The organism is Burkholderia sp. THE68, from assembly GCF_009938265.1.
In the GTDB taxonomy this organism is placed as follows: Bacteria; Pseudomonadota; Gammaproteobacteria; order Burkholderiales; family Burkholderiaceae; genus Caballeronia.
Map to the genome: position 1 here is coordinate 510,818 of NZ_AP022315.1, position 453,863 is coordinate 964,680.

424 protein-coding genes, 9 tRNA genes, 1 other RNA gene and 2 riboswitches (2 of these 436 running past the window's edge) are annotated in these 453,863 nt (G+C 64.0%); of the genes, 208 read left to right on the plus strand and 226 right to left on the minus strand.

Annotated features, from left to right (window positions below; all coding sequences use genetic code 11):
• The 3 genes from BTHE68_RS02430 to BTHE68_RS02440 form a co-directional block, all read left to right on the plus strand.
• On the plus strand, nt 1-1,343 hold the end of the coding sequence (locus BTHE68_RS02430; RefSeq protein ID WP_162064988.1) for an efflux RND transporter permease subunit. 1,837 nt of this gene lie to the left of the window's left edge; 1,343 of the gene's 3,180 nt are visible here — the last part of the coding sequence; the start codon falls outside the window, past its left edge; the stop codon is at nt 1,341-1,343.
• Between the two features lies 1 nt (nt 1,344).
• Nucleotides 1,345-2,808, plus strand: a complete 1,464-nt coding sequence (locus BTHE68_RS02435) for an efflux transporter outer membrane subunit (RefSeq protein ID WP_162064989.1) — start codon at nt 1,345-1,347, stop codon at nt 2,806-2,808.
• Between the two features lie 127 nt (nt 2,809-2,935).
• Entirely contained in the window at nt 2,936-3,313 is a 378-nt protein-coding gene (locus BTHE68_RS02440) for a MuF-C-terminal domain-containing protein (RefSeq protein ID WP_162064990.1), read from the plus strand.
• A 149-nt stretch (nt 3,314-3,462) separates the two neighbouring features.
• Here the strand turns inward: BTHE68_RS02440 and BTHE68_RS02445 are convergent, their stop codons facing one another.
• On the minus strand, nt 3,463-4,854 hold the full coding sequence (locus BTHE68_RS02445; protein ID WP_162064991.1) for a nucleobase:cation symporter-2 family protein: 1,392 nt from the start codon (nt 4,852-4,854) through the stop codon (nt 3,463-3,465).
• A 334-nt stretch (nt 4,855-5,188) separates the two neighbouring features.
• Here BTHE68_RS02445 and BTHE68_RS02450 point away from each other — a divergent pair, with 334 nt between their 5' ends.
• From BTHE68_RS02450 to fghA, 4 genes are all read left to right on the plus strand, one after another.
• Complete coding sequence (locus BTHE68_RS02450; protein WP_162064992.1) at nt 5,189-6,622, plus strand: xylulokinase; 1,434 nt, start codon at nt 5,189-5,191, stop codon at nt 6,620-6,622.
• Between the two features lie 108 nt (nt 6,623-6,730).
• Nucleotides 6,731-7,945, plus strand: a complete 1,215-nt coding sequence (locus BTHE68_RS02455; protein ID WP_162064993.1) for an AGE family epimerase/isomerase — start codon at nt 6,731-6,733, stop codon at nt 7,943-7,945.
• Nucleotides 7,946-7,972: 27 nt separating this feature from the next.
• Nucleotides 7,973-9,079 (plus strand): S-(hydroxymethyl)glutathione dehydrogenase/class III alcohol dehydrogenase, encoded by a 1,107-nt coding sequence (locus tag BTHE68_RS02460; RefSeq protein ID WP_162064994.1) that lies wholly within the window; start codon nt 7,973-7,975, stop codon nt 9,077-9,079.
• Nucleotides 9,080-9,093: 14 nt separating this feature from the next.
• Complete coding sequence (gene fghA / locus BTHE68_RS02465) at nt 9,094-9,942, plus strand: S-formylglutathione hydrolase (protein WP_162064995.1); 849 nt, start codon at nt 9,094-9,096, stop codon at nt 9,940-9,942.
• Nucleotides 9,943-9,985: 43 nt separating this feature from the next.
• Here fghA and BTHE68_RS02470 read toward each other — a convergent pair whose 3' ends face one another.
• The 13 genes from BTHE68_RS02470 to BTHE68_RS02530 all read right to left on the minus strand — a co-directional run bounded on the left by BTHE68_RS02470 (nt 9,986) and on the right by BTHE68_RS02530 (nt 21,016).
• Nucleotides 9,986-10,774: a metal ABC transporter permease gene (locus BTHE68_RS02470; RefSeq protein WP_162064996.1), complete on the minus strand. Its 789-nt coding sequence runs from the start codon at nt 10,772-10,774 to the stop codon at nt 9,986-9,988.
• 8 nt (nt 10,775-10,782) lie between these two features.
• On the minus strand, nt 10,783-11,670 hold the full coding sequence (locus BTHE68_RS02475) for an ATP-binding cassette domain-containing protein (protein ID WP_502710564.1): 888 nt from the start codon (nt 11,668-11,670) through the stop codon (nt 10,783-10,785).
• Nucleotides 11,667-12,548, minus strand: coding sequence for a metal ABC transporter solute-binding protein (locus tag BTHE68_RS02480; RefSeq protein ID WP_162064998.1), 882 nt, complete (start codon nt 12,546-12,548; stop codon nt 11,667-11,669). The genes BTHE68_RS02475 and BTHE68_RS02480 overlap by 4 nt, the downstream gene beginning before the upstream one ends.
• A 39-nt stretch (nt 12,549-12,587) precedes the next feature.
• On the minus strand, nt 12,588-13,046 hold the full coding sequence (locus BTHE68_RS02485; RefSeq protein ID WP_061172936.1) for a Fur family transcriptional regulator: 459 nt from the start codon (nt 13,044-13,046) through the stop codon (nt 12,588-12,590).
• A gap of 243 nt (nt 13,047-13,289) precedes the next feature.
• A complete protein-coding gene (locus tag BTHE68_RS02490) occupies nt 13,290-13,814 on the minus strand; it encodes an Lcl C-terminal domain-containing protein (protein ID WP_162064999.1) in 525 nt (174 codons plus the stop codon).
• Nucleotides 13,815-13,832: 18 nt separating this feature from the next.
• Nucleotides 13,833-14,282, minus strand: a complete 450-nt coding sequence (locus BTHE68_RS02495) for a hypothetical protein (RefSeq protein ID WP_162065000.1) — start codon at nt 14,280-14,282, stop codon at nt 13,833-13,835.
• An 11-nt stretch (nt 14,283-14,293) separates the two neighbouring features.
• On the minus strand, nt 14,294-15,085 hold the full coding sequence (locus BTHE68_RS02500; RefSeq protein ID WP_162065001.1) for a hypothetical protein: 792 nt from the start codon (nt 15,083-15,085) through the stop codon (nt 14,294-14,296).
• A 13-nt stretch (nt 15,086-15,098) separates the two neighbouring features.
• On the minus strand, nt 15,099-15,659 hold the full coding sequence (locus BTHE68_RS02505) for a tetratricopeptide repeat protein (protein WP_162065002.1): 561 nt from the start codon (nt 15,657-15,659) through the stop codon (nt 15,099-15,101).
• Nucleotides 15,656-16,402 (minus strand): enoyl-CoA hydratase/isomerase family protein, encoded by a 747-nt coding sequence (locus BTHE68_RS02510; RefSeq protein WP_162065003.1) that lies wholly within the window; start codon nt 16,400-16,402, stop codon nt 15,656-15,658. Before BTHE68_RS02510 ends, BTHE68_RS02505 begins: the two co-directional genes overlap by 4 nt.
• 160 nt (nt 16,403-16,562) lie before the next feature.
• Nucleotides 16,563-17,429, minus strand: a complete 867-nt coding sequence (locus BTHE68_RS02515) for a TauD/TfdA dioxygenase family protein (protein WP_197919666.1) — start codon at nt 17,427-17,429, stop codon at nt 16,563-16,565.
• Between the two features lie 93 nt (nt 17,430-17,522).
• Nucleotides 17,523-18,716 carry a bifunctional glutamate N-acetyltransferase/amino-acid acetyltransferase ArgJ gene (gene argJ / locus BTHE68_RS02520; RefSeq protein ID WP_197919667.1) on the minus strand — a complete coding sequence of 398 codons (1,194 nt, stop codon included), beginning with the start codon at nt 18,714-18,716 and terminating at the stop codon, nt 17,523-17,525.
• A complete protein-coding gene (locus BTHE68_RS02525) occupies nt 18,713-19,489 on the minus strand; it encodes an enoyl-CoA hydratase/isomerase family protein (protein ID WP_197919668.1) in 777 nt (258 codons plus the stop codon). The genes argJ and BTHE68_RS02525 overlap by 4 nt, the downstream gene beginning before the upstream one ends.
• A 24-nt stretch (nt 19,490-19,513) precedes the next feature.
• Complete coding sequence (locus BTHE68_RS02530; RefSeq protein WP_162065004.1) at nt 19,514-21,016, minus strand: asparagine synthase family protein; 1,503 nt, start codon at nt 21,014-21,016, stop codon at nt 19,514-19,516.
• A gap of 936 nt (nt 21,017-21,952) precedes the next feature.
• On the opposite strand from BTHE68_RS02530, the gene BTHE68_RS02535 reads away from it, so the two are divergent.
• The 7 genes from BTHE68_RS02535 to BTHE68_RS02565 all read left to right on the plus strand — a co-directional run bounded on the left by BTHE68_RS02535 (nt 21,953) and on the right by BTHE68_RS02565 (nt 29,079).
• Nucleotides 21,953-22,726: an L-iditol 2-dehydrogenase gene (locus BTHE68_RS02535; RefSeq protein WP_162065005.1), complete on the plus strand. Its 774-nt coding sequence runs from the start codon at nt 21,953-21,955 to the stop codon at nt 22,724-22,726.
• 227 nt (nt 22,727-22,953) lie between these two features.
• On the plus strand, nt 22,954-24,312 hold the full coding sequence (locus BTHE68_RS02540; protein ID WP_162065006.1) for an ABC transporter substrate-binding protein: 1,359 nt from the start codon (nt 22,954-22,956) through the stop codon (nt 24,310-24,312).
• Nucleotides 24,313-24,380: 68 nt separating this feature from the next.
• Nucleotides 24,381-25,319, plus strand: a complete 939-nt coding sequence (locus tag BTHE68_RS02545; RefSeq protein WP_162065007.1) for a carbohydrate ABC transporter permease — start codon at nt 24,381-24,383, stop codon at nt 25,317-25,319.
• Complete coding sequence (locus tag BTHE68_RS02550; protein WP_162065008.1) at nt 25,316-26,167, plus strand: carbohydrate ABC transporter permease; 852 nt, start codon at nt 25,316-25,318, stop codon at nt 26,165-26,167. Before BTHE68_RS02545 ends, BTHE68_RS02550 begins: the two co-directional genes overlap by 4 nt.
• 10 nt (nt 26,168-26,177) lie before the next feature.
• The gene (locus tag BTHE68_RS02555; protein WP_162065009.1) at nt 26,178-26,891 is read left to right on the plus strand and encodes an HAD family hydrolase; all 714 of its coding nucleotides are present in this window, start codon (nt 26,178-26,180) and stop codon (nt 26,889-26,891) included.
• Between the two features lie 43 nt (nt 26,892-26,934).
• Nucleotides 26,935-28,071: an ABC transporter ATP-binding protein gene (locus BTHE68_RS02560; protein WP_162065010.1), complete on the plus strand. Its 1,137-nt coding sequence runs from the start codon at nt 26,935-26,937 to the stop codon at nt 28,069-28,071.
• A gap of 135 nt (nt 28,072-28,206) precedes the next feature.
• Nucleotides 28,207-29,079 (plus strand): MOSC domain-containing protein, encoded by an 873-nt coding sequence (locus BTHE68_RS02565; protein ID WP_162065011.1) that lies wholly within the window; start codon nt 28,207-28,209, stop codon nt 29,077-29,079.
• A gap of 4 nt (nt 29,080-29,083) precedes the next feature.
• Here the strand turns inward: BTHE68_RS02565 and BTHE68_RS02570 are convergent, their stop codons facing one another.
• The 3 genes from BTHE68_RS02570 to dalD form a co-directional block, all read right to left on the minus strand.
• Nucleotides 29,084-30,031 carry a sugar-binding transcriptional regulator gene (locus BTHE68_RS02570; protein ID WP_162065012.1) on the minus strand — a complete coding sequence of 316 codons (948 nt, stop codon included), beginning with the start codon at nt 30,029-30,031 and terminating at the stop codon, nt 29,084-29,086.
• A 148-nt stretch (nt 30,032-30,179) separates the two neighbouring features.
• On the minus strand, nt 30,180-31,661 hold the full coding sequence (gene xylB, locus BTHE68_RS02575; protein WP_162065013.1) for a xylulokinase: 1,482 nt from the start codon (nt 31,659-31,661) through the stop codon (nt 30,180-30,182).
• Nucleotides 31,662-31,846: 185 nt separating this feature from the next.
• Entirely contained in the window at nt 31,847-33,226 is a 1,380-nt protein-coding gene (gene dalD, locus BTHE68_RS02580; RefSeq protein ID WP_162065014.1) for a D-arabinitol 4-dehydrogenase, read from the minus strand.
• A gap of 315 nt (nt 33,227-33,541) precedes the next feature.
• On the opposite strand from dalD, the gene BTHE68_RS02585 reads away from it, so the two are divergent.
• On the plus strand, nt 33,542-35,083 hold the full coding sequence (locus BTHE68_RS02585; protein WP_162065015.1) for an FGGY-family carbohydrate kinase: 1,542 nt from the start codon (nt 33,542-33,544) through the stop codon (nt 35,081-35,083).
• 46 nt (nt 35,084-35,129) lie between these two features.
• Here BTHE68_RS02585 and BTHE68_RS02590 read toward each other — a convergent pair whose 3' ends face one another.
• Nucleotides 35,130-35,954: an EAL domain-containing protein gene (locus BTHE68_RS02590; RefSeq protein ID WP_162065016.1), complete on the minus strand. Its 825-nt coding sequence runs from the start codon at nt 35,952-35,954 to the stop codon at nt 35,130-35,132.
• A 231-nt stretch (nt 35,955-36,185) separates the two neighbouring features.
• Between BTHE68_RS02590 and hmgA the strand changes: the two genes are divergently transcribed.
• Both hmgA and fahA read left to right on the plus strand, forming a co-directional pair.
• Nucleotides 36,186-37,523 (plus strand): homogentisate 1,2-dioxygenase, encoded by a 1,338-nt coding sequence (gene hmgA, locus BTHE68_RS02595; RefSeq protein ID WP_162065017.1) that lies wholly within the window; start codon nt 36,186-36,188, stop codon nt 37,521-37,523.
• Entirely contained in the window at nt 37,520-38,806 is a 1,287-nt protein-coding gene (gene fahA, locus BTHE68_RS02600; RefSeq protein WP_162065018.1) for a fumarylacetoacetase, read from the plus strand. Before hmgA ends, fahA begins: the two co-directional genes overlap by 4 nt.
• A gap of 664 nt (nt 38,807-39,470) precedes the next feature.
• Here the strand turns inward: fahA and BTHE68_RS02605 are convergent.
• Nucleotides 39,471-40,631, minus strand: coding sequence for an MFS transporter (locus BTHE68_RS02605; protein WP_162065019.1), 1,161 nt, complete (start codon nt 40,629-40,631; stop codon nt 39,471-39,473).
• A gap of 22 nt (nt 40,632-40,653) precedes the next feature.
• Nucleotides 40,654-41,826: an MFS transporter gene (locus tag BTHE68_RS02610; RefSeq protein ID WP_162065020.1), complete on the minus strand. Its 1,173-nt coding sequence runs from the start codon at nt 41,824-41,826 to the stop codon at nt 40,654-40,656.
• 313 nt (nt 41,827-42,139) lie between these two features.
• Here BTHE68_RS02610 and BTHE68_RS02615 point away from each other — a divergent pair, with 313 nt between their 5' ends.
• Entirely contained in the window at nt 42,140-42,583 is a 444-nt protein-coding gene (locus tag BTHE68_RS02615) for a hypothetical protein (RefSeq protein WP_174257980.1), read from the plus strand.
• On the opposite strand, the gene pdeM is transcribed toward BTHE68_RS02615, so the two are convergent.
• Genes pdeM through BTHE68_RS02635 form a run of 4 tightly spaced genes read right to left on the minus strand, consistent with a single transcriptional unit; the run spans nt 42,546 to nt 48,471 of the window.
• Entirely contained in the window at nt 42,546-43,229 is a 684-nt protein-coding gene (pdeM, locus tag BTHE68_RS02620; RefSeq protein ID WP_162065021.1) for a ligase-associated DNA damage response endonuclease PdeM, read from the minus strand. The genes BTHE68_RS02615 and pdeM overlap by 38 nt on opposite strands.
• Nucleotides 43,230-45,794 carry a ligase-associated DNA damage response DEXH box helicase gene (locus tag BTHE68_RS02625; protein ID WP_162065022.1) on the minus strand — a complete coding sequence of 855 codons (2,565 nt, stop codon included), beginning with the start codon at nt 45,792-45,794 and terminating at the stop codon, nt 43,230-43,232.
• Nucleotides 45,791-47,446 (minus strand): ATP-dependent DNA ligase, encoded by a 1,656-nt coding sequence (locus BTHE68_RS02630; RefSeq protein WP_162065023.1) that lies wholly within the window; start codon nt 47,444-47,446, stop codon nt 45,791-45,793. The genes BTHE68_RS02625 and BTHE68_RS02630 overlap by 4 nt, the downstream gene beginning before the upstream one ends.
• The gene (locus BTHE68_RS02635; protein ID WP_162065024.1) at nt 47,443-48,471 is read right to left on the minus strand and encodes a ligase-associated DNA damage response exonuclease; all 1,029 of its coding nucleotides are present in this window, start codon (nt 48,469-48,471) and stop codon (nt 47,443-47,445) included. Before BTHE68_RS02635 ends, BTHE68_RS02630 begins: the two co-directional genes overlap by 4 nt.
• A 233-nt stretch (nt 48,472-48,704) precedes the next feature.
• On the opposite strand from BTHE68_RS02635, the gene BTHE68_RS02640 reads away from it, so the two are divergent.
• Nucleotides 48,705-49,211 carry a plasmid fertility inhibition factor family protein gene (locus BTHE68_RS02640; protein WP_162065025.1) on the plus strand — a complete coding sequence of 169 codons (507 nt, stop codon included), beginning with the start codon at nt 48,705-48,707 and terminating at the stop codon, nt 49,209-49,211.
• Nucleotides 49,212-49,286: 75 nt separating this feature from the next.
• On the opposite strand, the gene BTHE68_RS02645 is transcribed toward BTHE68_RS02640, so the two are convergent.
• Nucleotides 49,287-50,285, minus strand: a complete 999-nt coding sequence (locus tag BTHE68_RS02645) for a LysR family transcriptional regulator (RefSeq protein ID WP_162065026.1) — start codon at nt 50,283-50,285, stop codon at nt 49,287-49,289.
• A gap of 619 nt (nt 50,286-50,904) precedes the next feature.
• Here BTHE68_RS02645 and BTHE68_RS02650 point away from each other — a divergent pair.
• Nucleotides 50,905-51,753, plus strand: coding sequence for an aldo/keto reductase (locus tag BTHE68_RS02650; protein ID WP_162065027.1), 849 nt, complete (start codon nt 50,905-50,907; stop codon nt 51,751-51,753).
• A gap of 12 nt (nt 51,754-51,765) precedes the next feature.
• On the opposite strand, the gene BTHE68_RS02655 is transcribed toward BTHE68_RS02650, so the two are convergent.
• The 10 genes from BTHE68_RS02655 to BTHE68_RS02700 all read right to left on the minus strand — a co-directional run bounded on the left by BTHE68_RS02655 (nt 51,766) and on the right by BTHE68_RS02700 (nt 62,832).
• Nucleotides 51,766-52,185, minus strand: a complete 420-nt coding sequence (locus tag BTHE68_RS02655; RefSeq protein WP_061172967.1) for a Rap1a/Tai family immunity protein — start codon at nt 52,183-52,185, stop codon at nt 51,766-51,768.
• Nucleotides 52,186-52,288: 103 nt separating this feature from the next.
• Nucleotides 52,289-54,358, minus strand: a complete 2,070-nt coding sequence (locus tag BTHE68_RS02660; RefSeq protein WP_162065028.1) for an ABC transporter ATP-binding protein — start codon at nt 54,356-54,358, stop codon at nt 52,289-52,291.
• Complete coding sequence (locus BTHE68_RS02665) at nt 54,355-55,218, minus strand: ABC transporter permease (RefSeq protein WP_162065029.1); 864 nt, start codon at nt 55,216-55,218, stop codon at nt 54,355-54,357. Before BTHE68_RS02665 ends, BTHE68_RS02660 begins: the two co-directional genes overlap by 4 nt.
• Complete coding sequence (locus tag BTHE68_RS02670) at nt 55,215-56,234, minus strand: ABC transporter permease (RefSeq protein ID WP_162065030.1); 1,020 nt, start codon at nt 56,232-56,234, stop codon at nt 55,215-55,217. The genes BTHE68_RS02665 and BTHE68_RS02670 overlap by 4 nt, the downstream gene beginning before the upstream one ends.
• Complete coding sequence (locus BTHE68_RS02675; protein ID WP_162065031.1) at nt 56,235-57,896, minus strand: ABC transporter substrate-binding protein; 1,662 nt, start codon at nt 57,894-57,896, stop codon at nt 56,235-56,237.
• A 142-nt stretch (nt 57,897-58,038) separates the two neighbouring features.
• Entirely contained in the window at nt 58,039-58,524 is a 486-nt protein-coding gene (locus BTHE68_RS02680) for a cupin domain-containing protein (RefSeq protein ID WP_162065032.1), read from the minus strand.
• Nucleotides 58,525-58,615: 91 nt separating this feature from the next.
• Nucleotides 58,616-60,721 (minus strand): elongation factor G, encoded by a 2,106-nt coding sequence (fusA, locus tag BTHE68_RS02685; protein WP_162065033.1) that lies wholly within the window; start codon nt 60,719-60,721, stop codon nt 58,616-58,618.
• Between the two features lie 227 nt (nt 60,722-60,948).
• Nucleotides 60,949-61,386, minus strand: a complete 438-nt coding sequence (locus tag BTHE68_RS02690; protein WP_162066756.1) for a DUF192 domain-containing protein — start codon at nt 61,384-61,386, stop codon at nt 60,949-60,951.
• Nucleotides 61,387-61,666: 280 nt separating this feature from the next.
• Nucleotides 61,667-61,873: a hypothetical protein gene (locus BTHE68_RS02695; RefSeq protein ID WP_162065034.1), complete on the minus strand. Its 207-nt coding sequence runs from the start codon at nt 61,871-61,873 to the stop codon at nt 61,667-61,669.
• Between the two features lie 383 nt (nt 61,874-62,256).
• Nucleotides 62,257-62,832 (minus strand): pseudouridine synthase, encoded by a 576-nt coding sequence (locus BTHE68_RS02700; RefSeq protein ID WP_162065035.1) that lies wholly within the window; start codon nt 62,830-62,832, stop codon nt 62,257-62,259.
• A 222-nt stretch (nt 62,833-63,054) separates the two neighbouring features.
• Here BTHE68_RS02700 and icd point away from each other — a divergent pair, with 222 nt between their 5' ends.
• Nucleotides 63,055-64,311, plus strand: a complete 1,257-nt coding sequence (gene icd / locus BTHE68_RS02705; protein ID WP_162065036.1) for an NADP-dependent isocitrate dehydrogenase — start codon at nt 63,055-63,057, stop codon at nt 64,309-64,311.
• Nucleotides 64,312-64,488: 177 nt separating this feature from the next.
• Here the strand turns inward: icd and BTHE68_RS02710 are convergent, their stop codons facing one another.
• Nucleotides 64,489-64,695, minus strand: a complete 207-nt coding sequence (locus tag BTHE68_RS02710; protein ID WP_035497884.1) for a cold-shock protein — start codon at nt 64,693-64,695, stop codon at nt 64,489-64,491.
• Between the two features lie 522 nt (nt 64,696-65,217).
• Here BTHE68_RS02710 and clpS point away from each other — a divergent pair.
• Both clpS and clpA read left to right on the plus strand, forming a co-directional pair.
• A complete protein-coding gene (clpS, locus tag BTHE68_RS02715) occupies nt 65,218-65,532 on the plus strand; it encodes an ATP-dependent Clp protease adapter ClpS (protein WP_061135498.1) in 315 nt (104 codons plus the stop codon).
• Entirely contained in the window at nt 65,529-67,832 is a 2,304-nt protein-coding gene (clpA, locus tag BTHE68_RS02720; RefSeq protein WP_162065037.1) for an ATP-dependent Clp protease ATP-binding subunit ClpA, read from the plus strand. The genes clpS and clpA overlap by 4 nt, the downstream gene beginning before the upstream one ends.
• A gap of 73 nt (nt 67,833-67,905) precedes the next feature.
• Here the strand turns inward: clpA and dut are convergent, their stop codons facing one another.
• The 6 genes from dut to BTHE68_RS02750 form a co-directional block, all read right to left on the minus strand.
• On the minus strand, nt 67,906-68,352 hold the full coding sequence (dut, locus tag BTHE68_RS02725; protein ID WP_162065038.1) for a dUTP diphosphatase: 447 nt from the start codon (nt 68,350-68,352) through the stop codon (nt 67,906-67,908).
• 11 nt (nt 68,353-68,363) lie between these two features.
• Complete coding sequence (locus BTHE68_RS02730) at nt 68,364-69,374, minus strand: LLM class flavin-dependent oxidoreductase (RefSeq protein ID WP_162065039.1); 1,011 nt, start codon at nt 69,372-69,374, stop codon at nt 68,364-68,366.
• Nucleotides 69,371-70,633 (minus strand): bifunctional phosphopantothenoylcysteine decarboxylase/phosphopantothenate--cysteine ligase CoaBC, encoded by a 1,263-nt coding sequence (gene coaBC, locus BTHE68_RS02735; RefSeq protein WP_162065040.1) that lies wholly within the window; start codon nt 70,631-70,633, stop codon nt 69,371-69,373. The genes BTHE68_RS02730 and coaBC overlap by 4 nt, the downstream gene beginning before the upstream one ends.
• Complete coding sequence (gene lspA / locus BTHE68_RS02740) at nt 70,633-71,139, minus strand: signal peptidase II (RefSeq protein ID WP_061172980.1); 507 nt, start codon at nt 71,137-71,139, stop codon at nt 70,633-70,635. The genes coaBC and lspA overlap by 1 nt, the downstream gene beginning before the upstream one ends.
• Nucleotides 71,139-73,970 carry an isoleucine--tRNA ligase gene (gene ileS / locus BTHE68_RS02745; protein ID WP_162065041.1) on the minus strand — a complete coding sequence of 944 codons (2,832 nt, stop codon included), beginning with the start codon at nt 73,968-73,970 and terminating at the stop codon, nt 71,139-71,141. Before ileS ends, lspA begins: the two co-directional genes overlap by 1 nt.
• Nucleotides 73,971-74,066: 96 nt before the next feature.
• Nucleotides 74,067-75,062 (minus strand): bifunctional riboflavin kinase/FAD synthetase, encoded by a 996-nt coding sequence (locus BTHE68_RS02750; protein WP_162065042.1) that lies wholly within the window; start codon nt 75,060-75,062, stop codon nt 74,067-74,069.
• A gap of 162 nt (nt 75,063-75,224) precedes the next feature.
• On the opposite strand from BTHE68_RS02750, the gene purN reads away from it, so the two are divergent.
• The 6 genes from purN (at nt 75,225) to nadC (ending at nt 82,113) form a co-directional block, all read left to right on the plus strand.
• Nucleotides 75,225-75,875, plus strand: a complete 651-nt coding sequence (gene purN / locus BTHE68_RS02755) for a phosphoribosylglycinamide formyltransferase (protein ID WP_162065043.1) — start codon at nt 75,225-75,227, stop codon at nt 75,873-75,875.
• Entirely contained in the window at nt 75,872-77,197 is a 1,326-nt protein-coding gene (locus tag BTHE68_RS02760) for an RsmB/NOP family class I SAM-dependent RNA methyltransferase (RefSeq protein WP_162065044.1), read from the plus strand. Before purN ends, BTHE68_RS02760 begins: the two co-directional genes overlap by 4 nt.
• 3 nt (nt 77,198-77,200) lie before the next feature.
• Nucleotides 77,201-78,565 carry a mechanosensitive ion channel family protein gene (locus BTHE68_RS02765; protein WP_162065045.1) on the plus strand — a complete coding sequence of 455 codons (1,365 nt, stop codon included), beginning with the start codon at nt 77,201-77,203 and terminating at the stop codon, nt 78,563-78,565.
• Between the two features lie 238 nt (nt 78,566-78,803).
• A complete protein-coding gene (locus tag BTHE68_RS02770; RefSeq protein WP_162065046.1) occupies nt 78,804-80,000 on the plus strand; it encodes a DesA family fatty acid desaturase in 1,197 nt (398 codons plus the stop codon).
• Nucleotides 80,001-80,113: 113 nt separating this feature from the next.
• Complete coding sequence (gene nadA / locus BTHE68_RS02775) at nt 80,114-81,241, plus strand: quinolinate synthase NadA (protein ID WP_162065047.1); 1,128 nt, start codon at nt 80,114-80,116, stop codon at nt 81,239-81,241.
• 2 nt (nt 81,242-81,243) lie between these two features.
• Nucleotides 81,244-82,113, plus strand: a complete 870-nt coding sequence (gene nadC / locus BTHE68_RS02780; protein WP_162065048.1) for a carboxylating nicotinate-nucleotide diphosphorylase — start codon at nt 81,244-81,246, stop codon at nt 82,111-82,113.
• Here the strand turns inward: nadC and nadB are convergent.
• The 4 genes from nadB to radC all read right to left on the minus strand — a co-directional run bounded on the left by nadB (nt 82,110) and on the right by radC (nt 85,288).
• Nucleotides 82,110-83,708 (minus strand): L-aspartate oxidase, encoded by a 1,599-nt coding sequence (gene nadB, locus BTHE68_RS02785; RefSeq protein ID WP_162065049.1) that lies wholly within the window; start codon nt 83,706-83,708, stop codon nt 82,110-82,112. The two genes, nadC and nadB, sit on opposite strands and share 4 nt — an antisense overlap.
• 187 nt (nt 83,709-83,895) lie before the next feature.
• Nucleotides 83,896-84,063, minus strand: coding sequence for a 50S ribosomal protein L33 (gene rpmG / locus BTHE68_RS02790; protein ID WP_007180630.1), 168 nt, complete (start codon nt 84,061-84,063; stop codon nt 83,896-83,898).
• Nucleotides 84,064-84,074: 11 nt separating this feature from the next.
• Nucleotides 84,075-84,308 carry a 50S ribosomal protein L28 gene (gene rpmB, locus BTHE68_RS02795; protein WP_008351171.1) on the minus strand — a complete coding sequence of 78 codons (234 nt, stop codon included), beginning with the start codon at nt 84,306-84,308 and terminating at the stop codon, nt 84,075-84,077.
• Between the two features lie 233 nt (nt 84,309-84,541).
• On the minus strand, nt 84,542-85,288 hold the full coding sequence (radC, locus tag BTHE68_RS02800; protein ID WP_162065050.1) for a RadC family protein: 747 nt from the start codon (nt 85,286-85,288) through the stop codon (nt 84,542-84,544).
• A 204-nt stretch (nt 85,289-85,492) separates the two neighbouring features.
• On the opposite strand from radC, the gene BTHE68_RS02805 reads away from it, so the two are divergent.
• The 7 genes from BTHE68_RS02805 (at nt 85,493) to BTHE68_RS02835 (ending at nt 92,439) form a co-directional block, all read left to right on the plus strand.
• Nucleotides 85,493-85,948, plus strand: a complete 456-nt coding sequence (locus BTHE68_RS02805; RefSeq protein ID WP_162065051.1) for an FKBP-type peptidyl-prolyl cis-trans isomerase — start codon at nt 85,493-85,495, stop codon at nt 85,946-85,948.
• A gap of 2 nt (nt 85,949-85,950) precedes the next feature.
• Complete coding sequence (gene ispH, locus BTHE68_RS02810; RefSeq protein WP_162065052.1) at nt 85,951-86,913, plus strand: 4-hydroxy-3-methylbut-2-enyl diphosphate reductase; 963 nt, start codon at nt 85,951-85,953, stop codon at nt 86,911-86,913.
• A gap of 431 nt (nt 86,914-87,344) precedes the next feature.
• Nucleotides 87,345-88,565, plus strand: a complete 1,221-nt coding sequence (locus BTHE68_RS02815; RefSeq protein ID WP_162065053.1) for a branched-chain amino acid ABC transporter substrate-binding protein — start codon at nt 87,345-87,347, stop codon at nt 88,563-88,565.
• Between the two features lie 213 nt (nt 88,566-88,778).
• A complete protein-coding gene (locus BTHE68_RS02820) occupies nt 88,779-89,729 on the plus strand; it encodes a branched-chain amino acid ABC transporter permease (RefSeq protein ID WP_162065054.1) in 951 nt (316 codons plus the stop codon).
• A 24-nt stretch (nt 89,730-89,753) separates the two neighbouring features.
• Entirely contained in the window at nt 89,754-90,923 is a 1,170-nt protein-coding gene (locus BTHE68_RS02825; RefSeq protein WP_162065055.1) for an ABC transporter permease subunit, read from the plus strand.
• A gap of 16 nt (nt 90,924-90,939) precedes the next feature.
• Nucleotides 90,940-91,716, plus strand: coding sequence for an ABC transporter ATP-binding protein (locus BTHE68_RS02830; protein ID WP_035497906.1), 777 nt, complete (start codon nt 90,940-90,942; stop codon nt 91,714-91,716).
• 18 nt (nt 91,717-91,734) lie between these two features.
• Complete coding sequence (locus BTHE68_RS02835; RefSeq protein WP_502710577.1) at nt 91,735-92,439, plus strand: ABC transporter ATP-binding protein; 705 nt, start codon at nt 91,735-91,737, stop codon at nt 92,437-92,439.
• Nucleotides 92,440-92,490: 51 nt separating this feature from the next.
• Here BTHE68_RS02835 and BTHE68_RS02840 read toward each other — a convergent pair whose 3' ends face one another.
• The 3 genes from BTHE68_RS02840 to BTHE68_RS02850 form a co-directional block, all read right to left on the minus strand.
• Nucleotides 92,491-92,913 carry a GNAT family acetyltransferase gene (locus BTHE68_RS02840; protein WP_162065057.1) on the minus strand — a complete coding sequence of 141 codons (423 nt, stop codon included), beginning with the start codon at nt 92,911-92,913 and terminating at the stop codon, nt 92,491-92,493.
• Nucleotides 92,910-94,094: an acetylornithine transaminase gene (locus BTHE68_RS02845; RefSeq protein ID WP_162065058.1), complete on the minus strand. Its 1,185-nt coding sequence runs from the start codon at nt 94,092-94,094 to the stop codon at nt 92,910-92,912. Before BTHE68_RS02845 ends, BTHE68_RS02840 begins: the two co-directional genes overlap by 4 nt.
• Nucleotides 94,095-94,370: 276 nt before the next feature.
• Nucleotides 94,371-95,402, minus strand: a complete 1,032-nt coding sequence (locus tag BTHE68_RS02850) for a CDP-6-deoxy-delta-3,4-glucoseen reductase (RefSeq protein ID WP_162065059.1) — start codon at nt 95,400-95,402, stop codon at nt 94,371-94,373.
• Between the two features lie 87 nt (nt 95,403-95,489).
• On the opposite strand from BTHE68_RS02850, the gene BTHE68_RS02855 reads away from it, so the two are divergent.
• Nucleotides 95,490-96,503 (plus strand): NAD-dependent epimerase/dehydratase family protein, encoded by a 1,014-nt coding sequence (locus BTHE68_RS02855; RefSeq protein WP_162065060.1) that lies wholly within the window; start codon nt 95,490-95,492, stop codon nt 96,501-96,503.
• On the opposite strand, the gene BTHE68_RS36555 is transcribed toward BTHE68_RS02855, so the two are convergent.
• The 4 genes from BTHE68_RS36555 to BTHE68_RS02870 form a co-directional block, all read right to left on the minus strand.
• Nucleotides 96,500-96,676 (minus strand): hypothetical protein, encoded by a 177-nt coding sequence (locus BTHE68_RS36555; RefSeq protein ID WP_174257981.1) that lies wholly within the window; start codon nt 96,674-96,676, stop codon nt 96,500-96,502. The genes BTHE68_RS02855 and BTHE68_RS36555 overlap by 4 nt on opposite strands.
• A gap of 207 nt (nt 96,677-96,883) precedes the next feature.
• Nucleotides 96,884-97,594 carry a pseudouridine synthase gene (locus tag BTHE68_RS02860; protein WP_162065061.1) on the minus strand — a complete coding sequence of 237 codons (711 nt, stop codon included), beginning with the start codon at nt 97,592-97,594 and terminating at the stop codon, nt 96,884-96,886.
• Between the two features lie 179 nt (nt 97,595-97,773).
• On the minus strand, nt 97,774-98,871 hold the full coding sequence (locus tag BTHE68_RS02865; protein ID WP_162065062.1) for a TIGR03118 family protein: 1,098 nt from the start codon (nt 98,869-98,871) through the stop codon (nt 97,774-97,776).
• A 108-nt stretch (nt 98,872-98,979) separates the two neighbouring features.
• Nucleotides 98,980-100,578 (minus strand): hypothetical protein, encoded by a 1,599-nt coding sequence (locus BTHE68_RS02870; protein WP_162065063.1) that lies wholly within the window; start codon nt 100,576-100,578, stop codon nt 98,980-98,982.
• Nucleotides 100,579-100,878: 300 nt separating this feature from the next.
• Here BTHE68_RS02870 and BTHE68_RS02875 point away from each other — a divergent pair, with 300 nt between their 5' ends.
• Nucleotides 100,879-101,295: a hypothetical protein gene (locus tag BTHE68_RS02875; RefSeq protein WP_162065064.1), complete on the plus strand. Its 417-nt coding sequence runs from the start codon at nt 100,879-100,881 to the stop codon at nt 101,293-101,295.
• The gene (locus tag BTHE68_RS02880; RefSeq protein ID WP_162065065.1) at nt 101,292-101,453 is read left to right on the plus strand and encodes a hypothetical protein; all 162 of its coding nucleotides are present in this window, start codon (nt 101,292-101,294) and stop codon (nt 101,451-101,453) included. Before BTHE68_RS02875 ends, BTHE68_RS02880 begins: the two co-directional genes overlap by 4 nt.
• Before the next feature lie 93 nt (nt 101,454-101,546).
• Here BTHE68_RS02880 and BTHE68_RS02885 read toward each other — a convergent pair.
• The 3 genes from BTHE68_RS02885 to BTHE68_RS02895 all read right to left on the minus strand — a co-directional run bounded on the left by BTHE68_RS02885 (nt 101,547) and on the right by BTHE68_RS02895 (nt 103,913).
• A tRNA-Leu gene (locus tag BTHE68_RS02885) sits at nt 101,547-101,631 on the minus strand.
• A gap of 124 nt (nt 101,632-101,755) precedes the next feature.
• Entirely contained in the window at nt 101,756-102,916 is a 1,161-nt protein-coding gene (locus tag BTHE68_RS02890; RefSeq protein ID WP_162065066.1) for an ABC transporter substrate-binding protein, read from the minus strand.
• A gap of 55 nt (nt 102,917-102,971) precedes the next feature.
• Nucleotides 102,972-103,913, minus strand: a complete 942-nt coding sequence (locus BTHE68_RS02895) for a CysB family HTH-type transcriptional regulator (RefSeq protein WP_061173006.1) — start codon at nt 103,911-103,913, stop codon at nt 102,972-102,974.
• A gap of 237 nt (nt 103,914-104,150) precedes the next feature.
• Here BTHE68_RS02895 and BTHE68_RS02900 point away from each other — a divergent pair, with 237 nt between their 5' ends.
• From BTHE68_RS02900 to cobA, 6 genes are all read left to right on the plus strand, one after another.
• Nucleotides 104,151-105,827: a nitrite/sulfite reductase gene (locus BTHE68_RS02900; RefSeq protein WP_162065067.1), complete on the plus strand. Its 1,677-nt coding sequence runs from the start codon at nt 104,151-104,153 to the stop codon at nt 105,825-105,827.
• A gap of 10 nt (nt 105,828-105,837) precedes the next feature.
• The gene (locus BTHE68_RS02905; RefSeq protein ID WP_162065068.1) at nt 105,838-106,377 is read left to right on the plus strand and encodes a DUF934 domain-containing protein; all 540 of its coding nucleotides are present in this window, start codon (nt 105,838-105,840) and stop codon (nt 106,375-106,377) included.
• Between the two features lie 3 nt (nt 106,378-106,380).
• The gene (locus tag BTHE68_RS02910) at nt 106,381-107,103 is read left to right on the plus strand and encodes a phosphoadenylyl-sulfate reductase (protein ID WP_162065069.1); all 723 of its coding nucleotides are present in this window, start codon (nt 106,381-106,383) and stop codon (nt 107,101-107,103) included.
• Between the two features lie 89 nt (nt 107,104-107,192).
• A complete protein-coding gene (cysD, locus tag BTHE68_RS02915; RefSeq protein WP_062261177.1) occupies nt 107,193-108,155 on the plus strand; it encodes a sulfate adenylyltransferase subunit CysD in 963 nt (320 codons plus the stop codon).
• Nucleotides 108,156-108,183: 28 nt separating this feature from the next.
• Nucleotides 108,184-109,509: a sulfate adenylyltransferase subunit 1 gene (locus tag BTHE68_RS02920; protein ID WP_162065070.1), complete on the plus strand. Its 1,326-nt coding sequence runs from the start codon at nt 108,184-108,186 to the stop codon at nt 109,507-109,509.
• A gap of 34 nt (nt 109,510-109,543) precedes the next feature.
• Complete coding sequence (gene cobA / locus BTHE68_RS02925; RefSeq protein WP_162065071.1) at nt 109,544-110,302, plus strand: uroporphyrinogen-III C-methyltransferase; 759 nt, start codon at nt 109,544-109,546, stop codon at nt 110,300-110,302.
• A gap of 65 nt (nt 110,303-110,367) precedes the next feature.
• Here cobA and BTHE68_RS02930 read toward each other — a convergent pair whose 3' ends face one another.
• From BTHE68_RS02930 to lptF, 5 genes are all read right to left on the minus strand, one after another.
• Nucleotides 110,368-110,790 carry a type II toxin-antitoxin system VapC family toxin gene (locus BTHE68_RS02930; RefSeq protein ID WP_232077892.1) on the minus strand — a complete coding sequence of 141 codons (423 nt, stop codon included), beginning with the start codon at nt 110,788-110,790 and terminating at the stop codon, nt 110,368-110,370.
• On the minus strand, nt 110,790-111,035 hold the full coding sequence (locus BTHE68_RS02935; protein ID WP_286202779.1) for an AbrB/MazE/SpoVT family DNA-binding domain-containing protein: 246 nt from the start codon (nt 111,033-111,035) through the stop codon (nt 110,790-110,792). Before BTHE68_RS02935 ends, BTHE68_RS02930 begins: the two co-directional genes overlap by 1 nt.
• A 90-nt stretch (nt 111,036-111,125) precedes the next feature.
• On the minus strand, nt 111,126-111,503 hold the full coding sequence (locus BTHE68_RS02940; protein ID WP_162065072.1) for a sirohydrochlorin chelatase: 378 nt from the start codon (nt 111,501-111,503) through the stop codon (nt 111,126-111,128).
• Between the two features lie 22 nt (nt 111,504-111,525).
• Nucleotides 111,526-112,674 carry an LPS export ABC transporter permease LptG gene (gene lptG, locus BTHE68_RS02945; protein WP_162066759.1) on the minus strand — a complete coding sequence of 383 codons (1,149 nt, stop codon included), beginning with the start codon at nt 112,672-112,674 and terminating at the stop codon, nt 111,526-111,528.
• A 4-nt stretch (nt 112,675-112,678) separates the two neighbouring features.
• Nucleotides 112,679-113,770, minus strand: coding sequence for an LPS export ABC transporter permease LptF (gene lptF, locus BTHE68_RS02950; RefSeq protein WP_162065073.1), 1,092 nt, complete (start codon nt 113,768-113,770; stop codon nt 112,679-112,681).
• 171 nt (nt 113,771-113,941) lie between these two features.
• On the opposite strand from lptF, the gene BTHE68_RS02955 reads away from it, so the two are divergent.
• The 3 genes from BTHE68_RS02955 (at nt 113,942) to BTHE68_RS02965 (ending at nt 116,303) form a co-directional block, all read left to right on the plus strand.
• The gene (locus BTHE68_RS02955; RefSeq protein WP_162065074.1) at nt 113,942-115,465 is read left to right on the plus strand and encodes a leucyl aminopeptidase; all 1,524 of its coding nucleotides are present in this window, start codon (nt 113,942-113,944) and stop codon (nt 115,463-115,465) included.
• 16 nt (nt 115,466-115,481) lie between these two features.
• On the plus strand, nt 115,482-115,898 hold the full coding sequence (locus tag BTHE68_RS02960; protein WP_162065075.1) for a DNA polymerase III subunit chi: 417 nt from the start codon (nt 115,482-115,484) through the stop codon (nt 115,896-115,898).
• A gap of 63 nt (nt 115,899-115,961) precedes the next feature.
• Nucleotides 115,962-116,303: a DUF2486 family protein gene (locus BTHE68_RS02965; protein WP_162065076.1), complete on the plus strand. Its 342-nt coding sequence runs from the start codon at nt 115,962-115,964 to the stop codon at nt 116,301-116,303.
• A gap of 78 nt (nt 116,304-116,381) precedes the next feature.
• Here BTHE68_RS02965 and ilvD read toward each other — a convergent pair whose 3' ends face one another.
• Nucleotides 116,382-118,055, minus strand: coding sequence for a dihydroxy-acid dehydratase (ilvD, locus tag BTHE68_RS02970; protein ID WP_162065077.1), 1,674 nt, complete (start codon nt 118,053-118,055; stop codon nt 116,382-116,384).
• 107 nt (nt 118,056-118,162) lie between these two features.
• Between ilvD and BTHE68_RS02975 the strand changes: the two genes are divergently transcribed.
• On the plus strand, nt 118,163-119,122 hold the full coding sequence (locus BTHE68_RS02975) for a LysR substrate-binding domain-containing protein (RefSeq protein WP_162065078.1): 960 nt from the start codon (nt 118,163-118,165) through the stop codon (nt 119,120-119,122).
• Between the two features lie 36 nt (nt 119,123-119,158).
• The gene (lgt, locus tag BTHE68_RS02980; protein WP_162065079.1) at nt 119,159-120,061 is read left to right on the plus strand and encodes a prolipoprotein diacylglyceryl transferase; all 903 of its coding nucleotides are present in this window, start codon (nt 119,159-119,161) and stop codon (nt 120,059-120,061) included.
• A 34-nt stretch (nt 120,062-120,095) separates the two neighbouring features.
• Here the strand turns inward: lgt and BTHE68_RS02985 are convergent, their stop codons facing one another.
• From BTHE68_RS02985 to BTHE68_RS03005, 5 genes are all read right to left on the minus strand, one after another.
• Entirely contained in the window at nt 120,096-120,827 is a 732-nt protein-coding gene (locus BTHE68_RS02985) for an SIMPL domain-containing protein (protein ID WP_232077893.1), read from the minus strand.
• Between the two features lie 76 nt (nt 120,828-120,903).
• Entirely contained in the window at nt 120,904-121,362 is a 459-nt protein-coding gene (locus tag BTHE68_RS02990; RefSeq protein WP_162065080.1) for an EVE domain-containing protein, read from the minus strand.
• Between the two features lie 75 nt (nt 121,363-121,437).
• A non-coding RNA gene (ssrS, locus tag BTHE68_RS02995) (6S RNA) lies at nt 121,438-121,619 on the minus strand.
• A gap of 105 nt (nt 121,620-121,724) precedes the next feature.
• Nucleotides 121,725-122,039 carry a cell division protein ZapA gene (locus BTHE68_RS03000; protein WP_061173025.1) on the minus strand — a complete coding sequence of 105 codons (315 nt, stop codon included), beginning with the start codon at nt 122,037-122,039 and terminating at the stop codon, nt 121,725-121,727.
• Complete coding sequence (locus BTHE68_RS03005) at nt 122,036-122,404, minus strand: ATPase (protein ID WP_162065081.1); 369 nt, start codon at nt 122,402-122,404, stop codon at nt 122,036-122,038. Before BTHE68_RS03005 ends, BTHE68_RS03000 begins: the two co-directional genes overlap by 4 nt.
• A 260-nt stretch (nt 122,405-122,664) precedes the next feature.
• A riboswitch (cobalamin riboswitch) is annotated at nt 122,665-122,967 on the plus strand.
• Between the two features lie 83 nt (nt 122,968-123,050).
• Between BTHE68_RS03005 and BTHE68_RS03010 the strand changes: the two genes are divergently transcribed.
• From BTHE68_RS03010 to BTHE68_RS03035, 6 genes are all read left to right on the plus strand, one after another.
• Complete coding sequence (locus BTHE68_RS03010) at nt 123,051-124,892, plus strand: TonB-dependent receptor domain-containing protein (RefSeq protein ID WP_162065082.1); 1,842 nt, start codon at nt 123,051-123,053, stop codon at nt 124,890-124,892.
• A 62-nt stretch (nt 124,893-124,954) separates the two neighbouring features.
• On the plus strand, nt 124,955-125,953 hold the full coding sequence (locus BTHE68_RS03015) for a FecCD family ABC transporter permease (RefSeq protein WP_162066761.1): 999 nt from the start codon (nt 124,955-124,957) through the stop codon (nt 125,951-125,953).
• The gene (locus BTHE68_RS03020) at nt 125,950-126,726 is read left to right on the plus strand and encodes an ABC transporter ATP-binding protein (RefSeq protein ID WP_162065083.1); all 777 of its coding nucleotides are present in this window, start codon (nt 125,950-125,952) and stop codon (nt 126,724-126,726) included. The genes BTHE68_RS03015 and BTHE68_RS03020 overlap by 4 nt, the downstream gene beginning before the upstream one ends.
• Before the next feature lie 11 nt (nt 126,727-126,737).
• Nucleotides 126,738-127,790, plus strand: coding sequence for a nicotinate-nucleotide--dimethylbenzimidazole phosphoribosyltransferase (gene cobT / locus BTHE68_RS03025; protein ID WP_162065084.1), 1,053 nt, complete (start codon nt 126,738-126,740; stop codon nt 127,788-127,790).
• A 1-nt stretch (nt 127,791) separates the two neighbouring features.
• Entirely contained in the window at nt 127,792-128,550 is a 759-nt protein-coding gene (locus BTHE68_RS03030) for an adenosylcobinamide-GDP ribazoletransferase (RefSeq protein WP_162065085.1), read from the plus strand.
• Complete coding sequence (locus BTHE68_RS03035; protein WP_162065086.1) at nt 128,535-129,104, plus strand: histidine phosphatase family protein; 570 nt, start codon at nt 128,535-128,537, stop codon at nt 129,102-129,104. The genes BTHE68_RS03030 and BTHE68_RS03035 overlap by 16 nt, the downstream gene beginning before the upstream one ends.
• Before the next feature lie 28 nt (nt 129,105-129,132).
• Here the strand turns inward: BTHE68_RS03035 and BTHE68_RS03040 are convergent, their stop codons facing one another.
• The 4 genes from BTHE68_RS03040 to cobU are packed head-to-tail and all read right to left on the minus strand — an operon-like array spanning nt 129,133 to nt 132,527.
• Nucleotides 129,133-130,032 (minus strand): cobalamin-binding protein, encoded by a 900-nt coding sequence (locus BTHE68_RS03040; RefSeq protein WP_162066762.1) that lies wholly within the window; start codon nt 130,030-130,032, stop codon nt 129,133-129,135.
• On the minus strand, nt 130,032-131,027 hold the full coding sequence (cobD, locus tag BTHE68_RS03045; protein ID WP_162065087.1) for a threonine-phosphate decarboxylase CobD: 996 nt from the start codon (nt 131,025-131,027) through the stop codon (nt 130,032-130,034). Before cobD ends, BTHE68_RS03040 begins: the two co-directional genes overlap by 1 nt.
• A 1-nt stretch (nt 131,028) precedes the next feature.
• Nucleotides 131,029-131,970 (minus strand): adenosylcobinamide-phosphate synthase CbiB, encoded by a 942-nt coding sequence (cbiB, locus tag BTHE68_RS03050; protein WP_162065088.1) that lies wholly within the window; start codon nt 131,968-131,970, stop codon nt 131,029-131,031.
• 5 nt (nt 131,971-131,975) lie between these two features.
• On the minus strand, nt 131,976-132,527 hold the full coding sequence (gene cobU, locus BTHE68_RS03055; RefSeq protein ID WP_162065089.1) for a bifunctional adenosylcobinamide kinase/adenosylcobinamide-phosphate guanylyltransferase: 552 nt from the start codon (nt 132,525-132,527) through the stop codon (nt 131,976-131,978).
• A gap of 58 nt (nt 132,528-132,585) precedes the next feature.
• Between cobU and BTHE68_RS03060 the strand changes: the two genes are divergently transcribed.
• Nucleotides 132,586-134,061 (plus strand): cobyric acid synthase, encoded by a 1,476-nt coding sequence (locus BTHE68_RS03060; protein ID WP_162065090.1) that lies wholly within the window; start codon nt 132,586-132,588, stop codon nt 134,059-134,061.
• Here BTHE68_RS03060 and BTHE68_RS03065 read toward each other — a convergent pair.
• Nucleotides 134,055-134,474: a PaaI family thioesterase gene (locus tag BTHE68_RS03065; protein ID WP_061173036.1), complete on the minus strand. Its 420-nt coding sequence runs from the start codon at nt 134,472-134,474 to the stop codon at nt 134,055-134,057. The genes BTHE68_RS03060 and BTHE68_RS03065 overlap by 7 nt on opposite strands.
• Before the next feature lie 167 nt (nt 134,475-134,641).
• On the opposite strand from BTHE68_RS03065, the gene BTHE68_RS03070 reads away from it, so the two are divergent.
• On the plus strand, nt 134,642-135,268 hold the full coding sequence (locus BTHE68_RS03070) for a nucleotide-binding protein (RefSeq protein WP_162065091.1): 627 nt from the start codon (nt 134,642-134,644) through the stop codon (nt 135,266-135,268).
• Between the two features lie 54 nt (nt 135,269-135,322).
• Here the strand turns inward: BTHE68_RS03070 and panD are convergent, their stop codons facing one another.
• From panD to BTHE68_RS03090, 4 genes are all read right to left on the minus strand, one after another.
• Nucleotides 135,323-135,709, minus strand: coding sequence for an aspartate 1-decarboxylase (gene panD / locus BTHE68_RS03075; RefSeq protein ID WP_061118808.1), 387 nt, complete (start codon nt 135,707-135,709; stop codon nt 135,323-135,325).
• 10 nt (nt 135,710-135,719) lie between these two features.
• Nucleotides 135,720-136,553, minus strand: coding sequence for a pantoate--beta-alanine ligase (gene panC, locus BTHE68_RS03080; protein WP_162065092.1), 834 nt, complete (start codon nt 136,551-136,553; stop codon nt 135,720-135,722).
• A 60-nt stretch (nt 136,554-136,613) separates the two neighbouring features.
• On the minus strand, nt 136,614-137,441 hold the full coding sequence (locus BTHE68_RS03085) for a segregation and condensation protein A (RefSeq protein WP_162066763.1): 828 nt from the start codon (nt 137,439-137,441) through the stop codon (nt 136,614-136,616).
• 86 nt (nt 137,442-137,527) lie between these two features.
• Nucleotides 137,528-137,716, minus strand: a complete 189-nt coding sequence (locus BTHE68_RS03090) for a DUF3460 family protein (RefSeq protein ID WP_174258022.1) — start codon at nt 137,714-137,716, stop codon at nt 137,528-137,530.
• Between the two features lie 380 nt (nt 137,717-138,096).
• Between BTHE68_RS03090 and BTHE68_RS03095 the strand changes: the two genes are divergently transcribed.
• Together BTHE68_RS03095 and BTHE68_RS03100 are read left to right on the plus strand one after the other, a co-directional pair.
• Nucleotides 138,097-139,806, plus strand: coding sequence for an autotransporter assembly complex protein TamA (locus BTHE68_RS03095; RefSeq protein WP_232077920.1), 1,710 nt, complete (start codon nt 138,097-138,099; stop codon nt 139,804-139,806).
• 34 nt (nt 139,807-139,840) lie between these two features.
• Nucleotides 139,841-143,962: a translocation/assembly module TamB domain-containing protein gene (locus BTHE68_RS03100; RefSeq protein WP_162065095.1), complete on the plus strand. Its 4,122-nt coding sequence runs from the start codon at nt 139,841-139,843 to the stop codon at nt 143,960-143,962.
• Between the two features lie 121 nt (nt 143,963-144,083).
• Here the strand turns inward: BTHE68_RS03100 and metG are convergent, their stop codons facing one another.
• The gene (metG, locus tag BTHE68_RS03105) at nt 144,084-146,213 is read right to left on the minus strand and encodes a methionine--tRNA ligase (RefSeq protein WP_174257982.1); all 2,130 of its coding nucleotides are present in this window, start codon (nt 146,211-146,213) and stop codon (nt 144,084-144,086) included.
• 226 nt (nt 146,214-146,439) lie between these two features.
• On the opposite strand from metG, the gene BTHE68_RS03110 reads away from it, so the two are divergent.
• Nucleotides 146,440-146,619, plus strand: a complete 180-nt coding sequence (locus BTHE68_RS03110) for a type II toxin-antitoxin system HicA family toxin (protein ID WP_162065096.1) — start codon at nt 146,440-146,442, stop codon at nt 146,617-146,619.
• Nucleotides 146,620-146,654: 35 nt separating this feature from the next.
• The gene (locus BTHE68_RS03115; protein ID WP_162065097.1) at nt 146,655-147,074 is read left to right on the plus strand and encodes a type II toxin-antitoxin system HicB family antitoxin; all 420 of its coding nucleotides are present in this window, start codon (nt 146,655-146,657) and stop codon (nt 147,072-147,074) included.
• A gap of 240 nt (nt 147,075-147,314) precedes the next feature.
• Here the strand turns inward: BTHE68_RS03115 and BTHE68_RS03120 are convergent, their stop codons facing one another.
• Entirely contained in the window at nt 147,315-147,971 is a 657-nt protein-coding gene (locus BTHE68_RS03120) for a YiaD family glycine zipper/OmpA-like lipoprotein (RefSeq protein WP_061173047.1), read from the minus strand.
• A gap of 263 nt (nt 147,972-148,234) precedes the next feature.
• On the opposite strand from BTHE68_RS03120, the gene apbC reads away from it, so the two are divergent.
• The 4 genes from apbC to BTHE68_RS03140 all read left to right on the plus strand — a co-directional run bounded on the left by apbC (nt 148,235) and on the right by BTHE68_RS03140 (nt 153,026).
• Nucleotides 148,235-149,323 carry an iron-sulfur cluster carrier protein ApbC gene (gene apbC / locus BTHE68_RS03125; protein ID WP_061173113.1) on the plus strand — a complete coding sequence of 363 codons (1,089 nt, stop codon included), beginning with the start codon at nt 148,235-148,237 and terminating at the stop codon, nt 149,321-149,323.
• 119 nt (nt 149,324-149,442) lie between these two features.
• The gene (locus BTHE68_RS03130) at nt 149,443-149,976 is read left to right on the plus strand and encodes a superoxide dismutase family protein (protein WP_162065098.1); all 534 of its coding nucleotides are present in this window, start codon (nt 149,443-149,445) and stop codon (nt 149,974-149,976) included.
• Nucleotides 149,977-150,064: 88 nt separating this feature from the next.
• Nucleotides 150,065-150,634: a dCTP deaminase gene (dcd, locus tag BTHE68_RS03135; RefSeq protein ID WP_035508313.1), complete on the plus strand. Its 570-nt coding sequence runs from the start codon at nt 150,065-150,067 to the stop codon at nt 150,632-150,634.
• Nucleotides 150,635-150,740: 106 nt separating this feature from the next.
• The gene (locus tag BTHE68_RS03140) at nt 150,741-153,026 is read left to right on the plus strand and encodes an arginine/lysine/ornithine decarboxylase (protein ID WP_162065099.1); all 2,286 of its coding nucleotides are present in this window, start codon (nt 150,741-150,743) and stop codon (nt 153,024-153,026) included.
• Between the two features lie 79 nt (nt 153,027-153,105).
• Here the strand turns inward: BTHE68_RS03140 and gstA are convergent, their stop codons facing one another.
• The 4 genes from gstA to BTHE68_RS03160 form a co-directional block, all read right to left on the minus strand.
• On the minus strand, nt 153,106-153,711 hold the full coding sequence (gene gstA / locus BTHE68_RS03145) for a glutathione transferase GstA (protein ID WP_162065100.1): 606 nt from the start codon (nt 153,709-153,711) through the stop codon (nt 153,106-153,108).
• A gap of 221 nt (nt 153,712-153,932) precedes the next feature.
• The gene (locus BTHE68_RS03150) at nt 153,933-154,865 is read right to left on the minus strand and encodes a bestrophin family protein (protein WP_162065101.1); all 933 of its coding nucleotides are present in this window, start codon (nt 154,863-154,865) and stop codon (nt 153,933-153,935) included.
• Between the two features lie 154 nt (nt 154,866-155,019).
• Nucleotides 155,020-156,423 (minus strand): argininosuccinate lyase, encoded by a 1,404-nt coding sequence (argH, locus tag BTHE68_RS03155; protein ID WP_162065102.1) that lies wholly within the window; start codon nt 156,421-156,423, stop codon nt 155,020-155,022.
• Between the two features lie 67 nt (nt 156,424-156,490).
• Nucleotides 156,491-157,297, minus strand: coding sequence for a helix-turn-helix transcriptional regulator (locus BTHE68_RS03160; protein ID WP_162065103.1), 807 nt, complete (start codon nt 157,295-157,297; stop codon nt 156,491-156,493).
• Between the two features lie 114 nt (nt 157,298-157,411).
• Between BTHE68_RS03160 and BTHE68_RS03165 the strand changes: the two genes are divergently transcribed.
• The gene (locus BTHE68_RS03165) at nt 157,412-158,176 is read left to right on the plus strand and encodes a class I SAM-dependent methyltransferase (protein WP_162065104.1); all 765 of its coding nucleotides are present in this window, start codon (nt 157,412-157,414) and stop codon (nt 158,174-158,176) included.
• A gap of 42 nt (nt 158,177-158,218) precedes the next feature.
• On the opposite strand, the gene ppc is transcribed toward BTHE68_RS03165, so the two are convergent.
• Nucleotides 158,219-161,086 (minus strand): phosphoenolpyruvate carboxylase, encoded by a 2,868-nt coding sequence (ppc, locus tag BTHE68_RS03170; protein ID WP_502710565.1) that lies wholly within the window; start codon nt 161,084-161,086, stop codon nt 158,219-158,221.
• Between ppc and BTHE68_RS36785 the strand changes: the two genes are divergently transcribed.
• The 5 genes from BTHE68_RS36785 (at nt 161,076) to BTHE68_RS03190 (ending at nt 167,700) form a co-directional block, all read left to right on the plus strand.
• A complete protein-coding gene (locus BTHE68_RS36785) occupies nt 161,076-161,474 on the plus strand; it encodes a hypothetical protein (protein ID WP_232077945.1) in 399 nt (132 codons plus the stop codon). The two genes, ppc and BTHE68_RS36785, sit on opposite strands and share 11 nt — an antisense overlap.
• A 137-nt stretch (nt 161,475-161,611) precedes the next feature.
• On the plus strand, nt 161,612-162,619 hold the full coding sequence (gene hemC, locus BTHE68_RS03175) for a hydroxymethylbilane synthase (RefSeq protein ID WP_162065106.1): 1,008 nt from the start codon (nt 161,612-161,614) through the stop codon (nt 162,617-162,619).
• A complete protein-coding gene (hemDX, locus tag BTHE68_RS03180; protein ID WP_162065107.1) occupies nt 162,619-164,751 on the plus strand; it encodes a fused uroporphyrinogen-III synthase HemD/membrane protein HemX in 2,133 nt (710 codons plus the stop codon). The genes hemC and hemDX overlap by 1 nt, the downstream gene beginning before the upstream one ends.
• The gene (locus BTHE68_RS03185; protein ID WP_174258023.1) at nt 164,751-165,944 is read left to right on the plus strand and encodes a heme biosynthesis protein HemY; all 1,194 of its coding nucleotides are present in this window, start codon (nt 164,751-164,753) and stop codon (nt 165,942-165,944) included. Before hemDX ends, BTHE68_RS03185 begins: the two co-directional genes overlap by 1 nt.
• A gap of 181 nt (nt 165,945-166,125) precedes the next feature.
• Nucleotides 166,126-167,700, plus strand: a complete 1,575-nt coding sequence (locus BTHE68_RS03190) for a GDSL-type esterase/lipase family protein (protein WP_162065109.1) — start codon at nt 166,126-166,128, stop codon at nt 167,698-167,700.
• Between the two features lie 22 nt (nt 167,701-167,722).
• Here the strand turns inward: BTHE68_RS03190 and BTHE68_RS03195 are convergent, their stop codons facing one another.
• From BTHE68_RS03195 to trxB, 5 genes are all read right to left on the minus strand, one after another.
• Nucleotides 167,723-168,046, minus strand: a complete 324-nt coding sequence (locus BTHE68_RS03195; RefSeq protein ID WP_061180052.1) for a rhodanese-like domain-containing protein — start codon at nt 168,044-168,046, stop codon at nt 167,723-167,725.
• A gap of 54 nt (nt 168,047-168,100) precedes the next feature.
• Nucleotides 168,101-168,754, minus strand: a complete 654-nt coding sequence (locus tag BTHE68_RS03200) for a protein-L-isoaspartate O-methyltransferase family protein (RefSeq protein WP_162065110.1) — start codon at nt 168,752-168,754, stop codon at nt 168,101-168,103.
• 107 nt (nt 168,755-168,861) lie between these two features.
• Nucleotides 168,862-169,449 (minus strand): trimeric intracellular cation channel family protein, encoded by a 588-nt coding sequence (locus BTHE68_RS03205; protein WP_174258024.1) that lies wholly within the window; start codon nt 169,447-169,449, stop codon nt 168,862-168,864.
• Between the two features lie 22 nt (nt 169,450-169,471).
• Nucleotides 169,472-170,299: a Smr/MutS family protein gene (locus tag BTHE68_RS03210; RefSeq protein ID WP_162065112.1), complete on the minus strand. Its 828-nt coding sequence runs from the start codon at nt 170,297-170,299 to the stop codon at nt 169,472-169,474.
• A gap of 190 nt (nt 170,300-170,489) precedes the next feature.
• On the minus strand, nt 170,490-171,485 hold the full coding sequence (gene trxB, locus BTHE68_RS03215) for a thioredoxin-disulfide reductase (protein WP_162065113.1): 996 nt from the start codon (nt 171,483-171,485) through the stop codon (nt 170,490-170,492).
• A gap of 360 nt (nt 171,486-171,845) precedes the next feature.
• Here trxB and BTHE68_RS03220 point away from each other — a divergent pair, with 360 nt between their 5' ends.
• Entirely contained in the window at nt 171,846-174,161 is a 2,316-nt protein-coding gene (locus BTHE68_RS03220; RefSeq protein ID WP_162065114.1) for a DNA translocase FtsK, read from the plus strand.
• 32 nt (nt 174,162-174,193) lie between these two features.
• Nucleotides 174,194-174,874, plus strand: coding sequence for an outer membrane lipoprotein chaperone LolA (gene lolA / locus BTHE68_RS03225; RefSeq protein ID WP_162065115.1), 681 nt, complete (start codon nt 174,194-174,196; stop codon nt 174,872-174,874).
• A 33-nt stretch (nt 174,875-174,907) separates the two neighbouring features.
• Here the strand turns inward: lolA and BTHE68_RS03230 are convergent, their stop codons facing one another.
• Nucleotides 174,908-175,828: a LysR family transcriptional regulator gene (locus tag BTHE68_RS03230; protein WP_162065116.1), complete on the minus strand. Its 921-nt coding sequence runs from the start codon at nt 175,826-175,828 to the stop codon at nt 174,908-174,910.
• Between the two features lie 114 nt (nt 175,829-175,942).
• Here BTHE68_RS03230 and speB point away from each other — a divergent pair, with 114 nt between their 5' ends.
• Entirely contained in the window at nt 175,943-176,959 is a 1,017-nt protein-coding gene (gene speB, locus BTHE68_RS03235) for an agmatinase (protein ID WP_225936195.1), read from the plus strand.
• A gap of 1 nt (nt 176,960) precedes the next feature.
• Here the strand turns inward: speB and cytX are convergent, their stop codons facing one another.
• Nucleotides 176,961-178,289 (minus strand): putative hydroxymethylpyrimidine transporter CytX, encoded by a 1,329-nt coding sequence (cytX, locus tag BTHE68_RS03240; protein ID WP_162065117.1) that lies wholly within the window; start codon nt 178,287-178,289, stop codon nt 176,961-176,963.
• 181 nt (nt 178,290-178,470) lie between these two features.
• Here cytX and BTHE68_RS03245 point away from each other — a divergent pair, with 181 nt between their 5' ends.
• The 3 genes from BTHE68_RS03245 (at nt 178,471) to BTHE68_RS03255 (ending at nt 181,406) form a co-directional block, all read left to right on the plus strand.
• Nucleotides 178,471-179,787, plus strand: coding sequence for a replication-associated recombination protein A (locus BTHE68_RS03245; protein WP_162065118.1), 1,317 nt, complete (start codon nt 178,471-178,473; stop codon nt 179,785-179,787).
• A gap of 128 nt (nt 179,788-179,915) precedes the next feature.
• Nucleotides 179,916-181,214, plus strand: coding sequence for a serine--tRNA ligase (gene serS, locus BTHE68_RS03250; RefSeq protein ID WP_162065119.1), 1,299 nt, complete (start codon nt 179,916-179,918; stop codon nt 181,212-181,214).
• Nucleotides 181,215-181,315: 101 nt separating this feature from the next.
• Nucleotides 181,316-181,406: transfer RNA gene (locus BTHE68_RS03255), tRNA-Ser, on the plus strand.
• A 104-nt stretch (nt 181,407-181,510) separates the two neighbouring features.
• Here BTHE68_RS03255 and BTHE68_RS03260 read toward each other — a convergent pair.
• A complete protein-coding gene (locus BTHE68_RS03260; protein ID WP_225936196.1) occupies nt 181,511-181,840 on the minus strand; it encodes a hypothetical protein in 330 nt (109 codons plus the stop codon).
• 279 nt (nt 181,841-182,119) lie between these two features.
• On the opposite strand from BTHE68_RS03260, the gene map reads away from it, so the two are divergent.
• From map to minE, 5 genes are all read left to right on the plus strand, one after another.
• Nucleotides 182,120-182,902, plus strand: coding sequence for a type I methionyl aminopeptidase (gene map / locus BTHE68_RS03265; RefSeq protein WP_162065121.1), 783 nt, complete (start codon nt 182,120-182,122; stop codon nt 182,900-182,902).
• A 170-nt stretch (nt 182,903-183,072) separates the two neighbouring features.
• Nucleotides 183,073-183,597 carry a GNAT family N-acetyltransferase gene (locus BTHE68_RS03270; RefSeq protein ID WP_162065122.1) on the plus strand — a complete coding sequence of 175 codons (525 nt, stop codon included), beginning with the start codon at nt 183,073-183,075 and terminating at the stop codon, nt 183,595-183,597.
• A 154-nt stretch (nt 183,598-183,751) separates the two neighbouring features.
• Complete coding sequence (gene minC / locus BTHE68_RS03275; protein WP_162065123.1) at nt 183,752-184,537, plus strand: septum site-determining protein MinC; 786 nt, start codon at nt 183,752-183,754, stop codon at nt 184,535-184,537.
• 88 nt (nt 184,538-184,625) lie between these two features.
• A complete protein-coding gene (gene minD / locus BTHE68_RS03280) occupies nt 184,626-185,441 on the plus strand; it encodes a septum site-determining protein MinD (protein WP_162065124.1) in 816 nt (271 codons plus the stop codon).
• Nucleotides 185,442-185,450: 9 nt separating this feature from the next.
• Nucleotides 185,451-185,705 carry a cell division topological specificity factor MinE gene (minE, locus tag BTHE68_RS03285; protein WP_061126061.1) on the plus strand — a complete coding sequence of 85 codons (255 nt, stop codon included), beginning with the start codon at nt 185,451-185,453 and terminating at the stop codon, nt 185,703-185,705.
• Between the two features lie 397 nt (nt 185,706-186,102).
• On the opposite strand, the gene BTHE68_RS03290 is transcribed toward minE, so the two are convergent.
• Nucleotides 186,103-186,282, minus strand: a complete 180-nt coding sequence (locus BTHE68_RS03290) for a hypothetical protein (protein ID WP_162066765.1) — start codon at nt 186,280-186,282, stop codon at nt 186,103-186,105.
• Between the two features lie 257 nt (nt 186,283-186,539).
• Between BTHE68_RS03290 and BTHE68_RS03295 the strand changes: the two genes are divergently transcribed.
• A complete protein-coding gene (locus BTHE68_RS03295) occupies nt 186,540-187,727 on the plus strand; it encodes an OpgC domain-containing protein (RefSeq protein ID WP_162065125.1) in 1,188 nt (395 codons plus the stop codon).
• Between the two features lie 3 nt (nt 187,728-187,730).
• Here BTHE68_RS03295 and BTHE68_RS03300 read toward each other — a convergent pair whose 3' ends face one another.
• Both BTHE68_RS03300 and BTHE68_RS03305 read right to left on the minus strand, forming a co-directional pair.
• A complete protein-coding gene (locus tag BTHE68_RS03300) occupies nt 187,731-189,035 on the minus strand; it encodes an MFS transporter (protein WP_162065126.1) in 1,305 nt (434 codons plus the stop codon).
• Nucleotides 189,036-189,341: 306 nt separating this feature from the next.
• Entirely contained in the window at nt 189,342-189,821 is a 480-nt protein-coding gene (locus tag BTHE68_RS03305; RefSeq protein ID WP_162065127.1) for a TonB family protein, read from the minus strand.
• Nucleotides 189,822-189,961: 140 nt separating this feature from the next.
• On the opposite strand from BTHE68_RS03305, the gene BTHE68_RS36560 reads away from it, so the two are divergent.
• Together BTHE68_RS36560 and BTHE68_RS03310 are read left to right on the plus strand one after the other, a co-directional pair.
• Nucleotides 189,962-190,120: a hypothetical protein gene (locus tag BTHE68_RS36560; protein ID WP_174257983.1), complete on the plus strand. Its 159-nt coding sequence runs from the start codon at nt 189,962-189,964 to the stop codon at nt 190,118-190,120.
• Between the two features lie 81 nt (nt 190,121-190,201).
• Nucleotides 190,202-190,372, plus strand: a complete 171-nt coding sequence (locus BTHE68_RS03310) for a hypothetical protein (RefSeq protein WP_162065128.1) — start codon at nt 190,202-190,204, stop codon at nt 190,370-190,372.
• A 12-nt stretch (nt 190,373-190,384) separates the two neighbouring features.
• Here the strand turns inward: BTHE68_RS03310 and BTHE68_RS03315 are convergent, their stop codons facing one another.
• Nucleotides 190,385-190,789: a hypothetical protein gene (locus BTHE68_RS03315; protein WP_232077894.1), complete on the minus strand. Its 405-nt coding sequence runs from the start codon at nt 190,787-190,789 to the stop codon at nt 190,385-190,387.
• Nucleotides 190,790-190,968: 179 nt separating this feature from the next.
• On the opposite strand from BTHE68_RS03315, the gene BTHE68_RS03320 reads away from it, so the two are divergent.
• Entirely contained in the window at nt 190,969-191,181 is a 213-nt protein-coding gene (locus BTHE68_RS03320) for a hypothetical protein (RefSeq protein ID WP_162065129.1), read from the plus strand.
• A 70-nt stretch (nt 191,182-191,251) separates the two neighbouring features.
• Here the strand turns inward: BTHE68_RS03320 and BTHE68_RS03325 are convergent.
• From BTHE68_RS03325 to rph, 5 genes are all read right to left on the minus strand, one after another.
• A tRNA-Ser gene (locus BTHE68_RS03325) sits at nt 191,252-191,341 on the minus strand.
• 43 nt (nt 191,342-191,384) lie between these two features.
• A complete protein-coding gene (locus BTHE68_RS03330; RefSeq protein WP_174258026.1) occupies nt 191,385-192,593 on the minus strand; it encodes an MFS transporter in 1,209 nt (402 codons plus the stop codon).
• Nucleotides 192,594-192,604: 11 nt separating this feature from the next.
• Nucleotides 192,605-193,828, minus strand: a complete 1,224-nt coding sequence (hemW, locus tag BTHE68_RS03335; protein WP_162065131.1) for a radical SAM family heme chaperone HemW — start codon at nt 193,826-193,828, stop codon at nt 192,605-192,607.
• A complete protein-coding gene (rdgB, locus tag BTHE68_RS03340; RefSeq protein WP_162065132.1) occupies nt 193,825-194,442 on the minus strand; it encodes an RdgB/HAM1 family non-canonical purine NTP pyrophosphatase in 618 nt (205 codons plus the stop codon). Before rdgB ends, hemW begins: the two co-directional genes overlap by 4 nt.
• Entirely contained in the window at nt 194,435-195,193 is a 759-nt protein-coding gene (gene rph, locus BTHE68_RS03345) for a ribonuclease PH (protein ID WP_162065133.1), read from the minus strand. The genes rdgB and rph overlap by 8 nt, the downstream gene beginning before the upstream one ends.
• Before the next feature lie 252 nt (nt 195,194-195,445).
• Between rph and BTHE68_RS03350 the strand changes: the two genes are divergently transcribed.
• From BTHE68_RS03350 to BTHE68_RS03370, 5 genes are all read left to right on the plus strand, one after another.
• The gene (locus BTHE68_RS03350) at nt 195,446-196,390 is read left to right on the plus strand and encodes a YicC/YloC family endoribonuclease (RefSeq protein WP_162065134.1); all 945 of its coding nucleotides are present in this window, start codon (nt 195,446-195,448) and stop codon (nt 196,388-196,390) included.
• A gap of 9 nt (nt 196,391-196,399) precedes the next feature.
• Nucleotides 196,400-197,074 carry a guanylate kinase gene (gene gmk / locus BTHE68_RS03355; protein WP_162065135.1) on the plus strand — a complete coding sequence of 225 codons (675 nt, stop codon included), beginning with the start codon at nt 196,400-196,402 and terminating at the stop codon, nt 197,072-197,074.
• Nucleotides 197,075-197,143: 69 nt separating this feature from the next.
• Entirely contained in the window at nt 197,144-197,347 is a 204-nt protein-coding gene (gene rpoZ / locus BTHE68_RS03360) for a DNA-directed RNA polymerase subunit omega (protein WP_006999799.1), read from the plus strand.
• A gap of 70 nt (nt 197,348-197,417) precedes the next feature.
• Nucleotides 197,418-199,814, plus strand: coding sequence for a RelA/SpoT family protein (locus BTHE68_RS03365; RefSeq protein ID WP_162065136.1), 2,397 nt, complete (start codon nt 197,418-197,420; stop codon nt 199,812-199,814).
• Nucleotides 199,815-199,876: 62 nt separating this feature from the next.
• Nucleotides 199,877-200,365: a phage protein NinX family protein gene (locus BTHE68_RS03370; RefSeq protein ID WP_162065137.1), complete on the plus strand. Its 489-nt coding sequence runs from the start codon at nt 199,877-199,879 to the stop codon at nt 200,363-200,365.
• Between the two features lie 65 nt (nt 200,366-200,430).
• Here BTHE68_RS03370 and BTHE68_RS03375 read toward each other — a convergent pair.
• Both BTHE68_RS03375 and BTHE68_RS03380 read right to left on the minus strand, forming a co-directional pair.
• A tRNA-Arg gene (locus tag BTHE68_RS03375) sits at nt 200,431-200,507 on the minus strand.
• A gap of 80 nt (nt 200,508-200,587) precedes the next feature.
• Nucleotides 200,588-200,664, minus strand: a tRNA-Arg gene (locus tag BTHE68_RS03380).
• 162 nt (nt 200,665-200,826) lie between these two features.
• On the opposite strand from BTHE68_RS03380, the gene greB reads away from it, so the two are divergent.
• The gene (gene greB, locus BTHE68_RS03385) at nt 200,827-201,378 is read left to right on the plus strand and encodes a transcription elongation factor GreB (protein WP_162065138.1); all 552 of its coding nucleotides are present in this window, start codon (nt 200,827-200,829) and stop codon (nt 201,376-201,378) included.
• Nucleotides 201,379-201,460: 82 nt separating this feature from the next.
• Here greB and BTHE68_RS03390 read toward each other — a convergent pair whose 3' ends face one another.
• Nucleotides 201,461-202,621 (minus strand): porin, encoded by a 1,161-nt coding sequence (locus tag BTHE68_RS03390; RefSeq protein ID WP_061179684.1) that lies wholly within the window; start codon nt 202,619-202,621, stop codon nt 201,461-201,463.
• Nucleotides 202,622-203,936: 1,315 nt separating this feature from the next.
• On the opposite strand from BTHE68_RS03390, the gene BTHE68_RS03395 reads away from it, so the two are divergent.
• The gene (locus BTHE68_RS03395; RefSeq protein ID WP_162065139.1) at nt 203,937-205,082 is read left to right on the plus strand and encodes an exonuclease domain-containing protein; all 1,146 of its coding nucleotides are present in this window, start codon (nt 203,937-203,939) and stop codon (nt 205,080-205,082) included.
• A gap of 7 nt (nt 205,083-205,089) precedes the next feature.
• On the opposite strand, the gene BTHE68_RS03400 is transcribed toward BTHE68_RS03395, so the two are convergent.
• Both BTHE68_RS03400 and BTHE68_RS36565 read right to left on the minus strand, forming a co-directional pair.
• The gene (locus BTHE68_RS03400) at nt 205,090-205,692 is read right to left on the minus strand and encodes a chorismate mutase (protein WP_162065140.1); all 603 of its coding nucleotides are present in this window, start codon (nt 205,690-205,692) and stop codon (nt 205,090-205,092) included.
• A 214-nt stretch (nt 205,693-205,906) separates the two neighbouring features.
• A complete protein-coding gene (locus BTHE68_RS36565) occupies nt 205,907-206,056 on the minus strand; it encodes a hypothetical protein (RefSeq protein ID WP_167390499.1) in 150 nt (49 codons plus the stop codon).
• Between BTHE68_RS36565 and BTHE68_RS03405 the strand changes: the two genes are divergently transcribed.
• Nucleotides 206,055-206,300, plus strand: coding sequence for a hypothetical protein (locus tag BTHE68_RS03405; protein WP_162065141.1), 246 nt, complete (start codon nt 206,055-206,057; stop codon nt 206,298-206,300). The two genes, BTHE68_RS36565 and BTHE68_RS03405, sit on opposite strands and share 2 nt — an antisense overlap.
• 349 nt (nt 206,301-206,649) lie before the next feature.
• On the opposite strand, the gene BTHE68_RS03410 is transcribed toward BTHE68_RS03405, so the two are convergent.
• The 3 genes from BTHE68_RS03410 to pepN form a co-directional block, all read right to left on the minus strand.
• Nucleotides 206,650-206,725: transfer RNA gene (locus tag BTHE68_RS03410), tRNA-Thr, on the minus strand.
• A gap of 81 nt (nt 206,726-206,806) precedes the next feature.
• Entirely contained in the window at nt 206,807-207,826 is a 1,020-nt protein-coding gene (locus tag BTHE68_RS03415) for a class 1 fructose-bisphosphatase (RefSeq protein ID WP_162065142.1), read from the minus strand.
• Between the two features lie 165 nt (nt 207,827-207,991).
• Nucleotides 207,992-210,709, minus strand: coding sequence for an aminopeptidase N (pepN, locus tag BTHE68_RS03420; RefSeq protein WP_162065143.1), 2,718 nt, complete (start codon nt 210,707-210,709; stop codon nt 207,992-207,994).
• 188 nt (nt 210,710-210,897) lie between these two features.
• Here pepN and BTHE68_RS03425 point away from each other — a divergent pair, with 188 nt between their 5' ends.
• The 8 genes from BTHE68_RS03425 to BTHE68_RS03460 all read left to right on the plus strand — a co-directional run bounded on the left by BTHE68_RS03425 (nt 210,898) and on the right by BTHE68_RS03460 (nt 219,001).
• Nucleotides 210,898-211,584, plus strand: a complete 687-nt coding sequence (locus tag BTHE68_RS03425) for a DUF4136 domain-containing protein (protein ID WP_162065144.1) — start codon at nt 210,898-210,900, stop codon at nt 211,582-211,584.
• 175 nt (nt 211,585-211,759) lie between these two features.
• Nucleotides 211,760-212,458: a CDP-alcohol phosphatidyltransferase family protein gene (locus BTHE68_RS03430; protein WP_162065145.1), complete on the plus strand. Its 699-nt coding sequence runs from the start codon at nt 211,760-211,762 to the stop codon at nt 212,456-212,458.
• Complete coding sequence (locus BTHE68_RS03435) at nt 212,455-213,267, plus strand: HalD/BesD family halogenase (protein ID WP_162065146.1); 813 nt, start codon at nt 212,455-212,457, stop codon at nt 213,265-213,267. The genes BTHE68_RS03430 and BTHE68_RS03435 overlap by 4 nt, the downstream gene beginning before the upstream one ends.
• Nucleotides 213,264-214,280, plus strand: coding sequence for a flippase-like domain-containing protein (locus BTHE68_RS03440; protein ID WP_162065147.1), 1,017 nt, complete (start codon nt 213,264-213,266; stop codon nt 214,278-214,280). The genes BTHE68_RS03435 and BTHE68_RS03440 overlap by 4 nt, the downstream gene beginning before the upstream one ends.
• Nucleotides 214,281-214,304: 24 nt before the next feature.
• Nucleotides 214,305-215,093, plus strand: coding sequence for a phosphocholine cytidylyltransferase family protein (locus BTHE68_RS03445; RefSeq protein ID WP_162065148.1), 789 nt, complete (start codon nt 214,305-214,307; stop codon nt 215,091-215,093).
• A complete protein-coding gene (aepX, locus tag BTHE68_RS03450) occupies nt 215,090-216,787 on the plus strand; it encodes a phosphoenolpyruvate mutase (protein ID WP_162065149.1) in 1,698 nt (565 codons plus the stop codon). Before BTHE68_RS03445 ends, aepX begins: the two co-directional genes overlap by 4 nt.
• Nucleotides 216,780-217,937, plus strand: a complete 1,158-nt coding sequence (aepY, locus tag BTHE68_RS03455; RefSeq protein ID WP_162065150.1) for a phosphonopyruvate decarboxylase — start codon at nt 216,780-216,782, stop codon at nt 217,935-217,937. The genes aepX and aepY overlap by 8 nt, the downstream gene beginning before the upstream one ends.
• Nucleotides 217,937-219,001, plus strand: coding sequence for a 2-aminoethylphosphonate aminotransferase (locus tag BTHE68_RS03460; protein WP_162065151.1), 1,065 nt, complete (start codon nt 217,937-217,939; stop codon nt 218,999-219,001). Before aepY ends, BTHE68_RS03460 begins: the two co-directional genes overlap by 1 nt.
• Before the next feature lies 1 nt (nt 219,002).
• Here BTHE68_RS03460 and BTHE68_RS03465 read toward each other — a convergent pair whose 3' ends face one another.
• The 10 genes from BTHE68_RS03465 to hemN all read right to left on the minus strand — a co-directional run bounded on the left by BTHE68_RS03465 (nt 219,003) and on the right by hemN (nt 232,132).
• On the minus strand, nt 219,003-219,440 hold the full coding sequence (locus BTHE68_RS03465; RefSeq protein ID WP_174257984.1) for a hypothetical protein: 438 nt from the start codon (nt 219,438-219,440) through the stop codon (nt 219,003-219,005).
• 146 nt (nt 219,441-219,586) lie between these two features.
• Nucleotides 219,587-220,915: a guanine deaminase gene (guaD, locus tag BTHE68_RS03470; RefSeq protein WP_162065152.1), complete on the minus strand. Its 1,329-nt coding sequence runs from the start codon at nt 220,913-220,915 to the stop codon at nt 219,587-219,589.
• Between the two features lie 25 nt (nt 220,916-220,940).
• Nucleotides 220,941-222,314, minus strand: coding sequence for an NCS2 family permease (locus BTHE68_RS03475; RefSeq protein WP_162065153.1), 1,374 nt, complete (start codon nt 222,312-222,314; stop codon nt 220,941-220,943).
• 5 nt (nt 222,315-222,319) lie between these two features.
• Nucleotides 222,320-223,342: an adenosine deaminase gene (locus BTHE68_RS03480; protein ID WP_162065154.1), complete on the minus strand. Its 1,023-nt coding sequence runs from the start codon at nt 223,340-223,342 to the stop codon at nt 222,320-222,322.
• A gap of 40 nt (nt 223,343-223,382) precedes the next feature.
• Nucleotides 223,383-224,399 carry a xanthine dehydrogenase accessory protein XdhC gene (gene xdhC / locus BTHE68_RS03485; protein ID WP_162065155.1) on the minus strand — a complete coding sequence of 339 codons (1,017 nt, stop codon included), beginning with the start codon at nt 224,397-224,399 and terminating at the stop codon, nt 223,383-223,385.
• Nucleotides 224,400-224,442: 43 nt separating this feature from the next.
• Nucleotides 224,443-226,794 (minus strand): xanthine dehydrogenase molybdopterin binding subunit, encoded by a 2,352-nt coding sequence (gene xdhB, locus BTHE68_RS03490; protein WP_162065156.1) that lies wholly within the window; start codon nt 226,792-226,794, stop codon nt 224,443-224,445.
• A complete protein-coding gene (gene xdhA / locus BTHE68_RS03495) occupies nt 226,791-228,305 on the minus strand; it encodes a xanthine dehydrogenase small subunit (protein ID WP_162065157.1) in 1,515 nt (504 codons plus the stop codon). Before xdhA ends, xdhB begins: the two co-directional genes overlap by 4 nt.
• A gap of 264 nt (nt 228,306-228,569) precedes the next feature.
• The gene (locus BTHE68_RS03500) at nt 228,570-229,088 is read right to left on the minus strand and encodes a disulfide bond formation protein B (RefSeq protein WP_162066768.1); all 519 of its coding nucleotides are present in this window, start codon (nt 229,086-229,088) and stop codon (nt 228,570-228,572) included.
• 132 nt (nt 229,089-229,220) lie between these two features.
• Nucleotides 229,221-230,600, minus strand: coding sequence for an amidase (locus tag BTHE68_RS03505; RefSeq protein ID WP_162065158.1), 1,380 nt, complete (start codon nt 230,598-230,600; stop codon nt 229,221-229,223).
• A gap of 149 nt (nt 230,601-230,749) precedes the next feature.
• Nucleotides 230,750-232,132 (minus strand): oxygen-independent coproporphyrinogen III oxidase, encoded by a 1,383-nt coding sequence (hemN, locus tag BTHE68_RS03510; RefSeq protein ID WP_162065159.1) that lies wholly within the window; start codon nt 232,130-232,132, stop codon nt 230,750-230,752.
• Nucleotides 232,133-232,280: 148 nt separating this feature from the next.
• On the opposite strand from hemN, the gene BTHE68_RS03515 reads away from it, so the two are divergent.
• The 3 genes from BTHE68_RS03515 (at nt 232,281) to BTHE68_RS03525 (ending at nt 234,129) form a co-directional block, all read left to right on the plus strand.
• Complete coding sequence (locus tag BTHE68_RS03515) at nt 232,281-232,568, plus strand: YkgJ family cysteine cluster protein (protein ID WP_162065160.1); 288 nt, start codon at nt 232,281-232,283, stop codon at nt 232,566-232,568.
• Nucleotides 232,569-232,638: 70 nt separating this feature from the next.
• Complete coding sequence (locus tag BTHE68_RS03520; RefSeq protein WP_061179707.1) at nt 232,639-233,232, plus strand: DUF1439 domain-containing protein; 594 nt, start codon at nt 232,639-232,641, stop codon at nt 233,230-233,232.
• 63 nt (nt 233,233-233,295) lie between these two features.
• Nucleotides 233,296-234,129, plus strand: a complete 834-nt coding sequence (locus BTHE68_RS03525; RefSeq protein ID WP_162065161.1) for an undecaprenyl-diphosphate phosphatase — start codon at nt 233,296-233,298, stop codon at nt 234,127-234,129.
• A gap of 73 nt (nt 234,130-234,202) precedes the next feature.
• Here BTHE68_RS03525 and trmB read toward each other — a convergent pair whose 3' ends face one another.
• From trmB to BTHE68_RS03540, 3 genes are all read right to left on the minus strand, one after another.
• Nucleotides 234,203-234,949 carry a tRNA (guanosine(46)-N7)-methyltransferase TrmB gene (gene trmB, locus BTHE68_RS03530; RefSeq protein WP_162065162.1) on the minus strand — a complete coding sequence of 249 codons (747 nt, stop codon included), beginning with the start codon at nt 234,947-234,949 and terminating at the stop codon, nt 234,203-234,205.
• A 66-nt stretch (nt 234,950-235,015) separates the two neighbouring features.
• A tRNA-Gly gene (locus tag BTHE68_RS03535) sits at nt 235,016-235,090 on the minus strand.
• Between the two features lie 57 nt (nt 235,091-235,147).
• Nucleotides 235,148-235,708 (minus strand): YggT family protein, encoded by a 561-nt coding sequence (locus BTHE68_RS03540; RefSeq protein ID WP_162065163.1) that lies wholly within the window; start codon nt 235,706-235,708, stop codon nt 235,148-235,150.
• Between the two features lie 733 nt (nt 235,709-236,441).
• Here BTHE68_RS03540 and BTHE68_RS36570 point away from each other — a divergent pair.
• From BTHE68_RS36570 to BTHE68_RS03550, 3 genes are all read left to right on the plus strand, one after another.
• The gene (locus BTHE68_RS36570; protein WP_167354150.1) at nt 236,442-236,603 is read left to right on the plus strand and encodes a hypothetical protein; all 162 of its coding nucleotides are present in this window, start codon (nt 236,442-236,444) and stop codon (nt 236,601-236,603) included.
• 340 nt (nt 236,604-236,943) lie between these two features.
• Nucleotides 236,944-237,264, plus strand: a complete 321-nt coding sequence (locus tag BTHE68_RS03545; RefSeq protein WP_061179428.1) for a hypothetical protein — start codon at nt 236,944-236,946, stop codon at nt 237,262-237,264.
• Nucleotides 237,265-237,364: 100 nt separating this feature from the next.
• Nucleotides 237,365-238,330, plus strand: coding sequence for a threo-3-hydroxy-L-aspartate ammonia-lyase (locus BTHE68_RS03550; RefSeq protein WP_061179429.1), 966 nt, complete (start codon nt 237,365-237,367; stop codon nt 238,328-238,330).
• 10 nt (nt 238,331-238,340) lie between these two features.
• Here BTHE68_RS03550 and BTHE68_RS03555 read toward each other — a convergent pair whose 3' ends face one another.
• From BTHE68_RS03555 to BTHE68_RS03565, 3 genes are read right to left on the minus strand one after another with little or no spacing between them, the layout of a single operon-like run.
• Nucleotides 238,341-239,009 (minus strand): LysE family translocator, encoded by a 669-nt coding sequence (locus BTHE68_RS03555; protein WP_162065164.1) that lies wholly within the window; start codon nt 239,007-239,009, stop codon nt 238,341-238,343.
• Nucleotides 239,010-239,013: 4 nt separating this feature from the next.
• The gene (locus BTHE68_RS03560; protein ID WP_162065165.1) at nt 239,014-240,009 is read right to left on the minus strand and encodes an asparaginase; all 996 of its coding nucleotides are present in this window, start codon (nt 240,007-240,009) and stop codon (nt 239,014-239,016) included.
• Nucleotides 240,006-241,604 carry a UbiD family decarboxylase gene (locus tag BTHE68_RS03565; protein ID WP_162065166.1) on the minus strand — a complete coding sequence of 533 codons (1,599 nt, stop codon included), beginning with the start codon at nt 241,602-241,604 and terminating at the stop codon, nt 240,006-240,008. The genes BTHE68_RS03560 and BTHE68_RS03565 overlap by 4 nt, the downstream gene beginning before the upstream one ends.
• A gap of 586 nt (nt 241,605-242,190) precedes the next feature.
• Here BTHE68_RS03565 and BTHE68_RS03570 point away from each other — a divergent pair.
• A complete protein-coding gene (locus BTHE68_RS03570) occupies nt 242,191-243,339 on the plus strand; it encodes a transglycosylase SLT domain-containing protein (protein ID WP_162065167.1) in 1,149 nt (382 codons plus the stop codon).
• A gap of 69 nt (nt 243,340-243,408) precedes the next feature.
• Here the strand turns inward: BTHE68_RS03570 and BTHE68_RS03575 are convergent, their stop codons facing one another.
• Genes BTHE68_RS03575 through ribBA form a run of 4 tightly spaced genes read right to left on the minus strand, consistent with a single transcriptional unit; the run spans nt 243,409 to nt 246,764 of the window.
• Nucleotides 243,409-244,602, minus strand: coding sequence for a pyridoxal phosphate-dependent aminotransferase (locus tag BTHE68_RS03575; RefSeq protein WP_162065168.1), 1,194 nt, complete (start codon nt 244,600-244,602; stop codon nt 243,409-243,411).
• The gene (gene nusB, locus BTHE68_RS03580; protein ID WP_162065169.1) at nt 244,603-245,040 is read right to left on the minus strand and encodes a transcription antitermination factor NusB; all 438 of its coding nucleotides are present in this window, start codon (nt 245,038-245,040) and stop codon (nt 244,603-244,605) included. It lies immediately after the preceding gene.
• On the minus strand, nt 245,037-245,546 hold the full coding sequence (gene ribH, locus BTHE68_RS03585) for a 6,7-dimethyl-8-ribityllumazine synthase (RefSeq protein WP_061179436.1): 510 nt from the start codon (nt 245,544-245,546) through the stop codon (nt 245,037-245,039). The genes nusB and ribH overlap by 4 nt, the downstream gene beginning before the upstream one ends.
• Nucleotides 245,547-245,600: 54 nt before the next feature.
• Nucleotides 245,601-246,764, minus strand: coding sequence for a bifunctional 3,4-dihydroxy-2-butanone-4-phosphate synthase/GTP cyclohydrolase II (gene ribBA, locus BTHE68_RS03590; RefSeq protein WP_162065170.1), 1,164 nt, complete (start codon nt 246,762-246,764; stop codon nt 245,601-245,603).
• 220 nt (nt 246,765-246,984) lie between these two features.
• Between ribBA and BTHE68_RS03595 the strand changes: the two genes are divergently transcribed.
• Both BTHE68_RS03595 and BTHE68_RS03600 read left to right on the plus strand, forming a co-directional pair.
• On the plus strand, nt 246,985-247,308 hold the full coding sequence (locus BTHE68_RS03595) for a type II toxin-antitoxin system Phd/YefM family antitoxin (protein ID WP_162065171.1): 324 nt from the start codon (nt 246,985-246,987) through the stop codon (nt 247,306-247,308).
• A gap of 58 nt (nt 247,309-247,366) precedes the next feature.
• Nucleotides 247,367-247,702, plus strand: coding sequence for a hypothetical protein (locus BTHE68_RS03600; RefSeq protein ID WP_232077895.1), 336 nt, complete (start codon nt 247,367-247,369; stop codon nt 247,700-247,702).
• 16 nt (nt 247,703-247,718) lie between these two features.
• Here the strand turns inward: BTHE68_RS03600 and BTHE68_RS03605 are convergent, their stop codons facing one another.
• The 4 genes from BTHE68_RS03605 to BTHE68_RS03620 all read right to left on the minus strand — a co-directional run bounded on the left by BTHE68_RS03605 (nt 247,719) and on the right by BTHE68_RS03620 (nt 251,379).
• Nucleotides 247,719-248,333 (minus strand): riboflavin synthase, encoded by a 615-nt coding sequence (locus BTHE68_RS03605; RefSeq protein ID WP_162065173.1) that lies wholly within the window; start codon nt 248,331-248,333, stop codon nt 247,719-247,721.
• 33 nt (nt 248,334-248,366) lie between these two features.
• Nucleotides 248,367-249,461 carry a bifunctional diaminohydroxyphosphoribosylaminopyrimidine deaminase/5-amino-6-(5-phosphoribosylamino)uracil reductase RibD gene (gene ribD, locus BTHE68_RS03610; RefSeq protein ID WP_162065174.1) on the minus strand — a complete coding sequence of 365 codons (1,095 nt, stop codon included), beginning with the start codon at nt 249,459-249,461 and terminating at the stop codon, nt 248,367-248,369.
• Between the two features lie 18 nt (nt 249,462-249,479).
• Nucleotides 249,480-250,763, minus strand: coding sequence for a glutamate-1-semialdehyde 2,1-aminomutase (gene hemL / locus BTHE68_RS03615; protein WP_162065175.1), 1,284 nt, complete (start codon nt 250,761-250,763; stop codon nt 249,480-249,482).
• Between the two features lie 145 nt (nt 250,764-250,908).
• Nucleotides 250,909-251,379: a hypothetical protein gene (locus tag BTHE68_RS03620; RefSeq protein WP_162065176.1), complete on the minus strand. Its 471-nt coding sequence runs from the start codon at nt 251,377-251,379 to the stop codon at nt 250,909-250,911.
• 149 nt (nt 251,380-251,528) lie between these two features.
• Here BTHE68_RS03620 and BTHE68_RS03625 point away from each other — a divergent pair, with 149 nt between their 5' ends.
• Nucleotides 251,529-252,740: a Bcr/CflA family multidrug efflux MFS transporter gene (locus tag BTHE68_RS03625; RefSeq protein ID WP_162065177.1), complete on the plus strand. Its 1,212-nt coding sequence runs from the start codon at nt 251,529-251,531 to the stop codon at nt 252,738-252,740.
• A 1-nt stretch (nt 252,741) separates the two neighbouring features.
• On the opposite strand, the gene BTHE68_RS03630 is transcribed toward BTHE68_RS03625, so the two are convergent.
• From BTHE68_RS03630 to BTHE68_RS03655, 7 genes are all read right to left on the minus strand, one after another.
• On the minus strand, nt 252,742-254,853 hold the full coding sequence (locus tag BTHE68_RS03630) for a prolyl oligopeptidase family serine peptidase (protein ID WP_162065178.1): 2,112 nt from the start codon (nt 254,851-254,853) through the stop codon (nt 252,742-252,744).
• A 70-nt stretch (nt 254,854-254,923) separates the two neighbouring features.
• On the minus strand, nt 254,924-255,448 hold the full coding sequence (locus BTHE68_RS03635; protein ID WP_162065179.1) for a helix-turn-helix transcriptional regulator: 525 nt from the start codon (nt 255,446-255,448) through the stop codon (nt 254,924-254,926).
• 29 nt (nt 255,449-255,477) lie between these two features.
• Nucleotides 255,478-255,738, minus strand: a complete 261-nt coding sequence (locus BTHE68_RS36795) for a hypothetical protein (RefSeq protein ID WP_232077923.1) — start codon at nt 255,736-255,738, stop codon at nt 255,478-255,480.
• 226 nt (nt 255,739-255,964) lie between these two features.
• Entirely contained in the window at nt 255,965-257,083 is a 1,119-nt protein-coding gene (locus BTHE68_RS03640; protein WP_162065180.1) for an ABC transporter ATP-binding protein, read from the minus strand.
• A 35-nt stretch (nt 257,084-257,118) separates the two neighbouring features.
• A complete protein-coding gene (locus tag BTHE68_RS03645) occupies nt 257,119-257,976 on the minus strand; it encodes a carbohydrate ABC transporter permease (protein ID WP_061179447.1) in 858 nt (285 codons plus the stop codon).
• Entirely contained in the window at nt 257,966-258,904 is a 939-nt protein-coding gene (locus tag BTHE68_RS03650) for a carbohydrate ABC transporter permease (RefSeq protein WP_061179448.1), read from the minus strand. The genes BTHE68_RS03645 and BTHE68_RS03650 overlap by 11 nt, the downstream gene beginning before the upstream one ends.
• A 156-nt stretch (nt 258,905-259,060) precedes the next feature.
• Entirely contained in the window at nt 259,061-260,314 is a 1,254-nt protein-coding gene (locus BTHE68_RS03655; protein WP_162065181.1) for an ABC transporter substrate-binding protein, read from the minus strand.
• Nucleotides 260,315-260,899: 585 nt separating this feature from the next.
• Here BTHE68_RS03655 and zwf point away from each other — a divergent pair.
• The 3 genes from zwf (at nt 260,900) to BTHE68_RS03670 (ending at nt 265,090) form a co-directional block, all read left to right on the plus strand.
• Entirely contained in the window at nt 260,900-262,360 is a 1,461-nt protein-coding gene (gene zwf, locus BTHE68_RS03660; protein ID WP_162065182.1) for a glucose-6-phosphate dehydrogenase, read from the plus strand.
• A 128-nt stretch (nt 262,361-262,488) separates the two neighbouring features.
• Entirely contained in the window at nt 262,489-263,199 is a 711-nt protein-coding gene (pgl, locus tag BTHE68_RS03665; protein ID WP_162065183.1) for a 6-phosphogluconolactonase, read from the plus strand.
• Nucleotides 263,180-265,090 carry a bifunctional transcriptional regulator/glucokinase gene (locus BTHE68_RS03670; RefSeq protein ID WP_162065184.1) on the plus strand — a complete coding sequence of 637 codons (1,911 nt, stop codon included), beginning with the start codon at nt 263,180-263,182 and terminating at the stop codon, nt 265,088-265,090. Before pgl ends, BTHE68_RS03670 begins: the two co-directional genes overlap by 20 nt.
• 151 nt (nt 265,091-265,241) lie before the next feature.
• Here BTHE68_RS03670 and BTHE68_RS03675 read toward each other — a convergent pair whose 3' ends face one another.
• The 5 genes from BTHE68_RS03675 to BTHE68_RS03695 all read right to left on the minus strand — a co-directional run bounded on the left by BTHE68_RS03675 (nt 265,242) and on the right by BTHE68_RS03695 (nt 270,631).
• Nucleotides 265,242-266,378, minus strand: coding sequence for a porin (locus tag BTHE68_RS03675; protein ID WP_162066769.1), 1,137 nt, complete (start codon nt 266,376-266,378; stop codon nt 265,242-265,244).
• A 306-nt stretch (nt 266,379-266,684) separates the two neighbouring features.
• Nucleotides 266,685-267,842: a porin gene (locus tag BTHE68_RS03680; RefSeq protein WP_061179480.1), complete on the minus strand. Its 1,158-nt coding sequence runs from the start codon at nt 267,840-267,842 to the stop codon at nt 266,685-266,687.
• Nucleotides 267,843-268,396: 554 nt separating this feature from the next.
• Nucleotides 268,397-269,176 (minus strand): ABC transporter ATP-binding protein, encoded by a 780-nt coding sequence (locus BTHE68_RS03685; RefSeq protein ID WP_162065185.1) that lies wholly within the window; start codon nt 269,174-269,176, stop codon nt 268,397-268,399.
• 27 nt (nt 269,177-269,203) lie between these two features.
• A complete protein-coding gene (locus BTHE68_RS03690; RefSeq protein WP_162065186.1) occupies nt 269,204-269,917 on the minus strand; it encodes an ABC transporter permease in 714 nt (237 codons plus the stop codon).
• Between the two features lie 27 nt (nt 269,918-269,944).
• Complete coding sequence (locus BTHE68_RS03695) at nt 269,945-270,631, minus strand: ABC transporter permease (protein WP_162065187.1); 687 nt, start codon at nt 270,629-270,631, stop codon at nt 269,945-269,947.
• 364 nt (nt 270,632-270,995) lie between these two features.
• On the opposite strand from BTHE68_RS03695, the gene BTHE68_RS03700 reads away from it, so the two are divergent.
• Nucleotides 270,996-271,694: a pirin family protein gene (locus BTHE68_RS03700; RefSeq protein ID WP_162065188.1), complete on the plus strand. Its 699-nt coding sequence runs from the start codon at nt 270,996-270,998 to the stop codon at nt 271,692-271,694.
• A 73-nt stretch (nt 271,695-271,767) separates the two neighbouring features.
• Here the strand turns inward: BTHE68_RS03700 and BTHE68_RS03705 are convergent, their stop codons facing one another.
• Nucleotides 271,768-272,343, minus strand: coding sequence for a Spy/CpxP family protein refolding chaperone (locus BTHE68_RS03705; RefSeq protein WP_162065189.1), 576 nt, complete (start codon nt 272,341-272,343; stop codon nt 271,768-271,770).
• 245 nt (nt 272,344-272,588) lie between these two features.
• Between BTHE68_RS03705 and BTHE68_RS03710 the strand changes: the two genes are divergently transcribed.
• Nucleotides 272,589-273,311 (plus strand): response regulator, encoded by a 723-nt coding sequence (locus BTHE68_RS03710; RefSeq protein ID WP_162065190.1) that lies wholly within the window; start codon nt 272,589-272,591, stop codon nt 273,309-273,311.
• Nucleotides 273,295-274,635 (plus strand): ATP-binding protein, encoded by a 1,341-nt coding sequence (locus tag BTHE68_RS03715; RefSeq protein WP_162065191.1) that lies wholly within the window; start codon nt 273,295-273,297, stop codon nt 274,633-274,635. The genes BTHE68_RS03710 and BTHE68_RS03715 overlap by 17 nt, the downstream gene beginning before the upstream one ends.
• A 10-nt stretch (nt 274,636-274,645) precedes the next feature.
• Here BTHE68_RS03715 and BTHE68_RS03720 read toward each other — a convergent pair whose 3' ends face one another.
• Nucleotides 274,646-274,909: a double-stranded DNA-specific endonuclease gene (locus BTHE68_RS03720; RefSeq protein WP_061179460.1), complete on the minus strand. Its 264-nt coding sequence runs from the start codon at nt 274,907-274,909 to the stop codon at nt 274,646-274,648.
• Between the two features lie 107 nt (nt 274,910-275,016).
• Complete coding sequence (locus BTHE68_RS03725; RefSeq protein WP_162065192.1) at nt 275,017-276,702, minus strand: sensor domain-containing diguanylate cyclase; 1,686 nt, start codon at nt 276,700-276,702, stop codon at nt 275,017-275,019.
• Nucleotides 276,703-276,732: 30 nt separating this feature from the next.
• On the opposite strand from BTHE68_RS03725, the gene BTHE68_RS03730 reads away from it, so the two are divergent.
• The 5 genes from BTHE68_RS03730 (at nt 276,733) to BTHE68_RS03750 (ending at nt 281,264) form a co-directional block, all read left to right on the plus strand.
• Nucleotides 276,733-276,981, plus strand: a complete 249-nt coding sequence (locus BTHE68_RS03730; RefSeq protein ID WP_162065193.1) for a hypothetical protein — start codon at nt 276,733-276,735, stop codon at nt 276,979-276,981.
• A 365-nt stretch (nt 276,982-277,346) separates the two neighbouring features.
• Complete coding sequence (locus tag BTHE68_RS03735) at nt 277,347-279,110, plus strand: ABC transporter permease (protein ID WP_162065194.1); 1,764 nt, start codon at nt 277,347-277,349, stop codon at nt 279,108-279,110.
• 12 nt (nt 279,111-279,122) lie between these two features.
• The gene (locus tag BTHE68_RS03740) at nt 279,123-280,478 is read left to right on the plus strand and encodes an ABC transporter ATP-binding protein (protein ID WP_162065195.1); all 1,356 of its coding nucleotides are present in this window, start codon (nt 279,123-279,125) and stop codon (nt 280,476-280,478) included.
• Between the two features lie 172 nt (nt 280,479-280,650).
• Nucleotides 280,651-280,851, plus strand: a complete 201-nt coding sequence (locus tag BTHE68_RS03745; RefSeq protein ID WP_162065196.1) for a type II toxin-antitoxin system HicA family toxin — start codon at nt 280,651-280,653, stop codon at nt 280,849-280,851.
• An 11-nt stretch (nt 280,852-280,862) separates the two neighbouring features.
• Nucleotides 280,863-281,264, plus strand: coding sequence for a type II toxin-antitoxin system HicB family antitoxin (locus BTHE68_RS03750; protein WP_162065197.1), 402 nt, complete (start codon nt 280,863-280,865; stop codon nt 281,262-281,264).
• Nucleotides 281,265-281,323: 59 nt separating this feature from the next.
• Here the strand turns inward: BTHE68_RS03750 and BTHE68_RS03755 are convergent, their stop codons facing one another.
• From BTHE68_RS03755 to BTHE68_RS03765, 3 genes are all read right to left on the minus strand, one after another.
• Nucleotides 281,324-281,848, minus strand: coding sequence for a hypothetical protein (locus BTHE68_RS03755; protein ID WP_162065198.1), 525 nt, complete (start codon nt 281,846-281,848; stop codon nt 281,324-281,326).
• Nucleotides 281,845-282,399 carry a hypothetical protein gene (locus BTHE68_RS03760; RefSeq protein WP_162065199.1) on the minus strand — a complete coding sequence of 185 codons (555 nt, stop codon included), beginning with the start codon at nt 282,397-282,399 and terminating at the stop codon, nt 281,845-281,847. Before BTHE68_RS03760 ends, BTHE68_RS03755 begins: the two co-directional genes overlap by 4 nt.
• 279 nt (nt 282,400-282,678) lie before the next feature.
• Entirely contained in the window at nt 282,679-283,746 is a 1,068-nt protein-coding gene (locus BTHE68_RS03765) for a sigma-54 interaction domain-containing protein (protein WP_162065200.1), read from the minus strand.
• A gap of 583 nt (nt 283,747-284,329) precedes the next feature.
• Here BTHE68_RS03765 and BTHE68_RS03770 point away from each other — a divergent pair.
• From BTHE68_RS03770 to BTHE68_RS03810, 9 genes are all read left to right on the plus strand, one after another.
• Nucleotides 284,330-284,671, plus strand: a complete 342-nt coding sequence (locus tag BTHE68_RS03770) for a hypothetical protein (protein ID WP_162065201.1) — start codon at nt 284,330-284,332, stop codon at nt 284,669-284,671.
• 58 nt (nt 284,672-284,729) lie between these two features.
• A complete protein-coding gene (locus tag BTHE68_RS03775; protein ID WP_162065202.1) occupies nt 284,730-285,047 on the plus strand; it encodes an ElaB/YgaM/YqjD family protein in 318 nt (105 codons plus the stop codon).
• A 40-nt stretch (nt 285,048-285,087) separates the two neighbouring features.
• Complete coding sequence (locus tag BTHE68_RS03780; RefSeq protein ID WP_162065203.1) at nt 285,088-285,324, plus strand: hypothetical protein; 237 nt, start codon at nt 285,088-285,090, stop codon at nt 285,322-285,324.
• 347 nt (nt 285,325-285,671) lie between these two features.
• The gene (locus tag BTHE68_RS03785) at nt 285,672-287,075 is read left to right on the plus strand and encodes a sigma-54-dependent transcriptional regulator (RefSeq protein ID WP_061179472.1); all 1,404 of its coding nucleotides are present in this window, start codon (nt 285,672-285,674) and stop codon (nt 287,073-287,075) included.
• A 224-nt stretch (nt 287,076-287,299) separates the two neighbouring features.
• The gene (locus tag BTHE68_RS03790; RefSeq protein WP_162065204.1) at nt 287,300-287,518 is read left to right on the plus strand and encodes a hypothetical protein; all 219 of its coding nucleotides are present in this window, start codon (nt 287,300-287,302) and stop codon (nt 287,516-287,518) included.
• 223 nt (nt 287,519-287,741) lie between these two features.
• Nucleotides 287,742-287,978 (plus strand): hypothetical protein, encoded by a 237-nt coding sequence (locus BTHE68_RS03795; RefSeq protein WP_061179481.1) that lies wholly within the window; start codon nt 287,742-287,744, stop codon nt 287,976-287,978.
• 191 nt (nt 287,979-288,169) lie between these two features.
• Nucleotides 288,170-289,624: an alpha,alpha-trehalose-phosphate synthase (UDP-forming) gene (otsA, locus tag BTHE68_RS03800; protein WP_162065205.1), complete on the plus strand. Its 1,455-nt coding sequence runs from the start codon at nt 288,170-288,172 to the stop codon at nt 289,622-289,624.
• A gap of 133 nt (nt 289,625-289,757) precedes the next feature.
• Nucleotides 289,758-290,102 carry a chemotaxis protein gene (locus BTHE68_RS03805; protein WP_162065206.1) on the plus strand — a complete coding sequence of 115 codons (345 nt, stop codon included), beginning with the start codon at nt 289,758-289,760 and terminating at the stop codon, nt 290,100-290,102.
• A 71-nt stretch (nt 290,103-290,173) separates the two neighbouring features.
• On the plus strand, nt 290,174-291,136 hold the full coding sequence (locus BTHE68_RS03810; protein WP_232077896.1) for a YihY/virulence factor BrkB family protein: 963 nt from the start codon (nt 290,174-290,176) through the stop codon (nt 291,134-291,136).
• A 123-nt stretch (nt 291,137-291,259) separates the two neighbouring features.
• On the opposite strand, the gene BTHE68_RS03815 is transcribed toward BTHE68_RS03810, so the two are convergent.
• A complete protein-coding gene (locus tag BTHE68_RS03815; protein ID WP_162065207.1) occupies nt 291,260-292,750 on the minus strand; it encodes an RNA polymerase factor sigma-54 in 1,491 nt (496 codons plus the stop codon).
• A 462-nt stretch (nt 292,751-293,212) separates the two neighbouring features.
• Here BTHE68_RS03815 and BTHE68_RS03820 point away from each other — a divergent pair, with 462 nt between their 5' ends.
• Both BTHE68_RS03820 and BTHE68_RS03825 read left to right on the plus strand, forming a co-directional pair.
• Complete coding sequence (locus BTHE68_RS03820) at nt 293,213-293,554, plus strand: BON domain-containing protein (RefSeq protein WP_162065208.1); 342 nt, start codon at nt 293,213-293,215, stop codon at nt 293,552-293,554.
• 311 nt (nt 293,555-293,865) lie between these two features.
• Nucleotides 293,866-294,099, plus strand: coding sequence for a hypothetical protein (locus BTHE68_RS03825; RefSeq protein WP_035506251.1), 234 nt, complete (start codon nt 293,866-293,868; stop codon nt 294,097-294,099).
• Between the two features lie 99 nt (nt 294,100-294,198).
• Here BTHE68_RS03825 and BTHE68_RS03830 read toward each other — a convergent pair whose 3' ends face one another.
• Nucleotides 294,199-294,651, minus strand: coding sequence for a PA2169 family four-helix-bundle protein (locus BTHE68_RS03830; RefSeq protein WP_162065209.1), 453 nt, complete (start codon nt 294,649-294,651; stop codon nt 294,199-294,201).
• Nucleotides 294,652-294,839: 188 nt separating this feature from the next.
• Here BTHE68_RS03830 and BTHE68_RS03835 point away from each other — a divergent pair, with 188 nt between their 5' ends.
• Nucleotides 294,840-295,076 carry a hypothetical protein gene (locus tag BTHE68_RS03835; RefSeq protein ID WP_162065210.1) on the plus strand — a complete coding sequence of 79 codons (237 nt, stop codon included), beginning with the start codon at nt 294,840-294,842 and terminating at the stop codon, nt 295,074-295,076.
• Nucleotides 295,077-295,133: 57 nt separating this feature from the next.
• Here the strand turns inward: BTHE68_RS03835 and BTHE68_RS03840 are convergent, their stop codons facing one another.
• The 6 genes from BTHE68_RS03840 to BTHE68_RS03865 all read right to left on the minus strand — a co-directional run bounded on the left by BTHE68_RS03840 (nt 295,134) and on the right by BTHE68_RS03865 (nt 299,357).
• Entirely contained in the window at nt 295,134-295,706 is a 573-nt protein-coding gene (locus BTHE68_RS03840; protein WP_162065211.1) for a glycine zipper domain-containing protein, read from the minus strand.
• A gap of 64 nt (nt 295,707-295,770) precedes the next feature.
• The gene (locus tag BTHE68_RS03845) at nt 295,771-296,133 is read right to left on the minus strand and encodes a DUF1488 family protein (protein ID WP_162065212.1); all 363 of its coding nucleotides are present in this window, start codon (nt 296,131-296,133) and stop codon (nt 295,771-295,773) included.
• A complete protein-coding gene (locus BTHE68_RS03850) occupies nt 296,130-296,681 on the minus strand; it encodes a DUF4142 domain-containing protein (RefSeq protein ID WP_232077897.1) in 552 nt (183 codons plus the stop codon). The genes BTHE68_RS03845 and BTHE68_RS03850 overlap by 4 nt, the downstream gene beginning before the upstream one ends.
• A 40-nt stretch (nt 296,682-296,721) precedes the next feature.
• Nucleotides 296,722-297,273, minus strand: coding sequence for a type 1 glutamine amidotransferase domain-containing protein (locus tag BTHE68_RS03855; protein WP_162065214.1), 552 nt, complete (start codon nt 297,271-297,273; stop codon nt 296,722-296,724).
• Nucleotides 297,274-297,383: 110 nt separating this feature from the next.
• The gene (locus BTHE68_RS03860) at nt 297,384-298,751 is read right to left on the minus strand and encodes an MFS transporter (RefSeq protein WP_162065215.1); all 1,368 of its coding nucleotides are present in this window, start codon (nt 298,749-298,751) and stop codon (nt 297,384-297,386) included.
• A 102-nt stretch (nt 298,752-298,853) separates the two neighbouring features.
• On the minus strand, nt 298,854-299,357 hold the full coding sequence (locus tag BTHE68_RS03865; RefSeq protein ID WP_162065216.1) for a YbhB/YbcL family Raf kinase inhibitor-like protein: 504 nt from the start codon (nt 299,355-299,357) through the stop codon (nt 298,854-298,856).
• Between the two features lie 285 nt (nt 299,358-299,642).
• Between BTHE68_RS03865 and BTHE68_RS03870 the strand changes: the two genes are divergently transcribed.
• Nucleotides 299,643-301,121, plus strand: coding sequence for a sensor domain-containing diguanylate cyclase (locus BTHE68_RS03870; RefSeq protein WP_162065217.1), 1,479 nt, complete (start codon nt 299,643-299,645; stop codon nt 301,119-301,121).
• Here the strand turns inward: BTHE68_RS03870 and BTHE68_RS03875 are convergent, their stop codons facing one another.
• The gene (locus BTHE68_RS03875; protein ID WP_225936198.1) at nt 301,122-301,514 is read right to left on the minus strand and encodes a hypothetical protein; all 393 of its coding nucleotides are present in this window, start codon (nt 301,512-301,514) and stop codon (nt 301,122-301,124) included. It lies immediately after the preceding gene.
• Nucleotides 301,515-301,627: 113 nt separating this feature from the next.
• On the opposite strand from BTHE68_RS03875, the gene BTHE68_RS03880 reads away from it, so the two are divergent.
• Nucleotides 301,628-302,329 carry a TetR/AcrR family transcriptional regulator gene (locus tag BTHE68_RS03880; RefSeq protein WP_502710566.1) on the plus strand — a complete coding sequence of 234 codons (702 nt, stop codon included), beginning with the start codon at nt 301,628-301,630 and terminating at the stop codon, nt 302,327-302,329.
• 71 nt (nt 302,330-302,400) lie between these two features.
• Here BTHE68_RS03880 and BTHE68_RS03885 read toward each other — a convergent pair whose 3' ends face one another.
• Entirely contained in the window at nt 302,401-303,258 is an 858-nt protein-coding gene (locus BTHE68_RS03885; RefSeq protein WP_162065219.1) for a shikimate dehydrogenase, read from the minus strand.
• A gap of 275 nt (nt 303,259-303,533) precedes the next feature.
• Here BTHE68_RS03885 and BTHE68_RS03890 point away from each other — a divergent pair, with 275 nt between their 5' ends.
• Both BTHE68_RS03890 and BTHE68_RS03895 read left to right on the plus strand, forming a co-directional pair.
• Nucleotides 303,534-305,438, plus strand: coding sequence for a bifunctional sugar phosphate isomerase/epimerase/4-hydroxyphenylpyruvate dioxygenase family protein (locus BTHE68_RS03890; protein ID WP_162066772.1), 1,905 nt, complete (start codon nt 303,534-303,536; stop codon nt 305,436-305,438).
• 60 nt (nt 305,439-305,498) lie between these two features.
• A complete protein-coding gene (locus tag BTHE68_RS03895) occupies nt 305,499-305,663 on the plus strand; it encodes a hypothetical protein (RefSeq protein WP_162065220.1) in 165 nt (54 codons plus the stop codon).
• Between the two features lie 7 nt (nt 305,664-305,670).
• On the opposite strand, the gene BTHE68_RS03900 is transcribed toward BTHE68_RS03895, so the two are convergent.
• A complete protein-coding gene (locus BTHE68_RS03900; protein ID WP_162065221.1) occupies nt 305,671-305,976 on the minus strand; it encodes a hypothetical protein in 306 nt (101 codons plus the stop codon).
• Nucleotides 305,977-306,150: 174 nt separating this feature from the next.
• Between BTHE68_RS03900 and BTHE68_RS03905 the strand changes: the two genes are divergently transcribed.
• Both BTHE68_RS03905 and BTHE68_RS37230 read left to right on the plus strand, forming a co-directional pair.
• Nucleotides 306,151-306,225: transfer RNA gene (locus tag BTHE68_RS03905), tRNA-Arg, on the plus strand.
• Nucleotides 306,226-306,367: 142 nt separating this feature from the next.
• On the plus strand, nt 306,368-306,508 hold the full coding sequence (locus tag BTHE68_RS37230) for a DUF6538 domain-containing protein (protein ID WP_353622645.1): 141 nt from the start codon (nt 306,368-306,370) through the stop codon (nt 306,506-306,508).
• Between the two features lie 99 nt (nt 306,509-306,607).
• Here the strand turns inward: BTHE68_RS37230 and BTHE68_RS03910 are convergent, their stop codons facing one another.
• The gene (locus BTHE68_RS03910) at nt 306,608-306,913 is read right to left on the minus strand and encodes a hypothetical protein (protein WP_162065222.1); all 306 of its coding nucleotides are present in this window, start codon (nt 306,911-306,913) and stop codon (nt 306,608-306,610) included.
• Between the two features lie 458 nt (nt 306,914-307,371).
• Between BTHE68_RS03910 and BTHE68_RS03915 the strand changes: the two genes are divergently transcribed.
• Complete coding sequence (locus BTHE68_RS03915) at nt 307,372-308,169, plus strand: bestrophin-like domain (protein ID WP_162065223.1); 798 nt, start codon at nt 307,372-307,374, stop codon at nt 308,167-308,169.
• Nucleotides 308,169-308,906, plus strand: a complete 738-nt coding sequence (locus tag BTHE68_RS03920; protein WP_162065224.1) for a class I SAM-dependent DNA methyltransferase — start codon at nt 308,169-308,171, stop codon at nt 308,904-308,906. The genes BTHE68_RS03915 and BTHE68_RS03920 overlap by 1 nt, the downstream gene beginning before the upstream one ends.
• A gap of 54 nt (nt 308,907-308,960) precedes the next feature.
• Here the strand turns inward: BTHE68_RS03920 and BTHE68_RS03925 are convergent, their stop codons facing one another.
• Nucleotides 308,961-309,143 (minus strand): rubredoxin, encoded by a 183-nt coding sequence (locus tag BTHE68_RS03925; protein ID WP_162066773.1) that lies wholly within the window; start codon nt 309,141-309,143, stop codon nt 308,961-308,963.
• A gap of 251 nt (nt 309,144-309,394) precedes the next feature.
• Between BTHE68_RS03925 and BTHE68_RS03930 the strand changes: the two genes are divergently transcribed.
• The 6 genes from BTHE68_RS03930 to BTHE68_RS03955 all read left to right on the plus strand — a co-directional run bounded on the left by BTHE68_RS03930 (nt 309,395) and on the right by BTHE68_RS03955 (nt 317,404).
• Complete coding sequence (locus BTHE68_RS03930) at nt 309,395-309,802, plus strand: DUF4399 domain-containing protein (protein WP_174257986.1); 408 nt, start codon at nt 309,395-309,397, stop codon at nt 309,800-309,802.
• Nucleotides 309,803-309,990: 188 nt separating this feature from the next.
• Nucleotides 309,991-311,922: an ATP-binding cassette domain-containing protein gene (locus BTHE68_RS03935; protein ID WP_162065225.1), complete on the plus strand. Its 1,932-nt coding sequence runs from the start codon at nt 309,991-309,993 to the stop codon at nt 311,920-311,922.
• A gap of 259 nt (nt 311,923-312,181) precedes the next feature.
• Complete coding sequence (locus BTHE68_RS03940) at nt 312,182-314,161, plus strand: DNA topoisomerase IV subunit B (protein ID WP_162065226.1); 1,980 nt, start codon at nt 312,182-312,184, stop codon at nt 314,159-314,161.
• 38 nt (nt 314,162-314,199) lie between these two features.
• The gene (gene parC, locus BTHE68_RS03945; protein WP_162065227.1) at nt 314,200-316,518 is read left to right on the plus strand and encodes a DNA topoisomerase IV subunit A; all 2,319 of its coding nucleotides are present in this window, start codon (nt 314,200-314,202) and stop codon (nt 316,516-316,518) included.
• Nucleotides 316,519-316,719: 201 nt separating this feature from the next.
• The gene (locus BTHE68_RS03950) at nt 316,720-317,088 is read left to right on the plus strand and encodes a type II toxin-antitoxin system RelE/ParE family toxin (protein WP_162065228.1); all 369 of its coding nucleotides are present in this window, start codon (nt 316,720-316,722) and stop codon (nt 317,086-317,088) included.
• A complete protein-coding gene (locus BTHE68_RS03955) occupies nt 317,081-317,404 on the plus strand; it encodes a helix-turn-helix domain-containing protein (protein WP_162066775.1) in 324 nt (107 codons plus the stop codon). The genes BTHE68_RS03950 and BTHE68_RS03955 overlap by 8 nt, the downstream gene beginning before the upstream one ends.
• A gap of 6 nt (nt 317,405-317,410) precedes the next feature.
• On the opposite strand, the gene BTHE68_RS03960 is transcribed toward BTHE68_RS03955, so the two are convergent.
• Nucleotides 317,411-317,677 (minus strand): hypothetical protein, encoded by a 267-nt coding sequence (locus BTHE68_RS03960; protein WP_162065229.1) that lies wholly within the window; start codon nt 317,675-317,677, stop codon nt 317,411-317,413.
• A 238-nt stretch (nt 317,678-317,915) separates the two neighbouring features.
• On the opposite strand from BTHE68_RS03960, the gene BTHE68_RS03965 reads away from it, so the two are divergent.
• Nucleotides 317,916-318,374, plus strand: a complete 459-nt coding sequence (locus tag BTHE68_RS03965) for a CopD family protein (RefSeq protein ID WP_162065230.1) — start codon at nt 317,916-317,918, stop codon at nt 318,372-318,374.
• Nucleotides 318,375-318,394: 20 nt separating this feature from the next.
• Here the strand turns inward: BTHE68_RS03965 and BTHE68_RS03970 are convergent, their stop codons facing one another.
• The 6 genes from BTHE68_RS03970 to BTHE68_RS03995 all read right to left on the minus strand — a co-directional run bounded on the left by BTHE68_RS03970 (nt 318,395) and on the right by BTHE68_RS03995 (nt 325,781).
• Entirely contained in the window at nt 318,395-320,824 is a 2,430-nt protein-coding gene (locus tag BTHE68_RS03970; RefSeq protein WP_162065231.1) for a bifunctional diguanylate cyclase/phosphodiesterase, read from the minus strand.
• 394 nt (nt 320,825-321,218) lie between these two features.
• Entirely contained in the window at nt 321,219-322,109 is an 891-nt protein-coding gene (locus BTHE68_RS03975) for a PhzF family phenazine biosynthesis protein (protein ID WP_162065232.1), read from the minus strand.
• A gap of 81 nt (nt 322,110-322,190) precedes the next feature.
• Nucleotides 322,191-322,652, minus strand: coding sequence for a RidA family protein (locus BTHE68_RS03980; RefSeq protein WP_162065233.1), 462 nt, complete (start codon nt 322,650-322,652; stop codon nt 322,191-322,193).
• Nucleotides 322,653-322,708: 56 nt separating this feature from the next.
• Nucleotides 322,709-323,905 (minus strand): aminotransferase-like domain-containing protein, encoded by a 1,197-nt coding sequence (locus BTHE68_RS03985; RefSeq protein ID WP_162065234.1) that lies wholly within the window; start codon nt 323,903-323,905, stop codon nt 322,709-322,711.
• Nucleotides 323,906-324,012: 107 nt separating this feature from the next.
• Complete coding sequence (locus tag BTHE68_RS03990) at nt 324,013-324,942, minus strand: DMT family transporter (protein WP_162065235.1); 930 nt, start codon at nt 324,940-324,942, stop codon at nt 324,013-324,015.
• A 38-nt stretch (nt 324,943-324,980) separates the two neighbouring features.
• The gene (locus BTHE68_RS03995; RefSeq protein ID WP_162065236.1) at nt 324,981-325,781 is read right to left on the minus strand and encodes a VOC family protein; all 801 of its coding nucleotides are present in this window, start codon (nt 325,779-325,781) and stop codon (nt 324,981-324,983) included.
• 179 nt (nt 325,782-325,960) lie between these two features.
• Between BTHE68_RS03995 and BTHE68_RS04000 the strand changes: the two genes are divergently transcribed.
• Nucleotides 325,961-327,424: an aminotransferase-like domain-containing protein gene (locus BTHE68_RS04000; protein ID WP_162065237.1), complete on the plus strand. Its 1,464-nt coding sequence runs from the start codon at nt 325,961-325,963 to the stop codon at nt 327,422-327,424.
• Here the strand turns inward: BTHE68_RS04000 and BTHE68_RS04005 are convergent.
• A complete protein-coding gene (locus BTHE68_RS04005) occupies nt 327,421-328,008 on the minus strand; it encodes a Rhs element Vgr protein (RefSeq protein WP_232077898.1) in 588 nt (195 codons plus the stop codon). The genes BTHE68_RS04000 and BTHE68_RS04005 overlap by 4 nt on opposite strands.
• Nucleotides 328,009-328,128: 120 nt before the next feature.
• Between BTHE68_RS04005 and htpG the strand changes: the two genes are divergently transcribed.
• From htpG to BTHE68_RS04025, 4 genes are all read left to right on the plus strand, one after another.
• A complete protein-coding gene (gene htpG, locus BTHE68_RS04010) occupies nt 328,129-330,033 on the plus strand; it encodes a molecular chaperone HtpG (protein WP_162065238.1) in 1,905 nt (634 codons plus the stop codon).
• A gap of 164 nt (nt 330,034-330,197) precedes the next feature.
• A complete protein-coding gene (locus BTHE68_RS04015; protein ID WP_162066777.1) occupies nt 330,198-330,725 on the plus strand; it encodes a DUF2345 domain-containing protein in 528 nt (175 codons plus the stop codon).
• On the plus strand, nt 330,722-333,061 hold the full coding sequence (locus BTHE68_RS36710; RefSeq protein WP_197919670.1) for a glycoside hydrolase family 108 protein: 2,340 nt from the start codon (nt 330,722-330,724) through the stop codon (nt 333,059-333,061). Before BTHE68_RS04015 ends, BTHE68_RS36710 begins: the two co-directional genes overlap by 4 nt.
• Before the next feature lie 4 nt (nt 333,062-333,065).
• On the plus strand, nt 333,066-333,740 hold the full coding sequence (locus BTHE68_RS04025; protein WP_162065239.1) for a hypothetical protein: 675 nt from the start codon (nt 333,066-333,068) through the stop codon (nt 333,738-333,740).
• 987 nt (nt 333,741-334,727) lie between these two features.
• On the opposite strand, the gene BTHE68_RS04030 is transcribed toward BTHE68_RS04025, so the two are convergent.
• Complete coding sequence (locus tag BTHE68_RS04030; protein WP_502710567.1) at nt 334,728-335,060, minus strand: hypothetical protein; 333 nt, start codon at nt 335,058-335,060, stop codon at nt 334,728-334,730.
• Nucleotides 335,061-335,133: 73 nt separating this feature from the next.
• On the opposite strand from BTHE68_RS04030, the gene BTHE68_RS04035 reads away from it, so the two are divergent.
• From BTHE68_RS04035 to BTHE68_RS04060, 6 genes are all read left to right on the plus strand, one after another.
• Nucleotides 335,134-335,775: a chorismate--pyruvate lyase family protein gene (locus BTHE68_RS04035; RefSeq protein WP_162065240.1), complete on the plus strand. Its 642-nt coding sequence runs from the start codon at nt 335,134-335,136 to the stop codon at nt 335,773-335,775.
• The gene (locus BTHE68_RS04040) at nt 335,772-336,254 is read left to right on the plus strand and encodes a DNA-deoxyinosine glycosylase (protein WP_162065241.1); all 483 of its coding nucleotides are present in this window, start codon (nt 335,772-335,774) and stop codon (nt 336,252-336,254) included. The genes BTHE68_RS04035 and BTHE68_RS04040 overlap by 4 nt, the downstream gene beginning before the upstream one ends.
• Nucleotides 336,251-337,153: a class I SAM-dependent methyltransferase gene (locus BTHE68_RS04045; protein ID WP_162065242.1), complete on the plus strand. Its 903-nt coding sequence runs from the start codon at nt 336,251-336,253 to the stop codon at nt 337,151-337,153. Before BTHE68_RS04040 ends, BTHE68_RS04045 begins: the two co-directional genes overlap by 4 nt.
• Nucleotides 337,154-337,376: 223 nt before the next feature.
• Complete coding sequence (locus tag BTHE68_RS04050; protein WP_061175955.1) at nt 337,377-337,625, plus strand: DUF3311 domain-containing protein; 249 nt, start codon at nt 337,377-337,379, stop codon at nt 337,623-337,625.
• Nucleotides 337,625-339,175 (plus strand): monocarboxylate uptake permease MctP, encoded by a 1,551-nt coding sequence (mctP, locus tag BTHE68_RS04055; RefSeq protein ID WP_162066780.1) that lies wholly within the window; start codon nt 337,625-337,627, stop codon nt 339,173-339,175. The genes BTHE68_RS04050 and mctP overlap by 1 nt, the downstream gene beginning before the upstream one ends.
• 121 nt (nt 339,176-339,296) lie before the next feature.
• Nucleotides 339,297-340,403 (plus strand): FUSC family protein, encoded by a 1,107-nt coding sequence (locus BTHE68_RS04060; RefSeq protein WP_162065243.1) that lies wholly within the window; start codon nt 339,297-339,299, stop codon nt 340,401-340,403.
• A gap of 11 nt (nt 340,404-340,414) precedes the next feature.
• Here BTHE68_RS04060 and BTHE68_RS04065 read toward each other — a convergent pair whose 3' ends face one another.
• The 7 genes from BTHE68_RS04065 to BTHE68_RS04095 all read right to left on the minus strand — a co-directional run bounded on the left by BTHE68_RS04065 (nt 340,415) and on the right by BTHE68_RS04095 (nt 346,336).
• The gene (locus BTHE68_RS04065; RefSeq protein ID WP_162065244.1) at nt 340,415-340,843 is read right to left on the minus strand and encodes a VOC family protein; all 429 of its coding nucleotides are present in this window, start codon (nt 340,841-340,843) and stop codon (nt 340,415-340,417) included.
• A 177-nt stretch (nt 340,844-341,020) separates the two neighbouring features.
• Nucleotides 341,021-341,974 carry a transaldolase gene (tal, locus tag BTHE68_RS04070; RefSeq protein ID WP_162065245.1) on the minus strand — a complete coding sequence of 318 codons (954 nt, stop codon included), beginning with the start codon at nt 341,972-341,974 and terminating at the stop codon, nt 341,021-341,023.
• 193 nt (nt 341,975-342,167) lie between these two features.
• Nucleotides 342,168-342,416: an energy transducer TonB gene (locus BTHE68_RS04075; RefSeq protein ID WP_162065246.1), complete on the minus strand. Its 249-nt coding sequence runs from the start codon at nt 342,414-342,416 to the stop codon at nt 342,168-342,170.
• Between the two features lie 72 nt (nt 342,417-342,488).
• Nucleotides 342,489-343,685, minus strand: a complete 1,197-nt coding sequence (locus BTHE68_RS04080) for a benzoate/H(+) symporter BenE family transporter (protein ID WP_162065247.1) — start codon at nt 343,683-343,685, stop codon at nt 342,489-342,491.
• Nucleotides 343,686-343,699: 14 nt separating this feature from the next.
• A complete protein-coding gene (locus BTHE68_RS04085) occupies nt 343,700-344,875 on the minus strand; it encodes a vWA domain-containing protein (protein WP_162065248.1) in 1,176 nt (391 codons plus the stop codon).
• 19 nt (nt 344,876-344,894) lie between these two features.
• Nucleotides 344,895-345,485 (minus strand): GNAT family N-acetyltransferase, encoded by a 591-nt coding sequence (locus BTHE68_RS04090; protein WP_162065249.1) that lies wholly within the window; start codon nt 345,483-345,485, stop codon nt 344,895-344,897.
• A gap of 8 nt (nt 345,486-345,493) precedes the next feature.
• The gene (locus tag BTHE68_RS04095; RefSeq protein WP_061176043.1) at nt 345,494-346,336 is read right to left on the minus strand and encodes an AAA family ATPase; all 843 of its coding nucleotides are present in this window, start codon (nt 346,334-346,336) and stop codon (nt 345,494-345,496) included.
• Nucleotides 346,337-346,733: 397 nt separating this feature from the next.
• On the opposite strand from BTHE68_RS04095, the gene BTHE68_RS04100 reads away from it, so the two are divergent.
• Nucleotides 346,734-347,099, plus strand: a complete 366-nt coding sequence (locus tag BTHE68_RS04100; RefSeq protein WP_061121774.1) for a c-type cytochrome — start codon at nt 346,734-346,736, stop codon at nt 347,097-347,099.
• 42 nt (nt 347,100-347,141) lie between these two features.
• Nucleotides 347,142-347,519, plus strand: a complete 378-nt coding sequence (locus BTHE68_RS04105) for a c-type cytochrome (protein ID WP_061175947.1) — start codon at nt 347,142-347,144, stop codon at nt 347,517-347,519.
• 72 nt (nt 347,520-347,591) lie between these two features.
• Here the strand turns inward: BTHE68_RS04105 and BTHE68_RS04110 are convergent, their stop codons facing one another.
• The 3 genes from BTHE68_RS04110 to rsxB form a co-directional block, all read right to left on the minus strand.
• Nucleotides 347,592-348,023, minus strand: coding sequence for a DUF1841 family protein (locus BTHE68_RS04110; protein ID WP_162065250.1), 432 nt, complete (start codon nt 348,021-348,023; stop codon nt 347,592-347,594).
• Between the two features lie 72 nt (nt 348,024-348,095).
• Nucleotides 348,096-348,740, minus strand: coding sequence for an endonuclease III (nth, locus tag BTHE68_RS04115; protein ID WP_162065251.1), 645 nt, complete (start codon nt 348,738-348,740; stop codon nt 348,096-348,098).
• 16 nt (nt 348,741-348,756) lie between these two features.
• Complete coding sequence (gene rsxB, locus BTHE68_RS04120; protein WP_162065252.1) at nt 348,757-349,605, minus strand: electron transport complex subunit RsxB; 849 nt, start codon at nt 349,603-349,605, stop codon at nt 348,757-348,759.
• 371 nt (nt 349,606-349,976) lie between these two features.
• On the opposite strand from rsxB, the gene BTHE68_RS04125 reads away from it, so the two are divergent.
• Nucleotides 349,977-350,609, plus strand: a complete 633-nt coding sequence (locus BTHE68_RS04125; protein ID WP_061175943.1) for a TetR/AcrR family transcriptional regulator — start codon at nt 349,977-349,979, stop codon at nt 350,607-350,609.
• Nucleotides 350,610-350,693: 84 nt separating this feature from the next.
• Here the strand turns inward: BTHE68_RS04125 and BTHE68_RS04130 are convergent, their stop codons facing one another.
• Both BTHE68_RS04130 and BTHE68_RS04135 read right to left on the minus strand, forming a co-directional pair.
• A complete protein-coding gene (locus tag BTHE68_RS04130; RefSeq protein ID WP_162065253.1) occupies nt 350,694-351,965 on the minus strand; it encodes a polyhydroxyalkanoate depolymerase in 1,272 nt (423 codons plus the stop codon).
• 355 nt (nt 351,966-352,320) lie between these two features.
• Entirely contained in the window at nt 352,321-354,195 is a 1,875-nt protein-coding gene (locus tag BTHE68_RS04135; protein WP_162065254.1) for a glycoside hydrolase family 15 protein, read from the minus strand.
• Nucleotides 354,196-354,672: 477 nt separating this feature from the next.
• Here BTHE68_RS04135 and BTHE68_RS04140 point away from each other — a divergent pair, with 477 nt between their 5' ends.
• The gene (locus BTHE68_RS04140) at nt 354,673-354,921 is read left to right on the plus strand and encodes a hypothetical protein (protein WP_162065255.1); all 249 of its coding nucleotides are present in this window, start codon (nt 354,673-354,675) and stop codon (nt 354,919-354,921) included.
• A 100-nt stretch (nt 354,922-355,021) separates the two neighbouring features.
• On the opposite strand, the gene BTHE68_RS04145 is transcribed toward BTHE68_RS04140, so the two are convergent.
• Nucleotides 355,022-355,174, minus strand: a complete 153-nt coding sequence (locus tag BTHE68_RS04145; RefSeq protein ID WP_074168899.1) for a DUF3096 domain-containing protein — start codon at nt 355,172-355,174, stop codon at nt 355,022-355,024.
• Between the two features lie 220 nt (nt 355,175-355,394).
• Between BTHE68_RS04145 and BTHE68_RS04150 the strand changes: the two genes are divergently transcribed.
• Nucleotides 355,395-356,723, plus strand: a complete 1,329-nt coding sequence (locus BTHE68_RS04150; protein WP_162065256.1) for a lactonase family protein — start codon at nt 355,395-355,397, stop codon at nt 356,721-356,723.
• 196 nt (nt 356,724-356,919) lie between these two features.
• A complete protein-coding gene (locus BTHE68_RS04155) occupies nt 356,920-357,972 on the plus strand; it encodes a transporter (protein WP_232077900.1) in 1,053 nt (350 codons plus the stop codon).
• Between the two features lie 3 nt (nt 357,973-357,975).
• Here the strand turns inward: BTHE68_RS04155 and BTHE68_RS04160 are convergent, their stop codons facing one another.
• Complete coding sequence (locus BTHE68_RS04160) at nt 357,976-361,413, minus strand: DNA translocase FtsK (RefSeq protein ID WP_502710578.1); 3,438 nt, start codon at nt 361,411-361,413, stop codon at nt 357,976-357,978.
• A 203-nt stretch (nt 361,414-361,616) separates the two neighbouring features.
• Nucleotides 361,617-362,180, minus strand: a complete 564-nt coding sequence (locus BTHE68_RS04165) for an META domain-containing protein (RefSeq protein ID WP_162065259.1) — start codon at nt 362,178-362,180, stop codon at nt 361,617-361,619.
• A gap of 266 nt (nt 362,181-362,446) precedes the next feature.
• Here BTHE68_RS04165 and purT point away from each other — a divergent pair, with 266 nt between their 5' ends.
• The 4 genes from purT to BTHE68_RS04180 all read left to right on the plus strand — a co-directional run bounded on the left by purT (nt 362,447) and on the right by BTHE68_RS04180 (nt 366,289).
• On the plus strand, nt 362,447-363,679 hold the full coding sequence (gene purT, locus BTHE68_RS04170) for a formate-dependent phosphoribosylglycinamide formyltransferase (protein WP_162065260.1): 1,233 nt from the start codon (nt 362,447-362,449) through the stop codon (nt 363,677-363,679).
• A gap of 31 nt (nt 363,680-363,710) precedes the next feature.
• Entirely contained in the window at nt 363,711-363,881 is a 171-nt protein-coding gene (locus BTHE68_RS36575; protein WP_174257988.1) for a DUF6726 family protein, read from the plus strand.
• Nucleotides 363,882-363,925: 44 nt separating this feature from the next.
• On the plus strand, nt 363,926-364,282 hold the full coding sequence (locus tag BTHE68_RS04175; protein WP_162066781.1) for an MliC family protein: 357 nt from the start codon (nt 363,926-363,928) through the stop codon (nt 364,280-364,282).
• 519 nt (nt 364,283-364,801) lie between these two features.
• Nucleotides 364,802-366,289 (plus strand): DEAD/DEAH box helicase, encoded by a 1,488-nt coding sequence (locus tag BTHE68_RS04180; protein WP_162065261.1) that lies wholly within the window; start codon nt 364,802-364,804, stop codon nt 366,287-366,289.
• A gap of 66 nt (nt 366,290-366,355) precedes the next feature.
• Here BTHE68_RS04180 and gluQRS read toward each other — a convergent pair whose 3' ends face one another.
• Both gluQRS and BTHE68_RS04190 read right to left on the minus strand, forming a co-directional pair.
• Nucleotides 366,356-367,225 (minus strand): tRNA glutamyl-Q(34) synthetase GluQRS, encoded by an 870-nt coding sequence (gene gluQRS, locus BTHE68_RS04185; RefSeq protein WP_162065262.1) that lies wholly within the window; start codon nt 367,223-367,225, stop codon nt 366,356-366,358.
• 9 nt (nt 367,226-367,234) lie between these two features.
• Complete coding sequence (locus BTHE68_RS04190; RefSeq protein ID WP_162065263.1) at nt 367,235-368,095, minus strand: sulfurtransferase; 861 nt, start codon at nt 368,093-368,095, stop codon at nt 367,235-367,237.
• Between the two features lie 211 nt (nt 368,096-368,306).
• Between BTHE68_RS04190 and dnaE the strand changes: the two genes are divergently transcribed.
• Nucleotides 368,307-371,834: a DNA polymerase III subunit alpha gene (gene dnaE / locus BTHE68_RS04195; protein WP_162065264.1), complete on the plus strand. Its 3,528-nt coding sequence runs from the start codon at nt 368,307-368,309 to the stop codon at nt 371,832-371,834.
• Complete coding sequence (locus BTHE68_RS04200) at nt 371,834-372,898, plus strand: glycosyltransferase family 4 protein (protein ID WP_162065265.1); 1,065 nt, start codon at nt 371,834-371,836, stop codon at nt 372,896-372,898. Before dnaE ends, BTHE68_RS04200 begins: the two co-directional genes overlap by 1 nt.
• 6 nt (nt 372,899-372,904) lie before the next feature.
• Here BTHE68_RS04200 and BTHE68_RS04205 read toward each other — a convergent pair whose 3' ends face one another.
• Both BTHE68_RS04205 and BTHE68_RS04210 read right to left on the minus strand, forming a co-directional pair.
• A complete protein-coding gene (locus tag BTHE68_RS04205) occupies nt 372,905-373,666 on the minus strand; it encodes a glycosyltransferase family 2 protein (protein WP_162065266.1) in 762 nt (253 codons plus the stop codon).
• A gap of 46 nt (nt 373,667-373,712) precedes the next feature.
• A complete protein-coding gene (locus tag BTHE68_RS04210) occupies nt 373,713-374,660 on the minus strand; it encodes a glycosyltransferase family 2 protein (protein WP_502710568.1) in 948 nt (315 codons plus the stop codon).
• Nucleotides 374,661-374,878: 218 nt separating this feature from the next.
• Here BTHE68_RS04210 and BTHE68_RS04215 point away from each other — a divergent pair, with 218 nt between their 5' ends.
• From BTHE68_RS04215 to BTHE68_RS04225, 3 genes are all read left to right on the plus strand, one after another.
• Nucleotides 374,879-376,144, plus strand: coding sequence for an O-antigen ligase family protein (locus BTHE68_RS04215; RefSeq protein WP_232077902.1), 1,266 nt, complete (start codon nt 374,879-374,881; stop codon nt 376,142-376,144).
• Between the two features lie 83 nt (nt 376,145-376,227).
• Entirely contained in the window at nt 376,228-378,018 is a 1,791-nt protein-coding gene (msbA, locus tag BTHE68_RS04220; protein WP_502710569.1) for a lipid A export permease/ATP-binding protein MsbA, read from the plus strand.
• 118 nt (nt 378,019-378,136) lie between these two features.
• Entirely contained in the window at nt 378,137-379,444 is a 1,308-nt protein-coding gene (locus tag BTHE68_RS04225) for a CotH kinase family protein (protein WP_162065270.1), read from the plus strand.
• Between the two features lie 35 nt (nt 379,445-379,479).
• Here the strand turns inward: BTHE68_RS04225 and rng are convergent, their stop codons facing one another.
• The 9 genes from rng to upp all read right to left on the minus strand — a co-directional run bounded on the left by rng (nt 379,480) and on the right by upp (nt 387,644).
• On the minus strand, nt 379,480-380,949 hold the full coding sequence (rng, locus tag BTHE68_RS04230; protein ID WP_162065271.1) for a ribonuclease G: 1,470 nt from the start codon (nt 380,947-380,949) through the stop codon (nt 379,480-379,482).
• 7 nt (nt 380,950-380,956) lie between these two features.
• Nucleotides 380,957-381,571: a Maf family protein gene (locus tag BTHE68_RS04235; RefSeq protein ID WP_162066782.1), complete on the minus strand. Its 615-nt coding sequence runs from the start codon at nt 381,569-381,571 to the stop codon at nt 380,957-380,959.
• Between the two features lie 55 nt (nt 381,572-381,626).
• Entirely contained in the window at nt 381,627-382,097 is a 471-nt protein-coding gene (gene rlmH, locus BTHE68_RS04240; RefSeq protein WP_162065272.1) for a 23S rRNA (pseudouridine(1915)-N(3))-methyltransferase RlmH, read from the minus strand.
• A 14-nt stretch (nt 382,098-382,111) separates the two neighbouring features.
• Nucleotides 382,112-382,564, minus strand: coding sequence for a ribosome silencing factor (gene rsfS, locus BTHE68_RS04245; protein ID WP_162065273.1), 453 nt, complete (start codon nt 382,562-382,564; stop codon nt 382,112-382,114).
• Between the two features lie 2 nt (nt 382,565-382,566).
• Nucleotides 382,567-383,253, minus strand: a complete 687-nt coding sequence (locus BTHE68_RS04250) for a nicotinate-nucleotide adenylyltransferase (protein ID WP_162065274.1) — start codon at nt 383,251-383,253, stop codon at nt 382,567-382,569.
• On the minus strand, nt 383,244-384,203 hold the full coding sequence (hemF, locus tag BTHE68_RS04255) for an oxygen-dependent coproporphyrinogen oxidase (RefSeq protein WP_162065275.1): 960 nt from the start codon (nt 384,201-384,203) through the stop codon (nt 383,244-383,246). The genes BTHE68_RS04250 and hemF overlap by 10 nt, the downstream gene beginning before the upstream one ends.
• Before the next feature lie 130 nt (nt 384,204-384,333).
• Nucleotides 384,334-385,650 carry a phosphoribosylamine--glycine ligase gene (gene purD / locus BTHE68_RS04260; protein ID WP_162065276.1) on the minus strand — a complete coding sequence of 439 codons (1,317 nt, stop codon included), beginning with the start codon at nt 385,648-385,650 and terminating at the stop codon, nt 384,334-384,336.
• Between the two features lie 272 nt (nt 385,651-385,922).
• Entirely contained in the window at nt 385,923-386,651 is a 729-nt protein-coding gene (locus BTHE68_RS04265) for a YebC/PmpR family DNA-binding transcriptional regulator (RefSeq protein WP_162065278.1), read from the minus strand.
• 339 nt (nt 386,652-386,990) lie between these two features.
• The gene (gene upp, locus BTHE68_RS04270; protein ID WP_162065279.1) at nt 386,991-387,644 is read right to left on the minus strand and encodes a uracil phosphoribosyltransferase; all 654 of its coding nucleotides are present in this window, start codon (nt 387,642-387,644) and stop codon (nt 386,991-386,993) included.
• A 209-nt stretch (nt 387,645-387,853) separates the two neighbouring features.
• Between upp and BTHE68_RS04275 the strand changes: the two genes are divergently transcribed.
• From BTHE68_RS04275 to kdpE, 4 genes are read left to right on the plus strand one after another with little or no spacing between them, the layout of a single operon-like run.
• On the plus strand, nt 387,854-388,633 hold the full coding sequence (locus BTHE68_RS04275) for an SDR family oxidoreductase (protein WP_162065281.1): 780 nt from the start codon (nt 387,854-387,856) through the stop codon (nt 388,631-388,633).
• A gap of 26 nt (nt 388,634-388,659) precedes the next feature.
• A complete protein-coding gene (locus BTHE68_RS04280) occupies nt 388,660-389,046 on the plus strand; it encodes a methylglyoxal synthase (RefSeq protein ID WP_061175918.1) in 387 nt (128 codons plus the stop codon).
• A 24-nt stretch (nt 389,047-389,070) separates the two neighbouring features.
• Nucleotides 389,071-390,045 (plus strand): quinone oxidoreductase family protein, encoded by a 975-nt coding sequence (locus BTHE68_RS04285; RefSeq protein WP_162065283.1) that lies wholly within the window; start codon nt 389,071-389,073, stop codon nt 390,043-390,045.
• 42 nt (nt 390,046-390,087) lie between these two features.
• A complete protein-coding gene (gene kdpE / locus BTHE68_RS04290) occupies nt 390,088-390,786 on the plus strand; it encodes a two-component system response regulator KdpE (RefSeq protein ID WP_162065284.1) in 699 nt (232 codons plus the stop codon).
• On the opposite strand, the gene BTHE68_RS04295 is transcribed toward kdpE, so the two are convergent.
• The 6 genes from BTHE68_RS04295 to BTHE68_RS04320 form a co-directional block, all read right to left on the minus strand.
• Nucleotides 390,762-391,454, minus strand: coding sequence for an SDR family oxidoreductase (locus BTHE68_RS04295; protein ID WP_162065285.1), 693 nt, complete (start codon nt 391,452-391,454; stop codon nt 390,762-390,764). The two genes, kdpE and BTHE68_RS04295, sit on opposite strands and share 25 nt — an antisense overlap.
• Nucleotides 391,455-391,602: 148 nt before the next feature.
• The gene (locus BTHE68_RS04300) at nt 391,603-394,917 is read right to left on the minus strand and encodes an efflux RND transporter permease subunit (protein ID WP_162065286.1); all 3,315 of its coding nucleotides are present in this window, start codon (nt 394,915-394,917) and stop codon (nt 391,603-391,605) included.
• Nucleotides 394,918-394,920: 3 nt separating this feature from the next.
• Nucleotides 394,921-398,043 carry an MdtB/MuxB family multidrug efflux RND transporter permease subunit gene (locus tag BTHE68_RS04305; RefSeq protein WP_162065287.1) on the minus strand — a complete coding sequence of 1,041 codons (3,123 nt, stop codon included), beginning with the start codon at nt 398,041-398,043 and terminating at the stop codon, nt 394,921-394,923.
• 27 nt (nt 398,044-398,070) lie between these two features.
• Nucleotides 398,071-399,444 carry an MdtA/MuxA family multidrug efflux RND transporter periplasmic adaptor subunit gene (locus tag BTHE68_RS04310; protein WP_162065288.1) on the minus strand — a complete coding sequence of 458 codons (1,374 nt, stop codon included), beginning with the start codon at nt 399,442-399,444 and terminating at the stop codon, nt 398,071-398,073.
• A 347-nt stretch (nt 399,445-399,791) separates the two neighbouring features.
• Nucleotides 399,792-400,625 (minus strand): IclR family transcriptional regulator, encoded by an 834-nt coding sequence (locus tag BTHE68_RS04315; RefSeq protein WP_162065289.1) that lies wholly within the window; start codon nt 400,623-400,625, stop codon nt 399,792-399,794.
• A gap of 508 nt (nt 400,626-401,133) precedes the next feature.
• Nucleotides 401,134-401,442, minus strand: coding sequence for a hypothetical protein (locus tag BTHE68_RS04320; protein WP_162065290.1), 309 nt, complete (start codon nt 401,440-401,442; stop codon nt 401,134-401,136).
• Nucleotides 401,443-401,751: 309 nt separating this feature from the next.
• Here BTHE68_RS04320 and BTHE68_RS04325 point away from each other — a divergent pair, with 309 nt between their 5' ends.
• Both BTHE68_RS04325 and BTHE68_RS04330 read left to right on the plus strand, forming a co-directional pair.
• A complete protein-coding gene (locus BTHE68_RS04325) occupies nt 401,752-402,225 on the plus strand; it encodes a BCAL1086 family glycoprotein (protein ID WP_162065291.1) in 474 nt (157 codons plus the stop codon).
• Between the two features lie 119 nt (nt 402,226-402,344).
• Nucleotides 402,345-404,966, plus strand: a complete 2,622-nt coding sequence (locus BTHE68_RS04330; RefSeq protein ID WP_162065292.1) for a mechanosensitive ion channel family protein — start codon at nt 402,345-402,347, stop codon at nt 404,964-404,966.
• A 7-nt stretch (nt 404,967-404,973) separates the two neighbouring features.
• Here the strand turns inward: BTHE68_RS04330 and BTHE68_RS04335 are convergent, their stop codons facing one another.
• A complete protein-coding gene (locus BTHE68_RS04335) occupies nt 404,974-405,570 on the minus strand; it encodes a cysteine dioxygenase family protein (RefSeq protein ID WP_162065293.1) in 597 nt (198 codons plus the stop codon).
• 127 nt (nt 405,571-405,697) lie between these two features.
• On the opposite strand from BTHE68_RS04335, the gene BTHE68_RS04340 reads away from it, so the two are divergent.
• Nucleotides 405,698-406,171 (plus strand): Lrp/AsnC family transcriptional regulator, encoded by a 474-nt coding sequence (locus tag BTHE68_RS04340; RefSeq protein ID WP_087131368.1) that lies wholly within the window; start codon nt 405,698-405,700, stop codon nt 406,169-406,171.
• Nucleotides 406,172-406,486: 315 nt separating this feature from the next.
• Nucleotides 406,487-406,708 carry a hypothetical protein gene (locus BTHE68_RS04345; RefSeq protein WP_162065294.1) on the plus strand — a complete coding sequence of 74 codons (222 nt, stop codon included), beginning with the start codon at nt 406,487-406,489 and terminating at the stop codon, nt 406,706-406,708.
• 15 nt (nt 406,709-406,723) lie between these two features.
• Here BTHE68_RS04345 and BTHE68_RS04350 read toward each other — a convergent pair whose 3' ends face one another.
• Nucleotides 406,724-409,246: an FUSC family protein gene (locus tag BTHE68_RS04350; RefSeq protein WP_162065295.1), complete on the minus strand. Its 2,523-nt coding sequence runs from the start codon at nt 409,244-409,246 to the stop codon at nt 406,724-406,726.
• Between the two features lie 182 nt (nt 409,247-409,428).
• On the opposite strand from BTHE68_RS04350, the gene recC reads away from it, so the two are divergent.
• The 4 genes from recC to arfB are packed head-to-tail and all read left to right on the plus strand — an operon-like array spanning nt 409,429 to nt 418,970.
• On the plus strand, nt 409,429-412,833 hold the full coding sequence (gene recC / locus BTHE68_RS04355; protein WP_162065296.1) for an exodeoxyribonuclease V subunit gamma: 3,405 nt from the start codon (nt 409,429-409,431) through the stop codon (nt 412,831-412,833).
• A complete protein-coding gene (recB, locus tag BTHE68_RS04360) occupies nt 412,830-416,510 on the plus strand; it encodes an exodeoxyribonuclease V subunit beta (protein ID WP_162065297.1) in 3,681 nt (1,226 codons plus the stop codon). Before recC ends, recB begins: the two co-directional genes overlap by 4 nt.
• The gene (locus BTHE68_RS04365; protein ID WP_162065298.1) at nt 416,507-418,534 is read left to right on the plus strand and encodes an AAA family ATPase; all 2,028 of its coding nucleotides are present in this window, start codon (nt 416,507-416,509) and stop codon (nt 418,532-418,534) included. Before recB ends, BTHE68_RS04365 begins: the two co-directional genes overlap by 4 nt.
• 22 nt (nt 418,535-418,556) lie before the next feature.
• Complete coding sequence (arfB, locus tag BTHE68_RS04370; protein ID WP_162065299.1) at nt 418,557-418,970, plus strand: alternative ribosome rescue aminoacyl-tRNA hydrolase ArfB; 414 nt, start codon at nt 418,557-418,559, stop codon at nt 418,968-418,970.
• A 27-nt stretch (nt 418,971-418,997) separates the two neighbouring features.
• Here arfB and BTHE68_RS04375 read toward each other — a convergent pair whose 3' ends face one another.
• The 6 genes from BTHE68_RS04375 to thiC all read right to left on the minus strand — a co-directional run bounded on the left by BTHE68_RS04375 (nt 418,998) and on the right by thiC (nt 425,304).
• A complete protein-coding gene (locus BTHE68_RS04375) occupies nt 418,998-419,930 on the minus strand; it encodes a DMT family transporter (protein ID WP_162065300.1) in 933 nt (310 codons plus the stop codon).
• A gap of 109 nt (nt 419,931-420,039) precedes the next feature.
• A complete protein-coding gene (locus tag BTHE68_RS04380) occupies nt 420,040-421,641 on the minus strand; it encodes an L-lactate permease (protein ID WP_162065301.1) in 1,602 nt (533 codons plus the stop codon).
• Between the two features lie 196 nt (nt 421,642-421,837).
• Nucleotides 421,838-421,966, minus strand: coding sequence for a hypothetical protein (locus BTHE68_RS37140; RefSeq protein ID WP_286202780.1), 129 nt, complete (start codon nt 421,964-421,966; stop codon nt 421,838-421,840).
• Nucleotides 421,967-422,210: 244 nt separating this feature from the next.
• Nucleotides 422,211-422,741 carry a hypothetical protein gene (locus tag BTHE68_RS04385; RefSeq protein WP_162065302.1) on the minus strand — a complete coding sequence of 177 codons (531 nt, stop codon included), beginning with the start codon at nt 422,739-422,741 and terminating at the stop codon, nt 422,211-422,213.
• Nucleotides 422,742-422,952: 211 nt separating this feature from the next.
• On the minus strand, nt 422,953-423,132 hold the full coding sequence (locus tag BTHE68_RS04390) for a YMGG-like glycine zipper-containing protein (protein ID WP_502710579.1): 180 nt from the start codon (nt 423,130-423,132) through the stop codon (nt 422,953-422,955).
• 240 nt (nt 423,133-423,372) lie between these two features.
• Nucleotides 423,373-425,304, minus strand: a complete 1,932-nt coding sequence (gene thiC, locus BTHE68_RS04395; RefSeq protein ID WP_162065304.1) for a phosphomethylpyrimidine synthase ThiC — start codon at nt 425,302-425,304, stop codon at nt 423,373-423,375.
• A 141-nt stretch (nt 425,305-425,445) separates the two neighbouring features.
• Nucleotides 425,446-425,588, minus strand: a riboswitch (TPP riboswitch).
• A gap of 241 nt (nt 425,589-425,829) precedes the next feature.
• Between thiC and BTHE68_RS04400 the strand changes: the two genes are divergently transcribed.
• Nucleotides 425,830-426,771 (plus strand): EamA family transporter, encoded by a 942-nt coding sequence (locus tag BTHE68_RS04400; RefSeq protein WP_162065305.1) that lies wholly within the window; start codon nt 425,830-425,832, stop codon nt 426,769-426,771.
• Nucleotides 426,772-427,110: 339 nt separating this feature from the next.
• A complete protein-coding gene (locus tag BTHE68_RS04405) occupies nt 427,111-427,893 on the plus strand; it encodes a DUF4397 domain-containing protein (RefSeq protein WP_162065306.1) in 783 nt (260 codons plus the stop codon).
• 160 nt (nt 427,894-428,053) lie between these two features.
• Here BTHE68_RS04405 and BTHE68_RS04410 read toward each other — a convergent pair whose 3' ends face one another.
• On the minus strand, nt 428,054-428,188 hold the full coding sequence (locus BTHE68_RS04410; RefSeq protein WP_035936257.1) for an entericidin A/B family lipoprotein: 135 nt from the start codon (nt 428,186-428,188) through the stop codon (nt 428,054-428,056).
• A gap of 186 nt (nt 428,189-428,374) precedes the next feature.
• Complete coding sequence (locus tag BTHE68_RS04415; protein WP_162065307.1) at nt 428,375-429,895, minus strand: sensor histidine kinase; 1,521 nt, start codon at nt 429,893-429,895, stop codon at nt 428,375-428,377.
• A gap of 128 nt (nt 429,896-430,023) precedes the next feature.
• Here BTHE68_RS04415 and BTHE68_RS04420 point away from each other — a divergent pair, with 128 nt between their 5' ends.
• The 5 genes from BTHE68_RS04420 (at nt 430,024) to BTHE68_RS04440 (ending at nt 432,343) form a co-directional block, all read left to right on the plus strand.
• On the plus strand, nt 430,024-430,200 hold the full coding sequence (locus BTHE68_RS04420) for a DUF1328 domain-containing protein (protein WP_016344887.1): 177 nt from the start codon (nt 430,024-430,026) through the stop codon (nt 430,198-430,200).
• A 10-nt stretch (nt 430,201-430,210) separates the two neighbouring features.
• Entirely contained in the window at nt 430,211-430,372 is a 162-nt protein-coding gene (locus BTHE68_RS04425; protein WP_075643714.1) for a DUF1328 domain-containing protein, read from the plus strand.
• Between the two features lie 200 nt (nt 430,373-430,572).
• Nucleotides 430,573-431,148 carry a ferritin-like domain-containing protein gene (locus BTHE68_RS04430; RefSeq protein WP_162065308.1) on the plus strand — a complete coding sequence of 192 codons (576 nt, stop codon included), beginning with the start codon at nt 430,573-430,575 and terminating at the stop codon, nt 431,146-431,148.
• A 94-nt stretch (nt 431,149-431,242) separates the two neighbouring features.
• Nucleotides 431,243-431,875 carry a response regulator gene (locus BTHE68_RS04435; RefSeq protein ID WP_162065309.1) on the plus strand — a complete coding sequence of 211 codons (633 nt, stop codon included), beginning with the start codon at nt 431,243-431,245 and terminating at the stop codon, nt 431,873-431,875.
• A 27-nt stretch (nt 431,876-431,902) separates the two neighbouring features.
• Nucleotides 431,903-432,343, plus strand: coding sequence for a response regulator (locus BTHE68_RS04440; RefSeq protein ID WP_162065310.1), 441 nt, complete (start codon nt 431,903-431,905; stop codon nt 432,341-432,343).
• Here BTHE68_RS04440 and BTHE68_RS04445 read toward each other — a convergent pair.
• The 3 genes from BTHE68_RS04445 to BTHE68_RS04455 are packed head-to-tail and all read right to left on the minus strand — an operon-like array spanning nt 432,322 to nt 434,769.
• A complete protein-coding gene (locus tag BTHE68_RS04445) occupies nt 432,322-433,536 on the minus strand; it encodes an MFS transporter (protein WP_162065311.1) in 1,215 nt (404 codons plus the stop codon). The two genes, BTHE68_RS04440 and BTHE68_RS04445, sit on opposite strands and share 22 nt — an antisense overlap.
• A 38-nt stretch (nt 433,537-433,574) precedes the next feature.
• Complete coding sequence (locus BTHE68_RS04450; protein WP_162065312.1) at nt 433,575-434,375, minus strand: phosphodiesterase; 801 nt, start codon at nt 434,373-434,375, stop codon at nt 433,575-433,577.
• A gap of 37 nt (nt 434,376-434,412) precedes the next feature.
• Entirely contained in the window at nt 434,413-434,769 is a 357-nt protein-coding gene (locus BTHE68_RS04455) for a hypothetical protein (RefSeq protein ID WP_162065313.1), read from the minus strand.
• Between the two features lie 211 nt (nt 434,770-434,980).
• Here BTHE68_RS04455 and BTHE68_RS04460 point away from each other — a divergent pair, with 211 nt between their 5' ends.
• Both BTHE68_RS04460 and BTHE68_RS04465 read left to right on the plus strand, forming a co-directional pair.
• Complete coding sequence (locus BTHE68_RS04460; protein ID WP_162065314.1) at nt 434,981-435,265, plus strand: hypothetical protein; 285 nt, start codon at nt 434,981-434,983, stop codon at nt 435,263-435,265.
• Between the two features lie 61 nt (nt 435,266-435,326).
• Nucleotides 435,327-435,584 (plus strand): hypothetical protein, encoded by a 258-nt coding sequence (locus BTHE68_RS04465; RefSeq protein ID WP_232077903.1) that lies wholly within the window; start codon nt 435,327-435,329, stop codon nt 435,582-435,584.
• Nucleotides 435,585-435,608: 24 nt separating this feature from the next.
• Here the strand turns inward: BTHE68_RS04465 and BTHE68_RS04470 are convergent.
• A tRNA-Leu gene (locus BTHE68_RS04470) sits at nt 435,609-435,693 on the minus strand.
• A 134-nt stretch (nt 435,694-435,827) separates the two neighbouring features.
• On the opposite strand from BTHE68_RS04470, the gene BTHE68_RS04475 reads away from it, so the two are divergent.
• Complete coding sequence (locus tag BTHE68_RS04475; RefSeq protein WP_162066784.1) at nt 435,828-436,280, plus strand: metallophosphoesterase family protein; 453 nt, start codon at nt 435,828-435,830, stop codon at nt 436,278-436,280.
• A gap of 52 nt (nt 436,281-436,332) precedes the next feature.
• Here the strand turns inward: BTHE68_RS04475 and proP are convergent, their stop codons facing one another.
• The 3 genes from proP to argA form a co-directional block, all read right to left on the minus strand.
• Nucleotides 436,333-437,808 (minus strand): glycine betaine/L-proline transporter ProP, encoded by a 1,476-nt coding sequence (gene proP, locus BTHE68_RS04480; protein ID WP_162065315.1) that lies wholly within the window; start codon nt 437,806-437,808, stop codon nt 436,333-436,335.
• 635 nt (nt 437,809-438,443) lie between these two features.
• Nucleotides 438,444-438,716 (minus strand): oxidative damage protection protein, encoded by a 273-nt coding sequence (locus BTHE68_RS04485; protein WP_008350541.1) that lies wholly within the window; start codon nt 438,714-438,716, stop codon nt 438,444-438,446.
• A 59-nt stretch (nt 438,717-438,775) separates the two neighbouring features.
• Nucleotides 438,776-440,158 (minus strand): amino-acid N-acetyltransferase, encoded by a 1,383-nt coding sequence (argA, locus tag BTHE68_RS04490; RefSeq protein ID WP_162065316.1) that lies wholly within the window; start codon nt 440,156-440,158, stop codon nt 438,776-438,778.
• A gap of 22 nt (nt 440,159-440,180) precedes the next feature.
• Between argA and hrpA the strand changes: the two genes are divergently transcribed.
• The 6 genes from hrpA (at nt 440,181) to BTHE68_RS04520 (ending at nt 449,287) form a co-directional block, all read left to right on the plus strand.
• Nucleotides 440,181-444,578 carry an ATP-dependent RNA helicase HrpA gene (gene hrpA / locus BTHE68_RS04495; RefSeq protein ID WP_232077904.1) on the plus strand — a complete coding sequence of 1,466 codons (4,398 nt, stop codon included), beginning with the start codon at nt 440,181-440,183 and terminating at the stop codon, nt 444,576-444,578.
• A gap of 126 nt (nt 444,579-444,704) precedes the next feature.
• Nucleotides 444,705-445,718: a YVTN family beta-propeller repeat protein gene (locus BTHE68_RS04500; protein WP_225936206.1), complete on the plus strand. Its 1,014-nt coding sequence runs from the start codon at nt 444,705-444,707 to the stop codon at nt 445,716-445,718.
• An 89-nt stretch (nt 445,719-445,807) separates the two neighbouring features.
• Nucleotides 445,808-446,827, plus strand: coding sequence for a sterol desaturase family protein (locus BTHE68_RS04505; protein WP_162065317.1), 1,020 nt, complete (start codon nt 445,808-445,810; stop codon nt 446,825-446,827).
• Nucleotides 446,828-446,905: 78 nt separating this feature from the next.
• Nucleotides 446,906-447,757 (plus strand): EI24 domain-containing protein, encoded by an 852-nt coding sequence (locus tag BTHE68_RS04510; protein WP_162065318.1) that lies wholly within the window; start codon nt 446,906-446,908, stop codon nt 447,755-447,757.
• A gap of 16 nt (nt 447,758-447,773) precedes the next feature.
• Nucleotides 447,774-448,592: a competence/damage-inducible protein A gene (locus BTHE68_RS04515; protein WP_162065319.1), complete on the plus strand. Its 819-nt coding sequence runs from the start codon at nt 447,774-447,776 to the stop codon at nt 448,590-448,592.
• Complete coding sequence (locus BTHE68_RS04520) at nt 448,589-449,287, plus strand: copper homeostasis protein CutC (protein ID WP_162065320.1); 699 nt, start codon at nt 448,589-448,591, stop codon at nt 449,285-449,287. The genes BTHE68_RS04515 and BTHE68_RS04520 overlap by 4 nt, the downstream gene beginning before the upstream one ends.
• On the opposite strand, the gene BTHE68_RS04525 is transcribed toward BTHE68_RS04520, so the two are convergent.
• The 3 genes from BTHE68_RS04525 to BTHE68_RS04535 form a co-directional block, all read right to left on the minus strand.
• Complete coding sequence (locus tag BTHE68_RS04525) at nt 449,271-449,687, minus strand: type II toxin-antitoxin system VapC family toxin (RefSeq protein WP_162065321.1); 417 nt, start codon at nt 449,685-449,687, stop codon at nt 449,271-449,273. The two genes, BTHE68_RS04520 and BTHE68_RS04525, sit on opposite strands and share 17 nt — an antisense overlap.
• Complete coding sequence (locus BTHE68_RS04530) at nt 449,684-449,938, minus strand: FitA-like ribbon-helix-helix domain-containing protein (protein WP_162066787.1); 255 nt, start codon at nt 449,936-449,938, stop codon at nt 449,684-449,686. Before BTHE68_RS04530 ends, BTHE68_RS04525 begins: the two co-directional genes overlap by 4 nt.
• 66 nt (nt 449,939-450,004) lie before the next feature.
• The gene (locus tag BTHE68_RS04535) at nt 450,005-450,469 is read right to left on the minus strand and encodes a rhodanese-like domain-containing protein (RefSeq protein WP_162065322.1); all 465 of its coding nucleotides are present in this window, start codon (nt 450,467-450,469) and stop codon (nt 450,005-450,007) included.
• A gap of 358 nt (nt 450,470-450,827) precedes the next feature.
• On the opposite strand from BTHE68_RS04535, the gene glnA reads away from it, so the two are divergent.
• The 3 genes from glnA to ntrC all read left to right on the plus strand — a co-directional run.
• Nucleotides 450,828-452,243, plus strand: coding sequence for a type I glutamate--ammonia ligase (gene glnA / locus BTHE68_RS04540; RefSeq protein WP_061119874.1), 1,416 nt, complete (start codon nt 450,828-450,830; stop codon nt 452,241-452,243).
• A gap of 162 nt (nt 452,244-452,405) precedes the next feature.
• Complete coding sequence (gene glnL / locus BTHE68_RS04545; protein ID WP_162066788.1) at nt 452,406-453,548, plus strand: nitrogen regulation protein NR(II); 1,143 nt, start codon at nt 452,406-452,408, stop codon at nt 453,546-453,548.
• A gap of 109 nt (nt 453,549-453,657) precedes the next feature.
• Nucleotides 453,658-453,863: the beginning of a nitrogen regulation protein NR(I) gene (gene ntrC, locus BTHE68_RS04550; protein WP_162065323.1), read on the plus strand. The gene runs 1,273 nt beyond the window's last position; 206 of the gene's 1,479 nt are visible here — the first part of the coding sequence; it begins with the start codon at nt 453,658-453,660; its stop codon lies beyond the right edge, outside the window.

Below are 453,863 nucleotides of genomic sequence, written 5' to 3' on the forward strand. Positions count from 1 at the left end.
GCTTCAGTTTCGCGGGTCATGGCCAGAACTCGGGCCTCGTCTTCGTGCGGCTGAAGGACTTCAAGCAGCGCACGAGCGCCAACGAGAAGGTCCAGGCGCTGGTAGGCCGCACTTACGGCACGTTCGCAGGCTACAAGAACGCGCTCGTGTTCCCGGTGAATCCGCCGTCCATTCCGGAACTCGGCACGGCTTCGGGCTTCGACTTCGAGCTTCAGGACCGCGCCGGTCTCGGGCACGAAAAGCTCATGCAGGCGCGCGCGATGCTGCTCGGCATGGCCGCGAAGGACCCGACCCTCGCGCAGGTTCGACCGAACGGACTGAACGACGCACCGCAGTTCAAGGTGAGCATCGACCGCCAGAAGGCGATCGCGCAGGGCGTCGATCCGTCGATGATCGACCAGACGTTCTCGATCGCGTGGGCATCGAAGTATGTGAACAACTTCCTCGATACCGACAGCCGCATCAAGAAGGTCTACATGCAGAGCGATGCGCCGTTCCGCATGTCGCCGGAGAACATCAATAGCTGGTACGTGCGCAATGCGTCCGGTTCGATGGTGCCGTTCTCGTCGTTCGCGACGACCGAATGGAGCTACGGCTCGCCCAAGCTCGAGCGCTACAACGGTTTGTCGTCGATCGAAATCCAGGGCGTCGCGACGCCGGGCAAATCCACCGGCCAGGCGATGGCCGCGATGGAAGCGCTCGCGGCGAAGCTGCCGGCCGGCATCGGCTATGAGTGGACGGGGCTGTCGTATCAGCAGATCCAGTCCGGCTCGCAGGCGCCGATTCTCTACGGCATTTCGATTCTCGTCGTGTTCCTGTGTCTCGCGGCGCTGTACGAGAGCTGGTCGATTCCGTTCTCCGTGATCATGGTCGTGCCGCTCGGCGTGATCGGCGCATTGCTCGCCGTGTCGCTGCGCGGACTGGAGAACGACGTGTTCTTCCAGGTCGGCTTGCTCACCACGGTCGGGCTATCGGCGAAGAACGCGATTCTGATCGTCGAGTTCGCGCGCGATCTCCAGCTCTCGCAAAAGATGGGGCCGATCGAAGCGGCGCTGGAAGCGGCGCGCCTGCGTCTGCGGCCGATTCTGATGACCTCGCTCGCGTTCATTCTCGGCACCATGCCGCTCGCGATCAGCAACGGCGCGGGCTCGGGCAGCCAGCACGCGATCGGCACGGGCGTGATCGGCGGCATGGTGACCGCGACTTTCCTCGCCATCTTCATGGTGCCAATGTTCTTCGTCGTCGTGCGCGCGCGCTTCGGTAGCGACAAGGAGGACACGGATGCCGCGCTTGCTCGTTATGAAACGCAGCGGCGTGCGCAACAGGGCAACGAAGGACACTGACATGTGTAGACTTTCCTTGATTGCAACGGCCATCGCCATGCTGGCGACCGGCTGCACGATGGTGCCGAAGTACGAACGCCCCGCCGCGCCGGTATCGGCGAGTTTCCCGACGGACGGCGTATATGCGACGCAGCCCGTCGCGGCGAATGGCGGCGCGCGCAGCGCGGATGGCGCGGCCGCGGCGGATATCGGCTGGCGCGACTTTTTCGTCGATGCGCGGCTGCAACGGCTCATCGACATCGCACTGAAGAACAACCGCGATCTGCGCGTCGCGATGCTCAACGTGCAGGCCGCGCAGGCGCAATACCGCATCGCGCGTTCCGAGCTGTTTCCGACGCTCGGCGCGCAGGCCGGCCAGTCGAAGCAGCGCACGCCGAAGGATCTGTCCTTTTTCAACCAGACGATCCAGAACACTTACTCGGTGGGTCTGAACGCGTCGTGGGAAATTGACCTGTTCGGCCGCGTGCAGAGCCTGAAGGATCAGGCGCTCGCGAAGTACTTCGCGACGGCGTACGCGCGCAAGGCGACGGAAATCTCGCTCGTGTCGCAAGTGGCGACGCAGTATCTGCAAGTGCTGCAAGCCGATGACCTGCTCGCCGTCACGCGGCAGACGCTCAAAAGCGCGAGCGATTCCTACGGCATTGTGAAGCTGCAGTTCGACAACGGCACGGCGTCGGAGCTCGACGTGAGCCAGGCGCGCACGGTGATGGAAAGCGCGGCGGCGAACCTGCAGGCGCAGGAGCGTGCTAGGGCGCAGGCGGTGAATGCGCTCGTGCTTTTGCTCGGCGAACCGATGCCGGACGATCTGCCGGGCGGCATGCCGCTCGACGGGCAGAACCTGCTCACGGATATTCCGGCGGGGCTGCCGTCGGATCTGCTGCTGCGCCGGCCGGACATCATGGAGGCCGAGCAGAATCTGCTGGCGGCGAACGCGAATATCGGCGCGGCGCGGGCAGCGTTCTTCCCGAGCATTTCGCTGACCGGCAGCTTCGGCACGCTGAGCCCGACGCTCGGCGGGCTGTTCAAGCCGGGCTCGGCGGCGTGGAGTTTCGCGCCGACGATCACATTGCCGATTTTCGAAGGCGGGCAGAACCTTGCGAATCTGGATCTCGCGAACATCGAGAAGCGGATCGAGGTCGCGCAGTATGAGAAGGCGATTCAGTCGGCGTTCAGTGATGTCGCGAACGGGCTCGCCGCGCGCGGCACGTACGATCAGCAGATCGCGGCGCTCGAGCGTGATACGGCTGCGCAGCAGCGGCGGCTGGATTTGTCGACGCTGCGTTATCGGCAAGGTGTCGATAGCTATCTCGGCGTGTTGACGGCGCAGCAGGATTTGTATGCGGCGCAGCAGACGTTGATTTCGGCGCGGACGCAGCGGCTGGCCAATCTCGTGGCGCTGTATCAGGCGCTGGGAGGCGGGTGGATCGAGCGGACGGGGGATGTGCCGCGGGCGGCGGATTCTTGATATGAGGCGACGCCTCGAGGGTAGGATTTTCGCGCTCGAGGCGTTCCCGGTACCGCCATGGAAGACTCGAATTACCAGAATCTGCTCGACAGGGTCATGCAGGCGAACATGGCGGGAAACACAGAGCATGGCCGCATCGTCGTTGTCGGCGAAACGCCGCCGGTGCTATTTCGATCACGGCATCACCCGACCGATGTTGGAGCGCTTGTACGACACAATCGCTCAGCCGAAGGCCGTCTATCGATCCGACACTGCGGGCGGGGCAGTCATCGTTACTTTCGAAGTTCGTCCAGTCGAGTTGCCGGTGATCGTTGCCCTGCATCCTGGAAAGTTGCTCGGTCGCAAAGTATGCAACGTGATCGCAAGCATCTACGCGAAGGATTTCGTGGGAATCGAAGAAGTCTGGAAGAGGCGAGGACTGCTGCTGTGGGAGCAGAAAAGAAAATGCCCCGCAGACGTCACGACAACAGAGGCTCTGATTGCCAAGTGTGGGACGACGCCATGAAGCTTTGCGAGGCACAGTCAGTATATCCGTCCTGACCGTACCCTGCCACCGCGAAACACCTTTGCGACACAAAACAAAAAAAACGCCGCGGCTCTCACCGCGGCGCCCAACGCAAGCATCCAGCAAACACTTCCAGGGTTACGACTTCCTCAATGCGCGTCGCCCGCATGAGCCGCGCCTTCGAATTCATGCGCTGCCTCACGCGCGTCACGCCGCGCCTCGCGTTCCTTTCGAACGCCATTGAACACGATGTTCAAAACCACTGCCGACACCGAAGCCAGCAGAATCCCGCTGTGAAGAATCGGCTCGAGCGCGTGCGGCAGTTGCGTGAAGAATTTCGGTGCGACCACCGGCACCATGCCCATCCCCACGCTCACCGCGACGATGAACAGGTTGTGCTGATTCTTCGAGAAGTCCACGCGCGACAGCGTCTTGATGCCGTTCGCCGCCACCATGCCGAACATCACGATGCCCGCGCCGCCGAGCACGAACGGCGGGACCGAAGCCACCACCTGCGCCATCTTCGGAAAGAGACCGAGCGCGACCAGAATCACGCCGCCCGTCGCGCAGACGAAACGGCTCTTCACGCCCGTCACGCCGATCAGCCCGACATTCTGCGAAAACGACGTATGCGGGAACGAGTTGAAGATGCCGCCGATCAGCGTGCCCAGACCATCCACACGCAGACCGCGCACGAGCGCTTTCTGATCGACCGGACGCTCGACGAGATCGCCGACCGCGAGGAACATGCCCGTCGATTCGATGAACGTGACGAACATGACGATGACCATCGTCGCGACGGAGAGCGCATCGAAATGCGGCATGCCGAAGTGGAACGGCAGCACGATGCCGACCCACGGCGCGCTCGCGACGCCATCCATGTTCACGTGGCCGAGCGTCGCGGCGATGACAAACCCCACGACGATCCCGAGCAGCACCGAAATATTCGCGATGAACCCACGCGCGAACTTGTTGATGAGCAGAATCAGCGAAAGCACCACGAGCGAGAGCAGCAGATACACCGGATTGCCGTAATCAGGATTGCCGATGCCACCAGCCGCCCAGTTGATGCCGACGCCCATCAGCGAAAGACCGATCACCGCGATCACCGTGCCGACCACGACCGGTGGGAAGAAGCGCAGCAGCTTGCCGATCATCGGCGCGAGCAGAATGCCTATCACGCCCGCCGCGATGGTCGCGCCGAACACGTCGAGAATGCCGAGCGAGGGATTCGTGCCGATCGCGACCATCGGGCCGACGGCGGCGAACGTGCAGCCCATGATGACCGGCAGCCGGATGCCGAAGATCCAGAGGCCGAGCGTCTGGATCAGGGTGGCGACGCCGCACGAGAACAAGTCGGCGCTGATGAGGAACGCGACCTGGTCTTTGGGCAGGCCCATCGCGGCGCCGAGAATCAGCGGCACCGCGACCGCGCCCGCGTACATCACGAGAACGTGCTGTATGCCGAGCGTGAGCAGTTGTCCGGCGGGCAGCCGTTCGTCGCACGGGTGCACGGACGGTTTCACTGAACTTGAAGCCATGTCTCTCTCCTTTATCGCCTTCCATTTGATTGGCCTCCAAGTTAAGTGCATTAAAAGGCGCGAACAAGACCACGCGGCGCTATACGTTGCGTTCGCCCGCCGATATGGGTTGCGCGCGCCATCGGTGGTGCAAACGGCCGCAGGCCCCGGCCACAAGGGGTTTGACGCATATCGCGCGAAATTCGTCGTGTGACGGAAGGCCGCGGTCTTCGGGTGGTCGTTATGATGTGCATCACGCCGCGCGTATAGTCCGTTTTTCGTGTTCATCGCGTGACGGCGGGGTAAACCCCGGTTTTACGCGTTTTCCCTAACGTCTTTTCAGACTCGATATTCCATGCGTTTTTTAGGCATCGATCTCGGCACGGGCTCCCTGAAACTCGCCATCGTCGACGGCGACGGTCGCGAAACCGCAGCGTCGAGCGCGGCTTATGCGGTGACCAGCGCGCAGCCCGGATGGGCCGAAACGACCGTCGATGCGTGGTATTCGGCGCTCGTCAACGCCGCCTCGCGCCTGCCCGCGAACGAGCGCGAAGCGGTGTGCGCGATCGGCTTTTCCGGGCAGATGCACGGCGTCGTGCCGGCCGCCGCCGATGGCCGCGCGTTGCGCGCCGCCATGCTCTGGCCCGACACGCGCGCCCGCGATCTGCTCGACACGTGGCCCGGCCCGCAGAGCAATCCGGTCGCGCCCGGCATGGCCGGGCCGTTGCTGCGCTGGCTTGCGCTGAACGAACCGCAGACCGCGGCCGCCATGCGCTGGGCGCTCCAGCCGAAGGACTGGCTGCGCGTGAAGCTCGGCGGCATGTTCGTCACCGATGCATCCGATGCATGCGCCACCGCGCTCGCCTTGCCATCGGGCGATTGGGACGATGCGCTCATCGACACACTCGGATTGCCGCGCGCGTGGTTTGCGCCGCTCGCGGCATCGCATGAAAGCGGCGGCGTGCTGTCGGCGGAAGCGGCGGCGGAACTCGGCCTGCGCGCGGGCATTCCGATGGCCGTCGGCGCGGGCGATACGCCGTGCGCCGCGCTCGGCAGCGGCCTCGCGTCCGATGGCGACGCGCTGCTCACCACCGGCACGGGCGGCCAGATCGTCGTGATGTGTGCGCGAGCGCCCGCGCCGGTGCACGGTCTGCACACGTATCGTGCCGCGACCGGCGCGTGGTATCGCATGGCGGCGATGCAGAACGTCGGCGTCGCGCTGGAAGCGGTGCGCGGCTGGCTCGGCCATGCATCGTGGCCCGAAGCCTACGACGACGCCTTCACCGCCGACGCGAGCGCGTCCGTGAGCTTTCTGCCGTATCTGAGCGGCGAGCGTTCTCCGTGGATGAACCCCAACGCGCGCGGCGGCTGGCTCGGTCTGGGCCTCGACGACACGCGCGGCACGATGATGCGCGCCGCGTTCGAAGGCGTGGCATTCGCCTTGCGTGCGGGACTCGACGCGACACGCGCCAACGGCGGCGCACTCGATTCGATGTTGCTCGCGGGCGGCGGCTCCGTCGATCCGCGCTGGCGTCAGTTGCTGGCCGACGCACTGCGCGTCGAGCTGCACGCCGTCGATTGCCCGAACGCGGCCACACGCGGCGCGGCGCTGCTCGGCGGCATCGCGGCGGGCCATTGGCGCATGGACGATCTCGCATCGCTCGCACCCACGGCGACGCTCGCCGCGACGCCGCGCGCGAACCCATCGCTCGACGAACGGCTCGCACGCTTCATCGATCTGTACAGGCGTGCCGAAGACTGGTTCGCAGTGAAGCGCGAGTCCGCTTAAACTTTCGTACCTTTGATCCCGATGCCATTCGCGTCGGGCAGTATGAAGCGACGCTTCATATGAGCGGTAACTGAAGCTCGCTTCGTCACGACAACATCGACCTCAGCCATGTCCGCACCCTCGCCGTCACATCCCGATTTCCGCTCGCGCGCGTTCCTGCGCGATCACGCGCTGCGCACGATGACCTTCTATCACCCGCACTGCATGGACCCGGCGGGCGGCTTCTACCACTTCTACAAGAACGACGGCACGATCTACGACCGTACTTCGCGTCATCTCGTATCGAGCACGCGCTTCGTCTTCAACTACGCGATGGCGTACAAGCACTTCGGGCTCGATGAATATCGCGGCGGCGTGGCGCACGGCATCGACTATCTGCGCGAGTTTCATCGCAATCCGCAGACCGGCGGCTATGCGTGGACGCTGAACGGTCGCGACGTCACCGATGCGACCAATCATTGCTATGGCCTCGCGTTCGTCGTGCTCGCGTATGCGAAGGCGGTCGAAGCCGGATTCGACGAAGCCCGCGCGTATCTCGACGAAACCTGGGACCTGATGGAAACGCGCTTCTGGGATGCGCCGCACGGACTCTACAAGGACGAAACGAGCGCGGACTGGCAGGTGTCCGACTATCGCGGGCAGAACGCGAACATGCACACCTGCGAGGCGCTGCTCGCCGCGTTCGAAGCGACCGGCGAAGCGCGCTATCTCGATCGCGCGGCCTTGCTCGCGGACAACATGGTGAACCGTCAGGCCGGGCTCGCGGGCGGCCTCGTGTGGGAACACTACAAGCCGGACTGGTCGATCGACTGGGACTACAACAAGGGCGATCGCAGCAACATCTTCCGGCCGTGGGGCTTTCAGCCGGGACACCAGACGGAATGGGCGAAGCTGCTGCTGATTCTCGACCGTCATCGTCCCGAGGCGTGGCATGCGAAGCGTGCGCGCGAGCTGTTCGACCGCGCGCTGGAACTGTCGTGGGATCACGAGCACGGCGGCATGGTCTACGGCTTCGATCCCGACGGCAAGTTCTACGACGAAGACAAATATTTCTGGGTTCAGGCCGAATCGCTCGCGGCGGCGGCGCTGCTCGCGGACCACGCGCAACGCGATGGCGACGCCGCGCTCGCCGTGCGTTACTGGAACGATTACGATCGCCTGTGGGCCTATAGCTGGGAGCATTTCGTCGATCACAAGTGGGGCGCGTGGTATCGCATCCTCACGCGCGACAACCGCCAGTACAGCGACGAAAAGAGCCCGGCCGGCAAGGTCGACTATCACACGATGGGCGCATGCTACGAAGTCCTGAACGTCGTGCGCTGACACTTTCACAACCTTGGGAGCTAATTGATGAAGACGAAAGCAGCAATCGCATGGGAAGCCGGCAAGCCGTTGACGATCGAGGAAGTCGATCTCGAAGGCCCGCGCGCGGGTGAAGTGCTGATCGAAGTGAAGGCGACGGGCATCTGCCACACCGACTACTACACGCTGTCGGGCGCGGACCCGGAGGGCATCTTCCCGGCGATTCTCGGACATGAAGGCGCGGGCGTGATCGTGGATGTCGGACCGGGCGTCGGCACGCTGAAAAAGGGCGATCACGTCATTCCGCTTTACACGCCGGAATGCCGCCAGTGCAAGTTCTGTCTGTCGCGCAAGACGAACCTCTGTCAGGCGATCCGCTCGACGCAAGGCAAAGGCCTGATGCCCGACGCGACCTCGCGCTTTTCGCTCGATGGCAAGCCGCTCTTTCACTACATGGGCACGTCGACGTTTTCGAACTACATCGTTGTACCGGAGATCGCGGTCGCGAAAGTGCGTGAAGACGCGCCGTTCGACAAGATCTGCTACATCGGCTGCGGCGTGACGACGGGCGTGGGCGCCGTCGTGTATTCGGCGAAGGTCGAAGCGGGCGCGAATGTCGTCGTGTTCGGGCTCGGCGGCATCGGCCTGAATGTGATTCAGGGCGCGAAGATGGTCGGCGCGGACAAGATCATCGGCGTCGATATCAATCCGGGACGCGTCGAGCTTGCGAAGAAGTTCGGCATGACGCACTTCATCAACCCGAAGGAAGTCGAGAACGTCGTCGACCATATCGTGCAGTTGACCGATGGCGGCGCGGATTACTCGTTCGAATGCGTCGGCAACACGAAGCTGATGCGTCAGGCGCTCGAATGCACGCACAAGGGCTGGGGGCAGTCGTTCATCATCGGCGTGGCGGCGGCGGGTGAGGAGATCAGCACGCGCCCGTTCCAGCTCGTGACGGGGCGCGAGTGGAAAGGCTCGGCGTTCGGCGGAGCGCGTGGGCGCACCGATGTGCCGAAGATCGTCGACTGGTACATGGAAGGCAAGATCAATATTGACGATCTGATCACGCATCATCTCAAGCTGGAGCAGATCAACGATGGCTTCGACCTGATGAAGAAGGGCGAATCGATCCGTTCCGTCGTCATCTATTGAGCGAGGAGAAGTCGATGCTGGAGCTCGTGGAAGAACACCGTTGCTTCGACGGCGTGCAGCGCATCTATCGTCACGATTCGCAGACGATCGGTTTGCCGATGCGCTTTTCCGTTTTCTTGCCGAAGGAGGCCGCGTCGCAAAAGGTGCCGGCGCTGTTTTATCTCGCCGGCCTTACCTGCACCGAGGAGACGTTTCCGATCAAGGCGGGCGCGCAGCGTTACGCGGCCGAGCACGGCATCGCGCTGATCGCGCCGGACACATCCCCGCGCGGGGCGGATATTCCGGGTGAGAAAGACGCGTGGGATTTCGGCGTCGGCGCGGGCTTTTATGTCGATGCGACGCGTGAGCCGTGGGCGCGGCGTTATCGCATGGATTCGTATGTGACGCGGGAATTGCGTGAGACGGTGCTGGCGGAGTTGCCGGTGCGCGAGGATCGTATCGGCATCTTCGGGCATTCAATGGGCGGGCATGGGGCGCTCGTGCTCGCGTTGCGCAATCCCGAGCTGTATCGATCAGTGTCGGCGTTCGCGCCGATTGCGGCGCCGTCGCAGTGTCCGTGGGGCGTGAAGGCGTTTTCGGGCTATCTCGGCGATGATCGCGAGACGTGGAAGCAATACGATGCGAGCGAGCTCATCAAGGGGGATGCAGCCTCGCGCTTCGAAGGCGGGATTCTGATCGATCAGGGGCTGGCGGATCAGTTTCTTGCCGAGCAGTTGCATCCGGAGGTTTTCGAGCGCAACGCACGGGAAGCGGGGCATGATGTGATCGTGCGTCGGCACGAAGGTTATGACCACGGGTATTTCTTCATCGCGACTTTCGTGGGTGAGCATGTCGCGCATCATGCGAAGGTGCTGTGTCGGTGAAGGATCTGGTTGGCTTGGTCCGTAGCAGCCCAAGCCAACCGCATCAATGCCCGCGCCGCCCAAGCAAACTCGCGCCATACACCAGCGCGGCCAACATCGTGATCCAGAAGCTCGTCGGCCAGTCCGTGTAATACGCGAGCGCGAGCCCGATCCACGCCTGCCCGAGCGCGAACAGCGCCGCGAGGATCAACCCTGACGACAGCCGCGTCGTCACATTCTGCGCCGCGGCCGCAGGACCGACCATCAACGCGAAGACGAGCAGCACCCCAACGATCTGCGTGCAAGCCGCAACCGCCAGCGCGGTAATGGCAAGAAACAGCACGGAAACGAGCCGCAACGACACGCCCTTGGCCTCCGCAAGCTCCGGCTGCAACGACGCGAACAGCAAAGGCCGCATGATGAACCCGAGCGCGCCGAGGCTCACGACCGCGAGGCCAGCCAGCACCACGAGCGTCTCATGACTCACGCCGAGCACGTTACCGAAGAGCAGCGCCGTAGCCTGCGTCGCATACGCGGTGAAGAAGTGCAGAAACAGCAGCCCGAACCCGAGCGATAGCGAAAGAATCACGCCGATCGCCACATCGCGGCCCGAGAGCCGCTCGCCGAGCGCGCCCATGCCGACGCCCGCCGCGAGCGTGAAGCCGACCATCCCCCAGAGCGGCGACACGCCGAGCAGCACCGCGCCCGTCGCGCCGGTGAAGCCGACGTGCGATAGCGCATGACCCGCGAAGGTCTGCCCGCGCAGCACCAGAAAATACCCGACGATTCCCGCCAGCACCGCGACGATCCCCGACGCCGCGAATGCATTCACCATGAAGTCGTATTCGAACATTGTGCTTTCTATTTGATGTGGCTGTGACCGTGACCGTGCTCATGCGCGTGATCATGCTCATGCTCGTGTTCATGCTCTTCGCCTTCCTCGTGCGCGTGATCGAGCTTGTCGATTTCGACATCGCCCGACATCACGAAGATGCGGCCGTTCACGCGCATCACGTCGATGGGCGATCCATACAGACGCGACAGCACGGGTTTGGAGATGACTTCATCGACGGTGCCGAGCGCCGCGCGCCCGCTGCCGAGATACAGCACGCGATCGAGCGAATTCAAAAGCGGATTGAGTTCGTGCGCCGAGAACAGCACGGTGATGTTCAACTCACGCTGCACGCGCCGAACGAGTTCGACGACACCCGTCTGATGGCGCGGATCGAGGCTGATGAGCGGCTCGTCGAGCAGCAGCAGACGCGGATTGCCGAGCAGACATTGCGCGAGCAGCAGACGCTGACGCTCGCCGCCCGACAGCTCCGAGAGCGGTCGCGAAGCCAGCTGATGCGCGCCGACGAGATCGAGCACGCGTTCGACATCCGCGCAAATCTGCGCATTGCGATGTGGCAGACCCCAGCGATGCCCGTCCGCCGCCATCGCGACGAAATCGCGTCCCAGCACGCGCCGGTTGGCGAGTCCCGTGCGAATCTGCGGCATATAGCCGATCGACGCATTGCCACGCTCGACCGCTTCGCCGTTCACGCGGATCGTCCCGCTCTTGACCGGCACGAGCCCGAGCAGCGCGCGCATCAGCGTGGTCTTGCCCGCGCCGTTCGGCCCGAGCACGCCGATGAACTCGCCGTTGCGTACCGTGAAGCTCGTGTCGTTGAGAATCTCGCGCCCGCCGAGCGCGAGCGTCACGCGATTGACTTCCAGCGCGGCCTGCGTGGGTGCGGCGGCGTTCATCGTTGCCATCCTTGCAGTGCGCCCGCGAGCGCGTCGAGTTGCGACTGCATCCATTGCTGATACGTCTTCTTCGCGGGCAAGGTCTCTGTCACGCTGATGCTCGGCACATGCGCGTCCTTCGCGACGTTGAGCAGACGCTTCGTCAGCGCGCCGGTCGCCTGACTGTTGTAGATGAGAACGTGCACGCGGCGCTCGCGCAGATCCTTTTCGAACGCGGCGATATCGGCGGGGCTCGGCTCGGTCTCGTTCATCGACGCCAGTTGAAAGCGCTGGTTGCGCATCTCGAAGCCGATCGCATCGGCCATATAGCCGAACACCGGCTCGGTTGCCGTCACGGGCACGCCCTTGTAGTGTGCCTTCATCTGTGCGACGCTGGCGTCGATGGGTTTCATCGAATCGAGGAAAGTCGCGAGGCGCGCGTCGTAGTCGCTCTTGTGCGACGGGTCCGCGCTCGCGAGATACGCACTCACCGCTTTGGCGACGGCGGGCATCGTCGCCGGGTCGTACCAGAGATGCGGATTGTCCCCGGACTTCTTGCCGACGAGCTTCGCCGCGACGATCACCGTGCGCTTGTCATTGCTCTTCGATGCCGAGAGCAGCTTGTCCATCCACGGATCGTAGTCCGCGCCGTTATAGACGACGAGCGCCGCATGCTGCAACGCGCGCGCGGTTTTCGGGCTCGCTTCGAAGAGATGCGGATCTTCGTCGGGATTGCTGAGGATGCTCGTCACCTGCACGCGATCGCCGCCGAGCTGGCGGATGACGTCGCCGTAGAAGTTCTCCGCCGCGACGACCGGCACGCGCGCGGTCTGCGCCGTTGCCGCGTTGCAAAAGCCGAGCGTGAGGGCGAGGCAGGTCAGGACGTGCGCGAATTTCATCGGGTTCCTCGGGTTGTAGTGTTCTCGATGCGAAGCGCTTCAGGCGCCGCGATGCTTTTTCTGACAGTCGGCGCACAGGCCGCTCAGTTCGACGACCTGGTGATGCACCTGAAAGCCATGCGCGGGCGGACTTGCCGAGAGCGACGAAGCGAGTTCGCGGCCCTGGATTTCGAGCGTGGCGCCGCATTCATCGCAGATGAGGAACTGGCTTTCGTGCGGCGTGCCCGCGTCGCAGCACGCGACGAACGCGTTCTTCGATTCGATGCGATGCACGAAGCCGTTCTCGACGAGAAAATCCAGCGCGCGATACACCGTGGTCGGCGGCACGCGCGCGCCGCGCTTGGGCTCCATGACGTCGATGAGGTCGTAGGCGCCGATCGGCTTGTGCGCCTTCAGCACGAGTTCGTAGACCTGGCGGCGCAGCGGCGTGAGTGCGACGCCGCGTTCGATGGCGAGGGCTTCGGCGCGCGCCAGAATGGATTCGAGGGATGCGGTCATGTCAGATCGGCCACCGGGGCGGCGCATTCGAGGATGTCTACGTCCCGACGCGCAACAACGGACGTCGAGAGAGGTTGAGATGATATAATGTATCACATCGAGCCGCTAGAAGGGTGCCTCAACTCGCGACTCGCTGAACTCGGAGCAGAAGGAAAGGATTTTCGAGCAATATTGTTGCGATGGTCGCGCGAACGCTACTGCGAAGCGCGACGGAGACTACCTTCGACGAAAGTGGCCACGCGCTTATCGTATTTGACTTTCCACGCTGCGGACCAGAAGCACGGACAGTGTGAAGCCTGCGCTGTGAAAATCGATGGAGCCGTCCGTGAGATTGAAGTAATAGTACGTGCCGGGCATGGCTGCCGTCGAGGTCCAGAATTTTGCGCCTTCGCCGAAGTCAGATAGTGCGACATCCGGAAACGCTCTCGCATCGATCTTTGGCCCCTTGCACGAATTCACGCGAAGCGTGTCCATTTCACGTCCCGTGGGAACGCGCCATCCTGGCCCCGCTCGTCGCGCAGCCCGTCGTGCTTCGTCCTGACTCAGACCCGCTGGCTGACCGGCGCATCGTTGCTTATTCTTGTCCCATTCCCTGCCGACAGCACATCTTTTCCAGATCAGACCGGTCTTTCGGATGATCGCGAGGTCGCCTTGCAGCGTGATGTCTTTATCGAATCCTCGAACGCAGGCTGCCATGCCTTCGGAGCATGTCAGAAATGACAACAGGGATACAAGAGGCAAACACCATCTCATTTTCGCAATATTCATGGGTTGTGATTTCCTGATTCATTTCGCTGAGTAGCTCAGTCGGCCGGCGCGCGCGTCATGCATGATCGCGTAGATGAGCGGATCGTTCGTTACGCGAATGCGGCCGGTGTGGACGAGCTTGTTGCCGATCAAGGTCGTGCCGCGTACGAACTGGCAGTTGTCGAAACAACTTAACGTTCCGCTGCTCGCGCCATCCTGATAACGGATGACAGGTTCGTTGTCCTTGCTCCTGCCCACGTACCAGACCAACACCAGGCTCTGCGCGTCGACTCCGTCGCCGCCTGGCACCTTCGCATACTCATACGCGTCGCCTTTCCTGCCGACGTAGTAGTGGTTAGGTATGGGTGTTGACGTAGCGCGCTCGGCAGATGATCGGTCGACCGCTGAGCCCCCAAGAGTCGGGTGAGCGACGCACAGCGCTGCAAGCGGCACCACCTGAAACCTGAGAATGCGAAGTAGCAGGTTCATGTCCCGACACGTCACATGCGACGCGGATTGCCCGCGAGACTTCTGGCGTCAAGATCGATATTCTCGGCCCGGACAAACTCTGGCATGGTGTGCCACTTCACTACGCCGTTCGGCAAACCATAGGCGAGCTCGCTATCTTTCGGCTCATCATAGGTGTCGGGCGCGCTTGTAAAGCGTGTCTTTCTCCACGCCAACGCGACGAGTTGCCTTTTTTTGCCAGGCAACACTTTGAAGACGCGGATCCATGCCGGGTTCTCGTCGAGCGGGGACAGTTCAGAACCATCACTGTCGCCCATGGAAGATGCACGTGCCCAGCCGACCTCGATGATCTTCACTGTCTTGCCCGCTTGATCCAGTTGCTCCTGCCTTTGAACCTGTTTGCCCAGCAACTGAAAGCGCGACACCGGAATATGCGAGCCGGCCCGAAAGTATTCTGCGACGACCCAGTCTCCGCCCGAGGAAACAATGGGCACGTCCCGGCGGCGGTCATAGGCATAGATTCCGGTCAGGTGCGACAGCAACGACTGTGGAACTCGAGCATCGGGAAAGGCGTAGCGGGCGGGCTTGAAGTCGCCGGTTTCGGACGCAATCGAATTGGCGGCATTCATGTCGAGCTTCAACTGCTGAGGCGGCAAACTGATCGAGATGAGCCGCCCATCGGCGACGCTGGCGACGTAGGGCGGATGCGACGATTGAACCGTCCTGGTCGCGTGCGGGGTCGATGCCGGAGTTGCAGCGCCGGAATGTTTCGATGCAGCGAAGAGTGCGGCCGTGAGCAGCAGCGCTGTATGCCAAAGTCTCATGATTTCGGAATGTTCAACGGGTAAGCGGCGAACGAGCGTTTCGTTCCGGGGCGAGCGAGCAGTGAGCTCCCATCGCATACTTGACTTCTTCAATGCCGCTGTCGCCTGCGTGGCAGAACCATTTCACGGCTTCCTGACAATTTTCGGATGTGCCGGTGCCGGACGCATAAAGGTGGGCGACGATCATCGCGGCTTCCACGTCACCGTGTTCCGCGGCGCTCAGGAACCAGGCGAACGCTCGCTTCGAGTCCTTCCTCGCGTGCTCGCCTGTCAGGTATGCAGCTCCGATATCGAACCGCATCTCGTTCGGCATCGATCGGTCGGCTTGCTCATTGAGCGAAGCAGCATCGCCGTCAGAGAGCGGCCTTTTCGGTCTTTGTTCGCTCAAGCGAAACGCGATCGCATTCTCTATGTCCGCGCGGGTGACGACGCTTCGTAGCAGCCTGCTTTCGAGCGGGCACGATGCTGGTTGAGCCAAGGTCTCCTGGGGCGCCTGCAGAAGTAATGAGCAGAGCGCGGCGTACAGCAGACACCGCAGGGTCGAAGTAGGGCCCGCTGCGGGCAGGCGCATCATATGCTGTCTGCGCAGAGCAACTTCTTGTACATGTGCCGGGCAGCCGGAAGACACGACTTCAGTTCTTCGACCATGTCGCGCGCGACGATGCGCTTCGTGTGCGCGAAGGCCTGCGGCGAATAGCCGGCGAGCCTCTGTGCCCAGTGCAGTGCGGTGGGCGTCAGGTCCTGGTCACGCACTGCCGAATTGATCAGGTTGTATTCCATGGCGGCAATCGCACCGATTTCGCGACAGCCGTAGATCATTTCGGTGGCCACGCCATACGAGACGAAGTGTCGAAGGATCGTCGCGCCGACCGCGCATCCCACGCCTTGCGTGAGTTCCGGCTCGGCGAATTGCGCGCCGTATGCCGCGACTCGAATATCGCAGAGCAGGGCAAGCTGCAGGCCTTGCCCCTTTACCTCGCCCTGAATGGCCGCGACGATGGGTTTAGGGCAATTGAGCAACGCAAGGTAGAGCGCGACGATGCTGTCCAACCAGGCATCGACATCGTTTTCGCATCGGATTCCGCCGACGTCCCGGACGTCTCCGCCGGCGCAGAACGACGCGTCGGCAGGACCCGAAAGGATCAACGATGCGATCTCGGGGTCGCGTCCCGCGGCCTCGATCGCGCGGACGGCTTTTCGCCGCGAATCCGCATCCAGGAAGTTACTCGAGGTTGCGCCGTCCAGGGTCAATTGAACGACCTTCGACGAAGGATGTTCCACCCGAACAAGATTGTCCATGAAGCTGATTGTTTCCACTGTCTCCTCCAAACTAACGAGTCACCGCGCGAACGCAGCCTGGCGAGGCCTGCACGCATCAAATCGTCGCATGTAAAAATGCAAAATTGATTTGGATGACAAAATAATACAGCGTCACATCCATGGCGGATGAGACGCTGTTGTGGAACCAGCCGGGTGCTTAGCCCAGTGCGACGTCGCGGACCGGGCCGCCCGTGGCCGTCTCAGCCGTCTGTCCGCGCCACAGGACGCGTTCGATGGCCGAGTCGTTGAACTCCTCGCGCTCGTGAATGCTTCGGCGGTTGTCCGTGATCAGCAGATCGCCTTCTTTCCAGTAATGCGTATAGGTATAACGCGGATTCTTGAAAAAGCTCGACAGTTCGGTGAAGAACTTTTGAGTCTCATAGGGCGAGAAGCCGGCAATGCGAGGTTCCCAGCTTGCAGGTTGGCCTTCATCGAAGGGGAAATAGAGCAGCATCTTCCTGACCCATCCGAGATCGGTGAAGACAGGCACCTTGAACCAGCCGTCCGGTGACACGTCAACGTAGTACCCGCGCTCGGTGACGCGCACTTCAAAGGTCTCGTGTTCGAGCACTTCGCGCAGGTGAGCCGGCATCTCGTCCACTGCGAGAACGTGATCGGTCACGAGGGTTGCTCCGCGGAACTTCATATTCTGGATCCGCGCGCCGTAGAGGAAGACCAGATCGACCTGGCTCAGCAGCAGGCCGCCGTCCGCATGAAACGGTAACTGACCACGCCCGGTGACGATTTTTTTCTTGTCGCCGTCGAGTTCGAGCGTATCCCGGTAGCCGTAGCCGACCTTTTCGCGCTCATTCACGTACGCGACGATATTGCCGTAACTCGAATAAAGCTTCAGAAAATCCTGCTTCTGAAGATCTAGATCCCTGATCAGCACGAAACCCTTTTCCTTCAGGATCTCCTTGATCTTCTGCGGATCGGCGCCCATAAAGGCGTCTCGATTCATCAATGCCCCGAATCCCGAAGGCAATAGCGATTGTTTCTCGAATAGACGTACACGTGTATCCACTTGCTTCTCCTATCTGGAGGTGGGAGGGTTTTTCCGAAGATCCCGGCGAATGCGGCGGCGCGCCGCCGCAGTCAGCGGAATGGTGAAACGCAACTACGTGGTGTAATGACTGTTCAACTCGACATACGAGGGCGACAGGTCGCATCCCAGCACCTCGGCGCGCCCGTCGCCGATAGCCAGGTCAACGTGGATATCCAGATGTCGCGAGCTGCGCATCGATTCGCGTACCGCAAGGACATCCGCTTCGCCTGATGACGGGTACACGCGGATGCCGCAAATCGAAATGCGTGTGCGTTCCGGATCGATACGGTAGTTGCGATCGCATTTGCCAATGGCCATCGCGACTCTGCCCCAGTTAGGGTCATTGCCGTGAATGGCTGTCTTGACCAATGGAGAGTTAGCGATCGACTTCGCGATCGCCTTGGCGACCGTTGCCGATTCAGCCCGTTCGACGATGACCTTGAAGATCCTGGTCACGCCCTCGCCGTCGCCCATGACCATCGTCGCGAGGTGCGAAGCCGCATCGACCAAGGCGTGTTTGAAGGCGTCGGCGTCGACCGGACCGGCAAGTCCGTTCGCGAAGATCGCACAACTGTCGCTGGTGGACGTATCCGAATCGACCGTGATGCAGTTGAACGTCTCGTCGATGACCGAGGCAAGACTCGACTGCAAGATGGGCTGGGCGATTTGCGCATCGGTGAAGAAGTACACGAGCAGCGTTGCCATGTCCGGTTCGATCATTCCGACGCCCTTCGCTACTCCTACGAGCACACTGTTCCCAACCGGAATGCAGACCGCCTTGGGCGTCGTGTCCGTGGTCATGATCGTTTCCGCGAAGGCGCGAAAGTCGGCCGGCGCGGTCAATCGGTCCCGATCGGAGGGCAGCGCCTGCGCAATCTTGTCAACGGGCAGTCGTCTGCCAATGACACCCGTCGCGGCGCTTTGCACTTCGTCGGGAGCAATGGCGAGTTGCCCGGACAAGCGGCGTATGAGCGAGTCCAGATCCGCTACTCCCTGCGGGCCGGTCGCGACGTTCGCGTTCTTGGAGACAACCAGCAACGCCCGCGCCGAGCCATGGATCAGTTGCCGGCGCGACGCTCGGACCGCCGGGCTGGCAAAGTGACTGCGTGTGTAGACGCCGGCCACCGCGCACGGAACGTCGCTGAACATCACGGCGACGTCGCGTGACGCATCCTTGATTCCAGCGGAGGCGACGAAGGTTCTGAAACCGCGCGGCATCGGCGAGGCATCACTCAATGGCAGTGAAATGAAATCACGGTCTTTCATTGGACATCCATGCTTACTTCGCTTTCACCGAGCACGCGTGCGAAATGCGCGTGCGGACTGCGGGCCGAGAAAGCGGCCTTGTGAACGCGCTTGGATGCATCGGCGGATTGCAACAGCACCTCGCGCATGCTTTGCACGATGATTTGCTTGGTCGCGCGATAGGGGACTTGCGGGTACGACGCCATCTCTTCCGCACGAGCGATGGCGTCGCGCAATAGTTGTTCGGGCGTCGATAGCCGGTTCACGATGCCATAGGTCATGGCCTTCTCCGCGTCTATCGATTCGCACGCGAATACGATTTCCTGCATGCTCGAATAGCCTACGGCGTGCCGCAATATCGCTGCACCCACCGAGCAGCCGATACCATGCTTCAACTCCGGCATGCGAAATTCCGCCGACCTCGCGGCTTGCCGCCAATCGAACATCAACGCGAACTGAAAACCCATGCCGATGGCGTAACCATCGATGGCCGCGACCGTGGGCTTGTCGACAGACAGGACACTCGAATACAGATTCGTGATTCTGTCGATCCAGCGGTCGACCTCCTCGCCGCCCTTCATCAGCTTCACTTCGTTGAAGTCACCACCTGCACTGAACGAGCGGTCCGGGCCGCCTGTCACGACGACGGCGGTGACGGAGGGGTCGGCGTTCGCTCGCGCGAGCGCCGTCTTGATGCTGCTTTCGAGTTCAGCGCTGAACGGATTCATTCGGCTCGCGTGATTCAGCGTCACGACGCGGACGCCTCGTACATTGGTTTCCATGACCAGCGACATCGATCTTCTCCTGTTGACGTAACGTTAATGCGTGTGCGTTTCCGCGTCGGGCGGCGCGTCTTCGCCGGACAGATACGCCCGATACTTGCGATAGGTGTATTTCGTCTTTGCCGCGTAGTCGGTTGTTTCGACGCCAATGTGGGCCGCGAAGATGCTGTTGACGGAAGACCCTTCGTGGATCCCGATCTTGCGTCGCCAGACGATCTCCTCCGGAAGCAGCGCGTTCTCTGCGGCGCATTCCCGCAGCATGACTTTGACTTCGTCATCCGAAACCTTCATCTCCGGCGCGAGGTTGAGCGCGAACGTCATGAGACGCGTCGTCCAGAACGGATGGTGAACTTCGAGGCCGTATTGATTGGCGCCGTATTGAGAAAACTCACCGGTCCAGCGCGTCCGATAGACTTGCCGCCATAGTTCGGCATTTGCGTCATTGGGCGCGCTGCCGGCCTTCAGAACGCCGCCGAACAGCAGATCCGAGCCGTAGCCCGTGACGATTCGACCGCCCGTGTTCTCCAGCGACCTGTACAGACACAGGAGACTGGCCTGGATTTCGGCCGACAAGCCGTCGAATATCTCGTTGTAGTAAATGGCTTCGTGGGCCCCTCGCAGGATCGCGTCGTCGCTGAAAGTCAGCTCGCGATGTGTGGTGCCGACATGGCGCGCCACCGTCTGCGCAAACGCAAATTCATTACTTGTGCCGGTGCCAATCGCGAACGTGCTGATTTGCGGTCGATGCCGTGCGGCGATCGCTGTCACCATGCTCGAATCCAAGCCGCCGGACAGGGGAATCGAAACCGGGCCGCTCGTATCCGTGACGCTTTTCACTGACGCTGAAAGCAACGAATAGGTCAGTTGTCGCGCGTGCTCGCGTTTCAGTCGCTGGGGCGTCGCGAGCCTGAGCGTCAGATACTGGCGTGCGTTGATCATCGAATGACCACGTCCGTCGAAACCGAATTGGCAGACTGATCCCGGCCGGATGCGCTCTGCGTTGCGAATGGGCAGAAACTTATCCGCCCGATCGTCGTGCGCGATGACCTCGTTCTCGGGCAGGAAATCGAATTCGCCCGGCCCGCACAGGCCAACATTCTTGAGTTCGGAGGTCACCCACAATGCGCGGCCGCGCACTACGTGAACGGGCTGCAGGCCGAGCGCGTCCGTGGCGACGGTCAGCTTGCCTCGCGGCCCGAAGGTCAGAAGGGTGTACGGCCCTTCGACGAGGGAAAGGATTGCATCCCCGTAGGCTTCGAGAAGTATCACCAGGATTTGAACGATATTCGCCGACAGCGCTTCCGCGGTAACCATGGTCGCGACCGAGCGCAGTTCGTCCGCGTTGGTCGGGCGTCCGATTAACACGTGAGTCTGATTGTTTTCGACATGCATGATTTCCGATTGATGGGTGCCGCGCCATCTTTTTAACCAGAATTGCCAGCCCGAAATTTCGAGGAGGTCTCCTTGACGTCGTAAATCCGCCAGAGAAGCCGTAAGCGGTCGGGCCGCATTCGGAGTGGCGACAAATGAGAATGTCATGGCAAATATCAGTTGAGTTGAGCGCTCTCGCGCGGAAAATGCCTTAATAAATAGGGCGGCACTTTTAGCGTCGTCTGAGTCGGGAATCTCTAGGCGGACAGACCAGTGGCGCCGGTTCGCGGCCCCAAATCTCCATCGGTAATTCACTCTTTGGGATTTCTTGCATGCGAGTTGGCATTTCGAGCAAGATCGGCATGAAATCCCAGGTCTATGCGAACTAGCCGTTTCGCGGCAACAAAGACTGCTGTGTCCTTTACCCAGCCGCGACGCGACGAAATGAGCTCAGGCGCGGGTGATCGTCGCTCGATTCTCGTTGGACCACGAGGCTGGAGGCCGAACGCATTACAAGCGATGTTTTTGTTCTTACGCGCAATTGCGTTTGTACTGAATTGAAATTGCTGATTCTAGACAACATGATGCGTCTCCTTTTTTGAGCACTCGATAGGGCGCTTCTAGTGGCAAAGCGTGAATCTGTGTTTTCACGGGTTGCGATCAATGTGGGTGATTAAAGCATAACTAAGCAGTTTCTAAAATGGATTTAGTCCGCAAAATTTTGTAGCTCTCATAATCTGTCCTGTGTTGTGTAAATGGATTAATTTCAGGACAAGGAAGATTGCGTGATGCTTATTTATGAAAGATATATCCAATGATCGCGTTTGATTGATATTTAGCCTGACCGATAATAAGGAAAGGCTTGGACCGGGATTATTTATCTGTAATCTGACGTTGTGCGCGGTACGCTCCTTGCTCGTTTGCCCCTGCCAGACGGGTTTTCCCCAGCACCGCCGGCCATTTGCGCGCCGCAACATCGAAACCCGTGCCGATGCCTTGACACGATCACGCGCAACGCCGATCATTCGATCAAAGAGAGAGCAATTGTTCATTCGCAGAGCGTTCGCTCGGGCGAGTAGCGATTCAAAGCTATCGGAGACATCGGTGAGATTGAGAGACAAGGTCGCGATCATCACGGGCGCTGCGAGCGGCATCGGCGAAGCGGTTGCGCGGCGCTATCTGGAGGAAGGCGCCCAGATCGTCGCCGTCGACGTGAAAGACGAGCACGACATGGCGCAGCGTTTCGCGGACGTCGCCGCGCGCGTGCTCGCGCTCAAGGCGGACGTCACGCGACGCGAAGATATCGAGCGCATCGTTGCGCGGACCGTCGAGCAGTTCGGCGGCGTCGATATTCTCTTCAACAACGCGGCGCTCTTCGACATGCGCCCGATCCTCGACGAATCCTGGGACGTCTACGACCGCCTCTACGCGGTCAATGTGAAAGGCATGTTCTTCCTGATGCAGGCGGTCGCGAAGCGCATGGTCGAGCAGGGGCGCGGCGGCAAGATCATCAATATGTCGTCGCAGGCCGGGCGGCGCGGCGAGGCGCTCGTGTCGCATTACTGCGCGACCAAGGCGGCGGTCATCAGCTATACGCAATCGGCAGCGCTTGCGCTCGCGAAGGAGCGCATCAACGTGAACGGCATCGCGCCGGGCGTCGTCGATACCCCGATGTGGAAGGAAGTCGACGCGCTTTTCGCGCGCTACGAGAACCGGCCGCTCGGTGAGAAGAAGCGGCTCGTCGGCGAGGAAGTGCCGCTCGGGCGCATGGGGCTGCCCGCCGATCTGACTGGCGCGGCGCTCTTTCTGGCGTCATCGGACTCGGATTACATCACCGCGCAGACGATCAACGTCGATGGCGGCAACTGGATGAGCTGATGCGGCCGCACTCGCGCGCGGCTTATGGCTTGCAGCGCGGGAAGCACCGTCTATAGTGAAACGGCGTCAGGACGAAGGCGCCATGGTGACGAAGGAAGGATAAACCCGGCAACCACGCGATCCACGATCGCGCACCCTCAAAAGCAGGCAGCGGCATACACGGCACGTGCGGTCATGCATCGAGACCATCCGCTGTGCCCGTGCCAACAAAAAGGAGACGAACTTCCATGAAACGCACTCAACGCATCGTTCGAGCACAACCGCGCGCGCGCCGCGCCGTATCGGTTCTGTCGGCCGCGCTGGCCGCCGCCGCGCTCGTGCCGTTGTCGGGGCATGCCGCGACGACCATCACGATCGCCACGCTGAACAACCCCGACATGATCGAGCTGAAGAAGCTCGCGCCGGCGTTCGAGAAGGCCAATCCCGACATCCAGCTGAAGTGGGTGATCCTCGAAGAAAACGTGCTGCGTCAGCGCGCGACGACCGACATCACCACCAACAGCGGCCAGTTCGACGTGATCACCATCGGCACGTATGAGGCACCGCAATGGGGCAAGCGCGGCTGGCTCTCGCCGATGACCGGCCTGCCCGCAAACTACGATCTCGACGACGTGGTGAAGACCGCGCGCGACGGCCTCTCGTCCGGCGGCGTGCTTTATGCGCTGCCGTTCTACGTCGAAAGCTCGATGACGTACTACCGCAAGGATCTGTTCCAGGCGGCGGGCCTCAAGATGCCCGACCAGCCAACCTACGACCAGATCAAGCAGTTCGCCGACAAGCTCACCGACAAGTCCAAAGGCCAGTACGGCATCTGCTTGCGCGGCAAGGCCGGTTGGGGCGAGAACATGGCGTTCGTGTCGACGGTCGTGAACACCTTCGGCGGCGAATGGTTCAACGAGAAGTGGCAGGCGCAGCTCGACACGCCCGAATGGAAGAAGGCGGTCGGCTTCTACGCGGATCTGCTGAAGAGCGACGGGCCGCCGGGAGCGAGCTCGAACGGCTTCAACGAGAACCTCACGCTGATGTCCTCCGGCAAGTGCGCGATGTGGATCGACGCGACCGTCGCCGCGGGCATGCTCTACAACAAGTCGCAGTCGCAGGTGTCGGACAAGATCGGCTTCGCGGCCGCGCCCGTCGCCGTTACGCCGAAGGGCTCGCACTGGCTGTGGTCGTGGTCGCTCGCGATTCCGAAGACCTCGAAGCAGCAGGACGCCGCGAAGAAGTTCGCCGCGTGGGCCACCTCGAAGGAATACATCGAGATGGTCGGCAAGGACGAAGGCTGGGCGTCGGTGCCGCCGGGCACGCGCAAGTCGACCTACGCGCGCCCCGAGTACAAGCAGGCCGCGCCGTTCGGCGACTTCGTGCTCAAGGCGATCGAGACCGCGGACCCGAACGATGCGACGCTCAAGAAGGTGCCGTATAGCGGCATCCAGTTCGTCGGCATTCCGGAGTTCCAGTCGTTCGGCACGGTGGTCGGCCAGTCGATCGCGGGTGTCGTCGCGGGTCAGACGGGCGTCGATCAGGCGCTGAAGGCGGCGAACGCAGCCGCGGATCGCGCCGTGAAGCAAGCTGGCTATCAGAAGTAAATCCGCGCGGTACACGGGCCGTTTCATCATGAAACGGCCCGCAGGCATCATCATCGAGAGGTGAAACGATGAGTCAACTGAATCCCCCCATCACCGATCATCCTCTGGAGGAGTCCGCCGCCGAGCGCGACAAGCGGCGCGCGAAGTCGGTGCGCTGGCTGATCTCGCCATCGACCGGACTGCTCTTCCTGTGGATGGCCATTCCGCTCGCGATGACGATCTGGTTTTCGTTCTCGCGCTACAACCTGCTGAATCCCGACGTCAAAGGCTTCGCGGGTTTCGACAATTTCGAGTTTCTCGTTACCGATCCGGCCTTCGGTCCGTCCATCGGCCATACGCTGACGCTGATCATTTCGGTGCTCGTGATCACGGTCGTGGGCGGCGTGTTGCTCGCCGTGCTGTTCGACCGCAAGTTCTTCGGTCAGGGCATCGCGCGGCTGCTCGTGATCGCGCCGTTCTTCGTGATGCCGACCGTGTCCGCGCTCATCTGGAAGAACATGATCCTGCATCCGGTGTATGGCCTGATCGCCAGCCTGATGCGCTCGATGGGCATGCAGCCGATCGACTGGTTCGCCGACTATCCGCTCTTCGCGGTGATCGTGATCGTCGCGTGGCAGTGGCTGCCGTTCGCGTTCCTGATTCTTTTCACCGCGATCCAGTCGCTCGATCAGGAGCAGAAGGAAGCGGCGCGCATCGACGGCGCGGGTCCGTTCGCGATGTTCTTCTTCATCACGCTGCCGCACCTGAAGCGCGCGGTCGCCGTGGTCGTGATGATGGAAACCATCTTCCTGCTGTCGATCTTCGCGGAGATCTATACGACGACCGGCGGCGGCCCCGGCACCGCGACGACCAACCTGTCGTACCTGATCTACGCGCTCGGCCTGCAGCAGTTCGACGTCGGTCTCGCGTCGGCGGGCGGCATTCTCGCGGTCATTCTCGCCAACATCGTCGCGTTCTTCCTCGTGAGAATGCTCGCGAAGAACCTCAAAGGGGAGTACGAGTCATGAGCACCCAACCGGTTTCAGGCGTGCCGCGGACCACCGCACTCGGTCACGCGAAGAACATCGTGCCCGGCATCGTCGCGTGGCTCGTGTCGATCCTGCTGTTCTTCCCGATCTTCTGGATGACGATCACCGCGTTCAAGACCGAGCAGCAGGCGTATTCGTCGTCACTGTTCTTCACGCCAACGCTCGACAGCTTCCGCGAAGTGTTCGCGCGCAGCAATTACTTCGGCTTCGCGTTGAATTCGGTGCTGATCTCGCTGGGCGTCACGGTGATCTGTCTGCTGCTCGCCGTGCCGTGCGCCTATGCGATGGCCTTCTTTCCGACCAAGAAGACGCAGTCGGTCCTGCTGTGGATGCTCTCCACGAAGATGATGCCGTCGGTCGGCGTGCTCGTGCCGATCTACCTGCTGTGGAAGAACACGGGCCTGCTCGATACCGTGTCCGGCCTCGTCATCGTGTACACGCTGATCAACTTGCCGATCGCAGTATGGATGGCCTACACGTACTTCAACGAAGTGCCGAAGGACATTCTCGAAGCGGGCCGCATCGACGGCGCGACGACCTGGCAGGAAATCGTCTATCTGCTGATGCCGATGGCGCTGCCTGGTCTCGCATCGACGGGCCTCTTGCTCATCATTCTGTCGTGGAACGAGGCGTTCTGGAGCATCAACCTGTCGAGCTCGAATGCGGCGCCGCTCACGGTGTTCATCGCTTCGTATTCGAGTCCGGAAGGCCTGTTCTGGGCCAAGCTCTCGGCGGCCTCGCTGCTCGCGGTCGCGCCGATCCTGATCGTCGGCTGGCTCTCGCAGAAGCAACTGGTGCGCGGTCTCACGTTTGGCGCGGTGAAGTGAGGATGCGAGCGTGAACCTCACTCCATCCCACGAAGCCAATCTCGAAGATCGCCTGCTGATCTGCGATTGCGACGGCGTGCTCATCGACAGCGAAGCGGTGGCGGCGCGCATGCTCGTCACCGAGCTGGAGGCGCTGTGGCCGGGCGTCGATGTCGAGCCGGTCGTGATGCCGCTGCTCGGCCTGCGCATCGAGGCGGTGCTCGCGAGCGCCGCCGATACGGTGAACCGCACGCTCACGCACGATCAGGTCGTCGCGATCCGGCGTTCGGTCGAAGTCGCGGCGATGCAGGCGCCGACCGTGGCGGGCATCGCCGAGGCGCTCGCAGCCGTGCCCTTCACGAAGGCATGCGCGAGCAACAGCTTTTCCACCTATGTCGACGCCGTGCTGCAACGCACCGGCCTGCTGCGCTTCTTCGGCGAGCGGCGTTTCTGCGCCGATATGGTCGAGAATCCGAAGCCAGCGCCCGACGTCTATCTCGCGGCGGCGCGCGCGATGCGTATCGATCCGCTGCGCTGCCTCGTCGTCGAGGACAGCGTGACGGGCGTGACGGCGGCGAAGGCGGCGGGCATGCCGGTGCTCGGTTTCATCGGTGGCGGTCATGCGACTGAAGGACAGATCGGCGCGCTGCAGCGAGCGGGCGCGCAGGCGGTATTCGACGACATGACGCGCTTGCCGGCGCTCGTCGAGCAATGGCTGCAGAACGCGGCGTTCGAAATCAGATAGCGACGGCGCGCGACGCGTCGCCAATGAAGACTGGAGACAGACCATGGCTAGCCTGACACTGCGTAACATCACCAAGCGTTATGAAGAGACCGAGGTGATGCGCAACATCAACCTCGATATCAACGACGGCGAGTTCGTCGTGTTCGTGGGCCCGTCGGGCTGCGGCAAATCGACGTTGATGCGCATGATCGCGGGTCTGGAGGACATCAGCGGCGGCGAGCTGATGATCGACAACACGCGCGTGAACGAACTCGCGCCCGCCAAGCGCGGCATCGCGATGGTGTTCCAGTCGTACGCGCTGTATCCGCACATGACGCTGTACGACAACATGGCGTTCGGCCTGAAGCTCGCGGGCGAAAAGAAGCCCGCGATCGATGCGGCAGTGAAGAACGCCGCGAAGATTCTGCACATCGATCACCTGCTCGATCGCAAGCCGAAGGCGCTGTCGGGCGGTCAGCGCCAGCGCGTGGCGATCGGGCGCGCGATCACGCGCAAGCCGAAGGTGTTCCTGTTCGACGAACCGCTCTCGAACCTCGATGCCGCGCTGCGCGTGAAGATGCGCCTCGAATTCGCGCGCCTGCATGATGACCTCAAGACGACGATGATCTACGTGACGCACGATCAGGTCGAAGCGATGACGCTGGCGGACAAGATCGTCGTGCTGTCGGCGGGGAACATCGAGCAGGTCGGCACGCCGAACACGCTGTATCACGCGCCGGCGAACCGCTTCGTGGCGGGTTTCATCGGCTCGCCGAAGATGAATTTTCTGTCGGGCACGATCGCGCAGGTGCAGAGCGACGGCGTGCTCGTGAAGTACGCGACGGGCGAGACGCAGCTCGCCGGCGTGTTGCCGGGCAACGCGAAGGTGGGCGATGCGGTCACGGTCGGCATTCGTCCGGAGCACTTGCAGCCGAACTCGCCGGGAGCGGGCGATTTCGGTGTTTCCGCATCGGCGATGACGGTCGAGACGCTCGGCGACGCGGCGTATCTCTACGCCGAAACGGACGTCGCGCCGGATGGCTTGATCTCGCGCATTCCGCCGCTGGAGAAGCACGCGCGCGGCGAGAAGCTGAAGCTCGGGGCGTCGGCGGAGCATTGCCATCTGTTCAACGCGGAAGGGCAGGCGTTCACGCGCAAGGTCGTGGATTCGTGGCTGCGGGAGCATGCGACAGCGGCGTGAGCTTGTCGACGATGCAACGGCGGCGCCATCCGAAAGGACGGCGCCGTTGTTTTTTGCGGTGCATGGGAGAAGCGCGATAATCGCGGTTACGACCGTTCACACTCGATGACCGGCGCATTCCCACACGAAATCGCCATGCCTGTCCTGACCGAACTCTTCGTCTATCCGATCAAATCCTGCGCGGGCATTTCCCTGCGCCGCGCAACGCTTTTCGACACGGGTCTCGAATACGACCGCCACTGGATGGTGACCGACGCGTCGGGCGGCATGTTCACGCAGCGCACGCATCCGCGCATGGCCTTGATCAGAACCGCGTTCGACGGCGACGATCTCGTGATCGATGCGCCGGACATGCCGACGCTGCGCACGCCCTTGCGCACCGAAGCGCTGACCGATGCGCAGCCGATGCACGCGACCGTCTGGCGCGATACCGTCGATGCGCTCGATACCGGCGCGCACACCGCGCAATGGTTCACTGCGTTTCTCGGCCTGCCCGCGCGCCTCGCGCGCTTCGCGCCGGCGGCACGCCGCGATGTCAGCGACGAATGGACCGCGCCGCTTGCCGCGCATACGCGTTTCGCGGATCAGTTTCCGCTGCTGGTGCTCGGCCAGGCATCGCTCGACGATCTCAACGCGCGTCTGTCGACCAAGGGCGCGCCGGGCATCGCCGCCAATCGCTTCCGGCCGAATCTCGTGATCGGCGGGCTCGATGCGTATGAGGAGGATTTCGTCGGCGAGATGCAGATTCGCGTGCCGGAACGCGACGTGCGATTTGTGCAATTGCGCCTCGTGAAGCTGTGCACGCGCTGTCCGATTCCGTCGATCGATCAGGAGACGGGCGCGCCGAATCCGTCGTGGCCGCACGAGCCGCTCGACACCATGAGCGCGTATCGCGGCAGCGACCAGTTCGACGGCGCGCTGACCTTCGGCAAGAACGCGATCATCGTGGCAGGCGAGGGCGTCATGCTGGAAGTCGGGCAGGAAGTGGCAGCCGAAATCGACTTCTGACGCGTCACGCGTCGAGCGCCGCCTTCGCGCACAACTCGTCGGTCACGAGCCCCGACAGCCATTGGCCCTTCAGCGCGGCGATCAGCGCCTCGCGCTTGCGTTGCCCGCCCGCGAAGCCGATCGTCGGGCGTTTCGGCGGCGTGTCGAGTTTGAGGCTCGTCACGCGCGCGCCGGTCTTCGATGTCACGCGCTTGCCATCGGCATTGATCGGCAGCCCGAGCCATTCGGCCACGGCGCCCGCGCCCATCATCTCGTCGACTTCCGCGCGCGTAATGAAGCCGTCTTCGTGCAGCGGACAGTTCACGCCCACGTTGCCGATGCCGACGAACGCCACATCCGCCTGCTGCGCGAGCGCGCTGACGATGCGATACAGCCGGTGATTGACCCACTGCGCGCGCTCGGTTTCGCTGTCGGCCATGAGCGGCGCGGGCAGCATGAAGTGCTTGCCGCCGGTCTTTTCCGATAGCTGCTGCGCGACGTCGTAGCGATTCGACGAACCGTCCTGCGCGATGGCGCCGACCATCGACACGAAACGATGCTGCGGCCGGTCCAGCTGGCCGATCTGCGCGACACAAGCCTTCAGCGTGCGCCCGCTGCCGATCGACACCACGAGCGGTTTCTCTTCGAACAGATAGCGCTCCATCACCTGCGCGCCCGCGACGGCGAGCTTGCGGTCGATCTGCTCGGGGGCGTCGCCGTCGATGGGGACGACTTCGCACATCGCGAGGCCGTAGCGGTCGCTGAGCGCCTTGGCGAGCGACAGACAATCGGCGATGCGATGATCGACCCGCACGCGGATCAGGTTCTTTTCAACGGCGAAGGCGACGAGGCGCTGCGCCACCGGACGCGAGATTTGCAGTTTTTCTGCGATCTCGTTCTGGGTGTTGCCGGCGACGTAGTAGAGCCACGCTGCGCGCGTTGCGAGGTCGAGTTTTTCAGTGGACTTGGGCACTGGTGGTTTGGCTTTTTGTTTTGTTGTTTTTTGGGGAGTGTTGCCGGATCCCGTTGGCGTGTCGGTTGATTGACGTTGCCCCGTACAGGGCAACGCTAGCAGACTGACACGCCGACAAGTTCCATAGAAGCCCACCCGCACCACAAAATCAAGCCAGCCTCGGCCGCGCCGGATCAAACAACGGCCTCACATGCTGATAAAGCTCCCGAAACCCTTTCAACCGCTGCCGAAGCATCTCATGCCGCTGCGGGTTCGGCGTGAACTCCTGCTTGATCTCGGGCTTGGCGAGCACCGTCGCCGGATCGCCCCCCGCCGCGAGCCACCCGAGCCGCGCTGCGCCAAGCGCCGCACCGGTTTCGCCACCACCGTGCGTGCGAGTCGGGGTATCGAAAGCATCGGCGAACATCTGCGCCCAGTACGCGCTGCGTGCACCACCGCCGAGCATCGACAACGCCCGCGCCTGCGTACCCGCCGATTGCAGCGCATCGAGACCATCGGTCAGCGAGAGCGTCACGCCTTCGAGCACAGAATAGCCAAGCAAGGCGCGATCGGTCGCATGGGTCATGCCGAAGAACACACCTTGCGCGTACGGATCGTTGTGCGGCGTGCGCTCGCCGCTCAGATACGGCAGAAAGAGCGGCGCCGAAGGCAGCACATCAGCAGGCAAGGCTTCGATTTCCGCGAGCAACGTAGGCTCGTCCGTCGACGTCAGCTTGCACACCCAGCGCAGACAGCTCGCAGCCGACAACACCACGCTCATCTGATGCCAGCGATCCGGAATCGCGTGGCAGAACGCATGCACGGCCGACGCCGGATTCGGCCGGAAACGATCGCCGATCACGCACAGCACGCCCGACGTGCCGAGCGAGAGAAAGCCATCGCCCGGATCGGTCGCGCCGATGCCCACCGCGCTCGCGGCATTGTCGCCGCCGCCCGCCGCGACGATCACGCCTTCGCCCAGGCCGAACTCGCGCGCGAGCTCGGGACGCAACGTGCCCGAAGGCGCACTGCCCTCGGCCAGCGACGGCATCTGCTGGCGCGACATGCCGCACGCGGCGAGCAGCTCGTCGGACCAGTCGCGACGCGCGACGTCGAGCCACAACGTGCCGGCCGCGTCCGACGGATCGGATACCTTCGTGCCCGTCAGATGCATCCGCAGATAATCCTTCGGCAGCAGCACGCACGCGGTCTGTTTGAAGATTTCCGGTTCGTTGTGCGCGACCCACAGCAGCTTTGGCGCGGTGAAGCCGGGCATCGCCAGATTGCCGGCGATCTCGTGCAGGTTCGGCGCGCGCTCGTAGAGTTCGGCGCACTCCTTGTCGCTGCGCATGTCGTTCCAGAGGATCGCGGGCCGCAGTACGTTGTCGTGTGAATCGAGCAGCACCGCGCCGTGCATCTGGCCCGAGAGGCCGATGCCGCGTACCTGCGTGAATTCATCGGGAAACTTTTCGCGCAGCTTGAAGAGTGCGGCGCGCGTGCCTTCCCACCAGTCGAGCGGATTCTGCTCCGACCAGCGCGGCTTCGGACGCGATACGGTGAACGGCGTGCCCGCCGTGCCGATCACGGCGCCATCGGCGGCGAGCAGCAGGACTTTCACTTCGGAGGTGCCGAGGTCGATGCCTAAGTACATGAACGGACCCTTTGTCGTTGCCGGGAACGAACCCGGCCAATGGCCAGGCGTGACGCCAATCCAGCGGGAGGCGCTAATTTAACGCCACGCAGCGCGCCGCGCCATGGGCACATTACCCGAGCGGCGCGGCTGATGGTTACGCGATGCGACAGGAACGGTGATAACGCGTTGCTTATGGCCGCGCGTTACGGTCGATTCGCAAGCCACGCATCGACCTTCGCGATCGCGTTGCGCATCACGCGCTCCAGCCCTTCGGTCTGCGCCATGCTGCCCCACAGGAGCTTGTCGCCGGTGAATGCCTTGATCGGATCCGGCGCCGTGAAGAAGCCGTGCGCGACAGCCGGGTCCATCACGCCATCCTGATACGCATAAGGCAGCTTGTCTTCGTGCCAGCGTTCGAGGAAGCGGAAGAAGAGCGCGGGCAGGATGGCGGTCGAATCCGGATCGACGTTGCGCGCAAAGCATTCGGAGAGCGTCGGCGCGATGAAGCCGGGGAGCTTCGAGAAGCCATCGGCGGCGACGCGCTGGTTCGTGTCCTTGATATACGGATTGCTGAAGCGGTCGAGCACGACATCGCGATACTTCGCGAGATCGATCGGGCTCGGTGTGAGGCAGGGAATCACGTCATCGGTGACGTAGGCATCCGCGAGCGCGCGGATTTCCAGGTCCTGCGTGCCTTCGTGGATATATTGCAGACCGACGAGCGTGCCCGCCCACGCGATGCAGCTATGGCTCGCATTGAGGATGCGGATTTTCGCCTCCTCGTATGGATGCACCGATTCGACCATCTCCGCGCCGACCTTCTCCCACGCGGGCCGCCCGGCAATGAAGTTGTCCTCGATCACCCACTGGATGAACTTTTCGCCCATCACCGGCGCGCGATCGTCGAAGCCCGTCGCGGCCTTCACGCGCTCGGCGACATCGGGCGTCGGACGTGGCGTGATGCGGTCGACCATCGCGTTCGGACACGACGTGTTCGCGATCATCCACTCGCGCAGCGCGTGCTCGCCGCGCCGCTCCAGAAATTCGAGCATGCCCGCCTTGAAGCGGTCGCCGTTGCTGCGCAGGTTGTCGCAGTTCTGCAGCGAGACCGGGCCTGCGCCGCTCTTCATGCGCGCATCGAGGATGGCGGCAAGCGCGCCGTAAATGGTCGTCTTCGCGCCTTTGAGGTCCGCGGCGAGATCGGGGTTGGCCGTGTCGAGCTTGTCGTGCTCGTCGAGGTAATAGCCGCCTTCGGTGACGGTGAAGGACACGATCCTGCACGCCGGATCCGCGCCCGTCGCGATGAGCGCGCTCAGGTCCGCCGACCACGGCACGACCTTTTTGATCGCGCGAATGGTTTCGTACTCGCGCTCGCCCTTCGGCGTGACGGTTTCCAGCGTGTATTCGCCGTTCTGCGCGGCCAGCGCGTCGAGCACCGCGTTCATGTCGCCACGAATATTGCCGACAGCGAGCGACCAGCGCGTATCGCCTGTCTCGCTCAGTCGATGCAGATACCACGCCTGATGCGCGCGATGAAAAGACCCGGCGCCGATGTGCAGGATCACGTTGGCTTCGCTAGTCATGTCGTCTCTTCCTCTGATTGGCTGTGCGCCCGTTCTGCGCGGACGGCGGTTCGCGATGCCGCGCGATCACGGTCAAGGCGGCTGAGTGAGCATTTGCTCTACGGATGGTCTAATGATCGTATTCGCTCGGGCGAAAGTCAAGACGCGGTGCATCGTGCGACGGCGCGCAATTTACGCACCCCTGCGGCGCACAAATTTCGCCGGCGATAGCGGATCGGGAATAACCCGGATAGTCAACTCGACGGCCATTGAACGAAGGTGCGTGAGCCAATTGCCTATAACGATAGGCGGAAAAATAGAACGCGGGAGACAGACATGGATTACGTGATCGGCATCGACATCGGCACACAGAGCACGAAGGCGTTGCTCGTCGATACCAGCGGCGCGATCGTCGCGCAGCATTCGAGCGCCTATCATCCGGACACGCCGAAGCCCTTGTGGGCGGAGCAGTGGGCGTCGGTGTGGTTCGATGCCGTGACGGCGTGCATCGCGGGCGTCGTGTCGAAGGCCCGGGAAAAGGGCGTCGCGGCAAGCGATGTCAAGGCGCTTTGCGTGAGCAGTCTCTACGGCGGCTCGGGCATTCCCGTCGACGAGAACATGGAGCCGCTTTATCCGTGTCTCATCTGGATGGACCGGCGCGCGACGGCGGAGGTCGAGTGGGTGCGCGAGCATGTCGACATGAAGCGTCTGCAAACGATCACGGGCAACGGCGTGGACAGTTACTACGGGTTCACGAAGATGCTCTGGCTGCGCAATCACCAGCCCGACGTATGGAAGAAGACGCGCTATTTTCTGCCGCCCAATGCGTTCGTGATCCAGCGTCTGACGGGTGAACTGGCCGTCGATCATAGTTCGGCGGGGAACCTCGGCGGCGTGTATGACGTCGCCGCGCGCGCATGGTCGCAGGACGCGCTCGACATGCTCGGCATACCCGCTTCGATGATGCCGCAGCGGCTCGTCGAATCGTCGGAAGTGGTGGGCGGGCTCGCGCCGGAGTGGGCCGGCAAGCTGGGCCTCGTGGCGGGCACGCCGGTCGTCGCGGGTGGCGTCGATGCGGCCGTCGCGACCTTCGCGGCGGGCGTCACGAAGGCGGGTCATCACGTCGCGATGATCGGCACCAGCATGTGCTGGGGCTATATCAACCAGACGGTCGATGCGAGTCACGGGCTCGTGTCGATGCCGCATGTGTACAACGGCAAGCACGATCTGTATGTGTTCGGCGGCGCGAGCACGGCGGGGCAGTGCGTGGCGTGGTATCGCGATCAGTTTTGCCAGGGGGAGATCGCCGCGGCGAAAGCGCTGCCGCATGGCGATCCGCATCGCTTGCTGGAAGAGGCTGCGTCGCAGGTTGCGGCGGGTTCGGATGGCGTCGTGTTTCTGCCTTATCTGATGGGCGAGCGCAGCCCGGTCTGGGATGCCCACGCGAGCGGCACGTTCGTCGGGCTCAATCTGTTTCATACGCGTGCGACGCTTTATCGTGCGGTGCTCGAAGGGGTCGCGTTTGCGTTGAAGCACAACATGGAGGCGGGGCGCCGTGGAGCGCAGTCGCTGGATGACCGGTTGATCGTCGTGGGCGGCGCGGCGCATTCGGATCTGTGGATGCAGATCATCGCGGATGTGACCGGGTATCCGGTGCTGTCGATTGAGCAGGACGTCGAAGCGGCGATGGGTGCGGCGTTGCTGGCGGCACTGGGGGCGGGCCTGGTGTCGAGGGAGACCGCCGAAGGCGGGTGGGTGACGTTGATCGAGCGGGCTCGGCCGGAGCAGGCGCGGGAGAGGGTCTATGCGGAACGCTTCGAGGTTTATCGGGAGATCTATCCGGCGTTGAAGCCGTTGATGCATCGGTTGAGGGGGTGAGGGTGTGGGTGACGCGAAATCAGGATTCCATAGAAGCCCGAAAACGCTACCGCCCCCCCAGCACCGGATGTGAATCAAAAACCGGCCCCTGCACAAAATGCACATCGAACTGCTGCAACGCATTGAACTGCGCTTCATCGCAGACATTGGAAAAGATGAGCGGAATCCTCAACCGATGTGCATAAGCCACCAGATGCTTCACCACTGAATCCCGCAGGGCCGCCCCCGCATCCATCTTGATGAAGTCGAGCCGCGCCATATCCGACACCGCCATGATCTGCCCTGCATTGGGCAAATTCCCCGCGACCTTGAACCCGTAGTGTTGATAGCTCTTGGTGAGATACCCAAGAAACGTCTTGTGCGCGACCGCCGCCGCAGGCAATTCGATCACCACCCGTGACGGGCTCATCCCGAACTCCGTCAGCACCGAAGAGAAGTGCAGCCCATGGTCATACTTCACGCTCTTCAAAAGCCGCTCATGCACACGCAAGAAGAGCAAGCCCGGCCGTTGCGGCCCGAAGAAGTTGAACGCATGCAGCGCACGCGATAGCCGGTCCAGCGCGACCAGCTCGCGATCGTCTTCGAGTTGCCCGAAAGGATCGCGCGGCGCATCGCCCTGAATCAGTGTCAGCGCCTGCACGCCGAGCTCATCGCCGAACCGCTCGGCGCTCTCCGGCGATGCGCTCAAGGTCTGCGGAAAACTATGCGTGCCGACATCGAAGATCGGCTCGTAAGCGCTCGATATGAACAGATCGCCGTAATGCGCGATCGCCTCGCCCGCATGCTCCTTCTCGCCGAGCACGACATGCGCGCCAAGAAACGGATGTTCCGCGGCGCGGGCGACGAGTTCAGGCAAGGACGGGGCGATCATGGATGGAGCGTTCGGTTTATGGAGGCGTGCCGCACCGGCGATTGTCGTTTGAATGGTCGATGGTATCAGCGCGCAACACCGCGTCCAGCACCAAATTCACATATTGATATGCCGGAAGAAGCGCGTCGATTAAGGGTTTACGATGAATTTCACTAATCGTAATTGGTTTTACTATGCGTAAAACGCAGCGACAACGCGCCCGCACCCATTCTTTCGTCGAGGATTTCGACCATGCCAACGTTCGAGACGCACACGGACGCGAACCAGCACTATCAATCCGGCTTCGCCAACGACTTCGCCACTGAAGCGCTGCCGGGCGCGCTGCCGATCGGCCGCAACTCGCCGCAACGCGCCGCCTACGGCCTCTATGCCGAGCAGCTTTCGGGTACCGCGTTCACCGCGCCGCGCGCGCACAATCGCCGCTCGTGGCTCTATCGCATCCGGCCGGGCGCGGTGCACAAGCCATTCACGCGCGTGCCCGCCGACGCGCTGCGCGCGAAGCTCGTCGCCAATTTCGCCGACGTGCCCGCGACCCCGCCCAATCAACTCCGCTGGGACCCGCTGCCGATGCCCGCCACGCCGACCGACTTCATCGACGGCTGGGTGACGATGGCCGGCAACGGCGCCGCCGAAGCGATGTCCGGCTGCGCGATTCATCTCTACGCGGCGAACCGCTCGATGCAGGACCGCTTCTTCTACAACAGCGACGGCGAATTGCTGATCGTGCCGCAGCAAGGCCGCCTCGCGATTTCGACCGAACTCGGCAAGCTGGAAGTCGAACCGTACGAGATCGCGGTGATTCCGCGCGGCGTGCGCTTTTCGGTGGCATTGCCCGACGGCGAAGCGCGCGGCTACATCTGCGAGAACTTCGGCGCGTTGCTGCAGTTGCCGGATCTCGGGCCGATCGGCTCGAACGGACTCGCGAATCCACGCGACTTCCTCACGCCACACGCCGCCTATGAAGACCGCGAAGGCAGATTCGAACTCGTCACCAAGATGAACGGCGTGCTGTGGCGCGCGGATATCGGTCATTCGCCGCTCGATGTCGTCGCGTGGCACGGCAACTATGCGCCGTACAAGTACGACCTGCGCCACTTCAACACCATCGGCTCGATCAGCTTCGACCATCCCGATCCGTCGATCTTCCTCGTGCTGCAATCGCCGAGCGACACGCCGGGCGTCGACACGATCGACTTCGTGATCTTCCCGCCGCGCTGGCTCGCAGCCGAAGATACGTTCCGCCCGCCGTGGTTCCATCGCAATGTCGCGAGCGAGTTCATGGGCCTCGTGCACGGCGTCTACGATGCGAAGGCCGAAGGCTTCGTGCCCGGCGGCGCGAGTCTGCACAACTGCATGTCGGGGCACGGGCCGGATGCGGAGACCTTCGAGAAGGCATCGCGCAGCGATACCTCGAGGCCCGCGAAGGTCGATGCCACGATGGCCTTCATGTTCGAGACGCGCACGCTCATCAAGCCGACGCAGTTCGCGCTCGAAACCGCGCAGTTGCAGGCGAACTACTACGAGTGCTGGCAAGGCCTCACGAAACACTTCAACCCGGAGCAACGATGAACGACGCGCTGCAGGCCACACTCGCGCCCGCCTTGAAAAGCTGGATCGAATCCGCGAACGATCCCGCGAGCGACTTCCCCATCCAGAATCTGCCATTCGGCGTATTCAGCGACGCGGTGAATCCGCAGCCGCGCGCGGGCGTTGCGATCGGCGACTGGATCGTCGATCTGGCCGCGCTCGAACGCGCCGGCCTCGTCGATGCGCAAGGCGCGTTAGACAAGCCGCGCCTGAACGACTTCATCGCGCTCGGGCGCGAGAAGTGGCGTGAAGTGCGTATCGCGTTGAGCGGTCTGCTCGCGCACGGCAACGCGATCTTGCGTGACGACGAAACGCTGCGCCGCCGCGCGCTCGTGCCGCGCCCGGATGCGACGATGCATCTGCCCGTCGAGATTCCCGGCTACACGGATTTCTATTCGTCGAAGGAGCACGCGACGAACGTCGGCTCGATGTTCCGCGATCCGAAGAACGCGTTGTTGCCGAACTGGTCCGAGATGCCGATCGGCTATAACGGGCGCGCGTCGTCGGTCGTCGTGAGCGGCACGCCGGTGCGCCGGCCCAATGGCCAGATCAAGCTGCCGGATGAGGATCGTCCGGTCTATGGCGCGTGCCGCAAGCTCGATATCGAGCTGGAGACGGGCTTCATCATTGGACGGGGCAACGCGCTCGGCGAGCCGATTGCGTGCGAGGACGCGGAAGCGCATATCTTCGGCATGGTACTGCTCAACGACTGGAGCGCGCGCGACATCCAGCAATGGGAATACGTGCCGCTCGGGCCGTTCAACTCGAAGGGTTTTGCGACCACCATTTCGCCGTGGATCGTCACGCTCGACGCGCTCGAGCCGTTTCGCACCGCGACGCCCGCGCAGGAGCCGCAGCCGCTCGCGTATCTGCGCCACGCGGGCGATCACGCGTTCGATATCGAACTGGAAGTGTTGCTGCGGGCCGAGGGCGCGCGACAGCCGGCCAGCATTTCGCGCACCAACTTCAAGCTCATGTATTGGTCGATGGCGCAGCAGCTCGCGCATCACACGGTCGGCGGCTGCAATACGCGAGTCGGCGATCTGATGGGCTCGGGGACGATCAGCGGAGCGACGCCGCAATCGTGCGGCAGCCTGCTCGAAAGCACGTGGAACGGGCAGCGGCCGCTGAAGCTGGAAGAGGGCGTCGAGCGCGTGTTCCTGCAGGACGGGGATGAAGTCACCTTGCGGGGATGGTGTCAGGGGGAGGGCTATCGCGTAGGGTTCGGGGAATGCGCTGGGCGGGTTCTGGCGGCGCTTGCCTGAGCTTTTTCTGTGTGTCGTGTCGCCGGATCCCGTATTCGTGTGGGTCTATTGGTGTTGCCCCTGTGCGGGGCGGCAGTCACTTTCTTTGCTGCTGCAAAGAAAGTAACCAAAGAAAGCAGCTCGAGACGCCCGCGGTCATACGCAATTTGGCCACTATTCTCGTTGTTCGTGGACTCAGTAGCGAGTGCCCTCGTAGGCCTAACCGGGCTTGGACCGCACACGGTCTGACGAGCTAGAACGTATAGCGTGCTGGTTCAGCACGAAAGAGTTCCGGCACAGCGCTACGCGCTGCCGTTGGGAATGCAAGGGAAACCGACGAAGCGCCGATGCAGTGAGATGGAGGTGTTAGCACAGAAGCACGAGCAGACCCAATTGACCCATCGGCCGCGCAGCGGGCCGGAGCCATTTCGTGCTGAACCAGTCACACATGCGGCGCGATGTGACAGACCGTGCGCGGTCCAAGCCGGATGTGGCCTGTGAGGGCACTCGCTACAGAGGCCACGGGTGAGGAGAAGGATACCCAGATTGCGTGTGACCGCGGGCGTATCGAGCTGCTTTCTTTGGTTACTTTCTTTGCAGCAGCAAAGAAAGTGACTGCCGCCCCGCACAGGGGCAGTGCAAATAGACCGACACGAATACGGGATCCGGCGACACCTCAGCATCCCTAAAGACGCGTCGTGCCATTGCGCCATTCCCACCAAACGGCCACCAAAAGAGCCCCCGCCGCCACAGTCAAAACACCAATCAAGGCATCCGCGCCGACGCGCTGCATCAACGTCCCCGCAATGATCGGACCGCCAAAACTCGCCACGCTCCACGACGCCCCGACGATCGCAGTCGCCGACACGAGCGTCGGGCCGCGGAAGCGCTCGCCGCACGCGACGATCGACAGCGTATAGACGCTGCCCGCCGCCGCGCCGATCACGAAGAGCAGCGGCCAGCAGATCCACGGATGCGCGACCGCCCACGGCAGCAGCGGCAACAGCACCACCACGACGACCCCCGCACCCGCATGCACCTTCGCGCGCCCGATGCGATCGGCGAGCCAGCCGATCGGGAATTGCATCGTCGTGTCGCCGAACAGGATGGCGGAGGCGAACAGCACGCCGGTTTCCTCGCCGATACCGTGCGACATTGCGAAGAGCGGCATCAGCGAGAGCGCGAGCGTGTCGAAGAGCGCGAAGAAGCCCGTGCCGATCACGAGCGCCGGCATGCGCGGCAGCACGTGCCGCCAGTCGCCGTGCTCGCCTTCGCCTTCGCCCGAAGCGAGCGCGTGCGGCGTGCCGCGTATCGACGCGAGCGCGGGCAACGCCAGCAGAAAGATGGCGCCGCAAATCGCGAAGCGCATCGACGGCAGGCCGCCGATCATGCTGACGAGCACCGGGCCGGTCATCTGGAAGAGCGTGAAGTTGGTCGCGTAGATGGCGACGACGCGGCCGCGCGTCGCGTCGTCGGCGAGCTGCGTGACCCACGCCTCGCCGATCGTGAAAAGCAGCATCAGCGCCGCGCCGCACAGGAAGCGCAGCACGGCCCACAGCCACAGATCCACGGTGAACTGCATCGCGATGGTGGACAGCGCCGCGACGATCACCGTGCCGACGATCGTCTCGCGCGCGCCGCAACGCGCGGCGACGCGGCTCGCGAACGGCGCGACCGCGAGGCCGCCGCCCGCCTGCATGGCAGTCATCAGGCCGACCATGCCGGTGCCGTAGCCCGCTTGCGTCAAGGCGAGCGCGGTCAGCGGCAGCGTCGCGCCCAGACCGAGGCCGACAACCGCGACGCTCAGGATCAGCGCCAGAAAATCACGCGAGAGAATGCCCTTCATGCAACGTGCCGCCCGCGAAAGATCAGGCGGCCTGTCCGATCGAAAGACGGCGCGCGCGTTTGTCGAGCGTCGCCGACAGCAACGTGAGACCGAACGCGCTCGCCGCCATCATGATGCCGACCCACGGCAGCGACGTGAGCGGCGCGCCCGCGCTGATCACGCAGCCGCCGAGCCACGCGCCCGTCGCGTTGCCGAGGTTGAACGCGCCCTGATTCAACGTCGACGCAAGATTGGGCGCGTCGCTCGCGCGGTTCACGATCAGCATCTGCAACGGCGGCACGATCGCGAACGCGAGCACGCCCCAGAAGAAGATCGTGATCATCGCCGAAACGGGCTCGTGCATCGTGCCGGCGAAGATCGTCAGAATGACGACGATCGCGAGCAGGAAAGTCAGCAGCGAGCGCAGCAGCTTCCAGTCCGCGAGCTTGCCGCCGAGCGTGCTGCCCACCGTCAGGCCGAGGCCGAAGAGCAGCAGCACGTAGGTGACCGCGTGCGGCGAAAAGCCCGTGATGTCTTCGAGGATGGGCGTGATATACGTGAACACCGAGAACAGACTGGCCGACGCGAGCACGCTGATGCCGAGCACCATCAGCACTTGCGGGTTCTTGAGCACGTCGAATTCGCGCAGGATGCTGGTATCGCGCATCTCGATGTGCTTCGGCAGGCACACGGCGAGCGCGCCCGCCGCCGCGATGCCGATCAGCGTCACGACCCAGAACGTCGCGCGCCAGCCGGCCGCCTGGCCGAGCGCGGTGCCGAGCGGCACGCCGAGCACGTTGGCGAGCGTGAGTCCGGTGAACATCAGCGCGATCGCCTGCGCGCGGCGGTTCGGTGCGACCAGATCGGCGGCAACCACCGAGCCGATGCCGAAGAATGCGCCGTGACAGAACGCCGTGACGATGCGCGCGCCCATCAGCACCCAGTAGTTCGGCGCGAGCGCGCACAGCAGATTGCCGACGATGAACACGCCGATCAGGTTCATCAGCGCTTTCTTGCGCGGCATCTTCGCGGTGACGACGGCGAGAATCGGCGCGCCGATGGTGACGCCGAGCGCATAGCCGGAAACGAGCATGCCGGCAGCCGGAATCGACACCGCGAGATCGCGCGCGACATTGGGCAGCAGGCCCATGATGACGAATTCGGTCGTGCCGATGCCGAACGCGGCAATGGCGAGAGCGACGAGGGGCAGAGGCATGGCGGAGGGCGCGCGCGGTGTCACGCTTCACGCGCATCGTCGGATTGAGCGATGCAGGCGCAAAGGCGGAGTTGAAGGCCCGGATTGTACCGAAAGGTAATTTTCGATGCTGGTATAAACCCTGATATCGGCTGCCACGCGCCGCGTCGCGTCCGAACGGATATTCTTCCGGACGCGACGACGGCGCATGAGTCTTGCCAGCGCGCCGCAGCCATGCGTCAGATGTTTCCGGTAACACGCTCGCGGCCGCGCATTCCTTGCGCGTCATCGGCGTGGGAGAGTGTTGGAAAAACGCTGCAACTATCGAACGAACATGTCACCGACAAAAATCTGTATCCGCTTCGCCATCGCGTCCACGTTGCTGCTCGGCGCGCTCGCGCACGCCCAGAGCGATGCCGCCGGTCCCATCGCCACGAAGGCGGGCGCGCTGCATTTCCTGCGCGACGAATCCGGCATGGCCGCACTCATCGACACGCAGGTGTTCGATCGCTTCGACGCGAAACGCATCGCGCATTTCGACGAAACGTCCGGCGCGAGCGACACCGTCACCCGCATGCTCGTGCAATCCGATACCGGCCCGCTGCTCTACGACTTCCGCCGCAATCCGCCGCTCGTGCAGCGCGTGAATCAGCGCATGACGGTCAGGCGCGTGTTCTGGCAGGGCGAGGAAGTGGTGATGCAATCGAATCTCGGCTGGTACGGTTTCCAGCGCGGCAAGCTCACGAAGCTGCAATCGTCGACGACGACCTATCACTGAGCGGGAACACGCGTTCGCCGGCGATTACATAGAGCGCTTCGCCGCGCACGTGGCCGTTCACCTCGAAGCCGCCCGTGAACGCGCCGAACGCCGGCAGCACGCCCGCGCGCGCGCCGAAGCGAAAGCACGGCAGGCGCGCGCGGTCGATGCGCGTCGCGAGCCGGTACACCGGATGCTCGTGACCGGCGAGCGCGTAAGCGCCATCGACCGTCTGCGGATGATGGCAAAGCGCCCACGGCCCGAGCGCGTGCGGCTCCTTCACGACATCGACGCCGAACATAGCGGGCAGCGCGCCCGCGTGCCTGTCGTGATTGCCTTCGACGAGCACGAGCGCGAGTTCGCGATGTTTCGCGCGCCACGCGGCGAGCGCGTCGAGCGTTTCGTCGGCGTGCGATTCGCGCGCGTGCAGCAGATCGCCGAGAAAGACGATCGATTCCGGCCGATGCGCCGCGACGAGCGCATCGAGCCGCGCGAGACTCTCGCCGGTCGTCCCGACGGGCACCGGAATGCCGCGCGCGCGAAACACCGCGTCCTTGCCGAAATGGGCATCGGCGATGAAGAGGCTTTTAGCCTGCGGATCGAACGCCGCGCGTTCCGCCGACAACACGAGCGCGTGGCCGTTCACATCGATGGTCAGTGCTTCCATTTATGCTTTCGCCGCCTTCTCCAGATCCGCGAGCATGCGCTCGACGCGATCCGACAGCTTCTCGGTGCTCACCTTCTCCCGCAAGCGCGCGACGATCAGCGGAAACGCGAAGGGCGTCGGCTTCTTCGGGTGCGTGAGCGCGAGCCGGCTGTCGCTCATGCGTTCGAGCGCGGCCCGGATGCGTCCGAGTTCCAGTTCCTGCAGCATCACTTCCTGATCCGCCTGCGTGAGCAGCAGATTGCCGCTGTCGTGCTTGCGGAAGACTTCGTAGAACAGTCCGCTCGACGCCTGCAACTGGCGCGCGCTTTTTTGCTGCCCCGGATGACCTTGATAGATCAGCCCCGACACGCGCGCGATCTCGCGAAAGCGCCGCGCCGAAAGCTCAGACGCGTTGAGGCTCGCGAGAATGTCGTGCTCCAGATTCTGCGGCGAAAAGAGACCTTCCGCGATGAGCGTCTCCCAGTCGAACGGCTTGGCCGACAGCAGTTCGAAGCCGTAATCGTTCATCGAAATGGAAAACGTGCCCGGCTGGTCGCGTGACGCGCGCCAGCCGAACAGCGATCCCAGACCGATATGCGCCATGCGGCCCGCGAACGGATAGCAGAAAAAGTGATGCCCTTCGCGCGAGCGCACCAGTTCGACGACGAGCACGCCGGGTCCGGGCAAGGCCGACCATTTCGCCTGCAAGTCGAGCAGCGGTTTGACGGCGCGCATCTCGGGCTCGTCGTAGATGCCGTCGCTGGCGCGCGCGAGCATCACGAGCGCGGCGTCCGCGAGTTCCGACGAGAGCGGCATTTTGCTGCCCGCCCATTGCGGCATCGCGCCGCGCGACGAGGTCGCGCGCTTCACATAGGCGGTCATGTCGCGCACGCGCACGAGTTCGAGCGCGCGTCCGCCGAAGGTGAAGACATCGCCGGGTTTCAGGCGCGAGATGAACGATTCCTCCATTGCGCCGATGCGCCCGCCCGTCATGTACGCCACGTTGATGGTTGCGTTTGCAACGATCGTCCCGACGTTGTTGCGATGCCTGCGCACGAGATCCTCGCGCGGCACGCGATACACGCCGTCATCGCCTTTCACGACGCGATGAAAGTCCGGATACGCCCCGAGCGACGCGCCGCCGCGCTCGACGAACGCGAGCGCCCAGTCGAACTCCGGCTGCGTGAGATCGCGGTATGCATACGCGCTGCGGACTTCATCGAACATGTCGGCCAATGTGAAGCCGCCGCCGATCGCCACCGTCACGAGATGCTGCACGAGCACGTCGAGTGGCTTCAACGGCATGTCGCGTCCTTCGATGCGACGTTCCTGAATCGCCCAGCGCGCCGCCGCCGCTTCGACGAGTTCCAGCGCGTGCGTCGGCACGATCGTCACGCGCGACACGCGGCCCGGCGCGTGACCCGAGCGTCCCGCGCGCTGCATGAGGCGCGCGACGCCCTTTGGCGAGCCGATCTGGAACACTCGATCGACCGGCAGGAAATCGACGCCCAGATCGAGGCTCGACGTGCACACGACCGCCTTCAGTTGCCCGTTCTTGAGTCCCTGCTCGACCCAGTCGCGCACCTCCTTGTCGAGCGAACCGTGATGCAGCGCGAGCAGGCCCGCCCATTCCGGCCGCAGTTCGAGCAGTGCGCGATACCAGATTTCCGCTTGCGAGCGCGTGTTGGTGAAGACGAGCGAGCTTTGCGCCTGATCGACTTCATCGGCGACGGGTCCGACTTGCCGCACGCCGAGATGTCCGCCCCACGGAAAGCGCTCGATCGTGTCGGGAATCAGCGTATCGACGACGAGCGTCTTCGGCTGCGCGCCGCGCACGACCACGCGCGGCGTCTTCACGGGATGCAGCAGGGCGTCGTGCGCGAGGACGAGATTGCCGAGCGTCGCGGACAGGCCCCAGATCTGCAGATCGGGCCGCCAGTGCGCGAGCCGCGCGATCGCGAGTTGCGTCTGCGTGCCGCGCTTGTTGCCGAGCAACTCGTGCCATTCATCGACGACGATCATGCGCAAGTGCTTGAGTTCCTCGTGCGCATTGGCGCGCGTGAGCATCAGCGTGAGGCTTTCGGGCGTCGTGACGAGCGCGGACGGCATGCGCCGGCTCTGCCGCGCTCGTTCGGTCGACGACGTGTCGCCGGTGCGCAGCCCGACCGTCCACGGCACGGACAGCGCGCTCACCGCGCTTTGCAGCGCGCGGGCGCTGTCGGCGGCGAGCGCGCGCATCGGTGTGATCCAGAGGACGGTGAGCGGCGCGGGCAGCGCGGCCGGTTTCGGCGGCGCGTGCGCGTAGGCCGCGAGCGCGCCGAGCCAGACCGCCCACGTCTTGCCCGCGCCGGTCGTCGCGTGCAGCAGACCGCTCGCGCCGCGTTCGATTTCACGCCACGCCTCGCGCTGAAACGCGAAGGGCTGCCAGCCGCGTTCGTCGAACCAGCGCGCGATGCGCTCGTCGATCGGGCTGGCGGCTTCGTTCGCGTCGAACGCGAATGGCGCGGGCGTGAACTCGGCTACGGCATCGAGTTTCGCCTGCGCCGCGCGGGTGCGCGGCACGCGGCGAGGACGCGGCGCGCTCATGCCGTCGCCTCGTTCAGAAAGCCCTTGAGGATGTCGAGCGTATCGGCGTCTTCGATCTGCTTGTCGGTGCGCCAGCGCAGCATGCGCGGAAAGCGCACCGCGATGCCCGACTTGTGGCGCGGGCTCGCCTGTATGCCTTCGAAGCCGATCTCGAAGACGAGCGTGGGCGTGACGCTGCGCACCGGTCCGAACTTCTCGATGGTCGTCTTGCGCACGATCGCATCGACCTGGCGCATTTCCTCGTCGGTCAGGCCGGAATAGGCTTTCGCGAACGGCACGAGCGTGCGCGTGCCATCGGCCTCGTCCCAGACGGCGAAGGTGAAATCCGTGTAGAGGCTCGCACGGCGGCCGTGGCCGCGCTGCGCGTAGAGCAGCACGGCGTCGATCGAATACGGATCGATCTTCCACTTCCACCAGGTGCCCGACGCCTTCGTGCGCCCGACGCCGTACATCGACGCGCGCTCCTTCAGCATCAATCCTTCGACGCCGCGCGCGCGGCTTTCGTCGCGCAACGCGGCGAGCGCCGCCCAGTCCGATGCGACGACCACCGGCGACACGCGCAGCAAGTCCACGGCGAGATCGGACGCGAGCGCGTCGAGCTTCGCGCGGCGCGCATCGAGCGGCTCGGTGCGCAGATCGCGGCCGTCGGCTTCGAGCAGATCGTAGGCGAGCAGCGCGGCGGGCGAATCGGCGAGCACTTTTTTGGTGAGCGACTTGCGCGTGATGCGCGGCTGCAAACGCGCGAACGGCAGCGGCGCGTTCGCGCCCGGTTCCCACGCGAGAATCTCGCCGTCGATCACGGTGCCGTCCGGCAGCGCGGCGCCCAGCGCGGCGAGCTCGGGAAAGCGCTCGGTGACGAGATCCTCGCCGCGCGACCAGATCCACACTCGGCCCGCGCGCTTCACGAGCTGCGCGCGTATGCCGTCCCACTTCCATTCGACGATCCAGCCAGTTGGCGAGCCGAGCGTCGCCGGATCGGCCTGCAGCGGATGGGCGAGAAAGAACGGATAGGGCAGGCCGAGATCGCTTTCGTGCGGCGTGTCGACATCGTCGCCTTCGGCAGCGGGCGCGATCAGCCGCAGATAACGCGCGGCGCTCGGTGTCTGACGCGAATCGGTCCAGCCGACCATGCGTTGCGCGATACGCTTGTGATCGACGCCCGCGACGGCGGCCAGCGCGCGCACGACGAGCTGCCGCGCGACGCCCACGCGAAAGCCGCCGCCGATCAGCTTCGTCAGGAGAAAGCGCTCGCTCCAGTTCAGTTCGTCCCAGTAGCCCAGCAGCCGTTCGCGCAACTCGGACGGATTCGCGCCGCGCAATGTCAGCACGCGTTCCTCGATCCACTGCGCGAGCCCGAGCGACGATTCGCCCGACGCGGGCGGCAACACATGCGCGATGGTTTCGGCGAGATCGCCGACCGCCTGATACGACTCCTCGAAAAGCCATTCCGGCAGGCCCGCGCGTTCGCGCGCGAACTCGGTGATGAGGCGCGTCGGCACCGACTGGCGCGGCTTGCCGCCCGCGAGAAAGTACGACGCCCACGCTGCGTCTTCCGGTGCCGCGCCCGAGAAATACGCGATCAGCGCTTCGAGCTTTTCGTTGGTCGAGGTGGTCGCGTCGAGCGCGGCGTAGAGCGTCGCGAAGCGTTTCATGATGCCTTGGCCGTGTCGGCTTCGATGGCGTCGTCGCCGTATTCGGTCTTGAAGGCGCCCGCGTCCAGTCCCTGCTCGCGCAGCCAGCGCACCATCGGCTCGATCTGTCCGTGCGTGACGATCACGCGTTGCGCGCCCGTCGCGCCGATCGCGAGTTGCAGGCCGGGCCAGTCGGCGTGATCGGACAGCACGAAGCCGCGATCGACGCCCTTGCGCCTTCGCGTGCCGCGCAGACGCATCCAGCCGGACGCGAAGGCATCGCTGTACTCGCCGAAGCGGCGCATCCACGTGCTGCCTTGCGCGGACGGCGGCGCGACGATCAGCGCGCCCTTGAACGCGGCCTTGTCCTTCGCGGCGATCTCGCTGACGAGCCGCGTGTGCGGCAGCGCGACGCCGGCCTCGCGGTACGCGCGATTGAGCGGCTCGACCGCGCCGTGACAGAAGATCGGCCCGATGGCGGCATCGACGCCCGCGAGCAGGCGCTGCGCCTTGCCGAACGAATAGCAGAACAGCACCGACGCGCGCCCTTGCGCCGCGTTGTGCCGCCACCATGAATCGATGCCGTCGAAGACGTCCTGCGAGCGGTCCCATCGATAGATCGGCAGGCCGAACGTCGATTCGGTGATGAAGGTGTCGCAGCGCACGGGTTCGAACGGCGCGCAGGTCGGATCGGGTTCGACCTTGTAATCGCCGGATGCGACCCACACGCGCCCCTTGTATTCGACGCGCACCTGCGCCGAGCCGAGCACGTGTCCCGCCGGATGCAGCGACACGCGCACACCGTTCACGTCGATGGCTTCGCCATAGGCGAGCCCTTGCACGTCGATGCCGGGCAGCCGCGACAACAGCACGCCGACGCCCGGTTGCGCGGCGAGATAGCGCGCGTGGCCGAAGCGCGCGTGATCCGCATGAGCATGCGTGATGACGGCGCGTTCGACGGGCCGCCACGGGTCGATATGGAAGTTGCCCGGCACACAGAAAAGTCCTTCGGGCCGCGCGACGATGAGATCGGAAGAAGTGTCCACAGGTCGATGGGCAATGCGTGTGTGACAGCCGCGTGACGCGCGCGACCGCCAGAAAATTGGAACTGTTCGATTCTGGCAACAAAAGCACGCGACGTGCCCGTCACAGCGCTTTCATCAATCGCGTGCAGGGTGTAAAAGTTTGATTGGCCTGAGCGCTCGTTCACGCGTGTCCGCTCAGGCCGCCGTTAGCGAAACACGCGCGCACGGGGCGCGCGCGCCGCAGTCTTCTTCATATGCCGATCATGGATACGATGGTTGCGCCGACCGCCGCAGAAGCGGTCTGGATCGTCAGGCTCCAGAGCCATCCTCAGTACGACTTCGTGCGTCTGAAGCGCGTGTTCACCGGCCACGGTTCGCGCCATCAGGTCGTGCTCGTCGATGTCGGGAAGCTGCTCGCGTGCGCCAATCGCGACGACACCGATTACGTGCTCAAGGCCGTCGACGACTGGCACGCGGGCAAGGTTCGCGGCATCCGCGAATTTCTCGACCCGGACAATCCGCGCGTGCCGGAAATGCCTTACGTGACGATCAGCGTGCGCCGCTCGCCGGGCTTGCTCGGACTGCTCGGCGTGCACAGGGAAGGGGTCGTGGCGTTTCGCAACGGGCAGCATCGCGCGCGCTACATGGCGCACGCGGGCGCGTTGTGCATGCCGGTGGAAGTGCATGAGCGCGAGGCGGCGCTGTTGCGCGAGATGTGCGCCGCGCCTGATGTATCGAGCGCGGAGTACGGGGAGAATTGAGAGCGGCGCGAGTGCGGCGCGGTCAGCCAGACGGCAGGATCGCCGCCTGGCTGCTTCGGAGCGCCAGTGCTTCAGTTAGTTTGCCGTTGCCGAGGCACCGCGCATCGTCTGCATGGGCATGATCGACTGCATGGGCGGGCGCATCACTTCGTCGGGCCGGCCGTTGCCTGCGGCGAATTCCCGGCTCAGATAGTCCAGCGCATAGTCGATGAAAAAGCGCGTCTTGGCGGGCAGATATTGCCGGCCCGGATAGACGATCGACACTTTCATGTCCGGATCATCGATGGAGTAATCCTCCAGAAGGCGCACGAGCGTGCCGTCCTTCAGATCCGCCTGCACGATGCCCTCGGGCAGGATCGAAAAGCCCATGCCCTTGAGCGTGGCGAGACGCACCATCAGGCCGTTGTTGACCGTGTACACGGGCGCGAGCGTGATCTGGTCGGCGTCGCCCAGGCGATGCCGGAAGTGCCAGGTCTGGCTGCGCATCTCGTTCGGCAGTCCGACGGAAGGCAAGTTGTGCAGATCCGTGGGCGAGCCGGGCATGCCGTGCTCGGCGACGAACGCCGGCGTCGCGACCGGAACGAGCGCATTGGTGCCGACGGGCCGCTCGATGAGCGCCGTGCTCGACACCATGAACGCGGTGACGATGCCCACGTCGTAGCCGTCCTCGACGAGATCGACATGGCGTTCCGCGAGCGTCAGGCGCACATTGACCTTCGGATAGAGCTTGCGAAAGCCGTCGACGAGCGGCGTCAGCGTGAGCAGCGAAAGCGCGCTCGACGCCACCACGCGCAGCGTGCCGCTCGGCTCGCCTTCGGTGTGCGTGACCGTGGACTCGAGATGATCCAGTTCCTCGAGCAACGCGCGGCAACCCTCGAGATAACGCGTTCCGGCTTCGGTGAGAGAAAGATTACGGGTGGTGCGGTTAATCAGGCGAGTTCGCAAATGCGCTTCGAGCATGGCGATTGCCCGGGTGACCAGCGCATTCGAAACATCGAGTTGTTGAGCAGCGCGGCGAAAGCTCTCCGTATCCGCCACACGCACGAAGACGCGCATTGCATGGATCTGGTTCATCACTGGTGCCCTCTCAGTTGTGTCACATTGCCCCAGACCGACTCAGTGCGACACGCGCATGTCCGATCGCTGAAGGATGTGTGAAGTCGATAATATTGACACTCGGCAAATATTGCAATAACCATGTTACGAAGATTAGGTAAGCGAAGCGCTTTTTTAAACCTCCATATGCACTGCGCCTGTGCGGCGCGTAATTTTGTCAGTTTGGCGCCATTCTTAATAGCGGCTGATTTCGATTTGTCTCAGGGACTATAAGACGTTGCGATCATTTCGACAATAAAATTGTGGATTTTCTTATGATATATGTCATGAATGCTTAATAACTCGCATTTCATGCTGCATTTTTGAATCCAAATGAAATTGATATATCTCTTCGTTGATTTTATTTATCGGTTTTCACGCTCGAATAGTCCTCTCGCAATGAATCCGAGTGTGAATGCGCGAGGCGCGGATTAATCTTTCTGGCAATGCGGCAGGAAATGGCATTTCCATGAGATGCGCGTTGATTTCCAGCTTCGCGAGCCCGGTTTCATTCAAATACGGCGGCTTTTTGCGGCATGTGCATCGCCGCGCTGATTCCCGATGCCATAATCGACTCACACTCAAGGGAGGCTTCTGAATGGCTCAATCGAATCTGGCGTGCGTAACGCTCCCGGGCGGCGAAACGATCCCGAAGCTCGGTCAGGGAACCTGGGAAATGGGCGAACGCGCGAATGCGCGCAAGAGCGAGATCGCCGCGCTGCGCGAGGGCGTCGAGCTGGGAATGACGCTTATCGACACCGCCGAGATGTACGGCGACGGCGAAAGCGAAAAGCTCATCGCGGAGGCGCTCGGCGACAGGCGCGACGAACTGTTCATCGTGAGCAAGGTGTATCCGCACAACGGCAGCGAACGCGGCGTGCAGACCGCGTGCGAGCGCAGCCTGAAGCGCCTGAAGACCGACCGCATCGACCTGTACCTGCTGCACTGGCGCGGCGGGGAAGATCTTGAAGGCGTCGTCGCGGGTTTCGGGAAGTTGCAGCGCGACGGCAAGATCCGTCACTGGGGCGTGAGCAACTTCGACACCGACGACATGGAAGAACTCTTTTCGCTCGATGGCGGCAGCGCTTGCGCAACCGATCAGATTCTCTACAACGTCGCGCGGCGCGGAGCGGAGTTCGATCTGCTGCCGTGGCTACGCGAGCGACGCCTGCCCGCGATGGCGTACAGCCCCGTCGATCACGCGCGTCTGCCGCGCGGCGGCGCGCTGGAAAAGATCGCGGCGGCGCGCGGCGTGTCCGCGTTTCAGGTGGCGCTCGCGTGGGTTCTGCGGCAACCGGAGGTGTTCGCCATTCCGAAGGCGGCGGACGTCGCGCATGTCCGCGAGAATCGCGCGGCGCTCGACCTCGATCTGTCCGCCGATGAACTCGCGGACATCGATCAGCAGTTCAGGCCGCCGAAGTCGAAACGCTCGCTCGAAATGCTTTGATGCCGCGCCCGCTCAGGTGCACGCGTGATGCGCGTGCACGGAGCCGAGCACCGCGACTTCCGCGGGCGTGCGCCGCAGATCCGCTTCGTTGACCTGCTTCGCGTCGGCGAGGAAATCGTCGACGATCGAGGACACCTTCGTGTCCGTCAGGCACAGCGAAACGCGTTTCGTGTCGTTATCGGAAAGCGACGCGCGCTGCGACAGGAACAGCACGCCGTATTGATAACCGCGCACGATGCCGCGAACCGCGCCCACGCATTGCCCTTGCGCCGTGTTGTCGGACTTCGCGGCGCACTGCTGCGCGAGCGCGTAGGCGGAGAAGCTGGGGTCGGCGGCGCCGGGCGTCGGGGCTTGCGGTGCGGTTTGCGCGTGCGCGGCCATCGCGACGCTGAAGGCGAACGTGCTGAGCGCGACGGAAAGGGCGGGTTTCATCGATGGAATCCTCGTTGTTGTGGACAGTGTCCCCTGAGAGGCGCGCGCGGCCGCTTTGGTTCCGCTCGGGTTCCCGATGAAGCCGCCTTCCTTTTGCGCGTGGTCAGTCCGCCTGACGTTGCAGCGCGCGCAATTCGTCGACGGGAATGTGGCAATGAATCGCGTGGCCGTCGCCGGCGTCGCGGCACGGCGGTGTTTCGGTCTCGCAGATCGCGCCGATCTTGCGCCCGCAGCGCGTATGGAACACGCAGCCCGTGGGCGGATTCGCCGCGCTCGGCAATTCGCCCGACAGACGGATGCGCTTCGCGTGCGTCCCGTCGAGCGACGGCACCGACGACAGCAATGCTTCGGTGTACGGATGCTGCGGGCCGTCGAAGACCGCGGCCGCGCGACCGATTTCCATGATGCGGCCGAGATACAGCACCGCGATGCGATCCGACAGATAGCGCACGACATGCAGATCGTGCGAGATGAACACGTAGCTCACGCGCCGCTCGCGCTGCAGATCGGCGAGCAGATTGAGGATCGCGGCCTGCACGGAGACGTCGAGCGCGGAGGTCGGCTCGTCGCAGACGACCACGCGCGGATCGCCCGCGAACGCGCGCGCGATGGCGACGCGCTGCTTCAGCCCGCCCGACAGTTGCCGCGTGCGCGAAGTCAGATAGCGCGCCGGCAGGCGCACGGCTTCGGTCAGGGTATGCAGACGTTGCTCCTTCGCCTCGCCGCGCAGCGCCGTGAGCTTCGACAGCGAACGCGCGATCAGACGCCGCACCGAATGCGCGCGGTTCAGCGCGGAATCCGGATTCTGGAACACGATCTGCAGCGACTTCACCTGTTCTTCGCTGCGCCGGGTCACGCGTTCGGGCAGCGCCGCTCCGTCGAGTTCGAGCGACGCGCCCTTGTCCGGGGACACGAGACCGAGCAGGAGCTTGGCGAGCGTCGTCTTGCCGCTGCCCGATTCGCCGACGAGACCGAGCGTCTCGCCCTGCACGAGATCGAGCGAGACATCGTGGACGGCGCGCACCTCTTCATCGCCGACACGGAAGGTTTTGGAGAGATTGCGCGCCGATAGCGCTAGCGGCTGCCCGTCGCGAGGTTGGACGGGCGCGGGCGCTTCTTCGGTCGAGCGCGGCAGCGTCTGTGCGCGCTCGTGATAGTGACAGCGCGCCATCTGATCGCCGTGCGCGGAGGCGACGCGATAGGGCGGCGGCGCATCGTTGAGACAGCGCTCGTCGGCGAGCTTGCAGCGCGGCGCGAAGATGCAGCCCTGCGCGATCGATCCCGGCAGCGGCAGCGAGCCGGGAATCGTATCGAGCCGCCCGGTTTCCTTGCCGCGTCCCTCGCGCGGCAGGCAGCGCAGCAGGCCGACCGTGTACGGGTGACGCGGCTGCGCGAACACATCGGCGGTGGCGCCTTCCTCGACGAGCTTGCCCGCGTACAGCACGCCGACGCGATCGCACATGCGCCCGATCACCGCGAGATTGTGGCTGATGAAGAGCACGGCCGTGCCGAGTTCCGCACGCAATTGCGCGATGAGATCGAGCACTTCGGCTTCGACGGTGGCGTCGAGACCGGTGGTCGGCTCGTCGAGAATCAGCAGTTCGGGATTGCACGCGAGCGCCATCGCGATGACGACGCGCTGCTGCATCCCGCCCGACAGCTGATGCGGATAACTCTCCATCACGCGCTCGGGAGACGCGATACGCACGCGCTTTAGCATCTCGGCGGTGCGGGACAGCGCTTCATCGGCGGACGCGCCCGTGACTTCGAACGCTTCCGAGACTTGCCGCGCGATCGTCAGCGACGGATTCAGCGCGCGTCCGGGATCCTGATAGACCATCGATACGGCGTTGGCGCGCATGCCGCGCAGCGCGTCGGCGTCGAGCGTGGCGACGTCGCGCCCGGCGATGGAAATGCGGCCCGCCTTCACGCGGCCGTTGCGCGGCAGGTAGCGCAGCACCGCGAGCGCGGCGGTCGACTTGCCGCAACCCGATTCGCCGACGAGTCCGTATGCCTCGCCGCGCTTCACGCGCAGCGTCACGTCTTGAAGCACTTCGCGCTCGCGTCCGCGCGCCCGATAGGCGACGGTGAGACCGACGATCGTGAGCGCGTCGGCCTGATCGCCTTTGGCGGCGCCGAACGTGGGAAAAGCCGACGGCGGCGGTCCGTTCATCGGTCGAGCGCTCCTTGCACGGCATCCGCGACGAGATTCACCGCGACGACCAGCGACGCGATCGCGGCGGCGTCGAACACGACGGTCCACCACGCGCCGCCCGCCATCAGCGTATAGCTTTCGGACAGCGCGAGGCCCCAGTCGGCCGATGGCGGCTGGATACCGAAGCCGAGGAACGAGAGCGTCGCGACCGCGAAGATCGCGTAGCCGAGCCGCACCGTCGCCTCGACGATGATCGGCGGCAGCACGTTCGGCAGAATCTCCGCGAACATGATGTAGAGCGCGTTTTCGCCGCGCAGTTGCGCCGCGAGCACGTAGTCCAGATGCCGTTCGCTCAGCACGGCGGCGCGCACCGTGCGCGCGGTGATCGGCGCGAAGGTCAGGCCGATGACGAGAATCACCGTCGTGTTGCTCGCGCCGACCGCCGCCAGCGCGAGCAGCGCGACGATCACGAGCGGCAACGCGAGCAGCGCATCGATCGCGCGGCCGATGACGGCATCGACCCAGCCATCGAAATAGCCGACGACGAGCCCGATCGCCGTGCCCGCCGCCGTGCCGAGCAAGGTCGCCAGAGGCGCGATGGTCAGGATGTCGCGCGAGCCGACGATCACGCGCGCGAACACGTCGCGGCCGAGCTGATCGGTGCCGAACCAGTGATCGGCGGACGGCGCGACGAGCGAATTCAGCGGGTCCGACGCGTAAGGATCGTGCGGCACGAGCCAGTGGCCGAAGAGCGCGCACGCGACCCAGAACAGCAGGATCAGCACGCCGAGCACGAAGGTGCCCGAGCGCAGCAGTGCGCCGAGCGCTTCGAAGCGTCTGGGTTTGACGGGCGCGGGGGACGCGGTGGCCGTGCTCATCGCGCGTCTCCGGAGGAATCGGCGGTGCGCAGGCGCGGATTGAGCACGACGTAGAGCGCGTCGGCGATCAGATTCGCCGCCGTGTAGATCACGCCGATGGTCAGCACGCCGGCTTCGAGCATCGGAAAGTCCTTGCCCCGCGCGGCGGTGTAGATCAGCGAGCCGATGCCCTGGTAGTGAAACAGCGTCTCCACCACGACGAGCCCGCCGATCATGTAGCCGAGCTGCGTCGCGGCGACGGTCACGGTCGGCAGCAGCGCGTTGCGCAGCACATGCCGCACGATCACGACGCGTTGCGGCAAGCCCTTGAGAATCGCGGTGCGCGTGTAGTCGGCGTCGAGCGCTTCGACGGTGCCCGCGCGCGCCATCCGCGCGATATAGCCGAAGAACACGAGCACGAGCGGCAGCACCGGCAGAATCAGATGCTTCAGTTGCACGAGGATGTTCGCATCGGCGGGCGCGGTCGCTTCGATCGGCAGCCATTGCAGCCATACGCCGAAGATCAGGATCAGCACGATCGACGAGACGAACTCCGGCACGACCGTCGCCGTCAGTCCGCCGATGCTGATGAGCCGGTCGATCCAGCGTCCCGCGTGCAACGCCGCAAACACGCCGCCCGCGATGCCGAGCGGCACCACGACGATGAACGCGAGCGCGCCGAGCTTCGCCGAGGCCCACAGCGCACTGCCGATGAACGGCGCGACCGGCGCGCGAAACGCATAGGACTCGCCCATGTCGCCGCGCAGGAAATGGCTGATCCAGCTCGTGTATTGCGTGAGAAGCGGCCGGTCGACGCCGAGCTGATGATTGAGCGCCGCAACGGCGCGCGCGTCGGCGAGCGGGCCGAGAATCGCGCGGCCGACGTCGCCGGGCAGGAGCTGGCCGCCGGCGAACACGATCATCGACAGCAGCCAGAGCGTGACGAGCGCGAGCAGCAGCCGCACGCCGATGAAGCGCACGACGCGTTTCATTTTGGCGAAGTCGGCGACGTGCGCCGTCGGCGTGATGGTGCTCATTTACGCGGACACCGTCGCGCGGTCGAACCACATCTGCGAGATCGCGTTGAAGCGCACGCCGGAGACGTTCGCCCGCGTGACGATCAGCTGGTCGTAGAAGTAGGGAATCACGACCGGCGTTTCGTCGAGCAGCAGACGCTGGATCTGGCCTGAGAGCTTCTTCTGCGACGTGACATCGAGCGCCGCGACGAACTGCGCGACGAGCTTGTCGTACTCCGGATTCTTGAAGTGCGCCGCGTTCCAGGTGCCGCTGCTCGTCAGCGGCGCGTTGAGGAACACGTTCGGCACGCCGCGATGCCCGTAATCCGTGATGCCGAGCGGCGAATCCAGCCAGTCCGATTTGCCGAACGTGCCCGAGCCGTAATAAAGGTCCTGGCTTTCCACCTTCAACTGGATGCGAATGCCGACGGCCTTCGCCGCGTTCTGCACGACGACCGCGAGATCGGGAATCTCCATGTACTTCTCGGTCGTCAGCGTGATGTCGAAGCCGTTCGCCACGCCTGCCTCGCTCATCAATCTCTTCGCTTGAGCGATATCGATCTTGCGCTGCGGCACGGTGAGATCGCTCGACGGAAACACCGGCGCGAACGGGCTGTCGTTGCCGACCTGCGCGCGGCCGCGAAACAGTCCCTTGACGATCACTTCGCGGTCGATCGCGAGCGCCAGTGCCTGACGCACGCGCTTGTCCTTGAATGCGCCCATGTCGCAGCGCATGTGAATCTGCCGATGCGAACTCGATTTCGTGCCCAGCACCTTGAACTGCGGATTCGTGAGGATCGAGACGCCGCCCTGCACGGTGAAATCGCCCATCACGTCGGCCTGGCGGCCTTGCATTGCCAGGAGTTGCGCCTGCTGGTCCGCGTAGAAGGAGAAGCTCACGCGATCGGGCAAGGACTTCTCGCCCCAGTAGTCGGGATTACGCACGAACGACGCGCCGACCTTCGGCGTGTATTTCTCCAGCTTCAGCGCGCCCGTGCCCATGAAGGTCTTTTCATAGGGGCCGGTGAAACTGGCCGGCAGGATCACCGCGTTATACGTATTCGACGAAACGTAGTACGGGAAATTGCCGTTGGGCGCATCGAGATGAAACTCGACGGTGTGATCGTCGACGGCCTTCGCCGAGTCCTTCGACAGCACGCCCTTGAGCACCGAAAGCGCAGCCGAGCCCGCGCCCGGATCGGACAGGCGGTTGAAGGTCGCGACGACGTCCTTCGCGGTCATCGGCTGGCCATCGTGGAACTTCACGTTCTGGCGCAGCTTGAAGGTCCACACGTCGCCCTTCGCATTCGACGACCACGACAGCGCCAGCGCGGGCTTGAGCGTCAGATGCTCGCTGTCGTCGTCGATCAGGAATTCGCCCGTCTGGTTGATGAGCGCGAGACCGGCGGCGTCCGTCACGGTGAGCGGATCGACGGCGCCCGCCGGCATCAGATGCGCGACGCGGATCGTGCCGCCCGGCTTGCCCGCGCCCTGCGCGCGCGCGGACGGCATGCCGAACAGGCCGCCTGCCGTCAACGCCACGCCCAGCACGCTCGCGTGGCGCAACAGTTCGCGGCGCGTCAGGCGGCCGGCCTTGAATTCGTCGATCGCGTGATTGCCCAGTTCACCCGCATGCGGGCGGGCGAGATCGAGGAGATGCGCGTCGGTCGAAGGTTTCTTCATCGTGTGCGGATGTCGGTAAGGTCGCGCTCGCGCGATGGTTCGCCGCGCAAGCGCTCAGGATAGCCGCGCCAAAAGCGCCGCCGCGTCTAAGCGGGGTAGCAAGGAACGCGCCGGGGTTTCATCGCGCGCGCCTTTGCCCGCCTCAGTGATCGTGTGGATGCTTGTGAATGGGATCGACCCAGTAGACCGCCTCGGGCTGCTCCACGGCATCGATATTCAGGTTCACCACCACCGCTTCGTTATCGCTGCGCACGAGCACGCATTCGAGGGGATCGTCGGTGCTGGCGTTGATTTCCTGGTGCGGCACGTAGGGCGGCACGAAAATGAAGTCGCCGGGACCGGCCTCGGCGGTGAATTCGAGGTGCTCGCCCCAGCGCATGCGCGCCTGGCCGCGCACGACATAGATGACGCTTTCGAGCGCGCCGTGATGATGCGCGCCGGTCTTCGCGTTCGGATGGATCGTGACCGTGCCGGCCCAGATTTTCTGCGCGCCGACGCGCGCCGCGTTGATCGCGGCCGCGCGGTTCATGCCCGGCGTCTGTGGGGTGTTGGTGTCGAGCTGATCGCCCTTGATGACCTTGACGCCGTGTTCGCGCCAATCAACATGCTGATGATGTGGGTCGCTCATGTCGGTTTTATCGTCTGCGGATATGAAAAGTCCGTTGCCGCCACCAACCGAGCGAGCAACGGACTTCCGATACTACACGCTTAAGCGCCGATCATTTCGCTTTCGCGTTGACGATCGCCTCCGAGACATTGCCCGGTGTTTCCGCGTAGTGCTTGAACTCCATCGTGTAAGTGGCGCGGCCTTGCGTCAACGAGCGCAGCGACGTGGAGTAGCCGAACATCTCGGCGAGCGGCACTTCCGCGCGCACCAGCTTGCCGCCGCCGCCCGCGATGTCTTCCATGCCCTGCACGATGCCGCGCCGGCCGGAGAGGTCGCCCATCACGTTGCCCATGAAGTCTTCGGGCGTTTCCACTTCGACGGCCATCATCGGTTCGAGCAGCACCGGCCTCGCGCGGCGCATGCCTTCCTTGAACGCCATCGAGCCGGCCATGCGGAACGCGTTTTCGTTCGAGTCCACGTCGTGATAGGAGCCGAAGGTCAGCGTCACCTTCACGTCGACGACCGGATAGCCCGCGAGCACGCCGGCCTTCAGCGTTTCCCGAATGCCTTTGTCGACCGCCGGAATGAACTCGCGCGGAATCACGCCGCCCTTGATCGCGTCGACGAATTCGTAGCCCTTGCCCGGGTCCGGCTCAAGCGTGATGACCGCGTGACCGTACTGGCCGCGCCCGCCCGACTGCTTGACGAACTTGCCTTCGACATCCGCGACCTTGTTGCGCACGGTTTCGCGATACGCGACCTGCGGCTTGCCGACCGTCGCCTCGACACCGAACTCGCGCCTCATCCGGTCGACGAGAATTTCGAGGTGCAGCTCGCCCATGCCGGAAATGATGGTCTGGCCGGATTCCTCGTCGCTCGTGACCCGGAACGACGGATCTTCCTGCGCGAGACGATTCAACGCGATGCCCATCTTTTCCTGGTCGGCCTTGGTCTTCGGCTCCACGGCCTGCGAGATCACCGGCTCCGGGAAGATCATCCGTTCGAGGATGATGACGTGGTTCGGATCGCATAGCGTGTCGCCGGTCGTCGCTTCCTTCAGGCCGACCGCCGCCGCGATATCGCCCGCGCGCACTTCCTTGATTTCCTTGCGCTCGTTCGCGTGCATCTGCAGGATGCGGCCGAGACGCTCCTTCTTTTCCTTCACCGGGTTGTAGACCGTGTCGCCCGAATTCACCACGCCCGAATAGGTGCGAAAGAAGATCAACTGGCCGACGAACGGGTCCGTCATGATCTTGAAGGCGAGCGCGGAGAACGGCTCGTCGTCGCTCGGATGGCGCTCCGCTTCCTTGTCGTCTTCGGTGTGGCCGAGAATCGCGGGCACGTCGACGGGCGAGGGCAGGTAGTCGATCACCGCGTCGAGCATCGCCTGCACGCCCTTGTTCTTGAACGCGCTGCCGCACAGCATCGGCACGATTTCATTGGCGATGGTGCGCTTTCTCAGTGCCGCCTTGATCTCGTCTTCGGTCAGGCTCTCGTGATCGTCCAGATACTTCTCGAGCAGATCCTCGCTCGATTCCGCCGCCGCCTCGACCATCTTGCCGCGCCACTCGTGCGCGAGCTCCTTGAGGTTGTCGGGAATCTCCTCGTAGTTGAACTTGATGCCCTGGCTGTCGTCGTCCCAGACGATCGCCTTCATCTTCACGAGGTCGACCACGCCCTGAAAATGCTCTTCCGCGCCGATGGGAATCTGGATCGGCACCGCGACGCCCTTCAGGCGCTCGCCGATCTGCCGCTGCACGCGAAAGAAGTCCGCGCCCACGCGGTCCATCTTGTTGACGAACGCAATGCGCGGCACCTTGTACTTGTTCGCCTGACGCCACACGGTTTCGGACTGCGGCTGCACGCCGCCGACGGAGTCGTAGACCATGCACGCGCCGTCGAGCACGCGCATCGAGCGTTCGACTTCGATGGTGAAGTCGACGTGTCCCGGCGTATCGATGATGTTGATGCGGTGTTCCGGATAGTTGCCGGCCATGCCTTTCCAGAAGGCCGTCGTGGCCGCGGAGGTGATCGTGATGCCGCGTTCCTGCTCCTGCTCCATCCAGTCCATCGTGGCCGCACCGTCGTGAACCTCGCCGATCTTGTGCGTCACGCCGGTGTAGAAAAGGATGCGCTCGGTAGTCGTCGTCTTGCCGGCATCGATGTGAGCGCTGATCCCGATGTTCCGATAGCGCTCGATGGGAGTCTTGCGGGGCACGTGAACCTCCTGTTGATATGTCGACCCGTGGCCGTCATGCGGCGGCCGTCTGCGCGGCCTGAAGTGGCCTGAAGTATCCAATACGCGTCGCGCTGAATCTTTTCAGGATAGCGCGTCGGCAGGCTTTTTGCAGGAATCCCGGCCCGCCCGCTGCAAAGGATTTTGCAGGCGCAAAAAAACCGGCGTGTCGCGCGACGACGCCGGTTTTCGAGTGGAGCGCGGATGCGTTACTGCACGCGCGGCAATCCCTTGATCTGCGTGCCCGGCTTGATGCCTTTCGCCGCGAACCAGCCCTTGGGCATCTCCAGCGCATACACGCCGTTATTGCGCGGGCAGTGATTGTTCTCGGTCTCGGCCTGCATCTCGTCGATGTCGGTGATCGTGCCGTCGGCGCGGATGAACGCGATCGACAGCGGGATCAGCGTGTTCTTCATCCAGAAGCAATGCACCGCGTTTTCGTTGAACACGAAGAGCATGCCTTCGTTCGGTGCGAGTTGCGATCGGTACATAAGACCTTGCTCGCGATCGGCATCGTTCGCGGCGACGGCGGCGTCGATCACGTACATGCCCGCGGTGAGTTTCGCGCGCGGAAAATCGGATGGCTGCTTGGCGCCAGGCGGCATCGTTTGCGCTTGCGCGAGCGGGAGCGTCGCGAACGGCAGCATCAATGCAATTACGCATGCGCGGATCGTGGCGGCGATGCGCGAGCGCCGGGCCGAAGCCGTCGAACCGAATGAAGACACCAAGGCACGCAACAACAGATTCACGACGATGCTCCTCTCAAGACGAACGTTGTGCCGGAAGTTCCGGCGGCCCCGCGCATGTTACTCGATGCGCAGACACAAAACAAAAGGGCAGATGCCTTGCGGCCATCTGCCCTTTAACGCCGTAGAAACGGCGGTAATGCTCGTTCTTGACTTCGCTATACCGCCGTTTACAACGAACTTACTGAGCTGCCGAAGCGGCTTCCGGAGCCGAAGCGGCTGCCTTCTTGTGCGACTTGTGCGACGACTTGTGCGACGACTTCTTGTGAGCCGACTTGTGAGCCGACGAAGCAGCTGCCGGAGCAGCAGCAGCCGGTGCCGAAGCTTCTTGTGCGAAAGCGGCGGTTGCGAACAGGCCAGCGACGAGAGCAGCGATCAGTTTGTTCATGTGTGAATCCTTTAGCTTGAGTAAATTAACCAAACGACCCGGTCATTGAGTCATGTCGGTAAACGAGCCACCTACCTTTCGGTTGACAGTCGTATCGATAAATTGATTTTCGATACGGCCGCGACGCTTGAACCTTTCAAACACCCTGGAGCACAAAGGTTGTTGTAATCAGTTTTCGCTCATGCCGGATAGCTTTCTGCGGCATCTGTGGCCCTTAACGCCTCGCGAGATGAGTCGGTTGACGCGATTTACAGAGAATTGCGCAGCAGACCAAAAAAATTATTCGCCGCGCGATAAGCGCTACTCGATCTTCGTGACACGCGTTCAAGCACATCGCATTGAATCGTGCAATACCGCTTATTTTCGAGATAGTTGAATGCGATTCAACGAACGCGCTGCCACGGGGCGCCCGGCGCCACCTCGACGGTCTCGCCGGGCGCGATGCCGAGCGTGAAGATATCGAGCGCGCCGATCGCGACGCGCACCAGCCGCAAGGTCGGAAAGCCGACCGCCGCCGTCATGCGTCTGACCTGCCGGTTCTTGCCTTCGGTGATGGCGAGCTCGATCCACGTCGTCGGGATGGCGGCGCGATAGCGGATCGGCGGCGTGCGCGGCCAGAGGGCATCGATCGCGCTTGCGTCGACGAGCGCGGTGCGGCAGGGGCGCGTCACGTAGTCGCCGAGGTCGACGCCCTTCGCGAGCCGCGCGAGCGCGTCGTCGCCGGGCGCGCCTTCGACTTGCGCCCAATAGCGCTTGACGAGCTTGTGGCGCGGCTCGGCGATGCGCGCCTGCAGCGCGCCGTCATCGGTGAGGAGCAGCAAGCCTTCGCTGTCCGCGTCGAGCCGGCCGGCGGGATAGACGCCCGGCGTCTTCACCCAGTCGCCGAGCGACGCGCGCGTTTCATGCGCGGAGAACTGGCAGATGGTGCCGAAGGGCTTGTTGAGGGCGATGAGCGGCATCGAAGACTCTGGAGCGGGGGCCTGGATCGAATGCGGCATCTTAATGCATGCGCGGGGCTGCCTCGGGCGCGCCGGGGCAGGCCAGCATGGTTAGAATGATGTCGTGACCAACATCGCGGCAGCGTTTGTGCCTGCACCCGCCCCCGCGCATGCTGCATCGCATTGCTCTCTCTGTTCAGTTGCCAGTTTCCAATTCAAGCCCGGCCTTATTTGGAGTCGACCATGTCGTATCAGCACATCAAGGTTCCGGCGGACGGTGACAAGATCACCGTCAACGCGGACTATTCGCTCAACGTCTCGGATCAGCCGATCATCCCGTATATCGAGGGCGACGGCACGGGCGTCGACATCACGCCGGTGATGATCAAGGTCGTCGACGCGGCGGTGGAAAAGGCCTACGGCGGCAAGCGCAAGATCCAGTGGATGGAAATCTACGGCGGCGAAAAGGCGACGCGCGTCTACGGCCCGGACGTCTGGCTGCCCGATGAAACGCTCGAAGCGGTGAAGGACTACATCGTGTCGATCAAGGGGCCGCTGACGACGCCGGTCGGCGGCGGCATCCGTTCGCTCAACGTTGCGCTTCGTCAGCAACTCGATCTGTATGTATGTCTGCGGCCGGTGCGCTACTTCAAGGGCGTGCCGTCGCCCGTGCGCGAGCCGGAAAAGATCGACATGGTGATCTTCCGCGAAAACTCGGAAGACATCTACGCGGGCGTCGAATGGCCGGCGGAATCGGCCGAGGCGAAGAAGGTGATCAAGTTCCTGCGCGAGGAAATGGGCGTGACGAAGATCCGCTTTCCGGAATCGTCGGGGCTCGGCATCAAGCCGGTGTCGCGCGAGGGCACGGAGCGGCTCGTGCGCAAGGCGATCCAGTACGCGATCGACAACGATCGCCGCTCGGTGACGCTCGTGCACAAGGGCAACATCATGAAGTTCACCGAAGGCGCGTTCCGCGACTACGGTTACGCGCTCGCGCAGAAGGAGTTCAACGCGGAGCTCATCGACGGCGGCCCGTGGATGAAGGTCAAGAATCCGAAGTCGGGCAACGACATCGTCGTGAAGGACGTGATCGCCGATGCCTTCCTGCAGCAGATCCTGCTGCGTCCCGCCGAATACGACGTGATCGCGACGCTCAACCTGAACGGCGACTACATCTCGGATGCGCTCGCGGCGCAGGTGGGCGGCATCGGCATCGCGCCGGGCGCGAACATGTCGGATTCCGTCGCGATGTTCGAAGCGACGCACGGCACCGCGCCGAAGTACGCGGGCAAGGATTACGTGAACCCGGGCTCCGAGATTCTCTCGGCCGAAATGATGCTGCGCCATCTCGGCTGGTTCGAGGCGGCGGACCGGATCATTGCGTCGATGGAACAGTCGATTCTTTCGAAGCGCGTCACGTACGACTTCGCACGCCTGATGGAAGGCGCGACGCAGGTATCGTGTTCGGGTTTTGGAGCGGTGATGATCGAGAATATGTGAGAACTCACCGCGGTTCGTTCGTCGTGTTGAATAAAAACCCCGGAAGGCCTACGGTCTCCGGGGTTTTTAACAGGCGCGGGTGTCTCATATATGAGCAAGAGGGGCAGCGGTAAAAAGCAGGGCGTAAAAAAACCCGGCGCGCGGCCGGGTTTCACGAGGCAAAGTGCGATCGAACGGTCAGGCCGATTCCTGGATGTTCGAAGCCTGCTTGCCCTTCGGTCCCTGGACGATCTCGAAGCTGACCTTCTGGCCTTCCTTGAGTGTCTTGAAACCGTTCATTTGAATCGCCGAGAAATGTGCGAACAGATCCTCGCCGCCTTCATCGGGCGTGATGAATCCGTAGCCTTTCGCGTCGTTGAACCACTTGACCGTACCAGTAGACATTCGTACTTCCCCTCTAACTCTCGTCGCAACCTGAGCACGCTCGAAAAGCGGCCACCCCACACTGTGAACCGCCCCCTCCTCACAAGCTCACCTCGGCCTCTTTTTTTTGGTCCGCGGTTGGCCCCCGGAAAAAAGTGCCAGTTTGATTGTTAAATCTCTTAAATCGAGTGTCAAGGAATTTTTGGGATAGCCGTTAAGCTCGTTGCAAAGCGCGCATTCGTAGGGTAATTCCTGCATTGCGTGTGCGCTGCCGTCCAAGCAAGTCATCTTGAAAAGTCGCATAATCGACTCACCTGTGGGTTATCCGGCGGCCCGCGACGCCCGGTGCTCGGTTTGTTTTTTTTGTAGCTGTGCGATACTGGATTCGACGAGGTGCAAGCGGGCCGCGCCGAATGGTTGGGCAGCGGCAGGATCCGATGGACGAGAGCTGAGCGAGTGCGATTCCGGCAGTTCATACCGACCAGGCGGTCGGTTCGCTGGAGCGGCAATTGCGGGGGCGTCCGTGTTGTTTAGAATGGGTGTATGGCGACAAATCCCAACAAGCAGGATGGCACGGTACTGGAGCGGCAGGAGCAGAAGCTCAAGAAGCCGGCCATGTACAAGGTGGTGCTGCTGAATGACGACTTCACGCCGATGGAATTCGTCGTGATGATCGTGCAGGAATACTTCAATAAAGATCGTGAGACTGCGACGCAGATCATGCTGAAAGTTCATCGCGAAGGCAGGGGAGTTTGTGGGGTCTACACGCGAGATATCGCGTCGACCAAAGTTGAGCAAGTCGTTAGCCATGCACGGCAAGCGGGACATCCGCTGCAGTGCGTGATGGAGGAAGCATGATTGCCCAGGAACTGGAAGTCAGTCTGCACATGGCGTTTATGGAAGCACGTCAGGCGCGGCACGAGTTCATAACGGTCGAGCATCTCCTGCTCGCCCTGTTGGACAATCCGACCGCGGCTGAGGTGTTGCGCGCCTGCGCAGCCAACATTGAAGATTTGCGTCAGAACCTGCGCAATTTCATTCATGACAACACGCCGACCGTGCCCGGCACGGACGACGTCGATACTCAGCCGACGCTTGGTTTCCAGCGCGTGATCCAGCGCGCGATCATGCACGTGCAATCGACCTCGAACGGCAAGAAGGAAGTGACCGGCGCGAACGTGCTGGTCGCGATCTTCGGCGAGAAGGATTCGCACGCGGTGTACTACCTGCAGCAGCAGGGCGTGACGCGTCTGGATGTCGTGAATTTCATTTCGCATGGCATCGCGAAGACCAACAGTGGCGATGCCGCGAAGGCGAACAGCGAAGTCAATCCGGAATCGGAAGACGCCGCCGCGCAGAAGGAAACGCCGCTCGCGCAGTTCACGCAGAACCTCAATCAGCTTGCGAAAGACGGCAAGATCGATCCGCTGATCGGCCGCGAGCTGGAAGTCGAGCGCGTGGTGCAGGTGCTGTGCCGCCGACGCAAGAACAATCCGCTGCTCGTCGGTGAGGCCGGTGTCGGCAAGACCGCGATCGCAGAAGGTCTCGCGTGGCGCATCACGCGCGGCGAAGTGCCGGACATTCTCGCCGACGCGCAGGTCTATTCGCTCGACATGGGCGCGCTGCTCGCGGGCACGAAGTATCGCGGCGATTTCGAGCAGCGTCTGAAGACGGTGCTCAAGGAACTGAAGGAGCGTCCGCACGCCATTCTGTTCATCGACGAGATTCATACGCTGATCGGTGCGGGCGCGGCTTCGGGCGGCACGCTCGACGCATCGAACCTGCTGAAGCCGGCGTTGTCGTCGGGGCAGTTGAAGTGCATCGGCGCGACCACGTTCACGGAATATCGCGGCATCTTCGAGAAGGACGCGGCCTTGTCGCGTCGTTTCCAGAAAGTCGATGTCACGGAACCGACGGTCGAGCAGACTGTCGCGATCCTGCGCGGTCTCAAGACGCGCTTCGAAGAGCATCACGGCGTGAAGTATTCGTCGGGCGCGCTGTCGGCGGCGGCGGAACTGTCGGCGCGCTTCATCACGGATCGTCATCTGCCGGACAAGGCGATCGACGTGATCGACGAAGCGGGCGCGGCGCAACGCATCCTGCCGAAGTCGAAGCAGAAAAAGACCATCGGCAAGAGCGAGATCGAAGAGATCATCTCGAAGATCGCGCGCGTGCCGGCGCAAAGCGTGTCGCAGGACGACCGCAGCAAGCTGCAGACGCTCGACCGCGATCTGAAGGCGGTCGTGTTCGGCCAGGATCCGGCCATCGACGCGCTGTCGGCGTCGATCAAGATGGCCCGCGCGGGCCTCGGCAAGCTGGACAAGCCGATCGGCGCGTTCCTGTTCTCCGGCCCGACGGGCGTCGGCAAGACCGAAGTCGCCAAGCAGCTCGCGTTCACGCTGGGCATCGAACTGCTGCGCTTCGACATGTCGGAATACATGGAGCGACACGCGGTGAGCCGGCTGATCGGTGCGCCGCCGGGCTATGTCGGATTCGATCAGGGCGGTCTGCTGACCGAAGCCGTTACGAAGAAGCCGCACTGCGTGCTGCTGCTCGATGAAATCGAGAAGGCGCATCCGGACATCTACAACGTGCTGCTGCAGGTGATGGATCACGGCACGCTGACGGACAACAACGGCCGCAAGGCGGACTTCCGCAACGTCATCATCATCATGACGACGAATGCGGGCGCCGAGGCGATGGGCAAGGCGGTGATCGGCTTCACGTCGCGTCGCGAGTCGGGCGACGAAATGGCTGATATCAAGCGCATGTTCACGCCGGAGTTCCGCAACCGTCTGGATCAGATCATCAGCTTCCGCTCGCTGGACGAGGAAATCATCCTGCGCGTGGTCGACAAGTTCCTCATGCAACTGGAAGATCAGCTGCACGAGAAGAAGGTCGATGCGGTCTTCACCGACGCTTTGCGCAAGCATCTCGCGAAGCACGGTTTCGATCCGCTGATGGGCGCGCGCCCGATGCAGCGTCTGATTCAGGACACGATCCGTCGTGCGCTGGCCGACGAACTGCTGTTCGGCAAACTGCTCAACGGCGGCCGCGTGACGGTGGATGTCGATGCGGACGACAAGGTGCTGCTCACGTTCGACGAAAACTCGGCGCCGCCGCGCAATCCGAATCCGGAAGCGATCGAAGTGGATTAATCGTAGGGGTCTTGGCAAGAAAAAAACGGCGCGGTTTCGACCGCGCCGTTTTTTTATGTACCCGCAATGAAGCTCAGTGCTTGCCCGTGCTGCCGAAACCACCGGCGCCGCGTTCGCTCGCCTCGAAATCGTCGACGATGTTGAACTGCGCCTGCACGACCGGCACGATGACCATCTGCGCGAGACGCTCCATCGGATTGAGCGTGAACGCGGTGTCGCCGCGATTCCATGTCGAGACCATCAACTGGCCTTGATAATCCGAATCGATCAGTCCGACGAGATTGCCGAGCACGATGCCATGCTTGTGGCCGAGGCCCGAGCGCGGCAGGATCACCGCGGCGTAGCCGGGATCGGCGAGATGAATGGCGAGGCCGGTCGGCACGAGCACGGTCTGATGCGGTTCGATGACGAGCGGCGCATCGAGACACGCGCGCAGATCGAGGCCCGCGCTGCCGGGCGTGGCGTAGGCGGGCATGTAGTCGCGCATGCGCGCATCGAGAATCTTGACGTCGAGTTTCATGGATCGAGGCGTTATTGATGCGATCGGCCGAGCTCGAAGGCTTCGGCCAAAAGTTGATAGGACCGCGTACGCGCGGCGTAGCTGCCCGAGACTGTCAGAACGATCAGTTCATCGGCATTGAATTGTTCCTGCAGCGCGTGCAGCTTTTCCGTCACGCGCTCCGGCGTGCCGATGATGCTGCGCGCCTTCTCATGCGCGATCACCGCCAGCTCGCGCTCGCCGTAGACCTGCGAGATGCCTTGCGCGATGCTCGGTATCGGCTGGTTGATGCCATACGCCATCTGCACGCGGCGCAGATCGACGGCGCGCTCGAGCGCCTCGGCTTCGCGATCCGTATCGGCGCAGATCACGAAGACCGCCGCCGCCAGATAGGGCTTGTCCTCGTGCCCGGCGGCGAAGCGCTCGCGATACGCCTCTGCCACGCGATGCCCGTATTGCGCGTTGATGAAATGCGCGAACGCAAAGCGAATGCCGAGCTGCGCGGCGAGCAGGCCGCCGAACTCGCTGGAGCCGAGCATCCACAACTGCGGACGCGTATCGATCTGCGGCTGCAACAGCACGCCTTTGGCGAGCGAGTCATCCGGAAGATTGCCGCTGAAGAGCCCGATCAGTTCCGCGACTTGCTGCGGGAAGAGGTCGCCGCGATTGTACGAACCTGCCGCGACCGCTTGCGCGGTATGCATGTCGCCGCCGGGCGCGCGTCCGACGCCGAGATCCACGCGATTCGGGAACAGCGCTTCGAGCATGAGGAACTGCTCGGCGACCTTGAACGGCGAATAATACGGCAGCATCACGCCGCCCGAGCCGATGCGGATGCGCTTCGTCAGACTGCCGATGCGCGCGAGCATCACTTCGGGGCACGGGTTCGAGACGCCGTACAAACCGTGATGCTCCGCGCACCAGTAGCGCGTGTAGCCGAGGTCGTCGGCGAGTTGTGCGAGATCGAGCGTCGCGGCGATCGCATCGGCGGTGCTGTGGCCGTGAATGACCGGCGTCTGATCGAGAACGGAAAGCTTCGTCATGAGAGCAGCGGGCCGCCGGTTTTCGGTGCGCGCCGGGCGATTTCCGCGATCAGCGTGCGTGCGAGCTGCTGCTTGTCGGCGCGCGGCAGCGGCGTCGCGCCGGAGGCTTCGAAGAGCACGACTTCGTTGTCGTCGCGGCCGAAGGTGAGCGGGCCGAGATTGCCGATCAGCAGCGGCACGTTCTTGCGTTTGCGCTTGTCTTCGCCGTGGACATCGAGATCGCCGCTTTCCGCCGCGAAGCCGACGCAGTAGGGCGGATTCGGCAGCTTCGCCACCGTGGCGAGAATGTCGGGATTTTCGACGAAGCTGAAGGTCGGCAAGGCGTCGCCGGTCTTCTTGATCTTCTGTTCGCTCACGTGATCGACGCGCCAGTCCGCGACCGCGGCCACCGCGATGAAGATGTCCGCGTCGGGCGTTGCGGCCATCACGGCGTCGTGCATCTGCTGCGCGGTCTGCACGTCCTCGCGATACACGCCCCACGGCGTGGCAAGCGCCACCGGACCGGCGACGAGGTGCACATCCGCGCCCGCCTGCGCCGCCGCGCGCGCGAGCGCGAAACCCATCTTCCCCGACGAGCGATTGGTGATGCCGCGCACCGGATCGAGCGGTTCGAAGGTAGGGCCCGCGGTGATCAGCACGCGTTGGCCGCGCAAGATCTTCGGCTGGAAGAAGGCGCAGATCGCCTCGAACGCGGCTTCCGGCTCGATCATGCGGCCATCGCCAACTTCGCCGCACGCCTGCGAGCCCGAATCCGGCCCGAGGACCTCGACGCCGTCTGCGCGAAGCTGCGCGACGTTGCGCTGCGTCGCCGGGTTCTGCCACATCTGCCGATTCATCGCGGGCACGACAAGCAGCGGACAATCGCGCGCGATGCACAGCGTCGAGAGCAGATCGTCGCACCTGCCTTGCGCGAGCTTCGCGAGGAAGTCGGTCGAGGCGGGCGCGATGACGATGGCATCCGCCTCGCGCGAGAGATCGATGTGCGGCATGTTGTTCGGCATGCGCGCATCCCATTGCGACGTATAGACGGGACGGCCCGAGAGCGCCTGCATCGTGACGGGCGTGATGAACTGCGTGGCCGCTTCGGTCATCACGATCTGCACCGTCGCGCCGGCCTTGATGAGAAGACGCGTGAGTTCGGCGATCTTGTAGCAGGCGATGCCGCCGGTCAGGCCTAAAACGAGATGTTTGCCCGCGAGTTCCAACTTGCCTCCATCGCAAAAGAACACGGCTCCGGTGAGGGAGCCGTGCGTGAACATCAGCGCGAACCGCGCACGCGCCGCAATTCGTCGAACACCAGCAGCACCGCGCCGACGGTGATCGCGCTATCGGCGAGATTGAACGCGGGCCAGTGCCACGCATTCACGTGAAAGTCCAGAAAGTCGATGACATGCCCGTACGCGATCCGGTCGATCACATTGCCGATCGCGCCGCCCATGATGAGCGAGAGCGCGAGACAGAAGAGCCGCTGCGTAGCATGCTTCTTCAGCAGATAGCAGATCACGATAGCCGCGACGACGCCCAGCGCCGTGAACGCCCAGCGCTGCCAGCCGCCGGCCATCGCGAGAAAGCTGAACGCCGCGCCGCGGTTGTACACGAGCAGCAGGTTGAAGAAGGGCGTGAGCGCGTGCGGATCGCCATAGGCGAACACGCGCTGCACGGCGATCTTCGTCAACTGGTCGAACAGGATCACGATCAGCGCGACGCCGAGCCACGGCGCGAGCGACCCACTGCTGGAAGTTTGTTTCGCCATCGTTCGAGCCATTATGCTGCGCCTCGCGTTTCGCCGGCGCCGAAGAGGTTGGAGAAGCAGCGGCCGCACAGGCCGGGGTGATCCGCGTGCGCGCCGACGTCCGCGCAATAGTGCCAGCAGCGCTCGCACTTCAGGTAGCTCGATGCCGTCACGTCGACGCCTTCATCCGCCTCGCCCGCCACCTTTTCCAGTCGCGCCGATGACGTGATGAGCACGAAGCGCAGCGCATCGCCGAGGCTTGCGAGCGCGTCGTAGCGCGCGCCGCTCGCGCGAACCACGACTTCCGCCTGCAGCGACGAACCGATCTGGTTGGCCGTGCGCGCTTCTTCGAGCGCCTTGGTGACGTCGCCGCGCGCGTTGCGGATGAGCGTCCACTTGTCGAGCAGATCGCCGCCGTTCGCGATGTCCGGATACGTCGCGAAGACTTCGTTGAAGATCGTGTCCTGGCCGGGCTTGAGCACCTTGTACGCTTCTTCCGCCGTGAACGACAGATACGGCGCGACGAGCCGCAACAGGCCGTGCGCGATATGGAACAGCGCGGTCTGCGCGCTGCGGCGTTCGCGCGAATCGGGCTTCGTCGTGTAGAGGCGGTCCTTCAGCACGTCGAGGTAGAAGCCGCCGAGGTCTTCCGAGCAGAACGTCGCGATCTTCGCAACCACCGGATGGAACTCGTACTTCTCGTAGTGCGAGAGCGCGTCGTCCTGCAGGTTGCGCGTGAGCGCGATGGCGTAGCGATCGATCTCGAGCCAGTCCTGAACCGGCAGCGCGTTCTTCTCGAAGTCGAAGTCGGAAAGATTCGCGAGCAAAAAGCGCAGCGTATTGCGGATACGTCGATACGTCTCCGTGACGCGCTTGAGAATTTCCTCGGAGATCGCGAGCTCGCCGGAATAATCCGTCGATGCGATCCACAGGCGGATGATTTCCGCGCCGAGCCGGTTCGACACTTCATGCGGATCGATGCCGTTGCCGAGCGACTTCGACATCTTGCGGCCTTCGCCATCGACGGTGAAGCCGTGCGTGAGCAGCGCGTCGTAGGGCGGGCGGCCGTCGAGCATCGACGCCGTCAGCAGCGACGAATGGAACCAGCCGCGATGCTGGTCCGAGCCTTCGAGATACAGATCGGCCGGGAACTGCAGCGAATCCTTGTGCGATCCGCGCAGCACGTGCCAGTGCGTCGTGCCGGAATCGAACCACACGTCGAGCGTGTCGCGGTTCTTTTCGTACAGGTTGGCGTCGTCGCCGATCAGCTCGCGCGGATCGAGCTTCTGCCAGGTCTCGATGCCGCCTTCCTCGACACGCTTCGCCACTTCTTCCAGCAACTCCAGCGTGCGCGGATGCAGCTCGCCGGTTTCCTTGTGCACGAAGAACGCCATCGGCACGCCCCATTGACGCTGACGCGAAAGCGTCCAGTCCGGGCGGTTCGCGATCATGCTGTAGAGACGCTGCTTGCCCCACGACGGATAGAACGCCGTGTTCTCTACGCCTTCCAGCGCGGTCTCGCGCAGCGTCTTGCCGCCGTCCTTCGGCTTCACGTCCATGCCCGCGAACCATTGCGAGGTCGCGCGATAGATGATCGCCGTCTTGTGACGCCAGCAATGCATGTAGCTGTGCGTGTACTTTTCGCTCTTCAACAGCGAGCCCGCGCCCTCAAGCGCCTCGACGATCTGCGGATTCGCCTTCCAGATCGACAGTCCGCCGAACAGCGGCAGCGATTCGATATAGCGGCCATCGCCCATCACCGGATTGACGATGTCGGAATCCGCCATGCCGTGCGCCTTGCACGACACGAAGTCCTCCACGCCATACGCCGGCGACGAATGCACGATGCCCGTGCCGCTTTCGGTCGTCACGTAGTCGCCGAGATAGACGGGCGCGGTGCGCTTGTAGCCCGGATGCGCGGCCGCGAGCGGATGATGGAAGCGCAGATTGGTGAGCTTCTCGCCGGGCGCCGTCGCGATGACTTCACCGGGAATGCCGTAGTTCTGCAGGCACGCTTCGACGCGTTCTTCCGCCAGGATCAGCAGCCCGCGCGGCGTATCGACGAGCGCGTAGACGATCTCCGGATGCACGTTGAGCGCCTGGTTGGCGGGGATGGTCCAGGGCGTCGTCGTCCAGATCACGATGCCGCCTTCCATCTTCGGCAGCGCATTCAGGCCGAACGCCTGCGCCGTCTTCTCCGGTTCCGCGAAGCCGAACACCACGTCGATGGTCGGATCGGTCTTGTCCTTGTACTCGACTTCCGCTTCGGCCAGCGCCGAGCCGCAGTCGAAACACCAGTTCACCGGCTTCAGGCCACGAAACACGTAGCCCTTTTCCATGATCTTGCCGAGCGCGCGGATTTCGCCGGCCTCGTTGGCGAAGTTCATTGTCTTGTACGGATTGTCCCAGTCGCCCAGCACGCCCAGGCGCCGGAAGCCGACCTTCTGCTTTTCGATCTGCTCGCCCGCATACGCGCGCGCCTTCTGCATCACTTCGGCGGCGGGCAGCGACTTGCCGAACTGCTTTTCGATCTGGATTTCGATCGGCATGCCGTGGCAGTCCCAGCCCGGCACGTAGACCGCGTCGAAGCCCGCGAGATTGCGCGCCTTGACGATCATGTCCTTCAGGATCTTGTTGACCGCGTGCCCGAGGTGGATGTCGCCGTTCGCGTACGGCGGGCCGTCGTGCAGGATGAACTTCTTGCGGCCCTTCGAGGCGGCGCGGATCTTCTCGTAGACCTTGTTGTCCTGCCATTCCTTGACCCACGCGGGTTCGCGCTTGGGCAGGTCGCCGCGCATCGGGAAAGGCGTGTCGAGCAGGTTGACGGGGTACTTCGAGGAGGCTTTCTCTTTCTTGTCGCTCATGGGTGACTCAGTGAATTCGGTGAGACGGCGCTTTGGACTTGCGCGCGGTGTGTCGATGAGGGCGGGGCAGCGGGCGACGCAAGGTGCGCCGCGCGCTCACCTAATTCGGTCGGTCGCCGAAATGGCGAAGCCCGTGGCGCGGCTGCCCGCGTTGCTGGCGGGCGGAAGGCCGAAGTACGCGCGCGCGTTGTCGACATCCCGCGCGATGGCGGCGGACAGCGTTTCGAGGTCGACGTACTTTTCCTCGTCGCGCAGCTTCTTCAGAAATTCGACGCGCACGAGCTTTCCGTACGCATCGCCGTGCCAGTCGAGCACGAAGACTTCGAGCAGCACGCGGCCGGAGTCGTCGACGGTCGGACGCAGGCCGAGACTGGCGACGGCGGGCAGCGGTTCATCGCCAAGACCATGCACGCGCACGACGAAAATGCCCGCGAGCGCCGGCCGCTTGTGCGCGATCGGCAGGTTCAGCGTGGGAAAGCCGAGATCGCGGCCGAGCTTTGCGCCGTGCACGACGTGCCCGCTGATGATGTACGGCCGCCCGAGCGCGACCTGCGCCGCGTCCAGATCGCCCGCGACCAGCGACGCCCGCACCGACGACGACGAAATGCGCGCGCCATTCGGATGCGCGACGGTGGCCATCTGCTCGACTTCGAAGCCGTACGTTTCGCCGGCGGCCTTGAGCGATGCGAAGTCGCCCGCGCGTTTCGCGCCGTAGCAGAAGTCGTCGCCGACCATCACCCAGCGCGCGTGCAGGCCATCGACGATGACGTTTTTCACGAACGTATCCGGCGACTGGCTCGCGAAGGTCTTGTTGAAGTGCTCGACCACCACGCGGTCGACGCCGTTGGTGCGCAACGCTTCGAGCTTGTCGCGCAGCATCGCGATGCGCGGCGGCGCGCCCGCCGGATTGAAGAACTCGCGCGGATGCGGCTCGAAAGTCATCACGCAGACCGGCAGGCCGCGCGCGTCGGCGGCGGCCCGCACGTGCGCGAGCAGCGCCTGGTGACCGCGATGGACACCGTCGAAGTTGCCGATGGTCAGCGCGCAGGGCGCCCGGCTTTCGGCATTGGGAAGGCCGCGAAAGACTCTCACGATAGGCGATGGTCAGTGGGAGGGGCTGATGCCGCAAAGCGTTAGATTATAAACGCTCGCACGGATCGACGGGCGCGCACGGCCGCTCCGGCGCCTGCGTCGGTCCCCGCATGGGTCCCTTTTGGCACGATTTTCGCACCGTTCAAATGATAAAATCCGCGGATGAAAAAAATCGTCATTCTGATCTCCGGACGCGGGAGCAACATGGAGGCCGTCGTGCGTGCGTGCGCGCGCGAAGGCTGGCCGGCCCGCGTCTGCGCGGTCATTTCCAACCGGCCCGATGCCGCCGGGTTAGGCTTCGCGGCTGCGAACGGCATCGAAACCAAAGTGGTGGATCACCGGCACTTCGACGGGCGCGAATCGTTCGACGCCGCGCTCGCGCGTGAAATCGACCGTTTCGAGCCCGATCTCGTCGTGCTGGCGGGCTTCATGCGCGTGCTGACCGACGCCTTCGTCGGGAAATACGCCGGGCGCATGCTCAATGTTCATCCGTCGCTCTTGCCGTGCTTTCCGGGCTTGCGCACGCATCAGCAGGCGCTCGACGCCGGCGTGCGGGTGCACGGCGCAAGCGTGCATTTCGTGACGCCGACGCTCGATCACGGGCCGATCGTCGCGCAGGGCGCGGTGCCGGTCGTCGCCGGCGACGACGCCGCCGCGCTCGCCGCGCGCGTGCTGAAAGTCGAGCACGAAATTTATCCGCGCGCGGTGCGATGGTTTATCGAAGGGCGTTTATCTATCGAGGGCGAACGTGTCGCCCTCGCGCCGTCTGAGCCGCAATGGCTCTTTGCCGACATTGCCGGGGAGGGCGTATGAGGCTGCATGGATTTCTGATCGGACAAACCGAAACATTGCTCGCGGACGTATTGCGCTTTTCCGGCCCCGCCGACGCCGCGACGAGCCGCTTCTTCCGCGCCCATCCGAAGCTCGGACACGGGGAACGCGGCGTGATCGCCGAAGCCGTGTTCGCCGTGCTGCGCCGGAAAATGGAGTTTTCGCATCTCGCGGAAAGCGGCAGCGGCAACCAGGCGCGCCGTCTCGCGCTGCTCGGCCTGATGCAGACCGCCGGGCTCTCCGCGCTGAAGCCGTTCGTTTCGGCGGACGAGTATCAATGGCTCGCGCAAGTCTCGAAGATAGATCCGGCGAGCCTGCCGGTGCGGGTGCGCACTAACCTGCCGCAATGGATCTACGACGCGATGAGCAAGCGTTTCGAGCCCGAGGAACTCGCGCAGCTCGCCGCCGCGCTGAACTATCCCGCGCCGCTCGACCTGCGCGTGAATCCGATCAAGGCGACGCGTGAAGCCGCGCTCAAGGCGCTGACCGAAGCGGGCATCGACGCGGGCGAAATGCCGTTCGCGCCGTTCGGCGTGCGCGTGGACGGCAAGCCCGCGCTGACGCGTCTCGCGCCGTTCCAGGAAGGCTGGATCGAGGTGCAGGATGAAGGCAGCCAGCTGCTCTGCTCGCTGATGGCCCCGCGCCGCGGCGAAATGATCGTGGACTTTTGCGCGGGCGCGGGCGGCAAGACGCTCGCACTCGGCGCGATGATGCGCTCGACCGGCCGCCTCTACGCGTTCGACGTCTCCGACCGCCGCCTCGCCAAGCTGAAGCCGCGCCTCGCGCGCAGCGGCTTGTCGAATGTGAATCCGGTGCTGATCGACAGCGAGCACGACGCGAAGATCAAGCGTCTCGCGGGCAAGATCGACCGCGTGCTCGTCGACGCGCCGTGTTCGGGTCTCGGCACGCTGCGCCGCAATCCGGACCTGAAGTGGCGCCAGTCGCCCGCCACCGTCGCGGAACTGACGCCCAAGCAATTGTCGATTCTCACGAGCGCCGCGCGCCTCGTGAAGCCCGGCGGCCGCCTCGTCTACGCGACCTGCTCCATGCTCGAAGCGGAAAACGAGACCGTCGTGAAGCAGTTCCTCGAGACGCATCCGAATTTCCGTGTCGTGCCCGCGCGCGACGTGCTCGCGGAACAGCGCATCGATCTGGACACGGGCGAATTCCTCTCGCTGTGGCCGCACAAGCACGGCACGGACGGGTTCTTCGCGGCCGTGCTGGAGCGCGTGCCGGACGCCGCGAAAGCGCCAAAATCCCCGGAAGCGCCGGACGCGCCAGAAGCGCCCGAAGAAACCGCGTAAGCAATGCAGAACCGCTTCCTGAGCGAACTCTCCGCGCGGCTCTTTCGCGATTTCGGCGAGCCGGAAGTGATCTGGCAGGTAGCGGTTCTGCTCGGCCTGCTCGTGGTGGCCTGGTGGTGCGCGCGGCTGCTTCGCAAGAAGCTCGATGCACGCCGCCAGTCGCGCTTCGAAGCCGTGCGCTTCGGCGCGGAAAGTCTCAACAAGGCGCTGTTTCCGCTGCTCGGCACGATTTTCGTCTCGATCGCGCAGGTGGCGGTTGCGCCGTTCATCCACACGTCGTTCCTGCGTCTCGCGCTCGTGCCGCTGTGCGGCATCACCGTCATCTATACGATGCTGTACGTCGCGCGGCGCGTGTTCAGCCGCGGTCAGGCGGAGCACCAGGCGAACGCGCTGCTGTATCTGTTTGAAAGACTCGTGACGGTGATCGTCTGGATCGCAATGCTCTTTACCGTCATGGGCATCCAGGACGACGTCGTGCACTGGATGGCGAGCGTGCGCTTCAACTTCGCAAACGCGCACATGACGCTGCTCTCGCTCGCCTCGGGCGTGCTGTGGGTGTGCGTGACGCTGATCGTCGCGATGTGGGCGGGCGCGCTGCTCGACGACCGCCTGATGCGCGCCCGCTCGCTCGACGCCAATCTCAAAGTGGTGCTCGCGCGCGTCGGCCGGGCACTGATGATCCTCGCCGCGATTCTGGTGAGCCTGTCGATCGTCGGCATCGACATCACGGTGCTCGGCGTGTTCGGCGGCGCACTGGGCGTCGGGCTCGGCTTCGGCTTGCAGAAGATCGCGAGCAATTACGTATCGGGCTTCATCATTCTGCTGGACCGCTCCTTGCGGCTCGGAGACATGATCAGCGTGAGCGGCAGCCAGGGCACTGTCACGCAGATCCGCACGCGCTACACGGTCGTGCGCGGGCTGGACGGCATCGAAACGCTGATTCCGAACGAGAAGCTCATCACCGATGTGGTGCAGAATCATTCGTCGTACCTTACGCGCGGCAACGCGAAGATCGCGGTGCAGGTGAGCTACCGTTGCGACGTCGAGCGCGCGATGCAATTGCTGGTCGAAGCGACGCAGGGCGTCGAACGCGTCCTGCAGGACCCGGCGCCCGCCGCGCTGCTCGCGAGTTTCGGCGCGGACGGCATCAATCTGGAGCTGAGTTTCTGGATCGAGGAGGCCGCGAAGGGCACGGGCGGCGTAAAGTCGCATGTCAATCGCGCGGTATGGCGGTTATTCTCGGAACATGGCATTGAAATTCCTTACGCTCAGCGCGAAATAAGGATTGTCGATGCCGTGCCCCGCGCAAGCAGCGAATCGGTACTTAATGCCGAAAATCGCGAGCAGGGCGCCGCACCAGCGGCCTGACCGGCGGCGTTGGCTCGATCTTTCGATTTGACCGTCGAATCAACCTCAATTCGGGGCGTGAGTTTTTCCTCGTTTTGCTAGGATTCAAAAAATTTCACCTTTAGGACAAAGACTTGGAACGCATGCAGTAGAATGCGATCGAACTTGCGCACGTTTCTTTCATGTGCACAACAAGTTGCCCAATGTCAGTTTTACTGGCCATTTTTCCCGAATTTCACAGCTACCCAGGTAAACCGCCTTGCTGAATTCTTCCCTCGAATTTCTCGCCAACGGATTGCTCGACTTTTCCTGGTGGCAGATTCTGTTGTTCACGCTTGCGATGACCCACGTCACGATCGCCGGCGTCACGATCTATCTGCACCGTTGCCAGGCGCACCGCGCGCTGGACCTGCATCCGGCCGCGAGCCACTTCTTCCGTTTCTGGCTGTGGATGACCACGGGCATGCTGACCGGCCAGTGGGCGGCGATCCATCGCAAGCACCACGCCAAATGCGAAACCGAGGAAGATCCGCACAGCCCGCAGACGCGCGGCATCTGGAAGGTGCTGCTCGAAGGCGCGGAACTCTATCGCACCGAAGCGAAGAACGAAGAAACGATGCGCAAGTTCAGCCACGGCACGCCGAACGACTGGATCGAGCGCAACATCTACACGCGTTACCCGATTCTCGGCATCAGCGTCATGATGGTGATCGATGTCGCGCTGTTCGGCATCGTCGGGCTGTCGGTGTGGGCCGTGCAGATGATCTGGATTCCGTTCTGGGCGGCGGGCGTCGTGAACGGCCTCGCGCACTGGTGGGGCTATCGCAACTTCAATTCGGCGGATGCGTCGACGAACATCTTCCCGCTCGGCATCCTGATCGGCGGCGAAGAACTGCACAACAATCACCACACGTTCGCGACCTCCGCGAAGCTGTCGAGCAAGTGGTACGAGTTCGACATCGGCTGGATGTATATCCGCCTGATGTCGATGGTCGGTCTCGCGAAGGTGAAAAAGGTCGCGCCGACGCCGAAGCTCGCCGCGAGCAAGGCCGTCGTGGATCAGGACACGCTGCAAGCCGTGCTGTCGAACCGCTACGAAGTGATGGCGCGTTACGGCAAGGCGCTCAAGCGCGCCTATGCGCAGGAACTGGCGAAGCTGAAGGAAGCCGGCGCGCGCGAGAAGTATCAATTGATGCGCGGCGCGCGCACGTGGTTCCACAAGGAAGAAGACGGCCTGAACGAACCGCAGCTGAAGCAGTTGCCGGAACTCACGTCGGATAACCAGAAGCTGCGCACGTTCATCGAGCTGCGCAAGGATCTGTCGGCGATGTGGGACCGCTCCAACGCCTCGCGCGAGCAGCTCGTGACGCAATTGCAGGACTGGTGCCATCGCGCGGAAGAGAGCGGCATCAAGGCGCTGCAGGATTTCGCGTTGCGTCTGCGCCGCTACGCCTGACTGCGATATCCGTTAAAATTTAAGGACGTCACAAGACCCCGCTCTGGCGGGGTCTTTGTTTTTGGGCGGCCGTTTTCGCATCGCGTGGTTGGCATGGAGCAGGGGACAGGGACATGGAAGCGATCAGGAGTGTCGAGTACGACCGGCCGCAAGGCCTGACGTGTGGAGTGGGCGAGGCGTGGGCGCGGGTGCCCGGCACGCCGTCGCCGGAGGAGCGGCGCGAGTTGAAGGAGCGCATTCGCGCGCTTCTGAAGCGGGAGCAGGCTGTGCTCGTCGCGCATTATTACGTCGATGCCGAACTCCAGGAGCTTGCCGACGAAACCGGCGGCTGCGTCGCCGATTCGCTGGAAATGGCGCGCTTCGGCCGCGACCACGCGGCGAAGACGCTGGTTGTCGCGGGCGTGCGCTTCATGGGCGAGACCTCGAAGATCCTGAGCCCGGACAAGCGCGTGCTGATGCCCGATCTCGACGCGACCTGTTCGCTCGATCTCGGCTGCCCCCCCGATGAATTCTCCGCGTTCTGCGACGCGCATCCTGACCGCACGGTCGTCGTGTACGCGAATACGAGCGCGGCGGTGAAGGCGCGCGCGGACTGGATGGTCACGTCGTCGATCGGGCTCGAGATCGTCGCGGACCTGCACGCGCGCGGCGAGAAAATTCTGTGGGCGCCGGATCGTCACCTCGGCGGCTACATTCAAAAGAAGACCGGCGCGGACATGCTGTTGTGGCAGGGTTCGTGTCTCGTCCACGACGAATTCAAGGGCATCGAGCTCGACCTGTTGCGCCACGAATATCCCGACGCGAAGATTCTCGTGCATCCTGAATCGCCGGAAGGGGTCGTCGCGCTCGCGGACGTCGTCGGCTCGACCACGCAACTGATCGACGCCGCCGTGAAGCTCGACGCGAAGCGCTTCATCGTCGCGACGGACCTCGGGATTCTGCACAAGATGCGGCTCGCCGCGCCCGGCAAGACGTTCATCGAAGCGCCGACTGCCGGCAACAGCGCAACCTGCAAGAGCTGCGCGCATTGTCCGTGGATGGCGATGAACGGCCTCGCCAATCTCGCCGACGTGCTGGAGCGTGGTCACAACGAGATTCACGTCGATCCGGCGATCGGGCTGCGTGCGCGCGTGCCGATCGACCGCATGCTCGACTTCGCCGCGCGTCACAAGAAGCGCGTGCAGGCGAGCGGCGATCTGGCGAAAGACACCACGCTGTTCTCGAACGTAGGAGCCGCGTGATTATGTATCCAGCGATTTTCGAGGAAGTCCGCAACCAATACGGCGCAGCGTTCGACGCGGCGCTCGCGCGCAATGTCGTCGATGCCCTCGATGAAGACGTCGGCAGCGGCGATGTCACCGGCCGTCTCGTGCCGGCCGATTCGCGGCGCACGGCGCGCATCATCGTGCGCGAGGATGCCGTGCTGTGCGGCGCGCCCTGGTTCGATGAAGTGATGCGCCGCGTCGATCCGTCGATCGAAGTCGAATGGCAGTATCAGGAAGGCGCGCGCATGGCGGCGAATTCGCCGGTCGTGCTGCTGCACGGCACGTCGCGCTCGCTGCTCACCGCGGAGCGTAACGGACTCAATTTCCTGCAATTGCTGTCGGGCGTTGCGACGGCGACGCGCCGCTATGTCGATGCGATCGAAGGCACGCGCGCGCGCATCCTCGATACGCGCAAGACGCTGCCGGGCTTGCGGCTCGCGCAGAAGTACGCGGTGCGAGTGGGCGGCGGCGCGAACCAGCGCCTCGCGCTCTACGACGGCATTCTGATCAAGGAAAACCACATCGCGGCAGCGGGCGGCGTCGGTGCGGCGATGGACGCGGCGCTCGCGCTGAATTCAGGCGTGCCGGTCCAGATCGAAGTGGAAACGCTCGAACAGCTCGAAACGGCGCTCGCACATCGCGCGGAATCGATCCTGCTGGACAACTTCACGCTCGACATGATGCGCGATGCCGTGTGCATCACGGCGGGCCGCGCGTTGCTCGAAGTGTCTGGCGGCGTGAACTTCGACACGGTCCGCGCGATCGCTGAAACCGGCGTGGACCGCATTTCCATCGGCGCGCTCACGAAGGACGTGCGCGCGACCGATTTCTCGATGCGTCTCGTCTAGATAGCCGTGCGGCGCGCGGCCGGCGGCATCAATACCGTCGGCAACGCTTTCGGCAACGTCCCGGGCCAGTCGCGGCTGTAGTGCAGGCCGCGGCTCTCGCGCCGTGAGCACGCGCTTTCCACGATCAGCGACGCTACATCGACGAGATTGCGCAACTCCAGCAGATCCCGGCTTACCTTGAAGTTCGCGTAATACTCGTGGATTTCGTCGCGCAGCAATGCGATTCGATGCTGCGCGCGCGCGAGGCGCTTGTCCGTCCGCACGATGCCCACATAGTTCCACATCAGACGCCGTAGCTCGTCCCAGTTGTGCGCGACGACGACTTCCTCGTCCGGATCGGACACGCGGCTTTCATCCCAGTCGGGCAATTCGGCGTGGCAGCCGTTCGAGAACCCATCCGCTTCGATCGCGTGCGCCGCCGCGCGGCCGATCACGAGGCATTCCAGCAGCGAGTTGCTCGCGAGCCGGTTCGCGCCGTGCAGCCCCGTGTACGACGTCTCGCCGACCGCGTACAGCCCCGGACGATCCGTGCGCCCGGCGAGATCGGTGACGACGCCGCCGCACGTGTAGTGCGCGGCGGGCACGACGGGAATCGGCTGCTTCGCGATATCGATGCCGAATTCGCGGCAGCGCGCGAGGATCGTCGGAAAGTGCTCTTCGAGAAACGCGCGCGGCTGATGGCTGATGTCGAGATACACGCAGTCGATGCCGCGCTTCTTGATCTCGAAGTCGATCGCGCGCGCGACGATATCGCGCGGCGCGAGTTCGGCGCGTTCGTCGTGCGCGGGCATGAAGCGCGTGCCGTCCGGCAGGCGCAGGACGCCGCCTTCGCCGCGCACCGCTTCGGAAATGAGGAACGACTTCGCGTACGGATGGAACAGGCAGGTCGGATGGAACTGGATGAACTCCATGTTCGCGACGCGGCAGCCGGCGCGCCACGCCATCGCGATGCCGTCGCCGGTCGCGGTATCGGGGTTCGTCGTGTAGAGATACACCTTGCCCGCGCCGCCTGTGGCGAGCACCGTATGCGGCGCCTGAATGGTCACCGTGCGGCCCGAGTTCACGTCCAGCGCGTAAAGTCCGTGACAGCGGTGGCCGGGCAGCCCGAGCCGGTCGGACGTGATCAGGTCGATCGCGTAATGGTCTTCGAGAACGGTGATGTTCGGATGATTGCGCACGCGCTCGCTGAGCGTCGTGACGACCGCGTGGCCGGTGGCGTCCGCCGCGTGAATGATGCGGCGATGGCTGTGGCCGCCTTCACGCGTCAGATGGAATCCGAGTTCGGCCGAGACATCGCGCGTGAAGGGCACGCCTTCCTCGATGAGCCATTCGATCGCCGCGCGCCCGTTCTCGACGATGAAGCGTGTCGCCGCTTCGTCGCACAGGCCGCCGCCCGCGATGAGTGTATCGCCGACATGGTTATCGACGCTGTCGGCCGAATCCAGCACGGCCGCGATGCCGCCCTGCGCCCAGTCGCTCGCGCCGACGCTCGCCGCGCGCTTGGCGAGGATCGCGACCCGCCGCGTTTCCGCCAGATTCAGCGCGACGCTCAGTCCCGCAAGCCCGCTCCCTACGATCGCCACATCGAAATTCATGCTGCCGGTTCTCCGTCCGTGTTCTCATCGATAGCCGGCAAGCATACCCCGCGTGAACAATCAGTGACAGTTAAAACCCCCGCACGATCGTGTGTAAAGCGCGTGAAAAAGGCGGCCGGAAAAACAAAAAGCCCCGCGATTTGCGGGGCTTTTTGCTGTCTTCGTACAGTAATCTCAAAATCAAGGGTTACTTGATCTTGGTTTCCTTGTACTCAACGTGCTTGCGGACGACGGGATCAAATTTCTTGATCAGCATCTTTTCCGGCATGTTGCGCTTGTTCTTGGTCGTCGTGTAGAAGTGACCCGTGCCTGCGGTCGATTCCAGCTTGATCTTGTCGCGTGCGCCCTTGGCCATATGCGTGCTCCTTAGATTTCACCGCGTGCGCGCAGGTCTGCGAGCACGGCGTCAATACCGTTCTTGTCGATCAGGCGCAGACCGGCGTTCGAAACGCGCAGACGGACCCAGCGATTTTCGCTTTCAACGAAGAAACGGCGGTTCTGCAGGTTCGGCAGGAAACGACGCTTGGTCTTGTTGTTTGCGTGGGAAACGTTGTTGCCCGACATCGGGCCTTTCCCAGTTACTTGGCATACGCGTGCCATGAGGACACTCCTAATACACGTTGAGTCTGAATCGAACGCTCGAAGGAAAGGCGCTTTCGCGCACTTTCGTTTTTCGATGCCTCTTATCGCCCAATTTGCCGATCGGGGACTTGGCAGCACGGTTATGCCAATGAGGGCCGCGTACGTTCAGAGCAGGCGGGTTGAGAAAAGCAAACGTGGATTCTAGCAGGAAAAACGCTGCAATATCAAACCTTTTATGGCTTTCTTATGCCTCACAGCCAGCCGTGGCGCGCAAACGAGAAGACATCGTTGGCCGCGACGACGATGTGATCGAGCAGCTGGACGTCGATGAGCGTCAGCGCGTCCCGCAGCGTTTTGGTCAGCCGCCGGTCGTTGGCGCTGGGCGCGACGCCGCCCGACGGGTGATTATGCGCAACGATCAGCCCGGCCGCGTTGAGCGTGAGCGCGCGCCGCACGATCTCGCGCGGATAGACCGCCACGCGCGTGAGCGAGCCGCGCGCGGATTCTTCGGCGTGCAGCAACTGATGGCGCGCGTCCAGATACAGACAGACGAATACTTCATAGGGCCGCGTGCCGATCAGCATGCGCAGATAATCCTCGACCGCGCCCGGCGCATTCAGCAGCGCGCGATCCTGCGCTTTCTCCGCGAGCGCCCGCCGGCACAGCTCGGATACGGCCAGAAGCGTCGCCGCGCGCGCCGGCCCGATCCCGCGCTGTTCGCGCAATTCCACCGACGACGCTTCCAGCACGCTGCGCAGCGAGCCGAAACGCAGCAGCAGTTCACGCGCGACATCGACGGCGCTTGCGCCCGGCCGGCCGGTGCGCAGGAACAAGGCGAACAGTTCCGCGTCCGATAGCGCGCCCGGGCCCGTGTCGAGCAGCCTTTCGCGCGGCCGGTCGCCGCGTGCCCATTTGCGGATCGGCACATGGGGCGCGATGAGGGAGAGGTCCGCCGCAGGCGCCGGCGGCAGTGCCACGAGCCGCAGATCGGCGCTCATCGCGACCCTCCGGGACGTCTTGTCGCGCGGGCGAGCGCACGCAGGACATCGCCGCGTGACACGTCCCGACACAACTCTGTCTTACAATAGCGGCTTTGGCGCCCGATTTGCACTGGCGCCGCGCGGTTCGCTGCTTCGCGCCGAAGAGCCGCCCCATGCGGAGCCCACGCTCTGCCTTCAAATGAACGGCCACATCCAATACTCATGAGCATCATCGATATCTCCGAGGTGAAACCCGGTTCGCACGTCACGCTTCATTACCGGCTCGCGCTTGCCGATGGTGCCGACATCGTCAACACGTTCGCCGACAAGCCCGCGACGCTCCTGCTCGGCGCAGGCCAGCTCGCGGAACCATTGGAAGAGATTCTGCAGGGCCTCAAGGTCGGCCACCATTCGACCTTTCAGCTAACGCCCGATCAGGCGTTCGGTCCGCGCAACCCTGAGCTGGTCCAGTGGGTGTCGCTCGCGACGCTGCGCGAAAACAGCATGATCGGCGAGGATTTTTCGCCCGGCGATCTCGTCGAATTCAACGCGCCGAACGGGGGACGCTACGCGGGCGTGCTGAAGGAAGTCGGCGAAACCGCGGCGCTGTTCGACTTCAACCACCCGCTCGCGGGCCAGGCGCTCGTCTTCGAAGTGAAAATCATCGGGATTCTGTAACCATGATTGAAAGCCTCAACGAAGTTCAGACCGACGTCGAAATCCTGCTCGCGCAGCCGCGCGGGTTCTGCGCGGGCGTCGATCGCGCGATCGAAATCGTCGAGCGCGCCATCAAGCTGTTCGGCGCGCCCATCTACGTGCGCCACGAGATCGTCCATAACGCGTATGTCGTCGCGGATCTGCGCAAGAAGGGCGCGATCTTCATCGAAGAGCTCTCCGACGTGCCCGAAGGCGCCACGCTGATCTTCAGCGCGCACGGCGTCTCGAAGGCGGTGCGCGGCGAAGCGGAAGCGCGCGGTCTGCGCGTGTTCGACGCGACTTGCCCGCTCGTGACCAAGGTGCATATCGAAGTGGCGAAGATGCGCCAGGAAGGCTTCGATATCGTGATGATCGGCCACAAGGGTCATCCGGAAGTCGAAGGCACGATGGGTCAGTCGGGCGAGGGCATGCATCTCGTCGAGGATATCGAGGACGTGCTGAAGCTCGATCTGCCCGACCCGCAGCGCATCGCGTACGTCACGCAGACCACGCTGTCCGTCGACGACGCGTCGGCGATCATCGACGCGCTCAAGGCCAAATATCCGGACGTCAAGGAACCGAAGAAGCAGGACATCTGCTATGCGACGCAGAACCGTCAGGACGCGGTGAAGTTCCTCGCGCCGCAATGCGATGTCGTGATCGTCGTCGGCAGCCCGAACAGCTCGAATTCGAGCCGTCTGCGCGAAGTGGCCGAGAAGCGCGGCATTCCCGCCTATATGGTGGACTCGCCGACGCAGATCGATCCGCAATGGGTCGAAGGCAAGAAGCGCATCGGCGTGACGGCGGGCGCGTCGGCACCTGAGGTGCTGGCGCAGGCGGTCATCGCGCGCTTGCGCGAACTCGGCGTGCGCAACGTGCGTTCGCTCGAGGGCATCGAGGAGACGATCTCTTTTCCGCTGCCGCGCGGCCTGTCGCTGCCGCAATGATTTCGACGAGTTCTTCGAGAAAGGCGCCTCCGGGCGCTTTTTTTTTCGCCCATCGAAACATACTGCCCGGGGAGCGAGGAACCCTCGCGCGCGATACGAAACCAAGCGTAGGCACCGTTTCAGGGCGCGCATTTACATGGGCGTTTTCCTCTAGATACCTTCAGGGTTTCCCCGTAAATCCGATAAGCAAACGTAACCCTCGAAATTCGCCCGATTAAACCTGCTTCCGTTATGGTGCAACTACTGCACAAAATCAGATCGCAACCCGGTTGCGACTTTGCGGGAAAATGGCCGGAAAATGAGGGTTGCAATGCTGGAAAACCCCGCCACGCAAGAATATTGCTCGTCTCATATTTAGCGTTACAATGCGCGCGTCTTGAGGCCAGAAGGGTTCACGACGACTGTTTTTAGAGGCGCAGGAGACCTATTTGATGCGATTCAAGTTTGCTCACGCCGTGTCCATCGCGGCTGCGGTTGCAATGGTCACCGCATGCGGCAAAAAGGACGAGGGTGGGGCGAGCACGGCAGCGTCGGCAGCGAGTTCCGCTGCTGCGCCGGCTGCGTCTGCGCCTGCGCCCGCGAGTGAGGCAACTGTCGTGAAGATCGGTCACGTTGCGCCCCTGACGGGCCTGCAGGCCCATCTCGGTAAAGACAATGAAAACGGCGCGCGGCTCGCCCTCGAAGAGATCAGCGCGCAGGGTTTGACGATCGACGGCCATTCCATCCATCTGGTGCTCGACGCCCAGGACGACGCGGCCGATCCGCGCGTCGGCACGGAAGCGGCGCAAAAGCTCGTCGACGACCGCGTGGTCGCGGTGATCGGCCATATGAACTCGGGCGTGTCGATTCCGGCGTCGAAGATCTACAGCGATGCGGGCATCGCGCAGATTTCGCCGTCGACGACCAACCCGCAGTACACGCAACAAGGCTACAAGACGACGTTCCGCGTCGTAGCGACCGACGCGCTGCAAGGCCCCGTGCTGGCCGGCTACGCGATGAAGACGCTGCATGCGAAGAAGGTCGTCGTGGTGGACGACGCCAGCGCCTACGGCCGGGGACTCGCCGACGAATTCGTGAAAACGGCGCAGGCCGGCGGCGTGAAGGTTGCGGCGCGCGAAGCCACCACGGAGAAGGCTCGCAACTTCAAGGCGATCCTGACCAAGATCAAGCGCATCCAGCCGGATGTCGTGATGTACGGCGGCATGGACGTGACGGGCGGCCCGTTCGCGAAGGAAGCGGCGGCGCTCGGCATCAAGGCGAAGATCCTCGCCGGCGACGGCGTCTGCACCGACAAGCTGGCCGAGCTCGCGGGCGACGCGGTGCAAAACATCATCTGCTCGGAGGCGGGACTCGCGCTTCCGAAGATGGACAAGGGAGCGGACTTCGAAAAGAAGTACGAAGCACGCTTTCACACGCCGGTGCAGATTTACGCGCCGTTCACGTATGACGCGATGTACGTGATCGTCGATGCAATGAAGCGCGCCAACTCCATCGAAGCGCCCAAGGTGCTGGCTGCGATCGCCACGACCGACTACAACGGTCTGACGGGGCATATCGCATTCGACGACAAGGGTGATCTGAAGGCGGGGACTATCACGCTGTACGACTTCAAGGACAAGAAGAAAGACGTACTCGACGTCATCAGGCAGTAGGCAGTCTGGCGGCGCCAGCTATCCGGCGGCGCCGTTTTCGTATCCGTCCGTGAAACGCTTGCAGCCTCATCCGGCCGCGGGCGGACGATCGGCGCTCAACCTTTACCGGTTTTTTAAAAAGTACGCGCAGTGCCGCTTCAGATTTCGCTTCCCACCGGTTTATCGGCCGGTGATAAAAGCGTTATCGAAACGCACGGGGCTAAGGAGCTTTGAATGGATATTTTCATCCAGCAGATCATCAACGGTCTGGTGCTTGGCAGCGTCTACGCCATCATCGCACTGGGCTATACGATGGTGTACGGGATTCTCGGCATCATCAACTTCGCGCACGGAGATGTGCTGATGGTCGGCGCGATGGTCGCGCTGTCAGCCATCGGCGTGATGCAGAATCACATGCCGGGCATTCCCGGGCCGATCATGCTGGCCATCGCGCTCGTAATTGCGGCGGTCGTCTGCGCGCTCGTCGGCTACACCATCGAAAAGGTCGCGTACCGGCCGCTGCGTAAAGCGCCGCGTCTCGCCCCGCTGATCACCGCGATCGGCGTGTCGATTCTCCTGCAGACCATCGCGATGATGATCTGGGGCCGCAATCCGCTCGCCTTCCCGCAGCTTCTGCCGACCGATCCGATCAACATCATCGCCGCCGACGACACCCGTCCCGGCGCGGTCATCTCGATGACCGAAATCGTGATCATCGTGGTCGCGTTCCTCGTGATGGCCGGACTGCTCCTGCTCGTGCACAAGACCAAACTCGGCCGCGCGATGCGCGCGATCGCCGAGAACCCGGGCGTCGCCTCGCTGATGGGCGTGAACCCGAACTTCGTGATTTCCGCGACCTTCATGATCGGCTCGGCGCTGGCTGCACTGGCGGGCGTGATGATCGCGTCGGAATACGGCAACGCGCACTTCTACATGGGCTTCATCCCCGGCCTGAAGGCGTTCACGGCGGCGGTGCTGGGCGGTATCGGCAACCTCGGCGGCGCGATGGTCGGCGGCGTGTTGCTGGGTCTCATCGAACAGTTGGGCGCCGGTTATATCGGCAATCTGACAGGCGGCGTCTTCGGGTCGAACTACCAGGACGTGTTCGCCTTCATCGTGCTGATCATCGTGCTCGTGTTCCGTCCGTCGGGTCTGCTCGGCGAACGTGTCGCGGACCGCGCTTAAAGACCGTGTGAGGAGCTCAAAAAAATGACATCGATTCAACCGATTGAGCCGTCCACGACGCTCATCCCCGAAAAAAATACGACGAAGACGCTCGTCATCGGCATTCTCACCGCTGTGTTCGTGATCGCCGCGCCGATGGTGATCGGCGCCGCCGGCGGCAACTACTGGGTCCGCGTGCTCGACTTCGCGATGCTGTACGTGATGCTCGCGCTGGGCCTGAACGTGGTGGTCGGTTTCGCCGGCCTGCTCGACCTGGGCTACATCGCGTTCTACGCGGTCGGCGCTTACGTTGCTGCGCTGCTGTCGTCGCCGCAACTGACCACGCAATTCGAATGGATCGCGCATCTCGCGCCCGGCGGATTGCATGTGCCGTTCCTCCTCATCGTGCCCTGCGCGATGGCGCTCGCCGCGACCTTCGGCGTGCTGCTCGGCGCACCGACCTTGCGTCTGCGCGGCGACTACCTCGCCATCGTGACCTTGGGGTTCGGGGAAATCGTCCGGATCTTCATGAACAACCTCGACCGGCCGATCAACATCACGAACGGTCCGAAGGGCATCACGGGCATCGATCCGGTGACGGTGGCGGGCTTCAATCTGTCGCAGACGCACGAGTTCTTCGGCATGAAGTTCCCGTCGGTGTACATGTACTACTACCTGTTCGTGCTGTGCGCGCTGTTCGTGATCTGGGTGTGTACGCGTCTGCAGCATTCGCGCATTGGCCGCGCATGGGCGGCGATCCGCGAAGACGAAATCGCCGCCAAGGCGATGGGCATCAACACCCGTAACGTGAAGCTGCTCGCGTTCGCGATGGGCGCGTCGTTCGGCGGTTTGTCGGGCGCGATGTTCGGCGCGTTCCAGGGCTTCGTGTCGCCGGAATCGTTCACCTTCTGGGAATCGATCGTCGTGCTGGCGTGCGTGGTGCTCGGCGGCATGGGCCACATTCCGGGCGTGATTCTCGGCGCGGTGCTGCTCGCCGTGTTCCCCGAATTCCTGCGCTCGACGATGGGTCCGCTGCAAAACGCCATCTTCGGCCATCAGATCGTCGATACCGAAGTCATCCGTCAGTTGCTCTACGGTCTGGCGATGGTGCTGATCATGCTGTATCGCTCGGAAGGCCTGTGGCCCGCCGCGAAACACGAAGACAAGATCGCGAAGATCGCGAAGCGCAGCGGCAAGAAGCCGGTGCGCGCATAAGGCGGAGATCCAGAACATGAGCGAAAAACAAACGCGACTTTCCGTCAAGGGCGTCAACAAGCGCTTCGGCGGCTTGCAGGCTTTGTCGGATGTGGGCCTTCAGATCGAAGAAGGCACGATCTATGGTCTGATCGGCCCGAACGGCGCTGGCAAGACGACCTTCTTCAACGTGATCACCGGTCTGTACACGCCCGATTCCGGCGAGTTCAAGCTCGATGGTCAGGCGTACACGCCGACCGCCGTCTATCAGGTGGCGAAGGCGGGCATCGCGCGCACGTTCCAGAACATTCGCCTCTTCGGCGGCATGACCGCGCTGGAAAACGTGATGGTCGGCCGTCACGTGCGCACGAAGCATGGTCTGATCGGCGCGGTGTTCCAGACGCCCGCCGAGCGCCGTGAGGAACGCGAGATCAAGGAACGCGCGCTCGAACTGCTCGAATACGTGGGCGTGCTGCAATACGCGGACTACACGTCGCGCAATCTGTCGTACGGTCACCAGCGGCGTCTGGAGATCGCACGCGCACTGGCGACCGATCCGAAGCTGCTCGCGCTCGACGAACCGGCCGCCGGCATGAACGCGACGGAGAAGGTCGAACTGACGCGTCTGCTCGACAAGATCCGCTCGGACGGCAAGACGATTCTTTTGATCGAACACGACGTGAAACTCGTGATGGGATTGTGCAACCGCATGACGGTGCTCGATTACGGCAAGGTGATCGCCGAAGGTCTGCCGCAGGACGTGCAGAAGGACCCGAAGGTGATCGAGGCATATCTGGGTGCGGGGGTGCACTAAATGGCGACCACAAGCGCAATGTTGAAGGTCAAGGGTCTGCAGGTGAACTACGGCGGCATCCAGGCGGTGAAGGGTGTCGATCTGGAGGTCGGGCAGGGCGAACTGGTCACGCTGATCGGCGCGAACGGCGCGGGCAAGACCACGACGATGAAGGCCATCACCGGCCTCAAGCCGTACTCGGGCGGCGATATCGAGTACATGGGCCAGTCGATCAAGGGCGTGCCGACGCATGAACTGCTCAAGCGCGGCCTCGCGATGGTGCCGGAAGGCCGCGGCATCTTCGCGCGCATGTCGATTCTCGAGAACATGCAGATGGGCGCGTATCTTCGCAACGACACGGATGCCATCCAGAAGGACACCGAGCGCATGTTCGGTTTCTTTCCGCGTCTGAAGGAACGTGCGTCGCAGTATGCGGGTACGCTCTCGGGCGGCGAACAGCAGATGCTCGCGATGGCGCGCGCGCTGCTCTCGCGTCCGAAGCTGCTGCTGCTCGATGAACCGTCGATGGGTCTCTCGCCGATCATGGTCGAGAAGATCTTTGAAGTGGTGCGCGAGATTTCGGCGGAAGGGCTGACGGTGCTGCTCGTGGAGCAGAATGCGCGTCTTGCGTTGCAGGCCGCGAATCGCGGTTATGTGATGGATTCGGGCATGGTCACGATGTCCGGCGACGCGAAGATCATGCTCGACGATCCGAAGGTCAGAGCGGCTTATCTGGGCGAGTAAGCGTCGCTTCACTGGCGAAGAAAGGCCGGCTCTTGCAGCCGGCCTTTTTTTTCAAAGCCGCTTCCCGAGACTCACGACTTCATCCATCCGATACCCAAGCTTTTCATAGAACCCACGCAATTCCGTCTTGACGGACAGAATCTGCAGATTCACCTTCGGACACCCAAGCTTCGCCAACGCAGCTTCCGCATGAGTCATCAGCGCGCCGCCGAACCCGCGTCCGCGAAGCGACGGCGTGACGGCCAGCGAATACACCCAGCCGCGATGCCCGTCGTAACCGGCCATCACCGTACCGATCACGCGACCATCGACCAGGCCGACGAAAAACAGCTCCGGCTGCGTCGTCATCTTGTTGGCGATCGACAACGCCGGATCGCGCTGCGGCCGCGATGCATCCGCGTATTCGGGAAACACCTCGCGCCACAGCGCGATCACGGCATCGCGATCGGCTGTGTCGAACGTGCGGATGATCACAGCGAATCGAGCACCGAGCGCAGCATGGCCATCATCTGATCGATCTCGTCCTTCGTGACGTTGAGCGCGGGCATGAAGCGCAGCAGATTCGGACGCGCCGCGTTCAGCAGCAGGCCATCGGGCTGCATCAGACGCGCTTTCTCGACGATCTGCGGACCCTTGTCGCTGTCGAGCAGCAACGCGCGCAGCAGGCCTTCGCCGCGTTCGCCGTTGAAGCCGCGCTCCGCCGACAGCTTCAGCAGTTCCTGCTTCAGATACTCGCCTTTCTCGCGCACGCCTTCGAGAAAGCCCGGAGCGACGAGTTGCGAAATCACCGAATAACCGACCGCCGACATCAGCGGATTGCCGTTGTAGGTGCCGCCCTGATCGCCCGCCTCGAAGCACGCGACCTCCGCCTTCGAGAGCAGCGCCGCGAGCGGCACCCCGCCGCCGATGCCCTTGCCGAGCGTCATGATGTCCGGCTCGATGCCCGAGAGCTCGTATGCGAACAACGTCCCCGCGCGGCCGCAACCGCTTTGCACTTCATCGACGATCAGGAGCAGGTTGTGCTTCTTCGTCAGCTCGCGCAGTTGCTGCATGAACCCGCGCGTCGCCGGAAGCACGCCGCCTTCGCCCTGAATCGGCTCCAGCATCACGGCGACGGTCTTCTCGCCGATGAGCTTTTCGACCGACGCGATATCGTTCAGATCGGCCTTCGGAAAGCCCGGCACTTGCGGCGCGTAGATCGTGTCCCAGCCGGCCTTGCCGCTCGCGGACATCGTCGCGATCGTGCGGCCGTGGAAGCTGTGATCGAACGTGATGATCTCGTACGCGCCGTTCCTGAACTTCTTGCCCCACTTGCGCGCGAGCTTGATCGCGCCTTCGTTCGCTTCGGCGCCGCTGTTGGCGAAGAACACCTTGTCGAAGCAGCTGTTCGCGGTGAGCAGGCCCGCGAGCTGCGCCATCGGTGCGTTGTAGAAGGCCGGCGACGGATTGATCAGCGTGCGCGCCTGCTTCTCCAGCGCCTCGATCATGCCTTCGTTGCAGTGGCCGAGCGAGTTGACGGCCCAGCCCTGAATGAAGTCGAGATAACGCTTGCCCGTGTTGTCGTAGAGCCAGGAACCTTTGCCGTGCGTGAACACGATCTCGGGCCGGTTCGTGATGTACATCAGCGAATCAACGGGGTACTCATTGAAATTCATGACAGCGGGCTCCACGAAAGCTAGTGCGAGAGAAAGAAGAAGACGGCGCGAAAAAAACAAAAGCCACGGAATTCCGTGGCTTCATTTCGTACGCTTCGAACAAACCGAACCGTGAGCGCAAATGCATGACGAGCCAGCGGCATCCCTAGGGAAGCGGCGAGCGGCGGCGTCGAAGTGCGTTCAGGATTTTGATCATTCGCGAAGGATACGTTAAGCGGTTGCCGCCTGTAAACCGTGCACGCGGATTTTTTGTCCGCGTGCAGGCTTCATGCGGATTCAGACCGGATGCGCGAGATCCGCCGCGCTGGTGAACGAGTCCGCGTAGAACTCGTCCTCCGGCAGGCGATGATGCTGCGTGAAATCGCGCTGCGCGGATTCCACCATCACGGGCGCGCCGCACGCGTACACCTGGAACGCGCTCAAGTCTGGCAGATCCTCGATGACAGCACGATGAACGAAGCCCGTGCGGCCCGTCCAGTTGTCGTCCGCGTCGGGCTCGGAGAGCACCGGCACGAAGGTGAAGTTCGGGATCTCCTTCGCCCATTGCGCGGCGAGCTCCATCATGTAGAGATCCTTCTTGCGGCGGCCGCCCCAGTAGAGCGTCATCGGCCGGTTCAGGTTCTTGAACACCGCATGCTCGATGATCGCCTTGATCGGCGCGAAGCCCGTGCCCGACGCGAGCAGGACGATCGGTTTCTCGGATTCATCGCGCAGGAAGAACGTGCCGAGCGGACCTTCGAAGCGCAGGATATCGCGCTCTTTCATCGCGCCGAACACGTGATCCGTGAACGTGCCGCCCGGCATGTGGCGGATATGCAGCTCGAGCGGGCCTTCGTGATGCGGCGGGCTCGCCATCGAATAGCTGCGGCGCTTGCCGTCCTTCAGGATGAATTCGATGTACTGGCCCGCGTAATACTGCAGGCGTTCATTGGCGGGCAATTGCAGCTTCAGTTCGATGACGTCGTCGGCACGGCGTGCGAGCGCGTTCACGCGGCACGGCAGCTTTTTCACCTGCACGTCGCCGACGCCCGCGACTTCGCGCACGTCGATTTCGAGGTCGGTCTGCGCGGTCGCGCAGCAGAAGAGGGCGAGGCCGCGGGTTTTTTCGTCGTTCGACAAAGCCGACGACGAATGCGGCGCCTGCTCGACTTCGCCGCTGACGACGGCGCCCTTGCAGGAGCCGCACGCGCCGTTTTTGCAGCCGTACGGCAGGCCGATGCCCTGGCGCAGCGCGGCGCTCAGCACCGGTTCGTCGGGTTCCACTTGAAACTGCCGGCCGCTTTGCCGGAGCGTTACGTTGAAAGCCATAGATCTGTTTCTGCGATGTGTGGAGTTGTCTCGTTCGTCTTTATGCGACGCCGCACGCGGGTTTCAGGCGACGGATAGAATGCCCGGATGATCGCCACTCGAAACCTTCGCCGCGCGCGCGTCCTGATCGTCGGATGCGGCGATGTCGGCATGCGCGCGCTGCCGCTTCTGCATGCGCGGGCCGCCGCGCCGCGCGTCATCGCGCTCACGCATCATCCGGAGCGCGCGGGCGAGTTGCGCGCGGCCGGCGCGACGCCCGTTTCCGGCGATCTCGATGTGCGCCGCAGCCTCGAAAGGCTCGCGGGCCTTGCGCACAACGTGCTGCATCTCGCGCCGCCTCAGCGCGACGGCGATGCGGACCGCCGCACGCGCGCGCTGATCGCCGCCTTGCGCCGCCCGCGACGTTCGGCGGCGCGTGGCGCGAGGAGCCACTGGCTGCATCCGGATCGAGCCGGAAGAACGGCTTTCATTGTACCCGACGGCCTTCGCGCGGCGACGAAGCGCGGCAGCGGTCCGCGCACCCGCTTCGTCTACGCGAGCACGACCGGCGTCTATGGCGATTGCGCCGGCGCGTGGATCGACGAAACGCGCCCGGCGCGGCCCGAGAACGAGCGTGCGCGGCGGCGGGTGTCGGCGGAGCGGCAGTTGCGCGCGGCTGGCGTCGGGAGCGGCTGGCGCGTGTCGATCGCGCGGATTCCGGGCATTTACGCGGCCAATCGCCTGCCGCTCGCGCGCATCGAAAAGGGCATGCCGGCGCTCGTGGAATCCGACGACGTCCATACGAACCACATTCACGCCGACGATCTCGCGGCAATTCTCGTGCGCGCGTTGTCGCGCGGCCGTCCACAGCGCGTGATCAACGCCTCAGACGATACCGACCTGCGCATGGCGGATTATTTCGATCGCGTGGCCGACGCGTACGGCCTGCCGCGCGTGCCGCGCATTTCGCGGCGCGAAGCCGAAGCGAGTCTGGAGCCGATCACGCTTTCGTTCATGCGCGAATCGCGGCGGCTCTCCAACGCGCGCCTGAAGCGCGAACTGGGCTATGCGCTGCGCCACCCGACGGTCGACGATTTCCTACGCGCGAACGCGCGGCGCTAGATCAGCGCCGGAATCGTTTCGAGCAGGACGAAGCACATCAACGCGCCGATCAATGCGCCGATGAGATTCGGCGAATACTTGTGGCGCATGTGCATGACGACGGCCAACACCCCGATGAGGACAGCGCTCAGCGCGACGAACGCAATCAGCGCGGCGGTCGAGTGGGAGACCATGATGCCCTCCTGCTTTTTTGATAGTCATTATTGGTATCCGTAAGACCAGTATAAGAGGGCGGATCGCGGAAGGCATGCTGCGCCGCAGCGCCCATGCTTAAGGGCTTGTACTGATTTGCATGTCGAATGCGCGCCGATGCGGGCGCTCGTTGGCCCGGGCGGACATCAAGCTATCGATGGCGTCGTGCGCGCGCAACGCACGCGAAGTCAAGGTGTCCCGCGCAGCGCGGCGAGATCGCCGTCGTCGAGCCAGCGCCACGCGCCTTCGGCGAGCGAGGCGGGCAACGCATACCCGCCGACGCGCTCGCGATGCAGCTTCTCCACGCGGTTTCCCGCTGCCGCGACCATGCGCTTCACCTGATGGTATTTGCCTTCGAGCACGGTGAGTTCGAGCAGCCGTTCGTCGCGGCGTTCTGCCGCGAGCGCGGCGCTCGGCTTCGTTTCGCCGTGCAGCAGCACGCCTTCGCGCAGTTTCGTGAGTTGCGCGTCGTCGAGCGCATGACGCACGGTCGCGAGATACACCTTCGGCACCTTGCGTTTCGGTGATGTGAACGCGTGCACGAACGCGCCGTCATCGGAGAGAAGCAGCAGTCCGGTCGTATCCTGATCGAGCCTGCCGACGGCCTGCACGCCGCGCTCGACGAGCTGCGGCGGCAACAGATGAAACACGCTCAGATGATGTTGCGGATCGCGCGAGCATTCGTAGCCGGCGGGCTTGTTGAGCGCGATGTACGCCTTTTCACGATACGTCCAGTGATGATCGTCGACTTCGAATTCGAGACCGGGCGTGACGGAGAAGTCCGCGTGGGGGTCGTCGCGCAGGACGCCTGCGACGCGCACGCGGCCTTCGGCCACGATCCCGCGGCACTGGCGGCGCGACCCGAAGCCTTGGGAGAAGAGGAGGGTTTCGAGGTCCATCGGATGAGCGGAGTTGAAGCGCGCATTCTAGCAAGCCGCGCCAGGCGCTCGCGGGCCGCGTTTCGCGTAGGCAAAAAAGCGCCGCCCCGACAGCGGGCGGCGCCGAGCGTGGCGATACGCATGCGGACGCAGGGACGTCCGAGGCCGGCGTTATCGCCCAGGGAAACGCGGTGCGCGCATCATTGCATGTCGATGCGGCCGTACACGCCGTCGGCTTCAAAATTCGGCCCGGCGGCGAAGAAGAGCGTGTTCGTCGGCTGCGCCTGCAGACCGTTGCCGAATGCGATGCCCCACAGGCCGCGCTGCACGAGCGTCGTGCCGTCGGTGTTCATCAACTGGCCGACGAATGCGCCGCTCGTCGGATCGAACGCGTTGATCGTGCCGTCGCCGAAATTGCCGACCAGGATGTCGTTGCTGAAGGAGCCGAAGTTGCCGGGCGCCTGCGTGAGACCCCACGGCGCGTTCAGCGGACCGTTCTGCGCGAAGCGCTGCATGAGATTGCCGTCGACGTCGAACACGTCGATGAAGCCCTGGCCCGCGCCCGGCACGTCGTCTTCGGCGTCGCCGTCCTGCTTCGCGTAGGTCACGAAGATCTTCGAGCCGATCGCCTGGATGCCGAACGGCGCGAAACCCGCCGGGATCTGCGCATCCCTGAATCCGCCGGGAACGACGAGTGGCGTGAACGTGCCGTCGAAGACATCGATCCTGTTGTTGTGGAAGTCGGTCGCGTACAGGCGATGGCCGCCCGCCGCCGTGGTGGCGATCGCGAGTCCTTTGTAGATGGCGCCCGAAGCGCTCGCATCGACGACGGTGAACGCGTGTGTCATGTCGACCGCGGGCGCCCATGCGGTGATCGAGCCGCCTTCACCCGAGAAGATGAACGCCGCGACACCCGATTTGCCATTGCGCGTGAGCGTGAGGTCCGGCCCCTTGTTGAAGACGATGCCTGTCGGGTTCGCGGGGCCCGTCGCGGTCGGCGGAATCGAGACGACCAGCGACTGCACGACGCCATTGCCGTCGTAGAGCGTGGCCGTCTGCGTGCCGTTGTTGGCGACCCACACGAAGCCGTTCGGGTTGAACGCGACGCCCCAGCCGTTCTTCAGGTTCGGGTCCGTGTGCGGCGCGGCGACGGCGCCATCGGATACGACGATCGACATCTTGAAGCGCGTGGCGGCCGGCATGCTGTTGTCCGAGCCGCCGCCGCACGAGGCGAGAGCTGCCAACGTCACGACCGCGGCGGCGCAAGCGACGAGGCGGCTCCACAATCCGGTTTGCATGATGGTGACTCCTCGAGCGCGGGGCGCCGTCAGTTCGTTCGTCACCTTTAAACGGATAGGCGCGGTGGCTTATTCCGTTCGCAACCGGCGGATTTGTTTCGCCGTGCTTCAGTGTGCGTCGCCGCGTCCTTTCGATACCGTCGGCACGCCCCAGCCGAAGAGCGTGACGCGCGCTGCTTCGTCGTCCGCCGTTGAGCCATGCCGCGTGCCTGCGCGCCAGTGGCCGTCGAAGGCCATCGTCGGCGTGGTCGGCTTCGGAATCCCGCTGGCCTGGCGGAAGTACTCGGTGTTGGTTTCGTTCTGCACGGCGAGCGCGCGGCGCAGGGTCGCCTGCGCCTGCGCGTTGCGCGGGTCGAGCGCCACGGCGCGACGGGCGTTGCGCAACGCGCACGCCGGGTCTTCGTTCGCGGCGCAGGTGCGTGCGCTCGCCATCGCGCTGTCGCGTGCGCGCTCCTGACGCGACAGTTCGGCCGCAAGCTGCTGGATTTCCGGACTGCGCGGCTCGTTCGCATAGAGGCTGCGCATGTGCCGGCGCGCGGCGGTGAGATCGCGGCTGGCGAGCGCCTGCTGAGCCGCAGCGATGCTGCGCGCGACGGCTGCGGGAAGCGGCTCCTGGACCGGTTGAGCCGGAGGCGCGGCGGGCTTTTCGATCGAGGCGACCGTCGGCGCGACGGCCGGTTTGTCGTGCGTGGCGATTGCGGTCTTGCTGCGCGGCGGTTCGGTCGGCTGCGTCGGCTGTGTCGCCTGTGTCGCGGGTTTTGCGGCGACGGGCGTCGTGCTCGTGCGCGCTTCCGGCTTTTGCGCCGATGCGATCACCGGCGTCGCCGGTTTGATCGATGGCGCTGCCGCAGCGATGGACGCGGCTGTCGGAGCCGCCGCGCTCGTCGTGACGTTCGGCGTTGCGGGCTTCGCTGCGGCGACCGCAGTCGATGACGCGACGATCGGCGCAGGCGGATTTGCCGTGGTGATTATTGTCGCCGGAGCGGCCGGCATCGAAGGCTTCGCAGGCGCAGCGGCCGCGAGCGTGCTGACCGATGCCGGCGCGCTCGCTACAGCGACGCGCGGCTCGGTGCGTGTGACGATCGCCGGCGTTTCCGTCGCCGGACGCGCAGCGACCAGGGCAGCCGGCGCGGCTGGCGCGTGTTCATTTCGTGGGTGGTTCGGCTGCGCCAGCGCCGATGACGCTGGCGCGACGGCCTGCGCATTCGTCGATTCGGCTTTGGATCGCGTCGCCGAAGCATGCCGCGAAGCATCGGCAACGAGCGCGGCTGCGCGCTCGCGAACCAGACCAACCACGCTGATGCCGGGTTCTACGCTCGCCGGTGGGGCGTTGTCGTCCAGTTGCACGTAGAAATACGCGCCGACCGCGAGACTCGCGACCACCCCGCCGACCAGCACCGCGATCCCCGTGCGTGCGGGCTTGCGCTGCGTCTCTTGCGAGTCGCCCGGTTCGACGAAGTTCGGATACGACGTCAGCATCCTGCGACGCACCATGCGCTGCAGCCAGTGGCTGTCGTCCCAATCGAGGATGTCGAGCGGCACGGGCACGGACGCCGCTGGCGCGCGGGTTTCCGCTGCGCTCGTGAATATCGCGCCTTGACGATCGGCCCCGCAGGACGGGCAGGTGCCCTCCTCGGCGGGCGACACGAAGTTGCAACGATGGCAGATGACGGAGTCGAGAGACAGCGAGTATTCAGGTCGATTCATGTCGCACTCTTCTTCGAGTTATGGCTCGCCGCGTCGCGCGAGCGGATCACGACATCAGGAAAGTCCTAAGCAACCCGAACTGCGGGCGCCGCGCGCGCAAGCATCCCCGCGATGCCCCGCGCGCCGGGATTCTGAAATGCCGATGGTGACTCATTCTTGCCGGTGCGGTGCGGTCCGTCTACGCGATTGCGCACATTCGCGCGCGCGTGATGGTTGACAAGGGTTGGCCATTCGGACGACTTCCGCGGCGTCACGTCATCGGCGAAATTGCGTGTCATCGGCTACGAAAGGATGACGGCAATGCAATCGAACGGCTTCGAGGCGACGGCGCGGCAGTTGATCGTCGGATTGCCGCTCTTCATGGGCGCGATCGAATACATATTGCGGGTGGCGCTGAAGCAACCCGGCAAGGACGATTTCTTTCCGATCTCGCTCGTTGCGTCCAGCGTCAGTTTGAATATCGCGCTGGCGGTGCTGCCGGGTGAGTTGCGCAACGAGTTGTGGGCATCGAGGCAACGGATCGGTCGGGCGATCGTTATCGCAAATATGGGAATTTTCGCCTCTCTGATTGGCGTGCTGCTGTGGATATACTTGCTCGTGGCTTCGTTTAGTGAAGATGTCAGGGCAATCTTGCCGATGCATCCGCTGCGGGATGCTTTGGTGTACTACTTTTTTTCAATCATGTTGAATGAATGTAAAGCGGGATCTGGAAGATGATGAACTTCGTGCTGGGATTTTTTCGGGAGTATTGGCCTGTCGTCATAACGTGCGCCCTCGCCAGATACGGCGCTCCGGTTGTGGCGGATTGGCTGGTTCGCTATATCGACAAGAGAGTGCTTCAGGATGAAGCGGAACGCCGCTCGGGCGTCGAGTGAAAACGCTTGGGCGCGATTTCGTCAGCGCGACAGAACACGCCCGCCCCAAACGCAAAAAAGCCGCTCACATGGAGCGGCTTTTTCAGGAAATCCTGGTGCCCAGGGCCGGAATCGAACCGGCACGCCTTGCGGCGGGGGATTTTGAGTCCCCTGCGTCTACCAATTTCACCACCTGGGCCGAATCGGCGCGTACCAGAAGAGACAAGGCAACGAGCTAATCGAGTCGGCGATTATGACCGAAAACGCCCGCGCCGGCAAGCAACAACGGCAGGACGTTTTCGGAACTTCGCGAAGTTCGGAATTTACTGGGCGAGATACGTAAACGCGCCGTTCCTGATCACACCCATCACGCTCGCGCGCTGATCCAGACCGACGTGATCCGTCGCGCTCGTGTTCACCACGCCGTTCGGCACGACGAGTTCATGCGCGTGCTCCAGTTCCGAACGCAGCGCCACGCGAAACTCCTTGGTGCCAGGCTTGGCCGTCTTCAGCGCGCGCGCCACGGCGTCCTGCAGTCGCGGATACACGCCGGCCGCATCGCCCGCGAATTGCGTGACCGAGCCCTTGCCGTACTTGTCCTCGTACGCATTCGCGAATGCCAGCGCCGCCTTCTTCGACGGATGATCGGCCGGCAGCGTGCGCGCCACGACGACCGGCTGCGTCGGGAACAGCGTGCCTTCGACATCCTTGCCGCCGAGCTTGATGAATTCGGGCGTCGCGATGCCGTGCGTCTGGTAGATCGCGCCCTTGTAGCCGCGCTCGACGAGCGTGCGCTGCGGCAGCACCGTCGGCGTGCCCGCGCCCGCGATCAGCACCGCGTCCGGCTTCGCTGCCATCAGCTTGAGAATCTGGCCGGTGACGCTCGCATCGGTACGGTTGAAACGCTCGCTCGCGACAATTTTGATATGCCGGAGATCGGCGAACTTGGTGAACTCGTTGAGCCAGCTATCGCCATAGCTGTCCGCGAAGCCGATGAATCCGACCGTCTTCACGCCGTGATTCGCCATGTAACGCGTCATCACATCGGCCATTGCGCGATCGGTCTGGGCCATCTTGAACGCCCACACCTTCTTGCCTTCCTGCGGCTCCACGACCGATGCCGAGCCGATCAGCGTGATCATCGGCGTTTCGGATTCGGCGACGGGATCGAGCGCGGCGAGCGCGGCCGGCGTGATGTTCGGCCCGACGATCACGTCGACATGATCCTCGCTGATCAGCTTGCGGATATTGCGCACGGCCGCGCCCGGGTCCGAGCCGTCGTCGAGGATGATGTACTCCGCGTTCTGCCCGGCGATGGTCTTCGGCCACATCAGCATCGCGTTCTTGCTGGTGATGCCGATCGCGGCGGCGGGGCCGGTGCTGGACAGATCGATGCCAACCTTCAGTTGCGCGTGCGCGGCGGCGGTCAGGACAGACAATGCTGCGCCGGCCACGAGCCGGCGCGTGAACTTCGACAACGTCATCGGAAAGGTCTCCAAGGGAGGGAATTTTTTGCGGCAGCGCGTGCTGCCATTTTATTCAGAGCTCGTAGCTCTCGTGCTCGCCCGACAGCGCCTGCTCGATCAGCTTGCGGTTCAGCGAAGGCGACAGCAGTTCGACGAGCGTATACACATAGCTGCGCAGATACGCGCCCTGCTTCAGCGCGAGCCGTGTGACGTTGGTGCCGAACAGATGGCCGACCGGCATCGCGCGCAGATGTTTGTCGCGCTCCGGGTTGAACGCGATATCCGCCAGAATCCCGACGCCGAGCCCCAGTTCGACGTAAGTCTTGATCACGTCCGCGTCGATGGCTTCGAGCACGATGTCCGGCGTCAGATTGCGCAGCGCGAACGCCTGATTGATCTTGGTGCGCCCGGCGAACGATGCTTCGTAGGTGATGATCGGAAATTGCGCGAGGTCGTCGAGCGTAAGCGTCTTGCGCTCGAGCAGCGGATGATCCGGCAGCATGACGGCGAGATGCTGCCACTGGAAGCAGGGCAGCGACACCAGTTCCTTATAGTTGGCGATGGCCTCGGTTGCGATGGCGATATCCGCCTGATCGTGAATCACCATCTCCGCGACCTGCGTCGGGCTGCCTTGCAGAATCGAAAGGTGCACCTTCGGAAAGCGCTTCTTGAACTCCGCGATCGCCGCGGGCAACGAATAGCGCGCCTGCGTGTGCGTGGCGGCGATGACGAGATTGCCCTGATCCTGCGCAGCGTAATCCTTACCGACCCGCTTCAGACTCTCCACTTCCTGCAAAATTTTCTCGACCGACGCGAGGATGATGCGCCCCGGCTCGGTCAGCGATCTCACGCGTTTCCCGTGCCGCGTGAAGATTTCGACGCCGAGTTCGTCCTCCAGCTCGATGATCGCCTTCGAGACGCCCGGCTGCGAAGTGTAAAGCGCCTTCGCGGCTTCGGTCAGGTTGAAGTTCTGCCGAACGGCCTCACGCACGAAGCGGAACTGATGCAGATTCATTTATAGCCTTTGCTTATTACTACCGGGCATATCAAAGTAATTTTTCAGTCGTTTGCAATATATAGCAGGTTCTTTACTATCAGTCCAATTTTTCCAATATCCATATCTGTTTTTGTCATTAGCAAATGAGCGTTTCGTCTGAACGACGCTCGCGACAGCGACTCAATGGATATTCGATGGACGAGACGCGCTGCGTAACCTAGGACGCCGCGCTTTTAAAAGAACTTGGGGCCCCGAATGTACCAATACGATCAGATCGACCAACGCATCGTCGACGAACGTGTCGCGCAGTACGCTGACCAGGTCCGCCGCCGGCTGTCGGGCGAATTGACCGAAGAGGAATTCCGTCCGCTGCGTCTGCAGAACGGCCTGTACATGCAGCGTCACGCGTACATGCACCGCATCGCGATTCCGTACGGCAACCTGCGCAGCGACCAGCTCCGCGTGCTGGCCACTATCGCGCGCGAGCACGATCGCGGCTACGGTCACTTCTCGACGCGCACCAACATCCAGTTCAACTGGGTCGAACTGGAAGAGACGCCGGAAATCCTGCGCAAGCTGGCTTCGGTGCAGATGCACGCGATCCAGACGTCGGGCAACTGCATCCGCAACATCACCGCCGACCAGTTCGCGGGCGTCGCGCCCGATGAAGTCGTCGATCCGCGTCCGTGGTCGGAAATCCTGCGCCAGTGGTCGACGTTCCATCCGGAATTCGCGTGGCTGCCGCGCAAGTTCAAGATCGCGGTGAACGGCTCGGCGGAAGACCGTGCGGCCGTGCAGGTCCATGACCTCGGCGTGTATCTGAAGAAGAACGCGCAGGGCGAAGTCGTGATGGACATTCTCGCGGGCGGCGGTCTCGGCCGCACGCCGATCGTCGGCGCGATCATCAAGCGCGATCTGCCGTGGCAGCATCTGATCACCTATTGCGAAGCCGTGCTGCGCGTGTACAACCGCTACGGCCGCCGCGACAACATGTACAAGGCGCGCATCAAGATTCTCGTGAAGGCGCTGTCGGCGGAGAAGTTCTCGAAGCAGGTCGAGGAAGAGTGGCAGCATCTGAAGGACGGCCCGTCGACGATCACGCAGGAAGAAGTCGATCGCGTGTCGAAGTTCTTCGCGCCGCCGGTCTACGAAAAGCTCGCCGACACCGACGCGACCTACGAAAAGCATCTGATCGAAAGCAAGCCGTTCGCGCGCTGGGTCGAGCGCAACGTGCGCCCGCACAAGGTGCCGGGATACGCGGCGGTGACGCTGTCGCTCAAGCAGCGCCATATCGCGCCGGGCGATGCCACCGACCAGCAGATGGACGACGTCGCCACGCTCGCCGACGAGTTCTCGTTCGGCGAAATCCGCGTGTCGCACGAGCAGAACCTGATTCTCGCGAATGTGCCCAAGCGTGACCTCTACACCGTGTGGGAACGCGCGAAGGCGCTCGGCTTCGCGACGGCGAACATCGGCCTTCTGACCGACATCATCGCGTGCCCGGGCGGCGATTTCTGCTCGCTCGCGAATGCGAAGTCGATTCCGATCGCGCTGGCGATCCAGGATCGTTTCAACGATCTCGACTACGTGCACGACCTCGGCGACCTGTCGCTGAACATCTCGGGCTGTATCAACGCGTGCGGTCATCACCACGTCGGCAACATCGGCATTCTGGGCGTCGATAAGGACGGCTCGGAGTGGTATCAGGTGACGCTCGGCGGCGAACAGAGCTCGGGCGCGACCGGCGCGCATCTCGGCAAGGTGATCGGCCCGTCGTTCTCGGCGGAAGAAATGCCCGACGTGATCGCGCAAGTGATCGATACCTTCGTCGACAACCGCGCCGAAGACGAGCGTTTCATCGAGACGTTCAACCGCATCGGCATGGCGCCGTTCAAGGAGCGCGTGTACGCATCGCGCCAGGCTCACGCTTAAGGATTTTCAAATGACGTTGATTATCAAGAACCGCGCGGTGGTCGAAGACAATTTCACGGTGGTGCGCGCAGCCGAAGACGGCGCATTGCCCGCTGTCGATGCGCTGCCCGCCGGCAAGATCATCGTGCCGTTCGCGCTGTGGAAAGAGCACAAGGCGGCGATCGTCGCCTCGCGCGCGAAGGAAGACATCGGTGTGTGGCTCGCGCCGGACGACGAACCCGCCGATCTCGCGCCGGACTTCGATTTGCTTTCCGTGATCGCGGTCGACTTCCCGGTGTTTCGCGATGGCCGCGGCTTTTCCATCGGCCGCCTGCTGCGCGAGCGCTATCAGTGGACGGGCGAGCTGCGCGCGATCGGCGACGTGCTGCGCGATCAGGTGCTGTTCCATTCGCGCTGCGGCTTCGATGCGTTCGCGGTGCGCGCGGACAAGGACATCAACGACGCGCTCAACGCGTTCAACGAATTCACCGAGCTGTACCAGGGCGCGACCGACGATCTCGAACCGCTGTTCCGCCGTCGCGCGAAGCTAGTCGCAGCGCTTGGAGCCTGACGCATGACGCCTGAATTGCAAGCCAAGGTTGAACGCCTGGATGCGCTGCTCGATTCGATCGCCGCGCGTCACCAGAACGTCAAGCTAGCCAGCAGCCTCGCCGCCGAAGACATGGTGCTCACGCACGCCATTCTTTCGCGCGGCGTGAAGATCGGCATCTTCTCGTTGAACACGGGCCGTCTGCATGCGGAAACGCTCGGCATGCTCGATACCGTGAAGGAACGCTACGGCTACGACATCGAGCAGTTCCATCCGCAGCAGGACGCGGTCGATGCCTATGTGCGCGATCACGGCCTGAACGCGTTCTACGAGAGCATTGATTTGCGCAAGAGCTGCTGCCATATCCGCAAGGTCGAGCCGCTCAATCGCGCGCTGTCGGATGTGTCCGCGTGGGTCACGGGTCAGCGTCGCGAGCAATCGGTGACGCGCGCCGAGCTGCACGAGGAAGAGCAGGACGCGCCGCGCGGCATCGCGAAGTTCAATCCGCTCGCGGACTGGAACGAAAGCGACGTGTGGGATTACCTGAAAGCTTTCGATGTGCCCGTGAACCCGCTGCATGCGCGCGGCTATCCGAGCATCGGCTGCGAGCCCTGCACGCGTGCGGTGCGCCCCGGCGAAGACAGCCGGGCGGGCCGCTGGTGGTGGGAATCGCGCGATACGAAGGAATGCGGCCTGCACATCACGAACATCAAGATCGTCGAAGAAGCTCCGAGTTCGGCGATTTAAGGCGCGCAAGACGCCGCATCACACCCTGTCATTGAACGCATCGTCGCAGTGGAAATTGCCTGACGCTGCATAAAAAAGGATCGACGAACATGAGCACGACGCTCGACTCAACCGTCACCGCACCGATCGCCAACAAGGCGACGCGCATGGATCACCTGGATTGGCTCGAAGCCGAGTCGATCCACATCATTCGCGAACTCGTCGCGGAATGCAGCAAGCCCGCGCTCCTGTTCTCGGGCGGCAAGGATTCGGTCGTCGTGCTGCATCTCGCGCTGAAGGCATTCGGTCTCGGCGCGGGCCGCAAGACCCAGTTGCCGTTCCCGCTGGTTCACATCGACACGGGTCACAACTTCCAGGAAGTGATCGACTTCCGCGATCGTCGCGCGGCGGAAATCGGCGCGGAACTGGTCGTCGGCCATGTCGAGGATTCGATCAAAAAGGGCACCGTGCGTCTGCGTCGCGAGACGGACTCGCGCAACGCCGCGCAGGCGGTGACGCTGCTCGAAACCATCGAGGAATACGGCTATACGGCGATGATCGGCGGCGCGCGCCGCGACGAAGAGAAGGCGCGCGCGAAGGAGCGCATCTTCTCGTTCCGCGACGAATTCGGCCAGTGGGACCCGAAGGCGCAGCGCCCGGAACTGTGGAGCATCTATAACGCGCGTCTGCATGCGGGCGAGCATCTGCGCGTGTTCCCGATCTCGAACTGGACCGAGCTGGACGTGTGGCAATACATTGCGCGCGAGAAGCTCGAATTGCCGTCGATCTACTACGCGCATGATCGCGAGATCATCCGCCGCAACGGCTTGCTCGTGCCGCTCACGCCGCTCACGCCGCTGCGCGAGGGCGAAACGTCGGAAGTGGCGCAAGTGCGTTTTCGTACCGTCGGCGACATCAGCTGCACGTGCCCCGTCGCGAGCGATGCCGACGATGTCGAGAAGATCATCGCCGAAACGGCCGTGACGGAAATCACGGAACGCGGCGCGACGCGTATGGACGATCAGGCATCCGAAGCCGCGATGGAACAGCGCAAGAAGCAAGGTTATTTCTAAGCCACACGCCCCGAGGAACGAAAGAATCATGAGCATTTATCAAGCTGAAGACCTGGGCGTGTTGCGCTTCATCACGGCGGGCAGCGTCGACGACGGCAAGAGCACGTTGATCGGCCGTCTGCTGTACGACAGCAAGGCTGTGCTGTCGGATCAGTTGTCCGCGATTTCGCGTGCGAAGAACAAGCGCACGGTCGGCGATGAAATCGATCTGTCGCTGCTCACCGACGGCCTCGAAGCCGAGCGCGAGCAGGGCATCACCATCGACGTCGCGTACCGTTACTTCGCGACCGCGAAGCGCAAGTTCATCATCGCCGATACGCCGGGCCACGAGCAGTACACGCGCAACATGGTGACGGGCGCATCGACGGCGCATGCCGCGATCATTCTCGTCGACGCTACGCGCGTCACCTTCGAGAACGGCGTCGCGCAACTGCTGCCGCAGACCAAGCGCCACAGCGCGATCGTCAAGTTGCTCGGCCTGCAGCACGCGATCGTCGCGATCAACAAGATGGATCTGGTCGACTACAGCGAAGCGCGCTTCAACGAGATTCGCGATGCGTATGTCACGCTCGCGCATCAACTCGGTCTGTCGAACGTGCGCTTCGTGCCGGTGTCGGCGCTGAAGGGCGACAACATCGTGACCGCGAGCGAGCGCATGCCGTGGTACGCGGGCGAACCGCTGCTCGATCTGCTGGAATCGCTGCCGGTTGCGCAGCCGAACGATCAGGCGCTGCGTTTCCCGGTGCAGTGGGTCGCGCGTCAGGATGGCTCGCAAGCCGATGACTTCCGCGGCTACATGGGGCGCGTGGAAGCGGGCGAAGTGCGCGTCGGCGATTCGCTTCTGGTGCTGCCGGCCAATCGCGAAGCGACGGTTGCCGAGATCATCGCGCCGGTGCCGGGAGGCGTCGCGCCGGTGGATCGCGCGTTCGCGGGCCAGACGGTGACGATTCGCCTGACGGAAGACGTCGACGTGTCGCGCGGCGATACGTTCGTGCCTCATGTGCGCAATGCAGCTCAGAAGGTCGAGCCGGCGAAGAAGCTCGAGGCCGACATCTGCTGGTTCGACGAAGAGCCGCTTTCGCCGCAGCGCAAGTATCTGCTGAAGCACACGACCAGCACGGTGTTCGCGCGCATCGGCGCGGTGAAAGAGGTGCTGGACGTGCACACGCTGTCACATTCGGTCGATCGCAGCACGCTCGCGATGAACGATATCGGCCGCGTGGCGCTGACGTTGCAAAAGCCGATCGTCGCGGACGAGTACGATACGCATCAGGGCACCGGCGCGTTCGTGCTGATCGACGAGGCGACGCATCACACGGTCGCGGCCGGTATGATTCGTGCATTCTCTGCGTGAACCATCTGACCGTCTGATTTCATCGATTAAAGCTATGGGTAAGGTCTATCTGATCGGAGCGGGGCCGGGCGCGGCGGATCTCATCACCGTGCGCGGCATGCGTTTGCTCGAACAGGCGGATGTCGTGCTGCACGACGCGCTCGTCGAACCGGCGATGCTCGATTACGCGCCGAACGCGAAGAAGATCGCAGTCGGCAAGCGCTGCGGACAGCGTTCGACGGCTCAGCACTTCATCAACAAGCAGATCGTCGATGCGGCGCTGGAGCATGGCGTCGTCGTGCGTCTGAAGGGCGGCGATCCGATGCTGTTCGGCCGCGCCGACGAGGAAATGCGCGCGCTGGAAGCGGCTGGCATCGAGTTCGAAGTGGTGCCGGGCATCACGGCGGCGCTCGCGAGCGCGGCGACGCTCAAGCGCTCGCTGACCTTGCGCGGCGTGGCGCGCAGCGTCGCGCTGGCGACCCATTCGCGCGCCGCCGACAGCGACGAGATCCGCGAGCAGGCCAAGGCCGATTCGCTCGTGTTCTACATGGGCCGCGACAGCGCGCCGGATATCGCGCAGCAACTGATCGATGCGGGTCGTCCGGGTTCGACGCCGGTGGCGATCGTCGAGGCGTGCAGCACGCCGCGCGAGCGCACGTTGACGCTGACGCTCGCGCGCATGGCGTTGGGTGAGGCGCAGGAATGGCTGGACCCGTCGCAGCCGAGTTTGCTGATGATTGGTGAGGCGTTTCGTGAGCGGGCTTCGTCGGCCAAGCCGAAGGTGCATTTGAAGGGGATGCAGGCGGCGGCTTGATGGCGGTTGGATCGGCAAACGAAAAAGCGCACCCGATTCGGTGCGCTTTTTGTTTGCCCCCTGGCTCAAAACTCCACCGGCCTGATTTTCTTCCTCTTCGAATTGTTCGCCAAAACAGCATCCAGCGTTGCAATCGTTCTGGCCTTGCAATCAAGCGCTGTGGCAAGGTGAAGCGCATCGCCGGCCCGAAGTCCGGTCGATGCATCGAGCGTGAGCACGGCAGCCTGATGGAAAACCGGCGGCTCGACCGGCGTCAGTTTCAGGTCGCTCGCGCACATTCGCTCGAAGCTGCGCCACGCAAAAGCCGATTGCTCCTCGGTCAACTGCCCGGTGCGCCGTTTGATGCCGAGCGCGCTGGCGAACTCCGTCACGCACCAGACTCCTGAAATCAGATCGTCCTTGACGGACGCGTACCATTGCGACACGGCGGCAGTCATCCGCTCCCGTACGCACAACGCCACCAGGACGCTCGTATCGACGTAGACCATCAGTAGCGAGCCCCACGTCGGAGTTCATCGATAACCGATTCTGTCATCGGCATGGCGTCGCGCGTTTCGGCAAGCTCGGCCACGAACGCCCGGCGGTCCCATTTGGTCGGGCGAAGGCAGATTCCGCCGTCGACCGTGAGACTGGCCTGGACCTGATCGCCCTCCGAGAGTCCGGTATGCCGGAGGTAATCGGCCGGGAGACGTACAGCGAGGCTGTTGCCCCACTTTGAAATGAGCAAGTTCACCGCGAACCTCATGGATATACTGAAATGTATATCCAGTATAGCTCGCGTTTTCGTGCGCTGGAATTCGGCCGAATGGCCAACGTTGAACGATCAGCCCGGTTGATCGACCTGCCGCAAACAATACCCCTTCACCGCCTCCAGCACCGCATCATCCTCCCCGACCGCCGTCGCGCAGGAAATAGCCACACCCGGATTTGCGGCCCGGCACTGATCGACGATCTCCGGAAGGTCCTTCCTCACATGCCCGCCTTGCCCGAAGAACACGGGCACGATGGTGATCGCATCGCAACCATCGGCGGCTTGCCGGGCGACCGCAGCGGGCAAATCCGGCGACATCAGTTCGAGAAACGCCAGCGACACCGGATCACTTCTCGAAGCGCGCAATTTCGCCGCAAGCCGCTCGAACGGCTCGGCCCAGCGCGGATCGCGCGCGCCGTGGCCGAACAGGATGATGCCGTGCTTCTTCATTGCGCGCTCCTGGCAGGAAACGTCAGTGCCGCTCCACCCACTTCAGCCCGATCAGACCGACCACCAGATAGGCGAGGGCGGGCGCCGCCGCGGTGATCGGCGCGGGCCACGTGTTCAGATTGCCGATATGCGAGAACAGCGTGTTGACGAGCTGGAAGCTCATCCCGATCATGATGCCGCCGAACACCTTCATGCCAACCACGCCCGCGCGCGTATGCAGATAAGCGAACGGCAGCGACAGGATCAGCATCACGAACACCGCGAACGGATAAAGAATCTTGCGCCAGAACGCGATCTGATACCGCTGCGTATCCTGATGATTCTCCGTCAGATGCTGGATATAGCGGAACAGATTGAACATCGACATGCGATCCGGCGACACCAGCAGCACCGACAGGATCTGCGGCGTCAACTCGGAGCGCAACGAATACTCGGGCAGCGTCGTCTGCTTCGCGCGATACACCGGGTTCAGCGTATCGCCGGGATTCGCCGCTTGCGGCGGCGCGTCGCTCAGTTGCGTGTCCGTCACGCCCGTGAGCTTCCAGTGTCCGGGCGGCTCGTACGCGCCGCTCTTCGCGATACGCACGTTCGTCAGCCGGAACTTTGAATCGAACTCGTAGATGCGTACGTTGGCGATGGTCGTGTCGGGATTCAGCGTGCCCACGTTGACGAAGCGCGTCACCTGCTCGCCGTTTTCCTTCGCCGTCAGCGTGTCCTTCACCCAGACGCCCGACTGAAAGTTCGACGACACCGACGACCCGAGCGCCTCCAGCCGCACGCGCTCCGACAACTGATCGGTGTAAGGCCCGACCACTTCGCCGATGAGGTACGTGATGAGCACCATCGGCACGCCGATCTTCAGCAGCGAGCGCAGCGCCGCGCCGGTCGACAGCCCCGACACGCGAAAGATCGTGAACTCCGATGCCGCCGCCATTTGCGCGAACACATAGATGGCCGAGATCAGCGCGGCGACGGGGATGATTTCGTAGAAGCGCGACGGCGTCTGCAGCCCGACGCGCAGCACCGCGAGCGTGAACTTGTAGTTGCCGTGCCCGACCGTGTTGAGTTCGTTGATCAGGTCGAAGAAGAAGAACAGGCCCGAGAACGCGAACAGGATGAAGATGAACGCGAGATAGATCTGGCGCGCGAAGTATCGTTCGTAAATGCGCAACACGTCAGGCCCCCTTCGACAGCGACGGCAGCCTGAAGAGCGGCCGGTTGCGGATCCGCAGCCAGAAGATGAACGCGACGAGCGCCCCGACGATGACATGCAGCCCGACCAGCCCCACGCCGAACGACAGCTTGCCCTGCTCGATCCACGACTGCACGACATTCAGCAGGTTCGAGTAGGTCAGGTAGATCAGCACGGCCATCACGAGATTGATCGTGCGGCTGCGGCGCGGGTTCTGATAGGAAAGCGGAATGGCGAGCAGCATCAGATTGATGGCGATGAGCGGCAGGCCCAGACGCCAGGCGAATTCCGCAAGATTCTCGTTGGTCGGATTGGCGAGCAGGTCAGGCGTGGAGATACCCGTCGTGGTCGGCGTGTTGACGACCTGATGGCTCAAAATCTTCACACCATAACGCTCGAACTCCATGATGCGAAAGTTTGGCTGGCCGGGCTCGCCGTCATAACGGCGGCCGTTGTCGAGCACGATGAAGCGGTCGCCGTCCTCGCGCGTTTCCGTGTGGCCGGTCTGCGAGACGATCACGTTGACCTTGCCGCCTTCCGTGCTCGTCACGAACACGTTCTGCACCTGGCTCTGGTCCGGCGACATCTTCTCGATGAAGAACACCCGATGGCTCGACGGCGATTCGCGGAACTGCCCGGGTGCGAGCAACGACACTTCGTCGCGCTGCTGAAAGCGCTGCTTGATGAGCTTGCTCTGCTGGTTCGACCACGGCCAGCCGACGAACGCGAAGAAGATGATGAGGATGATGATCGGCGTGGAGAACACGGCGATCGGCTTGATGAGCTGTGTCTGACTCACGCCCGACGCGAGCCACACGACCATCTCCGAATCGCGATACCAGCGCGTGAGCACGAAGAGAATGGAGACGAACAGCGTCACGATCAGCATGACCGCGAGATAGCCGATGACGGTAAGCCCGATCAGCACCACGACGTCCTTCGGGTCGATTTGACCCTGCGCCGCGAAGCCGACGATGCGGATCATCATGGTCGTGAGCATGATCGTGAGCAGCACCATGAACACGGCGCCGGCCGTATACGCGAGTTCGCGCTGCAGGGAGCGTTCGAAGATCATTGAATTTTTGCTTGGAGCCGGCGGCGATGCGGAAATCATGCACGCATCTCGTGGCTTACGGGAAGGGTCTTCGCTTACCCTCACGCCGCCTGCCTGTGACCGCCGCGGAAAAAATAGCGGATAATTGCGGCTTTCATCCTTCAGCCAAGATTTTATCCGAGGATAAGCGCGATGGACTTTAGCATAAAAGCCTGTGATTGGAGCAAGGGCGAGGCAAATGGTTTCCTTACCGGAAAGTCGGATGTCATCGTGCTCGGCATCTTCGAAGCGCAGACGCTCACGGGCGCCGCGCTCGACATGGATGTCGCGACCAAAGGCCTGATCACGCGCGTCGTGAAAGCCGGCGACATGAGCGGCCGCGCAGGCACGACACTGATGGTGCCCGAAGTGACCGGCATCGGCGCATCGCGCGTGCTGCTCGTCGGTCTCGGCAAGCAGGACGCCTTCAATCAGAAAGCGTATGGCGAAGCCGTGCGCGCCGCATGGCGCGTCGTGCTCGGCTCGAAGATCGGCCAGGCGACCTTCACGCTCGCGCAATTGCCGATCCAGGAACGCACCGGCGACTGGGCCGTGCGCGCCGCGATCCTCGCGCTGCGCGAGCTGACCTACAAGTTCACGCAGATGAAGAGCAAGCCCGACAACGGCGCGCGCTCCTTGAAGAAGATCGTGTTCAGCATCGATTCCGCCGACGAGAAAGCGGCCAAGGTCGCGCTCAAGCAGGGCGTCGCGATCGCGAACGGCATGGATCTCACGCGCGATCTCGGCAACCTGCCGCCGAACGTCTGCACGCCGACCTATCTCGGCCAGACCGCGAAGAAGCTCGGCCGCGACTGGAAGCTGAAAGTCGAAGTGCTCGGCCAGAAGCAGATCGAAGCGCTCAACATGGGCTCGTTCCTGTCGGTCGCGAAGGGCTCGGTCGAGCCGCCGCAATTCATCGTCATGCAGTATCAGGGCGCGGGCGCGGCCGCAAAGGGCAAGAATGCGCCGGTCGTGCTGGTCGGCAAGGGCATCACGTTCGACTCGGGCGGCATCTCGATCAAGCCGGGCGAGGCGATGGACGAGATGAAATATGACATGTGCGGCGCGGGCTCCGTGTTCGGCACGATGCGCGCGGTCGCCGAGATGGGCCTGAAGCTCAACGTGATCGGCGTGGTCCCGACCTGCGAGAACATGCCCGCGGGCAACGCGGTGAAGCCTGGCGACATCATCACCGCGATGAACGGCACGACCATCGAAGTGCTCAACACCGACGCCGAAGGCCGCCTCATCCTGTGCGACGCATTGACCTACGCGGAGCGCTTCAAGCCCGCCGCCGTGGTCGATATCGCGACGCTCACGGGCGCGTGCATCATCGCGCTGGGTCATCACAACACGGGTCTGTTCTCGAAGGACGACGCGCTCGCGGGCGAACTGCTCGACGCGTCGCGCGAAGCGGTCGATCCGGCCTGGCGTCTGCCGCTCGACGACGAGTATCAGGATCAGCTCAAGTCGAATTTCGCGGATGTCGCGAACATCGGTGGTCGTCCGGCGGGCAGCGTGACGGCGGCGTGCTTCCTGTCGCGCTTCGCGACGGCTTATCCGTGGGCGCACCTCGACATCGCAGGAACCGCGTGGAAGAGCGGCGCGGCGAAGGGTGCGACGGGCCGTCCGGTGCCGCTGCTCTCGCAGTTCCTGATCGATCGCGCCGGCGCATGAAGCACATGAGGCAGGCATGACCCGCATCGACTTTCATACGAACGTCGGCGATCCGCTCGCGTACGCCTGCCGCCTCGCGCGCAAGGCGTATCTGAGCGGCAAGCCGCTCGTCGTGCTCGCCGAACCGCAGCGTCTCGCTGCGTTCGACGAGCAGTTGTGGACCTTCCAGCCGCTCGAGTTCGTGCCGCATTGCATGGCGAAGAGCCCGCTCGCGCAGGACACGCCCGTCGTGCTCACGTCGAATCTCGACGAAGCGCCGCATCATCAGGTGCTCGTGAATCTCGGCGCGCCGGTGTCCGCGCAGTTCGCGCGCTTCGAGCGGCTGGTGGAGATCGTCGGCAGCGATGGCGACGAACTCGCCGCGGGCCGCGAGCGTTATCGCTTCTATCGCGATCGCGGCTATGCGATCGAGACGCACAAGCAGGGCGGTTGAGCGCACAGAGAGCGCCAGCGCGCTGCACTATGCTCCGCTTAGATAAAGAGGAGACCTCCCGACATGACCAATACGCCCGAATCCTTCGATCCGTCGATCCCCGTCCTGACCGATGTCGTCGTGCCCGGCAAGCCCGAATATGCGCGCGCGCCGTCCGCGGGCGCCGAGGCGATCGAATACGATGCGGAGCAGATCGCCGAGCGGCTGCGCGGCCGTTTCACGGGCTTTCTGACGGGCGAGGCGCGCGCGCTGATCGAAGAGCGCTGCCGCGAAGTCCTGCGCGAACATTCGACGCAACTCGTCTCGGCGATCACGCGCGAAGTCGCGATGGCGCTCGAAGGCCGGATGAGCGAATGGGTGCGCGAGGCGGTCGAGAGCGAGTTGCGGCGTCAGCGGGGGGAATGAGCGCGCTTTAGCGCACCGAAGGCACACGAAGAAAAGGGGCGCACGTGCGCCCCTTCGTCATATCGGCTCGATGCCGAATCACCCCGTCACCGCCCCCTTGTTCGCCGGCTGCACGAGCGCCGCGAACTTCGCCAGCACGCCGCGCGTGTACTTCGGCGCGGGCTTCTTCCACGCGGCGCGGCGGCGCGCGAGCTCGGCATCATCCACGTTCAGTTGCAGCAGCAGCTTGTGCGCGTCGATGGTGATCGAATCGCCTTCCTGCACCAGCCCGATCGTGCCGCCCGCATACGCTTCCGGCGCGACGTGGCCGACCACCATGCCCCACGTGCCGCCCGAGAAGCGCCCGTCGGTGATGAAGCCGACCGACTCACCCAGCCCCTTGCCGATGATCGCCGATGTCGGCGCAAGCATCTCCGGCATGCCGGGACCGCCTTGCGGACCGAGATAGCGCAGCACGAGGATATCGCCGGCCTTGATCTTGTCGGCGAGAATCGCGTCCATCGCGCTTTGCTCATCGTCGAACACGCGCGCCGGGCCGGTGATGACCGGATTCTTCAGGCCCGTGATCTTCGCGACCGCGCCGTCTTCAGCGAGATTGCCGCGCAGGATCGCGAGATGGCCTTCCTTGTAGAGCGCCTTCTCGATCGGAAAGATGACCTTCTGATCCGCGCGCGGCTTGGCTGGCACATCCTTCAGTTCTTCCGCGATGGTGCGGCCGGTGATCGTCATGCAGTCGCCGTGCAGGAGGCCCGCTTCGAGCAGGATCTTCAGCACTTGCGGGATGCCGCCGGCCTTGTGCAGGTCCGTCGCGACATATTGACCCGACGGCTTCAGATCGCAGATCACCGGCACTCTCTTGCGCATGCGCTCGAAGTCGTCGATGCTCCATTCCACTTCCGCCGCGTGCGCGATCGCCAGAAAGTGCAGCACGGCATTGGTCGAACCGCCCGTCGCCATGATCAGCGCGACCGCGTTCTCGATCGACTTTTTCGTGATGATGTCGCGCGGCTTCAGATCCTTCTTCACCGCCTCGACGAGCACGCGCGCCGATTCCGCGGCGGAATCGACCTTTTCCTGATCCGGATTGGCCATCGTCGACGAATACATCAGCGACATGCCGAGCGCCTCGAACGACGAACTCATCGTGTTGGCCGTGTACATGCCGCCGCACGAACCGGTCGACGGGCACGCGTTCTTCTCGACACCCTTGAAATCCTCTTCCGACATGCGGCCCGCCGTGAATTCGCCGACCGCCTCGAACGACGACACGATCGTCAGATCCTTGCCCTTCCAGTTGCCGGGGCGGATGGTGCCGCCGTACACGTAGATCGACGGCACGTTCATGCGCGCCATGCCGATCATGCCGCCCGGCATGTTCTTGTCGCAGCCTCCGATCACGACCACGCCGTCCATCCACTGGCCCTGCACGGCGGTCTCGATGCAGTCCGCGATCACTTCGCGCGACACGAGCGAGTACTTCATGCCTTCGGTGCCCATCGACATGCCGTCCGAAATCGTCGGCGTGCCGAAGATCTGCGGATTGGCGTCGGACTTCTTGATCGCTTCGATGGCGGCATCCGCGAGGCGCTGCAGGCCCGCGTTGCACGGCGTGATGGTGGAATGCCCGTTCGCGACGCCGATCATCGGCTTGTCGAAGTCTTCCTCCTTGTAGCCGAGGGCGTAATACATCGAACGGTTGGGCGAGCGCGCGACGCCCTGGGTGATGTGCTTCGAGCGACGATTGAAGGCCATGGTGTGCTCCTGAGGGACGTTTTTGGTCTAGTGCAGCAAGAATGCAGCCCCCGCGATGCGTCTGTCCAATATATTATTCAAGGCTTATTAGGTCGCAAGACATATCAATGGAGCAGAGAAATCCGCCCATCGAGCTGCGTCTCTTGCGCTATTTCGTGACGGTCGCCGAGGAGATGCACTTCGGCCGCGCCGCCGCGCGTCTCGCGATGACACAGCCGCCGCTCTCGCAGGCGATCCGCGCGCTGGAAGACGCGCTTGGCGTCGCGCTCTTCGTGCGCACGAAACGGACCGTGGAGTTGACACCCGTCGGCAAGGATCTGTTGCCGGAAGTGCGCCGCCTGCTCGCGTCCGCCGATGCGCTGCGCCCGCTCGCGCAATCGCTCGCGCGCGGCGAGGCGGGCGTGCTGTCGCTCGCGTTCGTTTCCACCGCCGATTACGGTCTTCTGCCAGCGCTGCTGCGCGATTTCGGCGCGCGCTATCCCGGCGTGCGGCTGCAACTGACCGAAGCGACCAGCGACGTGCAGATCGAAGAACTCGTCGCCGGGCGCATCGACGCGGGCCTCGTGATTCCGCCGCTGCCGCCGCGCTACGCGAGCGCGCTGTCATATCTGGCTGTCGCGCGCGAACCGCTCGTCATCGCGATGTCCGCCGATGCGGCGCTGGAACTGGGGCAGGGCCCGCAGGAATGGGCCGATACGCCCGTCGATCTGCACGATCTCGCTGTGGCGCCGCTCGTCGTCTTCCCGAGACGGCTCGCGCCCGGTTTGTATGACATCATCATGGGCTGCTACGGCGCGGCGGGACTGACGCCACGCATCGGCCAGGAGGCGATCCAGATGCAGACCATCGTGAGTCTCGTGTCCGCCGGCATGGGCGTCGCGCTCGTGCCGCAGTCGCTGCGTCATCTGCGGCGCACGGGCGTCGTGTATCGTCCGCTGCGCGTGGCGGGCGCATCGGAAACGGTCGTCGAGACCGGGCTCGTGTGGCGCGCGGCGGAAGTGAGCCCGGTGCTCGCCGGGTTCATCGAGATCGTCCGTTCGCGGGCCGAAAGCGCGGGTTCTGTATGATTCGCCCTTGTAGTTCGCTCAAGCTCTCACTTCAGAATGCTCATACATCCCAATTTCGATCCCATCGCGATCCATCTCGGACCGCTCGCCGTGCGCTGGTACGGCCTCATGTATCTGGTGGCGTTCGTGTCGGCCATCGTCATCGGGCGGCTGCGTCTGCGGCTGCCGTATGTCGCGGCGCAAGGCTGGACCGCGAAGGACATCGACGACATGCTGTTCTACGGCGTCCTCGGCACGATTCTCGGCGGCCGCCTGGGCTATGTGGTCTTTTACAAGGCGAGCTATTACGCGGCGCATCCGCTCGACATCTTCAAGGTGTGGGAAGGCGGCATGTCGTTTCACGGCGGCTTTCTCGGCGTGACGCTCGCGATGGTGCTGTTCGCGTTTCATCGCAAACGCACCTGGCTGCAGGTGACCGATTTCGTCGCGCCAATGGTGCCGCTCGGCCTCGCGGCGGGGCGTCTGGGCAACTTCATCAACGGTGAGCTGTGGGGCCGCGTGACGGACCCGAACGCGCCGTGGGCGATGCTGTTCCAGAATTCGACCAACGACGACGCGATCTGGCTCGCGAAAAATCCGCAACTCGATGCGCAATACCATCTCACCGAGATCTTTCAGCGTTACCACATGCTGCCGCGCCATCCGTCGCAGCTCTACGAGATCGCGCTGGAAGGGCTCGTGCTGTTCATCGTGATCTGGACGTTCTCGCGCAAGCAGCGGCCCGTGGGCGCAATTTCCGCGCTGTTTCTGATCGGTTATGGACTGGCGCGCTTCACCGTGGAATTCGCGCGTGAGCCGGACGATTATCTCGGCCTGCTGGCGTTCAACCTCTCGATGGGCCAGTGGCTTTCGCTGCCGATGATCATCGCGGGCGTGCTGATGATGGTGTGGGCGTACAAGCGCAATCTGCGCCTGCCGCCCGAATCCGCAAAAGCTTGACGGTTGCGGGGCGGCGTGCCCCGCAACGCATCGTTCAACGTCCCATCTGCACCGAGCCGGAGACGTCGACGGTCACCGTCGACGTGCCCGCTTCCATGGCGATCGGCGCGGCCATCTTCGCATCGTTGCTCATCGCGCGCGCCTGCATCATCATGATCGGGCGCGGCTGATTCCCGCTGCGTCCGACATTCACTTCCCGAATCGTGAAATTGCTATAGCCGAACGCTTGCGCTGCGGTTTGCGCCTGCTTGCGGAACGAATCGATGGCTTGCGAAACGAGCTTCTGCTCCGCCGCGCGCTGCGCTTCCGGCGACAGCGAGAACGCGACGCTGCCCACCTGCATCGACGAACTCATCTTGCCCGCGAGCTTCGACGCCGCCGCGAAATCGTGCGATTCGAGCACGACTTCCGTGCGGCCGCGCCACGCGGAGATCTTGCCGTCGCGGTCGGTGGTGGGGTACACGGTGAACGAGCCGCTCTTGGCGGTCACGCCCTCGACGCCCTTGGCTTCGCGCAACGCGGCTTCTGCGCGCTGATTGAGCGTGTTGGTGAGCGAGGAGGGATCGGCCGCTTCCTGCTCGAAGAAGAGCGTGATGTCGACGACATCCTGCGGCACTTGCGCGTTGGCCTGCGCCGATAGGGACAGCACGCCCGAGGGCTGCGGCTGCGTAATCACCGTTTGCGCGGCGGCCATTTGAGAGAAGCTGAGCGCTGCGCCCGACATCGCGAGAAGCGCGAGCGCGGCAGCGGTTTTCTTGTTGATCATCGAAGGACTCCGAACGCGGGATATCGCGTGATTCGCGACGGACTTTAGGCGCGGCCCGCGTGTCGTAAGTTCCTTGTTAGACGAGTTGCTCGGTAATAAATCGCCATTGCGCTTCGGTCACCGGCGTGATCGACAGGCGATTGCCGCGCGCGAGCACCTGCATGTCGGCGAGTTCCTTGTGCTCGCGCAGCGCGGCGAGCGGGACCAGCGGTGTCTTCTTCACGAACTTCACGTCGACGAGCATCCAGCGCGGCGTTTCCTGAGTGGATTTCGGATCGAAGTAATCGCTCTTCGGATCGAATTGCGTGGGATCGGGATAGGCCGTCGAGCACACTTTCGCGATGCCCGCGATGCCCGGCTCCGGACAGCTCGAATGATAGTAGAGCACGCCGTCGCCGATCTGCATCTGATCGCGCATGAAGTTGCGCGCCTGATAGTTGCGCACGCCCGTCCATGGCAAGGTTTTTTTCGGCGCGTGCGCGAGATGATCGATGCTCGCTTCGTCCGGTTCGGACTTCATCAGCCAGTAGCGCATGGTTGTTCGCTATGCGGAAATCGACGATGCAAAAAGAAAAAACGGCATCGGAAAAACCGATGCCGTTCTTTTGAAGAGGTCCCCGCCACAGCCGCTAGGCCGGCATCCTGAACCTGGGTTCAAGATTGGTCGCGGTAAGCAACACTTCGGGTACATCGGACTAGCGACGCGCGCGCCCATGTTGCAAGGTTCCGCAACCGTGCCAATGTAGCATTGGTTCAAGGAATATATGACCTTGGCGAACCAGGCAGGGAAACGTCACTCTACACCAATCGTTTGCCTTCTGCAGCCTCTAGTCATCAATTCGACGGTTTCTTTTTTCGATTGACTTTGCGCGCTGATTGACTCGACGCGCAGGCACCTTACTGCGCTTCGTATTGCGCGATGACGGCGCCCAGTTGTTCGTTCATCGAATGCATCGTGCGACGGATTTCCTCGGCGGGGAAAGCCTCGCCGTGACGCACGCTGTCTTGCAGCTTAAGCAATTCCGACGCCAGCGAAAGCGCCGCCATCACTGCGATGCGATCCGTGCCGCGCACGTTGCTTGCATTGCGCACCTTGTTCATCTCGGCGTCGACGCGCGCGACTGCTTCGCGCAACGCGCCTTCCGTTTCCGGCGAGCACGCGAGGCGATACGGCTGCCCGAGAATGGAAACTTCGATCTGCGTGTTCGTCATGCCTTCTCTCCCTGATGATGTTCGCCGTGCAATTCCGCTTCAGTTGCTTCCTGGGAATCGGCTTCGAGGAGATCGAGTTGATTGTCCGCTTCGGCATGTTGCGCGGACTTCGCACGCGGCAGCTTTTCGAGAATCGCGTTGAGGCGCACTTGCGCGTCGTCGATTTTCGCGGAGAGCGAGTCGCGTTCGGATTGCAGCGTGTCGCGTTCTTCACGCACCTGCTCGAGTTCGGCCTGCACGTTCGCGTGATCGGCGCGCAGCTGTTCGAGTTGTTCCTGCAGCGCTTCGCGCGCCTGCTTGTGGCGCTCGCTGATCTGGATCAGCCGGCCGATATTTCCTGACAGTGATTCGAGTTCGTTGAGCATGTGCTGCGTCCTCTAAAGACCTCGCATTTTAGCGCGGTTCAACGGAGCTTCCGATAATTGTCTCGTTTCGAGACGTAACAGCATGCGATCTCGCGCTTAATCCATCGAATCAAGCGCATGTCGTCATGCATTCGTGTGCAGATAAACGCGAGCGCCGATGCTTCGCTCGTTGAGGACAGGCCCGGCTGTTTCTCGTTAGATTCGTCATGCGCCGCGCCAATCTGTCCGCGCCGTTTTCTTGACGGCCCCAACCCGCGCTCCTACACTTGCCGCACTTTTGGTGCTCGCATCCGCGGATCTCGCGGATGCAGTCAAACGGGAAACAGGGAGCGAAGTCCCCGAAGTTCAACCGGGACGAGCCAACCTGTGCTGCCCCCGCAACGGTAAGCGACCGCAACGCAAGTTGCAAGTCGTCTCATGCGCGTTTTTGCAGCGCGAGCGTGTCGAATTTCATCGCACGGTCGCGACTGCAAGAAACGTGTCGACGCCACTGCGCACGAATGCGCGGGAAGGCGAGACGATCCGTCGCCAGCCCGGATACCGGCCAAGGCTCGACGCATCGGCGCATATCGCGCGATGCGTTCGTCGCGCATCGTCCTCGCGGGGAGCGGGGTCGCGCTCACGCTCCACGGGAAAGCTTCACACCATGTCATCGCCTCTGGGCGCGCTCGCCGCGCTCATTATCTTGCCGCTCGCCAGCACCGCGCACGCGGCCGACGACTCATCGCAAACGCTTGCGCCGGTCGTCGTCACCGCGACGCGCGCGCCGCAGCCGCTCGCCGAATCGATCCCGCAGACGTCGGTGTTCGACGAACAGGACATCGCCGACACCAATGCCACTGACGCGCTCGGCCTCGTCGCGCTCGCACCCGGCGTGCAGGTCACGCGCAATGGCGGACCGGGCGCGAACTCGGGTCTCTTTATACGCGGCGCGGCGTCGTCGCAATCGCTGGTTCTGATCGACGGCGTGCGCGTCGAATCGGTCTCGCTCGGCGCGGCGCAGTTGTCGCAACTGATGCTCGACCAGATCGGGCGCGTCGAAGTCGTCAACGGCAATGTATCGGCGCTGTATGGTTCGAATGCGATCGGCGGCGTCGTGCAGATTTTCACGAAGGAAGGCGAGCCGCATCCGCCGCGTTTCAGCTTCGAGGCCGAGTACGGCAGCTATCACACGCAGCGTCAGTCAGCGGGCGTGAACGGCGCGCTCGACAAGGACGGCCGCACGACCTTCAGCCTGAACGTTTCGCGCGAGAAGACCGACGGCTTTTCGTCGCTCGATCCGGCCATCGCGCCGGGCGCGAATCCGAACGCGAACGGCTATCTGAACGAGAGCGTCGCGGCGACGCTGCGGCACCAGTTCAGCGACAAATGGGACGCGGGCGTGCGCTTCCTGCAATCGAACGGCATCAACAGTTTCGACGATGCCTACGGCCAGCCCGCCGACATCAACGAAACGCACGACCGCGTGCGCTCCGCGTCCGTGTTCGCGAACGGCAGGATCACCGACGACTGGACTACGCATTTCATCATCGGGCAGGGACAGGACCGCGCGAATATCGAGCAGAACGGCGTCTATACGAGCCGCTTCAACTCGGAGAACCGTCAATACACCTGGCAGAACGATGTCAGGATCACCGAGGCGCACAAGTTGCTCTTCGGTTACGAGCATCTCGATCAGACGCTCGATTCCGATCAGTTCAGCGCGCCCGATCGTCACGTGAACTCGGTGTTCGTGGGCTACGTGGGGCATATCGGCGCGAGCGATGTGCAGGCGAATTTGCGTCACGACCAGTATTCCGATTTCGGCGGCGCGAACAGCTACTATCTGGGCTACGCGTACAACTTCGATACGCACTGGAAGGCGAGCGCGAGCTATTCGGCATCGTTTCGCGCGCCGAGCTTCGACGACCTCTACTATCCGTTCAGCGGCAATCCGTCGATTCGGCCGGAGCGCAGCCATTCGGTGGAGGCAGCGTTGCAGTACGCATCGAATGCGCTCGGCGTCGCGCGCGTCACGCTGTTCCAGACGCGCTATTCGAATCTGATCGACTATGTGTCCGATGGCGGCTTCTACTATGTCGCGCAGAACGTCGGGCGCGCGAAAGTGCAGGGCATCGAGGGATCGTGGGCGGGCCATGTCGGCGCAACGGATGTGCGCGCGGGCGTGACGTTCCAGAATCCCGTCGACGAAACGAATCACCAGGACCTGACGCGCCGCGCGCGGCATTTCGCGACGCTCACCGCGCATCGCACGATCGGGCGCTGGCGCGTCGGCGGCGAGTGGATCGTGAGCGGAGAGCGCAGCGATTACGATTCGACGCTCGCGGGATATGGCATCGTGAATCTGTCGGCGCGCTACGACATCTCGAAGTCGTGGTACGTCACGGCGCGCATCGACAATCTGTTCGACAAGGACTATGAACTCGCGTACTCGTACAACACGCCACGACGCGGCGCCTATGTCACGCTCGGCTGGCATCCGTCGTGAGCGGCGTCGTGAGCGGCGTCGTGAGTCGCGTCGTGAGTCGCGTCAGTGAGCGCCCGCGCGCGATGAACGCGAGTCGCGCGGCTGCGATCTGGAGCGCGCTCGGCATTGCGGCGCTCGTCGTGCTCGTCGCGTCGCTCGCGCTGGGCAGCGTCGCGTTGCCGGTATCGCGCGCGATCGGCGCGCTCTTTCACGCGCATGCCGCGACACCCGATATCGCCGATGAAATCGTGCTCACATTGCGCCTGCCGCGCGCGCTCGCAGGCTTTGCATCCGGCGCGCTGCTCGCGCTTGCCGGCGCGCTGTTGCAGGTGCTGTTGCGCAATCCGCTCGCGGAGCCTTACGTGCTCGGCGTGTCCGGCGGCGCGGCAGCCTTCGCGCTCGCCGCGATGCTCGCCGCGTTGCCGTGGTGGGGCGTCGATCTCGCCGCGTGCGCGGGCGCGTTCGCATCGATCGTCATCGTGCTCGGACTCGCGCGCAAGGACCTCTGGCAAAGCGGACCGGACGCGTCGCCGCGACTCTTGCTGACGGGCGTCGTGATCGCATCCGGATGGGGCGCGTTGATCACGCTGATTCTGAGCATCGCGCCCGAAAGCCGGCTGCGCGGCATGATCTTCTGGCTGACGGGCGATCTCAACGGCGCGGGGGCGCCGTGGCCCGCGCTGATCGCGCTCGCCGTCGCGCTCATCGCGATCGTGCCGGTCGCGCCGCAACTGAACGTGCTGCTGCGCGGCGACACCGCGGCGCGCGCGCTCGGCGTGCCGGTCGAACGTGTGCGGCTGCGTGTCTATCTCGTGGCGTCGATCGCCGCGGCGGCCGCGGTGACGACAGCCGGGACCATCGGCTTCGTCGGGCTCGTGGTGCCGCATCTGCTGCGCCTCGCGTTCGGCAACGATCAGCGCATGCTCGTGCCTGCCGCCGCGCTCGCGGGCGGTCTCGCCGTGATGGCCGCCGATCTCGCCGCGCGTACCGTGATCGCGCCCGCGCAATTGCCGGTGGGCGTCGTCACCGCGTTGATCGGCGTGCCGATGTTCCTGTGGATGCTCCTGCGGAGACCGCGATGACGCTGCATCTCGATGCCATCGTGCTTCGCGCGGGCGCGCGCACGCTGATCGACGGTCTCACGCAGACGATGTCGGCGGGCGAGGTGTGGTGCATCGCCGGGCCGAACGGCGCGGGCAAGACGACGCTTATCAACGTGCTGGCGGGCCTCATGAAACCCGCATCGGGCCGCGTGTCGCTCGAAGGCCGCGCGCTCGCGTCATGGCGCGCGGCGGATCTAGCACGCGAACGCGCGTTGATGCCGCAAGCCACGCACGACGCGTTCAGCGCGACCGTGCTCGATACCGTGCTGCTCAACCGCTTTCCGTATCTGGCCGGCTGGGGCTGGGAAAGCGACGACGATCGCAGCGCCGCGCGCGCCGCGCTCGACATGCTCGGCCTCGCGGCGTTCGCCGCGCGCGACGTGCTGACGCTGTCCGGCGGCGAACGCCAGCGCGTCGCACTGGCCGCAGTGTTGTGCCAGAACGCGCCGCTGCTGTTGCTCGACGAACCCCTTTCGCATCTCGATCTGCATCATCAGATCGATTGTCTTCATGCACTGCGCGACGCGGCGCGCGAGCACGCGCGCACCATCGTGTTCTCGTGCCACGATCTGAATCTCGCGCGCCGTTTCGCGACGCACGCATTGTTGCTCGACGGTCGAGGCGGCGCCTTCGCGGGCCGCGTCACCGACGTTCTGACGCCCGAACGCGCCAGCGCGGCCTTCGGCTATCCGCTCGCGTTGATCCGCGACGGCGAGCACGAAGCGCTCGTGCCATCCATTCATCGCTCATGAGAGGAATTTCGATGTCCACCCTCAACGACCTCCCGCTGCCCCGCGCACTCGACCGCGCCATCGAAGCGGAACTGCGCCGCATCATCGACATGAAAACGAAGCCGCCGGGCAGCCTCGGCCGGCTCGAATCCCTCGCGCTGCAGATGGGTCTGATTCAGCGCACGGTCAAGCCGCGCATCGAGCGTCCGGCGATGATCGTCTTTGCGGGCGATCACGGCATCGCGAAAGAGGGCGTGAGTTCGTATCCGCAGGAAGTGACCGCGCAGATGGTCGCGAATTTCCTGAGCGGAGGCGCGGCCATCAACGCGCTGTCGCGTTCGGTCGGCATGACGCTCGAAGTCGTCGATGCGGGCGTCGCGACGCCGATTCCCATCGATCACGGATACGAACGTCTGTCGCTCGGACTCGGCACGCGCAACTTCGCGCAAGAACCGGCGATGTCGCGCGAGACCGCGCTCGAAGGCATCGCGCGTGGCGCCGCGCGCGTGCGGCATCACGCGTCGCTCGGCACCAATGTGATCGGCTTCGGCGAGATGGGCATCGCGAATACGTCGGCGGCGGCGTGCCTGATGAGCCGCCTGTGCGATCTGCCGATCGACGAATGCGTCGGGCGCGGCACGGGTCTCGACGATCGCGGCCTCGCGCATAAACGCGATGTGCTCGGCCGCGCGCTCGCGCTGCATCGCAATGAGGGCGACGCGATCGATACGCTCGCGACCTTCGGCGGCTTCGAAATCGCGATGATCACGGGCGCGTATCTCGCCGCCGCGTGCGCCGGCATGACGATTCTCGTCGATGGCTTCATCGCGACATCGGCGCTGCTGGTGGCCGCGAAGATCGCGCCCGACGTGCTCGACTATTGCGTGTTCGCGCATGCGTCGAACGAGACGGGGCATCGCCGCATGCTGGCGCATTTCGATGCCGCGCCGCTGTTGCAACTCGATCTTCGGCTCGGCGAAGGCACGGGCGCGGCGCTCGCGCTGCCGATTCTGCGTGCGGCTGTCGCGTTCGTCGACGAGATGGCGAGCTTCGAGTCGGCGGGTGTATCGAACAAAGCCGATTGAGATGCGTGCGCTCGACGAACTGCGTTATTTCTTCACCGCGCTTGGCTATTTCACGCGCGTGCCGGTGCCGCGCTGGGTCGGCTTCGAGCGCGCGTATCTGAATGCGGCGGCGCGTTACTTTCCGCTCGTCGGCGCGATGGTCGGCGGCGTCGCGGCGCTCGTGTATCTCGCGGCGTTGCGTGTGTTTCCCGCGAGTGTCGCGGTGCTGCTTTCGATGGCCGCGACGCTCGTGTTGACAGGCGCGTTCCACGAAGACGGACTCGCCGATTGCGTCGATGCCTTCGGCGGCGCGTACACGCGCGAGGATGCGTTGCGCATCATGCACGACTCGCGCATCGGCGCGTTCGGCGCGATTGCATTGATGATCACGCTCGCGTTGAAGTGGCAGACGCTTGCGGTCATGCCGACGCAACGCGTCGCGTGGACGATGATCGCCGCGCACGCCGCGAGCCGCGTGTTCGCGATCAGCTATCTCGTCACGCTCGATTACGTGCGCGCGGAAGGCAAGGCGAAGCCGGTCGCGCAGCGCATGAGTCTTGCGTCGTTCGCGCTGGCGATCATGTTCGGCTTGCCGTGGCTTTTCGTGATCGACTCGAAGTTCGCCTGCTTCACGATCGTTGCGCTCGTCGTGTTGCGCTTTTTCATCGGACGCTACTTCGTGCGGCGCATCGGCGGTTATACCGGCGATTGTCTCGGTTTCTCGCAGCAGGTGTTTGAAATCGCGATCTATCTCATCGGGCTGGCATGGATCTCGTTCTGATCCGGCATCCGGAAGTCGCCATCGAGGCGGGCGTTTGCTATGGGCAAACCGATGTGCCCTTGCAACGTGATGCGCGTGAACTGGCCAGTGCGTTGATCACGCGCATGACGGCGCTGAACGTGCCTGCGTGTGTCGATGGATGGCATGCGAGCCCGCTTCGGCGCTGTGCATCGCTTGCGCATGCGCTGGCCGTTGATCCGCATATCGACGCGCGGCTTTCAGAAATGCACTTCGGCGCGTGGGAAGGTCGTGCGTGGGACGCGATCGATCGCGCGCTCATCGATGCATGGGCCGGCGATATTGAACATGCGCGTCCGCATGGCGGGGAGAGTCTTGCGCAGTTCGCGCAACGCGTGATCGGGTGGTTTGAATCGACATGCGTCGATCGGCAGGCCGTGCATGTGATCGCGCATGCGGGCGTCGTGCGGGTGCTTGCGGCGCATCTGCTTGATATCGCGCGGGAGAATGCGTTGCAGTGGTCGCTGGATTTTGGCGCAGTTGTTTGGTTCAGGCGCGTGCGCGGGGAGTGGGTGCTCGTGCGGTGGAATGCTTAGGATTCCGCCGCCGACGAACCCCAAACTACTATTTCACCCGCCGCGCTCGTGCGCTTTCCAGATCGCGGCAAAGCTCCGCCGCGCCCAACGCGAGCCTCGGCGTAGGCCGATTGATAAGATCCCCGTCGATGCCAAAGAGATTACCGCGCGCCACCGCCGTCAACGACGACCAGCGCTTCCACCGTTCGAGCGCAGGCAACGGGCGATCCGGTTGCGTCGCGCCCGGCGTCGCGGTGACGATCGCTTCGGGATTCGCCGCGAGCACGGCTTCGGTCGATATCGTCGGCACACGCGGCTTTTCCGCCGCGAACACGTTCACGCCGCCGCACAGCCCGATCACTTCGTCGAAGACGTTGTCACGATTGAGCGTCATCAGCGGATCGTCCCAGACCTGATAGAACACGCTCACCGGCGGTCGCTGCGAATAACGCGCGCGCAACTGCGCGATGTCGCGCGTGAACGCATCGGACGCGTCGCGCGCGCGTGCCTGCGTGCCTAGCAGCGCGCCCAGTTTGTCGATGCTCGTCGCGATATCGTCGAGATGCTTCGGCTCGCTGAAGTAGATCGGAATGCCGAGCGCCATCAGCCGGTCCATCTGACGCGCCGCATTGCCATGCCGCCACACGACGATCATATCCGGATGCAGCGCGACGATGCGCTCCAGATCGAGCGCCTTGTTGTCGCCGACGCGCGCAATCGTCTGCGCTTCCTTCGGATAGTCGCTGTAAGTCACCGCGCCGACGATGCGCACGCCGCCGCCCGCCGCGAACAGCAATTCGGTGACGTGCGGCGCGAGACTGACCACGCGTTCGGCGGGCTTGACGAGCGTGACGGATGCGCCGCTGTCATCAATGACAGTGATCGCATGCGCTTGCGTCATTTGTGTCATCAGGCAGCCGATCAGCAATGCGAACACACGACGCAGCATCACGCGCAAATCTCCCGCAAGGCGAGCGTGAGACGCGCCCAATCACCTTCCGTGCCCGGCAAGCCGATGCGCAGGCTCGGTGTCATGCCCGGCAGATCGAAGAGGCGCGTCCAGATGCCGCGCAGCGCCAGTGCGTGCTGAAGCTCGGGCGCTCTAGGCGTCGCTGTCCACGCGAAAAGCGGCGTCCCACGCACGTCGAAACCGTGGCTCGCGATCAGGGCGGCGAGTCGCGCGCCATCGCGTTGCAACTGCGCGCGCATGTCGCGCTGCCATGCGACATCGGCGAAAGCGGCGGCGACCGCATGCCGCGCCGGACCGCTCACGGTCCATGCGCCGAGCGCATCGCGCAAGGCATCGGCGATCGAAGGCGCGGCGAGCACGAAGCCCGCGCGGATGCCCGCGAGTCCGAAGAACTTGCCGACCGAGCGCAGCACGACGAGACCATCTCGCGCGGTGTCGGCCGCCAGCGACGACGCGGGATCGACATCGGCGAACGCTTCATCGACGATCAGCGTGCCGCCGCGCGATGCGAGCTGCGCGTGCCAATGTAGCAGCGTGTCGCGTGACAAGCGTTGCGCGGTCGGATTGTTCGGATTCGCGACGATCACGTGATTGAGCGTCGCGGGCAAATCGTGCGCGTCGATATCGAGCGTCACGATGCCGTGTCCTGCGCGCATGAACGCGGGCGCATATTCGCCGTAGGTCAGCGGCGCGACGCCCGCCGTGCCGCGGCGCAGAAGCATGGGCAACGCTCGGATCGCCGCCTGCGAACCCGCTACCGGCAACGCGAACGGCGCGCCGTAATAGCGCGCGGCGCACTCGCCCAAACCATCGCCGTCTTCGGGCAGACGCCGCCATGCGTCAGGCGGCACGGGCGGCACCGGATAGCCGCGCGGGTTGATGCCGGTCGACAGGTCGAGCCAGTCATCGAAGGGAATCGCGTAGCGGTGCGCGGCTTCGCGCAGATTGCCGCCGTGTCGGATGGTTTGTGCCATGTCAGCCACTCGTCGTCGCGCCCAGAGCCGCGAGCACTAAGAAAACCGCGAGCCACATCAGCGTCGCGCGCTCGACGAGCCGCAACGCCGCGACCACATGCTTCGGGTTCGCCGTGTGACCCGCGCCGAGCGTCGGCCGCGTCTCGGTCACGCCGTGGTACACCGCCGCGCCGCCGATCAGCACGTTCAGGCTGCCCGCGCCCGCGGCCATCACCGGACCCGCGTTCGGACTGTCCCACGAGCGCGCCTGCGTGCGCCAGCAATGCCACGCCATGTGCGTGTCGCCCGCGAGCGCGTAGGTCGCCGCCGTGAGGCGCGCGGGAATGAAGTTGAGCACGTCGTCGAAGCGCGCGGCGGCCCAGCCGAAACGCAGGTAGCGCGGCGTGCGATAGCCCCACATCGCGTCGAGCGTATTGGCGAGGCGGAACATCAGCGCGCCCGGGCCACCCGCGACCGCGAACCAGAAGAGCGCGCCGAAGATCGCGTCGTTGCCGTTTTCGAGCGCCGATTCCACGGCCGCGCGCGACAGGGCGTTTTCATCGGCTTTCGACGTATCGCGCGACACGATGCGCGAGGTCAGCGTGCGCGCACTCTCGATATCGCCGAGGCTCAACGCGCGCGCGATCGGCGCGATATGCTGGCGCAGGCTCTTCGCGCCGAGCGCGAACCAGAGCAGCAGCACATGCACGAGGCACGCATAGCCGAACGGCAGCACACCGACGAGCCACCACGCGATGACCACCGGCGGCGCGACCGCGACGAACCACGCGAGGATGCCCGCCGGCCGCGCGCGAAAGCCGGTATTCATCCGCGCTTCGAGCTTAGTCGCGAACTGGCCGAAGCCGACGAGCGGATGCCGCGCGCGCGGCTCGCCGAAAATGCGATCGACGATCACGCCGAGCACCGCGAGCAGCGCCATCGCGTAGGCGGAGAGGAGGAGCATCGCGCTTATCCCTTGAGCGCGAGGGGCAGGCCCGCGACCATCATCGTCACGCGCGTGCTCGCGGCGGCGACGCGCTGGTTCAGGCGGCCGAGTTCATCGACGTAAAGACGCGTGATCGAGCCGAGCGGCACCACGCCCAGCCCGATTTCATTGCTGACGACGATCACCTTGCCGCGCGTGTGCGCGAGCGCGGCGTCGAATTGCGCGAAGGCTTCGCGTGCGCTGTCGGGCAATACGGCGATCTCATCGCTCGCGCCTGCCGATGCGAACAGCAGATTCGCGAGCCACAGCGTCAGGCAGTCGATCAGCACGCAATGCCCGGCGTGATCCGCTTCGCGCAACGCGCCCGCGAGATCGAGCGGCGCTTCGATCAGCGTCCAGTGCGCGGGCCGGCGTTCGCGATGATGCCGCACGCGCTCGGCGAATTCGGCATCATCGCCGATGCGTGCGGTCGCGATATACGTGACGGGCAATCCGCTTTCGGCGGCAAGGCGTTCGGCGTGCGCGCTCTTGCCGGAACGCGCGCCGCCGAGGATGAACGTGAGATCGGAAGTCATCGCGATATTGTACTGACGGGCTAAGATAGCGCGTCGTTCTTCATGAGACTCGCTTCCGATGCCATTCACGCCACGCGGCACGCTGATGATCCAGGGCACGACGTCCGATGCCGGCAAGAGCACGCTCGTCGCCGGATTGTGCCGTCTCGCGCGGCGCGGCGGCGTGCGGGTCGCGCCGTTCAAGCCGCAGAACATGGCGCTCAACAGCGCGGTGACCGTCGATGGCGGCGAGATCGGCCGCGCGCAGGCGCTTCAGGCGATCGCGGCTGGCGTCGATGCGCGCATCGACTTCAATCCGGTGCTGCTCAAACCGACGAGCGATCGCGGCGCGCAGGTCATCATCCACGGTCACGCGCACGCCAATCTCGATGCGCGCGCCTATCACGACTACAAGCGCATCGCGTTCGATGCCGTGCTCGCGTCCTACGCACGCTTGCAGAACGAATTCGACGCGGTGATCGTCGAAGGCGCGGGCAGTCCCGCCGAAATCAATCTGCGCGACGGCGATATCGCCAACATGGGTTTCGCGGAGCGCGTCGATTGCCCGGTCGTGCTCGTCGCCGATATCGATCGCGGCGGCGTGTTCGCGCATCTCGTCGGCACGCTGGCGTGTTTGTCGGAGAGCGAGCGTGCGCGCGTGCGCGGCTTCGTCATCAACCGGTTTCGCGGGGATATCGGCTTGCTCGAACCGGGGCTCGACTGGCTCACGGCACAGACCGGCAAGCCGGTGTTCGGCGTGCTGCCGTATCTGCACGGCCTGACGCTCGACGCCGAAGACATGCTGCCGAGCCAGCCGCACGTTCGCGGCGCGGCGAGCGTTTTGAAGGTGATCGTGCCCGCGTTGCCGCGTATCAGCAATCACACGGATTTCGATGCGCTGCGCGCGCACCCTCAGATTGATTTCAGCTATGTGCGCGCCGGCGTCGCGCCGCCGCCCGCCGATCTGATCGTGCTGCCCGGCTCGAAAAGCGTGCAGCGCGATCTCGCGTGGCTGCGCGAGAACGGCTGGGATCGCGCGATCGAACGGCATCTGCGTTACGGCGGCAAGGTGATCGGCATCTGTGGCGGCATGCAGATGCTCGGGCGCACGATCGACGACCCGGACGGCGTCGAAGGCGCGCCGGGTTGCGTCGAGGGCCTCAAGTTGCTCGAACTCTTCACCGTGCTCACGCCGCAGAAGCAGCTGGAGAATGTCGTTGGCCGATTGACCATCGACGGCACGCGCGCGGACGTGCGCAGCTACGAAATCCACATGGGCCGCACGCACGGCGCGGCGCTCGCGCGGCCGCTCGTCGCGCTGGATTCGGGGCGCGTCGACGGCGCGGTATCGGAGGATAGCCAGATCGCCGCGACCTATCTGCACGGCTTGTTCGACACGCCCGAAGCGTGCGCAGCGCTGCTCGAGTGGGCGGGCGTGCAGGGCGCCGAGCCGCTCGATTACCCGTCGCTGCGCGAAGCGTCGCTCGACCGGCTGGCCGATTCGTTCGCGCAATCGCTCGATTTGGACGCGTTACAGGCCGCGTTCGCTCAATAAAGAATCATCTGCGTGCAGCGGAACATGGCGATGAGCTTGCCGTCGCCGTTCGTCACCGTCGCGTCCCACACTTGCGTGCTGCGCCCGAGATGCACGGCCGTCGCCTTCGCGACGATTTTCCCGTCGCGCGCCGTCGAGACGTGGTTGCTCTTGAGTTCGAGCGTCGTGAAGTTCTGCGCCTTGTCCGGCAGATGCGCGATGCACGCGTAGCCGCAGCACGTATCCGCGAGTCCGATGACGGTCGCCGCATGCAGAAAGCCGTTCGGCGCGAGCAGTTCCGGACGGATCACGAGTTCGCCGCTCAACTGGCCCTGATCGAGCGAAATCAGTTGCACGCCGAGCAGGTCGGGCAAGCGGCCTTTCTGGCGGTTGCGCAGGAAATCGAGGGTGACGTCGGGGCGGAGTGCGGTCATGAGTGTGGTCGTGTCGAAGAGTTGAATTTGGCATGGCCGTTCGGTCAACATGCCGGATGCATCACTTTTGCCGATAATATCAACGCTCGAATCATGCACCTGTTCTCATCAAGACGAAATCGCGCGCGGTGGGGCGTGCGCGCGCTCAACAAAATCCAGGACACTTCATGACCGTGATCGTGGTGGCAAATCCGAAGGGCGGCGTCGGCAAAAGCACGCTCGCAACCAATCTGGCCGGTTGTTTCGCGGCGGACGGCGAGTGGGTCGCGCTCGCCGATCTCGACAAGCAGCGCTCGTCGCACGCGTGGCTCTCTCTGCGCGCCGAGACGCTGCCGAAGATCGAGGAATGGGCGATCGACGTCGATGCCCCCGCAAAACCGCCGAAAGGTCTGGAGAAAGCCGTCGTCGACACGCCCGCCGGCGTGCACGGCAACCGGCTCGCGCTCGCGCTGGAGCTGGCGGACAAGGTGATCGTGCCGCTCCAGCCCTCGATGTTCGACATCCTCGCGACGCAGGACTTTCTCGCGAAGCTGGCGAAGGAAAAGGCGGTGCGCAAGGGCGCGATCGAAGTCGGCGTGGTCGGCATGCGCGTGGATGCCCGCACGCGCTCGGCGGACCAGCTGCATCGTTTCGTCGAAGGGCTCGACCTGCCGGTGCTCGGCTTCCTGCGCGACACGCAGAACTACGTGCAGCTCGCCGCGCACGGCCTCACCATCTGGGACGTGGCGAAAAGCCGCGTCGAGAAGGATCTGGAGCAGTGGGAGCCCATCATCGAATGGGTGTCGAAGAAATGAAAAAGCCGGCGTCCTTCGAGGAATCGCCGGCTTCTTGAGGCAGCAGCGCCGAAATCAGGTCCAGTTCTGCGTCGGAACGTGATCGCGGCTGCCCTTGATGCGGTTGTCGTCGTCGACGAATACGAGATTCGGCTTCCAGCCCGCCTTGATCTCTTCTTCGTCTACCTGCGCGAACGCCGCGATGATCACGAGGTCGCCCAGTTGCGCGCGGCGCGCCGCCGAGCCGTTCAGCGAGATCATGCCGCTGCCGCGCTCGCCCTTGATCGCGTAGGTGGTGAGGCGCTCGCCGTTGTTCACGTTCCAGATGTCGATCTGCTCGTTTTCCATCAGGTTCGCGGCTTCGAGCAGGTCTTCGTCGATCGCGCACGAGCCTTCGTAGTGCAATTCGCAGTGCGTGACCGTCGCGCGGTGGATTTTCGATTTGAGCAGGGTGCGCTGCATGATGCTTCCTTCAGATTTCCAGATTGTCGATGAGACGGGTCGCGCCGAGCTTCGCCGCTGCGACCACGACGAGCGGCGCATCCACGTCCGCTTCGCCCGGCGGCAGCAGGTTCGAGCGCTTGCGCACGCTGATGTAATCGGGCTTCCAGCCGCGTTCGGCGAGCGCGTTCACCGCGTCGCGTTCGAGCGCGGCGATATCGCGATTGCCGGAGAGCACCGCTTCACGCACGCGCTGTAGCTGTTCGGCGAGCTTCGGCGCTTCGGCGCGCTCGTCCGCCGAGAGAAACCGGTTGCGCGACGACAGCGCGAGCCCGTCCTCATCCCGCACGGTTTCCGCCGCGATGATTTCCGTGGGCAGCGCGAACTGGTGGCACATGGCCCGCACGATCATCAACTGCTGATAATCCTTCTTGCCGAACACCGCGACGCGCGGCTGCACGCACGACATCAGCTTCATCACGACGGTGCACACGCCAGTGAAGAAGCCGGGGCGGAATTCGCCTTCGAGAATGTCGCCGAGATTGTGCGGCGGATGCACGCGATACTCCTGCGGCTCCGGATACATGTCCCGCTCGGTCGGCGCGAAGAGTACGTAGACGTTCTCTCTCTGCAGCTTTTCGATGTCGTCCTGCAGCGTGCGGGGGTATTTGTCGAAGTCTTCGTTCGGCCCGAACTGCAGACGGTTCACGAAGATGCTCGCGACGACCGGATCGCCATGCTGGCGCGCGAGGCGCATCAGCGAGAGATGGCCTTCGTGGAGGTTGCCCATCGTCGGGACGAAGGCGGTTCGGTTCTGGCCGCGCAACTGGTCGCGCAGTTCATGGATGGAGCTGATGACTTTCATCGAGCGGGTGTCTCCTGTCGAGCGGCTTGTGTTGCCGCCACGCGGGAAGGGTAAGAAAAACTAGGCGGGAGAATACGCGAGCCGCACGTAGATCGGCGCGTATGGCTCGGGCTGCGTGATTTCGATCAGCGCTTCGCGCGACAGCTCCAGCATCGCGATGAAATTCACGACGACCACCGGCACGCCGCGCGAGGTATCGAACAGCTCCGTGAACTCCATGAAGCGCGCGCTCTGCAGGCGCCGCAGGATCACGCTCATGTGCTCGCGCACCGAAAGCTCCTCGCGCGAAATCTTGTGATGCTGGACGAGCTTCGCGCGCTTGATGACGTCGGCCCAGGCGGCGCGCAGGTCGTTCATGTCGACATCGGGGAAGCGCTGCTCGGCGGCCTGCTCGATATAGATGTCCGCGCGCAGGAAGTCGCGGCCGAGCTGCGGCAACTGGTCGATCTTCTGCGCGGCGAGTTTCATCTGCTCGTATTCGAGCAGGCGGCGCACGAGTTCGGCGCGCGGGTCTTCGGCTTCCTCGCCGGTATCCGCTTTCCTGACCGGCAGCAGCATGCGCGACTTGATCTCGATCAGCATCGCGGCCATCAGCAGGTATTCGGACGCGAGCTCCAGATTCGATTCGCGAATCTGGTCGACGTAGCCGAGATATTGCGCGGTGACATCCGCCATCGGGATGTCGAGCACGTTGAAGTTCTGCTTGCGGATCAGGTAGAGCAGCAGGTCGAGCGGGCCTTCGAACGCTTCGAGAAAGATTTCGAGCGCGTCGGGCGGAATGTATAGATCCGTGGGCAGCTTCCAGAGCGGCTCGCCGTACAAGTGCGCGATCGCGACGCCGTCGATGGTGTCGGGCGTCGAATCGGTCGCGGGCGTGGCGAGCGCCACCGCGCGCTCATCCCGTACACCGTCCCGCGCCGGCTCGTGCGGCGCATGCGCGGGCGATTGCGGCTCGTGGCCGGCTGCGCTCACTTTCAGAAGTTCTGGTAGTAGACGTAAGGCGTCTGGTTCACGCGCGATTGCTGTTGCTCGCCCCGCTCGTCGAGGTCGATTGGCTGCTTGTCCCACAGAAGCGCGCGGCCGCGGCGCTGTTCGTCTTCCAGCGACGGCTTCTGCTCTTTCAACTGATTGATGAACTGGGTGATGTCCGACTGATACATGATCCGGCTTCCGTTGGGTCGAGGCGTTTGAAATCGCAATTTTACCGCAAGCGTACGGCGACAACGCATCTCGACGCGCGGCCCGCTCGTGTTTGTTCCGCTTATCGAAAGTCGCACGCGCGTGCAGGTTTCGCGGAACCCCGCTGGCGCGCAGCCGTCCAAAGGCGCACGCCGGGCGTGAACCGGACCGCTTTGCGGTGCCGGCCCATGGCAATGTGGTGAAATAGCGCCTGCGCCCTTTCGCAACGGCCGCATGTCTTACCTTTCAATTCCAATATCCCGATGCCGGAGGTCGTTTGGCGGGGCGTTCGTTTGATCCGCTGCGCGCGTTGCGCGTGAAGCCTGCCGGCGCAAGACGCCTGCCGTCCGTGTCGATCCTGGTCATGGCGCTCCTCGCGTTCGGCTTTGCCGCGCCCGCTTTCGCCAAATACGACGTCGACATCGACGCGCCGCGCAGCATCAAAAAGCTGCTCAAGGAGAACCTCGACATCTCCCGCTTCGCGAAGCGCGACGACGTGAGCGACGACCAGTTCCAGTTCCTCGTCACCGCCGCGCCGAAGGACGTGCGCGACCTCGTCGCGACCGAAGGCTATTTCACGCCCGTCGTGCGTACGGATGTCACGACCGTCGACGACAAGCGCAACGTCAAGGTGAGCGTCGATCCCGGGCCGCGCACGATGATTGGCTCCGTGCAGCTGAATTTCACCGGCGCGGTGACGACCGAGGACCGTTCGCGGGAAAACGCAGCGCGTTTCGCCTTTTCGGTGAACGAAGGCGATCCTTTCACGCAAGGCGGCTGGGACGACGCCAAAAACGCGGCGCTGCGGGCGCTGCAAGCCAAACGCTATCTCGGCGCGAAGATCGTGCGCTCGCAGGCGCGCATCAATCCGCGCGCGCATCTCGCCGATCTCTCGGTGACCTTCGACAGCGGCCCGACCTTCACGCTCGGCAAGCTCGACGTCACCGGGCCGAAGCGCTATCCCGCCTGGATCATCGATCACGTGAATCCGATCGAGCCGGGCGAGATATACGACGTCGCGCGCCTGAACGAACTGCAGCGGCAGATCCAGAACACGCCGTACTACGCGAGCGTGGCCATCGACGCGGACGCCGACGTCAACAAGCCGAACGAAACGCCGCTGCACGTGAAGGTGAGCGAATACCCGTTCCACAGCATCCGCTACGGCGTGGGCTACGCGACCGACACCGGTTTCCACATTCAGGGCGCGTACAGCTATCTCAACACGTTCGGCGCCGCGTATCCGTTCACGATCTCCGGCCGGCTCGACCAGACCCAGCAGTACGGCCGTGTGCAGCTCGCGATGCCGCCCGATTCGCACGGCTGGGTGAACGCCGTGTTCGGCTCCTACACGATCACCGATGTATCGAGCACGAAAATCTACAGCGCGCGCGTCGGCGTGCAGCGCTCGCGTTCGCGTCAGAACATCGACACGACGTATTCGCTGACTTTCTATGACGACCGCCTGACGCAGAACGAGCCGAATCCGTCGACGGCGCGCGCGCTCGTGCCGGCGTGGAGCTGGGTGCGCCGCGACGTCGACGATCCTCTGTTCCCGCGTCGCGGCAACATCATTCGCGCGGAGGCGGGCTTCGCCGTCAAGGGCGTGATGTCCGACCAGACCTTCGCGCGCCTGTACACCAACGCGCTGCAATACGTGCCGCTCGGCAAGAACGATCTGCTCGTGTTTCGCGCGGAGTTCGGCGGCGTGTTCACGAGCGGGCCGTCGAGCGGCGTGCCCGCGTCGCTGCTGTTTCGCGCGGGCGGCGCGAACTCGGTGCGCGGTTATAGCTATCTGAGCATCGGCAACAATGTGGCCGGCTCGATCCTGCCGACCAAATACATGGTGACCGGCAGCAGCGAGTATCAGCACTGGTTCACGCACGACTGGGGCGGCGCGGTGTTCTTCGACATCGGCACTGCCACCGATACGTGGGGCGAGCGCGTGTTCCAGCCGGGCGTGGGCGTCGGTGCGCGCTGGCGCAGCCCGGTCGGCCCGGTCAATGTCGACGTGGCGTACGGATTGAAGAACAAGAGCATCAAGCCGTATCTGACGCTCGGCATCGCGTTCTGATGCGCGTGAGAACGATGAAGGATAGTGAACCGGCATGACGGACCCGACCAGGCAAAGAGACGCTGAAGCACCACCGCCCGACGAAGGCGGCGGCGCGAACGAGACGCCGCCGCGCAAGAGCGGCTGGCGGCGTCTCGCGCGCTGGCTCGGCGCGCTCGTGCTGGTCGTCGTGCTGATCGTCGCGCTGGTTGTCGGCGGCGTGTTCTACGTGCTGACGACCGAGCGCGGCACGCGCTACGCGTGGGATGCGGCCACGTCGCTCCTCAAAGGGCAACTGACCGGCAAGCTCGACGGCGGCGCGATCGCGACCGGCCTGCAACTTCGCGACGTGCACTGGAAGGACGGCAAGGGCACGGACATCGCGGTCGACAGCGTGTCGGGCCGCTGGGCGCTCACGCGCGAACCGTTGCGCTTCACGATCGACTATCTGCATGTCGGGACCGTCGATGCGCGCATCGCGCCGTCGAACGAGCCGAGCAAGAAGACCGAATTGCCGAAGGATCTGCGCCTGCCGATTCAACTCGCGATCAACGATCTCTCCGTCGAGAAGCTGCGCGTGCATCAGGGCACGACGACCACCGAATTCTCGCGCCTGCTCTTCAATGGCCGCAGCGACGGCCAGCATCACCAGGCGACGGTCCAGCGCCTCGATACGCCGTTCGGCGCGGTGACGGCGTCGCTGAAGCTGGACGGCGGCGCGCGTCCGTTCCCGCTGTCCGGCGACGCGGGCTATGCCGGCAAGGTCAACGGCGAAGCGGTGAATGTGAGCGCACGGTTGTCCGGTTCGCTGGAAGACCTCGTCGCGGACGTCGATGCGAGCGGCATGAAGCTCAAGGGCGAGGCTCACGTCGAGGCGCTGCCGTTCGCCGACGTGCCGCTCAAATCCGCGCTCGTCACCTTCGATCACGTGAATCCGCAGGCATTCAGCCCGAGCGCGCCCGAGGCCGATCTCGCCGTGCGCGCCGAGGTCAAGCCCGTCGAGGGCGCGGACCCGAAGGCGTTCGTGGTGAGCGGGCCGGTATCGATCGTCAACGCGAAGCCCGGTTCAATCGACAAGAAGCTGCTGCCGCTCATCGACGCACGCGCGAACGTGCGGCTCGACGCATCCGAGCAAAGCATCACCGACCTCAACGTGCGGCTTCTGAAGAACGCGACGGTGACGGGCGGCGGCACGCTCGCGGGCGCAAAGGGCAAGTTCGACCTGAAAGTCGCGAAGCTCGACCTGAACGCGATCGAGCCGACGCTGCGCCCGACGGATTTCGCCGGGCCGATCGGCATCGTGCTGGATGGCGACACGCAGCGCATCACCGCCGATCTGAACGATCCGAAAGCGGCGATCCGCGCGCAGGCCAAGGTCAAACTCGATCCGAAGCAGACCACGCTCGACGACGTGAAGCTGACGGTCGGCAAAGGTCGTGTCGAGCTGAACGGCGCGCTGAAGAAGGACGCCAACTCCAGCTACGAGCTGAAAGCGAAGATCGTCGACTTCAATCCGCTGCTGCTGCAACAGCAGTTGATCGCGCAGAAGCCCGCGCCGGTGAAGAAGGGCGCGGCGAAGAAGCCTGCCGCGACGGCGCGTGTCGTCGAAGCGCGCGTGAACGGCACGCTGGCCGCATCGGGCCAGCTCGCGCCGACGCTCACGACCAAAGCGACCTTCAAGCTAACCGACAGCATGTACGACAACCTGCCGCTGACGGGCGAGGGCACCGTGCAGGTCGCCGGCACGCGTCTTTTGCCGAGCAAGGCGGCGTTGTCGGTGGCGGGCAACAACGTCGATCTGAACGGCAGCTTCGGCGCGCCCGGCGATCGCCTGCGCTTCAAGGTCGACGCGCCCGCGCTCGAACGGCTCGGCTTCGGCATCACGGGCACCGTCAAGGCGGACGGCGATCTGACCGGCTCGATCGCGCACCCGAACATCGCGGCGAACTATCAGGCCGATGGCGTCGTGTTCGGCGCGAACCGTCTGGGCCACGCGGAAGGCCGCGCGGATATCCGCGACGGCGCGAACGGCGCGCTCGTCTTCACGTTGAAGGCGCGCGATGCGAGCACGGAAGGCATCGAAGTCGCGAACCTCGATGCGAATCTGAACGGCACGCGCGCGCATCACACGCTCGATCTCACCGCGACCGGCAAGGTGCGCGGCCAGCCGGTGAATGTTGCGCTCGGCGCGAACGGCAAGTTCACCGATGCGCCCGACGGCCCGCACTGGGACGGCGCGATCACCAGGCTCTCGAACAAGGGCGTGCCGTCGCTGAACCTCGAATCGCCTCTGACGGTGAGTTACGGACCGCAGCGTCTCGTGCTCGGCGCGACGCGGCTCGCCGCGGAAGGCGCGGTGCTGAACCTGAAATCGTTCGCGATGGAAAACGGCCGCCTGCAATCGGCGGGAACGCTCACGAACCTGTCTGTGCCGCATCTGCTGGAGGTGCGTCAGGAACTGACGGGCGCGGAGCCGCCGATCCGCACGGACCTCGTCTTCGACGGCGACTGGAACTTCACGCTCGGCGCGAGCGCGACGGGCTACGCGCAGCTCAAGCGCCGCGCCGGCGACGTGACGATCGACGGCACGCGCGGGCTGGCCGCGCTCGGCATCACGGATATCGCGGCGCGCGCGGATTTCAGCGGCGGCAATCGCCTGAACGCGTCGCTGCATGCGCAGGCGAGCCGCATCGGCGTGATCGATGCAAACGTGCACACGCCGCTCGTCAATCGCGACGGCATGCTCACGCTCGACGACAACGCGCCGCTCACCGGCGGCATCGACGCGAACATTCCCGAACTGCGCACGACGGGCGGACTGCTCGGCGCGAACTATCTGCTCGGCGGCAAGATCGCGCTCAAGCTCGTGATCGCGGGCATCGTCGCGAAGCCGAATCTGTCGGGGTCGCTGACGGGCGACAACATCTCCGCGACGGTCGTCGATCAGGGCGTGCAACTGAAGGACGGCGTGATTCGCATCGCGCTGTCGGAGAATCTCGTCGATCTTCAGCGCGTGGAATTCCACGGCGCGAGCGGCACGCTGCGCGCGACCGGCAAGGTGCGGCTCGACCAGCAGCAGCCCGATCTGACCGCGAGCATCATCGCGGACAAGCTGGAGCTGTTCGCATCACCGGACCGCGAGCTGATGCTGTCGGGCAGCGCGACCATCGCCAACGCGGGACTGCAGGGCGGCATGGCGATCGATGGCAAGTTCACTGTCGATCACGCGCTCTTCGATCTGCCGGAATCGTCGGCGCCTTCTCTCGGCGACGATGTCGTGATCGAGCGTCCCGACGGCACGATCAAGGGCGAGAACCAGAAGATCACGGCGGCGACCGAGAAGCCGGTCGGGCCGTTCACGCCGCGCGCGAACATCGACATCAACCTCGGTCAGCGCTTCCGCTTCAAGGGCGCGGGCGCGGATCTCGGCCTCGCTGGCACCATCACGGCGATGAGCGCGCCGAACATGCCGTTGCGCGCGGTCGGCAACGTGCGCGTGACGACGCCGGGTTCGTCGTACACCGCGTTCGGGCGCAAGCTGAACATCGAGAATGGGTTCTTCACGTTCAATGGGCCGGTGGCGAATCCGGGCCTCAATATTCTGGCGATGCGGCGCAATCAGGAAGTCGAGGCGGGCGTGCAGGTGACTGGCACGGTGCAGGCACCGGTCGCGAGGCTGATCTCCGAGCCGAGCGTGCCCGATAACGAAAAGCTCTCGTGGCTGCTGTTCGGCCACGGCACGGATCAGGGCAACAACGTCGGCCAGCAGAGCGCGATGACGAGCGCGCTCGCGCTGCTCGGCAGCCGGGGCGGGGCGAAGATCGCGCAGACGGTCGGGCTGGACGAGTTCAGCGTCGGTTCGAGCGAAGTGGGCCTGACCGACCCGCAGGTCGTGCTGCTTTCGAAGGCGATTAATGAACGGCTCGTGATCGGCTATGAGCAGGGGCTGCAATCGGCGAGCAACGCGGTCAAGGCGACGCTGAATCTGTCGCGGGCCTGGGCATTGACGGTGTACGGCGGGACGTATCAGGGCGTCGATCTGTCGTACACGCGAAGGTTCAATTCGTGGGCGAGGTTGTGGTCGTCGTCTTCGTCGTCATCGGCCTTGCGGGCGTCGGCGGCGGATTCGGCGTCGGCGGCGTCGGATGCATCCGCGGGTACCGACTCGTCGGATTGACCACATCCGCGTTCACCTGTCGCCGAGAGTCGTGCGCGCCGCCGCGTGTGGCAAAAAGAAAAGGCTCATCCGTGGATGAGCCTTCTGCGCAAGACGCGCGCTGAGCGCGCTCGTGCGTGTCTTATTTCACGCGCATGCCCGGCTTCGCGCCGCTGTGCGGTTCGAGGATATAAAGCCCCGGCTCGGCTTTCTCGTCGGCGGCGGAGGCCGCAAGCACCATCCCTTCCGACAACCCGAACTTCATCTTGCGCGGCGCGAGGTTTACGACCATCACCGTGAGCTTGCCGATCAGATCCTGCGGCTGATACGCCGACTTGATGCCCGAGAACACGTTGCGCGTCTTCTCCTCGCCGACGTCGAGCGTGAGTTGCAGCAGCTTGTCGGAGCCTTCGACCGCCTTGCAATCGACGATCTTCGCGATGCGCAGATCGACCTTCGCGAAGTCGTCGATGGAGATGACGCCTGCGTCTTCCTGCTTCTTCGCGACGGTTTTGGCGGGCGCGACGGCGGCCGTTTCTGCGGCCGGCGCGAGCGATTCGCGATTCGCGGCCAGCAGCGCCTCGATCTGCTTCGGATCGACGCGCGTGGTCAGATGCTTGTACGCGTTGACCGCATTCGCCGACGACAGCGGCTTCGCGGCATCGGCCCAGACGAGCGGCGCGATGCCGAGGAACGATTCCACCGCTTCGATGAGCTTCGGCATCACCGGCTTCAGCGCGAGCGAAAGCAGGCGGAACGCTTCGAGACTCACGCTGCACGTTTCATGCAGCGCGACGCCGTTCGCCGGGTCCTTCGCCTGTTCCCATGGCTTCGCCGTATCGACGTAGGCGTTGACGGCGTCGGCGAGTTCCATCGTCGTGCGCAGCGCGCGGCCGTATTCGCGCGACTCGTAGAAGCCGGCGATCTGCGGAATCGCGGCGCGCAACTGGCCGATCAGCGGATGATTCATCGCGCTGTCCTGCACGCGGCCGTCGAAGCGCTTGATGAGAAAGCCCGCCGCGCGGCTCGCGATATTCACGTACTTGCCGACCAGATCGCTGTTCACGCGCGCCTGGAAGTCGTCGAGGCTCAGGTCGATGTCTTCCATCGTGCTGTTGAGCTTCGCCGCGAAGTAGTAGCGCAGCCACTCGGGATTGAGGCCCGTGTCGATCACGCTCTGCGCGGTGATGAAAGTGCCGCGCGACTTCGACATCTTCGCGCCGTCGACGGTGAGGAAGCCGTGCGCGAACACGTTGGTCGGCGTGCGATGGCCGGAGAATTCGAGCATCGCCGGCCAGAACAGCGTGTGGAAATACAGGATGTCCTTGCCGATGAAGTGATACTGCTCGGTCTTCGAGCCGGGCTTCACGAAGGCATCGAAGTCCACGCCGACGCGGTCCGCGAGGTTCTTGAAGCTCGCGTAGTAGCCGACCGGCGCATCGACCCATACGTAGAAGTATTTGCCCGGCGCGCCGGGAATCTCGAAGCCGAAGTACGGCGAGTCGCGCGAGATATCCCAGTCGGCGAGCTTCGCTTCGCCCTTGTCGCCGAGCCACTCGCGCATCTTGTTGGTGGCTTCGGGCTGCGCGAGGCCGCTCACCCAGCCGCGCAGGAATTCCTCGCAACGCGGATCGGAAAGCTTGAAGAAGTAGTGCGTCGATGTCTTGCGGATGGGCGTCGCGCCTGACACGACCGAATACGGATTGATGAGCTCGGTCGGCTGATAGGTCGAGCCGCAGACTTCGCAGTTGTCGCCGTATTGATCCTTCGCGCCGCATTTCGGGCACTGGCCCTTGATGAAGCGGTCCGGCAGGAACATTTCCTTGACCGGATCGTAGGCCTGCTCGATGTCGCGTGCCTCGATCAGGCCCGCTTGCTGAAGTGCGCCGTAGATCGTGTTGCACAGGGCGCGGTTTTCCTCGGCATCGGTCGAGTAGTAGTTGTCGAACGAGATGCCGAAGCTGTCGAAGTCGCGCTTGTGCTCTTTCCACACGCGCTCGATCAGCTGTTTCGGCGTGATGCCTTCCTTTTCGGCGCGCAGCATGATCGGCGTGCCGTGGGTGTCGTCCGCGCCGACGTAGTAGACCTCGTGGCCATGCATTCGCAGCGCCCGAACCCAGATATCCGTCTGAATGTACTCGACCATATGGCCGATGTGAATCTGACCGTTCGCATACGGCAACGCGGACGTGACGAGGATCTGGCGGCGGCCGCTTTCGCTGGCGGAGGCGGCAGGCGCGGCGGTGGCAGTGGCTGAAATCGGTGCTGACATAAAGGCGCGGCCCGTGTGGGAGTGCTTGGGGTTGGGGAAAAAGCGGATTTTGATTTTAGCAGGGCGGGGGAGTGGGGCGCGCGGGGCTGAGATGGGGGGCGGGATTCGAGACGTATTTGGCTGCTTGGGTGCAACTACGAAATACAACAAAAAAGTTGCATTTATCGCTTAGCAGAGGATAACATTCGTGTTGTATGTTTGTGCCCTCGACACTCGCGGAGGGCACATGAAATACAGTGAGTTCAGGAAGTGGTTGCGCAAGCAGGGCGGGATTTTTACTCCTGCGAAAGGCAGCCATTTTCGCGTGACACTCAACGGCAAGGCCACCATCTTTCCTGATCACGGCAGCAAGGAGATCGGAACGAATCTGGTGGTGCGAATCAAGAAACAGCTTGGGCTGAAATAAGCGAGGGACCAATGTTCTTTGGAGAACACACTGTCATGCTGTCCTATCCAGTGAATCTGGAACTCGACACAAACAACACTTTTCTGGTCACGTTTCCCGACATACCGGAAGCATTTTCCGTAGGCGATGATGAAGGTGAGGCGCTAATCAACGGACTCGACGCACTGGAAAGCGCTATCGAAATTTACTTCGACGAAAAACGCGAAGTGCCTATGCCGTCGAAACCGAAGAAAGGTCAACCGGTCGTCACTTTGCCCGCGCTCGTCGTTACAAAGGTGCTGCTTCAGAACGAAATGCTTCGTCAGGGCGTGCGCAAGTCCGAACTCGCGCGGCGACTCAACGTTCACATGCCGCAAGTCGACCGCCTGCTCGACCCGCGACATTCGTCGAAACTCGAAGCGATCGAAGCCGCGTTTCTGTCTCTGGGCAAGCGCCTGAAAATTTCGTTGGCGTGAGGCAGAGCGGCGCCCTGGAAAAAAATCACGCGCACAAAAAAAACCGGGGTCCAATCGGGCCCCGGAGCAACAACGACAAGAGGAGAATGGCAGGTGATGGCCTCGCCACCCACCTACCGTAGAGAAAGACCCGCGCCGCGCGCTCAAGTTTCAAATTTTTTTCAACCTGATGCACTTACCCGCCGGACCGCTCTCGCCACCACACTCGCAGTGGCGATTTCCCCTTTTAAATCAACAGTTTTACTGCACCTGACCCGGCTGCGCCGTGGCACGCAGATAGATTTCCACGCGACGATTCTGCGCGCGGCCCGCTTCCGTCGAGTTGTCGGCGATCGGCTGGTTCTGGCCCATGCCCGAAGCCGACAGGCGCTGCGCCGGGACGCCGTGCGTCGCGACGTACGACGCCACGCTCTGTGCGCGGTTCTGCGACAGCGTCTGGTTGTACGCCGGCTGACCCGTGTTGTCCGTATGGCCGACGACGCTCGCCACCAGCTCCGGATGCTGCTGCATCGTCTGCGTGACGGAATTGAGCACCGGATCGAACGACGGCTTGATGGCGTAGCTGTTCGTGTCGAACGAAATCGAATTGGGGATGTTCACCTTCAGCGAGCCGTCCTGCTGCTCGGTCACTTGCGTGCCCGTGCCCTTCGAATCGCCGGAAATCTTGTTCTTGATCGACTGCCAGTTGTAGCCGGTGATGCCGCCGACCGCCGCGCCCGTGGCCGCGCCGATCGCCGCGCCCTTGCCGCCGCCGAAGATGGCGCCGATGCCCGCGCCGGTTGCGGCTCCAACCCCGGTGCCGACTGCGGTGTTGGTGCCTTGCTGCGAAGCGCAGCCGGCGACGAGCGCGCCTGCCACGGCAAACACGGACAGACGGGTGAAGAATTTAGTGTTCATCTTCGATCTCCTTAAAAACGACGAGCGATTCGGCGAGATGTGCCGACAGTGCGAAAGGGTCTTCGGACGAGCCTCCTGACGACCCTCTACAATAATGAGAAAGGCGTCGGGTTGCCCGATGCGATGCGTCCCCGGAAAGATTTGCAGCAGGATAGTGCAGTGCGCCAGAGCCTGTGCGCAATCGCGCTAACATTTCCTTTCAATTTCCTCAGTTTGTTGCAATCGCCGAGGGCGAAGAGCAACAACCGTTCCATGGAGTCTCGATGAGTATTGACCGCGCGAAGATCGACATCGCACTCGCCACACTGACCGATCCGAACACCAACCGCAAGTTCGTCGATACCAAAAGCATCCGCAACGTGGCCGTCGACGGCGCGAACGTCGCGGTGAGCGTCGTGCTCGGTTATCCCGCGAAAACCCAGTTTGCCGCGATCCGCGAGCAGGTCGCGGGCGCGCTGCGCGAGGTTGACGGCGTCGCGAACGTGACCGTCGACGTTTCGTCGCAAGTCGTCGCGCACGCGGTGCAGCGCGGCGTGAAGCTGCTGCCGAACGTCAAGAACATCATCGCGGTGGCATCGGGCAAGGGCGGCGTCGGCAAGAGCACGACCGCCGCGAATCTCGCGCTCGCGCTCGCGGCCGAGGGCGCTTCGGTGGGCATGCTCGACGCCGACATCTACGGCCCCTCGCTGCCGATGATGCTCGGCATCACGGGTCGCCCCGAATCGCCCGACAACCAGACGATGAACCCGCTCGAAGGCCATGGCATCCAGGCGAATTCGATCGGCTTTCTGATCGAGCAGGACAACCCGATGGTCTGGCGCGGCCCGATGGTCACCTCTGCGCTCGAACAACTGCTGCGTCAGACCAACTGGAAGGATCTCGATTACCTCGTCGTCGACATGCCGCCGGGCACCGGCGACATCCAGCTCACGCTGTCACAGAAAGTGCCGGTGACCGGCGCGGTGATCGTCACGACGCCGCAGGACATCGCGCTGCTGGACGCGAAGAAGGGCTTGAAGATGTTTGAAAAGGTCGGCATTCCGATTCTCGGCATCGTCGAGAACATGAGCACGCACATCTGCTCGAACTGCGGCCACGAGGAGCACATCTTCGGCGCGGGCGGCGGCGAGCGCATGGCGAAGGAATACGGCGTCGAGATTCTTGGGTCTTTGCCGCTCGACATCTCCATTCGCGAGCGCACGGACGCCGGCCAGCCGAGTGTCGTGTCGCAGCCGGACAGCCGCATCGCCGAGACCTATCGCGCGATTGCGCGCCGCGTCGCGATCTCGGTCGCCGAGCGTCAGCGTGACATGACCTCGAAGTTTCCGAGCATCGTCGTGCAGAACACCTGATTTCGAGCGAACGATCGAATCTCCGCGAGCCTTGTGCAATGCGGCTCGCGGTATCATGTCGCCTTCGATGCGCGGCAGCGTGGACGCACTGGGCGTCGGCGGGCCGCCGAGAGGATCGCATGAGAGACAGATTCGACGGGAGGGCGCTGCACGCCTTGATCGCGATGGCCGCTTGCAGCGTCATGCTGAGCGGTTGCGGCCTCATCTTCCAGAATCACGAGAAGCGCGCGGACGCGGTGCTCAAGCCCACGCCGGGCAACGCCACACGCGGCAACGTCACGCTGATCGAGCGCTCGGACGGCGTGCAGGTTTCGTACAGCTTCACCGACATGCCGCCGAACAGCGACCACGCGCTGACCGTGCACGAGCGCGGCGACTGCATCGCGGTGAACGATCAGGACACGAGTCCGGTGTTCGCGCTGCCCGCCGAGCGCAGAAAGCCGTCGTCGCGGCTCGAAGGCGAACTCGGCAATATCCACGCGGACGCGACTGGCGCGGCGACCGGCTTCATCGTCGCGACGGACGTCTCGCTCGACGGCGTGCGCTCGGTCATCTCGCGCGCGATCATGCTGCACCGCGAAGCGCTCGACCCTTACGCGAGCGCGCCGCACAATGTGGGCCCGTCGCTCGCCTGCGGCGTGATTCGCCGCTAAAGGCCGCGCCCGTTTGCGCCGCGCCCGACGTCGCGGCCCGATCGCGTAAAATACGCGCTTTCGCGTTCACCGTTGAGTAGCATCCCCTATGAGCATCAAGTCCGACAAGTGGATTCGCCGCATGGCCGAAGAGCACCGAATGATCGAGCCGTTCGTGCGCGATCAGGTGCGCGTGACCGAGGATGGCCGCAAGATCGTGAGTTACGGCACGTCGAGCTACGGCTACGACATTCGCGTCGCCGACGAATTCAAGATCTTCACGAACATCAATTCCACGATCGTCGATCCGAAGAATTTCGACGAAAAATCGTTTGTCGACTTCAAGGGCGATGTCTGCATCATTCCGCCGAATTCCTTCGCGCTCGCACGCACGGTCGAGTATTTCCGCATTCCGCGCTCGTGCCTGACGGTGTGTCTGGGCAAATCGACCTATGCGCGTTGCGGGATCATCGTCAACGTCACGCCGTTCGAGCCGGAATGGGAAGGTTACGTGACGCTCGAATTCTCGAATACGACACCTTTGCCTGCCAAAATCTACGCAAACGAGGGCGTCGCCCAGGTTCTGTTCTTCGAAAGCGATGAAATGTGCGAGACCTCGTACGCCGATCGCGGCGGGAAGTATCAAGGACAGCACGGCGTGACGCTGCCGAAAACCTGACGTCCGTTGCGCTTTAAGAAACGCACATAGCAAACGCTTGTCGAAAGACCGCTGGCCTCGGGATTGCATCCCAGGCGGCGGTCGTTTCCATTTGGAGAATCGCCTCATGAAGTTTCGCTTCCCCGTCGTCATCATCGACGAAGATTTTCGCTCCGAGAACATCTCGGGTTCCGGCATCCGGGCGCTTGCCGAGGCGATCGAGAAAGAAGGCGCCGAAGTGCTCGGCCTCACGAGCTACGGCGATCTCGCCGCGTTCGCGCAGCAGTCGAGCCGCGCGTCGTGCTTCATCCTTTCGATCGATGACGACGAGCTGCTGCCTTACGCCGATAACGTCGTCGTCGAAGGCGACACGCCGGAGCTGGCATCGGCGATCGTCGCGCTGCGCGCGTTCATCAACGCCGTGCGCCGCCGCAACGCCGACATCCCCATCTTCCTGTACGGCGAAACGCGCACCTCGCGCCATCTGCCGAACGACATCCTGCGCGAGCTGCATGGCTTCATCCACATGTTCGAGGACACGCCCGAGTTCGTCGCACGGCACGTGATCCGTGAAGCGAAGGTGTATCTCGATTCGCTCGCGCCGCCGTTCTTCAAGGAACTGGTGCAATACGCGGAAGAAGGCTCGTATTCGTGGCATTGCCCGGGGCACTCGGGCGGCGTCGCGTTCCTGAAGAATCCGCTCGGGCAGATGTTCCATCAGTTCTTCGGCGAGAACATGCTGCGCGCGGACGTGTGCAACGCCGTCGACGAACTCGGCCAGCTGCTCGATCACACGGGCCCGGTCGCGGCGTCGGAGCGCAACGCTGCGCGTATCTTCAGCGCGGACCATCTGTTCTTCGTGACCAACGGCACGTCGACGTCCAACAAGATCGTGTGGCACGCGACCGTGGCGCCGGGCGATATCGTTCTGGTCGACCGCAACTGCCACAAGTCGATCCTGCACGCGATCACGATGACCGGCGCGATTCCCGTGTTCCTCACGCCGACGCGCAATCACTTCGGCATCATCGGGCCGATTCCGCGTGACGAGTTCAAGCCCGAGAACATCCGCAGGAAGATCGAGGCGAATCCGTTCGCGCGCGAGGCGCTCGCGAAGAACCCGAAGATCAAGCCGCGCATCCTGACGATCACGCAGAGCACGTACGACGGCGTGATCTACAACGTCGAGATGATCAAGGACCTGCTCGGCGATCTGCTCGACACGCTTCACTTCGACGAAGCCTGGCTGCCGCACGCCGAGTTCCACTCGTTCTATCAGGACATGCACGCGATCGGCGCGGGCCGGCCGCGCACGGGCGCGCTCGTGTTCGCGACGCACTCCACGCACAAGCTGCTCGCGGGCATTTCGCAGGCGTCGCAGATTCTCGTGCAGGACAGCGAGAACAGCACGTTCGACCGCCATCGCTTCAACGAGGCGTATCTGATGCATACGTCGACGTCGCCGCAATACGCGATCATCGCGTCGTGCGACGTGGCCGCCGCGATGATGGAAGCGCCGGGCGGCACGGCGCTCGTCGAGGAATCGATCGCCGAGGCGCTCGATTTCCGCCGCGCGATGCGCAAGGTCGATGCCGAATATGGCGACGACTGGTTCTTCAAGGTCTGGGGCCCGGACGCACTGGCGGAAGAGGGCATCGGCGACCGCGAGGACTGGATGCTGAAGCCCAACGACCGCTGGCACGGCTTCGGCGCGCTCGCGGAAAACTTCAACATGCTCGATCCGATCAAGGCGACGATCATCACGCCGGGACTCGACGTGGACGGCGAATTCGGCGAGACCGGCATTCCGGCCGCGATCGTGACGAAGTATCTGGCGGAGCACGGCATCATCGTGGAGAAGACCGGGCTTTACTCGTTCTTCATCATGTTCACGATCGGCATCACGAAGGGCCGCTGGAACTCGATGGTCACCGAACTCCAGCAGTTCAAGGACGACTACGACAACAACCAGCCGCTGTGGCGCGTGCTGCCCGAGTTCGTCGCGCAGCATCCGTCGTATGAGCGCATCGGCCTGCGCGATCTGTGCGAGCAGATCCACAGCGTCTATCGCGCGAACAACATCGCGCGTCTGACGACCGAGATGTATCTGTCGAGCATGGAGCCGGCGATGAAACCGTCCGAGGCGTTCGCCAAGCTCGCGCACCGTGAGATCGATCGCGTACCGATCGACGAACTCGAAGGCCGCGTCACGTCGATTCTGCTCACGCCGTATCCGCCGGGCATTCCGTTGCTGATTCCGGGCGAGCGCTTCAATCGCACGATCGTCGATTACCTGCGCTTCGCGCGCGAGTTCAACGAGCGCTTCCCGGGCTTCCATACGGATATCCACGGGCTCGTCGGCGAGATGATCAACGGGCGCATCGAATATTTTGTCGATTGCGTGCGCGCCTGAGGTTCGTCTGATCCGCTGCTGTAAAAAAACAAACGGCCCTTTCAAAGGGCCGTTTGTCGTTTCAGGCGCTACCGGTCGTTCAGATCAGGCCTTCCGCTTTCATCGCTGCTTGCACGCCGGCACGGCCGCCGACACGCTCCTGATACGCGACGAGCGCGGGCCACTTGCCGAGATCGAGATCGATGTGCTTCGCCCAGCCGAGGACGGTGAAGAGGTAGGCATCGCCGATGCCGAATTCGTTGCCGAGCAGGAACTGCTTGTCGTCGACCTGTTGCGCGACATAGGTGAGACGGCGTTCGAGGTTGGCCATCGCGGCGGCTTTCCAGTCGCTGCTGGCGGCCGGATTGAAGAACGGCGAGAAATTCTTGTGCAGTTCGGTGCCGATGAACGTGAGCCAGCCTTGCAGGCGATAGCGCGCCATGGCGTCGTTGAGCGGCGCGAGGTGCTTCGCCGGAACCTGATCCGCGATGTATTGCATGATCGCGGGGCCTTCGGTGAGCAGTTCGCCGTTGTCGAGCAGCAGGGCGGGCACGTAGCCCTTCGCGTTGATCTTGGTGAAATCCGCGCCGCTCGCGGTGAGCTTGGTCTTGAGATCGACGGCTTCGGTTTCGTAAGGCAGCCCCGATTCTTCGAGGACGATGTGTGATGCGAGGGAACAGGCGCCTGCTTTGTAGAACAGTTTCAAAACGATTTCTCCGGGATGAACCGGCACGATTATGAATGAACGCGCAGGATCACAGGAAGCGCCGTTCGTGAAATTGTGCATGTCTCGCGGCGAAAGTAACGCTGAGCGGCACGCGCTATTGGCGAATCAAGTGAAATTGCCCAGGTTAAGATTTTTCTTGTTTTACAGTTAAGAATACTAACCAAGAGTGGAGTGAGTAGCGCGCGGCCCGTCCAATCTCACTAATCGATCACGAACTTCCGCTGCATCGTCGGGCCGCCCGCCGACGGCATCGCAAATTCGGAATCGGCGGCCATATCATGCAGCGCAGTCTCGATGGCTTCACATATCGCGTTCAACGCGAGATCGTTTTCTTCCATCCCGAACGGATCTTCGATCTGCGCGGCGATTGCTTCTAGCGCCATGAACGCGTACGCCACGAGCAACGCGAAAAGCGGCGTGAGCAAGCCCGCGCCATCGACGAGCCCAAAGGGCAGCAGCGCGCAGAATAAATAAATCGTACGGTGAATCATCACCGAATACGAGAACGGCAGCGGCGTCGTCGCAATGCGCTCGCATCCGCCGATCACTTCGGACAGCGCATTCAGATTGTGCTCGATAGCGAGCACGGCATAGCCGTCGATGACGCCTTCGCGTCTGCGTTGCGCGACCCATTCGCCGAGCCAGAGCAGAATCAGCGCGGGGCGGAACCTGGCGGCGGCCACCCGCGCGTGCAGATCGGGCGGCAGACGCGGCGCGAGATCGGCGAGTGCATCGGTGCCGCGCAACTGATGCCGCAGCGCATGCGCCAGCCCACCGAGCGCGGCCAGAAAACGCCGCGACTCAGCGCGTTCGCGCGGATCAGGCAGCGACAACACCTGCTGGGCAAGCGCGCGCGACGTGTTGAGCAGCGAACCCCACAACTTGCGGCCTTCCCACCAGCGCTCGTAGCTCGCGCTATTGCGAAAGCCGAGAAATACCGCGAGCGCGATGCCGACGAGCGCGAACGGCGGTGTGCCGAGGCCGATCGGATAGGTTCGCATGTGGTCGTGCATGAAGATCGCCGCGACGGACAGCGCGAAGATCAGCCCGAGGCGCGGCAGCAGTTGCGGCAGCACGGAGCCATGCCACACGAACAGCAGCCGGAACCAGTTGAGCTTGGGGCGGATGATCATGACCGGCCGTTTCGATGAGCGCGAGTGACTAACACTCGATTATCTCGAAAATGTCGCGCCTCGCGCAGAGACATGTCGCCGCGTCGGGCAACAAAAAAGGCCGTCCTTGCGAACGGCCTTCAATGTCACGAAGGAAAACGCCTCTGCGCAGCGGTCAAAGCGCCGCGCGCGCCGCTTTCGCCGCCGCGCGGACCTGATCCGGCGCGGTGCCGCCTGGATGATTGCGGCTCGCAACCGAGCCTTCGAGCGTCAGATACTCGAACACGTCCTCGCCGATCAGATGCGCGACGTTCGGCAATTCGCGACGCATCTCTTCGAGCGACAAATCCGCGATGTCGCATTCGCGATCCACGCAGATCCGCACCGCATGCGCGACGGCTTCGTGTGCATCGCGGAAGGGCAGGCCGCGCTTCACGAGGTAATCCGCGAGATCGGTCGCGGTCGAGAAGCCTTGCAGCGCCGCCGCGCGCAGCGCTTCCGGCTTGACGGTGATGCCCGCCGCCATTTCCGCGAAGATGCGCAGCGTGTCCGCGACCGTATCGACGGTATCGAACAGCGGTTCCTTGTCTTCCTGATTGTCCTTGTTGTACGCGAGCGGCTGGCCTTTCATCAGCGTGAGCAGCGCCATGAGATGGCCGTTCACGCGGCCGGTCTTGCCGCGCGCGAGTTCGGGCACGTCGGGATTCTTCTTCTGCGGCATGATCGACGAACCCGTGCAGAAGCGGTCCGCCAGATCGATGAAACCGACGCGCGGGCTCATCCACAGCACGAGTTCTTCGGAGAAGCGCGAGACGTGCGTCATGACGAGCGCGGCCGCCGCGGTGAATTCGATCGCGAAATCGCGGTCGGAGACCGCATCGAGCGAATTCGCGCAGATACCGTCGAAGCCGAGCGTGGCCGCCACGGCGTGACGGTCGATCGGATAGCTCGTGCCCGCGAGCGCCGCCGCGCCCAGCGGCAGACGGTTCACGCGCTTACGCAGATCGCGCATGCGTTCGGCGTCTCGCGCGAACATTTCGACATACGCGAGCAGGTGATGGCCGAACGTCACCGGCTGCGCCACTTGCAAATGCGTGAAGCCGGGCATGATGGTGTCGGCGTGCTTTTCGGCCATGTCGATGAGCGCGAGACGCAAATCCTTCAGCAGATCGCCGATGCGGTCGATCTCGCCGCGCAGCCACAGGCGGATATCGGTCGCGACCTGGTCGTTGCGCGAGCGGCCGGTGTGCAGGCGCTTGCCCGCATCGCCGATCAGGGCCGTCAAACGTGCCTCGATATTCAGATGCACGTCTTCCAGATCCAGCTTCCACTCGAATTCGCCGCGCTCGATTTCGCCCTTGATCTGCGCCATGCCGCGCTCGATGGCGGCGAGGTCGTCCGTGCCGATGATCTTCTGCGCCGCGAGCATCGACGCGTGCGCGAGCGAGCCCTGAATGTCGACGAGCGCGAGCCGATTGTCGAAGAACACCGACGACGTATAGCGTTTGACGAGTTCCGACATCGGCTCGGAGAAGCGAGCCGACCAGGCTTCGCCTTTTTTGTGCAGTTGGGACGTCATGGTGATGTGCAGTGGCGGTTGAGGCGGCTCTACGTCAAGCCGGAAGGTACGATTTTAACAAATGGCGTCAGGCATCCCCGACGAGAATCACCAGCTTCAGATCCTCCCGGTGGGCGGGCTTGAAGGTGATCTGATTGAACACGATGCGCCCGCGCGCCGGATGATTGAACGCGCGCTCGCCGCCTTCGCGCTCGAACACGTCCTGCGAGGCCCAGTAGCGCGCGAACGCATCGCTCGCGGCGCTCAGGCTGTCGATGAGCGCGCGCGTCGGCGCGTCGTTCAGATGGCGGATCGAATCGGCGCGGAATTCGGCGGCGAGACGCCGCGCGCGCGTGTCCCAATCGACGATCAGCGCGCGCGCCGCCGGCGACGTGAACGTGTACGTCAGAAGATTGCGGTCATGTTCGCCATCCAGCCAGCCGACGAACAACGCCGATGCCGGCTCGTTCCAGCGCAGCGCGTTCCATTGACGGTCGAGCACGTAGGCGGGCGCGCCGATCAGCGCGACCGTCTGCAACAGGGCGGCGGGCGCGTCCTGGCTCGCGGGATCGGGCTCGGCGGGATCGCGCTGGGCGGCGAGTTCGAAGAGATACGCGCGTTCGGCGCGCGACAGTTGCAGAGCGACGGCGATGCGCGCGAGCGCATCGGCGGAAGCGGACACCGGGCGGCCCTGCTCGATCCACGTGTACCAGGTCGGGCTAACGCCGCACAGTTGCGCGACTTCCTCGCGGCGCAGCCCCGGCGTGCGGCGGCGCGGGCCCGGCGCCAGGCCGACGGCCTGCGGCGACAACCGCTCGCGATGCGCGCGGATGAATTCGCCGAGCGCGTGGGCGGGCGTTTCGGCGAGTGGTTCGCTCTTGTCGGTGAGGTTCATTCAAGCATCGACGGGTGGTTTATATACCAGGATAGCCGCACAACTTGTACTGGTACAAAGCGGGCTCTATTGTACTGGCAGGTCCCTCACCCAGAACGAAAATCGGAGCACACGATGAAACACCACGACCAGGTCGCAGATGCATTCGGCAGCACGGCCGCCGCCTATCTCACGAGCGCCGTCCACGCGAGCGGCGCGGATCTGCAGAATCTCGCCGCGACCTTCGCGGCCACGTGCGGCAACGCGAGCGTGTTGGACCTGGGCTGCGGCGCGGGTCACGCGAGTTTCGCGATCGCGCCGCACGTGCGCGAGGTCGTCGCCTACGACATCGCGCCGCAGATGCTCGCGACAGTCGAAGCCGCCGCGAAAGCGCGCGGCCTGACGACGATCCGCACGCAGCAGGGCGCGGCCGAGACGCTGCCGTTCGCCGATGCCACGTTCAACTGGGCCGTGAGCCGCATGAGCGCGCACCACTGGCGCGACGTGCCGGCCGCGCTGAAGGAGGCGCATCGCGTGCTGAAGCCGGGCGGGCGGCTCAGGTTCATCGATATCGCGGGCATCGACGATCCGCTCTACGACACGCACATTCAGGCGATCGAACTGCTGCGCGACGCGTCCCACATCCGCGACTATCGCGCCGACGAATGGATCGCGATGCTGGATGCCGCCGGCTTCGACGCGCAAGTGACCGAACGTTGGCGCATTGCGCTGGATTTCGAATCGTGGGTGACGCGGATGTGCACGCCGCCCGAGCGCGTGACGGCGATCAGATCGATGTGGGCGAGCGCGCCCGATGAAGTGCGCCAGTACTTCGGCGTGAAGGAAGATTGTTCGTTCGAACTCGACGCGATGATGATCGAGGCGAATCGAAGAGACTGAAAAAAACGGCGTCATGCGGAAAACGCACGACGCCGTCCGGACTCAACCCGTATTGCGCAATCCCGCCGCAATCCCGTTGATCGTCAGGTGAATCCCGCGCCGCAACCGCACGTTCTGATCCCCCGAGCGATGCCGCTTCAGCAACTCAACCTGCAAGTGATTGAGCGGATCGAGATACGGAAAGCGGTTCTTGATCGAGCGCGCGAGCAGCGGATTGTCCGCGAGACGCTCGCCTTTGCCGGTGATCTCGGCCAGCACGTTCGACGTGCGCTCATGCTCCGCGACGATCTTGTCGAACACGGTCTTGCGCAGCTTCTTGTCGGTGACGAGCTGCGCATAGCGCGACGCCACCGCGAGATCGGTCTTCGCGAGCACCATGTCCATGTTCGACAGCAGGTTCTTGAAGAACGGCCACGTCTTGTGCATCTTGCGCAGCGTGGCCAGCCGCTTCGCGCGTTCCTCGTCGGAGCCGGACTTGTCGAGATAGGCCGTGACCGCGCTGCCGAAGCCGAACCAGCCCGTCAGCAACAAGCGGCACTGACCCCACGAAAAGCCCCACGGAATCGCGCGCAGATCCTCGATCTTGCGTTGCTTCGGGTCCTGCAGCTTGCGCGACGCCGGCCGGCTGCCGATGTTCAGCTCCGCGATCTCCGAAATCGGCGTCGACAGGAAGAAGTAATCGGTGAAGCCGGGCGTCTCGTAGACGAGCGCGCGATACGCGGCCATCGCGGAATCGGACAGGGTCTGCATCGTCGCTTCGAATTGCGGCAACTGCGCGGGCGCGTTCTCGTGCGGCAGCAGCGATGCTTCGAGCGTCGCGGCGACCACCGTCTCCAGATTGCGCCGGCCGATTTCCGGATTGCCGAACTTGCTCGCGATCACTTCGCCCTGCTCGGTCAGACGAATTTGCCCGTCGACGGTGCCGGGCGGCTGCGACAGAATCGCCTGATAGGTCGGGCCGCCGCCGCGTCCGACCGTGCCGCCTCGGCCATGGAACAGACGCAAGGTCGTGCCGCGTTCGTTGAAGAGCGCGACGAGCGCCAGTTCCGCGCGATACAGCTCCCAGTTCGACGTGAGGAAACCGCCGTCCTTGTTGCTGTCCGAGTAGCCGAGCATGACTTCCTGCTCGTTGCCCTGATTCTCGATGAGCGCGTCGATGCCCGGCAGCGCGAAGAACTCGCCCATGATGACGGGCGCATTGCGCAAGTCCGCAATGGTCTCGAAGAGCGGAATGACCATCAGGCCGTCGCGCGGGGAATCGTCCTTGGCGCCGAGACAGCCTTGCAGCACGCCCGTTTCCTTCTGCAGCAGCATCACTTCGAGCAGATCGCTGACGGTTTCCGTGTGCGAGATGATGTAGTTGCGCACCGCGCGCGTGCCGAACTTCGCGCGCGTTTCGTGGGCGGCTTCGAGCACGCCGAGTTCGCTCTTCGCGAGATCGGAGTATTGCGCGTAGGGAATGCGCAGCGGACGCGGTTGCGCGAGTTCCTTCAGCAATACCTCGCGCTTCTGCTCCTCGGAAAGCGACGCGTAATCCGCGACGACGCCCGCGCGCGCGAGCAGCTCCGTGACGACCGCCTCGTGAATGTCCGAACTCTGCCGCAAGTCGATGCTCGCGAGATGGAAACCGAACACTTCGGCGGCGCGCGCGAGCGGCGACAGACGCAGGATCGACATCGACGCGCCATGATGTTCCGCGAGCGAATCGACCAGCACATGCAGGTCGCCCACGAATTCGGCGGCGTCGGCGTAAGGCTTCGCGCGAATCTGCGGTGCGCCCGGCCCCGCGCTGCGCACGGCGACGACGCCTTCGCCCAGCCGCACGCGCGCGCTCGCCGCGAGCCGCGTGTAAATGCCGATGAGCGCCCGTCGATACGGCTCGTCCGTACGATGCGGCGATTGATCCGGCGAGGCATCGGCGAGTGCTTTGAGCGCATCGCTCGAACCGGCGAGCAGGTTCGACACGGACAGTTCCGCGCCGAGCTTGTGCACCTCTTCCAGATAGTGTTCGAAGATCACGATCGCCTGGCGGGTGATCGCGGTTTCGAGCGTCTCGCCGGTGACGAACGGATTGCCGTCGCGATCGCCGCCGATCCAGCTTCCCATCTGGAAGAACGGCGGCAGCCGCACGGGCAGGCCGTGTTCGGCGAGCGCGCCTTCGATATCGGCGTAGAGCGCGGGAATCTCCGCGAGGAAGGTCGCGCGATAGTAGGACAGCGCGTTGTCGATTTCATCGGTGACGGAAAGGCGCGTGTCGCGCAACATGCGCGTCTGCCACAGCGAGGTCACGCGCGCGCGCAACACTGCCACGTTCTGCGTGCGTTCGCGGTCGGTCAGTTCCTGATCGCGCTCGGCGAGCAGGCGCGCGATATCGTGCTGCGCATCGAGAATGCTCTTGCGCGACACTTCGGTCGGATGCGCCGTGAGGACCGGCACGATGAGCGCATCGCCGAAGAACTTGTCCAGCAGCTTGCGCGTGGAACTGATGTTCTTGTGCTCGCGCATGCGCTCGATCGCATAGGCGATGGTGCCCGGCTGCGAGCCTGAGCCCGCGAGCGCGTGAATGCGGCGGCGGCGATTGTGATGGCGGTCTTCCGCGATATTCGCGAGATGCGAGAAGTAGCTGAACGCGCGCACCACGGACACCGTCTGTTCCGGCGACAGCGCGCGCAGCTTTTTCTCCAGCGCCTGCGCGGCTTCGCTGTCGTCCTCGCGGCGGAACTTCACGGCCGTCTGACGAATGGCTTCGACGACATCGAACACGGCGTCGCCTTCCTGCTCGCGCAGCACTTCGCCGAGCAGGCGCCCGAGGAAGCGGATGTCCTCGAAGAGCGGGCGGTCCTTGTCGTCGCGCGTGCGGCTGGCGGGCTTCGCGCCGTTCACGGCCGGCGCTTTCGCTTTGGTCGCCACGCGTTTCGCTGCCGGTTTGATGGCGGGCCTCGGCCTCGGCTTCGGCGCAATGGCCGCTTTCGATGCCTTCGCGGCCGTCGCGGCCTTCGTGACGATGGGCGACGACGCCGGGCGGGGCGCGTCGGAGGAGGAAGACTTGGGCAATGCGGCGTTGCGGCGCGCCGGGCGAGCCGATCCAGAAGACGTCACGTTGGGTTCCTCTCAGAAGCTGCGAAGCCAAAGCCACATCGACGTGATGCCGCAACCCAAACGGGCGCCGCATCGGGCAGGAAACCGCAGGCCGTACGAACGGCCGTGCGTCAAACCGGCGACAGCATGCCGCGGCGTTCTTCGCGCCCTGACGCGTTCATCGCGCTCGCTGCGGCTGCCGCCGCCGTTCACTCGATAGAAACGCACTGCGGACGCCCGGAAAGGCGCATCGGACAAGGCTCTCGCGCGCTGCCTGGGTGTCTGTGGACCTTGGCGTGCGTGCTACCATTGTTCGCTAATGTCTATTCATCCATCCCGTCATTCGATCGAGCATCAATGAATTCCGAGACGCATTCAACGACACCGCCCGCGAGCATCACCATCGCTTCGCGGGAAAGCCGGCTTGCGATGTGGCAGGCCGAGCATGTGCGGTGTGCGCTGCACAAATTATATCCATCTTGCGACGTGAAAATCCTCGGAATGACGACACGCGGCGATCAGATTCTCGATCGTACGTTATCGAAGGTCGGCGGCAAGGGTCTCTTCGTGAAGGAACTCGAAGCCGCGCTCGCCGATGGCCGCGCCGATCTCGCCGTGCATTCGCTGAAAGATGTCCCGATGGAACTGCCCGAAGGCTTCGCGCTCGGCGCCATTCTGGAGCGTGAAGATCCGCGCGATGCGTTCGTGTCGCCGCACTACGAATCGCTCGACGCGCTGCCGGCGGGAAGCATCGTCGGCACGTCGAGTCTGCGCCGCGAAGCGATGATCCGCGCGCGCTTTCCTCATCTCGAAGTGCGTCCGTTGCGCGGCAATCTCGACACGCGGCTTGGCAAGCTGGATCGCGGCGAGTATGCGGCGATCATTCTCGCGGCCGCCGGTTTGAAGCGGCTCGGGCTCGAAGCACGCATCCGTGCGCTGCTCGATCCGTCGGACAGCCTGCCGGCGGCGGGGCAGGGCGCGCTGGGCATCGAGATTCGCGCGGATCGCGCCGATCTCTTCGCGTGGCTCAAACCCTTGCACGACGAACCCACCGCGCTCGCGGTCGAGGCGGAACGCGCGGTGTCACGCGCGCTCGGCGGTAGTTGCGAAGTGCCGCTCGCGGCGCATGCCGTGTGGCGTGAAGGCGCGCTGCATCTGCGCGGCGCGGTGTCGATGCCCGATGGCAAGCGCGTGCTGCGCGCGGAAGAAGCGGTGAGTTCGCCCGATCTCGCCGCCGCGCTCGCGCTCGGCAAACGCGTGTCGTCGGACCTGGAAGCGCAGGGCGCGATGGACATCGTCAACGCGCTCACCACCATGAGCCGCGCGGACGGCCCGAACACCGCGCCTTCGGGGCCGAAGTCCTGATGGCGAGCGAGCGCCGCGCCACCATCGTCGTCACGCGTCCGGACGGGCAATCGTCCGCATTGCTCGCGCAGCTCGCGAGCGCGGGCTTCGACACGCTGGAATTTCCGCTCATCGATATCGCGCCCGTCGCCGACGAAGCGCCGCTGCGCGCCGCGCTCGACGAGCTCTATCTGCCGCCCGATGCATCGGGGCGCTACGCGCTCGTCGTGTTCGTGTCGCCGAATGCGATCGATCATGCGTTCAGCCGGTTCGGCGCGCCGTGGCCCGCCGATCTGCCGGTCGCCGTGGTCGGGCCGGGCTCGGTCGCGGCGCTCGCGCGGCAGGGCGTCAATGCGCCTTCGCATCGCGTGATCAGTCCGTCGACCGAAGATGCCGATCCGCGCTTCGATTCGGAAGCGCTCTATGCGGCGATCGAAGCGCATTTCGGCGCGAACGGTCTGGCAGGCAAGCGCGTGCTGATCGTGCGCGGCGACGGCGGCCGCGAGTGGCTCGCCGAGCGCCTCGCCGAAGCGGGCGCGCGGGTCGACAAGGCCGCCGCGTATCGCCGCGTGCTGCCCGAACCGTCGATGCAGAAATGGGAGCGCATCCACGAACTGCTCGCGGGCAAACCGCACGCGTGGCTGCTGACGAGTTCCGAAGGCGTGCGCAATCTCGCCGAGCTCGCGCACGAGCATCTCACCGCCGATGAAATCGTGCTGCTCAGGCGCACGCCGCTCGTCTGCCCGCACCCGCGCATCGCCGAAGCCGCGCGGGGAGCGGGTTTTGATAGGATTACGGTGTCCGGCGCGGGCGACGAACGCATCGCCCACGCACTGGAAGCGCTGTTCCCGCACGCCGCCGCCGCTGCAACCGCGCAGGCGGAGTCACCAGGCAACTCACGCGATCCGGAGGCCCACGCACAGGCGAGCGCTACAGCGAACGCATCGAGCGCATCGAGTTCGGTCCATTCCTCATCCGCGCCGACGGACGCCCATCCGGCCACCGCGCCGGCCCACCAAACGGCTCAATCACGCATGACTGATTCGAACGATTCCAAGAAAGCCTCACCTCAGCCGAACGTGACACCGCCCGTGCCGCCGAACACGCCCTTCACGCCTTTCGAGCAGCAGAAGCGGCGCGGCGGCGCGGCCATCGTGTTGTTGTGGTTCGTCGTCGTCATTCTGGCGGTGGCAGCGGGCGCGGGCGCCTTCGTCCTGAACCGCAAGTTCGACCGCGCCGATGCACAACTCGCGCAGCGCGTCGCGCTTGCCGACGACCAGAACGCCGATCTGCGCGCGAAGGCCGATCAGGCCGCGAGCGCGACCACCGCGCTCAACACGCAGATCATCCAGTTGCAAGGCAAGCTCGCCGATGCCGAAGCGCACAGCCAAGCGCTCCAGCAGCAATATCAGGATCTCGCGAGCAACCGCGACGACTGGACCGTCGCCGAGGTCGAGCAGATTCTGTCGAGCGCGAGCCAGCAGTTGCAACTCACCGGCAACGTGCAACTCGCGCTGTTCGCGCTGCAAAGCGCCGACACGCGGCTGGCCGCGACCAACGGCCCGCAGGTCGTGGCGATCCGCAAGGCGATCGCGCAGGATATCGACAAGCTGAAGGCCACGCCCACTACCGATCTCAGCGGCCTCGCGATCAAGCTCGACACGGCCATCGACCAGATCGACCAGCTGCCGCTCGCAGGCGAAGCGCCGATCGCGCGCGCGCAGGCGCAGGCCGCCGAGCCGGCAAACAGCGCGTCGATCGCGGCGGCGACCGGCGAGCCGCGCTGGAAGGTCCTCTGGCGTCAGATCACGAGCGGCATCGGCCAGCAGTTGTCGAGCCTCGTGTCGGTGCGCCGCATCGACAATGCCGACGCCATGCTCACGTCGCCCGATCAGGGTTATTTCGTGCGCGAGAACGTGAAGCTGCGGCTGCTGTCCGCGCGTCTTTCGCTGCTGTCGCGCAGCGAGCCGACGCTCAAGTCCGATCTGCATGCCGCCGACGGGTCGCTCGCGCGCTACTTCGATGCGTCGTCCCGCAAAGTGCAGGCCGTGCGCGAGCTCGTGAAGCAGGTCGATCAGGCGTCGCTCGCCGTCGCCGTGCCGAACCTGAACGCGAGCCTCGCCGCCGTCCATCAGTTCAAGCGAGGCGGATGATGACGATTCGTGGACTCATCTGGCTCGCGCTGCTGTTCGCCGTCGCGGTGATCGTCGCGACGGTCGGTGGCTTCAACGGCGGACAGATCCTGCTCGTGATGCCGCCGTATCGCGTGGACATGTCGCTCAACCTGTTCGCGGTGGCGCTCGTCGTGCTGTTCATCGTGCTGTACGCGATCATCCGCGCGGCGCGCGGCGTGTGGAAGATGCCGTCGCGCGTGGCGGCCTATCGCGCGCGCAGCAAGCTCGCGAAGGCGAACGCGTCGCTGCGCGATGCGGTCGGGCATCTGTACGCCGGACGCTTCTCGAAGGCCGAGAAGGCCGCGCGCGATGCGCTTTCCGTCGATGCCAACAAGGGCGCGGCTGGTCTCATCGGTGCGAACGCGGCGCATCGTCTGCACGAGTACGCGCGGCGCGACGAATGGCTGACGCAGGTCGGCGGCGCCGAATGGCAGGACGCGCGCCTGATGGCGACCGCCGACATGCGCGCCGATGGCCGCGACGCCGACGGCGCGCTCATCGCGCTGACCGAGATGCAGGCGCAGGGCGGACGACGCATCCACGCGCAGCAGATCGCATTGCGCGCGCAACAGCAGTTGAAGAACTGGAGCGAAGTGCTGAAGCTCGTGCGCATGCTGGAAAAGCGCGAGGCGCTGCATCCGGCGGTCGCGGTGCGGCTGCGTCAGGTGGCGGCGGAAAACCTGCTGCGCGATCGCCGGCACAATCCCGATGCGCTGCTCGAACTGTGGCAATCGCTGTCGGCGACCGAGCGCCAGTCGCCGCGTCTCGCCGATCTCGCCGCCGAACTGCTGATCGCGCTGGATCGCCGCGCGGAGGCGAAGAAGATCGTCGAGGACGCGCTCGCGCACAACTGGGACGCGCGGCTCTTGCGGCGCTATCCGGATTGCATCGTCGGCGGCGACGCGTTCCCGCTGATCCAGCGCGCCGAAGCGTGGCAGAAGGAGCGCACCGAAGACGCCGACCTGCTGTTCACGCTCGGCCGCCTGTGCCTGCATCAGCAGTTGTGGGGCAAGGCGCAGGCCTTCCTCGAATCGGCGCTCAAGCTCGCCGACAACGAGCCGCTCAAGATCCGCACGCATCGCGCGCTTGCCCGTCTGCATGAACAACTGGGCGACACGGAGAAGGCGGCGGAGCATTATCGCGCAAGCGCGCTGGCGATGAACGTGGTCTGATCCGCACGCCGTCAGGCGCACAGGGAAACGGGCCGCATGGGCGAAATGCTCCTGCGGCCCGTTTTTTTTTGCTGCGCGGCAAAACCACCGTTATTGCGTTGTCTGTACGCCAGCGCACGGCCATGAACGGGACATCATGGTCTAGTTTCCCCTCTACCAAAAATGATGACGCGGAGGCGGAGTGAAACGAGGGCTTCAAAAGCTGATCGGGCTCGCGCTCGTCGTCTTTCTGTTCTGGCCCGATACGTCGCATTATTTCGCGCAGGGCGTCATCACGAACGCGCCGTGGACCGGAACCTGGTCGAGCGCGCCCGCCGTCACGTCCGATCCGGGCTTCAACAATCAGACGATTCGCCAGATCGTGCATACGAGCATCGGCGGCACGGCGGCGCGGCTCACGCTTTCCAATCTGTTCGGCGAGAAACCGGTTACGATCGGCGACGTGCACATCGCGCGCCGCCAGCACGGGGCGCGCACGATCGCGGGCACGGACCGGCAAGTGACCTTCAACGGCCAGTCGTACGTGACGATTCCTGCGGGCGCCTCGGTGCAGAGCGACGCCGTCGCGTTTCAGGTGCCCACGCTCGGCGACATCGCCGTGAGCATGCACATTCCATCGCAGACGCCGCCGAACTCGACCGGCCACATCGACGCGATGCAGGACGTCTATATCGCGCCGGGCGACGTGAGCGCGGATTCGAACTTCGCGGGCGGCGTCGTGAATGCGGCGGGCGGCCAGTCGAACTATTTCCTCACCAATGTCGACGTGATGAACGCCGCCGCGACGGGCGCGGTGGTTGCATTCGGCGCGTCGATCACGGAGGGGACGGCGTCCACGCCCAACACGAACCGGCGCTGGCCGAACCGGCTGGCGGAGCGGCTGAACCGCGCGGGCATGACGGTGGGCGTGCTGAATCAGGGCATCAGCGGCAATGACTTCTTCACCGATGCCTCCGGCCAGGCCGGCCTCACGCGCTTCGCACGCGACGTGCTCGGCCAGGCGAACGTGAAGTGGGTGATCATTTCCGACGATGCGGTGAACAACCTCATCAGCGGCAATCCGCCGAGTGCGCAGCAGCTCATGACCGCGTATCAGCGGCTCGCGCGGCAGGCGGGCGATGCGAAGGTCGGCGTGATCTGCTCGACCTTGACGCCGTTCGAAGGCATGGCCGAATGGACGCCTGCGATCGAAGACACGCGCCAGACCGTGAACGCATTCTTGCGCGGCAGAAGCAGCGGCTGCGATGCCGTGCTCGATCAGGCGCAAGTGCTGGGCGACCCGGCCAGCACGGACGCCGATGCCGCCTATGCGCGCGGCTACAACAGCGGCGACGACCTGCATCCGAACGACGCGGGCATGCAGGCGATCGCCAATGCCGTCGATCTGACCTGGTTCGCCGCGCTGCCGCCGATCAACGCGCCGAGCGCGTGCGGCCGGCTCACGACGGGCGAGGGTATCGCGATGGGACAGTCGCTCGCGGCGTGCAGCGGCAGTGTGGAGCTGACCTTGCAGGACGATGGCTATCTCGTCGCCGTGCTGAACGGCGAGACGATCTGGTCATCGCATGTGAGCGGCACGCCGGGCGTCGAAATCCGCATGCAGGAGGACGGCAACCTCGCGATGTACGACAGCAACGGCGCGATGGTCTGGCAGACGCGCACCTCGGTTCCGGGCGCCTATGCGACGATCCAGAAGGACGGGCATCTCGTCATCTATTCGCCGCACGGCACGGCACTGTGGTCGAGCGCGGGATGAGACGCGCTCGTTACCGAGGAAATCAGTACGTGGGAACCGACGGATCGACCTGACGCGACCACGCGTCGATGCCGCCGTACAGGTTGAACGTCTTCGTGAAGCCGCGCGATTCCAGGAACATCGCGACCTGCGCGCTGCGTGCGCCGTGATGGCAGATGCAGACGATCTGCGCTTCGTCGTCGAGTTCCTCGCTGCGCGCGGGGATCTCGCGCATCGGAATCGCTACGATGTTGGCCAGCTTCGCCGTCTGGATTTCCCAGGGCTCGCGCACGTCGAGCAGGACGGGAGCGGGGCGCGAGTCATCGGCGAGCCACGCGGCGAGTTCGGGGGCGGTGAGATTTTGCATGGAGATTCCGGCAGGACTCGCGCGGCCGGTTGCGACCGGCAGTGCGCTTTCAGCTTAGAACTTGAACTGCGAAGGATGCACCGCGTTCTTCAGCGGCGCGACGAGCGTTTCGAACACATCCGACACGCGGAACTGTTTTTCGTCCACGCGCGTGATGATCTGCGCCTTCATGACCGGCGCCGCGCCGACGAACGCCGCGATGCGACCGCCGATCTTCAGTTGCTCCAGAAACTGCTGCGGCATGACCGGCAGGCCGCCCGACACGCAGATCACGTCGTAGGGCGCGCCCTGATCCCAGCCGAGCGAGCCGTCGCCGGTGATCACGTCCACGTTCGTCACGCCGTTCGCGGTGAGATTCTGCTTCGCGAAATCGGCGAGTTCCGGCGAGATTTCGACGCTCGTCACGCTGCGCCCGCGATGCGCGAGCAGCGCCGCCATGTAACCCGAGCCCGTGCCGATTTCCAGCACGGTTTCGCCCTTGTGAACCGCGAGTTCCTGCAGGACGCGCGCTTCGACCCTGGGTGCGAGCATGCGCTCGCCGCCGGGCAGCGGAATTTCGAGGTCCGCGAAAGCGATGTTGCGGTACGCGGCGGGAACGAAGTTCTCGCGCTTGACGATCGTGAGCAGGTTCAGCACGTCCTGGTCCAGCACTTCCCAGGGACGAATCTGTTGCTCGATCATGTTGAAACGCGCTTGCTCGATGTTCATGTTCTGTGTGCGTGGTGGCGACCGGAGCGCACTGCGTCGCGGCCGGATGCGGGGTCAGAAAACTACGCGATTGTAGCAAAACGGGGGGTTTTCCCGCCCGTTTCGCGCTAATGCGGCAGCCGGATATCGAACTTGAAGGTGATGAGCCGCGCGATCAGGATGAACGCCGTCGAAAAGAGGACGTTGTAGATCGTGTCGACATCGAGCCGCTCCAGCCCGATATAGATCCAGCAGCCCGCGAACGCGCAGACCGCGTACGGGCGCGAGTCGCGCAGGATCAGTGGAATCTCGTTGCAGAGCACGTCGCGCAGTACGCCGCCGAACACGCCCGTGACGACGCCCATCATCGTGGCGGTGAAGGCGGGCATCTGCGCGTCGAGCGCGATCGAGGTGCCCGACACGCTGAAGAGGCCGAGGCCGATCGCATCGGTGATGAGCAGCGCGCGCTGATCGAAGAGGCGCGAGGTCACGCGCAGGAAAAGCGGCGCGAAAATCGCCATCGCGAAGATGAACAGCACGTAATCCTGATGCTCGACCCAGTAGAACGGGCGGCGCGAGAGCAGCACGTCGCGCACCGTGCCGCCGCCGAACGCGGTGACGAGGGCGACGAGAAACGCGCCGACCGCGTCGAGCCTGCGTTTGCGCGCCTCGAGAAGCCCGGAGAAGGCGTACGCGAAAATCGCGAGCGCCTCCATGATCGTGATGGCGAGGGTCAGTCTAGGATGCACTGTCCGGCCCCGGATAAGAATGCTTGCCGTGGCTCTTGTCTTGCGGATGGTTATGATGCCGCGGCGCGCCGCCCGGCTGCAGCAGCACGAGCACCGCGCCCTCACCGCCGTCGTGCGGCCGCGCCTGACAGAACGCAATCACTTCCGACTTCTGCACGAGCCACGCGCGCACCTTGCCCTTGAGCACCGGCTCGCGGCCGATGGAGCCGAGCCCCTTGCCATGGATCACGCGCAGACACCGCAAGCCGCGCTTCACCGATTCACGGATGAATTCCGCGAGCGCCTCGCGCGCTTCCTCGCGCCGCATGCCGTGCAGGTCTAACTGCGCCTGCACGATCCACGCGCCGCGCCGCAGTTTCCTCACGACTTCCTGGCTGATGCCGGGGCGATGGAACGACAGCGTTTCGTCGATATCGAGCAGGCTTTCGGGATCGTATTCGTCCGAGAGCGCTTCCTGCAGCACGGCTTGCTCGTCGCGGCGGCTTTGCAGCGGCACCGGCGGAGGCGGCACGCGCGTGACGGTCGTGCGCGGCGGCGTCCTGAGCGGCTCGACCGCGCCGATCGAACGGCGGAACTCGTCGGCATCGGCGACGGCTTCGCGCTCGGCGTGCGCCGCCGCGACGCGTTGCACTTCGCGTTTCTCCGCATCGGCCTTCAGCGCGCGCTTCAGCGACGACAGACCCGCGAGGCCGTCGCGCTTCACGGCGGCCGTGACATCGCGCGCGTCGGCCGGCTTCGCATCGACGGACGCGGCCGGACGCGGCGCTTCCTTGCGCCGGACTTTCGGTTCGTTCGGATGTGGGAGGTTCTTCGGCATCGTTCGGCCAGCGGAAGTCGACAGGAATCGGGCGCCGCGCGCAACGTCGCGCCCCAATGAAAACGGGCCGACGGCGTGAACCGTGGCCCGTTTCATCTACGCGCCGCCATGAACCGGCAGGGCGCTGCAAAAGCGGGCGATCTCCATTTTACCGGCTCGCCGCGCGCGGCCGCGCCCGGATGACGCCCGATCAGCGGTCCGCTTCGTGGCTCATCGAATGCGGCGTCGGCGTTTCGTCGATGGTTTCGAGGTAGCGCTGCGCGTCGAGCGCGGCCATGCAGCCCGTGCCCGCGCTCGTGATCGCCTGACGATACACGTGATCCTGCACGTCGCCCGCCGCGAACACGCCGGGGATGCTGGTCGCGGTGGCGTCGCCCGTGGTGCCGCCCTTCGTGATGATGTAGCCGTTCTTCATCTCGAGCTGGTTGATGAAGAGATCGGTGTTCGGCTTGTGGCCGATCGCGACGAACACGCCCTGCAGCGCGATGTCGGTGGTGTTGCCCGATTGTGTGTCCTTGATGCGCAGGCCGGTGACGCCAGATTGGTCGCCGGTGACTTCGTCGAGCACGTGATTCCATTTGATGTCGACGATGCCTTCCTTCTCCTTCGCGAGCAGGCGGTCGATGAGGATCGGCTCGGCGCGGAACTTGTCGCGGCGATGCACGACCGTGACCTTCTTCGCGATGCCCGCGAGATAGATCGCTTCTTCGACTGCGGTATTGCCGCCGCCGATCACCGCGACTTCACCGTTGCGATAGAAAAAGCCGTCGCAGGTCGCGCAGGCCGACACGCCTTTGCCCATGAACGCTTCTTCGGACGGCACGCCGAGATATTGCGCCGATGCGCCGGTCGCGATGATCAGCGAGTCGCAGGTGTACTCGCCCGAATCGCCGATCAGACGGAACGGTCGCTCGTTGAGCTTCGCGGTGTGGATGTGATCGAACACGATCTCGGTGTTGAAGCGGCGCGCATGTTCCTCGAAACGCTGCATCAGTTCCGGGCCCTGCACCCCCGACGGGTCCGCCGGCCAGTTCTCGACGTCCGTGGTGGTCATCAGCTGGCCGCCTTGCGCGAGGCCGGTGATGAGCAGCGGCGACAGGTTCGCGCGCGCGGCGTACACCGCAGCGGAGTAGCCGGCGGGGCCGGAACCGAGAATCAGCACTTTGGCGTGTTTGGGCGAAGACATGATGATGGTCCGTTTTTGATGGTCAGCTCGGAAATACCGACACCGGCGAACGACGCCAGTGGCGTGGCGCGTGGCCGCGAGACTGCGCCGGCGCGCTTCCGATGAACCGTATTTAGGTGCAAAAGGAGGATTATAAAGGCCGCTGGAAAAGCCTTCCGAGTGAACCTTTCAATCGGTTTGATAGGCCCGGCGGGCGGGCCGGGCCGCATGACGAGCGCGTGACGAGTGTTACAGGTTGCAAGAACGAGGCCGTTTTTGCGCCGTTCACCGCAATGCAGCGTTTACAATAGGCCACCGTTCCATGCGGCCCCGGTGCATCGGCGCGCGAGGCTGCAAGCGACACACAGCGACACCGAATCAATGGCCAAAGCTACTTATTCCGCGAGCCCGCAGGCATTGCCGCACCGCATGTCGCGGCTCTTCACCGAGATTCGCTGGATTCTCCAGGTCGCACTCGGACTCTTCCTCGTGATGGCGCTCCTCTCGTACAGCCGCAAGGACCCGAGCTGGACCCACGCGGTGAGCATCGATCACTTCGCGAACTGGGCGGGGCGCGTCGGCGCGTACACGTCGGACATTCTGCTGCTCGTGTTCGGGCTGTCCTCGTACTGGCTGATCGTGCTGCTCGCGCGGCGCATCGTCGCGAACTATCGGCGCATCACGCTGCCGCCCGTCGTCGATGAAGACGCGCCGAAGGATCGCACCTGGCTCGCCGAAGCGTTCGCGTTCGTGCTCGTGCTGCTCGCGAGCGACGGCATCGAGGCGCTGCGCATGTGGTCGCTCAAGGTGCAGTTGCCGCGCGCGCCGGGCGGCGTCGTCGGCGACGTGGTCGCGCGGCATGTTTCGCATGCGCTCGGCTTCACGGGCGCCACGCTCTTTCTGCTGATCGCGCTGGCGATCGGCCTGTCGCTGTATTTCCGCTTTTCGTGGCTGTCCGTATGCGAGAAGGTCGGCGATGGCATCCTCAACGCGATCACCGGCGCGCAACTGCGCCGCGAAGCGGGCCGCGACCGCAAGCTCGGCGAAGCCGCCGCGGTCAAGCGTGAAGGCAAGGTGGTGCGCTCGCGTGAAAAGAGCGAAGACCACGAGCCGGTGATGATCGTGCCCGCCGCGCCCGCGCCCGCGCGTTCGGAGCGCGCCGAGAAGGAAAAGCAGGTGCCGCTCTTCAAGGACCTGCCGGGCGACTCCACGCTGCCGCCGCTCGCGCTGCTCGATCCGCCGCCGAAGACGCAGGAAACCATCGCTGCGGATACGCTCGAATACACGTCGCGGCTCATCGAGAAGAAGCTGAAGGACTTCGGCGTCGAGGTGAGCGTGGTCGCGGCGTATCCGGGGCCGGTCGTCACGCGCTACGAGATCGAACCGGCGACGGGCGTGAAGGGCAGTCAGATCGTCGGGCTCGCGAAGGATCTCGCGCGCTCGCTGTCGCTCGTGTCGATCCGCGTCGTCGAGACGATTCCGGGCAAGAACTTCATGGCGCTCGAATTGCCGAACCAGCGCCGTCAGACCGTCAAGCTCTCCGAGATTCTCGGCTCCGAGGTCTACGCGGCCGCCGCGTCCAGTCTGACGATGGGCCTCGGCAAGGACATCGGCGGCAATCCGGTCTGCGCCGATCTCGCGAAGATGCCGCATTTGCTGGTTGCGGGCACCACGGGTTCGGGCAAGTCCGTCGGCATCAACGCGATGATTCTCTCGCTGCTCTACAAGGCGAGCGCGGATCAGGTGCGCCTCATCCTCATCGACCCGAAGATGCTCGAAATGAGCGTCTACGAAGGCATTCCACACCTGTTGTGCCCGGTGGTCACGGACATGCGGCAGGCCGGCCACGCGCTCAACTGGGCGGTCGCGGAAATGGAGCGCCGCTACAAGCTGATGAGCAAGATGGGCGTGCGCAATCTCGCGAGCTTCAACACCAAGATCGACGAAGCGAAGAAGCGCGACGAAAAGATTCCGAACCCGTTCAGCCTCACGCCCGACGAGCCGGAACCGCTCACGCGCCTGCCGCACATCGTCGTCGTGATCGACGAGCTCGCCGACCTGATGATGGTCGTCGGCAAGAAGGTCGAAGAGCTGATCGCGCGCATCGCGCAGAAGGCGCGCGCGGCGGGCATCCACCTGATTCTGGCGACGCAGCGCCCGTCCGTCGACGTGATCACCGGCCTCATCAAGGCGAACGTGCCGACGCGCATGGCGTTCCAGGTGTCGTCGAAGATCGATTCGCGCACGATTCTCGATCAGCAGGGCGCCGAGTCGCTGCTCGGCATGGGCGACATGCTCTATCTGCCGCCGGGCTCCGGCCTGCCGGTGCGCGTGCACGGCGCGTTCGTGTCGGACGAGGAAGTGCATCGCGTCGTCGACAAGCTGAAGGAACACGGCGAGCCGAACTATATCGAGGGCATTCTCGAAGGCGGCCTCGCGGGCGATGGCGACGAAGGCTCGGCGGGCGCGGGCGGAACCGCCGGCGCCGACGGCGAGTCGGACCCCTTGTACGATCAGGCGGTCGAGGTCGTCATCAAGAACCGGCGCGCGTCGATCTCGCTCGTGCAGCGGCATTTGCGCATCGGCTACAACCGCGCGGCGCGCCTGCTCGAACAGATGGAGAACTCGGGGCTCGTGTCGGCGATGTCGTCGAACGGCAACCGCGAAATCCTGACGCCGGCGCGCGACGAGCAATGACGCACGCCGGGAATCAAAGGGAGAACACAACGATGAAACACCTTACGGGGAACCGCACGCTCAAGGTCTTGAGCGCTGCATTGTTTTCGGCGTCGATGCTGTTTGCATCGCACGCATTCGCGAGCGGCACGGAACAGTTGAAGGCGTTCGTGTCGCAGGTGCGCGCGGCGCGCGGCGACTTCACGCAACAGGAAATCAAGGCGCCCGGCCGCGCGAACAACGGCGCCACCTCGACCACGGTGCCGACCAAGGGCGCGACCTCCAGCGGCACGTTCATGTTCGCGCGGCCGGGCAAGTTCATCTGGTCCTATCAGAAACCGTACTCGCAAATCCTGCAGGCCGATGGCGACAAGCTCTACGTCTATGACAAGGACCTGAACCAGGTCACGGTGCGCACGCTCGGCGGTTCGCTCGGCGCGAGCCCGGCGGCGATTCTGTTCGGCAGCAACGATCTGGAAAAGAACTTCAATCTGCGTGATGCGGGCGAGAAGGGCGGCATCGACTGGCTCGAACTCACGCCGAAGGCGAAGGACACGCAGTTCGAGACGGTCGGCATCGGCTTCAAGGACGGCAACCTGCAGGCGATGGAACTGCACGACGTGTTCGGCAACGTCACGCTGCTCACGTTCTCGAACATCCAGAAGAACCCGCCGATCAAGAGCGATACCTTCAAATTCACCGTGCCGAAGGGCGCGGACGTGATCAACGGCTGATCCGCAAAGGGCGCGACGCAAAGCGCCCTTTTTTCACTCGATAGCCGCGTGCGCCGCGGCCATATCCTCGATAAACGCCTCGACGATTTCGCGTTTTGCGTCGCGCGCGCCGCTTGCACGCTCCGCGCGCGTGACCATCTGAAACGCGACGCGATAGCGCATCGCCTGCGGATTCAATGGCGCGAGCAGACCGTCCTTCACATACGGCGCGGCGAAATGCTCGGGCAGATAGCCGAGATGCCGTCCCGACAGCACGAGCATCGCGACGGCTTCCATGTTGTCGGCGAGCGCGCCGATATTGCGCGGCGTGAGTTCGCCCGCCTCGGGTAGCGGATAGCTGCGCCACGCCCAGTCATGCTCGAACGCTTGCGTCACGCCGACGCGCCCGGCCTGCGCGAACAACGGATGCTCGCGCCCGCAATACGCGAGCTGGTCCTCCGCGAAGATCTCCGTGTAGTCGAGCGACGGCACGCGATGCCAGAAATACCCGATCGCCATCTGGATGCGCTCGGCCAGCAGCATTTCCTCCAGTTCGCCCGGCGAGCGCACGAGCACCGCGAAGCGCACGGATTCGTCGCGCTGCCGGAACCGCGCGATCGCCTGACTGACGCGCGCATTCGCGCTGACGGGCGTGTTACCGATCATCCCGAGCGTGAGCGTGCCGACGAGCTTCTTGCCGACGTTGCGCGCGGTCGAATCGAAGGTATCGATGGCCGCGAGCAGTGTTCTGCACGCGTCGACGAACTGTTCGCCGCGCGATGTCAGCGCGAAGCCGCCGCGCCCGCGCTCGCAGAGCCGGTAGCCGAGCCGCGTTTCGAGCGTCGCGAGCTGCGTGCTGATGGTCGATTGCCCGACGTTGAGCGTCGCCTGCGCCGACGAGACGCCGCCCGCATCGACGATGGCGAGAAACACGCGGATCAGGCGCAGGTCGAGGTCGGAAAGGTGAGTGAACATGGGCGTCGCCGATACATCGATAAATATCGATGTTAAGTTATTTTCATCGCCATTTCATCTTCGCGAAAAAGCGGCTATTAATGGTGTCATCTCAACGCGCACACATCCGACGTCATGAATACATCCTCACTTTTCGCGCCCGCCGAACACTTCGATTCGCACTTTCTCGAACAGCGCGCCGAGCGCCCGCAGCCGCTGTCGGGCAACCAGATGCCGCGCTGCGGCGGCATCACGACGATGATGCGCCTGCCGCACGTGCAGTCCGCTTCAGGGCTGGATGCGTGTTTCGTCGGCGTGCCGTTCGATCTCGGCACGTCCAACCGGACCGGCGCGCGTTTCGGTCCGCGCCAGGTGCGCAGCGAATCCGTGCTGCTGCGCCCCTACAACATGGCGACGCGCGCCGCGCCGTTCGATTCGCTGCGCGTCGCGGATATCGGCGATGTCGCGATCAATCCGTACAACCTGCTCGATTCGATCGACCGCATCGAGCGCGCGTACCGCGAAATCCTCAAGCACGACTGCAAGCCGCTCACGCTCGGCGGCGACCACACTATCGCGTTGCCGATCCTGCGGGCGATTCACGCGAAGCACGGCAAGGTCGGGCTGATTCATATCGATGCCCACGCGGACGTCAACGACACCATGTTCGGCGAGAAGATCGCGCACGGCACGCCGTTCCGTCGCGCGGTGGAGGAGGGCTTGCTCGATTGTTCGCGCGTGGTGCAGATCGGCCTGCGCGGCACGGGTTACGAAGCCGGCGATTTCGACTGGTGCCGCGAGCAGGGCTTTCGCGTCGTGCAGACGGAGGAATGCTGGAACAAGTCGCTCGCGCCGCTGATGGACGAAGTGCGCGCGCAGATGGGCGACGGCCCCGTCTACATCACGTTCGATATCGACGGCATCGATCCGGCGTTCGCGCCGGGCACCGGCACGCCGGAAATCGCCGGATTGACCGTGCCGCAGGCGCTGGAGATCGTGCGCGGGGCGCGCGGGCTGAATATCGTTGGCGCGGATCTGGTGGAAGTCGCGCCGCCCTATGACCCGTTCGGCACGACGGCGCTGCTGGGCGCGAACCTCGCGTTCGAATTGCTGTGCGTGCTGCCGGGCGTCGAGTATCGCGCGGCGAAGTAGGTCACGCGTAAGCGCGACGCCTGCCCGACACGAGCAGTAGATAGCACACCGCGCCGAGCGCGAGCGCGGGCAGCGTCGCGCCGAGATTCGGCAGCCATTGATTGATCGCGTGATACGCCGCGATCCCGATGCCCCACGCGATGAACGCGCTCACGTGCCAGCCGCCCGAATAGCCGTAGCGCCCGTCGACCGAGCCGAGCGCGGCGGCATCGATGCGGCGCTTCCTCACGATGAAGTGATCCGCCAGCACGACGCCGAAGAGCGGCGCGAACACCGAGCCGATCAGCAACAGGAAGTTCTGATATTTGCCCATCGCGACGGCGAGCGCGACGAGCGTGCATAACGCGCCGAACGCGCACGAGAGCATCGGCACGCTGGCGCGCGCCCAGAACGTTCCCGTCGATACGGCTGCCGAGTGGATATCGGCGAAGGCGTTGTCGGTTTCGTCGATGAGAATCAGAAAGAGCGCGAGACCGCCGCCCGCCTGCGCGAACGCCGTCGTCAGAAGCGCATCGCCGCCGCCCGCCGCAAGGCCGTAGATCGCGCCGAGCGCGTAGAACCACACGTTCGCGATGCCATAGCCGAGCAGCGTGCCGCGAAACGTACCGCCCGCGCTTTTGCCGAAGCGCGTGTAATCGGCGATCAGCGGCAGCCACGAGAGCGGCATCGCGACGACCAGATCGATGCCCGCGCCGAACGCCATCTCGCCTGTGCCGGCGCGCGACATCAGCGCGCCAATGTCCTGTTTGGCCAGCAGATTCCAGGTGAGCCAGCCCGCGCCGCCGAGCAGGAGCCATACGCCCCACGTACGCAGAAAGCGCCGCACGAACGAGAGCGGGCCGCTGATGGCGAGCAGCGTCGCGAGCGCGCCGAAGATCAGCGTCCAGACGAGCGGCATCGACAAATGGAAGGATTGCTTCGCGAGGGCATCGGCGGAATCGCGCATCACGATGATTTCGAACGAACCCCAGCCGACGAGCTGGATCGCGTTGAGCACCGCCGGCACCGACGCGCCGCGCACACCGAGCGTCGGCCGCAGCGACGACATCGCCGCGAGCCCCGTATCCGTGCCGATCACGCCTGCGAGCGCGAGCAGCACGACGCCGATCACCGTGCCGATGACGATGGCCGCGAGCGCGTGCGGCAGCGACAGTCCCGGCACCAGCAGCGCGCCCGCCTGCGCGACCAGAAGGCCGATGCCGAGCGAGAACCACAGCGCGAAGGCATCGCTCGTGCCGAATGCGCGCCGTTCGGGCGGAACCGGCGTGAGCGGCGCGTAGGTCGACGTTTCGCCGTGCGCTGCGGCGTTCGTGGCGTGTTCTTGCCCCATCGGATTGCGTCCTTTATATGGTCAGAGCGTGATTCAACCGGCGCGTGGCCCGCTTCGTGCGAAAGCCGTGCGCCGTCAGGCTGTCATAATGACCCGATTCTGCGGCCGCGCCGCGCTTTTCGGGAAGCGCGAGATTATCGCCGCGATCCACCCAACTGCGTCAACCTGCATCGCACAGCACATGTTCGAAGAAAACCGTGGCACCGTTCCGCTCGCGGAGCGCCTGCGCCCCCGCACCATCGACGACGTGATCGGCCAGAAGCATCTGCTCGGCAAAGCGAAGCCGCTGCGCGTCGCGTTCGAATCGGGCGAAGCGCATTCGATGATTCTCTGGGGCCCGCCTGGCGTCGGCAAGACCACGCTCGCGCGTCTCATGGCCGATGCGTTCCACGCGCAGTTCATCTCGCTGTCGGCGGTGCTTTCCGGCGTCAAGGATATCCGCGAGGCGGTGGAAACCGCGCAGATCCATCGCGCGAACGGGCACCAGACGCTCGTGTTCGTCGACGAGGTGCATCGCTTCAACAAGAGTCAGCAGGACGCGTTCTTGCCGCACGTGGAGTCGGGCCTGTTCGTGTTCGTCGGCGCGACCACGGAGAATCCGTCGTTCGAGGTGAACAGCGCGTTGCTGTCGCGCGCGGCGGTCTACGTGCTGAAGAGTCTCGATGCCGACGAGCTGAAGGAATTGCTGGAGCGCGCGTCGAAGGAACTCGGCGGCCTCACGTTCACCGACGAAGCCCGCGACGCACTGATCGGTTCCGCCGACGGCGACGGCCGCAAGCTGCTGAACAACCTCGAGATCGTCGCGCGCGCGGCGGCGCAGCAAAAGCAGACGGAGATCGACGGCACGCTGCTCGGCAGTGCGCTCGCGGAGAATCTGCGGCGTTTCGACAAGGGCGGCGACGCGTTCTACGATCAGATCAGCGCGCTGCATAAATCGGTGCGCGGCAGCAATCCGGACGCCGCGCTCTACTGGTTCTGCCGCATGCTCGACGGCGGCGCGGACCCGCGCTACATGGCGCGGCGCATTGTGCGCATGGCGTGGGAGGATATCGGCCTCGCCGATCCGCGCGCCGCGCGCATCACGCTCGACGCGGCCGAAACCTACGAGCGGCTCGGCTCGCCGGAAGGCGAACTGGCGCTCGCGCAAGCGCTCATTTATCTGGCCGTCGCGCCGAAATCGAACGCGGGGTACAACGCGTACAACGAGGCGCGGCGCTTCGTCGGCCGCGATCAGTCGCGCGGCGTGCCGGTGCATCTGCGCAACGCGCCGACCAAGCTGATGAAGGAACTCGGCTACGGTCACGAATATCGCTACGCGCACGATGAGCCCGATGCCTACGCGGCTGGCGAAACCTATCTGCCCGACGGCATGCGCGATCCGCGCTGGTACCAGCCGACGCCGCGCGGGCTCGAAGGCAAGATCGGCGACAAGCTCGCGCGCCTCGCCGAACTCGACGAAGCCTGGCGGCGCGAGCATCGCGACGAGAAGAAGCGATGAAAACCGCGCCGTGCGTTTCGCGCGCGGGCACACTGCGTTTCGCCGGGCGCGTCGCCGATTGCGCCCGGCGCGCAATGACCGTGCGCTAAAATCGGCGTTTCCGATTACTTAACAAAGCAGCCCCCGCCATGCTCGACATCCAAACCCTCCGCAAAGACCTGGACGGCGTTGCGAAGCGCCTCGCCGATCGAGGCTACGCGCTCGACGTCGCCGCCTTTGCCGCGCTCGAAACCGAGCGCCGCGAGATCCAGACCCGCACCGAAGAACTGCAGGCGCGCCGCAACAGCCTGTCGAAACAGATCGGCGCGATGAAGGGGCGCGGCGAGGACACGTCGGCGGTGATGGCGGAAGTGGGCGGCATCGGCGACACGATGAAGGAATCGGCGGCGAAGCTGGACGATGTGCAGAAGCGTCTGTCCGATCTGATGCTGACGGTGCCGAACCTGCCGCACGAAAGCGTGCCGGTCGGCAACGACGAGACGCAGAACATCGAAGTGCGGCGCTGGGGCACGCCGCGCGCGTTCGACTTCGAAGTCCGCGATCACGTCGATGTCGGCGCGCCGCTCGGCCTCGACTTCGAAACCGGCGCGAAGCTCTCGGGCGCGCGCTTCACGCTGCTGCGCGGACAGATCGCGCGGCTGCATCGCGCGCTCGCGCAGTTCATGATCGACACGCACACGGAACAGCACGGTTATACCGAGGCGTACACGCCGTACATCGTGAATCCGGAGATTCTCTACGGCACGGGCCAGTTGCCCAAGTTCGCCGACGACATGTTCCGCGTCGAGAAGGGCGGCGACGAGAACACGGTCACGCAGTACCTCATTTCGACATCGGAGATTTCGCTCACGAATACCGTGCGCGACAGCATCCTCGAAGCCGATGCGCTGCCGGTCAAGCTCACCGCGCATTCGCCGTGCTTCCGCTCGGAAGCGGGCTCGTACGGGCGCGATACGCGCGGCCTGATCCGCCAGCATCAATTCGACAAGGTCGAGATGGTGCAGGTCGTGTCGCCGGAACATTCCTATGCCGCGCTCGACGAGATGGTGGGCCAGGCGGAGACGATTCTGCAGAAGCTGGAACTGCCGTATCGCGTGATCACGCTGTGCACGGGCGACATGGGCTTTTCGGCGGCGAAGACGTTCGATCTCGAAGTGTGGCTGCCGGCGCAGAACACGTATCGCGAGATTTCGAGCTGCTCGAACACCGAGGCGTTCCAGGCGCGCCGCATGCAGGCGCGCTTCCGCAATGCGCAGGGCAAGCCGGAATTCGTGCATACGCTGAACGGTTCGGGACTGGCGGTCGGCCGTACGCTCGTCGCGGTGCTGGAGAACTTCCAGAATGCGGACGGCTCGGTGACGATTCCGGCCGTGTTGCGTCCGTATATGCGAGGAGTGGAAAGAATCGAAGTTTCCGCAGCAGTGTGACGTTTATTTTCAAAAAGGGGCTTGGAAAGCACGAAAGGGTTCGATATACTTTCGTTCTTCGTTGAGCAACGACCAGTTCACGAAGACCCGAGAGGGTAGACGGAGAGGTGGCAGAGTGGTCGAATGTACCTGACTCGAAATCAGGCGTACGGTTTTCCCGTACCGTGGGTTCGAATCCCACCCTCTCCGCCAAAATACTGAAACCCCGCATGTCGCAAGACTGCGGGGTTTTGCTTTTGGGCTTCGAGTTTCGGCTTCAAGTCGCGGCTCCGCTTCGATGAAGCGGAGCGACAACTTCAAGTCGTACAACGCGCGATATCGAAGCGCAGTTCCGGCTCCGGCACACCGCCATCGTCGCTCGACGACTGCTGTACCTTCACGATCGATCCATACGCCGAAGGCGTGAGCGTCACGAGCCACGCGTTCGATCCGACCAGCAATTCGGTCGTCCCTTGAGCGCGCCTCGTCTGCGCGGACGGAATCATGCGTTGCAGACAACTCGATATATCCGACGCAGGCCGCGCCGACGAAACGTGGATCACGGGCTTCGACGCGCGCAGCTCGGGATCGCTCGTCGAACTGCAGGCGACGAGGGCGGCGGCGCTCGAAAGTACAGCGGAAATCAAGGCAAATCGATGCAAGGTCATAGCGTTCCGGCAAGTTCGAATTCGCGCCACTAAAACACAAACACGCTTTCATCACAAGGGCGAGCGACGTTCGCTTCGCGTTCGGTAGAGTGCACACGAAGCGTCGAAATGCAGCGCCCAAGCGGCTCTCCAAGCGGCGACGCCGCTCGGGAGTGCTATCATCGGCCCCATTGTCCTCGCGTGCGGCCTGCCTGAAACACCGGCGAAAGCGCACGCGCGGGCAGCACGCATCCGGCACGAACCCATTCGCATTGCTCAATGGCCATCACGCTCAAGACACCCGCCGACATCGAAAAGTTGCGCATCTCCGGCCGCATGGCCGCCCAAGTCCTCGCGATGATCGCCGAACACGTCCGTCCGGGCGTCACTACGGATGAACTCGACGCCATCTGCAATCGCTTCATCGTCGACGAACTGAAGGCCATTCCCGCCAACGTCGGCTACATGGGTTTTCCGAAGACGGTCTGCACCTCGGTGAATCATGTCGTGTGCCACGGCATTCCCGGGCCGAAAGAACTGAAGGACGGCGACATCATCAACATCGATGTCGCGATCATCAAGGACGGCTACTACGGCGACACGAGCCGCATGTATTACGCCGGCACGCCGAGCGCCGAAGCGCGCCGCCTCACCGAAACGACCTACGAAGCCATGATCGCGGGCATCCGCGAAGTACGCCCGGGCGCGACGCTCGGCGATGTCGGCGCAGCTATCATGAGCATCGCGCATCGCGAAGGCTTCTCCGTGGTGCGCGAATACTGCGGCCACGGCATCGGCCGCGTGTATCACGAAGACCCGCAAGTGCTGCACTACGGTCAGCGCGGCGCGGGCCTGCGTCTGAAGCCCGGCCTCGTGTTCACCATCGAACCGATGATCAACGCGGGCCGCGCGGCCACGCAGCAATCGCGCGACGGCTGGACCGTGACGACCAAGGACCGCTCGCTTTCCGCGCAATGGGAGCACATGGTCGCCGTCACCGATGAAGGCTTCGAGTTGCTCACGCCGTGGCCCGACGGCACGGGCAGTTATGTGGCGCCATGAGCGCGCATTCGCCGCTTTGGGCCGCGTCGTGTGCGCTGTAAAGCACTTTCCCGGATTTATGAATTGACGGGTACGCCCGTTCGGTTGAAGCTATATGAGTGGTCCACGCGCCGGACCGGCCGACAGAGCCGCACGCGCATGAGCCTGAAAGCCAGAGAGAAATAGCCCGCATGAGTCCCTCATTGACCGTCAGCCGCATCGCCGCGCAACAAGGTTTCGTGCTGCGTGAGCTTCGCACGGCATCGCTGCGCGAAGCGCCGTATGCATTCGGCGAGACGCTGGAAGATGCGCTGCTCGTCGAGCCGTCGTCGTTCGACGCAACCGCCGAGCTGCACGCGAATTCCCCCCGGCTCGCGACGTTTCTGCTCTACACGGAAGGTCATCCCTGCGGTCTCGTGCACGCCTATATCGAAGAGGCGCCGAACGCGCGCGCGTTCGTGAGCGCGCTGTGGGTCGCGCCCGCGGTGCGGCATCTGCGCGGCGGCGAGCTGCTCGTGAACGCCGCATCACAATGGCTCGCGGAGCAGGGCGCCGCTGAAGTGCATGCGTGGATCTCCGAGGAAAACCGCACCGCAATGCGCTTCTACGAGCGCCTTCATTTCGGCCCTACCGGCGATCGCCGCGCAATGCCTTCGCACGAGCAGGAAGCCGAGTCGCTCTACGTGCGCCACATGCACTCCGAATATCACGTCTGACGCACGTTACTTCGAGTTCCGTCCTCGCTTCCCGCGCGCATCCCGTGCGTACGCGCGGCACACGTTCCTCGTTTCCGATCGCCGAAATCGGTCCTAAAAATTATGGCCGTGTGCGACAACGCCTGTAAAATACGCAAAATTTTTGGCCGTTCCTATGTCGCTCAACAAAACGCCCTTCTTTGAACTGCGCAGCGGCTCCGTCGACACGCTTCTCTTCGTCGTCAAGACTCCCGACCTCGACGCCCTGCGTACCGAACTCACGCGGCGCTTCGAAGCGACTCCCGAATTCTTCGCGGGCGACGTCGTCGCCATCGACGTGCGCCGTCTGGCTGATGCCGCGAAGGGCGGCGAGGGTGAGCGCGTGTCGCTCGCGGAACTCGAGACCTTGCTGAAGAGCGTGCGTATGCGGCCGATAGGCATCGTCGCGCTGCCCGCGCAGACGTGGGCGATCCAATGGGCGAACGAAGGCGGCCTGCCGGTCCTCGAAGCGCGCGACCGGCGCGGCGCGCCGAAGCCTTCCGTCGACGAAGCGAAGCCGAACACCGAAGCCGCCGCCGTGATCGAAGCGGCCGTTGCGAAGGCGCCCGCGCCCGCGGCGCTGCCCGCGCCCGCGACCATCATCGACCGGCCGCTGCGCTCGGGCCAGCAGGTCTACGCGAAGGGCGATCTCATCGTGCTCGGTCTCGTGTCGTATGGGGCCGAGGTGATCGCGGAAGGCAATATCCATATCTATGCGCCGTTGCGTGGCCGCGCGCTCGCGGGCGTGCACGGCAATCTCGACGCGCGGATCTTCTGCACGTGTCTCGAGCCGGAACTCATCTCCATCGCGGGCATCTATCGAACGACCGAGAACCCGCTGCCGGCCGACGTGCTCAGTAAGCCAGTGCAGATCTGGCTGAACGAAGAAAAACTCATGATCGAACCGCTGCGGCTGACCTGACGGGTCGGATCGACTCGCGCGCCCGATGCCCCCGGCGCGCGCTCGGCAGCACCGCGAGCGGACCTATTGACGAACACAAGGTACTTGTATGGCAAAAATCATTGTGGTGACTTCGGGGAAGGGCGGCGTCGGCAAGACGACCACCAGCGCGAGCTTCGCATCGGCGCTCGCATTGCGCGGCCACAAGACGGCCGTGATCGACTTCGACGTCGGTCTGCGCAATCTCGACCTCATCATGGGTTGCGAACGCCGCGTGGTGTACGACCTCATCAACGTCATTCAGGGCGAAGCGAACCTGCATCAGGCGCTCATCAAGGACAAGAAGTGCGAGAACCTCTTCATCCTGCCGGCATCGCAGACGCGCGATAAAGATGCGCTCACGCTCGAAGGCGTCGAGAAGGTCATCAACGAACTGATCAAGATGGACTTCGAGTACATCATCTGCGACTCGCCGGCGGGTATCGAATCCGGCGCGTTGATGGCGATGCACTTCGCCGACGAAGCGCTCATCGTGACGAATCCTGAAGTGTCGTCCGTGCGCGACTCGGATCGCATTCTCGGCATTCTGTCGTCGAAGACCAAGCGCGCGGTCGAAGGCAAGGAGCCGGTGAAGGAGCATCTGCTCATCACGCGCTACAACCCGAAGCGGGTGAGCGAGGGCGAGATGCTGTCGCTCTCGGACATCCAGGAAATCCTGCGCATCGATCTGATCGGCGTGATTCCGGAATCGGAAGCGGTGCTGCATGCATCGAATCAGGGTCTGCCTGCGGTGCATCTGGACGGCACGGATGTCGCCGAATCGTACAAGGACGTGGTGTCGCGCTTCCTCGGGGAAGAAAAGGCGCTGCGCTTCACCGATTATCAGAAGCCAGGTCTGCTGCAACGCATCTTCGGCACCAAGTAAGGGGACGCAATGTCGATTCTTTCGTTTTTGCTGGGCGAGAAAAGAAAGTCCGCTTCGGTCGCGAAGGAACGCTTGCAGTTGATCATTGCGCACGAGCGCGCGGGTGGCAGAGCCGCCGCCGATTATCTGCCGGCGTTGCAACGGGAACTTGTTGCCGTGATTTCGAAGTACGTGAAGATTTCCGATGACGATATTCGAGTCAGCCTCGAACGTCAGGACGACCTTGAAGTGCTCGAAGTGAAGATCGAGATTCCGCAGGCGTAACAACAAGCGTCAGCGCACGGCGTTGCGTCCGGTCAGCATCGGGCGCATGCCGTGGAGAACATGCAGAAGCCAGGATCGGGCGATTCTGGCTTTTTCTTTTGCGCGCTATCGTTTGCGCGCGCAGTTCGGGCGACGCGCGGGTGCTACTCGCATCGGATCGATGCGCCGGCAAAGGCAGTGGGGACGTCAGAAAAAAGAACAGGCGCGAGGCTTTCGCCGGGCGCCCAAGAAACGCTCCCGCCAGAAGCAGGAGCGGAGAGGAGAAGAGAGCCGTTCGTCCGGCTTCGACCACCAGCCTCACGAACCGCATTACCTGCTCAGAGTGCCCGTTCCAGGGAAAGTTCAACCACTTTGAAAATTTTTTGTAGGTTCGCTGTGTGAAGCCGGGCAACAGTCTTCAGGCGGTCAGCATCTCGAACGTGAGCACCGCCAGGATCGCGCCGACGTTCGCGATGACCGCTTCGAACAGAACGCCTCGCCATGTCGCAGGACGGAATTTCACGGCGAGCAGCAAAGCCGTCAAAAGCGCGATGGCCACGATCGCGACCAGATGCGCACTGTCCAGATGAATACGCATGGCGGCCTCCTTTTCCAGTTCGCGGCATAAGTTTCCGCGTGTGGTTTTGTCGAACTTGTTTCGAGTATAGGCAGTGGCATATTTACTGGAAAGCGGACAAAAAAGCCATTTTGCCGCCAGCTTGCCGACTGCCATCGAGTGTTAATTTAAATACTCGTTGATTCGCGGAATTTTCTTTCTAGACTAGGTACAAACCCCGTATGTGCGCGAGCCAGCCCGGCAGCGCGCCGAACCGCAGGCTCGTGGAGCATTCGTAGATGACTTCCCCGACGACACGTTCTCTCGAAGTCGATTTCTTTCGAGGAATCGTGCTGCTCATTATCGCGGTCGACCACATAACGGGAAGTGTGCTTTCGCGCTTTACGCTGCATCAATACGCGTTCTGCGATTCCGCCGAAGTATTCGTGTTTCTCGGAGGTTATGCGTCGGCGGCGGCTTTTACGGCGCTTGCGACTCGCCGTAGCGATTCAGCCGCCCGCCGACGCTTTTTCAAACGCAGTTGGGAAATCTATCGCGCCTATCTGTTCACGGCGTTCCTGATGCTGATCGGCGGCGCGCTTCTGATGGCCCTGAAGGTCGACACGCCGATGGTCCAGTACACCGAGTGGCCGAATTTCCTCGAGCGGCCGTTCGGCCTTGCCGTCGATATCGCAATGCTGCGTCAGCAGCCTTATCTGTCCGCCGTGCTGCCGATGTATTCCGTGTTCGCGCTCGCCGTGCCGGTGATCGTGCCGCTCGCGCAGAAGAGGCCCGTCGTCGCGATGTTCGGCAGCCTGCTCGTGTGGCTCGCCGCCATGCCGCTCCTGCGCTTCCTGCCGGGCACGTACGGCGAGGCGTGGTCGTTCAATCCGTTCGCCTGGCAATTGATGTTCATGACCGGCGTGCTGGCGCGCGTCCAGCCGATCAGCGGCGAATTCCACGCGGGCAGGATTGCGCGCTGGCTGACCGCGGGCGCCATCGGCGTCGCGCTCACGTTCGCGTTCTACAAGCTTTTCCTCGAAACCCAGGCGCCCCCGGGATACATGAAGCAGAATCTCGCGACATTGCGCATCGTCAGCTTCGCGGCGATCGCCTGGGTCGTCGCGCGCGGTGTCCATGCGGGATGGGTCGGCAAGCTCGCGCGCAAGCTGCCGGGCATCGTGACGATCGGGCAGCAGGGGCTCGTATGCTTCATCGCGGGAACGTGTGTTTCGCTCGTGCTGGATTCGGCGCTGCGCGCGATGGGCGTGCTCGGCCTCGGCCGCTATCCGTCGCACTGGATTCTGGGGCTCATCGCGGACGGCATCGCTATCGTGAGCCTGCTGTGGCTCGCGCGCTTCTGGGCCAATCGCAAGGCCACCAAAGCAGCGCGCGCCCAAGGCGTGGAGCGCCAGACGCCGCCGCGGCTGCCCGTCATCGAACGACGTCCGGTGCCGGTGCACGCCGCCAGCCGGCGCGAGCGCTGAAAACTACTCCAGCGTGATGTTGCGCGTCTCGCGCATGCACAACACGGCGATGAGGCTCACCGCCGCCGCCGCCGACACATAGCCGCCCACCCAGGTCAGGCCGCCGCGATTCGCAAGCAGTAGCGCGATATACGGCGCCACCGACGCTCCCAGAATCCCGCCGAGGTTGTACGCGACCCCCGCGCCCGTATAGCGCACGTTGGTCGGGAAAAGCTCGGGAAGCAGCGCGCCCATCGGTGCGAACGTGACGCCCATCAGAAACAGTTCGATGGTGAGGAACAGCGCGACCTTGATCGTGTCGCCGCTGCCGAGGAGCGGGGCCATCGCGAAGCCGGAGAGAATCGCGAGCACGCAGCCGACCATCAGCACGGGTTTGCGGCCGAAGCGGTCGCTTGCGATCGCGGAGATCGGCGTGGCGATCGCCATGAACAGCACCGCGAAGCACAGGAGGCCCAGGAACGTCTCGCGCGCGAAATGCAGCTTGGCGACGCCGTAGGACAGTGAGAATACCGTCGAGATATAGAAGAGCGTGTAGCAGACGACCATCGCGAACGCGCCGAGCAGCGTCGGCACGAGATGGCTGCCGAGCAGCGTCGCGATCGGCACCTTCACGCGTTCGTGCCGTTCGACGGCCGTGCGGAACGCCGGCGTCTCCGCGATCTTCAGGCGCACGTAGAGGCCGAGCGCGACGAGCACCGCGCTCACGAGGAACGGCACGCGCCAGCCCCAGCTACGGAATTGCTCGTCCGAGAGCGAGAGCGCGAGACCGAAGAAGAGGCCGTTCGACGCGAGGAAGCCGATCGACGGCCCGAGCTGCGGAAACATGCCGAACAGGCCGCGCTTGCCCTGCGGCGCATACTCGGTCGCGAGCAGCGCCGCGCCGCCCCATTCGCCGCCGAGCCCGATGCCTTGCCCGAAGCGCAGCACGCACAGCAGGATCGGCGCGAGGCCGCCGATCGAGTCGTAGCCCGGCACGAAGCCGATGAGTGTCGTCGAGACGCCCATCACCAGCAGCGAGGCGACGAGCGTCGACTTGCGGCCGATGCGGTCGCCGAAGTGGCCGAACAGAAACGAGCCGATCGGGCGCGCGAAGAACGCGATGCCGAACGTGACGAACGCGGAAAGCGCCTGCGCGGCGGGCGAGTCGTGCGGAAAGAACACCGGACCGATGACGAGCGCGGCGGCGGTCGCGTAGACATAGAAGTCGTAGAACTCGATCGCGGTGCCGATGAAGCTCGCGAAAATCACGCGAGACGCGCTTTGGGATCCGTCGCCGGGCTTGGCGGCGGAAAGCGAGGATGAGGACATAGGGTCTCCGTTGTCGTGTTGCTTTGATGCGAAGCATTGTCGCGCGCATCGCCGGGGCAAGGGCGGTTCAAACGATGAGCGATGTCGCCGCTCGGCGCGCGTCAGCTTTTTGTAGGGATTGCGATGCGATGGCGGGCACGCCAGGAGTCGACGGCGCGTGGAGTAGCGCGCGATGTCGCGGCGCAGTCGGGCTGCGCACGAGGCCTCTCGCGCGACGCGCGGGGTGAGCGCGGGGCGAAGGCCACGCCGGAAGCGGGTCCGGCAGGGGTGTCGAAAATTATAACGAGCGTGCCGGACGAGCGCCAATCAATCGATGGTCGTGGCTTGGGGCGAATGGGAGGTCTGCAGCTGGAACTGGCCGTTGTCGTTGAACATCCAGCCTTCGAAAAGCTCGAGTTGGCCATTGCCGTTCAGGAGCCGCGCGGGCGGCGCGGGCAACGGCGATGCGCGGCGCAGCGATGCGAGCGCAGTGGCTTCGGCTTCGTCATCGCCGTTGGTGCGATACACCGACGATTCGACGAGCCGCCCGCCGCGGTCTACCGTGAACGAGACGAGCACGAACGAACGCAGCATCGCCTGCGGCGTGCCCTTGAGCACGAGCGACGGATTGCGTTCGAAGATACGTTGGGCGATGCGCGTCTTGTATTCGTCGAGCGTAGGACCGGCGACGGTGGGCGCGGCGGCGCGCGCGGCCACGACGCTCGGCGGCGGCGTGATCGTGCAGGCGTTCATCGCGAGCGCGCCGACGGTCGCAATGAGAATGGAGCAGAAACGTGACGCGGACATCGCAGGCATCGACGAAGATGGCGATACTTCAATAGTAGTCGTTGCGGAAACCTTGAAGCGGGAAAAACGTGCGGTCGCGCGCGTTCGGGCGCGGCACTTGCTCACGATTCTTTCATTCAAAAACACCGACGGAGGGAGCCATGAGCAACGAGACGAATCATCCGGAAGGCGAACAGCCTGTCGAGCATAGCGACAACGAGAAAAGCAAGCTGCCCGAGCGCGACGATGAAAACCGCAAGCAAGGTCCGAACGACCGGCCGGGCAAGCAATCGGGCGAGGGCGAGGCGCCGGTCGGCTGAGTCCCGCCGCACGCGAGCGGCGGGGGCGCGGCGGTGCTAAGGTAATAGGGGGATGTCCCCGTCTATTTTCGGGAGAACGCCATGTCACGCAAGTCACATGCGGCGCCGTCAGGTGCGCCCGCGCGGCAACAGCAGCCGGCTTCCGCCGCGCATTCGAAGAGCGAATCGAAACGTGCCGCGCCCAAGCAGGACGCGGCGAGGGCGGAGCCGGTTCCGCACGTCCGCCCGCCCGTCAGATCCGACGACAACTAAGGTTGGTCGAGCTCAGTCGGTATAAGGTTTGACGAGTTCGGCGCAGCGTATCGGCGCGGTCGCCCGGACCGTGCCGGTTTCGGCTGCGCGCGTTTCCACGCAGCGATAGACGCTATTGGTCTTCTGAAGCACATAGGTGTCTTCGGGCAAACCTGAACTGCGCGCGGCGACGCTCGTCACCGCGACGATTCCATATCCGTTCTGAATCAGGTCGAAGAGGGTCGCTTCGGTCGCGCGCCATTGCGCGTTGGACTGAGGCTGGGCATGTGCCGACAGGCTTACGGCGGCGACGCAGCCGAAGAGGAAGGGCAGGATGCGGCCTGACTTCATGGGCGATTCTCCGCTTTTGTTATCGATGAGGCCGTTAGATGGCGAGATGGCCGGTGTGTTCACAGCGATTTTCATCGAAACGCGCATTCGACTGGGCCACGGACGAAAAAATGGCCTCGATTGCAACGAGGCCCAAGTCCAACCTTACCCATTGAAGGCCTCCGACACACGAGAATGGGGAAACTCGGGAAGGAGGCAGGGGAACGATACGTCGCTCGCGATGCGTTGCACACGCGTATTGTCCGAATTTCCGGGGGAACGGTATCGTGTGGTCGCTGCTCGACGATATTTGTCAGGATATCGAAGTGAGAAAGAGAACTTCGTGCCGAGCACTCTCTCGCGCATTCCGTGGCGCGCAAAGTGGCAGCGGTATTTCGGTGCTAGGGTTCGTCGCGTTGATCACCCGTCACGTTCCCGACGACATTCGCGCCATGATGGAGGCGATCGATGGAACCGTCGAGGTTGACGAATACCGATAGGCGGCGCGTTGCCGGCCGTTCTCTGACCCCTGACGCGGTGCGCGCCACGGACAAGCGGGCATAGGAGGGCTGGCGGAGGCGGTGAGATTCGAACTCACGGAAGGATCGCTCCTTCGCCGGTTTTCAAGACCGGTGCCTTAAACCGCTCGGCCACACCTCCAGCAAGGCGCGTATTGTAGCGCAACTCATCGGCGGGCAGAAGTTCAGCCTTCCAGCGACTTTGTCGCCCTCAGCGCGGGAAAAAGACGCATCCACAAAAGCGCGACGACGATCGTGCCAATCCCGCCGATCAGCACCGCCGGGACCGCGCCGAACAATCCCGCCGTCATCCCCGATTCGAACTCGCCGAGCTGATTCGACGTCCCGATGAACAGCGAATTGATCGCCCCGACGCGTCCGCGCATCTCATCGGGCGTCTGCAACTGCACGAGCGACATCCGCACGACGACGCTGATCACATCCGACGCCCCCAGCGCCGCGAGCGCGACCAGCGACACATAGATATTGCGCGACAGCCCGAACACGATCGTTGCGATGCCGAATGCGATCACGCCGCCGAACAACGCCGTGCCAGCACGCTGCCGCAACGGAAAATGCGCAAGCCAGATCGATCCGGCGAGCGCGCCAGCGGCAGGCGCCGCGCGCAGAATCCCGAGTCCCCACGGTCCCGTGTGCAGGATGTCGCGCGCATAGACAGGCAAGAGCGCGGTCGCGCCGCCGAGCAGCACCGCGAAGAGATCGAGCGACAGCGCGCCGAGGATCACCGGCTTGCTGCGAATGAAGCCGATGCCCGAAAACAGCGCCCGGAACGACAACGGCGCGCGCATGCGGACGGCTTCATCGATTTTGATGCCGACCACCGCGCACGCCGCGACGAAAAACGCGACGGTCACCGCGCCGTACACCGTCAGCGCGCCGAGCCCGTAGAGCACGCCGCCCATCGCGGGGCCGAGAATCTGCGCGGTCTGGTTCGCGGACGTCGACCACGCGCTCGCATGCTGCAACTGGTTTCGCGCGACGAGATTGGGCAGCAGCGCCGCCATCGACGGCGATTCGAACGCGCGCGCCGCGCCCGTCACGGCGGCGATCGCGTAAATGGGCGCGACATCGTGCCAGCCCTGCCATGCGCCGAGACAAAGCACCAGCGCGGCGATGCCTTCGATCGACTGGCACACATACGCGATCGTGCGCCTGTCGTAACGATCCGCGACGTGCCCGACGACGAGCGTCAGCACGAACATCGGCACGAACTGCGCGAGCCCGACGAGACCGAGCGCGTACGCGCTATGCGTGATCGAATAGACCTGCCATCCGATCGCGACCGACATCATCTGAAACGCCACTGACGACATCACCCGCGCGGTCCAGAATAGCGCAAACGGGCGATGCCGCATCACCGAGTCCGGCGCCATCGTCGGCGCGCTCAATTTTGCGGGTCCTTCAAGAACAGCTCCTGCAGATCGTTGAGAAAGCGCTGCCCGAGCTCGGTCGGCGCGATGCGTTCGATGTCGCGCGTGATGAGGCCGCGCTTTTCCGCTTCGACGAGCGCGGGCTCGATCGCCGACAGCGCGAGCCCCGTGCGCTCGATGAACGAATGCACCGGAAAGCCTTCGACGAGCCGCAGCGTATTCAGCATGAATTCGAACGGCAGATCGCGCGGGCCGACTTCGCGTTCTTCCTGAATCGCGGTTTCGGCGGGTGAGAGCGCGTGGTCCATGTAGCTCGCCGGATGCTTGAAGCGCGCCTGCCGCAGGATCTTCGACGGAAACGACAGCTTCGTATGCGCGCCCGCGCCGATGCCGAGGTAATCGCCGAAACGCCAGTAATTGAGGTTGTGCCGGCTCTGGCGATGCGGCTTCGCATACGCCGACACTTCATAGCGCGCGTAGCCCGCATCGCGCGTGCGCTCGTGAATCCAGTCCTGCATGTCGGCAGAGGCGTCGTCGTCGGGCAGGGCGGGCGGGTACTTGGCGAAGACCGTGTTCGGCTCCATCGTCAGGTGATACAGCGACAGATGCGGCGGCGCGAAGGAAATTGCCGTATCGATGTCATGTCTGCACTCGTCGAGCGACTGCTGCGGCAGCGCGAACATCAGATCGAGATTGAAGTTGTCGAAGTGTTTCGCGGCGATCTCGACAGCTTTACGTGCCTGCGTCGCATCGTGAATGCGGCCGAGTGCCTTCAGATGCGCTTCGTTGAAGCTCTGAATGCCGATCGACAAGCGGTTCACCCCGCTCGCGCGGAACGACGCGAACTTCGCGGCCTCGAACGTGCCGGGGTTGGCTTCGAGCGTGATCTCGGCGTCGGCGTCGATGGGCAGCAACGCGCGCGCATCGGAAAGAAGCCGGTCGAGGCCTTTCGCCGACAACAGCGACGGCGTGCCGCCGCCGATGAAGATGGTATGCACCTGCCGTCCCCACACGAGCGGCAACGCGCTTTCGAGATCGGCGCGCAAGGCGTCGAGATAACGTTCCTCGGGGAACGAATCGTCCTTCCATTCGTGGGAGTTGAAGTCGCAGTACGGACACTTGCGCACGCACCACGGGAAATGCACGTACAGCGCGAGCGGCGGCAGCGACGTCAGCCGGATGCTGCCCGGCGACGTGAACGCCTGCACGACGTTGATGGTCTTCGGTCCGGCGCTCACGCAAGTTCCTTCAGTCGTTGCAGCAGATCACGCAGCGCGAGCGCGCGATGACTCAGCGCATTCTTGCGCGCGGGATCGAGCTCGGCGGCGCTCGCGTTGAGCGTCGGCAGGAAGAAGTGCGGGTCGTAGCCGAAGCCGTTTGCGCCGCGCGGCGCATCGATCACTTCGCCGTGCCAGCGTCCTTCCGCGATGAGCGGCTCGGGATCGTCCGCGTGACGCACCAGCACGAGCACGCAGAAGTAATACGCACGGCGGTCGGCCTGACCGGCGAGATCGGCGACGAGGCGCGCATTGTTGGCCGCGTCGCTCTTTTCGCCGCCGTTCATCGACGCATAGCGCGCCGAATACACGCCCGGCGCGCCATTCAACGCGCGCACGCACAGGCCGGAATCGTCGGCGAGCGCGGCCAGGCCGGTGAGCGTCGAGGCGTGCCGCGCCTTCGCCAGCGCGTTCTCGACGAAAGTCGCGTGCGGCTCGGGCGCTTCGGGCACGCCGAGCTCGCCCTGCGCGATCAGTTCGATGCCCGCCGCATCCAGCAGCGACGCGAATTCGCGCAGCTTGCCCGCATTGTTCGACGCGAGCACGACACGGCCCAGCTCCGTTGCTTCAGACACCTTTGATCTCCAGCGCTTCCTTCTGCTTCAGAATCAGCGCCTTGATGCCGCTGTCGGCGAGCGCGATCAGCTCGTTCATCTCCTCGCGCGAAAACGGCGCGCCTTCCGCCGTGCCCTGCACTTCGACGAAGCCGCCCGCGCCCGTCATCACGACGTTCATGTCGGTGTCGCATTGCGAGTCTTCGTCGTAGTCGAGATCGAGCACGGGCGAGCCCTCGAAGACGCCGACCGAGATCGCCGCAACGAAGTCCTTCACCGGCGTCTTCGCGATCTTGCCCGCCGCGAGCAGTTTGCCGACTGCATCGTGCGCGGCGACGAATGCGCCCGTGATGCTCGCCGTGCGCGTGCCGCCGTCCGCCTGGATCACGTCGCAGTCGATATGCAGCGTGCGCGCGCCGAGCGCGTTGAGATCGAACACCGAGCGCAGCGCGCGGCCGATCAGGCGCTGGATCTCCTGCGTGCGGCCGGTCTGTTTGCCGCGCGCGGCTTCGCGGTCGCTGCGCGTGTGCGTCGCGCGCGGCAGCATGCCGTATTCCGCGGTGAGCCAGCCTTGCTCGCGTCCGCGCAGGAATTCCGGCACGCGCTCGGCGACGCTCGCCGTGCAGATCACCTTGGTATCGCCGAATTCGACGAGCACGGAGCCTTCCGCGTGCTTCGTGTAATTGCGCGTGATACGCACCTCGCGCAGTTGATTCGCGCGGCGGCCGCTCGGGCGCGGGGGAGAAGACTTGAGCAGGGGAGAGTCGGTCATGGACGATGAAAACTGGAAGTGGACGGGCAAACCCCGCGGAATGGAGCGATTTTATCGTCAATCACCCGCCGGCGTTGCGCGCATGGCACGCGCCGGAGCAAGCCGTATCGGCGGGCTTCCCGTCAAAAATGGGATAATGCGGATTCCTCGCCCGGCGGCCAGACGCGTGCCACTCCCAACGCACTTCGAGAGCGCCGGGCGCTTCGTATCGAAACGGCCTTCGCAACGAAGGTTTCAATCGCGAGACGTACCATGATCTACAGCATGACAGGCTATGCCAGCGCGACGCGCGAAGTCGTCGCGGATGGCGCCGGACCCAATGGCGCGGGCGGTTCGGGCGTCGGTGTATCGGTGGAATTGCGCACGGTGAATTCGCGCTTTCTCGACCTGAATTTCCGCATGCCCGAAGACGTGCGCGCAACCGAGCCGCAATTGCGCGAAATGCTGATGAACAAGCTCTCGCGCGGCAAGGTCGATATCCGCATCAACCTGAATCGCGTCGAGCAGACGGCGAATGCGGGCGCGCTCAATCGCGAAGCGCTCACGCAACTCGCCACGCTCGAGCGCGCCGTGCTCGACGTCTTCCCCGACTCCGAACGCATGCGTACCGGCGAAATCCTGCGCTGGCCCGGCGTGCTCGCGGAAAGCGCGGTGTCGCAGGAAACGCTGCGCGAAGCCGTGCTCGCATGCGGCAAGCAGGCCATTGCCGATCTCATCGAAGTGCGCGCGCGTGAAGGCGCGGCGCTCGGCCGCGTGCTCATCGAGAACGTGACGGAGATGGAAGCGATCGTTGCGCGCATCACGCCGCTCGTGCCGGAACTCATCGCGAAGCATCAGCAGAAGATCGTCGAGCGTCTGCACGACGCGCTCGGCATCGCGACGTCCGAAGGCGCGACGGCCACCAGCGTGCCGCGCGAGGAGATCGCCGAACGCATCCGTCAGGAAGTGACGATGTACGGCATCCGCATCGACATCGCGGAAGAATTGCAGCGCCTCACCGCGCATCTCTCCGAAACGCGTCACGTATTGCAGAAGGGCGGCAAGGTCGGCAAGCGGCTCGACTTCATGATGCAGGAACTCAACCGCGAAGCGAACACGCTCGGCTCGAAGGCAGCCGCGAAGGAACTCGCCGATGCATCGATGACGCTCAAGCTGCTCATCGAACAGATGCGCGAGCAAGTACAGAATCTGGAGTAATGCAACATCATGCCGAACACTACGCACCGCTCGCATAGCCACTACACGGGCATCTATCCGGGCAACCTGTTCATGGTGGTCGCGCCTTCGGGCGCGGGCAAGTCCACGCTCGTGAACGCGCTGCTCGCCGAGGACAAGGACATTCTCCTGTCGGTTTCGTACACGACGCGTGAAGCGCGTTCGAAGGAAACCAACGGCGTGCAGTATCACTTCGTGTCCGTCGACGAATTCATGGAGCGGCGCGAAAAGGGCGAGTTTCTCGAAAGCGCCGAAGTGCACGGCAACTACTACGCCACCTCGAAGCTGTGGATCGCGGACCAGATGAAGCAGGGCCACGACGTGCTGCTCGAAATCGACTGGCAGGGCGCGCAGCAGGTGAAGAAGCAGTTCCGCAACGCGGTGGAGATTTTCATTCTGCCGCCGTCGCTCGATGCGCTCGAAGACCGCCTCAAGAAACGCGGCCAGGATTCCGAAAAAGTGATCGTGCGACGTCTGCTCGCGGCGGGTAGCGAGATGGCGCATGCGTCGGAAGCGGAGTATGTCGTGATCAACGAGAACTTCGATCGCGCGCTCAACGAACTGCGCTGTCTCGTCGCCGCGACGCGCCTGCGCTTCACGTCGCAATACGCCCGCAATACGCAGCTTTTCGTGGACCTCGGCATTCACTCGACGCCGCAGGTCTGACGGAGTGCAGTGGCCGGGTCGTACGGTCACATAAGGTAGAATAAAACCCATATTGAGAAGGAAGCAAACATGGCCCGCATCACTGTCGAAGACTGCCTGAAACAAATCCCGAATCGCTTCGAGCTCGCGCTCGCGGCAACCTATCGCGCGCGTCAGCTCGCACAAGGCCATACGCCGAAGATCGAGAGCCGCGACAAGCCGACCGTCGTCGCGCTGCGCGAGATCGCCGCGGGCCAGGTTGGCATCGAAATGTTGAAGAAGGTGCCCGTCTAAGGGCAGCCGCTTTACCCGTTCAATTCCCCCAACCGACGACCACGCGCGTCACACCACCACGGAGGCGAAGATGAGTCAGACACCATTGCCCATCTCCGCCGCCGTGGATCCGGACCTCGAAATCGATCAGGATTCGATGCTCGATGCGGACAAGCCGCATGCGGCGCGCAAGTACATCGACGCGGTCCTCGAACAGTCCTTCCGCCATCTGTTCGGGCCGACCGCCACGCCGGAGCAGCCGCGCAAGCACGACGTCGTTTCCATCGCGAAACTGACCAACGGGCTCGCGAGCTACATCACTCCGGAAGAGATCAAGGAAGTCAAGGCGGCGTTCCACTTCAGCGACGAAGCGCACCTCGGGCAATATCGCCAGAGCGGTGAGCCGTACATCACGCATCCCGTCGCGGTCGCGGAAATCTGCGCGGGCTGGAAGCTCGACGCGCAATCGATCATGGCGGCCCTGCTGCACGACGTGATCGAAGATCAGGGCGTCACCAAGACCGAGATCGCGGAGCGCTTCGGCGCGAAGGTCGCGGAACTGGTCGACGGCTTGTCCAAGCTGGACAAGATGGAATTCCGCAATCGCGAGGAAGCGCAGGCGGAGAACTTCCGCAAGATGCTGCTCGCGATGGCGCGCGACGTGCGCGTGATTCTCGTCAAGCTCGCCGACCGGCTGCACAACATGCGCACGCTCGGCGCGGTGCCGCCGGAAAAACGCCGGCGCGTGGCGCGCGAGACGCTGGACATCTACGCGCCGATCGCGCATCGGCTCGGTCTGAACAATACCTATCGCGAGCTGCAGGATCTTTCGTTCGCGAACTTCAATCCGAACCGCTACGCCACGCTCGAGAAGGCCGTGAAGGCCGCGCGCGGGAATCGGCGTGAAGTGGTCGGCAAGATACTCGAAGCGGTGCAGCGCACCATCGCGGACGCGAAGATCAACGCGGAAGTTACCGGCCGCGAGAAGACGATCTACAGCATCTACAAGAAGATGCGCGACAAGCAGTTGTCGTTTTCGCAGGTGCTCGATGTCTACGGCTTTCGCGTGGTCGTCGAGAGCGCGCTCGAGTGCTATACGTGCATCGGCGCGCTGCATGCGCTCTACAAGCCGGTACCGGGCAAGTTCAAGGATTACATCGCCATTCCCAAGGTGAACGGCTATCAGTCGCTGCACACCACGCTGGTTGGCCCGTTCGGCGCGCCGATCGAGTTCCAGATCCGCACCCGCAAGATGCACGAGATCGCCGAGGCGGGCGTCGCGGCGCACTGGCTCTACAAGAACGGTGGCGCAGATCTGAACGACGTGCAGAAGCGCGCGCATCAGTGGCTCAAGTCGCTGCTGGACATCCAGAGTGAAGCGGGCGATTCGAGCGAATTCCTCGAGCACGTCAAGATCGACCTGTTCCCGGACGCGGTCTACGTATTCACGCCGAAGTCGAAGATCATGCCGCTGCCGCGCGGCGCGACCGCGCTCGACTTCGCATATTCGATCCACAGCGACCTCGGCAACCAGTGCGTCGCGGTGAAGATCAACAACGAGCTCCTGCCGCTGCGCACGGAGCTCAAGAGCGGCGATATCGTCGAAGTGATCACCGCGCCGTATTCGAAGCCGAATCCCGCGTGGCTCGGCTTCGTGCGCACCGGCAAGGCCCGCTCGGCGATCCGTCACTATCTCAAGACGATGCGCCTGAACGAGTCCGTCCAGTTGGGCGAGCGGCTCGTCGATCAGAGTCTCAAGGGCTACGGCCTCGCGCTGTCGGACGTCACGCCGGAAGTGTGGGAAAGGCTCGTGCAGTGGACCGGCAACAAGACGCGCCAGGAAATCTTCGCGGACATCGGCCTCGGCCGGCGCGTGGCGGCGGTGATGGCCAAGCGCATCGAAGTGCTGATGAACGGCATCGCCGACGACGAAGATCATCCGCATCGCGAGCATCACAACACCAATACCGCGCCGCCTGTCGTCATCACGGGCACGGAAGGCATGTCGGTGCAATTGTCGCCGTGCTGCCGCCCGATTCCCGGCGACGACATCATGGGCTACATCGGCATCGGGCTCGGCATGGCGATCCACACGACCGAATGCCGCGTCGCGCAACGGATTCACCGGCGCGATCCGGGCCGCTGGATCGACGTCGCCTGGGCGCCGCAGCCGGGGCGTCTGTTCGATGTCGCCGTCAAGGTGCTCGTGAAGAACACGAAGGGCGTGTTCGCGCGTGTCGCGGCCGACATCACGTCGGCGGACGCGAACATCGTGCACATCGCGATGGACGAGGACGTGTCGCAGGAAGCGAAGATGCTGCGCTTCGTGATCCAGGTCAGCGACCGCGTGCATCTGGCGAACGTCATGCGCCGCGTGCGTACCAATCCGGACGTGATGCGGATTGCGCGCGAGCGTCCCAGCGACGAACCGCATCACCGCAATCAGGACGGCGGCATGCGTATCGACCGCGAGCGCGCCGACTACTGACGCGGCGCGGGTATGCGGCATGCATGCCTGTCGTCATTCGACGAACAGGAGAGAGCGCCGCAATGAACACTTCCGATCTCGAAGGCTCCACGCTCGACTATTGGGTCGCGCGCGGGCTGCACGAATTCATCCGCGAGATTCACTTCACCGATAGCGGCGAGACGCTCTCGATACGCGGCAACGACCGCGGCAGGCCGTGGGACGGGCGCTTCCTGCCGTCGACGTCGTGGGAAGCGGCGTCGGTCGTGCTGGAGCGCGCCTGCCGGCTCGAGATGCACGATCACGGGCGTGGTGAGGTGGTCTGCACCGTCACCTTCGGCAAGGACGGGCAACCGGTCGAAGGGCGCGGACCGTCGCTGCGCATTGCCTTGCTGCGCGCGTTCGTGCGGCATGCGTTCGGCGATGCGGTCGAGGATGAAGTTCTGCGCCGTCCACAATCGCTGCTCGGCGCGCGCGCGGAGGCGATCGGCGAGTCGAGCGCGGTGGCGTCGGTGGAAGACGTGCCATCGCCTGATAAGCACATCGGCGATATCGGCTCGGCGCCGCGTTGATCGCTGCGCGCGTGAGCGGCGCGGCAAACAAAAAGGGCCTTCCGTATGGAAGGCCCTTCAAAAGATGGCGCGGCTGGCAGGATTCGAACCCACGACCCCTTGGTTCGTAGCCAAGTACTCTATCCAACTGAGCTACAGCCGCACGCAAAACGGTACTGCTTGTACTTCACTGCGCTATGGTTAGCGCTTGATGCTTTCAGCGGGCGAAAACATCAGAATAAGTGGCGCGGCTGGCAGGATTCGAACCCACGACCCCTTGGTTCGTAGCCAAGTACTCTATCCAACTGAGCTACAGCCGCACGCAGAAGCGGAATTATAGCCAAGCCTGTTCCGAAAAGGAAGGGGTTTCGGCCAAATTATCGGTTTTCCTTCGACGATTCGCTCGGCGGGAAGGGCACGAGGCGTGGTAAGTTGTTGTTTCGAAAGCAGCTCACTCCCGGAAATCGACAGCGTATCGCACCATGAACAAGGCATTTGTCAAAGAGTCGGACGACACCGACGACGACCTCGAACTCGGCCATCCCGATGTTCCGGCGGGCACGAAGAATTACATCACGCCCGCCGGCCATCAGCGGCTGCGAGACGAGCTCCTGCAGCTGCTCGACAACGAGCGTCCGGAAGTGGTCAAGCTGGTCTCGTGGGCGGCCTCCAACGGCGATCGCTCGGAGAACGGCGACTATATCTACGGCAAGCGGCGGCTGCGCGAAATCGACCGGCGCATCCGTTTTCTGACCAAGCGGCTCGATCTCGCGGAAGTGGTGGACAGCAGCAGGCAGGAGAATGTCGATCAGGTGTTCTTCGGCGCGACGGTGGAATACGCGGGCGAGGACGGCGACGTGAAAACGGTGACGATCGTCGGCGTGGACGAGGTGGATCTCGACCGCGGCTACGTGAGCTGGATCTCGCCGGTCGCGCGGGCGCTCCTGAAGGCGAGGATCGGCGATACGGTCGCGTTGCACACGCCGGCCGGCGTGCAGCAGATCGATATCCTGGACGTGCGATATCTGCAGTGAACCGGTTTTGATTCGCTGTCGCAAGAACGAAAAAAAGCCGCTCGAAAGAGCGGCTTTTCTACAGCGATACTGCGGGTGAAGCTTAGAAGCGGTGACGCATGCCAACCGTTGCCGACACCTGATTCGAGCCCGACGACATGCCGACGCCGTTGATCACTGCGCCGATGGGCAGGTTTTCCTGGTCGGTCATGTGCTGGTACTCGCCTTGCAGGTAGACGTCGGTACGCTTCGACAGCGCGTACGCCGTTTGCAGGCTGAACTGATGGAACTTCGGCTTTTCGCCGTCGATGCGGCTGTCGGTGTACGTGTACGCACCCGCCAGCGACAGAGCCGGCGTCAGGTTGTAGCGGCCGTTGACTTCGTAGTTCGTGAAGCGGACGTGGCCATCGGTCAGGTTGATCGAACCGGCGCCTTGCGTGCCGACGCTCGTGATCGACGAAGCGTTGTCCAGCATCGTTTGCGTGAACACGAAGCCGACGGTTGCTGGGCCGAACGCGTAGTTCAGGCCACCGCCGAAGATGCGCTGACGGCCAGCGACGAACGGCGTGTTGTCGGTCGTGATCGCGCCGTTGACGTTGTTGGTCGGCGAGCCGACGTTGTTCAGTTGCATGTACGCAGCAGCGACATTCAACGGGCCGTAGTTGTACGACGCGCCGACGCTGTATGCGCGGTTATCCGCGAAGCCGCCTGCTTCGTTCGAGAAGCCGTACATCGCGCCCAGCTTGAAGCCAGCGTAGTTCGCGCTCGTGTACTTGACCGAGTTGTTGACGCGGAACGTGTTGTCGAGGTTGTCGTTGTCGAACGGGTGGGCGAACTGCGTGCCGCCGTACTGCGTGCCCGTCAGAGCCAGCGGGCCCATGAAGTCGACCACGGAGTCATATTGACGGCCGAGGGTGATCGAGCCGAACTGGTTGCTCGACAGACCGACGAATGCCTGACGGCCGAACTCACGACCGCCCTGGCCGTTCGTGCCGTTCATGATGTTGAAGCCGTTCTCCAACGTGAAGATCGCCTTCAGGCCGCCACCGAGGTCTTCAGACCCGCGCAAGCCCCAACGGCTGCCGTTGACCGAACCGCTCGTCGCCTTGAAGTTGCTGTGGCCCGGGCCGCCGACCTGCGTGATCTGGTTGTTCGTGTAGGTGATGCCCGCATCGATCAGGCCGTACAGCGTGACGCTGCTTTGCGCATGGGCGGCGGTAGCAAAAACGCCCGACAGGGCGGCGACCATGAGAGTCTTTTTCATCTTTGTAACTCCGAGAGCAGATAGGGGCCGAGGACCCAGGCTTTGTGGAAACCTCGCTCCGTGGCGCTGCGAGAGGCGCGGGCGGAGGAGCAACGCATCGGCGACGCCGACACATTTGTTTCCGGACCAGACGAAGTGTAAAGACGGCGTTACAGTCGGGGCGTTCCGAATTCCGCAATAAACCATTGTTGATGCGGCAATGATCGGCAGGGCGTATATTTTTCTTTATATACAATGATTTATCGGCGAATAAAGTCGTAAGTGAAGAGGTGTCAACCAAACGACGTTGCGCAAGCGCGACATGAGTTGGCGCGAAAATACAACGTAATATTTCCGAGCTTCGATTGTTGATGTATTCGAAACAGAAGTTTGCGAATTTTGCAGGTAATTAATGCGGGCCTCATCGCTATACTGTCATTTCTGCTTTCCGAAGCAGACTTTTTCGTTGACGGAAAAAGATCTCCAAACTTTGTCAGCGCGACTTTCCGGTCGCGCTTTTTTTTGCCCGATTCTCTCAGGTGCGGGTGGCGAAGCGCCTTGCGTACAGGGGCGGAGCGGGAAGGCTCTGCCAGTGATCGCGATGCCATGCGGTAACGAATTCGCGCGATGAAATGGCTTCGGTCGTCATGATATTCGGATCATCGTCGGCGTTCTCTATTACATTTAAGTTGTCGCTTAGTTTCCATCTTGCTTAATGCTGGAGGATCGGGCAATTTGAATCGACAGTCACGATCGGGAAAATCTCGTCGCTGGAAATGGCGCGTTTGTTTTTAATCGAATATTTTCACGATCAATTCAAGTCTGGCGATATTCTCTCGGTCCGGTTTTTGCGGGATCTTAAAATAGCTGAAGCGCAAAGGATCGGCGCGAACGTGATTTAAAATACACGTTTTTATCGCGGAAATTGATTATAACTTTTGCTCGGCATGAATCCGCGAAGCGCCATGACACTCAAGCTCCGCGCGGCTTCGGCGCAGGTCCATGGCCCCGTGCAGGAGCGCGCTCGCGAGCGATGGTGCGGTCCATGCTGACGAAGCCCTACGCCAGCACTCAGTGATCATGGAATAAGGGAATGCGATTACGGGTTACTCGCTATTGCGATTTTTAATCCCGATGTGACATTGCACTGACTATTCAAAACACCGCAACGGTCCGGCTCTAATAAAATAAAAAGCGTCGATGGTATCGGGCAAGAATTGTGAGCGGCATCAGCGCGACGGGCGCCATCCAAAGCCCAAGCCCTACGCTGCGTTAGAATGGGCAATCCAGCATTCGCTCCATCCAGGCCTAACGCGCCGTCTTCCCGTCGTCCACGATGCTTCTCGATCAGTCCGCAAGCTTTGCCTATCCCTCCGCACCCATCGTATTCGTCGATCTCGAAACGACCGGCGCGACTTTCGGCGTGGATCGCATCACCGAGGTCGGCATCGTGGAGGTCGGGCCAACGGGGGTGTCGCAATGGACATCGCTTGTCAATCCGCAGAAGCCGATTCCCGCGTTCATCCAGCAGTTGACCGGCATCACCGATGCCATGGTCCGCGATGCCCCGACGTTCGAACAGCTCGCCGCCGGTCTGCTCGAACGGATGAACGGCCGGCTGTTCGTCGCGCACAACGCGCACTTCGATCACGGCTTTCTCAAGGGCGAATTCAGACGCATGGGTCTTCGCTTCGCGCCGGATGTGCTGTGCACGGTGCAGCTTTCGCGCGCGGTGTATCCGGCCGAGAGCCGTCATGGGCTCGACGCGCTCGTCGAACGACACGCGCTCATCCCCGCCGCACGGCACCGTGCGCTCGCCGATGCCGACCTACTCTGGCAGTTCTGGCAACACCTGCATCGCGCGCACGCGCCGGACGTGCTGCGCGCGCATGTGGACCGCGTGACGCGCCGCTTCCAGCTCGCCGCGCACATCGACGAAGACACCATCGAGCAAATGCCCGCCGGCTGCGGCGTCTATATGTTCTATGGCGACGACGACGCACCGGTCTACGCAGGCCGCAGCGTGCGCCTGCGTCAGCGGGTGCGTTCGCATCTCGTCGGGCCGCGGCGTTCGGCGAAGGATCTGCGTCTTGCGGCGCTGGTGCGCCGCCTGGAATGGAAAGCGACCGGTGGCGAAATCGGCGCGCTGCTGGCGGAGGCGCAATGGATCGCGAACGCGCGTCCGGCACTCAATCGCGCGCCGAAGTCGCGTCCCGGCGACGCGCGCGGCGCGCCGTGGCCGTATGCGGGCGGCATCGCGATCGAAGAGCGCGACGATGCATCGGGCGAGCGCGCGTGGCACGTCATCGACAACTGGTGCTATCTCGGCACGGCCAGCACGCTCGCGCAAGCCGGCGCACTGCGCGCGAGCGCCGACGAACCCGCATTCGAACTGTCGACCTATCGCATCCTCGGCGAGCGCCTCGCGCGTGGGCTCGCCGTGACGCCGCTTGTCTCGGCCACGCTCGCTACCGCTCTCTAAAGCGGCATTATCCGACCGCGCCCACGCCGCCCGTCGCGCAGACGTGCGACAGCGCGTGCATGAGCGGCGCATTCATCGACGAGTTGTAGCGCGTCAGATGTTTCCATCGCGCGACGCTCTCCGCTAGCCGAACGGGACAATCTTCCGCATGTCGAATCGGCTCCACGTGCGCGAGCGCGGATACGAGCGACTGCGTGAGCCGATCGAGCTTCGGACGCGTGTCGGTGGCGAGATCGGGCGGCGATGTTTCCGGCGCGGCTTTCAGCGCGCGCCAGTTGGCGAACAGCGCGTTCTGCACATCCTTGCTCGCGTCGATCTGGTCGCGGAAGAACTGCCGCGCGAAATCGGGATCGACCTGCGCGGCGCTGGCCTTGGCTTCGACCTGCTTGAGCAGCGCCTCTTCGCGCGGCGCATCGGTGATCGGCTCCTGACGCGCCCACTTCCAGCGCGCGACCGGCTCGGCGAGCGCGAGCCGTTGCGAGACGAGCGCGATCAGATTGGTGAACGGGGTGTCGTCGCCGTCGGCATGCACGGATGCAGGCGCGGTGAACGCGAGCGCGCAGGCGACAGCGGTGGAGGCGAGGGGGGAATACTTCGATCGACGGCGCATCGGTTTGCGGGCAAAAGCGCCAGAATAGCGCACTGCGCTTCGATCGGAAGGACGAATCGACGAGGCGAGCCGAACCGCACGACTCACCCCGATGTGGTCATGGACGAGGGGCGCGACGCGGCCTGGCGTGAGCCATGTGCGGACCGGACGGTCCGGTTGCGCCGCGCGCAACGGGCGTCGTTCTCACGACGACGGCGTAATCCAGCGTGTCCGCCTATTTCGACTGCGCCGAGTTGCGCTGTTCGTCGAAGAACGCGCGCACATGCTCGGGCAGCTCAGTCGCGAGAAATTCGACGCCAACCGGTTCCGGATCCGGACAGTACACCTTGTCGGGCGTCGGGATTTTCGTCGGTTTTGCGTCCATGATTTCTCTCCTCAATGACTACAACAATTGCGCCAGCTTGACCGTTGCGGCTTTTGCGCCGCCGCATGCGGCTGAAATAGCTGAAATCCAGTTAACCTTTCCCTCTATGGATGCTTTATCGGATCGGAACCGCTTCGGCTTGAGCCGAGTTGGTGCGTCTGATTATCAACGGATGAAAGCATCGGTAATTATTCGCTGTCCCTCGAATCCATTGCTGCAAAAAATACAGTTTCGCCAGTGCTGATGGCCGCCCGGCGAGCCGCTTCCTGCTTGGCTCTGCACGAAACGCGTCAGTCGCTTACTTAGACTGTAGCTTTTCCTCTATGGATATAACGATACCGGGAAACCTGCGTTGACGCTTCATGGTGCAAAGCGGAAAATAGCTCGTTGTTGTACGAAAGCGCACATATGAGGCGAATCAGCCACGCGGCGGGGCGGTTCTTGAAATCGGTGGGGCCGATTTTCTGTGCGAATCGCAATGTTGTGAACGCGTCGAGCGATCGTTGCGAAAATGCGAAACGCAGAAGGCGCGTCGAAAGCAAAAAACCCGTGTCACTTGCGTGATCACGGGTTTCGATACTGCTGAATCTCGTTGGTGCCGGAAAGAGGAATCGAACCCCCGACCTTCGCATTACGAATGCGCTGCTCTACCGTCTGAGCTATTCCGGCTCCATTGTTGCGTTCGTTAGTTCGTCAGCAACGAAGAAGTGAGATTATGCAGAGGCTTTTTCCTCTTGGCAATACCTTAGATCAATTTTTCTTTTCGAGATGGTAGCGGGTCACGCGATCGACTTCGCCCTTCGAGCCGAGGAACACCGGCACGCGCTGGTGCAGGCTGGTCGGCTGGATGTCGAGAATGCGTTGCTCGCCGTTCGTCGCGGCGCCGCCCGCCTGCTCGACGATGAACGCCATCGGATTGGCCTCGTACATCAGACGCAGCTTGCCGGGCTTCGACGGATCGCGCTTGTCGGCCGGATACATGAAGATGCCGCCACGGTTCAGGATGCGGTGCACGTCCGCGACCATCGATGCGATCCAGCGCATGTTGAAGTCTTCCTGGCGCGCGCCATCCTTCCCGGCGTTCAGCTCGCCGATATAGCGCTGCACCGGCTCATACCAGTGGCGCGAATTCGACGCATTGATCGCGTACTCGCGCGTTTCGACGGGAATCGTCATATCGCGCTGCGTGAGCACCCACGAGCCGAGTTCGCGATCGAGCGTGAAGCAGTTCACGCCGTTGCCAGTCGTCAGCACCAGCACGGTTTGCGGGCCGTACACGGCGTAGCCTGCTGCGACCTGCTGCGAACCCGCCTGCATGAACGCCTGCTCGCTCGGCTCGACGCCGTCCGGGCAGCGCAGCACCGAAAAAATGGTGCCGATCGACACGTTCACATCGATGTTCGATGACCCGTCGAGCGGATCGAACGTCAACAGGTAATTGCCCTTCGGGTAGCGGTTCGGAATCGGGAAGATTTTTTCCATTTCTTCCGATGCCATCGCGGCCAGATTGCCGCCCCATTCGTTGGCTTCGAGCAGGATTTCGTTCGAGAGCACGTCGAGCTTCTTCTGCACTTCGCCCTGAACGTTCTCGCTGCCGGCGCTGCCGAGCGCTTCGCCCAGCGCGCCCTTGCTCACGTGGTAGCTGATCTGCTTGCACGCGCGCGCGACGACTTCGATCAGGAGACGCAGGTCGGCCGGCAGGTTCTGGTGTTCACGCTGCTGCTCGATCAGGTATTTCGACAGCGTGGTGCGGCTGGAGATGGAGGACATGCTGGGGCTCCGTGAGCGTTAGACGAATATTCACGATTCTAACCGTTCGACCCGGCCGCTCCATGTGACAGCGACAGCGGACATCCGCCATAAGCGAGAACGGCCGCCGCGCGAAGTCCTCGCGCGGCGGCCGTTGAACAGGCAAAACGCCTGACGAAACAGCGCCTAAGCGGCGAGCGCCTTTTCGACCACTTCGCGCACGTCGCGCGATTTCGCCTTCGACGCGACTTCGCTCAAGGCGGCGTGCATCTTCTCGCGCAGTTGCGGCGTGAAGCGGCGCCACAGTTCGAGTCCGCGCGCGAGCCGCGCGGCGACCTGCGGATTGAGCGCATCGAGCGCGATCACCTGTTCGGCCCAGAATGCGTAACCGGAGCCGTCGGCGGCATGGAACTGCGCCGGGTTGCCGCTGCAGAAGCTGAAGATCAGCGAGCGCGCGCGGTTCGGGTTCTTGATGTTGAACGCCTGATGCTGCATCAGCTTGCGCACGATCTCGATCACCTTGCGGTCCGGCCCGCCGCGCTGCGTCGCCTGGAGCGCGAACCACTTGTCGATGACGAGCGCCTCGTTCTCGAAGCGGCGATAGAAGTCGGCCAACGCCGCGTCGGCGACGCTCGCGTCCGCGCCCTTTGTCGCGCTCGCGAGCAACAGCGCCGAAAGCGCCGCCGAACGGTCGGTCATGTTGTTGGCGGCATCGTACTGCGCCTGCGCGAGCTTGACCGCTTCGCGCGGATCGTCGAGCTGGCTCAGATAGGCGAGGGCGAGGTTCTTGAGCCCGCGCTTGCCGGCATCTTCCGACACCGGACGGTATTCGCCCGGCGTGCGATTGGCTTCATAGGTCGCGAGCCACTTGTCGCGCAATTGCGACGCGAGGCGGCGGCTCATGAAGACGCGCGCGGCGTGCACCGCGGCGGGATCGGACACGGCCATCTGCTCGGCGAGATAGCTTTCCGACGGCAGCATCAGCGCGAGTTCGCGGAACGCGGGCGTGAGCGTGGTGTCGTCGAGCACGCGCGCGAAGGCGGCGATCACCTGATCGTCGATGGCAAGCGCTTCGCCCTTCGCCGCGCGCTCGGCGAGCGCGAGCAGCTCGCGCGTGGCGAGGCGCTGGCCGGCTTCCCAGCGGTTGAACGGATCGCTGTCGTGCGCGAGCAGGAACGCGAGTTCATCGTTCGTGTAGTCATATTCGACGATCACCGGCGCCGAGAAATTGCGCAGCAGCGAAGGCAGCGGCGCCTCGTTCACATCGACGAAAGTGAACGACTGATCGCGTTCCGTGAATTCGAGCACGCGCGTCGTGCCATTCGGTTCCTTCTCGCCTTCCAGCCGCAACGGCAGATCCGCGCCGTTGCTGCCGATCAGGCCGACTGAGAACGGAATCAGCAGCGGGCCTTTTTGCGTGTCGCGGGCCGCCTCCGATGCGTCGCCGTAGCCCTGCGCGAGCGACAGCGTATAGCGCTTGTTCGCGGCGTCGTAGGACGCACGGACCGACACGCGCGGCGTGCCCGCCTGGCTGTACCAGCGCTCGAACTGCGCGAGATCGCGCTGATTTGCGTCGGCGAGTGCGTGGCGGAAGTCGTCGCACGTCACGGCCTGGCCGTCGAAGCGCTGGAAGTAGAGATCCATGCCGCGGCGAAAACCGTCGCGGCCGAACAGCGTCTGATACATCCGCACGACTTCCGAGCCTTTTTCGTAGACGGTCATCGTGTAGAAGTTGTTGATCTCGACGTAGCTCTCCGGGCGCACCGGATGCGCCATCGGGCCGGCGTCCTCGGCGAACTGCATCTGCCGCAGCACGCGCACGTCCTCGATGCGCTTGGTCGCGCGCGCGGCGGCGCTGGCGGCGCCATCGACGTCGCCGGCGGACATGTCGGCGGAAAATTCCTGATCGCGAAACACGGTCAGGCCTTCCTTCAGGCTCAACTGGAACCAGTCGCGGCAGGTCACGCGGTTGCCGGTCCAGTTATGGAAATACTCGTGGCCGACCACGGCTTCGATGTTGGAGAAGTCGGTGTCCGTCGCGGTTTCGGGATTTGCGAGCACATACTTCGTGTTGAAGATGTTGAGCCCCTTGTTCTCCATCGCGCCCATATTGAAGTCGCTGACCGCGACGATCATGAAGCGGTCCAGATCCAGCTCCAGCCCGAAGCGCTTTTCGTCCCAGCGGATCGAGTTGATGAGCGAATCCATTGCATGACGCGTCTTGTCGAGGTCCTGCGGCTCGACCCAGACCTGCAGCAGCTTCTCCTTGCCCGAGCCCGACCGGATGCGCTCTTCGATACACACGAGCTTGCCCGCGACGAGCGCGAACAGATAGCTCGGCTTCTTGAACGGGTCTTCCCACTGGGCAAAGTGTCGGCCATCGGGCAGATCGCCTTCGCCGATCAGATTGCCGTTCGACAGCAGCACCGGATACGCGGTCTTGTCGGCGCGCAGCGTGACGGTGTAGGTGGCCATCACGTCCGGGCGATCGAGGAAATAGGTGATGCGCCGAAAGCCCTCGGCTTCGCACTGCGTAAAGAAGTTGCCGCTGGAGACATAAAGTCCGGAGAGCGTCGTATTCTCGGCCGGATTGCAAATGTTCTCGATGCTAAGCTCGAAGTCATCCGCAGGAATATTGCCGATGGAAAGTCCGTTCTCACTGACGCGGACATCCGCGTGCGCCACGCCGTCGATCGTCGCGCGCACGAATTCGAGCTGTTCGCCCATCAGTTCGAGACGCGAGGCGTCGCCTTGCGCGTCGGGGTTGCGGCGCAGCTTCATCGTATTCTTCACGACCGTGCGCGCCGGCACGAGGTCGAATTCGAGTGCGACGGAGTCGATCAGGAAGGCGGGCGGCGTGTAGTCCTGGCGGCGAATCACTGCGGCTGCGGTCGTGTTGGACATGGCAAGATCTTCAAAGTGAATTGAGCGGCGCGGGCGCATTGCCTGACGTGTCGTTCAGGGCACGAACGCAGGCGCGGCATGTCGAACCATTGTACAAAACGCCCGTCGATCGTGAGCGGCGTCTCGCCGACGCGCGCTTGCGCTAACTATAACTAACCAGGAAGGGCAGTTTCCGAGTGAGGACGACCATGAATTTCCCGATCAAATCGCTCTGCAGATGGGCATTGATACTGGCGGCGATGTGGCTCGCGGGCTGCACGACCTACGTGCAGACGCAGGTGACCGCCTTCTCCGACTGGAGCGGCAGCGACGCGACGCGCACCTACGCGTTCGCGCGACAGGGCGAGCAGCAGAACAGCATCGAGCAGACGACCTACGAAACGCTCGTCGCGAACGAGCTGTCGAAGTACAACTTCCGGCAGGTGCCCGAAGCCAGCGCGCGTTATTCGGTGGCGCTCGCGTATTCGGTCCGTGGCGACATGATGACCGTGCGCCAGCCGGTCTATTACGATCCGTGGCCGATGTACGGTCCCTACGGACGTCCGTTCTGGGGCCCGTGGGGCGGCTGGGGCCCATACGGTCCGTGGGGCCCGACGGGCTATGTCGACCAGAGCTATCCGGTGTACATCCACGCGTTGCAGATTCGCATGACCGACCGCCAGAACAGCCGCGAGGTCTACAAAGTGACCGCGGTGAATTCCACGGGCGATGCCTCGCTCTATCAGGCAATGCCCTATCTCACCCGCAGCGCGCTCGCCGATTTCCCGCTGGGCAACGGCACGGTGCGTACCGTAACCTTGCCGGTGGACAAAAACGGCGGCATGTCGAACGAAACGGCGGCGGCGCCGCCGCCCGCGCCCAAGACCGTCGACTGAGCGGCGCGCAAGAACGCGTCGGAAATTTTTGCCGCGGCGCGTCGACATCGATTTTGTCGACAACGCCGCGCGGCATTTCAGAGTCGCCCGCGGGCCTTGATCAAACAAGGATTTATCACCGCGACGCGGGGCCGCAATATATGCAGGTCCGGCCAAATAGCGATATATTCGCGGGATGACAAAATCGTGTCCGCCCAATCCTAAAGCCGTTCCCGAGCCCACCACATGGGATGCGCGGCTCGCCCGCCGTCTCGTCACACCGCTCGTCGGCACGCCGGTAACACCCAACCATCTGACCACGCTGCGCCTCGCCATCGGTGTGGCCGGCGCGTATTATCTGTCGCTCGGTCAGTTCTGGATGTGCACGCTCGGCGCACTCCTGATCGCACTGTCAAATTTCGTCGATCACACCGATGGCGAACTCGCGCGCATCAGCGGCAAGTCGAGCAAGATCGGGCACTTCTACGACCTCGCGAGCGACGCGCTCGTGACCGTGCTGCTGTTCCTCGGCCTCGGGTTCTATGTCGCCGTGCATCATCCGTCGATCATCGTCCCCGCGCAGTGGCTTGGCGGCATCGCGGGCGTGGCGGTTGCGCTGATTTTCTTCCTGCGCATGCGCGTCGAGTCGATGGTCGGCAAGTCGGGCACGAAGCAGGCATCGATGGCCGGCTTCGAAACGGAAGACGTACTGTATCTGGTGCCGGTGGTGACCATCCTGAACGGCATGACGCCGTTTCTGATCGCGGCGGCGATCGGCGCGCCGCTCTTCGCCATTTACGTGGCGGTGGACTATCGGCGCGTCGTGCGGCGGTTGAAGCGGCACGCGCAAGCGTCGCATGCAAAAGACGGTAATGATCTACAGGCGGTGAGATGAGCGATACGGCAACTCCGGAGAACACGCTGACCCGGCCGGCGCAGACGGCAACAGGCGCGCGCCCGTCGACGCGCGACATCGATTCGACCCTGAACACACGCCTCGCCGCGCTGCACACGCCGAAGCTGCGCGACGAGTACGGCCAGCAAGGTTCGTTTCTCTGTATAGAGGACTTCCTGCCGCGCGATTACACCGAGCGCCTGATCGCCGCCGTGCACGACGTGATGCCAGCCGTGAACCGCAATTATCTGCCGGGCCACAAGGCGGGCGGCAGCGTCAGCCGCCATACGCTCGACAAGCTCGCGCCGTTCATCGCGGATTTGTACCGCTCCGAAGCGCTCATCAAGTGGCTGGAGACGATTACCGGCGACAAGCTGCAACTCTCGCCCGAAGACGATCCGCACGCCTACGCGCTGTATTTCTACACGCGCCCGGGCGATCACATCGGCTGGCACTACGACACGTCGTATTACGAAGGCCGCCGCTATACGCTCCTGCTCGGCGTGATCGACGATTCCTCCTGCCGGCTCGATTACGAACTGCACACCAAAACGCCCGGCATTCCGGATCAACCGGGTTCGGTGCAATATCCGCCGGGCGCATTCGTGTTCTTCGACGGCGACAAGCTGCGCCATCGCATCACGCCGCTCGGCGAGAACGAGATGCGCGTGTCGCTCACGTTCGAGTACGTGACCAACCCCAACATGCGGCCGTTCCAGCGCTTCATTTCGAACATGAAGGACTCGATCGCGTATTTCGGTTTCAGGCAGGTCTTTCGCCGCAAAAGCGGCAAGACCGGACAGGCATGAGCCGCGCGGGCACATTTCTGCTGTCCGTCGGCGTGGTGCTGTTCATCGCGCTGCTTGGCTGGCAAGGCTTCGGTTCGGTCGCATCGACGCTGGCCGCGGCCGGCTGGGGTCTGCTCGCGGTCGCGGCCTTTCACTTCGTGCCGCTTTTGATCGACGCCGGCGCGATCAGCGTGCTGTTCTCGCACAAGGAACGCGACGTTTCCCTGCGCGACGCCTTGCTCGCTCGCTGGGCCGGCGAATCCGTGAATAGCCTCATGCCCGCCGGCCAGATCGGCGGGCCGATGCTGATGGTCCGCTACCTCGCGCAGCACGGCATGCGCGCGCGCGACGCCGCCGCCGTCATCACCGTCAGCACGACGATGCAGACCGTCGCGCAACTGATCTTCGCGCTGATCGGCGTCGTGCTTCTGACGGGTTATGTCGCGGGCGGTTCGTCGTCGACTGTGACGATCGCCGTGCTGGCGGTGATCGGCGTGATCGGCGTGATGATCTTCGGTTTCTATCTGGCGCAGCGGCGCGGTCTGTTCGGCCGCGCGATGCGCTTCGCGTCCGGCATTGCGGCGAAATTCTCGGCGAAGCGCGACTGGTCGTCGCTCGTGACGCGCGCCGAAGCCGTCGATGCCGCCGTGCACGAGATGTATCGCGAGCGCGGCAAGGTCGCGGCGAGCTTCGGCCTGAGTCTGGTCGGCTGGATCGTCGGCACCGGCGAGGTGTGGCTCGCGCTGCATCTGCTCGGCCATCCGGTCGGCTGGGCGGAAGCGCTGCTGCTCGAAAGCCTCGGCCAGGCGATTCGCGGCGCCGCGTTCGCCATTCCCGGCTCGCTCGGCGTGCAGGAAGGCGGCTATCTGCTGCTCGCGCGTATGGTCGGCCTGCCGCCCGAGGCGGCGCTCGCGCTGTCGCTCGCCAAGCGCGCGCGCGAATTGCTGCTCGGCGTGCCGGGCATCGTCTATCTGCATTTCGTTGAAAAAGGCTGGCAGCGCCGCCGTCTCGCGCGCGTGCCGGACATCGACTGACCCACCCACGAAGGGAAAACAAGCATGCGCGCAATTATTCTTGCGGCCGGGATGGGCTTGCGCCTCGTTCAGCCCGAAGGCCAGCAAAAGCCGAAGTGTCTGCTGCGGTTTGGTGATGCATCGCTGCTGGAGCGTCATCTGCACTTTTTGAAGGCCGCGAATGTCGATGAAGTCGTCTTCGTGACCGGCTTCAAGAGCGAGCAGATCGAGGCGGAACTCGCATCGATCGACTGGAAGCCGAAGACCGAAATCGTCGTCAACGACGAATTCACGCTCGGCAGCGTGCTGTCGGTGCACACCGCGCACGACGCGATGACGCGCGGCGGCGACGTCCTGCTGATGGACGCCGACGTGCTCTACGACGAACGCATTTTCGAGCCGCTCGTCGCGGGCGGCCCGGTGAATCGCCTGTTGATCGACCGCGATTTCGAAGCGGGCGACGAACCCGTGAAGCTGTGCGTCGACAATGGCGTGCCGGTCGAACTGCGCAAACAGGTCGCGGCGGGCCTGCAGTACGACACGATCGGCGAATCAGTTGGCTTTTTCCGCTTCGATCAGGCGACTGCCACGCGTCTCGCCGAAATCTGCGCGGATTATGTCGCGACCGGCCGCGCGAAGATGCCGCACGAAGAAGCGGTGCGCGACCTGTTGCTGGAGAATGTGCAAAACCCGTCCCACGTGTTCGATATCGCCGACGTGACCGGCGCACCGTGGATCGAAATCGATTTTCAGAACGACGTGAAGCGCGCGGCCGACGAAGTGCTGCCGCAATTGAACGCGCTGAGTCAGTTTGCAGGAGCATCACAACAATGAACGCACCCGGAAACATTCCCGTCGGCTATTCGCGCACCATGCGTCTGCGCGAGATGCTGCAAAGCAATCGCCTCGAATTCCTGATGGAAGCGCACAACGGCATTTCGGCGCGCATCGCGAAGGAAGCGGGCTTCAAGGCGATCTGGGGCTCCGGCCTGTCGATTTCCGCGCAATTCGGCGTGCGCGACAACAACGAAGCGAGCTGGACGCAGGTCGTCGACAACCTCGAATTCATGGCCGACGCGAGCGATCTGCCGATCCTGCTCGACGGCGACACCGGCTACGGCAACTTCAACAACGTGCGCCGGCTCGTGAAGAAGCTGGAGCAGCGCGGCATCGCGGGCGTGTGCATCGAGGACAAGCAGTTTCCGAAGACCAACAGCTTCATCAACGGCGAGGCGCAGCCGCTCGCCGACATCGACGAGTTCTGCGGCAAGATCAAGGCCGGCAAGGATTCGCAGAGCGATCCGAACTTTTCGATCGTCGCGCGCGTGGAAGCGCTGATCGCGGGCTGGGGCATGGAAGAAGCGCTCAAGCGCGCCGAGGCGTATCGCCAGGCGGGCGCGGACGCGATCCTGATCCACAGCAAGCTCTCGAAGCCCGACGAGATCCTGACGTTCGCGCGCGAGTGGGCCGGTCGCGGTCCGCTCGTCATCGTGCCGACGAAGTACTACAGCACGCCGACCGACGCGTTCCGTCAGGCCGGCATCAGCTGCGTGATCTGGGCGAACCATCTGATTCGCGGCGCGGTCTCCGCGATGCAGGCGATCGCCAAGGAAATCCACGACAGCGAGACGCTCGTGAACGTGGAAGACCGCATCGCCTCGGTGAACGAGATCTTCCGTCTGCAGGACGCGGACGAGTACTCGGCTGCAGAAAACATTTATCTGAGCGCGGCCAACGAGAAGCGCAGCGCGATCGTGCTGGCCGCGAGCCGCGGCGCAGGCCTCGAAGCGCTCACCGAAGACCGTCCGAAGGTCATGCTGCCGGTCGCGGGCAAGCCGCTTCTGCGCCATCTGGTCGAAGCGTTCAAGAAGGAAAGCATCAACGACATCACCGTGGTGGGCGGTTATCGCGCCGATGCGATCGAAAAGGGCGGCATCCGCGTCGTCGTCAACGAGAAGCACGAATCCACGGGCGAACTCGCGTCGCTCGCGTGCGCGGTCGGGCACATGAACGGCGATACCGTGATTTCCTACGGCGACCTGTTGTTCCGCAGCTACATCCTGCGCGATCTGACCGAGTCCGACAGCGACTTCTGTGTGGTCGTCGATTCGTCGCAGACGCCGCAGACGGGCGCGAGCGCAACCGACTTCGCATACTGCTCGACCGCCGACGACCGCGCGCTGTTTGGCCAGAAAGTCTGGCTGGAAAGCGTGGTCGGCGCGGGCCAGGCGTTGTCCGACGGCCGCGCGCCGCAAGGCCGCTGGATGGGTCTCATCAAGGTGCGCGCGGGTGCGCGTGAACGTCTGCTCGCGACGCTGCAAGCATTGCAACAGCGCGCCGATTTCGACACGCTCGACACGGCCGCGCTGCTCAACGCGTTGCTCGCGGCCGGTCAGAAGATCGAAGTGCAATACGTGCACGGTCACTGGCGCGGCGTGAACGATCTCGACGATTTCCGTCGCGCGGGCGATTTCGCGCACGGTCAGACGCCGATCGGTTCGGAAGGCTCGGAGAACGCGCGTGATTGAGGCCGCCCAGTTCGTCGAAGCCGCGCGCGAGCGTGGTTTCGACTGGTACGCGGGCGTGCCGTGCTCGTTTCTCACGCCCTTCATCAACTACGTGTTGCAGGATGAATCGCTGCATTACGTATCGGCGGCGAACGAAGGCGATGCGGTCGCGCTGATAGCGGGCGTCGCGTTGGGCGGCGGGAAGAAGCGTCGTGGCATCGCGATGATGCAGAACTCGGGTCTCGGCAACGCGGTGAGTCCGCTGACGTCGCTCACCTGGACGTTCCGGCTGCCGCAACTGCTGATCGTCACATGGCGCGGCCAGCCCGGCGTGCACGATGAACCGCAGCACGCGCTGATGGGCCCGATCACCCCGCAGATGCTCGAGACGATGGAGATTCCGTGGGAACTGTTCCCGACGGAAGCCGACCAGATCGGCCCGGCGCTCGATCGCGCGACGGCGTACATGGACAGCACCGGCCGTCCGTATGCGCTCGTCATGCAGAAGGGCAGCGTCGCGCCTTACGAGTTGAAGAAGACGGGCTTGTCGGGCGTGCGTGCCAATGCGCGTCCGGCGGCCGTGCAGCGCTTCGAAGGCGAGCGCGTCACGCGTCACGACGCGCTGCAAAGAGTCATCGCCAGCACGCCGGCGGATTCGACGGTCGTGCTCGCATCGACGGGCTTTTGCGGCCGCGAGTTGTACGCGATCGATGACCGCGCGAACCAGCTCTATCTGGTCGGCTCGATGGGCTGCGTCACGCCGATGGCGCTCGGCCTCGCGCTCTCGCGCCCCGATCTGCGCGTGGTCGCGCTCGACGGCGACGGCGCGGCGCTCATGCGTATGGGCGTGTTCGCGACGCTCGGCGCGTACGGTCCGTCGAATCTGGTTCACTTGCTGCTCGATAACGGCGCGCACGAATCGACGGGCGGCCAGGCGACCGTTTCGCGCGAAGTCGATTTCGCGTCGATCGCCTCGGCGTGCGGCTACGCGCTCGCGCTCGACGGCGACGACATCGGCGTGATCGATCGTCTCTTCGACGCGAAGGATGTCGACGGCGCCCGTTTCGCGCGTCTGTCGATTCGAACCGGCACGCCCGGCGACCTGCCGCGCCCGAAGGTCACGCCCGAGGACGTGCGCGCGCGCTTGCAACAACACATTGGAGGCCGTTGATGCTGCTGCTCAATCCGGGTCCTGTCACGCTGAGCGAACGCGTGCGCAGGAGCCTGCTGCAAACCGACTTGTGCCATCGCGAGCCGGAGTTCTTCGATCTTCAGGATGAGGCGCGCCAGCGTCTCGTCGCCGCTTACGAGCTCGATCCGGCCGTCTGGAGCGCCGTGCTCATGACGGGCTCGGGCACCGCCGCGGTCGAAAGCATGATCGCCGGTCTCGTGCCGGAAGGCGGGCGTCTGCTCGTCGTGGAAAACGGCGTGTATGGCGATCGCATCGCGCAGATCGCGCGGCAGTATCACATCGACCACGAAGTCGTGAAGTACGAGTGGATGCAGGCGCCGGACATCGACGCGATCATCGCGCGGCTCGACAGCGACAAGTTCACGAACGTCGCGATCATCCATCACGAAACGACGACGGGCCGCCTGAACGCGATCGATCAACTGTCGCGCGCGTGCGGCGAGCGCGGCATCGGCCTGCTGCTCGACGCGGTGAGCAGCTTCGGCGCTGAAGCGATCGATTTCGACGGCGGCGGCATCGCCGCGATCGCCGCGACCGCGAACAAGTGTCTGCACGGCGTGCCGGGCGCGGCGTTCGTCATCGCCCGACGTGACGCGCTGAAGCAGGCCGCGAGCCGCAACTACTACCTCGGCATCGCGCGCCTCGCGAAGCTGCAGGACGAGCGCAACACGCCGTTCACGCCGTCCGTGCATGCGTACTATGCGCTGGTCGAAGCGCTGCGCGAGTTCGAGGAAGAAGGCGGCTGGCGTGCGCGTCACGCGCGCTATGCGCGGCTGGCGGAGCAGGTGCGCGCGGGGCTGGCGTCGCTGGGTATCGAGAGCGCGTTGCCGCCGGAGGAGTCGTCGGTGGTGTTGCGGGCGTATCGGCTGCCTGCGGGCGTGACGTATGAAACCCTGCACGATGCGCTCAAGGCCAAGGGTTTCGTGATCTACGCGGGGCAGGGCGGTTTCTCGAAGGAACTGTTCCGCATTTCGACGATGGGCGCGCTCGATCCGAACGATATGGACCGGTTGATTTCGTCGTTCGTGGCGCTGCTGCGCTAAGTCACTGCTTGCAAAAAATCGCCGTGATGAAAGGCGCGACGTGGTGCACATCCGCGTCGCTGCCTGCGGCGCGCACCTGCTGTTCGACCTCTTTATCGCCGCCCCACACGACCGTGCCGTAAGCCGAATCGGCGATCGGCTCGCCCTTGCCGGGCCTGAAGATCGGATCATCCTTCTGGTACGCGACGACCACGTAGACCTTGAAGCCATAAGCCGTCAGCGTCGCGCCTTTCACGGGCTTGAACGCGTTGACGGAGTTCGGCTCCACGCGCATCGGCTTGGTTTCCAGCAGTCCTTCCCGCTGCAACGGCGCGACGAAATCATGCGCTGTCGATTTGCAATCGAGTTGCGCGTCGATCGATTTCGCGTGCGCGAGCGGACCGAGTGACGCGAGCGTCACGGCCAGGGCGATTCGGTAGAGTCGGGCGACGTGCTTCATGTTGACGCGATGTTCAGGACAGCTTGCACTTTAGCGACATTGCAAGGAATCTGCACGAATCGTTGAGCGAATCGACGCGGGCGCGTGGTCGAGCCAACCAAAAAGCGGCCCGCAGGCCGCTCGTCGGATGAATCGTCGATGGCGTCTCAGGCCGCCAGCTCCAGCTTCGCCGTATTGCGCGTGTCGCGCGAATGCACGCGCTTGCCCGCAGCATACGTTTCGAACACCGCGCGATCGTCGCCGAGCAGCGCGAATGCGAACAGCAGTTCTTCCAGCGATTCCGTACGCGACGTGCGGCGCGCGAGCAGCGGCGTCGCGTTCGGATCGAGGACGACGAAATCCGCTTCGCTGCCGGAGCTAAGCGTGCCGATCTTGTCGTCGAGTTCGAGCACCTGCGCGGCGCCCGTGGTGGTGAGCCAGAACATGCGCGTCGCGGTCAGATGATGGCCAGTCAGGCGCGCGATCTTGTGCGCGGCGCCCATCGTCTGAAGCATTGAGAACGACGTGCCGCCGCCGACGTCCGTCGCCATCGCGACCGGCATGTTCGACGCGCCCGCCTTCTCGAAGTCGAACAGGCCGCTGCCGAGGAACAGGTTCGACGTCGGGCAGTGCGACGCCACCGCGCCGGTTTCCGCCATGCGCTCTCGGTCGCGGTCATCGAGATAGATGCAGTGACCGTACACCGCGCGGCGGCGCAACAGACCGTAGTGATCGTAAATGTCGAGATAGCTGCGATGTCCCGGAAAGAGGCTCTCGACCCATTTGATCTCGTCCGTGTTTTCCGCGACGTGACTCTGGATGAACACGTCCTGATGCTTCTGCGCGAGCGCGCCGCAGGCTTCGAGTTGCGCTTCCGTCGAGGTCGGCGCGAAACGCGGTGTCAGCGCGTATTGCTGACGTCCGCGGCCATGCCAGCGCGCGATGAGTTCGGCGCTGTCGTCGTAGCCGGATTGCGCCGTGTCGCGCAGGAACTCGGGGCAGTTGCGATCCATCAGCACCTTGCCCGCGACCATGCGCAGATTGCGCGCCTCGCTTTCGGTGAAGAAGGCGTCGGCGGATTGCTTGTGTACGGTGCAATAGACGAACGCCGTCGTCGTGCCGCAGGCGAGCAGCTCGTCGATGAAAAAGCTCGCCGTTTCACGCGCGACCGCCGGATTCTCGAAGCCGCGCTCGGTCGGGAAGGTGTACGTGTTCAGCCACGGCAACAGGCCCGGCGCGGGCGACGCGATCATGTCCGTCTGCGGATAGTGAATGTGCGAGTCGATGAAACCCGGCACGATCAGCTTGTCGCGCATGGTGTGAACGGTCGCGTCGGGGCTGAGCTTGTCACGGATCGACGCATACGCGCCTGCCGCGACCACTTTCCCGTCCTCGACGATCAAAAGGCCATCGGCCTCGTAGACCGCGCCGTCAGCGGCATGCGCGGGATCTTCCCGGAAGGTCAGCAACTGGGCGCGATAGGCGGTTTGAGTCATGATGCAACGTCTCCGATTTCTAGGATTAAAGCTGTGAAAGCAGCACTAAAGAGAAAGCCGCGATGATCCACATCGCCGGCTTGATTTCCTTCGCGCGCCCCGTCGCCGACTTCAGCACGACGAACGCGAGAAAGCCGTACGCGACGCCATCGGTGATCGAGTAGGTCAGCGGGATCAGGATCATCGCGAGGAACGCGGGAATGGCTTCGTCGAAGCGATGCCATTCGATCTGCGTGATCGCTTCCATCATGAACACGCCGACGAGCACAAGTGCGGGCGCGGTCGCGATCGCCGGCACGAGCGACAGAAGCGGCGAAAGGAACAGGAACGGCAGGAAGCACAATCCGGCGACGACCGCGACGAGACCCGTGCGCCCGCCCGCCGAGATGCCCGCCGCCGATTCGATATACGCGTTCGCCGGGCTCGTGCCGAGCGGCGCGGAGATGAGCGCGGAAAAGGAATCGACCATCATCGACTGGCGGATGTTGCGCGGGTTGCCGTCGCGGTCGTAGAGCTTGCCGGCTTCCGAGATCGCCATGAACGTGGAGAGCGCGTCGAAGAACGACGTGAACAGCATCACGAAGATGAACGGCCAGTAGATGACCTTCAGCGAGCCGACGAGATCGAGCTGACCAACCGCCGAGAAATCCGGCGCGGAAATGAGGCCGTTCCAGTTGACGAGCGTCTTGGTGGCGATGGCGGCGGGCCAGTACGCGGTGCCGTCGCCATAGAAGCGGCCGATGGGAATCGCGATGATCGTCGTGAACACGATGCCGAGCATCAGCGCGCCGGTGACCTTGCGCGCGACGAGAATCGTCGTGACGGCGAGGCCGACGAGGAACGTGATGACAACTGGATTCAGCGACGCCGAATGCACGATCGTCACCGGATCGCCGACGACGAACTTCGCGTTCACCAGACCGATGAGGCTGATGAACAGACCGATGCCGCACGACACCGCGTGCCGCAGATTCGCGGGAATCGCATCGACGACGAGCTTGCGCGCGTTGAACACCGCGAGCACCGCAAAGATCACGCCGGACCAGAACACGCAGCCGAGCGCGGTCTGCCACGGCATCTTGCCGCCGTGGACCATGACGAACGCGAAGAGCGCGTTCATGCCCATGCCCGGCGCGACGAGCACCGGATTGCGCGCGTACAGGCCCATCGCGCAACTGCCGAGAAAGCTGACGATGACGGTTGCCGTCAGCGCGGCCGGGAAGGGCACGCCCGCCTGCGAAAGAATGCCCGGATTGACGACGATGATGTACATCGCCGTGAGGAACGTCGTGATGCCCGCGACGATTTCCGTCTTCGTGCGCGAACCCGCCGCGCGGATGCCGAAGAAGCGTTCGAGCGCGGTCGTGTCCTGTTGTGGTGTGGTTGCTGTCGTTTCCATGCGCTTTACTGCTTCCAGTGCTGATCCAGGCGCGCGACCATTGCGTCGCGTTCTTCTTCGGTGACGAACGAGGCTTCGAGGCTGTTCTTCAACAGCGTGTAGACCTCGTGATCCGTGAGCTTCAACGCATCGACGATCGCGAAGTAATTCGCGTTGACGTAGCCGCCGAAGTACGCGGGATCGTCGGAGTTGATCATCACCGCGACGCCCTGATCGAGCAGGTCTTTCAGCGTGTGCTTGGTCATGTCGTCGAACACGCAGAGCTTGAGGTTCGACAGCGGGCACACGGTCAGGGCGATGCGCGCATCCGCGAGACGCGCGACGAGCGCCGCGTCCTCGATGCTGCGCACACCGTGATCGACGCGATCCACTTTCAGCAGATCGAGCGCTTCATAGACATACGACGGCGGGCCTTCCTCGCCCGCATGCGCGACGAGCTTCAGGCCGCGCTCACGCGCCTTCGCGAACACGCGCTCGAACTTCGAGGGCGGATGGCCGCGCTCCGACGAATCCAGCCCGACGCCGATCAGCCGATGCGCGTACTTGTCGAACAATGGCAACGCGCTTTCATACGTCGCGAGCGCGTCTTCTTCGGAAAGATGGCGCAGGAAACAGAGAATCAGCTTGCTGGAAAGACCGCGCTTTTCACCATCGGCCAATGCGGCATCGATGCCCGCGACGACCGTTTCGATCGGCACGCCGCGTTCCGTATGCGTCTGCGGATCGAAGAAGATTTCCGTGTGCGCGACGTGGTCCGCGAGCGCGCGCTCGACGTAGGCCATCGTCATGTCGTAGAAGTCCTGCTCGGTGAGCAGCACGCTCGCGCCCGCGTAGTAGATGTCGAGAAACGATTGCAGATCGGTGAACGCATACGCGGCGCGCAGCGCATCGATCGAGTCGTACGCGAGCTCCACGTTGTTGCGCTTCGCGAGCGCGAAAATCAGCTCCGGTTCGAGCGACCCTTCGATATGGATATGCAGCTCCGCTTTTGGCGCGTGCGCAATCTTGTCGGCGAGTGTGGGATTCATGTGGGCTTTGTGGTGTTGGGGCTACGGTTGCGCCTGTGGGTCAGGCGGTCTGTTGCGACGACGCGTGGCTCGAAGCGTTGGCTTCGACCGCCTGCAGCAGTTGGGCTGCCGCTGCAACGGCGATCACTTCGGGCGCCTTGTCGACGATGCCGTCGATGCCGATCGGACACACCATCCGCGCGATGCGGGCCGGGTCGATGCCGCGCGCCGCGAGCCGGTGCTCGAACTGCTTCTTCTTCGTGAACGAGCCGATCATGCCGAAGAACGCAAAGTCGCCGCGTCTGAGGATGCATTCCGCCAGCGCGAGATCCACCGTGTGGTTGTGCGTCATCACGATGAAGTATGTGTGCGGCGGCGCGCGGTCGACGGCTTCGTCGGGTGCGTCGTTCGGCTCGATCGTCACGTTGTCAGGCACGAACTGCGGCGCGGGAAAGGCGGCGTCGCGCTCGTCGACCCAGGTCACGTGGCAGGGCAGTGTCGCGAGCACGCGCACGAGCGCGGCCCCGACGTGGCCCGCACCGAACAGCACGACCTGGAAGTCGCGCGGCGCGATGGTTTCGGTGAGCAGCGCGCCGCTCTCGTCGAAACCGGCGCCGTCCCACAGAAGGCAGTCGGTGTCGGTCGCGCCCGGTTCGGGATCGGAGAGCATCACGGCGTCGGGCATCGGCGCGAACGAGACGCTGCGCACGGTCGAGAGACCCTGCGCGGTGCGTTTCGACAGCGTCGTCACCCAGTTCAGATCGGCCACGTTGAGCCGCTCGAACGCCAGCACGACCGCGCCGCCGCAGCACTGGCCGAGGCTCGGGCCCAGAGCGAAACGCTCCAACCTGCGCATGCGCGGGCTGCGCATGCCGTCCTTCAGCACCTGCCGTGCGGTCTCGATGGCCTTCCATTCCAGATGGCCGCCGCCGATCGTGTAGCGCGCGTCCTCGCGCGTGACGATCATCTTCGTGCCCGGCTCGCGCGGCGCGGAGCCTTCGACACGCGCGACCGTCACGAGCACGACGGCGTCGCCGTGCGCGAGCAGGTGTTGCAGGTCGTTCAGCCAAACTTGCATCGAGTGAGCTCCAGAGGTGATGGTGTTTGCGTCGTCGCAGGCGCTAGTTTACCGGGGCGGGTTCGAAGGCTTCGACCGTCAGCGCGTCAAGAATTGCCTCGGGCGTCGCCGGCGCGCGCAGTTTCGGCGCATCGGCTGAATCCGGCACGGCGCAGGCGATCGCCGCGCGGATCGCGAGCAGCACCGAAAACGCCAGCAGGAGCGGTGGCTCGCCGACCGCCTTCGAGCGGAAAACGGTCGGTTCGGCGTTGTCGTTGCCCGCGTTGCGAAAGAGGGCGACGTTGAAGATTGCAGGCGCGTCGCTGACGGCGGGAATCTTGTAGGTCGACGGCGCGTGCGTCATCAGACGCCCGTCGCGGTTCCACCACAGTTCTTCCGTCGTGAGCCAGCCCATGCCCTGAATGAAGCCGCCTTCCACCTGACCGATATCGATGGCCGGATTGATCGAGCGTCCGGCGTCGTGCAGCAGATCGGCGCGCAACAGCTTCCATTCGCCGGTGAGCGTGTCGACGATCACCTCCGACACCGCCGCGCCATACGCGAAGTAGTAGAACGGATGGCCCTGCAGCGTTTTCGCGTCCCAGTGGACTTTCGGCGTCGAATAGAAACCGTCCGACCACAACTGCACACGCGCGAGATACGCGGCCGCGACGAGCTGATCGAACGGCATCTGACCGCCGTTCACTTCCACGACGCCGCCACGAAACCGCACATCCGACGCATTGCCGCCGAGCTGCTTCACCACGAGTTCGGAAAGCCGCGCGCGGATCTTGAGCGCCGCGTCCTCGGCGGCCTTGCCGTTCAGATCGCTGCCCGTCGATGCTGCCGTCGCCGAGGTATTCGCGACCTTTGACGTATCCGTCGCCGTCACGCGCACGCGCTGCAAGCCGATGCCGAGCACGCTCGCGACGACCTGCGCGACCTTCGTGTTGAGCCCCTGGCCCATTTCCGTACCGCCGTGATTGACGAGCACGGAGCCGTCCTTGTAGACGTGCACGAGCGCGCCCGCCTGATTCAGGAACGGCACGTTGAACGAGATGCCGAACTTGACCGGCGTGAACGCGATGCCGCGCCTGAGCACGCTGTTTTTCGCGTTGAACGCGGCGACTTCGGCGCGGCGTTTCTGATAATCGCTCGACGCGATGAGTTCGTCGGTCAGCGCCGCGATCACGTTGTCCGCGACCGGCTGGCCGTAAGGCGTCACGTTGCGATCGCCGATGCCGTAGTAATTCGCGCGCCGCACGTCGAGCGGATCGCGTTTCAGCCGATGCGCGATGTCATCGAGCATCACTTCCATCACGAGCGCACCTTGCGGTCCGCCGAAGCCGCGAAACGCGGTGTTCGACTGCGTGTTGGTCTTGCAGCACAGCGCGCGAATCTCGACATCGCTCAGGTAGTACGCGTTGTCGAAGTGACAGACGGCGCGCGTTGCGACCGCGCCCGACAAATCCGCCGAATAGCCCGCCCGCAACGCGATCTCGACGCGCGCGCCGACGATGCGGCCGTCATCGTCGAAGCCGCATTCGTATTCGTAGACCGCGTCGTGGCGCTTGCCGGTGATCATGAAGTCGTCGTCGCGGTCGGCGCGCAGCTTCACGGGGCGCTTCAGCAGATGCGCCGCGAGCGAGGCCACGCACGCGAACAGCGCCGATTGCGATTCCTTGCCGCCGAAGCCGCCGCCCATGCGCCGGCATTCGCACAGCACGGCATGGGTCGGCCAGCCGAGCATATGCGCGACGACCTGCTGCATCTCACTCGGATGCTGCGTCGAACTGTGGACGAGCATGCCGTCCTGCTCTTTCGGCATCGCATAGGCGACCTGGCCTTCGAGATAGAACTGCTCCTGGCCGCCCACTTCGAACTCGCCTTTCAAGCGATGCTTCGCCGCCGCGATGCGTGCGGCCGGATCGCCGCGCAGCAGATGCAGCGGCGGCAGCACGAACTGGTTGCGCGCCTTCGCTTCGCGCGGCGTGAGCACGGCTTCGAGCGGCTCGTAGCGCACCACATCCTCGCTTTTCGCGAGCGCGGCGGCGCGGCGCGCCAGATCGTGACTCTCGGCGATGACGGCGAACACCGGCTGGCCGAGGTACTGCACTTCATCGGTGGCGAGGATCGGGTCGTCGTGCAGCACCGGGCCGCAATTGTTCTCGCCGGGAATGTCGGCGGCTGTCAGCACCGCGACGACGCCGGGCGCTGCGCGCACCGCGTCCAGATCGAGCGCCACGATGCGCGCGTGAGCATGCCGCGACAGTCCGAGCGCCGCGTGAAGCGTGCCGCGCAGTTCGGGAATGTCGTCGATATAGACCGCTTCGCCGCTCACGTGCAGCGCCGCCGATTCGTGCGGCAGCGCGGCTCCGGCGGCATCGAGCGCGATCGGTTCTGTGACCTTGTTCATGGCTGCTCCTCGGAAGCCGCATGCGCCTGGTATGCGAAGGCGCTCACGTCGGCGAGCGCGAGCGGCGCATCGCGGCGCGTTTCCAGATAGAAGCGCCACAGGACGTTGCGCGCCACCTTCGCGCGATACGCGCTCGACGCGCGCATGTCGGTGAGCGGCTGGAAATCGGCGTCGAGCGCGGCCATCGCGGCGCGCGCCGTGTCTTCGGTCCAGTCGCCGCCGATCAGCGCCGCTTCCGCCTGCGTCGCGCGTTTCGGCGTCGCGGCCATGCCGCCGAACGCGATGCGCGCATCCGTCACGCGATGCTGCGCGTCGAGCGTGATCGCGAACGCGGCGCACACCGCCGAGATGTCCTGGTCGTAGCGCTTCGCCACCTTGTAGGTGCGAAAGCGCAGCGCCGCGACCGGGCGCGGCACGCGGATCGACGCGACGAATTCGCCTGCGTCGAGCGCGGTTTTCTGATAGCCGAGATAGAACGCATCGAGCGGCACCGTGCGGGTCTTGTCGGCCTTTTGCAGCACGAGTTCCGTCTTAAGCGCGATCAGTGCGGGCATCGAATCGCCGATCGGCGAGCCATTCGCGACGTTGCCGCCGAGCGTGCCCGCATTGCGGATCGGCCGCGACGCGAAGCGCGTCCACAGTTCGGCGAGTTCGGGATAGTCGGCGGCGAGCGCGGCGTAGGCGTCCTCCAGCGAGGCCGCCGCGCCGATGCTCAGCGTCTGCGCGTCGCGCTCGATGGTCTTCAGTTCGTCGACGTTGCCGATGTAGAGCAGGTCGCCGAGATCGCGGAATTGCTTCGTCACCCACAGGCCGACGTCGGTGCTGCCCGCGAGCAGCCGCGCGTTCGGCTGCGATGCGCGCAAGCGCGCGAATTCGGCGCGCGTGACGGGGGCCTGGAACGTGTGCGGACCGGATGCATCGGACCCGCGATATTCGAACGTCTGCGTGCGCTTCAGTGCAAGCAACTGTTGCGTCAGCGCGTCGGCATCGAAGGGCGGGCGCGGGTAGTCGAACATGCGCTGCGCGGCATCGACGATCGGCCGATAACCCGTGCAGCGGCACAGATTCCCCGACAACGCCGCGGCGATGTCATCGCGCGACGGCGCTCCCGCATCGCGCGGATGGCTGTGATAGAGCGCCCACAGGGACATCGCGAAGCCGGGCGTGCAGAAGCCGCACTGCGAGCCGTGACAATCGACGAGCGCCTGCTGCACCGGATGCAGCGCGCCATCCTCGCCGCGCAGGTCCTCGACGGTGAAGAGGGCGCGCGAATCGAGCGTCGGCAGAAACTGGATGCAGGCGTTGACGGCCTTGAGCGCGAGCGCGCCGGCGGCGTCGAGTTCGCCGATCACGACGGTGCACGCGCCGCAATCGCCTTCCGCGCAGCCTTCCTTCGTGCCGGTGCAAAGCGCGGTCTCGCGCAGATGCTGAAGCACCGTGCGCGTGGTGGGAGCGTCGCCGATCTCGCGTACGGCGCCGCGTTGGAGAAAGCGGATGGTTTGCGTTGTCATGAGTGAAAAGACATTGCGGACCGGGCGCGCGTTACGCGGTTTCCGTTCGCCTCATGGGTTGCATGAGAAAGCTGCCTTTGAGCGAATCGGACTGCGCGCACGTAGATCGCCATCCAGACACGAACATATCACCGCAATATCCCAAAAATATTGCCGGGCACGTATCAAGATTATGCGGATGCGCTGATGCGGGAAAGGGAAAGCGCGTGGAGCGGGGTGCAGCGGGGAAGAACGGGCGACCGCGAACGGGCCGCCCGGAAATAATTACCGTACCGCGGTGCGCAGATTGCGCTTCAGACGCAGACTCGCCGCGACCAGTACGAAAATCAGCGCGAACGCGATCAGCGACCACTGCGGCAGGGACAGCCCGAGGATCGGCGGATAGGGCGTCTCGCACAGGCCCGCCACCTTGAACACCTGCGGCAGCCACGCGGCGGGCGGCAGGCCGTCGACGATCGGCTGAAGCGCGTCGAAGCCGCAACTGAAGCCGGGATGCGACTGCACGTAGACGTGGCGCGCCGCCGTGGCGATCCCGCCGAGCGCCGAGATGGCGACGAGCGTTTCGAACAGCGCGATGCCGCGCCAGTTGCGGAAGATCGCGCCGATGAACGCGAAGATCGCGACCAGCACGAAGAAATAGCGCTGAATGATGCACAGCGGGCAGGGATCTTCGTTATGGAAGAACTGCAGATAGAGCGCGCCGCCGACCAGGCCGAGACTGACGAAACCGAGCAGCACGAGGAGGCGCCGCTCGCGCCGCACCGCCCGGTCGTCCTGATGCATCGTGAAGTGATGTAAAGAGTTGTTCATTGTTTCGCAACGATTCGAGAAGGAAGCACCTGAGTTGCGCCGGTAGAGCGGTGAATTCTAGCGCGAACGCCCGATGCGCAAAATCCGCCGCCGATTTTCAGGCGTTCAGCGCGTCGTCGCGAGCACCGCTTCGACCGCGCGTCCGATCGACAGCAACGCGTCGTCGGAGTTAGGCGCACCCGCGAGCATCAGGCCGACAGGCGCTTCGCCGCGCGGATGGCAAGGCAGCGACAGCGCGCACGCATCGAGAAAGTTGAAGGTCGTCGGGTTGCGCAGGATCAGCGCGTTGGCGCGCGTGAAGGCGTCGTCGTCGGCTTCCAGATCGGCGATGCGCGGCGGCAGCACTGGCACCGTCGGGCAGACGATGGCGTCGAAACGCTGCCAGAGCGTCGTGCGGGCCTCTTCGATCATCGCGGCGCGCGCCTCGCAGAGGTCGATGTAATCCGCCGCGCTTGCCGCCTCGGCGCGCTTCAGCCGCGCGAGCACGCGCGGATCGTATTCGCCGCCGCGCTCGGCCATCAGTTTCCGATGCCACGCATGGGCTTCGATCGCGACGAGCGGGTAGCGATTGATCTCCGGCAGCCGGTCGAGCGATGCAAAACGCACGTCTTCGACGAGCGCGCCCGCCGCGGCGAGATGATTGACGGCTGCGGCGACCGCGTTGGCGACGGGCGCTTCGACGCCATCGGTCACGTAGTTCGTCAGCACGCCCAGGCGCACGCCGTCGAGCGGACGCGTCGCGGGCACGCCGGGATCGCGGCCCGCGAGAATGCGGTCGACGAGCGCGCAACACGCAACCGACACGCCGATCGGCCCGAACGAGTCGAGCGACTTCGATAGCGGCACGCCGCCTTGCTTCGGAATGCGGCTCGCGGTCGGCTTGAAGCCGGTGATGCCGCACAGCGCGGCGGGAATGCGGATCGAGCCGCCGGTGTCGGTGCCGAGCGCGATCGCGGCCATGCCATCCGCGACCGATGCCGCCGCGCCCGACGAAGAACCGCCCGCGATGCGCGCGTCGCCCGGCACGTCGGCGCGCCACGGGGAACGCGGCGTGCCGTAATGCGGATTCAGGCCAAGGCCGGAGAACGCGAATTCGCTCATGTTGGTGCGCCCGACCAGCACCGCGCCCGCGCGGCGCAGACGCGCGACGGCGACGGCATCGGCCTTCGCGGGCGCGGCGTCGCGCAGCGCCTTCGAACCGGCGCGCGTCACCTGGCCTTCGATGTCGAACAGATCCTTGATCGACACGGGAATGCCCGCAAGCGGCGACAGCACGGTGCCGGCGCGGCGCAGCGCATCGTGCGCGTCGGCGGCGGCGCGGGCGTGTTCTGCATCGACATGCATGAAGACGGTCGAACCTTGGCCCGACGGATCGGCGATGCGCTCGAGCGCTGCCTCGACGAGCGCGCGGCTCGTCGTGCGGCCGCTTTTGAGATCGGCGGCGAGTTGTGCTAGAGGGGCGAACTGCGGCGAAGTGGTCGGCATGGCGTCGGGCAGTGGCTTGGCCGCGTGCGAGAAGTCCGGGCGCGCCCGGCGCTTCGCATCGGCAGTGAATGGATGGGCGCGCTGTGGCTCGAAGCCGGGACACCCAAGGTGGCTGTCATTCTAAGCCACCGCCGCCGTTCGAACACCGCTCAGATCGTGCGCGAGAAGCGCCGCAGGCTCGCCTGTCCCAGATAGCGGTCGAACACCGACGCGACGTTGCGCACCAGCATGCGCCCGGCGGGCAGCACGCGGATCGCGTCGCGCGACAGGTCGATCAGGCCGTCGTCGGCCATCGGCGCGAGGCGCGCGAGTTCGCTGGCGAATGCGGTGGGAAATTCGATGCCGTGCGTGCTCGCGACATCGTCGAAACGCAGCTCGCCGCCGCACATGAGACGCATGATGACGTCGCGGCGGAGTTCGTCGTCGGCGCAAAGACGCACGCCGCGCGCGATGGCGAGGCGCCCCGCATCGATCGCGGCGGCGTAGTCGGCAAGCTCGCGCGCGTTTTGCGCATAGACGTCGCCGATCTTGCCGATCGACGACGCGCCGATGCCGATCAGATCGCAATCCGCATGCGTGCTGTAGCCCTGGAAGTTGCGCTGGAGCGTGCCCGCTTCGAACGCGCGCGTGAGTTCGTCGCCGGGCAGCGCAAAATGATCCATGCCGATATACACGTAGCCCGCGTCGCTCATGCGCGCGATCACGCGCTCGAGAATCGCGAGGCGCTCGGTGGCGGAGGGCAGCGCGCTTTCGTCGATTTGCCGCTGCATCTTGAAGAGCGCCGGCATGTGCGCGTAGCCGAATACGGAGACGCGGTCGGGCTTCAGATCGACGATCGCGTCGAGGGTGCGCGAGAAGCTCTCGACGCTTTGATGCGGCAAGCCGTAGATCAGATCGACGCTCACCGACTTGAAGCCGTTCGCGCGCGCGGCGTCGAGCACGGTTTCGGTCATCGCGCGCGGCTGGATGCGGTTGACGGCGCGCTGCACGCGCTCGTCGAAATCCTGCACGCCGAGGCTCAGGCGGTTGAAACCGAGTTCGCGCAGCAACGCGATGGTTTCCGCCGATGCTTCGCGCGGATCGACTTCGATCGAATATTCGGCGCGGTCATCGGGGACGAGGTTGAAATGCTCGCGCGTGGCGGACATCAGCTCGGTCATCTCGTCGTGCGACAGGAAGGTCGGCGTGCCGCCGCCCCAATGGAGTTGCGTGACCGGGCGTGAGGTATCGAAGAGCGCGGCCTGCAACGCGAGTTCGCGCTTCATCCGGTCGAGATAAGGGCGTGCGTGTGCGCGATTTTTCGTCGCGACCTTGTTGCAGCCGCAATAGAAGCAGACCGTGTCGCAGAACGGGATGTGGAAGTAGAGCGAGAGATCGGCGCTCGCGCTGCTGTTTTTCGCCGCTTCGCGATAATGCGCGGGGTCGAACGAATCGGTGAACTGGACGGCGGTCGGATAGGACGTGTAACGCGGACCGTGCGCGTCGTAACGCGCGAGCAGGTCGGGGCGAAAGGGCGGGGCAGCGGGAGTCATGGCGGACCTCTGGGAATCATCCGAGTCTAATCGGACGATGCGCGCCGGAATTGCGTGATAAGGTCGCAGCCCGAAGGCACCGATTTGACGAAGCGCAAAGGTGAGGCGTGGGACAATAGCGTTTCCTTTTGCGCTGTCCAGTGTCGTCATGTCGATCGATTCTTCGCCCCATGCCTGTCGCGAGGGCTGCGGCGCCTGCTGCATCGCGCCGTCCATCTCCAGCCCGATTCCGGGCATGCCGGAAGGCAAACGCGCGGGCGAGCGCTGCATTCAATTAGGCGATGATCTGCGCTGCGGGATATTCGGCGATCCGCGCCGGCCCGCATGTTGTGGCGGGCTGCAGCCTTCCGCGGAGATGTGCGGCGAGACGCGCGAATATGCGCTCGTGTGGATCGAGAGGCTGGAAGCGCAGACACAGCCGACGCAACTGTCGTGACGATCGGCAGTCCAAAGCCCGAACCGCGCCACGAGGCGCAGACCTGAAGAAACGCATTGGAGGATCACGCATGACGGAACCCGTCGCGCCGCTGCGGCGCCGGTTCGTGCTCGCAGGACTGATGTCGCTGCCCGCACTCGTACTCACATCGAAGGCCCGCGCGGCCTCGAACTCGATATTCCCGTTCATTCCGGACCACTACACATTTTCGACGCAGCAGGTTCAGGCCGCCGTCGCGCGCAAGTTCCCGCTGCAACGCACGGCCTCGCAGATCTTCGACGTCGTTCTGAGCAATCCGGTCGTCGGCATGGCGCCGGATCGCAATCGCGTGACGGTGAAAGTCGACGCGCGTCTGGCCACGCCGTTCATGCCGAATCCCGTGGTCGGCGTGTTCACGCTTTCGACGCAACTCGGCTACGACGCGCCGAGTCGTTCCGTCATCCTGATTTCACCGAGTGTTGACGATGCGCAGCTAACCGGCGACGCCGCGCAATATAACCAGCAGATCGCCTCGGTCGGCGCGCAACTGGCGGCCCAGTTGCTCGATCGCTATCCGATCCACACCTTCAAACCGGAGGAGCTCCAGTTCGCCGGAGTGTCGTATGAACCCGGTACAATCACAGTCCTTACAAACGGCATACGTGTGCAGATCGTTGAGAAGTAAGTCGAAATCTCTGCGCAATGTGCTCCACAAGCAACGGCGATAACGGCTAACAAGGGCTGACGGATGGACTGGATATTGATGGTGAAGGCGCTCATTCTGGGCGTCGTCGAGGGCTTGACCGAATTTCTGCCGGTTTCGAGCACGGGGCATCTGATCGTGGCGGGCAGTTTGCTGAACTTCACCGACGCGCAGTCAAAAACGTTCGATGTCGTCATTCAGTTCGGCGCGATTCTCGCGATCTGCTGGGAATATCGCGCGAAGATCGGCTCCGTGGTGGTCGGTCTGCCGGCGCGCGCGGACGCGCGGCGCTTCACGCTGAACGTGATCATCGCGACGATTCCGGCCATCGTGCTGGGTCTGCTGTTCGAGAAAACCATCAAGTCGGTGCTGTTTTCGCCGGTGCCGGTGTCGGTCGCGCTGATCGTCGGCGGCATCGTGATTCTGTGGGCCGAGGCGCGCCAGCGCGAACGCGCCGCCATGACGCGCGTGTATTCCGTCGACGATCTCACCTATGTGGATGCCTTCAAGGTCGGTCTCGCGCAATGCTTCGCGCTGATTCCGGGCACCTCGCGCTCGGGCGCGACCATCATCGGCGGGATGCTGTTCGGGCTGGAGCGGCGCGTCGCCACGGAGTTCTCGTTCTTCCTCGCCATCCCGATCATCTTCGGCGCGACGCTCTACGAAATGGCGAAGTACTGGCGCACGCTGACGGTGGACGATTTCGGGCTGTTCGCCATCGGGATGGTGGCCGCGTTCGTGAGCGCCTTCGTCTGCGTGCGCTGGCTGTTGCGCTACGTGGCGTCGCACGATTTCACGGCGTTCGCGTGGTATCGGATCGGCTTCGGTTTGCTGATTCTGATCGTCGGCTACAGCGGCGGGTTGAGCTGGGCGGACTGAGCGCGGTTTCGTCGCGCACGATGCAAAACGCCACGGCTTGCCGTGGCGTTTGTCTTTTCCGGGTAGGGCTCTCTCAGCGGCGGCGGAACATCAGGTCCCATACGCCATGTCCGAGCCGCAGGCCTCTTCGCTCGAACTTCGTGACGGGGCGGAAATCCGGGCGCGGCGCATAGCCGTCCGCGGTGTTTTCCAGCGCGCGTTCCGCCGAAAGGACTTCGAGCATCTGCTCGGCGTAATTCTGCCAGTCGGTCGCGAGATGGATGTACGCGCCCGGCTTCATGCGCGACACGAGCAGCGCGACGAACTTCGGCTGAATCAGACGGCGCTTGTGATGACGCGCCTTGTGCCACGGATCGGGGAAGTAGATATGCACGCCGTCGAGGCTGTCCGGCGCGATCATGTGTTCGAGCACTTCCACGGCGTCGTGCTGAAGGATGCGGATATTGCCGAGCCCTTGCTCGCCGATCAGCTTCAGCAGCGCGCCAACGCCCGGTTCATGCACTTCCACGCCGATGAAGTCATCGCCCGGACGCGTGGCCGCGATTTCCGCCGTGGTCGCGCCCATGCCGAAACCGATTTCCAGCACGCGCGGCGCCTTGCGTTCGAAGAGCGCGTCCCAGTCGCCGGGTTGCGGCGTGTAGGGCACGACAAAACGCGGGCCGAGTTCGTCGATCGCGCGTTGCTGGCCCGGCGACACGCGGCCCGCGCGCGTGACGAAGCTGCGGATGCGGCGATGGCGCAGCGTGGCGTTCGCGTCTGTTTCGGAGTGGACGTCGTTTTCGATGCCGTCGTCGGCGTCGTCCTGAAGATCGTGGTTCATGGCAAGGCGATGCTGGAAACTAAAAAGCCGCCCAAACGTGACTTGGGGCGGCTTTCGCTGGGATTCTGGAGCGGGCGATGGGAATCGAACCCACGTCTGTAGCTTGGGAAGCTACGGTAATAGCCATTATACGACGCCCGCATGAGGCGGCTATTGTAAGCGCAACGCGTCCCGAGGCGCAATCGCGCCCGGTGGCGCTCAGATGCCGAAGAGCGTCATCGAGACCGCCATGCGCGTCACCACCATCAACAGCACCTGCACGATCACGAACAGCAGGATCGGCGAGAGATCGATGCCGCCCAGGCGCGGCAGAATGCGGCGCAGCGGATCGAGGAACGGCGCGGTGATCTGATAGAGCAGCGGCATCGCCGGCGACTGCGGGTTGAGCCACGACAGCAGCGCCATCAGGATCGTCACCCAGATGATGAGGTTAAGCGCCCATTTGACGACCGTCAGCAATGCGACGAGCAGAAGCATCGGCACCATGAGTGTCGGATCGATGCCCGCGAGCACGACCATCAGCGTCACGTAGACAGCCGACGCAATGAATGCCGCGAGAATGCTGGCCCAGTCGACCTTGCCGCCAGGCAGGATCTTGCGCAACGGCAGCACGAGCCAGTTGGTCGCCTGCATCACGGCATTCGAGACGGGGTTGTAGGGCGGCATGCGTACGACCTGCATCCACGCACGCAGCAGCAGCGCCGCGCCGAACAGGGTGAACAGGGTATTGAGCAGAAAACGGGCGATCTCGCCGAACATCTCGGGTCCTCTAGGATGCGTGGGGTCGTTTGAGCGAAAGGGTGAAGAAAGCGAAAGCTAGCGCGTGAAGCGCTGCCCGCCTGGCGTGTCGATATCGACGAGGCCGTCCGCGCGGCGCGAATGGTGGATGCTGACCTTGATCATTGTTCGTTCTCTGGACTTGAGTATCGTGCCGGAACCATCGCGGCGCGGCGCCTGGATTCCCCGCCCGCCAAATCGTCTGGTGGGATGCGCCGGACGTCACCATATCATGGCTTTAAAGCAGCTTGGGGACGTTGTCGCACGTGCCGCGCGCGATTCTTCGCGCGAATGCGTGAAAGGCTGGCGAAAGTTCCGCGCAAGCCGGTTTGCACGGTGCGCGCCAGCATCGGAAAACCCTAGTGTTGCCAATTTGAGACGATCTCGGAAAAGCGCATTTCATGCAAAACTGGCAGGATATAAAGACAAAGAGCGAAAGGGCGAAACGGCAGGGCGGATGCGAATCTGTTTCTCCCGGTCACGCAAACGGATAAGAACAAGGGCTTTTTTCAACGCGGAGGTGTGTATCGAAACGGCATGCTTTCTGCTGAATGTGGTTTAACGCACATCGACGCGAAGACTTGGTTTCTTTGCGAACATCGATGCACGGACAGGGCGCTCAATATCAAAGAGAAGACAGATTCAGCGGGAGAACGTGCGGTCCGAGGCCGCCGGGCTTCCCTTGGGGTTTCATTCGCTACGTTCGGAGGTCGCCATGAGCATTTTCTCTTATCGAAAGCATCTGCGATTCTTGAGCCAGGCCCAGCGTCGCCGCTGGTGGGACCAGAAAAAGCGTCTGACGCCGCGGGTCGTGATCGGCGCGGCTTATGTGCCGCCGAACGTCACACGTGAGTTTGCCTACGTCAAAGTGGGCTGAATCAAATACTAGCTTCGGGTATTTCGCGTAATACATGAAAAGCCCCGCCGGACGGATTTGTCCGGTGGGGCTTTTCCTTTCTTTTGTAATTAGACGTTACGCGCGTTTTATCGATCGCTGCGGAGTCCACGCGTCGTGTCGCGCCGAAGTCCGCCGAACGGTCGATCGGAGCGCAGTTGCACGCGCGCTCCGGCTTACACATTCGCATGCGCGTTAAGGAACTTGCAATTTGCAACAAATGGCTTCTGCGACTGGCGCGCTTTTTCGATAAATTGTTTTCATACCGTCGCTCGTGAGCCGTGCAGACCGGCCAACACGCGAAGCGGCGAGGAGAACGAAAGTGAAAAAGCTCGGTGGTCTTTTGGTTGCTGGCGCGCTCGGCGTGGGTTTCGCCACTGTTGCGCAAGCGCATGTTTCGGTCGGCGTGGGTATCGGGGTGCCGGCCTATCCGGTGTATGCCGCGCCGCCCGCGCCCGTCTATATGGCTCCGCCGCAGCCGGTGTATGTGGCGCCGCCTCCGCCTGTCGTGTACGCGCCGCCGCCCGCGGTGGTCGTCGGCGGTTATGGCGGATACGGTTATTACGGCCGTCCGTACTATGGCCGCCCTTACTATGGGCATCACGGCTATTACCGGCACGGGCCGGGCTACTGGCGCCATTGAGCGGTCCGCCGGATAAACAGAAAGGCGATGCGAGCATGCATCGCCTTTTTGTTTGGGCGTGGGAAAATGGTGTCCCTCTTCGCCTCGAAGGCCGACTCCGATGTCCTCACTTCCCGCCCCGACTTTCGATGACGTCGCCGATGCCGCCAGGCGCATCGAAGGCGCCGCCCATCGCACACCCGTCCTGACCTCCCGCACTGCCGATGCCATCGCGGGCGCATCGCTCTTCTTCAAGTGCGAGAACTTCCAGCGCATGGGCGCGTTCAAGTTCCGCGGCGCGTACAACGCGATCTCGCATTTCGACGAGCGTCAGCGCGCGGCGGGCGTCATCACGTTTTCGTCAGGCAATCACGCTCAGGCAATCGCGCTGTCGGCGAAGCTCGCCGGCATCCGCGCGACGATCGTGATGCCCGAGGACGCGCCCGCCGCGAAGATGGCAGCGACGCGCGGCTACGGCGGCGAAGTGATCACCTACGACCGCTATACGCAGAACCGCGAGGAAATCGGCCGCAAGCTCGCCGAGGAGCGCGGCATGACGCTGATCCCGCCTTACGACCATCCGCATGTTATCGCGGGGCAGGGCACGTCGGCGAAGGAACTGATCGAGGAAACCGGACCGCTCGATTATCTGTTCGTGTGTCTCGGCGGCGGCGGGCTGATCGGCGGATGCGCGCTCGCGGCGGCGGCGCTTGCGCCGGACTGCAAGGTCATCGGCGTCGAGCCGGAAGCGGGCAACGACGCGCAGCAGTCGCTCGCGCGCGGCGAGATCGTGCATATCGAAGTGCCGCGCACGATCGCCGATGGCGCGGCGTCGACGCATGTCGGCGAATACAACTTCCCGATCATCCAGCGTCACGTGGACAGCATCGTCACCGTGAGCGACGCGCAACTCATCGAGACGCTGCGCTTTTTCGCGCAGCGCATGAAGATGGTCGTCGAGCCGACCGGCTGTCTCGCGGCGGCCGCCGTGTTGCAGAAGGTGGTGCCGGTCGAGGGCAAGCGGGTTGGCGTGATCGTCTCGGGCGGCAACGTCGATCTGGCGAAGCTGGCTCAGTTCGTCGCGTGACGCCGCATTTTCACGATGCCGCGTGGACGATCAGATCGCGGTAGCCATTGACTATCACGCTATACGAGAAGTACGCGAAGAGCACCGCGGACATGACGTGGCAGGCGCGCAGAAGCTGGGTTCCGGCGCGCTTTCTTCCGTGGCTCGCGAGCGTGCAGATGAAGATCGTCCAGCCGAGCCCGCCGGCGAAGAAGCCGATGAGAAACACCGAAGCGCTCAAGGGACTCGTCGCGCCGCTTTTCGCGATCAGCGCGCCGCCTACCGCCGCGAACCACAGAATCGCACTCGGCGATGAAACCGCCAGCAGGCATCCGCGTACGAAGCTTTTCCAGTGCGCGGGCAGCGGCGCGCTGTAATCCGCCTCGCCTTCGACGGGTGGCGCGGTCGCCGGATTGAGCGCCTCGCGCGCCATCTTCCAGGTCAGAAAGAGCAGCACGATCGCCCCGCCGATCCACACGACCCAGCGCACGGCGGAAAACTGCAGCAACGCCGACATGCCCGCCAGCGCGAGCGCCGCGTAGAACAGATCGCCGAAACACGTTCCGAGGCCGAGCACGAGCCCCGGCCTGAAGCCATGCGACAGCACGAGCGAAATGATCGCGACGTTGGCGATCCCGATATCCAGACACAAAGACAGCGACAGAAAAAAACCGTCCGACAGCAGCGGCCACGAATGCATGTTGTTATTGATGATTGTGAAGGGCGAAGCTTATGTCGAGGTGTCCGGTCGGCACGCTCATGGTGTTGCGCGTAATGGGGTTGCGAAAGGCGGCGAGCGTATCGCGTTGCCGCTCTGTGCCGATGCCGAGCAGATCGAGCACATGCACGACGACCGCATTGAGCACCGATGTGTTGCCGTCCTCGACCTTCACCGCTATGCCGAGCGCGCCTTGCTCGCGCCGCACGCCGATCGCGTAGCTCGCGTCCGCGCCCGTCTTGCCGACGAGTTCGCCGCCGAACGCCTGCATCAGCAGCGTGCAGAAGCGCCCCTCGCCCGCGACGAGTTCGGGATACGACGTCATCGCGCGATGGATGCGGGCAAGCGGCGAGCCCTCGGGCGCAGCGGCGATCTTCATGTAGAGCCGCGCGAGACGTTCGAGCGGGAAGGCGGGCGTCGGCAGATTGCAACCGTCGATGGCCCATTGCACTTCGTCGTCGGCGAGATCGACGGCGCGCGCCATCGTGCGCTTCACGTGCATCTGCAGCGGATGCTCGGGCAAGTGGTAATCGGCGAGTGGCGCGTCGATCGCCCGCGCGCCCGCCAGCATGCCGGCGTGCTTGCCGGAGCAGTTGCTGCAAACAGCCGTCGGCGTGAAGTCGCGCCTGATCCAGTCTTTGTATACCGCTTCGGAAATCGGCGGATGGCCGCCGCAGCGCAGATCGCTTTCGCTCGCGTTCGATCTGGCGAGCATCGCCCGCGCGCGCTCGATATGACGCGGCTCGCTGCTGTGCGAGCCGCACATCAGCGCGAGGTCTTCATCGGTGAAACCGAAGCGCGTGAGCGCGCCCGTTTCGATGATCGCGAGCGCCTGCGCGGGCTTCGCCGCCGAGCGCGGCAGCGTCACGCGATACGGATCGCCGAAGGAATGCACGAGCCGCCCGTGAGCATCGACGATGGCGACGTGCGCCGCATGCGTGTTCTCGACGACGTCGCCGCGATAGAGCGTGGCCGCGATCATGATTTATCCAGTCCGAGTTCGTTCCAGAGCGCATCGACGCGGCGCTTCACGGCTTCGTCCATCACGATCGGGCGGCCCCATTCGCGTGTCGTTTCGCCGGGCCACTTGTTGGTCGCGTCGAGCCCCATCTTCGATCCGAGGCCCGCCACCGGCGAGGCGAAGTCGAGATAGTCGATCGGCGTGTTGTCGACCATCACGGTGTCGCGCGTCGGATCGACACGCGTCGTGATCGCCCAGATGACTTCGTTCCAGTCGCGCACGTTCACGTCTTCGTCCACCACGATGATGAACTTCGTATACATGAACTGCCGCAGAAAGCTCCACACGCCGAACATCACGCGCTTCGCGTGGCCGGGGTAGCTCTTCTTCATCTGCACGATCGCCATGCGATAACTGCAGCCCTCGGGCGGCAGATAGAAATCGGTGATCTCGCTGAACTGCTTCTGCAGCAAAGGCACGAACACTTCGTTCAACGCGACGCCGAGTACGGCGGGCTCGTCGGGCGGCTTGCCGGTGTAGGTGGAATGGAACAGGGCGTCGCGGCGCATCGTGATCTTCTCGACGGTGAAGACCGGAAACCATTCCTGTTCGTTGTAGTAACCGGTGTGATCGCCGTACGGCCCTTCGAGCGCGTGCTCGTATTTCGCGGCGGCGCCGGCCGACGGACGCGGCGGCGCGCCTGCGGGCGCGGGCGGCGGTGCGCCGTCCTGCGGATAAATGAAGCCTTCGAGCACGATCTCGGCGCGCGCCGGCACCTGCAGCGTATCGACGCCCGGCGTCAGGCACTTCGCGAGTTCGGTGCGTGAGCCGCGCAGCAGGCCGGCGAACTGATATTCGGACAACGAATCGGGCACTGGCGTCACGGCGCCGAGGATCGTCGCGGGATCGGCGCCGAGCACGACCGCGACCGGGTAAGGCTTGCCGGGATTCGCCAGCGCGAATTCGCGGAAGTCGAGCGCGCCGCCGCGATGCGCGAGCCAGCGCATGATGAGTTTGTTGCGCCCGATCAACTGCTGCCGGTAGATGCCGAGATTCTGGCGCGGCTTGTTCGGCCCGCGCGTGACGGTGAGGCCCCAGGTGAGCAGCGGTCCGGCGTCGCCGGGCCAGCAGGTCTGTATCGGCAGCCGATGAAGATCGACGTCGTTGCCTTCCCACACCACTTCCTGACAGGGCGGCGCGCTGACCGCTTTCGGCGCCATGTCCCATACGGCCTTCGCGAGCGAAAGCAGCTTGCCCGCGTCCTTCAGGCCTTTTGGCGGCTCCGGCTCCTTGAGCGCCGAGAGCAGCCTGCCGACGTCGCGCAGCGAGCTGAGCGCGGCGACGTCGCTGCCGAGGCTGACATCGGAGCCGCTCTGCGCTTCAGTTTCGATGCCCATGCCGAGCGCGACGCGCCGGGTCGTACCGAACAGGTTGGCGAGCACGGGCATCGTGTGGCCGGTGGGCGCTTCGAAGAGCAGCGCCGGTCCGCCCGCGCGCAATACGCGATCCGAGATTTCGGTGATTTCGAGAACGGGAGAGATGGGCTGCCGAATGCGGCGCAATTCGCCGAGCGCTTCGAGGCGGGCGGTGAAGTCGCGCAGATCTTTATATTTCATCGATGGTCGAAATAGGGCTCGGAGGCGCCCGATGCACGCGGTGAAGGGCCGGGACGGCTGCGCGCTAGGCGATTGTCGATTTTACCTGCGTCGGCGTCCGTGCGTTGGGGGACATTCAGTAAATTCCTGTGGGAAAGGCCCGTGAGACGTGCTTTTCGGGCGCTGAACGGTGTTCAATATAACTGTAAGTAATTGAAACAGAAGTCTATAGCATTGACGGATCATTAAACCCTGATAGAATCGCCTCACACCCATTGCAGGTTTTGAAAGTTTTTACCTTAGCCTCAGGTTTTTCAGACGCACATGCGTCGCCTGCGCCGCTCCTGCCCGGCGATTCATGGCTGTTGGTTGTTCTTGCCGGCGTTTGACACGCCGGTTTTTCGCGTGGAAAGCCATGTGCGCAACCAGGGCATGCAGTTCGTGCCGCGCAACCGGTGGTCTTTGACCGGATCGGCTTTTCAGACGGCGCATGCCGTATCCCCGATGCCGCTTACGCTTGCCAGGTGCGAGCGGTGTCTGATTTGTGTTTCGAATGCGTATTCAATTCGTATTCATCTGCGCAAATCATGCAACATTGGGAGTATCGATGAACGCTTCATTCTGGTGGGGTTCCGACACCCGCGCCGCGCAGATCGTGCGTGTGGCGCTACGTCGTGGACGCCGTTTGAGTCACCATCTCTTCGCCATCGTCGGCTGCGCGGCGGTTGTCAGCGCGCTCGCACTGTGGTTGCTGCCATCGTGGCGCACCACCTTCGCCGCAAAGATCATGCCGTTCGTGTCGGCGGCCGTGCAGGCCGGACCGGCGCGTCTGCTCGCAGGCCAGCCGCTGCCGCCGTTCGCGGCGGTGCATCGCGCGCCGAGCGATCCGATGCTGCCCGCGAACCTTGCAGCCAACGCTGCATCGGTCAAGTCCAAGGCGCCCGGCGCCGCCGTGCCGTCGCTCGGCGCGGCCGCGTCCGACGACGCCAGCACCCATCGGCTCACCGGCGGCATCAGCCTCGCGGTCTCGCCCAACGGGCTGGACCCGCGCACGATGCCGTCCGTCGGCATGCTCGCGAGCATGATTCCGGCGCAACGCGTCGTCGCCGATGCGCGCGACGACCGCGTGCTCGTCTCCACGCGCGAGCAGAAGCTCGTCGCGAACTTCATCGCGCGCCGTTATCGCGTGGCGGAAGATCCGGTCAGCGAACTTGTGCGCGCTGCGTTCGACACCGGCCGCGAAGTCGGCCTCGATCCGCTGCTGCTGCTCTCCGTGATGGCGATCGAATCGGGCTTCAATCCGTATGCCGAAAGCGGCGTGGGCGCACAGGGCCTGATGCAGGTGATGTCGAAGGTTCATTCCGACAAATTCCAGTACTTCGGCGGCTCGCACGCGGCGCTCGATCCGCTCGCGAACATCAAGGTGGGCGCGCTGGTGCTGAAGGACTGCATCGCGCGCGGCGGTTCGGTGGCGGGCGGTCTGCGCTACTACGTCGGCTCGACGACCCAGGACGACGGCGGCTACGGCGCCAAGGTGCTGGCCGAGCGTTCGCGCCTGCGCGATGTCGCGCGCGGCCGCAATGTGCCGATCAATGCGCCGCAAGCGCCGGTTCAGGCCGCGCCGAAGCAGGTGCTGGCCTCGACTGCTGCGGACAAGCGCGTTCACGTGACGATCGACTCGGCGAAGAAGTCGGCATCGCAGGATGATGGCGACGGCGAAACGAAGCACGTCGCGTCGGCGGAATTCGGCGCTTGAGGCATTCGCCAGACGTAAAAGAAGAAGGGCACCACGCGGTGCCCTTTTTTATTGCCGGACGCGATCAGATCATCGGGCGAACAGCGTTCCCAGCCGCTGCACCGCTTCTTCGAGCTTCGAATACGCCGTGGCGTAAGAAAGACGAATGTAGCGCTCCGGCGCATGAAAGCCGAAATCCGCGCCCGGCACGAGCACGACTCCCGCGTCGTGGAGCATCGAGTGCGTGAGCGCATCGCTGTTGCCGGCGGCGGGATGGTGAACCGTCGTCGTATCGGCGTAGACGTAGAACGCGCCGTCGGGCACGACCGGTACACCGAAACCCAGCGAGCGCAGCGCCGGCACGATGTAGTCGCGCCGCCGCTTGAACTCCAGCCGGCGCGCTTCGTAAATCGCGAGCGTCTCGGGCTGGAAGCACGCGAGCGCTGCATGCTGCGCAAGTGCCGACGCGCAAATGAACAGGTTTTGCGAGAGCTTCTCGACCGCGCCGACCATCGCGTGCGGCACGACGAGCCAGCCGAGCCGCCAGCCGGTCATGTTGAAATACTTCGAAAAGCTGTTCACCGTCACGACATCGTCGCCGAAGGAGAGCGCGGACACGGGCTTCGCGTCGTAGCTCAGCCCCTGATAGATCTCGTCGACGATCGTGAAGCCGCCGCGCGCACGCACTGTCTCGACGATGCGCCGCAACTCGTCCGGCTCGATCGACGTGCCGGTCGGATTCGACGGCGACGCGAGCAGCACGCCGCGCGTTCTATCCGTCCAGCTTTCCTCGACATGCGCGGCCGTAAGCTGAAAGCGCTCGGCCGGACCGCTCGCGATGAGCACCGGCTTGCCATCCGCCGCCGACACGAAGTGCCGGTTGCACGGATAACACGGGTCGGGCATCAGCACTTCGTCGCCGTTGTCGACGAGCGCCATGCACGCGAGCAGCAGCGCCGCCGACGCGCCCGCCGTCACGACGATGCGCTCCGGCTCGACCGCGAGGCCGAAGGTATCGCGATAATGCTGCGCGATCGCCTCGCGCAGGGCGTGAATGCCGAGCGCGTTGGTGTACTGCGTGACGCCGCGCTTGAGCGCATCGGCGGCGGCGTGGATCACCGGCTCCGGCGCGGTGAAGTCCGGTTCGCCGATGCTCATGTGGATGATGTCGCGGCCCGCGCGCTCCAGCGCCTGAGCCTCTTTCATCAGCTCCATCACGTAGAACGGCTCGATCACATCGACGCGCGACGCGAGCCTGACGAGCGGTTCCGAAGCGCCGGTCATTTACGCTCCGCGCCCGCGCGCCTGCGCCTCGGCGGGACGCATCACGACGGCGAGCTTGTCGAGCACGCCGTTTACGTACTTGTAGCCGTCCGAGCCGCCGAAGGTCTTAGTCAGCTCGACCGCTTCGTTGATGACAACGCGATACGGCACGTCGATGTGATGCTTGAACTCGAACGCGGCGACCAGCAACACCGCGCGTTCGACCGGCGACAACTGCTCGATCGGGCGGTCGAGACACGGCTGCAACTGCGCGGACAGCGCGTCGGATTCCTTGATCACGCCGTGCAGGATCGCATCGAGATGCGCCTGATCGGCCTTGTCGAAGCCCTGTGCGTTGCGCAATTGCGCGTCGATTTCGCCGGCGGGCGCGCCCGACAGCAGCCATTGATAAAGCCCTTGCGTCGCGAGCTCGCGCGAACGGCGGCGTGCGCTCTTCATGCGCGGTCCTCGTCTTCTTCGTCTTCGTCTTCGTCATCGCCGCCGAGCTGCTCGAGCGCGACGGACAGATTCGCCATTTCGACCGCCACGCGTGCGGCGTCGCGGCCCTTCTCGGTCATGCGGGCGACGGCTTGTTCGTCGTTTTCCGTCGTCAGAACGGCGTTCGCAACCGGAATGCCGAAATCGAGCGCGATGCGCGAGATGCCCGCGCCGCTTTCGTTCGACACGAGTTCGAAGTGATATGTCTCGCCGCGCACGACCGCGCCGAGCGCGATCAGCGCGTCGAACTGGCCGGACTCCGCGAGCTTTTGCAGCGCCAGCGGAATTTCGAGCGCGCCGGGCACGGTGACGAGCAGCACGTCCTGGCCGATCACGCCGAGGCGCTCCAGCTCTTCGATGCACGCGTCGGCGAGGCCGTTGCACACCGGTTCGTTGAAGCGCGACTGCACGATGCCGATGCGCAAGCCGTCACCGTCGAGGTTCGGCTGGTATTGTCCGATTTCCATGAATGAGGTCCTTCCCTTGGAATTGTATGGAATGGGGTTGTGCGGCCGGCGGTTTCAGACCGAGCGCAACTGGGTGAGGGGCGTGTCCACGGGCGCGGCGGTGGCGGGGCAGCCGGGCATCGGCACGAAGCCCGTCACTTCCAGGCCGTAGCCCGACATGCTGCCCAGCTTGCGCGGATTCGCGAGCACTTCCATCCTGCCGACGCCGAGATCGCGCAGGATCTGCGCGCCGATGCCGTAAGTCTTGAAGTCGATCGGGCGGCGCTTGAGCACCGCCGCTTTTTCCTTCTGGTCGAACGCCTGAAACACGTCGACGAGATGTTCCTTCGTGTCGCCGCAGTTGAGCATGACGATCGCGCCGAGGTCGCGCGCGGCGATTTCCTTCATCGCGGCGTCGATGGTCCACGAATGCGTCGACGAATCGATTTCGAGCAGATCGAGCACTGAAAGCGGCTCGTGCACGCGCACCGGCGTGTCGCGGTCGGGACGCGGCGCGCCGCGCACGAGCGCGATGTGCGGCGAGCCCGTCGGCTCGTCGCGGTACAGCACCGCGCGGAACGGGCCGTGCGCGGTCTGCATCGTGCGCTCGCAGACTTTCTCGATGATCGACTCGGTGCGGCTGCGGTAATGGATCAGATCGGCGATCGTGCCGATCTTGATGCCGTGCTGCTGGCTGAACTCGATGAGATCGGGCAGGCGCGCCATCTCGCCGTCGTCCTTGATGATCTCGCAGATCACCGCGGCGGGCGTGAGGCCGGCGAGCGCGGTGAAGTCGCAGCCGGCTTCGGTGTGGCCCGCGCGCACCAGCACGCCGCCCGGCTGCGCCATGATCGGGAACACGTGGCCCGGCTGGACGATATGCTCGGCGCGCGCGTCGTGCGCGACCGCCGCGGCGATGGTCTTCGCGCGGTCGGCGGCGGAAATGCCGGTCGTCACGCCTTCCGCCGCTTCGATGCTGACCGTGAACGCCGTGCCGTACTGCGTGCCGTTGCGATGCGTCATGAGCGGCAGATTCAGCTGCTTGCAGCGGTCCTGCGTGAGCGTGAGGCAAATGAGGCCGCGGCCGTGCTTCGCCATGAAATTGATGGCTTCGGGCGTGACGAATTCGGCGGCGATGACGAGATCGCCTTCATTTTCGCGGTCTTCTTCGTCGACGAGAATCACCATCCGGCCGGCTTTCAGTTCAGCGATGATCTCAGGAGTGGAGGCGAGCGACATGATGACGTCCCGTGCGGGGTCCGGTTTGGGGAAAGGGCGTATTTTACGCCACGGCAGATGGACCGAGGCTGAAATCACTTGCCGTCGACGGATGGAGATTTGCCTAAGCCATTCGGATGAATGGTGTGGCGGCGTTGCGCTTGAGAAACTAGGGGCGTCTTAAACTTCAATGCGCAAATATCGTACAATGTTAAGTACATTAATTCGTACGGAGCCTGCCGTGGCTTACACCGCAAAGGACATCATCCCGCTGTCGCAGGCGCGTGCCAATCTTTCCGAACTGGTCGAGGAAGTGCGCGGCGGAACTGAAAAAATCATCACCAAGAATGGCGAAAGTTGCGCAGCGCTGATCAGCACGGAGAAGCTCGAGATGTACTACCGGATGGAGCGCAATCGGATTCACATGCTGCTGCTGGAGGACGCACTTGCAGGTCTGGAAGATCTGAAGGCCGGGCGCCATGAAGACGCCTTCGAAGTACTCGCGCGCTACAAGGCACGAATCAAGGCGAAGAAAGACGCAGCCGGAGGGCCGGACGGTGACTGATCAGCGTGGACGTGTGACTGTCCGAAGCATGAGCAGTTTTGCGGCTCGACTCTCGGACATGGAGCGTTACTGGGTAAGAAAGGACAATCTGGACGGCTTCGTTCGAATACTTCAGTCGCTCGAAGAAGAAGTCGTTCCGCTGCTTCAGCGTTTTCCCGCGCTCGGCCGCCGCTTCCTCAATACCAGACCCGATACGGTCCATGCGTTACTCGCGTACGAAAAGCTCGCCGATGCAACGGAATCCGCCAGCATCGCTGCGGAACTCCGCGAGTATGTTTTCGACGACCACGTGCTCCTATATCTGCTGGCGGACGACACCATCTATCTGGTCTCCATCCGTCACTGCAAGGAAGTGTCCTTCGAATTCGACTACTTGTGGGGCGCCCAGTCCTGACTCGCGAAACGGCGACTCACTGCGCGTTCATCATCCGCTCGACATAGCGCGCGATCAGATCGATTTCGAGATTGACCTTCGCGCCCTTGGCGAGCGCCCTGAGCGTCGTGACTTCGACCGTATGCGGAATCAGGTTGATGGAGAATTCGCAGCCATCCGCGCGGTCGCTGACGGAATTCACAGTGAGACTCACGCCGTTCACCGTCACTGAGCCCTTGTAGGCCAGATATTTGCCGATGTCCTTCGGCGCGACGATGCGCAACTCGTGCGATTCGCCCACCGGCTCAAACTTCGACACCACGCCCAATCCATCGACGTGCCCTGAAACGAGATGCCCGCCCAGCCGGTCGTGCGCCCGCAACGCCTTCTCCAGATTCACGCCGGCGCCGGCATCGCCGAGGCCGACCGTCTTGTTCAGGCTTTCGCGCGACACCTCGACGTCGAACGCATCGGCGGACTTCTGAATGACCGTCATACACGCGCCCTGAATCGCGATGCTGTCGCCGAGTTCGACATCGGCGAGATCGAGCGCGCCCGCGGCGACCGTCAGGCGAACGCCCGCTTCCGGCTCCGCGCCGAGCGGCGTGACTTTTTCGATGCGGCCCACCGCCGCGACGATTCCTGTAAACATCGGTTTCGTTCCTTGATTGCGTGTGTGATCCGCTCAGGCGTTGCGCGCCAGAATGCGCAAGTCGTCGCCGAGCCGGTCGATGCGATGAAATTTCAGATGCGGCCGCGCATCGAGCGTGTCGGGCGGCGCGAAGTCGAACATGCCGGGCGCGCTGCCGAGCAGGCTCGGCGCGAGATAGATCAGCAGTTCGTCGACGCAGCCTTCGCGCAGCAGCGAGCCGTTCAGCTTGTGGCCCGCTTCGACGTGCAGTTCGTTGATGCCGCGATCCGCGAGCGCGGTGAGCATCGCGGGCAGATCGACCTTGCCGTGCTCGTTCGCCAGCTCGATCAGATCCGCGCCCTTTTCGCGCAACGCGTCGATGCGCGCGGGATCGGCGTCGGCGGCATGGAAGATCCACGGCGGCGCGCCATCGAGGATGCGCGCCTGCATCGGCACGTCCAGACGGCTGTCGATCAATACGCGCTGCGGCTGGCGCGGCGTGTCGACCGCGCGCACCGTCAGTTGCGGATCATCCTCGCGCACCGTGCCGATGCCCGTGAGGATGGCGCAGGCGCGGGCGCGCCACGCGTGGCCGTCGGCGCGCGCGTCCTCGCCGGTGATCCACTGGCTTTCACCGGACGGCAGGCCGGTGCGGCCGTCGAGCGTCGCGGCGACCTTCATGCGTACCCACGGACGGCGGCGCGTCATGCGCGACACGAAGCCGATATTCATTTCGTACGCCTCGGTCGCCAGCAGCCCGCAGCGCACATCGATGCCCGCATCGCGCAGCATCGTGAGACCGCGGCCCGACACCGCCGGGTTCGGATCTTCCATCGCGGCGATGACCTTCTCGACGCGCGCATCGATGAGCGCGTGCGCGCACGGCGGGGTGCGCCCGAAATGGCTGCACGGCTCCAGCGACACATACGCGGTCGAGCCGCGCGGGTCCTTGCCGCGCGAGCGGGCGTCTTTCAGCGCCTGCACTTCGGCGTGATCCTGGCCGGCCGGCTGCGTGTAGCCCATGCCGATCACTTCGCCGTTCTTGACGAGCACGCAGCCGACGCGCGGATTCGGCGTGGTCGTGTACATGCCCTTCGAGGCGAGCGCGAGCGCGCGCTCCATATGCGTGAAGTCGGTTTGCGAGAACATCGGCGTGGCCCGGGCGCGTCAGGCGGCGAGCGAGGCGAACGCGCCGCGCGCGGCTTCCAGCGTCGCGTCGATCACGGCGTCGTCGTGCGCGCTGGACACGAAGCCCGCCTCGAACGCCGATGGCGCGAAGTACACGCCCGCGTCGAGCATCGCGTGGAAGAATGCGTTGAAGCGCTTGGTGTCGCCTTGCTGGATCTGCGCGAAGCTGCCCGGCACCTGATCCATGAAATACAGGCCGAACATGCCACCGATCGAATCGGCGGAGAAGGGCACTTTCGCGTCGCGGGCGGCGGCGGCGAGGCCGTCGACCAGCTTGCGCGTCTGCTTCGCGAGATTGTCGTAGAAGCCGGGGCGCTGGATCAGTTGCAGCGTCTTGAGGCCCGCGGCTACCGCGATCGGATTGCCCGACAGGGTGCCCGCCTGATACACGCCGCCAAGCGGCGCGAGATGCGCCATGATGTCCCGGCGTCCGCCGAACGCCGCCGCCGGCATGCCGCCGCCGATGACCTTGCCGAGGCACGTGAGATCCGGCTTGATGCCGTAGACCTCCTGCGCGCCGCCGAGCGCGACGCGAAAACCGCACATCACTTCGTCGAAGATCAGCACCGCGCCGTGCTCGTCGCAGCGCTCGCGCAGCGCATTGAGGAATTCGGGCGTCGCGCGCACGAGGTTCATGTTGCCCGCAACCGGCTCGACGATCACCGACGCGATTTCCGAACCGAACGCCGCGAACGCCTCGTTCAACTGCTCGACGTTGTTGTACTCGAGCACGGTGGTGTGCTTCGCGATATCGGCGGGAACGCCCGCGGAAGTCGGATTGCCGAACGTCAGCAGGCCCGAGCCCGCCTTGACGAGCAGGCTGTCCGCGTGGCCGTGATAGCAGCCTTCGAACTTGATGATGCGGCTGCGGTTCGTGAAGCCGCGCGCGAGGCGCAGCGCGCTCATGGTCGCTTCGGTGCCGGAGGACACCATGCGCACCTGTTCGATCGACGGCACGAGCTTGCAGATTTCCTCGGCGATCTCGATTTCGGCTTCCGTCGGCGCGCCGAACGAGAAGCCGTTCGCGAGCACGCGCTGAACCGCGTCGAGCACTTCGGGATGGACGTGGCCGAGAATCATCGGGCCCCACGAGCCGATGTAGTCGATATAGCGCTTGTCTTCGGCGTCCCAGAAGTACGGGCCCGCGGCGCGCTCGATGAAGCGCGGCGTGCCGCCGACCGAGCGGAACGCCCGCACCGGCGAGTTCACGCCGCCGGGAATGGTTCGCTGGGCGCGTTCGAACAGAGCTTGATTCTTGGACATGGATGAAGACCTGCGCTGAAAGTGGATGCGGGAGTCGCGTGAAGCGGACCGGGTGCCCGAGCGGCGGCGTGCAGAACGCGCGGTCCGACGCGAAAAAATCTTGCTGAAATTGTACCGGAGTCGATGCGAACAGGCCGCCTCGCGCCTACATGTCCGGTGGCGGCGCGGACGGGCGCGCACGCCGCCCGGTGCGCGCGGTCCACAGCTTTTCCAGCGCGCCTTCGGCCATCGGCTTGATGAGCGTGCCGGACATTTGCGCGTCCCACGTCTGCACGGAGAAGGGGTGCGAGCGCAGTTCCTCGCGCGTGACGACGACTTGCGCGTGCGCGTCGACGAGCCAGTCGTACACGAAATCGATGCACAGCCGATAGCCGCGTTTGCTGCCCGCATCGGGCACTTCATACGGCGCGCGCGTCACCCAGCCCGACGCGAACACGCCCTTCGGCTCCTGCGCCACGCGATGCACGAACACGCGGTCGCCCGGCAGGAGCCCGCGCGCGGTGCCGCAGCCCCACACATCGGCGACGGCATCGCCTGCCGCCACGCGGCGCGCGATATCGGGCAACTCGGGCCACGGCCACTTTTTGGGGCTCCAGATCAGAAGAAAGGCGGTCATCGGATCGACGAAACGGGACAGAACGAGCGATGAGCTTAGCGCAACCCGGCGCTCAGGGACGGATCGCGACAGGGCGTCACGTACAATGGTCGCTCGCTCGGGCGCCGCAAAGCCGCGTCGCCTTCACCCATTCCCGTCTCCCGAACTCCATGCCCGACACCACCCGGCGCCGGCCCGACGGCCGGCTGATCCTGTTGCTCGGCGCGCTCGCCGCGTGCGGCCCGCTGTCGATCGACATGTATCTGCCGAGCCTGCCCGCGCTCGCCGCCTCGTTCGGCACGAGTCCGGCCGCCGCGCAAACCACGCTCACGAGCTTCATGTTCGGCTTCTCGTTCGGCATGCTGCTCTACGGCCCGATGTCCGACGCCTATGGCCGCCGGCCGGTCCTGCTCGGCGGCATTGTGCTGTACGCGCTCGCGAGCATCGGCTGCGCGGTGGCGTTTTCCATCGATACGCTCGTCTCCGTGCGCTTCCTGCAGGCGCTCGGCGCGGGCGCGGCGTCAGTGCTCGCGCGCGCCATCGCCCGCGACGCCCACGAGCCGACCGACGCGGCCCGCGTGCTGTCGATGCTGTCCATCGTCACGTCGATCGGACCGCTGCTCGCGCCGCTCATCGGCGGGCAATTGCTGCTGCTCGGCGGCTGGCGTGTGGTGTTCGTCGCGCTGACGCTGTTCGGTCTGACCTGCGCGGTGACCGCTTTTCTGCGCGTGCCCGAAACCTGGCCGAAGGAGAAGCGTGCGAGCGCGGCGATCGGCAAGTCGTTCGCCGCGTACGGGCATCTGCTGACCGATCCCGTCACCTGGGGCCACATGATGTGCGGCGGCATGGCGTTCGCGTCGATGTTCGCGTACATCACCGCGACGCCGTTCGTCTATATCGATTATTTCCACGTCAAGCCGCAGCACTACGGGCTGCTGTTCGGGCTGAACATCGTCGGCATCATCGCGGGGAACGTGCTCAACACGAAGTTCGTCGGCCGCGTCGGCGCGATGAAGATGATCTCGGCGGCGTCGTTCGTGAGCGTCGTGGCGGCGCTCGCGGTCGCGCTGGTGTCGCTGACGGGCTGGGGCGGCTTGTGGTCGATCGTGTTCACGCTGTTCTTCGTCGTCGGCGTGGTCGGTTTGCTGTCGGCCAATTGCACGACCGAGCTGATGCACCGCTATCCGCGCAACGCGGGCGCGGCCGCCGCCGTTTTTGGCGCGATGCAGCTCGCGCTCGGCGCGCTCGCGAGTCTCGCAGTCGGACTTTTTCACGATGTATCGCCGCACGGCATGGGCATCGTGATCGGCGTATGTGGCGTGCTGACCTACGCCGGGCGCACGCTGGTGCTGCGCTCGCATGCGGCGCCCGTGAAGGTCTGAATCAGGCGAGCGGCCCGATCGTCGCGGCGAGGAACGTGAACGCGGCCGCTTCCGCCTGCGCGACCGCGCCCGGCTCGACGCCCGCGCCGTGTCCGCCATCCCCGGTTTCCTGATACCACACGTTCGCGTGGCCTTGCGCCTGCATCTTCGCGGCCATCTTGCGCGCGTGGCCGGGATGCACGCGGTCATCGCTCGTCGATGATGTGAAGAGCGCGGGCGGATACGCGGCGTCCGCCTTCACGTTCTGATACGGCGAGTACGCGAGCAGATGACGCAGATCGCCGGCGTCGTCGGGGTCGCCGTATTCGTCGATCCACGATGCGCCCTGCAGCAGCAGGTGAAAGCGCGCCATGTCGAGCAGCGGCACTTCCGACAGCACCGCGCCGAACAGCTCGGGCCGCTGGATCATGCACACGGCCGTGAGCAGGCCGCCGTTGCTGCCGCCGCGAATCGCCAGTTGCCTGGCCGTGGTGACGCCCGTATCGACGAGCGCCTCGGCTACTGCGATGAAATCGTCGAAGGCAATCTGGCGGTTCTCGCGCAGCGCCGCCTGATGCCATGCCGGACCGAATTCGCCGCCGCCGCGAATGTTCGCGACTGCGTACAGCCCGCCGCGCTCGAGCCACGCGATGCCGGTCGTCGCGTCGTAGCCCGGATCGAGCGCGACTTCGAAGCCGCCATAGCCGTAGAGCAGGCAAGGGCGCGCGTCGGTGCGTGTTTCGACGTCGCGTCCGATCAGCCAGTAGGGAATGCGCTCGCCGTCCGGCGCGAGCGCGTGGCGGCGCACGGCGGTGAGACCGGCCGCATCGAACTGGGCGGGAAGACGCGCGAGCAGTTGCCACGGGGCGTCGTTGGCGAGATCGGCGTGATACAGCGATGGCGGCGTCAGAAAGTGCTCGACGTGGATGAGCACGGTGTCGTCACGTTCGCTGTCGATCGAATCGACCCACGACTGGCTCGCATCCGGCAGCGCGAACGCGCGCGATGCCCACTCGCCGTCGGGCGTCGCGGGCGGGCGCAGCAGCGTGACGCGCGGCGTGCCGTCGTCCATTTGCGAGACGATCAGCCAGTGCTTCGTGAAGTCGATGCCCGCGAGCACGAGCCGCTCCGACGGCGTGAAGAGCGCGATGAACTGGCGCGAGCCTGCGAGAAACGCGTCGCGCCGAATGACGGTCAGGGTGCCGGGCGCGTAGCGGCGGCCGCCCGCGTTCCAGAACTTGCGCGGCGTCACGAAGATCCAGCCGTTCCAGTGCTCGATTTCCGCGTGCGTCGGCAGATCGTACTGACGCCATTCGTTCGATGTTTCGTCGAGCCAGTAGTTGAGCGTATCGAAGAAGGTCACCGCGCGCGATGCGAGATGCAGTTTCTCGAGCGGATCGTAGTCGACGCCCGCCGACACGTCGCGCCGGTTGCCCTCGAACACGACGGGCGCATCCGCGAGCGGCGTGCCGCGTTTCCAGCGCCGCGCCTGGCGGGGAAAGCCCGAAGTGGTGAGCGCGGGGCGCGGGTTCGTCTTGCTGTCGTCCCAGCCGACATAGACCGTGTCGCAATCGATCCACGAGATATCGTGCTTGCCGACATCGGGCAGCACGAAGCCATCCGCGACGAAGCTTTTCGATGCGATATCGAACTCGCGCACCATGCATGCGTCCGAGCCGCCCGGCGACAGGCTCACGAGCGCGCGGTCGTAATCGGGGTAGCGCATGTCGAAATCGGCGAGGGCCCAGCGGGTGTCGTCGTTCTGTTTGGTGTTGAGGTCGAGTACGTCGACGTCGAGGATCGTTTCCCAGACGGGCTTGCCTTCGAGCCATGAAGACCACGGCGTGCGGCGCACGATGCCGAGCGGATGCGCGTCGTCCTGCCAGGTGTTGTAGGCCCAGTCGCCATAGCGTGAACACGACACGATGCGGTCCTGCGACGTGTACGCTTTTTCGAGCCGTTGCGCGAGCGTACGCGCTTGCGGCGTGTTGCCGAACGCGGCTTCGGTGCGGCGGTTCTGGGCATCGACCCAGGCTTGCACGTGGGCGTCGCCTAGGGCTTCGAGGCCGATGAAGGGGTCGGGTGTGTCCGACGTGGGCCAGGCGAGTTCGGGATGGGAGGAGAGCAGAGTCATGCGGCGCAGGTGGCGGAATGCAAAACGCCGATTGTGCCTGTAATGGGAGGGCGGCGGGTATCGCGCCGGTCTAGGCGACCAGTCTGTCCAGTTCCTGAGTCATGTCGGGCTCGATTTCCCGGGCTTCCTTCGCTAGATTGACCTGCTTCGCTGTTCTGGAAACGTCGAGCAATTCTGCGTCGATGCGATAGCCTCCGCGCCCCTTCAGCCACGCGAGAATGTCGGAAAGGTGCCAGACGGACGGATTGCCTTCATGAACCGGCGCGGGAAATTCCATCGCGTTGGCGAGCATCAGCTTGCGCATGTTCTGACGCGTCATTCCCGTCACTTCGGCTACATCCGTGAGGCCGACAAAGTCTGGCGCTGCTTCGATCAGGCGGGCGGACGGAATCGCCTGCTTCACGTTTTGCAGCGCCGATAAAATCGCGCCGAAGGCGTCGACGTCTGCCCTCTTGAAGGCGAGTGCAATTCGTCCTGGCTGACCAATACCGATGGTCGCGTCATCGCACCCGGCCTCCGCGAGCCGTTCGACGAGTTGCTCGTGATCGCAGTCTTCTGCCGACAGTTGATACTTGAGAGTGAACACGTATTCCATGAGTATTCCTGCTGTTGCGCATCTGCGCCTCATCGGGCAGTTTCTTTTCTGCGCGTCGTACAGTTGTCGACAACCCGTCTCAGATCATTCGCGTGATTCTCTGCGTTGCGAGGGGTGCTCCAGATGCTCGTGATGCAGAATTCCCCGCAGCGACATTCCGCATCGTTATACGGGCAATACATCCTTCCCCACGCGTGCCCATTTCCCTTTTTGGGCTCGACTGCCCAGCCGTTCTTCTCGGCGTACAACAGCGCAGCTTCGATTTCTTTCTTCGGATGCGGTCGCTTCATTGACGGTTCAGTGTATTTACGGCCGCTCAGGTTGTCAAGTGACAACCTGAGCGGCATTTACGCAATTCATGACGCGGGCGCACCATCGCACGCTCCGCGTTCAATCTTATCGAGAGATCGCCACATGCTGCGATAGCAAGTAATCCGAAATATGCATGGAAAACTGGCTGCACAATGAAAAACGCCACGGCTGACCGTGGCGTCTGAAGTCACTCGAACAGCCCACTCAAGCCAGCCGCTCCTCCGTCTGCGGATCGAACAACACCGCCTTCGACACATCGAACAGCAGCGTCATGTTCGACATCGGCTGCGGATTCGACGCCGGGTGCACGCGCGACACGATGCGCTTGCCGTTCACCTGCGCGAACACCAGCGTGTCCGGACCCGTCGGTTCGATCACGTCGACGCGCACATCGACCGGTTGCAGGCTCGTATCCGACACATCGTGCGCGCTGCGCGAGTCGGTGATGCGCTCGGGGCGCAACCCGAGAATCACGTCCTGCCCGACCTTGCCGCGCAACCGGCCCGCATCGAACGGCAGATTCAGCACCTTCTGCGCGATGCCCGTATCGAGCTGCAAACCGACGCCCGAGCCCGCCTCCACCAGCTTGCCGGCGATGAAGTTCATCGGCGGCGCGCCGATGAAGCCCGCGACGAACAGATTGGAAGGCGAATCGTAGATGTCCTGCGGCGCGCCGAACTGCTGCACGATGCCGTCCTTCATCACCGCGATGCGGTCGCCGAGCGTCATCGCTTCGATCTGGTCGTGCGTCACGTAGACGATCGTCGTGCCCAGACGCTGATGCAGCAGCTTGATTTCCGAGCGCATCTCGATACGCAGCTTCGCATCGAGGTTGGAGAGCGGCTCGTCGAACAGGAACATCACCGGATCGCGCGCGAGCGCGCGGCCCATCGCGACGCGCTGACGCTGACCGCCCGACAGCTGCCCCGGCTTGCGATCGAGCAGATGGCCGATCTGCAGCGTCTCCGACACGCGATCGACGATCTTCTTCTGCTCGTCCTTCGGCACCTTGCGGATATTGAGGCCGAACGAGATGTTCTCGCGCACGCTCATCGAAGGGTAGAGCGCGTAGGACTGGAACACCATCGCGATGTCGCGGTCCTTCGGCGAGAGGTTGTTGACCGTCTTGCCGTCGATCATGATGTCGCCCTGCGTCACGGTTTCGAGACCCGCGATCATGTTGAGCAAGGTCGATTTGCCGCAGCCCGAGCCGCCGACGAGGATCAGGAACTGACCGTCCTCGATGTCGATGTTGACGCCCTTGAGAACCGGCACCCCGTTCGGGTAGGTCTTGTACACGTCACGGATGGAAAGGCTTGCCATGTGAATCCTCTATATCTCTGTCGGGAAACGCCCGATTAACCCTTCACCGCGCCGGCCGTCAGCCCGCGCACGAAATAACGTCCCGCGATCATGTAGACGAGAATCGTCGGCAATGCGGCGATGATCGCGCCGGCCATGTCGACGTTGTATTCCTTCACGCCCGTCGACGTGTTCACGAGGTTGTTCAGCGCAACCGTGATCGGCATGGAATCCACGCCCGAAAACACGATACCGAACAGGAAGTCGTTCCAGATCTGCGTGAATTGCCAGATCAGGCACACCATGAAGATCGGCAGCGAGACGGGCAGCAGGATCTTCGTGAAGATCGTGAAGAAGCCCGCGCCGTCGATGCGTGCCGCCTTCACCAGCTCGGCCGGAATGCTCACGTAGAAGTTGCGGAAGAACATCGTCGTGAACGCGATGCCGTAGATCACGTGGACGAGCACGAGGCCGGTCGTCGTGTTCGAGAGGCCGAGAAAACCCTGCAGGCGCGCCATCGGCAGAAGGATCGCCTGGAAGGGGATGAAGCAGCCGACGAGCAGCATCGTGAAAAGCCCGTCCGCGCCGCGAAAGCGCCAGTGCGTGAGCACGTAGCCATTGAACGCGCCGACGAACGACGAGATCAGCACCGCTGGAATCACCATGCGTACCGAGTTCATGAAGAACGGCTGCATGCCGTCGCAGCGCACGCCGGTACACGCTTCCTGCCACGCCTTGACCCACGGCGCGAACGTGAAGTGCGTGGGCGGCGTGAGCAGGTTGCCCGTGCGAAGCTGGTCGAGATCCTTGAAGGAGGTCGACAGCATCACGTAGATCGGGAACAGGAAGTAGAGCGCGAACAGGATCAGCACCGCGTAGATGACGGCGCGGCTCAGGGTCATCTTAGTTTCCATTGCGGGTGCTCCTCGATTCCAGATACATGAGCGGCACGAGCACGGCGACGACGGTGGCAAGCATCATCATCGACGATGCAGCGCCCACGCCGAGCTGGCCACGGTTGAACGAGAACGTGTACATGAAGATCGCCGGCAGCGAGGACGACGTGCCCGGACCGCCCGCCGTCAACGCGACGACCAGATCGAAGGTCTTGATCGTGATGTGGCAGAGAATCAGCAGCACGGAGAAGAACACCGGGCGCATGCTCGGAATCACGATCTTGCGGTAGATGGTCGGCAATCCCGCGCCGTCCATCTGCGCCGCCTTGAAGATTTCGCTGTCGACGCCGCGCAGTCCGGCGAGGAAGAGCGCCATCACGAAGCCCGTCGATTGCCATACCGCCGCGATCACGACGCAGAAAATCGCCTTGTCGGGGTCTCCCAGCCAGTTGAACGAAAAGCTCGTCCAGCCCCAGTCGTGGAACACTTTCTCGAGACCCAGGCCCGGGTTCAGAATCCACTGCCACGCGGTGCCCGTCACGATGAACGAGAGCGCCATCGGGTAGAGGAAGATCGCGCGCAACGCGCCTTCGTTGCGGATCTTCTGGTCGAGCAGGATCGCAAGGAACAGGCCGAGAAACACGCAGATGCCGATGAACGGAATGCCGAACCAGCCGAGATTGGCGGCGGACGTCCACCAGACATCGTTGGCAAAGAGTTGTCGATAGCGGTCGAAGCCCGCGAAATCGTAGCGCGGCATCAGCCGCGATTCCGAGAGCGACAGATAACCCGTAATGCCGATGAAGCCGTACACGAAAACGAGCGCGATCACGACGCTGGGAGCGAGCACCAGCTTCGGAATCAGGCGATCGGCGAGCGCCGCCGTCGGTGAAACGCGACGGGGCGGGTTTTGCGGTTTCTTGTCCGCACTGATGGAGGCAGTCACGACTCGACTCCTGGAAGATGCGCCGGCGCTGTCGTGCGCTGGGTGGCACGGATTGGCGCGCATGCAGCGGATGGCTGCGGCGCTTGAATAGTGCGACGTTGCTTGGGTCCTGCAAACCGCCCGGCGCATGCTTGCCGCATACGCCGGGCGGAAGCCTTACTTCGTCTTGGCGGCGTTCGCGAGCGCGGCAACCGCGCTCTTCGAATCCTGCGACGAATTCATGAACTTCGTCACGACGTCGGTCATCGCGCCGGCGACTGCATCGCCCTGAGCCATGCCGTGCGCGAGCGACGGAACATAGCCGCCCGATTTGATCGCCGTCTGTTCATCAGCGTAGGACTTCTTCGCGCAGTCGTCGAACTTATCCATCGACACGCCGAGACGGACCGGGATCGAGCCCTTGTTCAGGCTGAACTGCTCCTGAAATTCCGGCGTCATGATGGTCTTGGCGAGCGCGAGCTGGCCCGGCGTCGCGGCCTTCTGGCCCTTCTGCTGGAAGAACACGAACGAGTCGACGTTGAAGGTGTAGGCCTTTTCCGTGCCCGGCACCGGCGCGCAGATATAGTCCGTGCCCGCCTTCTTGTTCGCGCCGGCGAATTCGCCCTTCGCCCAGTCGCCCATGAACTGCATGCCGGCCTTGCCGTTGATGACCATCGCGGTCGCGAGGTTCCAGTCACGGCCCGTGCGGCCGCTGTCGAAATAGCCCTGGATCTTGCGGACCGTATCGAACACCTGAACCATCTTGTCCGAGGTCAGAGTCTTCTGGTCGAGGTCGACGATCGCCTTCTTGTAGAAGTCCGCGCCCTGGGAGAGCACCACGTCTTCCCACAGCGTCAGGTCCTGCCACGGCTGGCCGCCCATCGCGATCGGCATGATGCCCGCGGCCTTCATCTTGTCGGCGACCTGGAAGAACTCGTTCCAGTTGGTCGGTACCTTGCCGCCTGCCTTGTCGAGCGCTGCCTTGTTGATGTACAGCCAGTTCACGCGGTGCACCGAGAAGGGCGCGGCGACGTAATGGCCGTCGGCGTGGATGATCTTGTCGATTTCAGGCGGCAGGTTCTTCTTCCAGTCGCCCGCGACGGAATCGATCGGCACGAGCACGCCTTGCTCGGCCCATTCCTGGATCAGCGGGCCCTTGATCTGCGCCGCCGACGGCGCGTTGCCCGAGATCACCTGCGTTTTCAGCGCGGTCATCGCGGCCGCGCCCGCACCGCCCGCGACAGCGAAGTCCTTCCAGGTGTAACCCTGCTTCGTCATGTCGTCCTTGAGCACGCCGACTGCCTTGGATTCGCCGCCGGACGTCCACCAGTGCAACACGGAAACAGCCTCGGCAGCCTGAACCGCCGACGCCGTCGCGCCACACAGAAGACCTGCGGCGCACAGCGCGCCCATGAGCTTACGGACTTTCATTGTTTATCTCCTCCAGACACCTGAACAAGAAACGATTGGCTCCCGATGCGGCCAGAAGCACGAGTAAGAAGCGATGGTCAAAAAAACGGCAAAACTGGATGGCCGGAGATCGGCGGTGTCGGCGGGGAAGCGGCAGCGCGCGTCACGACGAACGCGGCGCGCCAGGCCGGCAGACCGATGAACGGCCGCACGGCGCTCAAGAGATGAGTGGATTGAATCGCAACAGTTGTCTCCTCTTTTGATTTTTGCCGGACCGTTCGAGCCTTGCCACGAAGGGCGCGCTCGACGGCGAGGCGCGAGGCCCGAGTGCATGAACCGGCAGGGCACGCCTTCCGTGGAGAGCGATGTGCCGCAGGCTCCGTTAACATGCGCTCAGAACGTCTACCCGAAAAAAATTCGCTGCCCAGACTGATCTGATTGACAGTGATGATTTTTCGTAGGTGACATTTCCTCTTGATTTGGATTGTAGTTAAACTACAATTCAGTGTCAAAAAAAATTTTATCGGACTACGCGCAGTCGTGGTCTCATTGGGCGACCCGCCCCGAATCGACTCACATCCGGCTCTCGAACCCACGTTCAGACACATGCAAAGCGACTCGAACTTCACCTTCGTACTCTTCGGCGGCACCGGCGATCTCTCGATGCGCAAGATTCTTCCCGCGCTCTTCGAAGCACATCGCGCGGGCTCGCTCAATCCGGCGGGCAGGATCGTCTCGGTCGCGCGCGAGACCATGGAGCAGGGCGACTATCGCGCGTGGGTCGAGGATCACGTGAAGCCGCATGTATCGAAGAGCGGCCTCGACGAAGCCGCGTGGCGCAGCTTCGTCGAGCGTTTTCAGTACGTCGGGCTCGACCTCGGCCGCGCGGAAGACTTCGCGCTGTTGCGCGACGCGCTCGCGCAATTCGGCGGCACGCGCGTGTTCTATCTCGCGACGGGCCCGTCGCTGTTCGTGCCGATCTGCCGCGCGCTCGCCGATGTCGGGCTGAATCAGAACGCGCGCATCGTGCTGGAGAAGCCGCTCGGCTACGATCTCGAATCGTCGAATGCGATCAACGATGCGGTCGGCGAAATCTTCCAGGAAGAGCAGATCTACCGGATCGATCACTATCTCGGCAAGGAGCCGGTGCAGAACCTGCTCGCGCTGCGTTTCGGCAACGCGCTGTTCGAGCCGCTGTGGCGCCGCGAATGGGTCGAAAGCATCCAGATCACGATCGCGGAGGAATTGGGCGTGGAAGCGCGCGGCGACTTCTACGACAATACGGGCGCGCTGCGCGATATGGTGCAGAACCATTTGCTGCAACTGCTTTCCATCGTGACGATGGAGCCGCCGCACTCGATGCACTCCGACTCCGTACGCGACGAGAAGCTGCGCGTGCTGCGCGCGCTCAAGCCGGTCGACGAGCGCGACATCAGCCGGCTCGCGGTGCGCGGGCAATATCATGCGGGTGTGGTGCGCGGCACGGCGGTGCCGGCGTATGCAACCGAGAAAGGCGTGCGCCCTGACAGCACGACGGAAACCTTCGTCGCGCTGAAGGTGGAAATCGAGAACTGGCGCTGGGCGGGCGTGCCGTTCTTCCTGCGCACCGGCAAGCGGCTGGCCGATCGCGTCGCGGAGATCGTCGTGAACTTTCGCGCGGTGCCGCATTCCTCGCTCGGCTCGATGCCGTTGCGCGCGGGCGCGAACCGGCTCGTGATCCGGCTGCAGCCCAACGAGACGATTCGCCTGTATTGCCTGGCGAAGCAGCCCGGCGAGGGCATGAATCTCGCGAGCGTGCATCTGGATCTCGCGTTCGATCAGTTCTTCAAGGAAGGACAGATGGAGGCGTATCAGCGCCTTCTGCTCGACGTGATTCACGGGCGCCTCGCGCTCTTCGTGCGGCGCGACGAGCAGGAAGCGGCGTGGCGCTGGGTCGAGCCGATCCTGAACGCGTGGGCGTCGTCGACGACGCGGCCGAAGCCTTACGCGGCGGGCACGTGGGGACCGGCGGCGTCGAGCGCGATGCTCGCGCAGGCGGGCACGTGCTGGCTCGAAGAAGAGAATTGACGGCGTGACGCCGACGCCGCCCGAACGGGGCGCGCGGCGGGCGCGGCGATACCGGACACCGCTTCGTCCATCGTTGCGATGGCGCGAACAGAAAGCGGATCGATAAACCAGAACAAGCAGGAGGAGCAGTGATCGAGCTTCGCACTTTCGACGATCCGCGCGCCCATTCGGACGCGCTGGCGCAGGCCGTGGGCGACGCGCTGAAGGCGTCCCTCGCGGCAAGGGGCGCGGCATCTGCCGACGCCAATGGACAGGCCGCTCACGCCACGCTCGCGGTATCGGGCGGCACGAGCCCCAAGCCATTCTTGCAGACGCTCTCGCATGCGCCGCTCGACTGGGCGCACATCGACGTGACGCTCGTCGACGACCGCTGGGTGCCCGAGACCGATCCGGCGAGCAACGCACAGCTCGTGCGCGACACGCTGCTGCAGAACGCGGGCGCGGCGGCGTACTTCCTGCCGCTCGTGGATACGGGCAAGCCGCTGGAGACGCACATCGCCGAACTGAATGCCGACGCGCGCCGCCGCCTGCCGGATGTCGCCGTGCTCGGCATGGGCGAGGACGGCCACACGGCCTCGATCTTCGCCGACGCGCCCGAATGGGATGTCGCGATCTCGACGCCGGAGCGTTTCATCGCCGTGCATCCGGGCGTGGCGCCGCACGCGCGCGTGAGCCTGTCGATGTCGGCATTGAAGCAGATCGGGCAGGTATATCTCTTCATCGCCGGGCAGAAGAAACTCGACGTACTGAACGCGGCGCTCGCCGCGCCGCAAAAGAACGCCATCTCGACGCTGGCCCACGCTGAAGGAGTGAAGCTCGATGTCTACTGGTGTGCATAAGACAGCGACGCAGCACGCCGACGGACCGCGGCTTCTGGCCGACATCGGCGGCACCAACGCGCGCTTCGCGCTGGAGACCGCGCCCGGCGAGATCGGGCAGATCCGCGTGTATCCGGGAGCCGATTACCCCGGCATCGCGGAGGTGATGCAGCAGTATCTGAAGGACACGAAGGTCGGCCGCGTGAATCATGCGGCGATCGCGATCGCGAATCCCGTCGACGGCGATCACGTGAAGATGACCAATCACGACTGGAGCTTTTCGATCGAGGCGACGCGCCGCGCGCTCGGCTTCGACACGCTGCTCGTCGTGAACGACTTCACCGCGCTCGCGATGGCGCTGCCCGGTCTCACCGACGCGCAGCGCGAGCAGGTCGGCGGCGGCTCGCGCCGGCAGAACAGTGTGATCGGCCTGCTCGGTCCGGGCACGGGGCTGGGCGTGTCGGGTCTGATTCCGGCCGATGACCGCTGGATCGCGCTCGGCAGCGAAGGCGGCCATGCCACGTTCTCGCCGTTCGACGAACGCGAAGACATCGTGATGCGCTATGCGCGCCGCAAGTTTCCGCATGTGTCGTTCGAACGCGTATGCGCGGGGCAAGGGCTCGAATTGATCTACCGCGCGCTCGCGGAGCGCGACAACGTCACGGTCGCCGATACCTTCAACGCCGCCGACGTCACGAACCGCGCGCTCGCGGGCGAAGCGCTCGCGCTCGAAGTGGTGAACTGCTTCTGCGCGATTCTCGGCACGTTCTCCGGGAATATCGCGGTGACGCTGGGCGCGCTGGGCGGTATCTATATCGGCGGCGGCATCGTGCTGAAACTCGGTGAACTGTTCCACAAGTCGCCGTTTCGCGAGCGTTTCGAGGCGAAAGGGCGCTTTCAGCAGTATCTGTCGGGCATTCCCACTTACATCATCACGGCGGAATATCCGGCGTTTCTCGGCGTCTCCGCGATTCTCTCGGAGCAACTGTCGAACCGCGCGAACAGGGGCTCGTCGGCGGTGTTCGAGCGCATCCGGCAAATGCGCGACGCCCTGACGCCCGCCGAGCGGCGCGTCGCCGATCTCGCGCTCAATCATCCGCGCTCGATCATCAACGATCCGATCATCGACATCGCGCGCAAGGCCGACGTGAGCCAGCCGACTGTGATCCGCTTTTGCCGCTCGCTCGGCTGCCAGGGTCTGTCGGACTTCAAGCTGAAGCTCGCGACGGGCCTCACGGGCACGATTCCGGTGAGCCACAGCCAGGTGCATCTCGGCGATACCGCCACCGATTTCGGCGCGAAAGTGCTCGACAACACGGTGTCCGCGATCCTTCAGTTGCGCGAGCATCTGAACTTCGAGAACGTCGAGCGCGCGATCGATATCCTGAACGGCGCGCGGCGCATCGAGTTCTACGGGCTGGGAAATTCGAACATCGTCGCGCAGGACGCGCATTACAAGTTCTTCCGCTTCGGCATCCCGACCATCGCTTACGGCGATCTGTACATGCAGGCGGCGTCGGCGGCGCTGCTCGGCAAGGGCGACGTGATCGTGGCCGTGTCGAAGTCGGGCCGGGCGCCGGAACTGCTGCGCGTGCTCGAAGTGGCGATGCAGCAGGGCGCGACGGTCATCGCGATCACGTCGAGCAATACGCCGCTTGCCAAGCGCGCGACGGTCGCGCTGGAGACGGATCACATCGAGATACGCGAATCGCAGCTCTCGATGATCTCGCGCATCCTGCATCTCGTGATCATCGATATTCTCGCCGTCGGCGTGGCGATCCGCCGTGCAGCGCCTAAGCCGGGCGCGAAGATCAGCGAGACGGTCGCGAAGGCGCGTCAATCGGGCGGCGAGGACGCGGCCGCCGTGCTCGACTGGCTGAGCCACGGCGCGTCGGGCATGGCGCGGGACTAGACGCGTTCCGACATCGACGCAAAAGGCCGCCGGTGCTCACGCATCGGCGGCCTTTTTCATCGACGCTCGAAAAAAACGGTGCGATACCACGCTGGGTATCGCACCGGCACGCGCCTCTCGCAGCGGCGTGAAAACCTTCTTTGCTGTGTTCTTAGAACGAGTGCTGAATGCCCGCGTACACGCCCGTCTGGCTGTGGCCTGCGAGGGGGTTGTCCGTCGATGCCGCCGTGCCGAAATTGTTGGCGTTCAGACCGTAGTTCGCGATCTTGCTGTTCTGCACCGTCGCGACCTGGATGTCGAACAGCGTGCGCTTCGACAGATTGTACGAACCGCCGACCGTGTAGATGGTCGCGTTACCCGCGCCGTTGTTGCCGTTCACGTGATAGACCGCGCCGATCAGCGCTGCCGCCGGCGTCGCCTGCCATGTCACGCCGCCCCATTCGTGATCGAGCGTGGTCGGCTGGCCGGGCAACTGGCCCGACATGCCGGCGCTGCGGATCGCCTGATAGCCGCCTTGCAGCTTGAACTGGCCGAGGAACACGTTGAGCATCGCCGTGTATTCGCGCGAGTAGGCGTAAGCGCCATTGCCGCCGTCGCGGTACGTGCCGCCGAGCGTACCGTTGGCCGGATTGCGAATTTCGTCGTAGATGCCGCGAATCTGGAAGAGCGGCGCCGTGTAGGTGATCTGTGCGCCGGCCTCGCGGCCTTGGGCCGTGGTGCCGTTGCCGTTCCAGTTGGTCGCGTTCGAGAGCGCGTACTGGCCGTAGAAGTCGAAGCCCGCGAACTTCGGCGACTGGTACGAAATGTTGTTGCTCGATTGCGGCCAGTTGCGGCCACGCACCAGCGATGCCGACGACCAGTTCGACTGGCCGAACGGATCGAAGTCCCATACGCCGTTCGAAATGAAGAGCTCGCGGCCCAGCAGTACCGTACCGAACTGGTTGTTCGAGATACCGACCGTCGCCCAGCGATTGAAGAGACCGCCGCCGCCCGGGCCCTGACCGGTCATGGTGTTGAAGCTGCCTTCCAGCTGGAACACGGCGCGATTGCCGCCACCCAGATCTTCCGCGCCTTTCAGGCCCCACAGGCTCGTGCCCCAGTCGCCGCTCTCCGCCCTGAACCGATGCGAGGTGCCGGTGGCCGCGCCGTTCGCACCCACGCCGGTGGGCACGCCGTTCATGTATTCGAGCCCCGCGTCCAGACGACCATAGAGCGTCACGCTGCTCTGTGCTTGCGCGACCGCGCTGAATGTCAATAGCGCCGCTGCCGCGAGCAAAGCCTTCTTCATCATCTCCTCCAAACCCCAAAATAAGGTGAAACTCGAAATTTCTGTGATGTGTTCGAATCGACCGGGCAATCGCATTGTGTTGCGCATCCGGTTCGACCCGATTTCGAATTTTGGAGGAGAACTATCTTTTCGAGCGCCGCCGATTTGTAGTTTTTGTTGTTCGACTTGACAAATTCTTCGGGAGTGCTAGGCGAATCGCGTGCTCAAATAAAAAACGGTGCGATACCCTTTCGGGCACCGCACCGATACGCGCCTCTCGCAGCAGCGTGAAAACCTTCTAAAAGACTCTTTGGTCAGCCTCGCCGATCAGAACGAGTGCTGGATACCTGCGTACACGCCCGTCTGGCTGTGGCCGATGATCGGGTTGTCGGTCGCAGCCGACGTACCGTAGTTGTTGGCGTTCAGGCCGTAGTTTGCGCCCTTGCTGTTCTGCACCGTCGCGACCTGCAGATCCAGCAGGGTGCGCTTGGACAGGTTGTACGAACCGCCGGCCGTGTAGATGGTAGCGTTACCCGCGCCGTTGTTGCCGTTCACGTGGTAGACCGCCGCGATCAGCGCGGCCGCCGGCGTCGCTTGCCACGTCACGCCGCCCCACTCGTGATCGAGCGTCGTCGGCTGACCGGGCAACTGGCCCGTCATGCCAGCGGTGCGAATCGCCTGATACGCGCCCTGGATCTTGAACTGGCCGAGGAACACGTTGAACATCGCTGTGTACTCACGCGAGAAGCCATACGCACCGTTGACCGCGCCGGAGTTGGCCGCATTGATCGGGTCGTATACGCCGCCGAGCGTGCCGTTGGCCGGATTGCGGATTTCATCGTACATACCGCGGATCTGGAAGAGCGGGGTCGTATAGGTGATATACGCGCCCGCATTACGGCCTTGCGGAGTCGTGCCGTTACCGTTCCAGTTGGTCGCGTTGGAGAGCGAGTACTGACCGTAGAAGTCGAGGCCCGCGAACTTCGGCGACTGGTACGAAATGTTGTTGCTCGATTGCGGCCAGTTGCGGCCACGCACCAGCGAAGCCGACGACCAGTTCGACTGACCGAACGGATCGAAGTCCCACACGCCGTTGGAGATGAAGAGTTCACGACCCAGCAACAGGGTACCGAACTGGTTGTTCGCGACACCGACCGTCGCCCAGCGATTGAAGAGACCGCCGCCGCCCGGGCCCTGACCCGTCATGGTGTTGAAGCTGCCTTCCAACTGGAACACGGCGCGATAGCCGCCGCCCAGGTCTTCGACGCCCTTCATGCCCCACAGGCTCGTGCCCCAGTCGCCGCTTTCCGCCTTGAAGCGGTGTGAGCTGCCGGTGGCCGCGCCGTTGGCACCCACGCCTGTCGGCACACCGTTCATGTACTCGAGCCCCGCGTCCAGGCGGCCATACAGCGTCACGCTGCTCTGAGCGTGTGCCACTGCGCTGAACGTCAGCAGTGCTGCCGACGCGAGCAAAGCTTTTTTCATCATCTCCTCCAACCCTGTCAAGAAATAGAACCCAAGTGCTGCCGTGTGGTTCGATGCGGGCGCACCCAACCGAAAATTGTTTTCAGAGGAAGGACGCGCGGGCTGCAGTGCTGTGTGGCAATTCGCGCGTCGTGGGCGCGAACCCGACGCCGATCCGTCGATCGGTGCCGTCCTCCGTTTCTTTTGGACTTTTGAAGTAAAACTACTTTTTGAGAACTTCGTTTTGGTACTTTCGTTACCAATTTAACAAAATACGTTATAGCCGCCAAAGAAATTTGGCGATCCGGGAACGTTTGTGTCAAAAATGCAATGCCCATGTGCTAGGCGTATTACCCATAGCATGGGAAACGGCCTGCAAAGCCTTATCCCATAAGGGCTTCAGTTTGTTGTAAGTTTCAGGGTCAGGTTTGTCGCCTATTGACGCGAACGTGTCGCGGCGTTAGGCCGAAGCAGATCGGGGAACAGGCGCTGCGCCACGCGCCCGGGCGCAAAAAAAGCGCCTCTCGGGCGCCTCTTCTGGAGTGGAAGGTTGCTTCCGGCAGCAGTCGTGCCGGTTACTTGAGGCTGCCCGACAGGAACTGCCTGAGCCGTTCGCTCTTCGTGTTGCCGAAGACCGCATCCGGATGACCTTCTTCCTCGATGCGCCCCTGATGCAGAAACACCACATGGTTCGACACATTGCGCGCGAACGCCATCTCGTGCGTGACGACGATCATCGTGCGGCCTTCCTCGGCGAGCGTCTGCATCACCTTCAGCACTTCGCCGACGAGTTCCGGGTCGAGCGCGGAGGTCGGTTCGTCGAACAGCATGACGTCGGGATGCATCGCGAGCGCGCGGGCGATCGCCACGCGCTGCTGCTGTCCGCCCGACAGATGCGACGGATACTGCTTCTCGACGCGCGGCGCGAGCCCGACCTTCTCCAGATACGTGCGCGCGCGCTCCTCGGCTTCCTTCTTCGAGAGCCCGAGCACGTTGACCGGCGCCTCGGTCACGTTCTCCAGCACGTTCATGTGCGACCACAGATTGAAGTGCTGGAACACCATCGAGAGTTTCGAGCGCACCTGCCGAAGCTGCTTCGGGTCGGCGACCTTGAGCGCGCCGGTCTTGTCCTTCAGCGTGCGAACTTCGCTGCCGTCGACGAAGATGCGCCCCTGGTTCGGCTGCTCGAGAAAGTTGATACAACGCAGCATCGTGCTCTTGCCCGAGCCCGACGAGCCGATGATGCTGATCACATCGCCGGCCTTCGCCTTGAGCGAAACGCCCTTCAGAACTTCGTTGTTGCCGTACTGCTTGTGAATGTCGTCGACGAAAAGCTTGTGCATCTGGGAATTCATGAAGAGTCCTTGGCTGACGCGATGGTCTTATTTGCCTTGCGGCCGCAAATAAGCGAGCCAGCGATGCTCGGCGCGGCGGAACAGCCACACGAGCGCGAACGAAATGCAGAGATAGAGCAGGGCGGCGAGGCCGAACGCCTCGAACGACTGATACGTCGCCGAATTCACATCGCGCGCGATCTTGAGGATATCCGGCACGGTGGCTGTGAATGCGACGGTCGTCGCGTGCAGCATCAGGATGACCTCGTTGCTGTAGTACGGCAGCGCGCGTCGCAAGGCCGACGGCAGGATCACCCGCCGATACAGCGTGAACGAGGACATGCCGTAGGCGCGCGCCGCTTCGATTTCGCCGTAGGGCGTCGCCTTGATCGCGCCGGCGAAGATTTCGGTCGTGTACGCGCAAGTGTTCAGCGTGAACGCAAGCAGCGTGCAATTCATGCCGCTGCGGAAGAACTCGGCGAGCAGCATGTGATCACGCACGACCTGCAGGCTGTACAGACCCGTGTAGCACAGCAGCAGCTGAACGTAGAGCGGCGTGCCACGAAACACATACGTGTACAGCCACACCGAGCGCGACAGCAGCTTGTTCTTCGACACGCGCGCGACCGAGAGCGGCACCGAAAGACAGAAGCCGAGGCCGATGGAAATGACCAGCAGCCACATCGTGATCGCGAGACCGGTGATGCGGTAGCCGTCGGTGAAGAGGTAGTTCTTCCAGTATTCCTGGATGATTTCGATCATGATCCCTGCCGCTCTTGATTGGACCGATTAGAGGTCGGCGCGGCGCACGCCGATGGAATAGCGCCGCTCCAGCCAGATCAGCACGAGGTTCGAGATCGTGGTGATCGCGAGATAGATCGCGCCCGCGAGAAGCGTGAAGAAGAAGAAACGCAGCGTGCCCTTGCCCGCGTCCTGCGAGGCCTTGACGACGTCCGCGAGCCCGATGATCGACACCAGCGCCGTCGCCTTGACCATCACCTGCCAGTTGTTGCCGATGCCCGGCAGCGCGAAGCGCATCATCTGCGGAAACATGATGCGCGAGAAGGTCTGCCATGGCGACATGCCGTAGGCCGCGCCCGCTTCGAGCTGGCCGCGCGGCACCGAGAGAAACGCGCCGCGGAACGTTTCGGTGAAGTACGCGCCGTAGATGAAGCCCAGCACCAGAATGCCGGCGAGGAACGGATCGATGTCGATCTGATCCCAGCCCATCGCGTCGGTGAACAGGTTCAGCCAGATCTGGATGCTGTAGAAGAGCAGCAGCATCAGCACGAGATCGGGCACGCCGCGAATCAGCGTTGTGTAGACCGTGCCGATACCCGACGTCAGGCGGTTTTTCGACAGCTTCGCCGCCGCGCCGATGAGTCCGATCACGAAGGCGAACACGAGCGACAGCACCGCCAGCTTGACGGTCTGCCAGGTGCCCGCGAGGATCAGCGGACCGTAGCCTTGCAACATGGTGATTCCTTGGTAAGGTGCCTAACGTGCATGGAGTGCTGCATGGCGTGCAATCGGCGCGGCGCGCGACGGTCGTTCGCGCGTTGCGTATGGTTTCATGTTTTCCTCAGCCGGCGGTCCGTATTCTAGGTGGCCAAAATTGGATTGCCGTTGCTGCCGACCCCGCCAGCGCGCGATTGACGCGCCGCCGCCCCGAAAAGCGCGGTATTTTACCCGAAGCCGCCGCGCGCGGGTCCGAAGCCGGACGCGTCCGATTACATGCATGGGCGGAACGATGTAGTGCCGTTGCGGCCGTTGTTCCGAAGGCGCGCCGCCCTTACATTCTCTCCATCGCAAAACAACGCCTTGGGCGGGAGCAAAGATCATGTTCGAAATTCGCCGCAGCAACGAACGGGGTCACGCCAACCACGGCTGGCTCGACTCGTATCACACGTTCTCCTTCGCCGATTACTACGATCCGCAGAACACGCACTTCGGCGCACTGCGCGTGATCAACGAAGACCGCGTCGCGGGCGGACAGGGTTTCGGCGCGCACGGCCATCGCGATATGGAAATCGTGAGCTACGTGCTCGAGGGCGCGCTCGCGCACCGCGATAGCATGGGCAACGGCTCGACGATCCGTCCCGGCGACGTGCAGCGCATGAGCGCCGGCACGGGCGTGCGCCACAGCGAGTTCAATGGTTCGCCGACGGAAACCGCGCATTTCCTGCAGATCTGGATCATTCCGGATGCGCCGGGCGGCGCGCCGGGTTATGAGGAAAAGCGCTTTGCGGACGAGGAAAAGCGCGGCCGGCTGCGCGTGATCGCAGCGCCCGGTGGTGCGGAAGGGGCGGTGAACATCGGCGCGGACGCGCGCATCTTCGCAGGTCTGTTCGACGGCGACGAACGCGCGGACTTCGACGTGCCGGTGGGCCGCCGCGTCTATGTGCACGTGGCGCGCGGCGCGGTGACGGTGAACGGCGAGGCGCTCGGGGCCGGCGATGCCGCGAAGCTCGAGGACATCTCGAAGGTCACGCTGGAGAAGGGCGAGAACGCGGAAGTGCTGTTGTTCGACCTCGCCTGAGCGTTGCGTTTTCGATGTGAAGAAAGCCGCGGAGCGTGAAGCTCCGCGGCTTTTGTTTGGCCGTTCCGGCCGCTTACGGCTTCGCGGTGGCCGATGCGCCCGCCGCCGCGCCCGGCGTGCCGTGCGAGCCGTCGCGGTGCTTGCCCCAGCGCTCGTGCATCTTCGCAAAATGCTTCTTGAGCGCGGTGCTGACGGTGGTTTTCTGCTGATCGTTCAGCGAGTTGTAGAAGTTGAGCCACGCGGTCGCGGTCTGCTCACGCAGTTGCGCGTTCTGCGCCTCGATCTTCTGTTGCGCCGCGTGCATCGCGTTCAGGTCGAGGATCGGCTGGTTTTCCATCGACTTGAACTGATCGCGCATCTGCTTGTGGCTTTCGCGCATGGCCTGATGGTTCTGCTTCATCGTGGTGAGCGCGGTCTGCCACAGCTTTTCCTGATCCGCGTTCAGCTTCAACTGGCCGTGCAGTTCGTCCAGTTGCTTCTGCATGCGCATTTCCATGCGGTGACCGCCGTGACCGCCGTGGCCGTCCATCATGGCCGGGCCGCCGGGGGCCGGCGCGCCCGGTGCGTCGTTCGTGGCGGCGTAGGCCGTGCCGAACGTCAGCGCGATTGCCGCAGCGGCGGCGGTGAGAATGCGGTATTGCTTGGCCATCTCGATACTCCCTTGATTGTTTTCGAAGCCGAAGCCGCGAGGCCGTGTTCGACGTATCGGAAAGTGCGTCGAGGTCTTGCGCTTGTCGGTGAGACACAGCGTAGGGGTTCGCAACGGGGCGCGTGTTACGGCAAGGTTCAGGCTTGTTACGCCGGTTTACGCCTCGCTTTCGTCGTAACACCCCGTAACCCTTATGGCAGGGCTGTCATCAATCGAGGTCCGGCTCACGCGCTAAACTCACTCCCATGACTACGCAAATACTTGTCGTCGACGACGACGCCGAACTGCGCGACCTTCTGCGCGACTATCTGGTCCGGCAGGGCATCGAGGTATCGGTGCTGCATGACGCCGGTGGACTCGAACGCCGCATCGAACGCGAGCGGCCGGATCTGATCGTGCTCGATCTGATGATGCCGGGCGTCGACGGGCTGACCGCGCTCAAACAGCTGCGCGCATCCGGCGACGACATCCCCGTGATCATGCTGACCGCGCGCGCGGACGACGTGGACCGCATCGTCGGCCTGGAGCTGGGCGCGGACGATTACCTCGGCAAGCCGTTCAACCCGCGCGAGCTGCTCGCGCGCGTGCAGGCCGTGTTGCGCCGCCGCCGCACGATTCCGTCGGCCGCGCCTGAGCAGCGCGAGCCGTATTCGTTCGGCCGCTTCCGGCTGGATTTCCAGTCGCGCACGCTGCAACAGGACGACAGGCCGCTCACGCTGTCCGGCAGCGAATTCGCGCTGCTCAAGATTTTCGTGAACAACCCGATGCGTACGCTCACGCGCGAACGCCTGCTCGAACTGCTGCACGGCCCGGAATACGACGGCACCGACCGCGGCATCGACGTGCAGGTGTGGCGTCTGCGCCGCATCCTGGAGACCGATCCGTCGGCGCCGCGCTTCATCCAGACGGTGCGGGGGCGCGGTTACGTGTTCGTGCCGGACGGCGAGCAAAATGCGCCGGGCAATTGACACGCTGTTCGGCCGGCTGGTCGTCATCGTCATCGGCATGCTGGTGCTCTCGCATGTCGCGTGGTTCGCGATCATCCGCTTCGAGCGCGACAACGTGCAGACGCGCTTCGCCGTCGAGGAGGCCGTGTTTCTCGTCGAAGCGGTGCGCCAGCACATCGCCAATACGCCCGATCAGCCCTTGCCGCCGCGCGTGCGCCTGGTGGCGCCCGACAGCCCGGACGTGCCGAGACAACCCGACGAGAACATGCCGCCTCCGTTGCTGCGTTTCGTCGAGGACCTGAAAGACCGCCTGCCCGATGGCACCGATGTCCGCCTGAGCGAGCCCGGCGGCCCGCCGAGCGTGTGGGTGCATGGCGCAAAGGACACGGGCTGGGTCGTCGTGCCGGTGCAGCCGTTGCGCCCGCCGCGCTCGCGCGACCGCATGCTCGTGTGGCTCGCGCTGATTTTCTCGACGGCCGTGCTCGCGGCCCTCTTCGGCGCGTGGCAGTTGCAATATCCGTTGCGTTCGCTCGCGCAGGCCGTCGCGCGCTTCGGCCGCGGCCAGCCGACGCCGCCCGTGCCCGAGCGCGGCCCGCGCGAATTACGGCAGCTCACGCACGGCTTCAATCAGATGGTGCGCGAAGTCTCGCAGACCGAGAACGACCGCGCGGTGATGCTCGCGGGCGTCGCGCACGATCTGAAGACGCCGCTCGCGCGCCTGCGCCTGCGCGCCGAAATGATGGACGACGAGAAGATGCGCGACGGCGTCGTGCGCGACGTCGATTCGATGGCGCATATCGTCGATCAATTCCTCGTGTTCGCGCACGACCGTCCGGACGGCAGCGAGCCGGTTCCGGTCGACGAGCAATGCGAGCGTATCGCGCGCGCGTATCGCGCGGTCGCGCCGGGCGCGCAGCCTGTGAGCTTGAATCTCGAGGCAGGGCCGGCGTTCGCGCTGCCCGCGGCCACGCTCGACCGGCTGCTGTCGAATCTGCTCGATAACGCGCATGCGTATGGCGCGCCGCCCGTCGTCATCGCGACGCGGCGGGACGCGAAGGGGTGGGTATTGTCCGTGTCGGATCACGGCAAGGGCATTGCGCCGGACGATCTCATCAAGGCGAGCCGGCCGTTCGTGCGGCTCGATCCGGCGCGCGGCGGCAGCGGCCATAGCGGGCTCGGGCTCGCCATCGTGGAGCGGCTCGCGCGGCGGGCGGGCGGCGAGTGTGAGATCGGCAATCGCGCGGACGGCGGCCTGGAGGTCGCGATGACCTTCCCGTTCGACATCGCCACGCGGCCGGTGGCCGAACGCCGCGCCGGTCCGCAGCACGAAGAACGCGCGCTGTAACGGCGGGGCGTCAGTCGAACAGCGTATCGAGCGCCGACGCCGCTTCGCTGTCCACCGTGTTGTACGTGACCGTCGACGCTTCGAAGATGTAGTGCGTCGTGTATTTGCCGAGCCGCGAGAGAATCTCTTCCTGAATCACTTCGGGCGCGAGATCGATCTTCAGGAACCACGCCGTCGACGAAAGCCGCGTCTGAAACGAGCCGTACTCGGCGAGCAGGTGGTCGAACGTTTCAGCGTCCTGATCCCGGCACACGATGACCAGATTTCCCTTCATGCAATTCTCCCGATTCACGCCAGCGGCATTCGATTTCGTATATCGATGATACCTGCGCGATGCGTTGCGCGCCGCGACATACGCATGATCGTGCGATCAACGGACGCTCACTTGCCGGCGAGCGTGTTCTCGGGATAACGCGTCGACGAGCCGGGATCGGCGGGGCGCACCTCGCTGCGGTCGCGGCCGCGCGATTTCGCCTCGTAGAGCGCCAGGTCGGCGCGCGACAGGATCCATTCGAGCGCGTCGTCGGGCGCAAGCTCGGTGATGCCGATGGACACCGACAGCACCGCGTCGTCCGGCAGATGTGCGCAGTGTTCGTGGTGGAAGCGCTTTCTGAGGCGCTCCAGCACGGCCTGCGCGTCGGCGAGCGAGGTTTGCGGCAGGAGAATCCCGAATTCCTCGCCGCCGAGCCGTCCGATCGCGTCGCTCGGACGGAGCTGCGCGCGGCACACCTCGACGAAATGCTCCAGCGCGCGATCGCCCGATGCGTGACCGAAGCGGTCGTTGACCTGCTTGAAGTGATCGAGATCGGCAATGGCGACCGACAGCGGCGCGCCCGCGGCGCGCGCGAGCTCCACCTCATGGCGCAAGGTGTCGAGAAAGTAGCGCCGCGAGAGGGCGCCCGTCAGCGCATCGTGGCGCGCCTCGGCCGACAGTAGCGTATTGGCCGATTGCAGTTGCTCGGCGAGATCGCGCGTCGCGCGATGCAGGCGCCGCTCCCGCGAGTAGGAAATCGCGATCACGATGGCGAGCGTCACGACGCCGAGCATCGTCAGAAACACGAGGACGCGGTCGCGGCTGTGGTTGCGGCTGATTTCCGGCCAGCTCGTGAGCGGATGCACGATGTGCGCCGAGAGCCCCGAGTTGAGCCCGGTGCGCTCGTCGTAGAGCGACGGCACGTTGCTGCCGTTCGCCGCGTAGAAGGTCTGCGCGAGCGCGGGCGCGAGCCAGTGCTCGGAGGCGCGCATCTGCTCGCCGATGTGCGACACGCGCAGCTCCGGAAACGACTCGCGCCGATAATGCTCGACGCGTTCGTGCTCGGTCATGCGCGCGACCGGCGCATTGGGCATCGCCTCGTATTCGAGCCGGCCGTCGTGGGCCATCACGACGACGCCGTTCTCGTCGGTCACGAAGGTGCCGGCGCGCGATACCCAGTGCCGCAGCCGGTCGATGCTCACCTTGGCGATCACCCCGCCGACCAGAATGCCGTCTTCATAGGCGGGCGCCGCTATGAAAATGCCCGGCTCGCCGGAGAGCCGGCCGACGCCGTACATCTCGACGAAGCCGCCGAGCAGCGCCCGCGCGACGTATCCTCGCCCGCTCATGTCATAGCCGATGAAACTGTCGTCGTCCGCGGCGTTGCTCGACGCGATGCAAAATCCCTTCTCGTTGACGAGCCAGATGGAGTCGAGGCCCGAGAAGCCCTGCGCCTCGTGCAGGAAGTGATTGACCTTCGCGAGCGCCGGGCGCGCAGTCCAGTCGCTGCGGCGTTCGAGTTCCGTCCCGGCCGGGTTCGAGGCATAATTCCGCGACTCCGCCAGCGCCCGCTGCGTGAGGTCCATCTGCGCGAGCGTGGCGGGAATGGCGCGCGACATCGCCAGGTCGCTCGCGATGATCTGCGCCATGTTATCGACGATCGATGCCGCCATCTGGCGCTCGGTGCGTACGGTCGCCGTCATCTCCTGTTGTACCATTCGGTCCGACAACAAGCCGGCGGCTATCCAGCACGCGAATGCCAGCGCCGCGAGGCCGAGCGCTGCGATCGCACGGTGCAGGATGAGCTTGTTCATCGATCTCGGGCGCACGGATTGCAGCGCGTGATGTCTGCCGCGCCTGAACTCACGCTCGCCACGGGGCGGCGGGTGTGGCTCACGCGGTCTTCCGGCTCGAATCTGGCGTCTCGCATCGCATCGGCGCTCAATTTATTGTTCGTGATAAGCCAAGATTGGACGATGTTTTTTGCCGCCTATCAAGCGCCTTGTGACGAAGGACGAAGTGCATCCAATATAGCGGACGCGCGCCGCTTGATCGCGTTGCGCGCCTCGCCGTCCGGCTCGATCGAAACGTAGCCAGACTGAAAGGAAGCGACGGCACGCGCGCCGGATGCATTCGACGCGGCCTGACCTTCATTTTGCCCGCGCCGTGCCGAAGAGCAACAGAAACATCGCACGAATGGCGCGCCAGACCGCATGAAGGTTGTGCCTGTCACGACGGTTGGTGTAGTGTCGCTCGGTTCAGCGCGGACTATATCCGAGACGGCGACTGCATGGCGCCGCCAAACGGCGCTGAACGTGTCGTCGTTTCGGCGGCCCTGTGCGTTGAGCATGGGCCGACTCGGGGAAAGGCGTCTTGCCCGCCGGACGGCTCGCTTGCCGTCTCAAGCAACATCCCGCGCTCGCGCGGTCGGAACAAAGCCTTACGGGGAGGGCCTTGCATGGAATTTGGTTTCAATCTGAATCGCATGGCGAATGCGTCGGCGTGGCGGCTCCTGCCCAACCGCTGGGATTTCGTCGCGTTCCCGATGATCATCTGCATCATCGCGCTCGCCGCCGTCGGCTTTCACGAAACCTTGGCGCCGATCTCCACGTTGCAGACCCAGGCGATCTCGCTCGACCCGTCGAACCTTCCCGAATACGCGCTGCGCACGACCCTGCGCATGCTGATCGCGATGGTGGCATCGCTCGTCTTCACGCTGGTCTACGGCACGCTCGCGGCGAAAAGCCGGCGCGCGTCGATCGTGCTCGTGCCGATTCTCGACATCCTCCAGTCGGTGCCGGTGCTGGGCTATATCTCCTTCACCGTCACGTTCTTCCTAGCGATGTTTCCGGGGCGCGTGATCGGCGCGGAATGCGCAGCGATCTTCGCGATCTTCACGAGCCAGGCGTGGAACATGACCTTCAGCTTCTACCAGTCGTTGCGCACGGTGCCGCGCGATCTGGACGAAGTTTCGCGCGGCTTTCACCTGACCAACTGGCAGCGCTTCTGGAAGCTCGAAGTGCCGTTCTCGATGCCCGGCCTCATCTGGAACATGATGATGTCGATGTCGGGCGGCTGGTTTTTCGTGGTCGCGTCCGAGGCGATCACGGTCGGCAACCGCACGATCGTGCTGCCGGGCATCGGCGCGTATCTAGCCGCGGCGATCGGCGAGCGCAATCTCGGCGCGATCGGCTGGGTGATCCTCGCGATGATCGTCGTCATCCTCGCCTACGACCAGTTGATGTTCCGTCCGCTGGTCGCGTGGGCGGACAAGTTCCGCATGGAGACCACGAGTTCGGGCAACGAGCCGTCTTCGTGGCTGCTCGACCTGATCCGCCGCACGCGCCTGATTCACCGGCTGCTGGTGCCGGCGGGCTGGATTCTCGCGAAGCTCGCGCGCGTGCCGATCAAACTGCCGTCGCTGCAGGGGGCCTTCGAGAACGTGGGGCTGCCGCTGCGCGCCAAGGTGCCGTCCACGCGCACGGGCGATATCGCGTGGGGCACGCTCGTGCTGCTGATCGCGGTGTTCGTCGTGTGGAAGGTCGCGGCGTTCGTCGCGACGGGCGTCACCTGGGGCGAAGTCGGCCACGTGTTCCTGATGGGCTTCATCACGCTCTTGCGGGTGGTGGTGCTGATCGCGATCGCGTCGGTGATCTGGGTGCCCGTCGGCGTGCTGATCGGCCTGCGGCCGGCGCTCGCGGAAAAGATCCAGCCGCTCGCCCAGTTCCTCGCCGCTTTCCCGGCGAATCTGCTGTTTCCGGTGTTCGTCGTGGTGATCGTGCGCTGGGATCTGAATCCGGATATCTGGCTGTCGCCGCTCATCGTGCTCGGCACGCAGTGGTATATCCTCTTCAACGTGATCGCGGGGGCGTCCTCCTATCCGAACGATTATCGCGAGGCCGCGACCAACTTCCAGATCCGCGGCTGGCAGTGGTGGAAGAAGTGCATGCTGCCGGGCATCTTCCCGTACTACATCACCGGCGCGATCACCGCGTCGGGCGGCGCGTGGAACGCCAGCATCGTCGCGGAAGCGGTGTCGTGGGGCAAGACGGAGGTCGTCGCGCACGGCCTCGGCGCCTACATCGCCCAGACCACGGCCGCGGGCGACTATCCGAAAATCATTCTCGGCATCGCTGTGATGTCGCTGTTCGTCACGCTGTTCAACCGACTGTTGTGGCGCCCGCTATACGCCTACGCCGAAGCAAGACTCCGGCTGGATTGAGGACGAGTTCCGATGCAGAACCTGAAAAATACGCAGACGGCCGCGGCGCCTGGCTTCCAGCGCCCGCAAGGCACGCCGCCGCGCCTCGGCGCGGAAATCCTGCGCGTCGCGAACGTGAGCCGCGGCTTCAACAAGACGCAGGGCGAACTGCTCGTGCTCGACGACGCCAACCTCTCGCTGCGCGAAGGCGAGATCGTCGGCCTGCTCGGACGTTCGGGCTCGGGCAAGTCGACACTGTTGCGCATCATCGCCGGACTCATCGAGCCGACCGCCGGCGAAGTGACGTATCTGAACGAGCCGTTGCGCGGACCCGCGAAGGGCGTCGCGATGGTGTTCCAGACGTTCGCGCTGTTTCCGTGGCTGACCGTGCTGCAGAACGTGGAAGCGGGTCTGGAAGCGCAGGGCGTGGGCGCGCGCGAGCGGCGTGAACGCGCGCTCGCGGCGATCGACCTGATCGGCCTCGACGGCTTCGAGAATGCGTATCCGCGCGAGCTGTCGGGCGGCATGCGGCAGCGCGTGGGCTTCGCGCGAGCGCTCGTCGTCGATCCGACGCTGCTGCTGATGGACGAGCCGTTCTCCGCGCTCGACGTGCTGACCGCCGAAAACCTGCGCACCGACCTGCTCGATCTGTGGACGCAGGGGCGCATGCCGATCAAATCGGTGCTGATCGTCACGCACAACATCGAGGAAGCGGTGTTCATGTGCGACCGCATTCTGGTGCTGTCGTCGAATCCGGGCCGCGTGATGGCCGAGATCAAGGTGCCGTTCAAGCATCCGCGCAACCGTCTGGACCCGGCATTCCGCCGTCTCGTCGACGATATCTACGCGAAGATGACCGCGCGCCAGATGGACGAGGCGAGGAAGAAGGGGCTGGAGCTGGGCACCTGGCTGCCGTCGGTGTCGACCAACCTGATGGCGGGTCTCATCGAAACGCTCGCGGCGGAGCCGTATCACGGGCGCGCGGACATGCCGGAAATCGCGCGCACGCTGCATCTCGAAGTGGACGATCTGTTCCCGGTTGCGGAAGTGCTGCAGCATCTCGGCTTCGCGGATGTGCGCGAGGGCGATATCTATCTGACGCCGCAGGCGCGCGTGTTCGCGGAATTCGGCACGCAGGAACGCAAGATGATGTTCGCGGAGCATCTGTTGCGGCACGTGCCGCTGGCGGCGCGGATCAAGAAGGTGCTCAACGAGCGGCCGGGGCACCGCGCGCCGCGTGTGCGCTTCGAGCAGGAACTGGAGGATTTTCTCTCCGACAAGGCCGCGCAGGAAACGCTCGACGCGGTCATCGACTGGGGACGTTATGGCGAGATCTTCTCGTATAACGACCAGACGGAGATGCTGAGTCTGGAGGATGTGGAGGCTTGAAGGGCCTCGATTCGAGTCGGTGAAAAAGCGCGGTGGCCGGTGACGGCGCCGCGCTTTTGCATTGGATTGGCCATTTGGCTGAATGTACGCAGAGCGCGCTAGACCGTAATTTTCTCGTCTTGAAGAACATCACTGCGTGTGTAATAGTACACACGCAGCATTCGGAGACGAGATGGAGTCATCGCGCTTGATACGAATGCTGCTGGATGATGGTTGGGAGCTGGTTCGCATCCGGGGCAGTCATCATCATTTCAGTCACAGGACCAAGAACGGTCGCGTGACCGTGGTTCATCCAAAGAAAGACGTGGCGATCGGGACAGTCAGATCAGTGCTGAAAGGCGCCGGATTGCTCAACCGTCTGTATTCGTCGTAACGGAGCCGGACATGGAATTTGCCCTCGCCATTCACAAAGATCCCGAAAGCTGCTACGGCGTGACCGTGCCCAATGTGCCCGGCGTTTTCTCCGCCGGCGACACGATCGACGAAGCGATTCAAAATGCCAGAGAAGCTATCTTTTTCCACATCGAGACGATTATCGAAGACGGCGTGGAAGTCTCGATCACGTCGCGGAGCATCGAGGAACTGATCGTCGATCCCGACTTCGCCGGCGCAATCTGGGCCTACGTCGAAGTCGATCTGTCGAAGCTCGATTCGCGGCCGGAGCGCATCAACATCAGCCTTCCGCGTTTCGTGCTGCACAAGATCGACAGCTACGTCGAGGCGCGCCACGAGACGCGCAGTGGTTTTCTCGCGCGCGTCGCGCTGGAGGCGATTGCGAACGGCTGAAACATGAAAAAAGCGCGGTGTCCCTGACGAAACCGCGCTCTTTGAGGCCCAGCAACGAATTACTGCAAATTCCCCCACCGCTCGACCGCAGGCTCCGCCGACGCCCATTTCCAGCCTTCCGGCTGCTGGCAGGCCGTCGCGATGAACCACTCGGCGGGCGCTTTCGCGTCGTCGCCATCGACCACCGAGAAGGCGAACTCCTTGCACGTCGCGAGCGCGCTGCTGAATTCGCGCAGCACGCGCACTTCGCCGTGCCCGTTCTCGACCGGCAAGGTGTGTTTGACCTTCCACGACCGCGTCTCGCCGATCTGCGACATGCCGGCCGTCACGGCGATCATCACCTGCTGATCCTGATGCAGCGACTTGGTCACGCGCTTGACCGCCTCGTCGGTCGCGGCCTGCACCGCGATGCCCACGCCGAGGCCGATGGCCGGATTCGTCGTGAACGCGCCCGTCGCGATACCAGCCGTCGCACCGGCCGCGGCGCCGATCGACGCGCAGCCGCTCATCGTCACGCACGCGGCGGCGCCCGCCGCGATGAGTCCGAGACGCAGCGCGAGAGGTACGTCGAGAGACAGCGTCATTGCAGCGAGCCCCAACGCGGCGTCGCCGGCTCGGCCGACGCCCACTTCCACTTGTCGCCGTCACGGCACACCGACGCCACGTAGAACGCGCTGCCGGCAGGGCGGTCCGTCGTCGCGTCGCGATCGACGGAGAACACGATTTCCTTGCAATCGAGCACGCCGCTGCTGATGGTGCGGCTCACCGTCACGCGGCCTTTTTCGTCGTCCTCGATTGGCACCGAATGCACGACCTTCCACGGCGCGACCGCGCCCACCGCGAGCGGCCCGGCGACCGACGCGATCTGATCCTGCGTGTTGGTGTGGGTGACGCGCTGCGTGTACTGCACCCCCGCGCGCGCCGCGGCGACCGCGCCGAGGCCGATGCCCGTCGCCACAGCCGCGTTGCTGGTAACGCTGTTCGCTATTGCCGCGCCGGCGATACCGGCGCCTGCCGTCGCGCCTTCGCTGTAGAGCGAGTTGCATCCGCTGAGGCTCACGCAGGCAATGGCGCCCGAGATGATCGCGACGAGCGTGGCGGCGCGCGGGCCGCGCCGTTGGACCCTGATCTGCATGTTGCTTTTCCTTCGTCTACCGTTTTCCGATGCTGGCCTCGTGCTCGAATCCTCTTGAGCTATCGCCATCAAGTCACTGCCCGCAAACACAAAGACGGCATGATGCGCGGGCTTCGCGCATTTTGAAGCATGCTTCTAATTACCGTGTCGAGAAATTTGCAAGAAATTGCAAGCGAAGGGAGGACGTTGCGATCCGCGTATCGATCGCAGGCAAAAAGAAAGCGAGCGCGGCCCTGCGCGCTCGCTTTTTTATCGTGCAGACGGAGGGTCCGCAGCGCTTCAGTTGTCGTTGCCTGAAGCCGCTTCGCCGCCTTCGGTGTCCTCGTTTTCATACGCGCCAAGGCGGTTGTACAAGGTCTTCAGACTCACGCCGAGCGCCTTCGCCGCGCGCCGCTTGTCACCGCCGCAGTGCTTGAGCGTGCCGAGGATGATCTGCTTTTGCGCATCGGCGAGCGGGGTGCCGACCCAGACGTTCATCGCGTCGCCCTGTGTGACCGGTTTCTTCACGCGCGACGCGAGATGCGGATGCGCGATCTCCACCGTCTTCTCCGCGAGGATGAACGCGCGATAGACCGTGTTCTTCAGTTCCCGCACGTTGCCTGGCCACGAGTACGTGCGCAGCACATCGAGCGCGCGCTTGCTGAAAGCCTTGCTCGTGCCTTCCTGCGCGTTCATTTCCGAGAGGAAATGCTGCGCGAGCAGCTCACGGTCCGAATCGCGCTCGCGCAAAGGCGGCGCGCGCAGCGGAAAGACGGCGAGGCGATACATCAGATCCTCGCGCAGGCCGTTTTCCTTCACGGCCGTGACGGGATCACGGTTGGTCGCGGCGATCACGCGCACGTCCGAACTGATGAGGTCGTTGCCGCCGACGCGAAAGAACGTGCCCGTCTCGAGCGCGCGCAGCAGCTTCACCTGCCGCACGGGCGACATTTCCGTCACCTCATCGAGAAAGAGCGTGCCGCCGTTCGCGTGCTCGAAATAGCCGATGCGCCCTTGTACCGCGCCCGTGAAGCTGCCTTTCTCGTGGCCGAAAAGCTCGGCTTCGATCAGATTGTCGGGAATCGCACCGCAGTTCACGGCGATGAACGGCGCGTCCTTGCGCGCGCTGTGGTCGTGAATCGTCCGGGCGACGAGCTCCTTGCCCGTACCCGATTCGCCGATGATGAGCGCAGTCGCATCGGTGGCGGCGACGCGCTCGATCTGCGCGTACAACTCCTGCATCACGGGCGACGAGCCGTAGAGCAGTCCATAGGACTTCAATCCCGGCACTTCTCCCGTGTTGCGCTTTCTCTGCGCGGGTGTATCGCCGACCGCGATGGGCGGCGGATCCAGATCGGTTGACGCCATGTGTCCTGATCGTTCCTGAGTTCTGCGTATGTGGTGTGCGGGCGGGCGCCCTGCGGCGTGCGCGTGTGCCCCGGTGGCCGCCGGCCGCGAGCGCGGGTCGGCGCGCGTGAGCGGCGCAACCGTGGATGACCGCGCCCATCGGCATATGACGCGCCCGTGCGCGTTGCCCGTCGTGCTCACGATTTCGATGAGCCGCGTTCCTGGTCGTGCGTCGGTCCAGAATCGTCTGCACCGGATGCAATCGCATCGCGAGTTCGTTGCAAACGAGCCTATCTCATAAACGCTATTTAACCATTCGCAACGACATTGCGGCAATGTGCCGGTCGGAGCGCGATGCAATTTGTCTGAGCGGCGCGGCGCGTTCCGGAAAGGTTCTCCTTTCGCCTCTCAGAATTTACAAGACCATGGCGTAATTGTTACCCGATCATCGTCTCACCCGCACTGAAACGTATCGCCGCATGCCGATCGCTGGCATGGCACGAAAGCTGCGTGCGTGGGGTCATCGTGATTCCTATTCGAAAGTCGCCGACAAGCATCTGCTTCGAAGGCGCGCACACGAGGATGGGCGAGAGAGGCAAGCATCATGGATAACTACTTTAATTTCGACGTCGCGGTACCCGAGCGGCCGTCCCGCGCCCGCCGCACGTACGGTTCGGGCGGTCCGCGCCCGGAACTCGCGACGGGCGAGCCGATCGACATCTATCACTGGGCCGCCGTCGCGCTCGTGACCGCGCTGATGTGCGCGGTGCTAGGCTATGCGGCGGGCACCCCGGCGCTCGCACGCGCCGCGAACGTGACGAGCCTCGTGTTCGCCGCGATGGGCGGCGCGCTGATGGCGAGCGGCGTCGTGCGCAGCCTGCGGGCGCGCGTTGCCGCGGGCGATCGGCTCGCCGTGCAGCGCGTGGCGGTCGCAGAGACGCACTGACGCAGCGACGCTACGGCCCGCTTTAGACAACAACCCACTTGGGCGAGGACTACATTTCATGAGTCAGACGACTGTCCAGCTTGCGTTGGGCAAGCAAAAGATCATTGAAGACATCAAGGTGTTGCTGAACGACTCCGAGGAATTGCTGAGATTGTCGGCGACGCTGCCGGGCGAGGGTGTCGAGGCGCTGCGCTCGCGTCTGCGCGATCACGTCGATTCGGCGCGTGTTGCGCTGGAAGACGCGCAGTCGAGCGCGCAAAGCCGCTATCGCGCGGGCGTCGATTGCACTGAGAAATACGTGAAGGACAATCCGTGGCAGTCGCTCGGCATTGCCGCGGGCGTCGGCTTCCTGGTGGGGCTTCTGGTTTCGCGCTGATTCGCCCAGCAACTTATCTTTACGACGGGAGAGAACACACATGGCACGGCCTTCGATCGGAATCTTCGGCGCGCTGTTCGCGGTAGGCAGCGTTCTCGCATGGAAATGGGTGCAATCGCAGGATGCCGCAGGCCGGCGCGCGGCGCGTGATCTGAACCGGTGGGAAGACGAAGGCGGCAAGGTGCTGTCACCGGCGACCGGCGCGAGCGCCAAGGTGGTCAACGGCCGCGGCGCGGTGGGCGGAACGCCCGACGCGTGGCACTTCCCGCGCAGTTGACCGGTAGTGCAGGAGCGAGGCCGATATTTCGAGCGGCCGACGCTTCAATGATGTGACCAATGAAAACGCACGCTGAACCAGCGTGCGTTTCTGTCTTGATGAACGCTTATAATCTGTGAAAGTTCGGCGATAAAGCGGCCTAATTGGCAAAACTTACGTCGATCGGCGCCAAGCGTGCAGAACATCGGAAATTATTCTATTTATCGCGCATGTCGCGTTGCGCAGGTCGCTATCGATCGCGCGCAACCGTGAATCGCACCGGCCCGTGCAGCGCCTGGCCGCACGGAGAAGACCACGCCATCAGCCGGCGTGTGACCCTGAAACGCTTTGGAAGAATTCGAGACGCAATGCCACACGTATTGATTGTCGATGACGATCCCAGTACCCGCGAGGCGCTAGCCGCGATCATCGGCGAAGACGGTTTGACGACGGCCACCGCCGGCGACTTGCGCGAGGCGCGCATTCAGCTCGTGCGGCAGACGCCGGACGTCGTATTCACCGATCTGAAACTGCCCGACGGCACCGGCGTCGATCTGTTCGAGGATCTCGACCCGCGCTCGGGCGTCGAAGTGATCGTCATCACCGGTCACGCGACGGTGGAATCCGCCGTCAGCGCGCTCAAGATGGGCGCCGCCGACTATCTCGTCAAGCCGATCAACATGCAGCGCGTGAAGGCCATCCTCTCGCGCCTGCCGCGCGCGGGCGACCTGAAGGCGGAAATCGGCACGCTGCGCGGCGAACTGCGCCGCATGGGCCGCTTCGGTCTGATGCTCGGCAATTCGCCCACGATGCAGACGGTGTACGACCAGATCGGGCGAGTCGCGCCGACGGCCGCGTCGGTGCTGCTGATCGGCGAGTCGGGCACCGGCAAGGAAGTGGCCGCGCAGACGCTGCACGAGCTGTCGCTGCGCCGCAAGCATGCGTTCATCGCGGTGAACTGCGGCGCGATCTCGCCGAACCTGATCGAATCCGAGATGTTCGGGCACGAGCGCGGCTCCTTCACGGGCGCGGATCGCCAGCACAAGGGTTACTTCGAGCGCGCGAACGGCGGCACGCTGTTCCTCGACGAAATCACCGAAATGCCGATCGAGCTTCAGGTGAAGCTCCTGCGCGTGCTGGAGACGGGCATGTTCATGCGCGTCGGCACGACCAAGGAACTGGAGACGGACGTGCGCCTGATCGCCGCGACCAACCGCGACCCCGAGCAGGCCGTGCTCGAAGGCAAGCTGCGCCTCGACCTGTATCACCGCCTGAATGTGTTTCCGATCAACCTGCCGCCGCTGCGCGAACGCGGCAAGGACGTCGAACTGCTCGGTCAGGCTTTCCTCGACGAACTGAATTCCCGCTACAACACGAAGAAGGCGTTCCCGGCCGCCGTGCGCGAGATGCTGGCCTCGTACAACTGGCCCGGCAACGTGCGCGAGCTGAAGAACTACGTGCAGCGCGCCTACATCATGTCGGCGAACGATTCGGACAGCACGGCGACCGTGCCGCTGCAAATCTCCTTGTCGAAGCCTTCGGCGGGCACGGCGGTGACGATTCCGTTCGGCACGTCGCTCGCGCAGGCCGACCGGCAACTGATCCTCGCGACGCTCGATCAGTGCGGCGGCGTCAAGACGCGCGCAGCGGAAATCCTCGGCATCAGCCTGAAGACGCTCTATAACCGGCTCGTCGAATACGGTGAGGACGCCAATAAGGCAGCAGTGGGCGAGGGCGGCGACATCAACGATCCCGACAGCGAAAATACCTGAACTTCGCTTATCTTTAGACGAAATCACCGCCTGCGGCTTTTAAAACCGCAGGCGTTTTTCATTGGCAGGCGCGTTTTCTACGCCGATAATGAGACAGGAAAGTATGGACGGACGTCGTTCGAGGGGCATGCCCCTTGCTGTCGATCGGATGCATCCGCGCGCCGCGCGCAGGCGCCTTGCGCTGGATGGGAAAAGTACGATCACAAGACCGCAAGGAGTCCGCCATGTCTCTCAGCACGCCCATTCGCGCTTCCGTTGGCGCTCTTATAGAAGCACAAACGCCGCAGCCGCCGGACCCGCCAGTCACGCCGCCCGACCAGCCGCCGCCCACGCCGATTCCGCCCGACACCAATCCGGACCCGACGCGTGAGCCGCCGGTGCCACCGTCGCAGCCGATTGGCGACCCGCCGCCGGGACCGGGCGAGTCCCCGCACGTGTACTAGCAAAGCCGCAGGACGCTGGATTGCAGACGTTGGACAATGCCCAGAATTCGTGCAAGGTTTGAATAAGTTTCCATCCGGGACGTAGAGATTACAACGGATGGCGCAACAATGACCGGCGACACGCTCTGTCGCCGGTCGCTTTTTCTGAAGCCGCGCTGCCAAAGCGCAACGGTCCGACGCCGCCGACGTCACTATCGCGACGGCCTTCTTCTCTGGAGGCATCATGAGGCATCCCGCACTTCGACGCTCCGCGCGTCATTCTTCCAAACGCGAAGCACGGGCCGAAGCGGCCAAGGCAGCCGGCGCGCAAGGCGCATCAGCGCCGCCCGCCGATCACGATCCCGCTGGCCAGAACCGCCCCGCGCCGGGCGCGCCGCCGGATGGCGAGCACAACCAGGGCGGCGTGCGTCGCGAGGGCATCGACTATCAGCGCGACCTGGGCTCCGAGCAGGACGCGTGATTCAGGCCGGCGAAGCACCCGGCAAAAGAACAAAAAATTTCTACGCGGCCGGCATTGGCCGCGTGTTTTCGTTCGTCCGTAACATCTTCATACAAACTTTCATTTACAAAAATCAACAAAAAGGCACAGCTTTTGCATACCTTTAATCGCCAATTCGAGCATGCAACGACAACTGATGAGGTGATGCTGTAATGAGCAGATTGATCGTGGTATCGAATCGCGTCGCACCGATCCAGGAAGGCAAGCCCAGCGCGGGCGGCCTCGCGATCGGCGTGCTGGACGCGCTCAAGGAGACTGGGGGCGTGTGGTTCGGGTGGAGCGGCGAGATCGTCGGCGAGGCGGGCGCGCCTGTGGTGGAAAAAGGCGGCAAGGTGACCTACGCCACGGTCGGACTCACGCGCCGCGATTACGACCAGTACTATCGGGGATTCTCGAACGCCACGCTGTGGCCGGCCTTTCATTATCGCAACGACCTCTCGCGCTTCGATCGCGAGGAATACGCGGGTTACATGCGCGTGAACGCCAGCCTCGCGGCGAAGCTGAAGTCGATGCTCAAGCCCGACGACATCATCTGGGTGCATGACTATCACATGCTTCCGTTCGCGCAGGAGCTGCGCAAGCTGGGCGTTGCCAATCCGATCGGTTTCTTCCTGCACATCCCGTTTCCGGTGCCCGAGATCATGCGGACCGTGCCGCCGCACGAGGAACTGATCGCGGCGATGTGCCAGTACGACGTCGTGGGCTTCCAGACGGACAGCGACAAGCAATCGTTCATCGATTACGTGGAGCGCACGAGCCGCGGCCACTTCAACGAAGAAGACGGCATGCTGCAGGCGTTCGGCCGCATGCTGAAAGTGGGCGCGTATCCGATCGGCATTTATCCGGACGCCATCGCGAAATCCGCCGAGCAGTTCTCGAACCGCAAGCCGGTGAAGACCCTGCGCGACAGCATGCGCGGCCGCAAGCTCATCATGAGCGTCGACCGGCTCGATTATTCGAAGGGTCTCGTCGAGCGCTTCCAGGCGTTCGAGCGGCTGCTGCTGAACGCGCCGGGCTGGCACGGCCGCGTGTCGCTCGTGCAGATCGCGCCGCCGACGCGCTCGGACGTGCAGACCTATCAGCGTATCCGTCAGAACCTGGAAGGCGAGGCGGGCCGCATCAACGGGCGCTTCGCACAGCTCGACTGGACGCCGATCCAGTATCTCAACCGCAAGTACGAACGCAATCTGCTGATGGCGCTGTTCCGCCTCTCGCAGGTCGGCTACGTGACGCCGCTGCGCGACGGCATGAATCTCGTCGCGAAGGAATACGTCGCGTCGCAGGACCCGGCCGATCCGGGCGCGCTCGTGCTGTCGCAGTTCGCCGGCGCGGCGGATCAGTTGCCGGGCGCGCTCGTCGTCAATCCGTTCGATCTGTCGCAGATGTCCGAGGCGCTGGAGCGCGCACTGTCGATGCCGCTCGCCGAGCGTCAGGCGCGTCACGCCGACATGATGGTGCCGCTGCGCGAGAACAATCTTTCGGTCTGGCGCGATTCGTTCCTGTCCGACTTGCGCAGTGTCGCGACGGCGACGTCGGTCACCGAGAAGACCGTAAAGACCGTGAAAGAGGGCGCGAGCGGTGCGGCGCGTCCATCGGCGAAGGCCTGAATCTGTGCCAGTCTGTTTGATATGAAGGCCCCGCGCTTGCAACTCAGGCGCGGGGTTTTTTGATGCTCGAAGCCGAAACGTTCGCGGAACGGGACTTGCGGAATCATCGTCGACACGAACGAAGGAGGTCACGATGAGCGGAAGCACATTGAACCCGCCGGAAGACGACGGCGCGGAATACGGCAAGGGACACGGTACCGGCGCGCTCGGCCCGAGCGACTCGTCGGATAGCGGGTCGGACGTGCAGGGCGAGAAGCGCTATCCGGGCGAGATCGAGGACGAACTCGACGCCCACGCGCTCGGCCAGTCCGAAGCCGAACTCAACAGCGACACGGACCGCTACGGCACGGGCGAAGCGGCCTCGGCGGAAGGCGACAACAATCTGGAATCCGACGCCGATATCCTGCCCGATCAGATCGAGGGCGACGCGCGCGGCCTCGTCGATGAAGACGCCGACCCGGCCGCCGACCGGCCCTGACATAACACGCCGCACGCGATCCGAATACGGCGCGCTCCCTCGGGAGCGCGCCTTTTTTACACGCGCATCGCATGGCGGGGCTAACATCGTCGGTTGACACTTTCGCCGCGTTCACGCTTTCGCCGATGAATCAGGACGTTCCCACACAATCCACGCCCGTCGCCTCGGGCCGCACGACGCGTTTCGGCTGGCTCTCGTGGATCGTCGATCCGATTCAGCAATGGTCGCAGGACCACTGCTCCATGTTCTCGGCGTCGATCTCATTCTTCGCCGCGTTCTCGCTCGCGCCGACGCTCGTCATCGTGATCGCGGTGGCGAGCGTGTTCTTCGGCGCGGATGCCGTGCAAGGCCGCCTCTTCGATGAGATCAGCGGCGTCGTGGGCGTGGATGCGGCGCACGCGCTGGAGGCGATCGTCGCGAACGCGTGGCATGCGGATATCGCGCGCAGCACGGCCATCCTTTCGCTCGCGGGCGTGCTGATCGGCGCATCGGCGACTTTTTCGTCGCTGCACAGCGCGCTCAATGTCATCTGGCCGACGCCGGCGGTAAGCACGCGCGAGAGCATCGTCACGCTGCTGCGCGTGCGGCTGATGTCGTTCGGGCTGGTGGTCGGATCGGGCCTGCTCGTCGCGGTGGTGCTTGTGCTCGATGCGCTTGTCGAATTGCTCGGCCACTGGGTGCTCGGCGATGGCAGTCCGTTCATCGTGCTGTCGGGACTGACGCGGCGCGCGATTTCGATCGGCATGCTGATGCTCGCGTTCACCGTGCTGCTCAAGTTTCTGCCGACGACGCGCATGCTCTGGCGCGACGCCGCGCTCGGCGCCACCGCCGCCGCGCTGCTTTTCGAGGGCGGCAAGCGCCTCTTCGCGTTCTATCTCGCGCACGCGGGAACGGCGAACACGTTCGGCGCGGCGGGATCGCTCGCGATCATCCTCATGTGGCTGTACTACTCGGCAGCGGTGTTTCTGCTCGGCGCGGAGCTGTCGGCGACGGCGGCGAGAAAGCGCACGCACCGGGCATCCGGCTGGCGCTGAGGCGGGCGCGAAAAAAAGGCCGTCCGCGAACGGACGGCCTTCGGCTACGCTCACGTCGCTCAGGCGCCTCGCTTGACCGGGTCGTCGCCGAGCGCTCTGGAGCGTGAAAAGAGCGGGCGCGCTTCAGCTCGCCTGACGGCGCAACTCGGCGGGCGGCACCTTCATCAGATGCCGATACTTCGCCACCGTGCGGCGCGCGACGATCACGCCCTGATCCGCGAGCATCTTCGCGAGACTCACGTCGGACAGCGGATCGCGCGTGTTTTCCTGCGAGATCATTTCCTTCAGCAACGCGCGCACCGCGGCCGCCGAGCACGTGCCGCCGCTTTCGGTGGAAAGCTCGCGCGGGAAGAAGTGCTTGAACTCAAAGATGCCGCGCGGCGTGGCCATGTACTTGTTGCCCGTCGCGCGCGAGATGGTCGATTCGTGCAGGCCGAGTTCATCGGCGACATCGCGCAGTACGAGCGGCTTCAGCGCGATCTCGCCATAGTCGAAGAACGCCTTCTGATGCGACACGATGCATTCGGCGACGCGCTGGATCGTGGTGAAACGCTGCTGCGCGTTACGGATCAGCCAGCGCGCTTCCTGCAACTGCTGCGCGAGCGGCGAGCGGCTCGCGCCCGCCGACTGCGCGAAAAGCTCCGCATACATGCGATGGATGCGCGCACGCGGCAGCACCGCCGGATTGATCGTGACGATCCACTGCCGCTTCGCCTGACGCACGATGACATCCGGCACCACGTAGTTGTCTTCGCTTTGCCCGTAGTTCTCGCCCGGCTTCGGATCGAGGCGGCGCACGAGCGCGCACGCGATGCGCAATTCATCGGCGCTGCAACCGATTTTCTTCTGCAATTCGGCCTGTTCGCGCCGCGCGAGCCGCTCCAGATGATGCGCGACGATCTCGAGCGCCACCGCGCGCCCCGGCGTGTCTTCTTCGAGCGCTTCGAGTTGCAGCGTCAGACATTCCGAAAGATTGCGCGCGCCGACGCCGGGTTTATCCAGCGACTGCACGAGCTTGAGCGCGATGGTGAGTTCGTCTTCGTTCAGCGCGGGCTCGATCTCGACCACGTTCGCAAGCTCGCTCAGTTCCTGACGGAGATAACCATCGTCATCGAGTGCTTCGATGATGAGCTGCGCGATCGCACGGTCGCGTTCGTTCAACTGATACATGCGCAGCGCATCGTGCAGCGTGTCGCGCAGCGATGGCTCGATACGCACCCAGTCGGCGGGATCGGAGCCTTCGCCGTCGCCGTTGTTGCGTGCGGAGCCGCGGCCGAAGGGATCCGACGAGAATTCGTTGACCGAATCATCGCGTGATCCGGTGTCGGCGCTTTGCTCGCTGTCCATGCCGCTTTCGGGCGCGAGCGGCGCTTCGGTCGCGCCATCGGCTGCGCTCGATGCGGTTGATTCGCTCATCGAGTTGCCGTTGTCGGCGCCGAGCGCGTTGTCTTCGGTCTGCGACTCGTCGTATTCGAGAAACGGATTGGTGTCGAGGGCGTTTCTCAGTTCCTGCTGGAACTCCAGTGATGAGAGTTGAAGAAGTCGGACCGACTGCTGAAGTCGCGGCGTCAGGGCGAGCGTTTGCTTCGCGCGGAGTTCGAGTGTAGGCGGCATTGCTTGCTAATCCTCGATTGTTCTAGACGTAATGGGCTGGTTTGCGGGTAGTAAAGCAACAGCCGTGCCATCGTTCGTTAAGCTCTCGCCACAACTACGTTTTTTGCGCTTGGCTTTGTTCTTTCGAAGCCAGCCGCAGGCTGCTTTCACGCAGTTTTTACACGTGCCCAGACAAAAGCACCGCGCGTTTCAGCGCACGCGCCCCGTGCCCCGGCAACGCCGCCGACAAGCGTCGAAGATTTGTTCGAGAGCGTACGAAAGCCTTGACGGGCGAGGCTTCCGAGCGCGCCGTCCACGGTTCTCTTCACGCGATGAACGGGCCCGGCACGCAAGTTGCGGAGGGGAGTACACGATCCGCGTGCTACGGCGCGGACGTCATCGAAGAGCCGCCTCGCGCACGAAGTCGCACGAAGTCGGGCGAACGGGGCGCCAGACCATAATCGACAAAATGGGAGTATTGCCATGAAGACGACTCAATTCCTGAAGGCAGCAGGCGGTATCGCATGTGTGGTGTTCGCGCTGAACGTGAGTGCGCAGACTAATTCGGCATCGTCGACGAGCGGTTCGGACACGTCGATCGGCCAGAAGGTCGACGACAGCACGATCACCACCAAGGTCAAGGCCGAACTGCTCGGCGCAAAGAACGTCAAGTCCACGCATATCCATGTGAAGACGAAGTCGGGCATCGTCTCGCTGACGGGCACGGTGCCGTCAGCCGAGGACAAGACCGCTGCGGAAGAAGTCGTTTCGAACGTTTCGGGTGTTGCTTCCGTGAAGAATCACCTTAAAATCGCCGCCAAGTAATGGCATAGTTCGTATGCCCGGCTTCGCCAAGGCGGGCCGCGGTTGAGTGCCAGCAGCACAGAACCCGCGCGGGGTTCGACGAATCGCCGTACACGGCGAGGAATCGGACGAAGCGCGGGTTCGCACATTGGGGCCCGGGTTTGGATTGTCGGGTGCTTCAGTCGCAAAGACGCTTCACGTAGTGCGTATCACCTCGCAGCACTTCGAAACTTAAAAACGAGTACGACCGTTCAGGGCGTCACTCAGACAGGCGGTTCTCGAATGCGCAGCAGCCCGGCATTCAGAGGCCCCGGCAAAAAAAGGAGCTCTTCATGAAGACGAAAAAGATGGCATTGATCGGCGCGCTCGCGCTGGCGTTCTCGACGGCGGCCTTCGCGCAGGCAGCATCCGACGCGGCCACGGCAGGCGCCGACGCTGGCGCGCACGCGAAGAAGCAGAAGGGCACCTATCTGCATCAGCAGGACAAGGCGCACAAGCTGAAGGGCGCGTCGGCAGCGGCGGCGGCTTCGGCGCTCGGCACCAACGACAAGGGCCAGCCGCAGTAAGCGCAGCCCTCGTACGCTTGACGGACAAACGGCCGCATTGCGCGGCCGTTTGCTTTTTCGCGGCCCGTGGCGATTGCCGGGGCCGCGCGCATCATCGCATCAGGACTTCGCGGCCGCGTACTGATCGCGCAGATCGCGGATGCGGTCGTGATTTTCCAGCACGCCCTGGTACTGGCGCTCCACGATGGCGCGGATATCGGCGGGCAGATCCTTGTCCAGCGCCTCGCGATAGTTCTTTTTCGCGGCATCCTCGCCGCGCTCGCATTCCGTGAGGATCGCGTGATCGCTGTGGCCGGTCACGGCCGATTTCACATCGACCCAGCCGCGATGCAGCGCGCCCGCCACTGAGCCGCCGGTTTCGGGCTTGCCGCCGAGCCGCGCGACGATGTCCTGTAGTTCGCGCGCGCCTTCCGTACACTTCTGCGCGCGATTCTGAAACAGCAGCTTGAGGCTTGGATCACGCGTATCCTCTGCCGCCTTGAGAAAACCCTTTTCCCCGTCCTTCGAGGTTTCGACGAGATCGTTGAGTACCGATACGACGTTCGTGCTCATATAACACCTCCCATTGGTTTCGACATTGTCACGGCGCACTCTCCCGGCGGGATGCGGCTCGCCGATTTATAGCGCACGCGGCGTGCCCGCGTCATTCGATTCGCGGCATATCACTTGCTGTCGATACGGCATTACAGCGCGCGTCCGGTCCGCGAGACGCGCGCAAGACACGGCAACAGGAGAGCGTAGTGAAAATCTTCAACCGGCTCGCGAATCGCGAGTCTCTGATACTGGTGGCGATCGCGGCATCCGCGATCACCATGCATGTCCGTCAGCACACGATCGACGCGCCGGCAGCGCGCGCCGAGTATGGGCGCGTCTGCGAACCGCACGCCGCGCAGGACGGAAAGGCGCGCGTGCTGCCCGCCGATTGCGGTATCCGGGCGAACCTCCCGCGTCATCACGCGCGCTCGACCTGGGTCTGAGACAAGAAAAAACGCCCGCACGATGCGGGCGTTTGCATCGACACATCCAGAGACTCATCACGCACGCGTGTGCGCGAACTCGCCGACCGGATGCGGCGGCTGCAGCGGATCGAAGTCGCTCCAGCGGCCTTGCTGCCAGCGGCCCGACGCGCGCTCGACATCCATGCCGCCCGCTTCGCGCAGCGCCGTCGCGGCCTGTTCCTGCGTTTCCGGCGATACATGCACGGCGACCAGCACGCCCGCATGGCGCGCAGGTTCTTCGGCATGCCCGGCATGGCCCGGCTTTTTCGTATGCGACATCGCGCCGACGAGCGAGCCGACATAAGCGCCGACGCCAGCCGCGATCACCGAGACGAGCAAGGGCGCATGAAAGACCGCGAAGATCGCCGCGCCCACCACGGCGCCAGCGACCGCGCCGATCGTCACGCCCTTGCCGGCGCCCTTGGGCGCGGCGCTCGCGCCTGCATCCGTGCCGACATCGCCGCCGACCGGATAACGCGCGTGCTGGCCGCTCGGATTGACGAAAAAGAGCGTCACGTCTTCTTCGATGAAGCCGCGCGCAAAGAGCTTCTGGGCTGCCGTTTCCGCGGCGCGAAAGGTCTGAAATCGGCCCGCAATGATCAGGGACATGTTCCCTCCTTGTTGGCTTTGGGTGGTACAGGGACAGCTTGGCTGCGCTACACGACGCGTGCGCTCAATCCGGCTCCATGCCCGCGACGCGGAACAGGCCGCTCCTCAGCACGGCGGGCTGGCCGCCGTTGTCGTCGAGCACTTCGGCGCACACGGCGCGGATGCGCGCCGAGCCGCGCGCGAACGCGTCGAGCAGATGTTCCTCGCGTGGCGACTCCGCTCCGAAGTGATCTTCGAGCGCTTCGGCGGTGATCGAACACACGACCGGCTCGCCGTCGATGAGCGCGGCGAAGTGGACCGCGAGGTCGTCGCCGTCAAAAACGGGGGCTTCGTCTGCGAACGTGATGTGCATGGTCGAGTCCTCATAGGCGGGGCGGGAGGTCGAACGGGAGGCGGCCGCGAGCGCGGCGACATTCGCGACGCTCATGATGCCGCCTTCGCTTTGGCGAGCTGCTGCGCCATCTCGTAGTGATGGCTGATGATCGGAAGCGCCTTGCTCGCGGCCGCCTTCATCGCGGTGTCGTTGCCGCTTTCGCTCTCTTTCCTGAACAGTTCGACGGCCTTCTGATGCCCGCCCACGGCTACCTTTTCAATATAGGCCTTGTCGAACTCCGCGCCCTGAAGATTTTGCAGACTGCCGATCACGGCCGTATCGGCGGCGGGCGGCGTGGTGATGCCGTGGCGTTTCGCCAGCACGTCGAGATTGCGCGCGAGCTTCGTGTGATCGACGATCATTCGCTGTGCGAACTCCCGCACCTGCCGGTCGCTCGCATGGGTGAGCGCGAGCTTGCTCGCGGCGAGTTCCGTTGCGCCCGCCTGGCCGGCGTCCTGCAGGAACTGCTGATCGACGGGCGAGAGCTTCTCGCTCTGCACGGCGCTCGCGGCGCGCACGGTCTGGGCCTGCGCGGCCGGCGCGAACTCCGCCGCGGCGGCCAGCGACAAGGCGACCGCGCAGGCCGCGCGTGCATATGACATCGACAATATCGGCATCTGCTTTCGCTCCCGTTGGATGAAATCAGGCGGCGTGAGCCCGGCCGAGCGCCTCGATCAGCGCCTGGTTGAACGCGGGCAGATCGTCGGGTTTGCGGCTCGTGATCAGATTGCCGTCGATCTGCACTTCCTGATCGACCCACGTGCCGCCGGCGTTGCGCACGTCGTCCTGGAGACTCGGCCAGCTCGTCATCGTGCGGCCCGCGACGATGCCCGCCGAGATCGGCAGCCAGCCGCCGTGACAGATCACCGCGATGGGCTTTTTCGCCGCGTCGGCATCCTTCACGAAGCTTTGCGCTCGGGCGTCGAGGCGGATCGCATCGCCGTTGACGACGCCGCCCGGCAGCACCAGCGCGTCGTAGTCGGCGGCGGTGGCGGCATCGAAGGTGACGTCGACATTCACCTTGTCACCCTTGTCGACGTGTCTGAAGCCCTGAATCTGGCCGGGCTTCTGCGACACGATATCCACCTGCGCGCCGGCTTCCTTCAGCGCGCGTTGCGGTTCGACGAGTTCTGCCTGCTCGAATCCGTCGACAGCGAGGATCGCGACCTTGCGGCCGTTGAGGGAAATGGCCATGAACACACTCCTTGTTGCTGATTGCGAACGTTCCGCGACTGGCGGAATGCTTGCCCGCAATTTCAGCAAAGGCTGTGCCCAGCGCGAAGAGGCGCGATGTAGAGGACGGGTCAGGCAGGCTCGACGCTGTGCTTGCCGGTGAGCCTCAGCACGCTGACCACGCCGGCGACCGCCGCGAACGCCGCCGCGACGGCGAGCGCGATCACCGCGCCTTGCTTCGGCGCGACGCCGAAGATCAGCGCCACGAGCGCTGCGCCCAGCGTCTGCCCGGTGAGGCGCGCGGTGCCGAGCATGCCGCTCGCGCCGCCGCTGCGATGGCGCGGCGCGGACGCGAGCATCTGACGATTGTTGGGCGACTGGAAAAGCCCGAAGCCGAGCCCGCAGACCGCCATGCGCCAGGCGATGTCGAACGCGCCCGGATGCGCGCCGACGCTCGCGAGCAGCACCAGGCCGACCGTGAGAATGGCGAGCCCGATGCCGCCGAGCAGCCCGGCCGAATAGCGATCCGCGAGCACGCCCGCGAGCGGCGCGACGAACACGATGACGAGCGGCCACGGCGTCATCAGAAAGCCCGTCTCGACCTGGCTCATGCCGAGCGAGTCCTGCAGCAGAAACGGCAGCGAAACGAACGCGAGCATCTGCGCGCAGAACGAACACACCGACGCCGCGACCGACAGCGCGAACACCGGAATGCGCAACAGATCGACGGGTAAAAGCGGCGCGCTTTGCGTCAGTTGCCGCTTCACGAAGAAGTAGCCGATGACCGCCGTCGCGATGAGTTCGCCGACCAGATACGGGCGGTGCTCGCCATGCCCGAAACCATCGACCGCGACGATCGCGATGCCGAAGAACAGCGCGTTCATGATCGCGCTGATGTAGTCGTAAGGCTGTCGATGCCCAGGCGTGCGCGGCATCGACTTCCAGCCGATCGCGAAGGCCGCGAGGCCGATCGGCACGTTGATCGCGAAGAGCCATGGCCAGGTCGCGACGGCGAGCACGCCCGAGGCGACCGTCGGCCCGATCACCGACGAGATCGCGACGACCGTCGCGTTGATCGACACGCCGCGCCCGAGCTGATCCTGCGGATAGATGATGCGAACCAGCGCCGTGTTGACGCTCATGATGCCCGCCGCGCCGAAGCCCTGCACGACGCGCGCGATGGTGAGCGTAACGAGCGAGCCCGACAGCGCGCACGCAAAAGACGACACCGTGAACAGCGCGAGCCCCGCCATGTACACGCGCCGGTAGCCGATGCGATCGCCCAGCGACGCGAGCGGCAGCAGCGAAATGGTGATGGCGAGCTGATACGCGTTGACGACCCAGATGGAATCGGCGGGCGACGCGTTCAGATTGCGCGCGATGGTCGGCAGCGCGACGTTGGCGATGGCGCCGTCGAGCACCGCGAGCGTGATGCCGAGCGCGACGACGGCAATGGCCCAGTATCGCTGGGGCAGCGGCAGACCTTGATCGGAATCCATCGATGGGCGGGAAGTGGCGGGCGGCGCATTGTAGGACGCGCCGTTTTCAAATGGCTTGTAGGGCTGCGGCGCGGCCGCAGTGGGCCGCGCCGTGCGGGGCGCTTACTTCAGCTCGTAGAGGCCGGTGTAGGTCGCCGAATCGATCTCGTTCAGATGCGTCATGAAGCGCGCGACCGCGTTGGTCGTGTTGACGTCGAGCGGCAGGTTTTCCGCCGACAGCGCATGAATGCGGAAGATGTAGCGATGCGGCTTGTCGCCGCGCGGCGGCGCCGCGCCGCCGAAGCCGACCGTGCCGTAGTCGTTGCGAAGCTGCAGCGCGCCTTGCGGCAGCAGACTGCCGTCGGCCTTGCCGGCGTTGCGCGGCAGCGAGCGCGTGTCCGGCGGAATATTGACGACGATCCAGTGCCAGAAGCCGCTGCCCGTGGGCGCGTCCGGATCGTAGACGGTGAGCGCGAGACTGTGCGTGTCGGCGGGCGGATCTTCCCATTGCAGCGCCGGGGAAACGTTCTCGCCCGAGCCGCCGAACGCCTGCTGGTCGAACTCCTGCGCATGCGTCATGAAGCCGTTGGCCGGAAATTCATCGGACCAGATGCGGAAATCAGCCATGAGAGTCGTGCCTCCTTCTTCTAGCGATGTGAATGGATGCGGCACAGCGCGCCGATGATGCGAGCGGTGCAGCAAACGTGCCCGGGCGGAGCGCCCCGAGAGTGCGCGCGGCGCGGGCGAAGCCAATCGAGTGTAGCATCCGCCCCCGATATCCGGCATGAGCGCAAACGCCGCGCCCCGGCACAGGTGCGGCGTCGATTCGGCCCTCGAAAACTGACGCGCGCTACAATAATGAGATGAATTCCGCGACCTATTTTTGAGCCGGCGCGAGCCGAAAGGATGACCATGCCAAACGACCCGCGCCGCGCTGCCGGTCAATTCATGCCGGCGGGCGTGCCGGAGGACGATGCCGACATGTTCGACCTCGCGCCCGTCTCCCTTTGGCTCGAGGATTTCAGCGCCGTGCGCGAGCAGTTCGAGCGCTGGCGCGCGGCGGGCGTCACCGACCTGCGCGCGTTTCTCGCCGAGAATCCCGAACGCATCGCCGAATGCTCGTCGCGCATTCGCGTCGTGAAGGTCAATCAGCGCACGCTGTCGCTGTTTCACGCGAAGGACGTCGATCATCTGGTGCAGAACCTGGATCGCGTGTTTCGCGACGACATGCTCACCACACACGTCGACGAGCTCGAACAACTGTGGTCCGGCAAGCCGCGCTTCGTGAGCCAGACCGTCAACTACACGCTCGACGGCGCGCGCCTCGATGTGCTGTTGAAGGCGGTCGTCCTGCCGGGGCACGAGGACACGTGGAGCCGCGTGCTCGTCACCATCGAGGACATCACCGAGCTCGAAGCGATGCGGCGCACGGCCGCCGCGAGCGAACTCTACGCGCGCGGGCTGTTCGAGCATTCGCCGGTGTCGTTGTGGGTGGAGGATTTCAGTTCCGTGAAGGCGCTGCTCGATGATGTGCGCGAGCGCGGCATCGTCGACTTTCGCACCTTCACCAACGTGCATCCGGAATTCGTCGAGCGCTGCATGCAGGAAATCCACGTGCGCGACGTGAATCAGCACACCTTGCGCATGTTCGCCGCCCCCGATAAGGCGACGCTGCTCTCGCGCCTGCCCGACGTGTTCCGCGACGACATGCAGCAGCACTTCCAGGAACAGTTGATCGAGTTGTGGGACGGCAAGCTGTTTCATCAGCGCGAGGTGCTCAACTATTCGCTCGATGGCAGCGAAGTGCACGTGCATCTGCAGTTCTCGGTGTTTCCGGGACATGAAGCGCGCTGGGATCTCGTGCTGATCGCGCTGACGGACATCACAGCGCGCAAGAAGGCCGAGGCGTATCTGGAGTTTCTCGGCAAGCACGACGTGCTCACGAAGCTCAAGAACCGCTCGTTCTACATCGACGAGATCAATCGCCTGGAGCGCAAGGGTCCGTTCCCGGTCACGGCGGTCGCCGTCGATGTCAACGGGCTCAAGGCCGTCAACGATCAACTCGGTCACGCCGCCGGCGATGCGCTCTTGCGCCGCGCGGGCGAAGTGCTCGGCAAGGCGGTGGAGAAGCCGTTTCAGGCGGCGCGCATCGGCGGCGACGAGTTCATGGTGCTGCTGCCCGGCACCGACGAGCGCGGCGGCGAAGCCGTGATCGACAGCATTCGCCAGTTGCTCGAAGTGAACAACCAGTTCTATTCGGGCATGCCGCTATCCTTCGCGATGGGCGCGGCCACCGCGCACGAAGGCGAGCGCCTCGAACCGACGCTGCAGCGCGCCGACGCCGCGATGTACGCCGAGAAGCGCGCGCACTACGACGGCAGGAACGCGTGATTACTGCTGCTGCTGCGTGACTTCGTCGATGCCGCGATCGAGCGCCGGGCACGCCTCGCCGATTTCCTTCTTGTACTCGGCGGGATTGCTCGTCTTGAGCTTGGCGAAGCGATCGACGGTCGGCTGCGCCTGCGCGAGACCGAGCTTCCATTCGCCGTCGAAATCGGGCGCGTCGGGGTAGCTCGTGCGGACGACATCCTTGAAGCGCGCGACTTTCGCGGCATCGATATGACACACGTCGGCGGCGCCGCGCGCGATGTTCGCGCTCGTCATGACGCCTTCGGCGGCCATAAGCTGTTTCGACGACGGGTGGCCGGGCGGCAGCGCGGTCTGCGCCAGCGCTCCAAATGACACACTGAGAAACGAGGCGGCGAGCAGGCTAGAACGCTTCATGCGCATATGATTTTCGATTTGTGTGGGGTGAAAAAATTATAGGTGAAGCCCTCGGCGTCGAACGCCTGTTATGGCGAGGATGCGCCAATATCGCGTGCTAGAATCGATTTTCAATGCCGTTCTCAGACAGAAAAATGAAAAAAGGAAGCAAGGCCGCCAGTCCTGCGCCCTCGTCGACCACAGTAGAAGGGCGGCGCAAGTACGATCCTGAGGAGACCAAGCGGAACATTCTCGACATCGCCACGCAGGAGTTTTCGGCGATGGGCCTCGCGGGCGCGCGCGTCGACGCCATCGCGGAGCGCACCAACACCACGAAGCGCATGCTGTACTACTACTTCGGCAGCAAGGAAGGGCTGTACGAAGCGGTTCTGGAGCAGGTCTACGGCGATATCCGCGCGCTCGAGCAGGAATTGCAGCTCGCGGAGATGGAGCCGGAGGAAGCATTGCGCGAATTCGTCGGCTTCACGTTCGACTATCACGACAAGCATCGTGATTTCGTGCGGCTCGTGACCATCGAAAACATTCACGGCGCGAAGTACATCGAACTGTCGAAGACCTTCAAGGCTCGCAACTCGACCGTCGTGAAGACCATCGAGGATCTCATCTCGCGCGGTGTCGCGGCGGGCACGTTTCGCGACGACGTCGATCCGATCGACCTGCATCTGATGATCAGCTCGTTCTGCTTTCACCGCGTGGCGAACCGTCATACGTGGGGCGCGGCATTCGGGCGCGATCCGTCGGGCGTGCGCTCGCGTGCGCGTCATCGCGAAATGATCGTCGATGCGGTGTTGCGCTACATGCGGCGCGACGGCTGATCCATTCTTCGCGCAGATGACAAAACGGCGACACGCTCACGCGGTCGCCGTTTTTTCGTCGCTATCAGGCTTTAGCGTTCCAGCAAGGTCTGGAAATGCGCGAACATGCGCTCGGCGTCCGGCTCGCAGCCGGTGAAGATGCGCAATGCATCGACTGCCTGGCACACCGCCATGCCGCCCCCGCTCACGGTGCGGCAGCCGAGCGCCTTCGCCGCTTTCAGCAGTTCTGTTTCGAGCGGGAAATAGACGATTTCCGCGACCCACAATTCCTTGTGCAGATACTCGGCGGGCAACGGCATGCCCGGCAGCTTCGCCATGCCGGTCGGCGTCGCGTGGATGAGGCCGCTCGCGTTGGCGAGCGTCTCGCGCAGGTCGCCGCCGCTTTTCACGACGCGATCGGCAAAGCGCGCGCCGAGTTCGGCGGCGAGCGTGGCCGCGCGTGCTGCGTCGGAGTCGAACAGCGTGAGTTCGCGCGCGCCCATCGCGAGCGCCGCGTGCGCGACGGCCGCGCCCGCGCCGCCCGCGCCGAGTTGCACGACGCGCTCGAGCGGCGCGCCGGGCAGCCCGCGCTGGAACGCGCGCGCGAAGCCCGACCAGTCCGTGTTGTAGCCGATGCGCTTGCCGTCCTTCAGCACCACCGTGTTCACGGCGCCGAGCGCGCGCGCGTCGGAATCGAGGTCATCGAGCAACGGGATCACGCTTTGCTTGCACGGATACGTGATGTTCAGGCCGTCGTAGCCCATGCGTTCGGCGGCGTCGAGCAGATCGGGCAGGGCGGTCGGCTCCAGTTTCAGCGCCTGCAGGTCGATGCGCCGGTACACGTAATTGAGGCCGAGATTGCCGCCTTCCTTTTCGTGCATGGCCGGCGTGAGCGAGCCGCCGATGCCCGATCCGATCAGGCCGATGAGGTACGAAGTCTTGTTGGTCATGCGAGCGCTCCGGCATGGATGAGCACTGCATGCTGCAGTGCGAAATTGAATACGTCGCAGTGTGAACGTGCGCGCGAACCTTGTCGGTTCGTGTTTTCACTAATTTGTACGGTCTAGTTAGTTTGTTATTATCTCGCAGAATGAGATGGATTGCGTGCGTGGACGAGGATTTGCGCGTGTGTTATCCGTCGTCCCCGGCGCGGACGTCCTACACTGACAGCAACCGCACCCGATCCATCCGCATCTGCAATCAGGAGGCAGCGATGCTGCGTTCAATCCGGACATCCATCGCGACGGTATCCATCAGCGGCACGCTTCCCGAGAAGCTGCGGGCCATCAAGGCCGCCGGTTTCGACGGCGTCGAGATCTTCGAGAACGATCTGCTGTATTTCGACGGCACGCCCGCCGACGTGCGCCGCATGTGCGCCGACCTCGGTCTCGAGATCTACCTGTTTCAGCCGTTCCGCGATTTCGACGGCGTGAGCCCCGAGCGGCTCGCGCGCAACGTCGAGCGCGCGAAGCGCAAGTTCGAGCTGATGCACGAACTCGGCACCGACCGCATTCTCGTGTGCAGCAACGTGTCGCCGGACACGATTCGCGACGACGCGCTGATCACCGATCAACTCGGCGTGCTCGCGAACACCGCGGAGCAGGCAGGCGTGATCGTCGCGTACGAAGCGCTCGCGTGGGGCCGTTACGTGAACTCGTACAAGCACGCGTGGAAGCTCGTCGATGCGGTGAACCATCCGAGTCTCGGTCTTGCGCTCGACACCTTCCACACGCTGTCGATCCGCGATTCGGTGGAGGAGATCGCATCGATTCCGGGCGATCGCATCGCGTTCGTGCAGATCGCCGATGCGCCCCTGCTCGCGATGGACGTGCTCGAATGGAGCCGCCACTATCGGTGCTTTCCGGGGCAGGGCGCGTTCGATGTCGCGGGCTTCACGGCGCGCGTGCTCGAAGCGGGCTACAAGGGGCCGCTGTCGCTGGAAATCTTCAACGACGGCTTTCGCGCCGCTCCGACCGCGATCACGGCGGCGGATGGTCATCGCTCGCTGCGCTTTCTCGAAGAGCAGACGCGCGAACTGATGGGCGCGATGGGCAAGGACGTGCCGCCCGAACTGTTCAATCCGCCCGCGCCGCCGGAGCATATCGGCTTCCAGTTTCTCGAATTCGCCGTCGACGACTCCACGCGCGAGCATCTCGCGCGATGGCTCGGCAGGCTCGGCTTCAGGCTCGCGGGCAAGCATCGCTCGAAGGATGTCGCGCTGTACCGGCATGGCGCGGGCTCGATCGTGCTCAATGCGGAAGCCGATTCGTTCGCGAGCGCGTTTTTCCAGAAGCACGGCTTGTCGCTGTGCGCGTCCGCCTTTCATGTCGACGATGCGAAGCTCGCGTTCGAACGCGCCGCGGCGTACGGCTCGAAACCGTTCTCGGGAAGCGTGGGCCCGAACGAGCGCGTGGTGCCGGGCGTGCAGTCACCCGACGGCAGCCTCGATTATTTCGTCGACGAAGCGCCGGGCGGTCCGACGCTCTGGGAGTCCGATTTCATTCTGACCGACATCGACGGGCCGTATGAAGTGGGGCCGCTCTCGCGTATCGATCACGTATGTCTTTCGCTGCCCGCCGATGCGCTCGACACGTGGGTGCTGTTTTTCCGCAGCGCGTTCGGCTTCGAGACCGAGGCCGCCGTGCTCGTACCCGATCCGTACGGACTCGTGCGCAGCCGCGCGGTACGCAGCCGCGACGGCTCGGTGCGTATCGCGCTGAACGCGTCGGTGGACCGTTATACGGCGGTGTCGGAATCGCTGTCGACGTATCGCGGCTCGGGCCTGAACCACGTCGCGTTCAGCACGCCGGATATCTTCGATGCGATTCCCCGCCTGGAAGCCGATGGCGTCAAATTCCTGCGCATCCCGCGCAACTACTACGACGACCTGGTTGCGCGCTTCGGCCTGCCCGACGAGCAGATCGACCAGATGCACGAGCACAACATCCTCTACGATCGCGACGAACGCGGCGGCGAGTTCTTTCATGCGTACACGGAGCAGCTCGATCAGCGCTTCTTCCTGGAAGTGATCGAGCGGCGCGGCGGCTATGACGGCTATGGCGCGGCCAACGCGGCGGTGCGGCTCGCGGCGCACGCGCAACAGCAGCAGCGCGCGCGTCAGGCGGCGTGAGACGGCGCGTGCAGTGACCTAGAATTCAAGCATGGCGGCATCGAAGAGCGGGAGGGCGCCATGTGGGATTTTTCGAGCATTTTCGTCGGACTCGCGTGCCTCGCGACGATCGTCATCGTGCTTCTCGCGCAGGGCTGGCGCGACGAGCATCGCAAGCGTGTGGCGGCGCGCGATCACGCGCATCGGCATCCGCTGCGCGAATGGTGGCTGAGGCATCGTCATTGAAGCGTGCTCAGGCGCCTGAAGACGTCCCGCCGCCGGCCGCGGCGACGGGCGCTTGCTCACGTTCGCGCCCGGCGGCTTCGAAGGCGTCGATATGCAGATACAGGCGGTGCACCGTCTGTATCTGCGTGTGGGAGAGATGTGACTGACGGGTGATGGATGCCAGCCGCTCGCGCCAGTACGAAGGCGGCAGCAACGGCCCGCCGAGATCGCACGACAATGAACGACGCAGCACCCGTTCGAGGTGCGTCAGGTCCTGGTCTGCCAGCAACGCCGAGAATGCGCCCTGCGGCTTGATATCGGGAAATGGGTCCATTACTCCGATGGCGGCAGACTTCGGCGCGACTTGATAGGGATAAACCCTTGGTTCTCGAGCTTTTTATCGACGCGTGCTGAAGCGTCCGATTTTCTTCGCGTTCCAGCCGATCACGCCGATGGCGTTTGCTATACTCTGCGCTCGCTCGCCGACGCGTCGGCCGGGCGCGGTCCACTCCCCGTAGTTCAATGGATAGAACGAGTGCCTCCTAAGCGCTAGATGCAGGTTCGATTCCTGCCGGGGGGACCAATTTCTGCTCTACAGTTCGTCTCTCTTCCCCTCCCAGTAAGGCTCTAAAGGTTTCGTAGGTCTCCGTGGTGTACCACTTGCTGCACCAACGGACGTACCAACGATGACCTTTTCCGCCTCAGCAACACTATGTCCGTAGAGAATCGCTACCTTTGGGAACGTTCCGGCACCGGGTCCATATTGGTTCAAGCGCAAGGTGCCCAAGGGTCTCGTGCCGTTCGTCGGTAAGACATGGGTCCAATTCACCTTGGGAACTAGAGACTTCAAGCCGCAGCGCGGTTAGTTTCGAAACATGCACATCCGGTAATTCGCCCAAGCTCTTCGTTGCCGGAACTCATCAACCTGCCTATCGGTCGGCAAGCCACGCTCTGTCAGATATGAGCTACCTACAAACCAGCAAAACAACTGCCTGTATTTCGTGACTGGCGATAAGTAAGACCATGACAATTGGCAGGAAAAGCCAATGCCAATCCTTCGGAATTCGGAAAAACGTCATGATCGCGCAGCAAACGGATATTGCAAGGAAGAACGCGATAGACACAACAGCAGGTACTAAAAATCTCCTATCCGGCGTATAGAAGAATGCGTGCGGGCACCCGATGTAGCCGAGAAGGGCAATGGCCACAATGACAGCGAAAAGTGATGTCGCAAATGTCATCCACGCACGCACATCCACACCGTCACTCATCTGCTCAGTCCCCATAGAATCGATGCGCGAAAGTCTACACGGCTCCCGCCTCGCTAAAATGGGCTATTCGACGTTTCTCTGCTAGGGGCCCCCAATAGGTCCACCGGTTGACAATCACCGGGTCGGAAAAACACATCATCAGCATCTGATAGCCGCCCCCGGCTGTACCAACCTTGCCATATCGTCTGTACCAACAACGACCATATCTCACTTTGCCTGTCGAATTGAAATGCGGCCAAAGCCTTGATAGGCTTACGTTTCATTGCGAACGGTCACCTACAAAAAAGAACCATTGTGCCTGCCGGGGGACTAACGTCCCGCTTGCCGCGTGTCGCGGCTTTCTGCTGCTGTCTCTTCTCCCGCTCCGCTCGCTCGAACATCCCTTACACATTGAACCGTAAGCTGTTTCCCGCCGATAATGCGACCACTCAAGACTCGCCCTAACGGCTCATGCGTTCATGACCGAAATCCAGTCCGCAGTGCTCGTCTTCATTCTTCTTCTGGCCAGCACGGGCCTAGGCGCGATCGTGCGGCCGCTCCTGCCCGAGGAGCACAAGGCGCAGGAAACGGTGCAGCTGGTTCAATTGCTCGTCGGCATGTTGGTCACGTTCGCGGCGCTCGTGCTCGGCCTCTTGACCGCATCGGCGAAAACGGTTTTCGACACCACCAACAGCGACATGCGCGGCTACGCGACCTCGATCATCGAGCTCGATCGGGCGATGCGCGACTACGGCGCCGATCTCGATCAGGCGCGCGACCTCCTGCGCTCCTACACGGCGGCGGCGATCGCCAGCACGTGGCCGAACGAGCCGCGCCCGACCGGCGTCTACCCGAACGTCGCGCCACCGGAGAACCCCGACAGCCTCGCGAGCAACACGCTCGGCGAGATATTGAGCCGCGCCCAGCACGAAGTGCGCATGCTTCATCCACACGATGACTATCATCGCCAGCTCGCCGCCGATGCCGCCGCGCGCTTCGAGCAATTGATCGCGCTGCGCTGGAAGCTGGTCGAGGAGGCGCACGGGTCGATTTCCTATCCGTTCGATCGCATTCTGGTCGGCTGGCTGCTCATCATCTTTCTGTGCTTCGGGCTGATCGCGCCGCGCAATGCGCTTTCGCTCGTGACGATCATGCTCGGCGCGCTGTCGATCGCGTCGGCGGTGCTCGTGATCCTCGACCTCGATACGCCGTTCAGCGGCCCGATCATGGTCGGCAGCCAGCCACTGCGCGACGCGCTCGCGTATCAGAGCCGTTGATGCTCTATACCGATCCGCGTCTCGTCGCGCTGTACGACGCCCTCAATCCGTTCGCCGACGACACCGCGTTCTATCTTGCGCTGGCGGAATCGGCGCGGCATGTCGTCGATCTCGGCTGCGGCACGGGGCTGCTCGCCTGCGAACTGGCGAAGCGCGGGCATCGCGTGACGGGCATCGATCCGTCGCCGCAGATGCTGCAAGTCGCGCGGGCGCGCCCGGAGGGCGACGAGGTGACGTGGATCGAAGGCGATGCGACCGCGCTGCCGTTCGTCGGCGCGGCGGATCTGCTGGTGATGACGGGCCACGTCGCACAAGTGTTTCTCGACGATGCAGCGCTTCTGGCGACGTTCGAAGCCGCGCGCCGCGCGATTCGGCCGGGCGGCGCGATCGCGTTCGACAGCCGCGATCCGGCAGCGCGCGCGTGGGAAAACTGGACGCCGGCGCGTTCGTCACGACGCATCGAAGCGCCGGACGGAAAAGCGGTAGAAGTCTGGCAGGAACGGCACGCCGCGCCCGATCCGCTCTCGACCGGCCGCGTTGCGTTCACGACGCACTATCGCTTCCTGTCGACGCCCGAAGAAACGCTCGGCGCGCCGAGCGAGTTGCGCTTTCGCACGCGCGACGAACTCGCGCGTCTGCTGACGCAGGCGGGTTTCGCGCACATCGACTGGTACGGTGACTGGCATCGCGCGCCGGTGGACGAAGCGAGCCGCGAGCTGATCGCGGTGGCGCGCTGAAAAATGCAACGAATATGAAACGATGGAGCCGCGCGCCAAGCGCGGAGGCACGAATCAGAACTCGACGACGACGAAGTCGGCCTTGCCCACGTCGCACAGCGGGCAGCGCCAGTCGACGGGAATGTCATCGAAACGGGTGCCGGCCGGGATGCCTTCGTCCGGCACGCCTTCTTCCTCGTTGTAGATCCAGCCGCAAATCAGGCAGACCCAGCTTTTGTATTCGATGACTTCGCTCACGACAGACTCTTGATTCGAAAGGGATAAATGGACCGCGTGCGGTGCAGTACGGCACTTTTTGCGGCGACCCGGCATCTTACCGGAATCGGCGCGATCGTTCCGCGATCCGGCCGCCGTCGCGACGCCGTGCTGCATTGCGCGTTTCCGCAGGATGGTCCGGATACGCGTGCCCGAAAGCCCGGTGTATGCTTTTCGGGTGTCCGGCGCCGCATTCACGCCATCGACCGGTTTCACAACATGGAGATAAAACGATGAAGCAAAAGCTCTTGGGTGCGATGTTGACGGGCGCGGTGCTGCTGACGCAATACGCCGGTACGGCGCATGCGCAGGCACGCGTCTATTTCGTCGAACCGAAGGACGGCGCGACCGTGACGAGTCCCGTCCACGTGAAATTCGGCGTCGATGGCATGTCGATCGCGCCGGCCGGCACGATGACCGATGGCACCGGTCATCACCATCTGCTGATCGATAGCAAGCCGCTACCGAAGGGCACGGTGATTCCGGCGAACGACACGTCGCTGCACTTCGGCAAGGGCCAGACCGAAGCCGATGTGAAACTGCCGCCCGGCGATCACACGCTGACGATGCAGTTCGGCGACGGCGCGCACCGTTCGTACGGGCCGGAAATGAGCTCGACGATCAAGGTGCACGTGAAGTAACGCGCTTTTCAGGCGAAAAAGGGAAGGCCGCCGCGAATCGGATTCGGGCGGCCTTTCTGTTCTCGGGGCTGCAAAGCCTCATCCGTTCGGCCTAAGCCGCGTGCGCCGAGCGCCCCGCCCGGTACAATGGCCGCTTCCATCGGTCGCCCTGCGTGGCGCCGACTGTTCGCCATTCATCCGGTTCTCCCATGTCGCTTTATTCCATTTCGGACGCGCAGCTCGCGTTCGGCCACGTCGCATTGCTCGACCATGCCGACTTCTCGCTCGAAGCGGGCGAGCGCGTCGGGCTCATCGGCCGCAACGGCGCCGGCAAATCGTCGCTGCTGAAGATCGTCGCGGGTCTCGCCGCGGCCGATGACGGCCTCGTCACGCGCCAGAGCGAACTCACGACCGTCTACGTGCCGCAGGAACCGGAGTTCGATCTCGACGCCTCCGTGTTCGATGTCGTCGCGTCCGGCCTCACCGACGCGCGCGCACTCCTCGACGAGTACGACGCCGTCGCGCATTCGCTCGCCGACACGCCCGAAGGCCCGCAGCATGACGACCTGCTCGCACGCATGAACGCGCTGCAATCGGCGCTCGACACGCGCGACGCCTGGAACTGGCGCACGCGTGTCGCGACGACGCTCGCGCAGATCGGCCTTAACGGCGACGCGCGCGCGGGCGACCTGTCCGGCGGCATGAAAAAGCGCGTTGCGCTGGCGCGCGCGCTGGTCGTGCAGCCCGACGTGCTGCTGCTCGACGAGCCGACCAACCATCTCGACTTCGACGGCATCCGCTGGCTGGAAGAGTTGCTCGTCACGCTGCGCTCCGGTCTGCTCTTCATTACGCACGATCGCGCGTTTCTCGATCGCGTGGCGACGCGCATCGTCGAACTGGATCGCGGCAGGCTGCTGTCGTATCCGGGCAATTTCAGCGCGTATCAGACGAGAAAGGCGCAACAGCTCGAAGTCGAGAAAGTCGAGCAGGACAAGTTCGACAAGCTGCTCGCGCAAGAGGAAGTGTGGATTCGCAAGGGCGTCGAGGCGCGGCGCACGCGCAGCGTCGGGCGCATCGCGCGGCTCGTGGAAATGCGCAATGAGCGCGCCGAGCGCCGCAACGTGCAGGGCAACGTGAAGCTCGATGTCGGGCAGGGCGAGAAGTCCGGCAAGATCGTCGCCGAACTGACGGACGTGACGAAGCGCTACGAGCGCACGATCGTCGATCGCTTCACGGCCACCGTGATGCGCGGCGACAAGATCGGTCTCGTCGGCCCGAACGGCGCGGGCAAGACCACGCTGCTCAAGCTGATTCTCGGCGAGTTGCAGCCCGATGAAGGCCGCGTGCGCATCGGCACCAACATTCAGACCGCGTATTTCGATCAGATGCGCGCGCAACTCGACCTCGACAAGTCGCTCGCCGACACCATCAGTCCAGGCAGCGAATGGGTCGAAGTGAACGGCGTGAAGAAGCACGTGATGAGCTATCTCGGCGATTTCCTGTTCGCGCCCGAGCGCGCGCGTTCGCCGGTGCGATCGCTGTCGGGCGGCGAGCGCAATCGCCTGCTGCTCGCGCGTCTGTTCGCGCGCCCCGCGAACGTGCTCGTGCTCGACGAACCGACCAACGATCTCGACATTCCGACACTCGAACTGCTCGAAGAACTGCTGTCGGATTACGACGGCACGGTGTTGCTCGTCAGCCACGACCGCGCGTTCCTCGATAACGTCGTGACCTCGGTGTTCGCGGCCGAAGGCGGCGGCAAATGGCGCGAGTATGTCGGCGGTTTCTCCGACTGGCAGATTCAGCGCGAACGTTCGGAGCGTCTCGCGGAGGAAGCGGCGCGTCAGACCGCGAAGGAAGCGCCCAAGGACGACGCGCCGAAGGAAAGCGCGGCGGGCCGCAACGCGCAGCGCACCGTGAAACTGTCGTTCAAGGAACAGCGCGAACTGGAAGCGCTGCCGGCGCGCATCGCCGAACTGGAAGAAGAGCAGAAGGCGATCGGCGCGCGGCTCGAAGACGGCTCGATCTTCGCGAAGGATGCGAAGGAAGGTGCGCGGCTGTCCGAGCGCCATGCGGCGATCGAAGAGGAATTGCTCGTCGCGCTGGAGCGCTGGGAAGAGCTGGAAGCGAAACGCAAGTAGGCGCGTTTTATCGGTCCGAGGTGGGCGCGGCGGGCGAAAACCGCTATTCTCCTAGCGCGGCACGGATCGGCGGACCGTTTTCCTCCTCGCTCATCGGGCATCCGGCCAGGCATTTTCATCAAGCATTTCGCCGGCAGATCGGGCGTCACGTTGTGGCATTTCCCGCGAGTACGCTCGAGAGCCGGATCAACGTTCAACTATGTCCACGAAAAAATCCAGCGCAATGGCGACAGGCACGCAGCGAGGCAAGCGCCTCGTCATGAACGCCAAGGCAGCCGGCTACAGCGAAGCATCGATCAAGGTGCTCAAGGGCCTGGAGCCGGTCAAGCAGCGGCCCGGCATGTACACGCGGACCGAGAATCCGCTGCACATCATTCAGGAAGTGATCGACAACGCCTCCGACGAAGCGCTCGGCGGCTACGGCAAGCAGATCACCGTCACCCTGCACAACGATAACTCCGTTTCCGTCGACGACGACGGGCGTGGCATTCCGTTCGGCATGCATCCGGAAGAAGGCGTGCCGGTCGTCGAGATCGTGTTCACGCGGCTGCACGCAGGCGGCAAGTTCGACAAGGCCGCGGGCGGCGCCTATACATTCTCGGGCGGTCTGCACGGCGTCGGCGTCTCGGTGACGAACGCGCTCGCGACCCGTCTCGAAGTGACCGTCTGGCGCGACAACAAGGTCGCGCAACTCGCGTTTTCCAATGGCGATGTCGTCGAGCAACTCACGACGCGCACGGCCGAGCGCGGCGCAAAGAAAAGCGGCACGCGCGTGCGCGCATGGCCGAATCCGAAGTACTTCGACTCCGCGAATCTGCCGCTCGGCGAATTGCAGCGCCTGTTGCGTTCGAAGGCCGTGCTGCTGCCGGGCGTCGAAGTCGCGCTCGTCATCGAGAAGACGGGCGAGCGTCAGACCTGGAAGTACGAAGACGGCCTGCGCGGCTATCTGCTCGAAGGCATGGGCGGCAGCGAACTGCTGATTCCCTTGTTCGAAGGCGAGCGCTATGCCGAAAGCTCGCGCAATACCGAGGAAACCTTCGCGGAAGGCGAGGGCGCGTCGTGGGTCGTCGCGTGGAGCGAGGAAGGGCCGCTCTTGCGTGAATCGTATGTGAACCTCATTCCGACGCCCGCGGGCGGCACGCACGAATCCGGCCTGCGCGATGGCCTTTTTCAGGCGGTGAAGAACTTCGTCGAGATTCATAACCTGCAGCCCAAAGGCGTGAAGCTGCTCGCGGAAGACGTCTTCGCGCGCGTGTCGTTCGTCCTGTCGGCGAAGGTGCTCGATCCGCAGTTCCAAGGCCAGATCAAGGAACGTCTCAATAGCCGCGATGCGGTGAAGCTCGTGTCGTCGTTCTCGCGGCCGGCGCTGGAGTTGTGGCTGAATCAGCACGTCGAATACGGCAAGAAGCTCGCGGAACTCGTGATCCGTCAGGCGCAGGCGCGCACGCGCGCCGGTCAGAAGATCGAGAAGAAGAAGAGTTCGGGCGTGGCCGTGTTGCCGGGCAAGCTGACCGATTGCGAATCGACGGACATCGCGCGCAACGAGCTCTTTCTCGTCGAGGGCGATTCGGCGGGCGGCTCCGCGAAGATGGGCCGCGACAAGGAGTTTCAGGCGATCCTGCCGTTGCGCGGCAAGGTGCTGAACACGTGGGAAACGGAACGCGACCGGCTTTTCGCGAACAACGAAGTGCATGACATCGCGGTGGCGATCGGCGTCGATCCGCACGGTCCGGACGATCAGATCGACCTCACGAATCTGCGCTACGGCAAGATCTGCATTCTGTCGGACGCGGACGTCGACGGCGCGCACATTCAGGTGCTGCTGCTCACGCTTTTCTTCAAGCACTTCCCGCAACTGATCGAACGTAGCCACGTGTGCGTCGCGCGGCCGCCGCTGTTTCGCGTCGATGCCCCCGCGCGCGGCAAGAAGCCCGCGCAGAAACTCTACGCGCTCGACGAAGGCGAACTCGAAGCGATCCTCGACAAGCTGCGCAAGGACGGCGTGCGCGAAACGGCATGGACCATCAGCCGCTTCAAGGGCCTCGGCGAAATGAGCGCGGAACAGCTCTGGGACACGACGATGAACCCCGACACGCGACGCCTGTTGCCTGTCGGCCTCGGCGATCTCGGCTTCGATCTCACCGTCTCGCGCATGACCATGCTGATGGGCAAGGGCGAAGCGGCGTCGCGCCGCAGCTGGCTCGAAGAGAAGGGCAACGAAGTCGAAGCGGACATCTGAGTTCGACTTAAGCAACGCATAACGGATATCGATATTCGATGGGAATCACAGACGATCTCTTCGCCGAGCAGACCGCACCGGACGGCGAACAACTGACGCTCGGCGATTACGCCGAACGCGCTTATCTCGACTACGCGGTGAGCGTGGTGAAGGGCCGCGCACTGCCCGATGTCTGCGACGGACAAAAGCCCGTGCAGCGCCGCATTCTCTTCGCGATGAGCGAGATGGGCCTCGCGTCCGGCGCGAAGCCGGTGAAGTCGGCGCGCGTGGTCGGCGACGTGCTGGGCAAGTATCACCCGCATGGCGATCAATCCGCGTACGACGCGCTCGTGCGTCTCGCGCAGGACTTTTCGATGCGCTATCCGCTCATCGACGGTCAGGGCAACTTCGGCTCGCGCGACGGCGACGGCGCCGCGGCCATGCGATACACCGAAGCGCGCCTCACGCCGATCGCGCGCCTGCTGCTCGATGAAATCGATCAGGGCACGGTCGATTTCATGCCGAACTACGACGGCTCGTTCGAAGAGCCGAAGCTGCTGCCGGCGCGCCTGCCGTTCCTGTTGCTGAACGGCGCATCGGGCATTGCGGTGGGTCTCGCCACGGAAATCCCGTCGCACAATTTGCGCGAAGTCGCGCAGGCCGCCGTCGCGATGATCCGCGATCCGAAGATCGGCCATGCCGGTCTGATGGAAAAGGTGCCTGGACCGGACTTCCCGGGCGGTGGCCAGATCATCTCGTCGCCCGCGGAAATCTCGGCGGCTTACGAGACCGGCCGCGGCAGCCTCAAAGTGCGCGCGCGCTGGAAGATCGAGGAACTCGCGCGCGGCCAGTGGCAGGTGGTCATCACGGAATTGCCGCCGGGCGTGTCGAGCCAGAAGGTGCTTGAGGAAATCGAGGAACTCACCAATCCGAAGATCAAGCTCGGCAAGAAAACGCTCACGCCCGAGCAGGTCCAGACCAAGCAGACCTTGCTCGCGCTGCTCGACGCCGTGCGCGACGAGTCCGGCAAGGACGCGCCCGTGCGGCTCGTGTTCGAGCCGAAGTCGAGCCGTATCGATCAGACGGAGTTCGTCAACTCGCTGCTCGCGCATACGAGCCTCGAATCGAACGCGACCATCAACCTCGTGATGATCGGCGCCGACGGCAGGCCTCGTCAGAAAGGCATCGTCGAGATCCTGCACGAGTGGGTCGGTTTCCGGTTCGTGACGGTGACGCGGCGCACGCAGCATCGTCTCGGCAAGGTCGACGACCGCATCCATATTCTCGAAGGGCGGATGATCGTCTTCCTGAATATCGATGAAGTGATTCGCATCATCCGCGAGTCCGAGGAGCCGAAGCAGGCACTGATGGCGCGCTTCAATCTGTCGGAGCGGCAGGCCGAAGACATTCTCGAAATCCGTCTGCGTCAGCTCGCGCGGCTGGAAGCGATCAAGATCGAACAGGAACTGTCCGACTTGCGCGACGAGAAGACGAAGCTCGAAGAGTTGCTCAACAGCGATGCCGCGATGAAGCGCCTGCTCATCAAGGAAATCGAAGCGGACGCCAAGCAATTCGGCGACGATCGCCGCACGCTCATTCAGCAGGAAAAGCGCGCGACCTTCGAGACGCGCGTCGTCGACGAGCCGGTGACGGTGGTCGTGTCGCAGAAGGGCTGGGTGCGCGCGCTGAAGGGCCACGGACTCGATCCGGCGGGCTTCACGTTCAAGCAGGGCGACGGACTCTATGCGGCGTTCCAGGCGCGCACGCCGGATTCGCTCGTCGCGTGGGGCAGCAAGGGGCGCGTGTATTCGGTGCCGGTTTCTGCATTGCCGGGCGGCCGTGGCGATGGCGTGCCGGTGACGTCGCTGATCGAACTGGAATCGGGCACGCATCTGCTGCATTACTTCGCGGCGAATGCCGAACAGCAACTGCTGCTTGCATCGAGCAATGGCTTTGGTTTCCTCGCGAAGCTCGGCGACATGGTGAGCCGCCAGAAGGCGGGCAAGGCCTTCATGACGATCGACGAAGGCGCCGTGCCGCTCGCGCCGATGCCGGTCATTCCTGGCGCGACGTATGTGGCGTGTCTGTCGAGCACGGGCCGTTTGCTCGTGTTCGGCATGGACGAGATGAAGACGCTGTCGGGCGGCGGACGCGGCGTCATTCTGATGGGCCTCGATCCGAAGGAGACGCTGCGTCAGGCGCTTGCCATCGATGCGCGTGGTGTCGTGATGATCGGCACCGGGCGCGGCGGGAAGGTGCGGGACGAGAAGCTCGCCGGCTCGCAGATGCAACTGCATCTGGGCAAGCGTTCGAGGAAGGGGCGTGCGCCGGATTCGTCGTTGAAGGTGACGGATTTGCGGCCGGTGTTCGAGGGGTGAGATGTTTAGTGGACGTTGATGATGTCCGCTTGTGACCTGGGAAGCCCGCTTCGTGCGGGCTTTTTTGCGGGCTTCGTACTTTGTCTCGACATTCAGACATTAATCATTTCAACGCGCGGCCTGAGAGGACAAGCTTCCGACCGGAGGCAGGGAAGAAGCGAACTGCCGATATTCCCAAATGGGTATAATCTGCGTTGAGTCATGGAAGAGCGAGAAGTCAAGCCGCTGCGATGGGTGGGTTCCGCGAAGCGAGACCTGAAGACAATGCCAGCGGACGTGCAGGACATGTTTGGCTTTGCGCTGTATCAGGCGCAGTCCGGCAGAAAGCACGAACAGGCGAAGCCGTTGAAGGGATTCGGATCTGCAGGCGTGCTGGAAGTCGTGGAATCGTCGAAGGATGGTGCTTTTCGCGCGGTCTATACGGTGAGATTCGAGCACGCGGTTTATGTGTTGCACTGTTTCCAGAAGAAATCGGCATCTGGCATCGCCACACCGAGACCGGATATGGAGATCATCCGGGCGCGGCTGAAAGCGGCCCAGGCCCATGCAGCGGGAGAGCGCAATGATTGAGATAGAAGATAGCAGCGGCAACGTGTACGCTGACCTGGGACTGCCCGATGCCGACGAAATGCGCGTCAAGGCGCAACTCGCCGGCAAGATTGGCGAAATCATCAAGACCCGGCGCTGGACGCAGCAACGTGCCGCTGATGTTCTCGGCATCAGCCAACCCAAGCTCTCGCAACTGCTGCGCGGCCAGTTTCGGGGCATCAGCGAAGCGAAGATGCTCGAGTTGCTCGCGCGCCTTGGCCGCAATGTGCAAATCGTCGTCGGTCCGCCGCGGCGCTCGGCCAAGCCAGGCCGCGTGGAAGTCGTGTTCGCCGCCTAGCGCCCGCTACAACAGATGTCGCCTGTTCTCCGCGTCGATGACACAAGGAAACCGGCAGTCTTCATCCAGAACGACCGGCATGCCATTAATGGTGATGGAGCTTGCGATTTCTATCGGAATCTCTCCCGCGCCTTCGATGCCCTTGCATGTTTCCAAACTGAAATAGCGCATGGCCTCTGGATGCATCCGGAGTTCTCGTGCCTCCGATCCACGCTCGTAGAGATCGTCTCTGATTTCGCAAAGTCGGCTAACGACGAAGTCGACGCAGTTCATATCGGCCTGGTTCCTCGGTTCGTAGAATAGCTGCCTCGCGGCCGAGATCCGCAACTGAATGCGGGCGCGGGCGGCATCGAAAGAACTTATCTCATTCCCACAGTCCTTAGGTTCACGAATAATCCGATTCTTCAAGGCGCGATAACAAAATCGGCCGGGCGGGGAACTCCTAACCGCATGTGCATTCCTAGTCTTGTGCCCGCACGCACTCGACAACTCAAATACCCCGGAATCCCCAATGAACAAAGCCATCGAAGCGGCGCTCTTTCTGCATTTGCTCGGCGTAGCCGTTTGGATCGGCGGAATGATTTTCGCGCATTTCTGCTTGCGTCCCGCGCTCGGCGATCTCACGCCGCAACTGCGGCTGCCGCTATGGGAGTCAGTCTTTGCGCGCTTCTTCAACTGGGTCGCGGCTTCGGTGCTCGTGATTCTGCTCACCGGCGGCTTCCTGCTCGTGCAGTTCGGCGGCGGTCATGCGGCGTGGCCCCTGCATGCGATGGCCGGTCTCGGCATTGTGATGATGCTCATCTTCGGGCATATCCGGTTTGCGGTGTTTCCGCGCATTCGCCGCGCCGTACAGGCGCAGAACTGGCCGGATGGGGCGAGGGCCGTCGGAACTGTGCGACGGCTCGTCGTGATCAATCTCGTGCTTGGTGTGGTGACGATCGGTACGGCGGTGTTGTCGCGTGGGTTTTAGGGTTTTCGTTTTCGCCCAGGTCACACCCCGCGCTCATCACTGAGCGCAGTACTCGACTCCTGCCCCGCATCCTTGCGCGATCGCGCCCCGTGTCCACGCGACCATCCACACACGCCGAAGCGATCGAGCAACGCCTGCACGCCATCCGCCGGCACGGGCCGCGAAAACAGGAAACCTTGCGCTTCCACAGGCCCAAGCGCCGCAAGCCACGCGATCTGCTCCTCACGCTCGGTGCCTTCCACCACGACCGTCAGCCCCAGCGAGCGCGCCAGATTGACGATCGCCGACACCATCACGCACACGCTCCGATCCTCGGGAATCGCCTGGATGAACGAGCGATCCACCTTGAGCGTATCCACCGAGAAGCGATTCAGATACGACAGCGACGAATAGCCCGTGCCGAAGTCGTCGAGCGCGATTCGCACGCCCAGCCGCTTCAACGCGACGATCTTCTCCTGCACCAGTTCCGGATACTCCACCATCACCGTCTCGGTGATCTCGAGTTCGAGCTTGTCCGATGGAATGCCGCTCGCCTCGATCGCGCGCGCGACCGTCTCCAGCAGATCGCCGCGCCAGAACTGCACGGCCGAGATGTTCACTGCGAGCGACAGCCCGGTGTAACCATCGCGCTGCCACTGCGCGAGCTGCATGCACGCGGTGTGAATCACGAAGTCGCCGACCGCGACGATCAGCCCCGTCGATTCCGCGACCGGAATGAACTCGTTCGCCGGAATGAGCCCGTGCTGCGGATGATTCCATCGCACGAGCGCCTCGAAGCCGGTGATGCAGCGGCGCGTCAGATCGATCTTCGGCTGATACACGAGGAAAAGCTGCTGCTCGGTCAGCGCGACGCGCAGTTGCTGCTCCCAGCGCATCAGATGATCCGCGCGATGCGACAACTGCGGCGAATAGAACTGATAGCAGTTGCGGCCCGCGTCCTTCGCGCTGTACATCGCGAGATCGGCTTTTTTCAGCAGATCGATCTCGCTTTCGTTCGACACCGAGAAAAGCGCAATGCCGATGCTCGAATGCAGCACGAACGCGCTGCCGCGCACGTCGAAGGGCGTCGCGAACATCGTCGCGATATCGTCGGCGAGTGTGACCGCCCGTTGCTCGACGTCATCGCCCTTCAGCACGACGACGAACTCGTCGCCGCCGATGCGCGATAACGTGCCGCTTTGCCCGACCGTTTCCGCGAGACGCGACGCGGTCATCTGGAGCACGATGTCGCCCGCGTTATGGCCGAGCGTGTCGTTGACGGTCTTGAAGTTGTCGAGGTCGATGAACAGCAGCGCGAGCCGCCCGATGTTCTCCGGCTGCGCCACGTCGTGCCGGAGCGCGCGCAACGTCGAGTAACGGTTGCGCAGGCCGGTGAGCAGATCGAATTCGACCAGATGCGTCATCTCGCGCTCGCGTCCGAGCAGCTTGCCGATGAGACCCGTCGCCACCGCGAAGAAGCCGAGCATTGCGAGCGAGATGAAGCTCGCCATCAGCAGATAGACATTGCGCGTGTGGTTGTAGTCGGTCATCTCCTCGCGCTCGGAGAGGCCGACGAGCACGCCGAGCGGATAGCCGTCGATATGCCGGTACGACACGATGCGCTTCACGTGATCGATCGGGTCGACATAGATGCCCGACGCGTGATCCGTCGTCGGATAGACGCCGCTCGCGCTGAACTCGCCGCGGGCGCGCTCGGCCGGCGCGTTGCGCGCACCGCCCTTGGCGACCGGATTGGCCGCTGCGTTCTCGCCGAGGCCGCCGCCCGTGTTGCGCGCGAGCACCGAGCCGTTGTCCGACACGACAGCGATCACGCCTTCTCGGCCGATCGACGCGACGTTGTAGAAATCGCTGGTGAAATAGGCCGGGTCTTCCGATACGACCACGACGCCCGCGAACGAGCCGTCCGGATGATTCAGCCGTCGCGTGATCTGCAAGGTCCAGAGTCCCGACACGCGCCCGCGCACCGGGCGGCTGATGTACAGCAGGTCGTCGTTCGAATGCGCGTGAACCTTGTAGTGCTCGCGATCGGACAGGTCGATCGGCTTCGGATGCGGGTCGGACGTGTTGGCGATCAGCGTGCCGTATTCGTCGATCAAGGACACCTGCACGAGCGTATCGCTCTGCACGACGCCTTTTTCGACCGTCGCGATGAGATCGAAGTTGTCGGGCGACTTCTCGTACTCGTATTTGACGAAGCGCGTGATCTGGTCGACCTGATGGATCGCCTTGATGGTGTGCTGTTCGAGCGCCGACGAGAGAATCGCGGCGGAGGCCATCGACTCATGCGTCGTCGCTTCGCGTTCGACGGAGAGCCGAGCGAAGATCACCGCCCACAGCAGCACCAGCACGAAGGTGCCGAGCACGGGAATGGCCAGCAGCGCGCGCCGACGCCGCCCCGAGGGCGCGCCGAGAAAAGTGTCAGAAAAGGTGTGGGAGCGCGTGCGCTTCATGGCGCGTCCGTGCGCGCTGATTCGCGTAGCGCGTAGCGTGCTGCGAACTGCGCGAAGTGGATGAAGCGCTGCATGTCGAGAGCTGGTCGGCCGAAACGAGTGAATATACCGCGCGCGGCGCGCGATGGAGGGTCGGCGGATAAACGGTCCAGGATCCGATCCACGTTTCGATCGACAGCATGAGCGAAACAGCGAGCGTTCGGTGTCGTTGAATGCATACGTTTGCGCTGCGGCGCAAGCGGCTCGACTCCACGACGCCCGGCCATCCGCCGATGTGAAACCGCTCGCAATCTGATCCCCGATTGTTCAGATATTAGCGAAGCCACCGGGATTAAGAAAGGGGCCTCGCTTGGGGGTATACGCGCGGCCTTTCCCCGACACGTAGGTCATTGTTTCAGATGCGGAATATGCCGTCGATCACAGTTACCGACGCGCCTCCGATCCAGATCGGTGCGTCGCTCGCCGCATCGTCATAGACGATGCTCACGCGGCCGTCGCGGCCGAGCGCCGTGCCTTGCCGGACGGTGAAGCGCTCGCCCGGCCGCCGTTCCTGCGCGCGCAGCAGCGTTGCGAGCGCCGCGTTCGCGCTGCCAGTGACCGGGTCCTCGATGTTCTCCGCGCCGAGCAGAATCACGCGCAATTCGAAGCTCGCCGGTCCGCCCGGCGCGTGCGGGCCGTAGACCGCGATGCCGTGCATGCCCGTTTCCGCAACTAGCGCCGCGACCGCTGCGCGTGCGTCGCCCGCGAGCGTGAGCGCAAGACATTGCGCCGCGTCGCTCACGCGCACGACGAGCCACGGCGCACCGTTGTTCACGGCGGCGGGCGGCGCGCTGAAATCGATTACCGCCGGAGCCAGCGCGTCGGCCAGACGATCGTTCTGCGCAGCGGTCAGCGGCACGATAGTCGCGGGCGGTGCGGCGAACGCCCATTCGCCGTTCTCGCGTTCGGCGAGCGTCACGAGGCCGACACCGCATTCCTGTACGAGCCTGCCGGGCGTCTTCGGCGCGTAGCCGCTGCCGAGGAGCGCGTGCGCGCTGCCGAGCGTCGGATGACCGGCGAACGGCAGTTCGAGCGCCGTCGTGAAGATGCGTACGCGATAGTCGGCGCGCGGATCGGTCGGCGGCATCAAAAACGCCGTCTCCGACAGATTGGTCCAGCGCGCGATTTCCTGCATGCGCTCGGTGGAAAGCCCTTCGGCGTCGAAGATCACCGCGAGCGGATTGCCCTTGAACGGCACGGGCGTGAAGACGTCGACCTGCTTGAACTGGACGGTGCGTGAGGACATGAGCGTAACGATTCGAATGAGACAAAAAAAACCCGACGGCGTGAGCGCGTCGGGTTTCGCCGGGATGAAACGGGATGCGCCTTAAGCGACTTCCGCGATCAGCTCGATCTCGACGCACGCGCCGAGCGGAATCTGCGCGACGCCGAACGCCGAGCGCGCGTGCTTGCCGGCGTCACCGAAGACTTCCGCGATCAGTTCGGACGCGCCGTTCGTGACGATGTGCTGCTCGGTGAAATCGAACGTCGAGTTGACGAGGCTCATCACCTTGACGATGCGCTTGACCTTGTTGAGATCGCCGACATGCGCGTGCAGCGTCGCGATCAGGTCGATGGCGACGCTGCGCGCAGCCGCCTTGCCTTCTTCCGTCGCGATGTTGTCACCGAGCTTGCCGACATGCACCTTGCCGTCCTTCTTCGCGATGTGTCCCGAGAGATACACCGTGTTGCCGCTCTGCGCGCTCATCACATAAGCGGCGGCGGGCGCGCCCGCGCTGGGCAGTTCGATGCCGAGTTCCTTCAGCTTGTCATACACGTTGGATGCCATCGTTGCTCCTCGTCACTGAAAACGGGTGGAAGGGCGCGCACGCGCCCCCGAAAAAATCAGATGCTCGCGCGGATCAGCGCGCCGAGCTTCGCCACGCCTTCGTCGATCGTCGCGGGCGGGACCGTCACGAACGACAGGCGCATCGTATTGTGCTCGGCTTCGTTCGCGAAGAACGGACCGCCGGGCACGAAGGCCACGTTCTGCGCGATCGCCTGCTCCAGCAGCTTCATCGAGTTGATGTGCTTCGGCAGCTTCACCCACACGAACATGCCGCCTTCCGGCCGGTTCCATTCGACGCCGGCGGGCATGTGGCGTTCCAGCGCGTCGAGCATCGCGTGACACTGATCGCGATACAGCGCGCGGATGGTCGGCACATGCTGATCGAGAAAACCGTCCTTGACCACTTCGTAGACGATGCGCTGCGTGAGGCTCGGCGTGTGCAGATCGGTCGCCTGCTTGGCCTGCACGAGTTTGAAGTGCAATTCCTCGGGCGCGATGATGTAGCCCACGCGCAGGCCCGGCGCGAGCACCTTCGAGAACGAGCCGAGATGCACGATGTGATCCGGGGCCATCGACAGCAGCGTCGGCAGCGGGGCGCCGGCGTAGTCGAGCGCGCCGTAGGGATCGTCCTCGATCACCGGGAACGATGCCTTCTGCGCCAGCGCGGCGAGCGCGCGGCGGCGTTCGAGCGGCAGGCGGCGGCCGGTCGGATTCTGGAAGTTGGGCTGCGCGTAGAGCAGGCGCGCGTTCGCGACGAGCGCGGCATCGAGCGCTTCGGGGATCAGGCCCGATTCATCGGTCGGCACCTGCACGTAGTGCGGCTCGAACAGCGAGAACGATTGCAGCGCGCCGAGATACGTCGGCGTTTCGACCAGCACGCGGCTGCCCGGATCGACGAGCGTCTTGCCGAGCAGATCGAGCGCCTGCTGGGAGCCGGTCGTGATGAGCACCTGGGTCGGGCGGATATGCGCGCCGCTCACGGAATAGCGTGCCGCGACCCATTCGCGCAGCGGCAAATAGCCTTCGGTCGCGCTGTACTGGAGCGCGGCGGCGGGCTGATCGCGCAGGATGCGTTCCGAGGCGTGGCGCATTTCCTCGACGGGAAACGTCGCGGGCGAGGGCAGGCCGCCTGCGAAGGAAATGACTTCCGGCCGCTCCGTGACCTTCAGGATTTCGCGAATCGCCGAACTGGTGAGCTTGCGGGCGCGTTCGGAGAGTTGCCACGGCGTGGCGCGGAGATCGGCTTGATTCATGAAATGCCTCGGTTGTCTCTGGGGTTATGTCTCTCGCGGCGCGGGGCCGCGAGTTTTCGAAGCTGGGCTGACGAGGTACGGCAATCGTCGATTATCGCGCGAGTGCGTCATCTTGCGTGCGTCGTGGCCGCTGCGGCGACTGCCGGTTGCGGCGCGGCGCGCACGGAGGCCTTGCGGCCGAGCACGACGGTCACGATGACGGCGGCCGCATACAGCCACGTCGACGCGCTCACGTGTTCGCCGAAGAAGAGCGCGGAGAACGCCATCGTGAAGAAGATCTGCAGCAGTTGCACTTGCCCGACGCGCGCGATGCCGCCCATCGCGAGCCCGGCGTACCACGCGAAGAAACCGATGAATTGCGAGAACAGCGTGACATAGCCGAATGCGAGCCAGGTCTTGAGCGCGAGCGGCTCGGGATGCGCCACATGATGCGCCCACGCGAGCCAGCCGACCGGCAGCAGCAGGAACGGCGCGGAGAGCACGAGCGCCCAGCAGATCACCTGCCAGCCGCCCATTTGACGCGCGAGCCGTGCGCCTTCCGCATAACCGAGCGCGCCGATGCCGACCGCGACGAGCATCAGCAGATCGCCTGCCTGCAGCCCGCCGCCGCCCGCCTGCAACGCGAACGCAACGACGATCGCGCTGCCCGCGATCGCGCTGGCCCAGAAGGCTTTCGACGGCCGCTCGTGCGACAGCCACGCGGCGTAAATGGCGACGCACAGCGGCTGCAGCCCGTTGACGACCGCGCCGTGCGAAGCGGGCACGGTCTTCATGGCCCACGCCGAAAACACCGGAAACGCGATGATCACGCCCAGCGCGACGACGGCGAGGCTCTTGACCTGCGGCCAGGTGGGCAGCTTTTCGCGGCGCCACGAGAGCAGGGCGGCGGCGGGAATGGCCGCGACGAGCGCGCGCCCGAGGCCGTTGAGCAGCGGATGCACCTCCGCGACGACGATGCGCGTCATCGGCAGCGTCAGGCTGAAAATGACGACGCCGATCAGGCCGAGCAGCATGCCTTCGGTTTCGCGGGTTTTCATCGTGGGGTGTCTCCGTGTTTGACCGATGCGCGCGGGCGTCAGTCGGGTTGTTGTGGCGCTGCCGGTTCGTCCTGCGTCTCTGCTTTCTTCGTGCGACGGCGCTTCGACGCCTGCCGCGCTTCTTCTTCGCGCGCTTGCGCCTGTTCCGCCGATTCGCCCAGCGTCAGCGTCGATCCGTCCGGTAGATCGAACTGCGCGACCAGCACCGGCGCGCCCGCCGTCTGCTCGACGTGCAGCAGATGCGCCGCGCCGAGCCACGCGAGCTGCGCCGAAACGGCTTGCGCATCGGGATGAAAACCCGTCAGCGTTCGCAGCGCGATGCCCGTTTCCGGCAGCGCGCCGCTCGGATGGCGCGGCGTGTCCCACTGGATCAGCGACGGCAGCACGCCATCGCCCGCGCCTTGCCACGCGGGGAACGCGCCATCGTCGGGCACGGTCAGGCCCCATGTATTGCCGGCACGCGACATCGCCGCGACCGGCGCAATGCGCTCGGGATACTGCTCGCGCCAGCGCGTGAGCGACTTCGGTGGTTCGACGCGCGCGACCCAGTGCACGAGCTGCGGGCCGTCATCTTCGAGGCGGCGCTGCATCGCCGGATCGTCCAGCGCGAAAAGGCGTGGCCGGGGCGACTCGACGCTGGCCGCCGACGGATCGACCGCGATGACTTCCAGATACGCGCCGCCCCACAGATTCAGCAGCCGATTGTGCGTACGCATCGACGGATGCGCGCCGCCGGGCGCCGTTTCCACGCCGAATTTCGCGGCGACGAATCGCGCGCCTTCGTCCAGCGTGCGTGCGGCGATCACGAGGTGATCGAGTTTGAGTCGATGATCGGTCATGACGGGCCAAGCGATGAACAAGGGCCGATAGCATAACGCTTCCCTCTCGCGCACCGGACAGCCCGAAAGCAAAATGTAGCCGCTATCACCGTAACAGTAACGGTACAATCAGCCCAATACTATTCGGTACAGTTATTATCGGCGCAATCAGATGCGCGCGCCGTACACCGGAGGCCCGCATGTCCGTTCCGCTCGACCAGATTCCCGCCCCGCACGACGCCGCCCAGCTCACGCTCGTCGATCAGCTGGTGCAATGGGGCCGCCGCCGTATCGACGAGCGTGTGTTCCGTCCGGGCATGCGTATGCCGTCGATCCGCAAGCTCGCGCTGGACAAGGGCGTGTCGCGCTTCACTGTCGTCGAGGCGTATGAGCGGCTCGTCGCGCACGGTTATCTCGATTCGCGGCGCGGCTCCGGCTTTTACGTGCGCGAGCGCGTCGCGCCGACGCTCGTCGCGAAGGGCGAAGCGCCTGCGGTCGCGGCGGAGCGTGAGCCGGTGCAGAACACCATCGACGTGGTCTGGCTGCTGCGCAACATGCTGCACACGTCGAGCCCGGAGAAAGGGCCGGGTCTCGGATATCTGCCGGGCCGCTGGCTGGATGGCGAACTGATCACCAACGCGCTGCGCGCGCTGTCGCGCCAGAGCGGCGCGCAGATGCTCGGCTTCGGCACGCCGCAGGGCTTTCTGCCGCTGCGGCAGCAGTTGCAGACGCGGCTGGAGGAGCTGGAAATCGGCGCGTCGGCGGCGCGGCAGATCGTGCTGGTGTCGGGCATCACGCAGGCGATCGACCTGATTTCGCGCCTCTACGTGAAGCCGGGCGATGCGGTGATCGTCGGCGATCCGGCGTGGTTCCAGATGTTCGGCCGTTTTGCATCGCAAGGCGCGCGGCTCGTCGGCATGCCGTACACGCCGGACGGCCCCGATCTCGACGCGCTGGAGACGCTCGTCGCGACTTGGCGGCCGAAGATGCTGATCATCAATTCCGTCCTGCAGAATCCGACCGGCACGTCGCTCACGGCGGCGCAGGCGTTCCGGATTTTGCAACTCGCGCAGGAATACGATTTCATCGTCGTCGAGGACGATGTCTACGGCGATCTGTGCCCGGCGGGTTTTCCCGCGACGCGCCTCGCATCGCTCGACCAGTTGAAGCGCGTGATCTTCCTCGGCAGCTTTTCGAAGACGCTGGCGGCGAATCTGCGGGTCGGCTATATCGCGGCGGCGCCGGACGTGGCAAAGGCGCTCGCCGATCAGAAGATGCTCGTCGGCATGACGAGTCCGGAATTGAACGAGCGCGTGGTCTACAAGGTGCTGACCGAAGGGCATTACCGGCGGCATGTCGAGCGGTTGCGCGCGCGGCTCGACGGCGTGCGCGACAAGACCGCGCGCATGCTGGAAAAGACCGGCCTGAGGCTGTTCGCGACACCGTCGGCGGGCATGTTCCTGTGGGCGGACGCAGGCGTCGATTCCGATGGCCTCGCGGCGGCGGGGCATGAAGCGGGTTTTCTGCTGACGCCCGGCAGCTTGTTCTCGCCGCATCAGTCGCCGACGACCTGGATGCGTTTCAATGTCGCCAATTGTGGCGATCCGGCGTTGCCCGAAATGCTTGCGAACTATCTCGACAAGGCTGCCCGGCGCAGTGCCTAGCGTCTGCGCCGGGGCAGGTTGCGCCGCTCCGCTGGCTCGCGGATGAAGTCCGCGAGCACCTTTTCGTAATGCGCGAGCGCGCCGGGCATGTGCCGGTAGCGATGCTCGTACAGGCCGCTTTGCCCGTTGCAGAACTTCAGCGCGAAATAGTCCGCGAGCAGGTTGCCTTGCGCTTCCATGTTGTAGTCGGAGAGGCGCATATCGTCGCGAAGCGTGTACGCATACGGCAGGCCGATGCGGATCGCACCGCGCAGCCGCACCGGATAGCCGAGCTGGAATTGCCAGACGTGCGTCATCTCGTGAATGAACCACATGCGATCGGCGAGGTCGCAGGCGGAGAAGTCGTCCTGATGGCAGCCGCGCGGAAAATACAGGTTGCCGTTGGGCGCCATCGCCGTGCGGCGCGGCTGCAGGCCGAACGGAAGATAGGCGCACGCGTAGACCTTGACCGCCGTGTAGTCGATCGCGTCGCGGAACACGAGCCGGGCCATCTGCGTCTCGTGCGGCGTGAGAGGGCGGGCGTGGCGGTCGGGGTGACGCAAGAAGGGCATCGCGGGGGCGGACGTGATCGGTCGTTGCATCATATCCGGACGCGCCTGCTCTTGAAAAACCCCCGGCCGCCCTTATATCAGGCGAATTGGCTGCGTGGCCAACACGCCGCCGAGGCAATCGCATCAACGAAATCAACACCAGAGGACCCGACCATGGCGCAAGAAACCATGAGCTTTCAGGCAGAAGTGAAGCAGCTTCTGCATCTGATGATTCATTCGCTCTACAGCAACAAGGAAATTTTCCTGCGCGAGCTGATTTCCAACGCCTCCGATGCCGCCGACAAGCTGCGCTTCGAAGCCATCGAGAACAGCGCGCTCTACGAGAACGATCCGGACCTGCGCATCCGCGTCTCGTTCGATAAAGCCGCGCGTACCATCACGATCGACGATAACGGCATCGGCATGAGCCGCGACGAGGCGATCTCGCACCTGGGCACGATCGCGCGCTCGGGCACGAAGGAGTTCTTCTCGAAGCTCTCCGGCGACCAGCAGAAGGACGCGGCGCTGATCGGCCAGTTCGGCGTGGGCTTCTATTCGGGCTTCATCGTCGCGGACAGGATCACGGTCGAAACGCGCCGCGCCGGTCTGCCGGCGAATCAAGGTGTGCGCTGGACGAGCGCGGGCGGGGGCGATTTCGAAGTCGAGGACATCGAGCGCGCGCAACGCGGCACGACCATCACGCTGCATCTGCGCGCCGACGAAGACGAGTTGCTGTCGTCGCACAGGCTCAAGTCGATCATCCAGAAGTACTCGGATCACGTCGCGCTGCCCATCCTCATGAACAAGGAAGAGTGGGACGCCGAGAAAGGCGAGATGGTCACGAAGGACGAGGACGAGACCGTCAACCAGGCGAGCGCGCTCTGGACACGTCCGAAGAACGACATCAGCGACGAGCAGTACAAGCAGTTCTATCAGCACATCTCGCACGATCACGACGATCCGCTCGCGTGGACGCACAACCGCGTCGAAGGCCGCAGCGAATACACCCAACTGCTGTACGTGCCGAAGCACGCGCCGTTCGATCTGTGGAACCGCGAGCATCGCGGCGGGCTGAAGCTGTACGTGAAGCGCGTGTTCATCATGGACGACGCCGAGCAACTGCTGCCCGCGTATCTGCGTTTCGTGAAGGGCGTGGTCGATTCGGCTGATCTGCCGCTCAACGTGTCGCGCGAAATCCTGCAGGAAAGCCGCGACGTGAAGGCGATTCGCGAAGGCGTGACCAAGCGCGTGCTGTCGATGCTCGAAGAAATCGCGTCGTCCTCCGCCGAAGCGACCGAAGACGCCGACAAGCAAAAGTACGCGACCTTCTGGAACGAGTTCGGTCAGGTGCTGAAGGAAGGCATCGGCGAGGATTTCAGCAATCGCGAGCGCATCGCGAAGCTGGTGCGCTTCGCATCGACACAGAACGACAGCAACGAGCAGAACGTGTCGCTCGCGGAGTATGTCGCGCGCATGAAGCCCGAGCAGACGAAGATCTACTACGTCACCGCCGATAGCTGGCAGGCCGCGAAGAACAGCCCGCATCTCGAAGTGTTCCGCAAGAAGGGCGTCGAAGTGCTGCTGCTGACCGATCGCGTCGACGAGTGGATGCTGTCGTTCCTCAATGAGTTCGATGGCAAGCCGCTCGCGAGCGTCGCGCGCGGCGATCTCGATCTCGGCGCGCTCGATGATGAAGAAAAGCTGCAGCAGGAGAAGGTCGGCGAGGAGCTGAAGCCGCTCGTCGAAAAGATGAAGGAAGCGCTCGAAGGCAAGGCGAAGGACGTGCGTCTCACGTTCCGTCTCACCGATTCGCCGAGCTGTCTTGTTGCCGATGAAGGCGACATGAGCGGCTATCTGCAACGCATGCTGAAGGCGGCGGGGCAGAACGCGCCGCAAGCGGAGCCGATTCTGGAGGTGAATCCGGAGCATCCGCTCGTCAAGGCATTGAATGCGGACAGCGCCAATTTCGCTGACTGGTGCCATCTGCTGTTCGATCAGGCGTTGCTCGCTGAAGGCGGCGCGCTGGAAGATCCGGCGAGCTTCGTGAAGCGGACCAACGCACTGTTGCTCGCGCGGTAAGTCTGCGCAAGTGCGTCGAACGAACGCGCCGCCGGGACACCGGCGGCGCGTTTTTTATTTGAGTGATGACGCAATGCTCACCCCTTGGATTTCTTCCTGACTGCTTTTGCAACTTGTTCGAGTGCCAGCAGGGATCTTGTTCGTGACGATACAGCCACTTTTCCCTGCCGGCTCTACTCGCCGCGGGCGAGGCGATTTGTTTCTTTGCAGCCAAGTTGGGGATCCGTCTTTTTGCGGCAAAGGGGAAGGTGCGGATCCAGGCCCAGAACGACGCGATGGCGTTGTTGGTCATACAGGGAATGGTCGTGAGTTCCTCGGATAGTGAGGTGACGATTACTGGGCGCAAGGGTGTGACGATCGGCGATGGATCGCGGGCCTATATCAAATTATCAGGCGGTAGAATAACGATTGGCAGTCCTGCAGGTGAGATTGAGTTGAAGGACGATCTGATCATGGGCGATGCTGATGGCGGAAGGTTCACGTTCCCGTCCTGGTCCAACGCGCCAGTGCAAGACTTCAAGGCCCCGATTTCCTTTGAAATTTCTGAATTAGCATTGAGATGGCAACTTCTGCACGCCCTACACAACAATCCGCTTCGACGCCACGGCCAGCCCCGGGTGGACAACGTAGTACTCCTGCGGCACCTCGTAGCGCACCCCGAGCTGCGCCCGGCACGAAAGTCAAGCAGTTGACATTCGCCTTCCCCTTCCTGAAGAAAGGGCAGCGGGACGCGGACGCTGCAGTCAAGTTCACTGACGAGCATGAGATCTACCAACTGTTGGCGGACAGGGAGCCTGGTGGCAGTTTTCTGGTGAGTAAGAACGGGTTTTGGCACGGCGGCATTCACATCACTGAGAATGGCGCGGGCAGCAAGCTCGACTTGAAACAAGGTATCCGGTGTATTGCAGATGGCCACGTCATTGCGTACCGCGTGAATCGGACTTATCCCGTAAGTCAGCTCGGAGGCGTGCAAGCGCCTTACAGCACGGGATTTGCCTTGGTACGCCATACGATGGAGTTTCCGAAAGGCGCAAAGCTGACGTTCTATAGCCTGTACATGCATCTTCTGGCGTACGAAGAGTATGAACAAGACGCGACGACGAAAAAGCCGACGTATTGGCCGATGCAGTACAAGGTCACGGAGCATGCGCAAGACAAGCCTGATCCGAGTAGGGTCGGCCAGTTACCGGAAGCGGGTCAGCAAGGCTTGAGGGTGCGTAGCGGTGCGAGGGGCGGTCACAGGGGCGCACATCCACTTGGCATTCTGCCGCAGGGCGCATGTGTGAGCATCGGCGAGCAACAGAAGGGCTGGGGCAAGATCACGGATGTGCATGGAGCGCAACTGTACGCACCCAAGGTCGGCGAACTGCCGCCTACTTCCGTTGTGGGCGGTTGGATTTTCCTGGGTAACGAGCATGGTGGTCCGGTCGTACAGGGATTCATGCCTGATGATGCCTTCGATCGTGTGACTGTCACCCTCTCATCGTCCGGCAGTGGGAGCGACGCGAACGCTCAAGGCATTCCCGTGAAGGCAGGCGATCTGATCGGGCATCTCGGGCGTTTCGACTCATTGAGCGCGAGTCCGCCTTCGGCGACGCGCATGGCGCACATCGAAGTGTTCTGTGATGAAAGCATCAAGTCGTTCATCGAGCAGGGCAGAAGCTGGGTCGCCTCGCACGGCGCGCACCCGGACGACTGGAAGCCGTTGGGACTTTCTTCCGAGCCGACGCTGTTGCGTATCGCGGAGGGAACGAAGCTGTATCGCAACGCAGAGCAGGAGGGTGCCGCGCCGCCAGTGACGGGTGTGGCGCAGCGGTGGTCATTGGCTGAGCTGGCGCGTGACCCGAACAGGAAGCACCTTGAAGCGACCGCAGATCGCAGCGGGCGCAAGTCGAACTGGTGGCGCGTTGGCAGTGCGGACCAGCGCGGACAGGCGATCGATGGCTGGGTTCGTGAAGAAAACTTCGCGGGGGGAACAGTAACGCGGGAGCTCGCGCAGAAATGGGTGGACTTCGCTTGTCTCGATGGCGCACATGATCCTGCTCATACGATATTTGCGACGACCAGGTCGTGGGTGGATTTTGCCAGCGGTGCCAATGTCCCGGATGCCAAGTCGCGTGCCAAACTCAGCCCGATGATGCAGTCGGTTCATCAGACTTTGTTCCCGCAAGGCGATGGAGCCCACGCAGTGGATGACTTGTGCTTGAGTTACGCGGGTGAGTCTGGGCATTATCCGTGGCTGATGCAGGCGGCTTCGCGACTGATCGTGAAACATGAAAGCGAGTGGTCCAACCCGCAGAAGTGGCGACAGCTCTATACGGAAATGGAGAACGGTGCGACGAATCCTCAGTATGAGGAGCAGAAGCGCATCGAGAAGCTGGCGTGGTGGGATGAGGTGAAGGCTAAGGTGCCGGGGTTTCCCGGGTCAGATGTGTTTCATATCAATCCGGTTGGGTTGGTGGGCAATTTTGCGGTGAATTGCGACTGTGCAACCAAATTTAAATCGATATCGCCCATTATTCTTCGTCACGAGGGTGGATACGTAAATAATCCGAACGATAGAGGTGGTCCAACTAAGTATGGTATTACCCTGGCTACTTGGCAAGCATATGCGCAGGAGGATGTTGGAATAGATCCGACGCTTGAAAACCTTAAAAATCTGACCATGGATCAAGCTGAAACAATTTATTTGAAAAGGTACTGGGAGCCAAAAGGATTCTGCAGATTCAATGATATGCGCGTGGCTTTGATGGTCTACGATTGGATAATTACATCTGGAGGAGCCGCGAAGCAAGTCCAGGATTTGCTAAATAATACGTACGACGCACGAGTCGACGCTGATGGCGCAATGGGGAATCAAACAGTGCAGGCCATTAATGGCATCGTCGATCAAGAAGCGTTGCTCAATGAAATTGCTGATTTGCGAAAGCAATACTATACGGCCCTAACGCTCAGAAACTCATCGCAGCTCGTGTTTTTGCGAGGTTGGCTTAATCGTGTTGATGATTGTTTAAGTGCCCGGTTTTAAAGTCATGAATAGACATATAAATCACATTCTTTTTTGCGGTCTATTTTTATCTACATGGCAGCTAGCGTTTGCGGTCGGCTCCGAAACCTTTGCGGGGAAATGGGAGTCGATTGAGTATGTTAAAGATACGGAAAAACCTTACTCTGTATTAGACTTTACCTTGAAGCAGGACGGCAGTGGTGCGATCAAGGGGGCCTATTGCTTTGTTTCTCATTTTGGCGACCGTATAGATTGCGGAGAAGAGTCGGAAGTTAATATGACGGGGCATGTTTCCCCGGACAATTTGAACAAGGCAGTGGTGCATTTTTATTCTTTTTTTGGTGCTGCAAACGGAGTGGTTGAACTCACTAAAGGTCCGACTGGCTCTATTCATTGGAAATTAACTGCGCGGCCAGAAGGCGGCAATTTCTATGGCCCGGAAAATGCCGAGTTCAATAGGGCCGCAAGCGCAGCAGTGGTCTCGCCAGAAGAAAAAAAAGTCGCATCGAAAAAGGCGTATTTATATGCCGCGCCGTCCCGATCAAGTCAACATCAAAAATATGTTATTCAAGGGGATAGTGTTAAATTAATGAAAATTTCCGACGACCTTAAATTTTGGAAGATAGAATTTCTGACGAAAGGTGGCTCAACCATTGGAGGTTGGCTGGATTGTCGCGATATTGACTTTTGCGCTAAATAATGCGGCGTGAAGGAGGGCCATCGCTTGCCATACATGATGGTGAGAGTTTGAATTATCCTCCTGATAGATTAAGAGTCAAATTCAGTTATTTTCAAAACATCCTGACGAGGAAAATCTATACGGGCGCACAAAAGATCATCCTGCGAATGAGAAGGCGATCGCAAACCGCGCTTACGCTAATAGAAACGAAGTGGCGATATATTAAGTGGAGACGGATGAAAGTATCGAGGTCGAGGCTTGGTGCAGATAACAGGTCGCAGCCAATATAAGGCGTTTAGTGATTGGCATCGACAAAATTCTGCGGGGTGGCTCGATGAGACAGGCCTCGATTTTATCGAAAACTACGAGCGAGTTGGGCAGGCGAAATATGCGGTCAGATCAGCTGCCGCTTACTGCATAAACAATAGCTTATACGAGTTTTGCAGATCAAGGTGCAACAAGCGAGGCTGTGGATAGAATAACTAAAGGAATAAATCCCGGACTATTTTCGCATAAACCCGGACAAGCGATTGGCGCGGAAAATATGGCTGATACTCAGGATCGTCAAAACAATTCAGGCACCCAATACTCGCAGGAAATCGAACGTACTCTCTGCGATGAAAGCGAAGACGTTTACTTCAGTTGTCCGTTGAAAAATGAAAATATTGTATCGGTTTGTGCAAAAGATAATATTGACCCGACTCACGGGTATGTTCGTTATAAATACGGAGTGAAGCCGAGCTATTCTTGTTCCCACGAAAGGTGGTTCCGCCACAAAAGATGTTTCATATATCGAATGTTTCTGAGGGGACTATCAGGGGCCTACATCTTAAATTTTCAAAGGGCCCATATAATTATGTCGTTTCCTCCGTCTGGCCCGGCGGAGTATAGGTGTCGAAGAATGGGGAGTTATTTTTGACCAAGAATGACCAACGCGCTGTTGCTCTCGCGATAAGTCTGCGCAAGTACCTCGGACGAACGCGCCGCCGGGAAACCGGCGGCGCGTTTTTATTTGAGCTTGCGTTCCTTGTTGGATTGCGCAAGAACCGACGCGGCCAGCGTCTTCGTTTCTTCCGAGTACTTGTTGCTGTGAAGTACTTCGCTCGCCTTGTGTTCCATCTCGGCGCTCGTTTGCTTCGTGGTGTGCGACTGCGACAGGGCAGACGCCGCGAGGCTTTTCTTGATGGCCGAGGCCTTTGGATCATGCAGCGTCTCAGCCGCGAGATGCGCAACCTTCTTCGATGTCTGTTTCTTGTTTTCCGACATTCGCTGTCCTCTTGTTGATTGATATGCCGGTGATCGCCCGGCGCGCGGCCGCACGTGACACGCGTGAACGGCCATTCAGTTTCTTTCGATCGGCGCACGGACTCCATACGAATCGTCCGAAGTGCGGGCTGATCCTATAATCACCGCCATGCTCACGCCCAACGATCCCATCGACGCTCACTGGCGCGTCGTCCCGCTCGCCTCGCTTACCGACGCACAAAAAGACTGGCTCACACGCGGCGGCTCACTGACCGCGCATCTGCGCACGCTCGGCGCGGTGACGGTCGATGTCACGCGCGAAGCCGTCGACATACCTTGGCCGGACGAAGCGCGTGCGCTCGACCTCACGCCGCGCACGCCCGTATGGCTGCGCGAAGTCGCGCTCAAGGTGGATGGCGTGCCGTTCGTCGTCGCGCATAGCATCGTGCCGCTCGCGCACAGCACCGGCGTGTGGCAATCGATGCGGCGTCTGCGCACGCGGCCGCTCGCCGAACTGCTCTATAGCGATAGCAGCGTGTCGCGTTCCGCGCTCGCGAGCCGCAGGCTGACGGCGCGGCACCCGCTGCATCGGATCGCATCGATGCAAACGAAATCGCAACCGCACGCGCTCGTCGCGCGCCGCTCGGTGTTCAAGCGGCACGGCGCACCGCTGATGGTCACCGAATGCATGCTCGATGCGCTATGGATCAGGCTCGCCGCGACGCACGGTCCGCATCGGCGTGAACATGCTCGCTCGTACGAACATCTGAGCTCGCATGCGAAGCGCGTCGCGCGTGGCGAGGCGAAATGAAGCTCGCGGGTTTCGCACCGGTCGGCGATGACGCGACGCACACGCTCATCCTCGGCAGCTTTCCGGGCGTTGCATCGCTTGCGGCAACGCAGTACTACGCGCATCCACGCAATCAGTTCTGGCGGCTCGTCGGCGCGGCGATCGGCGAGGACCTGCACGAACTGGCCTACGACCATCGCCTCGCGCGGCTAGTCGCGCATGGCATCGGCTTGTGGGACGTGCTCGCCGCATGCGAGCGCGAAGGCAGCCTCGACACGGCGATCCGCAATGCGTCGCCCAATGACTTCGCTGCTTTCCATACGCGCTTTCCGAAGCTGCGAAAGGTGTGCTTCAACGGCAAGACCTCGGGCAGGTTCGCGCCCGTCCTGAGCGCCGCGGGTTACGCCACGCTCGTGCTGCCGTCGTCGAGCGCGGCCAATGCTATCCTCTCGTTCGATCAAAAACTGCGCATCTGGCGCGATATCCTCACCACACAATGACGAATCTCATCAAGCGCGCGTCGGCGGAAGCACGCGCGTTCAGCCGCAAGAAGGACAACAGCAAATCGAAGCGCCAGCGCAGTGATAACGATCGCGACGACCTCGCCAACGCGCCGCGCATCGACGCGCCCCGCAAGCCGCGCTTCGCGCCCGTGACGTTCTCGGAAGAGGGTGGCGTGCGCTATCTGCACTTCGGCACCGAATGGGTGCAGGGCGCGATGCGGCTGAAGAAGCCCGATCACATCGAGCTCGAATACGCGCAGCAGATGATGGCGTGGCTGCTCTTCGTCGAAACGCCCGAGCGCATCGTGCAGCTCGGCCTCGGTTCGGCCGCGCTGACCAAGTTCTGCCATCGCTTTCTGAAGCGTGCGAAGGTGGAGGCCGTCGAGCTGAATCCCGCGGTCGTGATCGCCGCGCGCGCGATGTTCGAGCTGCCTTACGACGATGCGCGCCTCACCGTCACCGAGCGCGACGCATGGGAGTTCGTCAACGATCGCGCGAATCACGGCACGACCGGCGCGTTGCAGATCGATCTCTACGACGCCACCGCGCGCGGCCCCGTGCTCGACAGCGTGTCGTTCTATCGCGCATGCCGCGCGTGTCTCACGCCGGACGCGGGCGTCGTCACGATCAACCTGTTCGGCGATCATCCGAGCTTCGTACGCAACATGCGTCATCTGAACGAAGCGTTCGATCATCGCGTGATCGCGCTGCCCGAAGTGCACGACGGCAATCGCGTCGCGATCGCCTTCGCCGGTCCCGCGCTCGACGTGCCGTTCGCCGCGCTGGACACGCGCGCGAAGCTGATCGAGGCGCAACTCGGTCTGCCCGCGCGCAAATGGGTGAAGGGTCTCGCCGAAAGCGCGGGCGTCGCGACCAGCGGCTCGTTTTCGATCTGATCGACGCAACGCGAAAAGCCCAGGCCAAAACAAGGGTTTTGGCCTATTTACAATTTCCTTTCAAATCAGCGGAATAGTCGGGATTCCCCCTGCTTGACCCGCTTTTAACGGTCCATATACTCCCTCTGTTATTTCGGGGCGCTTTCAGCGACACGTCTACCCGACGACCGGCATCCCGCCGGACTCGCGATAATCCAACGAATCAAAACAAGAGGAGACCGTCATGGCTCACGAAGCTGCGACCGGCACCGGACAACCGCGCAACAAGCATTGGCTTTGGCTTCTGATCCTTCCCTGGATCGGTGTGGTATGGGTGCCGTTTTACAACAAGATCGAGCCCGTTCTGTGGGGCTTTCCGTACTTCTACTGGTATCAGCTTCTCTGGGTGCTGATCAGCGCGGTCATCACCGCCGTCGTCTATGTCAAGACGAAGGCGCTGCCCTCGGGACGAAAGAACGGAGGTGCGCGATGATGAACACCACCGCAACCATCGTTTTCGTTCTCTTTTTCGTCGGTGTCACGATTCTCGGCTTCATCGCCGCGCACTGGCGCAAGGGCGATCTCGCCCAGCTCGATGAATGGGGTCTCGGCGGACGCCGCTTCGGCACCATCGTCACGTGGTTCCTGCTCGGCGGCGATCTCTATACCGCCTACACGTTCGTCGCGGTGCCGGCGCTCGTGTTCGGCGCGGGCGCGACGGGCTTCTTCGCGTTGCCGTACACCATCCTCATCTATCCGTTCGCGTTCGTCGTGTTTCCAAAGCTGTGGAGCATCGCGAAGCGTCACGGCTATGTGACCGCCGCCGACTTCGTGCACGCGCGCTACAACAGCCGCATGCTCGCGCTCGCCGTCGCGGTGACGGGCATCGTCGCGACGATGCCGTACATCGCGCTGCAGCTCGTCGGCATCGAAGTGGTGATCGGCGCGCTCGGCTTCTCGACGCAGGGCTTCGTCGGCGATCTGCCGCTCATCATCGCGTTCGCGATTCTCGCCGCGTACACGTACACGTCGGGTCTGCGCGCGCCCGCGATGATCGCCGTGGTGAAGGACGTGCTGATCTACATCACCATCATCGCCGCGATGATCGTGATTCCGGCGCAGCTCGGCGGCTTCGGCCATATCTTCAGCATCGTGCCGCCCGAGAAGCTGCTGCTGAAAGCGCCCGACGCCGCGAGCCTGAACGGCTACAGCGCCTACGCGACGCTCGCGGTCGGCTCGGCGCTCGCGCTGTTCCTGTATCCGCACTCGGTCACGGCGATTCTGTCGTCGAATTCAGGCAACACGATCCGCCGCAACATGTCGTTGCTGCCGGCGTACTCGCTCGTGCTCGGCCTGCTCGCGCTGCTCGGCTACATGGCGCTCGCCTCCGGCGTGAAGGACATGCCGGAATTCGCGTCCTACTTCAAGGCCTATGGCGCGAACTTCGCGGTGCCGGCGCTGTTCCTGCACTACTTCCCGTCGTGGTTCGTGGGCGTGGCGTTCGCGGCCATCGGCATCGGCGCGCTGGTGCCGGCGGCGATCATGTCGATCGCGGCGGCAAACCTCTACACGCGCAACGTGCATCGCGAGTTCGTCAACACGTCGATGACGCCGGAGCAGGAAACCAACGTCGCCAAGCTCGTGTCGCTGATCGTGAAGGTGGGTGCGGTCGTGTTCATTCTCGCGCTGCCGCTGACCTACGCGATCCAGCTGCAACTGCTCGGCGGCATCTGGATCATCCAGACGCTGCCCGCGCTCGTGCTCGGTCTCTATACGCGCGTGCTCGATCATCGCGGCTTGCTGATCGGCTGGGCGGTGGGGATCGGCGTCGGTACGTGGATGGCCGTGTCGCTGCAACTGAAGGGCTCGATCTATCCGCTGCATCTGTTCGGCTACGTCGTGCCGGGCTACGCGGCCGTGTGGGCGCTGATCGCGAACCTGATCGTCTCGATCTTCGTGAGCCTGCTCGTGAAGGTGCTGGGCCTCAAGCGTTCGGACGACCGCACGCGTCCGGAAGATTATCTGGATATCGTGGAAGGCTGATTCAGGCCGTTCGCGCGTCCGCCCGGCGCGGCGCGCAAAAAGCTGGTAAAACGCCCGTAACAGCCGTTGGCCGTTACGGGCGTTTGATTTTTCCGACTGCCTTCATCGACGCGAGCGAACCATGCTTTCCACGAGATCGACGTCACTCAGGCGCGGCCCGCTCGCGCGTTTTATGCACGGCGTCACGTCGCCGTACTTCCGCTACCGCCACGCGAACCTGATTCACGGCGTGCGGGTCGCGCTCGCGATGGCGATGTCGATCGCCGTCACGACGGGCATCGACATGCCGCACGGCGTGTGGGCGTCGGTGTCGGTGCTGGTCGTGATCGGCGGCTTGCAGCATTACGGCAATATCCGCAAAAAGGCCGCCGAGCGCGCCATCGGCACGATGCTCGGGGCGTTCTTCGGCCTGGTGCTGATCCTCGCGCAGATGCTCACCGGCTCGGCGATGCTGTTCTTCGTCCTGATGTGCCTGATCGCGGGCGGCTGCGCGTATTACGCGATCGGCAAGGCCGGCTATGTCGCGTTGCTGACGGCGATCACGATGGTCATCGTCTCCGGCCACGGCGATCTGCCGCTCACCACTGGCTTGTGGCGCACGGCCAACGTGCTGATCGGCGTCGTGATCGCGCTGGCTTTCTCGTTCGTGCTGCCGCAATACGCGACCTATTCATGGCGCTACCGTCTGGCGGACAACCTGCGCGAGTGCGCGAAGCTCTATGGCGCCTTGCTCGACGGCACGCCGATGCTCGCGGAGGAGACCGCGCGCCGTTTCTACGCGATGAGCCAGCGGCTCGTGCAGGCGCGCGGGCTGATGGAATCCGTGGCGAAGGAAACCGACGTGCCGATCGCGCGGCTCGAAGAGATCCAGCGGCTGCATCGCTCGCTACTCGCGGCGCTCGAAATGCTGGTGATGTCGATGCCTGAAACCGCGCAGGCAAGCGCCAGCCGCTTCGCAATCGCGTGCTCGCCGGGCGAATACGCGGTGCGCCAGCAGCTTCTGAAAATGGCGCGGGCGTTGCGCTTCGGGCGCGTGGGCCTGCTTCATCGCACGATGGAGGCATCGGCGCTGCCGCAGGGCTGCGGGCAGGAAGAGGGAAGCGCGACGACGCAGGGCATGCACTGGCTCGCGATGCGTTTCGTCGAGCAGGTGGATTGCCTGCGGCTGCGTCTGTCGGAGATTGAGCGGCAGTGGAATATCGAAGGCGCGCGGCCGCTCAACGACTGATGCGGTAACGTTCAGGCGGGCTGCGTTTCGCCTTCGTGCACCACGTTGACGAGCCAGGGCACGCCGAAACGGTCCGTCAGCATGCCGAAACCTTGCGTCCAGAACGTAGATTGCCACGGCGTGAGCACGTTGCCGCCTTCGGCGAGCATGTTGAAGATGCGCTCGCCGGAAGCGGCGTCGCGCGCGGCGATCGACAGCGTGAAGCCCGAGTAGTCCTTGCGCGGCTGACCATAGCGGCCGTCCGACACCATGATGGCATTGCCGCCGACCTGGAACACAGCGTGCATGACCTTGTCGTGCCAGTCGGGCGGGGCGTTGCCGCCGTCCGGCGCATCGCGGAAGCGGATCAGCGCGGCAATCTGCGCGCCAAACGCGGCCTGATAAAGCTCGAGCGCCGCCGCGCAATCGCCGTTGAAGAAAATATAGGTATCCAGTTGCATGACCGAACGACTCCCTGCATGTGAAGCGGACATGCCGCCAAAGCTCGAAAGTCTATTGCAATGAGATACCGCACTGACTCGGAAAGAGTCAAATTAGGTCAAGAAGCGGCGAAATAGAAAAAACCGCAAATCGCACCAATGTTTCGGCGCGATTTGCGGTTCTGTTTCCGGCAGCCGTTACTGAAGCGCGGCGATCAGCTTCTCGAGCTTTATGGCGTCGGCGGCGAACGCGCGGATGCCTTCCGCGAGCTTTTCGGTCGCCATTGCGTCGTCGTTGACGAGGAAGCGGAAGGTCGACTCGTCGACGGCGATCTTCTCCACGTTCTCGTTCTTGCCCGCTTCCGGCGAAAGCTTGCGTTCGACCTTGTCGTTGCTGTCGGCAAGTTTCTTCAGGAGATCGGGGCTGATCGTCAGCAGATCGCAGCCCGCAAGCTCGGTGATCTGGCTCACCGTGCGGAAGCTTGCGCCCATCACTTCGGTCTTGTAGCCGAACTTCTTGTAGTACGAGTAGATGCGCCGCACCGACTGCACGCCCGGATCGTTCGCGCCGCCGTTTTTCACTTCGTCCCATTCGGCGCCGGCGGACTTCTTGTACCAGTCGTAGATGCGGCCGACGAACGGCGAGATCAGTTGCGCGCCCGCTTCGGCGGCGGCCGCGGCCTGCGCGAGCGAGAACAGCAGCGTCATGTTGCAGTGGATGCCTTCCTTCTGCAGCACTTCGGCCGCGCGGATGCCTTCCCACGTCGATGCCAGCTTGATAAGCACGCGCTTGCGGTCGACGCCCGCGTTCTCATAGAGCTTGATGATTTCGCGGCCCTTGTCGATCGAAGCCTTGGTGTCGAACGAAAGGCGCGCATCCACTTCGGTCGAAACGCGGCCAGGGACGATCTTCAGAATCTCAGTGCCGAACGCCACGAGCAGATTGTCGATGATCTGCGGCATCGGCTTCTTCGCGTGCTCCTTGACGGTATTTTCGAGCAGCGGCTTGTAATCGTCCTTCTGGACGGCCTTCAGGATCAGCGACGGATTCGTGGTCGCATCCTGCGGCTTGAACTGGATGAATTGCTGGAAGTCGCCCGTGTCGGCGACGACGGTCGTGTATTGCTTGAGCTGGTCGAGAGCGGATGTCATGTCGAGTCTCAGACGCGTTGCGCCTTGTCAAATTGCGGTAACCAACCCGCGGATTGCCCATGAATGCGACGCCGCGCGGCGACTTCGTTCGCGCGGCGCGCCCGTGAATATCATTCTCCCATTCTAGTCCCGAGCGCGGCGAACGCGCTGATACCGTGCGCGCCGGAGTTCGACCGGACGCAGGACTGCGCGTTCAATCCACCGCGTAGGCGAGCTCGTGCCAGCGCCGCACCGTGCCCGAGCCGAGCTGGCCGCGCGCGAAGCGCATCTTGCGGACTTCGTCGAGCGCGTGGGCGTCTTTCGCCGGATCGCCGCAGCTCATCTTCAGGACGACGTCCTGGACGTGCCCGGCGTCGTCGAGCAGCACGCGCACGATCGTCTTGCGTTTCTGGGATGCGCCGGGCGGCGCGGAGCGCGCCAGCAGTTTGTCGATCAGGGCCATGACGGAAATGCCAATTTCTGTTGCGGCAAAATCGGCCGGAAATCGGGGCCGATTCCGTCATTGTAGGCTGCGTCAGGGACGCCTGGCGTTGAGCACGAAATGGGTCGCAACGCCCGCGATCAATCCCCAGAACGCGGAGCCGATGGAGAGCAGCGTGAGACCCGATGCCGTCACCATGAACGTGACGAGCGCGGGTTCGCGCTGGCGCGCGTCCTGCATCGCGTTGGCGAGGCCGCTCATGATCGAGCCGAACAGCGCGAGCGCCGCCACCGAAACGACCAGTTCCTTCGGAAACGCCGCGAACAAGGCGGCGATGGTCGCGCCGAAGGTGCCCGCGATCAGATAGAAAATGCCGCACCAGACGGCGGCCGTGTAGCGCTTGTCGCGATTCTCGTGCGCCTCGCGGCCGGTGCAGATCGCGGCGGTGATGGCCGCGAGATTCACGCCGTGCGAGCCGAACGGCGCGAGCACGAGCGACGCGATGCCGGTGGTCGAGATGAGCGGGGCGGAGGGCGTCGTGTAGCCGTCGGCGCGCAAGACGGCGATGCCCGGCACGTTCTGCGAGGCCATCGCGACGACGAAGAGCGGAATGCCGATGCTGATCGCCGCCGCGAGCGAGAACGCGGGCATCGTGAAGACCGGATGCGCGAGCGCGACGTGAAAGCGCGAAAAGTCGAGCAGCCCGAGGCCGCCCGCGACCGCGACGCCCACGACGAGCGTCGCTGGAATCGCGTAACGCGGCAGGAAGCGTTTGCCGACGAGATACGTGAAGAACATCACGATGACGAGCGCCGTCCGATGTTCGGCGGCGCGAAAGATCTCGATGCCGATCTCGAACAGGATGCCCGCGAGCAACGCCGCGGCGATGCCCGACGGGACGCGCTTCATCAGCGTGTCGAACCAGCCAGTGAGGCCGACCGCGGTCAACAGCACGGCACAGACAATGAACGCGCCGATTGCATCGGCATACGCGACGTTCGGCAGCGACGACACGAGCAGCGCCGCGCCGGGCGTGGACCACGCGATGACGATCGGCGCGCGATAGCGCAGCGACAGCCCGATCGTGCAGACGGCCATGCCCATCGAGAGCGCCCAGATCCACGACGAAATCTGCGCGTCGGTGAGATGCGCGGCCTGGCCCGCCTGGAACATCAGCACGAGCGAGCTGGTGTAGCCGGTCATCATCGCGACGAAGCCGGCGACGATGGTCGATAACGACGAGTCGGAGAACGGGCGCAGCGCGACGCTCGCCGGAGAAGAAGCTTTCATGCGTTTCTTTTGGTTTATTTCGACAGCGCGCGCATCGCAGTTTCGAGGCCGGCCATCGTGAGCGGATACATGCGATTGCCGAGGACATTGCGGATCGCGGCAATCGACTGCCGGTATTCCCATAGCCGCTCGGGCTCGGGATTGAGCCACGCGTGATGCGGAAACTGATCGGCGAGACGGCGCAGCCACACCGCGCCCGCCTCGGCGTTGTTGTACTCGACCGAGCCGCCCGGCTGCAGCACTTCGTACGGGCTCATGGTCGCGTCGCCGACGAAGATCAGCTTGTAGTCCGGCGTGAACTTGTGCAGCACGTCGAAGGTCGGCGTGCGCTCGGCGTGACGCCGGCGATTGTGCTTCCACAGATAGTCGTAGACACAGTTGTGGAAGTAGTAGAACTCGAGATGCTTGAACTCCGCCTTCGCCGCCGAGAAGAGCTCTTCGACGCGCTTGATGTGATCGTCCATCGAGCCGCCGACGTCGAGCAGCATCAGCACCTTCACGTTGTTGTGACGCTCGGGCACCATCTTGATATCGAGCCAGCCCGCGTTGGCGGCGGTGCTGCGGATCGTGTCCGGCAGATCGAGTTCTTCGGCCGCGCCTTCGCGCGCAAAACGGCGCAGACGCCTGAGCGCGACCTTGATGTTGCGCGTGCCGATTTCGACCTGATCGTCGTAGTCCTTGTACGCGCGCTCGTCCCACACCTTCACGGCGGTGCGATTGCCCGACGATTCCCCGCCGATGCGGATGCCTTCGGGGTTATACCCCCCGTGCCCGAACGGCGACGTGCCGCCCGTGCCGATCCACTTGTTGCCGCCTTCGTGACGTTCCTTCTGCTCGTCCATCAGCTCTTTGAGGCGCTCCATCAGCTTGTCGAGGCCGCCGAGCGCCTCGATGCGCTTCTTTTCTTCCGCCGTGAATTCGCGGTCGAGGCGCTTCTTGAGCCAGTCGAGCGGAACGTCGAATGCTTCGTCGGGCAGTTGCGTCAGGCCGTGGAAGTACGCGCCGAACGCGCGATCGAACTTGTCGAAGTACTTCTCGTCCTTCACGAGCGTCATGCGGGCGAGGAAGTAGAACTCGTCGAGCGACGGCGAAATCACCTGCGCCTTCAGCCCTTCGAGCAAGGTCAGATATTCCTTCACCGAGACGGGCAGCTTCGCGTCGCGCAGCGAGTAGAAGAAGTCGATCAGCATGACGCGTTCTCCATCGGGATCAGCGGTCGAGCCGGAGTTGCAGATTCGCGCGCACGGCAGGCCATTCCGATTCGATGATCGAGAACACGACCGTATCGCGATACGCGCCGTTCCGGCTGATTCCGCTGTTGCGCAGGATGCCGTCCTGCTTGGCGCCGAGCCGCGCGATCGCCGCCCGCGAAGCGTGGTTCATGAAATGCGTGCGGAACTCGACGGCGATCGTGTTCAGCTTCTCGAACGCATGCGTGAGCAGCAGCAGCTTCGCTTCGGTGTTGAGCGCAGACTTCTGCACGCGCTTCGCATACCACGTGTGACCGATCTCCAGCCGGCGATTCGCCTCTTCGACGGCGAAGTAACGCGTCGAGCCGACGATGTCGCCGCTTCGCTTGTCGATCACCGTGAACGGCAGCGCGCCGAGCCGGTCCCGCATGTCCAGCGCCGTGTCGATATAGGCGCCGGTTTCGCCGGGCGCGGGCACGAAGGTGTACCAGAGCTTCCACAATTCGCCATCGCTCGCGGCGGCGGTGAGAGCGGCTTCGTGCTCGCGCGTGAGCGGCACGAGCCTGACGTGTTCGCCTTCCAGCGTGACGGGTTCGATCCAGCGGCTCATGTTTCTTTTTAGCGATGGTTACGGTTCATGAAGAGCAGACGCTCGAACAGCGCGACGTCCTGTTCGTTCTTCAGAAGCGCGCCGTGCAATGGCGGCACGATCTGCTTCTGATCCGACGAGCGCAGCGCTTCGGGCGGAATGTCTTCGGCGAGAAGCAGCTTCAACCAGTCGAGCAGTTCGGACGTCGACGGCTTCTTCTTGAGTCCCGACACGCCGCGCAATTCGAAGAAGCTCTGCATCGCCGCTGCGAGCAGATCCTGCTTGATATTGGGGAAATGCACCTCGACGATGGCTTTCATCGTTTCGGCGTCCGGGAATCTGATGTAGTGGAAGAAGCAGCGGCGCAGAAACGCGTCGGGCAGTTCCTTCTCGTTGTTCGACGTGATGATGACGAGCGGCCGATGCTTCGCCTTCACGAGTTCGCGCGTCTCGTACACGTAGAACTCCATGCGGTCGAGCTCGCGCAACAGATCGTTCGGAAATTCGATGTCCGCCTTGTCGATCTCGTCGATGAGCAGCACGCTCTGCTGGTCCGAATCGAACGCCTGCCACAGCACGCCCTTGACGATGTAATTGCGGATGTCCTTCACGCGTTCGTCGCCGAGCTGCGAATCGCGCAGGCGCGAGACCGCGTCGTATTCGTAAAGACCTTGCTGCGCCTTGGTCGTCGACTTGATGTGCCATTGCAGGAGCGGCATGCCGAGCGCAAGCGCGACTTCTTCCGCGAGCATGGTCTTGCCGGTGCCGGGTTCGCCCTTGATGAGCAGCGGCCGTTGCAGCGTCATTGCGGCGTTCACCGCGAGCTTGAGATCGTCGGTTGCGACGTATTGCGATGAGCCTTCGAAACGCATGACGAAGATCCGGTCGGGAAAAAAATCCCAGTATAAGTCAGAAGACCTTTCGACATTGAGGCGCGCCGGGTATCGTTTGAGCCGCTTCACCGCCGTTGGCGGCAGCGCGTCCGAGCGCGTTTGCAGCGAGCGCGCAGGCGGGCTCATCGCTTGTACAGGGACGAATTGTCGCAGGTCGAACGACTGCTTTTCAGCCGATTCCCCTTGCCAGCAAAGCTTCCGCGCGGTCCGCGTGTGGACGGGGGATAGGTCGCGCGGTACAATTAGCGCGATTTTTTTGGCCTGCGTGGCGACAAACCCCGTAGCAGCAAACAGTCCCGAGAAGGTTGTATTGCGCTCGGCGCGGGCCACGGCCTCTGGAGCGCCGGATTCCCCCTCAAGCCAGGTTAGAAGAGCTATGAACAATTTCGTCGGCAAATGTGCCGTGATTGCAGCGCTGTCGGGTCTTGCCGGCTTCGCGACCCAGGCGTCGGCCGACGTCGTCGGCAACGCGAAGGCCGCAGAGGGCAAGGTCGCGATGTGCATCGGCTGCCACGGCATCCCCGGCTATCGCACCGCGTACCCCGAAGTCTACGAAGTGCCGATGCTGGGTGGCCAGAACGCGCAGTACATCGCCAATGCGCTGCATGCCTACAAGAAGGGCGACCGTCATTTCGACACGATGCGCGCCATCGCGACGACGCTGTCGGATCAGGATATCGCCGATATCGCCGCGTACTACGCCGCGCAGACTCCCCAATCGAAGAACAATCCCGACAAGTGATCCGCGCGTGACACGGCAATGCGACAACGGGAAGGAGAATTCATGAAGCCCTCAAAGGCACTTCACAGCAGCTTCAAGGCAGCGTGCGCGGCAGCGGCGCTCATCGGCATGACGGTCGGCGGCGCGCACGCGGCCGACGTGAGCAACGGGAAGGCGCTTTCGGACAGCCACAACTGCGCGGCCTGCCACGGCCCCAACCTCAACAAGCCGGTCAGCGGCGAATATCCGAGGCTCGCGGGTCAGCATGCGACTTATATCTACTGGGCGCTGCGCCAGTATCAGATCGGCGGCAACAACCCGAACTTCGGCCGCAACAACGCCATCATGGCGGCGCAGGTGCAGAGCCTGTCGCAGAGCGATCTGAAGGATCTTGCAGCGTATATCCAGTCGCTCGACGGCAGTCTCGTGCTGAAGAAGTAGGCGCGCCGCATCGGACGTTGCCAAATAAGAAACACCCCGCTTCGCAGCGGGGTGTTTTTGTTTTGCGGATGCTCAGTCGCGTGAGGCGCGGCGCTCGATCAGCGCGAGATAGGCGTCGGTATCCGGCGGCGTGCCCGAGCGCTGCGCTTCCCAGATCACCTGACCGAGGCAATCCATGATGGCGTGCTGCGCATCGTGCGGCGAGCCCAGGCGCGCGACGAGCCGGTCGTGCGCGCGGCGGATGCCCGGCGGCTGATCGATCGACAATTGCTCGCTGATCGCGAGATGCATCGACAGATGCAGAAACGGATTGGTCTGGCCGCGATCGGGCGAGTAATCGGCTTCACGCGAATCCGGATTCACGAGTGAGTCGTGATACTCGGGATGTTCGCCGATCCAGTCGGCGGCCATGCTTTCGAGCGGCGTCAGAATCTCGCCGGCGCGCTCCTTACGCCACGTTTCGGTGAAGAACTGGCGAACTTCGTCGCGACTGGGATTGAACATAAAGTATTGATTCGATTGCGGGTTTCTCAGCCCGCTATTGTAGACCGCGACGCGCCCGGTCCGCCCAAACCGTCATTCGACCGGCGCGGGCGTCTTCGGCCGGTATTCGCAGAGCGGCTCGATCGCGCAATGCCAGCACTCGGGCACGCGCGCCTTGCAGACGTAGCGGCCATGCAGGATCAGCCAGTGATGCGCGTCGAGCAGGAATTCCTTCGGCGTGAATTTTTCGAGCGCGGTCTCGACGGCGCGCACGTCCTTGCCGGGCGCGAGACCCGTGCGATTCGCGACACGAAAGATGTGCGTATCGACGGCGATGGTCGGCTGTTCGAACGCCGTGTTCAGGATGACGTTCGCGGTCTTGCGGCCGACGCCCGGCAATGCCTCCAGCGCCTCGCGCTGCGCTGGCACCTCGCCGCCGTGCTGGTCGATGAGAATGCGGCACGTCGCGATCACGTTCTTCGCCTTCGTGCGATAGAGCCCGATCGTGCGGATGTACTCCGACACGCCGTCCTCGCCCAGCGCGAGCACCGTCGCCGGCGTATTGGCGACGGGAAACATCTTGCGCATCGCCTTGTTGACCGAAACGTCCGTCGCCTGCGCGGACAGCATCACGGCGATCAGCAGTTCGAACGGCGTCGTGTACTCGAGTTCGGTCGTCGGATGCGGATTCAGGCTCTGCAAGGTCTCGTAGATGGCGCGGCGCTTCGTGGCGTTCATGGTGCGAGGCTCGTTCTTACGCGGGTTTGTCGCCCTTGTCGGGATGGGACGCGTTTTCGTCGCCCGTCAGTCCGAGACGGCGGCGGCGTTCCTCGGCGGCGTCGATCTGCGCCTGCACGGCGGGGCTGACCTGAGCCGTGTTTTTCGGGCCCGCGCCGAGCTGCGCCATTTCTTCCTTCTTCTTGCGTGCGCGTTCGAGCGCGGCCTGAATGATCGCGCGTTTTTTGGCCTCGGGGTCGTCGCTTGCAGCGGGCGCAGCGGGGGGCGCTTCCTGCGCCGCTCGATTCGTTTGATCGGCTTGTGCCGCGCGCGCTGCCTGACGCGCGCTGGCGCGTGCCTCGGCTTCCGCGCGTTCGCGCTCGATGCGCGCCATGTGGCGGTCGTGACGCGCGCGCGCCAGATCGGCTTCTTCCTGACTCCATGCATCCCAGCCGGTGCGCTCGCCGGTCACCGGCACCATCGCGATGCAATCGACCGGGCAGGGCGGCACGCACAGATCGCAACCCGTGCACAGCTCGGCGATGACCGTATGCATCTGCTTCGCCGCCCCGGCGATGGCATCGACCGGACACGCCTGCATGCACAGCGTGCAGCCGATGCACACGTTCTCATCGATCACCGCGACCGGCCGCGCGCGCTCGACGCCATGCGTCGTATCGAGAGGAATTTCGGACTTGCCGAGCAGCGCGGCGAGCCGGGCGATGCCTTCGGCGCCGCCCGGCGGACACTGGTTATAGTTCGCCTCGCCCGCGGCGATGGCTTCGGCGTAGGGCCGGCAGGCGGGATAGCCGCATTTCGTGCATTGCGTCTGCGGCAGCAGGTCTTCGATGCGCTCTGTGAGCGTCTTGGAAACGGTTGCGGTCACGAGGGATTGCGATGATGCCTTGGGGGGGGACGGGCGCAGCGTGGGCGCAGGGGCGTCGCCGGACGATGACGGACGCCAGGAACGCTTCGGCGTCCACGACGACGTCACGCTGCCGGTTCGGCGCGCGTCCCGCTTTCCGGTCGCGCGCTCAGCTTTGATCGACATTATCGCCGAAGTCACCCGATATCGTGACGAATGTCTTTCAATCCTAATTGCCAATGTTCTTCGATGTGCGCATAATCGAAGCGCTTTTCCGTTTGACCGCAGGACGGTGTTTCCCATTAACCCTGGGCAGCGCCCGTTCACGTCATGTACCCCAATGTGGGCCGCGTGACGCTAATCCGGCAACGCGGCTCGCGAGTCATGCCACCATGAATCAGCCGAAAATCAAAAGAGATCCTGAAGGCACCCGGCGCCGTATTTTGCTTGCCGCCGCAGAAGAATTCGCTGCCGGAGGTCTGTTTGGCGCCCGCGTCGATCAGATCGCGCGCCGGGCGGAGACCAATGAACGCATGCTCTACTACTACTTCGGTAGCAAGGAGCAGTTATTCACCGCCGTGCTCGAACACGCTCTGGCCGCGCTCGTCGACGCCGAACGCACGCTCGAACTCGACGGTATCGCGCCTATCGAAGCGATGACGCGTCTTGCGCATTTCGTCTGGGATTATTACCGCGATCACCCGGAGCTCTTGCGTCTCATCAATAACGAAAACCTGCACGAAGCGAGATATATCAAAGGATCGAATCGCATACGCGAACTCATCTCACCAATTGTCACGACGCTCACGGCCATTCTCGATCGTGGCCAGAAGGCAGGATTGTTTCGCACCGACGTCGATCCGCTCAAGTTCTACATCATCCTGTCGGGTCTCGGCTATTACATCGTCTCGAACCGTTTCACGCTGGAAGCGACATTCGGGCTCGATTTCAGCGAGCAGGGCCAGCGTGATCAGATCGTGCGGATGAATACGGAACTGCTGCTGGCGTATCTGACGCGTCGCTGATTCAGCGCCGACACGCACGCGCCGTCTGAAGAAAAAACGTCGCGCCCTTTGCAGGGCGCGACGTTTTGCTTTGACGTGCTCGCGTTACGCGGGCACGGCTTCGGTCTTCGGCGTCTTGTCGTGCTCGAGGATGAACTCGCGCAGTTGCGGATACACCATCGTGCGCCAGCGCCGGCCCGAGAAAATGCCGTAGTGGCCGGCTTTCTCCGCCGTGAAGTGGCGCTTGTGTTTCGGCGGGATGCCGGTGCACAGATCGTGCGCGGCGCGTGTCTGGCCGCTGCCGGAGATATCGTCGAGCTCGCCTTCGATCGTGAAGAGCGCGGTATGCGTGATGTCCTGCGGACGCACGAGTTCCTCGTTGACTTCCCAGGTGCCTTCCGCGAGCCGGAACTCCTGGAACACGACGCGGATCGTCTCCAGGTAATACTCGGCGGCCATGTCGAGCACGGCGTTGTATTCGTCGTAGAAACGGCGATGTTGCTCGGCGTCGTCATCGTCGCCGCGCAGCAGATTTTGATAGAAGTCCCAATGGGCCGTGAGATGGCGCTCCGGATTCATCGCGACGAAGCCCGCGTGCTGCAGGAAGCCCGGATAGACCTTGCGTCCCACGCCGGGATAGTTCGCCGGCACCGTGTAGATGACGTTGTTCTCGAACCACCCGTACGAGTGCTCGTTCGCGAGGGAGTTGACCGATGTGGGGCTGCGGCGCGCGTCGATCGGGCCGCCCATCATGGTCATCGTGCGCGGCGTGTCTTCGCCGCGGCTCGCCATCAGCGAAATGGCGGCGAGCACCGGCACGGTCGGCTGACACACCGAGATCACGTGCAGGTCCTTCGCGCCGATATGGCGGATGAATTCCTGAATGTATTCGACGTAATCGTCCAGATGGAACGGGCCGTTCTCGATCGGCACCATGCGCGCGTCGATCCAGTCGGTGATGTACACCTTGTGGTCCTGCAACAGCGTTTTCACGGTGTCGCGCAGCAACGTGGAGTGATGGCCCGAGAGCGGCGCGCAGACGAGCACGATCGGCTCGTTCTTCAGCTTGGTGACGGTCGCGCTGTCATCGGCGAAGCGCTTGAAGCGCAACAGGCGGCAGAACGGTTTCTCGACCACCGTCTGCTCGACGATCGGAATGTTGTGGCCGTCCTTGACGATCTGATGGAGGTCGAACTGCGGCTTCTCGTAATCCTTGCCGAGCCGATACAGCAGCTCGTAACCCGCAGCGAAGCGGCTGGAGCCAGGAATGTAGGCGAGGGGGCTGGCCGGGTTGACGAACGACTTCGATGCGGCCTCGGCCCATGCTGTGAGGGGAGACAGCATGGCACGCTGAAATTCGTGAATTTGATAGAGCATGGTCGCCCCAGTAACTCCGGTGGAACCGGTACGCCCGTTGATCCCGGGAAAAAGCATCCGGCGATGAGCTTCAACGGCATTCGATGATCCCCGGCAGCGCGACGGGCTGTCGCCGCGCTGCCGGGGCACTGTCCTTACTGCACTGCTTCAATGCCTTTGCGTGCTGCCACCTGCGCGTTATCGACTGTCTGCAACGAAGCTTGAGCCGAAGCAAGATTTTCCGCGCATTAAACGTTCAATTCAACTGACCGGGCGAAATTACCAGCCTGGAAACAACACCTGCCGATATATTACGTTTTGTGCATTGCACCAATATTACCGGCAAATCGCCATTTTTGCCAAACAAAACAGATGTTTAAGACTTTCCTGCGGCTGCGTCGAATTCTGCTTGACTATGTGAATCGTCGCGGTCTTCCGCGCCGCACGGCTGGCCGACCGCCTTCGCCATCTCCTCTTCGTGCCGGATCAGGTTCATCCCCGTATGCACCAGCGCCACATGGGTAAACGCCTGCGGAAAATTCCCGACCATGCGCTTCGCGACCGTGTCGTATTCCTCGGCCAGCAGCCCGACGTCGTTCGCGAGACCCACGAGCCGCTCGAACATCTCGTGCGCTTCGTCGATCCGACCTTGCAACGCCAGATTGTCGACCAGCCAGAAGCTACAAGCGAGAAACGTGCCTTCTCCAGGCGGCAACCCGTCCGCCACTTCGGCGGTGTGATAGCGCTTCACCAGGCCATCGTGCGTCAAGGTGGTCTCGATCGCATGTACGGTTCCGGTCACTCGCGGATCGTTTGGCGGCAAAAATCCTAACAACGGGATCAATAGCAGGCTCGCGTCGAGCGTGTCGCTGCCATACGCCTGCGTAAAGGAGTTCAGTTTCGGATTCCAGCTCTTCTTCAGCACCTCGGCGCGGACGCGCGCGCGCATCTCGCGCCAGTGGTCGATCGGCCCGGGCAGGTCGAACTTCTCCGCCGACTTGATCGCGCGGTCGTAGGCGACCCACGCCATGACCTTCGAAAACGTGAAGTGCTGACGTCCGCCGCGCACTTCCCAGATGCCCTCGTCGGGCTGCTCCCAGATCGTATCGAGGTGTTGCAGCATGGCGCACTGGATCGACCACGCCGTTTCGTCGCTCTGCAGGCCGCCGACGCGTGCGAGGTGCAGCGCGTTCATCACTTCGCCGTAGACGTCGAGCTGCAACTGATCGACCGCGCCGTTGCCGATGCGTACCGGCGCCGCGCCCTCGTAGCCCGGCAGCCACGGAATCTCCCACTCGGGCAGGCGGCGCTCGCCCGCGATGCCATACATGATCTGAATCTGCGACGGCGAGCCGGCCATCACGCGTCCCAGCCACGCGCGCCACGCGCGGGCTTCGTCGTAGTAGCCGCCGCGCATCATCGCGAGCAGGGTGATGGTCGCATCGCGCAGCCAGCAGTATCGATAGTCCCAGTTGCGCGTGCCGCCCAACTGTTCCGGCAGCGATGTGGTCGGCGCGGCGACGATGCCGCCCGTCGGCTCATACGCGAGCGCCTTCAGCGTGATGAGCGAGCGGCGGATCGCGCTCGCCCAGCGGCCGTTGAGCGCGCTTTGCCCCGACCACTCGCGCCAGTGATTCTCAGTGCGCGCGAGCTGGGTATGCGGGTCCGACGCATGCGGCAGGCGCAGATGCGACTGCGAATAGCACAGCGAGAACGGCACGCGCTCGCCCGCGCTCACATCGAAGCATGCGGTCGTGTGCATGTTCTCGCCGACGAGATCGACCGGCGTGCGCAGTATCGCGAGGTCCGGTCCGGCGATCGCGCGGATGCCGCTGTCGTCAGGCAGGCGGCTGACCCAGGGCACGGCGGAGCCGTAATCGAAGCGCAGCACCAGTTCCATCTTCATGCGCACCGTGCCGCGCCGTCCGATCACGATGCGTACGAGCTCCGAATGCCCGTTGCGCAGCGGCATGAAGTCGACGATGGTGACGGCGCCTTGCGGCGTTTCAAAATCCGTTTCGAGGACCAGCGTGTCCTCGCGGTAGCGACGCCGGATGACGGGCGTCTCGCCATCGGGCATCTCGGGGGCGAGGAGCCATCGTCCGTGCTCGGGCGTGCCGAGCAGCGCGGCGAAGCAGGCGCCGGAGTCGAACCGCGGCCAACAGAGCCAGTCGACGGAACCGTCGCGGGAAATGAGGGCTGCGGTGTGGCCGTCGCCGACCATCGCATAGTCTTCAATCAGTGCTGGCATGAGCGAACATCTTCCTGCTGGCGGCGCGGGACCAAACAAAACACGCCGCGAGTTGAGCAAAAGAGTCGAAGCGCAGCGCGCCCCGGGCGAAGCGCGGCGTCATCGACAAACGATCTGGCCGCCGCGCATGCTGTCTGGCCGCATTCTGCCGCAATCGTTCGATGCAAGCAGAAAAGCGGGCCGGGTGTGATCACGGCGCGCAACACATCGCGGCGACGGCAGGCCGTGTCGCAATGGCGGAAAAGCACTGGCGAAGCGCCGATCGCGATGTTGATAATTCATTCGACTGATGTTTAGAATGAAGCTTTGTGAAAGGTGCGAGCGCCGGTACTGTGTTGCTTCAGGCACGGAACTTATCCATCCTTTCAAATGTCTTTCATGCATAAACCCGATCGTTTCGCGCGCGGGCATGCAGCAGTTGCGTTGCGCGTCGTTCTGGCCGGTCCCTAACGTAGCGTTTTCGAGGAACAGAACCACATGCTCTATCCGTCGAAAGCTGACTGCATCGCCATTCTTTCCGCCGCAAGCCGCGTCTCGGACGCTGAAGCGCTTCTCGCGCTCGACCACAAACGACTCGGCCTGTCGCGCAATGCGATGGATGCCGCCGCCGCTTTCCTCACCGAGCGCGGTTGTTTCAACCGCTACAGCTTCGACGTCGCCGGCATCTCGGTCGGCGCGTTGTCGTTGCAGGGACGTCTGCGTCTCGATCAGCTCGCGAACGGCTGACACGCCGAAGCACACACGCGCGGCACGTCCGCGTGTACTTCTTTCGTGACACTTTGTGCACACGCGCGGGTCAACCCGTGCGTGTGCCCGCACGCGCGCGCTAGAAATGCGCCGATCCCATGCCGAACAAACCGATCAGTCCGATCACGATCAGGTAGATCGCGACGATGAAATTCAGCAGCCGGGGCATGATGAGAATGAGGATCCCGGCGATCAGGGAGACCAGCGGGCCAAGGCTTAGGTGGATTGTCATCGCGGCAAACTCCTGTTGTTGATTCGAATCGTGTCGGTTGGCCTGTCGTGCGTGGTGTATCTTGGCTGCGAACCTGTTCCTGGCGAACGCGGCCCACGTGTTTGGAGCGGAACTTGCTCCCGCACGTCGCGGGCCTTGCGATGCCGGCGCGTTCGCGTCGTCCCCGAGTTTCCCCCGAATTGCCCGATAACAAGCAGCAAAGAACCGATGAGGAGGTTTCATGCACCCGAGCCACCCCCGCGGCGCGAATACGCTCGTGTCCGTATTGCAAGACGCGCGCCCGCTGCATGCGCGGTCCATCGCGTGGGCGAAAGGCTTTGCGCTGATGCTGTCGCTGGCGGCCGCGCAGGCCTTCGCGCAATCGGCTTCCGCGCCTGCCACGCCCGCCACGCCGGGCGCCGCGAGCGGAGCGGCCACGGCGGCGGGTGCGGCGAGCGGTGAGGTCTACGATCTGCTCATCGGCACCTACACGGGCGGCGGCAAGAGCGAAGGCATCTATGTTTACCGGTTCGACACCGGCACGGGCGAGCTATCGCGCATCGCAGCGGCGCAGACGGTAAATCCGTCGTATCTCGTCGTGAGCCGTGACCGGAATTACGTGTACGCAGTGAACGAATTGCCCGGTGACAACGGCCCGGCGACGCAGCGCGGCGGCGTGAGCGCCTTTCGCTTCGATCGCGCGAGCGGCCAGTTGAGCTTCCTCAACCGCGTTTCGTCGGATGGCAACGACCCGTGCTATCTGGCGCTCTCGCCCGACGGCAAATATCTGCTCACGGCCAATTACTCGGTCGCCTCCAATCCGGGCGGCAGCTTCGCGGTCTTCCCGCTCGCTTCGGACGGCCGCGTGGGCACGTCGGTGCTGACGGTGCATCACGAGGGCGGCGGTCCGGTGAAGGGGCGGCAGGACAACTCGCACGTCCACTCGACGGTGTTCTCGCCCGACGGAAAATATCTCTTCGCGCAGGATCTGGGCGTCGACAAGGTGTTCGCCTACCGTTACACGCCCGATCCGTCAGCATCGAGCCGCGGCCTGTTCGGCCCGACCGAAGCGCGCTACACGCCGGTCAAGGCGGGTTCCGGGCCGCGTCATCTGGTCTTCGACCAAAGCGGCAAGCACGCCTACCTGACTACCGAACTGAACGCGTCGGTGTACGTCTACGATTACCGCGACGGCAATCTCACGCAAGTCCAGACCGTGTCGATGATCGCGCCGGGCTTTCGCGGCAAGATCGGCGGCGGCGCCATTCATCTGTCGCCGGACGGCCGCTTTCTCTACGCCACCAATCGCGGCGACGCGAACGAGATCGTCGCGTTTTCGGTCGATCCGAACAATGGTCATCTGAAACTCATCAAGCGTTATCCGACGCTCGGCAAGACCCCGCGCGAATTCGCGATCGATCCGACCGGGCGCTGGCTGATCGTCGGCAATCAGGAGAGCGACAGCGCGTATTTCTTCCGTCGCGATCCGCAGACGGGCGAACTCGCGTCGGACCCGAAACGACTGTCGATCGGCTCGCCGGTCGACTTCAAGTTCGTGTCGCCGTCGTGACGCGCTGATCGGTACGATCGACGACGTTCCTGCGTTGGCCTTCTCGGATTCGCATCGCGACGTCAGGCCGATCGGCTCCGCGCGTGACGGGCGCGCTACGAGTTCTAGTACGATGCATGTCCGATGCGCCTTTGCTGCCGCATCCGACTGAAAGGTGTACTGAGGAAATCGAAAGGTAATGGCAGGGAACGCAAGATTGAACACGACTCGCACGTTCGGCGCGCCCGAACGCCCGCTCAAGCGCGACGAGAGCGCGCCGCCGGGATTCATCAGTGCATTCGGCTTCGCGGGCGGCGAGGCGCTGCGGCTTTCGTGGGACGAAGCGCGCGCGTCCGTCGCGGGCGATGGCCCGACGTGGCTGCATCTGTCCGCGAACGACGACACCGTCGAAGGCTGGCTCGAAGGCGTCACGTCGATGCCGGATGTCGCGCGCGAGTTTCTGAACGGCGAGGACAAGCGCCCGCGCGTGCATATCGGGTCGAACTTCGTGTATGGCGTCGTCGCGGATCTGGAACTCGTCGCGAAGACGCCGGATGCCGCCGCGCCCGGCGCGCGCGAGGCGAACCGCGCGACCGGCGCGCTGCGCTTTTACGTCGACCGGCACCGCATGATCACCGTGCGCGCGCGGCCGCTGCAATCGACCGACCGGCTGCGTCACGCCGTGCTCGAAGGCACGATCTTCCGCGATACCGTCGATCTGTTCGCGGGCCTGATTCGCGCGCTGAACGATACCTTCGCGGACCGCATCGATGAAATCGGCGACTGTCTCGACGACGTCGAGGAAAGCGTGCTGGAGGGCGGGCATTCGAAATGCCGCGCGCTGCTGGGCGACGTGAGGCGGCGCATCGTGGAGGTGAAACGCTTCATCGATCCCGAGCGCAACGCGCTGACGCAGCTCGTGTTGCGCAGGCTGGAATGGGCCGAGCCGCGCTCGATGGAAGCGCTCGTGCAGGCGATACAGGTGCTGAATGGACTCGGCGGCGGTCTGGAAGGGCTCTACGAACGCGCGAAGCTGTTGCAGGATGAAATCGCCGCGGCGCTTTCGGAGGATATCAACCGCAAGCTGCTGTGGCTCGCGATCATGTCCGCGTTGCTGTTGCCCGCCACGCTCGTGACGGGCATCTTCGGCATGAACGTGGCGGGCTTGCCGGGCACGCACGATCCGGTTTCGTTCTGGGTCGTGATCGGCGTGATGGCGGGGTGCGCCGCCATCACGATCTTTCTGCTGCGCCGCCTGCGGCTCTGGTAGCCGTCACTCCGCCGGGCCGGGCGGCGCGAGCACTTCGCGGTTGCCGTTGTTGCTCATCGACGAGACCAGGCCCGCGCTTTCCATCTGCTCGACGAGGCGCGCCGCGCGGTTATAGCCGATACGCAACTGCCGCTGCACCGACGATATCGACGCGCGCCGCGTCCGCACGACGAACGCCACGGCTTCGTCGTAGAGCGGATCGGCTTCGGCGTCGGGCGAATCGCCGAACAGGTCCTGCGTGCCGCCTTCGGACGTCGGCCCGGACAGAATGCCTTCCTCGTACTCCGGCTCGCCGAACTGCTTCAGATACTCGACCACGCGATGCACTTCGTCGTCCGCGACGAACGCACCGTGCACGCGCTGCGGGTAGCCTGTGCCCGGCGGCAGGAACAGCATATCGCCCGCGCCGAGCAGCGACTCCGCGCCCATCTGGTCGAGAATCGTGCGCGAATCGATCTTCGACGACACCTGGAACGCCACCCGCGTCGGAATGTTCGCCTTGATGAGACCGGTGATCACGTCCACCGACGGCCGCTGCGTCGCGAGAATCAGGTGGATGCCGGCCGCGCGTGCCTTCTGCGCGAGCCGCGCGATCAACTGCTCGATCTGCTTGCCCGCGACCATCATCAGGTCGGCCAGTTCGTCGATGACCACGACAATGAGCGGCAGTGTCGCGAGCGGCTCGGGCGCATCGGGCGTGAGCGAGAACGGGTTCGTGAGCTTCTTGCCCGCGGCCTCGGTGTTGCGGATCTTCTGGTTGAAGCCCTGCAGATTGCGCACGCCGACCGCCGACATCAACCGGTAACGCTTCTCCATTTCGCCGACGCACCAGTTGAGCGCGTTCGACGCGAGCTTCATGTCGGTTACGACCGGCGCGAGCAGATGCGGAATGCCTTCGTAGACGGACAGCTCCAGCATCTTCGGATCGATCATGATGAGGCGCACGTCCTCGGGCTTCGCCTTGTAGAGCAGCGAGAGGATCATCGCATTGATCGCGACCGATTTGCCCGAGCCCGTCGTGCCCGCGACGAGCATGTGCGGCGCCTTCGCCAGATCCGTCACGACCGGATTGCCGACGATGTCCTTGCCCATCGCGATGGTCAGATTCGACTTCGAGTTGCGATAGACGTCGTCCTCCAGGATCTCGGAGAGGCGGATCATCTGGCGCTTCGCGTTCGGCAGTTCGAGGCCCATGCAGGTCTTGCCGGGAATCGTCTCGACGACGCGGATCGACGTGAGGCCGAGACCGCGCGACAGATCCTTCATCAGCCCGACGATCTGGCTGCCGCGCACGCCGAGCGCCGGCTCGACCTCAAAGCGCGTGATGACCGGACCCGCCGACGCGCCGACCACGGTCACCGGCACCTTGAATTCCTGCAGACGCTGCTCGATGAGCTGACCGGTTTCCATCAGGCGTTCTTCGGAGACCGGCTCGATTTCGCCGGACGCGGGTTCTAGCAGATCGAGCGTCGGCAATTCAACCGCCGATGCATGCGGCGCGTGGAACTCGAATTCGGTCGGCGCGGAGCCGCGCACCGGAGCGCGCGGTTCGGGCGGGGAGGGCGGTGTCGTGGCCGGCTGAGGCGCGCTGACCATGACCGGAAAGCGCACGATATTCGATGGCGACGCGAATTCTTCTTCCTCGACCTCTGGCCTTGGCGACGGCGCTTCATCGACGATGTGCAGAAGCGGCGGGGCAGGGGGCTCGTGTTCGTCGCTGTTCGAATCGAGGGCGTCCAGCCACGGTGGCGTCTGCACGATGTCGCGCAAGTCGGTTTCCGGTTCTGATGCTCGCGGTGCGGACGGCGTGTCGAAGTGCGCGGGCTCCGGTTCTTGCGCCGGGATTTCCTCGATGATCGTTTCGCGTGCCGCTGGCACAGCCAGCTCGATCGGCGCGATATCGGGTGCCGATGGTTCCGGCAGGCGCATGTCGAACAGCGGCGGCGGCTCGACGAGCGTCGGCGCGATTGCGTGAGCATCGATCAGCGGCGTCTCGATGCGTTCCTCGGTTTCCATGATTTCGACCGGCGCTGGCGTCTCTGGCTGCATGAGCGCTTCATGCTCCGCTTCGACGAGGGCCGGCGTGGGTTCATCGGCGGTCACCGGCTCCGACGTCTCCATGCCCGGTTGAACGGCGGGTTGTCCGGCGCGCGCCATCGCAACATGTCCGCGAGCGAGACTGGCGCCGGCGAGCGATGTCCACATCGCGGCCTTTTCCTCGATGGAGCGCAGCGTCGCCTGAATCGCTTCCGCTGCGGGCGGCGCCGCGGGCGGTCCGGGCGGCGCGGCCGGGCGCGAGAAGGCGGGCGCGTCGAGCGGCACGGGCGTGAACTCGCGCGAGGCGGGGTTCACGGCCGGGCGCACCGGCGCGCGTCTGAAGCCCTGCGGCGCCTGCGGCAGCGGCGGTTTGCGAGCGGCGCTCACACCCACGGCGACCGATGTCGACGCGCTCGCCACGCCCGACATCCGTTGCGCGGGCATCGACGTCACCGGACTGCGCGGGCGATCCATGCGCGGCGCGCTGGGCGTCGGCGTCGGGGTCGGCACGCGCGGTTTGTCGGCGGCGACGGACGCGCGCAAGCCCGAGCCCGACGGCTCGAACGAGGATGCCTGACGCGGCGCAAACTGCGCGCGCGCGTCGCGATTCACCGATGACGCGGACAGGTTCGACCAGCCCGCAGGCGCGACCGGCTCCGTCTGCGTCAACGGACGCGCGACGCCGGCAGCCTCAAAGGCGGGGCGTTTGGCGTAAGCCTCGGCGGTGGCGACGGCGCTCGCGGCGGCCGCCACGGTGCGGCTGGCGGCGCTTTTGGCTTGCGCAGGCGGCCGCCACGCGGTCGGCCGCTGATAGCGGCTGCTGCGGAGGCCGGTCGGGAGGCCGAGCGTCGGCTCCTCGGGCGACGTGCGGGGCAGCGACGCATCGAAACGCTCGGCGCGAAGACCACGTTCCTGCGATTCGCGCGACGCCTTCGCGCGGGCGCGACGCTCGAACCAGCCGACGGATTTGTCGCGGCTGGCGGCGCTCTGCCGGGGCTCGCTGTCGCGCTCGCGCGGCGCGAGCCATGTTTGTGGCAAGCCGAAGCCGAATGCTTCATCGGCCCACGCAAGCACCGAACGCCAACTGAACTCGACGAGCCACGGCAGGAAGATCGCGAGCGCGATGGCCGCGATCGCGCCCGCGCCGCCCGGATGCGCAATGCCGCTCAGCGCGGAGGCGAGTGCGCGTCCGCCGCGATTGATGTTCGCCTGCGTTTCGAAAGAGCCCGCGAGCACGCCTTCGAGCGTGCAGCTTGCGAGCAGCACGGCAATAAAGCCGAGCCAGAGGCGGATGGTGCCGGGGCCGCGCACCCCGCTGCCGCCCGGCAGCGCCAGTTTGACGACGCGCCAGAAGAGCGGAAGAAACCAGACCACGGATGCACCGAACCAGCCGAGAACTACCATGTGCATGCTTGAGATTGAATCAATGTTGTGTGAAACGAATGAGACTGCTGCCCGGACGCGCCGATTTCGGCTGCGGGCCGGACGGTTCGATCGAGCAGTTTAACGGGTGGCGCGGGGTGCCGTGCGGCCGCAACGCGCCTGCCGCAACTACGCAACACCTCTTTTCGACAAAGCTTGCGGCGCGCTCCCGCGCGCCGGGACGTTCACTTCGCGCGCGGCGCAAAGGTGAGGACCTGACCGTCGTCGAGCGTCAGTTGCAGCGCTTGCGGCGGCAGCATCTGCACGCCGCTTTTCGCGATATGCGCGAGTGCATCGAGATACGGGCGTTCCAGCGCGGCGCCCGCGCCGGATACGCACGCCATGCGCGTACCGGCAAGCGGGCCGAAGCTGAGCTTGCCGTCCTTCAGGTCATAGGCGCCGCTGAAGCGATTGCAGCCCGAGAAGCCGCTGGCCTGGCGCCGGCCGTTCGCGGTCGAGAAATCGAGCGTGAGCGGCTTCGCGCCGTTCTCATCGGCGTGCGGCACGGCGCGCGGCTGGCCGCTCGCGTCGGTCCAGCTGGTGAGGGTCCATTGCGTATCGTCGAGCAATTGCGTGGCGGCGGGATTATAAGGATCGGCGGGCGGCGCGCTGGCGTCGGGGTGTCTCGGCATCGCGCAACCGGCGACGACGCTCGCTACCACGAGCAGCGCGCACGCGCGCGAGACCAGCGACGATGAGCGCGGCGAACGCGAAGAAGAAGCGGACGCGCGAAGGAAGTGCGTGGGCATCGATGATCCTGAAGCTGGCGAAACCGTAAGGGTATCGCACGCGTCCTACGGTTTGTCTAGCACCCGTGTGCAACAAAATGAGCAGCAAAGTGGCCGGAACGCGGATTTCGCTCTTGATCGCGCCGGGGAATTCCGAAGTGCATTCGTGTGTCAATACCGTCTGTAAGCACGCTGTCAATAGACCGGATGGCAAAGTGTTGCGCGCCGCGCTGCGTGTTAACATCGCGCCCAATTCAGCCGCTTTCCGATCCGATTCTGGAGCACTTATGCAGACCGATCCACTCCGCGCCGGCGCCACCCGCATCGGCACGCCGCTTTCTTCCAACGCCACGCGCGTGATGCTGCTCGGCGCGGGCGAACTCGGCAAGGAAGTGATCATCGCGCTGCAGCGGCTGGGCGTCGAGGTGATCGCCGTGGATCGCTATGCGAACGCGCCGGGGCATCAGGTCGCGCATCGCGCGCACGTGATCGACATGACCGACGCCGCCGCGCTGCGCGCGCTCGTCGAAAAAGAACAGCCGCATCTGATCGTGCCGGAGATCGAAGCGATCGCCACCGACGCGCTCGCCGGGATCGAAGCGGCAGGGCTTGCCACCGTCATCCCGACCGCCCGTGCCACGCAACTCACGATGAATCGCGAAGGCATCCGGCGTCTCGCCGCCGAGGAGCTCGGTCTGCCGACATCGCCGTACGCGTTCGCGCAGTCGCTCGACGAGATGAAGGCGGCGATCGCACGGATTGGTTTTCCGTGTGTCGTGAAGCCGGTGATGTCGTCGTCGGGCAAGGGACAATCGGTGCTGAAAAGCGACGCCGACGTCGAACCCGCCTGGAATTACGCGATGGCGGGCGGGCGCGTGAATCACGGGCGCGTGATCGTCGAGGGCTTCATCGACTTTGAATACGAAATCACGCAGCTGACCGTGCGCGCGGCGGACCCCGCGAGCGGCGAGACGCAGACGTATTTCTGCGATCCGATCGGGCACGTTCAGGTCGCGGGCGACTACGTCGAATCGTGGCAGCCGCAGGCGATGAGCCCCGCGGCGCTCGCGAAAGCGCGCGATGTCGCCGCAAAGGTGACGACCGCGCTCGGCGGACGGGGACTTTTCGGCGTCGAGCTGTTCGTGCGCGGCGACGACGTGTGGTTCTCGGAAGTGAGCCCGCGCCCGCACGACACCGGTCTCGTCACGCTCGCGACGCAGCGCTTCTCGGAATTCGAACTGCACGCGCGCGCCATCCTCGGCTTGCCCGTCGATACCTCGTTGCGCGAGCCGGGCGCGTCCGCCGTGATCTACGGCGGTCTGGACGAGGCGGGCATCGCGTTCGAGGGCGTGGCGGACGCGCTCGCCGTGCCGGGCGCGGATCTGCGGCTGTTCGGCAAACCGGAGAGCTTCGCGAAGCGCCGCATGGGCGTCGCGCTCGCGACGGGCGTCGGCACCGACGAAGCCCGCGAACGCGCCAAGCTCGCGGCGTCGAAAGTCAGGCCGGTAACGGCCAGGTAACCGGCGCGCGGGCGCCGGCGGGAGTAAGAACGTGAAATGGAAAGTGCTGGCCGTGCTCGTCGCGGCGTCCTTCTGCCTGTCGGGCTGCGGCCTCGCGGCGGCGCCATGCCGGATCGCGTCGGCGGGGCTGAAGATCGTGCCGGTCGTCGGCCACGTCGCGGCCGCGCCAACCGATGCATGCGCCGCCGTGATCGATCCGTGAACGGCGACGCTCGCACCGACATTTAACGATTCGAGAACAAGATGATGAAACGACTTCTCGCCGTTACGCTCGCGTCGCTCGGTGCGCAGGCCGCGCTGGCGATGCCCCTCACCGTGCCGCAGATCCAGACCGCGTCGACGCAAACCACGCGCTACGACTGCAAGGACGGCAAGAGCGTGTCCGTTCAGTACACGAACACGCGCAACCATCAGAGTTTCGCGGCGCTGACCGTCGACGGGCGCAAACTGCTGTTCGTGAACGTGGTCGCGGGATCGGGCGCCAGATACGTCGCCGATCAATACACGTGGTGGACCAAGGGCCCGCAGGCCAATCTCTACGACGAAATGGCCGCGAAGGATTCCCCGCCGCTGCTTGCGGATTGCGAGGCGCGCAAGAAGTAGGCGCGCCGCGTGCTGGCATCCGGTCCGGGACGCGCTTTCGCGCCGTGCGGGCGTCCCGGCGCTCGGTGCTACAATGTGCGGCTTTCCGGCAGTGAGCGTCACCGCCGGGCCGAATCGCGGATTTTTCCCGGCGTCGCCGTTCGATGCCGGCTTGAGCGGCGAACGGCATGCGGGACCTCGAGCGAGCCGCCGCTCGACCAGAACGAGCGATGCGTGCCATGAAGGCGTCATCGAAACCGTGTTCCATCGGCGCGCGGGCTCGCGAACCGAAGCGAGTCAAATGAGCGAGCCAGTGAGCGGGCGACCGAGGCTCGATGAACCGGCCGCCTGGTCCACGCGCATGTTGCGCCTGACCGATGCGCCGCGTGCGCCAACGCCTGACCGATGCGCCGCGTGCGCCAACGAAACCCATCCGTTCAAGCAAGCGATCGCGACGATCGACCGAACCACCCGACCGCCGCCCGATTTTTCACGCGCGCGCCGCAGCGCGGCACTTTAGCGAAAGCACATATAGTCACCATGTCTGATTCCGTCGCCATGAACACGTCCACCGCACAGGCCGCCGCGCCGACGTTCGACCAGTTCGGATTGTCCGCCGACATCCTGAAAGCGGTGAGCGAGTCCGGCTACACCATACCCACGCCGATCCAGGCGCAGGCGATCCCGGTCGTCCTCGCGGGCCGCGATGTCATGGGCGCCGCGCAGACCGGCACCGGCAAGACCGCGAGTTTCTCGCTGCCGATCATCCAGCGCCTGCTGCCGTCGGCGAACACGAGCGCGTCGCCGGCGCGCCATCCGGTGCGCGCGCTGATGCTCACGCCGACGCGCGAACTCGCCGATCAGGTCGCCGCCAACGTGCAGACCTACTCGAAGCACACGCCGCTGCGCAGCACGGTCGTGTTCGGCGGCGTCGACATGAATCCGCAGTCCGACGCGCTGCGCCGCGGCGTCGAAATCCTGATCGCGACGCCCGGGCGACTGCTCGATCACGTCCAGCAGAAGACGGTCAATCTCGGCCAGGTGCAGATGCTCGTGCTCGACGAAGCCGACCGCATGCTGGACATGGGCTTTCTTCCCGACCTGCAGCGCATCCTGAATCTGTTGCCGAAGGAACGTCAGACGCTGCTGTTCTCGGCAACTTTCTCGCCTGAAATCAAGAAGCTTGCGGCCACCTACCTGCGCGATCCGCAAACGATCGAAGTCGCGCGCAGCAATTCGACCGCCACCAACGTGCGCCAGATCGTCTTCGAGGTGCACGAGAGCGACAAGTCCGGCGCGGTCGCGCAACTGATTCGCGAGCGCGAACTGAAGCAGGTGATCGTGTTCTGCAACAGCAAGATCGGCGCGAGCCGGCTCGCGCGCGTGCTGGAGCGCGATGGCATCATCGCGACGGCGATTCACGGCGACCGCTCGCAGAGCGAACGTATGCAGGCGCTCGACGCGTTCAAGCGCGGCGAGGTCGAGGCGCTCGTCGCGACGGACGTGGCCGCGCGCGGTCTCGATATCGCGGAGTTGCCGGCGGTCATCAACTTCGATCTGCCGTTCAACGCGGAAGATTACGTCCACCGCATCGGCCGCACGGGGCGCGCGGGCGCCTCGGGCGATGCGCTGTCGCTGTGCAGCGCGAACGAGCGCAAGCAGCTTGCCGATATCGAAAAGCTCATCAAGCGTCCGCTCGAAGTCGAGCAACTCGTCGTCGCGACGCGGGTGCACCGCGACGGTTCGGCGCCGCCGCGCCGCGACGAGCGCTTCGGCCGCCCGGAGCGCGGCGAGCATCGCCATGCGCCGCGTGAGGAAGCGGGTTCGCGTCGCCGTGCGACGGGCTCGCACGACCGTCCGCGCGGCCGTCAGCAGCCCGTCGACGAATTTTTCCTGAAGCCTTACGAGCCATCGCCGTCGGCGATGAAGCGTCACGAGGAAACGGCCGAGCCGGAACGCAAGAGCGCGCCGAAGCAGCCGCTCGCGGCCTTGCTCGGCGGTTTGGGCATGCCGCGCAAATCGTCCTGATCTCCAAGGTGCCGAAGTGAAAAAGGCAGCCCGTGTGGCTGCCTTTTTTGTGTCTGGAAAAAGGATTCAGTGCCCGAAGCGCTTCGCCCATTCTGTCGTCGCGGCGCTGTAGAACGCTTCGATCGAATGCGCCGGCACATTGATATCCAGATGCCGCGCCGCCTCGGCGAGCGCATCGAGCGGCGCGTTGCGGTCGAGCGGCGCGGCACCCGTCTGCTTGCTGAGTTTTTCGCCGATGGAGTTGTTCACGACCGGCACGTGCAGATAAGCCGGCGTCGGTACGCCCAGGCACTGCTGGAGATAGATCTGCCGCGCGGTCGAATCGAGCAGATCGGCGCCGCGCACGACGTCCGTGATCGCGGCGTCGGCGTCATCGACGATCACGGCGAGTTGATAAGCCCACAGTCCGTCCGCGCGCTTCAGCGCGAAATCGCCGACTTCGGTCGCGAGATCCTGCGTCTGCGGCCCCTGCCAGCGATCGACGAAACCGATGCGCGCCGCGTCTTCCTCCGGCACGCGCAGACGCCATGCGCGCGCGGGCTTGCCGTGCAGGCCATCGCGGCACGTGCCCGGATACGCGAGCGTCGCATGACGCGCATGCGCGTGAACGAGCGAATCGGCGATTTCGCGCCGCGTGCAGCCGCACGGATAGATCAGGCCCGTCTGCTCGAGACGCTCGAACGCCGCCGCGTAGGCCGCGCCGCGCTCGCTTTGCCAGACTGGCGGCTCGTCCGAATGCATGCCGAAGTGCGCGAGCGTCGCGAGGATGTCATCGGCGGCGCCGGGCACGCTGCGCGGCGTATCGACGTCTTCGATCCGCACGATCCAGCGTCCGCCATGCGCGCGCGCATCGAGAAAACTCGCGAGCGCGCTGACGAGCGAGCCCGCGTGCAGCGGTCCGGTGGGCGAGGGCGCGAAGCGGCCGCGATAGGTCATCGAATACGGTTACGCCGCCTGACCGATGGCGTCCGGATGGCACGCCGGACACGTCTCGCCCGGCTTGTAGAACGGCGACTGCTGATCTTCCTCGCTGACCACCGCGCGGCAGCCGAAGCATTGGGCCGTCGCGGTCGGCTGCAGGTTCGGATCGAGCGCCGTGCGGTAATCGAACACGAAGCACTCGCCGTTGTAATGCGCGCCGCCCACTTCCTCGAAATACTTCAGGATGCCGCCTTCGAGCTGATAAACGTGCTCGATGCCCACTTCCTTCATGTGAATCGCGGCCTTTTCACAGCGAATACCGCCCGTGCAGAACGACACGACGGTCTTGCCTTCCATGTCCGCGCGATTCTGCTCGATCACCTGCGGAAACTCGCTGAATTTCGTGATGCGGTAATCGAGGGCATTGTCGAACGTGCCGACATCGACTTCGAACGCGTTGCGCGTGTCTAGCATGACGACCGGACGGCCTTCGTCGTCGTGGCCGCGGTCGAGCCAGCTCTTGAGCGTGGGGGCATCGACGGAAGGCGCGCGGCCGAGTTCCGGCTTGATCGCGGGCTTTTTCATCGTGATGATTTCGCGCTTCAGTTTGACCAGCATGCGGCGAAACGGCTGCTTCGCGGAGAGGCTTTCCTTGAATTGCAGATCCGCGAAGCGGCCGCCGAAAAGCGCGTCGGCATGAATGTAGTCGATGAATTCGCGGACTTCGGCAACCGGCCCGGCGATGAAAAGGTTGATGCCCTCCGGCGCCAGCAGAATCGTGCCCTTCAGCCCGAGCGCGTTGCAGCGTTCGGCGACGAGCGGCCGCCACGCGGGGCCGTCTTCGATGGTGACGAATTTGTAGGCGGAGAGGTTCAGAATGCTCATGATCGGACGATGCGCCTGACGGCTGTAACGGGTAAAAAGTGCGGATAAACATCCGGCACAAAACACGTATTATCCCGCAAACGGCACGCATCCTCGCCCGATTCGCGGCGGCGCGTCGCCGGCCCTTGCGCCTGCGCAATTTCCGCAGCGCGCGTGGGCCTTATCCGTTCGGCCAGCGCGCGCCGGAGCCGCCGTCTTCGCGAAAGCCCGCATGTACAATACCGCCATGTCAGATCCCCGCTTCGTTCATCTCCGCGTCCACTCCGAATTCTCGATCGCCGACGGCATCGTGCGACTGGACGACGTCGTCAAGGCTGCCGCAAAAGACGGGCAAGGCGCACTCGCGCTGACCGATCTCGGCAACGCATTCGGTCTGGTGCGCTTCTACAAGGAAGCACGCGGCAAGGGCGTGAAACCCATCGCCGGCTGCGACGTCTGGATCACCAATCCCGACGATCGCGACAAGCCTTCGCGCCTGCTCCTGCTCGTGCGCGACAAACAGGGCTATCTCAATCTGTGCGAACTGCTGAGCCGGGCGTGGCTGACGAATCAGTATCGCGGCCGCGCCGAGGTGATGGTCGAATGGCTCGAAGGCGGTCTGGCTGAAGGGCTGCTCGCGCTTTCGGGCGCGCAGACGGGCGATATCGGCATGGCGCTCGCGGCGGGCAATGCGGCCAGTGCGCAGCGCAATGCCGAACGCTGGGCCAGGCTCTTTCCGAACGCGTTCTATATCGAATTGCAGCGCGCGGGTCAGCCGGGCGAGCAGGGGTACATTCAGGAAGCCGTCGCGCTGGCCGCGAAACTGAAGCTTCCCGTTGTCGCCACGCATCCGCTGCAGTTCATGACGGCGGACGACTACACCGCGCACGAAGCGCGCGTGTGTATTTCCGAAGGCGATATCCTCGCGAATCCGCGCCGTCAGAAGCGCTTCACGACGGATCAGTACTTCCGCACCCAGGACGAAATGTGCGCGCTCTTCGCGGACATTCCGTCGGCGCTCGCGAACACTGTGGAGATCGCGAAGCGCTGCAATCTGACGCTCGAACTCGGCAAGCCGAAGCTGCCGCTTTTCCCCACGCCCGATGGCATGTCGCTCGACGACTATCTCATCCAGTTGTCGAAGGAAGGGCTCGAAGTTCGCCTGCAGCAGCTCTATCCCGATGAGACCGAACGCGCCGCGCAGCGCGAGACGTACTACGCGCGTCTGAACTTCGAGTGCGGCACCATCATCAAGATGGGCTTTCCGGGCTACTTCCTGATCGTCGCCGACTTCATCATGTGGGCGAAGAACAACGGCGTGCCGGTCGGTCCGGGCCGCGGTTCGGGCGCGGGCTCGCTCGTCGCTTACGCGCTCGGCATCACGGACCTCGACCCGCTGCGCTACAACCTGCTGTTCGAGCGCTTCCTGAATCCGGAACGCGTGTCGATGCCCGACTTCGACATCGACTTCTGTCAGGAAGGGCGCGATCGCGTCATCCAGTATGTGAAGGGCAAGTACGGCGCCGACGCCGTCTCGCAGATCGCGACCTTCGGCACGATGGCCGCGAAGGCCGCGGTACGCGACATCGGCCGCGTGCTCGATCTCGGCTATATGTTCACGGACGGCGTCGCGAAGCTGATTCCGTTCAAGCCGGGCAAGCACGTGACCATCGCGGACGCGATGAAGGAAGAGCCGACGCTGCAGGAGCGCTTCGATTCCGAAGACGAAGTGCATCAGCTGCTCGAACTCGCGCAACGCGTGGAAGGGCTGACGCGTAACGTCGGCATGCACGCGGGCGGCGTGTTGATCGCGCCGGGCAAGCTCACGGATTTCTGCCCGCTCTATACGCAGGGCGAAGACGGCGGCGTCGTCAGTCAGTACGACAAGGACGATGTCGAAGCCGTCGGCCTGGTGAAGTTCGACTTTCTGGGTCTGACCACGCTCACGATTCTCGACTGGGCCGAGCGCTATATCCGCCGTCTCGATCCGTCGAAGCAGGACTGGAATCTCGCGCAGGTGCCGCTCGACGATCCGGCCTCGTTCTCGATTCTGAAGAAAGCCAACACCGTCGCCGTGTTCCAGCTTGAAAGCCGCGGCATGCAGGGCATGCTGAAGGACGCTCAGCCGGACCGCTTCGAAGACATCATCGCGCTGGTGGCGCTGTATCGTCCGGGCCCGATGGATCTGATCCCGAGTTTCTGCGCGCGCAAGCACGGACGCGAGATCGTCGAGTATCCGGACCCGCGCGTCGAGCCCGTCCTGAAAGAGACCTACGGCATCATGGTCTATCAGGAGCAGGTGATGCAGATGGCGCAGATCATCGGCGGCTACTCGCTCGGCGGCGCGGACTTGCTGCGTCGCGCGATGGGCAAGAAGAAGCCCGAGGAAATGGCCGAGCATCGCGAGATCTTCGCGGAAGGCGCGGCCAGGAACGGCCTCACGCGCGCGAAGGCGGACGAGACCTTCGACCTGATGGAGAAGTTCGCGGGCTACGGCTTCAACAAGTCGCACGCGGCGGCGTATGCGTTGCTCGCCTATCACACGGCGTGGCTGAAGGCGCATCATCCGGCGGAATTCATGGCGGCCAACATGTCGCTCGCGATGGACGACACCGACAAGGTGAAGATCCTGTTCGAGGACTGCATCGGCAATGGCATGAAGGTGCTGCCGCCGGACATCAATCAGTCGGCATATCGTTTCGAGCCGGTCGCGCAGGCCGATGGCACGCGCTCGAAGACCATTCGCTATGGCCTCGGCGCGGTGAAGGGCAGCGGCCAGAACGCGATCGAGGAAATCCTGCGCGCGCGCGAGGACGGTCCGTTCGTCGATCTGTTCGACTTCTGCGAACGCATCGACCGACGTGTCGTGAATCGCCGCACGGTCGAGGCGCTGATCCGCTCGGGCGCGTTCGACACGCTGCATGCGAATCGCGCGCAGTTGCTGGCCTCGGTGCCGCTCGCGATGGAAGCCGCCGATCAGGCCGCCGCCAACGCGATGCAGGCCGGCCTCTTCGACATGGGCGACGCGCCGCTAGCAAAGCACGAGTACGTCGACGAAGCCGAGTGGTCGGACAAGAAGCGTCTGCAGGAAGAGAAGACCGCGCTCGGCTTCTATCTGTCCGGGCATCTGTTCGATGCCTACAAGGGCGAAGTGCGCCGCTTCGTGCGCCAGAAGATCGGCGAACTGAAGGAAGGACGCGACAAGCTGGTTGCCGGCGTGATATCGGCGATGCGCACGCAAATGACCCAGCGCGGCAAGATGCTGATCGTCAATCTCGACGACGGCAGCGGCCAGTGCGAAGTCACCGTGTTCAACGAACAGTTCGAAGCGAACAAGGCGCTCTTCAAGGAAGACGAGCTGCTCGTCGTGCAGGGGCAGGCGCGCAACGACGCGTTCACCGGCGGCATCCGCTTCACTGTCGATACGGCGATGGACCTCGAACGCGCGCGCAGCCGCTACGCGCAGTCCGTGAAGGTCGAGATGAACGGCAATGCAGACTCTGTGCGTCTGCGCCGTGTGCTCGAAGCGCATGCGGCGGGCGCGCAGGAAGCGCCGCCGCCGGCTCCGGCGCGCGAGAACGGCCGCTCGCGTCAAGCCGCGCCGATTCCGAACGGCCTGAACGTGAGCATCGTCTATCGCAGCGAGCATGCCGAAGGCGAAGTGCGCCTCGGCGACGCGTGGCGCGTCAAGCCCACCGACGACCTCATCACGGCGCTGCGCGGCGAATTCGCGGGCAGCGCGATCGAAATCGTCTACTGATGCGTATCGGCATCTCGGCGAATGCGCTGAAGCATTCGGGCGGCCTCGAGCGCTACGCGATGGACCTCGTGCGCGGCCTCGCCGCCGCGGGTTTCGACGGCAAGCAAAAGCCCGCGTTCTTCGCGCGCAAGATCGATCTCTCGCTGCCCGAAAGCAGGTTGATCGAACCGCATCGCATCAAGGTGTCGTTTCTGCCGGGCAAGCTGCGCGATGCGTATTTTTCGTGGGCGCTCAAGCGCGCGCGCAAACGCGCGAAGGTCGATGTGCTTATCGGCTGCAATCGCGTGGAAGGTTCGGAAATTGCCATTTGCGGCGGCACGCACATCGGCTTTCTGCGCGCGACCGGGCGGCGCGAGAAGCGCTCGGACACGCGCCAGATCGCGCTGGAGCGTCGTCAGTACGCTGGCGCGAAGGTGATCGTCGCGCATTCGGACATGATGAGCGACGAGCTGCGCGCGTTGTACGGCGTCGACGTCCGGAAAATCCGCGTGCTGTATCCGCCCGTCGACGGCGCGCGCTTCTCGCCGGTCGATGCCACCGCGCGCGCGCGTCTGCGCGAGCAGTTCGGCTTCAAGCCCGATGAAACCGTGCTGCTGTTTCCGTCGAGCAGTCATGTGCGCAAGGGCTTGCCGCTGATCGAGAAGGCGCTCGCCGGGATGAACGTGGTCGTCGCGGTGGCGGGGCGCGCGCCGGACAAGCCCGCGGCGAACGTGCGCTATGTCGGCTATGCGAAGAACATCGAAGACGCGTATCGCGCGGCGGATTTCACGATTCTCGCGTCGAGCTACGAGCCGTTCGGGCTGGTCGGCATAGAGTCGGTGATGTGCGGCACGCCGGTGATCTTTCCGGCGTGCATCGGCTGCTGCGATGCAATCGCCGATCACGCGAAGCACGTCTTCAGATCGGGCGACGCCGACGATCTGCGCCGCACGGTGCTCGACGCCATCGATACGCGCCGCGCCACGCCACGCGTATCGGGCGATGCCGTGCGCTATGACACGAGCGTCGATTCGCACGTTCGCGCATTGCTCGATCTCGCGGGCGACATCAATCAGAAACGCTGAGACGCCTCAGCGCACGTCGTTCAGATGCGCGAGCTTCAGGAAACGGTAATAGACCGTCTGCGCGTTGAACACCGCGATCATGAAGCCGGCCTTGCCGTCGAGGAACCCGCGCCGCAGCACATAGGTCCGCACGAACGCCCAGGCGCCGCGCGTGAGCGCGATGCCGAAGCTGCCGCGCTTGCCGGCCGCGTGCCGTTGCTGCGCGCCGGCGCTCGAATACGCGTCCAGCTTGCGCAGCACCGCTTCGAAATCCTCGTAGGAGTAGTGCATCAGCTTGCCGGACAGGCGCACGACGGGCTTGCCGGTCGACAGCACCAGCCGCTCGTGCACCAGATCAGGTGAGAAGCGCGCCGTGCCGCGCCGGAACAGGCGCGGAATCCAGTCCGGATACCAGCCGCTGTGCTTCACCCACACGCCGCAGAAACTCGACAGGCGATCGACCGCGTACACGTCCGCCTGCGGATCGGTGATCGCCGCGCGGATCGCAGCCGCCAGTTCCGGCGACACGATCTCGTCGGCATCGATGGAAAGCACCCAGTCGGTCGAGAGCGCATCGAGCGCGCGGTTTTTTTGCGGCCCGAAGCCCGGCCAGTCGCGCGCCTCGATCACGCGCGCGCGATGCGCCTCGGCGATGCCCACGGTCGCATCGGTGCTGCCGCCGTCGACGACGACGATTTCGTCGGCGAAAGACACGGCCTGCAGGCATTGCGCGAGCCGCGCGGCCGCGTTATGGGTGATAAGGGCGATGCCAAGAGTCGGAGCGTTCATGGAGCCTTTCGAGCGGCGCTGAAGCGTTGTTGTTCTGTCGGCGCGCTCATCCGCGCAGATGCCATTTCACGAAGAAGAATGGCGAGAGCAGCCACGGACACGTCGCATAGACGAACATCTTGACGCGAAAGCCGAAGTCCACGTCCTTCGATGTGAAAAGGAGCCCGACCTTGCGCCCAAGCGGGGCCTCGCCGAACACCTCGCTCACATACGTTTCACGGGCGGATTTGCGGGCGAGCAGGGCGCGCATCTGTCCGCCGACACCCACTTTCCCGGCATCGCTCACGAGCTGGCGCGTCTCGCCCGTGCCGTTGATGTTCGCGAGCTTGATGCGCGCGACGAAATCTTCCGGCGTGCGCCATTTCCGTTTTCTCGACAGGCCGCCGCGCCGGTACTGCACGAGCGGTTCGTGCAGCGTGTGGGCGCCCCGGGTCATGATCGCGCGAAACGTCATGATCTGATCTTCGCCGTAGATGCCGGGCGCGATCGGCCCGAATTCCTCGAAGAGACGGCGCGCCCAGGCGTGCGCCGCGCCGACCACGTGCGGCCGGTTGGCGGACCAGTCCTCGAAGCTGTGGTAGTCGTCGAGGTCGGTCACGCGCAACACGCCGTGCGCCTGGCCGTTGGAATCGATGTCCTGCAGGTCCGACGCGACGAGGTCGTAACGCTTGCCGCTCGCGATCCAGTCGCGCATCACGCGCTCGACGCGCTGCGGCGTGGAGATATCGTCGCCCGCCGCGATGAACAGCATCTCGCCCGACGCGCGCGCCGCGAGCGCGCTCAGGTGCGCGCTGATGCCGAGGTTCTGCTCGTTGCGATAGAGCCGCACGGTGTGCGGGCCGTGATAATCGCGCACGCAGCGTTCGGCGACGGCAAAGGTGTCGTCGGCGGAGGCATCGTCCGAAATCAGGATTTCGAGCGATGGCCAGGTCTGCGCCAGCGCGCCACGAACCGCGTCGGCGACGGTTTCGTGCTGGTTGAATGTGATGAGCATCAGGCTGGCGAGCGGTGCGTCCGGCCCTGTTTGATGTGTCGCTGGCATCTCGGATTCACAACGCATGGAAAGCCCGGCGCGCCTTCCCGGCCGCGGGTCGAGCGTTCCGTGAGCGAAGAGCGTGCCAGGCGGCAACGGCTATAATATCGCGGGTTTTCGGGGCGCGCGACCGGACCGGCCGGTCGAACCCATTCAGGTTCATCGATTTGGAAAAATTTTTGCGTTATTTGATCGCCAGCATGGTCTTGCTGGCGCCTGCGACCACACTCGTCGTACGGGGCGGAACCGGTTACTGCTTTTTCGTGTTGCTCGCCGTCGCGCTGTTCGCCGGATTCAGCAAGCCGTTCCGGCTCAAGGTCAGTCTGCTCGTCACCGCTTATCCCTGGTACACCGTGGGCATGATGTGCTTCATGGTGTATTTGCCGCTGCAACAGGCCATCGACGGTTATTATCTGCCGCGCGAGTTCGACGGCCTGTCGCGTCTCGCGCTGAGCCTGCCGATTTTTCTGCTGCTCGTGAATGTTCCGATCCGCCATCTGAAGGCGCTCGGCTGGGGCTGCGCGCTCGGTGCGATCGGTGCGGGCGCCTGGGCCGTGGACACCAATCTCCACACGACGATCAACGATCTCAACCGCCTCGGCAACGACTACACGAATCCGATTCCGTACGGCAACACCGCGCTCTTGCTCGGTTTTCTCTCCGTGATGACGATTCGCTGGGACGATTATCCCAACGCGCTCCTGAAGCGCCTCGGCATCGCGCTCAAGCTGCTGGGCCTCGCGGGCGGCGTCTATGCCTCGTATCTGTCGGGCACACGCGGCGGATGGCTCGCGATTCCGCTCTTTCTCGCGCTCTGCTCGCTGAATTTCGGCTGGATCAGGCAGCGCCGCCACTGGCTTGCCGCGTCGATCGTCGCGGTGCTGGCGATATCGGCCCTGCTCGCATCGCCGCTCGGCCGCGAGCGCGTGATGGCGACGCGCTCGGACATCGTGCGCCTGTCGGAAGGCTCGTCGGCGTACAGTTCCATCGGTGCGCGCCTGCAACTGTGGCGCGCGTCGATCCACCTGTTCGAGGCGCATCCGCTGACGGGCGTCGGCAAGGGGCATCTGGAGGCGTTTCTCAAGGATATGGCGAACAAGGGCGAGGCGCCGGCGTACATCGTCAATCAGCGCGCACACAGCGAGTTCTTTTCGACGATCTCTGAACTGGGCGCGGTGGGCGTCGTCTGTCTCGCGCTGGTCTATTTCGGGCCGCTCGTGTATTTCGTGCGCCATCGGAAATCGCCCCACCGCGATGTATCGACGGCCGCTTATTGCGGAATCGCGGTGTCGGGGTCGGTTATCATCTTCGGTTTGAGCATCGACGTGTTCACGGTGGTGATGAGCACCGCACTCATCGCGCTCCTCTGGGCCGTGTTGCTCGCGGTCATCACACATGACGCGCGCCCGCCGCAAGGCAAGCCGGGCCGCGCGTCGATCGGCTGATCGTCGAAACGGCCGTTCCGGCGGATGACAACAGCAACAAACGCCGCGCGACACATGAGTCAGGCGCCGGGCCAAGTGGAGATATGCTCTTGAACAACGAAGCAAGTTTGCGCAAACCGATCGGCGGCGTGGAAAGCAGCTCGCCGATGGCCGTCATGCGGCGGCTATGGCCGTATATCCGGCCGCTCATGGGCATGGTGCTGCTCGGCCTGTTGACGATGGGCATCGTCGCCGCGACCGAAGCGGGCATTCCGATGCTGCTCAAACCGCTGCTCGACCACGGCTTCGGCTCGAAGAGCAGCGATCACGCGAAATGGCTCGTGCCGGCCGCGGTCATCGGGCTCGCGCTTCTGCGCGGCTCGGCGCAGTACGCATCGGGCTATTTTCTTTCCTACGTGACGAACAAGATCCTGCTGCAACTGCGGCTCGAGATGTTCCATCGCATGATCCATACGAGCGCGGGCTTCTTCCAGCGCGAAACCGCGAGCACGATCATCAACGCGATCGTCTTCGAGGTGAATCAGATCCTGAGCGTGCTGCAGAGCGTCGTCGTCACGCTCGTGCGCGACTCGCTCACGGTCGTGTTTCTGCTCGGCTATCTGTTCATCCTCAACTGGCGCCTCACGCTGATCGTCGCGGTGATTCTTCCGGCTATCGGCTGGCTCGTCAGCAAGATCAACCGGCGGCTGCGGCGCCTGAACCGCGAGCATCAGACCCTGACCAACGAGCTGTCGTATATCGTCGAGGAGACGGTTGGCGGCTACAAGGTCGTGAAGGTGCATAACGGCGAGCCGTACGAGACCGGCCGCTTCACCGAGATGAGCCATCGCCTGCGCGGCTACGCGATGCGCATGCAGGTGTCGGGCGGCCTCGCGCAGCCGCTCACGCAGTTTCTCGCGTCGATCGCGCTCGCCATCGTCATCACGATCGCGGTCGTGCAGTCGGCGAACGACCAGACGACGGTCGGCGGCTTCGTCGCGTTCGTCACGTCGATGCTGCTCGTGATCTCGCCGCTCAAGCATCTGATCGACATCAACCAGCCCTTGCAGCGCGGCATGACGGCGGCGGAGCTGATCTTCGGCCTGATCGACGAGCCCGCGGAGCCCGAAGGCGGCGGGCGGCGTCTGCCGCGCGCGCGCGGCGAAGTCGAATTCCGCGATGTCACCTTCAGCTACGGCTCGATCGACCGGCCGACGCTCGATCGCGTGTCGTTCAAGGTCGCGCCGGGCGAGATGGTCGCGCTCGCGGGGCCGTCGGGCAGCGGCAAGACCACGCTCGTGAATCTGCTGCCGCGCTTCTTCGATCCGCGCGACGGTCAGGTGCTGGTCGACGGCGTGCCAATCACCGACTACAACCTGCACGACCTGCGCGGCCAGCTCGCGATGGTCAGCCAGGACGTCGTGCTCTTCAACGATACGATCGCGGCGAACGTCGCATACGGGCAGACGCCGGAACGCGAGCGCGTGATGTCGGCGCTCGCGGCGGCGAATCTGTCGGATATGGTGGCGACGTTGCCCGAAGGCATCGATACGCTGATCGGCGGCAATGGCATGCGGCTGTCGGGCGGTCAGCGTCAGCGTCTCGCGATCGCGCGCGCGATCTACAAGGACGCGCCGATCCTGATTCTCGACGAAGCGACCTCGGCGCTGGATTCAGAATCGGAGCGCCACGTGCAGGCTGCGCTCGAAACGCTGATGAAGGGGCGCACGACGCTCGTCATCGCGCATCGTCTGTCGACCATCGAACGCGCGGACCGCATCCTCGTGATGGAGACGGGGAAGATCGCGGAGCAGGGCAGCCACGCGGAGTTGTTGCGCAAAGGCGGCCTATATGCACATTTGCATCGGATTCAGTATCAGCAGCAGGCGGCGTGATCCTCCAGCCGCGCGATCCCGGTTGATTGTGAGATAGCAGCAATAGCCGGTCTGCAAGCTTCGCTATGATTCGCGTCCCCCATTCCGGGGGAGCAATCATTGGAAGAGTAAGCGAAGCATGATGCAGTTCGAAGTTGATGCAAAAAGCGGCCGGCGCATGATTTTCGGCGTGAAGCGCGCGGCCGTCCTTCTGGCCGTCTGTCTCGCGGCGTGCGGCGGCGGTTCGGATCATTCCATATCGGACGATGTGGATGTCGCGGCCAAGACGCCACCGGCCGCAGGCGCGTTCACGGCGATGTCGATCATGACCGATGGCGGTGCGCCGATCGTCGCGAAGGACACCTATATCGGCGCGGATCTGGGCATCACCGATGCCGATGGCACGGCGTCCCTGGCAAGCCGTACCACCATCAAAGGCCACGGCAACAGTACCTGGGATCAGCCCAAGAAGCCTTACCGGCTCAAGCTCGAGAGCAAGGCCAGTCTGCTCGGCATGCCGAAGGACAAGAACTGGATCCTGCTCGCCAACTACTTCGACAAGACGCTATTGCGCAACCGCGCCGCGTTCGAGCTCGGCAGGCGCTTCGGCATGGCATGGACGCCGCGCGCCGTGCCGCTCGAACTGACGCTCGATGGCGAGTACAAAGGCGTGTACGACCTGGTCGAGTCGGTGCGCGCCGACAAGAATCGCGTGAACATCGCCGATAGCGACGAGACTGTCGCGCCGGCGAAGACCGGATTCATCGTCGAGATCAATGCGCGGATGGACGAGGCGGTCTGCTGGACCACGACGCACGCGCTTCCGATGTGCATCGATACGCCCGATCCTGCTTCGGCGGTGCAGACTGCGTACATCAAGGAGTATGTTCAGAAGGCTGAAGATGCGTTGTTTTCGGATCACGCGACCGATGCCGCCACGGGCTACGAACAGTATTTCGATGTCGCTTCCCTGATCGACTGGTTTCTGGTCAACGAGATCTTCAAGAATCAGGACGCCAAAAGTTTCGCCAGCATCTATCTGTACAAGGACGCGGGCGGCAAGCTCAAGTTCGGGCCGTTGTGGGACTTCGATCTCGCCGCCGGTAATGTCAACTATTCGGACGCGCAATATCCCGAGGGCTGGTGGGTCGCCGACGGTCCGTGGATCGCGCGCATGAAGCAGATCGATCCGACCTTCGAAACGCGCGTGCGGGCGCGGTGGGACGCGTTGAAGGCGTCGCAGATCGACACGCTGGCGGCGTATATCGACGAAAGCGCTCAGGTGATCGAAGCGAGCGGCGCGGCGCAGCGCAACTTCCGTCGCTGGCCGGTTCTGGGGACGAAGCTTTGGCCGAATCCTGTGGTTAAGGGTTCGTATCGGGGAGAGGTCGATTATCTGAAGGGCTGGCTCACGCGGCGGATTGCGTGGCTGGATGCGAATATTTGATGTGAGGATCGCGGCGAAATGCTTCGCCGCGATCTTCACATCAACACGATGTCATACTGCTCCTGACTCAAATTACTCTCCACCTGCAACGAAACCGGCTTCCCGATGAAGTCCATCAGCATCGCCAGATGCTGCGACTCTTCCTCGAGAAAGAGATCGATCACCTCCTGCGAAGCCACCACACGAAACTCGCGCGGATTGAACTGCCGCGACTCGCGCATGATTTCACGCAGCACGTCATAGCACACCGTGCGCGGCGTCTTCACCTGCCCTTTGCCCTGACACGTCGGGCAAGGCTCGCACAGCACATGCGCAAGCGATTCGCGCGTGCGCTTTCTCGTCATCTCGACCAACCCGAGCTGCGAGAAGCCATTGACCGTCACGCGCGTGCGATCCTTCGACAACGCCTTCTTCAGTTCCCCCAGCACCTGATCGCGATGCTCGACATTCTCCATGTCGATGAAGTCGATGATGATGATCCCGCCCAGGTTCCTCAGGCGCAGTTGCCGCGCGATCGTATGGGCTGCTTCGAGATTCGTCTTGAAGATGGTGTCATCGAAATTGCGCGCGCCGACATAACCGCCCGTATTGACGTCGATGGTCGTCATCGCTTCGGTCTGGTCGATCATCAGATAACCGCCCGACTTGAGATCGACGCGCCGCGACAGCGCCCGCTGAATCTCCGCCTCGATGTTGTAGAGATCGAAGAGCGGCCGCTCGCCGGTGTAATGATGCAGGCGTGAAGCCACCGCCGGCGTGAACTCCGCCGCGAAATCCGCGAGCATCTGATACGTCTCGCGCGAATCCACCTGTATGCGCGTGGTTTCGTCGTTGACGAAATCACGCAGCACGCGTTGCGCGAGATTCAGGTCCTGATAAAGCAGCGTGGTGGGCGGCACGCGCTGCGCCTGCGTGACGATCGTCGCCCACGTCTTGCGCAGATACGCGACATCCGCCGCGAGCTCCTCGCTCGTCGCATCCTCGGCGATGGTACGCACGATATAGCCGCCTTTCTCGTCGGCGGGCAGCACGGCGGTCAGGCGCGCGCGCACGGCCTCGCGCTCCGCTTCGCTCTCGATCTTCTGCGAGATGCCGATATGCGGCTCCTGCGGCAGATAAACCAGCGTGCGCCCCGCGATGCTCACCTGCGTCGAGAGCCGCGCGCCCTTCGTGCCGATCGGGTCCTTCACGACCTGCACCATCAGCGACTGACCTTCGAAGACGATCTTCTCGATCGGCACATGCGGTGCCGACGAATGCGGCTCGCCCGCGATGCGCGGATGCCAGATATCGGCGACATGAAGAAACGCGGCGCGCTCGAGCCCGATGTCGATGAACGCGGACTGCATGCCCGGTAGCACACGGACCACCTTGCCGAGATACACGTTGCCGACGCGCCCGCGCGACAGCGTGCGCTCGACGTGAAGTTCCTGAACGGCGCCTTGCTGAACCAGTGCGACGCGGCTTTCCTGCGGTGTGACGTTGATCAGGATTTCTTCGTTCATGGCCTGTTTAGAATTCGACGCGCGCCACGCGCAAGAGGGCTGCGGTTTCGCAAAGGGGCAAACCCATGATACCCGAATAGGACCCGTCGATTCGCTCGATGAACTCGGCCGCGCGGCCTTGTATGCCGTACGCGCCCGCCTTGCCGAGCGGCTCGCCCGAAGCCGCGTAGCGCTGCAATGCAGCACGACCGGCCGATGCGAAGCGCACCGTCGAGCGCGAGAGCGCGGGTTCGAGCAGCGCGCCTTCGGCATCGACGACGGCGAGCGCCGTCAGCACTTCGTGCTCGCGCCCGGCGAGACGTTCGAGCATCGCGACGGCGTCTTCTTCGTGTTGCGGCTTGCCGAGAATCAGCCCGTCGATGGTCACGGTCGTATCGGCGACGAGAACCGGCGCAGGCGCATGACCGCCCGCAAGCAGCCGCGCGCGCGCCGCGTGCGCCTTCAACGCGCATACGCGCAGGACATACGCATCGGCGGCTTCGCCTGGCAGCTCGGCTTCGAGCGCTTCGGCGTCTTCATCGGGACGGGGAAGGAGGAGTTCGTACTGCACGCCGAGCTGACGGAGCAACTCCTGTCGGCGCGGGCTTTGCGAGGCGAGATAAATGAACGAATGAGTCGGCATCTTGAAGTCGGAGTCGAATGGCGCGCATGGCATTCGATCCAACATCGAAAACGCCTCACGCGCGATGATAGGGATGATTCTGCGTGATGCTCCACGCGCGGTAAAGCTGTTCGGCGAGCAGCACGCGCACCATGCCGTGCGGCAACGTGAGGCTCGATATGCGCAGCATCAGTTCGGCGCGCGACTTCACGGCCGGATCGAGCCCGTCCGCGCCGCCGATCACGAACGCGACATCGCGCCCATCCTGCTGCCAGGCGGGCAGGGCGTTCGCGAGTTGCATCGTGGTCCAGTCGCGGCCGCGTTCGTCGAGTGCGACGACGCGCGCGTTCTTCGGCAACGCGGCTTCGATGCGCTGCTTCTCAGCCGCCATCACGCTCTCGGCGTTGCGTCCCGACGAGCGCTGCTCGGGCTTGATCTCTTTCAGCTCGATGCGCAGTTCGGGCGGCATGCGCTTCGCGTATTCGTCGAAGCCATTCGTGATCCAGTCGGGCATCTTGTGTCCGACGGCGAGGATGACCAGCTTCATCGAACGAAGCGGCTTCAGTGCTTGCGCGTGGTCTTGCGCGCCGGACGTTTGACCGCGGGCGCGGCGTCTTCCTCGTCCTCGTCTTCATCCGCGGTGACGCTCGCGCCGCCGAACATGTTCGACTTCTGCAGCTTCACGCGCACGGGCTTGTCGCCCCAGACTTCCTCGAGGTTGTAGTACTGGCGCAGCGCCGGTTGCAGGATGTGCACGACCGCGTCGCCGCAATCGACCAGCACCCATTCGCCGATCTCTTCGCCTTCCGTCGAGATGATGTCGCCACCCGCTTCCTTGACCTTCTCGCGCACGCTGTTGGCGAGCGCCTTGGTCTGCCGGTTCGACGTGCCGCTCGCCACGACCACGCGGTCGAACAGCGACGTCAGGTGGGTTGTGTTGAATACCTTGATGTCTTGCGCCTTGACGTCTTCGAGACCGTCGATGATCGCGCGTTGAAGCTTCTGAAGTTCCATAGTTACCGTGTCTGGTACAAGTGATGTTGAACAATATAGTCCCATACAGCCGATGGGACCTGAGCGCGGGCATCGCGCTGGTCTGTCATCGTGCGCGCTTCCTCGCGGATCGCCGTGGCGGATACGTCGATGAGAAGCGTCTCGTCGATGAGCACGTGCCCGTGCGCGCTCGCCTGCAGTGTTTCGGGCGATGCGGCGCGCTTTGCGACTTCGGCTGCCACCGGCGCGGACAGCGTCGAGACATCGAAGCCCGGGCGCGTTTCCACACAGATGTGCGCGTAGTCGAAGAGCCGCATCCATTGATGCCACGAGTCGAGCTTGACGAACTGATCCGCGCCCATCAGCAACGAAATCGATGCGTCCGCGCCTTCGCGCTCGCGCCAGTGAGCAAGCGTGTCGACGGTATAGGTGTCGCCCTTGCGCTCGATTTCATCGGTGGCGACGGTGACCCGGACGCCGTCGAGTTCGAGCGATGCCGCCGCCGCGCGCGTCATCGCCAGCCGATGCTCCGGCGCCGATACGCCCGCCTTCTGCCACGGCTGACCGGCGGGCAGCAGCACGAGATCGGTCAATCGCAGCAAGTCGACGAAACGCCGCGCCAGCGCGAGATGCCCGTTGTGGATCGGATCGAAGGTGCCCCCGAATATTCCGACGCGCCTGGTGCAAGGTGCGGTCTGGTTCACAGCCATTCGCGCCGCACCAGGAAATCTTCATACAACCGCGCTTCCGGCGTGCCCGGCTCGGGCGTCCAGTCGTAGCGCCAGTTCGCGACGGGCGGCATCGACATCAGAATCGACTCGGTGCGTCCGCCGCTTTGCAGGCCGAAATGCGTGCCGCGGTCGAACACGAGATTGAACTCCACATAGCGCCCGCGCCGGTACGCCTGAAACTCGCGTTCGCGCTCGGCATACGGCGTGTCGCGGCGGCGCTCGATGACGGGCAGATACGCGTTCAGGAACGCATCGCCGACACTGCGCATCATCGCGAACGAGCGCTCGAAGCCGGGCTCCGAGAAATCGTCGAAGAAAATGCCGCCGATGCCGCGCTGCTCGTTGCGGTGCTTCAGATAGAAATACTCGTCGCACCAGGTCTTGAAGCGTGGATACAGCTCCGCACCGAACGGATCGAGCGCGTCGCGGCAGACCTGATGGAAATGCCGCGCGTCTTCCTCGTAGCCGTAGATCGGCGTGAGATCCATGCCGCCGCCGAACCAGAAGACCGGCGCTTCGCCTTCCTTCGTCGCGGTGAGCATACGCACGTTCATGTGCACGGTCGGGCAGTGCGGATTGCGCGGATGCATCACGAGCGACACGCCCAGCGCCTCGAAGCCGCGTCCGGCGAGTTGCGGACGCGCCGCGCTCGCGGAAGGCGGCAGCGCGTCGCCCTGCACGTCCGAAAAGCCGATGCCGCCGCGCTCGAAAAATCCGCCGCCTTCCAGGATGCGCGTCACGCCGCCGCCGCGCAGATGCGCGCCGGGCTCGCGGGTCCAGGCGTCGGTGGCGAAGGCGGTGCCGTCGAAGGCGCCGAGCGCATCGGCGATGCGCGTCTGCAGGCCCGTCAGATAGTCGCGGACGGCCCCGATATCGTGGGCTGCGTCGTGTCCTTTGCGTTGTTCCGCGCTGCGGTTCGGTTCACTCATCGATTGCTGCGTGCGCCCCGTGGGCGGCCAGAAAAGGGCGGGGGTAAACCCTCCGTCTCGAAACTCTCAAAAGCGCGCTGCCGGACACGAGGTCCGGCAGCGCGTGTACTCATGCGGCTCAGGCGCGGCTTCAGCCGTGCTTGTCGGCCGGTTTGTCGCCCGGCTTCTCGGCCGACTGCTTGCGATTCACCGCCCGATAGCCGATGTCCCGGCGATACTGCATGCCGTCGAACGAAATCTGGTTGACTGTATCGTAGACCACGGATTGCGCGCCGCGCACGGAATCCGCCAGACCGACGACGCACAGCACGCGCCCGCCCGAAGTCGACAGTTTTCCGTCGGTAAGCGTCGTGCCTGCGTGGAAAGTGACCGAATTCTCGGTTTCCGCCGGAATGCCGCTGATCCGGTCGCCCTTGCGCGGCGTCTCCGGATAGTTGTGCGCGGCGAGCACGACGCCGAGTGCCGTGCGGCGGTCCCAGTCGAGTTCGATGCTGTCGAGCTTGCCGTCGATCGCCATTTCCACGACCTTCGAGAAGTCACCCTTCAGGCGCGCCATGATCGGCTGCGTCTCGGGGTCGCCCATGCGGCAGTTGAATTCGAGCGTCTTCGGGTTGCCGTTCGCGTCGATCATCAGGCCGGCGTACAGGAAGCCGGTGAAGCGGATGCCTTCGTTTTCCATGCCGCGCACCGTCGGCAGGATGATCTCGCGCATCACGCGTGCGTGCAGTTGCGGCGTGACGATCGGCGCGGGCGAATACGCGCCCATGCCGCCCGTGTTCGGACCCTTGTCGCCGTCGAGCAGGCGCTTGTGGTCCTGGCTGGAGGCGAGCGGCAGCACGTGCTTGCCATCCACCATCACGATGAAACTGGCTTCCTCGCCCGCGAGGAATTCCTCGATCACGACGCGCGCGCCCGCATCGCCGAGCTTGTTGTCGGCGAGCATGGAATCGACGGCGGCGTGCGCTTCTTCCAGCGTCATCGCGACGACGACGCCCTTGCCGGCGGCCAGTCCGTCCGCCTTGATGACGATCGGCGCGCCTTTTGCGTCGATGTACGCGTGCGCGGCGGCGGTGTCGGAGAAGGTCTCGTACTCGGCGGTCGGGATGCTGTGGCGCTTCATGAACGCCTTGGCGAAGTCCTTCGAGCTTTCGAGCTGTGCGGCTTCCTTGCTCGGCCCGAAGATTTTCAGGCCGCGCGAGCGGAACAGATTGACGATGCCCGCGGCAAGCGGCTGTTCCGGTCCGACGAGCGTGAACGCGACATGCTCCTTCTCGACGAAATCGGCGAGTTCCGCCGCGTCCGTGATGTCGACGTTGCGCAGACGCTCGTCCTGCGCGGTGCCGCCGTTGCCCGGCGCCACATAGACGATCTGCACGCGCGGCGATTGCGCGAGCTTCCAGGCCAGCGCATGTTCGCGGCCGCCGGAACCGACGACGAGTAACTTCATTTGAATCCCCGAAATCCTGACAAAAAGCGGCTTGAGAAAAAGCGATGGGCGCATCGCGCCGAACGTATGACGGCCGTCATGGCGTCGGGAAGGCGGCTCGCGCTGACATCGGCTGCGTCACGCGCCTTCCTCGGGCGATGCCGCGCCGCATCGATGGCGCGGCGCTGCTCCGGCACACGAGCCGAAGCGAAAGACGTTCCATGCGAGGGCGGGGCGGCTGCTGTTTCCACCGCGCCCCCGGTGCCTGATTGCGTTACGAAACTCAGCGAAACTCAGTCTTCGTTGATCGCGGCGTTGGTATGGACTTCCTGCACGTCGTCGAGATTTTCCAGCGCATCGAGCAGTTTTTGCATTTTCACTGCGTCGTCGCCGGTGAACTCGACTTCGGTCTGCGGTTTCATCGTCACTTCGGCGAGTTCCGCCTTGAAGCCCGCGGCTTCGAGCGCGTCCTTCACCTTCTGGAAATCGTTCGGCGGGCAGATCACTTCGATGCTGCCGTCCTCGTTCGTCACGACGTCATCAGCGCCGGCTTCGAGCGCCGCGTCCATCAGCTTGTCTTCCGGCGTGCCGGGCGCGAACAGGAACTGGCCGACGTGATCGAACATGAACGACACCGAGCCGTCCGTGCCCATGTTGCCGCCGAACTTCGAGAATGCGTGGCGCACTTCCGCGACGGTGCGGGTGCGGTTGTCCGTCATCGTGTCGACGATGATCGCAGCGCCGCCGATGCCGTAGCCTTCGTAACGGATTTCTTCGTAGTTCGCGCCATCGACGCCGCCCACGCCGCGCTGGATCGCGCGGTTGACGTTGTCCTTCGGCATGTTGGCGTCGTACGCCTTGTCGACGGCCAGACGCAGGCGCGGGTTCGAATCGACCTCGCCGCCGCCCATGCGCGCCGCGACCTGAATTTCCTTGATGAGGCGCGTCCAGACCTTGCCCTTCTTCGCGTCGGCCGCGGCCTTCTTATGCTTGATGTTGGCCCATTTCGAATGACCCGCCATTACCTTTCTCCATCGCGCGCGGGCTTCGTGCCGTGCGCCTAGTGTGCTGTCGTGCTTGCTGTGCTGCTGAATGTGTCTGTCCGGCGCGCGCCCCGAGTGGCCGCCGGCCTCGCTCGCGGATCGTTCGATCCGGCGCAACGCGAATAGGAACAGACTCAAATTTTAGCATGGCGGCGCGCGCGCTCAGTACCGCTGCGCGCGCTCGGACGCGGGAAAATCGCTGTCAACCGGGCGCATTTCCGTCGAATCAGGACGAAATCGCGCAAAACGACGCCTGAATGCAAAACCGCCGCGCATCAGCGCGGCGGTCGGAGTCGATGCCGGGAATACAGCGAACGCTCAGTTTTTCGTGCCGAACAGGCGGTCGCCCGCGTCGCCGAGGCCCGGAACGATATACGCATGGTCGTTCAGATGCGAATCGAGCGATGCGACGTAGAGCTTCACGTCCGGATGCGCGTCCTGGAACACCTTCACGCCTTCCGGCGCGGCGACCAGCGCGACGAACACGATGTTGTCGGCGTGCACGTTGCGGCGCTTCATCACGTCGACGGCGTGCACCGCCGAGTAGCCCGTGGCGACCATCGGATCGCACAGGATGAAGACGCGCTCCTCGAGATCGGGCGGCAGGCGCACGAGATACTCGACCGGCCGATGATCCTCTGCCCGATACACGCCGATATGCCCGACCCGCGCCGACGGCACCAGATCCAGCAAGCCGTCCGACATGCCGATGCCCGCGCGCAGCACCGGCACGATCGCCAGCTTCTTGCCGGCGATCACGGGCGCGTCGATCTCGACGAGCGGCGTTTCCACGCGTTTGGTCGTGAGCGGCAGGTTGCGCGTGATTTCGTAGCCCATCAGCAGCGTGATTTCCCGCAGCAGCTCGCGAAACGTGCGCGTGGACGTGTCCTTGTCGCGCATGTGGGTGAGCTTGTGCTGGATCAGCGGGTGATCGGTGATGAAGAGATTGGGAAAGCGGCTGTCTTGTTTCATGGGTTTTGCGCGCGCTGCGCGTCCTGCTCGTGTGATGTTCTGCCTCTGACGCTCGGGGAGCGGACAGTGGCGACAGTTTACCCAAAAGCCCGCCCGCGCCTAAGAAGAATCGCGCGCGTCGATCCGAGTCGCCGCCGACGTTGCTGCCCCGATTCTTCTAGAATTGCGAAGACATCACGATCTGTGACAAACGACGAGGGAGGATGACGATGGATATGGGAATCGCAGGGCGCACGGCGCTCGTGTGCGCGGCGAGCAAGGGTCTCGGACGCGGTTGCGCCGAAGCGCTCGCCGCAGAAGGCGTGAATCTGGTCATCACCGCGCGCACGGCGGAAACGCTCGAAGCGACGGCCGCGCACATCCGCGCGCAATATGGCGTGACCGTGACGACCGTCGCGGGCGACATCACGACGCCCGAGGGCCACGCCGCCGCGCTCGCCGCGTGCCCGGCGCCGGACATTCTGGTCAACAACGCGGGTGGGCCGCCGCCGGGCGACTTCCGCACCTTCACGCACGACATGTGGATCAAGGCGCTGGAAGGCAACATGCTGACGCCGATCGAACTGATCAAGGCGACCATCGACGGCATGATCGAGCGCGGCTTCGGGCGCGTGGTGAACATCACGAGTTCGTCGGTGAAGGCGCCGATCGATGTGCTCGGCCTGTCCAACGGCGCGCGTTCCGGGCTCACGGGTTTCGTCGCGGGCGTCGCGCGCAAGGTCGCGGCGACCGGCGTCACCATCAACAACCTGCTGCCGGGCACCTTCGACACCGACCGCATCGCCGTGACGATGGAAGCGCAGGCGAAGGCGCAGAACATCTCGGTCGAGGACATGCGCGCGCGCCGTGCGCAAAGTCTGCCCGCCGGACGTTTCGGTACGTCCGAGGAGTTTGGCAAGGCTTGCGCGTTCCTATGCAGCGTGCATGCGGGCTACATCACCGGTCAGAACCTGCTGATCGACGGCGGCGCTTATCCCGGCACGTACTGATCAAGGCAAGGACCAAGGACACCCACATGACCACACGCGTCGCGCTGATCGCGCACGACATGAAGAAGGACGACATCGTCAGACTCGCGGGCGAGTTCGTCGATACGCTCGCGCAATGCAGTCTCGTCGCGACGGGCACGACCGGCGGGCGTATCGCGGCGGCGCACGGGCTGGAGGTCGAGCGCAAGCTTTCCGGCCCGCACGGCGGCGATTTGCAGATCGGCGCCGAACTGGCGGAAGGGCGCGTCGACATCGTGATTTTTCTGCGCGATCCGATGACCCCGCAGCCGCACGAACCCGACATCAACGCGCTCGTGCGCGCCTGCGACGTACACAACGTGCCGTGCGCGACCAACATCGCGACCGCGCGCATGATTCTCGACGACTTGCGCCTGCGTTTCGCGCGGGCCTGACGAACCGATGGAGACAATCAAGCGATGACCAAGGCAATCCGATTCGACAAGGCAGGCGGCCCCGAAGTCATGAAGTGGGTCGACGTGGACGTGGGCGCGCCGGGCAAGGGCGAAATTCGCGTGAAGCATCACGCGGTGGGGCTCAATTTCATCGACGTGTACTTCCGCACCGGCCTCTATCCGATGCCGCTGCCCGGCGGCCTCGGCATGGAAGCGGCGGGCGAGGTGACGGCGGTGGGCGAGGGCGTCACGCAGTTCAAGCCGGGAGATCGCGTCGCGTATGCGTCGCGTCCGCCGGGCGCGTATGCGCAGGAGCGGGTCATGTCGGCGGATTACGTCGTCAAGTTGCCCGATTCGATCGGCTATGAAGATGCCGCATCGATCATGCTGCAAGGCCTGACCGCTCAGTATCTGCTGCGCCGGACCTATCGCGTGAAAGCGGGCGATACGGTTTTGATCCACGCGGCGGCGGGCGGCGTCGGCCTTCTCGCGTGTCAGTGGGCGAAGGCGCTCGGCGCGACGGTGATCGGCACGGTCGGCTCGGACGAGAAAGCCGAGCTCGCAAAGGCGCACGGCTGCGATCATCCGATCGTCTACACGCGCGAGAACTTCACCCAGCGCGTGCGCGAAATCACCAACGGCGCGGGCGTGCCCGTCGTCTACGATTCGATCGGCAAGGACACCTATATCGCGTCGCTCGATTGCCTCGCGCCGCTCGGCTTGTTCGTGAGCTTCGGCAATTCGTCGGGGCCGCTGCCGCCGCTCGATTCGTCCGAACTCGCCGGACGCGGTTCGCTGTACTTCACGCGGCCGACGCTCTTCAGCTACATCGCCAAACGCAGCGATCTCGATGCGATGGCGGCGGAGCTTTTCGAAGTCGTGTCGTCAGGCAAGGTGAAGACGAACGTGCGCCAGCGTTATTCGCTGTCCGATGCCGCGCGCGCGCACGAAGAACTCGAAGCGCGCAAGACAACCGGCTCGACGATTTTCCTGCCTTGATGCTGCCTTAGGGCGGTTCGTACCATAACGACCACTAAAACCATGAGCGAGCCGTCCTTCACCGTCGTCCTGATCGAGGACGAGAAGCAGATTCGACGTTTCGTGCGCGTGTCGCTCGAAGCGCAGGGCATGACGGTCCACGAAGCGGAGACGGGCCAGCAAGGGCTAGTCGAAGCCGCGACGCGCAAGCCCGATCTCGTGATCGTCGATCTCGGCCTGCCCGATACCGACGGCATCGACGTGATCCGCGAGCTGCGCGGCTGGACCGAGTTGCCGATCATCGTGCTGTCCGCGCGCACGCAGGAAGAAGAGAAAGTGGCCGCGCTCGATGCCGGCGCCGACGATTACCTCACGAAGCCGTTCGGCGTCTCCGAACTGATGGCGCGGATTCGCGCGCATCTGCGGCGGCGCAATCAGGCGCAGGCGAGCGAGACGCCGGTGGTGGCCTTCGGCGATGTCACCGTCGATCTCGCGTTGCGCCGTGTCACGAAGCACGGCGAGAACGTGCATCTGACGCCGATCGAATATCGGCTGCTGTCGACGCTCGTGCGGCACGCGGGCCGCGTGCTCACGCACCGGCAATTGCTGCTCGAAGTGTGGGGGCCGTCGCACGTGGAGAGCCCGCATTACCTGCGCATCTACATGGCGCATCTGCGCCAGAAGCTCGAGCGCGATCCCGCGCAACCCGAGCATATCGTGACGGAAACGGGCGTGGGCTACAGGCTGGTCGGCGCGGCGTGACGGGCGGCGTGCACGGGTTCGAGCCTGAGCGAATCGAGCACGCTATCGATGGGCTCGTCGCCGCCGACGAACGCGAACATCCGGTTGCCGAGGCCGAGCGTCACGCATTGCACCGCAATGCGCGCGACATCCGCGCGTGAGACCTCGGGCTTGTGCTCGGTGAGTTCGTCGGCCAGCGCGATTGCGCCACGCGCCGCTTCGTCCGATAACGGTCCGGGCCGGAGAATCGCATATGGCACGCCGCGATGCGCGACGTATTCGTCGGCTTCGCGCTTCATCCGCGAATAGTGGCGCAGGGCAAATCCGCTGCGCGCCGGATAGAACGCCGACAGCGCGCTGATCACGACGAGTTGCTGTACGCGCCGGCGCTTTGCGTAGTCGGCGGTACGCATGAGGGCGTCGCGGTCGATTGCGCGTTGCTCGTGGATGCCTTCCGTTTGCGCCGATCCGGCGGCGTAGATTACGTGCGTGATGTCGTCGAAGGCGTGGCAGAAATCGTTGGTCAGATCGCCGAGCACGATTTCTGCGCCCATCGCGGTGAATTCGCTCTTGTGGGCGGATTTGCGCAGCATCGCGCGAAAGGCGATGGCTTCGTCGTGCAGACGCTGCGCGATCAATCGACCCGTGCGGCCGTGTGCGCCGATCAGCAGGACTTTCAGCGTTTTCATGCGGGACGCTCCTTTGCCGTGGGTCGCAGTGAGCTTCTACCCGACAAAGTAGGCGATTTTTGCGTGGCGTGCTGTGGGACGCGTTTGCGGGCGCAGCATTTTTTTGGCGAGTCTGGGGTTCGCTGGACGACGAAAACCGGCAGGTCATTCACTCCGCCGCATTCGCCGGCCGCGCACGGCCTTGACGACGCGCACGCCGCTCTTCCGCGCGAATCCGGAACCGGTCCATATAAAGATAGACAACCGGCGTCGTATAAAGCGTCAGCATCTGACTCACGATCAGTCCGCCAACGATGGCAATCCCCAGCGGCGCCCGCATCTCCGACCCTTCGCCGGTACCGAACGCGAGCGGCAGCGCGCCGAGCAAGGCGGCCGCAGTGGTCATCATGATCGGCCGAAAGCGCAACAGGCAAGCTTCGCGAATCGCATCCTGCGGCGTCTGCGCGCCATGACGCGTCGCCTCGATCGCGAAGTCGACCATCATGATCGCGTTCTTCTTCACGATGCCGATGAGCAGAATCACCGCAATCAGCGCGATGATGCTGAACTCCGTCTTGAACAGCAGCAACGCGAGCAGCGCGCCAATGCCCGCGGACGGCAGCGTCGAGAGAATCGTGATCGGATGGATATAGCTCTCGTACAGGATGCCGAGCACGATATAAACAGCCGCCAGCGCCGCGAGAATCAGGAGCGGCTGATCATTGAGCGATTGCTGGAACGCCTGCGCCGTGCCCTGAAAACTGCCGTGGATGGTCTGCGGCACGCCGATCTCGGCCATCGTCTCGTAGATCGCGGCGGTCGCATCCGACAGCGACTTGCCCGGCGGCAGGTTGAACGAGATCGTCGAGGCGACGAACTGACTCTGGTGATTCACCGACAGCGGCGTATTGCCCGGCCCGAACTTCGCGATGGCCGACAGCGGAACCATGGTCTCCTTCGTCGTCGACACCGCCGCGCCCGACGACGAACCGTTCTTGCCCGTTGCGGCGATCGCGTTGGTCGCAGAGTTCTTCACCGCGGCGAGCGCGAGGGCGGCGGTGGTGTCGGTGCCGGTCGCGGACGTCGACGTTGTTGTCGTCGTCGAAGCCGTCGATGCCGACGTGGTCGTCGATTGCGTCGATGCCGAGCCGCTCGCCGTTCCGCCCGACGTGCTGATGTAGATCTGCTTGAGCATCTCCGGGTCTTGCCAGTATTTCGGCGCAAGCTCCATCACGACGTGATACTGCGACAGCGGGTTATAGATGGTCGAAACCTGCCGCTGCCCGAACGCGTCGTACAGCGTGTTGTCGATTTGCGCGGGCTTGATGCCCAGGCGCGCGGCGGTCGCGCGGTCGAACGTGACCATCGCTTCCAGCCCGCCTTGCTGCTGGTCGGAGTTGACGTCGGTGAGTTCGGGGCGCTTTTGCAGCGCATCGGTGAGAAGCGGCCCCCACTTGTAGAGATCGGAGGTCGTGTCCGACAGCAGCGTGAACTGATACTGCGCGTTCGACTGCCGCCCGCCCACGCGAATATCCTGCACGGCCTGCAGGAACGTGCGCGCGCCGGCGACATCGGCGAGCGGCTTGCGCAAGCGGTTGATCACCTGATCCGCCGACACCTTGCGCACGCTCTTCGGCTTCAGCGAAATGAACATGAAGCCCGAATTCGTGGAGCGCCCGCCCGTGAAGCCCGCGACGCTGTCGACGGCCGGATCGGCCTCGACGATCTTCATCATTTCCGCGAACTTGACCTTCATCGCCTGAAACGAGGTGCTCTGGTCCGCCTGAATGCCGCCGACGATGCGCCCCGTATCCTGCTGCGGGAAAAATCCCTTCGGCACGATGACGTACAGATAAATGTTCAGCCCGATGGTCGCGAGCAGGACTATGAGGATCGTGCGCGGATGCGCGAGCGCCCAGCCGAGCGTGCGCGCGTAGCCGTGCTGCATGCGCTCGAACTGGCGCTCCAGCCAGCGCGCGACGCGGCCTTCCTCCTTGCGGTCCTGCGGCTCCTGCAGCAGGCGCGAGCACATCATCGGCGTGACGGTCAGCGACACGATCAGCGACACGCCGATCGCAAGCGACAGCGTCAGCGCGAACTCGCGGAACAGCCGCCCGACGATGCCGCCCATCAGCAGAATCGGCAGGAACACGGCGACGAGCGACAGGCTGATCGACAGCACCGTGAAGCCCACTTCGCGCGCACCCAGAATGGCAGCCTGCATGCGCGGCACGCCTTTCTCCACATGCCGCGTGATGTTCTCCAGCACGACGATCGCATCGTCGACGACGAAGCCGGTCGCGATGGTGAGCGCCATCAGCGAGAGATTGTCGAGCGAGAAGCCGAGCAGATACATCGCCGCGAAGGTGCCGATGATCGAGATCGGCACGGCGACGCTCGGTATCAGGGTCGCGCGCCAGTTGCGCAGAAACAGGAACACGACCATCACGACGAGCGCGACCGCGACCACGAGCGTCAGCTCGGTGTCGTGCAGCGATGCGCGGATGGTGGTGGAGCGGTCGGCGGTCGGCGTGATCTGCACATCGGCGGGCAGCGCCGCCTGCAATTGCGGCAGCATCGACTTCACGCGGTCGATCGTCTCGATGATGTTCGCGCCCGGCTGACGATACAGGATCACGAGCACCGCGCGCTTGTTGTTGATGAGACCGAGATTGCGCAAATCCTCGACCGAATCGACCACTTCGCCGACGTCCGAGAGCTTCACCGCCGAGCCGTTGCGGTACGCGACGACGAGATCCTTGTATTGCGACGCCTTGCTCGCCTGGTCGTTGGTGTAGAGCTGAACCCGCGTGCCCTTGAACTCGATCGCGCCTTTCGGGCTGTTCGCATTCGCGGAGGCGAGCGCGGCGCGCACGTCCTCCAGCCCGATGCCGTAGTGAAAGAGCGCACCCGGTTCCAGTTCGACGCGCACCGCCGGGTTCGCAGAGCCGCTCACATCGACTTCGCCGACGCCCGGCACGGTCGACAGCGTCTGTTGCAGGACGGTCGCGGCGGAATCGTAGAGCGAGCCTGCCGTGCGCGTGGGCGACGAGAGCGCGAGCACGAGAATCGGCGCGTCCGCGGGGTTGACCTTGTGATAGGTCGGGTTCTGGCGCAGCGAGGTCGGCAGGTCGGCGCGCGCGGCGTTGATCGCGGCCTGCACGTCGCGCGCGGCGCCGTCGATGTCGCGGTTCAGGCCGAACTGCAGCGTGATGCGTGTCGAGCCGACCGAGCTCATCGAGGTCATTTCGCTCACGTCGGCGATGGTGCCCAGATGCCGCTCCAGCGGGCTCGCGACGCTCGTCGCGACGGTCTCGGGGCTGGCGCCGGGCAGGGACGCCTGCACGGAGATCGTCGGGAAATCGACTTGCGGCAGCGGCGCGACGGGCAGCCGCGCGAACGCGAACATGCCCGCGAGCGCGATGCCGATCGCGAGCAAAGTCGTCGCGACTGGCCGGCCGATGAAAAAGCGCGACAGATTCATGGCTCAGCGTCCTTCACCGGCCGGCGCCGCGCCGGGCGTGCCGCGATGAAACCGCGCGCGCAGCTTGCGGCCGAGCGAATCGAAGCCGAGATAGATCACGGGCGTGGTGAACAGCGTGAGCAATTGCGACACGATCAGACCGCCGACGATCGCCACGCCGAGCGGCCGCCGCAGCTCCGAACCCGCGCCCCAGCCGAGCATCAGCGGCAACGCGCCGAGGAGCGCCGCCATGGTCGTCATGAGAATGGGGCGAAAGCGCAGCAGGCACGCCTGGAAGATCGCTTCGCGCGGCGGCTTGCCCTGGTCGCGTTCGGCTTCGAGCGCGAAGTCGATCATCATGATCGCGTTCTTCTTCACGATGCCGATCAAAAGCACGATGCCGATGATGCCGATGATGTCGAGATCGTGCCCGGTGATCATCAGCGAGAGCAGCGCGCCGACACCCGCCGAAGGCAGCGTCGAAAGAATGGTGATCGGATGGATGAAGCTCTCGTACAGCACGCCGAGCACGATGTACATCGTCACGATGGCCGCGAGAATCAGGAACAGCTCGTTCGACAGCGACGCCTGGAACGCGAGCGCCGCGCCCTGAAAGCGAATCTGGAACGACGCCGGCAAGCCGATGTCCTGCTTCGCCTGCTCGATCGCCTTCACCGCTTCGCCGAGCGACGCGCCCTTCGCGAGGTTGAAGGAGACGGTGGTCGCCGGGAACTGGCCGAGGTGCGTGACCAGCAAGGGCGCCGCGCGCTCATGGAACTTCGCGATGGCCGAAAGCGGCACCTGACCGTTGGTCGCGGTGGAAGAGGGCAGGTAGATGCCGTTGAGCGTGTCGCTGTAATGCGCGTCGGACGGCTCCGCTTCGAGAATCACGCGGTACTGGTTCGACTGTGTGAAGATCGTCGAGATGATGCGCTGGCCGAACGCGTCGTACAGCGCGTTGTCGACGGTCGCGGGCGTGATGCCGAAGCGCGCGGCCGTCGCCCGGTCGATCTCGATATACACCGACTGGCCGTTCTGCTGCAGATCCGTGGCGACATCGGTCAGGATCGACGTGTGTTGCAGGCGCTCGACGAGCTTCGGCACCCATTCGGCGAATTCGGTCGCGTTCGGGTCCGTCAGCATGAACTGATATTGCGTCGGACTGACAGTCGAATCGATCGTCAGATCCTGAACCGGCTGCATGTAGAGCTTGATACCGGGGATGTCGGCGACTTCGCTCTGGATCGTGCGGATGATGTCGCTCGACGTATTGTCGCGGTCGTCGCGCGGCTTCAGGTTGATGAGCATGCGCCCGCTATTGAGCGTGATGTTCGTGCCGTCCACGCCGACGAACGAGGTCAGGCTTTCCACGTCCTGGTTCTGCAGGATCTTTGCTGCGAGCGCCTGCTGCTGCTCGGCGACCGCCTTGTACGACGCCGCCTGCGGCGCCTGCGTGATCGCCTGGATCACGCCCGTGTCCTGAGTCGGGAAAAAGCCCTTCGGAATGTACACGTACAGCACGGCGGTGCAGATGAGCGTGAGCACGAACACGAACAGCGTCGCGCGTTGACGCTCCAACACCCAGTTCAGCGCGACCGCGTAACGCCCGATCACGTAATCGATGAACTGATGCGCGCGCGCCTCGAAACGCTTGCTTTCCTTCGGCGGCGTGTGGCGCAGGAGCTTGGCGCACATCATCGGCACGAGCGTGAGCGAGACGATCGCCGAAATGACGATGGTCACCGCGAGCGTGATCGCGAACTCATGGAACAGGCGGCCGACCACGTCGCCCATGAAGAGCAGCGGAATCAGCACGGCGATGAGCGAAACCGTCAGCGAGATGATGGTGAAGCCGATCTGCTTCGAGCCCTTCAACGCCGCTTCGAGCGGCGGGTCGCCTTCCTCGACGTAACGCGCGATGTTCTCGATCATCACGATGGCGTCGTCGACGACGAAACCGGTCGCGATGGTCAGCGCCATCAGCGAAAGGTTGTCGAGCGAGAAGCCGCACAGATACATGATCGCGAGCGTGCCGACCAATGAGAGCGGCACGGAAAGGCTCGGGATGATGGTCGCGTAGACGTTCGCGAGGAACAGATAAATGACCAGCACGACCAGCACGACGGACAGCGCGAGCTCGAACTGCACGTCGCGCACCGAGGCGCGGATGGTGGTGGTGCGGTCGGTGACGACGCGCACGTCGAGCGCCGCCGGCAGCGCCTGCTGCAATTGCGGCAGGATTTTCTTGATGCCGTCGACGACCGCGATCACGTTCGCGCCCGGCTGGCGCTGCACGTTCAGGATGATCGCGGGCGTCGAATCGACCCACGCGCCGAGCTTCGTGTTCTCCGGACCCTGCACGATGGTCGCGACGTCGGTCAGCATCACCGGCCGGCCGCTGCGATAGGCGACGACCGCGCTTTTGTATGCGTCGGCGTCGGTGAGCTGGTCGTTCGCGTTGATCGTGTAGGCGCGCGAAGGGCCGTCGAAGTTGCCTTTCGGCGTGTTGACGTTGAGGTTCGAGATGGTCGTGCGCAAGTCGTCGATGTTCAGGCCGTACGACGCCAGCGCGCGCGTATTCGCGCGGATACGCACGGCGGGGCGGTTGCCGCCGCTCACCGCCACGAGGCCCACCCCCGCGACCTGCGAGATCTTCTGTGCGAGACGCGTATCGGCGAGGTCCTGCACCTGCGTGAGCGGCAATGTCTTCGAGCTCACGGCGAGCGTCATGATCGGCGCGTCGGCAGGGTTCACCTTCGCGTAGATCGGCGGCGCGGGCAGGTCGGACGGCAGCAGGTTGCCCGCCGCGTTGATCGCCGCCTGCACTTCCTGCTCGGCGATATCGAGCGGCAAGTCGAGGCTGAACTGCAGCGTGATGACCGATGCCCCCGCCGAACTCTGCGACGACATCTGGTTCAGGCTCGCCATCTGGCCGAACTGCTTTTCGAGCGGCGCGGTGACGCTCGAGGTCATCACGTCGGGCGACGCGCCCGGATAGAACGTCTGGACCTGGATCGTCGGATAGTCGACGGCGGGCAGCGCGGAGAGCGGCAAAAAGCGCAGCGCGACGAGGCCGACCAGCATGATCGCCGCCATCAGGAGCGCCGTGCCGACCGGGCGCAGAATAAAAATGCGAGATGGGTTCATGCCGAATTGGTTACGTGATGCTCGGGATTACTGCTGCTGCGACTGTTGACGTCGATGCCCGCCATGCCGCGCGCCCGACGCCGCCGACGCGGGCGCCGCCGCCGACGCGCCCGAAGCGCCGGAAGCACCGGACGCGCCCGAAGCCGCCGCCGCCTTTTCAGCCGGGATCGTGATCTTCGCGCCTTCCTTCAGGCGGTCGGAACCGTCGATCACCACGCGCTCGCCCACTTGCAGCCCGGACTTGATGCTGGTGCGCTCGCCGTCGACTGGACCGGTCTTCACGTTGCGCACGGTAACGGTGTTGTCCGGCTTCACGACATAGACGAACGCGCCCGACGAGCCGTTCAGGACCGCGGACGTCGGCACGATGGTCGCGTTGCGGATCACGTCGACCAGCAGTTTCGTGTTCACGAACTGATTCGGAAACAGCATGCCGCCCTTGTTCTCGAAGGTGGCGCGCAGTTTCACGGTGCCGGTGGTCGTGTCGATCTGGTTGTCGACCGTTTCGAGGAAGCCCGCTTCGAGCGAGGTGGTGTTCGCGCGGTCGTACGCGGTGACCGACATTTTCGTGCCCGCGTGCAGCGGCTTGAGAATGGCGGCGAGATTGTCCTCGGACGTCGTGAAGATCACGCTGATCGGCTGCAATTGCGTGATGACGACGACGCCGTTGGTGTCGCCCGTCGTCACGTAATTGCCCGGGTCGACCTGACGCAAACCGACGCGCCCCGACACCGGCGCCGTGATGCGCGCGTAGGTGAGGTCGAGCTTGTAGGTATCGACGTTCGCCTGGTCGGATTTCACCGCCCCTTCGTACTGCTTGACGAGCGACGCTTGCGTGTCGACCTGCTGCCTGGCGATGGAATCCTGCGACAACAGCGTCTGATAGCGCTGCAGGTCGAGCCGCGCGGTCTGCAGCAACGCCTGATCCTTCGCGAGCGTGCCTTGCGCGTTGCGCAGCGAGATTTCATACGGGCGCGGGTCGATCTGCGCGAGCAAATCGCCCTTCTTCACCATCTGGCCTTCCTTGAAGGCGACGTCGACTAGCGTGCCGTTCAGTTGCGTCTTGACCGTGACGTTCGCGAGCGGCGTCACCGTGCCGAGCGAATTGATGACCACGGGCATTTCGCCCTGCGTGACGGACGCCACGTGCACCGGCTGCGGCTGGTTGGTCGCGTTCGCGCCGCGCCGTCCGCCCTGACGCGCTTCCTGCGGGCCGCTCGTGCCGCCGCTGTCGCCACGGTTCCACGGATGCCACCACACGATGGCGCCGGCGACGATCAGAATCGCGACGATGAGCGGCACGATCCGGCGGCGGCGCGCCGTGGGCTCGACGGCGGCGGGCGTTGCGGGCGTGGGAGGCGTCGGGCGCGGCTGCGAGGGGGGATTCTTTTGGTCGTCCATCGGTTCGGTGGCTGGGTCTTTCAAAACGGGTACGGTGCGCGCACGGACGGCGGTTCGCGGTTCGAGCGTGTGCAGGGCGGAGCGGCGCGCGCGTCGAACACGCAGCGAAGCGAACCGAAGCGGAAACCGCGCCGAATGACGAGGCCGCCGAAAGCAGCCGGAAAGCCTTCCCGCCGAGGCAGGTCGGACGTCGGCGCGGCCCCGGTGCGCGCGAAGCATGATGCTACGTGCCGCACCCGGCTCCGTCCACCGGTCATTCTTTCTGTTGATTACGACTGTTACACGCGCATCGACGCGAGCTTTCGATGCGCTTCGGCCGGCATATGCGGCAAGCGTCGTCGCGTAGTCTAACCGGCGGCGCGCGCGGCGTTCGTCGCGTGCGTGCCGCCGATCTCGCGCGTAATCTGCTCGACGCATTCGAGCAGCGAAGGCGCGACCTCGTCGACGAGGACTTCGCGCGAGCACTGATGCGAAGCGCCGCCGCAGTTGACCGAGTAACGCTCTTCGGACGGCCCGACGAAGCCGGCCGCGACGGCGTTCAGCCCGTGATGCCATTCGCCGAGCGAGATCGCGAAGCCGAGTTGCAAGGCGTCGTCGATGCCGCGCTGCAAACCGCCGGCGATTGCCGGCCAGTCGTCGCCCGAAGCCGTCTGCAGGCTGCCGATGAGCGCGCGCCGGTCCGCCTCCGACAGCACCGCGAGATACGCGCGGCCGACCGCGGTGCGGCTCAGATCCATCCGACCGCCGACTTCGAGCCGCGACACGAGCACCGCAGATCGCGGCCGAATGGCATCGATTACAACCATCTCAAGACGATCGCGCACGGCGAGGTGCACCGACAAACCGGTGCGCTCGGCGAGGCGGATGAGGAAAGGACGCGCCCGAGCACGGATATCGAAATTGCGTAAGAATCCGTTGCTCAGTTCGAGCACGGACGCAGTCAGCACGAAGCGCTCACTATCGGGCAGGCGAAGCAGCAGTCCCGCGCCGACGAGCGTCGCGGTAATGCGTGAAATCGTGGGCTTGGGAATGCCGGTCCAGTCGGTCAGCTCGCGATTGCTGACAGGCGCGTCCGCGGCGGCGATCCTGCGCAGCACGTCGAGTCCGCGGGCGAGTGCGGTGACTTCCTCGCCGTCTTTTTCCCGGGCGCGTTCCCGGCCTAGCGACCGATCATTTTGCATAGGCTTTTGTTTTGTGAAACATTGTTTTGTTTGATGACTGGGCGCAATTCTACAAGCGGGCATCCAAAAACTTGCAAACGATGCAAGCCTCGGCGATAAGGTGCATTCGCTGCGAATTTATTTCGTTCATCAGCACGGCTTGAACGAAACTTGGGCAGTTGCCCGGACCGTGAAATTTTGCTTGACTCGCGCAGCGATCCCGGAAAAAATGGAACCGAATTTCGAAACCAGACACGATGTGCGCGTGAGTGCTTCCCGTTCAGGACTCGAAAGACAGGCTCTCAGGTTCTAGCACGGCCCTCGGAATGGCTAGAACTTTTAAGGCGCTACGGCAACGTAGCGCCTTTTTTTTCGTCCAGGCGTTCGCTGATGCTTCGGCGCGAATATACCGCAAAGCACTGCAAGCACTCGGGATGCCGGAAGGCAGATTTGGAGTCGAAAATGCAAGCGGCCTTGTTTCTGAGCCGGCCGCTCGGAGGACGCGCAGCGATCGCGCGCGTCGAAGGAATCAATACATATTGCTGAATACGCGACGCTGTTTGAGCAAGCGCTTGCCTCGCACGATCCAGTAGACGCTCGCACACACGAGCAGCGCGGCGACCGCCAGCACCAGCAGCGGCGAGATGCGATCGGGCGCGGGCGGACTCGTCGCGATGAACAATGCCGCGAAGAATGCAGCGCCTGCCTGAAAGAACGCACGATGAGCGAGATTGCGTCGCATCCGGGGTGTGGTGACGCGGGAGACGGGCGCGCGGGTGAGCGGCTCGAACAGCATCAATCCTGCGACGAGGACGACGGTGACATTCATCAAAAGCATGGTGCGAGACTTCGTGGAGGCGGGACCGTGGCGAATATAGCCAACCGGATATCGCGCCATAACCAGAAGTCTCCTAAATGTAGAGGAAAAGTTCTATTTGCTGATTATTCGCGACGTCGCGCCTTTCGATAGGTTCTTGAAAGCATGTTCACGGATTTTGAGCGTCCACCAGTTCTCCTATGATGCAAGGTTCGGGCGACCGATTCGCGCTTCCGGTGCGCGAACTGGATCGTTCATCGCTTTGGAAGAGGCGCTGCCCCGACAGCGTATGATGTTCGCCAGTTTCGAGATGAGGTGGAAGGTAACGCCATGCAGATGAATTCCATGAACCGCATTGCCGTGGCGCTCGCGGCGCTCGGCGTGCTCGCCGCTTGCGAAAAGCACGACGCCACAGCGGGACAGGCCGCGAGCGCGTTCAACAACGTCGCGAGCCAGACCAGCCAGAAGTTCGATCAGGCGGCAAGCTACGTCGGCCAGAAGGTCGATGCGGCCAAGCAGTCCGCGCAGCAGAATTTCGACAACGCCGGCTCCATGCCCGACGTGTCCGCGAGCGGCGTCGCCGCGACGGCGCGAGCGAACTTCGATAACGCGGCGAGCGCCACCAACGCCGCGATCACCAACGCCGCGAGCGCAACTGGCGCCGGCCTGCAGTCGGCCGGGCGCAAACTGCAGCAATGGTCGGCCACGGACGGCGGCGCGTCGAATCCGCAGGCGAGCGCGCAAGGCTCGGTCGCGGGCCCGTCGTCCGATGCCGGCGGCACGCGCACCGAGATGGACAAATAGCGCGTGGCTATTTGTCTGAAAAATCAGCGCGTCGACACTTAACATTCGGTTACGTCCGCTTTGGGCGGGCTGCTGGTCCCAGCCGCTAAACTGGCGGTCTTTCAGAAATCGAGACCGTTATGAAGTCACGCAACCTCGCGCATGACCGCGCGTGGGCGTCTGTCGCGATATCCTGGATGGCGGCGCTCGTGCGCCAGCGCGCGCGCTGCGCTTCCGGCGCGTTCTCACTCGTCGCATTCGTCGCGGCTATCGTGCTCGCGGCGCCAGCCGCCCAGGCGGCGGGTCCCGCACTCACGCTGCCGTCCTTTCAGGAACTGATCACGCCGGCCGCGCCCGCATCCGCGCCGGACGCTGCGTCGGCGCCGGCGATGTCCGATGCGGAGATGGTGCGCTCGCTCGACAACATCATCGGCACGCTCGACAGCGACAAGCAGCGCGCCGCGCTCGTCTCGCAACTGAAGCACCTGCGCGATGCCAAGCGCGCCGCCGATGACGCGCTTCCGGCAGCAGGAGCGACAGCCGCTTCCGCAACGCCGGACGCCACGGCAAGCGGCACGCCCGCAGCGGGTGCAGCGGCGCCATCCGGCGCGACGGCATCGTCGGTCGTGGCGACGATCGCGCAGAACGCCGGCCTGCTCGGCGCGATCGCATCGGCGCTCACCAATATCGAAGCCGACGTGAAGCGCGGCAAGACGCCGATCGCCTATTGGAGCGGGCGTTTCAACGCCGCCGGCAACGAACTTTTCACGATCGTCACGAGCCAGAGCCGCGAGTCGTTCGGCCACACGCTCTTCAACTATTTCGCGACGCTCGCGGGCTGGGGCGCGTGCGCGTTCGTGCTGGTGTATCTGCAGCGGCGCATGCAGACGCGTTACGGCATCGACACCGGCCTGCATTCGAATCCGACGACGCGCGAGCTGCTGCTCTTCACGCTGCGCCGCGTCGCGCCGTACCTCTTCGCGTTCCTCGCGGCGCTGACCTTCACGCACTACATGCCGCTGTCGCTCGGCCGCACGCTCGCGATGGTCACCGCCTATGCGATGGTCGCGGGCGCGGTGTTTTCCGCGATCTGCCTCATCATGTTCTCGCTGTTCGGCTCGGCGCATCGGCGCGTCGCGGTGAACCTGCTGATCATTCGTGCGCGGCGGCTGCTGTTTCTGATCGGCACGCTCGGCGCGCTCGGCGACGCGGCCGCCAACTACGACGTCGCGCAGCAGCTCGGCACCAATCTGTCCGCGCTCATTTCGACGTGCGCGAACATGGGCGCGGCGGGCCTCACCGCGTATTTCGCGCTCGCGTTCCAGCGGCCCGTCGCGCATCTGATCAGAAGCCGCACCTACGAGCAGCGCAATACGCGCAAGGCGGCGACCGAAACCTTCGAGGTGGTCGCGTCGTTGTGGCAGTTGCCGCTGCTGTTGCTCGCGTCGGCGTCGGTGGTGGCGACGCTGATGGGGATCGGCACATCCGAGAATGTGTTGCAGATGGCGATCGCGACCGCGGGCCTGCTCGTCGTCGCGTTCTTTCTCTCCGCGATCGTCGTGCGAATCACGCGCCCGAAGTCGCGCAAGCCGCGCCGGCAATCGGCGTATGTGCGCAGACTCGTCAAGTTCGTCGGGACGATGATCGTGGTCGGCGTCTGGCTCGTGTTTCTCGAACTGTCGTCGCGTTTCTGGGGCTTCTCGCTCGCGCGCATGGCGGAGGAGAGCGTCGCGGCGCGCGGCATCACGCACGCGGTCGCGATGATCCTGCTGACGTTTTTCGTCGTGTGGCTGATCTGGATTCTGATCGATACGGGCATTCAGGAAGCGCTGCGGCCGGACGCCGCGCGGCGCGGCGGGCGCGGCCCGAGCATGCGCGCCCGCACGATGCTGCCGCTCGTGCGCAATGTCGTGTTCGTGTTCCTGCTGACAGCCGCGGCGATCGTCACCGCCGCGAATCTTGGTCTGAACGTGACGCCGCTGCTCGCGGGCGCGGGCGTGATCGGTCTCGCGGTCGGCTTCGGCGCGCAGTCGCTCGTCGCGGATCTGATCACGGGGCTTTTCATCATCATCGAGGACACGATCTCGGTCGGCGATTCGATCGAGGTCGAGGGCGGCCACGCGGGCATCGTCGAAAGCCTGACGATTCGCACCGTGCGCCTGCGCGACGGCCAGGGCGCGATCCACGCGATTCCGTTCTCGCAGATCAAGACGGTGAAAAACCTGTCGCGCGACTTCGCGTATGCGGTGTTCGAGGTGCGCGTGCCGTTCACGGCGGACGTCGACGAAGTCACGCAGATGATCCGCGAAGTCGGCGCCGAACTGATGGCCGATGTGCGCTATCGGCTCGAAATGCTCGGGCCGGTGGAAGTGTGGGGGCTGGACCGTTTCGATCCGAACTGGATGGTCGTGAAAGGGCAGATCAAGACGCGGCCGCTGCAGCAATGGAGCGTCGCGCGGGCGTTCAACCTGCGCATCAAGCGCAAGATGGACGAAGCCGGCATGGAGATTCCCGTGCCGCAGATGCATGTGCAGATGACGCGCGATGCGATGCTCGGCGCCGATGCCGCCGAAGGCCGCGAGCGCGCGCGCCGCATCTGGACGGGCGAGGCGCCGCCGGGCGCGCAGGAGGACGAAGCGGCGGTCGGCCCGGCACTCTCGCGCGATGTGTCGCACGAGCCGCAGCCGGCGCCGCCGCCGACCGATCAATCCGTGCCGATTCCGCCGCAGATTCCGACGGCCTCGGAACCGGGGAAGGGCTGAGCGTTCATCAGGCCGCCAGCAGATCGTTGACGTGCGTGGCGATCTGCTCGCCCGCGACGCCGTAGATATGCAGCGACACGGCGCGCGCGGCGGTATCGGCGGGATTGCCGAGCTGATGGATCGCGCCGCGCCCCGCATCCACGTAAGAAACCGCGCCTGGCGGGCGCGCGTGACGCCGCGTCTGCACCGCACGATTGCTGGCGGCATCCCATCGATACAGCGTTTCTTCGAGGCCGCCTTCGATCACCGCATAGCCACACCAGGTCCGATGACCATGCACCGGGCTCGCCTGTCCCGGCTCCCAGACGAGCGCGGCGATCGCGTAGCGGTTGAGCGGATCGGCGGCGAGCAGATGACGGCGATAACCCTGCGGATTGCTCACGCGCTGATCGGGGCGCAGCAGGCCCGGATCGGCGATCGCGCGTTGCAGCGCAAGGCGCACGCGCTCGCCGAACGATGCGCGCGGCCCGGTTTCGGCGGCGAACGCCGCGTCGATCTCGCGGCACAGTTGTTCGAGCGCCGGGCTTTGATGGGCGGGGGAATCCGAAGCCGGATGAGCCGGGGAGAAGGGCCGCGCCGGGCCGCTGACATGTTCGAGTCGCATAGTGGATGGAGCCGTCTGTTTGTCGTTATCGATCGGCTTATTTATACCGGCTTGCCTCAAGAATTAGTTTCCATATAATTCCGCTCGAACATCCAGAAATAGAATAATTTCCTATAAGGGGCGCAGCATGGGAATGGACCTCATCGACCGCAAGTTGCTCGAATTGCTGCAGAACGATGTGACGATGCCCATCGCGGAGCTCGCGCAACGGGTGAATCTGTCGCAGACGCCTTGCTGGAAGCGCGTGCAGCGCCTGAAGGAAACGGGCGTGATCCGCGCGCAGGTGGCGCTGTGCGATCCGAAGAAGCTCGGCGTCGGCACGACCGTTTTCGTCGCGGTGCGCACGAACCAGCACACGCAGACGTGGGCTGAAGATTTCACGCGCGCGGTGCGCGATATTCCGGAAGTGGTCGAGGTGTATCGGATGAGCGGCGAAACCGATTATCTGTTGCGCGTGGTGGTGTCCGATATCGACGACTACGATCGCGTGTACAAGCTGCTCATTCGCGCGGTGCCGCTTTATGACGTGAGTTCGAGCTTTGCGATGGAGCAGATCAAGTATTCGACGGCGTTGCCGGTCAGGCCGACGCTGGAGAGTTGAGGTTCGCTGTCGCAACGACCGCCTCGAACAAAAAGCCGCCCGGTGAGGGCGGCACAACGCGTCCGGTCACAAGGTATCCCGGTCTTGCCCCTTGCAGCCCTTGCCGGGATCGGACGCGCATGGAATCGTGAGTAGTATCGTCATCCGGCGCGCGTCGTTCAAGCGACAGGGTGCAGCACAGAATTTCGCGCGCGGCGTGCGCGTTCCGAAACGACGCGGACCAGCGCTGCGCGAACCGCCTCAGCCGCAATCCAACTGAAACCCAACCCGAGTACCATGTCGGGTCCTTTCCCACACCGCGTCACACACCATTTCATGACCCACGACCCCCGCGACTCCCGCCCCTCGGACGGCAAGCCCAAGAAAAATCCGACGCGCGCGGTCAGCGTGTTCATCGTCGTCGTGGTGTTGCTGGTGATCGGCACGGTCCTCTTCAACGCGATCCGTGAAAAGCGCGCGTTCGATCAGCAAAACGCGCAACCCTCCGCCGCGAGCGACGTGCGGCCAGCCGTGCCCGCGATCGGCGCGTCACAGTAACGCGGTAGCGCCCCGTCACACCGGAAGACGAATCTGCGCGGCATCCTTGCCAATGAGCGACGAGGCCGTCAGCATCTGCTTGCATTGATGCGCGAGCAGTTTCAGGTCGTGAAGCGCATCGGCGGGCAAGGATTGCGCGCGCTCGGCATCGACGACCATTTTGTCGAGATCGCGCCGAAGTTCCTTGAGCGCATCCGCTTGCGCGGGCGGCGCATCGGGCTTGGGCGCGGCGGGCAGTTCGCCCTCGGCGCCCGCGAGGTTGTCGCGCACCACGCCGAAGGTGCGCTGCACCGGCTCGAACGGCTGGCCGCCCGCTTCGTTGAGCGACTGCAGCAGCGGCGCGGCGGCGGTGATCTGCGAAGCCAGCACATGGCTTTGCACGAGCAGATCGTTCAGTTCGGCGACGTATCTTTGCTGCGGCTTCGGTTCCAGCATCATGCGCTGGAACGCCTGCGCCAGATTGGCGAACGCGATATGCACATTCTTGCGCGCAAGCCGATAGCGGAAGTCGCGGTCGAGCGCGGTGGCGGCGACCGTGGCTGCGGCGGATGCGCCCTTGCTCGCCGTCGCCGCCGTGCTTTCGCCGATGCTCACCGACGACAGACGCTGCGCCGTTGCGCTCGCGGCCTTCATCGCCGGGTCGGTGACCAGCGCGGGTTCGCTGGCGGCTTCGGCGTTGACTGCGACGGTTTGCGCCGCCGCTTCCGCAACCGCCGACGCCGCCACCGCCACCGCGTTCGCATCGGCGAATACGGCGCGCTCGACAGGCGTTTCCATCGTCGATGAAGCAGCCGCGCGGGCCTTCTCCGCGGGCGACGCCGGCTTCGCCCGCCACCACCAGCTCGCTTCCAGATAGCTGCGCGTCGCGGCGAGCAGATCCTTCACGAGCTTGCCCATCAGGCGATATTCCCAGTACGGAAAGAGATGGCTCGCCGCAATGGCGATCGCGCAGCCGACGACCGTATCGATCGCGCGCTCGCCGATCAGCCGCAAGCTGCCCGGCGCGAGCAGATGGAACATCAAGAGCACGTACGACGACGTGAACACGACGCTCGCCGCATAGTTGAAGAGCAGCAGGCTATAGCTCATCACCATCGACGCGAACATCACGACGAGCAGGATATGCGGCTCCTTCACGAAGAGAATCAGCGCGATGGTCACCGCGCAGCCGATCGCCGTGCCGATGATCCGCTGCGTGTTGCGCTGCTTGGTGAGCGAATAGCCGGGCTTCAGGATGATGACGGTCGTCATCACGATCCAGTACGCGTTCGTGAGCGGCAACAGACGTCCGAGCCAGAAGCCGATGCCCACCGCGATCGTCACGCGCAGCGCGTGCCGGAAGCTCGGAGAGGCCATCGTGAGGTTCGAGAAAATCTGCATGAACGGCACGCGCCGGCTCGAAATGAAGCGCGACAGCGCGTGATCGATCTGCACTTCGGTTTCGATCGTGCTCGCGTCGTCGCGCGTGCGGCGGCGCATCTTGTCGATGAGGCGCGTCGCACTCCACAGACGCCTGAACACGGCCGCCGCCGCCGTGTACGCTTCGGGATTCTTCTCGGGCAGGCCGTGCTTGCGCATCAGCTCCAGTTCGTACTCGATCGCGCGCAACTCGGCCTTCATGCTGATTTGCCTGCCCGCCGCATTGTTCTGCAACACCGCGAGGCCGATCTCTTCCAGATCCGCGCTCGCCTTTCTCATCAGGTCGCGATAGAAGACGAGCACATCCGAGCCCGCGAAGGTCTTTCTCACGAGCGGATAATCCGTGTGCGCGCCGACGAAGAACTCGTGCAGATCCACCACGTTGATGAACAGATTGAAGAGCCGCGCGCGCCGCGCATCGAGCTTGCCGCTTTTCACCTTCGGCAGATTGCGCAACACGATGTCGCGCGCCGCTTCCTGCCGTTCGACGGCCGCGATCTGCTTTTCGATGAGCATGCGATAACACTCGTCGAGATCGGCGTCGCCGTCGTAGAAATCGGCACGCGCGAGCAGATACTCGGCGCAACTGAAGATGCTCTCGGCGAGCGCCTGCTGTTCGATGCGATACACGAGCAGGCGGGAGACGAGCGTCGCCCAGTAGGTGTACCAGAGGCCGCCCAGGAGAATCCACGAAGCGTTGATGAGCGCCTGCATCGGCGTGAAATGCTCTTCGAGCGTGACGACCATCATGAAGAGCGTCGCGAAGCTGATCTGCGGCCAGCGGTTGCCATACACGACGATCAGCGACAGCATGAAGGTGAGCGGCACGATGGTCAGCCAGAGCGTCAGCGGATGCGCCGTCGCGATGCCCGTGGCGAGCGCCGCGCAGAAGCCGATCAGCGTGCACGCGAGCATCTCATTGTGCTTGTGGCGCAGCGGCCCGGGCATGTCGACGACGCACGCGCCGAGCGCGCCGGTTGCGATCGTGAAACCAAGCTCGCGATTGTGAAAAACGATGAGCATCAGGACGGCGGGCAGCGACACGCCCAAAGCGATGCGCAAGCCGCCGAAGAAATACTGGCTGTAAATGAACTTCCTGATTTCGAACGAATAGCGCATCGACTTCCTGTATTGACGCTCGTTAAGGTTCCAGGGCGAGGCGAGAAACGAGTCTAACTCAACTCACCAGGGGTTCGGACCTCGGCCATTCGGCCAGGTTCTCGGGGTCGCGCATGCTTTGCTATGCTGGCGCCTGAACTCTCACAAAGCTTTTCAAATCGCGCCTTTCGAGGCCGCTTTCCATGCTCGAACTCTTCTACTCGAACCGTCACGAGACACTCGCCGCCGCGCTCTTCGAAGACCTCGACGCCTTCGCGATGCGCGAGAGCGATCCCTTCGCGCGCGAAGCCGTCATCGTGCCGAGCGCCGCCGTGCGCCGGCGGCTCGAACTCGACATGGCCGAGCGCTTCGGCATCTGCGCGAATGTTGATTTTTGTTATCTCGCGCAATGGCTATGGGCGCAGATCGGGCGCGTGCTGCCCGTGCCCGCGCATTCGCCGTTCGCGCCGGACCGGCTCGCGTGGCGCTGCTACCGGCTGTTCGAAGATCCGTCGTTCGGCGATTCGGCGCGGCTGTCCACGTATCTGAGCGCCGCCGACGATTCGATGCGTTACGAACTCGCGCGGCGCATCGCGACGGTCTTCGACCACTATCTGACGTATCGCCCCGAATGGCTCACGCACTGGCAGGCGGGCGGCTCGATTCTGGCGGGCAGCGGCACGGAGATCGATGCGCGCGGCCCGCGCCTGGCGGGCGCGAACGATATCCAGCGCGAGGACGAACGCTGGCAGGCCGCGCTCTGGCGCGCCTTGCTCGCGGACCTCGCGCGCGACACAGACGCCGACGGCGAAGCGAAAGACCCGACGCCGCCCGCCTACCGCTTTCTCGCCGATGCCCCCGAACTCGATCTCGACGCCGTCATGCGCGCGCAATGGCCGCGCCGCATCAGCGTATTCGCGCTGCCGACGATGCCGCCGCTGCATATCGCGCTGTTGCGCGAGTTGTCGCGCTGGATCGACGTGCGTGTCTATGCGCAGAATCCTTGCCGCGAGTTCTGGTTCGACATCGTGAGCGAGGCGCGCGTCGAGCAACTGGAACTGAAGGGTGAAGCGGACTTTCAGGAAGTCGGTCATCCGCTGCTCGCGGAGTGGGGACGGCAGACGCAGGCGCAACTGCACATGCTGCACGAACTGACCGAGCGCGCGGCGTCGAGCGAGCGGCAGCTTTTCGAAGACAACGCCGCGCCTACATGGCTCGCGCGCGTGCAGAACGGAATCCTCGCGCTCGACGACGAGAACGCCGGACCGCAGCCTGAGGACATCGTCGAGACTGGCATCGAAGTGCACGTGTGTCACAGCCTGTCGCGCCAGCTCGAAGTGCTGCACGACCGCCTGCTCGACTGGTTCGACACGATCGAAGGCCTGGAACCCTCGGACGTGCTGGTCGCGTTTCCGGATCTCGCGGTGGCGGGGCCGCTCATCGACGGCATTTTCGGCACCGCGCCGGCGGGCGCGAGCAACGAGCGGCGGCGCATTCCGTATCGCATCACGGGCCTGCCGCCGTCGCAGGCGAATCCCGTCGCGCGCGCGCTCATCGACTGGCTCGCGCTCACCGAGCGCAGCGTCGGCGCGCCCGAACTCGTGGAATGGCTGCGCGTGGACGCGATCGCGGCACGTTACGGCATCGACGCCATCGCGCTCGAAACCGCGCAGGCGTGGCTTGCGGCAGCGGGCGCGCGGCGCGGCTTGCGCCCGGAAGACGTCACCGCCGCCGACGTGCCCGCCGCCCGTCACACCTTCTCCGATGCGCTGACGCGTCTCTATCTCGGCTACGCGTTGCCGGGCGGCGGCGCGCCGGTGGCCGAGTGGCTGCCGATAGAAGGCGCGAACGGCTCGGACGCCGAACTGCTCGGCCGCCTCACGCGCTTCGTCGACGACATCGACGCGTTCGCCGAACGCATCGCGACGCCGCGTACGGCCCGCGCCTGGGGCGATCTGCTGCGCGATGCGCTCGAACGCTTCTTCGACACGGGCGTCGCCTTCACCGATTCGGTCGGCGACGTGCGCCGCGCGATCGATTCGCTCATCGTCGCGATGGACGAAGGCGCGGGCGCAACCGAGGTATCCGCCGCCGTGATCCGCACGGCGCTCACCGATACGCTCGACGATCCCGCGCGCGGCGGCGTGCCGTGGGGCGGCGTCACTTTCTCGTCGCTGACGAGCCTGCGCGGGTTGCCGTATCGCGTGGTCTGCCTGCTCGGCATGGACGACGGCATGTTGCCGAGCCTCACGCGCGCCGACGAGTTCGACCTGATGGCGCGCTTCGGCAAGCTCGGCGACCGCCAGCGCCGCGACGACGAGCGCAACCTGTTTCTCGATCTGGTGCTCGCGGCGCGCGACCGGCTGATGATCGCGTACACGGGGCGCAGCATCCGCGGCAATGCCGTGCTGCCGCCCGCCGCGTTGATCGACGAACTGCTCGACTATCTGGCGCGCTCCGTCGCCGGCAAGCATGCGAGTCCGGACGAACTCGGGCAGGCGCGCGCGGGCTTCGTCTTCGAGCATCCGTTGCAGCCTTATGCGCCCGATTATTTCCATCAGGATGGCCGGCTCTTCACCTACGAACCCGAGCGTGCCGAGCTTGCCCACGCGCTGGAGTCGGGAAAGACGCAGCCTGTCGCGCGATTTTTCTCCACGCCCTTGCCGCAGGAAGACGACGTGCAGACAGTCGCCTTCGATGATTTCGTGCGCTTCTGGCGCCATCCTGCGCGCGCGCTTCTGCGTGACCGGCTCGGCATCGCGCTGGTGGACGCCGAGGCCGAACTCGACGCCAATGAGCCGTTCGAACTGGGCTTCGCGGGCCGCGACGCGCTTGCCGCGCGCGTGTTGCCCGCGCTGCTCGAAGCCGCCGAAGATGGCGACCGCGCCGCGCGCGAACGTGCGAGACGCGTCGCGCGCGCGAGTCCGGAAATGCCGGGCGGCGCGACAGGCGGCGTGTGGCAGGCGCGCGAGCTGCATGCGCTGGGTCTTCTGGCGGAGCGCGTGCGCGCGTCGACGGCGGCGGGCGTCGAGCGTCTGCCGTTCTCGCTCGATCTCGCGCCACGCTGGCCCGACACGGCCGGTGTCGCGCTGTTCGGTGCCTATGACGACGCGCTCGCCGACGTGCGGCTGATGACGCTCGTCGGCACGCTCAACGCGCTGACGCCGCAGGGCCAGGTGATCTATCGCTATGACGCGCCCCGCGCGCGCGATTACCTGTCCGCATGGCTCGCGCATCTCGCCTACTGCGCGGCGCTGCCCGAAGGCCCGCGCCGCACGATATGGCACGGACGCGGTGCGCAATCGGCGGATTTCGAGTTGACGCCCGTCACCGATCCGCTCGCGCATCTGGCGGCGCTCGCCGCGCTTTATCGCGCGGGACGGCGCATGCCGCTCAGATTCTTTCCGAAGAGCGCGTGGCTCAAGGTGAAGGAGGGCGATTCGAAAGCGCAGGCCGCGTGGGAATCCGAACGCACGCGCGCCGAATCCGATGACCCCGTATTTCGCATCGCGTTCCGAGGCACGGACCTCGCGCTCGACGATACCTTCGCCGCATTCGCGCGCATCGTGTACGACCCGCTCGTGCAACATCTGCGGAGCGGCGCATGACGACATCATTTGTGGACGACACCGTGCAGGAACTCGACGTCTTCGCTTGCGCGCTCGACGGCGTGAACCAGATCGAGGCTTCCGCCGGCACGGGCAAGACCTGGAACATCTGCGCGCTGTATGTGCGCCTGTTGCTGGAGAAGCGGCTCAGCGTCGAGCAGATACTCGTCGTCACCTTCACGAAGGCGGCGACCGCCGAGCTGCACGAGCGCATCCGTTCGCGGCTCGCGGGCGTCGCGCACGCGATCGAGAACGGCGATGCTGCCGGCGATCCGTTCATCGAGCGGCTCTTCGAAACGACGCTCGCCGACATCGACGCCGACGAGGCCGCCAAACGTCTGCGCATCGCCGTGGCCACGTTCGATCAGGCCGCGATCCACACGATTCACGCGTTCTGTCAGCGCGCGCTGCAGGAAGCGCCGTTCGCCGCCGCGATGCCGTTCGCGTTCGACATGGAAGCCGACGACAGTGCGCTGCGCTTCGAACTCGCGGCGGATTTCTGGCGCGAACGCGTCGAGCCGGTGGCGGCGCGCACGCCGTCGTTCGCGTCGTGGCTCGTCGCGAAGGGCGCAGGGCCCGCATCGCTCGATGCGCAGCTCGCACGGCGTCTGAAGAAGCCGCTCGCGGCACTGCGCTGGGGCGGCGCCGAGGCAACTCAGGCCGCTGACGTGCAGGCGCTGTTCGAAGAGGCCTGCGCGCTGTGGAACGCCGAGCGCGACACCATCGTCAAGCTGCTTGCGGACGCGCAGGGCGCGCTCAAGGGCAACAGCTACAGCGCGAAGATCGTCAGTGAAGCCATCGACGCCTGGACTTCGTATTTCGCCGAAGGCGACTGTCACGCGCCGCCGCCCGAGCGCGCGCTCAAGCTCACGGCGAGCGCGCTGGCGAAGGGAACCAAGCTCAGGAACACGCCGCCCGCGCACGCCTTTTTCGATCATGCCGATATGCTCGCCGCGTCCGCCGCCGCAGCCGAAGCATCGCAGCGCGCGATGTGGCTCGACGTCGTGCGCGAGTGGCTCGGTCACGCGCCGGCGGAGCTTGCCGCGAGAAAGCGCGCGCGCCGCGTCGTGTCGTTCGACGATCTGCTGTCGAACCTTCATCACGCGCTGGTCCGGCACGCGTGGCTCGCCGAAGCGCTGCGCACGCGCTATCCGGCCGCGCTCATCGACGAATTCCAGGACACGGACCCGCTGCAATACGCGATCTTCAACCGCGTGTTCGCGCCGCACGGCCCGCTCTTTCTCGTCGGCGATCCGAAGCAGGCGATCTACAGCTTCCGCGCCGCCGACCTGCACACCTATCTCGCCGCGCGCCACGGCGCGAGCGCGCGCTATACGCTCGCGGTCAATCAGCGCTCGACGCCGCCGATCATCGAGGCATGCAACCGCCTGTTCGAAGCGAATCCGGCTGCGTTCATTCTCGATGGCCTCGACTACCAGCCGGTGCGCGCGGGTACCCGCAAACGCGGCCCGTTCATCGACGAAACGCCCGCCGCCGCGTATTCGGACATCGCGGATTTCTGCGTGTGGATGCTGCCGCACGGCGAATCCGCGCTTCTGAAAACGAACGCGCAGCGCGATGCCGCCGAAGCCTGCGCCGCCGAGATCGCCCGGCTCTTGCGCGGGGCGCAGCGCGGCGAGGTGCGTATCGGCGCACGGCCGCTTTCGGCGGGCGATATCGCCGTGCTCGTGCAGACGCATCGGCAGGGCAGCCTCGTGAAGCGCGTGCTCGCGGCGTGGGGTATCGGCAGCGTGGAACTGGCGCAGGCGTCGGTATTCGGTTCGCTCGACGCTGAGCAGATCGAGCGCGTGCTCGCCGCCATCGACACGCCCGGTGATTTGCGCCGCCTGCGCGCCGCGCTTGCCACCGACTGGTTCGGTCTGGATGCCGCCGCGCTCTGGCGGCTCGAACACGCGGACGCGGCCGATCCGCACGGCGAGCCGATCGATTCGACGAGCTGGGTCGAGCGCTTTTCGCGCTATCGCACGATCTGGCACGAGCGCGGTTTCGCGGTGATGTGGCGCACGCTCGCGCGCGAGCTGTCGATCGCGACGCGTCTGGTCGCGCGCGCCGATGGCGAGCGCCGGCTCACGAACGTCAATCATCTCGCGGAGCTTTTGCAGGCGCGCTCGGCCGAGCAGCCCGGCATCGCGCCGACGCTGCGCTGGCTGGCCGCGCAACGCGAGCAGCAGGGCGGCGGCGAAGAAGCGCAACTGCGCCTCGAATCCGACCGCAATCTCGTGCAGATCGTGACCATTCACAAGTCGAAGGGGCTGGAGTACGCGGTCGTGTTCTGTCCGTTCCTGAACGATGGAACCGCGCGCGATGCGTCGAAAACAGGCTTGCCCGATGCGCGCGAGTATCACGACGACGCGGGCGTTGCGGTGCTGCATTACGGCATCGAGGCCGACGAGGACGAAAACGTGAGCGCGGCCATCGCGCGCGAGCAGGCGGCCGAACGCGCGCGCCTCGTGTATGTCGCGCTGACGCGCGCGGTGTTCCGCTGCTACGTCGTCGCAGGGGTCTATATGTCGAGCCGCTCGACGAAGGAATCGCGCCGCAGCGTGCTCAACTGGCTCGTCGCGGGCAAGGGGCGCGACTTCGATGCGTTCTGCCATGAACCGCCCGAGGAAGCGGATATCGCCGCCGCGTGGCACGCGCTCGCGGCGCAGGCGAACGGCGCGATCGGCGTCGCGCCGCTGCCGGTCATCGACATGCGCGAGCCGCTCGTCGCGGATACGTCGGGCGCACACGAGATCGCCGCGCGCACGAACAAGCGCATTCTGCGCGATCGCTGGCGCATGGCGAGCTTCAGTTCGCTGATCGCCGCCGGCGCGCGCGACGAGGCGAATCAGGCGCAGCCGGCCGAAGCGCGTCCCGATCACGACGAGCTTGCCGCGCTCAAGGACATCGTGCGGACCGAAGCGCCCGCACTCGCCGCCGACGACATTCTCGCGTTCCCGCGCGGCGCGGCGGCGGGCGAATGTCTGCACCGCATGTTCGAGCTGGCCGATTTCATGGCGCCTTCGGGCTGGGACAGCGCCGTCGAGCGCGCGTTGCACGAGCATCCGACGCCCGCGCCCGAGGCGCTCGCGCCGCGTCTGCGTCCGATGATGCTGCGCTTGCTCGCCGATACGCTCGCCACCGAAATCGCGCCCGGCCTGCAGCTTCAGCGCATCGCGATGACGCGTCGCATGAACGAGCTGGAGTTCCTGTTCTCAGCCGAGACGCTCGATTTCACTGCGCTGCGGCGTCTGCTCGCCGCGCACGGCTTTCCCGACGTCGCGCTCGAAAGCGGCGCGTTGCGCGGATTCATCAAGGGATTCATCGACATGATCGTCGAGCACGACGGGCGCTACTGGATCATCGACTGGAAGTCGAATCATCTGGGCGACGCCGTATCGGACTATGCCGCCGCGCCGCTTGCCGTCGCGATGAGCGAGCATGCCTATCATCTGCAGGCGCTCATCTACGTGGTCGCGCTGCATCGCTATCTGCGCGCGCGCCTGGCGGGTTATGCGTACGACACGCATATCGGCGGCTATCTGTATCTCTTCGTGCGCGGCGTACGCCCCGACTGGCGAGATGGCGAGTCGCCTGCCGGCGTGCATCGCGGCCGGCCCTCGCGGGAACTGGTGGAGGCGCTCGATCGCCTGATGTCCGGAGGCGCGGCATGAGCACGCCCGATGCCATCGAAACGGCGCGCGCCGCGCCCGCGCCCGCGGACGAGAACGCGGCGCTCGCGGAAGGCTTCGCGCGGCGCATGAGCGCGCTCGCGGCGCGGCTCGGCGCGGACGAACGCGGCGTGCTGTGGGCGGAACGCGCCGCGCTCGCGATCAGCCGCGCGACTGCGCAAGGCCATGTGTGCGTGCCGCTCGGCGCGCTTGCGCGTCGCCATGATGCACGCTTCGACGAGGCGCGCGACGGGCTGCTCGCAAGCGGAGTCGCGTGCCTCGTGCGCGGCGGTGCGCGCACGGATGCGGCCGATCTGCTGCCGCTCGTCATCGACGAGAACGGGCGGCTCTATCTCGCGCGCTATTTCGACTACGAGCGGCGGCTCGCCGAGGCGCTCGTCGAGCGCTCGCGCGCGGCGCGCGTGCAGATTTCGCAACAGGCCGTCTTGCGGCAGGCCGAGCGTATCGCGCGCTATTTCGGCCCGCGCGCCGACGACGAGATCGACTGGCAGCGCGTCGCCGCGTTCGTCGCGCTGGCGGGACGGCTGACGATCGTGAGCGGCGGGCCGGGCACCGGCAAGACGACGACGGTCGTCGGCGTGCTGGCGTGTCTGCTCGACGCCCATCCGGGCTTGCGCATCGCGCTCGCCGCGCCGACCGGCAAGGCCGCGCAGCGCATGCAGGAGGCGCTCATCGAACGCGCGGACAAGCTGCCGCCCGAACTCGCCGAGCGTTTGCCGCGCACCTCGTTCACCTTGCAGCGCCTGCTCGGCGTGCAGGCGGACGGGCGCTTCCGGCATCATCGCGACAATCCGTTGCCGTACGACGTGATCGTCGTCGACGAAGCCTCGATGATCGATGTCGCGCTCGCCGCGCATCTGCTCGAAGCCGTGGCTCCCGCGGCCCGTCTCGTGATGCTCGGCGACAAGGATCAGCTCGCGGCCGTGGAGGCGGGCGCGGTGTTCGCCGAACTGAGCGCGGCGCCGTCGTTCAGCGGCGCGGGCGTCGCGCGCATCGCGACGGCGCTGTCGGTCGATGCGAAGCGGCTGGAGGCGGCGCTGCCGCACGCCGAAGCGCGCGCCGTCGAGCCGCATCGGTCGAGTGAGCCGCAACTCGATTTGTTCGATTCCGCGCCCGTCGACGAGTCGGAAGGCTACGACGAACTATTCGATACGCTGCCCGAAGACTGGACCGGCAGCGGCGCGGAATCGGCGCCCGCGCTCACGGATTGCGTCGTCTGGTTGCAGAAGAACTATCGCTTCGGACTCGATTCGGACATCGGCCGTTTGTCGATCGCGATCCGCGACGGCGACGAAAAGGCCGCGCTCGACGCGCTCGATCCGTCCGGCGAGCGCGCGGCCGTGCTCTTCGACGATGGCGACGCGACGCTCGCCGAGCGCACGCTCGCGCGCCTTGCCAAAGGTTTCGCGCCCTATGCCGAGGCGCTGTCCGCCGTGCTCGATGACGAAGAGGACGATCACGCCCGGCTCTTCGACGCGCTCAACCGCTTCCGCGTGCTGTGCGCGACGCGCAAGGGTCCGCGCGGCGTCGACGAGGTGAACGCGCGCATCGCGGCGAAAGTGCGCGAGCAGGCGGGCATCGCGCTTGCGCTGGGTGCACAGTGGTTCGCCGGGCGGCCGGTCATCGTCACGCGCAACGACTATGCGCTCGGACTTTTCAACGGCGATATCGGCATTGCGCTGCCGGGCGCGGACGGCTTGTTGCGCGTGGCGTTTCGCATCGCCGATGGCTCGCTGCGCTATGTATCGCCCGCCGCGCTGCCGCCGCACGACACCGCCTTCGCCCTGACCGTGCACAAGTCGCAAGGCTCGGAGTTCGAGCACGCGGCGCTCGTGTTGCCGGGCACGTTCGTGCGTGTGCTGTCGCGCGAACTGGTTTATACCGCGATCACGCGGGCAAAGCGCAGGGTCGACGTGATCGGCTCGGCGGCGATCTTCGCGCAGGCCGTGAGAGAGCCGACGCGGCGCGATTCCGGGCTTGCTGCGAGAATGCGCCGTCTGGCATGAATGCTGGATAAAGGAGCGATCGATGACGATGACCGACAGCCTCGCCGTGCCGCCGAACGAAATCGAGCTGACGGCCGTGCGCGCGCAGGGCGCGGGCGGTCAGAACGTCAACAAGGTGTCGAGCGCGATCCATCTGCGCTTCGACATCCGCGCGTCGTCGCTGCCGGAGCACATCAAGGCGCGTCTGCTCGCGCTCAGCGACAGCCGCGTCACGCGGGAAGGCGTGATCGTCATCAAGGCGCAGGAGCATCGTACGCAGGATATGAACCGGGCAGCGGCGCTCGCGCGGCTCGACGAACTGATTCGAAGCGTCTCTGTTACGCGGCGCAAGCGCGTTGCGACCAAGCCGACGCGGGCTTCGCAATTGCGCCGCGTTGAAGGCAAGGTGAAGCGCGGGGCGATCAAGGCGGGGAGAGGGCCGGTGCGGGGGGATTAGAACGCGTTGCGAGCCTTGGTGGCCAGTTCATGGCGCGAGTTTGCGTCGTCCGATGAAGGGCACGCGCTTCACGACGCCCGTGGCGAGCGCGGTACCCGCGAGCACGATCGCGCACCCTGCCAGCATCACGGGCGAAACGTGCTCGCCCAGAAACAGCGCACCCCACAAAATCCCGAAGAGCGGGATGATGAAGGTCACGGTCATGGCGCGCGCGGGGCCCGCAACCGTGATCAGATGAAAATAGATGAAGTACGCGACACCCGTGCAGCCAATGCCGAGCGCGAGCACCGCACCCCACGCATGCGCAGAAATCGGCGCGGCGGGCCACGTGAGGAGCGCGATCGGCACAAGCGCGAGGGTCGCGCCGATCATGCTGCCGGCGGCATTGGTCATCGCGTCGACGTCCATCAGGTACTTCTTCGCGAAGTTGCCCGCCACACCGTAAAGCGCCGACGCCGCGAGTGCCGCCGCCGCCGCGAGCATGCCCTGAACGGGCAGCGGGGCATCGTGGCCCGCCTGTTCCGGGGCGATCTGATTCCACACCAGCACGAGCACGCCGGCGAAGCCGATGGCCATGCCGATCGTGCGCGCGGTAGTCAGGCGATCCCGAAGCCACACGTAGGCGACGAGCGCGCCGAAGAGCGGCGTCGTCGCGTTGATGACCGACGTGGCGCCGGCCGAGAGCGTCAGTTCGGCATAGGCGAAGAGGCAGAACGGCGCGGCCGAATTCAGCATGCCGACGACGAACAACTGCCGCCAGCGCGTGCGCAGTGTCGCGGCCGTGGCGGCGAGCGGACGGCGCGCCAGCAGCATCGCGACGAGAAACACGGCGCCGATGCCGACCCGCAAAGCCATCAGCGGCGCGACGCCGAACTCGGCCACGCCCACGCGAATAAAGAGAAACGACGCGCCCCACAGGGCGGCGAGGACGATCAGTTGCAGCAGATTGGCGGGTGACATGGCGGGGCGGACTTCGGTTTACGTATCGAAAGTCCGCGCATGTTAGCACCGCGCGCATACCAAAAATGGGTTCGCGCAACGAAAGCGCAAGAATCGGGAGAGCGGGAAATCAGTGCGGCGGGATCATCCACGTCAGCACGTTCTGTTGCAGCCACACGAGCACGCCGAGCAGCACGGTGAGCAAGATCGAATGCCAGAAAGTGCGCGCGAACACGAGGCCTTCCTTGCCTTTGAGTTCGGTCGTCGCGACGCCGGTCGAAATGTTTTGCGGCGAGATCATCTTGCCCATCACGCCGCCCGACGAGTTGGTCGCCGCCATCAGCACCGGATTGAGGTTGAGCTGGTTCGCCGCGACCACCTGCAGGTTCCCGAACAGCGCGTTGCCCGACGTGTCGCTGCCGGACAGGAACACGGCGACCCAGCCGAGGAATGCGGAGACGAGCGGGAAAAACGGCCCGACCGACGCCACGCCGAGACCCAGCGTGTAGTTCATGCCCGAGTAGTTCATCAGATACGCAAGGCCGACGATCGTCGCGACCGTCAGAATCGCGATGCGCGTCTGCACCCATGTATCGACGATCGCCGCGCCGTATTCGCGCGCGGGCAGTTTCACCAGGAGCGCGGTGATGATCGACGCAACCAGGATCGCGGTGCCGGTCGCGAGCGGCTGGAAGTCCCAGATCGCGCCGTAGGGCTGGTTGTACAGCGTGATATAGACGGCCTTGTCGAGGCCCGGCCACGCGACCTTGACGTCGCCGATCAGGAAGATCTTGAGCACCGTCCACACGATCACGACCACCGAGACGACGATCCACGGCAGCCAGCCCTGTCCGCCCGGAATCGTCGAGCGCGTGGTGCCGAGGCGCTCGACGTTCACCGCGAAGCGCTCGTCCGCGACGGGCTTCCATACGCGCAGGAACGCGATCGTCAGGATCAGCGAAACGAGCGAAGAGAGCACGTCGGTCAGTGCATAGCTGATGTAGTTCGACGTGACGAACTGCGTGAGCGCGAACGCGCCGCCCGACACCAGCAGCACCGGCCAGACGCGCGTCATGTTGCGAAAGCCCGCGTAGACGCCGATCACGTAGAACGGCAGGAAGAACGCGAAGAGCGGCAACTGGCGGCCGACCATCTTGGCGAGCGCGTCGGTCGGCAGATGCGTGACGGCGCCGAGCACGGTGATCGGCACGCCGAGCGCGCCGAACGCAACCGGCGCCGTGTTGAAGATCAGGGTGAAGGTGAGCGCTTCGAGCGTCGGGAAGCCGAGCAGGATCAGCAGCGAACTCGTGATCGCGATGGGCGTGCCGAAACCGGAGATGCCTTCGAGCAGCGCGCCGAACGAAAAACCGATCACGACGAGCACGATGCGCCGGTCGTTCGGCAGGTTATCGACCATCCACAGGCGAAACGCCTCGAAACGCCCCGAGCGCTGCGCGACGTTGTAGAGCAGGATCGCGGCGAAGACGATCCACATGACCGGCCAGAGCGCGAACACGGCGCCGGCCGCGACTGAATCGAGCGCGAGCCCGACCGGAAAATGCCAGCCGGCCACGGCGATGACGAGCGCGAGAGTCAGGCCCGCGAGCGACGCCTGCCACGCCGGGCGGCGCGCCCAGCCGAGCAGCACGAGCACGAGGATGATCGGCAGCGCGGCCACGATGAACGAAGTGAGCAGGGAATGGGCGATCGGGGTGAGTAGCTGATGGAACATCGGGGCTCCTTGCGGGCGTCATGAGCGAGAGCGCGTGACGTTCGATGTTCAGCAGCAGGCTGCGACCGGCTTAAGCATCCGCATAACGCGCACACTAAGAATAGGGCGCGAACGGCCTGCGTCAAGGCGCGAATGCCGATTCATTGCGTCACGCCCGGAGCGCCCGGGCGTGACGGGACGCGCCCGAGGCGCGCGATCAGCTTTTGGCGATGGCCTCGGGCGTGGGGCTATCGCGCTGGACGGCGGGCGTCTGTCTGAACACCCACACCGTCAACAAGCCGAGAGAAGCGAGCATCCACAACAGGAAAAACGCAAAGGCCATCATGTCCGATCCCCCGATACGGAAAGTCGCTCTCGCGACGTGGTAATTGGGGAACTAGATAGCCAGAACCGTGCCAATCGTCTGGCGAAATCCGCCGACGCCTTGTCGGATAAGGAAAGTGTCCGGCCGCACAATCGCGCGGTGACGGCTCAATCGCCGGTTCGATCAGAAAATGTTGCAGTGATGTTACGAGTCAATGCGCAAACTCGTCATTTGTCTCATCCGATGCAACATGCCGTGGCGCGCCTCAATGCCCGTGGCCGCCGCCTCCGCCGTGCCAGCCTCCACCTCCGCCTTGCCAGCTACTGCCGCCGCCGCCGTGCCATCCGCCGCCGCCGCCATGCCAGCCGCCACCATGCCAGCCGTGGCCGTGCCACCCGCCGCCCCAGCAGCAACCGCCGCCGCCCCAGTATCCGAAGCTGAGCGAAACCGCGGGATAACCGTAGCCATATCCGTAACCGTAGTAGGCCGGATAGGCGGCATAGGGCGGATAGTAGGGGTATGAATACGGAACCGTCTGGTAGTAGTCCGAATACGGCGACCCGACCGCATATTCGTATTGCGGCGGGAGCGTCGCGCTGCCTGTGAATGTTGCCGCCGTGCCGGACGCCCCCTGCGCGGGCACCACGAATTCCCGCTGCGTATACGCCGTATTGACGACGGGATAAGGCGGATAGGCCGGATAGCCGTAAGGGTAATAGCACCCGCTGACGATGAGCCCGGCGGCGAGCGCAACGGCCGCCTTTCCAGGTCCGATAATGCTGCGAGCGGAAATCATGGTACTGCTCCTTGCGATACGGCTTGCCGGACTCTTGAATCGGATGAGGGGAGAACGGGTCCGTTAAGAAGCAGCTTAGTCGAACGATGTCGTCAGTCGTTGCGCGTAGTGTGACAAAGCATTACCGGCGCACGTTTACGTATCAGAAATGAAACAACGAGGCGAAATCGCGGCGAAGCGAGCGTGCCTCGCCGCCCGAAACCCGGTCCCGCTACTTGCCGACCTGATTGCCGATCACCCCGCCGACCGCCGCGCCGCCGAGCGTCGACAGCGCGCTGCCGCCGATCACCGCGCCGCCTGCCGCGCCCACACCCGCGCCGATGGCCGTATCCCGTTGACGCGCGGTCATGTCGCCGCAAGCGGTCAGTCCTCCGAGAAACGCAACGACCATTGCGGCGGCGCCGATCTGTTTGATGGTTTTCATGTCGACTCTCCAATTCGATGATGAAGTGAATCGGCGGCGGTTCGTCACGACGTTTTCGCCGGTTCGCTCGTTGCTCAGCAGGAAAAGTGCCTGAATCGTCAGATGAACCACACAACGAGGCCCGACAAGGCTTTGCGCCCGACGCACATAAAAAAACGGCCTGCCGCACGCATCGTGCGACAGGCCGTTGTCAGCCATCCGGAAGCATCAAGTCGGCTGGTAGATCTCCGAGCCCTTCTTCACGAACTCGATCGCCTTCGTCTCCATGCCCTTGGCGAGCGCCTCGTTTTCGCTCAGGCCCTGCTTCGCCGCAAAATCGCGCACGTCTTGCGTGATCTTCATCGAGCAGAAGTGCGGGCCGCACATCGAGCAGAAGTGCGCGACCTTGGCAGAGTCCTTCGGCAGGGTTTCGTCGTGGAATTCGCGCGCCTTGTCCGGATCGAGACCGAGGTTGAACTGGTCCTCCCAGCGGAATTCGAAGCGCGCCTTCGAGAGCGCGTTGTCGCGCACCTGTGCGCCCGGATGGCCTTTCGCCAGATCGGCTGCGTGCGCCGCGAGCTTGTAGGTGATGATGCCTTCCTTCACGTCGTCCTTGTTCGGCAGGCCGAGGTGTTCCTTCGGCGTGACGTAGCAGAGCATCGCGGTGCCGAACCAGCCGATCATCGCCGCGCCGATGCCCGATGTGATGTGGTCGTAACCCGGCGCGATGTCCGTCGTGAGCGGTCCGAGCGTGTAGAAGGGCGCCTCGTCGCACCATTCCAGTTGCAGGTCCATGTTCTCCTTGATGAGCTGCATCGGCACGTGACCGGGGCCTTCGATCATCACCTGCACGTCGTGCTTCCACGCGACTTGCGTCAGTTCGCCGAGCGTCTTCAGCTCGCCGAGCTGCGCTTCGTCGTTGGCGTCGTAGATGGAGCCGGGGCGCAGGCCATCGCCGAGCGAGAACGAGACATCGTATTGCTTCATGATCTCGCAGATGTCTTCGAAGTGCTCGTAGATGAAGCTTTCCTTGTGATGCGCGAGGCACCACTTCGCCATGATCGAGCCGCCGCGCGACACGATGCCGGTCATCCGGTTGGCGGTCAGCGGCACGTATTGCAGGCGCACGCCGGCGTGGATCGTGAAGTAGTCGACGCCTTGCTCCGCCTGCTCGATGAGCGTGTCGCGGAACATTTCCCACGTCAGGTCTTCGGCTTTGCCGTTGACTTTTTCGAGCGCCTGATAGATCGGCACCGTGCCGATCGGCACCGGCGAATTGCGGATGATCCACTCGCGCGTCTCGTGGATATGCTTGCCGGTCGACAGGTCCATCACCGTGTCGCCGCCCCAGCGGATCGCCCAGGTCATCTTGTCGACTTCCTCGCCGATCGAGGAGGTCACCGCCGAATTGCCGATGTTCGCGTTGATCTTCACGAGGAAGTTGCGGCCGATGATCATCGGCTCGCTTTCCGGGTGATTGATGTTCGCGGGAATGATCGCGCGGCCGCGCGCCACTTCCTCGCGCACGAATTCGGGCGTGATTTCCTTTGCCGCGTCCTTGCCGAACGCCGCCGCGCCGAAGGCCTGACCCGGATGCTGGCGGCCCATCATCGCCGCAAGCTTTTCGCCGTTCGGGCCGCTCTGCCTCAGACTTTCGAGATATTCCGCGCGCCGCTGGTTCTCGCGGATCGCGATGTACTCCATCTCCGGCGTGATGATGCCTTGCCGCGCGTAGTGCATCTGCGAGACGTTCTTGCCGGGAATCGCGCGGCGCGGATGACGATGCAGATCCGGGAAGCGCAGTTCGGCCGTCTTCGGATCGGCGGCGCGCTCGCGACCGAATTCGCTCGACAGGCCGCTCAGTGCTTCCGTGTCGCCGCGCGCTTCGATCCACTTGCCGCGCAGCGCGGCCAGGCCGGAGCGGATGTCGATGTTCGCGTCCGGATCGGTGTACGGGCCGGACGTGTCGTACACATAGACGGGCGGATTTTTCTCGCCGCCGAAGCCGTCGGGGGTGTCGGATTGCGAGATTTCGCGCATCGGCACGCGAATGTCGGGCGTCGAACCTTCGACATAGACCTTGCGCGAGTTCGGCAGCGGCGCGATGGCGGCGGCATCGACGACGGCGTTCTCTGACAGGAACTTGGGGTTGGCATTCATGTGCTGTCTCTCCTGTGTGGGACGGTTTTATCCGGGCTCGACGCGGACGAACGCCGTCGAGCTCGGCTGATTCAGGAGCTAAACAGGGAGGAACGAGATGGAAAGGTACGGGTCCGGAAGAAGTGGCGTGGATGCTGAAGGCCTTGGAACCCGAACGCTTCCCTGCGCTGGCATTATCCAGATCAGGTTCAAAGGGTATTTCTCACCCACGCCGCACGAAGCGATTCAGACCGATGAAGCCGATTGAAGTCGCGATGTGCAACGCAGGACCCCCGCGTTAGCAGCCGACACGTTACACCGGGGCGTGGCGTCTTGGCAACCATTCGTAAAGTTGTGCGATCGCGTTGCGCGCTTACTGCATAATGTCGAGCGCCGCGGATTCCGGGTTTTCCCGGGGATCGTGCGGTCTCTCCTCGCGCACTCGCACTTCTTCGTTCCGCCATGCCGTTCAGTCTGGTCGTTGCCGCAGCGTCTTTCCCGGTCTCGTTTGCAGTCATCCGGCGCGCAGCCGTTGCGGAGTAATGCATGTCCGCTCTGCCGCCGCCGCGTCTGCCGTTCAGCTTTCCCGACCGTTTTCCGTTTCGTGCGCCGCGCTCCTTCAAGGGGCAGGTCGCGCTTGCGCTGGCCGTCGTCTATCTCGTGTGGGGCTCGACGTATCTTGGGATCCATCTGTCGCTCGAGTCGTTTCCGCCGCTCATGCTCGGCGGTTTGCGCAATCTGTGTGCGGGCGTCGGGCTGTTCGTGATAGCCGTGCATCGCAAGGCGGTGTGGCCGAGTGCGCGGGAAGTGCGCAATGCGGCGATCGTCGGGACCTTGCTGGAAGGTTTGTCGAGCGGGATGATGGCCTACGGCATGCGCACGGTGGGAACCGGCACGGCTGCGGTGATGGTCGCCACTGTGCCGCTTTTCGCGACGATCTTCACCGCGTTGAGCGGGCGCGGGGTTGCTAAGGGCGAATGGTTCGCGGTGGCGCTGGGGCTGATCGGCATCGTGCTGCTCAATCATGGCGATCCGTCGCCGAGTTCCACCGTCGGCACATTGGCGATTCTGTGCGCGGCGATCTTCTGGGCGGGCGGCGCGCATCTGGCGAGCCGTTTGCCGCAACCGTCCGATCTGTTGATGTCGACGGCCTTGCAGATCGGGCTGGGCGGTCTGATCGCGACGGGCATCGCGCTGGCGGCGGGCGAAAGGCTCACGCAGGTGAGCGTTGGCGCGGGGTTTTCGTTCGTGTATCTCGTGGTGATCGGTTCGATGGCGGCGTATGTCGCTTATAACTTTCTGATTCGGAATACGAGCACGATCGTCGCGACGAGTTGTCTTTATGTGAATCCGGTCGTCGCCGTCTTGCTGGGCGCGCTGCTGCTCGGCGAAATCATCACGCAGTGGACCGTTATCGCGACGGTCGTGATTCTGCTTTCGGTCGGGCTTTCGTTCTGGTTTGACTATCGGCGGCGCGGATTGGCCTGAGCCCGCCAGCCTTGTAAGAAACGCTTCCACCAAACGGCCGCCCGTATCGTGCGGAGCGGTCCGGCCGCGCTCGTTTTGCACCTCCCGAATAATTCCTCTAATGAATCGAGAAGCCTTGCCCAGCAAGGCTCGACCGGACGCGTGCCACGTCCGCGCACCGCATCGGGGCATGTCCATTGCTCAAGGCAGGCACTCGCATCGGCGGCGCTCTTGCGTCGTTCGATCGGGCAAGGAAGGGAAAAGAACCAGGGCCGGCGAACCAGACGCGAAATTCCGAGGACGTCCAGTCGCCCGGGCCCGGACAACAAGGTGTCGATCAAAACAAAGGAAGGTGGAACCATGAAGCTCATCCGCACCGCTGCCGCGCTTGCCGCCGTCGCCGCTTTGCTCTCCGCTTGCGGCGGAAGCTCCGACGATGTCGGCAAGGAAATCGGCGTCACCCCGGCGCAGGTCCATTTCATTCACGCGATCCCGAGCGGCCCGAACGTCGACTTCTACGACAACAGCAAGGTCCTGCAACCGAATCTCGCCTACAAGACGGTGACCAACTTCGCGAACATCGACACCGGCCAGCACAATTTCTCCTACGCGGCCGTGAACACGACGACGCAACTTGCCACCGACACGAGCATCTCGAACGCGGCGAAAGGGCATGAGTACACGGTGATCGCGCTGCCGGACGCGGGCTTCCTGCCGTCGATCGCGGTGATCGACGATCCGTTCGACAAGGGACTCCTGTCGAGCAGCGCACGCGTGCGCGCCTTCAACGCGTCGACGAACGCGCCGAACCTCGATATCTATCTGGTCGCGCCGGGGACGAGCATCGCGAGCGTCAGCCCGACGATGGCGGGCGTCGCCTACAAGAACGCCGTACCCGCGACGACGCAGGATTCCCTCTACGTCTCCGGCGGCGCGTATCAACTGATCGCGACCACGCCGGGCTCGAAGACGCCGGTCTACACATCGGCTTCGTTCGACCTCGCCAAGAACGCGGACTGGCTCGTGACGACGCTGCCGTCGGGCAACGCGCTCTCGCAACTGGTGCCGGAGAAGATTCGCGTGCTGGTCGCGCAGGGCGGCAACACGCAGCAGCCGGCGCTGGAATTGCCCGACACGCAATGACGCTTCACGCCTGAGAAAGCAAAACCCGGCGCGATCATCGGCCGGGTTTTTTATCGCCCGTCGCGCGCAATCACAACGCAAAAAATTCCCGCCACGCGAACGTGGCGGGAAGACAGGGAACTACATCAACGCTAAGGAACGCCTGAGCCTGAGTCGCCGCTTACTTGTGCTCCTCGGCGGAATTCGAAATGGCCTGACCGCCCTTCGAAATATCCTGGCCCGCACCCGAGACGGTGTTGCAGCCCGCGAGAGCCGCCGTGCCTGCAATCAGCAGTAGAGCGATGAGTCGAGACATGTTTATCCCCTTGGAGTTGAAATGCGTGACAGGAATCGGTTCGCGCATCGTGTCTGTGGTGACGGACGCCTTGTCGTCGCCCGCCTTACCGATGTGAACAATCATAAAAAAAGCGCATGGCCGCACGCTGTAGGCTCGCCTGCGATTTTCCTGTCGGCGGCGTCCGCATTTGGTGTCGGCATCGTCCTACGCGGTGGGCACGGCGAGCGGCGCATCGACGCTGCGCTCGCGCGGCATCGACACGCTGATCGCCGTGCCATGCGGCGACGCGCGCTCGATCTCGAAGCGCCCGCCGCGCGCCGACACACGCTGCCGCATGCCGACGAGCCCATGCGTCTGCGTGCGCTTCAGATCCTGCGGCCGGATGCCGATGCCGTCGTCGGTGATCGAAAGCGACACGTTCTCTTTATCGATATCGAGCGCAATCCGGATGCGGCTCGCACGCGCGTATTTCGCCGCATTCGTGAGCGTCTCCTGCGCAACGCGAAAGAGCGCGATCTCGATCGCCTCGCCGAGCTTCACGTCCTCGCCCGGCAGATCCGATTCCACATTCCAGCCGTTGCGTTGCGCGGCTTCATCGGCGAGTGAGCGTAGCGCCGTCACGAGGCCGAAGTTGGCGAGCACGGTCGGGCGCATGTCCTCGATGATGCGGCGCTTCAACGCAATGCCCTGATCGAGATTGCCGAGCGCGCGCGCGAGTTTTTCGGCCATCGCGGGTTCGGTGTCCTTCAGCTTGCCGCGCACCCACGCGACATCCATCTTGCTCGCCGTGAGGATCGAGCCGAGTTCGTCGTGCAGTTCGCGCGCGAGCTCGGTCTTCTCGTTCTCGCTGACCGATTGCAAATGCCACGCGAGTGCTTCGAGCTGGCGCGTGCGCGCGAACACGAGTTGATCGAGTTCTTCCTGCTGCGTGATGAGCGCCTTCTGCACGCGCGCCTGTTTGTCGAGCTGGATGCCGAGATTGCGGAACAGCAGGATGAACAACACGATATTGAGCGCGCACAACGCGCCGACACAGAGCGTGGAGATGCGCTGATCGGCGCGGCTCGCGTCGAGCGCGTGTTGCGCGCGCTGTTCCTCGTTCAGGCGCAACAGCGACAACGCCGCGTCGAGCGTCGCGCTGGTGTCGGGCGGCGGCAGCGCGAGCGGACGCGGGTGGGCGGCGGCGTCTTCCGGCGTATCTTCGAGGCGCACGGTGCCTTGCGCGATTTCATCGTCGGCGGCGGCGCGGATCTGCGCGAAGCTCGCGAGCGCGGTGTCGTCGCCGATGCGCCGGTAATACGCATCGAGCGACGCCAGCGTGCGCCGCACGCGTGCGGTTGTCTCCCGGAAGTGCGCCTGATACGCGCCGTCGGGCTTCAGCGCAAAGCCGCGTTCGTCGGCGGTGAGCGTGGCGATATCGGCGGCGAGCGCCGACAACTGCGCGGTCGCGCCCTTCGCGTCGAGCGCGGTTTCGTATTCCGACGCGATCCGCATGCGCCCCGATTCCAGAATGACGAGCCCGCCCACCGTGATGACGATCGCCACCGTCATCGCTACGGCCCAGCTATAGCGGCGCATCCACTCATTGAAACGCGCCGCGCGTCGCGCGATTCCGGCCGGCGCGGGCGGCGTGGGCGTTTTCTGCATGGCGGGTTCATTGGCCGCGAAGGACGGGGTTTCGTCGGGCAGGATCGTCGGTATCGCGGCGCGCGGTACGTGGCTCATGGTGTCGGGTAGCCGATTTGAAAGCGGGTGTCGGTGGATTCCCACAGCAAAAAAGGAGCCTGCCCGAATGCGCGCCGCCGGACGCGTCGCTAGGATGGTTCCGTCATCCATTCTTACGGGGAACGATCATGCTGAAGTGGGCATTGTTTTTCGCGATCGTGGCCGTGATCGCGGGCGTGCTGGGTTTCACGGGCGTCGCCGCCGGGGCTGCGGCCATCGCGAAATTCCTGTTCGTGCTGTTCCTGATCCTGTGCGCCGTGTTCCTGGTGCTCGGCTTCGTCGTCACGAAAAAAGCCATCGATTAGAGGAGGTCATATGCTTCATTACGCCGTTGTCTTCTTCGTCATCGCCATCATCGCGGCCGTGTTCGGCTTCACGGGCATCGCGGCCGGCGCGGCGGAAATCGCGAAGATCCTTTTCTATATTTTTCTCGTCGTATTCGTGGTCACTTTGCTGCTCGGCGTGTTCCGAACGTGATGCCCCCATTCGGGCGAAAGCCATGAGCCATCAAGCCGCGCGCGGGTTTTGCGACCGTCGCGCGGCTTTTTGAAGGGATCAGGCATGGCGCATGCATTGGAGTCTCTGATTGGATAGCGGGGTTCTATGCAGGTCCGCCTTGCACGGTCCTCGCGCCAGCGAACAGTCATGTCACACCCCATCACAGAGGAGCGAACCAAATGTCCAAATCGTCTGCTGTAAAAGCTGCGCCGAGCCAGTCCACGGACGCTTTTGTCCTCGATGTCGAAAAGATTCGCGCCGATGCGCGGCAGCACATGGATGAAGGCGCAGTGACGACGGGTTACGGCGCCGACCGTGAGACCGTGTTGAAGCTGCTCAACGACTCGCTCGCCACCGAAATCGTCTGCACGCTGCGCTACAAGCGTCACTACTTCATGGCGAAGGGCATCCATTCGGAAGCCGTCGCGCAGGAATTCCTGGAGCACGCGAACGAGGAACAGGAGCACGCCGATACGCTCGCCGAACGCATCGTGCAGCTTGGCGGCGAGCCGAATTTCGCGCCGGACGGCCTCTCGTCGCGCTCGCATTCGGAGTACAGCGAAGGCAAGGATCTGATCGACATGATCCGCGAGAATCTGATTGCCGAGCGCATCGCGATCGATACGTATCGCGAGATCATTCGCTATCTCGGCGACAAGGACGTCACGACGCGACGCATCTTCGAGGACATTCTCGCCGTCGAGGAAGAACACGCCGACGACATGGCGGACCTGCTGGAAGGCCGCAACGGATAAGGGCGATGACGCGGGGCGCGCAGTGCGTGCCCCGCGTCTGCATGACATGGCCGATCAACTACTACAAGAGCGTCCGGCCTTGCGGACGACGCGAATGATTCGAGTCCTGATAGCCGACGACCACGCGATCGTGCGCAGCGGTTTCCGCCAGTTCGTCGCGGACGAGCCCGACATGGAAGTCGCCGCCGAGGCCGCCACCGGCGACGAGGCAATTGCGCGCGTGCGCGAGCAGGCGTTCGACGTGGTATTGCTCGATATCGCCATGCCCGACAAGAACGGCGTCGACACCTTGCGCGTGATCAAGCAGATCCGGCCGGAGCAGGGCGTGCTGATGCTCTCGGGCTTTCCGGAGAGTCAGTACGCGATCAATCTGCTGAAGGCCGGCGCGAACGGTTATCTGAACAAGGATGCCGCGCCCGATGAAATTGTGCGCGCGATCCGCACGGTGGCGCGCGGGCACCGGTATCTGTCGGAATTCATCGCGGATGCGCTCGCCGACAAACTCGACAAACCCGCCGCCGAGCGGCCGCACGAAATGCTCTCGGAGCGCGAGTTTCAGATCTTCTGCAAGCTCGCGGGCGGCCAGATTCCGACGGAAATCGCGCAGGAACTGCATCTTTCGGTGAAGACGGTGAGCACCTATCGCGCGCGCGTGCTGGAAAAGATGCGGCTCGCCAACAACGCCGATCTCACGTATTACGCGATCAAGAACGGCCTGATCGAATAGCGGCGCGGCACACGGAGGGCGCCCGACGTGGGCAATCACATCGACACCGACGACCGGGCAGGACACGAGCGGACGCCGCGCGCACCGCTCGCGGTGCTGCTGATCGAGGATTCGCCGCTGATCCGTCGCAGCCTGACCGAGGCGATCGACGCGCTCGGACCGTGGCGCGTGACCGCTTTCGCCGATAACCCTGCCGACGCTATCGCGCTGCTCGCGGCGCAGGCTTTCGACGCGGTGATCGTCGATCTGCAACTGAAGCGCGGCTCGGGCATCGACGTGCTCGCGTGGCTCGAGGCGAGCGACGCGCCGCGAGCGCGTGGCGCGTTCGTCGCCGTGCTGACCAATCACGCGCTGCCGGCGTATCGCGAACGTTGCCTGCAATACGGCGTGCGCCACTTTTTCGACAAGTCGCTGGAATTCGACCGCGTGCTCGACGCGCTGCACGACTACGCGCGCGAGCGGGCTTGAGCGCGCGCGCGTCCGCGCCAGTGGCTGAAGCCGGCGAGCGCCGTCGCCGCGAGACCGGCGAGACACACGCCCGTCCAGCCCAGCGCATGCCACGCGAGCGACGCGAGCGCCGAACCCAATGATCCGCCGATGAAATACGCGACCATATAGACCGTGTTCACGCGGCTGCGCGCTTCCGGCTTGAGCGCGTAGATGCGCGACTGGTTGGAGATCTGCGCGGCCTGCACGCCGATATCGAGCACGATCACGCCGACGACCAGCCCGGCGATACTCCGCGCCGAAAACGCGAACACCACGAACGACACCGCCACGAGCCCGATGCACAGCGAGATGACCGCGCGCGGCCCGCGCTTGTCCGCGGATTTGCCCGCGAGCGGCGCCGCGAGCGCGCCCGCCGCGCCGACGATGCCGAACAGCCCAGCAGCCTGCGGCCCCATGTGAAACGGCTCGCCCGCGAGCAGCAGCGTGAGCACCGACCAGAAGATGCTGAACGCGGCGAACAGCGCGCCGCCGGTCAGCGATGCTTCGCGCAGCGCTGCGTTTTCCGCTGCGAGATGCCACAGCGAGGCGAGCAGCTTGCCGTAGGGAAGCGTCGAGGTCGGCCGGCTTTTCGGCAGCCGCGCGATCACGACGACCGCCAGCGCGATAGTCGCGAACACGGACGCGCCGAACACCGCGCGCCAGCCGAAATATTGCGCGACGAAGCCGGACACCGTGCGCGCGAGCAGAATGCCGAGCAAAAGCCCGCTCATCACGGTGCCGACGGCGTGACCGCGTTCGGCGGCGGGCGCGAGCTCGGCGGCGAAGGGCACGGCTTGCTGCGCGATCGTCGCCACGATGCCGATCGCGAGGCTCGCCGCGATCAGCACCGCGAGCGTCGGCGCGGCAGTCGCGACGACGAGCGATACGCCGAGCGCCGCCAGTTGCAGCAGGATCAAGAGACGCCGGTCGAAGCGGTCGCCGAGCGGCGCGAGCACGAGCATGCCGAGCGCGTAGCCGAGTTGCGTCGACGCCGGCACGGCGCCGATCAGCCATGCGCTGCCGGGAAAGCTCGCGCGGAAGTCGTCGAGCAGCGGCTGATTGAAATAGATGTTCGCCACCGAAACGCCCGCGATGGTCGCGAGCAGCCATAGCGTGGCGCGGGAATAGTGCGGATGACGTTCCGGCGGATTCGGTGGCGGCGCAGCGGACATGGGAAACGCAGACGTTGACGGTCAGCCGCCGATCATACTCAGAAAGGCTGCGGTCCGCCGCCCTGATCGACGCTCATGCAATGCGTGACGAGGCCGGAATTGGCGCGCCAAAGATGCAGCCCGAACGCGGGCGGCTCCATGACGAAGGCCTCCGGGCCGTCGGGCTTCAGCTGCAAGGCAACCTGATGCGCGGTCGACGGCGCGCACCACACGATCGTGCCGCCGAAGCGCACGCTGATCGCGCGATGCACATGACCGCACACGATGCGCTCGACGTTCGGATGGCGCCGCACCAGCGCATCGAGCGCGCGGCTATCGTCGGGTGCGAGGCGGATGTCGTCCATGAAGCCGATGCCGCACGCGACAGGCGGATGATGCATCGCGATCACGACGGGCCGCTCGCGGCTCGCGTCGAGTTGCGCTTCGAGCCAGGCGAGGCGGGTCGCGCACAGGCGGCCCGCGCCCGAACCGGGATCGAGCGTATCGAGCGCGATCACGCGGACGTCGGCCACATCGAATGCGTACTGGACGAAGGCGTCGCCGGTGGCGAGTTCCGGCCGGTCGTCGAAGACCGTGCGCAGATTCGCGCGATCGTCGTGATTGCCGACGAGCACGCGCCACGGCATCGCGAGCCGGTCGAGCAGCGTGCGCAAATGCCGGTATTCGTCGATGCCGCCCGCATCGACGAGATCGCCGGTGATGAGCGCGGCGTCGGGACGCGGGTCGAGCGCATTGAGTGCGTCGATCGCGCGGGCGAGGAAGGCGGCCGTATCGACGCGGCCGTAAGCGAGCGTGCCCGGCGGCGTGATGTGCAGATCGCTGATCTGGGCGAGCAGCATGTGCGTGGGTCTCCTCGTCGCGGGCGGGTTGTTCGGCTCAGTCGTCGGATGCGGCGGCCGGCGGCTTCGGCGCGAGCTTCGCGGGCACGAGCCACTGGAAGCCCGTCATCGATGTTTCGCTGAACGTGCATTCGGCGGCCGCGGAGACCAGCACCGGCTTGGTGGCGGGCGGCGTCGGCGCGTTCTGGATCGTGCCGTGCACGACCACCCGCGAACCATGATAACTCGCGCCGGAGCCGGTGATTTTCAAAGGCGCGCTGGCCGCGTCGGGATAATCGGCGCGGACCTTCTCCTTGCAGGCTTCGACATTCTTGTAATAAGACGTGCAGCCGGCGAGTGAGGCGAACGAAAGTGAGATCAGGACAGCCAGCAGAGGGTGGTTTCGATGTTTCATCGATGAATTCGGTCGATGCCCGATGCCGCGAGGCATATCGGAGCGTGATGAAGGTCGGGCGAAGCTTTATAACACGCGCGGCCGTGTATCACTGTAGTGCATCGAGGCGCAGCGGCGCCGCGCGCCGATGGCTTGTTTTGTCGCGCGATGCGGTAGCACAATCGGCACTGTCGAACGATCCGCGCGTTTTTGACCGATGGAGACGACCGTCATGCAGAAGGACATCGAAGTAGGCGATTACCTGCTTGCCATGCAGGCCGTGCCGCGGCAGATCGAAGCCGACGGCGACGAGGAGGCTTCCCCGTCCGAGGGATACGCGATCCGCGTGCGCGTGACGCGGCTCGATCAGAAGCCGGTGCACGGTTCCGCGCTCGCGAGCGATTCCGGCGAAATGACGGGCGACCACGGCCCGTTCGAGACCGTCGCCGAGGCGATCGCGCACGGCGAGGCTTGGGGACGGCACTACGTCGCGCGCGTGCTGGGGCATTCGGTGTAGCGGCGGGCCGCGAAAGAGGGGGGCGCTCCCCGCGTCAGACGGGTGCCGCGCGGCGATGCGCGTGGCTAGACTCTGGCTCATCGACCGGACCATCGCAGAGGCCGCCATGACGCCCGTTGCTCTTTACGTCACGCCCCATTTCATTGCTTCCGTGCGCAGGGGGAAGGTGCGCGACTGTTTTAGCGGGACGGTTCGGTTCATCGGCGTGGACGCGCTGCCGTTCGATGTCGAACACGTGTGCCTGCTGGATCGCGATACGGCGATCGAGGCGCTGTTCGATGCGGTGAGGGACGCGGAGAGGTTGTTGAATGCGGTGTGAGGGGGCGTCGCACGAAGCCCGCTTTGGTGCCGGGGACCGGGCTCGAACCGGCAAGCCGTGAGGCGGCGGATTTTAAGTCCGCTATGTTTACCAATTTCATCACCCCGGCAAGGGCGGACGCGATTCTACCATTGCGAGGCAGCGCGCCAAAACCGCGACAGCCGCCGATGCGCGCCCCGTTCGACACGATTTCACCCCGCCTGCATAATCATCGGCACCGGTTCAGCGCAAGGACACCCGATGATGCACATCGGCCTCATCTCCGACACGCACAACCTCGTGCGCCCCGAGGCGCTCGAGGCGTTGCGTGGCGTCTCGCACATCATCCACGCGGGCGACATCTGCAAACGCGACGTGCTCGATACCCTCGCGCCACTCGCGCCGCTCACGGTCGTGCGCGGCAACAACGACATCGGCGAGGGCGTCGCGCACTTGCCCGAACAGGCGCGCATCGAACTCGGCGGCGTGACGATCCACGTCGTCCACGATATCGCCGATGTGCCGAAGCAGCTCGACGGCATCGATGTCGTCGTGACCGGTCACTCGCACAAGCCGCTCATCGAACGACGCGGCAACGTGCTGTTCGTGAATCCCGGCAGCGCGGGGCCACGCCGCTTCAGATTGCCGGTCACGCTCGCGCTGCTCGACATCGAGGATGGAAAACCGCAAGCGCGCATCGTCGCGCTCGCGACATAAAAAAAGGCCGGCGCTCACGCACCGGCCTTTTGCCGTCAGACAGCCCGAACGCTTACGCGCGCACCGTGCCTTCCGGGAATGCGTCGTCCATTTCGGCGGCTTCGCGATGGCCGCGCAGGATCGCGTGCGCTTCCGATTTCGACGCCACAGCCGGCGGCGAACCCTTCAGCGGCTTCTTCGCCGTCTCGTGCAGCGCGAGCACCGAGACGATACCGATCAGCGACGCGCCCATCAGATAGTACGCGGGCATCATCAGGTTGCCGGTCGTGTCGACGAGCCATGCCGTGACGAGCGGCGTCGTGCCACCGAACAGCGACACCGACACGTTGAAGCCGATCGCGAGCGCGCCGTAGCGGATCTTCGTCGGGAAGAGGGCCGGCAGCGACGACGGCATCACGCCCGTGAACGTCGACAGCAGCGCGCCGAGAATCATCATGCCCGCGAAGATCGACGGAATCGTGCCCATGCGGATCAGCGAGAGCGCCGGAATCGACAGCACCAGCAGGCCGACACAACCCGCGAGCATCACAGGCTTGCGGCCGATCGTATCGGACAGACGGCCGGCGAACAGCGTCAGCGGCATCATCAGCACCATCACGACGAGCACAATGAACAGGCCGTGCGTCTCGTTGAACTTGAGCGTCGCCGACAGATAGCTCGGCAGATACGACAGCGCCATGTAGTCGGTCACGTTGAAGATCAGCACGAGGCCGACGCATTGCAGGAGCGGCTTCCATTGCTGGATGAGCGTCTCGCGGAATTGCTCCTTGGTCGTTTCATGCGACACCGCTTCCGCCTTCTCGGCTTCGCGCTGGAACGCAGGCGTTTCTTCGAGCTTCATCCGGATGTACAGACCGATCAGGCCGAGCGGACCCGCGACCATGAACGGAATGCGCCAGCCCCACGACAGCAGCGCGCTTTCCGAGAGCGTCGCGGTCAGCACCGCGACCACGCCCGCGCCGAGCACATAGCCGACGAGCGTGCCGAACTCGAGGAAGCTCGACATGAAGCCGCGCTTCTTGTCCGGCGAGAATTCGGCGATGAAGGTCGCCGCACCACCGTATTCGCCGCCCGTCGAGAAGCCCTGCACGAGACGCGCGACCAGCAGCAGCACCGGCGCCATCACGCCGATCGTTTCATAGCTCGGAATGATGCCGATACAGAACGTGCCGACGGCCATCATGATCATCGTCATCGCGAGCACGCGCTTGCGGCCGATGCGGTCGCCCAGCGGGCCGAACACCATGCCGCCGATCGGGCGCACGAGGAACGCGGCCGCGAACGTGCCGAACGTGGCCAGCAACTGCGCGGTGGGGCTGCTCGACGGGAAGAACACCTTGCCGAGCGTCACGGCGATGTAGCTGTACACGCCGAAGTCGAACCATTCCATCGCGTTACCGATGGCCATGGCGCCGACCGCGCGTTTGAGCAAGGACTGATCGACGATGGTGATGTCGTCGAGGGTGAGATCGGACTTCTGACTCGATGAATCCTGTGTGCGCCAAAGGCCCTCTTGAAGAGAAGACATAGTTCGAAAAACTCCGTATTCGATCCCGAGAACTCGCACGGAGCTTCGGGACAGTGCAGTTTCGCGACGGCGCCGCCTTGGTATCGAGACAGCGGAAAACGATCGCCAATGGCTCCGCGCGGCATCCTGTATGAAGCAGATGCCGAATAGAAAAGCAAACGCGGTGCCGGTGCTTCGCGGTGGGTCGCGAAATTGCACTCGGGATGAAACAAACGAATTTGACGTGCGGACGGCGAACTCAGCGGGAATCCGGAGTTGCCGCGGGTGGGCCGCGACGTCGGCGAAAAAACAACCTGAGACGAAAAAGGCCGGCGTTGCTGCTAATGAACCGACGCGCCTCTTTGTATGAAAACTGTCACTACCGCGCTGTGTTCGAATAAAAATGCTACGAACTCAATGCGTCAATGATGGTGAGTTGCTGTTGATAACAAGAAGATGATAACACGATGACAGACGATCTGCAAACCGACTGGTTAGGACAAGGCCGCACGAGTCGCGCGATCCCTTACCGGGCTTAGGATTGCGCCGAGTCTTCTCTCATTCGTCTGATGGTCCATTCGGAACATTTTGCCCGTGCGCGGACAACAAAAAACCGGCCGCGTGGGCCGGTTTCTCGGTGCGATCAAGCGCGGATTTCAGCTTTGCGGCGGCACGTAGCCCGAAGCGGTATCGGCGCCTTCACCGAAGAAGTACTTCTCGGTCTGCTTGATGAGGTACTGGCGCGCGCGCGGGTCGGCCATGTTCAGGCGGTTTTCGTTGATCAGCATCGTCTGCTGCTTGAGCCAGCCTTGCCAGGCTTCCTTCGAGATCGTCTCGTAGATGCGCTTGCCGAGTTCGCCCGGCAGCGGCGGAAAATCCAGTCCTTCGGCTTCCTTGCCGAGCTTCGCGCATTGAACCATTCGGGCCATCTTGAGTTTCTCCTGTATCGGGGTAGCTGAGCGCAAAGCTGCGCTTCGTTCATTCGTGTTCAAAGCTGTTTCATCAGGACGAGCGACTTGCGCTGCCAGTTGTACAAGCGCCGCCGATCCTCGGGCAGATCGTCCACGGTCACCTTCACGAAGCCGCGCTTGAGGAACCAGTGTTCGGTGCGCGTCGTCAGCACGAAGATGCGCGTGAGGCCGCGCGCGCGGGCGCGTTGCTCGATGCGCTTGAGCAGCCGCTCGCCGTCGCCCGAACCTTGCGCTTCCGGCGCGACCGTCAGGCACGCCATCTCGCCGATGCGCTCCTGCGTGTACGGATAGAGCGCCGCGCAGCCGAACAGCACGCCATCGTGCTCGATGACCGAAAAGTGATCGATATCGCGTTCGATCTGGTGACGCCCGCGCCGCACGAGCGTGCCGTCGGATTCGAGCGGCTCGATCAGCGTGAGAATGCCGCCGACGTCGTCCGGCGTCGCTTCGCGCAGGCTTTCGAGATTCTCGTAGGAGATCATCGTGCCGACGCCATCGTGCAGGAACAGTTCGAGCAGCACGCTGCCGTCGAGCCGGTACGGAATGATGTGGCCGCGCGCCACGCCGCCGCGGCACGCGCGCACCGTATGCTTCAGATAGAACGCCGTGTCGCCCTGCAGCTCGCCGCTTTCCTGCAGACGATAGGCGTCGTCGAGCGACAGTTCCCGGATGAGCTCGTCTTCCGAATCCACCAGTCCGGGAATTTCCGTGACGAAGATGATCTTGTCGGCGCGCAGCGCGATGGCCGCTGCGGAGGCGACATCTTCCATCGACAGATTGAATGCCTCGCCGGTCGGCGAAAAGCCGAGCGACGACAGCAGCACGAGCTTGTTCGATGCGAGCGACTGGCGGATGGAATCGCCGTCGATCTTGCGCACGACGCCCGTGTGCTGAAAATCGACGCCGTCGAGAATGCCGACCGGCCGCGCCGTCACGAAGTTGCCCGACACGACGCTGATGTGCGCGTGCGCCATCGGTGTGTTCGGCAAGCCCTGGCTGATCGCGGCCTCGATATCGAGGCGCACTTCGCCGGCGGCTTCCTTCGCGGATTCGAGCGCGCGGGCGTCGGTGATGCGCAGGCCGTGCGAGAACGACGATTCGACGCCGTGCAGGCTCAGTTGCTCGTCGAGTTGCGGGCGCGAGCCGTGCACGAGCACGACGTGGATGCCCATCGCGTGCAGCAGGCCGACGTCCTGCACGAGCGCATTCAGGCGTCCTTCCTGCACCAGCTCGCCGCCGAACGCGACCACGAAGGTCTTGTTGCGGAACGCGTGAATATAGGGCGCGACGGAGCGCATCCAGTCGACGAACTGGGCGTGGGGATTCGACGCTTCGGGCTCTGTCGCAGCGGGCTGCGACGCCGCCTGAGTGGCGATCGTGAGGTCGGTTTGGGAATTCATCCCGGGATTATAATGCGACGCTATGCCGAATGTTTCCCGACCCGCACGCCCCAACCAGCCGGGCAAGCCGCAATCCGCCGATCAAGCCCTCGACACGCGCGAGCAGTTGCAAAAGCTGCGCGAAAATCTGCTGCGCGACGCGCATGCGGGTGAGGGTGCGGGCGCCTCCGGCGAAACGGCGGGATTGAGCAAGAAGGAACTCGCCGCGCGCCGGTTTGCGGGCGGGAAGGCGGCGGCGCCTGCCCAGCCGAAGCAGACTCAACCTCGATCGCAACCGAGCGAGCCGCAGTCCGTTCAACGTTCGCCGAAACCGCGCGATGTGGCGCAGCCGCCGCCCGCGCAGCCTGCTGCGCTAACGCGCCCGAAACGCGATGAGGTCCGGCGCGAGCAGGGAAATCGTCCTCCGCGCATCGAGCGCGCACCGCAAAACCGTCCTGTCGAAGCCCGCAAGCCGGATACGGCGCGGCCACCTCGACCTGTCGTCGAACAGCGAAGCGAACGCCCGGCCGAACCACGCCAGCCGCGCGAACCACGTGAACCACGCCAGCCTCGCGCGCCACGCATCGTCACGCCGAATCCCGTTCCGCCGATCACCTTCCCCGAAGCGCTTCCGGTTTCCGGCCGTCGCGAGGAAATCGCGCGGGCGATCGCGGCGAACCAGGTCGTGATCGTCAGCGGCGAAACCGGCTCGGGCAAGACCACGCAGCTCCCGAAAATCTGCCTCGCGCTCGGACGCGGTCTCGGCGCGGGCGGCAGCGGGCTGATCGGTCACACGCAGCCGCGCCGTATCGCCGCTTCGGCCACGGGCCGGCGCATCGCGGAGGAGCTTGGCACGCCGTTCGGCGAAGTGGTCGGCTACAAGGTGCGCTTCACGGACAATCTCGCGCCGGGCGCGTCGGTCAAGCTGATGACCGACGGCATCCTGCTCGCGGAAACGCAGACCGATCCGCTGCTCAAGGCCTACGACACGATCATCATCGACGAGGCGCACGAACGCAGCCTCAACATCGACTTTCTGCTCGGCTATCTGAAGGAAATCCTGCCGAAGCGCCCGGATCTGAAGCTGATCGTCACGTCCGCGACCATCGACGCCGAGCGTTTCGCGCGCCATTTCGGCCGCGACGACAAACCCGCGCCGGTGATCGAGGTGAGCGGGCGGCTGTATCCGGTGGAAGTGCGCTATCAGCCGATCGAGGAAGAAAGCGAGGCGATCAAGAACGCGCAAGGCACCCTGCCGAGGCGCAACGACCGCAAGGCCGATCGCGATCTGATGGAAGCCATCGTCGATGCCGTCGACGATCTGTGCCGCGTCGGCCCCGGCGACGTGCTCGTGTTCCTGCCCGGCGAGCGCGAAATCCGCGATACCGCCGAGGCGCTTCGCAAGCATCACCCGCCGCATACGGAAATCCTGCCGCTCTTCGCGCGTCTCTCCGCGCAGGAGCAGGAGCGCGTGTTCAGGCCGTCGAACGCGCGGCGCATCGTGCTGGCGACCAATGTCGCGGAAACCTCGCTGACGGTGCCGGGCATCCGCTATGTCGTCGATACCGGCATGGCGCGCGTGAAGCGCTATTCGTATCGCAACAAGGTCGAGCAGTTGCAGATCGAGCCGGTGTCGCAGGCGGCGGCGAACCAGCGCGCCGGCCGCTGCGGGCGCGTCGCGGACGGCGTGTGCATCCGTCTCTACGACGAAGCGGATTTCCAGGCGCGGCCGCGCTTCACCGATCCGGAAATCCTGCGCTCGTCGCTCGCGTCCGTGATTCTGCGGATGAAATCGCTGCATCTGACGGAGATCGAAACCTTTCCGTTCATCGAGCCGCCGCCGGGACGCGCGATCGCGGACGGCTATCAACTGCTGAACGAACTCGGCGCGGTCGATGACGACAACGCACTCACGCCGCTCGGCCGCGAACTCGCGCGCCTGCCGCTCGATCCGCGCGTCGGCCGCATGATTCTCGCCGCGCGCGATCATCACGCGCTGAAGGAAGTGCTGATCATCGCCTCGGCGGTGTCGGTGCAGGACCCGCGCGACCGGCCGATCGAGGCGCAGGAGCAGGCGGATCAGGCGCATCGGCAGTTCGTCGACGAGCGCTCCGAATTCCTGCAATGGACGCGCATCTGGAAGTGGTTCGAGGACGCCGTCGCGCACAAGAAATCGAACAAGCAGCTCGCCGATGCCTGTCGCGCGAACTTCCTGTCGCATCTGCGGCTGCGCGAATGGCGCGATGTGCATTCGCAATTGCTGACAGTCGTGCGCGAACACGGCTGGCGTCTGAACGATTCCGATGCGACTTTCGAGCAAGTGCATCTGTCGCTTTTGACGGGTCTGCTCGGCAATGTCGGGCTGAAAGCCGACGACGAGCCGCATTATCTCGGCGCGCGCGGCATCAAGTTCCATCTGTGGCCGGGGTCCGCGCTGCTGAAGAAAGCGGGGCGCTGGGTGATGGCGGGCGAACTCGTCGAAACGAGCCGGCTGTACGCGCGCACGATCGCGAAGATCGAGCCGGAATGGCTCGAAACGGTCGGCGCGCATCTGCTGAAGAAATCGCTGTCCGACGCGCACTGGGAGAAAAAGGCCGCGCAGGTCGTCGCGTACGAGCGCGCGACGCTCTACGGGCTGACGGTCTACGCGCGCCGGCGCGTGAGCTACGGCCAGCAGGACGCGAAATATGCGCGCGAGCTGTTCATACGTGGCGCGCTCGTCGAAGGCGAATTCGACACGCGGCTGCCGTTTTTCGCGCACAACCGCAAGCTGGTCGCCGATATCGAGCAACTGGAGCACAAGTCGCGCCGCCAGGACGTGCTCGTCGACGATGAACTCATCTACGGTTACTACGATTCGCTGATTCCCGAAGGCATGTGGACGGGCGCGGCGTTCGAGCGCTGGTATCGCGATGAACAGAAGAAGGCGGGCAACGAGAAGCTGCTGTTCCTCTCGCGCGACGACCTGATGCGCCACGAGGCCGCCGGCGTCACGACCGATCTGTTCCCGAAGCGCATGACGATGTCGGGCATCGAGATGTCGCTGACCTATCACTTCGAGCCGGGTTCGCCGCGCGACGGCGTGACGCTCGCGGTGCCGCTGTACGGTCTCAATCAGGTCGATGCGCGCCGCGTCGAATGGCTCGTGCCGGGCATGATCAAGGAGAAGGCGCAACTGCTGCTGAAGTCGCTGCCGCAGAAACTGCGCCGGCACGTCGTGCCGTTGCCGGAATACGCGGCGGGTTTCGCCGAACGTCATGGCGGACCGAAGTTCGGCGCGGGCGCGCTGGTCGACTCGCTCATCGCCGATATTCGCGCACAGACGCAAGTCGCCGTGAAAGGCGCCGATTTCAAGCTGGAAACGCTTCCCGCGCACCTGTTCATGAACTTCAAGGTGATCGACGAACACGGCCGCCAGCTCGCGATGGGCCGCAATCTCGCGCAACTGCGCGCGGAACTCGGCGGTCAGGCGCAGCAGCAGTTCCAGAAGCTGACATCGGCGGCTGCGAGCGTCGCGCTCGATGCACTGTCCGGAGAAACGAGCGCGCCGCCAGCGCAGCCGTCCGGTGAAACGTCGTCCGGCACCGCGCTCTACGAAAATCTCACGACGTGGAACTTCGGCAAGCTGCCCGAACTGCTGGAAATTCGCCGACGCGGACAGACGCTGTTCGGCTATCCGGCGCTCGTCGATCGCGGCACGCATTGCGACGTCGAAGTGTTCGATTCGCCCGAGGAAGCGGCGCGCATCCATCGCGCGGGCCTGCGGCGGCTATTCGCGCTGCAACTGCGCGAGCCGATCCGCTATCTGGAGAAAAACCTGCCGGGCCTGCGCGAAATGTCGATGCAATACATGGCGCTCGGCACCGCCGACGAACTGCGCGATCAGATCGTCGACACGGCGCTCGATCGCGCGTGTCTGCAAGACCCGCTTCCCGACGACGACGCTACCTTCCACGCGCGCCGCGACGCCGCGAAAGGGCGTCTCACGCTGCTCGCGCAGGAAATCGCGCGGCTCGTCGGCACGATTCTGGCCGAATATGCGGCGCTCGGGAAAAAGGTGGCGCAGGCGAAATCGTTCACATCGGCCTATGCGGACTTGCAGGCGCAATTGAACGCGCTCATCGGCAAGCGCTTCGTCATCGACACGCCGTACGTGCAACTCGCGCACTTTCCGCGCTATCTGAAGGGAATCGCGCTGCGCATCGACAAGCTCAAGGCCGATCCGGCCCGCGACGCGCGCCTGCTCGCCGATCTGCAACCGCTCGCGCAGCATTATCAGCGCGCGATGTCGCAACGCGGGGGAGTCGCGGATGCGCGCCTGTCCGAGTATCGATGGTTGCTCGAAGAACTGCGCGTGTCGCTGTTCGCGCAGGAATTGCGCACGCCGATGCCGGTTTCGGTGAAACGCCTCTATAAGGTCTGGGAATCGATGCAGCGCTAGGTGGCGGCGCAAAGCGCGCCGTTTCTTGCGCCGATCCAGCGTTTTGCGCAAAAAGCCGCACCCGGTCAACGCGCCGCGCGAAGCAAACGTTCTACAATGACGCCTGCCTTCCGAAGCCTACTTTTCATGCGCAATATCTTCCGTTTCAACCGTGTCCGCGCAAGCGCGGCACGCGCCGCGCTCGCCACCGGCGCAGCGCTGATCGCCACTGCGGCGCTCGCCAATAACGTCGTCGTGCTTAATTCGGCTGAAGCCACGCTGAGCCTGATCGACGAAAACACCCATCAGGTCGTCGGCACCGTGCCGACCGGCAAGGAGCCGCACCATCTGATGCCCACACCGGACAATTCATCGCTGATCGTCGCGAATTCGGTGTCGAACAACCTGATGTTCGTCGATCCGAAAACCGGCGGCGTGCAGCGCTGGGTGCAGGACATCGAGGATCCGTACCAGATCGGCTTTTCGCCCGACAAGAAATGGTTCGTGTCGACAGGCCTGCGCCTCGACCGCCTCGATATCTATCATTTCGACGGCAAGAACCTGAGCATCGCGAAGCGCCTGCCGCTCGCGACGATGCCGAGTCATATCGCGTTCACCAACGACAGCACGACCGCCTTCATCTCGCTGCAGGTTTCGGGTGAAATCGCCGCGATCGACCTCGCGACGCAAACGGTGAAATGGAAGATGAAAGTGGGCAAGGTGCCCGCGGGCGTCTGGTTCACGCCGGGCGACAAATATCTGCTCGTCGGCATGACGGGCGCGGACTACGTGGCCGTGGTCGACTGGCGCAACCAGAAGGTCGTCAAGACCATCACCACGGGCAAGGGCGCGCACAACTTCCGTTCGATGGTCGATGGCAAGCACGTGCTGGTGTCGAACCGCGTCGCGAACACGATCAGCATCATCGACGAGGACTCGCTCACGAATGTCGGCGACATCACTGGTCTGCTGCCGGGGCCCGACGACATGGAACTTTCCGCCGACAAAAAGTATCTGTGGGTTACGTTCCGCTTCGCGAAGCATGTCGGCGTGATCGACCTGGCGAATCGTAAGCTGATCGAAACCATAAAGGTGGGCCGCTCGCCGCACGGCATTTACTTCTACAACCGCGCACCGGTGACGGCGCCCAACGGGGCGTAAGCGGGGTACAGGTATGGGCGCCCGCCGCGCCCTATACTACGATTGAGGAAAGGCCGGCGCACCGGACGGCCCCAGCACCACGGAGCACCATGTTTCATTCCATTCTTTCGTCGCTCGACGGGCTCGTTTCCTGGCTGCAGACGCTGCTCTATGTCGACGTGGTCCAGCCCACGCTGTTCAAGTTCGGCATGATGGACTACGACGAGGACACCTATGACGCGCTCTACTGGGTGATCGTCGGCGTGCTGGAAGTGCTGGCGATGTACGCGATCCTGCGTCCGCTCGAAGCGTTCCGCCCGGCGGAAACGTGGAAAGACCGCAAGGGCGTGCGCGTGGACGTGCTCTATACGTGGATCGTCAAGCTCGGCATTCTCAATCTGTTTTTTTTCTTCACGTTCCAGCCGCTTTTCGATTCGATGCAAAGCTGGCTGCGCATCCATGACGTGCCGAATCTCGAGATCGACAACCTGTGGCCGGGCGTGACGACGCAACCGCTCGTCACCTTCGTGATCTATCTGCTGATTCTCGATTTCGCCGGCTACTGGTATCACCGGCTGGAGCATCGCATCGGCATCTGGTGGGAATTGCACGCGGTGCACCACAGCCAGCAGAAGATGTCGCTCTGGACCGACGACCGCAATCATCTGCTCGACGACATCCTGCAGGCGAGCTTCTTCGCGTGCGTCGCGCTCGTGATCGGCGTGGAGCCGTCGCAGTTCGTCGTGCTCGTCGCCATCACCAATTTCATGCAGAGCCTGCAGCACGCGAACATTCGCCTGCACTACGGCTGGCTCGGCGAGCGGATCGTCGTGAGTCCGGCGTTCCATCGCCGCCATCACGCCATCGGCTTCGGCCACGAAGGCACTACCTACGGCTGCAACTTCGGCGTGCTGTTCTCGTTCTGGGACATCCTGTTCCGTTCGGCGTCGTTCGACCGCACCGTCGAGCCCACCGGCATCCGCGACCAGCTGGGCGCGCCGGGCGTGGTGGCGGTCCGTTACGGCGATGGCTTCATCGAGCAGCACTGGCTCGCGTTCAAGCGCATTGCCGCGCGCCTTTCCGCACGCCGCGCGGGCGCGTCCGCATCGGACAACTCGGCGGCCGTCTGAGCCTGTCTCCAAGACCAGCGCTCGCGTGTGGCGCTGGTTTATCCTGTCGGTTCTTCTTTCTTCTTCTACGAATCACGCATGAGTGACTTGCTGCGTTCGTTCGTGCGCGCGCTCGCGAACGTCTTTCATCCGCGCATGCTCTGGCTGACGCTGATGCCCTTCGGCGTCGCCACTGTTCTATGGGGCGCGCTCCTCTGGTTTTTCTGGCAGACGCTCACGGGCGCCGCGAATAGCTGGCTCGACGGCTGGTCCCTCACGACCGCGATGTACCGTCTCTTCGACGCGGTCGGATTTTCGGCGCTGCACGCGGTGATCGCGCCGTTTCTGGTCGTCATCATGACGGTGCCGCTGATCGTCGTTACCGTGCTGCTGCTGATCGCGACGATTTCGATGCCCGGCGTCATCAAGCTGCTCACGCGCCAGCCGAAGGGCCATTATTCGTCGCTCGAAGAACGGCGCGGCGGTTCGTGGTACGGCAGCCTCGGGCATTCGGTCGTGACCACGGTCGTGTGCCTCGTGCTGCTCGTCGTCACCTTGCCGCTGTGGCTGATTCCGCCGTTCTTTGCGCTGATTCCGCCGCTGCTGTGGGGCTGGCTGACCTATCGCGTGATGACCTACGACGCGCTCGCGCTGCACGCCAGCGTCGACGAGCGCCGCGCGATCGTGCGTGACGCGCGCTGGCCGCTTTTCAGCATCGGCATCGTGAGCGGCCTCCTGAGTTCCGTGCCGACGATGCTCTGGGCATGGTCGGTGTGGCTGCTGCCGCTTTTTCCCGTCGTCGCCGCCGTGACGATCTGGGCGTATGCGTTCATCCTCGTGTTTTCCGCGCTGTGGTTCGCGCATTACTGTCTGCACGCGCTCGAGCGCCTGCGCGCGAACGAGCCGCGCTATCCGGCGATCACGGTCGAATCCCGCGACGTTTCACTGTAAGGACCAGGGGGCTTTCATGGGCATTGGCGTCATCATCATCGGCGACGAGATCTTGTCCGGGCGCCGCACCGACAAGCATCTGCCGAAAATCATCGAACTGCTGAGCGCGCGCGGGCTGGCGCTCGACTGGGCCGAATATGTCGGCGACGATCCCGCGCGCATCACCGCGACGCTTGCGCGTACCTTCGCGTCGGGCGATATCGTGTTTTCGACCGGCGGCATCGGCGCCACACCGGACGATCACACACGCCAGTGCGCTGCGCAGGCGCTCGGCGTGCCGCTCGCGCTGCATCCCGAAGCGGCGGAGCTGATCCGCGCGCGCATCCGCGAAACGGCCGCGCAGGCCGGCAAGCCGGTCGAACTGGAGTCGCCGGAGAATCTGCATCGGCTGAACATGGGCACGTTTCCGCAGGGCGCGTCGATCATTCCGAACAGCTACAACCGGATTCCGGGCTTTTCTGTCGGCGATCATCACTTCGTACCGGGCTTTCCCGTGATGGCCTGGCCGATGATCGAATGGGTGCTTGACACGAAGTATGCGCATCTGCATCACGCGAGCCCGCATGTCGAGCGCTCGCTGCTCGTGTTCGGCCTGCCGGAGTCGCGCATCACGCCGCTGATGGTGGCGATCGAGCGCGATTTCGAAGGCGTGCGCGCGTTCAGCCTGCCGAGCGTCGGCGATGCGGCGCGTGGGACGCTGTACGCGCGCTCGCATATCGATCTCGGCGTGAAGGGCGATCCGGAACAAGCGAACGCGGCCTTCGAGATGTTGCGCGAGGGCGTGATCGCGCTGGGCGGCGAAGTCGTGGAAGTGCCGCCGGAGGAAACGAAGTGACCTTGCTGGAAGTCATCGCGACGACCGTTTCCGATGCGCGCGCGGCGCAACGCGGCGGCGCAGACCGGCTGGAACTCGTCACCGCGATGGGCGAGGGCGGGCTGACGGCGAGCATCGGGCTGATCGAAGCGGTGGTGGATGCGGTCGATATTCCGGTGAACGTCATCGTGCGCCCGCACAGCCGCTCGTTCGTCTACGATGCCGACGACTACGCGGTCATCCTCCGCGACGTGCGCGCGATCGCGAAAACGCGGGCGAACGCGATCGTCACAGGCATGCTGAGCGCGCAGGGCGATATCGACACGGAAGGCCTCACGCGCGTGATCGAAGCCGCGGATGGCTTGCAGTTCACTTTCCACCGCGCATTCGACGAAGCGCGCGATCTGTTCGCCGCGTTCGATACGCTGCTGCGATTCGATGCCGTGACGAACGTGCTGACGTCGGGCGGCAAGCCGTCGGTGCTGGATGCGCAGGGCACGATCGCGAAGCTCGTCGGTAAGGCGGCGGGAACACGCTGCACGGTGCTGGCGGGCGCGGGACTGACCGTCGATGCGGTCGCGCCGTTCGTCGCATCGACGGGCGTGCGCGCGGTGCATTTCGGCTCGGGCGTCAGAGTCGGCGGGAAAGGACTCGCGCCGGTCGACGAGGGGAGAGTCAGGCGCGTGCGCGGACTCTTGCCTAGTCCCAGGGGTTGAAGACCGTCAAACCGGCGGCCTCGAAAGGCGATGTGTCGCGAGTGGCGACGGCGAGACCTTTCGCCGCGGCGACTGCGGCGATGAGGCCATCCGCCAGAGCGATGCCGCGTCCTTCTGCGCGGGCCTTTGTCATGAGGTCGGCGTAGCTTTGAGCGCAGTCGATGTCAAACGGCAATACGCGTGTGGCTACCAGCGGCATCAAGCCTTCTTCGAGCTTCGCGTTCAGCGCATCGCGTCGCTTGCCCGCAGGGATTTGTGCGACGCCCCATCGCATTTCCGCCACGGTGATGGCGGACAGATAGAGCGTCTGCAGCGGTTGTGCATCGAGCCATTCGATGACCTTCATATCGGGGGTCAGACGAAACAGCTCGGACACCACGTTCGTATCCAGCAAAATCATTCGAAGCTCACGGGCTTGGCCGGGGTCCGGTCACGGATGTTTTCGAAAATGGCGAACTCGCGATCGCTCAAACCCGCTTCACGGCCAAATCCGGTCAGAAACGAGCCGAGTTTCACGCGTCCTTCCGGCTTGACCGCTGCTTCCAGTATGTCGCGTACCTCTGCCTCGGTGCTTCGGCCGTGTTCCGCCGCGCGCAACCGTAGCGCCCGGTGTACCTCGTCAGGCAAGTTCCGTACAGTCAACATTGCCATCTCAACCCCCACTTCGAATGCAATGCATTCATTGTACGGGAATTGCATGCATGTGCGATTTCAAAATCAAGCCCCGATCCACGGCAGCCCGCGAAAACACCATCCCGCCACGGTTTTGCGATGTCCCTGCCCATCCTTGTCGCCCTCGAAGCCTTCCAGCAGGTCATAAGCCTGCGCATAACCTTCCTTCTGGGCCGCGACTGCCGCCAGTTTCGAACGCGCGGCGCTGCGACACAAAAACACGACTGGCGTATCCGGGGTGGCGACCTGCCGCAATTGTTCGATAAACTCGGCGTTCGGCACCGAGCCGGGGTAGCGGATCCATTCGATATGCGCGTACTGCGCGCCATCGATCGCCGGACGGCCGACCCAGTCGAGCTCGGCGCGGGTCCGCACATCGATCAGGCGCACGCGCGGGTCGAGTTGCAGCAGTTCGAACGCCTCGGCGGGCGAGAGGGCGCCCGCGTAGGTCAGATTGCTGTCGGCGGCGCGTTTGCCGGCCTGGCTATACAGTTGTTCGAGCGTGCTCATGATGTGTCGGCCTCCGTTAAGCGCAAAGAATCATTCTAGCGTGGCGCGTCAGGCGATCGAATGGGCGTCCGCTCAGACGACAAATGCGCGTTACTGGTGCAACGCACTTTAATGGTGCTTTAGTAAGACTGCATAAACCGACGCGCACCATATGAGTGCGCCTCAGGCGGACGACAAACGATCGACCGCCCGGCAACGCGAAATGGTGTCACACAAAACGCGCGCTGCTTCAAGCGCTTAGCGCAAAGTTGGTGCGCTTGGCACGGAAGCTGCTTTTCGATCCTCGATTGAATCGATGTACAGGATTGGTCGGGGCGGCGAAGCGATTCGCCGACTTTTGTTAATCAGGAGATAGGTAATGAGTAAATCCGTGGCCGACGTCATGCAACTCGTCAAGGACGAGGACGTCAAGTTCGTCGACTTCCGCTTCACCGACACGCGCGGCAAAGAACAACACGTATCCGTGCCGGTCTCGGCATTCGACGAAGACAAATTTGAAAGCGGCCACGCTTTCGACGGTTCGTCCATCGCCGGCTGGAAGGGCATCGAAGCGTCGGACATGCTGCTCGTGCCGGATGCGGATACCGCGTTCATCGACCCGTTCTATGAAGAGTCGACGCTCGTCCTGACCTGCGACGTGGTCGAGCCCGCCGACGGCAAGGGCTACGAGCGCGACCCGCGTTCGCTCGCGCGCCGCGCGGAAGCCTATCTCAAGAGCTCGGGCCTGGGCGACACCGCCTTCTTCGGTCCGGAGCCGGAATTCTTCATTTTCGACTCGGTGCAGTGGAACACGGACCAGTCGGGCACGTTCGTGAAGATCGGCTCGGAAGAAGCGCCGTGGTCGTCGGCGAAGGAATTCGAAGGCGGCAACACGGGTCACCGTCCGGGCACGAAGGGCGGCTACTTCCCGGTAGCTCCTGTCGACACGTTCCAGGACATCCGCTCGGAAATGTGTCTGCTGCTCGAACAGATCGGCATTCCGGTCGAAGTGCACCACCACGAAGTGGCGGGCCAGGGCCAGAACGAAATCGGCACCAAGTTCTCGACGCTGGTGCAGCGCGCGGACTGGCTGCAGCAGATGAAGTACATCATCCATAACGTCGCGCACACGTACGGCAAGACGGCGACCTTCATGCCGAAGCCGATCGTCGGCGACAACGGCTCGGGCATGCACGTTCACCAGTCGATCTGGAAGGACGGTCAGAACCTGTTCGCGGGCAATGGCTACGCTGGCCTGTCGGAATTCGCGCTGTTCTACATCGGCGGGATCATCAAGCACGCGCGCGCGCTGAACGCGATCACGAACCCGGGTACGAACTCGTACAAGCGTCTCGTGCCGCACTTCGAAGCGCCCGTGAAGCTGGCTTACTCGGCTCGCAACCGTTCGGCATCGATCCGTATTCCGCACGTGAGCAACCCGAAGGGCCGCCGTATCGAAACGCGCTTCCCGGATCCGCTCGCGAATCCGTACCTGTGCTTCTCGGCACTGATGATGGCGGGTCTCGATGGCGTGCAGAACAAGATTCATCCGGGCGAAGCCGCGGACAAGAATCTGTACGACCTGCCGCCGGAAGAAGACAAGAAGATCCCGACCGTGTGCGCGGGCCTCGACCAGGCACTCGACGCGCTCGACGCGGATCGCGAGTTCCTGACGCGCGGCGGCGTGTTCACGGATTCGATGCTCGACGCCTACATCGAACTGAAGACGAACGAGCTGCAACGTTATCGTCAGGCGGTGCATCCGATCGAGTTCGAGATGTACTACTCGCTGTAAGCGGCATGATCGAAGCGCGTATCGTCGAAAGTAGTCCGATGAAGCGCGCGACGCATGCGATGCAGTGAAGAAAAGGGACGGCGCGCCGTCCCTTTTTTAATCGCCGCAATGTCATAGATCGACAAGAAGATCGGTGTCACGAACGACCTCAACCATTGCTCGATAGTGCTAAAGAACCTCATCAAGGCACGCAAAGGCCACGCCGACGCGCTCTCCGACGACTCGCACCTCTCGACGACCGGTCTGCTGCCGGGACTCGAAGCACTGCCCACGGTCGTCCTCGTGCTCGACATGCGCCACCTGAGGATTGCCTACGCGAACCCTTCGGCGGAATCGATGCTGGAGATGTCGCGCAAGCAATTGACGCAGATGAACTGGCCGGATCTGTTCGCCAACGCGGACGAGATGGCGACAACGATCGCATCGATCGCGGAGAACCGCTTCAACGCGACGCGCCTCGACGCGGTGCTCGAACGTCAGACGCGCGAACCGGTGCATGTGCATGCGATCGTCGGTTATCTGGAAGCGGCGCCCGACTATGTCCTGCTCGAACTGTTCGAGAACGAGCGCCATCTGCGCACCGATCGCGAAGAGCGCCTCCACGATCTCACCGCGGTCAACAAGCAACTGATCCGCAATCTCGCGCACGAAATCAAGAATCCGCTCGGCGGCATTCGCGGCGCGGCGCAACTGCTCGAATTCGAGCTGGGCGCGCGTGAACGCGACGAGTTGCGCGAGTACACGCAGGTCATCATCAAGGAATCGGACCGCCTGCAAACGCTCGTCGACAGATTGCTGGAGCCGCACCGGCATCCGCATATCGTCGGCGATGTGAACATCCACGAAGTGTGCGAACGCGTGCGCGCGGTGATCCTCGCGGAGTTTCCGCGCGGCCTCACGATCGAGCGCGACTACGACGTCAGCGTGCCCGATTTGCGCGGCGACAAGGAGCAGTTGATCCAGGCGTTGCTGAACATCGTGCGCAACGCGGCCGAAGCGCTGAAGGAACGCATTTCACAAGGCGATGCCAAGATCGAACTGCGCACGCGCATCGCGCGCAAGGTGACGATTGGCAAAAAGCTGCACAAACTGGCATTGGACTTGCATATCACTGACAACGGTCCTGGCATCCCCAGCGAGATCCGCGACCGGATCTTCTTTCCGCTCGTGTCGGGCCGGGAAGACGGCAGCGGTCTCGGTCTCACGCTCGCGCAATCGTTCGTGCATCAGCACGATGGACTGATCGAAGTGGAGAGCAAGCCGGGCTGCACCGAATTCGCCATTTTGTTGCCGTTTGAGAATTGATCACGATCGACCAGCGACGTCACGACAAGCATGTGACACATCGGGCTTCGAAGCCTGACCGTTTCGACGGGCTCACACCGAACCATACGAAGACTTCTCGCCGAACGATATGAAGCCGATCTGGATAGTAGACGACGACCAATCCATCCGCTGGGTGCTGGAAAAGGCGCTCGCACGAGAAAACTTCACCACGCGCAGCTTCTCCGGCGTGCGCGACGCGCTTGCCGCGCTCGAAGGCGAAAGCCCGCAAGTGCTCGTCTCCGATATCCGCATGCCGGGCGGCTCCGGGCTCGAACTGCTGCAGACCGTGCGCGA

Bases quoted from the DNA above. Each gene is read 5' to 3' on its own strand.
- BTHE68_RS02435 (WP_162064989.1), top strand. From the start codon at position 1,345: ATGTGTAGACTTTCCTTGATTGCAACGGCCATCGCCATGCTGGCGACC.
- BTHE68_RS02440 (WP_162064990.1), top strand. From the start codon at position 2,936: ATGGCCGCATCGTCGTTGTCGGCGAAACGCCGCCGGTGCTATTTCGAT.
- BTHE68_RS02445 (WP_162064991.1), bottom strand. From the start codon at position 4,854: ATGGCTTCAAGTTCAGTGAAACCGTCCGTGCACCCGTGCGACGAACGG.
- BTHE68_RS02450 (WP_162064992.1), top strand. From the start codon at position 5,189: ATGCGTTTTTTAGGCATCGATCTCGGCACGGGCTCCCTGAAACTCGCC.
- BTHE68_RS02455 (WP_162064993.1), top strand. From the start codon at position 6,731: ATGTCCGCACCCTCGCCGTCACATCCCGATTTCCGCTCGCGCGCGTTC.
- BTHE68_RS02460 (WP_162064994.1), top strand. From the start codon at position 7,973: ATGAAGACGAAAGCAGCAATCGCATGGGAAGCCGGCAAGCCGTTGACG.
- fghA (WP_162064995.1), top strand. From the start codon at position 9,094: ATGCTGGAGCTCGTGGAAGAACACCGTTGCTTCGACGGCGTGCAGCGC.
- BTHE68_RS02470 (WP_162064996.1), bottom strand. From the start codon at position 10,774: ATGTTCGAATACGACTTCATGGTGAATGCATTCGCGGCGTCGGGGATC.
- BTHE68_RS02475 (WP_502710564.1), bottom strand. From the start codon at position 11,670: ATGAACGCCGCCGCACCCACGCAGGCCGCGCTGGAAGTCAATCGCGTG.
- BTHE68_RS02480 (WP_162064998.1), bottom strand. From the start codon at position 12,548: ATGAAATTCGCGCACGTCCTGACCTGCCTCGCCCTCACGCTCGGCTTT.
- BTHE68_RS02485 (WP_061172936.1), bottom strand. From the start codon at position 13,046: ATGACCGCATCCCTCGAATCCATTCTGGCGCGCGCCGAAGCCCTCGCC.
- BTHE68_RS02490 (WP_162064999.1), bottom strand. From the start codon at position 13,814: ATGAATATTGCGAAAATGAGATGGTGTTTGCCTCTTGTATCCCTGTTG.
- BTHE68_RS02495 (WP_162065000.1), bottom strand. From the start codon at position 14,282: ATGAACCTGCTACTTCGCATTCTCAGGTTTCAGGTGGTGCCGCTTGCA.
- BTHE68_RS02500 (WP_162065001.1), bottom strand. From the start codon at position 15,085: ATGAGACTTTGGCATACAGCGCTGCTGCTCACGGCCGCACTCTTCGCT.
- BTHE68_RS02505 (WP_162065002.1), bottom strand. From the start codon at position 15,659: ATGATGCGCCTGCCCGCAGCGGGCCCTACTTCGACCCTGCGGTGTCTG.
- argJ (WP_197919667.1), bottom strand. From the start codon at position 18,716: ATGAAAGACCGTGATTTCATTTCACTGCCATTGAGTGATGCCTCGCCG.
- BTHE68_RS02525 (WP_197919668.1), bottom strand. From the start codon at position 19,489: ATGTCGCTGGTCATGGAAACCAATGTACGAGGCGTCCGCGTCGTGACG.
- BTHE68_RS02530 (WP_162065004.1), bottom strand. From the start codon at position 21,016: ATGACATTCTCATTTGTCGCCACTCCGAATGCGGCCCGACCGCTTACG.
- BTHE68_RS02540 (WP_162065006.1), top strand. From the start codon at position 22,954: ATGAAACGCACTCAACGCATCGTTCGAGCACAACCGCGCGCGCGCCGC.
- BTHE68_RS02545 (WP_162065007.1), top strand. From the start codon at position 24,381: ATGAGTCAACTGAATCCCCCCATCACCGATCATCCTCTGGAGGAGTCC.
- BTHE68_RS02550 (WP_162065008.1), top strand. From the start codon at position 25,316: ATGAGCACCCAACCGGTTTCAGGCGTGCCGCGGACCACCGCACTCGGT.
- BTHE68_RS02560 (WP_162065010.1), top strand. From the start codon at position 26,935: ATGGCTAGCCTGACACTGCGTAACATCACCAAGCGTTATGAAGAGACC.
- BTHE68_RS02565 (WP_162065011.1), top strand. From the start codon at position 28,207: ATGCCTGTCCTGACCGAACTCTTCGTCTATCCGATCAAATCCTGCGCG.
- xylB (WP_162065013.1), bottom strand. From the start codon at position 31,661: ATGTACTTAGGCATCGACCTCGGCACCTCCGAAGTGAAAGTCCTGCTG.
- dalD (WP_162065014.1), bottom strand. From the start codon at position 33,226: ATGACTAGCGAAGCCAACGTGATCCTGCACATCGGCGCCGGGTCTTTT.
- BTHE68_RS02585 (WP_162065015.1), top strand. From the start codon at position 33,542: ATGGATTACGTGATCGGCATCGACATCGGCACACAGAGCACGAAGGCG.
- BTHE68_RS02590 (WP_162065016.1), bottom strand. From the start codon at position 35,954: ATGATCGCCCCGTCCTTGCCTGAACTCGTCGCCCGCGCCGCGGAACAT.
- hmgA (WP_162065017.1), top strand. From the start codon at position 36,186: ATGCCAACGTTCGAGACGCACACGGACGCGAACCAGCACTATCAATCC.
- fahA (WP_162065018.1), top strand. From the start codon at position 37,520: ATGAACGACGCGCTGCAGGCCACACTCGCGCCCGCCTTGAAAAGCTGG.
- BTHE68_RS02605 (WP_162065019.1), bottom strand. From the start codon at position 40,631: ATGAAGGGCATTCTCTCGCGTGATTTTCTGGCGCTGATCCTGAGCGTC.
- BTHE68_RS02610 (WP_162065020.1), bottom strand. From the start codon at position 41,826: ATGCCTCTGCCCCTCGTCGCTCTCGCCATTGCCGCGTTCGGCATCGGC.
- BTHE68_RS02615 (WP_174257980.1), top strand. From the start codon at position 42,140: ATGTCACCGACAAAAATCTGTATCCGCTTCGCCATCGCGTCCACGTTG.
- pdeM (WP_162065021.1), bottom strand. From the start codon at position 43,229: ATGGAAGCACTGACCATCGATGTGAACGGCCACGCGCTCGTGTTGTCG.
- BTHE68_RS02625 (WP_162065022.1), bottom strand. From the start codon at position 45,794: ATGAGCGCGCCGCGTCCTCGCCGCGTGCCGCGCACCCGCGCGGCGCAG.
- BTHE68_RS02630 (WP_162065023.1), bottom strand. From the start codon at position 47,446: ATGAAACGCTTCGCGACGCTCTACGCCGCGCTCGACGCGACCACCTCG.
- BTHE68_RS02640 (WP_162065025.1), top strand. From the start codon at position 48,705: ATGCCGATCATGGATACGATGGTTGCGCCGACCGCCGCAGAAGCGGTC.
- BTHE68_RS02645 (WP_162065026.1), bottom strand. From the start codon at position 50,285: ATGAACCAGATCCATGCAATGCGCGTCTTCGTGCGTGTGGCGGATACG.
- BTHE68_RS02650 (WP_162065027.1), top strand. From the start codon at position 50,905: ATGGCTCAATCGAATCTGGCGTGCGTAACGCTCCCGGGCGGCGAAACG.
- BTHE68_RS02655 (WP_061172967.1), bottom strand. From the start codon at position 52,185: ATGAAACCCGCCCTTTCCGTCGCGCTCAGCACGTTCGCCTTCAGCGTC.
- BTHE68_RS02660 (WP_162065028.1), bottom strand. From the start codon at position 54,358: ATGAACGGACCGCCGCCGTCGGCTTTTCCCACGTTCGGCGCCGCCAAA.
- BTHE68_RS02665 (WP_162065029.1), bottom strand. From the start codon at position 55,218: ATGAGCACGGCCACCGCGTCCCCCGCGCCCGTCAAACCCAGACGCTTC.
- BTHE68_RS02670 (WP_162065030.1), bottom strand. From the start codon at position 56,234: ATGAGCACCATCACGCCGACGGCGCACGTCGCCGACTTCGCCAAAATG.
- BTHE68_RS02675 (WP_162065031.1), bottom strand. From the start codon at position 57,896: ATGAAGAAACCTTCGACCGACGCGCATCTCCTCGATCTCGCCCGCCCG.
- BTHE68_RS02680 (WP_162065032.1), bottom strand. From the start codon at position 58,524: ATGAGCGACCCACATCATCAGCATGTTGATTGGCGCGAACACGGCGTC.
- BTHE68_RS02690 (WP_162066756.1), bottom strand. From the start codon at position 61,386: ATGCTGCCGTTCGCGACGCTCCCGCTCGCGCAAGCGCAAACGATGCCG.
- BTHE68_RS02695 (WP_162065034.1), bottom strand. From the start codon at position 61,873: ATGAACAAACTGATCGCTGCTCTCGTCGCTGGCCTGTTCGCAACCGCC.
- BTHE68_RS02700 (WP_162065035.1), bottom strand. From the start codon at position 62,832: ATGCCGCTCATCGCCCTCAACAAGCCCTTCGGCACCATCTGCCAGTTC.
- icd (WP_162065036.1), top strand. From the start codon at position 63,055: ATGTCGTATCAGCACATCAAGGTTCCGGCGGACGGTGACAAGATCACC.
- BTHE68_RS02710 (WP_035497884.1), bottom strand. From the start codon at position 64,695: ATGTCTACTGGTACGGTCAAGTGGTTCAACGACGCGAAAGGCTACGGA.
- clpS (WP_061135498.1), top strand. From the start codon at position 65,218: ATGGCGACAAATCCCAACAAGCAGGATGGCACGGTACTGGAGCGGCAG.
- clpA (WP_162065037.1), top strand. From the start codon at position 65,529: ATGATTGCCCAGGAACTGGAAGTCAGTCTGCACATGGCGTTTATGGAA.
- dut (WP_162065038.1), bottom strand. From the start codon at position 68,352: ATGAAACTCGACGTCAAGATTCTCGATGCGCGCATGCGCGACTACATG.
- BTHE68_RS02730 (WP_162065039.1), bottom strand. From the start codon at position 69,374: ATGACGAAGCTTTCCGTTCTCGATCAGACGCCGGTCATTCACGGCCAC.
- coaBC (WP_162065040.1), bottom strand. From the start codon at position 70,633: ATGTTCACGCACGGCTCCCTCACCGGAGCCGTGTTCTTTTGCGATGGA.
- lspA (WP_061172980.1), bottom strand. From the start codon at position 71,139: ATGGCTCGAACGATGGCGAAACAAACTTCCAGCAGTGGGTCGCTCGCG.
- ileS (WP_162065041.1), bottom strand. From the start codon at position 73,970: ATGAGCGACAAGAAAGAGAAAGCCTCCTCGAAGTACCCCGTCAACCTG.
- purN (WP_162065043.1), top strand. From the start codon at position 75,225: ATGAAAAAAATCGTCATTCTGATCTCCGGACGCGGGAGCAACATGGAG.
- BTHE68_RS02760 (WP_162065044.1), top strand. From the start codon at position 75,872: ATGAGGCTGCATGGATTTCTGATCGGACAAACCGAAACATTGCTCGCG.
- BTHE68_RS02765 (WP_162065045.1), top strand. From the start codon at position 77,201: ATGCAGAACCGCTTCCTGAGCGAACTCTCCGCGCGGCTCTTTCGCGAT.
- nadA (WP_162065047.1), top strand. From the start codon at position 80,114: ATGGAAGCGATCAGGAGTGTCGAGTACGACCGGCCGCAAGGCCTGACG.
- nadC (WP_162065048.1), top strand. From the start codon at position 81,244: ATGTATCCAGCGATTTTCGAGGAAGTCCGCAACCAATACGGCGCAGCG.
- nadB (WP_162065049.1), bottom strand. From the start codon at position 83,708: ATGAATTTCGATGTGGCGATCGTAGGGAGCGGGCTTGCGGGACTGAGC.
- rpmG (WP_007180630.1), bottom strand. From the start codon at position 84,063: ATGGCCAAGGGCGCACGCGACAAGATCAAGCTGGAATCGACCGCAGGC.
- rpmB (WP_008351171.1), bottom strand. From the start codon at position 84,308: ATGGCACGCGTATGCCAAGTAACTGGGAAAGGCCCGATGTCGGGCAAC.
- radC (WP_162065050.1), bottom strand. From the start codon at position 85,288: ATGAGCGCCGATCTGCGGCTCGTGGCACTGCCGCCGGCGCCTGCGGCG.
- BTHE68_RS02805 (WP_162065051.1), top strand. From the start codon at position 85,493: ATGAGCATCATCGATATCTCCGAGGTGAAACCCGGTTCGCACGTCACG.
- ispH (WP_162065052.1), top strand. From the start codon at position 85,951: ATGATTGAAAGCCTCAACGAAGTTCAGACCGACGTCGAAATCCTGCTC.
- BTHE68_RS02815 (WP_162065053.1), top strand. From the start codon at position 87,345: ATGCGATTCAAGTTTGCTCACGCCGTGTCCATCGCGGCTGCGGTTGCA.
- BTHE68_RS02820 (WP_162065054.1), top strand. From the start codon at position 88,779: ATGGATATTTTCATCCAGCAGATCATCAACGGTCTGGTGCTTGGCAGC.
- BTHE68_RS02825 (WP_162065055.1), top strand. From the start codon at position 89,754: ATGACATCGATTCAACCGATTGAGCCGTCCACGACGCTCATCCCCGAA.
- BTHE68_RS02830 (WP_035497906.1), top strand. From the start codon at position 90,940: ATGAGCGAAAAACAAACGCGACTTTCCGTCAAGGGCGTCAACAAGCGC.
- BTHE68_RS02835 (WP_502710577.1), top strand. From the start codon at position 91,735: ATGTTGAAGGTCAAGGGTCTGCAGGTGAACTACGGCGGCATCCAGGCG.
- BTHE68_RS02845 (WP_162065058.1), bottom strand. From the start codon at position 94,094: ATGAATTTCAATGAGTACCCCGTTGATTCGCTGATGTACATCACGAAC.
- BTHE68_RS02850 (WP_162065059.1), bottom strand. From the start codon at position 95,402: ATGGCTTTCAACGTAACGCTCCGGCAAAGCGGCCGGCAGTTTCAAGTG.
- BTHE68_RS02855 (WP_162065060.1), top strand. From the start codon at position 95,490: ATGATCGCCACTCGAAACCTTCGCCGCGCGCGCGTCCTGATCGTCGGA.
- BTHE68_RS36555 (WP_174257981.1), bottom strand. From the start codon at position 96,676: ATGGTCTCCCACTCGACCGCCGCGCTGATTGCGTTCGTCGCGCTGAGC.
- BTHE68_RS02860 (WP_162065061.1), bottom strand. From the start codon at position 97,594: ATGGACCTCGAAACCCTCCTCTTCTCCCAAGGCTTCGGGTCGCGCCGC.
- BTHE68_RS02865 (WP_162065062.1), bottom strand. From the start codon at position 98,871: ATGCAAACCGGATTGTGGAGCCGCCTCGTCGCTTGCGCCGCCGCGGTC.
- BTHE68_RS02870 (WP_162065063.1), bottom strand. From the start codon at position 100,578: ATGAATCGACCTGAATACTCGCTGTCTCTCGACTCCGTCATCTGCCAT.
- BTHE68_RS02875 (WP_162065064.1), top strand. From the start codon at position 100,879: ATGCAATCGAACGGCTTCGAGGCGACGGCGCGGCAGTTGATCGTCGGA.
- BTHE68_RS02880 (WP_162065065.1), top strand. From the start codon at position 101,292: ATGATGAACTTCGTGCTGGGATTTTTTCGGGAGTATTGGCCTGTCGTC.
- BTHE68_RS02890 (WP_162065066.1), bottom strand. From the start codon at position 102,916: ATGACGTTGTCGAAGTTCACGCGCCGGCTCGTGGCCGGCGCAGCATTG.
- BTHE68_RS02895 (WP_061173006.1), bottom strand. From the start codon at position 103,913: ATGAATCTGCATCAGTTCCGCTTCGTGCGTGAGGCCGTTCGGCAGAAC.
- BTHE68_RS02900 (WP_162065067.1), top strand. From the start codon at position 104,151: ATGTACCAATACGATCAGATCGACCAACGCATCGTCGACGAACGTGTC.
- BTHE68_RS02905 (WP_162065068.1), top strand. From the start codon at position 105,838: ATGACGTTGATTATCAAGAACCGCGCGGTGGTCGAAGACAATTTCACG.
- BTHE68_RS02910 (WP_162065069.1), top strand. From the start codon at position 106,381: ATGACGCCTGAATTGCAAGCCAAGGTTGAACGCCTGGATGCGCTGCTC.
- cysD (WP_062261177.1), top strand. From the start codon at position 107,193: ATGAGCACGACGCTCGACTCAACCGTCACCGCACCGATCGCCAACAAG.
- BTHE68_RS02920 (WP_162065070.1), top strand. From the start codon at position 108,184: ATGAGCATTTATCAAGCTGAAGACCTGGGCGTGTTGCGCTTCATCACG.
- cobA (WP_162065071.1), top strand. From the start codon at position 109,544: ATGGGTAAGGTCTATCTGATCGGAGCGGGGCCGGGCGCGGCGGATCTC.
- BTHE68_RS02930 (WP_232077892.1), bottom strand. From the start codon at position 110,790: ATGGTCTACGTCGATACGAGCGTCCTGGTGGCGTTGTGCGTACGGGAG.
- BTHE68_RS02940 (WP_162065072.1), bottom strand. From the start codon at position 111,503: ATGAAGAAGCACGGCATCATCCTGTTCGGCCACGGCGCGCGCGATCCG.
- lptF (WP_162065073.1), bottom strand. From the start codon at position 113,770: ATGATCTTCGAACGCTCCCTGCAGCGCGAACTCGCGTATACGGCCGGC.
- BTHE68_RS02955 (WP_162065074.1), top strand. From the start codon at position 113,942: ATGGACTTTAGCATAAAAGCCTGTGATTGGAGCAAGGGCGAGGCAAAT.
- BTHE68_RS02960 (WP_162065075.1), top strand. From the start codon at position 115,482: ATGACCCGCATCGACTTTCATACGAACGTCGGCGATCCGCTCGCGTAC.
- BTHE68_RS02965 (WP_162065076.1), top strand. From the start codon at position 115,962: ATGACCAATACGCCCGAATCCTTCGATCCGTCGATCCCCGTCCTGACC.
- ilvD (WP_162065077.1), bottom strand. From the start codon at position 118,055: ATGGCCTTCAATCGTCGCTCGAAGCACATCACCCAGGGCGTCGCGCGC.
- BTHE68_RS02975 (WP_162065078.1), top strand. From the start codon at position 118,163: ATGGAGCAGAGAAATCCGCCCATCGAGCTGCGTCTCTTGCGCTATTTC.
- lgt (WP_162065079.1), top strand. From the start codon at position 119,159: ATGCTCATACATCCCAATTTCGATCCCATCGCGATCCATCTCGGACCG.
- BTHE68_RS02985 (WP_232077893.1), bottom strand. From the start codon at position 120,827: ATGATCAACAAGAAAACCGCTGCCGCGCTCGCGCTTCTCGCGATGTCG.
- BTHE68_RS02990 (WP_162065080.1), bottom strand. From the start codon at position 121,362: ATGCGCTACTGGCTGATGAAGTCCGAACCGGACGAAGCGAGCATCGAT.
- BTHE68_RS03000 (WP_061173025.1), bottom strand. From the start codon at position 122,039: ATGACGAACACGCAGATCGAAGTTTCCATTCTCGGGCAGCCGTATCGC.
- BTHE68_RS03005 (WP_162065081.1), bottom strand. From the start codon at position 122,404: ATGCTCAACGAACTCGAATCACTGTCAGGAAATATCGGCCGGCTGATC.
- BTHE68_RS03010 (WP_162065082.1), top strand. From the start codon at position 123,051: ATGTCATCGCCTCTGGGCGCGCTCGCCGCGCTCATTATCTTGCCGCTC.
- BTHE68_RS03015 (WP_162066761.1), top strand. From the start codon at position 124,955: ATGAACGCGAGTCGCGCGGCTGCGATCTGGAGCGCGCTCGGCATTGCG.
- BTHE68_RS03020 (WP_162065083.1), top strand. From the start codon at position 125,950: ATGACGCTGCATCTCGATGCCATCGTGCTTCGCGCGGGCGCGCGCACG.
- cobT (WP_162065084.1), top strand. From the start codon at position 126,738: ATGTCCACCCTCAACGACCTCCCGCTGCCCCGCGCACTCGACCGCGCC.
- BTHE68_RS03030 (WP_162065085.1), top strand. From the start codon at position 127,792: ATGCGTGCGCTCGACGAACTGCGTTATTTCTTCACCGCGCTTGGCTAT.
- BTHE68_RS03035 (WP_162065086.1), top strand. From the start codon at position 128,535: ATGGATCTCGTTCTGATCCGGCATCCGGAAGTCGCCATCGAGGCGGGC.
- BTHE68_RS03040 (WP_162066762.1), bottom strand. From the start codon at position 130,032: ATGCTGCGTCGTGTGTTCGCATTGCTGATCGGCTGCCTGATGACACAA.
- cobD (WP_162065087.1), bottom strand. From the start codon at position 131,027: ATGGCACAAACCATCCGACACGGCGGCAATCTGCGCGAAGCCGCGCAC.
- cbiB (WP_162065088.1), bottom strand. From the start codon at position 131,970: ATGCTCCTCCTCTCCGCCTACGCGATGGCGCTGCTCGCGGTGCTCGGC.
- cobU (WP_162065089.1), bottom strand. From the start codon at position 132,527: ATGACTTCCGATCTCACGTTCATCCTCGGCGGCGCGCGTTCCGGCAAG.
- BTHE68_RS03060 (WP_162065090.1), top strand. From the start codon at position 132,586: ATGCCATTCACGCCACGCGGCACGCTGATGATCCAGGGCACGACGTCC.
- BTHE68_RS03065 (WP_061173036.1), bottom strand. From the start codon at position 134,474: ATGACCGCACTCCGCCCCGACGTCACCCTCGATTTCCTGCGCAACCGC.
- BTHE68_RS03070 (WP_162065091.1), top strand. From the start codon at position 134,642: ATGACCGTGATCGTGGTGGCAAATCCGAAGGGCGGCGTCGGCAAAAGC.
- panD (WP_061118808.1), bottom strand. From the start codon at position 135,709: ATGCAGCGCACCCTGCTCAAATCGAAAATCCACCGCGCGACGGTCACG.
- panC (WP_162065092.1), bottom strand. From the start codon at position 136,553: ATGAAAGTCATCAGCTCCATCCATGAACTGCGCGACCAGTTGCGCGGC.
- BTHE68_RS03095 (WP_232077920.1), top strand. From the start codon at position 138,097: ATGGCGCTCCTCGCGTTCGGCTTTGCCGCGCCCGCTTTCGCCAAATAC.
- BTHE68_RS03100 (WP_162065095.1), top strand. From the start codon at position 139,841: ATGACGGACCCGACCAGGCAAAGAGACGCTGAAGCACCACCGCCCGAC.
- metG (WP_174257982.1), bottom strand. From the start codon at position 146,213: ATGTCAGCACCGATTTCAGCCACTGCCACCGCCGCGCCTGCCGCCTCC.
- BTHE68_RS03110 (WP_162065096.1), top strand. From the start codon at position 146,440: ATGAAATACAGTGAGTTCAGGAAGTGGTTGCGCAAGCAGGGCGGGATT.
- BTHE68_RS03115 (WP_162065097.1), top strand. From the start codon at position 146,655: ATGCTGTCCTATCCAGTGAATCTGGAACTCGACACAAACAACACTTTT.
- BTHE68_RS03120 (WP_061173047.1), bottom strand. From the start codon at position 147,971: ATGAACACTAAATTCTTCACCCGTCTGTCCGTGTTTGCCGTGGCAGGC.
- apbC (WP_061173113.1), top strand. From the start codon at position 148,235: ATGAGTATTGACCGCGCGAAGATCGACATCGCACTCGCCACACTGACC.
- BTHE68_RS03130 (WP_162065098.1), top strand. From the start codon at position 149,443: ATGAGAGACAGATTCGACGGGAGGGCGCTGCACGCCTTGATCGCGATG.
- dcd (WP_035508313.1), top strand. From the start codon at position 150,065: ATGAGCATCAAGTCCGACAAGTGGATTCGCCGCATGGCCGAAGAGCAC.
- BTHE68_RS03140 (WP_162065099.1), top strand. From the start codon at position 150,741: ATGAAGTTTCGCTTCCCCGTCGTCATCATCGACGAAGATTTTCGCTCC.
- BTHE68_RS03150 (WP_162065101.1), bottom strand. From the start codon at position 154,865: ATGATCATCCGCCCCAAGCTCAACTGGTTCCGGCTGCTGTTCGTGTGG.
- argH (WP_162065102.1), bottom strand. From the start codon at position 156,423: ATGACGTCCCAACTGCACAAAAAAGGCGAAGCCTGGTCGGCTCGCTTC.
- BTHE68_RS03160 (WP_162065103.1), bottom strand. From the start codon at position 157,297: ATGAACCTCACCGACAAGAGCGAACCACTCGCCGAAACGCCCGCCCAC.
- BTHE68_RS03165 (WP_162065104.1), top strand. From the start codon at position 157,412: ATGAAACACCACGACCAGGTCGCAGATGCATTCGGCAGCACGGCCGCC.
- hemC (WP_162065106.1), top strand. From the start codon at position 161,612: ATGAATTCCGAGACGCATTCAACGACACCGCCCGCGAGCATCACCATC.
- hemDX (WP_162065107.1), top strand. From the start codon at position 162,619: ATGGCGAGCGAGCGCCGCGCCACCATCGTCGTCACGCGTCCGGACGGG.
- BTHE68_RS03185 (WP_174258023.1), top strand. From the start codon at position 164,751: ATGACGATTCGTGGACTCATCTGGCTCGCGCTGCTGTTCGCCGTCGCG.
- BTHE68_RS03195 (WP_061180052.1), bottom strand. From the start codon at position 168,046: ATGCAAAATCTCACCGCCCCCGAACTCGCCGCGTGGCTCGCCGATGAC.
- BTHE68_RS03200 (WP_162065110.1), bottom strand. From the start codon at position 168,754: ATGAACATCGAGCAAGCGCGTTTCAACATGATCGAGCAACAGATTCGT.
- BTHE68_RS03205 (WP_174258024.1), bottom strand. From the start codon at position 169,449: ATGGAGGCGCTCGCGATTTTCGCGTACGCCTTCTCCGGGCTTCTCGAG.
- BTHE68_RS03210 (WP_162065112.1), bottom strand. From the start codon at position 170,299: ATGCCGAAGAACCTCCCACATCCGAACGAACCGAAAGTCCGGCGCAAG.
- trxB (WP_162065113.1), bottom strand. From the start codon at position 171,485: ATGTCTTCGCCCAAACACGCCAAAGTGCTGATTCTCGGTTCCGGCCCC.
- BTHE68_RS03220 (WP_162065114.1), top strand. From the start codon at position 171,846: ATGGCCAAAGCTACTTATTCCGCGAGCCCGCAGGCATTGCCGCACCGC.
- lolA (WP_162065115.1), top strand. From the start codon at position 174,194: ATGAAACACCTTACGGGGAACCGCACGCTCAAGGTCTTGAGCGCTGCA.
- BTHE68_RS03230 (WP_162065116.1), bottom strand. From the start codon at position 175,828: ATGTTCACTCACCTTTCCGACCTCGACCTGCGCCTGATCCGCGTGTTT.
- speB (WP_225936195.1), top strand. From the start codon at position 175,943: ATGAATACATCCTCACTTTTCGCGCCCGCCGAACACTTCGATTCGCAC.
- cytX (WP_162065117.1), bottom strand. From the start codon at position 178,289: ATGGGGCAAGAACACGCCACGAACGCCGCAGCGCACGGCGAAACGTCG.
- BTHE68_RS03245 (WP_162065118.1), top strand. From the start codon at position 178,471: ATGTTCGAAGAAAACCGTGGCACCGTTCCGCTCGCGGAGCGCCTGCGC.
- serS (WP_162065119.1), top strand. From the start codon at position 179,916: ATGCTCGACATCCAAACCCTCCGCAAAGACCTGGACGGCGTTGCGAAG.
- map (WP_162065121.1), top strand. From the start codon at position 182,120: ATGGCCATCACGCTCAAGACACCCGCCGACATCGAAAAGTTGCGCATC.
- BTHE68_RS03270 (WP_162065122.1), top strand. From the start codon at position 183,073: ATGAGTCCCTCATTGACCGTCAGCCGCATCGCCGCGCAACAAGGTTTC.
- minC (WP_162065123.1), top strand. From the start codon at position 183,752: ATGTCGCTCAACAAAACGCCCTTCTTTGAACTGCGCAGCGGCTCCGTC.
- minD (WP_162065124.1), top strand. From the start codon at position 184,626: ATGGCAAAAATCATTGTGGTGACTTCGGGGAAGGGCGGCGTCGGCAAG.
- minE (WP_061126061.1), top strand. From the start codon at position 185,451: ATGTCGATTCTTTCGTTTTTGCTGGGCGAGAAAAGAAAGTCCGCTTCG.
- BTHE68_RS03290 (WP_162066765.1), bottom strand. From the start codon at position 186,282: ATGCGTATTCATCTGGACAGTGCGCATCTGGTCGCGATCGTGGCCATC.
- BTHE68_RS03295 (WP_162065125.1), top strand. From the start codon at position 186,540: ATGACTTCCCCGACGACACGTTCTCTCGAAGTCGATTTCTTTCGAGGA.
- BTHE68_RS03300 (WP_162065126.1), bottom strand. From the start codon at position 189,035: ATGTCCTCATCCTCGCTTTCCGCCGCCAAGCCCGGCGACGGATCCCAA.
- BTHE68_RS03305 (WP_162065127.1), bottom strand. From the start codon at position 189,821: ATGTCCGCGTCACGTTTCTGCTCCATTCTCATTGCGACCGTCGGCGCG.
- BTHE68_RS36560 (WP_174257983.1), top strand. From the start codon at position 189,962: ATGAGCAACGAGACGAATCATCCGGAAGGCGAACAGCCTGTCGAGCAT.
- BTHE68_RS03310 (WP_162065128.1), top strand. From the start codon at position 190,202: ATGTCACGCAAGTCACATGCGGCGCCGTCAGGTGCGCCCGCGCGGCAA.
- BTHE68_RS03315 (WP_232077894.1), bottom strand. From the start codon at position 190,789: ATGCGCGTTTCGATGAAAATCGCTGTGAACACACCGGCCATCTCGCCA.
- BTHE68_RS03330 (WP_174258026.1), bottom strand. From the start codon at position 192,593: ATGGCGCCGGACTCGGTGATGCGGCATCGCCCGTTTGCGCTATTCTGG.
- rph (WP_162065133.1), bottom strand. From the start codon at position 195,193: ATGACCGACTCTCCCCTGCTCAAGTCTTCTCCCCCGCGCCCGAGCGGC.
- BTHE68_RS03350 (WP_162065134.1), top strand. From the start codon at position 195,446: ATGATCTACAGCATGACAGGCTATGCCAGCGCGACGCGCGAAGTCGTC.
- gmk (WP_162065135.1), top strand. From the start codon at position 196,400: ATGCCGAACACTACGCACCGCTCGCATAGCCACTACACGGGCATCTAT.
- rpoZ (WP_006999799.1), top strand. From the start codon at position 197,144: ATGGCCCGCATCACTGTCGAAGACTGCCTGAAACAAATCCCGAATCGC.
- BTHE68_RS03365 (WP_162065136.1), top strand. From the start codon at position 197,418: ATGAGTCAGACACCATTGCCCATCTCCGCCGCCGTGGATCCGGACCTC.
- BTHE68_RS03370 (WP_162065137.1), top strand. From the start codon at position 199,877: ATGAACACTTCCGATCTCGAAGGCTCCACGCTCGACTATTGGGTCGCG.
- greB (WP_162065138.1), top strand. From the start codon at position 200,827: ATGAACAAGGCATTTGTCAAAGAGTCGGACGACACCGACGACGACCTC.
- BTHE68_RS03390 (WP_061179684.1), bottom strand. From the start codon at position 202,621: ATGAAAAAGACTCTCATGGTCGCCGCCCTGTCGGGCGTTTTTGCTACC.
- BTHE68_RS03395 (WP_162065139.1), top strand. From the start codon at position 203,937: ATGCTTCTCGATCAGTCCGCAAGCTTTGCCTATCCCTCCGCACCCATC.
- BTHE68_RS03400 (WP_162065140.1), bottom strand. From the start codon at position 205,692: ATGCGCCGTCGATCGAAGTATTCCCCCCTCGCCTCCACCGCTGTCGCC.
- BTHE68_RS03405 (WP_162065141.1), top strand. From the start codon at position 206,055: ATGATTTCTCTCCTCAATGACTACAACAATTGCGCCAGCTTGACCGTT.
- BTHE68_RS36565 (WP_167390499.1), bottom strand. From the start codon at position 206,056: ATGGACGCAAAACCGACGAAAATCCCGACGCCCGACAAGGTGTACTGT.
- BTHE68_RS03415 (WP_162065142.1), bottom strand. From the start codon at position 207,826: ATGTCCTCCATCTCCAGCCGCACCACGCTGTCGAAATACCTGATCGAG.
- pepN (WP_162065143.1), bottom strand. From the start codon at position 210,709: ATGTCCAACACGACCGCAGCCGCAGTGATTCGCCGCCAGGACTACACG.
- BTHE68_RS03425 (WP_162065144.1), top strand. From the start codon at position 210,898: ATGAATTTCCCGATCAAATCGCTCTGCAGATGGGCATTGATACTGGCG.
- BTHE68_RS03430 (WP_162065145.1), top strand. From the start codon at position 211,760: ATGACAAAATCGTGTCCGCCCAATCCTAAAGCCGTTCCCGAGCCCACC.
- BTHE68_RS03435 (WP_162065146.1), top strand. From the start codon at position 212,455: ATGAGCGATACGGCAACTCCGGAGAACACGCTGACCCGGCCGGCGCAG.
- BTHE68_RS03440 (WP_162065147.1), top strand. From the start codon at position 213,264: ATGAGCCGCGCGGGCACATTTCTGCTGTCCGTCGGCGTGGTGCTGTTC.
- BTHE68_RS03445 (WP_162065148.1), top strand. From the start codon at position 214,305: ATGCGCGCAATTATTCTTGCGGCCGGGATGGGCTTGCGCCTCGTTCAG.
- aepX (WP_162065149.1), top strand. From the start codon at position 215,090: ATGAACGCACCCGGAAACATTCCCGTCGGCTATTCGCGCACCATGCGT.
- BTHE68_RS03460 (WP_162065151.1), top strand. From the start codon at position 217,937: ATGCTGCTGCTCAATCCGGGTCCTGTCACGCTGAGCGAACGCGTGCGC.
- BTHE68_RS03465 (WP_174257984.1), bottom strand. From the start codon at position 219,440: ATGAAGCACGTCGCCCGACTCTACCGAATCGCCCTGGCCGTGACGCTC.
- guaD (WP_162065152.1), bottom strand. From the start codon at position 220,915: ATGACTCAAACCGCCTATCGCGCCCAGTTGCTGACCTTCCGGGAAGAT.
- BTHE68_RS03475 (WP_162065153.1), bottom strand. From the start codon at position 222,314: ATGGAAACGACAGCAACCACACCACAACAGGACACGACCGCGCTCGAA.
- BTHE68_RS03480 (WP_162065154.1), bottom strand. From the start codon at position 223,342: ATGAATCCCACACTCGCCGACAAGATTGCGCACGCGCCAAAAGCGGAG.
- xdhC (WP_162065155.1), bottom strand. From the start codon at position 224,399: ATGCAAGTTTGGCTGAACGACCTGCAACACCTGCTCGCGCACGGCGAC.
- xdhB (WP_162065156.1), bottom strand. From the start codon at position 226,794: ATGAACAAGGTCACAGAACCGATCGCGCTCGATGCCGCCGGAGCCGCG.
- xdhA (WP_162065157.1), bottom strand. From the start codon at position 228,305: ATGACAACGCAAACCATCCGCTTTCTCCAACGCGGCGCCGTACGCGAG.
- BTHE68_RS03500 (WP_162066768.1), bottom strand. From the start codon at position 229,088: ATGCATCAGGACGACCGGGCGGTGCGGCGCGAGCGGCGCCTCCTCGTG.
- BTHE68_RS03505 (WP_162065158.1), bottom strand. From the start codon at position 230,600: ATGCCGACCACTTCGCCGCAGTTCGCCCCTCTAGCACAACTCGCCGCC.
- hemN (WP_162065159.1), bottom strand. From the start codon at position 232,132: ATGACTCCCGCTGCCCCGCCCTTTCGCCCCGACCTGCTCGCGCGTTAC.
- BTHE68_RS03515 (WP_162065160.1), top strand. From the start codon at position 232,281: ATGTCGATCGATTCTTCGCCCCATGCCTGTCGCGAGGGCTGCGGCGCC.
- BTHE68_RS03520 (WP_061179707.1), top strand. From the start codon at position 232,639: ATGACGGAACCCGTCGCGCCGCTGCGGCGCCGGTTCGTGCTCGCAGGA.
- BTHE68_RS03525 (WP_162065161.1), top strand. From the start codon at position 233,296: ATGGACTGGATATTGATGGTGAAGGCGCTCATTCTGGGCGTCGTCGAG.
- trmB (WP_162065162.1), bottom strand. From the start codon at position 234,949: ATGAACCACGATCTTCAGGACGACGCCGACGACGGCATCGAAAACGAC.
- BTHE68_RS03540 (WP_162065163.1), bottom strand. From the start codon at position 235,708: ATGTTCGGCGAGATCGCCCGTTTTCTGCTCAATACCCTGTTCACCCTG.
- BTHE68_RS36570 (WP_167354150.1), top strand. From the start codon at position 236,442: ATGAGCATTTTCTCTTATCGAAAGCATCTGCGATTCTTGAGCCAGGCC.
- BTHE68_RS03550 (WP_061179429.1), top strand. From the start codon at position 237,365: ATGTCCTCACTTCCCGCCCCGACTTTCGATGACGTCGCCGATGCCGCC.
- BTHE68_RS03555 (WP_162065164.1), bottom strand. From the start codon at position 239,009: ATGCATTCGTGGCCGCTGCTGTCGGACGGTTTTTTTCTGTCGCTGTCT.
- BTHE68_RS03560 (WP_162065165.1), bottom strand. From the start codon at position 240,009: ATGATCGCGGCCACGCTCTATCGCGGCGACGTCGTCGAGAACACGCAT.
- BTHE68_RS03565 (WP_162065166.1), bottom strand. From the start codon at position 241,604: ATGAAATATAAAGATCTGCGCGACTTCACCGCCCGCCTCGAAGCGCTC.
- BTHE68_RS03570 (WP_162065167.1), top strand. From the start codon at position 242,191: ATGAACGCTTCATTCTGGTGGGGTTCCGACACCCGCGCCGCGCAGATC.
- BTHE68_RS03575 (WP_162065168.1), bottom strand. From the start codon at position 244,602: ATGACCGGCGCTTCGGAACCGCTCGTCAGGCTCGCGTCGCGCGTCGAT.
- nusB (WP_162065169.1), bottom strand. From the start codon at position 245,040: ATGAAGAGCGCACGCCGCCGTTCGCGCGAGCTCGCGACGCAAGGGCTT.
- ribH (WP_061179436.1), bottom strand. From the start codon at position 245,546: ATGGAAATCGGACAATACCAGCCGAACCTCGACGGTGACGGCTTGCGC.
- ribBA (WP_162065170.1), bottom strand. From the start codon at position 246,764: ATGTCGCTCGCCTCCACTCCTGAGATCATCGCTGAACTGAAAGCCGGC.
- BTHE68_RS03600 (WP_232077895.1), top strand. From the start codon at position 247,367: ATGGAGCGTTACTGGGTAAGAAAGGACAATCTGGACGGCTTCGTTCGA.
- BTHE68_RS03605 (WP_162065173.1), bottom strand. From the start codon at position 248,333: ATGTTTACAGGAATCGTCGCGGCGGTGGGCCGCATCGAAAAAGTCACG.
- ribD (WP_162065174.1), bottom strand. From the start codon at position 249,461: ATGTTCTCGCAAACCGACTTCACGCATATGGAGCGCGCGCTCGCGCTC.
- hemL (WP_162065175.1), bottom strand. From the start codon at position 250,763: ATGTCCAAGAATCAAGCTCTGTTCGAACGCGCCCAGCGAACCATTCCC.
- BTHE68_RS03620 (WP_162065176.1), bottom strand. From the start codon at position 251,379: ATGACCGCCTTTCTTCTGATCTGGAGCCCCAAAAAGTGGCCGTGGCCC.
- BTHE68_RS03625 (WP_162065177.1), top strand. From the start codon at position 251,529: ATGCCCGACACCACCCGGCGCCGGCCCGACGGCCGGCTGATCCTGTTG.
- BTHE68_RS03630 (WP_162065178.1), bottom strand. From the start codon at position 254,853: ATGACTCTGCTCTCCTCCCATCCCGAACTCGCCTGGCCCACGTCGGAC.
- BTHE68_RS03635 (WP_162065179.1), bottom strand. From the start codon at position 255,448: ATGGAATACGTGTTCACTCTCAAGTATCAACTGTCGGCAGAAGACTGC.
- BTHE68_RS36795 (WP_232077923.1), bottom strand. From the start codon at position 255,738: ATGAAGCGACCGCATCCGAAGAAAGAAATCGAAGCTGCGCTGTTGTAC.
- BTHE68_RS03640 (WP_162065180.1), bottom strand. From the start codon at position 257,083: ATGGCAAGCCTTTCCATCCGTGACGTGTACAAGACCTACCCGAACGGG.
- BTHE68_RS03645 (WP_061179447.1), bottom strand. From the start codon at position 257,976: ATGGAAACTAAGATGACCCTGAGCCGCGCCGTCATCTACGCGGTGCTG.
- BTHE68_RS03655 (WP_162065181.1), bottom strand. From the start codon at position 260,314: ATGAAAGTCCGTAAGCTCATGGGCGCGCTGTGCGCCGCAGGTCTTCTG.
- zwf (WP_162065182.1), top strand. From the start codon at position 260,900: ATGCAAAGCGACTCGAACTTCACCTTCGTACTCTTCGGCGGCACCGGC.
- BTHE68_RS03670 (WP_162065184.1), top strand. From the start codon at position 263,180: ATGTCTACTGGTGTGCATAAGACAGCGACGCAGCACGCCGACGGACCG.
- BTHE68_RS03675 (WP_162066769.1), bottom strand. From the start codon at position 266,378: ATGAAGAAGGCTTTGCTCGCGGCAGCGGCGCTATTGACATTCAGCGCG.
- BTHE68_RS03680 (WP_061179480.1), bottom strand. From the start codon at position 267,842: ATGAAAAAAGCTTTGCTCGCGTCGGCAGCACTGCTGACGTTCAGCGCA.
- BTHE68_RS03685 (WP_162065185.1), bottom strand. From the start codon at position 269,176: ATGAATTCCCAGATGCACAAGCTTTTCGTCGACGACATTCACAAGCAG.
- BTHE68_RS03690 (WP_162065186.1), bottom strand. From the start codon at position 269,917: ATGATCGAAATCATCCAGGAATACTGGAAGAACTACCTCTTCACCGAC.
- BTHE68_RS03695 (WP_162065187.1), bottom strand. From the start codon at position 270,631: ATGTTGCAAGGCTACGGTCCGCTGATCCTCGCGGGCACCTGGCAGACC.
- BTHE68_RS03700 (WP_162065188.1), top strand. From the start codon at position 270,996: ATGTTCGAAATTCGCCGCAGCAACGAACGGGGTCACGCCAACCACGGC.
- BTHE68_RS03705 (WP_162065189.1), bottom strand. From the start codon at position 272,343: ATGGCCAAGCAATACCGCATTCTCACCGCCGCCGCTGCGGCAATCGCG.
- BTHE68_RS03710 (WP_162065190.1), top strand. From the start codon at position 272,589: ATGACTACGCAAATACTTGTCGTCGACGACGACGCCGAACTGCGCGAC.
- BTHE68_RS03715 (WP_162065191.1), top strand. From the start codon at position 273,295: ATGCGCCGGGCAATTGACACGCTGTTCGGCCGGCTGGTCGTCATCGTC.
- BTHE68_RS03720 (WP_061179460.1), bottom strand. From the start codon at position 274,909: ATGAAGGGAAATCTGGTCATCGTGTGCCGGGATCAGGACGCTGAAACG.
- BTHE68_RS03725 (WP_162065192.1), bottom strand. From the start codon at position 276,702: ATGAACAAGCTCATCCTGCACCGTGCGATCGCAGCGCTCGGCCTCGCG.
- BTHE68_RS03730 (WP_162065193.1), top strand. From the start codon at position 276,733: ATGTCTGCCGCGCCTGAACTCACGCTCGCCACGGGGCGGCGGGTGTGG.
- BTHE68_RS03735 (WP_162065194.1), top strand. From the start codon at position 277,347: ATGGAATTTGGTTTCAATCTGAATCGCATGGCGAATGCGTCGGCGTGG.
- BTHE68_RS03740 (WP_162065195.1), top strand. From the start codon at position 279,123: ATGCAGAACCTGAAAAATACGCAGACGGCCGCGGCGCCTGGCTTCCAG.
- BTHE68_RS03745 (WP_162065196.1), top strand. From the start codon at position 280,651: ATGGAGTCATCGCGCTTGATACGAATGCTGCTGGATGATGGTTGGGAG.
- BTHE68_RS03750 (WP_162065197.1), top strand. From the start codon at position 280,863: ATGGAATTTGCCCTCGCCATTCACAAAGATCCCGAAAGCTGCTACGGC.
- BTHE68_RS03755 (WP_162065198.1), bottom strand. From the start codon at position 281,848: ATGACGCTGTCTCTCGACGTACCTCTCGCGCTGCGTCTCGGACTCATC.
- BTHE68_RS03760 (WP_162065199.1), bottom strand. From the start codon at position 282,399: ATGCAGATCAGGGTCCAACGGCGCGGCCCGCGCGCCGCCACGCTCGTC.
- BTHE68_RS03765 (WP_162065200.1), bottom strand. From the start codon at position 283,746: ATGGCGTCAACCGATCTGGATCCGCCGCCCATCGCGGTCGGCGATACA.
- BTHE68_RS03770 (WP_162065201.1), top strand. From the start codon at position 284,330: ATGGATAACTACTTTAATTTCGACGTCGCGGTACCCGAGCGGCCGTCC.
- BTHE68_RS03775 (WP_162065202.1), top strand. From the start codon at position 284,730: ATGAGTCAGACGACTGTCCAGCTTGCGTTGGGCAAGCAAAAGATCATT.
- BTHE68_RS03780 (WP_162065203.1), top strand. From the start codon at position 285,088: ATGGCACGGCCTTCGATCGGAATCTTCGGCGCGCTGTTCGCGGTAGGC.
- BTHE68_RS03785 (WP_061179472.1), top strand. From the start codon at position 285,672: ATGCCACACGTATTGATTGTCGATGACGATCCCAGTACCCGCGAGGCG.
- BTHE68_RS03790 (WP_162065204.1), top strand. From the start codon at position 287,300: ATGTCTCTCAGCACGCCCATTCGCGCTTCCGTTGGCGCTCTTATAGAA.
- BTHE68_RS03795 (WP_061179481.1), top strand. From the start codon at position 287,742: ATGAGGCATCCCGCACTTCGACGCTCCGCGCGTCATTCTTCCAAACGC.
- otsA (WP_162065205.1), top strand. From the start codon at position 288,170: ATGAGCAGATTGATCGTGGTATCGAATCGCGTCGCACCGATCCAGGAA.
- BTHE68_RS03805 (WP_162065206.1), top strand. From the start codon at position 289,758: ATGAGCGGAAGCACATTGAACCCGCCGGAAGACGACGGCGCGGAATAC.
- BTHE68_RS03810 (WP_232077896.1), top strand. From the start codon at position 290,174: ATGGCGGGGCTAACATCGTCGGTTGACACTTTCGCCGCGTTCACGCTT.
- BTHE68_RS03815 (WP_162065207.1), bottom strand. From the start codon at position 292,750: ATGCCGCCTACACTCGAACTCCGCGCGAAGCAAACGCTCGCCCTGACG.
- BTHE68_RS03820 (WP_162065208.1), top strand. From the start codon at position 293,213: ATGAAGACGACTCAATTCCTGAAGGCAGCAGGCGGTATCGCATGTGTG.
- BTHE68_RS03825 (WP_035506251.1), top strand. From the start codon at position 293,866: ATGAAGACGAAAAAGATGGCATTGATCGGCGCGCTCGCGCTGGCGTTC.
- BTHE68_RS03830 (WP_162065209.1), bottom strand. From the start codon at position 294,651: ATGAGCACGAACGTCGTATCGGTACTCAACGATCTCGTCGAAACCTCG.
- BTHE68_RS03840 (WP_162065211.1), bottom strand. From the start codon at position 295,706: ATGTCCCTGATCATTGCGGGCCGATTTCAGACCTTTCGCGCCGCGGAA.
- BTHE68_RS03845 (WP_162065212.1), bottom strand. From the start codon at position 296,133: ATGAGCGTCGCGAATGTCGCCGCGCTCGCGGCCGCCTCCCGTTCGACC.
- BTHE68_RS03850 (WP_232077897.1), bottom strand. From the start codon at position 296,681: ATGTCATATGCACGCGCGGCCTGCGCGGTCGCCTTGTCGCTGGCCGCC.
- BTHE68_RS03855 (WP_162065214.1), bottom strand. From the start codon at position 297,273: ATGGCCATTTCCCTCAACGGCCGCAAGGTCGCGATCCTCGCTGTCGAC.
- BTHE68_RS03860 (WP_162065215.1), bottom strand. From the start codon at position 298,751: ATGGATTCCGATCAAGGTCTGCCGCTGCCCCAGCGATACTGGGCCATT.
- BTHE68_RS03865 (WP_162065216.1), bottom strand. From the start codon at position 299,357: ATGGCTGATTTCCGCATCTGGTCCGATGAATTTCCGGCCAACGGCTTC.
- BTHE68_RS03870 (WP_162065217.1), top strand. From the start codon at position 299,643: ATGCCAAACGACCCGCGCCGCGCTGCCGGTCAATTCATGCCGGCGGGC.
- BTHE68_RS03875 (WP_225936198.1), bottom strand. From the start codon at position 301,514: ATGAAGCGTTCTAGCCTGCTCGCCGCCTCGTTTCTCAGTGTGTCATTT.
- BTHE68_RS03880 (WP_502710566.1), top strand. From the start codon at position 301,628: ATGCCGTTCTCAGACAGAAAAATGAAAAAAGGAAGCAAGGCCGCCAGT.
- BTHE68_RS03885 (WP_162065219.1), bottom strand. From the start codon at position 303,258: ATGACCAACAAGACTTCGTACCTCATCGGCCTGATCGGATCGGGCATC.
- BTHE68_RS03895 (WP_162065220.1), top strand. From the start codon at position 305,499: ATGTGGGATTTTTCGAGCATTTTCGTCGGACTCGCGTGCCTCGCGACG.
- BTHE68_RS03900 (WP_162065221.1), bottom strand. From the start codon at position 305,976: ATGGACCCATTTCCCGATATCAAGCCGCAGGGCGCATTCTCGGCGTTG.
- BTHE68_RS03910 (WP_162065222.1), bottom strand. From the start codon at position 306,913: ATGAGTGACGGTGTGGATGTGCGTGCGTGGATGACATTTGCGACATCA.
- BTHE68_RS03915 (WP_162065223.1), top strand. From the start codon at position 307,372: ATGACCGAAATCCAGTCCGCAGTGCTCGTCTTCATTCTTCTTCTGGCC.
- BTHE68_RS03920 (WP_162065224.1), top strand. From the start codon at position 308,169: ATGCTCTATACCGATCCGCGTCTCGTCGCGCTGTACGACGCCCTCAAT.
- BTHE68_RS03930 (WP_174257986.1), top strand. From the start codon at position 309,395: ATGAAGCAAAAGCTCTTGGGTGCGATGTTGACGGGCGCGGTGCTGCTG.
- BTHE68_RS03935 (WP_162065225.1), top strand. From the start codon at position 309,991: ATGTCGCTTTATTCCATTTCGGACGCGCAGCTCGCGTTCGGCCACGTC.
- BTHE68_RS03940 (WP_162065226.1), top strand. From the start codon at position 312,182: ATGAACGCCAAGGCAGCCGGCTACAGCGAAGCATCGATCAAGGTGCTC.
- parC (WP_162065227.1), top strand. From the start codon at position 314,200: ATGGGAATCACAGACGATCTCTTCGCCGAGCAGACCGCACCGGACGGC.
- BTHE68_RS03950 (WP_162065228.1), top strand. From the start codon at position 316,720: ATGGAAGAGCGAGAAGTCAAGCCGCTGCGATGGGTGGGTTCCGCGAAG.
- BTHE68_RS03955 (WP_162066775.1), top strand. From the start codon at position 317,081: ATGATTGAGATAGAAGATAGCAGCGGCAACGTGTACGCTGACCTGGGA.
- BTHE68_RS03960 (WP_162065229.1), bottom strand. From the start codon at position 317,677: ATGAACTGCGTCGACTTCGTCGTTAGCCGACTTTGCGAAATCAGAGAC.
- BTHE68_RS03965 (WP_162065230.1), top strand. From the start codon at position 317,916: ATGAACAAAGCCATCGAAGCGGCGCTCTTTCTGCATTTGCTCGGCGTA.
- BTHE68_RS03970 (WP_162065231.1), bottom strand. From the start codon at position 320,824: ATGAAGCGCACGCGCTCCCACACCTTTTCTGACACTTTTCTCGGCGCG.
- BTHE68_RS03975 (WP_162065232.1), bottom strand. From the start codon at position 322,109: ATGTCCTCACGCACCGTCCAGTTCAAGCAGGTCGACGTCTTCACGCCC.
- BTHE68_RS03980 (WP_162065233.1), bottom strand. From the start codon at position 322,652: ATGGCATCCAACGTGTATGACAAGCTGAAGGAACTCGGCATCGAACTG.
- BTHE68_RS03985 (WP_162065234.1), bottom strand. From the start codon at position 323,905: ATGAATCAAGCCGATCTCCGCGCCACGCCGTGGCAACTCTCCGAACGC.
- BTHE68_RS03990 (WP_162065235.1), bottom strand. From the start codon at position 324,942: ATGAAAACCCGCGAAACCGAAGGCATGCTGCTCGGCCTGATCGGCGTC.
- BTHE68_RS03995 (WP_162065236.1), bottom strand. From the start codon at position 325,781: ATGACCGATCATCGACTCAAACTCGATCACCTCGTGATCGCCGCACGC.
- BTHE68_RS04000 (WP_162065237.1), top strand. From the start codon at position 325,961: ATGTCCGTTCCGCTCGACCAGATTCCCGCCCCGCACGACGCCGCCCAG.
- BTHE68_RS04005 (WP_232077898.1), bottom strand. From the start codon at position 328,008: ATGATGCAACGACCGATCACGTCCGCCCCCGCGATGCCCTTCTTGCGT.
- htpG (WP_162065238.1), top strand. From the start codon at position 328,129: ATGGCGCAAGAAACCATGAGCTTTCAGGCAGAAGTGAAGCAGCTTCTG.
- BTHE68_RS04025 (WP_162065239.1), top strand. From the start codon at position 333,066: ATGAATAGACATATAAATCACATTCTTTTTTGCGGTCTATTTTTATCT.
- BTHE68_RS04030 (WP_502710567.1), bottom strand. From the start codon at position 335,060: ATGGCCGTTCACGCGTGTCACGTGCGGCCGCGCGCCGGGCGATCACCG.
- BTHE68_RS04035 (WP_162065240.1), top strand. From the start codon at position 335,134: ATGCTCACGCCCAACGATCCCATCGACGCTCACTGGCGCGTCGTCCCG.
- BTHE68_RS04040 (WP_162065241.1), top strand. From the start codon at position 335,772: ATGAAGCTCGCGGGTTTCGCACCGGTCGGCGATGACGCGACGCACACG.
- BTHE68_RS04045 (WP_162065242.1), top strand. From the start codon at position 336,251: ATGACGAATCTCATCAAGCGCGCGTCGGCGGAAGCACGCGCGTTCAGC.
- BTHE68_RS04050 (WP_061175955.1), top strand. From the start codon at position 337,377: ATGGCTCACGAAGCTGCGACCGGCACCGGACAACCGCGCAACAAGCAT.
- mctP (WP_162066780.1), top strand. From the start codon at position 337,625: ATGAACACCACCGCAACCATCGTTTTCGTTCTCTTTTTCGTCGGTGTC.
- BTHE68_RS04060 (WP_162065243.1), top strand. From the start codon at position 339,297: ATGCTTTCCACGAGATCGACGTCACTCAGGCGCGGCCCGCTCGCGCGT.
- BTHE68_RS04065 (WP_162065244.1), bottom strand. From the start codon at position 340,843: ATGCAACTGGATACCTATATTTTCTTCAACGGCGATTGCGCGGCGGCG.
- tal (WP_162065245.1), bottom strand. From the start codon at position 341,974: ATGACATCCGCTCTCGACCAGCTCAAGCAATACACGACCGTCGTCGCC.
- BTHE68_RS04075 (WP_162065246.1), bottom strand. From the start codon at position 342,416: ATGGCCCTGATCGACAAACTGCTGGCGCGCTCCGCGCCGCCCGGCGCA.
- BTHE68_RS04080 (WP_162065247.1), bottom strand. From the start codon at position 343,685: ATGAAAGCTTCTTCTCCGGCGAGCGTCGCGCTGCGCCCGTTCTCCGAC.
- BTHE68_RS04085 (WP_162065248.1), bottom strand. From the start codon at position 344,875: ATGCTGATCGACTTCTTCTACTCGCTGCGCGACGCGAAGCTGCCCGTC.
- BTHE68_RS04090 (WP_162065249.1), bottom strand. From the start codon at position 345,485: ATGAGCCGCTGGATCGAACCCGTCACGCTGGAAGGCGAACACGTCAGG.
- BTHE68_RS04095 (WP_061176043.1), bottom strand. From the start codon at position 346,336: ATGCGTTTCGAAGGCTCATCGCAATACGTCGCAACCGACGATCTCAAG.
- BTHE68_RS04100 (WP_061121774.1), top strand. From the start codon at position 346,734: ATGAACAATTTCGTCGGCAAATGTGCCGTGATTGCAGCGCTGTCGGGT.
- BTHE68_RS04105 (WP_061175947.1), top strand. From the start codon at position 347,142: ATGAAGCCCTCAAAGGCACTTCACAGCAGCTTCAAGGCAGCGTGCGCG.
- BTHE68_RS04110 (WP_162065250.1), bottom strand. From the start codon at position 348,023: ATGTTCAATCCCAGTCGCGACGAAGTTCGCCAGTTCTTCACCGAAACG.
- nth (WP_162065251.1), bottom strand. From the start codon at position 348,740: ATGAACGCCACGAAGCGCCGCGCCATCTACGAGACCTTGCAGAGCCTG.
- BTHE68_RS04125 (WP_061175943.1), top strand. From the start codon at position 349,977: ATGAATCAGCCGAAAATCAAAAGAGATCCTGAAGGCACCCGGCGCCGT.
- BTHE68_RS04130 (WP_162065253.1), bottom strand. From the start codon at position 351,965: ATGCTCTATCAAATTCACGAATTTCAGCGTGCCATGCTGTCTCCCCTC.
- BTHE68_RS04135 (WP_162065254.1), bottom strand. From the start codon at position 354,195: ATGCCAGCACTGATTGAAGACTATGCGATGGTCGGCGACGGCCACACC.
- BTHE68_RS04140 (WP_162065255.1), top strand. From the start codon at position 354,673: ATGCTCTATCCGTCGAAAGCTGACTGCATCGCCATTCTTTCCGCCGCA.
- BTHE68_RS04145 (WP_074168899.1), bottom strand. From the start codon at position 355,174: ATGACAATCCACCTAAGCCTTGGCCCGCTGGTCTCCCTGATCGCCGGG.
- BTHE68_RS04150 (WP_162065256.1), top strand. From the start codon at position 355,395: ATGCACCCGAGCCACCCCCGCGGCGCGAATACGCTCGTGTCCGTATTG.
- BTHE68_RS04160 (WP_502710578.1), bottom strand. From the start codon at position 361,413: ATGGTAGTTCTCGGCTGGTTCGGTGCATCCGTGGTCTGGTTTCTTCCG.
- BTHE68_RS04165 (WP_162065259.1), bottom strand. From the start codon at position 362,180: ATGCCCACGCACTTCCTTCGCGCGTCCGCTTCTTCTTCGCGTTCGCCG.
- purT (WP_162065260.1), top strand. From the start codon at position 362,447: ATGCAGACCGATCCACTCCGCGCCGGCGCCACCCGCATCGGCACGCCG.
- BTHE68_RS04175 (WP_162066781.1), top strand. From the start codon at position 363,926: ATGAAACGACTTCTCGCCGTTACGCTCGCGTCGCTCGGTGCGCAGGCC.
- BTHE68_RS04180 (WP_162065261.1), top strand. From the start codon at position 364,802: ATGTCTGATTCCGTCGCCATGAACACGTCCACCGCACAGGCCGCCGCG.
- gluQRS (WP_162065262.1), bottom strand. From the start codon at position 367,225: ATGACCTATCGCGGCCGCTTCGCGCCCTCGCCCACCGGACCGCTGCAC.
- BTHE68_RS04190 (WP_162065263.1), bottom strand. From the start codon at position 368,095: ATGAGCATTCTGAACCTCTCCGCCTACAAATTCGTCACCATCGAAGAC.
- dnaE (WP_162065264.1), top strand. From the start codon at position 368,307: ATGTACAATACCGCCATGTCAGATCCCCGCTTCGTTCATCTCCGCGTC.
- BTHE68_RS04200 (WP_162065265.1), top strand. From the start codon at position 371,834: ATGCGTATCGGCATCTCGGCGAATGCGCTGAAGCATTCGGGCGGCCTC.
- BTHE68_RS04205 (WP_162065266.1), bottom strand. From the start codon at position 373,666: ATGAACGCTCCGACTCTTGGCATCGCCCTTATCACCCATAACGCGGCC.
- BTHE68_RS04210 (WP_502710568.1), bottom strand. From the start codon at position 374,660: ATGCTCATCACATTCAACCAGCACGAAACCGTCGCCGACGCGGTTCGT.
- msbA (WP_502710569.1), top strand. From the start codon at position 376,228: ATGCTCTTGAACAACGAAGCAAGTTTGCGCAAACCGATCGGCGGCGTG.
- BTHE68_RS04225 (WP_162065270.1), top strand. From the start codon at position 378,137: ATGATGCAGTTCGAAGTTGATGCAAAAAGCGGCCGGCGCATGATTTTC.
- rng (WP_162065271.1), bottom strand. From the start codon at position 380,949: ATGAACGAAGAAATCCTGATCAACGTCACACCGCAGGAAAGCCGCGTC.
- BTHE68_RS04235 (WP_162066782.1), bottom strand. From the start codon at position 381,571: ATGCCGACTCATTCGTTCATTTATCTCGCCTCGCAAAGCCCGCGCCGA.
- rlmH (WP_162065272.1), bottom strand. From the start codon at position 382,097: ATGAAGCTGGTCATCCTCGCCGTCGGACACAAGATGCCCGACTGGATC.
- rsfS (WP_162065273.1), bottom strand. From the start codon at position 382,564: ATGGAACTTCAGAAGCTTCAACGCGCGATCATCGACGGTCTCGAAGAC.
- BTHE68_RS04250 (WP_162065274.1), bottom strand. From the start codon at position 383,253: ATGGCTGTGAACCAGACCGCACCTTGCACCAGGCGCGTCGGAATATTC.
- hemF (WP_162065275.1), bottom strand. From the start codon at position 384,203: ATGAGTGAACCGAACCGCAGCGCGGAACAACGCAAAGGACACGACGCA.
- purD (WP_162065276.1), bottom strand. From the start codon at position 385,650: ATGAAGTTACTCGTCGTCGGTTCCGGCGGCCGCGAACATGCGCTGGCC.
- BTHE68_RS04265 (WP_162065278.1), bottom strand. From the start codon at position 386,651: ATGGCGGGTCATTCGAAATGGGCCAACATCAAGCATAAGAAGGCCGCG.
- upp (WP_162065279.1), bottom strand. From the start codon at position 387,644: ATGAAACAAGACAGCCGCTTTCCCAATCTCTTCATCACCGATCACCCG.
- BTHE68_RS04275 (WP_162065281.1), top strand. From the start codon at position 387,854: ATGGATATGGGAATCGCAGGGCGCACGGCGCTCGTGTGCGCGGCGAGC.
- BTHE68_RS04280 (WP_061175918.1), top strand. From the start codon at position 388,660: ATGACCACACGCGTCGCGCTGATCGCGCACGACATGAAGAAGGACGAC.
- BTHE68_RS04285 (WP_162065283.1), top strand. From the start codon at position 389,071: ATGACCAAGGCAATCCGATTCGACAAGGCAGGCGGCCCCGAAGTCATG.
- kdpE (WP_162065284.1), top strand. From the start codon at position 390,088: ATGAGCGAGCCGTCCTTCACCGTCGTCCTGATCGAGGACGAGAAGCAG.
- BTHE68_RS04295 (WP_162065285.1), bottom strand. From the start codon at position 391,454: ATGAAAACGCTGAAAGTCCTGCTGATCGGCGCACACGGCCGCACGGGT.
- BTHE68_RS04300 (WP_162065286.1), bottom strand. From the start codon at position 394,917: ATGAATCTGTCGCGCTTTTTCATCGGCCGGCCAGTCGCGACGACTTTG.
- BTHE68_RS04305 (WP_162065287.1), bottom strand. From the start codon at position 398,043: ATGAACCCATCTCGCATTTTTATTCTGCGCCCGGTCGGCACGGCGCTC.
- BTHE68_RS04310 (WP_162065288.1), bottom strand. From the start codon at position 399,444: ATGGACGACCAAAAGAATCCCCCCTCGCAGCCGCGCCCGACGCCTCCC.
- BTHE68_RS04315 (WP_162065289.1), bottom strand. From the start codon at position 400,625: ATGCAAAATGATCGGTCGCTAGGCCGGGAACGCGCCCGGGAAAAAGAC.
- BTHE68_RS04320 (WP_162065290.1), bottom strand. From the start codon at position 401,442: ATGCTTTTGATGAATGTCACCGTCGTCCTCGTCGCAGGATTGATGCTG.
- BTHE68_RS04325 (WP_162065291.1), top strand. From the start codon at position 401,752: ATGCAGATGAATTCCATGAACCGCATTGCCGTGGCGCTCGCGGCGCTC.
- BTHE68_RS04330 (WP_162065292.1), top strand. From the start codon at position 402,345: ATGAAGTCACGCAACCTCGCGCATGACCGCGCGTGGGCGTCTGTCGCG.
- BTHE68_RS04335 (WP_162065293.1), bottom strand. From the start codon at position 405,570: ATGCGACTCGAACATGTCAGCGGCCCGGCGCGGCCCTTCTCCCCGGCT.
- BTHE68_RS04340 (WP_087131368.1), top strand. From the start codon at position 405,698: ATGGGAATGGACCTCATCGACCGCAAGTTGCTCGAATTGCTGCAGAAC.
- BTHE68_RS04345 (WP_162065294.1), top strand. From the start codon at position 406,487: ATGACCCACGACCCCCGCGACTCCCGCCCCTCGGACGGCAAGCCCAAG.
- BTHE68_RS04350 (WP_162065295.1), bottom strand. From the start codon at position 409,246: ATGCGCTATTCGTTCGAAATCAGGAAGTTCATTTACAGCCAGTATTTC.
- recC (WP_162065296.1), top strand. From the start codon at position 409,429: ATGCTCGAACTCTTCTACTCGAACCGTCACGAGACACTCGCCGCCGCG.
- recB (WP_162065297.1), top strand. From the start codon at position 412,830: ATGACGACATCATTTGTGGACGACACCGTGCAGGAACTCGACGTCTTC.
- BTHE68_RS04365 (WP_162065298.1), top strand. From the start codon at position 416,507: ATGAGCACGCCCGATGCCATCGAAACGGCGCGCGCCGCGCCCGCGCCC.
- arfB (WP_162065299.1), top strand. From the start codon at position 418,557: ATGACGATGACCGACAGCCTCGCCGTGCCGCCGAACGAAATCGAGCTG.
- BTHE68_RS04375 (WP_162065300.1), bottom strand. From the start codon at position 419,930: ATGTCACCCGCCAATCTGCTGCAACTGATCGTCCTCGCCGCCCTGTGG.
- BTHE68_RS04380 (WP_162065301.1), bottom strand. From the start codon at position 421,641: ATGTTCCATCAGCTACTCACCCCGATCGCCCATTCCCTGCTCACTTCG.
- BTHE68_RS37140 (WP_286202780.1), bottom strand. From the start codon at position 421,966: ATGATGGCCTTTGCGTTTTTCCTGTTGTGGATGCTCGCTTCTCTCGGC.
- BTHE68_RS04385 (WP_162065302.1), bottom strand. From the start codon at position 422,741: ATGATTTCCGCTCGCAGCATTATCGGACCTGGAAAGGCGGCCGTTGCG.
- BTHE68_RS04390 (WP_502710579.1), bottom strand. From the start codon at position 423,132: ATGGTCGTTGCGTTTCTCGGAGGACTGACCGCTTGCGGCGACATGACC.
- thiC (WP_162065304.1), bottom strand. From the start codon at position 425,304: ATGAATGCCAACCCCAAGTTCCTGTCAGAGAACGCCGTCGTCGATGCC.
- BTHE68_RS04400 (WP_162065305.1), top strand. From the start codon at position 425,830: ATGTCCGCTCTGCCGCCGCCGCGTCTGCCGTTCAGCTTTCCCGACCGT.
- BTHE68_RS04405 (WP_162065306.1), top strand. From the start codon at position 427,111: ATGAAGCTCATCCGCACCGCTGCCGCGCTTGCCGCCGTCGCCGCTTTG.
- BTHE68_RS04410 (WP_035936257.1), bottom strand. From the start codon at position 428,188: ATGTCTCGACTCATCGCTCTACTGCTGATTGCAGGCACGGCGGCTCTC.
- BTHE68_RS04415 (WP_162065307.1), bottom strand. From the start codon at position 429,895: ATGAGCCACGTACCGCGCGCCGCGATACCGACGATCCTGCCCGACGAA.
- BTHE68_RS04420 (WP_016344887.1), top strand. From the start codon at position 430,024: ATGCTGAAGTGGGCATTGTTTTTCGCGATCGTGGCCGTGATCGCGGGC.
- BTHE68_RS04425 (WP_075643714.1), top strand. From the start codon at position 430,211: ATGCTTCATTACGCCGTTGTCTTCTTCGTCATCGCCATCATCGCGGCC.
- BTHE68_RS04430 (WP_162065308.1), top strand. From the start codon at position 430,573: ATGTCCAAATCGTCTGCTGTAAAAGCTGCGCCGAGCCAGTCCACGGAC.
- BTHE68_RS04435 (WP_162065309.1), top strand. From the start codon at position 431,243: ATGATTCGAGTCCTGATAGCCGACGACCACGCGATCGTGCGCAGCGGT.
- BTHE68_RS04445 (WP_162065311.1), bottom strand. From the start codon at position 433,536: ATGTCCGCTGCGCCGCCACCGAATCCGCCGGAACGTCATCCGCACTAT.
- BTHE68_RS04450 (WP_162065312.1), bottom strand. From the start codon at position 434,375: ATGCTGCTCGCCCAGATCAGCGATCTGCACATCACGCCGCCGGGCACG.
- BTHE68_RS04455 (WP_162065313.1), bottom strand. From the start codon at position 434,769: ATGAAACATCGAAACCACCCTCTGCTGGCTGTCCTGATCTCACTTTCG.
- BTHE68_RS04460 (WP_162065314.1), top strand. From the start codon at position 434,981: ATGCAGAAGGACATCGAAGTAGGCGATTACCTGCTTGCCATGCAGGCC.
- BTHE68_RS04475 (WP_162066784.1), top strand. From the start codon at position 435,828: ATGCACATCGGCCTCATCTCCGACACGCACAACCTCGTGCGCCCCGAG.
- proP (WP_162065315.1), bottom strand. From the start codon at position 437,808: ATGTCTTCTCTTCAAGAGGGCCTTTGGCGCACACAGGATTCATCGAGT.
- BTHE68_RS04485 (WP_008350541.1), bottom strand. From the start codon at position 438,716: ATGGCCCGAATGGTTCAATGCGCGAAGCTCGGCAAGGAAGCCGAAGGA.
- argA (WP_162065316.1), bottom strand. From the start codon at position 440,158: ATGAATTCCCAAACCGACCTCACGATCGCCACTCAGGCGGCGTCGCAG.
- hrpA (WP_232077904.1), top strand. From the start codon at position 440,181: ATGCCGAATGTTTCCCGACCCGCACGCCCCAACCAGCCGGGCAAGCCG.
- BTHE68_RS04500 (WP_225936206.1), top strand. From the start codon at position 444,705: ATGCGCAATATCTTCCGTTTCAACCGTGTCCGCGCAAGCGCGGCACGC.
- BTHE68_RS04505 (WP_162065317.1), top strand. From the start codon at position 445,808: ATGTTTCATTCCATTCTTTCGTCGCTCGACGGGCTCGTTTCCTGGCTG.
- BTHE68_RS04510 (WP_162065318.1), top strand. From the start codon at position 446,906: ATGAGTGACTTGCTGCGTTCGTTCGTGCGCGCGCTCGCGAACGTCTTT.
- BTHE68_RS04515 (WP_162065319.1), top strand. From the start codon at position 447,774: ATGGGCATTGGCGTCATCATCATCGGCGACGAGATCTTGTCCGGGCGC.
- BTHE68_RS04525 (WP_162065321.1), bottom strand. From the start codon at position 449,687: ATGATTTTGCTGGATACGAACGTGGTGTCCGAGCTGTTTCGTCTGACC.
- BTHE68_RS04530 (WP_162066787.1), bottom strand. From the start codon at position 449,938: ATGGCAATGTTGACTGTACGGAACTTGCCTGACGAGGTACACCGGGCG.
- BTHE68_RS04535 (WP_162065322.1), bottom strand. From the start codon at position 450,469: ATGAGCACGCTCGAACAACTGTATAGCCAGGCCGGCAAACGCGCCGCC.
- glnA (WP_061119874.1), top strand. From the start codon at position 450,828: ATGAGTAAATCCGTGGCCGACGTCATGCAACTCGTCAAGGACGAGGAC.